The sequence below is a fragment of the Streptomyces sediminimaris genome, assembly GCF_047049295.1.
Classification (GTDB): domain Bacteria; phylum Actinomycetota; class Actinomycetes; order Streptomycetales; family Streptomycetaceae; genus Streptomyces; species Streptomyces sediminimaris.
The window spans coordinates 7,936,807-8,327,590 of record NZ_JBJWOT010000001.1 but is presented as its reverse complement, the minus strand read 5'-3'; the positions used below and the strand labels follow the sequence as shown (position 1 = coordinate 8,327,590).

The following is a 390,784-nucleotide window of genomic DNA, read 5'->3' as shown; positions in this document are numbered from 1 at the left end:
CGCATGACAGCCCGTCACCAGCGCAACCTGACCCGTCGCAAGATGCTGTTCGCCCTGGGCGGCGCCGCCGTCGGCGTCCCGGCGATCGCGGCCATCGCCCCGTACGCCCTCGCGGACCAGACCAAGTCCTCGGCGAACGGCTCGCTCCCGGTGACCGTCGTCAACAACAGCGGTTCGTTCGCCAACACCTCCGTGCATCTCTACGTCGTCGGCAACCTCGACGGCAAGCAGGTACGGCTCACCCCGGACGGCACCGTCTCCCCCATCGCCCTGTCGGACAACGGAGCCGACGGCTTCACCGACTACGCCATCCCCCTGGCGGGCAGCGGCGCCACGAAGCTGTCCCTGCCCTACATGTCGGGCCGCATCTACGTGTCGCTCGGCGAGAAGCTCAAGTTCAAGGCCGTCACCGACGGCAACGGCAACGCCGCCCTGCAGTACCCGGCCGGGTGGGTCTCCTCGGACCCCAACTACGGCGTCCTGCATGACTGCGCCGAGTTCACGCACAACGCGGCCGGCATGTTCTGCAACACCACGATGGTCGACATGTTCAGCGTGCCCATGAGCATCCGGCTCACCGGTGACAAGGACCAGACGACGGGCGCCCTGCGCGACGGCGGACGCACCGCCGCCTTCGCCGCCGTCAAGCAGGTCGAGGAGTTCGCGCGGCTGGTCGTGGACGACACGCGCATCATCGCTCCCGGCCACGGCCTGGACGCGGGCCTGTTCGCCAAGGACTACTTCGCCCCCTACATCGACCAGGTGTGGAGCACCTACACCGGCAAGGACCTCAAGGTCACCACCAACGCCGGGACGTTCACCGGCCGGGTGCGCGGTGAGCGGTTCACCTTCGACGGACCGGCCTCCGTGTCCTTCGCCAAGCCCTCGACCCGCGACGTCCTCTTCTGCGACGGCAACCTCGCCGCGCCCAACGACGGCACCACCGGCCCCGTCGCCGCAGTCCTGGGAGCGGGCTTCAACCGCTCGACACTCCTCACCGACACCGCCCAGCCCGCCACCGACGCCGCCGCCTTCTACCGGGCCGACCTGACCAACCACTACGCGAAGGCGATCCACGCGGCGACCAAGGACGGCAAGGCCTACGGCTTCGCGTTCGACGACGTCGCGGACTTCGCCTCGTACGTCCAGGACGCCCACCCGACCGGCTTCACGCTCACGCTGTCGCCGTTCTGACGACCGCCCCGGCGCCCCCCACGCCACCGGCCGGCCGGGCGACGGCGAACCGGCCGACCGGTAATCGTGCGGGAACGCTGACGGCCGGCCGCCTGTCAGGGCGGCCGGCCGTCGAGGCAGGTACGGGACAGGAACGGTACGCATGCCGCGGCCGCGACGCTACTGGACCAGCAGGGCCAGCGCCTCCTTCGCGTTGTGCTCGGCGATTCCCCGCATCACCGCGCGGTGCGGGAAGTCGCCGTCGAGGAGGCGCAGGGGGCCGGCCACCAAGGAGAGACGCATCGCGAGCATGTAGAGATCGAGCCGTGCTGAATCGAGTCCGGGGCGTGACAGGGCCGGGTACTGGTCGCCGAAACGAAGCTGCAGGAACACGTGCTCCCACTCGACATCGAAGAACATCAGGCCCTCGATGCCGATGAGGACGGGATGTCCGGAGGCATCGACCAGGACGCCGCTACCCCCGAGGACCTGGTGCCTGCCCGAACTGCAGGACGAACCTTCCGCGGACGCCGCGTTGGGCGAGTGAGCGGTGTGCGTCGGCGGCCCGGACGGCGGGCAGTTGGCCGGCCACGCGGACGGTGAGCCGTCCTTCGCCGGCGAGTTCGGCGAGCCGGTCGAGCTCGGCCGCGGCCTCGACGTAGTCGCGGACGAAGATCGGGACGACGCGGACCCGGTCACTGCCGTCGCCCTGGTAGCCGCGGACGGTCACGACGGTGCCGCCGTCCTTGACAGCAGGGAGCACGGCGGCCTCCAGCACGGCGGCGTCGAGGAACCCGTCGACGCCGCCGGGGTGCCGGCGGCGCACCGCCGCGACGAAGTCGTCTCCCCGCGGCACGACCTCGTCGGCTCCGCAGTCGCGGACGAAGGCCTCGTCCTGCGGGGCGGCGTCGGCGACGACCACCAGCCGGGCCTGCTTGGCGAGCTGGACGAAGTAGCCGCCGACGGTGCCGGCGGCGCCGGTGACGGCGACCGTCGCGCCGGCCGGGAGCGCCAGCGTGTCGAGTGCGAGCCGGGCGGTGAGCCCGTTCATCGGGATGGTGGCGGCCTGGACGTCCGAGAGCCCGGCCGGGACCTTCGCCGCCGAGCGTGCCGGCACGACCAGGTCCGCGCGATAGCCACCGTGCTCCCCCGAGGGCACCACGATGGCCATGACGGCGTCCCCGATCGCGAACGGGCGGTCGACCGCGGGGCCGATTTCGGAGATCACGCCGGCGACCTCCATGCCCGGCACCCGCACCGAGTCCGCCTCGTCACGGCGCGGACGAGAACGGAGCATGGCGTCGGTCGGGTTCACCGTGGCACTGCTGACCCGGATCCTGACCTGACCGGGGCCGACCGGTTCGGCTGCCAGGTCAAGCTCGCCGAGAGCATCCGGTCCGCCTGGCTGTGTCACTCCGATTGCCTGAACCATGGTCGTTCGTCACTCCTTGTTCGTCGTCGCCCCGGTCATTCGTCGTGGCCCGGGTGGTGAGGGGCGCGGTGCCGGCCGCACCGCCGGCATCAGTCGCGGCGTGTGCTCGACGCGGTTCGTTCGGTCACGGCTTTCGGTCACGGCGATGCGGGGACGCGAAGCCCGTCGAGCAGCAGGCTGCACACCTCGTCGAGTTCGGTTGCGACGCCGGGGCTCTGCCATTCGGCCGCGTGGGCGATGTGGTGGAACCTGGTGGTGGCGTGGAAGACCGCGCGGGCGGTGGCCTCCGCGTCGTCGGTGCGGAGGCTGCCGTCGGCGGCGCCGTCGGTGATGATGACCGTCAGCTGATCCAAGAGGTCGGCGACGTGGTCGGTGGCGACGCTGCTGTGCGCGGCCGCGAGGATTCCGTAGGCGGCGAACAGCTCCGGCGCCTCGCGGATCTTGGCCTGCTTCACCTCCAGGACGGCGTGCAGCCAGCGACGCAGTCGTTGCGCCGGCGGGACCGAGCGGTCGGCGGAGACGACGGCGAGGACGTCGCGACTGCGGTCGAGCCAGCGCCGGGTCACCGCCTCGCGCAGCGCCTGCTTGGAGGCGAAGTGCTTGTAGACGGCGGCGTGGCTGACCCCCAGCGCCCGGGCGACGTCGACGACGGTCGCCTTGGCCGGTCCATGGCGGCGCAGGATGTCCTCTGTGGCCACCAGGATGGCGTCCGCGTCCAGCGGGGGCCGGGCAGGCATCAGCGCTCGCCTCCCGTTCGCTCGCCGTCCAGGAGCGCGAGCAGGGTGGGGGCATGACGTCCTCCGGCGCCGGCCCGGCGCGAGACGGTCTGCTCCACCGTGTCCGGACCTTCCCCGGTCAGCCGCAGGCCGGCGGCGTCCACCGCCTTGGTGAGAGGACGCGGCCGGCCGGCTCCGACGCACGCGAGGATGTCCCGGCGCGCGCGACCCTGCGCGAGCACCCGCTCGATCGCGAGCCGTGCGGGCGTGGCGCCGCGGGCCGTGGCGATCTCCCGCAGCCGCTCGACCGGCGCGAGGGCGGTCTTGATGTCGCCGGCGCCGGAGCGGGACAGGTGCCCGCGGTGCCGTGCGTGGCCGGCGGACGGCTGCCGTGTCCCGGTCGGCATTCCTTGCGCGAGGACCCCGTAGGCAGTGAGGCCGGGGCCCGGCTCGCGGTACGGGGGCGGCGGCTGGTCCCCGGCGCGGCTGCTGAACAGCAGGCACTCGATGTGGGCGTCCCCCCGGCCTGCCTGCACGGCCGAACCCGGCCGCCCCGCACAGACGTCGGCGCCGAGTGCTCTCTTCTTCATGCGAGAAACGCTAGGCGAGTTGGTGACAAGTTTCAAGCTTTGTAACTTGACACTTGGGCGATCTCGATTTCGCGGCGAGTGAGACAACCCCCCGCCGTTCAGGGCGCCGATCGAACCACCAGCGCGGGCAGTCGGCGACACGAACAAGCCTCGTACGGCCACCGGCCTTCCCGGCGAGCGGAACTCCTAGCGCAGGGCGGCGGCCATCCACTCCCGTATCGCCGCCGCCCGCTCGAAGTCCGGCTTGGGCGTACCGTTGACCGTCGCCACCAAGGAGACGTATCTGACCAGCAGCTGCAGGCCGGTCGCCGTGGCCATCCACTCCGCTGCCGGGCCGCTCCGGTCGAACTCGACGATGCCGCGCCGGGCCGCGTCGACGTCGTACTTCCCTGTCATGGCAGCGACCAACTCGGCCGAGTCGGCGGCCACGCGCTCGGCGATGTCCCGGGCCTGCGGCGAATCCGCGGGCACACCGGCCTGCTGGGAGGCCTGCGCCTCCAGGCGGAGCTGCCGATGCCTCTCGATGCGGGCCATCATCTCCGGTGAAGCCAACAGCTTGCCCTGCGCGGTGCCGAAGACGCGGTGGTAGAAGTCCCGCAGCGCCGTACGGAACTCCTCGTCCTGCACGATCTCGGCGATTTCGATCCAGGCCTCCAACTGCTCGGTGGACGGCTCCTCGGGCAGGTGCGGCCGCTGGCGGTGCAGCCTCTCGACATAGGTGGGATGAACGTCCAGGCCGTCGGTCACGAAATCCCAGAACTGGTCGATCAGCCGGTCACGGTCGTCGTCGGACATCGACACGAGCTTGTGCATCAGGCTCACCTGTTCCGTTGTGGTGTGCTGGCGCACGATGGTCCGCAGCACGGCACAGCGCGCCCGGGACTGCCGCAGCTGGTCCTCGGCCAACCGCAGATGCGTGACGGCCAGGTCGTGCAGCGTGGTCTCCGCGGCCAGCATCCGGCGGATGTCGTCCAGGCCCGCGCCCAGCTCGCGCAGAGTGCGCACCAGTTCGAGCCGGGCGATGGCCTGCACGTCGTACCGCCGGAAGCCGCCGTCGGTGAGGCCGGTGGGCGTGACGACGCCCTCGTCGGCGTAGAACCTGATGGCGCTCACGCTCAGGCCCGTGCGGCGGGCGACGTCCCCGATGGAGTAGAGCTCGTTCACACCGGTCACTATGGGATCTCAAGCGACCTGAGAGTCAAGGGGCCGACCGGACACACCGGAGCCCGCCCCGTCCGGAACGATCAACCGCCGGGCACGGCACCGAGCACCATCCGGTCTGCCCCAGCGCGTTTCAGGCGGCGATGCGTTCGCCGGCCGGGCGGCTGCGCCGTCGTGCCCGCCGGCCCGCGGGCGGCTGGTGGGCCCCGTCCGATACGACGCGCCACGGTCCTCGTGCGTGTCGCTGACACGGCACCGGCGTACGACGGGAGAGCCACCGCCTCAACCCGTGGGTCGACGGCACCGTCAACCCGAAGGTCAACTCGCGGGCCGACGATCGACTCGGACCCGTCCGGACACCATCGGCGCATGACGACGACCGACTACCTCATCTCCGCCGTACTGATACTCCTGGTCATTCCGCAGATTCGCGGGACCCGGCAGACCCTGCGCAACGCGCTGCTGCCCGTGGTGGCCGTCGCCGCGGCGGCCGCGTACTACTTGACGTCGTTCCCCACAGAGGGAAACGACCTTCGGCTCGACCTCGTCGGGGTGGCCGTCGGCGCGGCCTTGGGCCTTGGCTGCGGGGCCGCCACTCGGCTGCGCCATGACACGGACGGAGTCGCTCTGGCCAGGGCAGGGGGCGTCGCGGCGGCTCTGTGGGTGGCGGGCATGGCCTCCCGGGCCGGGTTCGAGATCTGGGCCACGCACAGCGGCGCGACGACCGTCGCACAGTTCAGCCGGGACAACCTGATCACGGGTGCGGCGGCCTGGACCGCTGCGCTGCTTCTGATGGCCCTCGCCCAGGTCCTTTCCCGACTCGCCGTGATCCGTGTCAGGGCCCGCCGATTCAGCACCCCAGCCACTCCGGTACGAGTCTGAACGCGATGGCTCCGGCGTCCGCGCGTCGCTCGGGAGGCAACCCCTCATCCCCTGCCGGCCGTCGGGAAGCGGCTGACAGGGGAAAGACGCACGCCATGGGGCGCGTCTATATCCTGCAGCACATGGACGACGTCCCGGACAGCGCATCCACGGCGGTCAGCCCGCGGGTGGCCGCCGTGCTGGACGGTGTCCGCGAACGACGGGCGCGCCGCGGCAGGCGACTTGGGCCGGTGCTGTGGGGCATTCTCGCCGCCATCGCGCTGCAGTCCCTCTCCAGCCGGCCGGCACCTGGATCGCAGGGGGTGGCGCTCGGCGTCACCTTGACACTCGCCGGCTGCCTCCTTCCTCTGGCCGCCGTCGCCGCCGGCTTGTGGCGGATCGTCGCGCGCACGCCCTGCGTCACCTTTTGCCTGCTGGTCAGCGGCTTCGGCCTCGCTCTGGGGGCGCTGCAGTCCGGATCCGTGTCCGTGCTGCCGGTGTCGGTCGCCGTGCTGACCGCCTTCCTCGTGCTGAACCGGCGGCAGGCTGCCGCTCTGGCCGGTGTCGTCCTCAGTGGTCTGCTGACGGCAGCGGCCGCGGGGGCGGACGGCAGCATGGGCACCCTGCTGAGTCAGTTGCTGTTCTGCGCCGTACTCGCGCTGATGGCGCTCAGCCTGCGGCAGGCCGGCGACCACGAGGAGCGCGCCGAACTCCTGCTCGCACAATTGGAGGACGCTCGCGAGGGGGAAGCCGAGGCCGTCGCGCTGGCCGAGCGCACCCGCATCGCGCAGGACCTGCATGACGTGCTGGCTCAGACCCTGTCCGGACTCGCCATACAGATCCAGGCCGCTCGGCGGATGGTCCGGCGGGAGCGCACGGGCGAGGAGTTGCAGGAGGTGCTGGACAGGGCGGGAGAACTCGCGAAGGAGGGGCTGGGCGACGCGGTCCGCGCGGTGGGCGCGTTGCGCGGACACCGGTCACCCTCGCTGGACCGCCTTGCTGAGCTGGTCGAGAGATACCGGGTGGACCTGGAACTCGACGTCACGCTGTCCGTCACCGGTGCGCGTCGGTCCGTGCCCACCGCCATGGACCGCGCGCTGTATCGCGGCGCCCAGGAGGCACTGACGAATGCCGCTCGCTACGCCCGCGGCGCGCGCACCACCGTCACGTTGTGTTACGAGCGGGAGCGGACGGTCCTGACCGTCGAGGACCGGCGCGACGCCCCCGGACCGACGCCGTCACCGCTGGTCAAGGGATCCGGCCTGGGGCTGGCCGGCATGGCCGAGCGTTTCCGGGAGGTGGGCGGCAGCGCGAGCGCGGGGCCCACCTCACACGGCTGGAGAGTGACGATGGAGATTCCGGCATGACCGACGGCGACGCTGCGGGGCCGGTCAGGCCGATCAGCGTTCTGGTGGTGGACGACCAGCAGGTCGTCCGCAAGGGACTCGTCCTGCTGATCGGGATGCTGGACGGAATCACGGTGGCCGGGGCCGCCCGTGACGGCGCCGAAGCGGTGGAAATCGCCCTGAAGTCCCGTCCGGACGTGGTCCTGATGGATCTCAGCATGCCGGTGCTCGACGGCGTGGAAGCGACCAGGATGCTGCGAGAACAACGGCCGGACAGTGCCGTGCTCGTGCTGACGACTTACGCCGACGACGGCTCCGTCTTCCCCGCGCTGAGAGCGGGGGCCCTCGGCTATCTGACCAAGGACGCGGACGACGACCAGGTGGAGGCGGCCATCCGGTCCGTTCATGCCGGACAGACCTGGCTCGACCCGGTCGTCCAGGCCCGCCTCGCCGCGGCCGTCCGGTCCGGCGAGGTCGTGCCTGCGACGGAATCGTGGACACGGGGACCCGGCCTGCCCGAGCCGGCGCTTCCGGACGGACTGACTCCGCGGGAGGCCGAGGTGCTCGCCCTCATCGCGCAAGGTCTGTCCAACCCGGAGATCTGCGCCCGGCTCGTGGTCAGCCCGGCCACGGTGAAGACACATGTCAACCGCATCTTCTCCAAGATCGGTGCGGCCGACCGTGCCCAGGCGGTGGGCTACGCCTACCGCAACGACCTGGTCGGCAACGGCTGACACGGAAGCGGTATGCGGGGGCCCGCTCCCCTGCCGCGACGGCGAGTTCGGAGCGGATGTACGGCCTTAGCAGCCTCGAAGGGCCCGGTCCAGGATTTGGGCCGTCTTTCATTCCATCGGTGCGCGTTGTGGCCGTGGCCGTCCGCCGGAGGCCGCATCACCCCTACTTTTGCCGTCTCATCCCGCGACGCCGGAGTGACAGACCGTCATACCCGTCCTCCCGCCGGCCGGGGAGACGACGGAGCACCGGGGGAACGACGTGTCTGGCGTGAGCCTTCCAGAACACCGCTACAGCCGTACGGAAGCCACACGATTGCTGTGCGCCGGCGTGTACCAGGACGCAGGCTTCCGGCGGCAGGTCATCGAAGAGGTACTCGACCACCGCGAACGGCCGGTCGCCCCGCCCAACGGCATCGACGTCCTGCCGGTCCTCTCGCACGCCCTGCGGGTGACCGCGCAGGAGGCTCGGGCCTCGCTGCTGATGCTCGCCGCCTGGGCGGGGTTCTTCCTGTCCGACGTGGTCATGTTCTGGGACCGGCTCTCCGACCGCTGGGGCGACGGCGCGAAGGTGCACTTCGGCGATGTGCTCACCGCGTTCTTCCAGGGCGACGACCAGCTGACCGACGGCAGGCCCCTGCCGTGGTCGGTCTTCTACGCGCTGGTCGCCCTGGCGCTGTGGATCGCCCGCACGGTCGGCGGACGCGGCTCGGCCGCCCGTTCGGCGGGACTGCCCGACCCGGTGGCCAAGGCCGCCGACGGAGCCGGCACGATGGTCTCCCTCGGCGCCTGGCTCCTCGCCCTCTACTACTGGTACTCGTACGTCTCCGGACTGCTCGGTGGCCACGCCCAGACTCCGTACCCGCTGCTGTTCCCGCTCGTGATCGCGCTCATCGCCTGGTGGTACCAGACCTGGCAGCGCAAGTCCCTCTGTGAGCTCCTGACCCGCTGGACCTTCCCCACCGCCACCCAGCCCGCGCTGCCCCCGGGTCCCCTGTTCGAGATGCTGCGGGACGACGTGCAGCGGGAGCAGGAGGCATCGCTGACCCTGTACGACCCCGACAGCCCGTCGTTCGTGGGGCTGGGGGAACAGGGCACGCCCTGGTCGTTCGCGATGGAGCTGCGCAGGCGCACGCCGCAACCCGATGAGAAGGACGCCCCGGGCCTCGGCTCCTCCGGCGGCACTGTGCCGCGCCAGACCGGTACTCCCCTCACTGCCGACGCCGCGCTCGCCATGATCGAACCGCAGTTGACGGGACTGCGCGAGTCCGCCGCGCGCAGCGGCAGGGATCGGCTGCGGGACCTGGAGATCGACCGGTTCGTCTACCTCCCGGGCGGAGTGGCCCGCGACGAGGACCTGGAGATCGGTGGTGTCCCCGACCCGGCCGCGCCGCCCCAGGGCGGCCCCGGCCGACGACACGGTCTGTCCGTCTACGACCCCGCCCAGGTCGCCGCCCACCGGCGGGAGGCCGTCGACGAGGGCGGCGAGGGCCGGCGGGTGTTCCTGCGGATCCGGGTCGGTGCCTGGCACGAACAGGTCGTGGTCACCGTCCTCGTCCGGGTCCACACCCAGGGCCGCATGCTCGTCCTCGAAGTGCTGCCGTTCGTCCTCGGTCCCGTCCGCAAGGAGTTCCGAGCGGTCGACGCCCTGGTGAAACGCCTCCCGGAGACGTGGGCCCGGGGTGCCTTGCGCGCGCTGCGGGACGCCCCCGCCATCGGGGTCGACGCCGGCCTCGGTGGCCTCGCCACCCTGCGCGACACCGTCGCGACCAACTGGTCGGAGCGCGAACCGCAGCCGGACGTCCCGAGGATCTCGCTGCGCGTGCTGGCGGGCGACAAGCGGCTGTCGGCGTTCCAGAAGATGGACAGCACCCGCTATGTGAAGACCATCCAGGAACGGATCGTGAACGGGGTCCGCGAGGCGCTGAAGGCATACGGCTACCGCACCGAGGAGTTCGAGCAGCACGTCTACCAGCTCAGCGGCGGCAGCGTGTTCATCAAGGACATGTCCGGCGGCGCGGTCGCCACCGGCAGCCACGGCAGCGCCACCCACCACGACCCGCCACCTCCTTCGGCGCCGCCGGCCCACGCCAACCACACGCCATGAGAGAGGGAACGCGGCACATGTCGAACACCGGACAGAGCACCCCGGAGCAGCAGCCCGGCAACGGCGCCGTGAGCATCGGATCGATGAGCGGGGGGTCGATCGCAACCGGCAGCCACGGCAGGGCGACGTCGTACAACACCACCGGCGCAGGACCCGACCCGCGCCACGCGGAACTCCTCGCAGCCATCCGCGAGTTGCGGGGCGCGCTGCCGCCGGTGGCCGACCGCAGCGCCGAGGACGAGACGCTCGACGGCCAACTCGCCGACGCCGAGGCCGACATCGCGGACACCGGCACGGCCGACACGAACCGGCTCACCCGGCTGCTGGGCGGAGTGCGGGGCTGGCTGGGCTCCCAGGCCGCCGCGGCCGGCGCGATCGCCTCGGCCACCGCGGTCGTCCAGGGCGTCGCCCAACTGCTCGGCTGACGGGCGCAGCACTTCCGATGAGAGGCACGAGGACACAGGGGACGGCGAGATGAGAGTGTTCGACACCGAGCGGCAGGAGTGGTCCGCGTCGCGCCGTGAACGGCTCTTCAACACCGAGCGGTATCTCGACCTGTCGCGCCAGCGGGCCGTCCTCCAGCGCACGGCTGTCGTCCTCACGGTGTGCGGGGTGTCCTTCGGCGCGTGGGCCCTGGGCTGGAAGGACGAGCCGCGGCCCTACCGGCCGCCGGCCCAGGAGGCGCCCGTCGATCCGGGCGCCTCCGAGGGCTCCACGACGGCCGGCCCCGCGCAATCCGCGTCGGCCTCGGCCACTCCCCCGGCGGGCTACGCGGTCCTCGACGATCCCCAGGGCTTCCGCATCGCCGTGCCCGAGGGATGGACCCGCAAGAGCCAGCCGTCGCAGTACGGCATCGACGTCGTCGAGTACCGCGGCCCCGACGGCATCCGCAGGCTCCAGATATTCCAGGTCATGGAGGCCACCGCGCACCAGTCGGTGGTGGATTCCCAGAAGACGAACAGCAAGCTGAACGGCTACCGGGAGATCCACGTCCAGGACGTGACGGACCCCTCCGGGGGTGAGGCGGCCGAGCACGAGTACACGGCCGACGAGCTGAGCGGCGAACCCGCCGCCGGGGTCACGTACCACGTCATCGACTACCGGTTCCAGGCCGAGGACGGCGAGAAGTACGCGCTCGTCGCCTACGGCACGCAGTCGGGCCAAGCCGACGCCGAGCGAGAGTTGCTCGACACGGCCCGAGCCTGGTTCTGCCCGCCGTCCACCCAGTGCGCGGCGCCGGCGACGTCCTGATTCGCTCCCGCTCAACGGCTGGGGCGGCCCGGGCGGCCGGGGCCGGCGGGCGACGCGGCCATCGCAGGTACGTCACTGCGAGCCTTCCGCCGCCTGTTCACCCACCACGCTCCCCGGCGAATGCGGCGAATGCGGCGACGCACATCACGGGTACCGGTGTGTCGAGAACTGCTCACCGGCTCCGTCCCAGCAGCACGAGCGGCCACGACGTGCCGGGGGAAGGGGGAGACGAGACGCCCCGCAGGAATGCACGAGACCAGACCTCCGTTCTGAGATCCGTTCTGAGATCCGTTCTGAGATCCGTTCTGAGAAAGGACCATCCGTCATGGCAGTCGCTGATGATCTCGACCGCGCCACCGACTCGCAATGGGACTGGGTCGCCGAGCAGACCCGTACGTACCTGGCTTCGGGCGGAACCGAGGGGCACGAGTCGAACGGCGTCCAGATGCTCGTGGTTGCCACGACCGGGCGCCGCACCAGCATTCCACGCCGCACGTGCCTGATCTACGGCACGGACGGCGAGGACTTCGTCGTGGTCGCGTCCAAGGGTGGCGCCGACGACGACCCGGAATGGTTCAAAAACCTCCAGGCCGACCCGAGTGCCGGAGTGCAGGTGGGCCCTCGCCGGTTCACCGCCCACGCGCGGGTCGCCTCCGCGGCCGAGCGTGCGCTTCTGTGGCCCCGGATGGCACGCATCTTCCCCCTCTACGACGAGTACGCGCACAAGACGACGCGTGAAATCCCGATCGTGCTGCTCACGCCACAGGAGTGAGCGGGGTGACGGATCCGGCCGGTGATGTCGACACCGGCACACAGCCGGTCCGGCCGGCTCGCGCGTCTGCCCCGGGGTGTGCTGTTTCCTGCCGTCACGACGACGCGAGGCCAGAGGGCTCATGCCGGCATCAACTGCTGCTGAGCGAGCGGCTCTTCTGCCGTCACCGCCTGCCAGGCGATCGCCGCCGCAAGCGCCGCGGTGAAGGGCAGCGTTCTCCGCGAACCGCAGGGACGACGCGTGTCAGCCCGCGCCGGTGACCTGCCGTTCGGCGGCCGGCCTGGACAGCGACGGGTGACGAACCGGTTCTTGCCCACCCCGATCGGCCCTGTGTCCGTGCCGACGATTAACCTTCGGTCGGCAACACGCGCGAGTGGGCAGGGGCAGTCATGGCTGAGGATCGGATCGACCTGATCCGCTTGGAGGGGGATGGCACCAGCGTCATCCTCCGGGTCACGGGCGAACAGGAACGGACGGGTCCGCTCGAGGCCGATGTCCTGGCCGGGGAGTTCGTGGTCGATACGCCCTTCGTCCGTGGCGCCCTCAAGACCTGGATCTCTCCCGAGGACCTGCGGCAGTGGCAGCAGGCCCTGGACTCGCTCGACGCGGGCGAGGACATCGCCTGGCGCGAAGGAGAACGCGCTCCGTGGCTGTTCATCGAGCTCGACGAGAACGACGACCGGTGCCACGTCACGGTCAAGGACCACTCGATGTCCCAGACGACGGTGACAGTGACCGTTCCATTGGCCGACGCCTGGTTCGACGACGCGTACCGGCGCCTGGACTTGGTCTGGGAGACCTGGCCCATGCCCGAAGACTGAGCCGGCGTGAGCCGACCTTCCGCGAGGAGCCGGCCGACGGCTCACACCGTCGTGTCCGCCGGGCTACCGGACTCGGCGAAGGGCCCCCGGTCGGTCCGCAGTGAACAGAGCACGTCGTACACCTCTCCGCGGACCTCGACCGCTGCGTACGCGGCAGGGATGGTGCGGGCGAGCTCGGTCGTGCGGAACGCGTCGAGCGCCTCCCGGCTCTCGAAGAAGTAGACGCCGCACACATCGCCGGTTTCGCTGTCACGGCCGTAGACCTTCTGCAGCAGACCGGGAACGTCGTGGAAGCGGGGACGCCGCTCGAGCAGGCGCCGCTCGAACTCCTGCGCATCGAGTTCGGATGTGATCCTGACGAAGAGGATGGCGGGCATGATGCCACCTCCGTCCCTGGGACGCCTCGGAGGCCATTCTATGTCGGCTGTCCGTCACGAACAGACGCCGGCCGCCATCGACCCGGCCGACGTCGAATGGATCTGGCTCACCCCCCCGACCGCGACCACACCGGCGCTCTGTTCGACCTGCTCGGCGCCGCACCCCGGGCGCGCATCATCACCACGTTCCTCGGTGTGGGCATCATGTCCACCGACCGGCCACTCCCGCTGAACCGGGTCCACCTGCTCAACCCGGGACAGTCGATCGAGGTGGGAGACCGGCAGTTGACCGCCTTCCGCCCACCGCTGTACGACAACCCGGCCACGATAGGCTGCTACGACGACCGAGCCCGGGCTTGCTTCAGTTCCGACTGCTTCGGCGCCCCGGTGCCCACGGCGGACCTCGCCGTCTGCGACGACGTCAGCCAACTCACCGCCGGCGATCTCCACACCGGCCAGCTGCTGTGGGCCACCGTGGACAGCCCCTGGGTGCACAGCGTGGACCCGGCCATGTTCCTCGACACACTCGCGCCGCTGCGGACTATGGAACCGTCGGTCATCCTCAGCTCCCATCTGCCACCGGCCGTCGGCCGTACCGTCGACATGCTCGACATGCTCGCCGATGCCCCGTGCGCCGCGCCCTTCGTCGGGCCGGACCAGGCGGCCCTGGAACAGATGCCGGCGGCCTTCGAGTCCGCCGGCAGCCCGTCCTGAATCACACGGCGGGCACAGCGGGGCTGAGCAGGGCGGGCGCCACGCGGCCGGGCAGCAGGGCCGGGCAGCAGCGGCCTCGGACGGCTGCTCGGCGCCGCTGCCACGCCGCCATCCGGAACACCCGGCCCGATCCGGCCGACACCACCACCGCCGGCCGGACCGGCGGTGCGGGCGACGGCGGTCTGCGCGGCGGCGCCACCAGGTGGGGCACCTCGCCCACTCCGGCGCAGACGACCGGCACCACAGGAACCGGACGGGCATGCGTGACGGAGAGGCATGGCCGCGACAACGGTGAACTCTGCAGGTAGCCAGGATGAACACTTCTCGCCGACCCGAGCGGGTTCTACGAGAAGTAGTAGCTTCCTGGGCGGCGGGGCCCGCCGCGGGCGTGGCCGAAGCCTCACCGTGACCGCATTCCGAGTCAAAGGCCATCCATGTCCGTCCTGACCTACCCCGAAGCCGTAGGCGTCGGCCTGCTGCAAGGCGTCACCGAACTGTTCCCGGTCTCCAGCCTCGGGCACAGCATCCTGATACCGGCCCTGCTGGGCGGCCACTGGAAGCACGACCTCGACGTCTCCGCCGCGGACTCCCTGTACCTCAACGAGCTGGTCGGGCTGCACCTGGCCACGGCGCTGGCGCTGGTGGTGTTCTTCCGGCGGGACTGGGTCAGGGTGATCCGCGGGCTGTCGACGTCGATCACGCAACGGCGCGTCAGGACCGTGGATCAGCGCCTCGCCTGGCTGCTCGTCACGGCCACCATCCCGGTCGGTGTCGCCGGCCTCGCGCTCGACAAGCTGTTCCGCACGACGCTCGGCCGCCCCGTGCCCACCGCGATCTTCCTCGCCCTCAACGGCATCGTGCTCTACGTCGCCGAGCAGCTGCGGCGCGGTGGCACGGGCCGCAGGCGGGCCGACGACCGCACCACGCCGGGCGAGGAGCACCTGACACCGGAGGAACTGTCCGACCTGCGGGTCACGCGGATGACCATCCGCCAGGCGGTGGGGATCGGCGCGGCGCAGATCCTCGCCCTGTTCCCGGGCATCAGCCGGTCGGGCTCGACCATCAGCGCGGGCATCTTCCGCGGCCTGAACCACGAGGACTCCGCCCGCTTCGCGTTCCTGCTCGCCACGCCGGTGATCGGCGGCGCAGCCCTGCTCAAGCTGCCTCCGCTGCTCGGTCCCGAGGGCGACGGTCTGCGTGGTCCGCTGCTGGTGGGCAGCATCGCCGCCTTCGGCGCGGCCTACCTCGCGACCCGCTACCTGGTCAGGTACTTCGAGAACCGCACCCTCATCCCCTTCGCGCTCTACTGCACCGTCGCCGGGCTCGGCAGCCTGGCCTACCTCACCCTCGGCTGACCGGCCACCGGCTTCCGGCCGGCTGTGGGCCGCCGGGGCGGCCCGGGTGCGACGGCCTCCGCCTTCTCCCCGCCGGCCTGCGCGCTCGCCGTCCGCCTCGATCCGGCGGCCGAACACCGGGGCGCGTTCGGCGGTTGCGCAGACGCCTTCGCGGGTGTGGCAGCAGCATCACGCACAGCATGCCGCCCGCCCGCACGCACAGCATGCCGCCCGCCCACAACGACCGGCTCGGGGACGGGCCTGTCCGCCGGCGGCCTGCCCGCGGGCGGCCTGCCCGCGGGCGGCCGGCCCGCTGCCGGCGGCGGGGATGGCGGTCACGCGCAGCCGGCTTCGACCGGGAGGGCGGCGAGGCGCCATTCGAGCATGCCGTCCACCAGCCGCTTCGCGGTACGGCCGCGGGCGGCCAGCAGGCGGACGGCGTCGTGGGAGAGGACGCAGTTGGTGCCCCGGCAGTAGGCGACGACCTCCGCGTCGGCAGGCAGTTCGGCGAGACGCGCCTCCAGCTCGTCGAGCGGGATGGACAGGGCGCCGGGGATGTGACCCGCGGCGTACTCCTGTGCCGGGCGGACGTCGATCACCGTGGCCGTGCCCGCCATCACCCGCTCCAGCAGCTGTTCGCGGGTGAGCTGTTCGGTGTCCTCGGGGCCGAGGTAGGCCGCGCGGGCCTGCTCCGTGGCGGCCAGGTGCGCGCGGCCGACCTGCTGCAACAGCGCGTACAGGGCGCTCACGTCGTCGCCGGCGAGCCGGTAGTGGATGCGCACTCCCTCGCGGCGGGTGGTGACGAGTCCGGCCTGCTTGAGGGTCTGCAAGTGCGCGGAGGCGGTGGTCAGACCGAGACCGGCGGCCCTGGCCAGGGCATCGACGCTGCGCTCGCCCTGGGCGAGCAGGTCGAGCAGTTCCAGTCGCTTGCCGTTGGACAGCGCCTTGCCGGTGGTGGCGAGCGCGTCGAACAGGGCGGCCTTGCGCGCGGGATCTCCCATGGCATCCTCCATCAATCCATGGAATATTGTATGAGTAGCCCGGGTGGAGTGCCACCCGCACCACGATGCTGGAGAACGTCATGGGCTTCACCGACGAACACCTGATACCCCTGGTCGACCAGGGACTGGGCAACAGCGCCTACCTGGTGGACCTCGGCGACGGACGCGCCCTGGCGGTGGACGCTCCCCGTGACCTGCGGGCCCTGCGGGCCGCCGCCACGGAACGCGGCCTGCGGGTGGCGTTCGCCGCCGACACGCACCTGCACGCCGACTTCCTCACCGGCGCGCTCCAGCTCGCACACGACGACGGGGCGACGGTTCTGGCGTCGGCCGCCGGGAACCGCGCCTTCCCGCACACCGCGCTCGGCGACGGCGACGAAGTGGACCTCGGCGGCCTGGCCCTGCGGGCCGTGGCCACGCCGGGTCACACCGACGAGCACATGTCGTTGCTGCTCCTGGACGGCGCCCGGGAGCTGGGCGTGTTCACCGGCGGATCGCTGATCGTCGGCTCCGCCGCCCGCACCGATCTCCAGGGCGCGGACCGCGCCGAGGACCTCGCCCGCGCCCAGTACCGCTCACTCAAGCGCCTGACGGCCCTGCCGGACGCGACCGCGGTGTGGCCGACCCACGGCACGGGCTCGTTCTGCTCGGCCCCGCCCGGCAGCGAGCGCACCACCACCATCGGCGCCCAGAAGGCCGCGAACCACCTTCTCGCCGCCCCCGACGAGGACGCCTTCGTCCGCAGGCTGCTCGGCTCGCTCGGCTCCTACCCCGCCTACTTCGACCACCTCGGCGAGATCAACCGCCGGGGCCCGGCCCTGCTGACCGCCACGCCGGGCCTCGGCCCGCTGACCCCGCGGCAGGTGCGCGCGCTGCTCGCCGACGGCGCCCACCTGGTCGACGCCCGGCCGGTCGCCGAGTTCGCCGCCGGACACATCCCCGGCGCCCTCTCCAACCCGCTGCGGCCGGCGTTCGCGACCTGGCTCGGCTGGCTGCTGCCGCCCGACGTGCCGCTCGTCTTCGTCCTCGGTCCCGGCCAGGACGCCACCGAGCTCGCCTGGCAGGCCGCCAAGATCGGCTACGACCGGCCGGCCGGACAGCTCACCGGCGGCATCGACGCCTGGCGCGCCGATGGCGGCCCGGTCGAGACGATCGAGCTGGTGACGGCCGATCGGATCGGCACCCGGCCGGTGCTGGACGTCCGCCAGGCCGCCGAGTACGCCGCCGGGCACGTCCCCGCAGCCGCCCACCGCGAGCTCGGCGACCTCGCCGGCGACACTCAGGCGGCTGCCGACGGATCGCTGGTGATGTGCGGGCACGGCGAGCGCGCGATGACCGCCGCCAGCCTCCTGGCTCGCCACGGCACCCACGGCCTCGCGGTCCTGGCCGGCGGTGCCGACGACTGGGCCAAGGCCAGCGGCCGCAGTCTGGAGGAGGGCTCGTGAGCACCACCGATTCCCTCACCGGCCCCACCCACGGCGGGATCAGGCTCGGCCTGCGCGCCAACCTGGCCCAGTTCTCCCTCCTCGTCGCGGTCAACGCCCTGGTCGGCGGCATGCTCGGCCAGGAGCGCACCGTCCTGCCCCTGCTCGCCGACCGCACCTTCCACCTCTCCGCCTACACCGCGGCGCTCACCTACATCGTGGCGTTCGGCGCGACGAAGGCCGTCACGAACTTCTTCGCGGGCACCCTCTCCGACCGCTACGGGCGAAAGCCCGTCCTGATCGCGGGCTGGATCGTCGCCCTGCCGGTGCCGCTGCTGCTGATCTGGGCCCCCGCCTGGGGCTGGGTGGTCATCGCGAACGTGCTGCTCGGCGTCAACCAGGGCCTGACCTGGTCCACCACCGTCATCATGAAGATCGACCTGGTCGGCCCCGCCCGTCGCGGGCTCGCGATGGGCTTCAACGAGGCCGCCGGCTACGGCGCGCTCGCCGCCACCGCGATGGCCACCGGTGCCATCGCCGCCCACTGGGGGCTGCGCCCGCAGCCGTTCTTCCTCGGCATCGCCTACGCCGCCCTCGGACTGGGCCTGTCCGCCCTCGCGGTGCGCGAGACCCGCGAACACGCCCGCGCCGAAGCCGCGTTGCACCCCGCACCCGCCAACCCCGACCACCATGGCGAACTGACCACCGGCCAGATCGCCCGTACGACCAGCCTCACCGACAAGGCCCTGTCCTCCGCGAGCTGGGCCGGCATGGTCAACAACCTCAACGACGCCCTCGCCTGGGGTGTCTTCCCCCTCCTGTTCGCCCGCCACGGCCTGAGCGTGGGCAGGATCGGACTGCTCGCCGCGCTCTACCCCGCCGTGTGGGGCCTCGGGCAAGTCCTCACCGGCTGGTGGTCGGACCGTGTCGGCCGCAAGCACCTCATCACCGCCGGCATGCTCCTGCAGGCCGCCGCGATCGGCCTGGTCGCCGTCGGCACCACCTTCCCCGTCTGGGCCGCGGCGCAGGTACTGCTCGGCGCCGGCACCGCGCTGGTCTACCCCACCCTGCTCGCCGTCATCGGCGACATCGCCCACCCCGCGTGGCGCGCCCGCGCCGTCGGCGTCTACCGGCTGTGGCGCGACGGCGGCTTCGCCGTCGGCGCCCTCCTCGCCGGAGCCCTCGCGGACGCCTACGGCCTCACCACCGCCATCTGGGCCATCGCCGCCCTCACCGCCGCCGCGGGCGCCATGGTCGCCGCCCGCATGTACGAGACCCACCGTCCGCCGGCCTGACCGCAGACGGCGCGGTCGACGCGAAACGCCGTGCCGCGGGAGACTCCACCACTGCACCTGGCCGCGGCGCGGGCTCCGCGCCAGGGGCCTGGCCTCCCCGAGAGCGACGGCGAACGCACAGGAACAGAAGGAGACGAGCACCGTGGAACTCACCGTCCTGGCGGTCCCCGACTGCCCGAACGCACCGCTGCTGCGCCAACGCCTCGACGAGGTCCTGGCGTGGCGGTCCGCCCCCGACATCGCCTGGCACGTGGTGGCCGACGCCGCCGAGGCCGAGCGGCTGGGCATGCACGGCTCACCGACTCTCCTGGTCGACGGCGTCGACCCTTTCGCCGAGCCCGGTCAGCCCACCAGCTTGTCCTGCCGCCTGTTCCGGGACGCACACGGCGCGCTTTCCGGGCTACCCTCCACCGACCAGCTGCGGCGGGCCCTGCACGGCGCGTGACATGGCGGTCGGCCCCGCGACGCCGGCCCGGCCCCGGTGAGAAACGCAAGCACATGCGGATCGTGACCCGCATTGCCGACCCAGCGCACCGGCTCCGCCCCGGACGCACCCCGTCGCACGTCCGCCCGTGGGGGAAGTGGGAACGGTGCGCCACCACCGGGTCGTACTGATCGACCGGGTCGTGCTGATCGACCGTGCTCGTCGGCAACTCGACCTGATCCAGGACGAAAGAGGGCGGGTCCTGCATGCTCGGCGCGCGAGACTGTGCAGATGGGCGATGCCGGGCATCGCATGGTGGACGCCGCTACGGACACTGGCTGGAAGAACGCCTCATGAGGTCGGGCCGAAGTATTTCCAGCGCCCTTCCGAGACCACGTCGACGACACCGTCGGCCACCTTGATGGCGGTCTGCTCGTCGATCGCGTACGCCGGACCCCCGATCCCGGCCGCCCATCGTTGCGCCGCGGCCATCGTGTTCGCCGGACATGCCGGGTGATCCAGATGCGGGAAGATCGAAAAATCAACCACGCCCAGCGTGCCGTCACCGCCGGTGGGCGGCTTCCAGCCCACGAAGTCCTGCCCGACGCGGGGGGTCATCACCTGGCTCCCGGCGCTGAGTCCTACGTAGACCGTGTCCGGCAGCGACGGCAGGAGTTCGGCCAGGCCGGACTCCCGCATCCAGTGGCCCAGGTACAGCGCGTCACCGCCGTTGACCAGCAGGACGTCGGCCTCCCGCACCCAGGAGACCCAGCGCGCTTCCTCGATGCTGGGCAGCGCGGTGAGTTCCAGTACGCCCACCGAATCCCACCCCAGTCCGGTCATGGGGCTCGGGGATCGCCCGCTGATGAACCGCCACGGCCCGCCCGGATCGGCGTCGGGGGCCCCGTACCCCGCAGTGGGGACGCACAGGGCGCTGGACTCGGCGATCGGCTTGCCCAGGAGGTCGACCAGCGCGTCTTTGATGCTCGCGTTCCTGATGCCGGAGTCAGTGAGCAGAAGCTTCATCATGCCCTCCCCTTTGGAACGGTGATGGGACCCCGGATCAGGCGTCGCCCAGTGAGGCCAGTCCTCGGTCGACGAGCCGGGCCGCGCGCTGGACGTCGGCGCTCACCATGTCGTGCAGCTGCTCGGGGGTCCGGGCGCGGTTCAGGTGCCTGCGGAGCGCCTGGAACTGGATGGGCCACAGGGCGAGCAGGGAGGCCGCGGCGATCTGCGGTTCGGGGTCGTCGGGACTCATCCCGCTGCGCCGAGCCAGGACTTCGGCGGCTACGGCGACCTGCTGATCACTCATGTCGCGCTGATGGGCCCGCAGGGACGGGGTGGATCTGATCAGCACGCCGAAACGCAGCAGCAGGCTCTTCGCCCCGTCCGGATCGTCCTGTTCGCTCAGCCAGGACATGAGGCCCGCCAGCTCCTCGGACAAGATCTTCAGCACGGCCTCGACCGGCGACAGGTCCGGATCCGCCAGCGTCGTCCGCAGGGAGCCCAACGTGGCCTCCCCCAGGTCCAGGACGAGCGACTCCTTGGTGGGGAAGTAGTTGAACACGGTCTTCTCCGAGACCCCGCACGCTTCGGCGATCTCGGAGACACGCACGGCGTCGAAGCCCCGTTCCATGAACATCTCGGTGGCCGTGTCCGACAACTGCCGCCGCAACAGCCGCTTCTTGCGCTCCCGTAGTCCCTCGGACGCCGGTTCCTCGTCGCGGCGACGCAAGGCCGTCCAGTCCACAGTGCGCATGCCCATGGGGGCAGCGTAATCCAGTTCCCACCATAATTCTGTTACTATAAATTTTCAGTGACTGTATGTTCTTGCCACCGTCCCTTCTGCCCGAGGAGCCCGCCATGAGCACCATCCACATCGTCCGCGACTACCCCCACCCGCCGCGCAAGGTCTGGCGCGCGGTCACCGATCCGGAGCTGATCCCGCTCTGGACGGCCACCGGCGCCGGCGCGCGCCCCGAGGGCTTCGCGACCGCCGTGGGCACCACGTTCACATTCGTGGCGAAGCCGAAGCCGGGATGGAGCGGCGTCGTGCTGTGCGAGGTCCTGGAGGCACGGGAGCCCACGCTGCTGCGGTACTCCTGGCAGGACGAGGGCGGCGGCGAGACGACGGAGGTCACCTACCGACTCGCACCGCACGGCGCCGGGACACGCTTCACCTACCACCACACCGGCTTCACCGGCGCCGGAGGATTCGTCATGGCCAAGATCCTCGGCACCGTCCGCACCAAGATGCTCACCAAGGGCCTGCCCGCCGTGCTGGACGACCTCGACGACGACGGCGCCCTGCGCCCGGACAGCACCCTGCGCCCCAAGGAGCTGTAGTCGGCCGCAGGCAGCTTGGGGCGGCGCACTCGGCGCGCCCGCGTTCACCTTCAGCCCGAGGCAGCGGTGCTTGCGGGCGTCTGCCACGGCGGCCCGCCGGAGAACTCCGGCGGGCCGCTACTCTCTACGGACCTTGCCAAGGCCCGTACTGCCCTCCTTCTGCACTGCCTGCCGCGCGACCTGTACCTCCACACGCGTCCCGCCACGAACGGAGCAACCCGATGAGCCGCCACATCCAGGTGACCTTCGACGCCCACGACCCGCGTGCGCTGTCGTCCTTCTGGCGCGACGTACTGGGCTACGTCCATCCCGGCCCGCCCGGAGTCGACCTGCCCGAGGGTGCCGACGCACTGGCCGCGTGGGACGACTTCCTCGGGCGGATCGGCGTACCGGAGGAGCAGCGCAACTCGAGATCGGCCATCGAGGACCCGGACGGGCACGGCCCACGGCTGTTCTTCCAGCAGGTCCCGGAGGACAAGGCCGCCAAGAACCGCGTCCATCTGGACGTCCGGGCGGCTCCCGGCCTGCAGGGAGAAGAGCGGATGGCGGCGCTGGAGCTCGAGTGCACCCGGCTCGTCGAGCTGGGAGCGACGCGGGTACGTCGCCACGAGCCCGCTCCCCCGATGAGCGCGGGCTTCATCGTGATGACCGACCCGGAAGGCAACGAGTTCTGCCTGGACTGACGCGGCTCAGCCATCCCTCACTCACCGACTGGATGCACCGTTCGTTCGCTTTTGAGGTGTCACGCGGTGGAAATGGGGCTACCAGGCCAGGGTGCGTACCATCTCATTGATCCCGACAGTGATGTGGCCGGCGACGTTGCCGGCCACCGGTGGGTGCCGTGCTTAGCCCCCTGCTGGCCGTGCTGGCAGCCGTGGCCAACGCGCTGGCTTCGGCTCTGCAGCGCAAGGCTGCCCGCCGGGAGCCGGCGGAGGAGAACCTGAGCCTGCGCCTGGTGTGGCACCTGCTGCACCGTCCGGTGTGGTTCGGCGGGGTCGCCTCGATCATCGCGGGATTCCTGCTGCAGGCTGTGGCCCTGGGCAACGGCCAGCTCTCCGTGGTGCAGCCGCTGCTCGCCCTGGAGTTGCCGGCGGCGCTGATCCTTTCCGGGTTCTTCTTCGGCAGCCGGCTGGGCCGGCGCGAGTGGGGCGCCTCGGCGGTCATGGCGGTGGGTCTGGCCGGCCTGCTCATCGCACTCGGGCCGAGCAGCGGGTCGACGTCCTCTGTCACCTGGTGGGAATGGGTGATCGGCTGCGGCGCCAACCTGATGCTGATCGCGGCCGGCGTGCTGTGGGGGCGCCGGGCATCGGGTGCCCGGCGGGCGGCGGTCCTGGGTGCGACCACCGGCTGCGCCTTCGGCCTCACCGCCGCGCTGATGAAGGGCATGACGAATCGTTTTTCCCAGGGCCTGATCAGCGTGTTCACCAGCTGGCAGCTGTGGGCGATGATCATCGTGGGCGCGGGCGCCATGTTCCTGCTGCAGTCGGCGATGAACGCGGGCAGGCTTCTGGCCACGCAGCCCGGCCTGACCATGGCGGACCCGGTGGTGGCCATCCTGTGGGGGGTGCTGATCTTCCACGAGCAGGTCCGCGGTGGCCTGTTCATCCTGCTGGCGGTCCTGGCGGCCGCGGCCGTGGCGACAGCCGTGATGGTCCTGTCCCGCTCCCCCCTGCTCAGTGCCGAAGGCGGCGAGCGGGAAGACGACGAGGCACCGAGCCGGGAAGCCGCCGGCTCGCCGTCCCGAGACCAAGCATGAAGCGGCCCCGGCACGTGCCGGCCGTGGCCGAGCGAGGAGTACGTGCCCTCGGCGGGCCGGCCCGGGCGAGGGCCGTACTGACTCTGGCCGGCGCCCTGGCGGTGGACGGCGCGGACAAAGGCACGGTCTCCGCCATGACGCCCCAGCTCGCGCACGCGTTCGGCATCAACAACACCCAGATCGGCCTGCTGGTCTCTGTCGTCGCGCTGTCCAGCGCGGTATTCACCATTCCCGTCGGTCTGCTCACCGACCGCACCCGCCGTACCCGGCTGCTCGCCATCAGCGTGACGCTGTGGGCCGCGGCGATGATCATGGCAGGGGCCAGTACCACCTACCTGTGGCTGCTGACCTCCCGCGCGGCCCTGGGCGCCGTCACCGCCACCGCCGGCCCCACCATCGCCTCCCTGGTGGGCGACTACTTCCCCACGAGCGACCGGGCCCGGATGTACGGGCTCATCCTCGCCGGCGAACTCGCCGGGACCGGCATCGGCTTCGCTCTGTCGGGTTCGATCGGATCCTTCCTGACCTGGCGCTTCGCCTTCTGGTGGCTGGTCATCCCGGGAGCTGTCCTGGTGTGGTTCATCCACCGCCTCCCCGAACCCGCGCGGGGCGGGCAGTCCCGCCTGGAACCCGGCCAGGAGCACATCCCCGACGAGCGGGACGAGGCCGGGGCGGACGCCCGAGGCCGACACCACGGCACCTCCCACCCGGTGGACGACCCCCGACCGGACAGCGATCCGGCCACGCGGGCGGCGCAGCGCGCGCACATCGACGCGCACGAGAACCTGATCCTCGACTCCGACCCGCGCAAGCGGTCCACGTGGTGGTCGATCCGCTACATCCTTCGGGTGCGCACCAACCTGGTGCTGATCCTGGCATCCGCGCTCGGCTACTTCTACTTCACCGGACTGCGCTCGTTCGCCACCCTCTTCGCCACCCGCCACTACGGCGTGCCCACCTCCGTGGCCACCTCACTCGTCCTCGTCGTGGGCATCGGAGCCCTGACCGGCGTCCTGACCGGCGGGCGGATCGCGGACCGGCTGCTGCGCGGCGGACGCGTCAACGCCCGCGCCCTCGTCCCCACCGTCTGCATGCTGACGGTACCGCTCCTGTTGGCACCAGCCGTGTACGCCACGTCCCTCGCCGTGGCCCTGCCTCTCCTGGTCGTGGGCGCACTGCTGCTCGGCGCCACCAATCCACCCCTGGACGCCGCCCGGCTCGACATCCTCCCGCCCCTGCTGTGGGGCACCGGCGAAGGCGTGCGCACCATGCTGCGCACCCTGTCCGAAGCCGCCGCGCCCACCCTCTTCGGCTACCTCTCGGGCAACCTGTTCGGCGGCCAGGGCAGTGACAGCGGCACCGGCCTGCAGTACACGCTGCTCTTCTTCCTCCTCGCCCCGATCGCCGCCGGCCTGCTGGGGCTGGTGGCGATGCGCACCTACCCGCGCGACGTGATCACCGCCCAGGCGTCCACCGAGCGGATCGAGGCGTCCGTGCAAGAACAGTTCGACCGGAAGCACTGACCACAAGGAAGGGAGCACGAGCCGCGAGCGTGGTTCCATCGAGCTGATCAAGTGCAGCGACGGATCGTCCAGTCCGACGAATCCAGACCGTCCAGAGAATCTCCGGTGAGGGCGTCCCAGCGCTCGACGCCGCCCTCGGTCGACACGGCCAGAACGCGCCGCCCGAAGGGAAGCCCGGCGAGCACCGCGTCATTGCAGCCGGGAAGTGCCTCCACGCAGGACCACAATGCCGCACCGGTACCGAGGTCCCACCCGTGCATCGCCGGCTCTGCCTCGTGAGCGGGACGAGGAGGCCGTCCCCGTCCGAGCCGGCAACCATCAGGGGCCGCACCGCGTTCGGGTGCCCCGTACTGACGGTCAGCACCTCAACAACCTTCGGCACGAGGGCCCCTTCGCTGCACGAGCTCTCGACCAGCTCAGGCAGGACCTGCACATCGACTGCCTGAGGTCGGCGGCCCGCGAGGTCGAGCCCGTCATCCCATCACAGGAACCACACCCCACGGGGATGCGGCGTCTCGAAACCGGAGCACTCCGGCACTAGGCTGACGGACGGTGGAAGAAGCCGGGCAGGAAGGGGAACACGTGGCGGGCGCGACCGTGCGGGAGGTCGTGCGGGATGTCGTCGCCGAGACGGCCCCCGGAGAGCTGGTCATCCTCGACGGCCTCGACACCGCGGACGAGGCCAGCGTGACACGGCTGCTGAGCCGCCGCCGCGGCCCCCATGAACCCCTCGGCTTCGGCGGCTTGGAGGTTTCCGCTCTGGTCACACCAGTGGTGTGGCTGGCGGTCAGCGAGGCCGTCAAGCACGCCGCCACTCTTACCGTGGACGGCGTGGCGCAGGGGGTCCGGCCGAGGTTGCGGGCAGCCCTGCGGCGCCTGCTGCGACGGCCCGAACCGCCCTCCGTGTTACCGGTCCTGACGCCCGACCAGCTCGACGCCGTCCACCGGCAGGTCGTCGAGGGCGCCCGCGCCGCCGGCATCGCCGAGGAGCGCTCCACCGCCCTGGCCGACAGCGTCGTCTCCCGACTGGCCCGGGCCGCCGACGACGCGCAGTGATGAGCGGCACGGCCCGCCGCGAGGCGGCACGGCCGGGGGACGCCATCGTCCCGCGCCGCCCCGGCGCCGGGACGACGCCCCGCTTCATCGCCCTGTGGTTCCTCTTCCTCGGCTCTTACGTCTTCGTCTCGAGCGAGACGATCGTCGCGGCCACGTCGGCCGACTGGTACCTGCACTGCCTGCGTGTCACCGGCGGCCGTACCTGCGCGCACAATCCCTGCACGCTCGCCCACGACATGGTCGCCTGCCGGACCGACTTCGAGTCCGCCGTCGCGGACACCACCATCCGAACGGTCTGGCTCGTCGGCGCGCTCGCCCTCGCCGTCTACGCAGTCTCGGCCTGGTGGCGAAACCGCCGGGGCCGGCTGGTTCCCCTCCCCCACCGGGACGGCCACCTCGCGCGACGCCTCGCGCAGCTCACCGCGCAGGCCGGCCTCGGCTTCGCCACCGCGCCCCGCTTCGCGATCGACCCGCGCGCCCTGACCGCGGGCGCCCTGGTCTTCGGGCGTCGCCACCGCCGCACCGTGGTCCTGCACGCCGGCCTGGTCGCCCGGCTCACAGCAGACCCGGCCGCCTTCGACGCCGTCGTCCTGCACGAGCTGTCCCACGTCCGCAACGACGACGCGCATTTCGGCACCGCTTCGCTCGCGCTGTGGCGGACCTTCCTCGTCGCCGTCCTGCTGCCCTACCTCGCACTGCGCGGCTGGCAGATCGCCGGTGGGCCGCTGGGCCACCGGCTCCCCGCGCCCTGGCCCCAGGACCGGCCCCATACGGATGAACTGCTGTTGACCACCACACTCGGCCTGATGCTCTACCTCAGTTGCGCCGGCCTGCTGCGTCGCCGCGAACTCTGCGCCGACCTGGACGCCGTGGCCTGGGGAGCCCATCCGGGAACCTGGCGGGCGACCGCGGCCGACGAGCACGGCGTGGCGCGCCGACTGCTGAGCCTGTGCAGCTCCCACCCGACCTGGACGGACCGCTATCGCACGCTGCGCCGCCCACGCACCGGTGCCTTCTCCGCGATGCTGTCCCTCTCCCTCGCGTTCACGGCCTACTTCGCCGCACTGCACGCGGCCTCGCCTGCGGCCCTGCCCGCCTTCGTCGCCCAGGGACCGATGGGGGTCTTCACAGCGGCCGTCTTCGGGGGCGCACCGGTCGCGGCCCTGGTGGTCGGCCCGGTGATCGCCTCCACTCTGCGACCGCGTCTGATCAGCGGGCCACGTGCCCGCCTGGCCACCGCCGCCGCCGCGCTCCGGACACGCGCCACGGGGCGGTCGGCGCTCCCGGACCACCGCGACCACGTCCCGACCGTGCTCCGCTACCAGCTCATCGACTGGCTCGATGCCGACGGCGCGGAAACACTCGAACGTCTCGACCGCGGCCTCACCGTCTGCCGGAGCATCGCGGGCCACCGGACAGAGGACCGGCAGCTGACGCACCGGCACCACGACGAGGTCCTCGACGCCTTCCGCCGCGATCTCGCCATGACGACGGCCCGGGCGGAGAGCCTGCGCCCATTTCCCGACCCACGCCGGGACGAGCTGTGGCAGCGGGCCCTGCGCACAGCAGCCGACGCCGACCGCGCCGCCTCCCGCGCCGCCGCCGTCCGCCGGTACACCGTCGCACAGGCCGCCCTCCGGCAGCTGTGCGCCGCCTACCGCACGGTCCCCGGGATCAGGCGGCGGCTTCGCGCAGTCGGACCGCCGCCCATGCCGGATCCACCGAGCCCACTCCCGCTCTCGCCCTGACCACCACGGTCCGAGCCGCGCACGGCTTGAGCCCCGCCGTCACCGGTGAGCTGGTCCTGACGTTCCGGCGCGGTCCACGCCGTTCATTCGCGGGACCGGTGAGCCCGAGGACTCCGGGCGCGGCAGACCGAGGCTAGAAGACGCCTTCCAGATACTGCATGCAGCTATTCGTCTTGTTTCCGGCGATCCCGTCCACCGAACGGCCGGAGCAGCTGTAGTAGTCGGTCTGGAACTGCCTCACCCACTTGTAGGTGTCGGGCCCGAAGTTGCCGTCGATGGCGAGGGGCGTCTGGTCTCCGGCGTCGCCGTACATGTGGTCGATGCCCCACTGCAGGTTGGCGACGCAGTAGTCGCCGTAGTCCCCCTGGGACAGGGTGTGGCTGGGGACCGTCTCGTTCCAGCCGATCCACGAGTTGTAGTACTGGGTGGTGGAGCACTCCATCGACGGGTAGGCCGGAGTGACCAGGCCGGCGGGGGCCGGCATGGCGGTCGTCGCCCGGGCAGGTGCGATCACGAGGAGGCCGGCGAGGCCGGCGAGGCTTGTGGTGGCTGCGAGCGCCACGAGGCGCCTGCGGATGGTCATCTCTGCGTCCCTTCCGGTGGAGTGGGGCGCCGTGGTCGTGCCCGCCGCCCCGGTTGGCGCTGACCACTGTGGACCGCGCTCTTGGCGCAAGGGCCCCGGCAGCAGGCAAGTGGCGCGAGGCCGGGACGTCCCATGCCCTGACCTGCCGCCGTGCGGCGAGAGTTGACGGGGCGGCGGTCGGGGCACCCACGACGGCCGGAACCCGGCTGGAGGCACGAGGCGCAGCATGAGCTGCTCTCACCCCCGCAGGCGGTGCGAGAAGCCGTGCCCTCGCACGGGCGAGAGACGGACGAGGGCACCCGGTGGCACCGCGGCGGACTTCGCGTGAGGCGGCCACGCTCGGGGCTCCTCCGCGTCTGCGCCGCCGAGCGCTGCCGTCCGGGCGTCCCGGCCGGGCACCTGATCCGCCACCCGTCCGCCGGCGGCGGATCCCCGCGTCCTCTCCGCTCGACCCGTCGGGCCGCCGCAGAGGGAGGGCGGCACCTGCGGCGCCCGGCACGAGCGGCCCAGGCAGCGTGAGCGTATGGCGGCGTGCCGCTCCCGGGCGGGCGCCCCTCGCCGCGCACCGGCGAGCGAGCCGACGCGCGCGGGCAAGGCCGCCCAGGTCCTCGTGACCGGTAGGCGCGCTACCGGCGGACCGCCGAGATCAGTCCGCCGGGCCGCTCCTCGCGCCGGGGCGGGGTCCTCATCGGGCGGCCGTAGGCGGCGGCACGCTCGCGCAGGGTGTGGCTCTCGGCCTGCCAGCCGTGCCCGGCCAGCCAGCCCACCGGGTCGTCGGGCATCTCCGAGACCCACAGGGACGCCGCCGATCCGGGCACGGCGTCCGCGCCGAAGCGCTCGATCACGCCGCGTGAGCCTAACGTCAGCCCCATCCGGCTGCCCGGCGCCGACCGGGCGCCGATCCGGGCCAGCAGCACCTCCACCGCGTCCTCGGGCAGATAGATCAGCAGCCCCTCGGCGATCCACACGGTGGGCGCCGCCGCGTCGTGCCCTGCGGCGGCCAGCGCGCCCGGCCAGTCCTCCCGCAGATCCACCGCGACGGGGATCCGCTCGCAGCGTGCGACGGCCCGCTCCTGGCGCAGCACCGACGCCTTGAAGTCCAGCGGCGCGGCGGTGTCGACCTCGAACAGCCGGGTGCCCTCGGGCCAGTCCATCCGGAAGGCCCGGCTGTCCATGCCGGCGCCGAGCAGCACGACCTGCCGGACCCCGGCCGCGGAGGCCTGCTGCAGCAGGTCGTCGAGGAACCTCGTCCTGATGACGATGGAGAACGCCACGGCGAGCCGGCGGCGGCGCGCGGCCTCGTCATCGTCACCGGGCGGTGGCGGTGTGGTGGGCCACAGGCCACCCGCGGCGGCGAAGGCGCGTGCCAGCGGATCGTGGAACAGCGCGTTCTCCCGCTCGGTCTCCAGGGCCCGCACCCTGGCCACTCCCACCGCCGTGGCCCACACTCCCGACGGCCGCGCCCGCTCCCGCTCATCAGTCACCGCGCCAGCCTAGATGATCGCTCCCACGGCGGGCCCGGTGCCTGGAGCCGGTCCTGCCGGTGTCCGCGCCGCGGCTGGAGCAGTCTCGGCTCCCCCGCCTTCAGGCAGGGCAGCCCTCACAGGTCGTTGCCCGCGTAGGAGAGGTTGAAGCTCTTGTTGGTCAGGGGGAAGTCCGGGACGATCGTGTCCGTCAACGCCACCGGCAGAGCGGGCCAGTTGAAGAACGACGGATCGACCGGCTTGACGCGGGTCAGGGTGCCGTCGGGGGCGAGTTCGACACGGGTGGCGATGGTGCCGCGCCAGCCTTCCACGAGCCCCACCCCGGTACGGGGCCCCGCACCGGGCGTCGACGGGGGCGCGAGCACGGCCATGGGCGCTGACAGCGTGTGGGCGAAGTGCTCGATCAGGTGCAGGGAGACGTCGATCTCCTCCGCGCGGACCAGGAAGCGGGCCAGGACGTCACCTTCGTCGTGGACGGGCACGGTGAACCCGCCGTCGTCGTACGGCGCGAAGGGGTGGGCGATCCGGGCGTCGTCGGCGATGCCGCTGGCGCGGGCGACGTAGCCGAGGCAGCCGATCTCCCGGGCCGCGGCCGTGCTCAGGATCGCGGTACCGGTGAGGCGGTCGTGGACGGTGGAGTGACGAAGGGCCAGGTCGGTGATGTCCCGGACGTCCGCGCCGATCTCCTCGAGGCGGGCGGGGTCGGGCAGGGCGCGCAGCGCGGCGCCCCCGGGGACGACGCCGCCGCGCAGCAGCCGGTGGCCGGTGATCTCCTTGTTGAGGCGCAGGAGCCGCTCGCGTACCCGCTGGGCGTGGGCGTTGAGGACGGAGTGGCCGACGTCGTTGCAGAGCATGCCGAGGTCGGCGACGTGGTTGTGGACACGCTCCAGTTCCAGGAGCATCGCGCGGGCGCGCTGCGCCTCGGCCGGGACGTCGGTGCCGGTGGCCTCGTCGACGGCGAGGCAGTAGGCGAGGGCATGGCCGACGGCGGTGTCGCCGCTGACGCGCTCGGCCAGTGGAAGGCCGGCGGCGACCGTGCGGCCCTGGAAGAGCTCCTCGACGCCCTTGTGCACGAACCAGAGGCGGGCCTTGAGCTTGAGGATGGTCTCGCCGACGACGGAGAAGCGGAAGTGGCCGGGTTCGATCAGGCCGGCGTGGACGGGGCCCACCGGGATCTCGTAGACGCCGTCGCCCTCGACCTCCAGGAAGGGGTACGGGCCTTCCTGCTCGCCGAAGGCGGGCGGGGGTCCGGCATCGGGGCGCATCGGATACCAGCCGCGCGGCCAGTGGAAGTGGCGCACCAGACGGCGCGGGAGGGGGTGGTCTTGGGGGACGATGCCGAACAGGTCACGCATCTCCCTCTCGAACCGGCCCGCCGCGAAGGAGAGATGGGCCAGCGTCGGCACTTCCGGCCGGTCCGGGTCGAGGCGGATGTTCAGTTCCACGCGACTGTCGGGCGGTCCGGAGGTGAACAGGTACACCACGCGCGGCCCGGCCTCGTCGATGTGCGCGGAGACCAGGGCGAGCCGGTACCCCTGGGCGAGCAGGTTCTCGGCGTGCCGGGGCAGGGTGACGGCACTGCTCTGGTAGGACTTGCGCATCGTGTCAGCCTCCGATCGCCCGGGCGGCGGCGTGCAGCAGGTCGGTGAGCGGTCCGAGGGCGATGCCCAGGGCGGCGCAGGCGGACAGGCCCAGCATCAGGGGCCAGAGGGCGGACGGGCTCTCCTCGCCCGGTGATCCCGGCCCGAGCAGCATCCGGGCCGTGCGGGCGGCGAGCGCGGCGAAGGCCACCAGCACGAGCGTCAGGGCGGTCGCCGTGGCCCAGGCGAGTTGGGCGCCGGCCGCGAAACCGGCGCGGGCGATGCCCAGTTCGGAGGTGAAGAGGCTGAACGGCGGGAACGCCATCAGCGCCGCCACCGCCGCCCCGAACACCCCGGCCGTCGCGGGCGCCCTGGCCAGCAGCCCCCGTACCCGTCCGATGCGCGCCGTGCCGGTGAGCTGGAGGATGTGTCCGGAGGCGCAGAAGGCGACCGACTTGGCCAGCCCGTGGCCGGCGACGTGCAGCAGCGCGGCGGACAGGGCGAGCGGGCTGCCGATCGCCGCGGCCAGGGCGATCAGGCTCATGTGCTCCATGGACGAATAGGCCAGCATGCGTTTGTAGTCGCGCTGGGCGAGCAGCAGCCCGGTCGCGAGGGCGAGCGTGAGCAGGGCGATGACCGCCAGCAGCACACGGGTGAAGCCGGGCCCGAGGGCGGCGTCGGCGATGACCCGGTAGCGCAGGACGGCGGCGAAGGCGACCGACAGCAGCACCCCGGACATCAGCGCGGACACCGGCGCCGGAGCCTGGCTGTGGGCGTCGGGCAGCCAGGCGTGCAGCGGCACGAGGCCGGCCTTGGTTCCGAAGCCGAGGACGACGAGGGCGATGCCGAGCCGGGTGACAGCGGGGTCGAGGCGGTCGGCGTGGGCGACGAGGGTGGGCCAGTCGAGCGCCCACGCCTCGGCGATGCCCGCCTGCCGGGCCGCGTAGTAGATCAGCACCGTGCCGAGGAAGGCCAGCGCGATCCCGGCCGAGCAGATCACCACGTACTTCCAGGCCGCCTCCACCGATGTGCGGGTGCGGCGGTGGCCGACGAGGAAGGCGGTGACGACGGTGGTGGCCTCGACCGCGACCCACAGCACGCCGAGATTCGCCGTGACCACGGCCAGGCACATCGCGGCCAGGAACGCCTGGACCAGGACGTGGTAGCGCCACACGGTCCGCTCCGTGGCGCGGCCGGCCGCCCGTTCCGCTCGCAGGTACGCGGGCGCGCCGGCACAGGCGATCAGCGCCACCGCGCCGACCACCAGCAGCATCCAGGCGGTCAGCGCGTCGGCGCGCAACAGGCCGGAGTACGCGCTGCGCGGGCCGTCGTCGAGGACGCCCGCCGCGAGCAGGCTCCCGCAGGCGAGTATCGCGACGGGTGAGACGAGCGCGGCCCGCTCCCGCCGCCGCGTCGTCACCGTCGGCTCGGGCCCGGGTGCCTCGGCGACCAGGACAGCCGCCCCCGTGGACGTCCGCGGCCCGGACCGGGTGAGTGCGGTGGCGGAGACGGCGGCGGGTGTGCGGGTGTACCGCCCGGCCGGCGCACAGGCGCCGGCCACCGCCAGCGGCACGGCGGCGGGCGCGGTCAGCAGCAGGGCGGAGACGGTCGGGCTCATCAGTCGTGCAGCTCCCGCAGGTCGTCGAGGTCGGTGCTGCCGAACGCCTCCCGCATGCGGGTGGTGAGGATCTGCAGCACGAGTACCGCCAGCAGCACGTCGAAGGAGACGCCGAGTTCCACGATCAGCGGCACGCCGGAGGTGGCCAGCAGGGCGGTGGCGGTGATGCCGTTGTCCAGCAGCAGGAAGCCGACCACCTGGGCCAGTGCCCGCCGGCGGGTGACCAGCACGAAGAAGCCGATCAGGACAACGGCCAGGCCGACCGGCAGGGCCCGGGTCGCCGGTGTGGGGTGCAGCGCGGTCAGCGGGTGGGCCACCGCGTAGGCCAGCAGCGTCAGCAGGGCGGCGGTCAGCAGCGAGGCGGCGACGTTCACCAGCGGTTGTGTCTCGCGCGCCTCTTCCCGGTGCGCACGGTCGGCGGTGTGTACGGTCAGGGCGCGGCGCATCAGGTGCGGCAGGAGGCCCGCCCGCAGCAGTCCGATGCCGACGCCGACGCCGACGAGGTCCCACCGCTGTTCGTGCCCGCCCAGGAGCACGGCGAGGGCGGCGAGGGTCACGCCCTGCAGGGCGAAGACGCGGACGATGGCGGCCAGTTCGCGCCGCCACAGCACCAGCACCGCGGCGAGCAGGAAGGCCCCGCAGGCCAGGTCGAGGAGTTCGGTGTACAGGTCGCCGTTCACGACGCTCCGCCCAGGAAGTACGAAGCGGTCACCGCGAGCAGCGCCAGCAGGAAGGACCCGGCGAGCAGTTCGGGCACCCTGAACAGCCGCACCTTGGCCCAGAACACCTCGGCCGCCGCCAGCACCGCGCCCAGCAGGGTGACCTTCGCCGCGAACAGCACCAGGGCCACCACGAGCGCCGTCCACGAGGCCCCGGTGGCGATGCCCCACGGCAGGAACAGGGAGGACAGCAGTCCCAGCAGCAGGGTGAGCCGCATCTGGGCGCCGAGCTCGACCAGGGCCAGGTCGGGGCCCGCGTACTCGAGCACCATCGCCTCGTGGATCATGGTGAGTTCGAGATGGGTGGAGGGGTTGTCCACCGGGATCCGCCCGGTTTCCGCGAGGACGGCCACCGCGAGCGCGGCCGTGGCCAGCAGGCCGGCCGGGGAGGCGAGCCGGGCCGGTTCCCCGACCGCGCCGGCGACGATGGCGGGGATGTTGGTCGTGCCGGCCGGTATCGACAGTGCGAACACCGACAGCAGGATGGTCGGCTCCACCAGGGCGGCCACCGTCATCTCCCGCGAGGCGCCCATGCCGCCGAACGCGGTGCCGGTGTCCAGGCCGGCCAGGGCGAGCGCCAGGGTGCCCAGCGCGATCAGCGCCACGACGACGACGAGGTCCGCGTGGGCGCTCACCGGGGTGCGGGTCGACAGCAGCGGGACCAGGCCGGCGGCGACCACCGTGGTGGCCACCAGCAGCGCCGGGGCCGCGCGGAAGGCGGGCCCGGTTCCCAGCGGGCTGATGGGTTCCTTGCGCAGCAGTTTGCGGGCGTCCCGCCAGGGCTGGAGCACCCCGGCGCCGGCCCGGCCCTCCAGGCGGGCCCGCACCTGCCGCATCCACCCGGTCAGCAGGGGCGCCCCGGCGCCGACCACCGCCACCTGGCCGGCCACGGCCGCATATCCGACAGCGCTCATGTCCTCGTTCTCACCAGCCCACCGCCAACACCAACAGCACTGCGACCAGGCCGGCGAAGCCGTAGCCGAGATACAGGTGCACGCTGCCGCCCGCCAGCCGCCGGGCCGCGCGGCCCGTGCCGGCCAGGGCCCGCACCACCGGCTCGTACAGGCGGTGTTCGATCCGGTCGGGCACCCGGCGCTCGAAGCGCACCCGCTCCACCAGATACGCCGACTCGCGCACCGGGGTGACGTCGACGTCCTGCTCGGGCGCGAGGACGTCGTCGAAGACGCGCTGCAGCGGCTCGGCGAACGACGTGGCCGTGTAGGCCATGCGCGGCGTCGGTGCCCCGCCGCCGCAGTCCCACAGCCGTGCGTTCCTGCGGCGCCTGCGGCGGCCGTACAGGCGGGGCAGGCCGGTGGCGAGCAGCACGGAACCGGTCAGGGCGGCGACCACCCACAGCGGCGACAGCGACGCGGAGATGTCCGTGAGCCGCACCCGCAGCCCGCCCCCGGTCACGCCGCCGCTGCCCGGCAGCCCGGAGGCGGCCACGGCCCGGTCCAGGCCGTCACCCAGCAGGCCGGGCACCAGCGCCAGTGCCGCGCACGCGGCGGCGAGCAGGCCCATCCCGGCGAGCATGAGGGCCGGTGACTCCTCGGCCGTGGCGGCCGGTCCGCTGCGGGGGCGGGCGAAGAAGCCCACGCCGAGCGCCTTCACGAACGCGGCCGCCGAGATGCCCGCGGACAGGGCGATCAGTGCCACCGACAGGGGCAGGGCGATCGCCACCGCGACGCCCGGCACCTGGAAACCGTGCATCAGGGACTGCAGCAGCAGCCACTCGCTGACGAACCCGTTGCCGGGCGGCAGCGCCACCGCGCCGAGCGCGGCCAGCGCGAACAGCCCGGCCGTGTACGGCATGCGGGAGCGCAGCCCGCCCAGCCGGTCGAGGTCGCGCAGGCCGGTCGCGCGCAGCACCGATCCGGCCGCGCAGAACAACAGGGCCTTGAACGCCGAGTGGTTGACCACGTGCAGCAGCGCGGCGGCCAGTGCCAGCGCGGCCAGCGGCCGGTTGCCGTAGGACGTGTAGAGCCCGCAGGCGCCGACACCGATGAAGGCCAGGCCCATGTTCTCGCTGGTCGAGTACGCCAGCAGCCGCTTCAGATCGGAGGCCATCGCCGCCTGCAGGATCCCGTGGACCGCGCTGATGCCGCCGACCGCCACGAGCGCCAGCCACCACCAGGCCGGTCCGCCGCCGAGCAGGTCGAGGCCGGTGCGGACGAGACCGTAGACGCCGAGGTTGACCATGGCGGCACTCATCAACGCCGAGACGGGGCTGGGTGCTTCGGGGTGCGCCCGGGGCAGCCAGGCATGCAGCGGCAGTGCGCCCGCCTTCGAGGTGAACGCGAGTCCGGCCAGCACGAACACCACTCCTCGCACCGTCGGCGAGACGCCGTGCGCGCCCGCGCGCAGTGCGGTGAAGGTGTCCCCGTGCGTCTGAGCGGCGAGCAGCACGAAGGCGGCGAGCAGCAGCACCAGACCGAGGTGCGTCATCACCGCGTACCAGACGCCCGCCAGGCGCACGGAGGCGCGGTCGCGGTGCTCGGCGAGGACCAGCAGCAGCGAGGCGAGTGCCATCAGCTCCCACAGCGTCAGGAACGTGGACACCGACGCGGCCACCGGTACCAGTACCAGGGTGAGCGCGAACAGCGGCAGCACCGCCTGCGCGGTCCGCGAGCCGAGGCCGTGCGGGCCGTGCCCGGCCGCGTAGCCGATGCCGTACACGGCGACCGCGACCACGACGGCTCCGGCCACCGCGGCGAACAGGCCCGCCAGCGCGTCCACCGCCACGTGCGCCCCGGCCAGCGGCAGCAGCCCGGGGAAGGCGGCCGTCCAGTGACGTCCGCCCAGTGCGGCCGTGCCCGCCGCGGCACCGGCGGCTCCGACGCCCGCCGTCAGCGCTCCGACGGCCGGCACGCGCAGCCGGTACGGCAGCACGAGGCCGGCCAGTGCGCCCGCACCGCCCAGTGCCGTGGCCGTCGCGAGGGCCGCCGGGATCACGCTCACCGTCCGGTCACGCTCCGCAGCGCCGCCACGATCTCCGCCGGTTCCGGCGGGCACCCGGGCACCGCCAGGTCCACCGGTACGACGTCGGCCACGGCGCCCTGGACGCCGTACCCACCCGCGAACTCGCCGCAGTTGATCGCGCAGTCCCCCACCGCGACCACCAGCCGCGGTTCGCCCATCGCGGCCACCGTGCGCCGCAGCGGTTCGGCCATGTTGCGCGTCACGGGCCCGGTCACCAGAGCCACGTCCGCGTGCCGGGGCGAGGCCACCAGCCGGGCGCCGTACCGCTCCGCGTCGTACACGGGGTTGAAGGCCGCGGCGATCTCGACCTCGCAGCCGTTGCAGGAACCCGCGTCGACGCACCGCACCTGCGCCGATCCAGCCAATTCCCGGGCCTGCGGCAGGGCTGCGCCGTCCGGGCGCGGCGCAGCGGGCTCGGCCACTCGCCCGACTTCGCGGATCTTGCGCAACAGGCCCATGAGCTCCTCACGGAAGGACGGTGCGAACGGTGCGGATGTGTGGATGGCTGTTGGACGGGGCACGCCGGCGGCGGGATCAAGGCGGCCGTCTCCCGGTGCCACAGAGCGCTGTCCGGCCCGGGGAGACGACCGCCGGTCAAGGGGCCGCCGCTACGACGGCGGCTTCGACTCGCCCTGCGCGGCCTGCAGGTCGGCAAGGAGCTCGGCCTGGCCGGACAGGACGCCGGTCAGGATCGTCCGCGCGACCCGCAGCAGCTCCGCCACCTGGGGGCTGATCAGGGAGTAGTACACGGTCGAGCCCTCCTTGCGGGTCTTGACCAGGTTCGCCCGCCGCAGCACGGCCAGCTGCTGGGACAGGTGCGCGGGCTCGATGCCCACCTCGGGCAGCATCTCCGCGACCGCGTGCTCGCGCTCGCTCAGCAGCTCCAGGACCCGGATACGAGCCGGATGGCCGAGGGTCTTGAAGAACTCGGCCTTCAGTTGGTACAGCGGCGTGCTCATCGTGCCCTCCCCTGCCCGACACAGCAGCGTCGTCCCACCGACCGCAGCCCGGTCCATCGCATCCACCCATTCGTCAACAACATGCGACCCATCCTCGCCTGCGGCGACGGCTGCGCCGAACCCGCGGGGGCGGGAACCGGGTCACCGGAGTCGGTACTGAGAATGTCAGCAATTGCCAATATTCGCAATTGCTGAAGTCATAAGGTGAGAGTGGTGCGGGTCACGCCCACCAGGTGCGGCGGCGCGTTCGCCGTCCCACGCGCCGCGCACCGTACGCGGACCGCTTCCCCAGGGGGCCCGTCGGCACAGCCGTCCATCAGAAGGGAAGGGTGATCACGATGCTCTTGCCGTCGTCGTCGCCCTGCACAGCCGCGGTGCCGCCGAGCTGCCTGGTGAGCTCCGTGACCATGCCGAGGCCGCCACGAGTGCAGGAGTGCAGTGACGGCCGGTGGGGGTGTCGGTCCTGGACGGCGAAGGACAGATGGCTGCCGCTCGCCGCGTACATCACCATGATCTGCGGGGACCGCTCGGCGGCGTGCCGGACACTGTTGGTCACCAGCTCGCTGAGGATCAGCAGTGCCGCGTCCACGACAGGCCGGCGCAGGTCTATCCCCCACTCGGCCAGCGCCTGCTCGGCGGTCTCGCGGGCCAGGCGGACCGCGGAGGGTTCGTTGGGCAGGGTGAGCACGTGCCGGTTGTGACGGGCACCGAGAGCGGCAGTCATCATTTCTCCACGCGAGCGAGGCGGAAGCCGGCGACCGTCTTGGGGTGCGGGCGCAGGGATGTGTCGTACGGTCCGTGAGCCCGGCCGGACAGCGGTGCGCGCCCGCTGCGGGCGCGCACCGCTGCCGGGCCCTGCAGCGCCGAAGCGGTGATCCCCCAGCAGAGCGACACCGCTCGTGGCCGGACCGTCCCGGGGGGCTCCACCGCGGGGGCGGCCGGCTTGTCGCCCCGCAGCGGCATCGTCCCGCCCCACGGCAGCTCCGGCGTCCGGAGCCGCACGGGGCGCCCCAGCGTTCGGAAGACCTCGGCGCCGGCCTGGTACGGCGAAACGGACACGACCCTCGTTCTCCCTACGGGGCCCCGCCACGGAGCGGGTGCGAAAGGCTGCGCCGCGAGCACCTGCGAGCACAGCCGACACAGCATCTAACCAATTGCGAAATTAAGCAATTCTGCATTCTGCAACTTCCCGGCCGGCCCCGCGCTCCGGGCCGCACCACGGCCGCTTCCGCTGCCCACGCTTGATCCCAGGACCTGCGCGTGTCGTGGCAGCGCGGGTACATAGGATCGCCGGCATGACACTGCGGCCTGTCCTGGTGAACGTGAAGGCTCTCGACGACTCGGCGGTCGGCCGGTTCTGGGCGGAGGCGCTCGGCTGGAGTGTCACCGGCGAGGGATCCGGCGCGACCGCCGCCAAACCCCTCGGCTTCGATTGGCTGGACCCGGTCGGCGTATGTATCGACGTCATCGCCGTCCCGGAACCCAAGACGACGACGAAGAACCGGGTGCACCTCGATCTGGCCACCACCTCTACGGCCCAGCAGACGGAGTTGGTCGCGCGTCTCCAGGGCCTCGGTGCGACGCCCGCCCAGGTGGGACAGGGCGACGTGCCGTGGACGGTGCTCGCCGACCCGGAGGGCAACGAGTTCTGCGTGCTGGAGCCTCGGGACCCGTACCGGGACACCGGGCCGATCGCCCGGGTGGTGGTCGACTGCGCGGACCCGCGGGCGATGGCGCGGTTCTGGGACGAGGCGATGGACTGGACCCTGCACGAGGTGACCGACGACCGCGCGGTGTGGCGCTCGGCCGAGGGCGTCGGCCCGTATCTGGAGTTCCACCGCTCGCCCGACGTGAAGACCGTGCCGGACCGTGTCCATCTCGACCTGGTCCCGGGCGTCGGAGACGACAAAGCGGCGGAGGTGGCCCGGCTGCGGACCCTCGGTGCCACCGATCTCGACGTCGGCCAGGGCGACGTCCCGTGGACGTGCCTCGCCGACCCGGAGGGTCACGAGTTCTGTGTCCTCGCCCGGTCCTGACGGCGGAACGCCACGGTCGTCGTCCAGCGGCCCCACCGGTCTCCGGCCATGAACATGATCGGTGAGTACCTGCGCATCACGGCTGCTGAACTTGATCAGGCGCTCCAAGACCCCGCCTGCTCCCTGGACTTCATGGAAGAGATCCAGTGCGAGGAGGAGACGGAGCCCGCTCCGGGCGAAGAACGCTACTTCTGCACGTACCACTTCTGGGACAGGCTCCGCTTCCTTCTGGCGCGTGCCGAGTTCCCCGTGAACGTGATCGACGGTGAGGAGGCGTTCGCCGAGCACGAGGAGTGGGGCGACGCGCCTCCGAAGTACCTACGGCCCGAGCGGGTCGAGCTCGCGGCGAGAGCGCTGCGGGCCACGGGCTACGACCGGCTCATCAGTGGCGCGCATCCCGCTGAACCGACCGGCGCCGAGGCGTGTCCCCACGGACGGGGCGAGCCCGGTGCGCTGGAGCGGGGGCGCCCCTGGTACGACGGGCTTGCACAGTTCTTCGAGGCTGCTGCCAGGGCGGACGACGCGGTACTCGTCTGGCTGCACTGACGGGGCGTCGGTGGACGGGCCCGCAAACGGCAACGGCGACACTTCGGTGAGCGGTGGTGGTGAGTTGTCGATGCGTGGATCGAGGCGCTCGGCGGTCCAACGCCGCCGAGCGCCGTCGATCAGTAGAGGAATGGTGGAGCGGGCAGCTCCGACGCTCCGTGGACGACGAGGTCGGCGCCCTGGGAGCGTCCCAGCAGCCAGGCCAGGAGTGAGGTCTGCGGGCCGTGGACGACCGGTGCCTGCCCTGGGGCGCCGATGTCGTGGGTGATCCCGGTGTCGGTGGTGTGCAGCCGCATCGCGGGCGCGTCGTCGCGAGCGCCGAAGGACGCCGCCACCCGGCCGAGCATGTCCCGGACGAAGCAGTCGGGCCACTGGGCGGGCGTGTAATCGGTGTTCAGGTCGACGTGGTGGATCAGCACCTCGCACAACCGGGAGTCGGCGGCACGCAGGGCGGCTCGCTCCTGGCCGCGCGTCCAGCGGACCGTCCTGTTCCATGCCTCGGGCGGCATCCTGCGGTATTCGGCGGCGAACCGGGCGGAGGCGCCGCGCAGGTCGGCCACGAGTTCGGCGGTGCTGCGCCCCGCTCCTGCCTCGATCTGCTCGTCCCGGGCGGCCAGGCTCGGGTACTCCGGTGTCTCCTCTCCGGTCCGGGCCCAGATCAGCAGGTTCCGGCCGCCGTCGGCATTACGGGCCAGGTGGGTCAGCACGTGCCCGCGTGACCAGGCCGGCAGCAGGGAAGGCGCACGCACATCGGCGTCAGTGAACCGGGCCGCCGTCTCCATGAGGTGCTCGGTCGCGGCATTGATCCGGTCGAGGGTGGCCGCCGGATCGAATCCCGTGTGGTCGTCGGCTGTCATGCAGCCCTGCCGTCCGGCGTGTCCCGGCGGGATACGGCGAGGTAGCCGACGAATCCGACGATGGCCGCCGTCCAGGCGAGGGTGACCGGCCCGAGCCCCAGCGCCAGCCCGCCCCGGGAGCGGCCGAGTGCCATCCAGTCGGCCAACGACGCACCCAGCGGGCGGGTGATCACGTAGGCGGCCCAGAAGGCGGTCACGGCGTTCAGGCCGGCGAAGCGGTGCCAGAGCGCGGGCACGCAGATGGCGGCGGCGAACAGGACGACCGAGCCGAGGTAGCCGAAACCGGCGGTGGCGGTCAGGTCCCCGGCCGCCGTCCCGAGGGCGAAGGTGGCGAGGACGGCCGCCCAGTAGAAGGACTCGCGGCGGCGGGTACGGACCCCGTGGATGGACAGGGTCCGCTCAACGGCGTACCAGAGCGCGAACACGGCAGCCAGCGCGGTGAGGAACAGCGGCGTGGACACGGTATAGGCCACGCCGAGGCCGACGTGCAGGACGTCGGCGGCCATCGTGCCGAACACACTGACCATGACGATCGCGGTCCAGTACACCCACGCGACGTACCGGCGGACGGCGAACTGCACCGCCAGGGAGGCCACCAGGGCGAGACCACCGAGCGCGACCGCCGGCACCGGCCCGAGCAGACGCGCCAGGAAGTCCGACGCCGTCTCCCCCATCCCGGTGGTGAGGACCTTGATGATCCAGAAGTAGACGGTCACTTCCGGCACCTTGTTCGCCATGGCGCGCAGCGGAACGAGGGGCCGGTCTTCGAGGAGTTGCTCGGTGCTCATGGGCCGCACGATGACACGCTGAACTCTCTTTCCCACAGATGCCTTTGCCAATGTTTTGGCGCTTCTGTGACATGAGTTTCAGTCCCACCGGGCCAACCTGACGACAACCTGAAAGCTTCGGTGAAATGGCTGTTCACGGCAGCCGGGCCAATGATAGAGAGAGGCGATCCGGGTCCCGGGACGGTGGGCGAGGCGCCGAGACGGCCGACCCTGCAGTGCCCGAAGTGCCATGCGCCGTGCGGACGCCGCGTCTGAGAGCAGGAGCCCCCTGGGCGACCCACGGCACACGGCACCCGACCGGTAAGCGGGGGGGGGGAAGAGACGGGCATGGACGGGTCGGCCTCACGGCAGAACCTCAGATCAATGCCACCACGGTCCGGGGAACAGTTGCCGATCAGTCCGAATACTCCTGCCGTATGTGCTGGGACAGTGCTTCCACGACCGCCTCGAAGGTGTCGGAGGCGGAGATGCGCGGGGACACGAAGACCCGGCAGATCCGGTTCTCCCGGATGTGCTGGTCCTTCAGCGCCTGGAGGAACGGCGTGTACGTCCGGAGCGTGGTGCCCTGCGTGTCGCTCCGGTCGTCATAGACGAGCACCTGGCCGCCGCGGTCTCCCGATCCGCGCTCCCGCTCCTTGATCGGCACGTCCACGAGCACTTCGCCGTTCGCGATGTCACCGATGCCGGACGCTTCCCTGACTATCTGCCGCAGGTCACTCTCCAGGTTGATGACTCCTGCGAAGCTCTTCCCCGTCAGGACGGTGCCCACGTGTTCGCTGGCCTCCCGGCCCAGCCGTGCCGTCGAGAAGGCGGTGTCGTAGATACGCCGTTCACCGTCCAGCAGGTTCGCGATCGGGTTGACCTCTGTCTCGGCACGACACTCCTCGAACTTCTCGAAGAGGTGATTCAGCGTTGCGTCGTATTCGAGGAACAGCGTGGCGCCCAGGAATTCCGGCATCGAAAGGAATCCGCGCTGCAGCATCCGGGCAATGGCATATTTGATCATGGCCGTGGCCGCCCGGTTGGTGTGCTGCCAATAGACCTGCCCCACCATCAGATTCCGGCTCACCACGATCGACTGGGCGGCTGCGAGTCCCTTTTGTGTGATGCCGAGCGTCGGCCCTCCCCGGATGTCGTGAACGTCCGGCATGCGCAGGGCACCGAGCAGGCCGTCGAAATCGACTCCGGAGCCGTACGGAACCCCGGAGCGGAGCGAGTCCTCGATCAGGTAGGCAACCTTGTCGGCATCGACATCCGAGGAAAGCACCGACCCCAGCACGAGCTGCGCCGGGGTCGCCTTGGCGTAGGCGTCCGTCGCGTAGATCGCGTGATGAATACGCAGCATCGCCTCATAGGTGGCCTCGCTGAAGTCATTCCTGATGATCTCGGAGATGGCGGGAGCCGGCGTCAGGCCCAACCGTGCCTCGCTGGCGCGCCATGCCTGTTCCACGACGCCTCCGTAACCGCCGCGCAGCGACGAGTCCCGCTGGGGATCGACGATGCACCAGAAGAGGTCGTCGTCGGAGGGGATGTCGAAGTCGATGGCGCGCCAGGGATCGTCGTGTCTGGCTCTGCGCTGGGCGCTCGCGTAGTCCTCGAACATGTGGCTGAGCTGGTAGTGGCCCACGTCGTGGAGGAGCGCGAGCAGGATCGTGGCTTCCAGATCCGCTGGTTCACAGAGCAGCCTGAACTTCGGGTCGTTGAGCAGGTGGGCGAGGTAGTACCGAGTGTTGCGCAACATGGTCAACGAGTGGCTGAAGCGGGTGTGGGTGGCGCCGGGGAACTTCATCAGCGTCATTTCCAACTGCGGCACCCGTCGCAGACGCTGGAAAAGCTTGTGGTTGATGAGTTGCGACAGCCTCGGTGTGACCACGCCTCGACCGGCCGCGGTGGGCACCGAGTACTTGAATTCTGCGGCAAGGCTCAACTCGGGCACGTTGACCGGTGCGAGGTACGTTCTCCGCAGTTTCCGCCAGTCGCGGTAGACCTGCTCCACGGACGAGTACTGGATGACCCGCTTATGGTCCAGTGCGTGGGGCTTCGGCTCCGGCTCGGGGGACCTCCGCAGGTTGTAGGACATGATGTCGAGGGCGCTCAGTCCGTCCTTGCCGATCACAGCCTGGAGCTTCTTCGCGATGTCCGGGTCCTCCTGGATCTCATCCAGGAGGACTCCCAGGGCATGCAGGTCGTGGTACGGGAAGAGCTGCCGCAGAGTCTCCTTGTCCACGATCTTCCTGCGGTACTGCTGATGCAGGGCATGGGTGATCCGTTTGGTCGTGATGAAGCGAACCCGGGGGGCCGATGCTTTGTCGAAGGTCAACTGGAGCGGCGCCGAGCCCTCTTCGGCGACATAATGCGCCGTGCCCAGGTCGAGCAGTACAGCCTCTATCCCGGTGGGAGAGTGCCGACACTTGATGTTCTCCCATTTCAGGTCGGCATGGAGCACACCTTTTCCGTGCATGTAGCTGACTGCCCGCAGCACATCGGAAATGGCGTTGTAGACCTCGTCCGGTGTCACGGCCTCCCGTTTCAGCGCCGGGAGGAGCTCATCACCGTCGATGAAGTCAGTTGCTATGTATTTCCATTCGACGCCGTTTGCGTCCCGGTAACTGTCCGTGTCGTACAGACGGGCGATGTTGCCGTGCGCCAGGGTCGACAGGACCACACGTTCCCGGTCGAACACCTCGTGGAAATCCGTCGCATGCTGCCCCGTGTCACCGGAAAGGTAGTTCAGCGTGAGGAACTTCAGAGCCCGCAGTTGCATGCCACGGTACGACGCGAGATAGACCGTGCCCGATCCACCCCGCCCCAGGGGGCGCGCCTGTTCTTCCGATACCACGCTGGACACGAGGTCCGCGCCTTGCTGATCGAGAATCGTATAGATCTCACTGATTCTCTCACCGACGGAAAATCCTAACTCGGCCCCGGCGTCACGCGACACGACGGCTTCTTCGCCCATGTGATCATGTGTACGCGTCACTTCGCCCCCCGCATGAGTACCGCGCGCCAGATCGTCCAGTGTGACAAGCTCGGACCGCATGGGGAAGTGGCGCGCGGCACCCTGATGAATCGATCTTGGGAAGCAGTCAGGTCCCTATTCGACCCGAGTCCCCGGCAGGTGCCGCGTTACCGGGCCATGTCTCGAAAAGAGACCGGTAGTAGCGCAGCCACTTCTCGTACTGTTCCTGTTCGCGATCCCTGCTTGCCGTACGAGCTGTGCACGGCGCGGCGGCGAACTGGGAACGCCGGTCCGCCGGGTAGACCGGGAGGCTGTGCCCGGCACGCATGAGGACCCACGCGGCGACGGCCTTGGTGGACCGCCCGCATCCATCGGCCCACAGATGATCCGTCAGATCCATTCGGTACTCGACCCATCCGGCCGTCTCCACCGGGTCGGACAGGGAACGCGTGAGCCGTTGGTGGAACTCTTCGAAGAGCGGCCCCACGACCTCGGAAAGAAGCGTGTCCGCTCGCGTGTACGGCAGGCTGGAGGAGTCGTCCTCGCGGTACAGAGCACCTTCTCTGACGAGACCTCGGTTGACCGACAGGACGATGGACTCGACGAAGTCGCGCAGCTCGGTCGCGCAGGAGATCGGCAGGTTACGCCGATCGTAGAGGTCGATGATCGTGGACCGGTAATTCCCAGTGGCCAGGCTTCCCACATCGAGCGGCGTCAGTCCCTGGGCCAGCTGGCGGCGCTTCCCCTTCGACGCGCTGGCGTCCAGTCGGCCATGGGCCGTCCGGCTGGTGCGCAGAAGGTTACGCACGGCGTGCTCGACATACACCTCGCGCGTATCGACCATACGGATTCCCCCCTCCCCGCCGACTCGTCCCAGCAGGCTTCCGAGTATGACCGGCGGCCGAGCGGAGGGGACCCGATGTGCAGACAGTGGTGCGGAAGGCGGGGTCAGTGCTCGCTGTCGTCAACTCCCAGATCGCGACGCATCGTGTGGCGCATCTCGGACAGCAACGCCCACGAGCTGTTCACCTGGTCGTCGAACGCATCGACGGCCTCGAGGTCGGCCGATGGGGCAGCGAGCAGCTGTCTGAGTCTTCCGTAGCCGTGGTTGAGGTGCCGGCTGACGGCTCCGGCGGCGGCCAGTACGGGGGTTGGCGCAACCATTTGTGCCTCGGCATAGCTGTCGCGATGCGTGGTGCGGCGAGTCTCCAGCTGTTCGAGGCATGCCTCCACGCCTGCCCCCACGCGCAGCGCGTGTTGGAGGTTGACCTGCGCTGTCAAGTATTGGCGGGAGGCGGTGTTCAGCGATATGTAACAGGCGCGACGCAGGTCGAGGAATTCTCGCTGCCGCACCTCCGCATGCTCGGCCTGCCGAACCTGCTCGGTGTGTCGGCGCTCGGCGTCCCGCTGCTGTGCCATCGCCTCGAGTTCCAGACGCTTGGTACGGTCGGCGCGGCTCTGGGTCAGCAAAGCACCGCCCAGTGTGCCGACCACGCCGACGACAGCGACAGCAACGGCACCCCACGTGTCCCCCACGGCTCGCTACCTCCTCTGCAGCAGAAGGAGGTAAGTATGACGGGCATCTCGGCCTGACCATCACACCGCGCCGCCCTGGCAACAGGCGCCGGTGTGCGGTCCGTGGCGACGGAAAGTAACCGTCGTGACGTTCAGTACCGCAATGGCACCGGGCCGGCTGAGGCGGCCGGTCGGATCCGCATTCCCTACCGCCGCTGAATCGACCCCTCCCTGCACCGCAGTGCCATGAAGTAGGCGGGAACTTCGGCCTGCTGACCGGTGGGCAGCGTGTAGGTGGTGTGAACGGTGGTGTCGGATTCGGCGAGAACGCTGAACTCGTCCCTGCCCATGAGGGCAAGTGCCTCGTCACGATCGACGCTCCCGGGGCGGACACCGGTGTCGAGGACCCGGGTGAGTGCCGGGGGCGAGCCGTATTCCGACACCAGGTCACGCAGGTAGTCCTCCGCGCCGGGAGCCAGCTCCACGAGGGCGAGGATTCCGCCGGCGCCCAGCAGGGTGCGCAACGAGGCCGCGAAGGCCGGGCGGTCCTCGGGCCGGATCTGGTGAAGAACGGTGCGCATGTAGACACTGGCGTCGCCGAGCGTCTCGTGCAGAGCCTTCACGGCCGGGGTGTCGAGCAGATCGAGCACCAGGTAGCTGTGGTCGGGATCGTGGGCACGCGCGGTCTCGATGGCCGAGGCGGAAACGTCGGTCCCGATGACCTGCCTGTGGTGGCGCGCGAGGTAGCGGGTCTGGGTCCCGTTGCCGCAACCGATGTCGACCAGTGTCTGATCGGGATCGAGGTGGGGCTCGAAGTGCGGCAGGTCCCGTGCACTGGCGAACTCCGGGTCACAGTCCCACAGCGACGATTGCCCGGTGGCCGCTGTTTCGGCCCAATAGGCCTCCCAGCTGACGGCGTAACTGCGCACGTCGGTGTTCATATGCGGTTTCCTCTCTGGCTGTCGGAGCGGCCAGTCGCGGCACTCGGTGACGGGTGGACGACGCCTTCGCACGTCGGGATGACGACGCGGCGAGACGAGGCGCGCAGGGCGTCGGAGACGCGTCGTGATCTTCGGCGGCACGCAACCGCGGGCGGCGCGCCCCGCGGAACGGTCCTTTCCCGTGTCGCTTCGTCGAGGTTGTGCCGCAGTGACGTCACGGGGTCGCCGGGTCCGAGGCCGCGGCATCGTTCACGGGTTCGATCTCACGCGACCGGTCGCTGCCGAGCGCCTTGATCCGGGAGTGGTCCGACCCTCGCCGGAGGGCATCCGACTGACCGGAACGACCCGGCTCGCCGGAGGGTACGAGTGCCTCGAAGATGAATGGATCTTGCATGATGCACACTCTGCAGACCTTTGTCATGGAGGGGCGCGGGGACAACTGGTGGCGCGGCGACGTTCACCCGCACGGACCCCGCGTGTTTGCTGTTCCCCCGCGCTCGGGATCGGCCACCAGGGGGAGGGGCCGCAACCTGCCAGGCGGCCTCGGTGGGCCGGACCTCACCCCGCGGCACGGCGAACCTGATGCTTCGCCGTTCACCCGGGTACGCGACCAGGACCCTGCCGCGCTGCCGCACGGGTACCCGGCCGTCAGAGCTGTTGCCGTGGACAGCGCCTGCGCACCGGCGCGGTGACTATGCATTACAGCGTGGAACAGGGCCGAAAGAGAAGCCGCACAGGGCACCGGACGCGTGAACGCGTTGAACGGCTTCGGGCGCGGGCTGTGGAACGTGCCCGCCGGCCACAGGCGCGAGGTGGGTCGTATCGCCCGCCGGGTATAGGTATTCCGGCACGGAGTAAGCGGTGTGCGATTCCTTCGGGAAGCGGACGTCGGCCGACGAGGTTCACCGGTCCGGACGTCCCCGGCCAGCGGGTTCGCACTGCTGGAACGCTGGGTTCCGTTACCTCGGAGGGTGGATGTCCCCCAAGCAGCCGAATCGGCGACTCGCCGTCCTGCTCGCCGAAGCCGATTGGAACGGGGCCCAGCTGGCCAGATCAGTGAACGCGTTGGGCAACCAGCAGGGTTACCGTCTCCGTTACGACCGCACGGCTGTCGCGCACTGGCTGAAGGGATCACGCCCCCGCCGCCCAGTGGCCGAACTGGTGGGCCAGGCACTGAGCCGCAGATGCGGTCGGCTGATCACTGCCGAGGACACCGGGCTTGTGGCCGCCTCCGGCGAACGGCGACACAGTGCTCAAGGCGCGGTGCCGCCGCAGGAGGAGCCCGACCCATTACGGCGCCTTGTGCGGATGTGCAGGGCGGAGGTCGACCCCGAACAACGTGTCCTGCTGAGGCGGACCGTGTTCGACCTGTCGGACCCGGCCGCGCCGGTGTCGGACCACCGCTCGCGCTCCCGCGGTCTTGCGGTGGGACGCCCGGTCCTCCGCGCCGATCTCACGCTGCTGGGAGCAGCCATAAGGCTCTTCGCGACCAGCGTGGACGCGCACGGCGGCAACCACGCGCGGAGCGCGCTCGCAGCCTACCTTGCCGACGACGGCCTGGCCTTGATGTCCGGACCGGCTCCGGACGAGCTGCACCGTCAGATCCTCACAGCGTGCGCCCAACTGACCCACCTACTCGCCGTGATGACCGCGGACGCCGGTCATCACGGGCTCGCCCAGCGCTACGACAGCACCAGCCTGGGCCTCGCGCGCGCCGCTGGTGACAGGTTGACGTGCGCCATCGTCCTGCGGGCTCTGAGCACCCAGGCCGTGAACCTCGGCCACCTCCGGCAGGCGGCGGACCTCGCCGCGGCGGCCGCCCGACACGCACCCCCCGGCGCACCCGCGGCCGTCCGGGCGTACGTGCTGAGCCAGCGGGCCCTGACCCGCGCCCTGCTGCGCGATCGGCGCCGGGCCGACGTCGATCTCGCCGCGGGCGAGGAGGCTCTCCGGCAGTCGTCCGGCGATTCCGGGCCGTTCACCTCCTACCCGGCTGCGGCCTTCGCGTACCAGCGGGGTCAGGTCCTTCACGCCCTGGGACGGCGCGACCAGGCAGTCGCCGCTCTTCAAGCCGCGGTGGAGGGACGGTCCCTGACGGAGCGCCGCCCGGCGGCGCTCACTCATTCGCGTCTCGCGCACCTTCTGCTCGAAGCCGGGCGCCTCGAAGAGGCATGCAGTCACTGGCACCACTTCCTCGACCTCTACCCCTTGCTGCGCTCCGCTCAGGCCGATCGCGCCCTCGCCGACCTCCTCCACGCCCTCAGCGCGTTCCCACGCCACCCGCAAGCGGTCGGCCTGTGCGAGCAGGCCCGTGCTCTCGTGGCGCTGGCCAGGAACACGCTGCCCGGCTCATGAGCGTCACTGAGCTTCATCACCCCAGCGAGACGCCGTGACAGGCGAGGCGGGCCCTCGCCGGCGGTTCTGCTCCTCACCGCGCGCAACCGAGGCGTCGCCACTCATGGCTACGGTGACCGTCCAAGGCACGCTGTCTCCTCGCTGAAGGGGCGGCCGACTCGTTCCGGCCCGTTCAACGCGTTCACGGCACCGATTCTCAACGGCTGTTAGGGCGCGGACGGTTGCGGTTAGTCGTTGATGTGCCTTCCGGTGCACAAGCAGGCTCCACCCACCTCGGCGGTGCCTGCGGCAGTCGAGAGGCACGGCTGCCGGCTGCGGCCGACCGGCGGGGCGCAACGAGATCGTCTCCCCCGCGACCCGCCCCGGACCCGAACCCGGGGACACACCACACCAACAGGAGTGCCATGGCTGTCCTTTGCTGCCCTTCGGTAAGCGTTCCCGAGCACACCATCACCATGGAGGACACCCTGCACCTCGCGGAGCGACTGCACGGTGACCACGACCAGCTGCCCCTTGCGCTGAAACTCATCTCCAACACCGGCGTACGCACGCGACATCTGATCCAGCCCCTCGAGCGCACTCTTCGACACCCCGGCGTCGAGGAGCGAACCAAGGTCTACGTGCGTGAGGCGAAGAAGCGTATCCCCGCGGTGGTCGAACGGGCACTGAAGAACGCGGGAGTCACGGCGGCAGACATCGACGCCGTCGTCTTCGTGTCCTGCACCGCTTTCACCATGCCGTCCCTCACCGCCTGGATGATCAACGAGTTGGGGCTGCGACATGACACATGCCAGATTCCGATCGCACAACTCGGTTGTGCGGCCGGGGGCGCGGCGATCAATCGCGCCCATGACTTCTGCACCTCCCACGCCGACTCCAACGTTCTGATCGTCTCCTGCGAGTTCTGCTCGCTGTGCTACCAGCCCGACGACCTGGAAGTGGGCAACCTGCTGTCGAACGGCCTCTTCGGCGACGCGCTCGCCGCCGCCGTGGTCAAGTCGCACTCCGCGTCCGGCCTGCGCCTGGAGGCCAACGGCTCCCGGCTGGTCCCGGACACCGAGGACTGGATCTCCTACGCCGTGAAAGACACCGGGTTCCACTTCCGTCTCGACCGCCGGGTGCCCCGCACGATGGAGCAACTCGCGCCCGCCCTGAGGGACGTCGCGGCCACGCACGGCTGCGATGCCTCGGCGCTCGACTTCTATGTCGTCCACGCCGGCGGCCCGCGCATTCTCGACGACCTGTCCCACTTCCTGAGCGTGCCTGCGGAGCTCTTCTCCTTCAGCCGCGCCACGCTCGCCCAACACGGCAACATCGCCTCCGCGGTCGTCCTGGACGTACTCCGGCGGCTGATCACCTCAGGGACCCTGCGCTCCGGGCACCGCGGCATCGTCGCCGGCTTCGGACCAGGAATCACCGCCGAGATCAGCATCGGCACCTGGCTGGGCGACGACGGCGGGCCTGCGGACGACGGATCAGCATCCGGCCCCGACCACGAACGAACCCCCGCAACCACAGCCGAGAGGAGCCCTACGGCATGAGCACCCCGACCGTCACACCCCCCACCCACTTCACTTTCGCCGACGGCCTGCGCGTCCACCGCATGGGGTACGGCGCCATGCATCTGACCGGCCCCGGCATGTGGGGACCGCCCACCGACCCGGACAACGCGATGGCGGTCCTGCGACGAGCCGTGGAACTCGGCATCGACTTCATCGACACGGCGGACTCCTACGGGCCCGGTTACAACGAGGACCTCATCCGCACGGCGCTGCACCCCTACCCGGAGGGGCTGGTCATCGCCACGAAGGGCGGGATGCTGCGCAGCGGACCCGACGACTGGGTCAGGGCGGAGAACCGCCACCCGTACATCGTCGCGCTCGGGCGGCCTGCATACCTGCGACAGCAGGTCGAGGTGAGTCTTCTCCGCCTGGGCCTGGACCACATCGACCTCTACATGCTGCATCGCATCGACCACACGGTGGCGCTCGAGGAGCAGCTCGGAACGCTCGCCGACCTGCGGAAGGAGGGGAAGATCCGCCACATCGGGCTCTCCGGTCAGCCCGAGGTCACCGTGCAGCAGCTGGAACAGGCGCGGAAGATCACCGAGATAGCCGCGGTGGAGAACCTGTACAACATCGCGGACCGTGCGGGCGAAGACGTTCTCGACCACGCGGAGAGGCACGGCATCGCCTTCATTCCCTGGTTCCCGTTGGGGCACGGCGATCTGGTCGGTCCGGACGGCGTTCTCACCGCCGTGGCCGGGCGCTACGGAGCCACCGGAGCCCAACTGGGTCTGGCCTGGCTTCTGCGCCGCTCGCCGAACACCTTGCTGATACCCGGGACAACGTCTGTCTCCCACCTGGAGGAGAACGTCGCGGCGGCCGGCCTCCGGCTCAGTGACGCGGAGTGGACCGAGATCGAGAGCCTGTGTGCCGAGGCCGCACCCTGGCGTCCCGACGCGCAGGAGGCCGCCCGATGACCGCCCGAGTCTCCTCCGGATCCGCTTCCGTCCATCCGCACGTCCGCCTCCTGGAAGCCGTCTACGCCGACCTGCCCCGCCTGGCGGAGTTCGCCGCACCGGAAATCGTCCTCCACCCGGCGCACCGGGGGACCGACGACGGCCAGGTGCTCCGGGGAAAGGACGCCGTCCTGGCTCATGAGCGCGACCTCGTCCGGGCCACTGACGGCACCCTCGTGATGGATACCGAACACATCGTCGCGAACGACTACTTCGGTGCCGTTCTCGGCAGGCTGCGCGCCTCCCGTCCCCGTAGCTTCGCCATGCCCTTCTGCGGACTCTGGCGGTTCGCCGACGGACTGATCATCGAACACTGGGAGAATGCTCATGCCCCTCACGCGCTCCAGCAGCTCCTCGCACCGCCCGACCCGGCCGACACCCAGGGATGAGGCGTCCGTCAGGGCCGGTACGGCCGGCGGCGCCGGGCGCCCCGGCCGGCGCCCGGGTGACCGACGCGGGGAACGGCTCGTCTCTTTCCTCTCACGACTGGAAACGCCCGCGCCGGACACCTGGGAACCGAACCTGACGGCTCGTGAACTGCTGATGGCCGTCTACCAGATGCCGGGTGCCGACCAGGCCGGCCGCATCCCGCATCGTCCGGGATCCCCGCGGTGAGGGGGCCCCGCGCGCGTCGGGCGCCGGCGGCTGTCGCTCCCGAGTTCGGCGGAAGAATGCTGATGCCGGGAGACAGCGACTACGATGCGCGGCGCACCGTCTGGAACGCCATGGTGGACCGCCGGCCCGCCGCGATCGCTGTGTGCACCTCGACCCTGGACGTGGTCCACGCCGTGCGTGCCGCCCGGGCGGAAGGTCTGCCGGTGTCGGTGCGCGGCGGAGGGCATTCCGTTTCGGGGCAGGCGCTGTGCGAGGGCGGCCTCACCATCGACCTTTCCGGTATGCGCCGGGTGACCGTGCACGCGAGTCGGGGCGTGGTGGAGGCCCAGGGCGGCTGCCGCCTCGCCGACCTGGACCGAGCCACCGCCGCACATGGTCTGGCGGTGCCGAGCGGAACGGTGTCCGAAACGGGGCTGGGTGGCCTGGCGCTGGGCGGCGGCACCGGTTGGCTGACCCGGTCGTTCGGGCTGACCTGTGACAACTTCGAGGTCTGCGAAGTGGTCCTCGCCGACGGCCGGGTGGTCGAAGCCTCCCCGACCGAGCGAGCGGACCTTTTCTGGGCGCTGCGGGGCGGGGGCGGCAATTTCGGGGTCGTCACCCGGTTCAGGCTCCGAGCGCACCGATTCGGCCCGGGCATCCTCGTGGCCGCGGCCCTGTACCGCCCCGAGGAGGCGTCCGAGGCGCTGGCCGCGTACGCGAGTCTGGCTCCAGGACTGCCCAGGACGATCGGCTGGCACGCGTCACTCAAGAAGCGGTTGCCGCCCTATCCCTTCGTGCCGGCCGATCGCGTGGGCCGTCCCGGGCTGCTGCTGATCGCCATGTGGCTCGGCGACGCCGACGATCGCGCGGCAGCGCAGTTGCGGCGCCTCACCCGGGTCGGCAGACCCGCGGCACGGGAGTGCCTCGTGCTGCCCTTCGCGGACGGTGTGCAGCAACTGATGGACGCCGAGTTTCCGGATGGAAGGCGCTACTACACCAAGCAGGCGCATCTTCGGGAACTCGACGAGGGCGCGATCGGGGAGATCGTACGTTTCTGGACCGAGATGCCGATGTGCGGGGAGATCGTGCTGCTGGGCCTCGGCGGGGCGCTGCGCGACGTACCCGAGTCGGACAGCGCCTTCTCCCACCGCGGGTGCCCGTGGTGGCTGGAGTTCCTGTTGCACTGGCAGGACCCGCGATGGGACGCCCCGTACGCGCGGCAGGCGCGGGAAACCGTCGGCCGGCTCGGGCCGTGCGTGGCACCGGGCACCTACTTGAACATGCGCAACGCCGACGAGGCTGCCGACGTCCGGGCGCTCACCGAAGCGTACGGAGGACCGGAGAAGTACGCCCGCCTGCGGCTGGTGAAGTCACGCTACGACCCGGGGAACGACTTCCGGTCCAACTGGAACATCCCCCCGGCCGATTCCGGTCCAGGTCTCGGCAACCGGCGCAGCGAGCAGCCGGCCGGATGAGGCGGACGCGGGATCAGGCCCGAAGACGCGCCCGCACGGCGGACGGCAGGGCGAGCAGTGATCACCGGTGCCCCGAGAGGCATCGGCGCGGAAGCCCGCGGAGGACGCCGGCCTCGATCGTCTGGGGGCGGTCTCACGGGGACCGCCCCTCGATCGCGCGACAACGCCGCAGGCAGTGACAGCGGTAGCGCCGCCTCCGAGGGTGATCACCGAGTACGCCACCGCGCGGTGGGACCTCGAGATGGACGATCTCTTCCTGACCGTCGGGCACCGCCGTTCTGCGTACATGCAGCAACCGCCCGGCGCGCGTTCACGCCAGGACGCCTCACCTCCGGCGTCCTGCTCATCGAGTGTCCCCGGCCGTCGTCCGCCCGCCTCTGTCGTCGCCGAAGCGATGGCGGCGCGGGCATCGAGGTTGTCGTGGAGGAATGTGCGTGACACCTCCGCGCGACGGGCGACGGGCGACGGGCGACGGCAGCAACGCTGACCATCGGCCCCGGACGCCGAAAGCGGTGTCCGGGGCCGTGGCGGAAGCGGATGTGTCAGCCGTTGCGGGCGGCCTCCGGGCCGGTGACGCGCTTGAGCAGGGGCAGAGTCGAGGCGATGATGCCCAGCGAGGCGACGAGGCCCAGGGCCACGAGCGCGAAGTACGCCGCGCCCGGCGACACCAGGTCGTAGTGCATCTGCGACGTCAGGAACATCGCGGAGGCGGCGAAGGCCGTACCGATCGACAGCGCGGCCACCGCCAGCAGCGGCAGTGCGCTCTCCAGGCCGATCACCCGCTGCAGCAGCCGCAGCGGCGCGCCGGTGAGCCGCAGGAGAGCGAACGCGCGCCTGCGGTCCGACACGCCCGCGACCACACTGACCGCCAGGCTGCAGCCCGCGATCGGCAGGGTGGTCAGCACCACCACGTTGGCCAGTCGCCGCCAGCCGGCCAGCGCCCGCTGCGCGTCGGTGCCCCAGTCGTCCACCGTGCGGGCCTGGTGACGCGGGTAGGCGGTGGTGAGCAGGGTCCGTACCTGTTCCATGGCGGCCGTCGACCCGTCGGTGGCCACGTAGAGCAGTTGCACGGGCAACTTGGCGACGGCGGCGGGGCTGATCGGGGCGGCGGGCCAGGGCAGGTCCGGGTGCGACTGAAGGGCGGCGAACGCGTAGAAGTCGACGGCCGTCACGCTCGCGCCCGCCGGGCAGTGGCCCACCATGGGTGCCTGCGCCAGGTCGGAGCAGGTCACCAGGGCCGGCGCCTCCGGAGGGGGATCGCCCGGGTGGACGCGCCGGTTCACCACCTTCCCGACGCCGTCGGGGTTGGCGTGGACGACCGCCGCCCCCCGCACACCCTGGATCGCCCGCACCTCGGTGAGCAGCCGGGTGGGGACGGCCTCGGCCAGCGGCGCCTCGCCGTCGCCGCCGGCCTCCACCACGGTCCGGGTCTGCCGGTCGCCGCCCAGTGTGCCGCGGTGGTCGTTGATGGTGCCGATGATGCCGACGGTCGCGGTGGTCACGAACAGCGCCAGGACGAGGCCGCTGACCGCACGGAAGCCGGTCTTCGGGTCGTCGGCGAGCCTGCGCACCGCGATCAGGGCGGCCGGGCGCCGGGTGCGCCGGGCCACGGCCCGGGCGACGATCATGGTCAGCCACGGCCCGGCGATCACCAGGCCCAGCATCACCACCACGAAGCCCGGGAGGTAGGCCGCCGTCTGGCCGTTGCCGGTCACCGGGCGGCGGCCGACGAAGGCGAAGTACGCCAGTTCGGACAGGCCCGCCAGCAGCGGGATCAGCCGCCAGGCGCGCGGCGGACGCGGGGTCACCCGGCGGGTCACCCCGAGCGGGGAGACGGCGACCCGGCGCAGCGCGAGGCGCGCCGCGACCGCCGCCGCCACCGGCACGCCGACGACGACACCGAGGACCTGCGGGACGCCGAGCGTCAGATCCGAGAGGAAGAACCTCTGCTGCCCGGTGAGCGGAACGGTGGCGACCAGCGGGCGCAGCGCGGCGTAGAGGCCGAAGCCGGCCGCCGTCCCGACGGCCGCCGCCAGCGCGGACTCCACCGCCGAGAGCACCGAGACCTGCCGGGGAGTGGCACCGACCAGCCGCATCGCCGCATAGCGCTGTTCGCGCGCGGCGGCGGACAGCCGGGTCGCGGTGGCGATGAAGATCAGCACCGGGAAGATCAGGGCCCCGGCCACCACGGAGGAGATGAGTGTCATCGCGTCGCCGCGCACGGCGTTGTCCCAGCACGCGTTGTCGCAGGTGGCCGGCCGGGTACCGGCGACAGTGGTGACCGCTCTCGCCCCTGGTGCGCCCTTGATCTGGGCGGGGGTGCGGCCGATGACAGCGATCAGTGAGTCCGGGGAGGCCAGTGCGGCGTCGCCGATCGTGCCGGTGAGCCGCCCGGGGAAGCGGTCGCCCAACTGGTCGGCGGGAGTGTCGCGGATCAGCTCGGCCAGCGCGGGTGAGGCGTAGTACTCGCCGGGGGCCGGCAGGTGGGTGAGGCCGGGCGGGACGGGTGAGGTCGGGCCGGTCGCGGCGACGTCGACCTCCGTGAGGGACCTGCCGTCGTAGTAGTCGCCGTGCGCCCACCACCACAGCGGATCCGCCTGCGCCTGTTCGGTACGGCTCGCGGCGCCGGTGTCGAGCCACACCTGCCGCTGGTTCGTCCGCTCGACGGCGTTCATGCCGGCGAAGGTGGACAGCAGCAGCCCGACGCCGATGGCGACCGCGGAGGCGATCATGGCCAGCCGGGCGAGGGCCTCCCGGCCGCCGCCGACGGCGAGGCGGAGCGCGAAGGCGATCACGAGGCGATCCGCCCGGTCGTCAGCAGGCTGGCCCTGCCGTCCCGGACGATGGCCTCCCGGTCGGCGTGCGCGGCGACCCGGGGCTCGTGGGTCACCAGGACGACGGTGGTGCCCTCCTCGTGGGCCGCGTCCACCATCAGGTCCATCACCTGCTCGCCGGTCAGCGAGTCCAGCGCTCCGGTCGGCTCGTCGGCGAACAGCACCCTGGGCCGGGCGACCAGCCCGCGGGCCAGCGCCACCCGCTGCGCCTGTCCTCCGGACAACTCCCCGGAGCGGCGCCGTTCCAGGCCGTCCAGGCCGAGCCGGGCGAACCACGGGCGTGCCTCGGCGAGCGCGGCCGCCCGGCGCGTTCCGGCGAACAGCAGCGGCAGGGCGACGTTCTCCTCGGCGGTCAGCTCGGGGACGAGCTGACCGAACTGGAAGACGAAACCGAAGGTGTCGCAGCGCAAGGCGCTGCGCTCGGCCTCGTTCAGGGTGTCGACGCGGCGTCCGTCGAAGCGCACCTCGCCCGAGTCGGGGGTGAGGATGCCGGCCAGGCAGTGCAGCAGGGTGGACTTGCCCGAGCCGCTCGGGCCCATCACGGCGAACACCTCGCCGGCCTCGACGGCCAGGCTGGCGCCGCGCAGGGCGGGGGTCTCGCCGAAGGAGAGCGTGAGGTCACGGGCCTCGATCAGGGCGGTCATGTCCGCACCGCCGCTGCCAGCGTGTCCATCCGGGCCGCGGTCAGCTCGATCCACCGCAGGTCGGCCTCCAGGTGGAACAGGCCGTGGTCGGCGAGCAGGGCGTCGACGATCGGGCCGCTGCGGCGCAGCCGGGTCAGCTCGTGCATCCGCTGCAGGTGGGCGGCCCGCTGGGTGTCGAGGTACGCCTGGGCGTCACGGCCGAGCATCAGGGCCAGCACGACCTTGGTGAACAGCACGGTCTGCAGGTTGGGTTCGGGAGCCACCGGCTCGGTCAGCCAGGTCTCGAACTCCGTCGCCCCCGCCTCGGTGATCACGTAGCGCTTGCGCTCGGGCCCGACGCCGGGCTCCGCCTCGCCGGCGATGACCTTCCCGTCCCGCGCCAGCCGGCCGAGGGTCGTGTAGACCTGCCCGTACGGCAGCGGCTTGCCGCGGTTGAAGAAGGCGTCGTAGTCGCGCTTGAGGTCGTAGCCATGGCTCGGCTCCCGCTCCAGCAGCCCCAACAGGGTGAGAGGAACACTCATACGGGGACCATACACCGGAGATATACTCTGAGTATATATCTACTGAGAGTGCGTTCCGGTCCCCGGGCCTCCCGTCCTGGTTTCCGGGCGGTCGCGACGCGTGCGGGCCGCCCGGGCGAAGCGATCACCCGCAGGCAACGCGAGACCCGGAGGCCCAGAGCGCCTTCGCCGGCGGCACGGCCCTGCGCGCCCCTCCGCGGCCTCCCCCACGGCGATGGGCCGCAGGACGGAACCGGCGGCGTGGGACATGACACCGGACCTGGCCCCGCAGCGATGGCACTCCGTCGCCGGCAGCGGCCGGGCCGCCACGGAGACGCACGGGGACACACGGGGACGCACAGGGATGCACGGGGGTGGCCCACCACACACGGGCACGGCAGCCGCATCGGGCGCAGTGCCACAATGGCGTGCCATGTCTGCCACATCTGCCATCAGGGACCAACGGCTGCGGCGCTGGGAGGAGCGCACCGGCGGCTGGCTCATCGCCCTCGCAATGATCTACCTCACGGCCTACGCGGTACCGATCCTCGCGCCCGGACTGCCCCGCACCTGGCGGCACACGGCCGACACCGTGACCTTCGTGATCTGGGCGCTGCTGGCCGTGGAGTTCGTCCTGCGCCTCACCGTGGCCGGCAGCCGATGGGACTTCCTCAAGGTGCGCCTGTTCGACCTGGCGACCCTGCTCCTGCCGCCGCTGCGCCCTTTGCGGCTGGTGACCATCGTGTTCATGGTGGTGCGCCGCAACGCCTCCACCCTGGGCCGCGTCCGCCTGCGTCTGGGCACCTATGTGGCGGCCTGCACGGTCCTGCTGCTGTTCCTCTCCAGCCTGACCATCCTCGACGTGGAACGACGCAATCCGGACGCCACGATCACGACATTCGGCGACGCGCTGTGGTGGTCCATCACCACGGTCGCGACCGTCGGCTACGGCGACCTCTACCCCACGACGACCGAGGGCCGCCTGATCGCCATCGCGCTCATGGTCGGTGGCATCGCCCTCGCGGGCCTCGTCACCGCGACACTCGCCTCCTGGTTCATGGACCGCTTCTCCGAACTGCGTACCAACGAGGCCAAGACCACCAGCGAGATCTCCGCCCTCACGGAGGAAGTCCGCCGACTGCGCGAGGAACTGCACGCCCAGCGCCCCACGGGTCCGGCACCGGCACTCCGGAACACCGGGCAGGCCCGTGCGGCACACCTCCCCGAGCAGGCGTCCGCGCATCCCACCGTGGACGCGGCCGACGGGCGCGACTCGTGATCGCTCCGCCCTGCGCCCGGCCGAGTGCGGAAGAAGCACCGCCGTCCGGCAGCGGAACCGAGGCGCCCACCGCTCAGGGAGCGATGGCTTCGCCGACCTGCTCCGCACCCCTCCAGCCACGTGGACTTCGTCCTGGGCGCCGGTGAGCGGCAACGCGCCGCTGTCCGGCTGTCTCGACGTGCGCCTGGGCCTGGGGAGCGTGGTCGAAGGGCTCAGGGCCCGGCGGGTCTGATCGCCTCGGCCACTTCGCTCAGGTCGTTGCTCAGCTGGTGATCGCGCCCGGGCAGCCGGTGCACCTGTGCCCGCGGGATCACGCGGGCATAGAGGCCGGCATGCGACGGCAGGACGATCTCGTCCTCCAGCCCGTGGAACACGTGCACCCGTGCCCCGTGCGGCAGCCTCGCGCCGAGGTCGCCCGGCAGCTCGAACTCCTCGCCCGGCCAGCCGCCCCGGCCGACGAAGGGGGCGGCGACCAGCACGATCGCCGTGAGCGTACGCGGCGGCGGCTGTTCGGCCAGTGCATGGACGAGGATCGTCCCACCCACCGAATGCCCGATCACCACCGCGCCGTCCTCCAGGCCCGCCACCTCCCGCCGGATCGCCGGACTCCACCGGGCGTAACTCGGGTCGGCCTCCTCGGGCATACGCGGATAGCGGACCTCGTAGGCGTCCCCGAGCTCCCGGCTCAGGCTGTCGACCAGCTTATCGTCCCATTCGTCGTGCACGCCCGCGCCACCGCCCTGAACGAACAGGACGTGCTGAATCGCCGTCATGGCAATCGTCCTTCGCAACCCTCGTACCTCGTGACGACCCGGCTTCGTACCCGCTGCCGGCCAGTGGCGACCCCGGCCGTCCTGACCCCGGGACACCCCTTCCTTCCGCGCCCCCGGCGAGATCCGCACCGATCGCGGGCGATGCCCGGTCGGGATATTCGCTGGTCGCCGCTTGCCGATGGTGGTCATACTGCCGCGATGGATCCGGTGACTCTTGAGACCGACCGTCTGATGCTGCGGGCCTTCACACCGGCCGACGTGGACGCGGTGTACGAAGCCTGCCAGGACGAGGACATCCAGTTCTACACCCCGGTGCCGGTGCCGTACCGGCGTGCGGACGCGGAGAAGCTCGTCGGCGAGAAGCTGCCCGCTCAGTGGGCCGAGGACAAGGACTACACCCTCGGCGCGTTCCGCAAGGACACCGGCGCCCTGGTCGGCTCGTACTGCCTGACCCTCATCAGCCGCGGCGTCTGGGAGCTGGGTTACTGGGCGGTCAGGGAGCAGCGCGGACGCGGGTACTCGGTGGAGGCCGCTCGGGCCCTGTGCGACTGGGGCTGGGCCACGCTCGACGTGCACCGCATCGAGTGGTGGGCCATGGCCGGGAACACCGGCTCACGTGCCGTCGCCGAGAAACTCGGCTTCACCGTCGAAGGGACACTGCGCGATCGCGGTATCGCCAACGATGGCAAACCGCACGACTGGTGGGTGGGCGGACTGCTGAGGCCCTGACGCCCGGGCCGGTGCCCGGCCGGCTCCGTCCGCTTCACCTACCTCACGGACCTCAGGACGAGGGCTGCGGTGGCTTCCGGGGCGCTGTAGGGAAAGCCGTGGGCTCCGGGCAGGGTCACCGCGCGGCCGTCCGGTGTCCGCCGCGCCGCCTGCTGGAGCCAGGCGGGCGGCGCGAGCGGATCCCGCGCGCCCGCATCGCGCCCAGCCCGGGGATCCACACCACGGCCGGACGGTCGCTCTCCCGGGGACCGGCGGCGTACAGGCGCCGGAGCGCGGGATGCCTTGCCGCCCGCTCACCACGCATGTGCCGTTCCTCCCGCGCCGCCGCCAGATCCTCCGAGTCCCCGGCAGCCCGCGCCGTATCCCCGGGATCACCCGTGCGGCTCTCGGCGCGACCCGGGGCCCGGCCCGGCTCGGTGCGGTGCGGATCTACGGGCTCGATGGCCGGCGAGCCGGCGCCGTGGCGATGGCCCCGGGCGCTGCTGGACGCAGCCGCCCGGGGCCGGTGCCGGGTGAGCGGGGCAGGGCTCAGCCGCCGCAGTTCCGGATGGAGTACACCGGGTCCCAGTTGTAGGACCGCTGGGTGGTGTCCCGGTAGATCGTCTTGAGGTTGCCGCCGTTCACGTCGTAGAAGTGGCCGACCGAGCCGGGCGTCTGGTTGTTGAGGTAGGCGCCGCCACCGTTCCAGTAGTAGAGGTAGTACCGGTTGCAGTAGTACATCTTGAACAGCTCCCACTGGCCGACCGTGGGGTCCCACGCCAGCGAGCACAGGTTGCCGTATTCGCACGTGTAGCTCGCTCCGGCGGCGACGTGTCCGGCCGAGGAGCCCGGCGAGGTGTAGGGCGAGGTGGCGGCGGGCCTGGCGGTCTTCGCGCCGGCCGGGGCGGCGGGCGCGGTGTGGGTGGCGACGGCGGTCTGCGCGTCGTGAGCGGGCGCGGCTTCGGCCGTGGCCGCGCCGAAGGTCAGCGCGCCGCACGCGGCGATGACGGCAGCGAGTTTACGGAGACTGGGCACGCGCGAATCCCTCCCTGTTGGGGCCTGTTGGGGCGTGCATCACCAAACTGCGTCACACAGCATTGGGGCGGAATCCCCTGCACCGGGAGTCATATTCCGGTCCCCCGGACGGCTTGGCCCCCGATCGGCCACGAAGACAGGTTTGCGGTGGACAGCGCTGTGGCTGAATCGCCGGACCTGGTGGCCTCCGCGAGACACCGCCGCGCTCCTGGCAGATCGCGATGCGGGGACGTCCGGGGCCACCCCGGTCCTCGCCGAGGACGCCTTTGTGTCGGACGTCTGGACGGCTGAGGTCAACTGCCGGGTCTGTCACGGTACTTCGACGGGTGGATTTCTCGCTGGCCCAGGAATGCCCGGAAGGCGTCGGTGGTCACGCGTGGGCGGTTCCTCAGCCGGTGTCGGGCCGCCCGGTTCCGGCCGCTGCATCGCTCGAGGGTCACGGCGGTCCCTGTCCGTGAACGGCCCCCCCGGCCCGGTGGGGCATCCGGCCTCACCGGCCGCTGACGCCTTGCCAGACCGGGGCGGCCGCGTCAGCGGACGCTCTGCCGCCGCGACCTCCGCGCCGTCAGGAACACCAGCGCGCCGCCCGCCACCAGCAGCACGGCGGCGCCCGCACGCAGCAGGACTCCGTCCGCGCCCGTGGCGGCGAGTCCGCCGCCAGTCGTCGTCCCGCTGCCCGTTCCCGCCCCGGAGCCGGACGGGCTCGCGGTGGCCGTGGCCGACGGGGACGCGGAGACGCTGGGCGACGGGCTGGACGTCGCCGAGCCGGTGGCCTTCACCGCGATCGCCGCGGTGTCGTTCGCGGCATTGTCGTCACGGTTGGGGTAGTCGGGGTTCTCCACCGCCTTCACGCTGCCCCGCGCGCCGGGGACGACCCGGTCGATCCGCACCGTGAACTCCTGGGTCACGGAGTCGCCCGGCCGGAAGTCCAAGCTGCCGATGGCGCAGGTGTAGCTCTTCGCGCCGGCCTTGCGCGGTGTGCAGTTCCACTGCGGCCCGGGGTCGCCCTGCTCGCCGGGGCCGGGGGCGCCGGTGATGGTGGTACCGGCGGGCGGGGTCACCACGAAGGTGCCGGAGTTGTCGGCGTCCATCCACTGGAAGCCCATCCGGCCCGGCCCGTTGTTCCGCACGCCCACGGTGATGCTCACCGTGTCACCGACCTTGCCCTCGACCGTGTCACCGAGCGCCTGGTAGTCGGCGTGCTGGGTGGTGGCGAAGGTGCCGTACCCGGAGCCGGTGAAGCCGGAGCCGGAGGCGACGGACTTCAGGCCGAGCGGCGCGCCGGTGCCGGTCCCGGGGAAGTCGGAGGGGTCGAAGGAGTCGGGCGCGGTGCCGCCGACCGGCCACACGACGTAGCTGTCGTAGCCGTACATCGTGTCCTTGGAGGCGGTGTAGCGCAGCGGCGCGTCCGTCTTGTAGGCCGCGCCGGGCGCGACCGGGGTGTCGAACCGGCACCAGGCGCCGAGGTCGGGCCGGTCCGAGTAGTGGCAGTTGGAGTGGTCGCGGGCGAGGGAGACGCCGTCGGAGTCCTGCACCAGCAGCATGACGCCCTTGTCGGCGGGGGCGGTGCCGGTGTTGGCGAAGGCCGGGGTGCGCTCGAAGACGGCGCCGGGCGCGATGCCCTTCAGCGCCGGGTAGGGCCGGGTGACGAGCTTCGGGCCGCCGACCAGGACGTCCGTCTTCTTGGTCACGGTCGGCGCGTCGGAGGCGGTGGCGGTGTAGGTGATGGCACCGGTGTCGCCCGCCTTGGCGGCCGCGGTGGGCTTCAGGAAGAACGGGTCGATCGACTCCTTGCCCGACAGCGGGCCCACGTCGCACCTCACCTTCAGGGTGCCGGTGCTCACGCAGTCCCCCGTGACCTCCATCGTCGCCTTCCCGGCGAGGGACGACGCGTCGACCGCGACCGAGACGTCATGGGCGTCCCCGCCCGAGGCGGTGATCGCGAGGCCCAGGTTCGGGCCCTCACCCTCGGTGGGGAGGTAGTAGTTCTCCTGGGCGTCCAGGACGAGCGTCGTTCCGGCGGCGTGCGCGGCCGGGGTCGCGACCGCCAGAGCGGCGGTCGCGACAGCGGCGGCCGCCGCTGTCCGCCATGTTCTGCATATCGTCAGCACACTACGTGGACACGCCAGAACACCGGAAGGTTGCGCCCGAGCGTCCGTCAGTTGACGGACGGGTTCCGCCCTGGAATCTCTCCAGCACCGCCGAACCGGCAGCAGGACCCGCCCTGTTGGCGGATCCGGCCGTGCGGCGGCCGCGGTCCCCTCCCCGCCCGCGCGTGCAGCAGGCGCCCGGACGGAGCGGGTGTCAGCCGCCCTCGGCCAGGCGGGCCGCCCACCTCTGTTCCACCTTGGCCAGCCGCCAGTAGGCCAGCGCCGCCGCCCACACGATGACGAACAGACCCACGATGAGGTAACCGACGTTGTCCAGGTCCAGGCCCGCGATCCAGCCGGTCACCGCGTCGCGCAGACCGAGCTTCTCGTGCAGCACCCCGACCAGCTCGACGGTGCCGATCAGGAAGGCGACCGCGATGGACAGACCGGTGATGGCGAGGTTGTAGAACACCTTGCGCACCGGGTTGGAGAACGCCCACTGGTAGGCGAAGTTCATGAACGTCCCGTCCAGGGTGTCGAACAGGCTCATCCCCGCGGCGAACAACAGCGGCAGGCACACGATCGCGTACCACGGCAGCCCCGCCGCGGCACCGCTGCCCGCCATCACCATCAGGGTGACCTCGGTGGCGGTGTCGAAGCCGACACCGAACAGGAAGCCCAGTGGGAACATCTGCCCGGGGCGGGTGATCGACGTGGTGAAGCGGCCCAGGACGCGGTTCATGAACCCCCGCGAGTCCAGGTGCTGTTCGAGAGCCGCCTCGTCGTACGTGCCGGAACGCATCGCGCGGAAGACCCGCAGGATGCCGGCGAGGGCCACCAGGTTGAGCGCGGCGATGAGGTAGAGGAAGGTCCCGGAGACGGTCGCGCCGACGACACCGAGCGTCTGGTGGGTGCGGGAGTCGTGGTTCAGCAGTGCGCCGGCGAGCTGCGCGCCTCCCGCCACCAGGGCGGCCAGGACCACCACCACGCTGGAGTGACCGAGCGCGAACCAGAACCCGACCGACACCGGCCGCTTGCCGTCGGCCATCAGCTTGCGGGTGGTGTTGTCGATCGCGGCGATGTGATCGGCGTCGAACGCGTGCCGCATGCCGAGCGTGTACGCGGTCACCCCGAGGCCGATCCCGAACGCCTTGGAGCCGACCTCGTAGTGGCCCGGCACGACGAGCAGGAACAGGATGCCGAACGCCAGCACGTGCAGGGCGGCGATCACGGCCAGAAGTCCGGCGGTACGGACGGTGTCCTCGCGCCGCCAGCGGAAGACAGTGGGCACGTCGGGCCCGTTGGGCAGGGTCATGCGGTCACGCTCCAGCACCTCGTGGATCACTTCGTGAAGTGCCGTGGCCGGTCTCCTGGCTTACGGGTGCGCGCGTTCTCGTCCCGGCCTTCCCGTCCGCCCCGAGGCGGACAGTGACCGTGCACAACTGGGACGCAAACTCCCCGATCACAGTGGCGAGGGCCGCTCCGGCCTGAACCCCCCGAACCACGAAGGGCTGTCACCGGTCTTCCCGAACACCACGGCCCGCCCACCGTACGGGTGTCTCCGCACGCCTGCATACCTGCATGGCTGCGCAGGTATCCAAGATCACACCGCCACCTGCGAGGATGTCCCCATGCATCTCGTCCCCGCCGAACGCGCAGACCGCCGCGCCATCGACGGCCACCGGGTCTGCGACGCCGTCGCCGCCATCGGCGAGCCCGGCCACGTCCGCGCCTGGGCCGAACGGTTCTCCCTGCTCTCCGACCCCGGACGCCTCGCCCTGCTGATGGCCCTGCGCCAGACGGGTCCGCTCGCTGTCTCGGACCTGGCCATCGCGACCGGAATGAACGACCCCGCCGTTTCCCAGGCCCTGCGGCTGCTGCGCGCCGCCGGTGTCGTTGCGGGCGAGAAGGACGGGCGGGTGGTGCGCTACCGGATCATCGACCCGATCACCGCCGCCCTGCTCAAGCACTGCGTCAGCGGGAGCGGTTGAGCGGCGACGGCCTTCCGGCCGACCCGCGGCCATGAGCCGCCTCGCAGGGCCTCGGCCCTCCCCTTGTGCACCGGCTCAGATGGAGCCGCGTGGCGACGGCGAGGCACGCAGGCTTCGTACGTCCTGCCCGTACGTCCTGGCGGTCTCGCGCGAGACTCCGGTGCCGCAGTGCTCCGCCGGGGCCGGCCCCGGCGGAGCACTGCGGAGGCCGACCCCCGGGACGGGGGCGCGTGAGCGCTCGGCACTCGGCGGTGGGCCGGGTGGGTGGACTCAGGTCGCGAGCAGTGCGCGGCCGAACCAGTCCCTGTTGTCGCGTACCCCGGGCAGGGCGAAGAAGTAGCCGCCGCCGGTGGGCGAGATGTAGTCGACGAGGGGCTCGTCGATCAGCCGGGTCTGGACGGCTTCGAACTGCCGTACCACGTCCTGCTGGTAGCAGCAGAAGACCAGGCCCATGTCGAGGTCGCCGACGGCGTCGACGCCGCGGTCGTAGTTGTAGCCGCGGCGCAGGATGCGGGAGTTGTCGGTGGCGGCGGTGCGCGGGTTCGCCATCCGGATGTGGGAGTCCAGCGGGATCACCGTGCCGTGCGGGTCCTTGGCGTAGTGGGGGGTGTCGGTCTCCTTGGCGCCGTCGAGCGGAGCGCCGGTGTCCTTGCGGCGGCCGAACATCTTCTCCTGCTCGGTGAGCGAGACCCGGTCCCAGAACTCCACCAGCATGCGGATGACGCGGATCACCTGGTAGCTGCCGCCGGTGGCCCAGGCGGGCTCGCCGTCGCCGTCGCCGACCCAGATCAGGCGGTTGGTCTCGCGGGTCGAGGTGACGTCCGGGTTGGCGATGCCGTCCTTGAAACCGAGCAGGTTGCGCGGGGCACCGGTGGGCCGCGGGGCGTTCTGGAAGCCGTCGATGCGCCACTTGATCTGCATGGCGCCGCGCGTGTGGCGGGCGATGTCGCGCAGGGCGTGCAGGACGGTGTCCCGGCGGTGGGCGCAGATCTGCAGGGACAGGTCGCCGTGGCACTCGGCCGCGTCGAGATGGTCGTTGGGGAAGGTCCGCATCGCCGTCAGGCGTCGGGGCCGGGCCTTGGCGAGGCCGTAGCGGTCGTCGAACAGGGAGGCGCCCACCCCGACCGTGACGGTGAGGCCGTCGGCGGGGACGACCGGGCCGAGGATGCCGTTGTCGGAGGGCGGGGCGCCGACGCCGAGGTCGGTCGGGGTGCCACCGGAGGTGAGGAAACGGGCCCGGCGGGTGATCGTCTTCAGCAGCTCCGCCAGTTCCTCGCGGTCCTCGGCGATGACGTCGAAGGAGACGAAGCACGCGGCCGCGGGGGCGGGGGTGAGGATGCCGGCCTGGTGGACACCGTGGAAGGGGACCTTGGCGGCGTTGTCCGTCCGCGTGGCGGCCTCGGCGGTGCCGCCGGCGCTCTCGGCGAGCGCGAGGCCGCCGCCTGCCAGGACCGCCCCGGCCGCTCCGGCACCGAGGGCCGTCTTGACGAAGGAGCGGCGGCCGGCGCCGACGGGGCAGCCGCCGTGGGGGGCGGTGGTTTCGGCGGACGGCATGGGCGCGTTCCCTTCGCTGGATCCGGGGTCGTCGTTTCCGTGGTGGCGGATGGTCATCAGGCGGACTTCCGGATCTCCAGCAGGTCCGGGACCGGGGCGAGGTCCTCCAGGAGCTGGCCGGTGGCTCCGTTCACGCGGGCGCGGGTGGTGGCGTCGAGCCGTTCGACGGGGGTCCAGTGGCCGCCGTGGTGGGCGGCGTCGAGGAGCTTCTGCAGACGGGCGGTGTCCGCGTCGACCGTCGGCAGCAGGTGCGGGGCGCGGGTGGTCAGCAGCGGCTTCAGGACGGTGAGCAGTTCGCGGGTGCCGGCGAGGTTGGCGTCGGCGGTGGCGAGGTTGGTGCCGCTGCCCTGGTCGGTGTCGGCGGTCAGCTCGAACTGCAGGGTGTTCTCCAGGATCTCGTGGGCGCGCAGGGGCAGGTCGCCGGGGTCGAAGTCCTGGTGCGGGAACGCCCTTTGCAGTCCCGCGGCGTCGGCGGCCAGCCGCTGGGCCGGGGCGGTGAGCGAGGCCGCCGGCTCGCCGTGCCACAGGCCGTACTCGATGCGGTGGAAGCCGGTGAAGTCCTTGTCGTGCACGCCGTCCGGCAGCCCGTCGGCCCTGCCGTCGATCTTCTGGTCGAATGCCTCGAAGGTGCCGTAGGCGGCGCCGAGGGAGGCGTAGGTGCGGTGTGCGGTGAGCCAGTCGGTGCGGCCCCTGGAGAGGTGGCCGCCCTTGATGTCGGCGCTGAGCGTGCGGGTCTGGGCGACGAGGGTGGACAGGCCCCGGCCGACGTACGCCTTGTACTGCCGCAGGGGTCCGGCGAGGTCGTTCTCGGAGACCGGGACGACCGCCTTGGCGCCGGGGCCGCCCGTGACGCGGACGGCCCGTGAGGTGACGGCGGTGCCGCCGGCGGGCACGCACCGCCAGGCGTAGGTGCCGCCGGCCACCGTGGCGACCAGGGCGCGGGTGGTGCCGGGCGCGAGACCCTCGATCTCGCCGTAGACGGCGTTGGTGGCCGGGTCGACGAGGTACACCTCGGATGTCTTGTCGCCCGTGTTGTGCATCTGGAAGGTGCGCCGGCCGGGCGTGGGCGCGGTGAAGCCCTTGCCGCAGTCCTTCTCGGAGACGGCGACGGTCTGGTCACCGCCGGGCTTGGGGCGTCCGAAGGCGACGGCGAGCCCCGCGATCACCGCGGGGACGGTGACGACGGCGACGGGGACCAGCCAGGCGGGGCGGCGTCGTGCGGTGCGGGCGGCGTCACGGGCGGAGCCCGTCTTCCGCGGCGTCGGCTCCGGGGCGGCGGCGCGCACACCGCGCAGGAACAGCGTCATCACCACGGCGAGGTAGCCGGTGTAGCCGACGACCTGCAGCCAGGTCATGACCGGCGTCACGTTGAACACGCCCTGGACCAGGGTGCTGTACCAGGAGCCGGCGTCGATGCTGCCGCTCAGGTCGACGGCGTACGCGCTCTTCCCGGGCAGTACGCCGCCCTCCTGCAGGTCGCGCAGGCCGTAGCCGAGGACGCCGGCGGCGATCACGATCAGGACGGCGCCGGTGGCGGTGAAGAACTTCGTCAGGTTGATCTTCAGCACCCGCCGGTACAGGCCCCAGCACAGACCGGCCGCCAGCACCAGGCCGATCGCGGCGCCCGTCAGGGGACCGGCGGACTCGCCGGCCGCCTGGGCGGTGGTCCACAGGAACAGGGCGGTCTCCAGGCCCTCCCGGCCCACCGCGAGGAAGGAGGTGCCGATCAGGACACCCGCGCCCATGGCCAGCGCGCCGGTGACCTTCTCCTTGATCTCACCGGACAGGCTGCGGGCCGAGCGGCGCATCCAGAACACCATGCCGGTGACGAAAGCGACCGCGATCACGCTGAGGGTGCCGCCGAAGGCTTCCTGGGCGGTCGCGGAGAGGGAGGCGGCGGTGAAGGTGAGGACCGCGCCGAAGCTCATCGCGAGCGCGATCGCCGCCAGCACCCCTGTCCACACCTGCGGCAGCCGGGAGCGGGCGCCGGATCTCACCAGGGTCGCGACGAGAATGGAGACGATGAGTCCGGCTTCCAGTCCTTCCCGCAGTCCGATCAGGAAGCTCGGAAACGCGTCATCCCACATACGGCCCTCCCTGGCCTGCCTCCGCCGGCGGCGTGCTCGATTAGCGTAGGCATGCCTAACCTAAACGAGAGCCATCATGACGACAAATCTGTAGTCATGTGGTCACAGGGAAGCAATGCGGGGGTAAAAACCCAGGTGGTGGCCCCTACCCCCGGCCGGCGGAGCGACGCACGGGCCGGCGGGCCTCCTCGCCCGGGCCCGCCGCCGCGGTCACCTCCGCACGGAAGCCGTGCACGAAGCCCGGACGCGTGCGCAGGGACTCACTGAGGTACTTCACCGCGACCGGGACCCCGGTCTCCCCGTGCACGGCCGACACGACACGCCCGCTCGCCCCCGACCCGAGCTCGAGCGACTCGGTGTATCCGGGCACCACCCACGTGCTCACATCATCCCCCCGGCCGGCGCGAGCGCCCTGCACGGCCAGCTCCGAAGCGGCTGGACCATGCGTGGAGAGACACAATTCCAGCCACCGCGGTTGCACACACGGCTCGATGCCGGTGCCACGGGGCGCCTTCCGGCCGGCCGATCGGCACCGGCACCGGCACCGGGGCAGCAGGAACCGCGGCAGGGCCTTCGGCGTCCTCGGCGGTGTCGCCGTCAGCCGGGCGGGGACAGGACAGCGCACCGCCTCCCCCACCGGAACGGCCGACCGCGCGGCCCCTGATATCGTCGCGCATTCTTCGAGGGGCACTGCCGCCCTGCCGGCCCTGCCCGCCGCCCAACGCTCAACGCACGACAGGATGACGTCCACCGCACGGCGATGGAGTCGAGCATCGAGGAGAGGACCGTTCATGCGCGCCCGGAGTATCGGCATGGCCACCGCAGCAGCACTGGCACTGGTGGCAGGACGCGATCTCGTCCAGAAGAAGCACGCGCTGCTGCGGAACTTCCCGCTGATCGGGCACGCCCGGTACCTGCTGGAGACGGTGGGGCCTGAGCTGCGGCAGTACATAGTGACCTCCAACGAGGAGGAGCGCCCGTTCAGCCGTGACCAGCGCACCTGGATCTACGCCTCGGCGAAGGGCGAGAACAACTACTTCGGGTTCGGAACCGATGTCGACGTCGAGCACACGCAGGGACACGCATACGTCAAGCAGCGCACCTTCGCCGGCGCCCTGCCCGACGTGCACGACCCGCAGGCACCGCTGCCGTCGGCCAAGGTGCTGGGCGGGCCGCGCGGGCGCGCCAAGGCGTTCCGGCCGGCGAGCGTGGTGAACATCTCCGCGATGAGCTTCGGCTCCCTGTCGGGCGCGGCCATCTCGGCGCTCAACAAGGGGGCGGCGCTGGCGGGCACGATGCAGAACACGGGAGAGGGCGGCCTCTCGCCGTACCACCGCAACGGCGGGGATCTCGTCCTCCAGATCGGGACGTCGTACTTCGGCTGCCGCAATGAGGACGGCAGCTTCAACCTCGGCAAGCTCAAGGACGTGGTCGCAGGCGCCCCGGTCAGGGCGATCGAGATCAAGCTCTCCCAGGGTGCCAAGCCGGGGCTGGGCGGGCTGCTGCCGGGGGCGAAGGTGACGCCTGAGATCGCCGAGATCCGGGGCATCCCCGTCGGCAAGGACTGCGCCTCCCCCTCGCGGCACACCGCGTTCAGCGACGTCGACTCGATGCTCGACTTCGTCGAACTGCTCGCCGCCGAGACCGGATTGCCGGTCGGGATCAAGAGCGCGGTGGGAGAGGCGGACTTCTGGCAGGAGCTGGCCGGACTGATGGCGCGTGGTGACCGTGGTGTCGACTTCGTGACCATCGACGGCGGCGAGGGCGGCACCGGAGCGGCGCCGCTGATCTTCACCGACTCGGTGTCGCTGCCGTTCCGCATGGGCTTCTCCCGGGTCTACGGCACCTTCGCCGAACTCGGGCTGACCGACGACCTGACCTTCATCGGCTCCGGCAAGCTCGGCCTGCCCGAGAACGCCGCCGTCGCCTTCGCCCTGGGCGCCGACATGATCAATGTGGCCCGCGAGGCCATGCTCTCCATCGGCTGCATCCAGTCGCAGAAATGCCACACCGACAAGTGCCCCACCGGCGTCGCCACCCAGAACCAGTGGCTGGCCCGCGGCCTCGATCCGACCTCGAAGGCCACCCGTGCCGCCGTCTATCTGCGCACCCTGCGCAAGGAGTTGACGAAGGTCTCGGCGGCTTGCGGCGTCGCCCACCCGGCACTCATCACCGCCACCGACATCGAGATCATGAACGGTGACTACGACGCCCGCACCCTGGCCGCCGTCTACGGCTACAAGGACGGCTGGGGCGAGATCGGCCCCCACCTCGCCGACGGGATCTCCGCGTTGCTTGCCGCCGGGCCGTCGTCCGCCCGGGAGCCGGTGGTCTGAGGCGCCCCTGCGGGCCTGGTCGCGGACGACGACCGGCAGGGCGCATCGGGTCCGGGAGGCAGGGCGCCCGGGCCGGTACGGCGAGACCGCCGCCTCGTACGGGGCGGCGGTCCGTCCGGCCCTGTTGCCGTCGCTGGTCGCCTCCTGTCCGCGTCCTGTTCGCGGACCGGACCCGGGTCCTGTCTAGCCGCAGGTCAGAGTCGGTATCGCCCAGTCGCCGTGGTCGTTGCCGTTGCCGTCACCGGCGTCACCGACCTTGAGGTCGATCACTTGTGCGCCGCTGACGTCGACGTCGACCGGCATCGCGGCCTGTCCGCCGCGGATCGCCGGCGTGGTCACCAGGGTCCTGCCGTCGGCGAGCACGGAGAACGTCACCGTTCCCGCACCGCCCGTCTCGTCGTCGACCCCGACCTCCGCCGTCAACCGGGAGCATTTCCCGGCGAGGTAGAGCTCGACGTCGCTGACCGAGTTGGTGCCCAGGCCCTTGGCGTAGCCGGCACCGGCGATGCTGATCCGGCGGCCGTCCCCGGCCGCCTGCTCGCCGACGCTGGTGTCGCGCTCGACCGGGCCCCACCCGTTGGTGGACGACAGGAACGGCAGATCGCTGACGGCGTTCTTCCCGGCCGGTGGAGCCGGCGGGATGCCGCGGACGATGCGCTCGTCCCCGGTGGCCGCCTGCCGTCCGCTCTGCCGGTAGCGCACCGTGGTGGTGAGCGCCGAGGCGGGCGGCAGCTTCCCGGTGGGCGGCTCGACCTGCCAGGTGAAGGTGGCCGATCGGCCGGGTCGCAGGCGGTCGAGGGACGTCGGGCCCGTGGCGCTCACGCTCCAGCCGTCGGGCGCGGACAGCGTGGCCGTCAGCCGGGAGGCGGACCGCCTGTCCCTCGGCACCCGCACCGTGGCCCGGGCCGTGAAGGGCCGTGCCGGCTGAGCGGTGTCCGGCACGTCCAGGGTGACGTCCGCTCCCGGACGTTTCGGCATCGCGTAGGCCCGGGGGTCGTAGCGGGGGCTGTCGTTCTGCGCGACTCGCAGGGAGGAGGCGTAGCTGCCGTAGTCGGTGAGCGAGACCTTGCCGAGCCCGCCGGTGCTGCCGTCCAGGTTCCACACGGCGATGGCGATGCTGTTGCGGCCGTGCGGATCCAGGATCCCGTCGGGCACCGGGAAGGTGTGCTGCGGGCCGAGGTAGTTGACGTAGTTGCCGACCTGCCAGCCGTTCACGAAGATCGTGGCACGGTACTTGCGCGCGGGGTCGTCGGTGAACGTCAGCCCGAGCGAGGTGTCCTGGCCGTGCGGGAGGCGCAGGTCGGCTTCCGTGCGGTACCAGGAGACGCCGGGGCGGGTGTCGGTCGTCGGCAGTGTCACCCGCTTCCAGCCGCCGTCCGGGTAGCCCGGCAGGGACCAGCCGGCCCGCTCGCCGTACAGACCGCCCGTCGAAAGCGGGCCGCGCACCGTGTCCTTGAGGTCCTCGCCGCCGCGTACGCCCTGCAGGCGCCAGGTGACGGATGTCAGGGGCGCCCCGACGAGGGAGGCCGCGGTCAGGCCGCGTGCGGTCTTGTTGCCGTTGGTCGAGTTGTAGTCCTCCTCGTGTCCCATGTTCACGGTGAGCACGGAGATGACGTTGTCGCCGTCGGACTTCACCGAGCCGGCCGGGAAGGTGAAGTCGGCGCCGCCCGTGGTGGAGCTGCCCAGGAAGGTGCCGTTGAGCCAGGCGGAGAACGCCTGCGCCTTTCCGCCGGAGTCCGAGACCAGGTGGACGCCCTTCTCCTTGCCGGTGGCGTGGAAGCGTCCGCGGTACCAGGTGTTTCCGGTGTGGAAGCCGTAGTCGTCGGCGTGGAGCACCGGTGGTGAGTCGCTGCCGGAGACGCTGTTGGTGGTCGTCCTGTCGGCCACCTGCCAGCCGGAGTCGTCGAAACCGGGGGCGGCTTCGGGGGATTCCTCGCTGTGCTTCCAGTCGGTCAGGGCCGGCAGGTGTATCGGGGCGGCCACCGGGATCTTCCCGGTGCGGCTTCCCGTGCCGGTGGTCCGGGTGCGCAGGGTCCTGCCGTTCCAGGTGACACGGTCCGCGGAGGTGAACACCTCGATGCTCTTGTCGTCGGCGTTGTCGCCGGTGAGTGCCAGGACGCGGCCGCCGTCCCGGCTGGTCGCCGTGCGCAGCAGGTGGCTGCCGCGTACGAGTACCGGGCCGCTCGCCGTGTCCTGGCGCCAGAAGGTCCTGGCCGTGGCCTTGTCGCCCACGAGGAACAGCAGCGGGCGCTGTCCGCCGCCGCTGATGCCGACGCGGATCAGGCCCTTGTGCGTGTAGTTCAGCCGCAGGTCACCGGTGGCCGGGTCCCAAGTGGTCGTGACCGTGCCGCCGTCGGTGGTGACGGTGGGTTCGGAGGCGTAGCGCAGGACGGTCTCGCCGTCGCTGCCCGGGTCGCCGTAGAGGACGGCGACGTCCCGGTCACCGATGGTCGCGCCGGTCATGATCTCCGAGGTGGAGTACCGCAACCGCGCTTGTCCGAGACGGTAGTTCGCCACGATGACGTGAGAGTCACGTCCGTCGAGGGTGATCGCGGTCCCCGGCTGCTGGGGGACGACCGGGTAGGTGGGTTCCGCGGCGGCGGCCGTGGGCACGTCGATGGCGTCGATGGACACGTAGTTGTCCGTGGATCCCGCGCCGTGGTTCCCGTCGACGACGATCCTCAGGGTGTGCGCCCCCGGCGTCAGGCCGGTCTTGTGGAAGACGACCGCCTGGTTCTCACTGCCGGAGTCGTCGACCGTGGTCACCTTGGTTCCGTCGAGGTAGACGTCGGCGTTGCCGTGGTTGCCGGTCTTCGAGCCGATCCAGCGGATCGCGGTGCCGTCGAAGGGGACGGTGACCGAGTCACCGGCCTTGTTGGAGAAGGACTCGGTGTGCTTGTAGTCGCCTCCGGTGTAGCTCTGGTCGGCCACGTGCGACCACGAACCGGTGTACTGCAGCGCGGAGTCGGGGTCGTCCCAGGTGTAGGTGGTGTCCGCGGACGGCTGGGCGTCGAAGTCCAGCGAGATGTGGGTCTTGTCGACCGCCGTGGACGTGGAGTCGCCGTGCCGCAGGACGTGGAACTGTGTCTTGGTGTCGGGGTTCATCCGCGCCGTGTCGACGACCGCGGGGTCGTCCGGTGGCGTCGCCCTGATCGCCTCGGTCTTGGTCAGCGGGGCGACCGACTGCGTGAAGTACCCGATCAGCTTGTCCTCGTCGTACTTCGGATCGAGCAGGCGGTTCTCACGGATGGCGGCCCCGTAGTCGTAGGACGTGTAGTTCTCCGGCATGCCCAGCCAGCCCCAGTTGGTGCCGCCGTAGGTCATGTAGAAGCTCTGCGCGGTGGCGCCGACAGCGATGTTCTGCTTGTAGAACACGTCGGCGAACCGGTCGTTGATCAGCTGGGCGCACTTGTCGTAGCCGGGTCCGCCCCAGGGGTCGAAGGCGCCGCCCTGGAACTCCGGCGAGTACAGGGGCTTGCCGGCCGGGTGGTCGTAGCCGATGTCGGGGACGCCGTTCCACTTCGCGGGGTTGGAGCAGTTGAAGCCCTGCGGGTAGGAGTCCGGGCCGTCGACGTCCAGGGCGCCGGTGCCGGAGTTGAAGGTGCCGTTGTTGTTGCCGGTCAGCGGTACGGTGATGCCGTCGGCGCGGGCCTTGTCCTCCAGGTGCTTCATGTAGGAGCGACCGGCGTCCGTGCCGTGGTAGTACTCGTTCTCGACCTGGTAGGCGATGACCGAACCGGTGCCGTTGGTCAGCTGGTGGCGGGCGATGATCCGGTCGATCCGCGTCAGCCATTCGTCCGCGTACCTCAGGAACCGCGGGTCGTCGCTGCGGTTGTCGCCGGGCTTGGTGGTCATCCAGCCGGGCAGGCCACCGCTGTCGACCTCCGCGTTGATGTACGGCGCCGGGCGCGCGATCACGTAGAGGCCCGCTTCCTCGGCCATGTCGAGGAGCTTGTCGACGTCCCGCACGCCGCTGAAGTCGTACACGCCCGGCTTCGGCGAGTGGTATCCCCAATCGAAGTACAGCGAGGTGGAGTTGAACCCGGCGGCCTTCATCTTCTGGAAGATGTCGCGCCACAGGTCCGGACTGGGGAGCCGGAAGTAGTGGAACTCGCCGGACCACAGGTAGGTGCGCCTGCCGTCGACGAGGAACGAGTAGCCGTCGAGACTCACCGTGTGCGCCCGCGGGCCGGCGCCGGGCTCGGCGGCGGGCTGCTGCCGGCCGGCGTCCCGCGCCGCGGCGGGTGTGGTGATCCCCGTGGCCAGGGCGATGGTCGCGGCCGTCGCGAGGACCGCCCTCCACCACCGACGGCGACCGGGTCTCGCGGCCTGTGGACCGATCCGATGACCCCGCTTACCCAGCACTGCGGCCTCCATACCGCCTGAGCGATCAGAGTCAAACAGACTCAGGCAAAGTCGAACAGTAAAGCCGCACAGGGCACAACACAATGGGGCGGAGTCCGAGAAGTGTCCGCCGGTTGCACAGCCGGGGCACGGAGCCGCGATTGACGAAGCGGAACGATGTTCCGTATATTAAGCGGAACGATGCTCCGGTTCGCGATTCAGCCGCAGCCCGGCACTCCTGCGCGTCTGCCGCCGCCCCGGGGCGGCGGCAGACGCCGTCGAAGGGACACAACTCACCCATGAACGGACCGACTTCCATGCCCGACGCTCTCGGCTCGCCCGCACCCGTCCTCTCGTTCAGCCCGGTGGTACTGCCCGTGCCCGGACGCCCGGTGGACCTCCAGGCGCGCGTCTCCGCACCCGTCACCGGAACCGACTTGCCCGTCATCCTCTTCTCGCACGGTCAGGGCCCGTCGAACAACCTGTCGTCGCTCAACGGCTACGCGCCTCTGGCCGACTTCTGGGCGGCGCACGGATTCGTCGTCATCCAGCCCACCCACCTCAGCTCCAGGACACTGAGTCACCTGCACACCGACGCCGCCCCCGGAGCATCCCTGTTCTGGCGCTCACGCGCCGAGGACATGACGCACATCCTCGACCGGCTCGACGCGATCGAGGCCACCGTGCCGCAGCTCGCCGGGCGCGTCCACCACGACAAGGTCGCCGTCGCCGGACACTCGATGGGCGGCCACACCGCCGAACTCCTGCTCGGCGCACGGCTCACCGACCCCGCCGACGCACAGGAAGCGAACCTCATCGAGCCCCGGATCAAGGCCGGTGTGCTGCTGGCCGCGCCCGGCAGGGGCGGCGAGGCGCTGAACGGGCCGTGGGCGGCGAACGTGCCGTTCTTCCGCACCATGGACTTCTCCACGATGACCACACCCACGCTGGTGGTCGCCGGCGACAAGGACGACTCCCGGCACTTCACGGACATGGGCCCGGACTGGCACGCCGACCCCTATCACCTCGCCCCCGGCCCCAAGGCCCTGCTCACCCTGTTCGACGCCGGGCACGGACTCGGCGGAATCTCCGGATACGACGTCGCCGAGACCACGGACGAGAACCCCGAGCGGGTGGCCGCGGTGGCGCGGCTCACCTCGGCCTACCTCCGCACCCGGCTCGACCCCGCGGATCCCGCCTGGCAGACGGCGCGTGAGGCGCTGGCGACGGACCCCGACCCGCTTGGCCGAGTCGAGTCGAAGTAGCCCGGCGGAGGTCGCCTCCACAGCCGGCCGCGAGCACGCACCGGCCGCGCGGCGGGGCGTGACGGCGCGGACGGCGGACGGCGGACGGCGGACGGCGGACGGCACACGCAAGACGACGGCTCGACCGGGCAGTTGGTTGACTGGGCCGTATGTCATCCTTCACGTTCGAGACGGCCGAACCCGATCCCGTCACCTACCTCGACCGGCTCGCCACGAGCGACCTCGGCCGCTCCTACAAGCAGCGCATGCTCGACGAACTCGACCTGCGTACCGGGCACAGGGTGCTCGACCTCGGCTGTGGCCCCGGCACCGACCTCGACGCGCTGGCGCAGGCCGTCGCCCCGACCGGGGCGGTCACCGGCCTCGACCACGACCAGCACATGGTGGACGCCGCCCGGGCCCGCACCACCGGTCGGGCCGCGGTGGAGGTCCGGCACGCAGACGTGCACGACCTGCCGCTGCCCGACCGCAGCGCCGACCGTGCCCGCACCGACCGGGTCCTGCAGCACGTCGCCGATCCCGTGACAGCGCTCGGCGAGATCCGCCGGGTCCTGCGGCCGGGCGGGCGGCTGGTCATGGGCGAGCCCGACTGGGAGACCCTGGCCGTCGATCACCCGGACCACGACCTGACGCGGGCGTACACCCGCCATGTGGCCGAGCGGGTGGTCCGCAACGCGGCGATCGGCAGGCAGCTTCCGCGCCTGGCGGCCGCGGCCGGTTTCACCGTGCCCACGGTCATCCCTGTCACACCCGTCTTCCGCGACGTACGCGCCGCGGACAGCGTCCTCGGCCTGGAACGCACCACTCGACGAGCCCGGGAGGCGGACTACTTCACCGTCGAGGCGGCGGAAGCCTGGCTGAACCACCTCAGGAAGGGCCCCTTCTTCGCGGCGGTGACGTTCTACATCGTCGTGGCCGAGGCGTAGCCGCGTTCCGGAGGTGAGCGGTGCGCCTGACGGGGCATGCGCACCTCATCGAGGCCGACAAGGAGGCATTCATGAGTGAGCGCAGGTGGCAATTCGTTCCGCGTACACGGGCGTTGAGCGTTCTGTACCTGGTGGCGGGCGTGCTGCTCGTGGTGGGTGCCGGTATCCAGCTCACGCATGGTGTCGCGGTCCTGACCGTCGTCTCGGCCGTACTCGCGCTGGCGCTCATCTGCCTGGCCGGCGTCGGCCTTGTCCGTCCGGGTTCGGGTTCGGCCGTGCGGCGGCGCTGAAGACGCCGAGGGCGCCTGCGCCGCCGGCAGGCACGGGGCGTCAGGCATCCGCGATCCAGCTGCCGTGGAATCCCAGCGGTACCCGGCCGGGCAGGTGGATCCGGGCCAGCGGGTGGCCGTCGAAGTCCTGGGCCGAGAGGATCACCAGGTCGGTCGCGCCGCGGTCGGGGTCGTTCACGTACGACAGCACGTAGCCGTCGTCCTCGTCCCGGGCCCCGCGCCGCGGGACGAACACCGGCTCGCCGACCGCAGCGCCCCGGGGGAAGCGGTGGAGCTGCCTGCTGCCCCGCAGCATGTCGTGTTTCATCAGGTAGTTGGTGAACTTCTCGTCCGGCGGCACGCCGTCGGCCGTCTCGTACGCGCGCCACATCTCGGCCGCGCTCGCGGTGTAGGCGTAGCGGTGGCGGCGCGAGACGAGGGATTCGTTGATGCGCGGGAACTCCTGCGGACGATCGTCCAGCCGGACACTTTGGACCCGGCCCGCGCGCAGGCCGATGCTCCAGCGGTCGAGCGTCGGGGAACCGGTCGCGGAGGGCCCGCCCATACCGCGGCCGGCGGCGTAGAACGGCGCGGGGAACGCGATGTACTCCACCACCACCGTGTCCCCCTGATCGTAGGCGTTGAGGGTGTGCGAGTAGTACACCGGGGGGATCTCGAACCAGCGCGTGCTGCCGCCGGTACGCGGCAACAGTCCGATGCGCATGGGGTGTTCGTCGTTCCACACGTACGGCACGATCGCCCCCGCCTCCGCGGCGGCGCCGTCGAAGGTGATCGGCACGTCCACGATCACCACGTACTTCTCGGTGAGCGCGAAGTCGTGCATCATCGGCGCGTCCGCGACGGCGATCCGCGTGGTCCGCGCCACCCGGCCGGTCCGGTCGATCACGATGTGCCGCACATGGTCCCAGGTGGGGTAGTACGCGATCGCGTGCAGTTCGTCGGCCGCCGCGTCGTACTTGGTGTGCGCGGTGAACGCGCCCTCGAGAGTCGAGCCGAAGTCGTACGGGCGCACGGTGCCCAGCTCGCCGTCCAGCTCGTAGGGCAGCGGCCCGCCTTCCTGCAGCGCCAGGATGCGGCCCTTGTACGGGATCACGTGCGTGTTGCACGCGAAGTCGTCCGGCGGCACCCGGCCCGGGTACGTCTCCCCCAGCTTCGCCGTCACCTGTGAGGACCGCACCCAGCGGTTGCGGTACCACTCCGCGCGCCCGCGGCGCAGACGCACCCCGTGCACCATCCCGTCGCCCAGCATCCAGTGGTGGGCGCGGACGTCCTCCAGGCCCAGCGCGTTGGGGCCGTTGCGCAGGTAGCGGCCGTCCAGGTCACGCGGAACGCGGCCGGTGACCTCGAGGTCGAAGGCGGTCAACTCCTCGGTGACCGGCGCGAAAGCCCCTTCCAGGAACGGGGTGGCCCCCGTCACCCCGTTCCCCCCGCCTACGCCACTCGCCCGCGCCGGGGACGCGAGGAAACCGGGAGCGCTCCCGACCGCGCTGCCCGCTGCCGCGACCGCCGCGCCCTTGAGAACTGTCCGCCTTGTGTGACTGGCCATCATGTCTCCCCGTTCGGTCATCGATGTCGGCTCCCTCGGCCGGGCTCTCGCCGACGGGGCCAACCCTCCTCCTCCCCCACCCGCGACACAGTCGGCCCACGCCCCGGATCGGGGGTGGTGCCGGCACCACCCCCCGAGGCCGCCCAGCCGATGACCAGGCCGTCGAACCGCATCGTCGGCCTGTGGTGCGCGACGCTCCAACCTGCTTGGTTTCGGCGCGACTTGGGGAACACGTTGACATCTCCTCAGGCGATCGCTTTACTCCCGGACAACGCCGGAGCCCCGGCTCCGCGTCAGAGGTACGCCCAGCCGGTATGCAGGCCCCGTGCCGCGAGCCCGGCCCGAGTCGCCAGGACGCCCCCGCGCGTCCGAGGCGGGGACGTGCCCTCTCCTGTGGAGCTCGATGCATGAGCCACGTGATGCGTACCGTTTCCCGGAAGATCCTCGCAACGGCCGCCGGCGCCGCGGTCCTGACCGGCGCGCTGTTCGTCCAGGCGACCACGACACAGGCCGCGTCCTACACGCTGCCGCCCGCCCACGCCGGCTTCGACTACCAGATCGGCGGCGCCTACACCCCGCCGGCCGGAGTCACGGTGGTCACCCGCGACCACACCGCCTCCCCGGCGGCCGGCCTGTACAACATCTGCTACGTCAACGCCTTCCAGGCCCAGCCGGGGGCCGAGGACGAATGGGCCCCGGACCTGCTGCTGCGCGACTCAGCGGGCAGGGTCGTCTATGACGAGGACTGGGGCGAGGCGCTGCTCGACATCAGCACCGCCACGAAGCGCGAACGGATCGCCGACAGGATCGGAGCCCTGATCGACGGCTGCCGGGACAAGGGCTTCCAGGCCGTCGAACCCGACAACTACGACAGCTACACACGCTCCGGCCGGCGCCTGACCGCGGACCACGCGCAGGCCCTCATCAGGTTGCTGTCCGGCCGCGCCCACGCCGACGGCCTGGCCATCGCGCAGAAGAACGCCTCAGAACTGGCCGGCAACCGCGTCGCCAACGGCCTCGATTTCGCCGTGGCGGAGGAGTGCGGCCAGTACTCCGAGTGCGACGCCTACACCAGCGCCTTCGGTGACCACGTCATCGTGATCGAGTACACGGACGCGGGCAGGTCGAAGGCGTGCGAGGCCTGGGGTGACAGGCTGAGCATCGTCCAGCGCGACCTGGACGTCTCTCCGGCCGGCAGCAGCGGGTACGTCCGCAAGACCTGCTGATCCGCCCGGACTCGCGTCCGGCCCGGATGCGTACGGAGCACGGTGACGGCGCCTGGTACGTCGAACCCGTCGCCGTCACCGTGCACGCCGGCTCCGGCGGCCCGTACGGCCTCGATGCCCCTCTCCTGCGGTTCCGCTGCTCAGCCCGCCGCGGGCGTGTCATGCCGCCGGGTCGCGTCGGAAGAGCACGAGGGCGGCGGCGCAGGCGGCGAGAACGATCGTGGCGGTCTGGACCGCGATGCCGGTGCCGAGGCGCGCCGTCCCGGTGGGGTCGAACAGCCGGGTCCAGTCCTGCCAGTAGTGCATGGGCAGGACGGCCTGCACGGAGCGCAGGGTGGGCGAGCCGTTGAAGATGGCGGCGGCGATCACGAAGGCCACGGTGGCGCCGAGGGCTTCGATGCCGCGCGGCAGGAGGAGTCCCAGCGCGAACGCGATCGTCGCGATGCTCAGCATGCACAGCAGGCAGTAGCCGGTCGCCGACAGGACACGGGTGGCGGTCTCGCCGCCGGTGAGATCCGGGGCGCCGATGACGTGGAACGGGTGCCAGCCGAAGACGGCGAGCCCGGCGAGCAGGCCGGCCGCCGGCACGCACAGAGTGGCGAGCGTGGTGAGGACGGCCAGGGCGCCGAACTTGGCCGCCAGGAGGCGAGTTCGGCTGACGGGGGCGACGTACAGGTAGCGCAGGATGCCCCACTCCCGGTCGGAGGAGGCGATCGCGGCGGCCGGCAGAGCGACCATGATCGGCAGGAGCAGCGGTTCGATGAACTCCATGCTCGCCATGGCGTGGTTGAGCGCGGAGTAGGGGGAGGCGCCGAACAGGCCGGTCTGGTGGCCGTTGCGGTGCCCCGCCTCGGAGGCGTACGAGAAGCCGGCCACGACGGGGACGGCGGCCAGGCAGGCGAGGACGGCGAGGGTGCGGATCCGCAGCAGCTGGGTGGTCAGTTCAACGCGCAGCACGGTCGTCGGCTCCTTGTCGGGTCATGGTCAGGAAGGCCTCTTCCAGGGACTTGCTCTCCCGCCGCACGGCAGTGACGCCGACGCCCTCCGCGACCAGGGCGCGGACGAGGTCGCGGGAGGGCACACCGGGCGCGTCGACGACGAGCTCGCCGTGCTGCGTGGTGGCCGTCGCGACGCCGGGCAGGGCGCGCAGTACGGCGGCTGCCTTGTCGGTGTCGTCCGCCTGGAGGCGGTAGGTGCCGGAAGCGCCGAGGAGTTCGTCCATCGGTCCGGCGGTGATGAGCCGTCCGCGGTTCATCACGACGGCGTGGGTCGCCAGCTGCTGCACCTCGGCGAGCTGGTGGCTGGAGACGAGTACGGCCACCCCTCGCCCGGCCAGTTCCGACAAGTGCTCGCGCAGGGCGCGGACTTCGCCGGGGTCCAGTCCGTTGGCCGGCTCGTCCAGGATCAGTACGTCCGGCTCGCGCATCAGGGCCTGGGCCAAGATCAGCCGCTGCCTCATGCCCGTCGAGTAGCCCTTGACCCTGCGGTCGAGCGCCTCGCCGAGCCCGGCGAGGTCCAGGGCGTCGGCCAGCGCGGGAGGCGGCCAGGCCCGCCCGGTCGCCGACCACAGGAGCCGCAGATTGGCCCGGCCGGTGAGGTGCGGCACGAACGCCGGGCCGTCGATGAGGACGCCGACGCCGCGCAGCACGTCCGCGCCGAGGCGGACCGGTCGGCCGAGGATGCTCGCGCTGCCGGTGTCCGGGGACGACAGGCCGACCAGCATCCGCATCGTGGAGGTCTTGCCCGCCCCGTTGGGGCCGAGCAGCGCGCAGATCTGGCCGGCCCCCACGGTGAAGCCGAGGCCGCTGACGGCCTGTCGGCGTCCGTACCGTTTGGACAGCTCATCGGCGCGGATCGGTGCTGCTGTCTGTGCGTGCGTCCTGCACGGTCTCATCGTCATGCCTTTCACAGGTGCGTGTCCGGTCGCCGCCGGGAGGAGGGCGCGGTGCCGAAGCGGCGGCGGGCCGGCCGGGAAGGGGTGCGCGGGAAGCACGTGGACAACACAGCCGCCGTGACCACGGTCGTGACCGCACCGGCGCCGAGCGTGAGGGCGGCCAGGGCCGGAACCGACGTCAGTGGCCCCGTCCCGAACACCGGCCACAGCGCGCCACGGAACGCCGTCGCCGCGCTGATCGCCACACATCCGGCCACCACCGACACCTCGGCGATGCGACGCTTCCGGGTGCGCGGCGGCCGGGCGATGAATCCGGCGACCGCATTGCCGATCACACAGAACGCGAGGTCGGAGGTGGCCGCGACGGTCAGGAACCAGGCGGTGAGCAGTGGATCGGTCCAGTGCTCGCCGATGGCCTGTGTGCCGGTGACGGCCGCCGCGGCCAGCGTGCTCAGCATGACGAACACGGTCATCGCGCGACGGCGCACCCAGGCCGCGGCCGCCGGGCCGGCCCAGCGCCGCAGTACCGGAACCCGTCCGCAGACGTGGAGGGCGTCATCGAGCCAGTCGTACCGCCACCTGCCGGACGGGCCCCACCGACGGCGCCGGCGCACCAGCAGCAGCGCTGACACCGCGGCGAGTACCGAGTCGCCGACCAGCCCGCCGATCAGCACCGATGTCCACGCCCCCGGAACCGGGGCCGGCGTCCCGGCGATGACCGCGGCCCACTCGCTCGCCGCGGTGAGCCCGACCAGCGTGGTCATCGCCCCCGCGGCACGCACGGTCTGCCGCGCCCGGTCCGCGCCACCGGGCGCCCGCCACGCGAGCAGCCGCAACGTGATCACCAAGGCGAGCACGGGCACCGTGAACTGGGCCAGGGACACGACCACGTCGTAGGGGTCGTCCTGCCAGGGGCTGGCCGCCCTGACCGTCTTGTCCTGGGTCGCCAGCAGCGTCGACGCCTCGAAGACACCGGCGGTGCCGAGACTCGCCCACACCACGGCCGGCACGGCCCGGCCGTTCTCCTCCGCGTGTGCTTCCATGACCCGCCATAGTACGCGCCTCGTACTACGCGACAAGTAGTATGTGCCGAGTAGTACGCGACAGGTAATATCGCGCCTCGTGGCATGCGGAGCCGGAGGCAAGGAGACGACCCCATGCACAGCAACGACGCCCAGATGCTCGTGCTCACCGTCCTCGCGGACGGCCCGCTGCACGGTTACGCCGTCAACACCGCGATCGAGGAGCTCACCGGCCGCAAACTCGGCCCCGGCAGCCTCTACGGAGCGCTGTCCCGGCTGGAGGCACGCGAGCTGATCCGGCCCGCGGACGGAGCCGCCGAGACCGGGGAACGCCACCGCACCATGCAGATCACCGACGCGGGACGCGACCAACTGCGCACCGAACTGCAGCAGATGGCCCGCATCTCCGCCGCCGGTCTGCGCGCACTCGGGATCACCACGGCATGAGCGCGGCCGCGTTCCTGACCCTCCTCTACCCGCCGGCCGTCCGCGAGCGATGGGGCGAGGACATCACGTACGAGGTGTCCGCGTCGGGCATCCGCTCATGGCCCGACGCCCTCAAGGGGGCCGCGCGGCTCTGGCTCCACCCCGGCGACTGGCCCGAGACGGTCACCGGCCAGACCCGCCGTGTGCTGACCGTGGCACTGTTCGCGCTCACCGCGGCCACCGGGCTGCTGCTGCGCTCGGCCGAACCCTCCCCCACCTTCACGGCCGACGTCCGCCACCCCGTCACCAGCCTCTGGCTCGCCCCCCTCCTCGTCGGCATCGTCCTCGCCGCGCCGCTTCCCCCGCTTCGAGGCGAAGCCCTCCGCCGTCTGACCGCCGCGGCGGTCCGCACCCTGGCAGCCCCTGCCGCCGCGGTCACGGCCCTGTGCCTGACGGCGTGGAGCGGCCTGGCCGGCCACCTCCCCGGTGCCGCCGCGGTCGCCTGCTACTGGCTCACTCTCGGGTTCGTCGCGCTGCGCCTGTGCACCCTCGTCGCCCGCGTCACCCCGATCGCTCCCCCGCCGTCCACCCCCCGGCTGTCCGCGGCCCTGCTGTCCATGGGAACGGGACTGGCCCTCGCGGCAGGCCAGAGCCTCCTCGCCGTTCTGCGGCCCGCCCCTCACCCGGGCTCCCTCACCGACACCCTGGCCCTGGGCCTCCTGGCCGCGGCGGCCGTCAGCGCCGGCCACGACCTGCGGCGCGAGACGGCATAGCCGGAGCGGGGGCGCGAGGTCGGATCCGGGCGCCGGCCGCGTGTCACCTGGCCACCGGTGTCACATTGCCGTGGGAGCCGCACCGGACCGTCCACGGGTCGCCGGAGTGGGAGAAGTTCTCGTGGATGCGGACGTCGACCTGCGTGGCGGGCAGGCCACCGGGGACCTCGGCGTGGGCGGCGGTGCAGGCGAGCTGGCTGATCGCCGTGACGTCGAGGTCGCCGGCGCTGACCGCGAAGGGGACGAAGACGTCGACGGCCCCGTCACCGGCGCTGGCGGTGAGCTGCCCGTGGGCCGGTGGGACCTGGCTGGTCAGACCGCGTTCCCGTTCGGCGGGTGTGGGGCCCTTCAGGAGGAGGTCGAGGGCCTGCTGGGGGCTGGGGGCGCCGTCGGTGGGGCGGACGACGGCACGGATGCCGTAGGGGCTCGCGAAGTACAGGCGGGCGGAGGGGAATGCGCCTGCGGACCGCTGGACGCCGGAGGCCGGAGCGCCGGCGGGCGCGGGATCGCCGGGGCCGATCCCGCAGCCGGTGACTGCGGCGGCCAGCAGAGCCGCCAGGGCGGCGGTCAGGGCGGTGCGGGGTGCGCGCCGGGCGGTGGAGTCGGGTGTCATCGCTGCTCCTGCGAGGCGGCGGCGAGTGGGAGGGTGAGGGTGAACACGGCTCCTGCGTCCGGGGAGTTGGCCGCGGTCAGGGTGCCGCCGTGCAGGGCCGCGTTCTCGTGGGCGATGGCCAGTCCGAGGCCGCTGCCGTGCGAACGGGGGCGTGCCGTGTCGGCCTTGAAGAAGCGTGCGAAGACGTGCGGGAGCGCCTCGTCGAGGATGCCCGGTCCCCGGTCGGTGACGGTGAGCGCCGCCCGGTCGCCCTCCGCCCGGGTGGAGACGGTGACCGGGGACCGGCCGTGCCTCAGGGCGTTGCCTATGAGGTTGGCCAGGATGACGTCGACGCGCCGGGGGTCGGCGCGTACCGGAACCGGGTGCGGAAGGTCGGTCCTGACGCGTTCGTCCTCCGCCCAGCCGCGCACCTGCAGCGTCTTGGCGACCAAGGTGCGCAGGTCGAGGTGTTCCAGGTGCAGTGAGGCCGCCTTGGCGTCGAAGCGGGAGATCTCCATCAGGTCTTCGACCATGCGGCCGAGGGCGCGGGTCTCGCCGCTGATCAGCCGCAGCGCGTCGGCCGTGTCGGCGGGCAGGTCGCCGAAGCCGGCCTCCTCGTCGAGGACTTCCGTGACGGCGGTCATGGCCGCGAGCGGCGTGCGCAGTTCGTGGGCGACGTCGGCGGCGAAGCGGCGGGCGCTGCTTTCCATGCGGCGCAGTTCGGCGGCGTCCTTCTCCAGGGTTTCGGCCATGGCGTTGAAGGAGTGGGTGAGGTCGGCGAGTTCGTCGCGTCCGCGCGGTTCGAGGCGGGTGTCGAGCTGTCCGGCGGCGATGCGCTGGGCGCCGCGGTGCAGGAGCCGTACGGGGCGCAGGACGCGGCGGGCCGCGAGCAGGGCCGGGACGAGGGCGAGACCGAGAGCCGGGACCGCTCCGGCCTCGGCGGCCGTGACCAGGGCGGCGATGTCGTCCTGCTCCTCGTCCAGGGAGAAGGAGGCGTACACGGTCAGGCCGGAGGGCCCGCCCGCACCGCCGGAGCGGCCGGGAGCGCCGGCGTAGGAGACGGGCATGCCGAGGGCCAGCCAGGGACGGCCGTCGTGTTCGACGTACTGGTAGCCCGCCCGTCCGCCGCGCCGGACGGCCGCGCGGAGCTCCTCGGGGACGGGCGGAGTGCTGCGGGACGCCGCTACGGGCTCGCCGCCCCGGTAGGAGGCGGCGCAGAGCCAGGCCCGTGCTCCTCCGGCCCGGTCGAGCTGGCGGGCCAGGTCGCGCAGGTCCGCCGTGCGCGGCGGGAAGGCGAGGTCGGGGGCGAGGGAGTCGGCCTGGGCGCGCAGGTCCGCCACGGCGCTGTCCTGGGCCCGCTCGAGGATGGCCGAGCGGGCCCGCAGGTAGGTGAGTCCTGCGGTGAGGACGGCGCCGAAGGCCGCGGCCAGGAGAAAGGCGATCACGAACCGTACCCGCAGGCCCCGGGGGACGCGGAGCATCGCGGACATCACACGGGTCCGAAACGGTAGCCGAACCCGCGCACCGTCTGCACGTACACCGGCTTGCGCGGATCGTCCTCGATCTTGGCGCGCAGCCGCATCACGCAGGCGTCGACGAGGCGGACGTCACCGTAGAAGGAGTGCTCCCAGACCTGCTCCAGGAGCTGCGGGCGCGTGTAGACCTGGCCCGGGGCGGCGGTGAGGAACAGCACCAGCTTCAGCTCGGAGGGGGCCAGTGCCAGTTCGGCACCGTGTTTGGCGACGATCAGGGCGGTGCGGTCCACGGTGAGATCGCCGTGGCGCTCCTCTCCCGCCGGCCCGGATGCCCCCGGGGCGTCCTGGGCGGGCGCGGCCCTGCGCAGGACGGCCTTGATCCGCGCCTCGAGCAGTTCCCCGCCGGCCGGTTTGACGACGTAGTCGTCGGCGCCCGCCTCCAGACCGACCACCATGTCGATCTCGTCCCCGCGTGCGGAGAGGATGATGATGGGGATCTGCTTGCTCTCCCGGATGCGGCGGCACACTTCCAGGCCGCTCATCCGCGGCAGCATCAGATCCAGCAGCACCAGGTCCGGCCGGAAGCGTTCCAGGGCCAGCAGGCCCGTCTCGCCGCTGCCGGCGACCTCCACCTCGTGGCTGCGGCGCTTCAGTGCGAGGGTGACGCCTCTCTGCACGGCGGGGTCGTCTTCGATGAGCAGGACTCGTGCCATGGGGGGTGCGCTCTTCTCCGGCGGGGCTGCTGCCTTCTTCGACCAGGGTGCTCGATGCGTATGACATCCGGTTCCGCATTCGGTGATGAAACGATGACGGCCCTCACGCACGGTGCGCCCCTCGCCGTCTGCTGAACGCATGAACCTCAACACCGTCTCCTCCCCTCACCGTTGGCGGCACGCCCACCGTGCCGCCCTCGCCTCGGCGGCGGCGCTCTTCGCGCTCACCGCCTGCGGCGCGCCCGGGCCCGGCACCGGCGGCGCCACCACGGCGACCGGAACGGCCGGCGACCGGCGGGCGTCCGGCACCCGGGCGGGGGAGGACGCGAAGCCCCGCAGGCTGCTGTGGATGGGCGACTCCATAGCGACCGCCCAGGCGCCCGCCCTGGACGCGGCGATGAAGGCCGGCGGCGCGCGGTTCGCGTCGATGGCAGCGATCGGCGGCGGCGGTGTCATCGGCGGGATCGCGGCGTCCACCTGGCAGAAGCTCCCCCACGAGCTGCGGTCCTTCACACCGGACGTCGTCGCCTACCAGATCACCACCTACGACTGGGGCACCCTGGCCGAGCAGCGCGCGGGTTACGAACGTCTGGCCAGGACCGTCCACGAGGCCGGCGCCGACCTGCTCATCGTGTCCGCACCGCCCTTCAAGGTGGACGACTTCTACAAGCCGCACGCGGAAGCGATCAGGACGGCGCCGGAGGCCGCCGCGCAGGTCGCCCACCGGCATCCCGCGACGGTCCGCTTCCTCGACGCCTCCGCCCTGTGGGGTACCGACGCGGCGGCCGGCAAGGCACAGCGGAGCAAGGACGGGATCCACTCGTGCCAGCAGGGCTCGGCCGCGTTCGCCGCGTGGTTCGCCCGGCAGGTGCACCGCCGGTACGGCTTCACGCCGGCCCCGGTGGATCAGTGGGCCACGGGCTCGTGGACGGGCGACAAGGTGTACGCCTCGCTGGGCTGCCGGTAGGCCGACGAGGGGCAACTCGCCCCGCCGGAACGCACCGAGAGCGCGGGGCGACACCGCCGAGACCCTCGAGCCGGGCCGCCCCGCCCCACCCCCTATTTCTCCCGGAGCCCCATGCCCACGCGACCCCGGCCCGAGCGCACCCGTCACCGCATCCCCGCCACCTCCGCGCCCGCGCCGACCGCCGACCGGCACATCGCACCCCTGGACGGCCTGCGCGGCCTCGCCGTCCTGGGCGTGCTGCTGTTCCACGCGGGGCGTTTCGGCGGCGGGTTCCTCGGCGTGGACCTGTTCTTCGTCCTGTCCGGCTTCCTCATCACCGGTCTTCTGCTCAAGGAGGCGCGGGCCCGCGACGGCCGTATCGACCTCGTCGCCTTCTGGGGGCGGCGCGCGCGACGGCTGCTGCCCGCGCTCGCGGTCACGATCGCGGGCGTGCTGATCCTGGCCTGGGTGTGCGGCCCGCCGGTGCTGCTCCGCTTCGCCCTCGACGACGCTCCGTGGGTGGCGGCGAACCTCGCCAACTGGCACTTCATAGCGGACCACGTCGGTTACTGGAACGCGGGCGGCACACACCTCTTTGACCACCTGTGGAGCATCGGGGTGGAGGAGCAGTTCTATCTGGTCTGGCCCCTCGCGCTGTGCGTGGTGGCCCGTGGCCGTGACGCCGAGCGCCGCGTCGCCGCCCTGGCCGCCGCCGGGGCGGCCGTCTCGCTGGCCGTCATGGTCCTGGCCGCCGCCCCGGCCGACACCACACGCGTCTACGAGGGGACCGACACCCGTGCCTTCTCGCTCCTCCTCGGTTCCCTGACGGCGACGGCACCGGTCTCCCGCCTCCTGGACCGAGTCGGCGAGCGGACGGCCGGCCGGTGGAGTCTGGCCCTGGCCTGCGGGATCGGCGCGTACTGGGGCATGGCCGACGGGCAGAACTCCCCGTCCCTCTTCCACGGCGGTCTCTTCCTGCACGCACTGGCCGCCGCCCTGCTCGTCGCCTGCCTCGCCCGCGCTCCCCGCACCCCGGCCGGCCGTGCCCTGACGGCGCCTCCGCTGCGCCGGCTCGGGCTGATCTCCTACAGCCTCTACCTGTGGCACTGGCCCGTCTACCTGCTGCTGAGCGACCAGCGCCTCGGGTTCTCCGGCTGGAGCCGTACCGCGGTCCTGATCGCCGTCTCGATCGCGGCCGCCTCGCTCTCCAAGGTCGTGGTGGAGGACCCGATCCGGTTCCGGGCACGCTGGGCGAGAGGGCGCACCGGCGCCGTCGCCCTCGTGACCGCCCTCGCCGCACTGGCGGCCCTCTGGGCGCTCATTCCCCAGCCGCGGACCGGTGCCGGCTCCGTCGACGTCACACGCCTGCTCCCAGCCGGCGGTGACGGACCGGCGGGTGGCGGGCACCCCCCGGTGTTCTGAAACGGCGGGGTGATCGGGGCGGATACGTACGGAGGTTGTCGGGTACGTACGGAAGTTGATTGAAACCGTTCAATCGACACACACAACGGGCCGACGCGTTCCGACGCGAACACGCCTTGATCCGACACTCCGTCAACAAAGAGCTGCAGACTCATTGACCCTCGCCCCGCATGCCCCTACGTTCACCGGAATGAATCGATTCATCATCCAGGTGTGAGGAGTCGTAGTGATCAGCAGGAGGAGCATCATGGTGGCCGCGGCGGTCACGGTGGCCGCCGCCGCGAGCGACACCGGACCGGCAGCGGCCGCACAGGCGCGCACGGCCGCCCGAACCACCGGGCGGCGCGGCGCCCCGCGGGTGACCGCGCCCACCGTCGAGTACGTACGCCACCCCCTGGGTCTCGACGTGCAACGCCCCCGGTTCAGCTGGCCGTTGGCGGCGAAGGCGACGGATGTGCAGCAGAGCGCCTATCAGGTCCGCGTCGCCTCCCGTGCCTCGCTCCTCGCGGACCCCGACGTCTGGGACAGCGGGAAGGTCACCTCCGGCGAGTCCGTCCTCGTCCCCTACGCCGGACCCCGGCTCCAGCCGCGCACACGGTACTTCTGGTCCGTGCGGGTCTGGGACACCCGGGGCGGGGTCTCCGCCTGGAGCGCTCCCTCATGGTGGGAGACCGGTCTGCTGGACCCCGCGCAGTGGTCCGCGCGGTGGATCTCCGCCGCCCCGGCCCTCACGGACGCGCCGTCGCCGGAAGGCAGCCGGTGGATCTGGTACCCCGAGGGCGACCCGGCCAACAGCGCGCCCGCGGCGACCCGTTGGTTCCGCCGCTCCTTCGACGCCCCGGACGGGGTGACGGCGGCGAAACTGGCCATCACCGCGGACAACGTCTACGCGGTGTCGGTCAACGGCACCGAGGTGGCCCGCACCGATCTCGCGACGGACAACGAGGGCTGGCGCCGGCCGGCGGTCGTGGACGTGCTCGCGCACGTGCGCTCCGGCGCGAACGTCCTCGCGGTCTCCGCGACCAACGCCACCGAAGGGCCCGCCGGTCTGCTCGCCGTCCTCACCCTCGACACGGCCTCCGGCGAGCGCCGGATCGTCACCGACGCCTCATGGAGGTCGACCGACGGCGAACCGGCCGACGGCTGGCGCGAGGCCGGCTTCGACGACAGCGGCTGGCCGGCGGCCAGGGAGGCGGCCGTGTGGGGAGACGGGCCCTGGGGCAGAGTGGTCCCGGCGTCCTTCGCCGTCACCCGACTGCGGCACACGTTCAGGCTGCCGCGGAAGAAGGTGGCGCGCGCACGCCTGTACGCCACCGCACTCGGCCTGTACGAGGCACACCTCAACGGCCGTCGCGTGGGCCGCGACCAGCTCGCCCCCGGATGGACCGACTACCGCAAGCGGGTCCAGTACCAGACCCACGACGTCACCGCGCTCCTGCGCCCGGGCGACAACGCGATCGGCGCCAGTCTGGCGCCGGGCTGGTACGCCGGTGACGTCGGCATGTTCGGACCCCACCAGTACGGTGAACGCCCCGCCCTGCTGGCGCAGCTGGAAGTGGAGTACGCCGACGGCACCCGCGAGACCATCACGTCCGGCACCGGCTGGCGATCCGCCGCCGGGCCGATCCTCGCCGCCGACCTGCTCAACGGCGAGACCTACGACGCGCGCAGGGAAACCCCCGGCTGGACCTCACCCGGCTTCGACGACAGCGGCTGGCTCGACGTCCGCGACGCCGGTGACTCCGCCCCCGGGCTGATCGTCGCCCAGGTGGACGGGCCCGTGCGGGTGGCCCGTGAACTCCCGGCCAGGAAGGTGACACAGCCCGAGCCGGGCGTCTACGTCTTCGACCTGGGCCAGAACATGGTCGGCTCGGTACGGCTGCGCGTCTCGGGCGCCCCGGGAACGACCGTGCGGCTGAGACACGCCGAGGTCCTCAACCCCGACGGCACCCTCTACACCGCCAATCTGCGCACCGCCGCCGCGACCGACACCTACACCCTCAGAGGCGGCGGCGAAGAGACGTACGAGCCACGCTTCACCTTCCACGGCTTCCGCTACGTCGAGGTGACCGGATTCCCCGGCACCCCCACGGCGAAGGCCGTCACCGGCCGCGTCATGCACACCGACGCACCGTTCACCCTCGAGTTCGACACCGACGTCCCGATGCTCGACCAGCTGCACCACAACATCACCTGGGGGCAGCGGGGCAACTTCCTGTCCGTCCCGACCGACACGCCCGCACGTGACGAACGCCTGGGCTGGACGGGCGACATCAACGTCTTCGCACCCACGGCCGTCTACACCATGGAGTCGGCCCGCTTCCTCACCAAGTGGCTGACGGACCTGCGCGACGCACAGGCCGCGGACGGCGCCTTCACCAACGTGGCCCCCGACGTCGGCGGCATCGGCGGCGGCGCCGCCGGCTGGGGGGACGCGGGCGTCACGGTGCCCTGGGCGCTGTACCAGGCCTATGGGGACCGCCGGGTCCTCGAGGACGCGTGGCCGTCCGTCCAGGCCTGGTTGACGTACCTGGAGGAGAACAGCGACGGACTGCTGCGCCCGGCCGCCGGGTTCGGCGACTGGCTCAACGTCTCCGACGAAACGCCCAAGGACGTCATCGCCACCGCGTACTTCGCCCACAGCGCCGGCCTCGCGGCCCGCATGGCCCGCGAACTCTCCCAGGACCCCGCCCCCTACGCCGGCCTCTTCGAGCGGGTACGCGCCGCCTTCCAGAGCGCGTACGTCACCGCCGACGGCAGGGTGAAGGGCGACACGCAGACGGCGTACGTCCTCGCCCTGTCGATGGACCTGCTGCCGGACAGCCTGCGCGGGGCGGCCGCCGACCGGCTCGTCGCACTGATCGAGGGGAAGGACTGGCACCTGTCGACGGGCTTTCTGGGCACGCCCCGCCTGCTGCCCGTCCTCACCGAGACGGGGCACACCGACGTCGCCTACCGGCTGCTCCGGCAGCGGTCGTACCCCAGTTGGGGCTACCAGATCGACAAGGGCGCCACCACCATGTGGGAGCGCTGGGACTCCATCAGGCCCGACGGCAGCTTCCAGACCCCGGACATGAACTCGTTCAACCACTACGCCTACGGCTCGGTGGGCGAATGGATGTACACCAACATCGCCGGCATATCGGCGGCCCGGCCCGGCTACCGTGAGATCGTCATCCGCCCCCGCCCGGGCGGCGGCGTCACGTCCGCACGCGCCACCTTCACCTCTCTCTACGGCCCCGTCTCCACGCAGTGGCGACAGGGTTCGGGCGGCTTCACCCTGTCGTGCACCGTGCCACCCAACACGACCGCCGAGGTCTGGGTCCCGGCCGGCACATCCAAGACCGTCACGCACACACGCGCTACGTTCCTCCGCGAGGAAGCCGGTTGCGCGGTCTACCGGGTCGGGTCCGGCCGCCACCGCTTCACCGCGTAGCACCCCGGCGGGCCGCCCTCCGTCGCCCTTCTGCCCGGTCTCGTGCGAGCCGTCGAAGCCGGGCAGAAGGACGGCGCGCGTACGACCAGGTCGCCGCGCGCGGCGGTTCACTATAGTGGGCCGCGGACCACGCGACGGCTGCGACACCCTGTGCGGGGGGCGTGCACGGTGCTTCAAGTGGAGTTCGGTGAAGGGGCGTTGAGCCGATTACGGGTCGCCCGCGAGCCCGACCCCCTGTGGGAGACGGTGCTCAGCCTCCACCTGCTGCAGGACCGGCAGGAGCCACTGGTGTACGACCCGTGGCGGCAGGAGGTCAAGCGCGCTCTGCACAGCACCGGACTCGCCGCCGACGTACGGGCGTTGATGGCACTGTGCCCGCCGGCCAAGTACTTCCCCGACTTCCTCACCCCCGGCAGCGGTGACACGGGCCTGGAGGAGGCCGTCGACCGGGTCCTCGCCACGCCACGGGCCAGACTCGTCGCCGAACTCACCCGGCTCTCCGCCGGTCTGCGCGGTCCGGCGCCCCGCAGCGTGAGCTGGGTGGCCACCGGCGACCCCGCGGCGCTGCGCTGGCTCGGCATCACCCTGCGGCGCTACCACGCCGTCGCGGTGGAGCCGTACACGGCCGCGATCCGGGCGCGCATCGCCCAGGACCGTGCCCGGCGCGCCGAGGCGGCACTGAGCGGCGGTGCCGAGGGGCTTCTCGCCAGCTACGCCGAACAGCCCGGCTGGCGGCACCACGGCACACGGCTCGCGGCCCCCTATCCGCAGCCCCGACTGCTTCGGCTGCGGGGCCGCACGCTGACCGTGGTGCCGGGCTTCTTCTGCGTACGGGCCCCGCTGACGCTGGCGGACGACGCGCTGCCGCCGGTCCTGGTGCACCCCCTCTCCCCCGAACCGGGCTGGCTGCCGCGGCTGCGCTCCGAAGCGGCCGCACCGTCCGTGGCCCAGCTGATCGGCGCCTCCCGTGCCCAACTCCTTGAGATGCTGGGCACGCCGATGACGACGACGGCGCTCGCCGCGGCGCTGCGGCTCGCCCCGTCGACGGCCAGCCGGCACGCGGCGGTACTGCGCGAGGCGGGACTCGTCGCCACCCGCCGCGCGGGCAACCGGGTCCTGCACCACCGCACGGCCCTGGGGCGGGCCCTGCTCGATAGGTCGAACCCCGGCGCGACGCCGGGCACGCCGTAGATGGCGCACGGGCGCCGGCGCCGCGCCGGGCGGTGGAGGTTCAGCAGTTGGGGACGCCGGGCAGCCAGGCGTCGGGGACGTCGATGAAGATGTTGGAGATGTAGCCGCCGTAGTCCGGCAGATACGACCAGGCGTCGTTGCTGTAGCCGTCGTAGTTGACGAGTTGGCCGTGGACCTGGCACTTCACGCGGACCGTCGTCGGACCGGCCAGGCTGGCCACGCGGGTGGAGCTGGTGGTCGCCTGCGCCCGGATGCTGACGTCCGTGCCCCAGGTCGGGAAGGATTTGGTGGAGCCGCCGTCCGTCCACAGATAGGTGACGGTCACCCAGCCGTTGTCGTTCAGGCCGATGTTGTAGAAGGTGCCGTCGGCCAGGTCGATGCCGGCCGGGTTGGCCACCTGGCGGCCGAACTCGTCGCGCCCGCCGTTGTATCCGTTCTGGTAGGCGGCCTGCGCCTCGGGCAGGCCGCGGGCGAGGTCCTTCCACTGCTCGCGCTGGGACGAGGGGTTCCAGTAGTCGTCGTGCGTGTTCCACGGGCCGACGTCCCACACCGGGGCCGTCTCGCAGCGCGCCGGGCCGCACACCTGAACCGAGTACTGGCCGCTGCCGTTGGGCGACAGGGCGCGCCGTGAGGGCAGGGCGACGAAGTGGTCGCTGCCGGCTATGACGTGTCCGTTGGCGGTGGTGCCGCCGACCAGGCCCTCACGGGTGGCGTAGACGCGGGCGGAGAAGGCGGAGGCGGCGGCGAGTGCGGGCCGCGCGGGCGGGGCGCTCACGGTGTCCGCGGTCAGCGTCAGGCCGCGGACTGCGGGCGTGGCACCGGCCTTGCTGCCCCACAGGGTCACCCGGGCCTGAACGTCGCTGACGGGCTGCGGCAGTTGTGCCGGGCTGCCCGCGGTGGCCTGCCGCCACTCGGTCCAGGTGCCGTCGGCGTCCCGGCCGCGGACGTCGACCGCCACGCTCGCGCCGCTCGGCACCTTCGCGTCCAGGTCCACGGCGACCCGGTCGACCGGCCGGTCCAGGTGGTGCGCGGGAAGTACGGCGGAGCCGTATCCGCGGTCCCGGCCCAGTGAGGCGGGGCTGAGGGACTCGTCGCGCACGCGCAACACGCCCCCGTTGTGACGGACGTTGACGTCGTCGGGCCCGGCTGCGGAGAGATCCGCACGCCAGGACACCGGGGACGCGGCGGCGTGCGTGGCGGCGGTGGCCTGCGGGGCCGTGCCCAACGCGGTGCCGGCCAGGGCCAGCAGGCAGGTGGCACCGCTCAGTGCGGGCAGGAGGCGGGATCTGCCACGGGTGGCGGAACCTCGGAAGAGGGGGGTCGGCATGGGGGGCTCCTGAAGAGGGGGTCGTGGGCTTCGGTGAGGGTGGGTGCCGGCACGGTGGGTCGCCGGGGCGGCGCGAGCGGGTGGTCCGTCGTCGCTGCCGGGTGTCCGGCGGGCAGCGTGCGCGTGCCTGAGGCGGTCCGCGGGGCATGTGGGGCGCTCCGTCCGAAGGGGGTGGGTAGGCGCGGCGGCCGGTCGCCTCGGCGTAGCCGGCGTGCGGGGGACGAGGCGGCGATCGCCTCGGCGTGGCCGGCGTGCCGGCGCAGGGCGGTCGATCGCTTCGGCAGCCGGCGATCCGTCACCGGTACGGCAGTCGACCGGGCGAGGGCCAGCCTCGGTCAGCGCGGGCCAGGGCCGGTGCGGGCCAGGACCAGCGCGGGCCGGGGGGGTCGGTACACGGGAACGCCGTGGATCCGGTCAGCACACGGGGAGGCCGGGGATCCGGTCAGCACACGGGGACGCCGGGGATCCGGTCACCGCTCGTGTCGACGTAGACGTTCGTCATATAGCCGCCGTACTGCGGGAGATGGGCCCACCAGTCACTGCTGCGGGTCCCATCGGAGATCGGCTGTCCGCGCTCCTGGCAGTCGACGAGGACGTCGACGCCTGCCGGCAGCGTCGTGATCACGGCCGAGTCGGTGGTGGCGTCCGCGCGCACGCGCACTCCCGAGCCGAGGGTGCCGAGCCAGGCACCCGGAGGGCGCTGGGCGCCGGGGACGTCGAGGGAGGCGACGATGCGGGTGAGGCTCGAGTACGCGGTGCCGTAAGAGGTGCCGACGGGGTGCAGGGTCAGCACGGCCACGATGGCCCGGTCGTCGGCGCCGACGGTGCCGGTGGAGTGCAGTGCGGGCCTGGCCAGATCGACCGTGCCGGCCGAGGCGGCGGTCGTTGGGCGCCGGCGCGGCGCGGCCTCGGTGGCGCTGCGGTTCCGGTGGGTCGCGGTCGTGGCGGCGGACGTGGAGGCCGGTGTGCCCGCGTCCGCCGTGCAGCCACCGGAGGTGAAGCCGGACCAGCCCTGCTTGACGGCCCAGGGACCGGTGAAGGCGGACGGGATGCCGAAGCGCTGGTCGTAGCCGTCGTTGGCGCAGCGGGTCGAGCGGCGCAGGTTTCCCATGACGAAGTCCCGTACGGGAGCGGGCGCCTGGTCGAGCAGGTAGCGGTAGATCCGTACGGTGTCCGATGCCGTGAGTGCGGTGTACCCCCAGTACCCGGGGTGCGCCGCGGGCGGGGGCGCCGTGCCGGTGAGGCCGAGCCGCGCGGACGCCCGCTCGATGATCCGGCTGCCGCCCCGCTGCGTCCAGTAGTAGCTGGCCGCGCCGTCGTCGCTGCTGCGCAGCATGGCCTCCAGCCGTGTCCGGTCCGCGGCCGGGACCCGGTAGTCCGGACCGAGGTCCCACAGCACGTCGAGTGCCAGGAGGAGTTTGACGACGGACGCGGACCTGAACTGCGTCTGGGCGTTGAGCTCTTCGGTGAACCGGCCTGTGGCCCGGTCGAAGACGGCGATGCCCGCGGTGACGCCCGCGGGTACGTCCGGTCCGGACAGCCCGTGGGGCGAGGGAGCGGCGGAGGCGCGGGCCGCCACCAGCGCGCCGAGCACCACACCGGCCACGGCCAGGGTCATCAGCCGGCGACCGAGGCCGCGCGCGGGGCGGCACCGGCGACGGTCCGGTCTCGGCGAGGGGGACTCACCGGTGCGACCGGTGGAGGCACGGGATCCCCCGGTGGAGGCACGGGATTCTCCGGTGGAGGCACGGGATTCTCCGGTGGAGGCACGGGATCCCGGCGCCTGGAGGGGCCGTTGAGGGGCGGGTTGTTGAGGGGCGGGTCGTTGAAGGAAGGGCCGCTGAGAGGAGGGCCGTTGGGAGGAGGGCCGTTGAAGAGGCGTGGCCGCCGGTCCGGGACGGTCTGCGGGAGGCGCCGCCGTCACGTCCACCGGGTCTGCCACCGCGGCATCCGCCAGGTCTGCCGCCGTCACGTCCGCCTGCTCTGCCGGAGCCCGGTGCTCCGGGCCGCGTCTGTGCATCGTTGCCCACTCCCTCGGTCGGCCCGCCGGTCCCCGCGCGGGCCGGTGCCGGTCGGCCGTGCGCGGGCCGTCGCATCATGAGCCGGCGAGATTGTCATGCGCAAGACATTGCATGCTGAGCGAAAGACGCGGACTTCACCTTGTCATGAACAAAGCGCCTCCCTACCTTGTGCTCCGGCTCGCCGTGTCCTCGGACCGGGCCTCACCTGCTGCTTTCCCCCACGAAGGAGCGAATCGTCATGCCCCTCAGACGCCTCTGGACGGCGGTGGTCACCGCACTGCTGGCGCTGGCCGCACTGCTGCTCGGCCCGGCACCGTCGGCGGGTGCCACCACCTCCGGCGCCGCCCTGGCCGCGGCGCCCAACTTCCAGGCGCCTTTCCCGTGCGGCCAGAGATGGACCTACAGCCATCACTCGGGCGAGGTCCGCCGCGCCCTGGACTTCATTCGCGCGGACGGCGGCACCACCAACGGCACCCCGGTCCTGGCGTCCGCCGCGGGCACCGCCTACCGCCACTACGAGGCGAACGGCGCGGGCAACTACATCTCCATCGAACACGGCGGCGGCTGGCGGACGTACTACTTCCATCTGTCCGCCTTCAGCGTCCCCGACGGCGCCCACGTCGGACAGGGCCAGCAGATCGGCGTCACCGGAAGCACCGGCAACTCCACGGGACCGCACATCCACTACGAGCAGCTCTACAACGGCGCCGGCCAGGACATCCGCATCAACGGCAGCGCGCTCGCCTACCCCGGCAGCTACAACCAGTACTACCTCACCAGCGCCAACGGCTGCGGCGGCGCCGGCGTGCCGTTCATGACCTGGGGCACCGGGGTGCGCGTCCGCAGCGACGCCCACCTGAGCTCGCCGGTGGTCACCACGCTCAGCGGCCCCACCAGCGTCCGGGTGCTGTGCCAGAAGCAGGGCGACACGGTCAACGCCGAGGGCTACACCAACAACTGGTGGAGCAAGCTCCGCGACCAGAACGGCTTCATCAGCAACATCTACATCGACAATCCCGCATACCAGCTGCCCGGCGTTCCCACCTGCTGAGCCGCCCGCACCACACCTGTCGGCCCGGACCCCGGCGTCCGGGCCGACGGCCCGACCGGACCGCGCCGCGCACCCGACGAGACCCCGAGGGGGCGGCCGCGCCGCCTGCGGGCCCTCCCGGCGCCGGGAACGGGCACAGTTGCCACAGGAGGGCCACGTGAGCGATCGTTGTCTTCAGACAACTTTTTCTGCGACCGGATGAGGTGAGGGATTCGCGCAGCGGATCCTCCAGTATGGCTTTCCCCCCTGAACAGGGCAGGACCGGCTCGGTCTCGGACACCCTGTGGGCAAGTGCTCCTTTTCCGGTCCTGATCGCCGATGCCGGGGGCAGGGTCGTGGCGCGCAACGATGCCGCCGGGGCGTTCCTGCCTGCCGCACGTCCGGGAACGTCACTGGCGGACGCGGCCCCGGCGTGGCTGGCCGCCGCCCACCGCGCGCTGCCTTCCCGCGGACGGTCCCGCGACCGGGCCGTGGACCCGACGCCCGCGGGCATGATCGGTGAGCGTCGTTTCCAGGCGCACCCCGGCGTGCGCGAGGACGGCACTGTGGTGTGGTGGCTGGTCGACGACACCGATCGCCGACTGGCGCGGGAGGCTCTGTCCGCGGAGCGGGAGCGGACCGCTTTTCTCACCGAGGCGTCGAGCACACTGCAGTCCTCCCTCAATCTGCGGCGGTGCATGGAGGTGACCGCGCAGCTGGCCGCCGAGCGGCTCGCGGACGCGGCGCTGGTCATCGCGCCGGCCCGTGGGCACAGACTGCCGGTGGTCGCCTGCGTGCGGGGCGGTACCCCCACTCTGTCGCAGGAGCCGGTGGACCCGGACGGCGTTCCGGGCCTGGGCGAGGCGTTGCGCGGCTTCCCGCCGGTGCCCTCACGGTGGATCGACCCGTCGTCCGCACCCGAGTGGCTCGTCCCCGAGGGCTTCGGCCCGGTCGGCTCGATAGTGATCACCGCGCTGCCGGGGCACGGCGTCCCGGCCGGGGCACTCGTCCTGCTGCGCGGGTCGGACACGGCCGGCTTCACCGAGGCGGAGGAGGTCTTCGCCCGTCTCTTCGCCGCGCGGTCCGGGGCGGCGATGTCGGCCGCGCGCCTCTACGCGGAGCAGCACGCCGTCAACGAGGTCCTCATGCGGGAGTTGCTCCCGCCGAGCCTGCACCGGATCTCGGGGGTCGATTTCGCGGGCGGTTACCGGCCGTCGGCCGATCACGAGCGGATCGGCGGTGACTTCTACGACGTGCATCCCGCACCGGTGGAGGGCGACGCCTCTTTCGTCACCCTGGGGGACGTCTGCGGCAAGGGCGTGGAAGCGGCCGTACTGACCGGCAAAATCCGCAACACGCTGCACGCCCTGCTGCCCTTGGCCAACGACCACCAGCGGATGCTCAGTCTGCTGAACACCGCACTGCTGAACTCCCACAACACCCGCTTCGCGACCCTGGTCCTGGCCTCCGCCGTCCGAACGGGGAGCGCGGTGGGCATCGAACTGACCAGCGCCGGCCATCCGCCCCCGCTGATCATCCGCACGGACGGCACGGTGACGGAGGCCGGCACCCGCGGCACCCTGGTCGGGGCGATGCCGGACGTGTCCGCCCGCACGGTCTCCGTCACCTTGGCACCGGGCGAGTCCTGCGTCCTGTACACGGACGGAATCACCGAGGCCAGAGGCGGGCCGATGGGCGATGACATGTTCGGCGAGGGACGTCTCAGGCGCGCCCTCGCCGACTGTGCGGGCATGCCGGCGGAGGGGATCGTGGAGCACGTCCAGATGCTCGCCGGGCAGTGGCTCGGCGACCGCCGCCACGACGACATGGCCGTCGTCGTGATCTCCGCACCCCGCACCCGTCACGTCAGCACGGTGAACGACCGCATCCGAGACAGGTACAGCGCATGAGCACCAGCCCCCCACTGCCCCGGACCACCGCCGGCACCGGCCTCGGGCAGCTGACCGGTCACTTGTGGGACGCGGTCGTCGCCGGCGACGAGTACACCGCCACCCGGCTGGTGCTGCGCGCCGTCGATGACGGACTGGGCGCGGAGAGCGTGCTGCTGGACGTGATCGCGGCCGTACAGGGCAAGGTCGGGCAGGAATGGGCCGCCAACCACATCAGCGTCGCCCAGGAACACGCCGCGACCGCCATCAACGAACGGGCTGTCGCCGCCCTCGCCCTGCACCCCTCCGCCCGTGTCTCCCCCACCCGGGGCCGGATCACGGTGGCCTGCGTGGACGGCGAGTGGCACGCGCTGCCCGCCCGGCTGCTGACCGAGGTGCTGAGGCTGCACGGCTGGCAGGTCGACCACCTGGGCGCCCAGGTGCCGGCCCCGCATCTCATCTCCCACCTGCACCACACCGGCCCGGACGCGGTCGCGCTCTCCGCTTCGATCGCCGGCAGGCTGCCCACCGCGCATGCCACGATCACCGCCTGCCAGGCCGTCGGGGTGCCCGTCCTGGTCGGCGGCGCCGCCTTCGGCTCCGAAGGCCGGCACGCGGCACCGCTGGGCGCGCAGGCATGGGCCCCCGACGCCCGGGCCGCCGCCGACCTCCTCGCCCGGCGACCGCTGCCCCGCCCGCGGCGGGGCCAGCAGGCCGTCGACCACCTGCCGCACCTGGCCGACCAGGAGTACACCTTGGTCGCCCGCAACAGCGCCTCCCTGGTCCGGAGCGTCTTCACCGGACTGCAGGAGGCTCTTCCCGCCATGCGCGCCTACAGCGACGCACAGCGCGAGCGCACCGCGGAGGACCTCGCACACATCGTGGAGTTCCTCGCCGTCGCCCTCTACCTCGACAGCGAAGAGCTCTTCTCGCAGTTCCTGACCTGGACCGCCGGGGTCCTGGCGGCACGGGGCGTACCCGCACAGAGCCTGCCACCGGCGCTGCGCCTCCTGGCCGCGGAGCTCAAGGACTTCCCGCGAGCCTCCCGCATCCTCGAACACGGCACCCGGGTACTCGTCACCGAACACGACGCCGCCGGAAACCCCGCATGACGACGCTGCCCCCCGCGCACCTGCGGCTGACCACGGTCGGCCTCGAGAACGGGCTCCGGGTCGAGATCGACGGCGACCTCGACCACGAGACCGCCGACCGGCTTCTGGAGACGGTCACCGAGCAACTCGCCGGGCGGCCGGACCTGGGCCACCTGCGCCTGAACTGCGCCCGGCTGGGCGTCACCGACTCCATGGGCCTGTCCGTCCTGCTGATGATCCGCCGCCGCACCGCGGCGGCGGCCGTCCAGCTCCACCTCGACGACCGTCCCGCGAACCTGGACCGGCTCCTGGAGGTCACGGGCACGCTCGAGTACCTCACGGGCGCCCCCACCGGCACCGCCCCGGAGCCCGCGCGGACCGGGGTCGCGGCGGCACCGGCCCGCCCCCGCGGCCCGGACGGCACCGGGTGAGCCGGGGATCCTCGCGGTGCGGTGGTAAGGGGTCGTGACGGTCGCGCCTCGCGCGTCCGGCGGGTGTGCCGGGTCGGCTCACGTCTCCGCGTCGGCGGGCCGGGCGAGGATCTCGCCGCAGACCGCGACGCACTCCGAGCAGATCCAGACGTCGGGGCCGGCGACCAGACGGCGCTCCTGGCTGCGGGGGTGACCGCAGAACGAGCAGCGGCCCGGCTGCTTCTTGCCGGGGCGCCCGCGGCGGGAGCGGCGGCCGAAGGGGATGCGGGGCACGTTGATGTAGCAGTGCAGCAGGCGCTTGATGTCGGCGACGTCCACCCCGAGGTCGTTCAGGACCCGGCGGGCGCGGGAGCCGGGGTTGGTGGCGACGACGGCGAGCAGCTGCGGCGTGGTGACGGTGACCGGCACGCAGCCCGGGGTGCGCTCGGCGGCCAGCCGCTCGGCCGCGGCCAGCGCGGCCCGGGCCTCGGCCGAGAAGACGGGCCGGCCCGTGTGGGCGGGGTCCGTGGGGCGCCCGAAGAGGCGGTGGCCGGCGTCGCGGATCTTCTCGCGGCTGACGCCGAGCTGCTCCAGGGTGGCGGCGGCCACCCCGTCGGTGAGCAGTCCCAGCAGGATGTGTTCGGTGCCCGCTTCGGCGAGCTGGTCGGCCTCGGCCGCGTCCAGCGCGGCGGCCAGGCCGGCCTGCACCTCACGGCCGCGGACCGGGCCGAGGGTCGCGGGAGTGTGGGCGACACGATCGTTGTAGCGCTGGCGGGCGGCCTGGCGGGAGACGCCGAGGCGTTCGCCGATCACCGTCCAGGAGTATCCGGCGTCGCGGGCCTGCTTCATGATCTGGTCGACGGCGAGGTCGGACCGGCTGGACACATCACGGGTCAGCGCCAGCACGGCGTCGAGCAGGTCGAGTGGGTCGTCACTGGCTGCGTGGGCGTGGGCCGCCTGGATGAGCTGGTCCACGGTGGGCTCCGGACTCATACCGACAACGGTAGATTGTCAGTCGACCGGTGACAACCCCTCATTGTCAATCGATCCGGATGCGGGGCACGAAGGTCGCACAGGAGCCGGGACCGGGCGGGCGCTGCGGCACCGCACTCGGCTCAGCGGGCGATGCGGCACCGCTGCTCGGCTCAGCGCGCGATGCGGCACCGCTGCTCGGCTCAGCGCGCGATGCGGCACCGCTGCTCGGCTCAGCGCGCGATGCGGCACCGCTGCTCGGCTCAGCGCGCGATGCGGCACCGCTGCTCGGCTCAGCGCGCGATGCGGCACCGCTGCTCGGCTCAGCGCGCGATGCGGCACCGCTGCTCGGCTCAGCGCGCGATGCGGTACCGGTGCTCGGGGCGGCCGTTGGTGCCGTAGCGGAGTTCCAGGCGGACCGTGCCCTCCTTGACCAGGTAGGACAGGTACCGCTGGGCGGTGGCACGGGAGACGCCGGTCGCCTCGGCGGCCTCGGCGGCCGACAGGGCCCGCTGGGCCGTGCGCAGGGCCTGGTGGATCGCGCTGAGCGTGGGCGCCGAGTGGCCCTTGGCCGGGACCCGGGGGACGGCGGGCGGGCGGGCGGCGCTGAACAGGGCGTCCACGTCGGCCTGATCGGCCGTGGACGCCCGGCTGAGCGCGTCCACACGGTCGCGGAGCTGCCGGTAGGCGTTGAGGCGCTCGGCGAGGTCGGCGGAACCGAAGGGCTTCACCAGGTAGCCGATGGCGCCCAGCTTCATGGCGGCGCGGACCGAGGAGATGTCGTGGTCGGCGGTGATCATCAGGGCGTCGGGGCGGGTGCCGCCCTGGTCCTGGCTGAGCCGCCGCAGGATGTCGAGTCCGCTGCCGTCGGGCAGGAAGATGTCGAGCAGCAGCAGGTCGGGGCGCAGCGCGCGGACCGCGGTCAGGGCCTCGGCCACGGACGCCGCCTCGCCGACCACCCCGAAACCCGCGACCCGGCGCACGTAGTCGCCGTGGATCTGGCCGACCCGGAAGTCGTCGTCCACCACCAGGGTGCGGATCATCAGCAGTCACCTCCCGTCGGCAACGCCGTCGTGAACAGCGCGTCTCGCGGGGCCGGTGCCGTCGCCGTGTCCGGCTGCGGCAGTACGACCGTGAACACCGCGCCCGGGCCCTCGCCGACGGTGATGGTGCCGCCGTGGCGCTGCACCAGCCGGTGCACCAGGGCCAGCCCCAGACCGCGGCGCGCGGTGCCGCGCTCGGGGCGGGAGGACCAGCCGTCCTCGAAGATCGACTGGGCGGAGCCCGGGGCGATGCCCGGACCGTTGTCCGCCACGCGTACCAGGATGAGGTCGTCGCCCTCGGCCACGGTCAGCCGGATCAGCCGCCCGCCGTCGGCGGGCGGCGCCTCGGCGGTGGCGTCGATGGCGTTGTCGAGCAGGTTGCCGACGATGGTCAGCAGTCGCCGCAGGTGCGGCGGGTCGTCGCCGAGCGCGGAGTCGTCGGTGAGAACGACGCGTACCCCGCGTTCCGCGGCGACCGTGGTCTTGGCCACGACGAGCCCGACCATCAGCGGGTTTCCGATGTGCTCGCGCACGGCCTCGGTCAGCGCCTGCCCGGAGCGGGCCGTCTCGATGGCGTACTCGTACGCGGACGCGTGCTCGCCGATGTCCAGCAGGCCGGCCAGCGTGTGCATCCGGTTGGTGAACTCGTGCTGCTGGGCCCGCAGGGCGTCGGTCAGTCCCCGCACGGAGTCCAGCTCGCGCAGCAGGCCGATCAGTTCGGTGCGGTCCCGCACGGTGACCACGGCGCCCAGTTCGCGGCCGTGCAGGGTGACCGGCATCCGGTTGACGACCAGGCAGTGGTCGTCGGTCAGAACGCTGACGTCGCTGCCGGTCAGGCTGCCGTCCAGGGCGCGGCGCAGCCTGCCGTCGGACAGCACCTCCTCCAGCCGGCAGCCGAGCGCGGTGCCGAGCCCCAGCAGCCGCCGGGCCTCGTCGTTGACGACGGTGATCCTGCCGTCGGGGTCGAAGGCGACCACCCCCTCCCGGATGCCGTGCAGCATCGCCTCCCGGTCCTGCAGCAGACCCGCGATCTCCTCCAGCTCCAGACCGAAGGTGGTCCGCTTCAGCCGCCGCGCCAGCAGGTAGGCCGCCGCCGCGCCGATCGCGGTGGCGATCGCGGCGTACAGCCCGAAGGAAGGCAGCTCGCGCCACAGCTCGCCGAGCACGTCGTGCTCCGGGATGCCCACGGACACCTCGCCGACGAGCGCGCCGGAGGGCCCGTACAGGGGGGCCTTGCCGTTGGCGGACCGGCCTGTCGCGCCCTGGTTGGTGCCGACGTGCGAACGGCCGTCCTTCACCACGACCGGCTCGGCCACCGGTTCGCCGATCAGAGCGGGGATGGGGTGCGAGTGGCGTATCCGGTGCAGGTCGATCACAACCACGTAGGACGCCTCGGAGGTCCGGCGGATCCGTTCGGCGACCGTCTGCACCACGTCGCCGCCGCCCCCGTACTCCATGGCCTGCCGGATCTGCGGGTCCGCCGCCGCGGTCTGCGCGATCGCCAGGGCCCGCTGCTCGTAGGAGCGGTCGAGCTCGGCGCGCTGGGCGAAGGCGAACAGGACGAAGCCGATCACCCCGGTGAGGGCGAGGATGACCAGCTGGTTGGCGAGGATCCGTGTGGAAAGCCGGCGCTTTCCGCCGCGGTCGGGCCGGAAACGGATGGGTATCACGGGTGCCTCTTCATGCCGGTCGAGCGTCGTGCCGGGACGGCTCGCGCGCCGTACCCGAGTGGCGTGATTGTGCCTGATGGCCGAGATGCTGCCCATACCCCGTCCGGTGAGCAGAACGAGCAGAAGCCCGCTTTACGCAACTATCGCGAGATAGCTCGGAAACAGCGACGCAACATCCGGCCGCCCCTAGCGTCTGCCTTCCTCGGCCTGCGAGGAACCCCGACAGAAGGAAGGAAGCGGCCCCATCATGGCTTCGCGAAACGATGTCGCGACGAGCCCGGGCGCCGGTGCGGCGGACCAGACGAACGCGCGCATCGAGATCTCCGGGCTCACCAAGCGATTCCTGACCCCTGCCGGTGAGGTGTTCACGGCGCTGCAAGGCGTGTCGTTCACCGTGGAGCCGGGCCAGTTCTGCGCCGTGGTGGGTCCCACCGGCTGCGGCAAGTCGACGACGCTGAGCATGGTGTCCGGGCTCGACCGCCCCAGCGAGGGCTCGGTCACCGTCGGCGGCCGCGAGGTGCGGGGCATCACCGACGGCGTCAGCTTCATGTTCCAGACCGACGCCCTGCTGCCCTGGAAGACCGTCCTCGGCAACGTGCTGATGGGGCCCGTCTTCCGCGGGGTGCCCAAGCAGCGGGCGCAGGCCTCGGCGCGCGACTGGCTGCGCCGGGTCGGCCTCGCCGGGTTCGAGGACCGCTATCCCCACCAGCTGTCCGGCGGTATGCGCAAGCGCGTCGCGATGGCCGCGGCCCTGATCAACGAGCCCAAGATTCTGATCATGGACGAGCCGTTCGGCGCCCTGGACGTGCAGACCAAGGCGATCATGTCGACCGAACTGCTGAGCCTGTGGGAGCAGATCCGGCCGTCCGTCATCTTCATCACCCACGACCTGGACGAGGCGGTGGCACTCGCCGACCGGGTGGTCGTGATGACCTCCAGCCCCGGCTCGGTCAAGGCGGTCTTCGACATCGACCTGCCCCGTCCGCGCGGCTCGGTGCAGGAGATCCGTTTCCAGCCCCGCTTCATCGAACTGCAGCACCAGATCTGGGACACGCTCCGCGAAGAGGTGGAGCGCGCCTACGCCCTCACCGCGGGAGGCACCGAATGAGCACGACGTCCACCGCCCCGAAGCTGCCCGTCGCCGACGGCGGCAAGGGCCCGGCCGTGAACGCCGCCCAGCGGGCCGCGCGGCGCCAGGTCGCCCTGGTGTGGGCGGGCCGGGTCGGCCTCGCGGCCTTCGTGATCGGCGGCTGGCAGGCATTCACCACCTGGGGCATCGTCGACCCGTTCTTCTTCGGGCAGCCGTCGGGCATCTGGCAGCGGCTGATCGACCTCTTCCAGCACGGCACCCAGTTCGGTTCCTTCTACTCCAACGTCTGGACCACCATCCAGGAGGCGCTGGCCGGCTTCGTCGTGGGCGCGCTCACCGGCGTGGTCTTCGGCGTCGCGCTCGGGCAGAGCCGCTACCTCTCCAACGTGCTCGGCCCCTACATCAAGATGGTCAACGCCATCCCGCGCATCGTCCTCGGCTCGATCTTCATCGTCGCCTTCGGCATCGGCGTCACCCCGAAGATCCTGCTGGCCGCGGTGCTGGTGTTCTTCATCGTCTTCTTCAACGCCTTCCAGGGCGTGCGCGAGGTCGACCGCAACGTCCTCGCCAACGTCCGGGTGCTCGGCGCCTCCCGGATGCAGATCACCCGGCACGTCATCGTGCCCTCCGCACTGACCTGGATCATCGCCAGCCTGCACAGTGCCTTCGGCTTCGCCATCGTCGGCGCGCTGGTCGGCGAGGTGCTCGGCGCGCAGAGCGGACTGGGCCTGGTCATCAAGACCGCGCAGAACAACTTCGACCCCAACGGCGTGTTCGCCACGATGCTCGTCATCGCGGTGATCGTGCTCGGCGCGGAGTGGCTGATCGGCAAGCTCGAGCACCGGCTGCTCTCCTGGCGCCCGCCCGCCCCCTCCGAGACCAACGTCCTCTGAGCCCCGCGCCCCCGCGCGCCTCTGCCCGGCTCCCGGTCCTCCGTCCTGCCCGGACTTCCGTGCGCCCCGGCTCCCCCTGTTCCTCCCGGTCCCTCCCGGTTCCCCCCGGTTTTCCTGCCTCCCCGTATCCCCGTCTCCCCGTCTCCCCGTCTCCCCGTCTCCCCGTCAGCAGTCCCCCGTATCCCCGAAAGCGCATCCGCAACCCGAAAGGTGAAAGCCCCGCCATGCTCAAGAGAACCCTCACCGCTTCGATCATCACCGTCCTCGCCCTCGGCGCCGCCACCGCGTGCTCCGGCAACTCCGGCAGCTCCGTCTCGTCCGGTTCCGGCTCAGGCTCCACCCCGACCGTCAAGCTCATGGTCGGCGGCATCGACAAGCAGATCTACCTGCCCTACCAGCTCGCCCAGAACCTGGGCTTCTACAAGAAGTACGGCGTCAAGGTCCAGCTGAGCACCGAGCAGAACGGCGGTGTCGGCGCCGAGGAGGCCATGGCCTCGGGTCAGGTGGACATGGCCGGCGCCTGGTACAACCACACCATCGAGTTCCAGGCGAAGGGCAAGGCGGTCGAGGACATCGTCCAGCTGTCCGGCGCGCCCGGCGAGCGGGAGATGTGCGCCAAGAAGAGCGGCGTGAAGTCGGCCGCGGACTTCAAGGGCAAGACGCTCGGCGTGACCGACCTGGGCTCGGGCACGGACACCCTCACCCAGTTCATGGCGGCGAAGAAGGGCATCAAGTCCGGCCAGTTCCACCGGCTCGCCGTCGGCGCGGGCTCCACCGCCGTCGCCGCGCTGCAGAACGGCAAGGCCGACTGCGTCATGACGACGCAGCCCACGGTGACGGCGATCGAGAAGAAGGGCGTCGGCACCTCCGCGGTCGACCTGGCCACCACCGACGGCGCCAAGGCGGCACTCGGCGGCGCGTTCCCGGGCGCGAGCGTCCTCGCCCGCACCGACTGGGTGAACTCGCACAAGGACTCGGTGCAGAAGGTCGTCGACGCGCTCGTGGCCACCATGCACTGGATCAACTCGCACAGCGCGGCCGACATCGCCGGCAAACTGCCGTCGTCGTTCGTGCAGAACCAGCTGGTCACCAAGGCCGACTACATCACGGCCCTGAACGAGGACAAGGGCCAGTTCCTGCCGGACGGGATCATGCCGGCCGGCGGCCCGAAGACCGCATTGGCCACCGAGCAGTTGGTCGGGAACGTGACCTCGTCGGTGGACCTGGGCAAGACGTTCACCAACGAGTTCGCCCTCAACGCCAACAAGAAGGAAGGCTTCACCACCACGACGACCCCGGCCGGGGCCGACGGCTGATCCCGCGCCGCTCACGGGGCCGTCCGGGCGACCACCGCCCGGGCGGCCCCGGCCCGTCCCCGAGCAGCGGGCACACGTGCGGGGGACAGGACGCCCGCGCCCGGTAGCCCTTCGTGTCGCAGACAAACGTGATGTGCGTCACACTGGACAGACGGCCGCCCCCCAATAGGTCAACGAGGTCATCGACCACGTCAAGTCCCAGATGGGTGGGCACGCCGGCCTCCCGCAGTGTGACCGGCCCGTGCCTACCCGGTTCCGCAATCTTTCCCAAGAGGTGCCCCATGAGCGGCATCGACGCACATGCTCTCGACAAGCTGCGCGCGACCTTGCGCGGACGCGTGGTCACTCCGCAGGACACGGACTACGACGCGGCCCGCAGCATCTACAACGCCATGATCGACCGGCGTCCTGCCGCCATCGCCCAGTGCACGGGCTCGGCGGACGTGCGGGCCACCATCGCCTTCGCCCAGGAGACGGGCGTCGACCTCGCCGTACGCGGCGGCGGACACAGCGGGCCCGGGCTGTGCCTGATCGACGACGGACTCACCCTCGACCTGTCCCCGATGCGCTGGGTGCGCGTCGACCCGGATGCCCAGAGCGTGCAGGTGGGCGGGGGCAGTCTGCTGGGCGACCTCGACCACGAGACCCACGCCTTCGGTCTCGGCGTCCCCGCCGGGATCATGTCGACCACCGGAGTGGGCGGTCTCACGCTGGGCGGCGGGCACGGCCACCTGACCCGCAGGTACGGCCTCACCGTCGACAGCCTGATCGCGGCGGATGTCGTCCTGGCCGACGGCAGCGTCGTCACCGCCTCCGAGAAGGACCACTCCGACCTGTTCTGGGCGCTGCGGGGCGGCGGCGGCAACTTCGGCGTGGTCACGTCGTTCACCTACCGGCTGCACCCGGTGCACACGGTGGGGGTCGCCGTGACCGTCTGGCCGATCGACCGCACGGGAGAAGTGCTGCGCTGGTACCGGGAGTTCCTGCCCGCGGCCCCGGAGGATCTCAGCGGCTTCTTCGCCGTTCTGGTCGTGCCACCCGGACCGCCCTTCCCGGACCCGATCCACGGGCAGAAGATGTGCGGTGTGATCTGGTGCCACACCGGTGACCTGGAGGCCGGCCGCCTGGAGGAGGTGCTCTCAGTGGTCAACGATCCGGCGCCACCGGCCTTCCACTTCACCACGCCCATGCCCTATCCCGCACTGCAGACGATGTTCGACCAGCTGATCCCCAAAGGACTGCAGTGGTACTGGCGCGGCGACTTCTTCGACACCATCTCCGACGACGCCATCGCGGTGCACGAGAGGTACGGCGAAGGCATTCCCACCGACTTGTCGACGATGCACCTGTACCCGGTGGACGGCGCGGCCCACCGGGTGGGCCCCGGTGAAACGGCCTGGGCCTACCGGGACGCCGTGTGGTCCGGCGTCATCGGCGGCATCGACCCCGATCCGGCCGGCGCCGACGTGATCCGGCAGTGGTGCGTCGACTACTGGACCGACCTGCACCCTCATTCGATGGGAGGCTCGTACGTCAACTTCCTCGGGGAGGCGGAGGGCCCGGAGCGGGTCCGGTCCACCTACCGCGGGAACTACGACCGGCTGGCAGCGACCAAACGCGCCTACGACCCGGACAACTTCTTCCGCGCCAACCAGAACATCCCGCCGTCCGCCGCGTGAGAGGGCTCTCGCGGACCTCGGCTCGGGAACGGGCCCGACCCCCGGGGCCGGTGCGAGAAGGGACGTGAGGACCGCGTTCGCACCGACCGGCGAAGCTGAGCGGTCGTCCGCGCAGAGCGTGCCGTGGTCCCGCGGCCGGCCTCCGCCCGGAATCGATGCCGGTCGCGGGCCGGACCTGCGCAGACCCGCAGGCCGGCCGGTACGGACTCCGCACATGCGACCGGGTTCCCCGCGCCGGACCGTCTCGGGCACACACCGCTGCGGCAGCCGGGCCGGATCCGGCTGGGGATGCGCGACGGTCCGCCGCCGCGCGCTCACCGCCACGGCACGAGCGCCCGTCTGCGGGAGTGGCGCCCGCGGCCCCGTCCGGGCTTCGGCCAGTGGTTCGGCCAGAGCCTCACGCAGGGTCGTCAGACAGGACTTCCACAGCCGGGACACACGCTTCGAGAAATGTCACCGCCGCGGACCGCAGGCTGTCCGCGCGCCGGTTCTCCTCGCCCGGCGGCGACGGCAGCCGCCCGCGCTCGTCCGTGGCAGCGAGCCGCTCCCCCCGACGGCGCTGAGGAGCGGACACCGCGACTGCGGCGGAGGCGTCACCGAGTGCACCGATCACCGGGTTCCGCCCGCTCCGGCCCTTCTCGAAGAGGACCGAAGGCAGTTCGGAGTCCAGCCGTCGCCGACCGTCCCGGTCTCGGTGCGGGCCGCACATCTGTGTGCGGTCGTTCTGCCGCGCGATCCTCGATCGTCGACCGTCGCCTGAAGGCCCTCGCCCCGGCGTCCTCCTCCCGATCTGGGCTGCTGGCCCCGGCGCCCGCGCTCCCGGCGGTACGATCAGGGCAGACACCCAAGGCGCTTGCCCTGGGCGGACGCCCAATACTGCGGAGAGTTCCATGACTCCGACATCGGTGGAGCGGGGCAACGAGACGCGGGCCCGGTTGCTGCAAGCCGCGGCGGAGCTGATCGTCGAGGAGGGGTGGGGCGCGGTGACCACCCGGAAGGTCGCCGACCGCGCCGGAGTGCGGCAGGGACTGGTGCACTACCACTTCCCCACCGTCACCGACCTGCTCATCGACGCCGCGCTGGACTCGGCCCGCCGCGAGGTGGAAGGAGCCATGACCGCGCTCACGGAGGCGACCGACCCGGCTCTGGGGATGGAGCAGATGCTGACCATGATGGCCTCCTACTCGGCCGGCGATCCGGCGACCGTCCTGTACTCCGAGATGCTGCTCGCCTCGGCACGGCACGAGCGGCTGCGCGTCGGGTTGTCGCAGCTGATGCGGACCTGGCGCACCGCGGCGGCGGACTGGCTGCGGCGGAACGGGGCGGGCGAGGACGCGGACACGGCGGCCGTCCTCCTCGGAGCCGCGCTCGACGGGCTGGTGATGTACCGCATCGTCGATCCCACGGTCGCTGACCTGCCGGTGGCCGGCCCGCTGCTGCGACTGGCCGGGATCGGTGGCAGGTCACCGGAGGCCGGCCTGTCGCCGGGGAGAGACCTGCCACCGGAAAGCGGCGGAGACGCCCCCATGTGACCAAGTGCAGGGAAAGAACGCCGCGTTCCCCGCCTCCGGGTCCGGAACGGCGACGACGGACGACACCGGGAGGGACACGCAATGACAGAGAGGGCGCCGAAGCCCCCGGTGCCGCGCGGCGGGGTACGCCTGCGCGGCGTCGTCAAGACGTACGGCACGGGTGAGGCGCGGCTGAACGCGCTCGACGGCGTCGATCTGGACATCGCGCCGGGCGAACTGGTGGTGGTGCTGGGGCCCAGCGGCTCGGGCAAGACCACGCTGCTGAATGTGATCGGCGGCATCGAGTCCGCCGACCAGGGCGAACTGACGGTGGCGGGCGTGGAGTTGACCGGCCGCGCGCCCAAGGAGCTCGTCGCCTTCCGCCGTGAACGGGTGGGGTTCGTCTTCCAGTTCTTCAACCTCCTGCCGACCCTGACCGCGCGCGAGAACGTCGAGGTGATCGTCGAGCTGACCGGGCGCGGGCAGCGCGGCGACGTGCCCCGGCTGCTGGAACAGGTCGGCCTCGCGGACCGCATGGACCACTTCCCCGCCCAGCTCTCCGGCGGCCAGCAGCAGCGCGTCTCCATCGCCCGCGCCCTCGCCACCGACCCCGACCTGCTGCTCGCCGACGAACCGACGGGCGCCCTGGACGTGGCCACCGGCAAGACCGTGCTCAACGTCCTGCAGGAGACCAACCGCCAGGGCCGTGGCGTGCTGATGGTCACCCACAACGCGTCCATCGCCTCGATGGCACACCGTGTGATCACCATGCGGGACGGCCGCATCCAGTCCGTGGAACGCAACCCCTCGCCCGCCGACGCGATGGCCGTGAGCTGGTGAGGACGTGAACCGCATCCTGTTCACCAAGACCCGCCGGGATCTGCTCCGCCGGCTTCCCCAGTTCGCCGCGATCGCGGTGACCGTCCTGGTCGGTGTCGTGCTGTTCATCTCCAGCTACGAGGCCTACCAGAACCTCAGTGCCTCCTACGACCGCACCTACGCCCGGCTGCGCTTCGCCGACGTGACCGCGGCCGGCGGCAGTCCCCGGCAGGTCGCCGCGGCCGCCCGCAGCGCCCCCGGTGTCGCGGCAGTGGCCACCCGCACGCAAGGCGATCTGCCGCTGCGCATCGGCGGCGACAAACTGCTGGGCCGGGTCGTCGGCATGCCCGCCGGCGTCCAGCCCCCGGTCGACCGCGTCGACGTCACCTCCGGCCGCTACCTCGCTCCCGGCGACCCCACCGGGGTCCTGGTCGAGCGGCACGCGGCCCAGACCTTCAAGCTGTCGCCGGGCGACCGGCTGCACGCCTTCGACGGATCGGCCTGGCGCACCGTCACCGTCCGCGGCGTCGTCGACTCGGCCGAGTACCTGTGGCCCGCCCGCAACCGCCAGGACGTCCTGAACGACCCTCACTCCTTCGCCGTGCTCTTCGCCCCCGAGGCCACCGCCCGCAGCCTGGCCGGGCCGTACGCCGGCAGCCAGACGCTCGTGCGCTTCAGCGACGACGCCCGCGGCACCGCCACGACGCGGCGAGTGGCGGCGGACCTGCGCGCGGCCGGCGCCGCCGACGTCACGCCCCGCTCCGAACAGGCCTCGGTGGCGACGCTGCAGGAGGACCTGACCGGCTTCCAGCAACTCGGCCTGACGTTCCCGCTGCTGTTCCTGGCCGCGGCCGCCGTCGCCGCGTACGTGCTCATCACGCGCCTGGTGCTCTCCGAGCGCAAGGTGATCGCCACCTTCCTCGCCGCGGGCACCCCGCGCCGGCTCGTCGTACGCCACTACCTCGGCCACGGCACCCTGGCCGGCTCCGCGGGGGCCGTCGCGGGGCTCGTACTCGGCACCCTCGCCACCGACGCGGTCACCCGCGCCTACACCGGCACCCTGAAGGTCCCGGACACCGTCATCGAACACCGCTGGCCCGTCGCCGCGGCCGGTCTGGCCTTCGGCCTGCTCGTCGGCCTCGTCGGCGGCATCGCCCCGGCCCTGGCCGCATCCCGCGAGGCACCGGCCGAGGCCATGCGCGGAGACGTCCGCACCCTGAAGCGACCGGGCCCCTGGAGCCGTGCGATCGCCCGGGCGCGCCGGCTCCCGCTCGCCGCCCGGCTGGCGCTGCGCGAGCTGACCCGCAGCCGGCGCCGCACCCTGGCGACCATGACCGGCACCGTGCTCTCCCTCGTCCTGGTGCTCGCCTCCGTCGGGATGATCACCAGCATGCGTTCGATGATGAGCGTGCAGTACGGGACGGTGCAGAAGGAGGACGCCACGGTGACGGCCGGCGCCCACGCCGCCGGCCTGGAGGGCAGGCTGCGCGCCGTTCCCGGGGTCGCGCGCGTCGAGGCGGTGACCACCGTGCCGGTGACCGTCTCGGCCCACGGCCGCTCCTACGCCACCTCGCTCATGGGATACCGGCGGGACACGGCCATGCACGGCTTCCGCGGGCCCGGCGGAACCACCAGGCGCCTGCCGGACCGAGGCGTGCTCGCCGGCAAGGCGATCACCGGCCGACTGCACGTCCGCGTCGGCGACACGATCACCGTCGACTCCCCCGGCGCGGGACGGCGCCAGGCCCGTCTCGCCGGCCTGCTCGACGAACCTCTGGGGACGTTCGTCTACGCCACGGACAGCACGGCACGCGCGCTCACCGGCGCGGACGCCGACTCCTACCAGTTGCGCTTCGACCGCGGCGCGACCGCACACGCGCGGGACACCGCCCGTGCCACGATCAGCAACCTGGACGGCGTGGTCGCCTACACCGACGCCAAGGCCCTGCGGCACCAGTTCGACAAGTATCTGTCGCTGTTCTGGCTCTTCGTCGGCATCATGCTCGTCCTCGGCGCGATCCTCGCCCTCACCGTCATCTACGTGACGATGACCGTCAACGTCGCCGAACGCACCGTCGAACTGGCGACGCTGCGTGCGGCGGGCGTCCCGTTGCGCCGCATCGCCGGCGTACTCGCCATGGAGAACCTCACCGCCACCCTGGTCGCCGTGCCCCTGGGCCTGGCGGCGGGAGCGGCCGCGGCCTGGGCGGCGCTGCGGTCCTTCAGCAGCGACATGTTCGACATGGAACTCACCCTCGGCTGGGCCGCCCTGCTGTCCGCCGCCGTCGCCGTGCTCGCGGCGTCGCTGCTGTCGCAGATTCCCGCGGTCCGCGTGGTCCGCGGCCTGGACATCGCCCGCGTGGTACGCGAACGGGCCCAGTAGTTCCGCGCCCCGCGAGGCCGGCAGGCGTGTCAGGCCGCCGCGGCGACCCGGGTACGCAGATTGTGGAACTGCCGGGTCTGCATGATGAAGTGGGCGGGTTCGCCGAGCAGCAGGTCGAACGGGCGGGTGAGCCGACGCGGGCGGCCCTGTCCGCGGGTGCGGACCACCAGGCGGGTCCTCCCATCGGCCGTCGGGCGCAGGTGGAAGCCCCAGACCCCGTCCATGCGCGCCATCGGGAACGCGTCCCACTCGGGGTCGAAGGAGTGGCCGGAGGGCAGGCTGAGGTCCGAACGCAGCACCATCGTCCGGTTCGGCTCCAGGCGGGCCACGGTGAACCAGGACCGGCCGTCCCGCGTCACCCGCAGCCGCTGCCCCTCCTCCAGGTCCTGCCACTCGGGCGCGATGCGATCCGCGCTGGGTTCGCCGAAGTGGTCCAGCAGGTCCCAGCTGTACCAGCCACCGCGGTCGCCTCCCATCTGCACCAGCCAGGGCCAGACCCTCTCGGGTGGCGCCGGGAGGGTGGTGGCCATGGTCGAGATCCCGTCGGCGTCGGGGAAGAGTTCGTCACCGGGATAGGCGCGAGCGGTCTCGTCCCAGGTCGCACCCCAGGTCAGCAGTCGCGGCCGTAGCCGCAGCGCGTACAACGCCAGCCCGGCGGTGACCGCCATGAAGGGGAGCAGACGGGCTCCCGGTCGCCGCAGGCATGATTTCCGCTCGGACATCGTGTCCTCCCTGGTCACCGGGGAGCGGTCTTGATGTGACAGGTCTCGGGGCCGTACGGCAGGAGACCGGTGCACGGGGATGGACTGGCCGCGCACCGGTGGTCCTGCGCGGAGAGCCGGGCAACGCGGCGCGGCGGTCATCGACGCGGTCGGCCGGAGATCCTCCGCAGCCGCGGTCGGCGCTCCGCACGACGGGTCTCGGCGTGAAGCCCGTCGCTTCCTCTCTGCATATCGGCTACGCAACACCCCGCGCGAGGGCCGGTCGGCCCTGCGCCGGGTCCCACCGTCCCCGCGACCGGCTCGCCCCGCGCCACCACGCGCGGCCCGGCGACGGCGGACGCCTCCCCCACCGGTCCGGAAACCCGCCTGACCGGAAACCCGCCCGACCGGAAACCGACCTGACCGCGCGGAACCCGTCCGACCCCGCGAAACACCCCGGCCACGCGCTCGGTCGCGCGCACAGCGCCCACCTTCGGCTCAGGCGGTCCTCACGGCCGGGTGACAGGCGCCGGAGGAGATCCGAGCCCGCCGGCCTCTCGGGCCGCGGAGCACCGGAACGGAGCGGGGCACAGACAGCGGGGCACAGACGGCGGGCGTCCCGCCGCCCCGCCCGCGCCGCCCGCGCGCCCGGCCGGTCAGCCGGCCGGCCGCGGGGGCTTTCCCGCCCCGGGCGGCCCGGTCCACTTTGCCCACTTGCTCCATTTCGTCCAGTTCGCAAGCAGCAGCGCGAGGACGAGCAGCACCACACCGACGGTGAGGACGGACAGCGGTGCGGCGAGCGAACCGGGCAGGTACCGCTCCGCCGTCTGCGGCACCGTCTGCACGGCGCCGTACGCGCCCAGCGCCAGCAGCCACACCCGGTGAAGGGCCACCCCGGAGGCCAGCAGGGCGCCGGCGGTGAGCAGGGCCAGAACGTGCCCGGCCGGCACGTCCATGGCCATCTGGGCACCGGTCAGCAGGCCGAGCGCGGCGGCAAGGTATCCCGCTGTCCTCGGCGGCAGCCGGTCCTGGTGCGCGGCGAGGGCCCACGCGGCGGACATCAGCCAGACGGCGATCCCCGGCGCCCACAGCGGTACGTCGTGGCCGAGGCAGGCGACGCCCGAGGCCAGCGTGATGGTGGAGGCCGCGAACAGCGCCAGATGCTGCAGCGGTGTCGGCGCGTACCGCCACAGCACCGCGGCGTACACCGCCGCCGTGCCGGCGGCGGCCAGCACGCTGGTCTGCGCCGCGAAGTCTCCGACGCGTGTGGCGAGGACGCCCACGAACGCCGCCACGGCGGCGGCGGACAGCAGCCACAGCACACTGCGCAGCCGTACGAGGGCGGGCTCGGCCGCGATACGCAGCAGCGCGCCGGCGATACCGAGTACGGCGGCGGCCAGCGCCGCGAAGGCGGCCTGCGCCCCGGCCGGCACACCGGGCCACAACCGGTCCACGGCCAGGAAGCCCGCGACGATCGCCATCGCCGCGCCCAGGTAGCCGAGCGCCTCGACGACCAGCGGCATGCGGCCGGCGTCCACAAGCGCGCCGGAACTCCCGGCGGGCTCCGGGCCGAAGGGCGCACGTACCTCTTCGGCGGCCTCGATCCGCTCCGCCGAGCGGGTGTCGAGCAGCCCTTCGGCCACCCAGCGGGCGAGTCGGGCGTGCAGAGCGGGATCGGGCGGGATTCCAGACATGGCCGGCCTCCCCTTCTCCTTCCAGGATGCGGCCCGTCAGGCCCGTGCGACCGGGGCCGGGTGACCACGTCGTGAGGGACGAACGGCTCATCTCACCGGGCACCACGGGGTCGTTCGGCTTTCCGGTCCCGGGGCGAGCCGTCTGCCCGCGGTGACTGGTGGACGTGCGCCGCGGGCGCCTCCCGGCCCGGGAGCCCGGCCAGGGCGGCCATCTCCCGGACAGGTGACGCGCGGCATGCTCCGAACGCCCGCCCGGCTCGGACGGGAGGAGGGGGCCTCGCCGAGGCTCGTAGACTCAGGTCGTGGCATTCATGAGCACCCCGCACCACTGCTTCCTGTGATCGGACGGCACTGAGGGCGATGCCGTACGGCGTCGCCCTCCTCGGTGTGCCTGCCGCGTGAACCGTGTTCTCGGCCGCCCGCTCCTTCGTGCGGCAGCGGCGCTCTGAACTCACGTGCAGGCACGGTCACTTCCGTTCATCCTCGCCAGGAGTGCCTCGTGCCCGTCTCGCTTCCCCCCGCCCTCGAACGCTGCCTCGACGTGCTGTGCTGCCCGCAGTGCCGCACGCACCGCCTCCGTCCGGACCGCGGCGCGCTGCGCTGCCCGGTGGGCCACACCTTCGACATCGCCCGCCACGGCTACGCCGGCCTGCTCACGGGCACCCGCGCCACCAGCGGCGACGACGCGGCCATGGTCCGGGCGCGGGACCGCTTCCTGTCCACCGGCGCCTACGCGCCCGTTCGTGAAGCCGCGGCCCGCTTGGCGGTCCACGCCGTGCCCGGGCAGACGACGGTGGTGGACGTGGGCTGCGGCACGGGCTACTACCTGTCCGGCGTACTCGACCGGTTGCCCGCAGCCCGCGGTCTGGGTCTGGACACGTCGGTGCGCGCGCTGCGCTCGGCAGCCCGTGCCCACGACCGAGCCGCGGCGCTGGCCTGGGACGCCTTCCGCCGCTTCCCGCTGGCCGACGGGGCGGCCGACGTCGTGCTGGACGTGTTCGCCCCGCGCAACCCGGCCGAGTTCCACCGCGTGCTGCGCCCGGCCGGAAGGCTGATCGTGGTCCGTCCCACCGGGCGGCATCTGGCCGAGCTGGGCGGGCTGTCGCCCGCGATGGTCACGATCGACCCCGGCAAGGAACAGCGCCTGCACCGGGCGCTGGACCCCTTCTTCGAGGCCACCGCCACCGAGCAGGTGGAGTACTCCGTCCCCCTCACCCGGCTCGATGCTCTGGACCTGGTGGCGATGACGCCGAGCGGACGCCACATCAGCCGGGCAGGCCTGGACGCCGACGGCCTCCTGCCCGCTCGGGTCACCGTCTCCGTGCTGGCCACCGCCTACCTGCGTTGACCTCAGACGTTGTCGACGCGACGTCCAGGACCCGGCGGACTGCGATACATCGCCCTCGAAACCCGCACGGGTCCATGCCGCGGCCGCGCACCCGACTGATGATGCCGTCGAGCCCAGTTCCCGGGAGGGCTCCGGCCTGACGGAATCGGTCTGCGGTGCGGGCGGCGTCGTCCTCCGTCGGCACGGGGTTTCCGCGAGGTCAGCGACCGGCGTTCTCCGCGGCCACGGTCTTCGGAGCTGCCTCGGCATCAGGCTGGAGGGCGGCGGTGTCCTTCGGGCCGCGCAGGGCGACGTGGAGGAGCAGTGCGGCCATGACGGCCGCGCCGATCCACATGGCCTGCCGCCAGCCGTCGACGAATGACTGCTGCGCCGCCTGGATCACGTTCTGCGCGTGGCTGCCGGTCTTGGGTGCGACCTCGATGGCGTTGGCGATGCCTTCGCGGGCGGTGTCGGCGGCGTCCGTGGGGATGCCGCCGAGCTTGCCTTCGATGGCACCGCGATAGCCGTTGGCCAGGAGTGCGCCGAGCATGGCGACGCCGAGAGCGGTGCCGAACTCGCGGGTGACGTCGTTGAGCGCGGAGGCGACGCCTTGTTCGGCGCGGGGCAGGAAGCTGGTGATGGCCTCGGTGGAGGGTGTCATCGACAGCCCCATGCCGATGCCCATGGCAAGCATGCCGGGCAGGATGGACAGGTAGCCGCCGTCGACGGACACGAGCAGGGCCATCAGGGCCAGGCCGAGGGTGGCCACGGCGACGCCCACGGTCATGGTCGAGTGGGCGCCGAACTTGGCAGCCATCTTGGGGGCCAGGCCAGAAGTCGTCATCATCATGACGGCCATCGGCATCATCGCCACCGTGGACAGCAGTCCCGACCAGCCGAGTACCGCCTGGAAGAACGGGAAGAGAACGACGGCGATGCCCGCCTGGACTCCGAAGACGACGAGCAGGGTGATGGAGCCGGAGGCCAGGCCGCGCTCACGGAACAGGCGCACGTCCAGCAGCGACGCGTCGCGGCGGTGCAGCTCCCAGGCCACGAAGGCGACGGCGGCGACGATGCCGACGGCCAGGCTGATCAGGGTGACGGAGGCGGTCCAGCCGCGCTCGGGGCCTTCCTGCAGGACGAAGATGAGACCGACCACGGCGATGGCGGACACCAGTGCACCGACGGTGTCGAAGGAATGGCGGGAGCGTTGGCGGGAGTCGGGTACCGACTTCAGGGTCATGGCCAGCGCGACGACGACCAAGACCACGGGCAGCAAGAACAGCCAGCGCCAGTCGGCGACGTCGACCAGCAGGGCGGAGAGGAACATGCCCAGGATGCCGCCGCCCCCGGCGACACCGGTCCAGACACCGATCGCCTTGCCGCGCTCCTCCTCGGGAAAGGTGGAGGTGATGACGGCCAGCGTGATCGGCATGATCGTTGCAGCGCTGATCCCGGCGGCCACACGCGCGGCGATCAGCACCCCGGCTGACGGAGCGAGGGCGGCGACGACGCCGGCGGCGACGAAGACCACCAGCCCGGTGACCAGCATGGGCTTACGGCCCATGCGGTCGCCGATGGCGCCGAGCGGCAGCAGCAGCGCGGCCAGGGCGAGAGTGTAGCCGTTGATGATCCACAGAACGGTGGTCTGCGAGGCGCCGAACTCGACGGCCATGTGAGTCTGGGCGACGTTCAGCCCTGACACCGAGGCGATGACAGCCATCAGCGCGAGCGAGACGGTGATCAGGATCGCGCGCAGCTGACGCGCATCCGGCGTACTCCCGGCGCCTGCTGGCGTGTCCGGCGTCCGGGGAGACTGATTGCTGCTCATGGTTTCCTTCCGCAAGGGCGTGGCGACCCAGCGCCGGGGCAAAGCCGGTCGCCAGGTGGAGAGATGGGGACTTGCCCGCTGCACGGCCGGCCGGAGGGCGGTCGCGCGGCTTCAGCCGCGGGGCTCACGTGTCAGCCGGTGGTCGCCTGTCTGGCGTCGAGCACGGCGTCGGTGAGCCGATGACCACCACCTCCACGGTCCTGGCGGGCAGCGCGTCGCTCGCGTGGCGGTAAGCCTGCGCAGACCAGTCGCACCCCTTCGTCGTACGTGGCCCCCGTGCTGGACGTGCTGGTCCTTCTGCAGGCGACGCTAATCCCGCCTTGCATCAAGGGCATACCATGTTGCCTATGACGCAAGAAGATGGGCAGCTGGACAGCCTCGTGCGCAAACGGATCCGCGCTCTGCGCGTGGCGCAGGGCTGGTCACTGGAGGAACTGGCCACCCGCGCCAACCTCAGCCAGTCCTCACTGAGCCGCATCGAGAACGGCCGGCGGCGCCTCGCCCTGGATCAGCTGGTCACCCTCGCCCGCGCGCTGGACACCACCCTGGACCAGCTCGTGGAGAACGCCGCCGACGACGTCGTCATCAGCCCGATGATCGACGGCAGCCACGGCCTGATGCGCTGGCCCGTGAAGGGCGACCCCGGCATGAGCGTGATGCGTCAGCGCATGACCGACCCGCCACCCGACAATCCCGCCCGCATGCGCGCCCACCCCGGCCGCGAATGGCTCGTCGTGCTGTCCGGCACCGCCATCCTCATGCTCGGCCACCGGCGTTTTCGCGTCGAGACCAACCAGGCCGCGGAATTCCCCACGATGATGCCCCACGCCATCGGCGCCGAGGGCGGAGCGTGCGAGATCATGGGCATCTTCGACCGCGACGCCCGCCGTGGCCACCAGAAAGGCGCCTCCGCGGTCGGCTTCGAAGCCGACCGCGGAGGCGTCCAGGGCCCCTGCGCATAGCGGACCACGGCCGCGCGGGGGCTTCCGACATCAGGGGTGACCTTGCGCGCCGGGCAGCACTCCCCGCCACCTCCTTGCTTATCACGCAAGGAAATGCGCGGATCACGCATGACGGGATTACGGTGTCGCCATGACCCCAGCGCACCAGCACACCCCCCACCATGGCGAAGGCGGCCACCACCCTGAGCACTGCCACGGCAGCCGACAGGAGCACGGTGACGCCGGCCAGGCGGCGCTCCTCGATCTGGATGCTGAGGTGCTCTCCGAGCACATAGCGTCCATCACCGCCTGGCTGCCGCTGGGGAACGAGCCGCGCCTGATCGTGGACCTGGGCTGCGGCACCGGCGCGGGGACCTTCGCGCTTCTCGAGCGCTTCCCGGATGCGCACGTCACCGCCGTCGACACCTCGGCCGGGCACCTTCAGCTGCTGCGCGAGAAGGCGTGCGCCCGCGCTGTCGAGGGACGCGTCCGGACCGTGCGAGCCGACCTCGACAGCGACCACTGGCCCGACCTCGGCCGACCGGATCTGGTGTGGGCCTCGGCCTCGATGCACCACATGGCCGACCCCGACCGCGCCCTGGCGAGCGTCCACGAGCTCCTCGCCCCCGGGGGCCTGTTCGCCGTCGTCGAGCTGGCGGCCTTCCCCCGCTTCCTGCCCGCCGACGCTCCCGAGAGCCGGCCCGGCCTCGAAGAGCGGGCCCACGCCGCGACCGACAGCTTCCACGCCGAGCACGTTCCGCACCGCGGCGCCGACTGGGGCCCGATGCTGGCCGCCGCAGGTTTCACCGTCGAGGACGAGCGCACCATCATCGTCGACATCGAAGGTGCCCGCAGCGACACGATCGGACGCTACGCGCACGGCAGTCTGCAGCGCATCCGCGACGTCGCCGCCCCCGCTCTCAGCCCCGACGACCTCGCCGCACTCGACGAACTCCTGGACACCGACAGCCCGAACGGTCTTCTGCGCCGCGAGGATCTCGCCGTACGCACCGAGCGCACCGTCTGGGCCGCCCGCCGCACCTGACCCCGGCCGCCGGGTTGCCACCCAGGCAGCCCCCGCACCGAATTGCCTGCCCGGCTCCCGCCACCGGTCCGGACGAAAGGGCGAGTGGCCTTCACCCGGACCACGTCCGTCTGCCCGGGCGCCCCCTTCGTCCGGCCGTTGCCGCGTTGCGTGACGCTTCTTACCTTCCGGCCGACAACCTGCCCTGCCCTGAGGCCATCTCAAGAAGGGGCGCATGACATGCGGGAAACCAGCGGGGCGGCAAGAGGCAATAGGGAGAGAGCGTGTCGGCCATCAGCCAGCGGGTGCACCTGGTGCTGCTCACCGCCTGGACCATCCTCTGGTTCGCCGTGGTCCAGCCGCACGGGGGGTTCTCCTGGCACTACCTGCGTACGGGCGGGGAGTTGCTCTACGCGGGCTCCGGCAGGGCGGACGGCGGCCTGAACCTGTACGCCCACCACCCCGAACTCCAGATGGGCCCCGTGAGCTTCGTGGTGGCGGGCCTGTTCAACCCCTTTCCCGAGTCCGTCGGGCAGTTCCTGGCCGCCGCGGTGATGTCCCTGCTCGGTCTGCTGATCCTGGTGGTGGCCGGACGCAGCGCCGCATGGCACCTGATGGGCACCGGCACCAACCACCAGCGGCTGCGGCAGCGGGTGCTCATCGCGGGCCTGGCCTTCATCCCGATGTGGATCGAGGTCTCCGTGCGCTTCGGTCACCTCGACGACGTCCTGGCCCTCTTCTTCACCGCCCTCGCCGTGGGTGCCCTCACCCGCGCCAGCCCGGCCGCGACGGGCGTCTTCCTGGCCCTGGCCATGGATTCCAAACCGACCGCGCTGGCCTTCCTGCCACTGCTGCTCGCCCTGCCGAAGGGGCAGCGGCTGCGCGCGGCCCTGTGGTGCGCGGCTCTGGTCGCGCTCGCCTGGCTGCCGTTCGTCCTCAGTGACCCGCAGTCCTTGACCGCGGCCCGGTTCACGATCCCCAACCAGCCTGCCTCCGCGCTGCACTGGCTGGGCGTCGACGACCCGCGCACCCCTTCCTGGGACAGGCCCGCGCAGGCCACGATGGGGCTGGCGCTGGGGTGCGCGGCGGTCTGGCGAGGCCGCTGGCCCGCCGTCGTCCTGCTCGGCGCCAACGCGCGCATCGTCCTGGACCCCAGCGTCTACACGTACTACACCGCCTCCGTCCTGCTGGGCACCCTGCTGTGGGATGTGATCGGACAGCGGCGCCTGGTGCCCTGGTGGAGCTGGATCGGCCTGATCACCCTCTACGGCGCGGTCCTCGTCGTTCCCAGTGACGCGGCCCGCGGCCTGATCCGCCTCGGTTTCGTCGTCGTCTCCACCGCCTACGTCCTGTTCTGGCCCATGCGGGACAGGCGCCGGCGACACCCCCGGCCTCCCGGCGCGCAGGCGGGAACCGGTCAGCCCCTCGGCACGGCCACCTGAACGACGCCCCGCAGGAAGGCCGTTGCACCGGACGGTGCGGGCTTCGCCCCGCCCGGAGGAAGCCGGTCGCCGCCCGTAAACCGCGCACACGGGAGCCCCCTGATCACTTAGCCTCTCCTGGCACGCTCACGTCAAGGGGAGGACCATGAGAGGCAGAAAGGCCTGGGCCGCGGCCGGCGGTGCGGCGGCACTGGTGCTGACGGCGACGACCGGAGCACACGCGGAGGGACGGGGCGACATCCGGGTGGTGAAGACCGTCGTCAACCGCGGCGGCAACGTCATCGTGGGAACGTCGAAGACGATCCGCTACCCGATCGACATCACCGTCAGGGACAACTCGGGAGTGAAGGGGCTCACGCACGTCAGCACCTTCAACAGGGCCAACGCCTACTCCTTCGCGACCTGGAACGGCGACTCGTCCTGCGCGAGGAGGAGCGCCACCACCTCGGTGTGCCGGGCCACGATGACCATCGATCCCCGCTGGATCGCCGACAGCGACGACATCGACACCAACAGGGTCGCCGGCGTCTGGCAGGTCGACGCCACCGTCAGGGCGAAGGACGGCGACTACTGGATCTCCGACCGCATCGCCGAGTACAAGGTCAAGCGGGCCGTCCAGCTCACCACGGTGATCGCGCCGAAGGCGGTGGCCAAGGGCGCCAAGGTGTCCGTCGGCGGCAAGCTGGCCCGGGCCGACTGGGAGGACCTCAAGTACCACGGGTTCACCGGCCAGCGGGTCAGGCTCCAGTTCAAGAAGAAGGGCGCTGCCCACTACAGCACGGTGAGGACCGTCACGAGCGGCAGCGCCGGAAAGCTGACCACCAAGGTGACCGTCACCTCGGCCGGCAGCTGGCGCTGGTACTTCCCCGGCACCACGACCACCTCGCTCAAGGTGTCGGCCGGGGACACCCTCGGTCTGAAGTAGCCACCGGCCGGCGGCCGGGACGCCGCCTGGCTTCCCGGTCCGCGGGCCCGTGAACAGCGCCCCTGTGGTGAACCGCCGGCCCGCACCGTCCGCTTCGCCCTCAGCGCGTGCAGACGAAGCTCGTCGCCCTGTCCGGGTCGCCGGTGCGATACCTGGGCCAGTCCGGGTATTCGCACAGGGGACGCGTGCGGTCGCGGCGCACGTCGGCCACCGTCGGGTTCGTGGGCGGCTCGCCCTTCTCCACCCAGTGTTCGAGCGCGGAGAGGGAGTCCGTGCCGGCGGCGAACGCGGGCGTGCCGAAGTTCGCGTGGTTCGCCCCGGGCACCAGGTAGTACCGCATGAAGCCGCGGGTCCGGCGGGCGCCCAGCCGGTCGCGCACCCGGCGGTAGTAGTCGTTCGTGGAGCGGGGGGAGACCAGCTCGTCCGCGGCGCCGTGCAGCAGGATCAGCTTGCCGCCGGCGTCGGCGAACGGGCGGAGGTCGGCGTCGTTGCGGTCCTCGATCGTGGAGAGGTGGCTGATGCGGGCGAGCCACGTGCCGGGATGCCGGGGATCGACGCCGAGGGAGTCGTGGCCGGGGTCCCGGGTCAGGAAGTACTTGACCCATTGGGCCCAGTACTGCATTCCGTAGCCGCTCGTCACGGGCATGGGATCGGCCGGTGCGGTGGTGCCGAAGCCGAGGAACGGGGTCCTCATGTCCGCCCCCGAGAGGAAGGGGAAGCCCGGGTACGCGGTCTCGCCGCTGGCGATCGGGTACGGCCACCTGAACGGGGAGGACATGGCGGTCACGGCCCTGATCTGGGGGTCCGACAGACAGCTCGGACCGGTGTCGGCACCGTGCGGGCAGCGAAGCGTGCGCGGGTCGAAGTGGCAGCCGCGCGGGTTCGAGATGACGTCGTCCCGGACGCCGTCCAGGCCGTCGCACGCGTGCATGACGCTGTTGTGAAGGAGCGTCTGCTTCTCGGGTCCGGGGAAGGCGCCGGGGCGGGACAGGACATGTGCCAGATACCCGAGGTCCAGGATCTCGCTGAGGTTGTTCCAGGCGGGGTAGGCGGAGATCACGCCGTCGAACGCCTTCGGCCACCGCTGGGCGACGACGAGAGCTTCCCGGCCGCCCGTCGAGCCTCCCGCGAAGTAGACCTCGGCGGGGTCCGCACCGTAGGCGTGCCGGATGAGGAACAGGCCGGCGTCGCGCGTCTTCTTGAGCGCGTCACCGGCGGCGAAGTTCTTCAGGGCCTCGTCGTTCATCCCGAAGGACCCGTCCAGGGTCGGCACGGCTGCCGGGTTCTGCTGGTGGCCGGAGTCGCCGGCGAAGGTCACATAACGCCGGGCCAGGGGCACCGGCTGGTCCGCCGGGCCGAACGGCACGTTCTGCGTCAGGTCGGGGATGGTGCCGTTGTAGCCGCCGCCACCGAACATCAGCGCCCTGCGGTTCCAGTCGTAGGGCAGGTCGAGGCGCATCCTGATGTCGGGGGCCGACGGGTCGACGGGGAAGACGGCCACGTCGACCTGGCAGTACTCGATCGTCTCGCCGCTGACCTGGCTCGTCCTGACCGCGGCCGCCTCGACGCGGCCGCCGGTCGTCGGCAGGCTCATGACCGACGCCGGGATCTCCATCCGGTCCAGTGCGGCGCACCGCGGCACCGTCGTCGCCGCGTCGGCCTCGGTGGGGGCCGCCGTCGCGGTGGCGGGTCCGGCGCCGAGGACGCGGAGCGCGCCCACCGCCACCACCGCGGTCGCGAGCACCGCGAGCCGGCACCTCGTCACGTCTCCTGCCGTCGGCCTTCTCATGCGGTCCCTTTCCTGGATGTCGTACGCACGCGGTGCGGTTGCTCGTACGGCGCTCCCGGCGTCGTCCCGGCCGGGGACCCGCGCCGCGCGCGGCGCCCTCAGCCGTAGAGGTGGGAGCCGGGGGTGGCGTGCGGGTCGTCACGGATCTCGGCGGGGTTCGTCTCGGGCAGGAACCAGGCGCTGGCGAAGGTGATCAGCCCCATGAGCGTGATGTAGGCGGCGACCGGCAGGGTGCTGCCGGTCTTCGCGATGAGTGCCGTCATGAGGAAGGGCGTGCCGCCGCTGACGACGATCGCGGAGAGCTGGTAGGCCGACGAGGCGCCCGAGTAGCGCACGCCGGGTGCGAAGAGCTCGCCGAGGAAGCCGGCGATCGGTCCGTAGGTGAGGCATTGGAAGGTGAAGCCCACGACCACCGCGACGAAGATCAGCGGCAGTGACGCGGTGCCGACGAGCCAGAAGTACGGGAAGGCCCATACGGCGACGCCCAGACCGCCGACCAGGATCAGCGGCCGGCGGCCCACCTTGTCCGAGATGTGGCCGGACCATGGGAGGGTCACGAGCATGGCCACGGAACTGATCAGCACGACCGCGAGCAAGGGGTTGCGATCGAGTCCGAGGGAGTCGGTGCCGTAGCTCAGCAGTCCGGAGATGCTGACGTAGAAGAGGCTGTTGGTGGCTGAGAGGAGCCCGCAGCCGAGCAGGATGGTCCGCCACTCGCTGCGGACGACCTGTGCCAGCGGGGCGCGGGCCACCCCGCTCTCCGGCCGTGAGACCTCCTGCCGCAGCGCGCGGAACTCCGGGGTGTCCTCGACCTTGGTCTGGATGTGGAGGACCACCGGGAACATCACGACACTGACCAGGAAGGGGATGCGCCAGCCCCAGCTGAGGAAGGCGTCGTCCGGCATCAGGGCGCTGGCGGACACGAAGATCAGGTTGGAGATGATCACTGCGACGGGGACGCTGGTCTGCCCGAAGGTCCCGGCGAATCCTCGCCGTTTGGGACTCTCGGACTCCGTGAGGAGCAGCACGATGCCGCCCCACTGGCCGCCGGCCGCGAGGCCCTGTACGAAGCGCAGTACCACCAGCAGCGCCGGGGCCGCCGCACCGACCGCCGCGGCGCTGGGCAGGCAGCCGATCAGGAAGGTCGCGGTCCCCATGAGCGCCAGGCAGGTGACGACGACCGGCTTGCGGCCGTATCTGTCACCGAGGTGGCCGGCGAGCACCCCGCCGATCGGTCGCGCCACGAAGCCCGCCCAGAAGGTGCTGAAGGCGAGGAGGGTCCCCGTCAGGGCCGAGGAGTGCGGAAAGAACACCTTCGGGAACACCAGTGCCGCCGCGGTGCCGTACAGGAAGAAGTCGTACCACTCGATGGAACTTGCGACGAGTCCCGCTGCCAGCAGTCTGCGGGAGGCCCGGCGCCGGGTGGTGGACAAGCCCTCGCCGAGCCGGCCGGACTGTCCTTCGGGTTGGACGAGCGGGGTTGCCATACGTGCCGCCTTCGTCGAGAGCACAGCAGGGTGATGGCGGTGACACTAGGGCGCCGCTACCCTTTGGTTGAGGTGTACATCACACACACCTCACGCCGAGCCGGTGGGACTTTCTCCCACCCGATGCGAAGGGGACGGCACTGTGGTCGGTGGCCCCGGTGGCGAGGCGGAACCGTACTCGCTGGTGCGCCGGCAGCGTGAACTGGCGTCGTTGTACGCGACCGCGAAGTCGCTCACCGCGCTGGGGGAACTCGACGACGTGCTGCAGTCGATCGTCCACCACGCGCACGACCTCATCAGCACGGACTTCACCTACCTCTCGCTGGTCGGCCCGGACGGCAGGCTGTCGGCCAGGGCCTCGGAGGGGACGATCTCCGCCTCGTTCCTCGCGGCCTGCATACCGGCCGATGTGGGACTCGGCGGCAAAGTGCTGGCTTCCCGCAGCCCGCACTGGGTGCCCGACTACGTCACCACGACCCTCATCGACCACGATCCGGCCTTCGACCGCCTGGTCGCCGCCGAAGGACTCGTCGCGCTCCTCGGTGTGCCCCTGGTGATACGAGGTCAGGCCGTGGGCGCCCTGTTCGCCGCGGACCGTTCCGAGCGGTCCTTCCAGGCCGACGAGATCGCGCTGCTGAGCGCGTTCGCCGATCACGCCGCGGTCGCCCTGGACAACGCGCGTCTGTACGAGGCGAGCCGGACCGCCCTGCGGGAGCTGCGGATCGCCTACCGGAAGATCGAGGACCACGTGGCCGTCATGGAGCGGGCGCAGGCTGTCCACGAAGCCCTGACCGGGGCGGTACTGGGGGGTGGGACGCCCGGCGACGTCGCCCAGCTCCTGGCCGATCAGCTGGGCGGGAGTGTGACACTCCTCGACAGGGCCGGTGCCGTCCTCGTCCGCCGGGACTCGGCGTCGAGTCCGTGCCGCGCCCCGTCGGAGACCGACCTCGCCGACGCCGTCCGGAAGGCACACCGTTCGGGCCGCTGCGCCAGCTCGGTCGACTCCGCCGGTTCCGCCCACAGCGTGGCCTCCATCCAGGCGGGCGACAGCTGCCTCGGCGCACTCGCGTGGAGCCGGGAGGAGGCCGACGGCCACGGCGTGCCGGACGACACCGACCTCAGGACCCTGGAGCGGGCCACCCACATCGTGGGGCTGCTCATCCTCAAGGAGCGGGCCGTCGCCGAGGCCAGCGAACGACTGAGCGGCGAGCTCCTGACCGAGCTCATGGTCGGCAGCCCTGGGATCAGCCCCGCCCAGCGGGCCCGCACCCAGGCCCGCAACATCGACGCCGACCGCCTGGACCTGGTCCTGGTCGCGGACTCCCCCGCGCTGTCGTCGACCGATCTCTCGCGCCACCTGCACGACATCGCCCAAGACCGCTGCGGGCTGGCCGGCGAACACCTGGGCAGGGCCACGATGATCCTGCCCAGTGCCGACGACGACCGGACCGTCGAGGAGGTCCACCGCCACCTGCGTCGCACGCTGGGCGGGCCCGTCGTCGTCATCGCGGAACGGGTGGTGCACCACGACTGGGCCCGCGCCTACTCCCTGGCCAGCCGCTGCGGCGCCGTGACGCGGGCGATCGGACACACCGACCTCGGCGCCACGACGGGTCGATACGCCCTCTACGCCATGGTGTTCGACACCGAACGGGCCCACGAACTCGACCGTTTCGTCTCCGGCTCCATCGGCCCGCTCCTGGACTACGACCGGCGACGGGGCACCGATCTCGTGGCGACCCTCAGTGCCTATTACGACCACCACACCAACGTGGCGGCGACCGCCCGGGCGTTGTTCGTGCACGTCAACACACTGCTCAAGCGACTGGACCGGGCCGGCAGCGTCCTCGGCCTCGACTGGCGCCGGGAGAACGACCTGGAACTGCGGCTCGGACTGCGGCTGCACCAGCTCGGAGCGATCGCGACGGCCCCGCCGCCGTCCTGACCGCGGCCGGGCCGTCCGGTCGCGGCTCAGCCGATGCCCGCCGCGTCCCGCAGGGCGCTCTTCGACAGCTTGCCGGTGCCCGTCCTGGGCAGTGCGGCCATGAAGACGATCTCGTCGGGCAGCCACCACTTGGCGACCATCGGCGTGATGTGCCGCAGCAGCGCTTCGGCCGTGTGGGCAGTGCCCTCGCGCAGCACGACGTAGGCGACGGGACGCTCCGTCCACCGCGGGTCCGGGCGGGCGATCACGGCTACTTCGGCGACATCGGGGTGCGAGGCGAGGGCGGCCTCGAGCTCCACGGAGGAGATCCACTCGCCACCGGACTTGATCAGGTCCTTGATCCGGTCCACCAGGCGCAGGTAGCCGTCGGTGTCGATGGTGGCCAGATCGCCGGTACGCAGCCAGCCGTCGTCGGTGAAGCCGCCGTCCCCGTCCACCCGGAAGTAGCCGCTCGCCACCCAGGGCCCCGACACCTGCAGTTCGCCGACGGCGTGGCCGTCGCGGGGCAGCTCCCGGCCCGTGTCGACATCGACGATCCGCACGTTCACCAGGGGCAGCGGCTGGCCCTGCGCGGCGCGCACCGCCACCCGCTCCTGCTCGGTCGCCGCTCGGTGCTGGGTGCGCGTGCCGCCGATGGCCCCGACGGGGCTGACCTCCGTCATGCCCCAGGAATGGGTGATGGGTACGCCGAGCGCCGCGCGGTAGGTCTCGGACAGCGCCGGCGGGACGGCGGAGCCGCCGCCGAGCAGGAACCGCGTGGCGCTCAGGTCGTGCGCCCTCAACCCGGGGACCAGGCTGGTCCACACCGTGGGGACCGCACCGGCGACGGTGACCCGCTCGGCCTCCATCAGGCGCAGCAGATGTGCCGGATCGGCGGAATCGCCGGGAAGGACCAGGGCGGCGCCCGCCATCATCGCGCCGTAGGGCAGGCCCCAGGCGTTGGCGTGGAAGAAGGGCACGATCGGCATGACGACGTCGCTCTCGCTGAGGCCGATGAGGCCGGCCGCCAGCGTCCCGAGGCAGTGCAGGACGGTCGAACGGTGGCTGTAGAGCACGCCCTTGGGCCGACCGGTCGTGCCGGAGGTGTAGCACAGTCCGGAGGCCAGGTTCTCGTCCGCGAGCGTGAAGGCGTCCTCGAACGAGCCCGCGAACGGATCGGCGCGGGAGAGGAGTTGGTCGTAGTGCAGGATGCGGGGGTCCGCCGGGACCGCCGTGTCGCTGCCGTCGGGCAGGACCACCCAGTGCCGTACGCGCGGCATCCGGCCGGCGCTCGGCCAGATCCGCGGGAGCAGCCGGCGGTCGACGAAGACGACGTCGTCCTCGGCGTGGTCGACGATGTACTCGAGGTGCTCCGGCGAGAGCCGGATGTTGATGGTGTGCAGGACCCGTTTGGTGGCCGGTACCGCGAGGTAGAGCTCGAGGTGGCGTCGGTTGTTGGCGGCGAACGTGGCGACACGGGCACCGGCCGGGACGCCGAGGGCGTCCAGCACGGTGGCCAGACGCCGGGCATGACGGGCCACGTCGGCGAAGGTGAGCCGGTCGGCGCCGGCTGTCACGACCTGCTTGTGCGCGTACAGCCGCTCGGCCCGCTCCAGGATGTGCGCGATGGTCAGCGGCCTGGGCTGCATCAGGCCGTCCATGACGCCGACGGCCCCGGCCGCCCTCAGCACCGGGCGTCACCCGTGACGGTGAGGGGCCGGCCGCCCCCGTTCACGGGGACGGCGGCACCGATGCGCCAAGCGGCTGCGGTGACGAGCGCGGCGCGGCACTGATCAGGCATGAGTCTTCCCGGCCTTCCTCGTTGGTGGATCGCACCATTCATGGGGTCCGGGCGCCCGGGGGGCCTCGAGCTCCGGACACCCAGGATTCCGGACTCACGGCCCAGAGCTCAGCGCTCAGCTCTCAGCTCTCAGCGCTCCGGGTGCGACCGGACCCGGGGCCACGTACCGCACGTCACCCTAGGGTCGGTTCCGGCTCCGGGAGAGGTGCGAAGCACCCACTCATCCACCCGCTTCGGCGGCGATTCCGCACACTCGTCAGCCCTCGGCGCCGTCCACGGGACGGCTACGGGACACCTGGGGGACGGCTTACGGAACCCCTACGGGACAGCTACGGACGCAGAGCCCCGAAGCACCCGCCGGCCGGCCGCCGGGTGCTCACTCAGCCGAAGACGGCCGCCACTTCGGGGATGCGGGCGACATAGCCGTCGAGCAGCTTGCGGCCCACGGTCACCGAGTCGACCAGCGGGTGCAGCGAGAACGCCTGGACGGCGGCGGCGCGCGAGCCGGTGGTGGCCGCGGCGACGGTGAGCCGTTCGACCGCCTTGACCTGCTGCATCAGGCCCGCCTGGTGCAGGTCGGGCTGGGTGATGGTCAGCGGGTGCACCCCGTTGGCGTCGACGGTGACCGGCACCTCGACGACCGCGTCCGCAGGGAGCGCGTAGACGGTCGTGCCGTTGCGCACGTTGAGGATCATCGTCGCGCGCTCGTTGCGGCTGATGGCGGCCATCACCGCGAGCGCGACCCCCGCGTAACCCTGGTGCGCCGGATCGGGCCGGAAGTCCTCCTCGGCCTCGGCCTCGCCCTGCACGGCGCCCTTGGCCTCGGCCATGTAGTTGGCGCTGCGGCTCGCGACCGTCTCCCGCCACAGCTGCACCGCGGAGCCCTCGGCGGCCGCCGTCACCCGCCGGTAGAACTCCTGCTGCTGCCGGGCCAGGAACTCGCCGCGGGTCTGCGGGGCGTCGAGGATGGAGCGTACGGCGTCGCGGTTGAAGTAGTAGTAGTACAACTCGTTGGGGATCACCCCGAGGTCGCGCAGCCACTGGGTGCCGAAGACGACGCCCTCCTCCAGGCCGCGCAGCCGCTCCTCGTCCGCGAGCAGGCGCGGGAGCACGTCCTCCCCGTCGTGCACGACCCGGCGCATCCAGCCCCGTGCTCGATGTGCTCTTCGCCGGACAGGTCTTCTGCGACCTGGTCTTCGGCGGTATCCCCCACCTGCCCGCGCCCGGTGGGGGGGTCTACGCCGACCGCTTCGCCGTCGCGGCCGGCGGGACCGCCACCCGCGCGGTCGCCGCCGCATGCCTTGGCGGCAGGGGCCTTCACCACATCCGGATCGGCGAAGTACTCGGCCTTCTCCGATCCGATCACCATCCGCACGGTCTTCGTTGCCGTGCCCTTGTCCTCCTTGTACCGGCCTGCGAGGACACCGGCCACCACGCCGCCGATCAACAGCACCGGAAGGACGATCCCTGCAATACGTTCCACGCCGTGGAGAGTGCTCCCGGATTTCAACATTCCCCACCGTGGGTCGTGAACGGCGGGTGCCACGCCGGTCCCGGATCGACACGCGATCCGCGGCGCTCTTCACGGACCGTCGAGCGGCCGGCTCTCCTGTGCCGGGCCGGGCGCGTCGGCTCTGGGCTCCAGGACCACCACCGCTGTTTCGGTCGGTCGGCGCGCCGCGTAGGCGTCCAGGTTCCTGTCGATCTCACGCCACCGGTTCCACAGTCGCAACCGTTCGTCACCGGTGGCGGCGTGAGCGTGCACAGGCCGCCGTCCGTCGACCAGATCGACGGTCGCGTCAGGGAGGGTCCTCAGGTTGAGCCACCAGGAGGGCTCGCCCTCCCCCCACCCGTTCATCGCGAGTGAGACCAGATTCGGACCGTCCTCGAAATACCCGATGATGACGCTGCGCGGCCGACCCGTGCGGCGCCCGGTCGTGGTCAACCGCAGGGCACCCCAGCCGTTGGCACGGGGCCGCCACAGGGCGGCCCTGCCTCCGAGGACCCGGTACCCGGCCCGGTGCGCCGACCAGACCAGACGAATGAACCAGCGCGGCGGGAGCAACGGTGACTTCGCGCGTTGCTCGACCGGCATGGCGACCTCCCACAACAGCCCCGGTTGGCTCCGGCCCCGCACGCGACGCTAACCGCCGTCGTCGGCGGCCGGTAGAGCCGAACGGCCCGGTCGGTGAGGCCCGGCTCGCCGGCATCCCCGGCGGTCAGGGCCGGAGGGAAGCGACGCGGGGCGAGGTGTCGCAGGCAGGGGCGGCTGACGAGCACCTGCACCCGCGTGAAACGGTGACGGCATGCCCGGTTCGGTGCGTGGCGCCGAATCGGTTCGGACTTCGGTGCAACCCGTGCCTGGGGTCGGGCGTGATCAGCTGATGAGAGGGCGCCGGAGAAGCCCTCGAACGAGAGAACCGAAGGGGGGACTGTGCGCGACCCAGACGACTTCGACGCCTTCTACACCGGCAGCGTGCGACGGTTGACGGGCCAGATGTACGCGATGACCGGCAGCCGCAGCGAAGCGGAGGACCTCGTCCAGGAGGCCTTCGCCCGCGCCTGGCAGAACTGGGGAAAGGTCTCCTGCTACGACGACCCCGAGGCGTGGGTGCGCACCGTCGCCCACCGCCTGCGGGTGAGCGTGTGGCGCAAGGCGGTCAACCGGCTCGCCGCCCACCGGCGCCGCGGCCCGGACGACGACGTCCCCGGCATCGGCGTCGACTACGTGGCCATCGTGGCCGCACTGCGCCGCATCCCCGCCCCGCAGCGCCGGGCGATCGTCCTGCACCATCTGGTCGGCCTCACCGTCGACGAGATCGCGCAGGAGACGGGCGCCCGGCCGGGAACCGTCAAGGCCTGGCTCTCACGCGGACGCCGGGCCATGGCTCCGTTCCTGACGGAGACGGCCGGGGACGCCGGACGCCCCGGGACCACCGCGAGACCCGGGGCGTCCGGCACCGCGAAGCCCGGGACGCCCGGTGCGGTGGCCCCCGGGGCCCCCGCCGACCCGGACACCACCGCACCGGTGCCAGGCCGGCACACCGCCGCCCGCAGCAGCGCGTTCGGCTCCACCGACCAGGAGGTGCCCCACCGTGACTGAGGACTTCGAAACCCGATTCAAGACCGGCGACGCCGAGTTCGGGGCGCGGATCACGCCGCCCCCCGCTCAGACCGTCCGGGCCCGCGGCGACCGGCTGCTGCGCCGCCGCCGGATCGCCACCACCATGGCGGCCGTGGCCGTCGTGGCAGCGGTCGCAGGCGGCGCGCTCTCCGTCGTCGGCCCCTCCCGCGGCACCGCCCCTCCTGCGTCGGCCACGACAAGCGGCACGACGGCGGACCCGGCGCCGGCGCCCAGCCCGACCCGCGGCGTGACCGGAGCCCCGCCGACCGCGGCGACCAGCACACACCCGGGCACCACGCACTCGGCCACCACGGCCGCCTCCTGCCGCTCCCTCGTGGTACCGCAGTCCGTGAAGGACGCCGTCACACAGGCCTACCGCCGCTCGCAGCAGGGTCTGACACACATCGCCCCGGTCAAGGGCACCTTCTACTACGGCTCGTGCGGCGACACCGCGTACGCGGCCACCCGGTTCGACCCCACCGCCGGGGCCACGCTGCCCGAACAGGTCCAACTGCAGGACGAGGGCGGCCAGGAGAAGTACTTCACCAAGACCGCGAAGGGCCAGTGGACCTACGTCGCCACCGACGGCTTCCCACGCGACCCTCGCGGCTGCGCCGCCATCCCGCAGATCCCCTCCGACCTGGCCCGCGCCTGGGCCGACTGCAAGTAGGCCCCCGCGGCCGGTGGGTCCTGCACGAGGCCGACGGGCTCGGCGGTGCGCGGCTCCATCGCCACGTGGGCAGGCCGTCGGCGCCCGCTCCGGCGGCCGGTTCGCGGACGACCGTCGTCAAGGGCGGACGCCGACGGTCCTCAGGACGACTCGCGGACGACCAGTTCCGTACGGAGGATGACATGGCGCCAGGCCACCGACGGCTCCTCCATCTCCTCGAGCAGCAGTCTGATCATGGCCCGCCCCATCTCCGCGACCGGCTGACGCACGGTGGTCAGGCGCGGCTCGATGCGCTGGGCCAACGGGAAGTCGTCGAATCCGATCACCGCGACCTCCTCCGGCACCCGCCGCCCCGCCGCACGCAACGCCTGCAGCGCCCCCGCCGCCGAGGTGTCCGACGCGGCGAGGACACCGTCGATCTCCGGATGCCGTTCGAGGAGCTCCGCCATGGCGCGGCGCCCGCCCTCCTCCGTGAAGTCGCTCTCCGCGATCCAGGACCGCGCGCCCTTCACACCGGCCGACTCCAGGGCGTCCTGGTAGCCGCGCAGCCGGCACTGCGCGACGTACATGTCCAGCGGCCCCGTGATCGTGGCGATCACTCCGCGGCCCTGTTCCAGCAAGTGGGAGACGGCGCTTCGGGCGCCACCCAGGTTGTCCGCGTCGACGTAGCTGACGCACTCGTCGCCCGACCGGCGCCCCAGCATCACGGTCGGCAACCGCGCCTCGGCGAGCATGTCCGGCAGCCGATCGCCCCCGTGCACGGACATCAGCAGGACCCCGTCGACCCGGCCGCCGCGCGCGTACTCCAGGAAGCGCTGCCGTTCGGTCTCCGAGCGGACCAGGGTCAGCATCAGCTGCATCCCGGTGTCCGCCAGCGCATCGCCGAGCGAGCGGACGATCTCCGAGAAGAACGGCTCCGCGAACTGCCGCCAGTCCGGCTCCGTCAGGACGAGTGCCACCGCGTCGGCCCGCCGCCCGGCCAGGGACCGGGCCGCCAGATTGGGCACGTAGCCCAGTTCCTCGATGGCGCGCTGCACCGCCCGGCGAGTCGCCTCCTTCACACCGGCCGCGTTGTTGATGACCCGGGAGACAGTGCCCCGCCCCACCCCGGCACGGGCGGCCACCTCTTCCAGCGTCGGCGCTCCAGGGCGTCGCCTGGCCATGACCACCTCTCCCCACCCGCGAGATCACCGATCTTACGGGCATGAGGAACGGGGCACACGGCATCCGCACGTGATCGACTGTGCTCGGCGCGAAGGATGTCTCGATGAGGCGCGTCAACCGGACCGGCGGCCGTCGCCGGTCGGCGGTCGGCGGTCAGCCATCGGTCGGCGGTCGGCGGTCAGCGGTCAGCGGTCAGCGGTCAGCCATCGGTCGGCGGTCGTCGGCGCCTCTTGGAAGCCCGCCCGGCCCTGAAGAAGGCCGTCACACCGGCCGGCGACGGGAGAAGCCGCACCCACCCGGCCGGACTCGGAAGCCGGGCGGACGGGTGGGTGCGGCTTCTCCCAACGGACACGCACTCGGGTCCGGCGTGGGCGGACGCGCACTCGGGGCCGGCGCATGGTTCGACGCAGGCCGGCGGCAGGCGTACGGCCCTGCCTCAGGCCTCCCCTGCCGGCACCGTCACGCGACAGTGCAGGACGTTCCGTTCAGGGTGAAGCCGGTCGGTGCGGCGAAGGCGCCGTCGTACGTGCCCTGGAACCCGAAGGAGACCTGGCCACCGGGTGCGATGGACGCGTTGTACGCCATCCCGCCGGCCGTCACCGCTCCCGACGAGGGAGAGACGTCGGCGCTCCAGGAACTCGTGATCCTCTGCCCGGCGGGCAGGGTGAACGCGAGTTTCCAGCCGTCGACGGGGGACGCACCGGTGTTGGTCACGGTGACGTCGGCCGTGAAGCCGCCCTGCCAGACATTCGTGCCGTAATGCGTCCTGCACGCAGCCGAGCCGCCCGTGCCCCCACCGGGACCGCCGGGGGTGCTGCCACCGACGTCGACGGTGGAGGAGAACGACGTCACCGCCAGTCCCGCGCCGTTCTGCCAGGGCTCGAAGCCGGCCTGCACACTCGTCAGGTACCAGTCGTCCTGGGCCAGTTGACGGGAGACGGCCTGGCGGACGAAGTCCATCACGTCGAAGTTCCAGCTGCCGATCGCCGACGGGGCGACGAAGGACAGCACGTCGTTGGAGCCGTTGTTGCCGGACCACACCTGCCACGGACGCCCGGCGACGGTGGCGCTGCCGGTCTGCGAGCCCACCGGCTGCACGCCCCCCACGTGGTTGAACCAGATCATGATCTCGGTGCGGTTCACTCCGTCGGTGCGGGGTGTCGGGTCCAGCCAGATGTCGTACGCGGCGTCGTAGACCGCACCGCTCACGTAGCTGTAGGAGATGCCGGTCGGCGCGCTCGAGATCGAACTGAGCCTGGCGGGGAGGTTGGTGCCGGGTGAGCAGTTGGTGTAGTGGCAGCCGTTGTAGACGGACGGGTACGACTTCGGGGCGCCGTTCGTCGGGACCGAGCCGTCGGCCTGGGCGATCCTGAAACCCGAGCCGGTTGCCGTGACGCACTGCGTGGCGCTGGTGCCCCACCGGTTGTTCTGGACGACGTAGCGGCCCTGGATCGTGGTCGTGCCGAACTGCTCACAGATCGTCGTGTCGGCGTGCGAGGCCGGCGCGGCGGCGAGAAGCGCCGCCAGCGTGACGAGTGACGTGAGCAGGGTGCCGAGCAGAGCGTGGGCTCTGCCGCCCCTGTGCTTCAACTGTTGCATACGGATCCTCCGTGGGGGATGTGCGCGGACCACTGAGAGCGCCGATTGTCTGGGAGCGCTCCCGAACGGATGCGCGGCAATCATGCTCCTGACACATGCCGGGCGGCCCCCTGATCACTGAGGACCGCCCGGCGGGGTGACCCCGTCTCCCTGCGACGGAGTCGTGCACGCGGAACTCCGGCGGGGGATGAGAAGCTCCGCGTAACGGACCCAAGGGCAGAACGATGTCCGCCTGGACCCGAGTCGCAGTCGCCGGTCCTGCGGTGACGCCGCAGTCGCCGGTCCTGCGGTGACGCCGCAGTCGCCGGTCCTGCGGTGACGCCGCGCCCGAAGCCCGCCGTCTAAGCGGGCGTCGAGCCGGTGCCGGGCGTCGTGAGCGGGGGTGCCAGGGCCGCCGCGACAGCGGTCCACAACCGCCGTAGGGCTCTGTGCTTACGTCCGGGATCCATGGTGCTGGTCCTCCTTGCGAAGTGCGGCTCGGTGGGGGTCAAGGCTTGAACCAGTGGGAGCGCTCCCATAGTGGAGACGGGGGCGCATCCCGTCAAGGCGTTGAGAAGTTGAATCCTTTTGACGTGAACCTGCGGACGAAAGTTCAGCAACGACCCTGGGAAAGCAGCCCGGTTGGCGCTAGCTTCGTTTGCACCAGTGGGAGCGGTTCCATCAGACGACGCGGCCGTCACGGCGCGCCAAGCTGTAAGGAGTCGCTCATGCGACACCCCCGCCTTCGGCGGCGTCCGAGCCCATCGGCATGCCCGCGCTGCATCTGCAGGCACCGGGCGCCGGGCTCGTCGACGCCGGCGGTCAGAGCCACCGGCTGCTCGGCGTGCACCGCTCCGGCGTACTCCACCGACCCGGGTCAGCGGCCGACGTGCGAGCCCACCGACCCGGCCGGCGATCCCGCCGCCGCGCGGCACGTCTGCAACTCCCGCTCCTGCTCGAGTGAGAGCTGCTGGAGCGCTCTCGACCAGTAACCCCACACCACACGAAGGAACCCCACACTGATGAGTCGTACCAGAATGTCTCTTCTCGCCGCCCTGGCGGTCCTCGCCGGTACCTCGGGGACGGCGCTCCTCACAGCACCGGCCGGTGCCGCCACCGCCTCGGTCCCCTGCACCGTGGACTACACGGTGCAGAATCAGTGGGACACCGGCTTCACCACAGCCGTCACGGTCACCAACAACGGCACGGCGAAGTCGGCCTGGTCGCTGAAGTGGTCCTACGCCGGGAACCAGCAGATCACCAACGGCTGGAACGCGAAGATCACTCAGAGCGGCGCCGACGTCACGGCGACCAACGAGGGCTACAACGGCTCCCTGGCCAACGGCGGTTCGGTCAGCTTCGGCTTCAACGGCACCTACAGCGGCAGCAACGCCGTGCCCGCCACCTTCACCCTCGACGGCGTCACCTGCAACGTCGACGACGGCGGCGGCACGGGCGGCGGGACCGGTGGCGACACAGGCGGTGGGACCGGTGGCGGCACAGGCGGCGGCACTGGCAACCGGGCCGACAACCCCTACGTCGGTGCCAAGGTGTACGTGAACCCGGAATGGTCGGCCAAGGCCGCCGCCGAACCGGGCGGCAGCCGCATCTCCAACCAGCCCACCGCCGTCTGGCTCGACCGGATCGCCGCGATCAACGGCGCCAACGGCGGCATGGGCCTGCGCGCACACCTCGACGAAGCGCTCAAGCAGAAGGGCTCCGGCGACCTGGTCGTCCAGCTGGTCATCTACGATCTGCCGGGCCGCGACTGCGCCGCCCTCGCCTCCAACGGCGAACTCGGGCCCGACGACATCGACAAGTACGAGTCCCAGTACATCGACCCGATCGTCTCGATCGTCTCCGACCCGAAGTACGCGGGCCTGCGGATCGCCACCGTCATCGAGCCCGACTCCCTGCCCAACCTGGTCACCAACGCCGGCGGCACCAACACCACCACCGACGCCTGCGTGACCATGAAGAGCAACGGCAACTACGAGAAGGGCGTCTCCTACGCCCTGGACAAGCTCGGTGCCGTCCCCAACGTCTACAACTACATCGACGCCGGCCACCACGGCTGGCTCGGCTGGGACTCCAACCTCGGCCCCGCCGTCCAGGAGTTCGCCAAGGTGGCCACCAGCAACGGCGCAAGCGTCGACGACGTCGCCGGATTCATCGTCAACACCGCCAACTACAGCCCCGTCAAGGAGCCGTACTTCAAGGTCACCGACACCGTCAACGGGCAGACGGTGCGGCAGTCGAAGTGGGTGGACTGGAACCAGTACGTGGACGAGCAGTCCTTCGCCCAGGCGATGCGCGACAAGCTCGTCGCGGCCGGGTTCAACTCCGGCATCGGCATGCTGATCGACACCTCCCGCGACGGCTGGGGCGGCTCCGCCCGGCCCACCGGCCCGGGACCGCTGACCTCCGTCGACGACTACGTCGACGGCAGCCGCATCGACCGGCGCATCCACGCCGGCAACTGGTGCAACCAGAGCGGCGCCGGACTCGGTGAGCGGCCCACCGCGGCCCCTGCCGCCGGGATCGACGCCTATGTGTGGGTCAAGCCCCCGGGTGAGTCCGACGGCTCCAGCTCCGCCGTCTCCAACGACGAGGGCAAGGGCTTCGACCGGATGTGCGACCCCACCTACGGCGGTAACGCCCGCAACGGCAACAACCCCACCGGTGCGCTGGCGAACGCCCCGCTGGCCGGGCACTGGTTCTCCGCCCAGTTCCAGCAGCTGATGCAGAACGCCTACCCGCCTCTGCCGTAACCGCCTGAAACACGGTGAGCGCCCGCCGGGGCCGGTCCACCGGGTCGGCCCCGGCGGAGAAGTCCGAGGCCGACCCGGTGGACCACGTGTGCGCCCGGCGACCGCGCCCCCGGCAGACGGGACCACCACCATGTGACCGATCCGGTGCAGGTGGTTCAGCCCGGGGTGCCTGACCTCACGACCCGCACCTCTCCGGCGGGTATGCGCAACTCCCCGCTGACCGGTTGGTCCGTGAGCATCTCGCGGCCCCGCGCCGCGACGATCACGTCGCCGTCCGTGTGGTTGACGAAGAAGGTGAAGGCCTCTTCGTCGTTGTGGCGCACGAGCACCTCGACCCCTCTGGGCAGGTTCGCCGAGTCGGTGGGGGGCACCAAGGAACGGGCCATGGCGAGCAGCGCGTCTGCGTCGAGTCCGGCCGAGACGTAGACCGCACGGCCCCCGGCCTCGAGCGCACGTGACGTGATCGCCGGATGGCCGCCGAGGTGCCCGCCGCTGTAGCGGGCGATCACGTCGGCGTCGCGCACGCGGACGAGTTCGGTCCACTCCGTGCCGGACCATCCGTTGTCGAGGGTGAACGTCTCCCCCTCCTGCAGCGGCCGGAACTCCTCGCACCAGGCGCCCAGGAGCTCACGGAAGGCGCCGGGATACCCGCCGGGCCTCACCTGGTCGTGCTCGTCCACGATCCCCGAGAGGAAGCCGACCACGACCGTGCCGCCCGCCTCGGCGAAAGCACTCACCCGGGCCGCGGTGTCGTCGTCGGTCAGGAAGAGACCGGGCACCACGAGGACCTCGTACCCGGTGAAATCGGACCACGGCGAGAGGACCTCGATACTCTCGTTCAGCAGCCAGAACGCGTGGTGCCAGTCCCGGACGACGCGTCCGTAGGCGAGGTGGTTGTTCGGCTTGACCCCCTTCGTCATCGCCCAGCCCGCCTCGTCGTCGAAGAGGATCCCGACGCGGGCCTGGGGAGTGCGTGAGCCCATGACCGGTCCGAGGCGCTGCAGGTACCGGCCCAGCCTGCACACGTCGCGGTAGAGGTCGGTGTCCTCGCCCGCGTGCGGAACCATCGCCGAGTGGAACTGCTCCGCGCCGGCCCGCGACGCGCGCCACTGGAAGAACAGGATGCCGTCGGAGCCGTGACCCACATGGCTCAGGCTGTTGCGGATCATCTCCCCCGGCGCCTTGGCGCGGTTGCGCGGCTGCCAGCTGACGGCGCTGGTCGAGTGCTCCATGAGCATCCACGGACGGCGCCGCGTCGTCATCGCTCGCATGCGGTCGCCGGAGAAGGCGACGTCCTGCTCGGGGAGCGGGTCGGGCGAGCGCGTGTAGTGGTCGTTCGCGACGACGTCCATGTGGCGTGCCCACCGCGGGTAGTCGACGATGTCGGGTTCGGCACCCACCATGAAGTTCGTCGTCACGGGGAGGCCGGGCGTGACGCTCTTGAGCACGTCTCGCTCCGCGAGGTAGTGCGCCAGGAGCTCGTCCGAGGAGAAGCGGTCGAAGTCGAGGACGAGGGACGGATTCTTCGCGTCGTTGCCGCGGGGCGGCAGGATCTGCGCGAAGTCGCGGTAGGTGTGGCCCCAGAAGGCGGTTCCCCAGGCCTTGTTCAGCGCGCCGAGAGTTCCGTACTTGCGTCGAAGCCAGTCGCGGAACGCGGCCGCCGACGTGTCGCAGTAGCAGCGGCCGTTGCCGCCGCCCAACTCGTTGCTGACGTGCCACATGACGACGTGCTGACGGTGACCGTATCGGTCGGCGAGAGCCCGGGCCATGCGGAGCGCGTACGTGCGGAAGACCGGGCTGCTCGGGCACCAGCCGAGGCGGGCGCCGGGCCAGTGCGGCTGCATGTCATGGTCGACGGGGCGGATCTCGGGGTGTGCCGCCAGCAGCCAGCCCGGCGGCGCGGCCGTCGGTGTGGCGAGGTCGACGGCGATGCCGTTGTCCGCCAGGAGATCGACGATCTCGTCCATCCACTCCCAGTCGTACTCTCCGTCCGCGACTTCGATGAGGCCCCAGGAGAAGATGCCGAGCGAGACGATGTTGACCCCCGCCTGCGTCATCAGGCGGACGTCTTCCTTCCATACGTCCCTGTCCCACTGCTCGGGGTTGTAGTCGGCGCCATAGCTCAGCCCGCGTGTGGGCCAGGCGTTGTCGACGTGGGACCAAGTCATCCTTTGACTCCTCCGGCGATGAGGTCGAGGCGCCAGAACCGCTGCAGGAACAGCACCAGGGCGATGAGGGGGACGATCGCGAGCGCGGCGCCGACGATGGCGAGCGTGTACAGCGACGGCGAGCCGGAGCCGCGCTCGAGCAGGGAGTTCAGCCCGACCGTGAGAGGGAAGGTCCGGGTGTTTGAGAGCATGATGTACGGCAGCAGGAAGTTGTTCCAGATGCCGACGAACTGCAGCAGGAACACCGTCACCATCCCCGGGCCCATCAGGGGGAGCACGACGCTGCGGAAGATCCGCCACTCGCCGGCGCCGTCGATCCGGGCGGCTTCGAGCATCTGCGCCGGGATGGCGCTCGAGGCGTACACCCGGCAGAGATAGATGCCGAACGGGCTGAGGATGCTCGGGAGCAGCACCGACCACTGGGTGCCGGCCAGATGCAGGTCGGACAGCAGCAGGTACTGCGGCACCGCGAGGGTGATGCCGGGGATCAGCAGCCCCGCCAGGATGGCGGCGAAGAAGATCCGGCCGCCCCGGAAGTCGAACTTCGCCAGCGCGTAGCCCGCGGAGGCCGACACGAGCGTCGACAGGAGGCCGCCCACACCCGCGTACAGCAGCGAGTTCAACGCCCACAGTCCGTAGGCGCCACCGTCATAGGAGAACAGGTCGCCGAGATTGCCGAGCAGACCGGATCCGGGGGCGAAGGTGAAGGAGCCGAACAGTTCGCCCGGGGCTTTGCTGGCGGCGACGAACACCCAGGCCACGGGGAGGAGGCAGTAGAGCGCGCCCGCCACCATGATGAGCGTGGGAACGATTTTGGTTCGTTCGCGCGACCTCTGGTCGATCGTGCTCATCGCATGCCCCGCCTCGTCGACATGCGGACCAGTGCCAATACCGCGATCGACACCAGCGCGGTACCGACGGCGAGGACGATCGACGCCGCCGCCGCGTCATGGAGATCGTCGAGCGCGAACGCGTCCTGGTAGATGGACATGAGCGGAACCCACGTGTTGGAGATGGTGTTCGTCAGGGGTTTGAGCATCAGCGGCTCGCCGTAGAGCTGGAGGGTGCCCAGCAGTGCGAAGATCGCGGTCAGCAGCAGCGCGGGCCCGACCAGCGGCACTTTGACGCGGAGGGCGATCTGGATCTCGTTGGCCCCGTCCAGGCGGGCCGCCTCGATCAGCTCGTGAGGGATGCTGCGCAACGCCGTGTAGATCACGAGCATGTTGAATCCGGTCCCGCCCCAGATGGAGATGTTGGCGAGCGAACCGTAGATCCCGCTCGGTCCGAGGAAGGGGATGTCCCCCCAGCCGAGGGACCGAGTGACGTGCGAAAAGGGGCTGGTCCCCGCCAGATACATGAACCCCCACATCAGGGCGGCCACGACGCCGGGCACGGCGTAGGGAACGAAGATCGCCGTGCGCCCGAAACGCCGCAGCTTCACCCCCGGCGCGTCCAGCAGCAGAGCGAAGAGCAGCGCGAGCCCCAGGGTCAGGGGCACGGCGATGATCCCGTAGAGCGCCAGATGTCCGAGCCCCGCGGTCAGTTGGGAGTCGTGGAAGACCGAGACGTAGTTGTCGAACCAGACGAACACCGTGGAACGGGTGCCGAGGGCGCCGCCGCCGGTCCGCCGCTGGGCGTAGAAGCTGGACCCGAGTGCGTACACCACGGGGATCACCGTGAACACGGTGTACAGCACCATGGCTGGTGCGCTGAACAGGTACGGCGCGATGCTGCGACGGCGGCGACGAGTCGGCGGCGGGGCGGCCGCCGTTACTGACCGGGTGCCCTTGTCGGCAACGGCTGTGTTGGTCATGCGGATGCCCTCTCTGACAATCTGCGCTTTCCTTCAGTCCGCCGCTCTATCCCTCGCTCACCTTGAACCCCTGCTTCTTCAGGTCCTTCACGACGGCTTTCTGCGTGACGGTCAGGACGTCCGCCCATGACGTGCCGTTGTGCACGGCCGCGTTCATGGCGTCCGTGAACGCGGTCGCTGCAACATCCGTGTTCGGGCCCCAGGTCACGGGGCGGGTGTGCTTGGCGATCTCGGCCACGACGTCGTAGTAGTCGGTCTGCTGCGGCATGAGAGCCGGGGGTTTCTGCGCCGTGGCGGCCTTCTGTCCCGACAGTGCGGCGGGGTAGCCGTTCTGCACGTTGAGGATCATCTTGGCGCCCTTGTCACTGGCGTCGAGCCACTTCGCGAACTCCGCGGCCTCCTTGGGGTGCTTGGATTTGGAGGTGACGATGACCGAGGAGCCGCCCTGGAACGAGACGGTCGGGTCGTTCGCGTTCCACCGCGGCAGGGGCGCGAGTGCCCACTTGCCGGCGGTCTTCGGCGCCACACCGTAGATGACACCGGGCGCCCAGGCGGCGGAGGGCCAGGACAGCATCGTGCCGTTGTTCAGTTTCTGGTTGTACGTCGGCGTCAGGATCGGATCGGCCGCGATCAGCCCGTCCTTGAACATTCCCTGGAAGAAATTCATCACCTTGCGGGAGTTCGCGCCGTCGATGTTGACGGTCCACTTGTCCCCGTCGACCGACCACCAGTCGTCGCCGGCCTGCGCGGCCACCGCGGCGTACCAGCCCCATCCGTCGGTGCTCAGCGAGGCCATCGTGAGCTTGGGGTTGCGGGCCTTGATCCTGGCGGCCGCCTTGCGGTAGTCCTCCCACGTCACGGGCGCCTTGATGCCGTACTTGTCGAAGACGTCCTTGCGGTAGAGCAGCGCCATGGGGCCGACGTCCTGCGGCAGCCCGTACGTCCGGCCGCTGAAGGTCGTCTGCGCCCACGAACCGCGCGAGTAGTTCTTCCGGACGTCGGAGACGTAGTCGGTGATGTCCAACGGCGCGCCGGCGACGATCATACGAGGCAGCGACGTGTTCTCCACCAGCGCGAGATCGGGCGCGTTGCCCGCGCGCATCGCGGCCAGCAGCTTGGCGGAGGACTGCTCGCCACCGCCGGCGTCGGTATGCACCACCTTGATGTCCGGATGTGTGCGGTTGAACTCCTTGACTTCCTGTGCGCTTCCGGGTGCCCACGCCCAGTACTGCAGCGTCACCTTCCCCCCGGAGGACGTGGAGGTGCCCGCATCCGAACAGGCGGAAGCGAGGAGTGCGGTGGCCGCGGCGGTGGCCATGGCGGCCATGATCTTGCGGAACTTCCTGGTGCGCATGAGTCTCCCTTGACTCGGAGCGGACTCGGTCTCTCGCGGCGATGAGCATCACTCGGGTCACCAGAGTTTGTCAATGGAGGTGACAAACTCAGGTGCACCCGTCCGCACGACGGATGTTTTCCGCCAGCTCAAAGAGGACGTCGGGGTGCAGGCGACGCCGGAGCGACCGGCGCTCAGCGGTGGTGGAACACCGCGGTCGCCGCGGGAACCGCCGGGCATCGAGACCGGCGACGGGCTGGTGGCGGCCGGTCCGCAGGCCATCTGTGCGCGAGGGAGAGGACCGGTCGTCCTGCGAAGAAGCCGTCCACGCCACCACGCACGGTGGTGGCCCCCGTGGCAAGCGGCGTCCGAGCAGCCCTGGCCGGTTCAGCGGGCGGCCACCCGCGGACCGCGGTGACGCCCGGCTCGGCCCGTGAGGTGAGCCGGGACACCGACCGGTCCGGCGGCGCTCAGGCAGCCGGTGCGAGCAGGGCGCTGCGGCCACAGCCGGGATGGCGTCACCGGGTTCGGAGACCAGAGCGGCTTTCCCCGGGGCGGAGCGGACGCGCGGCGCCGAAGAGTGGACGCGCACATCGATGCCCGACGGGCAGACCGGCGTGCGAGGACTCCGGCGGTGAGGGTCTGCGTGGTCGGCGACCTTCTGCCGGAGGCTTCACCCGCACCTCGGCACGGACCCCTTGCCCGGCCGAGGCGAGTGCTGTCCACTCAGTGGTCGTACTCGTCAGTGGTCGTACTCGGCGAGCCGGCGGTACAGCGCCAGACCGGCCGCCGCGCGTGCCCATTCAAGGAAGTCGAACACCGTGACCTCGATGACCGGCGCGTCCGGCACGGTGTACACGGAGCGCATCCCCTCGTCGAAGGCCTCGGTACGGGAATCGAGGAGCGACGGGCTGTCCCCCGTCAGGATCACCTTGTCGGGATCAAGCAGATTCAGGATGTGTCCGGCCGCCACGCCGATCCCACGCGCAGCGCGCGCCAGCCGCTCGCGCGCCGTCCGCTCGCCCGCCGCGGCCCGATCGATGACGTCGCCGAACGTCCGCGCGCCGACGACATCGTTCACGATCGAGGCCGTGGAGCTTTCCGCCCACAGGCAGCCGTGATGCCCCAGGGGGCACCTCGCGCCGTCGCTCGCGACCTGGACGTGCGAGAACCTTCCCGCCCTGCCGTGCGCCCCCAGGATGATCTTGCGATCGGCGACCAGTCCGAATCCGATGTCCCGCCCGAGGGAGATGAGGGCCATGCTGTCCTGACCCTCGGCCAGGCGCGGCCACTGTTCGAACGCCGTGAGGGCGACGATGTCGTCTTCGGCCCATACCGGTATACCGAACTCCTTCTCCCACTCCGACCGGGTCGCCGCGGGCGCCACGGTCTGGAGGCCGACCCCTTCCGCGGCTCCGTCGATCCGCTCCACCGATCCGCACACGGCCAGCGCGGCCACGCGAAGGCCGCCGGCCTTCGCATCGGCCAGCCAGGTGCGGCATTGCTCGCCGACGACGGACGGGTCCAGTGCGTCGACGTGCCTGCGCCGTTCCCAGACCACCTCGTTGGTCAGATCGATCACCGCAGCGACCAGTTCGCCCGCACGGACATGTACGCCGAGGAAGTGGAAGAGGTCGGTCTTGGCGAGCAGCATGTCCGCGGGCCGTCCCGTACTGGCCCTCTGCTCCCTGCCGCCTTCGACGATGAGACCCGCGGCCTCGAGATCGCGTGCGATCGCCGTCATCCGGGTGCGGGACAGACCGAGCTCTTTGGCCACCTCACTCTTGGAGAGCCCACCGTTCCACAGGATGCGGTTGTACGCCGACTGCGTCGTCGGATGCAGCCGTGGCCATCCGGGATCTGCCCCGGAAGGCGAGGTGGGGTCGTCAGGTGCGCTTGTCATGAATCCATCCAACACACTCTCGGCATCCGCGCGCCATGGCGCTGTCCCGGCAACACGGCGTTCACCTTCGAGGCCGAGCACCGTGGGCATCGATCACTGCGATCGTACGGATCACCGGACGGCCGCGGGATGCTTCGATTCTGACCTCGACCTTGTCGACGACGCACGGGGCAAAGCGCAGAATCCGCTGGTAGCCGACCGAATTCGCCTCGGCCAGCACCCGCTCGCTCCCGTCGGACACGCCGATCACCACCACACGCTCGATGCGCTGGCCCTGCGTGATGTCCTCACGGACGACCACGGCGCCCACCTCGGTGGGATCACCGAGGGCGAGCGAGGCGGCCGGCACCGCATCGGACGCCTCTGGGCGCCACACGCACGGTGCTGCCGCATCGGCGGCCAGGCGCGTGAGGGCGGAGCGGTCGGCCACGGACTCGCCCGCCTGTGTGCGCGGCACCCCGGACGACAGCTCGACGTCCACGTCCAGCACGCCGTTCCGCCACGCCCGGACGCGTTCGCCCAGCCCCGTCAGGGCGGCGACGTCAGGAGCGGCCACCCGTCCGCGCGCATCGGGCGGCACGTTGAGCAGCAGGCACGCGTTACCGCCGACCGCGTCGCACCACAGATCGAAGAGTTCATCGGCGGAGCGAACGGAGTTGTCCTCGTTCCGGTGATAGAACCACCCCGGCCGGATGGAGGTGTTCACCTCGGCCGGGTACCACACGAGGTCGTCGAGGCGGCCGGCGAGGGCATCGCGGCTGCCCAGGTCCTCTTCGTCGCTGCGGACGAGCCGCGAAAAGGCCCCGTCGTCGGCATGCTGCGAGCGATCGGCGACGCGTTCGACGTCGCGCAGCGCGGCGGGTACGACGCTCCATTCGTCGGGCCGGGTGTGCCCGGCCTCGTTGCCGCACCACCGAACGTCCGGGCCGCAGACCGAGATCACCGCACCGGGTTGCAGACGCCGCACGACCGCGTAGTAACGCTCCCAGTCGTACTCCTGGTACGCACCGCCGGGGCCCTCGCCGTTGGCGCCGTCGAACCAGACCGAGAAGACCTCGCCGTATCCGGACAGCAGCTCCTCCAGCTGGCGCACGAAGAAGTCGTCGTACGCCTTCCCCGAGCCGTACGAGGCCTCCGTGCGGTCCCACGGCGAGAGGTAGATGCCGAACTTCAGACCGTCGCGCCGCGCCGCGTCGGCTGCGAGCCGCACGAGGTCGCCCCTTCCCCCTTGCCACCTGGCGGCGGCGACCGAGTGCGTGGTCACCTGTGAGGGCCAGAGGCAGAAGCCGTCGTGGTGTTTGACCGTGAGGATGGCACCTGTCATCCCCGCCGCGGCGATCACCGACATCCACTGATCGACATCGAGGTCGGACGGGTCGAACAGGGCCGGGTCCTCGCCGCCGAGACCCCACTCTCGATCCGTCATCGTGTTCATGCCGAAGTGGATGAAGGCGTAGAACTCCATCGACTGCCACGCCACCTGTCGCGCGCTGGGCCGCACCGCTGTCAGCGCCCGGATCTCGTCAGCGGCGTCGGCGGTATGAGAAGAGGGCAGGATGTCATCGGTCATTCGAGTCGTCCCATTCGTAGTCGGTGCCGTGTTTGTCACCTCGGTTTACAAACTGAGACCCTATCCCTCTGCCGAACCGTTGGTCCATACGGGCCGCACGCTCGGACCAGCACGTCACAACCACGAGAACCGGCGCGTCACAGCCACGAGGACCGGCGCGTCACAGCCCTGAGGACCGATACGGACGGCCATGAGGACCGGTACAGGCGGTAGACCCCAGCCCGCGATCGAAAAGGTGCGGGAGCGCACCACCCGAGACAGCCGCTGCCCGCGCCGAACCGGCCACCGCCGCCGAGGACGGGACAACGGTCGGCGCGAAGGGCTTCGGATCGGCGCCCGGCACTGTCGGGTGCAACACCGGCACCTGCCGGCGCACGGCGGAAGGCCGCCAGGGCGGGGCGGGGGTGGCCACAGGCATGCGGGATCTCCTGCGGTCGCTCGGAGACGCGGGTTGGCCCGGTGGCCGAGGCCGACGTCCTCACCGGCCCACCGCAGCAGGACGCGACTGCCGAGCTCCAGGCGGGCAGGCGCGGCCTCTCGTTCGTTGACCAGCATCGGTCGCCGCCGACGACGACCTCGACGTCGGCCTGAACAGCGGTGGCCCTGCCGGAACCCACGCCGGGTGCCACGGCTGCCGCCGGGTGCTGTTCCGCTTGAAACCTCACTTTGAAACCTCACCGTTGAAGCGCTTCGACGCCGACGCACCGCTCTCGGCAGACGGTCAGCAGTCGCCGGGAAGAAGATCTCTTTATGTTCAGGCCCTTGCTTTGTGCGGGACACATCATTACGTTCGCCAGCTTAGTGAAGCGCTTCGACAGCCCCCGTGCCCGAGGACGCCTCGGTGGTGACCCTGTGCTCGGACCAGGTCACCGGACAGCACACACCCACGCCGACGAACCGGCCTTGCTCACAACGATCCTGACCGCACGTCAGAGCACTGCCCGAAGCATCCGACTCCCCCGGCCCGAGGAACCCGCATGACAACGCGCAGCATCACCGACCGCCTGGGCGGCCTCGCCTTCGGCGGGGACTACAACCCCGAGCAGTGGGACGAGACGGTCTGGAAGGAGGACGACACGCTCATGCGCCGGGCCAGGATCAACCTGGCCACCGTGGGCGTCTTCTCCTGGGCCCTGCTCGAACCCGAGGAAGGGCGCTACGACTTCGCCTGGCTCGACGCCCACATCGACCGCCTGCACGCGGGCGGCGTCGCCGTCGACCTCGCCACCCCCACCGCCTCACCGCCCCCCTGGTTCACCCTGGCCCACCCCGACGCACTGGCCGTCAGACCTGACGGCACCCGCCTCACCCATGGCAGCCGCGACACCTACTGCCTCACCGCGCCCGCCTACCGCAGCGCGGCCCGCCGGATGGCCGCCGCCCTGGCCGAGCGGTACGGCGACCACGCCGCCCTCGCCCTGTGGCACGTGCACAACGAGTACGGCACGCTGTGCTGGTGCGATCACACGGCCGCGGCCTTCCGGGTGTGGCTGCGCGCCCGGCACGGCTCGCTGGACGCCCTCAACCAGGCGTGGGGAACGGCCTTCTGGAGCCAGCGCTACACCTCGTGGGAGCAGATCCTGCCGCCCCGTGCGACGCAGTGGCACGGGAATCCGGGCCAGGCCCTGGACTTCCGCCGGTTCTGGTCCAGTGAGATGATCTCCGCCTTCCGCGAGCAGCGCGACGCGATCCGCACGCACAGCGACCGGCCGGTGACCACCAACCTGATGCTGCCCGCGTACCAGAACGTGGACCTGTGGGCCTTCGCCCGCGAACTCGACGTCGTCACATCCGACCAGTATCCGAGCGCACCCGGCCTGGACGCCGCGGCCGACGCCGCCTTCCACGCCGACCGCACCCGTTCCCTGGCCGGCGGCCGCCCCTGGCTGCTGATGGAGCAGGGCACCAACACCGTCTACGACGGCGACCGGGTGCTCGGCAAGGAGCCCGGGGAGATCCTGCGGCACACCCTCGGGCACATCGCGCGCGGTTCGGAGGGCGCCCTGTTCTTCCAGTGGCGGCAGTCCCGGGCCGGCGCGGAGACCTGGCATTCGGCGATGATCCCGCACGCCGGGCCCGACAGCCGGATCTTCCGCGAGGTCACGCAGACCGGCGAGGCGGTCGCCCGGCTCGCCGAGCTGGCGGGGTCGACGGTCACCGCGCCGGTGGCCGTGCTGCACGACCCCGACGCCTGGTGGGCGCTCGGCGTGGACGGTCTGCCCTCCGCCGGCCTGGACTACCACGCGGCACTCCTGCGGGCTCACCGGGCCCTGTGGGACGCGGGCGTCACCGTCGACTTCGCCCACCCGGAACACGAGTTGAGCCGCTACCGGCTCGTCATCGCGCCGGCTCTCTTCCTGCTCTCCGACGCGGGCGCGGAAAGCCTGCGCCGCTATGTCGCCGACGGTGGGACGCTCCTCGTCCAGCACGCGAGCGGATACGTCGACGAACAGATGCACGCCCGGCTGGGCGGCTATCCCGCCGCACCGCTGCGCGAGGCGCTGGGCATCCGGGTCGAGGAGTACCGGCCGCTGCGGCGGGACGAACGGATCACCCTGTCGGACGGCTCGCACGGAACGGTCTGGAGCGAGTCCCTGCGGTCCGAAGGCGCGCAGACCCTCGCCGCCTACGCCCACGGCATGCTCACGGACGGCCCGGCACTCACCCGCCACCGCCACGGCACCGGGCAGGGCTGGTACCTGTCCACCCGCCTGGACGACGCGGACTACGGCGCGCTGGTCGACCGCCTGCTGGAAGAAACCGGCGTCCAGCCGGAGCTGCCCGGTCTGCCGCCCGGCGTCGAAGCCGTCACCCGGCACGCGCCGGACGGCCGGCGCTGGCACGTCCTGATCAACCACCGTGCCGCCGCCGTACCCCTGCCGGAACCCGCCCACGACCTCGTGACCGGCACGCTCGCACACGAGGTACCGCCCGGCGGCGGCGCGGTACTGCGCAGGCCGTGACCCCCGAACCGCCGTTCGGCGATCCGCACGACGATTCGGCGATCCGCACGACGAAAGGAAAGCAGGGGTGCCCCTCCAGCAGCAGGCCGCCCGCGCGGCCGACCCCGTGATCCCCGGATTCCACCCCGACCCCAGCGTCTGCCGGGTGGGCGACGACTACTACCTCGCCTGCTCCAGCTTCGAGTACTTCCCCGGCGTACCCCTCTTCCACAGCCGCGACCTGGTGCACTGGACGCAGATCGGCAACGTCCTGGACCGGCCGGAGCAACTGCGCCTGCCGGCTTCCACGCCGTCCTCCGGCGGCATCTACGCCCCCACCCTGCGCCACCACGACGGCCGCTTCTGGCTGATGGTCACCAACGTGGCCGAGGGCGCCGGCAATCTGATCGTCACGGCGACCGACCCAGCCGGGCCCTGGTCGGATCCCGTACGGGTGCCGGGTGTTCCCGGCATCGATCCCGACCTGGCCTGGGAGGAGGACGGCACCTGCTGGTGCACGTTCGCCGGCGTCGCGCAGGTCCGTATCGACCCGGCCACCGGGCGGACGTACGGAACACCGCACACGCTGTGGTCCGGCACGCCCGGCGCCAAGGCCCCGGAGGCGCCGCACCTGTACCGGATCGGCGACCACTGGTACCTGCTCATCGCCGAGGGCGGCACCGAGCGCGGCCACGGCGTGTCCATCGCCCGCAGCCGCACCCCCGACGGACCCTTCGAGCCGTGCCCGGCCAACCCGATCCTCACCCACCGCAGCACCGGCCACCCCGTGCAGAACACCGGCCACGCGGACCTGGTCCAGGCTCCCGACGGCTCCTGGTGGATGGTCTTCCTCGGCGTACGGCCGCACGGCGGCACCCCCGGCTGGCACGTGCTCGGCCGGGAGACCTTCCTGGCCCCGGTGACCTGGGCGGACGGCTGGCCGGTCGTCGGCGAGGTCGCCCCGAACCCCACCCCCGCACCACCGTGGCCGCTCGTCCCCGGCCCCGCCGAGGAGCACCGGGACGACTTCGAGTCGCGTGAGCTGCGGCCGTCCTGGATCTCCGTGCGGGACCGCTCCCCCGATCACTGCACCACCGAGGAGCGCCCCGGCTGGCTGACGCTGAGCGCGCGGGGCGGCTCCCTGGACGAGCCCGACGTCGTGTTCACCGGCCGGCGCCAGCAGCACCTGGCGTGCCGGGCGCGCACGCTGGTCGACCCCTCCGCCGGACGCGGCGGCCTCGCCGTACGGCTGGACGAACGCCACCACTACGCGATCGAGGCGACCGGAACAGAAGTGCGGGTCATCGCACGTGTCGGCGACCTGCGCACGGCCGTGGCCACACGGGCCGTGCCCGCCGGGCCCCTCGTCCTCGGCGTCACCGTCGGCGACCCTCCGCCCCCGCACGGGCCGTGCACCGGGCCCGACGCCGTCTCCCTCGGCATCGAACGGCCCGACGGCACTTTCACCGAACTCGCCTCCCTCGACGGCCGCTACCTGTCGACCGAGGTCGCCGGGGGCTTCACCGGCCGCGTCATCGGCATGTACGCCGCAGCGGGCACCGTCCGCTTCGACTGGTTCGACTACGAGCCCCTGGACCGCTGAACAGGTCCCCTCCCCCGCCACAAGGACGCCGGCCGCTCGTTCATGACCCGCACACCCCGACCGAAAGGACGACACGTGAAGGACATCGGCACCTTACGGCACCGCACGCACCGGCCCCCTCGGGGCCCCGGACGCCTGGCCGCGCTGATACTGGCGCTGCTCGTCGTCCTGGCCCTGCCCCGCGGCACCGCGTTCGCCGCGGCGTCCGGCACGGCACACTCGCAACGGCCCGCGGTGAGAGTCCCGGCCGCCGCCGTGGACGCCGTCGCCGCCATGCAGCCCGGCTGGAACGTGGGCAACACCCTCGACGCCATTCCGGACGAGACGTCCTGGGGCAACCCGCCCATCACCAAGGCGCTGTTCGACACCGTCCGCGACAACGGCTTCCGCAGTGTCCGGATCCCGGTGACGTGGAACGGCCACCAGTCGGCCGCCGCGCCGTACACCATCGACGCCTCCTTCATGAACCGCGTCAAGCAGGTGGTCGACTGGGCGCTCGCCGACGGCCTCTACGTCGTGCTCAACGTCCACCACGACTCGTGGCAGTGGATCTCGGACATGCCGCCCACCGACCACGACAAGGTGCTCGCCCGCTTCGACGCGACCTGGACCCAGATCTCCGCCACGTTCCGCAACGAGCCGCGCGCCCTGCTCTTCGAGAGCGTCAACGAACCGCAGTTCACCAACGCCACGGACACCCGGAAGACCCAGCTCCTGAACGAGCTGAACACCTCCTTCCACAGCATCGTCCGCGCCTCCGGCGGCGGCAACGCCGACCGCCTGCTCGTCCTGCCCACCGTGGGCTGCACGCCCTCGCAGCAGCTCATGGACAGCCTGGCCGGCACGATGGGTTCGCTGCACGACAGCAACCTGGTCGCCACCGTGCACTACTACGGCTGGTACCCGTTCAGCGTGAACATCGCGGGCGGCACCCGGTACGACGCCGACTCCCAGAAGGACATGAGCGACGCCTTCGCCCGTATGCACGACACGTTCGTCGCCAAGGGCATCCCCGTCTACCTCGGCGAGTACGGCCTGCTCAGCTACCCCGACTACACCCGCCCGGACTCCGTCGAACGGGGCGAGGCGCTGAAGTACTTCGAGGACCTCGGCCACCAGGCGCGCCACAACGGCGTCACGACCGCTCTGTGGGACGCCGGTTCGTTCCTCGACCGCGACACCCTGCAGTGGCGGGACCCCGGCATGACGGATCTGATCAGGTCCAGCTGGACCACACGCTCGGGAACCGCCTCCTCCGACACGGTCTACGTGCGCAAGTCCGCACGGATCACCGCCCGGACCCTCACGCTCGACCTCAACGGCACCTGCTTCCGGGGCCTGTGGCACGACGGCGTCCCGCTGCTCCGCGGCCGGGACTACACCGTCTCCGGCACCCGGCTGACGCTGACGGCCGGCGCGCTCACCCGGCTGGCCGGCAACCGGGCCTACGGGGTCGACGCCACACTGCAGGCCAGGTTCTCCCGGGGTGTCCCCTGGCGGATCAGCGTCATCAGCTACGACCCCCCGGTGCTGTCGAACGCGACAGGAACAGCCAGCTCGCTCACCGTCCCCACGCTGTTCCGCGGTGACAGGCTGGCGACGATGGAGGCACGGTACGCCGACGGAGGCAACGCCGGCCCCGCGAACTGGACCCCCTACCAGGAGTTCAACACCTCCTTCTCCCCCGACTACCCGGGCGGCTCCATCACCCTCACGTCCGCCTTCCTCACCGCGATCACCGACGGTGCGCCGGTGACGCTAACCTTCCACTTCTGGAGCGGCGCCACCGCCACGTACCACGTCACGAAATCGGCGGGCTCGGTCACCGGAACGACGTCCTGACCGTCCGGCCCTGTGCCCCGGTGGCCCGCCACGGGCTGCCGGGGCACCGCGATCTCCGGACCGACCTGCGACACCTCCTCACCACTCCGGAGGCGGACCGGCCCGGGGTGTCAGTTCCGGAAGCTCCACTGCTGGTTCGCACCACCCGTGCAACTCCACAGCTGGACCTTCGTCCCGTCCGCGGTCCCTTGCTTGTCGGCGTCCAGGCAGAGACCCGACTGCACGGCTGTGATCGTGGCGTCGGAATTGACGTTCTTGTCAGCGTGCGTGTCCGAGTGCGTGTGCTTCGGCAAGGAGGAGGTAGCTGCTGGCGGTCCAGGTGTAGGCGCGGTCACGCAGCCCGGTTCCGGTGAGGGCGTCGAAGTTCTCGGCGAAGCCGTGCGTTTCGCACAGGGCGCGGAAGCGGGCGCTGATGTCGTCGGCGAGCCGGTGGTGGCCGGCCCGCCGCAGACCGTCCTCGACGAGGACGGTGACGGGGGCCCAGATCGGTCCCCGCCAGTAGCCGTCGGCGAGGTAGTGCGGCGAGGTGGTCAGCTCCGTGGACAGGCCGTACGGCGTCATATGGGCCTTGATGCGGTCGGCCAGCGTGCTGCCGATCTCGTCGGGCAGGTGCTCGCCCAGGACGATGGGCATCAGGTCGAGGAGGCTGGCGCTGCTCCAGCTGCGGCCGGTGGCGACTCCCCGGGTGAGGAACCTGTCGCCGTTCCAGAGCTGGTCGAGCAGTGCCGACTGCGTCTCCTCGGCCAGGGAGGTCCACCGGCGTGCCTCGTCGTTCCTGCCCAGCTGCGTTGCCAGGGCGACGAGTTCACGCATCTGCAGGACGAGGAAAGCGGCCAGGTCCGCGGTGACGACCACCCGCTCGGGGTCGAAGGTGCTGGCGTTGTCCCAGCCGCTGTCGTTGCCGTGCTGGTAGTGGGCCAGCCGGGCCCCGGGCGCACGCCGTGCGGTGAGCCAGAAGTCGGTCCAGCGCTCCAGCCGCTCGTACGCTTCGGCCAGTTCGGTCCGGCCGGGAGGGTCCGGCAGCCGGCGGCGCAGACGGCCGAACGCCCAGCCGTGGATGGGCGGCTTGACGAAGTTGTGCAGGACCTCGGAGTGTGTGACCGAGTCCGGCAGGGCGCCGCCTGCGTCCTGGTGGTCGAAGGGCAGGGCGAACTGGTCCCAGGCCAGATCGGGGCAGCCGGGGGCCAGGGCGAGGGCGTTGAAGCAGTGGTCCCAGCTCCAGACCTTGTCCATCCAGTGCTTGGACATCAGCACGGCGGGCCGGGTGACGAGGCCCGTCGGCCGCACCGTCGCCGACCAGACGACGTAGGCGGCGAGTTCGGCCGCCGGTGTCGCCGCCGAGCGCCAGGGGGCGATCGCGTCGGCGAAGGCGGCGAACCTGTGCTGAGCGGCCTCGACGATCTCACCGAAGGCCGTCGAGGCCCGGTACGGCGGGCGGGCGGTGTCGAGTTCCTCGATCGCGATCTCCCAGGCGCCGTCCGTTGTCCGCGCTGTTCGCGCGGGCACGCTGAGACCGCGGTCGGCGCTGCCCAGGGCCTGGGTTCCGACGGCCTCGGCGAGGGTGCCGGACAGCGTGGTGACGCGGTAGCGGCGCCCGGTCTCGTAGGAGGTGAACACGTGCGCGTCCGCCGCCGGGTCGTGGAAGAAGTACGTTCCGCTGAACGGGGTCAGCAGGTGCGCGGCGGCGAAGACGCCGATGCCGAGGCCGGTTCCCCGCAGGCGTACGGTGTCCGGCGTTTCGTAGGCGAGGTCGATGTGCCCGTCGTCGCCGATCCAGCTGAGCAGGCCCGGTCTCGCCTCGGTCCGGGTCCTGGCACGGGCTTCCGTCGTGATGTCGCGGGGCACGAGGCGCAGGACGCCGTGGATGCCGTTCTGGTGCGAGACGAGGTGGAGGTCCTCGGCGTACGTCTTCTCCGCCGTCACGGGCGAGATGTCGAACCAGGATCCGTACGTGCTGAACGGGATCTCGTGGACGGAGAAGGCCGGGCCGGACGGGGCGGCGGTCATGGCGGCGTGACTCGTTTCTGGGGCGGGGGCGGCGACCGACCCGCGAAGAGGCGGTCGTTGTGGCGAGTTGGCGGTTTCAGTCCTTGACGGCACCGGCGGTGACGCCGGCGGCGACATAGCGCTGGGCGAGGACGAGGATCACCGCGGCCGGCAGCGAGGCCACGACGGCGGTGGCCATGATGGCGTTCCACTGCTGGTTGTTGTTGCCGATGTAGCGGTAGATGCCGAGGGTGATCGGTTCGTGGGCGCCGCCGCCCGCGAGGGTGCTGGCGAAGACGAAGTCGGACCAGGACCACAGGAACGCGAACAGGGACACCGTGACGACGGCGTTGCGGCTGACCGGCAGCACGACGGACCAGAAGGTGCGAAGGGCCCTCGCCCCGTCCACCCGCGCGGCCTGGAGCAGTTCGCCGGGGATGCCGGACATGAACGCGGTGAAGACGAGGACGCCGAAGGGGACGGCCAGGGTGGAGTCGGCGACGATCAGTCCGGGGACGGACCGGAGCAGGCCGAGTTGCAGGTAGACGGCGTAGAAGCCCATCGCCATGATGATGCCGGGGATCATCTGGGCGGCCAGCAGGACGAAGTGGATGACGCCGCCGCCGCGCGGGCGCAGTTCGGCCAGCGCGTAGCCGGCGGGTGCGGACACGGCGACGGTCAGCACGACGGTGCCCAGGCCGATGACGAGGCTGGTGCCGAGGTAGGGCAGTTGCTCGTCGAGGACGGCGCGGTAGCCGACCAGGGTACCGTGCAGCGGGAGCAGGTCCGGAGGGCTCTTGCGCATGTCCTGGTCGCGGGTGAGGGAGACGTTGAGCATCCAGTAGACGGGGAAGAGCATGATCCCCGTCAGCACGGCACCGAACATGGTCCTGACCCACGTCCGCCTGCGGCTTCGGCTCATGACAGCGCCTGCTTCCTCTGCATACGAACGTAGATCAGGCCGAAGACCAGCGCGGCGACGACGAGCAGGTTGCCGACGGCCGCGCCCGGGCCGAAGGCCGGCAGGAGGTTGCCGAAGCCGAGCTGGTAGGACCAGGTGGCGAAGGTGGTGGAGGAGTCGGCAGGGCCGCCCTTGGTCATGATCCAGATGATGTCGAACACCTTGAGCGTGTAGATCAGCCCCAGGAGCAGGGTGATCGCGGAGACCGGGCGCAGCAGCGGGAAGGTGACGCGCCAGAAGCGCTGCCAGGCGTTCGCCCCGTCGATGGCGGCGGCCTCGTGCAGACCGGCGGGGATGGACTGCAGGCCGCTGTAGAGCACGACCAGGTTGAACGGGACACCGATCCAGATGTTCGCGATGATCACCGATGCGAGGGACCAGGACGGCGAGGTCAGCCAGTTCACCGGCCCGATGCCGAGAGTGTGCAGGGTGGCGTTGACGACCCCCGACTCGCTGTTGAGCATCCACGACCAGGTCGAGGCCGACACGATCAGCGGCAGCAGCCAGGGCACCAGGAACAGGGCGCGCAGGGTGGCCGAGAGCCGGAAGTTCTGGTTGAAGAAGACCGCGAGGGCGAGCCCGATCGCGTACTGGAAGACCAGGCACACGGCGGTGAACACGGCCGTGTGCAGGAGGGCCGGTATGAAGATCGGATCGTCGAAGACCTTGCGGTAGTTCGCCAGGCCCGTGAACGGGGCGTCGCCCTGGACGAAGGAGCGGACGGTGTAGTCGCGCAGGCTCAGATCGAGGTTGCGGTAGAGCGGATAGGCGTAGAAGAGGGCGAGATAGAGGAGTACCGGGGCGAGGAATCCCCAGGCGGCCCACTGCGTGGAGTGGGGCCGGCGCGCTTTCGTGCTGCGGTCCGGGGGTGGGCCGGCGGGGGCCGGCGCGTTCCGCACGCCTGCGGGACGGTGCTCCGGCGGACGGGTCGTCTGCTTCATCCGGGCCACGTCACTTGGCCGCGGCCTGAGCCGAACGCAGCGCGTCCTTCGGTGACTTGGACCCGCTGAGGGCGGACTGGACGGCCTTCCACATCTGCTCGGAGATCTTGGGGTATCGGGTGCCCAGGCCGTCACTGGTGCGGCCCCTGGCCGCCTTGACCGCGTCGACCCACGGCTTCAGCTCGGCGTCGGCGGCGACCTGCTTGTCCTGGACCTCGGTGGTGGGGGCCACGTAGGACAGGGTGGTGTCGGTGTCGTAGAGGTTGCCGGTGCTGGTCAGGCAGGTCGCCAGCTTCCGGGAGGTGGTGTAGCGGCCGGTGTCCTCCTGGACCGGGAGGGTCACGAACTCGCCGCCGGTCGGGGCCGCCGCGGTGCCGCCCGACGCGGCCGGGACCGGAAGCACCCCGTAGTCGAAGCCGGCCTTCTTGGCGCCTGCGAGCTGCCAGGTCCCGTTCTCACTGAACGCGTAGTCGCCGCCGGCGAACTCCTGCCAGCTGGTCGTCTGGGTGTTGTTGAGCACCGAGTCGGGGGCGTAGCCCTGCTTCAGCCAGTCCGTCCACAGCGACAGCGCCGACACGGCCTGGGGGGAGTCGAGTTCGGTCAGCTCGGCGCCCGCGCCCCAGAACCACGGCAGGAACTGGAAACTGCCCTCCTCCGTGCCGATCGCCGAGAAGGTGATGCCCTTCTTCCCGGCCTTCTTGACCTTGGACAGCGCCGCTGTCAGCGACGTCCAGTCCTTGACCGACGCGACGTCCACGGCGGCCTTCTTCAGCACCTCCTTGTTGTAGTAGAGGGCGAGGGTGTTGGCGCCGATCGGCGTGCCGTAGGTCTTGCCGCCCGACTGGCCGGCCGCGAGCAGGTTGGGGTCCACCTTCGAGGTGTCCAGCTTGTTGTCGCCGGTCGTGGTGAGCACTCCCGCCTCGGCCAGGGTCGACACCACCGGGTTGTCGACGATGAGGACGTCCGGTGAGTTGCCCTGCTGCGCGGCCAGCAGCGTCTTGTTGCCCAGGTCGCTGGTGTCGAAGGCGGTTCGCCTCACCTTCACTCCCGCCCTGCTGCCGCACCGGTCCAGCAACTTCGCCCAGGCCGAGGTCTTGTCGAACTGCGGGTACGGGTCCCAGAGGGTGTACGTGCCGCTGTCGGCGCCCTTGGTGCCGGCGCCGCCGGACCCGGACGAGCAGGCGGTGGCGCTGACCGCCACGGCCAGGGCGGTCAGTCCTGCGGCGGTCAGACGGCGCCGTCTGGAAGAACTGTTCATTGCGGGTTCCTTCGTTTCGGGCACGCGGGTGCCGAGGACACGGGGCAGCGAAGAGGCACGGGTGCGGCCAGGAGAGACGGGCGGGCACGGTCGGACACGGCCCGGGGGCGACGAGGGACGGGCGGGCACGGCGAACCGCGCTGCTGGGCGGTCCGGCGCCCGGTGAAGTGCGGAGGTCCACGTACCGGAAGTGCGGAGGTCTACGTACGGGAAGTGCAGAGGTCTACGTGACGTACAGAGGCCTACGTGACGTGAAGGGCGTGACGTGGACGAGGCCGGCGTCGGCGCGGGTCAGGGGGTCGTGGCGGCCCCGGCGGGACCGGTGCTGGCCCGCAGGGAGATCGGGGGCGTGAGCAGATGGTGCCGGGGCGGCGCGCCGGGCTGGCCGAGCCGCTCCACCAGCAGGTCGACGGCGCGGCGGCCCATCTCCGCCGCCGGCACGTCGGCCGCGGTGAGCTGCGGGGTCACCGTCTCCGCCCAGCGGCCGGCCACGACCCCGGTGACGGAGAAGTCGCGCGGCACGTGGCGGCCCGCCTGGGCGAGACCGCGGAAGAGACCGCCCAGGGCGGCCTCGTTCAACGTGACCAGGGCGGTGGTGGCCGGGTCGTCGTGCAGGATCCGGTCCACGCATGCCTGGCCCGAGGCCGCGTCGTCCCCGCAGCAGTAGGTGCGTACGCTCAGACCGCGCTCCGCCGCGGCCTTCGTGAAGCCGTCCAGGCCACGGTGTGCGGACTCGTATCCGGCCCGCAGCAGCTGCTCGGGCCGGTTGACGAAGGCGACCCGGCGGTGGCCGAGGTCCGCCAGGTGGTGGACGCATGCCGCCGCCAGCGCGGTGTGGTCCAGTCCGACCCACCAGCCGTCCTCCGGGTGAGCGGTGCGGCCGATGGCGACGGAGGGGAAGCCCAGCGCGGCCAGGTGATCGACCCGGTCGTCCGCCAGTCTGATCTCCATCAGGATCACTCCGTCGACCCGACGCTCGCCCAGCAGCCGCTGGAACGAACGGTCGCTGTCCGCACCGCTCGGCGAGAGCAGTACGTCGTAGTCGTAGGCCGCGGCCGCCTCCACCACACTGCCGATGAAGTCGAGCTGCATGCCGGTGTAGTGGTCGCCCGCCGGCGGGAACGCCAGACCGATCGTGTTGGTCCGGCCGTTGGCCAGGGCGCGGGCGCTGGCGTTCGGCCGGTAGCCCAGCTCGTCGATGACCTGCTGGATCTTCCGGCGGGTGTCGTCCGAGACCGGCCGCTTGCCGCTCAGCGCGTAGGACACGGTGCTGCGCGAGACACCGGCCCGCCGGGCGATCTCACCGATGTTCACGAGCGGCTCCTTCCTCGCACCGGTTCGGCTCCTCGGCTGGGAGAAGCTCGCCGGTCATGAGGGCACAGGACAGGGCTACCAGCGAGCGCCGGTCGTCGAACCGGTTCGCGTGATGTGACGGTAGGAACCGCACGAGAGGAGTGTCAACACCTTCGACCGCACTTCCACGTTCGTAGGACAGCCCGATTTTGGCCGGGTCGGAGGGATTGCCGGCCTGCGTCGCGGGTGCTAGCTTCCCCGAACCGGTTCGACCTAGAGATTCCCTCGCAGGTCCGGGGAGCATGGTTCCCCCTTCCCGCCGCCCCTCCCCCCGAGTTCGGCGCCGCCACATCCGCACGCATGAGACATGTCCCGCCTCCTGTGCCACACGCGGTCGAACCGATTCGACGTCGCAACACCGCGAAGCACCGGCACCGCGAAACATCGGCAACTCGATACCTCGGCACCTCGACATCTCGACACCGAAGGATTCCCTCGACACCGAAGCATTGAGGACGCGATCCATGCCATCCGCTGACAGACCCGCCCGGCGCCGCGCCCCGGCCGCCATGGCGCTGGCCCTCGGTGCGGGTCTCCTCGCCGCACCGGCAGCCCCCGCGCGGGCGGCCGGTACGCCCCGGCCCACCGCCCACTACACCTTCGACGAGGACGACCTCGCCTCCGGCAGGATCACCGACAGTTCGGGCAACGGCCTGACGGCGGCCCTGGTCAACGCCTCCACCGCCCGGGCCGTTGCGGGCAGCGACGGCGGCAGGGCGCTGGCCCTGCCCGGCGGGGCGTCCACCTCCGACGGCGCCTACGTCCGCCTGCCCCGCGACGTGCTCGCCGGCGCGAACGACCTGACCGTCTCGGCGCGCGTGAGGTGGAGCGGCGACACGTCGTCCTGGCAACGGCTGTTCGATCTGGGCACCAACACCTCCCAGTACCTCTTCAGCAGCCCGTACAACGGCAACGGCCTGTTCCAGACCTCCGTGACCACCGGCGGAGCAGGCGCGGAGACCCAGGTCCGCGGCTACGCGCCGCTGCCCGCCGACGCCTGGCGGACCGTCACCGTCACCCTCGACACCTCCGCCCGCAGACTCACCACCTACCTCGACGGCGTCGCCGTCTCCTCCGCGGAGACGAGTGTCGGGGCCGGGGACCTGCTCGACGGTTCGGCCACGGCCGCCGGCTACATCGGCAAGTCGTTCTACGAGGACCCGCTGCTCAAGGGCGCGATCGACGACTTCACCGTCTGGCACTCGGCGCTCCGGCCGGATCAGGTGGCCGGCACGGTCGGCGGTCTTCCCACCCTCCAGCAGCTCTCGCAGACGTCCTTCGAGGTCCGTACGACGACCGGATCCGCCCCCTCGCTCCCTTCCGTGGTCCGCTCCTCCTTCTCCGACGGCTACGACCGCGACGCACCGGTCGCCTGGGACGCCGTGCCGGCCGAGAAGTACGCCCGGCCGGGCACCTTCGCGGTGGCCGGGAACGCGGCCGGGCGTGCGGTGAACGCCACCGTCACCGTGGTCCGTGAGGGAGCCCTGACCGTGGACCTCGGCTCACGCACCGGCGCTTTCCACGGCGGCGCCTCCGGCACCCTCTACGGCGTGTACGGACCGGACGTGCCCACCGGCAACCTCATCCAGGGCATGGGGCTGCGCACGGTCTCCACCAAGGCGCAGGACGGTCCGCAGCATCCGGGGGCCGACGCGCTGGAGGTGGTCCGACCGCTGGCCGACTCCACCGACGGCGATGTCTACATCTACATGACCGACATCCACCGCGGCTTCCCGTACGAGTGGCCCGGCGACACGCCCGCCGAGAAGCTCAGGCTCTACGAGGAGAAGATCAGCAAGCAGGTCGGCCAGGTGCTGCGGTTGCCGAAGCGGTACCAGGACAACATCGTCTTCGTGCCGTTCAACGAGCCCGAGGGCAACATGTTCGGCACCGGCCGATGGAGCTACGACAAGGTCAGCTGGCTGAGCGATCCCCAGGCCTACTTCGCCGCCTGGGACGAGGTCCACCGGCTCATCAGGCGCGAGATGCCCGGCGCCCGCATCGCCGGCCCCAACACCAGCATCCTGTACGACCAGGTGAACGGCTTCCTCGCCCACACCCTGGCCGCCGGCACTCTGCCGGACGTCATCACCTGGCACGAGCTGAGCCACCCCGAGGCGGTGCGCCGGAGCGTCGCCAAGTACCGGGGTTGGGAGCGGGAGTTGTTCAAGGGCACCCCCCGCGAGGGCACCGAACTGCCCGTCAACATCAACGAGTACGCCTTCAACTACCACACCTCCGTCCCCGGCCAGATGATCCAGTGGATCTCCGCGATCGAGGAGTCCAAGGTCGACGCCGACATCGCGTACTGGAACATCGACGGCAACCTCTCCGACTCCGCGGTGCAGTCCAACCGCGGCAACGGCCAGTGGTGGCTCCTGCACGCCTACGCCTCGATGAGCGGGCACACGGTGCGGGTGACCCCGCCGTTCCCCGGCGAGAACTACACCATGCAGGGCGTCGCCACACTCGACGACCGGAAGAGACAGGCCCGGCTGCTCTTCGGCGGGTCCGAAGGCAAGGGGCACATCACCTTCGCGGACGTCCCCCGCAAGATCTTCGGCGACCGCGTCCACGCCTGGGTGCGCGAGATCGACTGGAGCGGGCAGATCGGGGACAACTCCGGCCCGAAGCTGCTCACCGAGCAGAACCTGAGGGTCGGTGACGACGGGAGGGTCGTCGTCGACTTCGGCGACGGCACCCTGCCGGGACTGAGGGATTCCTCGGCCTACGAGATCATCCTCAGCCCGGCCGGGAAGGCCAAGGACACCCGGGCCGCGCCCGTACGCTGGCAGGGGTCCTACGAGGCGGAGGACGCCGCCCACACCGGCTCGGGCTACTCCAGGAACGGCCCCGAGGGCTCGGCCGGCGACGTGTCGAAGTTCTACACCTCCGGCGGCTACGACGTCGGCGGCCTGCGCACCGGGTCGGACGTCACCCTGGACTTCACCGCGGACGTGCCCGAGGACGGCACCTACGACCTGCGCGTCTTCGCCAACTCGCTCAACACCTTCGACAAGGTGAAGGAGCAGGGGCCCACCAACGTCTTCCTCCGTGTGGACGGTAAGGCGGACGGCGAGCAGGAGTTGTACCTGCCGCTCGGCTACAAGTGGGTGGTGTGGGACCACACCGACACCACGGTGCGCCTCACCAAGGGCAGGCACACCCTCACGCTCGCCGCGCGGAGCCTCGACGGCGGGCGCGCCACCAAGGGCGACGCCATCGTGGACCGTCTCACCCTGTCGTTGCCGGACGCGTCGGCGGCCACCGAGGTCTACGAGGGCGAGCTGGCCTGGACGGGCGGCGGAGCGCGGCCGGTCTACGACCCGCCCGAGCACGCCGGTACCCCCGCCACCGGCTCGGGTGCGGTCCGCGTCGCGGAGGACCAGACGGCCACGTTCTGGGTCTACTCCCCCGCCGACCGTGAGGCCACCCTCGGAGTCGACACGCTCGGCCCCGCCGACGCGCGTCTCTCCGTCAACGGACACGACGTACTGCGGGTGACCAGGAACAGGCACAAGGTGGCCGTCTCCCTCTCGGGCGGCATCAACAAGGTGACGGTGACCGGCAGTCCGGCCGCGACGCTCGTCGACCGCCTGACGGTCACGCCGACCGAGGGCACGCTCGGGACACGGACGTACGAGGCCCGGGACGCCGAGCTCACGGGCTCGGCCACACTGGCCCGTCTGCCCCTGGCGACCGGCGGAACCGCGATCACCGGTGTCGGCGGCGAGCCGGGCAACGACAACACGGCCACCTTCACCGTCACCGCGGACAAGCCCGGTCTGTACGCGCTGCGCGTCCGCTACTCCAACCCGGAGCAGTCACAGGCCACGCACTACAACCCGGACCCGCTGGCCCGCCACGCCGACATCACGGTCAACGGCGGCAAGCCCCTGCGTGTCGGCTTCCCGCACACCTTTCACCAGGACAACTTCTGGGAGTCGACCGTCCCCGTCCGCCTCGGGAAAGGGCGCAACACGATCGCCTTCCGCTCCGAGGAGCTGCCGAATTTCGACGGTACGACCTACGCCTCGGACACCTTCCCCGAGGCCCTGCTCCGCTCCCGGTACGCGCCGCTGATCGACCGGATCGCCGTCGCACCGTACGCGCGGGTGCTGCGATGAGAGCCTGAGACGAGGACCCGACACGGACCGATGCCGCCGAGCCGGAGCGCCGTCTTGAAGAGCTCCGGCTCGGCGGCATCGCAATCCGTCTTCGCCGCGCCCGCGCCCCGCCGGGGCACACGCCTCGTCGGGGCGCGGGCCGGCCGCGGCCTCAGCGGTCAGCGGGCGCCGACCTCGACCGGGGTGCTCTGGCTCGTCTCGTCCCCCACCTGGAACGTCAGTGACGTCCGGCCGGTGGCGTCCGGGTCCATGGCCTTGACCGCCACCCACATGGTGGAGCTGGAGGACTTGCCCGACAGCGCCACGTTCACCTTGGAGAAGGTGAGGGTCTGGCCGTTCTGGGACAGCCGTCCGACGTAGTTCTTCTGCACCCCGTCGGAGTCCAGCACGGTCAGCTGGTAGCCGGGGTTGCCCTCCTCGACGAACCGCAGGCCCATCCCGTGCGGGAGGCTGACCTGGACGGTCTGCTCGGGGACCGGCCCCTCGCTGGTTTCGAGACGCACCCCCGGGTAGCCGACGCGGCCTCCGGCGGTCAGCCTGACGTCAGGCGGTCCGCCCGGCACGACCGTGAAGCCGGCGCTGCGTGTGGCGGTGTAGCGGAAGTAGACGCTGCCGATCTGGAAGGCGTCTTCCGGCTTGTCCGGATCCCAGCTGAGGGAGCTTGTCTTGCCGTCGGAGGTGTTGGTGGACTGCGGCCAGACCAGGAACCGGTAGTACCCCGGCTTGTCGCCCTCGTCCCGCAGGTTGACGGCGTCGAGGATGCGCTTGTTGCCGGTCCCGGCGTCCGCGTGCCCCTTGACGTTGAACTTGACCGGCGCGGGCGTGAGATGCGACGGCGTGCCGTCCTCGTGCACCAGCTGGTAGTACACGTGGTCGCTGTTGTTGCCGGCCACGTTCTCCCTGCCCTGGCGCGGGTTGACCAGGTCGATGATGAACTTGTCGGCGATGTAGCCGTTGTCCGACACATACCCGAAGCCCGCCTGGCTGTTGGGGGTCCCGCCCCAGCCCCTGTCGTAGGGCAGGCGGACGAAGGGCCGTCCGATCCTCCCGCTGTCCGGGTCGTAGCCCGGCCAGAGCACCTCCACCTCCACGTGCGTGAGGCGGGTCGTGCCGTCGCTGAGGCCGAGCTTGACGCCGAGCTGGTACGTGCGGCTGTACTGGCCCCGCTCCGGTCCGGCGTCGACGTTGAGGTCGCCGCGCAGCGTGAAGGTGATGACGTCGGAGTCCTCCAGGAACGTCAGGTCGACGACCTCGTACTCCTGGTCGATGCCCATGCGGCCGCGTGGCACCTCGACCGCGTTGATGTAGGCCAGGTCGTCCCGGCCGTAGTAGGCGTACTGGACCTTTGTGATCTTGATGCCCATCGGCACGCGGATCCGGCCGTCGTACCGGAACTCCGAGTCCCAGACGGAGAACCGGTTCGCGTAGCCGAGGGTTTTGATGCTCGTCCACTCCGGGTCCGACGTCTGCGTGTCGACCGGTAATGCGAGTAAAGCGGATGCGTTCATGCCAATCTCCCTTTCATGGACGGACCCGGCTCACTCCGAGCCGGGGGTCAACGGGGAACGACGAGAGGCGGATCCTGCTCGTACGGCGAGCGATGGACGCCTGCGAAAGCGCCGTACTGAAAGCCTTGCCGCTTCATTCATCGCAAACCCCCTTCTCATTCGAATGGGTGAAAAAAATGATGGACGAGGGAAAGTGAATTCCCGACGTCTTCATTCTTCGTGGCTACCCGACGGGTTATTCGGGCACAGCAAATACCGTCTTGCCGCCGAATTTCTCACATGACATGAATGGCCGTGGGCGGCGAAATTCGAGCACCCGCGGAGAATTCCAGGCCCCGGCACCCGGCGCCCGGCAGATGCCCTCTCGGGCGGACGGTGACGCTGATCGTCGTCACCCGGGGGTCAGTCGTGACGCGCCTGCGCCGAGCAGCACCGTGACGCACACGGACACGCGTGCGGTTCGCCCCCGCGGGCCGCGCCCTTGTTCCTGGTGCCGCGGCCCATTTCGGCGGCGTCGACGAGCGTGCCGATCGCGCGTCCGCGGGAGCCGTTGAGGGCCCGGGATCTGGCCAGCGACTCGATGGCGTCGCACCACAGATCGAGGTCGGCCGTGGCGCTCAGTTCGAGGGAGCGGGCTCTGGCCCGGTCTGACGCGCGGGCCCAGTTGTCCGGGTTCTCGAGGGATGCCAGGGCGTCGATCCAGGCGTTGAGGTCGTCGCGGTAGGCGAAAATACCGGCTTGCCCCAGAGATTCCACGAGTCCGGGGGTGGGGTGTGCGATCACGGGGATGCCGGAGGCGAACGCCTCCACCGCCACGCGCCCCCAGGACTCGTAGAGGCTCGGCATGAGAATCGCGCGCGAGCGGCTGTAGACGTGTTCGCGCATCCGCTTCCCGGGAACACCGTCGACGACCTCGCAGTTGGGCAGCCGGGGCGGGGGCATCACCTGCTGCCCGTAGGCGCCGCGGACGCCGAGGAAACTCCACCGAGGTGTCCAGGCGGCAATCTGCCAGAACAGCTCCCCGCCCTTGTCGGCGTTGAGGTTGACCAGGGTCGCGCAGTCGCCGGGCCGCGTCCGGTACTCATGCGCGATCACCGGCGGCCGCACGACGATGCTGTGCCGGGGCAGGAACTCGCGCGGATAGCGGGCGTAGAAGATCTCGCCGTCCCGCCGGATCCACTCGCTGTTGTAGACGACGAGATCAGCACCCGCCGCGTTGTGGAAGCTGACCGCGAAATTGTCGTGACAGATCACGGCCAAGGGAATGAGACGGTCCCGGGCGAGGCCGGCCACCAAGGGCACGTTCTCGTAGTGGGAGACCAGCACGTCCGCCGTGTGAGCGCGGGCGGCGAAGTCGATGCCCTGCTGGAACGGGACGACCTCCACCCCGTCGATCTCGTAGGTCCGCTCGCTCCTTCCGGGGTGCGACAGCCACACCGACACCCGGTGGCCGCGCTCTGCCAGCGGACGCAGCATCGAGTGCAGCATCCACTCCGAGCCGGCGTTGTGGTCCGGCGGATAGCCGTACACCCGGGCCACCACGGACATCCGCCGCACAGCCGGTGCTGCGGCCAGCCGGTACGGGCGTAAACCCACCTTGTCCACCTGCACGAAGTTCCTCCCAGTGGGGTGGTAGTCGATCTCGCGCGGATCAATCGAGGTATGTCTGCGCGTCACCCCCTTTGTCTGCCTCTGCGGCGCGTGTGCCTGCCGGGCACCCCGTTTCAGCGCAGGCCAATGAGGGTGTGCCGCGGCGAAACGTTGCGGCACACCCGGCCGGCGCGCATCTCACCGGAACGTGGGTCGGTACACGGCACGCGTTCGACCCCTGCTCACGCGCGCGGCAGCCGCCGGTGGCAGCCGGGCGCACGTCCGGAGGCGGTCACGCCCGCGTGCACGGCGCCCGCAGGCTTCGCCGCGGGATCCCCGCCGGTCTGTGCGTTGGCAGCACGCTGCCGGCCGCCGACCTGAGAGGTGATATCGGGCGTTACAGTAGGACATCCACCCCTGCCGGGTCTGTGGCACGTCAGTGCCACAGCCAGGTGTCAGCCTGTCCCGTGCGGAGGTGCACTGTGCTGCACGACCCCATCACCCCTCGCCATCTCGCCGCCGGTCGCGGATGGATGCGTGACGCCGCCTGCGTAGAGGAAGATCCCGAGCTGTTCTTCCCTCTCACCGAGCTGAGCGGCGATCCGCAAGTCGATCAGGCGCAGAAGGTCTGCCGTCGCTGCGCGGTTCTCCTCACCTGCCGCCTGTGGGCCATCGACAACGGGGAAGACGCCGGCGTCTGGGGAGCTACCACAGCCGGTCAACGGCGTGCCATCCGCCGCGCCATGCTCGACCGGCGGCGAGACGCGGCGGATGCCGAGCCTGCGGCGGACGCCGTGGGTTCCGTGGATGCCATGGACGCCATGGACTAGAGGGCAGGGCCTCCGTCCTTCGCTGCGGCGGAGGACGGTGTCGAGGTCGACGCCCTGAGCGCCGCATGCATCTCCCGTGCGGGTTCGGGCGGAACAAGCGGTAGGAACGAAGCCGGCGAAGGAGCCCACCATGCCCGGCACATCGGGAGCGCTCCGGCATTCCGGCATCCGTGACGGTCGCCGACTCACGGATGCCGGCGGGCCGGATACGGTGAAGTACGGAACGCCCGCGCCCTCAAGGACGCGCAGCCCGCAAGCCGGTGGTCACCGGTGACGAGGTGGGCGCCCCGTCCCGACGGCGGTCGGCCGTCGGGACGCCGGTGTTCACACACCTCGTCGGCCGGGCGGGCGCCGCTCAGCGACACCTGTCCGGCCTGCGCGGCACTCGGGCGCGCCCCAGCCGACCTGCTGCTCTGCCTGACCTGCGGCCATGTCGGCTGCAGCGACAGTTCTCCCGGCGCTCACGCCACGGCCCACTTCGAATCCTGCGGGCACCCGGTGGCACGGACCCTGGCACCCGGTGAGCATTGGGCCTGGTGCTACGAGGACGAGGTCTATCTGGATCCGCTGCCGGAAGAGTGACACCCCGTCGCGGCGATCGGCCGTGACCGGGCCGGACGGGCGTGCGTCAGCGGCCGGTGACCAGCGCGACGACGTTCAGGACGACCAGCACGACGGCCGTGATGCCGCCGACCAGCGCGGGTGCCAGACCGCCCGGGTCGCCGTGACGGTGACCGCGAAGACCGTAGAAGAGCGCGGCCAGGGGCGGCGCGATCAGCACCAGCAGCGCGCAACCGCCCGCCACGAGCGTCGTGCCCAGGGGCACGCTCGCGTCGCTGTCGTCGTAGCCCTGCAGGCTGAGCAGCCAGTCGCCAAGGAACACCGCCGCCACGAAGGCCGGGAAGAGCAGCAGGAGCGTCCACCACGCCCGCCGCACATCCCGATGGGCCTTCACCGGGCCGGACACCAGGGCGCCGGCCTCACCGCGGGAGGGAGCGTGTGCCATTGCGTCTCACCGCCTCTTCCTGATTGCGGGTGGTGGGCACGGCCGCCGGCCTCGGGGAATCCGGGGGCGCGCGAAGCCGCGTGAGCCTTCGACGGGCGGTCGTGAGCCTGTGACGGGCGCGAACGAGAGGAAAGCAGAGGAGGATGTTGCGCCTGCCACCGCGGGGGCCGCCCTGGTGTCACATGTGGGGGACGAGGAGCACCGGACAGGGCGCGTCGCGTACGGCGGCGTGGGCGACGGCTCCGAGTCGGGACCCGGCGTCCGGCGACACGCGGTGCCCGAGCACCGTGAGGGCGGCGCGGCGGGCCGCCGCGGCCACGGCGCCGGCGGGAACGTCTTCCAGACAGACCTCTTCCACCCGTACGTCCGGGAACTTCCGCCGCCAGGGCAGCAGGACCTCGGTGAGCCGGTGCTCGGCGTGACGGGCCTGGGGCGAGCGGCCGTGGGGCCGGGACGCGACGGTGACCGGGTAGGTGGGCAGGAGGCCCGGCGGCAGCCAGGCGTACAGGGCGCGCAGCGGGGCCTTGCGCATCGCCGCCTCCTCGAAGGCGAGGGCGATGACGTTGTCGGGCGCGTCGTGCCCGGCGTCGACGGCGAGCAGGACCGGGCCGTCCGGCAGATCGTGGGGATGGGGCAGCGAACGGACGAGGGTGACGGGGAAGTCGGCCTGTGCGGCGGTCTGGGCGCCGGTGGAGCCCAGCAGCAGGGCGGACGTGCCGCCCAGGCCGCGGGAGCCGAGCACCAGAAGTTCCGCATCGGCGCCCGCGTTCAGCAGGGCCTCGCGTGGCCGGGCGTTCAGCAGCCGGGCGTGGAGCTCCAGCCGGGGGTGGCGGCCGCGCAGCCGGTCCAGGGCCAGGTCGAGCGAACGTACGGCCCAGTGGCGGCTCGCGGCCGCCTCCGGCGCGTCGGGACGGACACCGTCCGCGACGGACCAGGCGGCGAGCATGTGCAACGGCGCGTCGCGGAGTTCCGCTTCGCGGGCGGCCCAGGAAGCCGCGGCGAGACTGGGGGCGCTGCCGTCGATCCCGACGGTGACGGGGCGGGACATGGACGCATCTCCGATCGGGCGGGGACAACGGTCCAAGGGCCGGGGACCGGGACGGACTCCCCCCACTCTGAAGTGGCCGCAAGCGGCGGCGCGAGGGCTCCTCGGCTTCCGTCATGGAGCCGAAGGGCCCCTTTCGCGGACGGAAAACCCGTAGCAGGTGCCCGGCCGGCGGCCCCACTCCATGGCCGCCGGCCGGGCAGGATCCCGACCCTGCGCATCAGTGGCGCAGCCCCTCATCGGTCGGGGAGGTCGAGCGGGCGATGCCGTTCACCCGGCTGTTCTCCAGCCAGGACCACTGGATCCGGCAACCGACCCGCAGATAGCCCTGGGCGCTCGTGCGCACGCCGAGACGCCCGAAGTCGATCGCTGCCGGGTCCTCCATCTCGGGATGCCATTCGGGACTGTCCCCCGCGGGCGGCTCGTCCCAGTCGGTGAAGATGACGGTGACGCCGACGTCGTCCGTGGTGAGCATGACCCAGAAACGGGCCTGCTCGCTGTGGCCGCGCATGTAGTGACAGCCCACTCGGACGGTGTCCGCCACCCGCGAGGCCGTCAGCTTCGGCACCCCGAAGCCGACCAGCATGCCGCGTGCCGCCTCGGCGGTGCTGACGGCGTCACTCTCCCGCCGGACTTCCATGGCCGAGGACACGTGCGCGAGCTGCGAGGAAACCTCTTCGCCGCAGATGCGCGGAAGGCTGAAAAGCCGGACGTCGCGCCCCATGGGATCATCCCCTCGTCCTCTGAACGCCGGAGAGGTGCAGACCGGAAGCGCTGTAACGCCGCGCCACAGGACTGCTCGGCGGCCGTGAGTGCCGAGGTCCGGGGCAACAGGAACCACACTAAACCGGACTGATGGCCGATGCCAGGATGAGAGTCTCCGGGACGGATGACGGAGCCGGACTGGACCGCCGTACAGGCGACCGGTCCGATCGCGCGGCCGTCCTGCCACCACCGACGCCGGGAGGGAGCATGCATCCTCGCCCGGCCCCGAGCACACTTCACGCACGCGGCCGTGCCGGCCCACGCGCGACCACCGTCCGTCCTCCGCCACCCGCCACCCGCCCTCCGCCCTCCGCCCTCCGCCGGGCGGATCCCTGTCCCGTGCGCAAACCGGCGGCAGCCTCTTCGCTCCCCGCGGTCACTGAGATGTGCACCATCGGATCGATCTTCCGGACGGACGGCACATGAACGCACCGAGGCGGGCCGCGCGACAGCGCAGGCGCAGACGCACGCTCATCCCGGGCGCCATATCGGCGCTGACCGCCACTGCCTTCCTCGCCTACCTGGCCGTGGCCCCGCACCACGACCGCGACGCCCACGCGGGACCTGCCGCAGCCGCGGCCACACCCCCCGCCGCCGCGCACGTGAGAGCCACCACCGAGACGGGCACCCCGGCCGCGACGGCGAACCCCACCGGCACCTCCAGCCCGCCAACCGCCGCGACCACCACGTCCGCACCGCCGTCGCCCACCGAGACCCGACGGCCCCCGCGGACGTCCGTCACGACTTCGCCGGCAGGGCGGATCCGGCCCGGCACGGCCTACCAGGCCGGCGACGGAGACGGTGCCTGCCTCTACGGCCCGAGCCGCGACCTCATGATCGCGGCCATGAACACCACGGACTACGAGACGTCCCGGATGTGCGGCGCCTACGTGCTCGTCCGCGCGGCCAACGGCAACTCCGTCACGGTACGCGTCACCAACGAATGCCCCCTGCCCTGCGCACCCGGGCAACCCGACCTCAGCGAACAGGCCTTCGCCAAGCTCGCCGCCCTCAAGACCGGCCGTGTCCCGATCACCTGGAGCCTGGTGAGTCCCAGGACGACCGACACGATCTCCATCAGGTACAAGACCGGCTCCAGCCCGTATTGGTGCGCCATCCAGACGATCGGTCAGAGGAACCCGGTCACGGCGCTCGAGGTCCGCACCGCGAACGGTTGGCGGCGCCTGCCGCGCACCGCGTACGACTACTTCGTCGCCGCCGACGGCAGCGGGTGCGGCAAGACGATCAGAATCACGGACATCTACGGAGAACGGCTGACCATCAGCGGAATCGCGGTACGGTCCGACGTCGTGCAACCGACCCGGGCGCAGTCCGCCCGGCACTGAGCCCAGCACTCGCCGAGCACGACCGCGGGACGACCGCGCACCACTGACCTCAGATGTGAGCATCCACACCTTCTCCACCATTGCGCCGCCTGCCCGGGCGCGGCAAAGTGTTCGAACTGCGGGACCCTGCAAGCGAGTTGTCCGAGCACGTCAGGGCATGACGGCACGGACGAACCGGAAGGAAGACGTGTGAGCCCGATTTCGGTCCGGGGATTCGCGGTGGCCTCGGCCTCCGCGGTCACCGCTGTCGGAAGCGTCGTCGGTGTCGCCTCGAACAGCACCGCGCAGACGAACGACGCCGAGCCCACGGCAGCCGACGTCACGCTCCTCGCGGACCTGCCGGCAGGGCAGCAGGCCCAGGTGCAGACCGCGTCCCTGACGCAGCAGGCCGACGCCCAGGCCGTCCAGGCCGACGCGGGCGCCAGGAAGGACGCCGAGGAGGCCGCCCGCAAGGCCGCCGCCGAGACCGCGGTCGCCAAGAAGGCCGCCGCCGAGAAGAAGGCCAGGGAACGCGCCGAGGCGAAGAAGTCCGCCGCCGGCAGCACCGTCCTGTCGGTCCGGAGCTCCTACACGGCCGCCCAGATCCAGGCGGTGGCCCGGCAGATCGTGCCCAGCGGTCAGTTCCAGTGCTTCAGCGACATCGTGGAGCACGAGTCCGGCTGGAACATGCACGCGATGAACGCCTCCTCCGGGGCCTACGGCCTGATGCAGGCCTTGCCCGCCTCCAAGTACTCCTCCGCGGGCTCGGACTGGCAGACGAACCCGGCCACGCAGATCAAGTGGGGCCTGAACTACATGAACAGCCGGTACGGCAGCCCCTGCCAGGCCTGGGCCTTCTGGCAGACCCATCACGCGTACTGAGGCCTTTCCCGCCCCGGGTGCGTGAACGGCCCAGAGACGTCACGGGCCGGCTCGCGGAGTGCCCCGGCGGCAGCGCGGACATCAGTGGCAGCCGCGGCGCGCGGCGTCGAACCCCTCTGTGTCCCAACGGTGGTGGCCGTCACGGCCCGGTTTGAGCCGGGCGCACGGACAGCGACATGATGGGGTCGTCCGCGCAGCCCGGCACCGGGAGCCGGGAGCAACGGACGCGGCGGGACAGGAAGGCAGCCCCCGTCCGGGCTCCGGCTCGACGTCGTCCGGGGCTCCGACTCGAACTCGGGCCGCTCGGCAGGAGACCGGAGTTGCGGCACCGTGTCGACGGGCTGTCGTTCCTCGGGGGCGAGGCGCGGTGTGGTTCGCCGGCGGAACGATGGGATGAAAGAGCGTGGCACGAGTCGTCGTACCGGAGCCGGGCACGGACGTGAGGAACCTGCCGCCTCCGGCCACGCCGGAGGCGGCTGCCTGGGCGCGGAGCCTGCTCGACGGCGGCTGGGCGGCGGTGTTCCTGCCCGGCGAACCCGCCCGCCTTGGCCGGTTGCTGCTCTGGCGGCCCGCCGGGGCAGCCACCGCCGAGGGCATGGCACCCGCCGGCATCGGGACCGAGGCGGCCGAGCTGGTGCTGCCGCACGGCCGCTCCGTCAGACGGCGCGGGACGCAGGGGTACGCGCTGCCCGTCGCCCTCGCCGTCGCCGCCCTGACCGGGGCACGGCCGACGCACCCGTCCGCCGCCGCGTGGCAGGCCGCCGCCCGGTTCGCGCTCCGGCTGATCGCCGACGGCCGTCTCCATCCGGCCCTCACCCCCGCCGGGCACGACACCTGGCAGGCGGGCCCGTTCACCGCCGCCCAGCGCCAGACCCTGGACGCCCTCGCCGCCGCCTTCCCGCCGCACGCCCACTGCCTCCCTGAGCCGGGCCCGGCTCCGCTGCGGATCACCGAACCGGCCGGGTTGGTACGCCGGTTCTGCGACGCGGTCGCCGACGAGCTGGTGCGCACCCCCGCCGCCGCGCTCGCCATGGGAGCCCTGCCGTACGCCTGGCGGCAGACGCGTGCCGTGCCCGCCCTGCGGGAGTGGGCCGAGGAGAGCGCGGCCGCGTTCACCGCCGACGTCAGGGTCTCGCTGCGGGTCGACGTACCCGAGGGACGCCGTCGGCAGTTCCGGGCGGTGCTGCAGGTGCACACCGCGGCGGATCCGGCGCTCGTCGTGGAGGCCGCACGTCTGTGGAGCGAGCCCGCCGAGAGCGAGCGCCTGCTCGGCCCGCGCGCCGAGCGCGAGACGCTGCTCGCCCTGCGCCGCGGCGCCCGCGTCTGGCCCCCGCTCGACCGGCTGCTGAAGGACCCCGCTCCGGACCAGCTGCGGCTGACCGACGACGAGGCGTTCGACCTGCTCGGCGACGCCACCGACACGCTGCGCGCGGCCGGTATCGACGTGCACTGGCCGCGCGAGCTGGTCAGGGCGCTCAGCTCGGCCGCGGAGATCGGGCAACGCTCGGCGCCCGGCTCCAGCGCGGGCGGCCTGCTGGACACCGGCACCCTCCTCGACTTCCGCTGGCGGCTCTCGCTCGGCGGCGAACCGCTCACCGAGGCGGAGATGGACGCCCTCGCCGAGGCACGCCGCCCCCTCGTCCGGCTGCGCGAGCAGTGGGTGGTCGCCGATCCGAGGCTGGTGGCCCGCGCCCGGCGCCGCCGCATGGAACCTCTCACCCCCATGGAGGCGCTGGGGGCCGCGCTGACCGGGGAGGTGGAGCGGGACGGGGAGCGCCTTCGCTGCGCGGCGGTCGGGGCGCTCGGCGACCTCGTCGCCCGTATCCGCGACCCCGCGTCCCGCGCCCCCGCCGCCCAGCCCGCCGCTCTCGATGCCACCCTGCGCGACTACCAGAAACGGGGCCTGGCCTGGCTCGCGGAGATGTGCGAACTCTCGCTCGGCGGGTGTCTCGCCGACGACATGGGCCTGGGCAAGACCATCACGCTGCTCGCCCTGCACCTGCACCGCCAGACCGATCCCGCCACCGCGGGACCCGCACTCGTCGTCTGTCCCGCCTCGCTGCTCGGCAACTGGCAGCGCGAGGCGGCCCGGTTCGCGCCGGCCACTCCGGTGCGCCGCTACCACGGCGGCGACCGCCATCTGAAGGACCTGGCCGGCGACGAGATCGTGCTGGTCACCTACGGCGTGCTGCGCCGTGACCGGGAAGTGCTCGCGGAGAACGACTGGTCGCTGATCGCCGCCGACGAGGCCCAGCACGTCAAGAACCCCTACGCCGTCACCGCCCGCGAGCTGCGCGCCCTGCCCGCTCGCGCCCGCGTCGCCCTCACCGGCACGCCCGTGGAGAACAACCTCTCCGAGCTGTGGGCGCTGCTGGACTGGACCACCCCCGGGCTCCTCGGCCCGCTCGCCGCCTTCCGCGACCGTCACGCCCGCGCCGTCGAGTCCGGCGAGGACCCGCAGGCCGCCGAACGGCTGTCCCGCCTCATCCGGCCGTTCCTGCTGCGCCGCAGGAAGTCCGACCCGGGCATCGCCCCCGAACTGCCCGCCAAGACCGAGACCGACCGCGTCGTCCCGCTCACCGCCGAGCAGGCGAGTCTGTACGAGGCGGTGGTCCGCGAAACCATGGCGAAGATCGCCCAGGCCGAGGGCATCGCACGCCGTGGCCTGGTGCTGAAGCTGCTCACCGCGCTGAAGCAGATCTGCAACCATCCCGCCCAGTACCTGCGCCAGTCGGCACCGCTGCACGGCCGCTCCGGCAAACTGGCGCTGCTCGACGAACTCCTCGACACCATCACCGCCGAAGGCGAGTCGGCGCTGGTCTTCACCCAGTACAAGCAGATGGCGGCCCTGCTTCAGAAGCACCTCGCGCAGCGAGGCGTCCCCACCCTCTTCCTGCACGGCGGCACGACCGTCGGCGCCCGCGAGGACATGGTGGACCGCTTCCAGCGCGGCGAGGTGCCGGTGTTCCTGCTCTCCCTGAAGGCCGCGGGCACCGGCCTGAACCTCACCCGTGCCACCCATGTCGTGCACTACGACCGCTGGTGGAACCCGGCCGTCGAGGACCAGGCCACCGACCGCGCCTACCGCATCGGCCAGGACAAGCCCGTACAGGTCCACAAACTCCTCGCCGAGGGCACCGTGGAGGACAAGGTGGCGCGGCTGCTGGAATCCAAGCGCGCGCTCGCCGACGCCGTGATCGGCTCCGGCGAGGCCGCGCTGACCGAACTGTCCGACGCCGATCTCGCCGAACTCGTCGCCCTGGGACGGCAGTCATGAGCCCTTCGACGCCCGGGCCGCGCCGCGCGCCCGCCCGCGGACGGCGTTCCTTCGCCGCGACCTGGTGGGGCCGGGCCTGGGTGACGGCCCTGGAGGACTCCACCCTGGACTCGGGGCGCCTGTCGCGCGGCCGCACCTACGCCCGCCAGGGCATGGTCGGCCCGGTCACCATCGCCCCCGGGCAGGTCAGGGCCGCCGTCCAGGGCAGCAGGCCCCGCCCCTACCGCTGCGCCGTCCACCTGCCCGTCCTGACCGGCGCCCAGTGGGACACGCTCCTGGACACCGTCGCGGCCCGCGCCGGGCATCTCGCCGCACTCCTCGACGGCGAGATGCCGGCCGAACTCGTCGACGACGCCCGCCACGCCGGCGTTCCGCTGCTCCCGCAGCCCTCCGAACTCGACCCCGAGTGCTCCTGCCCCGACTGGGGCCACCCCTGCAAACACGCCGCCGCGCTGTGCTACGCCATCGCCGCCACCATCGACGCCGACCCCTTCGTGGTGTTCGCCCTGCGCGGCCGCGGACGGGAGGAACTCCTCGCCCGGCTGCGCGAGCGCCGTAGCGCGGCCCGGACGACCGCCGCCGAACCGGCGCCCGCCGGTGTCCCGGCCGCCCGCGCCTACGCGGCGTGGGCGGCCCGGGCGGAACCCACTCCCGCCCTCCCGGGCCTCCCCGAGCCGGCCCCCCACACCTCCGCACCGGCCTCCGCCCCACCACCCGGCACCGGCCTGTCGGCCGCGGACCTCGAACGCCTCCGGGCGGACACCGCCGCACGCGCCGCGCGTCTGCTCACCGGTGATACCACCAGCCTGCACCTGAGCCGGCACCAGGACGCGGTACGGATCGCCGCGAGCGGCTGCGGCGCCGAGTGGTTCCACCACCTCGTGCAGAACACCGGTGCCAGGCCGGCCGCGTTCGCCCGTCTCACCCGGGCCTGGCGCTACGGCGGCCCGACGGGCCTCAGCGTCGCCGAACGGCCGCTCAGCCCCGGACCGACGGTGATGGCAGCCGCCCGCACCGCTCTGACCGAGGCGCTCACCGACATGACCACCGCCCCGGTGACCCTCAGGGTGTGGCGCAACCGCCTCACCCTGACCGGCCACCGCATTCAGCTGCGCCTGGGCCCGGACTCACGCTGGTACCCCTACCTCCAGCACGAGGACGGTGAGTGGTGGCCGTCGGCGCCGGGCGATCCCGACCCCGTCACGGCCCTCACCGCCGTCTGGCAGCACACCGAGAGGTGACACCCGCGAAGGGCCCACCCACGGCTGGTCCGGTCGGTTGTGCCGCACGACGCGAACGCGGCGCACCGCCTTCGCGTACGGGCTTCCGACCGACTTCGCGTACGGGCTTCCCCGACCGGCGACGCGGACATTCCACACTCCGGCGATTCCCCCGTTTCAAGGCCGGGGCGGCGGATACCTCCACGAGCGGCTCCCGTGAGCCGACGGACCGTCGGGGGCTGGTGGCCCGGCCTCCCCCTTGCCCCCGACGGTCCGTGTCCGGAGCTCGCCAGAGCTTGGAACGGGCGATCCACGCGCGGGGAGAACGAACGATGATTTTCCTGATCATGCTGCGGATCGGTCTGCGGACGATCACGCATTGGCTTCCGTTCCCCGTCGCCACGCGCGGACGATTGCTCGCCGCCCGTTGCGCCCGCCTCATGCTGTCCCATCGTCCGCCGGCCGGGCTGCTGCCGGTGAACCGGCTGGTTCGGACGTGCGTGCGGTGGCTGAAGTGGTGGGGGTACACCTTCCTGCTGCTGTTCCTGGCCACTCTCGCGGCCGGCACGAGCGCCCTGGAGGGGCGCCCGGCACGGGCGTCCCGGGCGCCCCGGCGTGCCGGCTCCGATCCGGCGCAGCACCGGCGGACCGCGTCCGCGCAGCGTGTGTGGAGAGCGGCCTGGCTGGTCTGGGGAATGGTGCTCCCGCTTCACGCGAGTGCCGCGCTGCCGGTGGCGGCGGTTCCGGCCGGGGCGTTCCCGTTGTGGTGGATCGCTCTCGCGGCGGCCGCGCTGGCCGTGGCGGCGGCTCTGCCGGACACGGCTCTGGCGAGCGTACTGACGCTGCTCTTCGTGGTGGCCGGTTCCGGCGCCTTCGCGTTCTCCCTGGTCAGTGGTGCCTACGAAACCAGGCTTGCGGCAGGCTGGTTCCTCCTCGCCGCGGACGCGACCGCTCTCTTCGTCGCCGGTACGGCGTGTCTGGAGCTGTGGCGCGGCGACCGGAGCACCGGGGCGCTGCACGGTCGCGGCCCGTACGGCATCGATGACCAGCCGGGCGGGAAACAGGACGCCGGACGGACCTCCTCCACATCGGCTCTGCCGTAGCGGGCCGGCGGGCGGCCGGCGCCGCGTCCGGGCCCCGGGAAGGAAAGGCAGCGTGGTCGGGAACGGGAAGGCGCTCGTCACGGACGGACCGGACACGCTGGAGAGCGTCGTGCGCGCGGCGTCGCCCCCGCTGACCAAGGTCTACCACCCTGAGCTGGGACTCGCCCTCATCGAGCCCGAGGACAGCGACACAAATGATCTCGGTTAATCCTGCTATCTCATGATTCTTCGCGCTGTATGCGGATACTCAACACGGGAGGAATCCAGAACCCAAGAGGAAGGAAGAAGGTGGCCCGCGTGGCCATGAACTCGCGTATCGAGGAACATCCCGACATCCAGGCGATGAGGAGCCGGGCCGCGGAGATCTCGGCGAAGCCGACCGCGCAGGCGACGGAGGGGCTGACCCTGCTGACCGGTCTGTACCTGGCGATCTCTCCGTGGGTGGTCGGGTTCAACGGCAATCCGCTGGCCGTGAGCAACCTGGTCACCGGTATCGCCCTGGCCGTCCTGGCGCTGGGCTTCGGTTCGGTCTTCGAGCGGACCTTCGGCATGGGCTGGGCCGCGGCCGCCATCGGAGCGTGGGCGATCATCGCCCCCTGGGCGGTGCAGAACGCCTCGGCGACGACGGGCACCATCGCCAGCAACACCGCCACGGGTGCCGTCGCCGTCGTCCTTGGGCTGGCCACCACGGCCATGGCACGCGGCCGCACCTGACCCTCCGACCGATCGGTCCACCCCGCCGAGCGGGGGGTGGACCGACGCATGACGTTCAGCCGCAACTGTCCGCCGCGGGCCGGGAATCCGCGAGTCCGACGTCCCCGGCCCGCCGGCCCGCCCCTACTTCAGGTGCCGGCCGAAGAACCGGCACCCGTCCTCCAGCTCGAACCACGGCGTGCCGGTGTGGCCACCGAGATTGGCGTGCAGCGTCTTCTCCTTGCTGCCGAAGGCGTCGAACAGGTCCAGGGCCCGCTGCCGGGGGTTGCCCTCGTCGTCCCACTGGAGCAGGAACAGCAGCGGAACGGTGACCTGCCGGGCCTGCTCGCGCTGGGCGCGGGGCACGTAGCCCCCGGCGAAGAAGCCCGCGGCCGCGATACGCGGCTCGGTCACCGCCAGCCGAATGCCGAGAGCGGTCCACCCGGAGTACCCGACCGGGCCGTCGATCCCGGGCAGTTGGAGGAGGGCGTCCAGAGTGGTCCGCCATTCCGGGGCCGCGTTCTCGACCAGCGGGCCGGTGAAGGACTCGAAGATCTCGTCGACCGGCTCACCGGCCCGCATCGCCCGCCGCAGTTCGGCACGGGCCTGCTCGTCGGCGGCGGAACGGGGACGGTCACCGCATCCGGCGGCGTCGACGGTGGCGACGGCGTAGCCGCGCGCCGCGGTGTACCGGGCCCGGGCCACCAGCCGGGGTTCCGCCTTGGGCAGGCCGTTGTTGTGGGCCATCAGGACCAGCGGGGCCGGTGCGGATCCAGGCGTCCACAGGGTGCCGGGGATCTCGCCGAGGGTGAACTCGCGCTCCAGGACGCCGTCGTCGAGGCGCTGTTCGGAGATGAATCGCATGGTCGTGCCTTTCGGGAGTGCTCGTGAGCGGCGCTCCCGGACGACCTACCGCCCGACCGTGACCCCGGAGGGGAGCACCCATGTCGATACTGCGTCCACGGGTACCACCTCCTCGTTCTCTCGCACGGCCGCCGGAAAGGTAGCAGTCGTCGCCGTGGCCGGCCAACAGGTTTTCGCGGAGGCGGACCGGGAGTGAACGAAGGGCTGCGTACGGCCCCGACCGGGCAGGCGCGTCCGCACGGCCGGGCAGGTCGGTGGCGGGAGTCAGGGCTCACATGAAGTTGCGGGTGTGGAGCGCGGAGAGGGCCGCCGCCTCGTCGTCGGGAAAGCCCAGCCGGGACAGCCGGTGCCGTCGTCCCTCGTCCATCTCCGCCCGCATCCGCTGCACGGCGCGCCAGCCGCGTTCGATCCCTTCGGGCGCCCATGAGCCCGCCGCGAGGAGTACGAGGGCGTCGAACACGTCCTCGTTCAGGCCGGCGGTGTGGGTCAGCAGGTCGTGGCGGCGTTCCACGGCGGCCCGCAGCCTGCCCTTGAGGCGGGGATCGACGGCGCTGCGGTGTTCGAGGTGGCCCAGGCCGAAGGCGACGTGCCGTGCCTCGTCCTGGCGCACGAGTTGACTGATCCTGCGGGTCACGGGGTCGGGTGCGTGCCGCTCCAGGAAGGTGAGGAGGTTGAGGAAGCTGCCCTCGCCGAGGACGGACAGCAGGAAGGAGGCGATGGAGAAGTCCGGTTCGGTGAGCAGGGTCGTCAGGGAGGCACGGCCGCCCACCGAGGAGGTGCCCATCCGGCTGCCCCTGAGCAGTGCGCGCCGGGTGAAGACCTCGACGTGCCGGGCTTCGTCGGCGGCCTGGACGGCAAGCAGCTGCAGCACTTCACGGAAGTGGGGGTGGACCTGGGCGAGCAGCCGTCCGGGTACCACGAGGGCCGCCTGCTCGTTCTCCACCAGGTAGGTCATCACCTGCACCACGGCGTCCTCGACGTCGTCGGGCAGGGTGAAGGGGGTGTCCCACGCGATGGCGGTGTGCGGATCCCACTGGGCGGCGGTCGCCTGGCGGTAGAGCCGGGGTGCCGCCTCCGCCCAGGCCGTGTCGCGGTCGGAGACGGGGAAGTACGCTTCGGGCCCGCCGGCCTCGACGAGCGCGCCGCGCGCGGCCAGACCCCAGTGCGGTGCCGCGTGAGCGACGACGCCGTCCGGCCCTGTCCCGCCGGCGCGCTCGGCGCCGTCCCACCGGTCCCGGTCCCGTGCCGCGGTGCCGCGCCGCACGTACGCCCGCACCGGCGCCGCCCCGTCGGGTGCGGGTGTCACCGTGTGTCCCTCGCGACGGCACCAGACGGTGAGGTGGGGCAGGAGTCCGGGATCGGTGCCCGACACGCCGACCTCCTCGCCGGGTGCCACCGGGCGCAGCGCCCGGCGCAGCAGCAGGTGCGCCCCGTGCTCGAAGCCGAGTCCGGCGAGGTCGAGCGAGAGGGCCGGCGGCGTGGCGCCTGAGGTCATGGGCGGTAGCCGGTGGCCGTGACGCGGCCCTGGGTGTCGTAGAAGCCCGTCTCCTCTACGGCGGCCGCGAGCTGCGCGAAGCCGGTCTCCCGCGCCGGCACCCAGCGGGTGAGTCCTTCGAGGTCGAGCAGGTGGCGTACGTCCGGGTCCGCGTAGGACATCGACAGCAGCAGCGCTGTCAGGTGTTCCCGGAGCCCGTCGGCGAGCGTGGGCCCGCCGGCGAGGACGCAGTGGTCGTAGGGCGCCGTGCGGCTCAGCACCCGGGTGCTGCCGACGGGCAGGGTGCCGTCCTGCGCGAACGCGAGGTGGTTGGCGTCGATCATGCAGGCGGCCGCCGCTCGGCCGGCCAGCAGGGCGCGGGCCGCCTCCCGTTCCCCGCCGATGTGGTCCCCGTGCAGTCCCGTGCCGGTGTCGTGGCGCAGGACCCGCAGGTCGGTGTCCGGGTCGACGCCTTCTTGCCGGAGGTGGTGCAGGGGGATCAGGGTGGCCTGCGGTGAGTCGACCGCGCCCACCGCGACGCTCTCGCCCTTGAGGTCCGCGGCCGTGGCGAACGGCGCGTCGGCTGCGACCACCACGACCGAGGTGAGGTCCTGGTCGGTGTCGCGCATGACCAGTGGCCGGATCCGGACGCCCTGTTCCGCGGCCAGCCGGCGGGTGCGCAGCCAGGCCAGCGGTGAGTGCCAGGCGGCGTCGATGCGGCCGCGCACCAGATCCTCGACCTGCCGCTCGTAGTGGGAGTAGAGCACGAAGTCGAAGGGCAGGTCCTGCCGTCGCAGCCAGGCCCGGAAGCCGGACCAGATGGTCACGACTTTGGGGTCGTAGGCGACGGCGCCCAGCACGAGCGTGCTCATCGGTTCTCCTCCAGCAGTGGCAGGCCGAGGGCGGTGCGTCCGCAGAAGTCGTAGAGCGCCTCGGTGGTCGGGGCCATCACACGGGCCGCCAGTGCGTCGCGGAAGCGCCGTTCCACCCCCAGCTCACGGCGGAAGGCGCTGCCCCCGCACAGCCGCATGGCACCGTCCGCCACGTCGGCGGTCGTCTCCGCCGCCAGCGCCTTGACCTGGAGGACCCGCAGCGTCGCGTCCGGGCGGGCGGTCTCGAGTGCGGTGAGGGTGTCGTCCAGGAAGGCGCGCGCCGCGTCGGCGCGCAGCCGCAGGACGGCGTACTCACGCCGGGGCACGGGCTGTTCGGCCAGGGTCTGCCCCAGGTGGTCGAGGCGCGTGCCGCGCAGATGCCGGGCGGTGAGGCCGAGGAGCGCCTCGGTCACTCCCATGCAGAAGGCGGCGCTCAGCACGAGGAAACGCGGCAGCACCTCTGCCAGGGCGAGCGCCAGGCCCTCGCCGTCGGCGGACAGCCGGGCCGTTCGCGGAACGTGCACGTCCTTGGCGCCGACCGGGCTGGAGGCGTTGCCCCGCAGCCCGAACCCGTCGTAGTCGCCCCGCACCCGCAGGCCGGCACTGTCGCTCGGCACGAGCCACAGCGTCATCGGGCCCGCGGCCCGAAGCGGACGGCTCGACCACACGTAGCTGTCGGCCTCGCCCGCCGAGGTGACCCAGGACTTGTCCGCGTTCAGCAGAGCGCCGTCGGCGCCGTCCGGGGACGCGGTGCCGACGGGCGCCCAGAAATGGCTGCGCGAACCCTTCTCGGACAACGCCAGGGTGCTCAGGTGCCGTCCCTCGGCGATCTCTCGCCGCACCGGCGCCGGGCCGTGCGCCTCGATGACGGCGACCGCCGCGTAGTGCATCAGCAGCACCATCGCGGTGGAGCCGCACACACCGGCCAGCCGCTCCACCACCGACGCGGCCTGCCGCAGGTCTCCGCCGGCACCTCCGTGCCGCTCGCCGCTGAGCAGGCCGAGCGCCCCGCACTCGGCCAGGGCTCTGACTCCGTCCCGGGGGAACGAGCCGTTCTGGTCGACCTGCTGAGCGAGCGGTTCGATGACGCCGCGGATCGCGGAGTCCAGCATCTGTGGCACGTCCGGCGCTCCGGCGCGGGGTGTCTGCGGCAAGGCGACTCCCAGGAGATGGCCCGTCATATCAATTCCTTCTCCAGCTAATCATCCTGTTCCGGTCATCAGGGGCAGAACACGCCGCGCGGACACGGCAGCGGTCAGGTGGGGGCGGCGCCTCGCCGTTCCCGCGCCCACCCGGTCGCCACAGGACGGCACGGCCACGGTCAGTTGCCGGTCACAGGCTTCCCCGGGGCCGTACGGGGCGTCAGGCGCAGCGCCCCGGCGACCGACTCGGCGTCGAAGGCCCAGCGCGCGCCGTCGGCGACCAGCCACAGGACCAACGGTCCGGAAACCGCCATGTCCAGCAGTGCCGCGTACTTGCGCCGGTGATTTCCGGCGGCCTTCGCCTTCGGGGCCTCGCCGAGTCTCAGCAGGGAACCCAGCAGTTCCAGCAGCCCGTCCGGCCCGGTGACCCTGGCCTTGGCCTCCATGGCGAGCACCGGCACGCCGTCCCGCTCCACCACCGCGTCGAACTCCCCGTGTTCGAAGCGGATGTCCGTTCCCGCGACCGAGTGCCTCATCACCAGCTCCGCCGCCGCGGCCATCTGGATCAGGTACTCCAAGTTGGCGGCCACGCCCGGGCCGTTGCGGCTGAACAGGGCGTACCGGCCGCCGGACGGTTTGGGCCGGAACACCTGCGGCACGACGAACCCGGCGGAGTCCACATGCAGCACCCGCGCGTCGAGCGCCGCCAGAAACCCCGCCGCTTCGTCCGCCCGAAGGCCCCGGCGGGACGCGATCAGGCGCGGGGACAGGACATCGGGCCGCACGGCCGCGAAGCCGACCGCCCAGGCCCGCAGCAGCGCGTCCAGCCGCTGCACCGCACGCGGAGACCGCGCGTCCGCCGTCCCGGCCAGTTCCTCGGACTGCCCGACCGTCCCGTCCCACCAGGCATCGCCCAAGGCCGCCCGGACCTGTTCTCCGGCTCCCATGACACTCCCTCCCGGTTCCGCCCGCTGCGGGCGATCCGCCGCGTCCCGCAGCGGGGCGGCACTCTTCGCGACGGGCCAGCCAGTGGGCGCAGGCGCTTGGGCTGGTCCGTACCAAAGTATTGACTCCCCCTTACTTCACTCCTTAAATCAAGAAGCGACGCCTTCATCCCCCACCCCGGTCGGGATCATCCGTGAGCCCGACCGCCGCTCGGAAGGAAGAGCCGTGGCCTCTCCACGCCTGCTGCGAAGATGTCTGTTCGCCGCCCTGTCCGCCGTGTTGGCCGCCTCCGCGGCGACCGGCGCGGCGCACGCGGAAGCACCGGACGCCTCCCCCACCGCGACCGCCGCGGCGGCGGTCGCCTTCTCCGACACCTTCGACGGACCCGCCGGCGCCCCGGTCGACGCCTCGAAGTGGCAGACCGAGACCGGCGACAACGTCAACAACCACGAACGCCAGTACTACACCGCCGGCACCCACAACGCCGCCCTCGACGGCCAGGGACACCTCGTCATCACCGCACGCAAGGAGAACCCCGCCAACTACCAGTGCTGGTACGGCACCTGCCAGTACACCTCGGCCCGCCTGAACACCGCCGGCAAGTTCAACGCCCAGTACGGACACGTCGAAGCCCGCATGAAGATCCCCCGCGGACAAGGCATGTGGCCCGCCTTCTGGATGCTCGGCACGCCCGTCAACTGGCCCGACTCCGGCGAGATCGACGTCATGGAGAACGTCGGCTACGAACCCTCCACCGTCCACGGCACCATCCACGGCCCCGGCTACTCCGGCTCCGGCGGCATCGGCGCCCCCTACACCCTGCCCGGCGGCCAGGCCTTCGCCGACGCCTTCCACACCTTCGCCGTCGACTGGGCACCCGACTCCCTCACCTGGTCCGTCGACGGCCACGTCTACCAACACCGCACCCCCGCCGACCTCGGCGGCAAGACCTGGGTGTTCAACAAGCCGTTCTTCCTCATCCTCAACCTCGCCGTGGGCGGCTACTGGCCCGGCGACCCCGACAACACCACCTCCTTCCCCCAGCAGCTCGTCGTGGACTCCGTATCGGTGACAACCGGCAACAGCTCCGCCGGCGCGGCGATCCGGGGCCTGGCCGGCAAGTGCGTGGACGTCGCCGGAGCGAACTCCGCCAACGGGACCCCCGTACAGCTCTACGACTGCAACGGCACAGCCGCGCAGCAGTGGACCGTGGGCTCCGACGGCACGATCCGCGCACTCGGCAAGTGCCTGGACGTGACCGGAAACGGCACCGCCGACGGCTCCACCGTCCAGCTCTGGGACTGTACCGGCGGCCCCAACCAGAAATGGGCCGTCAGCGGAGCGAACGACATCGTCAACCCGCAGGCCGACAAGTGCCTGGACGTGACCGGAAACAACTCCGCCAACGGAACCCGGCTGCAGATCTGGACCTGCACGGGCGGCGCCAACCAGAAGTGGGCGATCGGCTGACCTCCGCCCGGTGAGCGCTCCTGCGTTCCCCGCCTGAACACCGCCCGGCGGGCTGGTTCCGGCCGTCACGACCGGAACCAGCCCGCCGGCTTCAGCGCTTCCGCACGTCAGCGGCGCCTGTCGTACCTCACTGGCCGAAGCCGTAGGCGAACAGGTGACCGGTGCCGGTGGAGCCCGTCACCGGCAGGGTGATCGACGCGATCTGCTTGGAGGCGTCGAGGGGGACCTTCGTGGCGAACACGTAGGTCTTCACGCCGTCCCGGCTTCCGCTGCCGGTGTTGCGGTAGGCCGTGGTGACGGCCGTGGTGTCGTCCGGAAGCGGCTTCCTGCCCCCGCCGTTGAGCGTCCAGTCCGAGAAGCCCACCGTCGCCTTCGAGGTGGTGCCGTCGGTGTAGGTGACGGTCAGCGTGCCCGAGACGCCGCTGCCGTCGGTCGGCGCGTTGGCCGCCGCGCCCAGCAGGCCCAGCGACGCGGCCGAGGTACCGGCCGGCATGGGGATGGTCTGGCCGGCCATCTCCAGGTTGTCCGGCTGACCGGACGCCACCGTCGGCCAGGTGTAGGAGATGCCGTCGGCCGTGACGGTGGAGCCGCTCGAGACGCCCGCCGCCGACAGCGCGTTCTGCGAGTACGCCCAGCCGCCGCCGTCGAAGCCGCCCGAGAACGTGGTGCCGTCGGGATAGACACCCTCGTTGGTGTCGTACGGCCAGAGTTCACCGGCCTTGGCCACGGCCACCCGGAGCGTCGCACTGGCCAGTGCCGCACCGGTCGTGTGGTCGGTCAGCGCGAAGGTGACGGGGAAGGTTCCCTCCTTCGAGCCCGCCGTCACATGGACCTTCGTCTCGGCGCTGCCCGAGGCGGCCACCGTCAGGGAGCCCGACGCCGTGTCCAGGGTGACGCCGGAGGGTGCGGTGGCCTTCCAGTCGGCCGTCACGGGCTTGCTGCCGAGGTTGGTCAGCTTCAGCGTGCCGTCACCGGACGCGCCCGGCTGGAGGACGAGGCCGTCGCTGGTGGGACCGGTCGCGGCCAGTACCCGGTCACCGCCCGTGGTGTCCGACGGCGGGGCCGCGGACGGGGCGGACGCCCAGCTCTTGTCGGGCTGGGTGCCGAGCGTGAAGTCGAGCGTGCCCGCGCTCGCGAACTGCCGGTAGGTCAGCCAGGAAGCCTTCCACTGCCTGCCCCTGACGTCGAGCGAGTGCACGTACGGCGCGTCCGGCGCGGCCTGCGGTGCCTTGATCGTCACCGTTCTGCCGTTTCCGAGCCACACCTTGGCCACCGGGAACGCCGGGCTGCCGAGCACCAGGGTGTCCGCGCCCGGGGTCTCGGGATACATGCCGAGTTCGGACCAGACGTACCAGGAGCTCATCGCGCCGAGGTCGTCGTTGCCGAAGGAGCCGACCGGGGCGTTGAAGTACAGCTTCTGCTGCGCGTCGCGCACGGCCGCCTGGGTCTTCCACGGCTCACCCGTGTAGGCGTACTCCCAGGGGATCTCGACGCTGGGCTCGTTGCTCAGGTCGGCGTCGGTGCCACCGGGGTGGGCGATGTCGTCCAGCAGGCTGTCCAGGTAGGACGAGTACGCCTTCGCACCGCCGCGTGCCTGGATCAGCTGCCGCAGGTTGAACGGGACCATCGGCGTGTACTGGGCCGACGTACCCTCCACGAAGCCGTTGGAGGTACCCGGGGTGAAACCGCCCGCGAACTGGCCGTCCTTGTTCTTGCCCTGCATGTATCCGGTCTGCGGGTTGAAGACGTTCATCCAGTCCTGTGCGCGGGTGGCGAACTTCGTGTAGACGGCCTTCTTGCCCAGCGACTTCGCGAAGGCGGCGATGGCGTAGTCCGCGGAGTCGTACTCCAGCTGCGTGGAGACCGGGCCGTAGAAGTTGCAGCAGCCGTAGTCGTTCTCGTCCAGCGGCAGGTAGCCCTTGGCGTCCCGCACCGACTCGCCCGGGCGGTCGTTGTTCGGGACGGTGGCCTCGTGCTGCAGGGCCGCGAGCGCCTTCTTGGTGTCGAAGCCCCTCGCGCCGAAGGCGTACGCGTCCGCGATGATGCCGGCGGCCGGGTCACCGACCATCACGTAGCTCTCGCCGTTGTTCGACGCCCACTTGGGCAGCAGGCCGGTCTGGTCGAAACCGTTGAGCATCGAGGTCACGACGTCGCTGGTCACCTTGGGCTCGACCATCGCCATCAGCTGGGTCTGGGAGCGATAGGTGTCCCAGCCCGAGTAGTTGGCGTACTGGGCGTGCTGCCCCCTGGCCAGCCGGTGGACCTGGTTGTCCATCCCCATGTACCGGCCGTCGACGTCCGAGAAGACGTTCGGGTGCAGCAGCGCGTGGTAGAGCGCGGTGTAGAACTGCACCTGCTGGTCCGCGGAGCCGCCGCCGACCCGGACCTTGTCCAGCACGGCGTTCCAGGCCCTGTGGTTGGCCCGCTCGACGGCGCCGAGGTTCCAGCTCCTGATCTCGCGGGAGAGATTGCGTGCCGCGCCCGTGTCACTGGTGTACGAGATGCCCACCTTCGCCCGCACCGTCCGGTGGGAGGAGGTGTCGAAGGTGAGGTACATCCCGTTCGCTCCCGTGGTGGGAGGCTCGGCCGCCCTGCTCGCCGTGGCGCCGCCGGCGGACGTTCCCGCCCTGCCGCCGGCGCTCGGAGCCGGGGACGGGCCGCCTGAGTGGGTGTCACCGGCGGTGCCGTGCAAGGTCGGGGACGGTGCCGCGGGGACGGTGAAGTGCTTCTCCTTCAGCGGTTTCGACGGATGCGTCTGCAGGTTCTGCCGGGCCCTGCCCGCCTTCAGCGAGGTCGCGCTCGGGTTGATCGTGCTGCCGACCCAGGTGCCGCTCGCGGTGAACGGCTGGTCGAACTTGATGTCGAAGTGCAGCGTGTACCTGTTGCTCGCGCCGCAGAAGTGACCGCTGTCGACCGCGCCGCTGACCTCCTTCTTGTTCACGACCTGGATGCGGGTGCCGTCCACCTGCGTGGCGCCGCCGCTGAGTTTGAACAGCAGGTTCGCCTGCCGGCCCGCGGGGAAGGTGAAGGCGCCCAGGCCGGCGCGCGTGGTGTCGGTCAGCCGGGTCGTGACTCCGTTGGCGTCGGTCACCTGGTAGGAGCCGATGCCCGCCGTCTCGTCGTCGTGGCTGAAGCCGACGGACGTGCTGCCGAGGCTGCCGGAGAGCGCTCCGGTGACCGGCAGGACGGGCAGGTCGCCCGCGACGCCGCAGCCGGGTCCCGACACATGGGTGAGGCTGAAGCCGGAGATCTTCTTGTCGTTGTACTCGTAACCGCCGCCCGAGGGACGGTCGGGCGTCGTGTCGGGGCCCCACTGCACCATGCCGGCCGGCATGTCGGGGCCGGGGAAGGTGTCCACCGCGCCGGAGGTGCCGATGAGCGGGTTGACCAGGGACGCGGGGTCCTTGACGAGGGCCGGCGCCGCGGCGCTCGCGGCGTGGGCGCTCCCGATCGCGGGGAGCGGGAGCACGACGATGCCCAGCACGGACACCACGGCCAGGCGTGGACGGAATCTCTTGCGGTTACGTGAAGCGGCTGGACGTCGGGGTCTGACCATCGTTTGCCTCCGCAGCGTTTCCCACTTCGCACATGAGGTGCCGGCGCGCCCGAAAAGGCGCACGCCGACGACAGGCAGCGGTGCCGGTCGCTCCGAGCGTCTGACAACGTTGCCATGCACGAGAGTTGAGTGAAACGCCTGTGCTCGCGGCATGTCAACGAGGCCAACACAACTTTCTGAGACCGAAGTTCACGAGCGGGCACGTGAGCGCACATGAACGCACGTGAGGGGCAGCCGGCCGGAACCGCTGCCCCTCACCTTTCTTCGCGGTGACATCCGGTCAGGAGCACCACCACCGCGGCACCAGTGGCCGTCGCCGCGGCGCTTCCACGGGATGCCCCCGGTATGTCCCGGCCGGCCACCGACCGGTGCGGCCGTGGTCCTCTCAGGGGGTGGGTCAGATCTTGTGGCCCTTCACCAGGACCGACAAGGAGCCGTCGGGTCTCACCCAGCGCAGTTTCCTGAGGCCGTTGTACCCGCCTCCGAGTACGAACAGGGTCAGCCCGGCCACGAAGGAGACGAAGGCCGCGGCGAGCAGGCCGCCCATCAGCAGCATGCTCGGTGACTGTTCCGGTTTTCCCTCGTCGACCGGCTTGGCGCCGTAGTGGAACAGCATGGGCAGCCACAGGACGAGCGACCACAGCAGTAGCGCGCCCCCGCTCCGGTAGGCGCGCCGCTTCGTCCGCGCCTTGCGCACGCTCTCGACCGTCACGGACAGGACACGTCTGCACCGCGGGCACTCGACCTTGACCGAGGTCTGGCCCGTCTCGGGACGTACGAACCCGGGCGATGTGATGGTGAGCATCTGCCACTTGGACGTGACGAGGTTTCCGCTGACCTTGGCGCTGATGAGGCACCCGAGCCCCAGCCCGTACTCACGCTCGATCTCCGGCACGTACTTCACGCTCTCCCCCTTCTCGGGCGGCACGCGAACGCACGGCGATCCGGCGCGCACCACACGGACCAGGAGTGTGACGCAGAAGATCCGGCCTTCACAACACCCCCACGCGGCAGGCGGGTTGACGGCGGCTTACCGCGGATCCGCCCAGGTCGACGCCGAACACCGGAGCATCGCTCTCGCTCTCCGAGCGCGCCGGGTGTGATCAGGGCACGTGCGGGCCAGGCGCGAACGGATCACGCGCGAGCCGGGCGCGAACGGATCACATGCCGGCCGCGGCCGATCCAGCGGCCGTTCGGCGGCCACCCGATCGGCGTGTGGTACGGAAGCCGCAGGCGCACCGAGCCGCGCACGACCAGTCGTGCGCATTCGGCTTCGCACGTGCCGAGGCGAGCATGAGCCCGGCACGCGCACGCCCGGCACGCGCCCTTCCCGGCGCGCGCACGCCCGCGACGCCGCCGGGCCCCCGGCTGCGACCTGGAGCCGGTGGTCAGGTGGCCGAGGTGATCGCCCGGATGACTGCGGAGACCGGCGGGGCCGGCCGGCCGGGAAGCCGGGTCACGAGAACCCGCCGGATTTCCGGGGGTACGCCCTCCACCCGCAGCAGACTCACGCCGTGCGGCAGCACCGGCGCCATGCGGGACGGAACGGTCGTCACGCCGAAACCGCCGGAGACCAGCCGCAGTTTGGTCAGCCAGTCGCGCGTGGTGTGGACGACGCGCGGCCTGCCGGGCAGGCCGGGCCAGACGCCGAGCATGGGCTCGGCACTCGACGACGGTGTGGCGATCCACGCGGCGTCGACGAGTTCGTCGACGTGCACCGTGGTCCGGCCGGCGAACCGGCCGGTGCTCGGCGCTCCGACGAGCAGTTCGGTGTCCTCGACCGTCTCGGTGTGCAGCCGGGGCGATTCGCCGTCCGCCGGCCGGTGCGGCGGACGGGACGTCAGGACGGCGATGTCGACGGTGCCCGCCCGCAGGGCCCGGAGCAGGGCGGGCGTACCGGCCTCGCGCGTCGTGACCGTGATCTGCGGGCTGGTCGTCGCCAGCCGCGCGAGCACACCGGGCAGGATCACCGCCCCGGCGCTGGGGAACATCCCGAGCCGCACCCGCTCGGTCCGTGCGGCGGAGCCGGTGAGTTCGCTCTCGGCCGCCGCGACGGAGTCCAGGATCGAGCGGGCGTGCCGCAGCAGGGTCAGGCCCGCCGGGGTGAGCCGCACCCCGTCGGAGCGGCGCTCGAACAGCTCGGCGCCCGCACTCCGTTCGAGGGCCGCCGCCTGGCGCGAGACGGCCGACTGGGTGTAACCGAGCCGGGAGGCCGCCGCGGTGAAACTCCCGGACTCGGCGACCTGCCGCAGAACCCGCAGAGCCGTACTGGAGAAGTCCATGCGTCCTACGCATACCACACATGCCAGATCGTCGCTTGGCGCATACCTCGTCCGCTCCTAGCCTCGATGCTGACGACACCAAGGAGGCAGCAGGTGCGAGCAGCAGTCCTGACCCGGTTCGGTACCCCGCTCACCGTGCGGGAGACGCCCGACCCCGAGGCACTCGGCGGCGAGGTGGTGGTCCAGGTCCTCGCGGCCTGTGTCCCGCCGTACGCCGTCGACGTCTTCAGCGGACGGCGCAACTATCCGCTCCGGCCACCGGTGATCCCCGGTGTCGGTGGCATAGGCCGCGTCGTCGGCGTCGGCCCGGACGCCACCCGGCTGCGCGCCGGCGACCTGGTGTGGTGCGACTGCACGGTCCGCTCGCGCGACGACGCGCTGACCCCCGACATCACGCTGCAGGGCTGGAGCTCGCGGGGCGACGGCGGCGCCAGGCTCGCCCGGCACCTGCACGACGGGTCGTTCGCCGAGTTCATGCGCGTGCCCACGGAGAACGTCTACCCGCTGCCCGCCGAGGCGGCCAAGGACCCGGCGCGCTGGTCCGCGCTGGGCGTGTACGTCATTCCCTACGGAGGACTCCTGGCAGGCGAACTGCACGCCGGCGAAACACTGCTGGTGAGCGGGGCCACCGGCAACCTCGGCAGCGCCGCGGTCGCCGCGGCGCTCGCCATGGGCGCGGGACGGGTGGTCGCTCCGGGACGCAACCGTGCCGTGCTCGGCCTCCTCGCCGACCGGTTCGGTCCGCGGGTACGCCCGGTGGAACTGACCGGAGACGAGACCACCGACCGCACGGCCATGTCCGCGGCCGCCGGTGGCCCGATCGACATGGTGCTCGACCTGCTTCCGCCCGCCGCACCCAGCTCGGTGGCGCGTGCCGCCGCCATGACCGTCCGGGAGTACGGCCGTGTCGTCCTGATGGGCGGCGTCGGCATGCTCGGCGGGGCGGACCTCGCGCTGCCCTACCCGTGGATCATGCGCAATTCGGTGACCGTGCGCGGACAGTGGATGTATCCGCGCTCGGGGAACGTCGGCATGATCCGGCTCATCGCGGCAGGTGTGCTCGATCTCGGCCCCGAACGGGTGCGGTCCTTCCCCCTCGACGCCGCCAACGAGGCCGTCGAGTACGCCGCCGCGCACGGCGGGCCGTTCGACCGGACCGTCCTCACCCCGCCCGCCGCCTGACGGCTGCGGCTGCCGCTCCTCGCGTGCGACCGCTCCCCCGCACGATCGCCCGCGGGCGGCAGGCCCCTGCCCCGGTGCGGCAGAGGCGTGGACCACCCGGTCCACGCCTGCGCCGAGAACGCCACCGGCTACCGTCTCGAACGCTGATGGGCCGGCGCGTCGGCGGGCGCGCCGGACACGCCGGGCTCGGCGCCCGCGTCGGCAGGGTTCCGTTCCCGGGGGCCGCCGGGGTGCGCCATGGGCAGTCGGCCGTTCTCCGCCGGCCCGTGGTCGTCCCCCGCTCCGGAAAGCGGCTGCGGTCCGTGACCGGGATCCGCAGGGCCGCCCGGGGCGCTCGCCAGGGCCGGCGGTGCCGCGGTCGGCCGGTGCCGGCCGGTGGCGCCGGCGCGCTCGCGACGACCGGGCAGGCTCGCGGGGACGGCGACCGGCACCGGCCGGGCCCGCGCGTCCATCAGGCGGCCCCAGGCGCGCTGCGCTCCGGCGCACAGCACCACCACGGCCCCCGCGGTCAGCGCGTCGAACCAGAAGTGGTTCGCGGTGACCACCACGATCACGACCGTCAGCACCGGGTGCGCGAGCGCGAGCCAGCGTGCCGGGTGCCGGGCCACCCGGATCACGGCCAGGCACACCAGCAGCGCCCAGGCCACATGTACGGACGGCACGGCCGACAGTTCGTCGGCGACCACGCTGCCCGCCTCGTTGTGGTACACGGAGGGCCCGTAGCGCGAGGCGGTGTCGACCATCCCGAGCTGGGGCACCAGCCGCGGCGGCGCGACGCTGACCAGTTGCACCAGCAGCGAGACGACCGTGACCAGGACCACCCCGGTGCGCACCCGCCGGTAGGCGGCCCGGTGCCGGGCGAAGAGCCACACCAGCACGGCCGCCATCGCGCCGAAGTGCATCACCGCGTAGTACCAGTCGGCGGCCCGCAGCAGCCACGGGAAGGGCAGCACGGCCTGTTGCCAGGTGGCCTCCTCGGGCAGCCCGGCGGCCTGCTCCCACCGGTGGACGGACAGCGCGCGCCCGGTCGCGGCGGCCAGGTTCCCCGCCGCCATGCGGGTGGGGATCTGCCACACCAGGAACACGGCGGACGTCAGCGCCGCCTCCTGTAACAGCACCGGCACCCACGACCCCCGTCTGCACCACAGGCGGGTGGCGAGACCGGCGACGAACAACACCAGCGGGATGCCGCAGACGGTGATCCAGGCGGCGGGTCCTTCCACCAGCGCTCCTTCCACACGACGGTCACTGTGCCCGGCCGGCAACGGCCGCTCCGGCATCGTTCGAGGCCATCAGGGCCCGGGGCGGCACGGCCGGTCCGCACTGCCTGCCGCGGCCCCCGGCCCTCTGGGCACCGCCCCGACGGCCGCGGCCGTGTTCACCGCCGGGACGTCCGCCTCCCGCGGAGTCCCCCGACCGGGCCGTGTCCCGTCCGCCGGCCCGCGAGCAGTGGCAGGTGTCGGCCGTTTCGGCCCTACGGCACCCGGGGCGCACCGGCGCACAGCACCACCACGTCCCCAGGTCCGGTCACGGTGCACAGGCCGTGCCGGGCCGGCACCCGCCGGAGCACCGTTTCATAGCGATTTGCCGTTCTTGTTCCCGTTCTTGTCAGGTCGCACCTTTGTGTACCCCCGCCACAGGCCGCAGACACCGGACGAGCTCCGCGCCCGTCGTCCCTCGGGCGCCACCGGACACGCCCGCGGCGTACTGGACCGCCGACGGAGCGCCGACCGCCCGCCGGCCGGTTTCACGGACCGCCGACCTGGATACGCCCCTGTCTCCCCACACAGAAAGAGAGGCACGATGACGGCTGGAGTGCGGAGGGTTCTCTGTGTGTCTCCCCGCTATGCCCGCTCCTTCGGGACCTTCGACCATGCCTTCGCCATGACGGGCGCCAAGGCGTTCATGCCGCCGCAGGGCATCCTGGTGATCGCCGCCTGGTTCGCCGCCCGGGGCTGGCGGGTGCGCGTCGTCGACGAGAACGTCCGCCCCGTCTCCGCCACCGACCTGGAGTGGGCCGACGTCATGATGGTCTCCGGGATGCATGTCCAGCACGACGCCGTGGTGGACGTCGTGGACCGCGCCCGGCGCAGGGGTGTGATCACCGCGCTGGGCGGCCCCTCGGTCTCCGCGAGCCCGGAGTGGTACCCGGAGCCGGACCTGCTGCACCTCGGCGAACTGGGGGACGCCACCGTGCGGCTGGCCGAGCGACTGGAGCGGGACGTCTCGCCACCGGCCGGCCAGGAGTCGTACCGCACGGCCGAGCGCCTCCCCCTGGAGGAGTTCCCGGTACCGGCGTACGGCCTGATCGACCTGGACGACTACTTCCTGGCCAGCGTGCAGGCGTCCTCCGGCTGCCCCTTCCAGTGCGAGTTCTGCGACATCCCGGCGCTGTACGGCAGAAAGCCGCGCCTGAAGTCGCCCGACCAGGTGCTGCGCGAACTCGACGCGATCGTGGCCGCGGGACGCCCCGACGCCGTCTACTTCGTCGACGACAACTTCATCGCCGATCCGCATGCCGCCCGCCGGCTGCTGGAGGCCCTCGTCGCCTGGCAGGAGAAGCACGGACACCCCCTGGACTTCGCCTGCGAGGCCACCCTCAACATCTCCGGGCGCCGCGACCTGCTGAGCCTGATGCGCCGGGCCCGGTTCACGACGATGTTCGTCGGCATCGAGACACCGGACGAGGCGGCGCTCAAGGCCATGAACAAGCGGCACAACCTGCGCTCACCCATCCTGGAGGCGGTGTCCGCCATCAACGCGCACGGCATCGAGGTCGTCTCCGGCGTCATCCTGGGCCTGGACACCGACAGCCGTGCCACCTACGACAACGTGTGCCGCTTCATCGACGCCAGCGCCATCCCCCTGCTGACCGTCAACCTGCTGCACGCCCTGCCCCGGACCCCGCTGTGGCACCGGCTGGAAGCGGAGGACCGGCTGCTGCACGATCCCGGGGACCGGCAGTCCAACGTGGACTTCCTGCTCTCCGAGGACCTGGTGTCCGAGGGCTGGCGACAGGTCGTCCGGCACGCCTACGAACCCCGGCGCCTGTACGAGCGGTTCGCGCACCAGGTCCGCGACACCTATCCGCACCGGCTTCCGGTGGCGGACTCCCGCTACCGGCGCAGCCCCCGGGCGATCCGCAGGGGCCTGCGGATCGCCGGCCGGGTGCTGTGGCAGTGCGGCGTGCGCGCCGACTACCGGCGGGAGTTCTGGCGGCTGGCGTCCGTGGCGCTGCGCCGCGGCGATGTCGAGGCGCTGATCAGCGCGGCCTTGGTCGGCCATCACCTGATCACCTTCGCCCGCGAGGCCCTGGCCGGCCGCGCGGAGCGTGCCTTCTACGCACCGCCCCGCGGGCAGGGCGGCGACGCCGTGGCCCGGTCGGGCGGCGACCGGCGGAACGGCACGGCCGGCACACAGGCCGCAATCCCCCGGCCGAAGGACCTCTCGCCCTCGGAGTGACCGCTCGGCTTGGCCCGGTCCGCCGTGGGGGCACGCCGGGCCGGGCCTGCCCTCGCCTAGATGATCGATTCCAAGGGGTCAGTGGTCGTAGGCGGTCAGTGAGCGCAGGACGAGCTGGCCGGTGTGGTCGTTGTGCCAGATCGCGGCGGTCAGCGCGAGGATGCGCTGCATGACGCGGGCGATCACGCCGCCCGGTGTACGGCCTCGGTGGTGTTCGAGGTTGAGCTGACCCTTGAAGGTCTCGTTGACTGACTCGATGACCTGCCGCAACGGCTTGAACAGCGGGGCGCCGGGCCGTTCTGGCTCGCCCTTGCGGGCTGGCCGCAGCAGCCGGATGTCCTGCTCGGCCACCTGATGCTCGAAGTCGCGGCCGAAGTAGTTCTTGTCGCCGATCAGGGTCTGTCCAGCCCGGGCGGCGACGAGGTGCGGTTCGGCGGCGAGCAGGTCCAGCAGGGTCTCGCGTTCGTCGGCCTTGGCCCCGGTCAGGGCGAAGGTGATGGGCAGGCCCTGCAGGGTGCACACCAGGTGCAGGCGCAGGCCCCAGAAGAAGCGGCTGTGGCTGGCGCAGTACCCGTACTCGGCCCATCCGGCCAGGTCGGAGCGTTTGACGGTCTCGCGGGAGCGTCCGCACTCTACCGGCGTGGAATCCACGATCCACACGTCGTCGCTCCACACAGAGGTGTCGGTGGCCAGCACCCGGGTCACCCGCCGCAGCAGCTCGGCGGCCTTGCGTAGGCGCTTGTTGTAGCCGGGCTGCTTCGGCAGGTACGGGAAGAGATGCCGCAGGTGGGAGCGGGCGTGGCGAAGCCACTTGGCCTCGGAGGTGAAGCCCAGCATGGCCTGCATCATCGCGAGCGTGACCAGTTCGGCATCGGTCAGTAGCGGAGCGATCCCGACCGCCGGACGCCAGGGCACCAGATGCGGTGATGCCTTCAGCAGGTCGTCGGTCTTCACATAGAGTGCGGTGGCGAGGGAGTCCAACTCTGTCTTCACACACTGACGTTGGGCTCCCTCCTCTTGTGCGCGCAGCCGATCCCTTGGAATCGATCATCTAGACTCAGCTCCCGTCGCACTGTTTGGGGGAGCAATGACCAGTAGGTTCACCGAGTTGGTCGTCGACTGTCACGATCCGGAGCGGCTCGCGGCCTTCTGGTGCGCGGTATTGGACTTCAAGGTGATCGACCGGAGCGAGGGCAAGGTCGAGATCGGTTCCTGGGAGCCGACCGCCGAGGAGGTCAGGGCCCGTCAGATGGCGCCCACCCTGCTCTTCGTCCAGGTGCCCGAGGGCAAGACCGTGAAGAACCGGCTGCATCTGGACGTCAGCCCGATCGACCGCACCACCGACGACGAGGTGGCCAGGCTGCTCGGCCTCGGCGCCGCCACGGTGGACGTGGGCCAGGGTCCTGGCCGGAGCTGGGTGGTCATGGCCGATCCCGAGGGCAACGAGTTCGACGTCGTGCGCACCCTGGCACCGTCCGACCGGTGATCGCTCACCGAAGTCGGCGTTCGTAGGCGGTCGGTGAGCGCGGCAGGGACGGTCCGTTCCGGCCGTCGTGCCGGACTGCGGTGGTCTGCACGGGCTGCACGGGCTGCACGGGCTGCACGGGCTGCGTGAGGACGCGCCGCACGGCGCGTTCGATGACGCCGGCCCGGACCTCCGGTCCTGGGCCCGCCCGGCGCGGCAGCCGGCGCCCGCAGCCCGCCCGTCGCCGGCCCGAGAAGCCGAAAACGGCACGGCAATTGAACTGACGAGCCGTCACGAAAATGCCGAGGGCGATAAGCGGAGATCCGCCGGGACGGCCGGTAAGGCCTTTCTGAACCGGCGAAATTCCCGAATCAACCGCCTGTTCAGGGCGCAATCCAGAGGTTGGCCCGAAATACGCCACCGTAGGTTTGACAGCTGACTCAATTCCCGGAACCCGGCGGAACAATGCCGACACGGAGGTCACCGGCTGACCGTAAATGGTCATGGCAGACAACAAATACGCCGCCGCTCAGAAGTCATTGCGGTCGGAACTGGCCGAATCTGTTCGGATGTGGGGACTGCGCCGGGTGGAGGCGTTCCGATCACCGGAACGGTCCCGGTGCAAACGTTGCGGAGACGACCACGGGGCGGTCAAAGTGACGGCAGCGGAGCCGGTGTGACGACCTCACACATTCCTCTTCCGCTGAGCGCTCGGCCGCGCCTGGCACGCCGCCGGGGTGCCCGGAAAGCACGCCGCCGCGTTGCGCGGGAAATCCCCCGTAATCAGCGCCCGGGCGCTGTTCCCTTCTTCTCCCGCCCCCTTGCGAGACCCCCCTGAGAGATTGGGTTCCGTCGTGGACGCAGACATCGACGCCGTCGCCGTCGTCGGCATGGCGGGCCGGTTTCCCGGCGCGACCGACACCGAAGGACTGTGGGAACTCCTGGCGGCGCGCGCGGACGCCATCCGTCCCGTGCCCGCCGACCGGTGGGACGCCGCACGGCCACTGGACCCCGGCAAGGACGTGCAGGCGGTCGGAGGTTTCCTCGAGGGGGTGGACCTGTTCGACGCCGGCTTCTTCGGGATCTCCCCGAGGGAGGCGGCCGACATGGACCCCCAGCAGCGGCTGCTCCTGGACGTCACCTGGCGTGCCCTGGAGGACGCCGGACAGCGCACGGCGGACCTCAAGGGCTCCCGGACCGGTGTCTACGTCGGGGCGTCGTGGCACGACTACGAGATCCTGCGCAAGGCACACGGAGCACGGCCCACCCAGCACAGCCTCGTCGGCAGCGCCCTGGACGTGCTCGCCGCCCGGATCAGCTACGTCCTGCGGCTGCGCGGCCCCAGCCTCACCGTCGAATCGGGCTGCTCCTCCTCCCTCGTCGCGCTGCACCTGGCCGTGCAGGCGCTGCGAGCGGGCGAGATCGACACCGCGATCGTCGGTGCGGCCAATCTGATCCTGTCCGCCGACTCGTCCGTCGGGCTCACCCACTTCGGCGGCCTGTCGCCCCAAGGGCGCTGCGCCGCCTTCTCCGCGTCCGCCGACGGCTTCGTCCGGGGCGAGGGCGTGGCCGCCGTCTGCCTGAAACCACTGAAGCGCGCGCTGGCCGACGGCGACCGGGTCCACGGGATCATCGAGCGTACGGCGGTCAACAACGACGGCGGTGACGAGAGCATGGTCACCCCGAGCCAGGACGCGCAGGCGGAACTGCTGGGCAGCGTCTACGGGGACCGCCCTGGCGCCGTCTCCGCGGACTCGGTCGCCTACGTGGAGGCCCACGGAACGGGCACCCGGCGCGGCGACCCGGCCGAGGCCGCCGCGCTCGGCCTCGCCATCGGCAGGCACCGCACGTGCGGCCCCCTCCCGATCGGCTCGGTCAAGACGAACATCGGGCATCTGGAGGCCGCCGCCGGGATGGCCGGGCTGTTCAAGGTGCTGCTCGCGCTGCGGCACCGGGTCGTGCCGCCGAGTCTGCACGCCGAGACGCTCAGCCCCGACATCCTCTTCGACGACCTGAACGTGCGGGTGCTGCGCGAGCCGCTGGAGCTGCCGCGCACCGGTCCGGTGCGGCTCGGGGTCAGCTCCTTCGGCTGGGGAGGCACCAACGCCCATGTGGTCGTGGCCGCCCCGCCCGGGCAGGGGGACGGACATCAGGCACCCGGCTCCGCCCCGGCCACGGCCTCGTCACAGGACCGCCCGGGCCGCCCGCCCACCGGACTCCCCACGCTCGTCCCGCTGTCCGCCCGCGAGCCCGCCGTGCTGGCCGAGCGGGCCGCACAGCTCGCGGAGCGGGTGGCGGACGATCCGGACGGCGCCACGGACGTCGCCGCTCTGGCCGGGACGCTCGCCTGGCGCCGAGACCACTTCCCGGTGCGGGCGGCTGTGCTGGTCTCCACCCCCGACGAGCTGCCGGCCGCGCTGACCGCCGTGTCCCGGCGTCCCGAGGACGGTGACGGGGTGACGGCGGTGACCGGGCGGGCCGTGCCCCGCAAACGCACCGCGTTCGTCTTCCCCGGGCAGGGCTCGCAGTGGAGCGGCATGGGCGGGCAGCTGTACCGCGACAGCCCGCTCTTCGCCGACGTCGTGGGGACGTGCGCCGACGCACTGCGCCCGCATGTGGGCTGGGAACTGCTGGACGTGTTCTCGGGGAAGGCCGGCGACGCGTGGCTGGAGCGGGTGGACACCCTGCAGCCCGTGTCATGGGCGATGTCGCTGGGGCTGGCCGCACTGTGGCGGGCCGCCGGTGTCGAACCCGACGTCGTCCTTGGCCACAGCCAGGGCGAGATCGCCGCGGCCGTACTCGCCGGGGTCCTGACGTACGAGGACGCCGCGCTCGTCGTGGCGCGGCGCAGCGCGATCGTCCGCCGGACCTGCGGGCACGGGCGCATGCTGGCCGTGGACCTCGACCGCGACGCGGCCCTCGCGGCGATCCGCCCCCTGGCGGGCAGGGTCTCGCTGGCCGCGCACAACGGGCCGACGTCGTGCGTGCTGTCCGGGGACGGCGATGCCGTGCTGGCCCTGCGGGAGCGGCTGGAGACCGAGGGCACCTACTGCAAGCTCGTCAACGTCGACTACGCCTCGCACAGCGCCCAGATGGCCGCGCTGCACGACGATCTGCTGGACGCCCTCGCAGCGGCCACCCCGCAGCCGGGCACCCTCGAACTGCTCTCCACGGTGCACGCCGAGCCGATCGGCGACTCCCGGATGGACGCGGCCTACTGGGCGGCCAACCTGTGCCGTCCGGTGCTGTTCGCCGACACGATGACCCGCGCGCTGGCGGACGGCGTCACCCATGTCGTGGAGATCAGCCCGCATCCGGTGCTGACCCCGGCCATCGAGCAACTGGTCGCCGGGCAGGCGCGGCCCGTGGCGACGCTGGCCACGCTGCGCCGGGGCGAGGGAGGCACGAGTGCCTTCGCCCGTGCGCTCGCCCGCGGCTACACCGCCGGGCTGGAACCCTTCGGCGACCTGCCCCGGTGCGGCCCCGTCCCGCTGCCTCCGCACCCGATGCGGCCGGAACGCCACTGGTTCGCCGACGGCGGGACACCGCGGCGTTCCGGGGCGGCCCGCGGGCTCGACGTCCGCCTGGAGCCCTCACCCGGCGAACGGGACGTCTGGCACGCCACCATGGAGGTGGCGACGGCGGACCTGCCGTGGCTGGCGGACCACCGTGTGCACGGCACGGCCGTCCTGCCGGGTGCCGCGACACTGGCGCTGGCGGTGAACACGGCGCGGGCCAGGGCCGGTCGTGTGCCACGCGCGCTGCATGACGTCACCTTGAGCGCGGCGGTCGCGTTCGCCGGCGAGGCCTCCCGCCGGCTGGCCGTCGAGTGGCGCGAGGACATCGGTGCGGGAGGCAGTTTCCGGTTGCTGTCGCTGCACCCGGACGGCACCGCCTGGACCGAGCACGCCTCCGCGCGGGCCGACTACCGGGACGACTCCGCGCCCGCTCCCCGCTGGCCCGGCTGGGCCGCGACGGCGCAGCCCGCGGACATCGACGCATTCTACCGCGCGGCCGCCGGGCGGGGACTCGACTACGGCCCCGCCTTCCGCCGCGTACGCACGCTGTACCGGCGGCCGGACGGCCGCGAGGCGGTGGGCGATGCAGTACTCGACGAGCCCCTGCAGGGCGCCGCACCGCAGTTCCTGCTGCACCCCGCTCTGTGGGACGGCGCCCTGCAGGTCTGCCTGGCACTGTTCGAGCAGGACGCGGCGGGAGCGGCCCTGGTGCCGACCGCCGTACGCCGGATCCGCGTGCCGGCGCGCACCGGCGACCCCGGCGCGCCCGTCACCGCGGTGGGGTCCCATGCCGTCCGGCACGACGACGGCACCGTGGACGTGCACGTCTTCGACGGCGACCGCCGCCCGGTGCTGTCCATGGAGGGGCTGCGGCTGGAGGCTCCCGCGCACGCCGTCTCCCCCGAAGCGGTGGACGAACAGCGCCTGCACCTGGTGCGGTGGACCGACGTCACCGCCACCGACGCGGCCGGTGGCGGGCTCCGGGGCACCGCCGCGCACACCGGGACGTGGATCGTCTGCGGCGACAGCGCCGGCACCGGCGGTCTCGCGGAACCCCTCGCCGACGCCTTGGCGGCCCGGGGCGCCACCGTCGAGCGGGTGGCCACGGCGGACGACCGGGGCGCACTGGGCGGCGCGACCGCGGCCGAGGGCGTCGTGTTCGCCGCGCCCCCGCCCGAGGCGGGCCTCGCGGCCCGGCAGCGGGGCCTCGAGACGCTCACGGAGGTCGTACGCGCCTGCGCGGGCCTGAGCAGTCCACCGCGGCTGGCCGTGGTCACCCCCGCCGCCCAGGCGGCCGCCGCCGGCGACCGCCCCGACCCCGGGGCCGCCCTGTACTGGGGGTACGCCCGGGTGCTGCGCCGCGAGCACGGTCAACTGCGCCCGCGCGTGGTGGACGTCGACCCCGCCGACCACGACTGGGCCGGCGCCTGTGCGGCCGAACTCCTCGCCGCCGCCGACGAGGACCAGGTCGCCCTGCGCGGCGGGACCCGCCTGGCCGCCCGGCTCACCCGGGCCGGCGCCCTCGGTGCCCTGGACGACGTACCGTGTCCGCCGCTGCGCGCCGTGCGGCAGCCGTTCCGGGTCGCCGTCACCCGGCCCGGCCTGTGGGAGGGCGTCCAGGTGCGGCCGGCGGCCGGACGGCCGCCCGGTCCCGGAGAGATCGAGGTCGAGGTCACCGCGGCCGGGCTGAACTTCATCGACGTGATGAAGGCACTGGGCACCTACCCCGACCCCACGGGCGGTGCCGGGCTGCTCGGCGGCGAGTGCGCGGGGCGGGTCGTGGCCGTCGGCCCGGAGGTGACCGGCTTCGCCGCCGGACAGCGCGTGGTGGCCTGTGTGTTCGGCTCCCTCGCCGACCGGGTGACGGTCCCCGCCGAGCACGCGCGCCCGGTTCCCGGCACGCTCGGTGACGCGGAGGCCGCCGCCCTGCCGCTGGCCATGGCCACCGCCTGGTACGGACTCGTCGACCTGGCCCGTCTGGAACGGGACGAGACCGTGCTGGTCCACTCGGCCGCCGGCGGCGTCGGGCTCGCCGCCGTGCAGGTCGCCCGGCTGCTCGGTGCCCGGGTCCTCGCGACCGCCGGGAGCGCGGCCAAACGCCGGTACCTGGCCTCTCTCGGCGTCACCGACGTGTTCGACTCACGGGACCTCGGCTGGGCGTCCGGGGTGCGTGCGGCCACCGCGGGCCGCGGCGTGGACGTCGTACTGAACTCCCTGACCGGAGCGGCCATCTCCGCCGGTCTCGACACACTCGCCGAGGACGGGCGCTTCGTCGAGCTCGGCAAGAAGGACATCCACGGCGGCCACCGGCTCGCCCTGGACCCTTTCCGCAAGGGGGTCGGCTTCTTCGCCGTGGACCTCGCCGGGCTGATGGAACGCCGGCCGCGGCGCTTCGCCCGGGTCCTCTTCGACGTCTGGGAGCGCGTTGCCGACGGCACGCTGGCGCCGCTTCCGGTCCGCACCCGCCCGTTCGCCGAGGCGGCGGGCGCGCTGCGGGAGCTGTCGCGCGGCGACCACATCGGCAAGTTCGTCCTCACCGACCCGGGCGCCGTCGAAGGCGTGGCTCCGGTGCCGCTTCCCGACGGCCGGTTCCGGGCCGACGCCACCTATCTGGTCACCGGCGGACTGGGCGCGCTCGGCCTGTCGCTGGCGGAGTTCCTGGCGGACAGGGGCGCGGGCGCGCTCGCCCTCCTGGGCCGCTCCGCGCCAGGACCGGAGGCCGAGGCCCGCGTCGCGGCGCTGCGCGAGGCCGGCACCCGTGTGGAGGTGCTGCGGTGCGACGTCGGCGACGCGGCGGCCGTGCGGAAGGCGCTGCGCACGGTGCGGGAGCGGATGCCGCGCGTGCGCGGGGTCTTCCACGCCGCGGGGGTGCTGGCCGACGCCACGATCGCCACCCTGACGCCGTCCCGGATCGCCGACGTCCTGGCCCCCAAGGCCGCGGGTGCCCGCAATCTCGACGAGGCGACCGCGGGGGACCCGCTGGACCTGTTCGTGTTGTTCTCCTCCGCCGCAGCGCTGGTCGGCAACCCCGGGCAGGCCGCGTACGCCGCCGCCAACGCCTTCCTCGACGCCCTGGCCCACAACCGCCGCAGCCGGGGCCTGCCCGCCTTGAGCGTGCAGTGGGGACCGTTCACCGACATCGGGCTGGCCGCCGCGGACGAGCGGCGCGGCGTCCGGCTGGGCGAGCGCGGCATGGCCGGTTTCCCGGTGCGGGAGGCCTGGCCCGCGCTGCTGCGGATGCTGGAGCGCGACGAGCCGGTGGTCGGTTATGTGCCCCTCGATCTGCGGCGGTGGTTCGACGCCTACCCGGACACCGCCGCGCTGCCCAGCTGGCGGCTGCTGCACGAGGCCGCGGGGAGCGACGGCGAGGGCGGTGCCGTGGTGACCGGCGGGGCCCTGCGCGACCGGATCCTGGCCGCCGCCGAGGAGGCCCGGGCGGGTATCGCCGAGGACGTCGTGCGCGAGCTGGCCGGGCGGGTGCTGCGGCTCGCCCCGGAGCGGATCGCCCCTGACTCACCGTTCAAGACGCTCGGGCTCGACTCGCTGATGAGCCTGGAGCTGCGCAACCGGCTGGAAGCCGCGTTCGGCACCCGGCTGTCCCCGACCCTGCTGTGGGCCCATGACAACGTGCGGGCGCTGTCGGGGGCGCTGATCGAGGAGATGGCCCAGGACCCGCTGCCCGCGGGCTGACCGGAGGCCCGCCCGTTCCGGTACCGGCCCGACGCCCAAGGAGAGAGATGCCCGATCCGACGTCTTCGCCGCTGACCGCCTACCAGCGGGACATCTGGGCGGAGAGTGCCATCGACGACAGCCACCCGCAGTTCAACTGCGTCATACACGAACGCCTCACCGGACGGGTGGACGTCCCCGCCCTGCGGACGTGCCTGGCCCGGGCGGCGCGCCGCCACGACGCGCTGGCCCTGTCCTTCGACGAGCGCGACGGCGTTCCCTTCCAGTGGGTGGCGCCCGAGGTCGCCTCCGCCGCGGACGGCGAGCTGGTCCGTGTCGTGGACCTGTCCGACGGGCCCGACCCCCGGGCCGCCTGCGACTCCTGGGTGGAACGGTCACTGGCCCGCCCGTTCCCGCTGCGCCGCGGCCGTATGGTCGAGCTGACCCTCCTCAGGGAGGGGCCCGGTGCGGTCCACCTGGTGGTCAAGGCCCACCACATCGTCACCGACGGCTACGGCATCCTGCTCTTCACCGAGCAGGTCTTCGAGGACTACGAGCGGGTGAGGGCGGGCGCCGCCCCGCCGGAGAGGACCGCCCCCTCCTGCCTGGCCGCCGTCGGTGAGGACGCCCGCTACCACGCCTCCCCGCAGTTCCTGGCGGACCGGGACTTCCACCGCCGCACGCACGGTGATGCCGAGCCCGCCCTGTTCACCCGCGCCCCGGTGGGCGCCGGAGCGCGGACCGGCCGGTACTCCTTCACCCTCGACAGCGCTCTGGTGCGGCGCCTGCGCGAGCAGCGGCGCTCGGTCTTCCCCGTGGTGGCCGCGGCGTTCGCCACCTGGCTCGGACGGGTGCACCGCACCCGGGAAGTCACCATCGGCGTTCCGCTGCTCAACCGCAGGACCGGCGAGGAGCTGGCGACCGTCGGCCACTACGCCAATATCCTTCCGCTGCGGCTGAAGGTGCCCCCAACAGTGACGGCGCGGGAGGTGGCCGAGGCCGCCGAGACGGGCACCGAGGAGTTGCAGCGCCACGAGCGGCTGGCGCTGGGCGACCTGCTTCGGGCGCTGCCACGCCGTGGCGGTGGCGCGCCGCAGCTGTTCGACGTGACCCTGTCCTATCTGCCGGTGCCGCCCAGTCCCCCGGTGGCCGGGATGGTCCGCGAGACCACCGGCACCGCGCCCGCGCACGCCCGGGACGCCCTGGCCGTGCACGTGCTGCACCCGCGCGGCACCGACGAGGTCGCGATCTCCCTCGTCCACGCCCTCGACGTCTTCGACGAGGACTTCCCGGTGGAGGCGCTCGCCGGCCACATCGCGGCCCTGATCCGCGGCGCGGTCGAGGAACCCGACCGCCCGATCGGGAGCCTGCGCATGCTGGGCGCCGCGGAGCGCCGGGCCCTGGACGCCGCCGCCCGCGGTCCCCGGGTGCCCCACCCCGGCGCGCGGACCCTGCACGACCTGTTCGAGGAGCAGGCCCGGCGCGCCCCCGACCGGTGCGCCGTCCTGGCCGGCCCGGCGCCGGGCAGTGCGTCGTGGACCTTCGGTCGGCTCGACAGCGCGGCCGATCAGGTCGCCCGGGCCCTGCGCGCGGCCGGGGTCGGCCCCGGCGAGCGGGTCGCCGTCCTGGTGGAGCGCGGACCGCGGCTGCTCGTGTCCGTGCTCGGCGTGCTCAAGGCCGGGGGCGCCTACGTGCCCGTGGACCCCGGCTATCCCCCCGAGCGCATCGCCTTCATGCTCCGGGACAGCCGTGCCAAGGCCGTCCTGACCGATTCCGGCTCGCCCGACGTCACGGGCGCGGGGGGAGCGGGGTCCGCCGCCGTGCTGCGCGTCGGCGACCTGCTCGACGGCCCGGACACGCCCCTCGACCCCGCCGCCACCGCCCGCGCCGCCACCGCCCGCGACCTCGCCTACGTCATCTACACCTCCGGCTCGACCGGCCGGCCCAAGGGCGTCATGGTCGAGCACCGCTCGGTGGTCAACCGCCTCGCCTGGATGCAGCGCGCCCATCCGATCGGTGAGGGCGACGTGATCCTGCACAAGACCCCGGCGTCGTTCGACGTGTCCGTCTGGGAACTGTTCTGGTGGGCGCTGGTGGGCGCCGCGGTCACCCTGGCACCCGTCGGGGCGGAGCGGGATCCGCGGGCGCTGGTGCGGGTGATCGCCGAGCGGCAGGTCACCGTGACGCACTTCGTGCCCTCGATGTTCGGGCCGTTTCTGGACCTGCTGGAGGAGTCCCCGGATCTGCGGGCGGACGTCCGCTCGCTGCGGTACGTCTTCTGCAGCGGCGAGGCGCTGCCCCCGCCGCGGGTCGAGCAGTTCAACCGCGTCTTCCGCACCCCGGGCGGGGACCGGCCCGCGCCGAAGCTGGTCAACCTCTACGGGCCGACCGAGGCGGCCGTCGACGTGTCCTGCTTCGAGTGCCCCGCCGATCCCGCGCGGCCGGTGCGGCGGGTGCCGATCGGCCGGCCGATCGACAACACGGAGCTGTACGTGCTGGGCGAGCAGGACGAGCCGCAGCCCGCCGGGGCGCCCGGCGAGCTGTGCATCGGCGGCGTACAGGTGGCCCGCGGTTATCTCGACAGACCCGAACTGACCGCGGACAGGTTCGCCGACGACCCGTTCACCCCCGGGGGCCGCCTGTACCGGACGGGCGACCTCGCCCGGTGGCTCGCCGACGGGACCCTCGAATACCTGGGGCGGCTGGACGGCCAGGTCAAGATCCGCGGAAACCGGGTGGAGACCGGCGAGGTCGCCGCGGCGCTCGCCGCGTTACCCGGTGTGCGCGACGCCGTCGTGGTCGACCGCACCGACTCCTCACGCGGCGTCCATCTCGTCGGCTACTACGTGGCCGAGGAGGACCGCAGCCCGCGGGAGCTGCGGGCGCACTTGCGCGAGCGGCTCCCGGAGTTCATGGTGCCGGCGCTGTTCCGGCGTATCGAGCACGTCCCGCTGACTCCCAGCGGCAAGACCGACCGCGCGGCACTGCCCGCCCCCCGGTACCCGGCCGGCCCGGCGGCCGGACGGCCACCGGCGGACTCGGTGGAGGCCCGGCTCGCCGCCGTCTGGGCCGAGGTGCTGCAGGTGGAGCACGTGGGCGTGCACGACGACTACTACGCGCTGGGCGGCGACTCGATCACGGTGCTCCGGATCCGTACCCTGGCCGAGAAGCGCGGTCTGTACTTCTCCCCCGCCGATCTGGTGCGGCACCCCACCGTCGCGTCGCTCGCCGCACGGGTCTCCACGGCGGAGGACGCGTCCGCCGCCGGGCCGGCCCTGGCCCCGTTGGGCCTGATACCCCGCGTGGACCGGGCGCGGCTGGCGGGCGCACAGGACGCCTACCCGCTGTCCCGGCTGCAGCTCGGACTGCTCTACCACAGCAGCCGCACCGCGCGCCCGGCCGTCTACCGCGACGTGTTCCGCTACACGCTGGAGGTGGCCTGGGAGGAGACGGCGTTCCGCCATGCCTTCGCACGCCTGACGGCCCGTCATCCGGCATTGCGCTCCTCGTTCGACCTGGCGCACCACTCCGAGCCCGTGCAGATCGTGCAGGACACGGTGACCGGCGGCCTGGACGTCGTCGACCTGCGGTCCCGCGCCGCCTCCGGTGCCGGTGACGCCACGGAGGAGGAGATCCTCGGCCACGTCGAGCAGCGCCGCCACCACCGGTACGCCCTGGAGCACGCCCCGCTGTACCTGATGCGCGCCTATGTGCTGCCCTCGACGGTGGAGCTGGTGTTCAGCTTCCACCACGCACTGCTCGACGGCGGCAGCGTGGCCAATCTGATCGGGGAACTGCTGCAGGACTACGGGCATCTGCTGGGCCTGGCCACCGGCCCGGTGCCGGACACCCCGCTGCCGTCGGCCGCCCACTTCGTCCGTGACGAGCGCCGGGCCCTGGACTCGGCGGACAGCAGGCGGTACTGGCAGCAGCTGCTGGAGGGGGCCGAGGTACCGGCCCTGGACACGCTGCGCCCCTACCAGGCGCCGGGCGACGACGGGCAGATCACCCGGCACGTCGTGCTCCCCGACGACCTCGCCGAGAAGCTGCGGCGCCTCGCGCGGGACAACGCGCTGCCGCTGAAGTCGGTGTTCGCCGCGGCCCACTGCCAGGTGCTGCGCCTGCTGGCCGGAACGGACGACGTCACGACCGGGGTGATCACCCACGGGCGGCCCGACCTGGAGAACGCCGAACGCGCCACGGGACTGTTCCTCAACACCGTGCCCCTGCGCCTGCGGACTCGGGGCACGAGCTGGCTGGACCAGGTGCGCGAGGTCTTCCGGCAGGAACGGCTGGGCCATCCGCACCGGCGCTACCCGCTCAGCGCCATCCAGGAGGACCACGGCGCCGCCGTCGTGCGCACAGCCTTCAACTACGTGCGCTTCCGGCAGCTGGACCCGGTGCTGACGCTGCCCGGTGTCCGGCTGCGGGAGTTCCGGGCGTGGGAGGAGACCGACTTCGAGCTGCTGGCCAACGTCTACACCGAGCTCGGCGGCGAACGGCTCCGGCTGCGCCTGGACTGCGACGGGCGCGCGTTCAGCCCCGCGCAGGCGGACCAGCTCGCGGAGGTCTGGATCGCGCTGCTGCGGCGCATGGCCGACCACCCCACGCAGGCGCCGGACCTCGCCTTCCTCGCCCCGCGCCCGGTCCGCGCCGGAACCGGGCCGGACGCCGGGACGGCCGCCGCCCGGCCCGGCGTCGTCCGGCGGTTCCGTGAGCGGGCCGCCGCCACCCCGGACGCGACAGCGGTCGTGACGGGCGATCAGCGCTGGAGCTACGCGCGGCTTCTGTCCGCGTCCGAGGCGGTGGCGCGGCGGCTGCTCGCCGAGGAACCGCCGCCCGGCGCCCGGGTCGGCGTGGCCGTGGACCGCTCCCCCCGGGCCGTCGCGGTGCTCCTCGGCACCCTGATGGCGGGGGCCGCCGTCGTACCGCTGGACACCGGGTTCCCCCCGGAGCGCGTCGCCGCGATGCTCCGGCAGGCGCGGCCGTTCCGGGTCGTCGCCGATGCCCGGCACACGGGCCTGGTGGGCGGTGCCGCGCCGCTGCTGCCCGCGGAGTCGGTCACCGAACCGGTGGCGAGCGGATGCGAGTTGCCCGAGCCCGAGCCCCGGGCGGTCGCGTACGTGCTGTTCACCTCCGGTTCCACGGGCGCCCCCAAGGGCGTGATGATGCCGCACCGCGGACTGGCGAACCTGGTGGCCTGGCAGAACGGCAGGCCGAGCGGTGCCGTCGGCGGAGCCACCCTGCAGTACGCCCCGCTCAGCTTCGACGTGTCGTTCCAGGAGATCTTCTCCACCCTGTGCGGCGGCGGGACCCTGCACCTCGTACAGGACTCGGAGCGCAGGGACATGCCCGCGCTGCTGCGCAGGATCGACCGGGAGGGCATCGAGCGGGTCTTCTTCCCCTACGTGGGCCTGCAGCAGTTCGCCGAGGCGGCGCGCGCCCTCGGCATCGCTCCCCGGCGGCTGCGGGTGCTGATCTCCTCCGGCGAACAGCTGCGGATGACCGACGAGATCCGCGGCCTTCTCGCCGCCCTCCCCGGTGCGCTGCTGGAGAACCACTACGGGCCCACGGAGACCCACGCCGCCACCGCGTTCACGATGAGCGGCGACCCGGCGGTGTTCCCGGCGCTGCCCCCGATCGGCCGGGCCATCGACGGCGCCGGGGTGCATGTGCTGGACTCCCGGATGCGCCCGGTGCCCACGGGCGCGCAGGGCGAGCTCCACATCGGCGGCCCGGGCCTGTCCCTCGGGTACCTGGACCGGCCCGATCTGACGGAGGAACGCTTCGTCGACGACCCGTTCACTCCCGGGGGCCGCCTGTACCGGACGGGCGACCTCGCCCGCGTCCTGCCCGGCGGGGACATCGCCTACGTCGGACGCGCCGACGCGCAGGTGAAGATCCGCGGCCACCGCGTCGAGCCCGCCGAGGCGGAGCTCGCCGTCTCCCGTCTCGCCGCGGACGACCCCGGCATCCGTGAGGCCGCCGTCGTCGCCCGGCGCGGGCCGGACGGCGACACGTTCCTCGCCGCGTTCCTCACCGGCGACCGGGCCGAGGCCGACCTCGACGCTCTCAGGTCACGCCTGCGCGAGCAGCTGCCGGACCACCTGGTGCCGTCCCGCTACGCCTGGCTGCCGGCGCTGCCGCTGAGTCCCAGCGGCAAACGCGACGACGCCGCCCTGCGCCGTGTCCCGCTCACCGCGGTCGACACCTCGGCCGCGACGACGGCGCCGCGGGACGCGTACGAGCAGGCGCTCGCGGAGACGCTCGCCGACCTGCTGCGGCTGCCGGCGGTCGGCGTGCACAGCAGCATGTTCGACCTCGGCGGCACCTCGCTGACCGCGATGCGGCTGGTGGTGTCGGTCGAGCAGCGCTACGGCGTCACCATCCCCCTGTCCGCGTTCCTCGCCGCCCCGACCGTGGCCGCGCTCGCCGACCACCTGCGGTCCAGCGCCGCCGTCCCGGCCTTCGACCCGCTGGTGCCGGTCCGGCCGGAAGGCACCCGCCGGCCCCTGTTCCTGGTCCACCCCATGGGCGGCAACGTGCTGTGCTACCTGCCGTTCGCCCGGCACCTCCCGGCCGACCAGCCGCTGCACGCACTCCAGGCCGCCGGGGCCGACCCGGGCGTGGAGCCGCTGCGGTCGGTGCCGGCGCTCGCGGCGAGCTACGTCGCCGCCCTGCGCCGGGTGCAGCCGCGCGGGCCCTACACCATCGGCGGCTGGTCCTTCGGCGGCCTCGTCGCCTTCGAGATGGCCCGCCGGCTCACCGCCGCCGGTGAGGAGGTCGCCGACCTCGTCGTGCTCGACACCGTGGCCGCCGCTCCGGGCGCACGGACCCGCCAGGGAGACGACCGGCTGCTGGGCTGGTTCTTCTGGGAGCTGCTGCTGACGCTCGGCGGGCCGTCCCCTCGCACGGAGCTGCCCGCCACGGCGGGCACGACGGAGGAGCGGTTCGCGCACATGGCGGACATCGCCACCCGGTCCGGTGTGCTGCCCGCCGGCAGCTCCGCGTCCGTGATGCGCAGGCTCTTCCGTGTCTACGAGGCGAACTGGGCGGCGGCGCTGGACTACCGGCCGCCGGCCTCCGACACCCCCCTCACCCTGATCCGGGCCGCCGATCCGCTGCCGGAGGTGCTGCGGTCGATGCACGACGCGGTGGGCAGCAGGCACCGGGATCCGGCCAACGGCTGGCGGCTGCTGACGCACCGCGTCGACGTCGTCGGCGTCCCCGGCGACCACTTGTCGATCATGAAAGAACCACATGTCGAGCATGTCGCCAAGACCGTCGGCGAACTGATCCGGCGACGGCCGCGGACCGCTGCCGCCCTCTCGCCCGGAAGGGACTGAGCACGTGGAAACGCAACAGCACCGCACCACCGCCCTCGTCGTCGGAGCCGGTATCGGCGGTTTGACCGCCGCCGCCACGCTGAGCCGCGCGGGCCTCGACGTGCGAGTCTACGAACGCGCCACCGAACTGCGCGCGGCCGGCTCCGGCCTGTCCGTCATGACCAACGCCCTGACCGCGCTCAGCGGCTTCGGCATGGACCTGAAGCTGGAGGAGCACGGCCGGGCCGTCGAGGTCTTCAAGATCCTGGACCGGCGCGGCCGGCTGATCCGGGAGCAGCCGCTGCGGGAGGTCAGCGACCGGCTGGGCGCGCCGTGCGTGAGCATCAGCCGCGCGGCCCTCCAGAACGCCCTGCTCGGCCAGGTCGGCGACGTCCCCCTGGAACTCGGCGCCGCCGCCACCGGCTACGAGAGCGACGACGACGGCGTCACCGTGCGCTTCGCCGACGGCACCACCGCCCGGGGCGACATCCTCGTCGGCGCCGACGGCTTGCGCTCCGCCGTCCGCCGCCAACTGGCCGGCCCGGAGGAGGAACGGGACAGCGGGTATCTGTGCTGGCTGGCCGTCGTCCCGTTCGAGGACCGGCGGCTGCCCCCCGGGTACGTCGGCCACTACTGGGGACGCGGCCGGCGCTTCGGTCTGATCGACATCGGCCACGGCCGCTACTACTGGTGGGGCACCCGCAACATGCCGGCCGCCCGCAGCCGCTCCTGGTCCGGCGGCAAGGACGACGTCGTCCGCGCGTTCGACGGCTGGGCCCCCGAGGTGCGGCGGATCATCCAGGAGACGCCCGAGGACGTCATCCTCACCATGCCGTCGTGCGACCGCGTCTTCCTGGAGCGCTGGGGCGACGGCCCCGTCACCCTCCTCGGCGACGCGGCCCACCCGATGCTGACCAGCCTCGGCCAGGGCGCGGCCATGGCCATCGAGGACGCCGTCGTCCTCGCCCACGCGGTGGCGGGGCATCCCGGCCGTCCCCGGGCGGGCCTGCGCGCGTACGAGGAGGCACGGCGCGAACGCACCCGGACCATGGTCACCGCCTCCCGCCGGACCAGCGGCATCGAGCAACTGCAGCACCCGGTCGCGACGGCGCTGCGCGACGCCTTCCTGCGGTGGGTGCCGAAGTCCGTGCTGTCGCGCCAGTTCGAGGCCGCGCTGACCTTCCCGGCGCCCGTGGGCCCGGCCCCCACGGGCGCGGCCGCCGCGGGCGTGCGGGCGGACCCGGAGGACCGGGTCACCGGGGAGATCGGGCCGTGACACACACCCGGCAGCACCCGAAGGGCGGGCCGCAGGCGCCGGCCACCGCAGCGACCGGAGAGGAACGCGAACTCATGACCGGTGAGACGACGACCGCCGCGCGGCGAAGCCGCTGCGTGGTCCTGGAGGAGTTCGGCCGGCCGCCGGCCGTGCGGGACCTCACCGTGGACCGGCCGCCGCCGGGCGGGCTCGTCGTCGAGGTCCGCTTCGGCGGCGTGTGCGGCACGGACGCCCACCTGCAGCAGGGCAAGCTGCCGATCTCCACCCCGGTCGTGCTGGGCCACGAGGGTCTGGGCGTGGTGGCGGAGCTGGGCGGCGAACCGGTGACGGACGCCACCGGGGCGCCCCTGCGCCCCGGCGACACCGTCATGTGGGCCTCGTCGATCTCGTGCGGCACCTGCGTGCCGTGCCGGATCCACGGCGAGCCCACACTCTGCGAGAACCGCACCACCTACGGCGTCACCATTCCTGCCGGCACGGGTCCGGGTCCGGCGGGCTCATGGTCGCAGTACATGTGCCTGCGGCCCGGGACGACCGTGGTGCGGCTGTCCGGCGGCATCGACCCGCCGGCGGCGATGGCCTTCGCGTGCGCGGGCCCCACCATGGTGCACGCGCTGCGCCGGCGTCCGGTGCGGCTCGGCGAGACGGTCGTCGTCCAGGGCAGCGGACCGGTGGGACTGGCCGCCGCCGCCCTGGCGCAGCTGTCCGGGGCGGCCCAGGTCATCGTCGTGGGCGGGCCGAAGGAGCGCCTGGACCTCGCCGCCCGGGCCGGCATCGGCGACCATCACCTCGACGCCGTGGGAGCGGACGGCCCCGGACCGGCGCTGGCGCGGGCACTCGAGCTCACCGGCGGACGGGGCGCCGACCTGGTGGTGGAGTGCTCCGGGGCGCCCGAGGCGGTGGGGCAGGGACTGCGGCTGACCCGCCGAGGCGGCGCGTACCTGATCGTGGGCCAGTACACCGACCGGGGGGACACCGAGGTCAACCCGCACCAGTTCGTCCACCGGCAGCTCACCGTGGCGGGTTCGTGGGGGTTCACCGGAGCCCATCTGGCGGCGTACGTCGATCATCTCCCCGTCCTGGCAGGGCGCTTCGACCTGCCCGGACTCGTCACCTCCTTCCCTCTCGACGCCGCCGGGCAGGCACTGGCGCACGTCGCGGACGGCTCGGTGATGAAGGCGGTGCTGCGGCCCTCGTGACCGGCCCCTGGCCACCGGTCCACGCGGCAGTCCGGCCCGCCGCCCCGCACCCCGCAATCCGCACGCTCAGAAGGGCTACGACCTTGCTCACCCGCGACAACCGTTCGGCACCCTCCCCGTCCCACCGGGCCGGTCGCTCCTCCCTTCGGCGGGCCCGGCGGCCAGTACCCGGCACACCACCACACCGGACGGGCGACGGAGGTGTGCGGTGACGCCCGCCCGGGCCGTGGCGGACGCGCCGCGCCGGACCGGCCCGCCGCCGGGAGCGTCGATCCCGGCGGTCTTCCGGGAGCAGGCCCGCCGGTACCCGCGCGCCACCGCCCTCGTCCACGGCGACCGTGCCCTGTCCTACGCCCGGCTCGACCGGGCCTCGGACGCACTCGCGCACCGGCTGCGGGAGGCCGGGGTCGCACCCGGCGACCTCGTACCGGTCGTGGTGCCCCGGTCCGCGGAACTCGTCGTGGCGCTGCTCGCGGTGCTCAAGCGCGGAGCGGCCTACGCCGCGCTGGACCCCGCATGGCCCCGACCGCACCTGCACCGGCTCATCCGGCGCCTGGGCGCGAGGGCCGTGGTCTCCGACGACGAGGGCGGATGGCCACAGCCGGTCGTCGTGCCGGCCGTGACGGTGGACGCGACGCGTGCCGGACGGGATCCCCGGCCGGCCGACGTCACCGGCGACCGACCCGCCATGGTGTTCTTCACCTCCGGCACCACCGGCACTCCCAAGGCCGTGGTCTCCCCGCACCGTGCCACGCTCCGGCTGCTCGACGACGAGGTCCTCGCCAGGCCGGGGCCCGGCGGCGCGATGCCCCTGGCCGCGCCCTCGCCGTGGGACGCCTTCGCCTTCGAGCTGTGGAGCATGCTTCTCACCGGCGGAACCTCGGTGATCACCGAAGGCCCGTACCTGATGCCGGACACGCTGCGAAGTGCGGTCCGGCGGCACGGCGTGGACACCGTCTGGCTGACGGCGACCCTGTTCAACCTGTTCGTGGACGAGGATCCGGCCTCCTTCGCGGGGCTGCGCCAGGTGCTGACCGGAGGGGAACGGCTCTCGCCCCACCACGTACGGGCCTTCCTCACCGCGCATCCGGAGACAGAACTGGTCAACGGCTACGGGCCGGTGGAGAGCACGGTGTTCGCCACGGTGCACCGGGTCCGCGCGGCGGACACCGAGCGGCCCGGGGGCATACCCATCGGCCGGCCCGTGGCCGGCACCGACGTCCACGTACTCGACGGCGACCGGCCGTGCGTGCCGGGAGCGAGCGGCGAGATCTGCATCGGCGGCGACGGCCTGGCCGTGGGGTATCTGGGGGAGCCGGAGCGGACCGGCACCGCCTTCGTCACCGTGGACCTCGGTGGACACGCCCGGCGGCTGTACCGCACCGGGGACCGGGGGCACCGCTGCGCCGAGGGTCTGCTGCACTTCGGCGGCCGTACCGACCGCCAGGTGAAGCTGCGGGGCCATCGCGTGGAGCTGGGGCACGTCGAGGCCCTGGCCGGCCGGATCCCCGGCGTGGCCCGGGCGGTGGCGGTGGCCGTGACGGACCCGGACGGCGCCTGCCGCGAGTTCGTCCTCTTCTGCACTGCGGTGGCCGGAGGGGGGGTCACGCCCGAGCAGGTGCGTACAGAGCTGTCCCGGCGTGCGCCACGGCACCTGGTGCCCGACCGCGTTGAACGAGTGGACAGCATCCCTGTCACCGCGAACGGCAAGGTCGACCATGCCGCGCTCCTGAAGTCTCTGGGGGCCCGGCCACCCGGGCAGGGCTCCTCCCCGGACCCGTCGGACGGCCGGGCCGACGAGGTGCAGGCGGCCGTGGCGGCGGCGTTCGCGGAGGTCCTGGGGGTACGGCGGATCTCCCCGGACGACTCGTTCTTCCGGCTGGGCGGCACCTCGCTGGACGCCGGGCGGGTCAGTGTCCGGCTGAGCCGCCGCCTCGGTGTGCCGGTGCCGGTGTCCCGGGTGGTGGCCCATCCCACGGCTCGCGAGCTCGGCAGCTGGCTGCGCGGTCCGGGCACCGCCGTGGACCGGGCCGACCGGACGGGAACCGGGGCGGAGGCGGCCGGACCGGAGGTGGTGCCCTTGGAGCACATGCAGGCGGCGTGGTGCTTCATGCATCAGCTGACGCCGCAGGACCTGTCCCCGTTGTGCCCGATGGTGTGGGAGATCGAGGGCCGGCTCGACATCGGGGCGCTGGAGGCGGCACTCGTCGACACCGAGCACCGTCATGACGCCCTGCGCGCGGCCTACCTGGTACGGGACGGTGCGCCCGTCGCCGTGGTCGCGCCCGTCACCGGGTCGGTGCCCCTGCACCGCCTCGGTCCGGAGGACGCTCCCGGCGAGCGCCGCGGCGCTCGCCACGACCGCGACCGCCTGCTGCGCCATCTGCTCGGCCGCCCGCTCGCCATCGAGCGCGGCGAGGTGTGGCGCCATGCCGTGCTGCGATCGGGCGAGCGGACCCTGCTGGGGGTCGTCGTCCACCATGTGGCCTTCGACGGCCGGTCGCAGAATGTGCTCGCACGTGACCTGTCCACGGCGTACGCGGCCCGGGTCAGAGGCCACGCGCCGCACTTCGGCTCCCCCGCCCCGCCGTTGCGCCGGGTATCGGCGGAACTGCGCCGCCAGCGCGGCCGTCTCGCCGCCGGGCCGCAGCGCCGTTTCTGGGCCGGGGAACTGGCGGATCTGCCCGACCTCGCCGTGCCGGGGCGGCCCGGCACGGCGCGGGCGGCGGGCGCCGACCCACTGGCCTTCACCGTGTCCGCCGGGGACCTCGCGCTGTGCGACAGGGTCGCGGGCGAGGTGGGCGGCACCCGCTTCACGGTGCTGCTCGCCACCTTCGCCCACGCGCTGCACCAGGTCACCGGACAGGACGCCTTCGGCATGGGCGTGCCCGTCGCCAAGCGCGGCAGCGACGTCCTGGACCGTGCGGTGACCTGCCTTGTCGATACCGTCTGCCTGCCGCTGCGCGGTCTGTCGGCGGCGAACGGCCCGGCCGCGCTGGCCGGCTCCGTCCACCGCGCCTGCCGGCGTGCCTTCGCCGCGCAGGACGTGCCGTTCAGCGAGGTGGTGCGCATCGCCAACCCACCGCGCGGAGCACGTCATCCGCTGTTCCAGGTGATGTTCGCCCTCCAGGACGCGGCGCCTCCCGCGCTGCGGCTCGCCGGCTGCACCACCCGCTTCCACCGCGCCTCCGCGCCGCGGGCGGTGGCGGAGCTGGTCGCCGAGGTGTGGCCGCTGGAGGACGGCGCGGCCGCCGTGGAGCTGAGCCGCCAGCCGGAGGCGGTCGGGCCCTCGTTCGCCCGCGAGGTGTGCTCCGCCTACCGCGAGGGTCTGCGGCAGCTGGCCGACCCGGCGCACCGGGCCGGGCGGGGAGGGGCACGATGAGTTTCTGGGCCGACCCGCACGCACGTCTCCGGCCGATCCATGACCAGGCACCGGTGCTGTGGATGGACGCACTGGACGCGTGGGTGGTCACCGGCAGGACCGCGGTGGATACGGCGCTGCGTTCGACGGCCGTCTCCTCCCATTGGGAGCGGCAGCGGCCGGACGCCGGACTGGCGCGGCGTCATCCCCGGCTGGACGCGATGCTCCGAGGGTGGTTCATGCTCATGGACCCGCCCGGACACCAGAGGCTGCGCCGGACGGTGCAGGGCCGGTTCGTGCGGCGCCGGGTCGAGGAGGACCGCCCGGCCCTGCGGTCGGCCGTGGCACGGTGCCTCGACGGTTTCTCCCCCGGCCGTCCCGTCGACGTGGTCGCGGACTTCGCGGAGCCCTTGTCCCACCTGGTCGTCGCGCGTGTCCTGGGCGTCCCCGCCGAGGCGGCCTCGCGGGCGGCGGGCCTGGTGTCGGACATCGCGAGTTTCCTCGCCCAGCCGCACAAGGCCGGGTTCGCCGCCGCGGCCGAGGCGGCGGTCGACGAACTCGCCGCGTTCTACCGGCACCTGGCGCCCGGTGCCGCACCGGACAGCGCGCCGGCCGGCCTGCTGGAGAACGGCGCGGACGACCATCTGCACACGGCCGCGCTGCTCACCTTCGCGGGGCAGGAGACGACGACCGGGCTGATCGGTGCGGGCCTGGTCCACCTGCTGCGCCACGAGGAGCAGTACCGGGACCTGGCCACCGGCCGGGTGAGCGCCGCGGCCGTCGTGGAGGAACTGCTCCGCTACGACACACCGGTGCCGCAGGTGCCGCGGATCGCTCTGGCCGACTTCGACCTGGAGGGCAGCCGTGTCCGGGCCGGTGACCGGCTGGTGCTGTTCGTCACCGCGGCCAACCGCGACTGGTCGGGCGACTCGTCCGCGGACGTCCTCGACTGCGCGAGCGGGCGCGGGCACCTGGCCTTCGGCGCGGGCGTCCACTACTGCCTGGGCGCTCCGCTCGCCCGGGTGGCGGCGCAGGCCGCGTTCGAACAGTGGGCGGAGCGCTTCCCGCACGCCCGGGTCCTGCACGACAGCGTGCGCTGGTCCGTCGGCCGCGGTTACCGGGCCCTGGCGACGGCGCTGGTGGTGCCGTCGCCGCACGGGGCCGCCGGCGCCGTTCATCCCACCCCTCGGAAGGAAACAACTCATGGGCAGTGACCAGACGCTGACGGCACAGGAGATCCCGGACGCCGGGATCCGCATCGTCGCCGACGTGTTCCGGCAGGTCGTCGGGGCCACGGCAGTCGACGCCGACGCGGACTTCTTCGCCCTGGGGGGCCACTCGTTACTGGTCGTCGAGGCCATCGGGCTGCTGCGCGAGCACCACGGGCTGAGTGTGCCGGCCCGTCAGTTCTTCGCGGACGCCAGCGTGCGGGCGGTGGCGGCCGCCTGCGTGCCGTTGTCCGGGGCGGACGGCGGGCCGGACGGTCCGGTCCGTGGCGCGCGGCGGAACGGGAGCGACGCCCCGGGCGACAGCGCGGACGACAGCGCGCAGCAGGGACCGCCCGCCACCGAGGCGGGCAGGCGATGAACAACCCGCCCGTCACCGCCACGGCGTCGGTGCCCGCCCTCGTCGCGTACTGGGCGCGGCGGCGGCCCGACGCGACCGCGGCCTCGTGGGACGACGGCAGGTCGCTGTCGTACCGGGACCTGCTCACCCGCGCCCTGGGCATCGCCGCCCGGCTGCGGCGCCGCGGCCTCCGGCCGGGGGCGGTGGTCGCCGCCTGCGTGCCGCGGGGCGGGGAGGCCCTCGCCGCCCAGCTCGGCATCTGGCTGCACGGCTCCATCGCGCTGCTGGTCGACCCGGCCCAGCCGGCCCTGCGGACCGAGGCGCTGCTGGCCGACGCGTCGCCCGGCGCCTCCCTGATCGGTGCGGGCGTCCGGCCGCCGGGACGGGCCGCGGCCTGGCCCGCGCCGGTCCTGCTGGACGAGGTGGGCGGCGAGGCGCCGTCCGGCCCGCTCCACGACCCGGGCACCGGTCCCGCCTACCTGATCTACACGTCCGGTTCCACCGGCGTGCCCAAGGGCGTCCTCGTGGGGCACGAGTCCTTCGCCGCGCTCGCCCGGTGGCACCGGCGCACCTATGAGGTCCGGCCCGGCGACCGGGCCTCGTCGGTGGCGGCCCTGTCGTTCGACGCCTACCAGTGGGAGGTGTGGCCCTACCTGTCCGGCGGCGCGCGGGTGCACTTCGCTCCGCCCGAGGTCAGGCTGTCCCCGTGGGAGCTGGACGAGTGGCTGCGCGGCGAACGCATCGACCTGGCGTTCCTGCCGACGCCGCTGGCCGAGGCCTACGTCCGGCACGGCACGCATTTCGAGCGGCTGCGTGCCCTGCTCACCGGGGGTGACCGGCTGCGGCTGCAGCACGGGCACCCCTTGCGCCGCTTCGTCAACCACTACGGCCCGACGGAGACCACCGTGGTGGCGACCGCCGGGCCGGTCGGCCCGGATCTCACGGGACCCGCGCCCATCGGCCGTGCGATCGACTCCGCCAGAACACTGGTCGTCGTCGACGGCGACCGTGAGGCGGCCCGGGGCGAGCCCGGGGAACTGTTCGTCGGCGGCTCCTGCCTGGCCCTCGGCTACTGGCAGGACCCGGAGGCGACCAGCCGAAGCTTCGTCGGCCTTCCCGGCCGCCGGGGCCGGTGGTACCGCACGGGCGACCTGGTGCGCCAGGACGCCACCGGCGAACTGTCCTTCCTGGGGCGGCTGGACCGGCAGCTGAAGGTGCGCGGGGTGCGGGTCGAGCCGGGGGAGGTCGAAGGCGTCCTGGGCGGGCATCCGGCTGTGGAGGACATCGTGGTGAGCACGGACGAGAGCGGGGGTGCCCTCGTCGCCTTCGCCGTACGGCGCGACCGTCCCGGGCTGTCCGTCACGCCGGCCGAGCTGAGGGACTTCGCCGCCGACCGGCTGCCGCCGGAAATGACACCGCAGACGTTCTATTTCGTGCCGGGCATCCCCCTCACCGACCACGGCAAAGTGGATCACGCCGAACTGGCGGAGCTGGCGGCCCGGTGCGCCCCCGCCCGCTGAACAGCCGGGCCGGCCACGCGTGCACGGGCCGCACCGGTCGTGCGGCCGGTCAGCGCCGCCCACGGCCCGGCGCAACCCGAGGAGAACCGGAGCAGTCCATGCCCGTCCTGTACGTCAACGGCGTCGAGCTCACCTACACGGTCCACGGCGGCGGCGAACCCGTCGTCCTGGTCACGGGGATCGGCGCGCGCGCCCGCACCTGGCACGCGTACCAGGTGCCCGCCCTGGTGAATGCGGGCTACCAGGTCGTCACCTTCGACCACCGCGGCACACCGCCCAGCGAGCCGTGCCCGGACAGCCTGACGCTCGACGACCTGGTGAGCGACACGGAAGCGCTGATCGAGGAACTGGCCCTGGGACCCTGCCGGGTGGTCGGGGTCTCCTTGGGCGCGCTCGTCGCCCAGGAGCTGGCGCTGGCCCGCGCCGACCTGTTCACCCAGGCCGTGTTCATGGCCACCCGGGGCCGCACGGACACCCTGCGCGCGGCCCTGACGGCGGCGGAGAGCGAGCTGGCCGACCGGGCCGTGCGGCTGCCGCCCCGGTACGAGGCGGTGGTGCGGGCGATGCAGAACCTCTCCCGCCGTTCCCTGGACAGCCCCTCACTGCGGGACTGGCTGGACCTCTTCGAGTCGACGGCGGTGGACCGGGGTTCCTCCTACCGGGCGCAGCTGCAGTCCACGTCGATCCCGGACCGGCTGGCCGCGTACCGCGGGATCAGGGTCCCCAGCATGGTCATCGCGTTCCAGGACGACATCATCACGCCTCCCCATCTGTGCCGTGAGGTCGCGGCCGCGATTCCCGGCTGCCGGTACCAGGAGCTTCCCGACTGCGGGCACCTCGGGCACGTGGAGGACGCACCCGCCGTCAACGCCGCGTTGCTGGACTTCTTCGCCACGCCCGGCACAGGCGTGGTACGGGCCGTCACACCAGGGGAAGCAACGTCCGCAGCGATCCCTCCTCCAGCGTCCGGGCGATGTCTCGGGCGGCCACGTGGAGGGGTTTGACGAATCGCCGCCCGCCGCCCGGCATGGGTGTGAAGGCGACCGAGAGCGCGACGACCGGTGAGCCTCCCACGATGACGGGGACGCAGTTGCAGCGCAGCCCGTCGATGACGCTGGTCTCGTTGTGCGCCCCGCCGCGGGCCCGGATGTCGTGCAGCCGCCGGCGCAGCTTGGCGGCCTCCCCTTCCGGCAACGGGTGCCGGCTCAGCGCGGCTTCGAGGTCGGCCGCCGGGGAGTGGGCCAGCAGCGTCCTGCCCTCCGGGGTGCTGACGGCGGCGGCCCGTTCACCGGCCACGCTCGGTGCCAGCCGTCCGTCCGAGGCGCCCGGGAGCTGCTCCAGATAGGTGACGGTCGCTCCGCGCCGCCGGGAGACCAGCAGGACGCACTCCGTCTCCCGGCGCAGTTCTCGCATCCTCGGCAGCGACACGTCCAGCAGGACGTCGTCCACGGTGCGTCCGGCCAGTGCGACGATCCGGGGGCCGGTGCGGTAGCCGTCGCGGTGGCGTCTGACGACGCCGAGCACGACCAGCTGCCCGACGACACGGTGCACCGTGGACTTCGGCAGGCCGCTGGTGCGCGCGAGCTGGCTGAGCGTGAGGGCGCGCACATCGTCGCCCATGGCGTCGAGGATGGCGAACGCCTTGTACAGGACGGAGGGAGCGCTCTCAGTCCCGGTTGGAGCACTGCCCGACGAGGATCGCTGCGGCATGGCGTCTCCTGGGGTGACAACGCCGCGGTCACTCGTGTCGCCCGTGACTCGCGCGCGTTCCAGTGATGGCGTGCGTGACGGTCTGCCCACACGCTGTGCACCCCAGGCACATCGTACTCTCGCGAATCGGCGGCCGGACCGGATACGGAGGCACGCCCCGGCAGAACTGACAAAGGATCAGGTTGCTCTTCCCTGGTTCCGTGCGATCCCGGCCGGAACCAGGGAAGGGCAACCGGGCAACGCACCGGACCAGCCGGACTGCGCAGAAATCCGCATCGGCTGCCGTCCTGGCGCCGCAGCGTCAGCTGGTGAAGGTGAACCAGTTGATGTTGGTGAAGTCCGAACTGCTGCCCGAGAAGACCAGATAGACGTCGTGGACACCGGTGGCGGAGGCGACGATGTTGGCGGGCACCGTCTGCCAGTTCTGCCAGCCGCCGTTGTTGGCGAAGTCGATCTCGGCGATCTTCGTGCCGCCGGTGCTGTCGAGCCGCACCTGGACGGCGCCGCTGACGCCGGCGGCGGCACCCGAAGCCAGCCGGGCCTTGAACTGGTTCGGGGAGGCCGATCCGAAGTCGACGGAGGCGAACTTCAGCCAGTCGCCGTTCGATATGTAGCCCACGTCGCTGCCGCCTCCGGAGTCGGAGCAGCTCTCGGTGCTCGTTCCGCTCTGCGCCGCGTAGGACTCGGCCTGGATGGTGCTGTAGGCGCTGACGGTGCCCGAGCCCCCCGATCCACCGCCGGAACCGGAACCGGAGCCGGCCCCCAGGGTGACGGTCCAGGAGGTGGGCGCGCCGTCCTGGAGGTGCCCGTCGACGGGGGCCGAGCCGGTGGGGCCGACGTCGTCGTAGGGGAAGGCGTAGCCGATGCTGGCGTACTGGTGGACGAGCCGGGCGTAGTGGTTGGTGATCGGGTCCTGGTAGTACTGCGAGGGCGTGACGCCGTCGGGCTGGTTGTTGCCTCCGGAGACCAGCAGCGAGCTGCGGTTGAGGGCGGCGGCGAGCCGGGCGGCGATCGCCCCGCGTGCGTCCGCCCCGGAGTTGTAGAGGGGGCCGGAGGCGCAGCCGAAGATGTCGGCGGCGCTCGGCTTGGTGAACGGCACGCCGTTGGTGTTGAGGCCGGAGAAGACGATGGCGCCTCCGGAGACGGTCCCGGTGTAGGAACCGATGCTGCCCTGGCCGTTGATGGTCAGCGGGGTGGAGGCGTAGTGGCTCCAGACGCGGTTCAGGTAGTCGTCCCAGTAGCCGCCGAAGTCCACCGGCGAGTGCGAGGGCGACAGCACGCGCAGGACCGCGCCGGAGGAGTCGGTGACCACCAGCCTGTCCCAGGGGGCTCCGTCGGAGGCGTGCTGCGCCTGCAGGCCGGAGGCGATGGAGGCGAGGGCGCCGGAGGGCAGCGGACTGACCGACTGGCTGCCCGCGCTGCCGGTGCTGGCCATCGACACCGGCAGCGCGACCATGTCGACGTAGGAGATGTTGGCGTAGAGATTCGCGCTGTTGAAGGTGAACTCGCAGAACGTCCAGTTGGTGGCCCAGTTGGGGTCGGAGCTGACCAGGGCGGGCTGCACCACGCCGGGCACGGTGCCGGGGTTGACGAAGAACTGGAGCTTATTGCCGACCGAGAACCAGACACGTCCGCCGATGACGTAGTTGTTCAGGTTGACGGTGGTGGCGGCCGAACCGGAGGCGCCCAGCGGGATGGAGTAGTCGGCGATGGGCGTCACCGGGGACGAGGGGTTGGGCAGCCGGTTCAGGGCGCCGTTCGCCGAGACGAAGACCGGCCAGCCGCTGCTGTCGGTGCCTGAGATGTAGGCGTAGACGGTGTCGTGGCCGGAGTTGTTCGCCAGTCTCACCGGGAGCGAGGCTCCCGCTGCCGGCGCGGCGGAGGCCGACGGCGCGAACCGGGTGAGAGCGGCCGCGGCGGTGGCGGCGCCTGCCGTGGCCAGGAAGGAGCGTCGGGAAACCACAGGGGCCCTCCCGGGGGAATGGTGGCCCGTCAAACACGGGGCGGATGGGGGGTGTTGAGTCGTGTGGGGTTCTGTTCAGGTGACGTTATTGGACTGGACCAAATGGAGTCAAGGGTTCGTCAGCGGCCTGTGCCCCTGCCCCGACACCGCCGAACGGCGAGGGGACAGGCCCCCGTTCGCGGCCTCCTTCGAACCCGTCCGAAGGCCTCGCGGTCACGCCGGGCCGCCCGCGTCCGGACCCCGTACGGGCGCGGGCGAAGGGACCTGATTGAGAACCGGGAAGCGGGGCAGCCGCCAAGAGAGTGGAATGCGCGGGCCTGCGGCCACCCCCCGGCTGCGAAGGGCCCGCGCCGGTGGGTCCTTGCGGCGCACGGTGACAGAAGAGGCTCCCCCACCTCCAACCGGCCGCAAGGACCCCGTCCACCGGGGCCGCCATGGGTCACCGGGCGGCCTCGTGCCGGCGTCGCAGCCGGGCTGGACGCGGCGCACGGGAGGCACGGGCCGGGCGCGGGGTGCCGCCGCTCGCCGCGACGCGGGCGGGGCCGTCGGGGACGGTGAAGGCGAAGGCCGCGGTGAGGGCGGCGATCACCGCCAGGACCAGATAGGCGTGTTGGTAGGCGGTGACGGGCGGGGTGGCAACCGCCGCCGACGGGGTGCTCAGCACCAGGGCCGTGGTCACCACCGCCGGGGCGAGCGCCCCGCCGGTCTGGCGTACGACGGTGTTGAGCGTGGAGGCCTGCGCCAGGTCCCGCCGGTCGACGGTGGCGAGCGAGGCCACCGTCGTCGGCATGAAGACGCCCCCCATGGCGACGCCGAGCAGGAACATGCACACGCGGAAGGTCCACAGGCCGGTGTGCTGGTCGAGGCCCGCGAACAGCAGCAGGACACCGCTGACCCCGGCGAGGCCGCAGCCCACGATGACGCGGGGGCCGACGCGGGCGTAGAGGACACCGGCCACCTGGACGGTCAGCAGGACACCGAAGGCCTCGGGGAAGGTGCTGGTGCCGGAGTCCAGGGCGCTGCGGCCCTGCGCCTGCTGGAGGAAGAGCGGCCCGAGGTACATGGCGCCCAGGATCGGCACCAGGCCCACGAGGTTGATCAGGTTGGTGTCCCGGAAGAGCCGGTCGGCGAACAGACGGAGCTTCAGGAGGGGTTGGGCCGTGCGCAGCTCGAAGGCGACAGCCGCCGCGAGCAGGCCGGCGCCCAGGCCCAGGGTCGTCAGGACGGCCGCGGAGGACCACCCGCGGTTGGGCCCCTCGCAGATGCCGAACATCACCGAACCCAGCGCCGCGGCGCTCAGCAGCAGCCCGCCGAGGTCGAACCGCCCGGGCCGGTCGCCGTGGTGCCGGGCCAGGAACAGCACCCCGAACAGCGCGGCCGGCAGGCCCACGGGAACGTTGACGTAGAAGACCCAGCGCCAGGAGAGACGGTCCACCAGCAGCCCGCCGAGGATCGGGGCCACGGCGGGGGCGATCTGCTGCGGGATGATCATGTACCGGGATATCCGGACCTGGTCGGTGGAGTCGAAGGTGGCGAAGAGCATGGCGGCCGAAGCCGGGAACAGGACGCCGGCGGAGAGCCCCTGAGCCGCACGGAAGGCGACGAGCTGGGCCAGGTCGGCCGCCGCGCCGCACAGCAGCGACGAGCCGAGGAAGCCGGCCATGGCGGTGAGCAGCACACGCTTGGCGCCGAACCGTCCGACCAGCCAGGCGGAGGCCGGAATGGTCATGGCCAGGCAGACCGGATAGACCACGACCACCCCGTCCAGGGCGGCCGTGGTCAGCCGGAACTGACGGGCGATCGAGGGAAGCGCCACCGTGGTGATGGCTCCGTCGACGATCGCGATGAAGGTGACGCTGACGCACATGATCGGTACGACCAGGCGCTGACGGAGGCGGAAGGGGGCCAGGGGAAGGCGCGGAAGCGGGGACGGCAGCACATGCTGAGCATACTCACTATGTGCGGCCTCATAGAATCGGGTTTTCGGCGAACGAGGAGCGACATGGCAGTGCACGGCAGCAGCGACGTCCTGATCGACGAGCTGTACGAAACGACGCATCAGCTGCGCCGGTTCGTGGAGTCCCGGCTACGGACCGGCGGGGCGTCGATCGCCCGGCTGCGCGCGCTGCGCATGCTCGCCCGGGCGGAGAAGCCCCTGCGGATGCGGGACCTGAGCGAGATGACGGGCGTCGCCGCCCGCACCACGACCACGATCGTCGACAGCCTGGAACGTGACGGTCTGGTGGAGCGGGTACGCCACCCGCACGACCGCAGGGCGTTCCTGCTGCGCCTGACCGACAAGGGGACGATGCGCCACCGCGAGGCGGAAGAACTGGACCGGCTCGCCCTCGCGGAAGCGACGGCCGGACTCGGCGCCGACGACCGCACGCGGTTGAGGACCCTGCTCGCGCGCATCCGCGACGCCACGTCCTGAGACGTCCGCGCCGGTTCGTTCCGACGGGCCGGATGCGCGCGACGCGGCGCCCGGGAAGCTTCGGGACGTGCTGGATGTTGATCTCCACGACGCCGCTGCCGGCGTCATCGATCACGTGAAGATCTCCATGTCTTCCAGAAGGGCAACAGCTCATGTTCCAGCGCATCCTGGTCGCCGTCGATCCCAGCCCCGCCCGGTATTCCGCCCTGCGTCTCGCCGGGGAGATGGCCGAGTCGTCGGGCGCCGAGGTCCGAGTCCTGCACGTCGCCGCGTCCACCGCCTCGTTGGCCGCGGTCGTACCGCTCGAAAACGACGCCGAGGCCAAGGCCGTCCTCGACGAGGCCGTGACGATCCTGCGTGACCGGGGCGTCAAGGCCGAGGGCGTCCTGGCCAGAGGACTGACCGCCCAGATAGCCGCCACGATCTCCGAGTCGGCCGAGGAGTTCACGGCAGACCTCATCGTCCTGAGCCCTCATCACCGCGGATCCGTCGAGGCGTTCTTCAACCCGCGCGTCAGTGACGCCGTGGCGCACGCGAGCCGCACCGCGCTGCTGCTGGCCCCTGAGGACAAGACCACGGCCTGATCGCCGCACCTGGAGGAGTCGCGGGCGAGCGGCGGCCGGCCGGGCCGCCGCCGCTCCCCCACCCGCCGGCCGGCGCTGCCGCGAGCAGGCGCGCACCGCGCGGCCGGGCACGTGCGGTTCAGGTCCATGATGCCGCCCATGCCGTCGCCGTCCGGGCAGGAGCCGGCGGCGGGGGCCGTCGGTGGGGGTCGTCGGTGGGGGCGAGCCCGGCAGGCGGGCTCAGGAGGCGAGTTCGGCGAGGAGTTGAGGCCCGTTGTTGCGGACGTTGTTGACCGCGGTGGAGACGGGGCGGGCGTCGAGGTGTCCCCCGGCCGGCCGGTCCAGCAGGTTCCGCAGTTCGCCGGGGTCCTGGTGGCCGGGATCGAGCCAGGCGTCGTAGTGGTCGGGGGTGAGGGCGAGAGGCATGCGGGGATGGACGCGGCCGGCCGCGTCGGTGGCTTCGGTGGTGATGATGGTGCAGGTCATCAGCCAGGCGGCCGGGTCGTCGTCCTGCCGCACGGCCGGGTCGCGCCAGTACTCGTACAGGCCGGCGAGCGCCATCACCTGGCCGTCCTCCGGGTGGATGAAGTAGGGCTGTTTACGGATCCTGCCCGTACCGGGGTCCTCGGCCTGCTGCCACTCGTAGAAGCCGTCGGCGGGCAGCAGACAGCGGCGCTTGGCGAAGGCGCGCCGGTAGGCGGGCTTCTCGTGCACCGTCTCCACCCGCGCATTGATCATCCGTGCGCCGACCTTCATGTCCTTGGCCCAGGACGGCACCAGACCCCAGCGCAACGGCCGCAACTCCCGCTTCACAGTGGTGCTTGGGTTCCTGTCACCGCGCGGGGCGCGCTCGAGCACGGCCCACACCTCGTCGGTCGGGGCGACGTTCCAGCTCGGCGCGAGCACTTCTTCCGCGGGCAGCTCGGTCACCCGGAACAGCGGTGCCAGGTCCTGAGGGCTACGGGTGGCTACATATCGACCGCACATGCCGCCACTCTTCCACCACGGCCGCACCGCGCAACCCCCGTACGGCGCGCGTCAGAGGCGGGGCAACCGGCCCGGCGGCCGCCGCCGTCCGCGGTCGGGCCCCGGGCGCCCTGCCGGGTCCTGCGGACCCCGCCGGCTGGTTCCGACATCGGGCGACGCCGACTCCCCGCGTCGGCACGGCGGTTCGGGCGCGCGACCGGTCCCGCTGCCCCGCGGCTGCTGCCCGGCACCGTGCCGAGACCCGGACACCGGCGCCCGGACACCGCCGCCGGGACGTCGATGGCCGCCCCCGATGGCCGGACACCGGTGGCGGGGAACGCGCTCCGCCTCGGTGGCGAACCAGCGGTTGCCGTCGCCGTGGCGCGGCCGGCGACCGGCTGCGCGGTGCGGACCTGCCCGCCGAAGCCGGCCGGTGCCGCCTGCCACCGCGAGGTGCCGGCGCGGCCGACGGGGACGCCGGTCGCCGGGGCGTTCCCCACCGGGGATGCCGAGGCGCCAGTGCGATGAGCTGCTCCCGTACGTCGCCCTGATCGTGGGCGGGGACATGGCCGGCGGTTTTTCAGCAGCACACACGTGGCGTGCCACGCCACCGGTCGGCCCACGGACCGCCCGAATGAGGACCTCCCCCGGCGCAGACGGCATCGGTGGCGCCGAACCCGAGGCCGGGCCGGGGCCGGTGGCCCGTGACAGGCGTGTGCGTCAGGGCTGGAGGTGTTCCAGGTCCTCGAGAAGGCCGGGATGCGTCGGCTGCCATCCGAGGGCGTCGCGGGTGTGGGCGCTGGACGCCGGCTGGTCCATGGCGAAGATGGGGCCGAACGGGCCGAAGGTGTCCTGCGGAACCTCCCCGACCGGCAGGCCCAGCCGCCGGCCGATGACGGCCGCGATGTCCCGCACCGCGTCGCCCTCGTCACCGACGGCGTGCCAGGAGGTTCCGGCCGGTGCCGACTCGAGGACCAGCCGGAACAGGACCGCCGCGTCGAGCGCGTGCACCGCCGGCCAGCGCTGGGTGCCGTCGCCCGGGTGGCCGGCCACCCCGGTGCGGCGCGCCGCGTCGGCCAGGAGGCCGGCGAATCCGCCCTTGCCCTCGTTGTGGACCGTCCGCGGCATCCGGACGGCCATGCTGCGCAACCCGCGCGGGGCGAGGTCCAGCAGTGCCGTGACCGAACGGCCCCTGCCGCCCACGGGTCCGTCGGTCGGCAGCGGATCGGCCTCGGTGGAGGCGCGTCCCGGCACCCAGGGCGTGCCCGAGACCGTGACGATCGGGCGGTCGGTTCCGATGAGTTCCTGCCCCAGTGCGGTGAGAGCGGCGCTCTCCTCGGTGATGGCCCGCGTGAGCGCGTCCGGACTGCCGTAGTCGCGCCCGAAGGCCAGGCTGATCACGCCGTCGGCCTGCGCGGCACCGGCCCGCAGGACGTCGAGGTCGGCGAGGTCTCCGCGCAGCACCTTGGCGCCCGCGCGTTCGAGGGTCTGTGCGGAGCGGTCCGAGCGGGCCAGGGCGAGAACGGTGTGGTCGTGGCCGAGCAGTTCGGCGACGACGGCGGAACCGATGGTGCCGGTACCGCCGGTGACGAAGACGTGCATGAGCTCTCCCTGAAGTGATGGGACTGTTGTCCCATCACTGACCTTACACGGTGATGGGACAACAGTCCCATCGCTTATCCTGGTCCCATGGCCAGATGGCAACCAGGGGCGCCCCAGAGACTCGTCGTCGCGGCCGTCGACCTGTTCACCGAGCAGGGTTACGACGCCACCACCGTGACGCAGATCGCCGAGCGCGCCGGCGTCACCAAGAGCACCTTCTTCCGGTACTTCTCCGACAAGCGGGAGTTGCTGGTGGCGGGCCAGGAGACGCTCAGCAGGCTGCTCGCCGACGGCATCGCCGAGGCGCCCGAGGACGCCAGCCCTCTTCAGGCGGTGGCAGCCGGCCTCGAACGCGCCTCGAGCGCCATGGGGCCGGCCAACCGCGAACTCGGCCCCCGCCTCAAGGCAGCCGTGGCGGCCAGCACCGAACTCCAGGAACGCGACGCGCTCAAGAGCGTCGGCCTCGCCGCCGCCATGACAGCAGCGCTCGTCGCCCGCGGGGTCCCCGACGTGACGGCGCAGCTCGCGGGCGAACTGGGGGTCCTCGCGTTCAAGCGGGGCTACGCCCAGTGGTCCGAGAGCGATCGCGACGACGGGGAAGGACTCGCGCCCTACGCACTGGCAGCCCTCGAAGACCTGCGCGCGGCGACCTCGTCACTGGGCTGACCGTGCCGCCCCGGGCACTGACCGGTGCCGCCCTCGGCAGCCAAGTACCCCGCTCGCGACAGGAGTTCACCGCAGGTTTCGCAGGAGGAGCGCGCCGTCGTAAATGAGATGCGCGCACGCCCTGCCGTTGGCACGCTGCCCCGATGAATCGTGAACAGATCTCCCGCATCGCCCATGCCGAGCACCCGATCAAGTCTCCGCTCGGCGACGACTCCGTCCGCCGCCTGCTGGAACGCGCCCTTCCCACGGGCGAGGAGCGGGTGCTCGACCTCGGCTGCGGCGGAGGGGAATGGCTCCTGCGCGCCCTGGCCACGCGGCCGGGGGTGCGTACCGAGGGCGTGGACGTCTCCGAGGACGCGCTGGAGCAGGCGGCCGCCGCGGCGCGTGATCGCGGCCTGCGGGACCGCCTCGTCCTGCATCACCGGAAGGCCGAGGAGTTCGTGTCCGACAAGCCGTTCGACGTGGTTGTCAGCGTCGGGGCCGCACATGCCTTCGGCGGCCTGCTCCCCACCCTCGCGGCGGCGAGGAGCCACCTGGCCCCCGGCGGCCGCGTCCTGGTCGGCGACGGGTTCTGGGAGCGTCCTCCGTCGCAGGAGGCCGTCGAGATGCTCGGGGACTTCGCCGACCTGGCGACGACCGTGGAGCGGGTGGTCGCCGACGGCTGGACCCCCGTCGACGGGCACGTCAGCACCCGCGAGGAACTGGACGACTACGAATGGTCCTGCTGGGGTTCCCTGGCCGGATGGGCCCTGGACCACCCCGGAGACGCGGACGGCGCGCAGGCGCTGGAGACGGCCACGGTCCGGCGCACCGAGTGGCTGCGCGTGTACCGGGACACGTTGGGTTTCCTCTGCCTGGTCCTGCGCCGGAGTCCCGACTCCGCCTGAAACCGCCCACGCGCCTTCGGGCCCGGCCCGCCCGGGCCTCGGCTCCCCGAACCTCCGACGCAGGCCCGCCCGGCCCTCGGCTCCCCGAACCTCCGACGCGGTGGCGGGCGAGCCCACCCCTTGGACAGCGAGTCGCCTTGGACAGCGAGTCGCCGGACAGGGCCGCCTCGCGGGGCGGTCCTGCCCCTCGTCCCGCTTCGGCGGTCAGGCCAGACCCGCGGCGAGGGCGCGGCGGACGGCGTCGGCGCGGTCGCGGATGCCGGCCTTGGCGAACAGGTTGTTGATGTGGGTCTTGACGGTGGCCTCGCTGATGAAGAGCTGTTGGGCGATGGCCCGGTTCGGCAGGCCCTGGCCGATGAGGGTGAGCACCTCACGTTCGCGGGGGGTGAGGTCGGCGGGCAGCGCCTGTGCGGGTGTCGGCGGGCGGGTGCGGACGGTGGCCAGGAGGCGGTCCTGGACCTCGCGGTCGAGGACGGACTGTCCCGCGGCGGCGGCCCGGATCGCGCGGAGGATGTCCTGGCGTCCCGCGTTCTTCGTCAGATAGCCGCGGGCGCCGGCGCCCAGGGCGGCCAGGATCGAGTCGTCGTCGGCGAAGGTGGTGAGGACGACCACGGCGGTCTCCGGGTGCTCCTCGCTCAGCCGGCGGGTCGCCTCGATGCCGTCCACCACGGGCATGCGCAGGTCCATCAGGACGACGTCAACCGGTGCGGCGGCAACGGCGGCCAGGACTTCGCCTCCGTCCGCCGCGGCGGCGGTGACCTCGATGTCGTCGGACATGGCCAGTACGGCTGCCAGGGGCTCACGGACGGCGGCCTGGTCGTCGGCGACGATCACCGTCAATCGCCGCGGGTGCTCGGTCGGTTCACTCATCCCGGGATCACTGCCTCCACCTGCCAGCCGCCACGCCCCGGTCCCTCGGTGACCGGGCCGGCGGTGAGGGTGCCGCCCAGCAGGGCGACCCGTTCGCGCATTCCTATCAGGCCCATTCCGCTGCCGACGCCCGCGGCCGGCCTGCGGGTCGCGGGAGCGTTGCGGACCGTCAGTGTCGTCACCGCGGCGTCGAAGGCCAGCTCCACGCCGACCTCCCCGCCCGGAGCGTGCCTGGCCGCGTTGGTCAGACCCTCCTGTGCGATGCGCAGCAGGTTCTGGGTGACCCGCGCGGGCAGCTCACGCACGGTTCCGGTGACGGTGAGGACGTCCCGGTGACCCGAGGACTCGACCATCGCCGTGAGGCTCTCGAGCAGCGGGAGGGCGTCCTCGCGCAGGGTGTGGACGGTCCACTGGGCCCGCTTCAGGCTCTCCTTGACCATGCTGTGCGCCTTGTCGTTCGCGGCGCGGACCTTCTCCAGGTCTCCGGTGTCGATCAAGGCGTCGGCCAGTTCCAGCTGCATGTTGATCCCGGCCAGTGAGTGCGCCAGCACGTCGTGGACGTCCCTGGCGATACGGCTGCGCTCGGTGAGCACGGCGGTGCGGGCCTCGGCCCGGGCGGCCCGCTCGGCGGATTCGGCGGACTGGATCAGCGCCTCCACCGCGCGCTGTCTGCTGCGGCTGAGGATTCCCACTACGACCGGGAGGCCGGTGCTCAGACCGAGTGTCCAGGTCAGCTGTTCGTGACCGGGGCCGAGACGGAAGTACAGGACGGCGCCGCACGACAGGCTGCACAGGGCCGCGAGCGAGAGGGCCTGTTTGAGGGGGAGCCGGTAGCCGATGTGCCCGACCAGGAAGAACGCGAACAGGTAGCCGGGGCCGCTGCGGCTGACGCCGATCAGGGCGGCGGCCGCCACGACGCCGCCGGTCAGCCAGGCGAGGGCGACGCGGGAGGGGAACCTTGCCTCGGGCAGGTGCCGGGCCAGCAGGGCGACGGAGTTGACCGCGAGCAGTCCGGCCACCGCCAGGCCGCGGCCCTGCACTCCCAGCGGCCGGACGGTCGCGAAGGTGACGGCGAGGAGCCCGAGGGTGACAGCCCCGTGCAGGCGGGGGTCCTGGCGGGGCACACCCCGCGGGCCGGATCCCTTTTCCCGGGTCGGCCCGCGGGCGGGGAGGCTCTCGGATGCGGACACGGCGCGACCATAGCCCATGGTCAGGAGGTGCGGTCCAGCACCGCCGCGGGGCTCGGGCCCGTGGGGAGCCGCCGCTCGCGGTCGACCATGCGGCTGCGGACGAAGATCGTGGCCAGACGGGTGACCACCTCGGTCAGCGCCATGAGCACGAACGCGGCCACCCAGGCGTCGCCGGTGGTGATGTCATGGGTGGCGCTGAAGCGCGCCACGTCGTCCGCGCCGCCGTGGTCGACCCACACCTGGAAGACCATGCGCGCACCCATGCCGAGCACCCACAGGAGAGCGGAGACGGCGCCCGCCTTGATCAGGAGGTGTTCCCCGGCCGCGCGGATCCTGGTGCAGACGCCGCCGGCGACGCCGAGCGCCGCTCCGGCGGCGACCAGGGTGCCGATCAGCAGCGGGTCGTTGCCGGCGGTGGGCACGCTGCGCAGGTAGTGAGCGCCCACGAAGGCCACGATCCCCAGCGGGATCAGGTAGGACCTGAGGCTCAGGCGGTCCTCCTTCAGCTGCCGGAAGACGATGAGGACGAGGGCGATGTCGGTGATCCAGTCGGTCGTGGTCATGGGTCAATCGTGCTGATACGGGGCCTCGCACACCTGGACCCATGGGTGGAGGTACAGGTGGAGATCGCCGAGCGCCCGTCCCGGTCGGCCGGGCGCCGGGCGGAACCCCGGCAGGGCCTCCCGAGCGAGCGTCAATTACATATTGACGCCGACGCGTCGTCAATTTAAAGTTGACGCATGAGCCCACTCGACATCAGCCTCGCCGACCTGATCGCCCGGCTCGACGAGGAACTCCCCGACGCCGACGAACTGGCCCGAGTCAGCGAGGCGCGACTTCGCGCCCAGACGCTGTCCGATCTCGGTGACCAGCTCATCGACCACTACGTCAGCAAGGCCAAGCGGACCGGCGCGTCCTGGACCGAGATCGGCGACGCCATCGGCGTGTCCAAACAGGCCGCCCAGCAGCGCCACACACCCGCCGCCTTCCAGCGGTTCACCGACCTGAACCGGCACAGCATCGTGCTGGCGCAGGAAGCCGCCCGAACCCACAAGCACAACTTCATCGGCACCGAACACCTCCTGCTCGGCCTGCTCGGCGAACCGCGGGGCCTGGCGTATCAGGTGCTGGTGGCGAAGACCGGGTCGGAGCAGCGCATCCGCGACGCGATCGAGGAAGCGATGGCGCCGGCCGGCAAGAAGGCGCCGCGCGGTCACATTCCGTTCCGGCCGGAGAGCAAGGAGGCCATCGAGCAGACACACCGCGCGTCGGCCGGTCTCGGCCACGACTGGGTCGGCACGGAACACACCCTGCTGGGCCTGATCCGCACCGAGGAGAGCCCCGCCGCGCGGATCCTGCGCGCTCTCGGCTTCACGCCGGACGAGCTGGACGAGACGATCAGGACGGAGATCGAACTCGGACGGGGCAGGCCACCGCACACGAGGTGAGCGCCGCCGACCGGCGGAACGGACACCGAACGACGCGTGCCCGTGGCAAGGCAGCCCACGCCACGTCCACCCGTCCACACGTCCACCCGCTCCGCGAGACGGAGTGTCGCGGAGCGCACGCCTGCCGGAGACTGTCCGCAGGCCCTGCCGGCCGCATCGGGCGCCGGGTCGCTGTCCGGCGCCGGGTCGCTGTCCGGCGCCGGGTCGCTGTCCGGCGCCGGGTCGCTGCGGGCCCGGCCTTCCGCACTCCCGGACAGTGGTCGAGGCCGGCCGGGCGCCGTCAGATCAGCTCGGGGCGCGGGGCCGGCCGCGGGACGGACACCACCGTGACCGGCTCCCAGGACGCGGTGGTCCGTACGTAGGCGTAGACGACCGAGAGCATGGCCAGCAGGAGGAGAGGGCCGGCCAGCCAGGGCTGTCCGGCCATCTCCAGCGGCAGATAGCGGTAGGACACCAGGAGCGCGGCGCAGACGGCCGCTCCGCAGGTGACCAGCCGGACCCCCGAGCGGTTCCAGCCGTGGTCGTAGGCGCGTAGGGCCGCCTCGACCGTGAGCGAGAACACCACGCCGGCGATGAGGTCGGCGCCGTAGTGGTAGCCGAAGCCGAGCGTGGCGGCGAGGGTCGCGATCAGCCAGAAGGTGCCGGCGTGGCGCAGCGCGGGCGGCCCCTTGCGGGAATGGATGAAGATGGCGGTGGCCCACGCGGTGTGCAGGCTCGGCATGCAGTTCCGCGGGGTGAAAGCGTCGAACGGCATGTGGTGCGGGGCACCGATCGGGGTCGGCGTCCGCGGCCACAGGTCGGCCACGGCCCAGGGCGCGCTGGGCTGCATGTGCGGCGCCCACAGAGCGATCCCCTCCCAGTGCTCGGCGCCGGTGCCGTAGGCGAAGACCGGGCCGACCACCGGGAAGACCATGTAGAAGACCGGCCCGAGGAGACCGATCACGAGGAACGTGCGCACCAGGTGATGGCGGGGGAAGCGGCCTTCGGCGGCCACGTGACGCAGTTGGTACAGCGCGACGACGACCGCGGCCACCGGGAGCTGGCCGTAGACGAAGTCGAGGAAGTTGAAGCCGATGGGGCCGGAGGCGGTGACGATCCGTCCCAGCATCCAGGACGGGTTGCCCAGCGCGTGGTCGGCGGTCGCCACGTACTGGTCGAGCACCATGGGGCGGGTCCTGGCGGTGAGGAACAGCCAGGCATCACCGGTCTTGCGGCCCGCCACCAGCAGCAGGGCCAGTCCGACGCCCTTCAGCAGCAGGGCGCGTTCCCGGCCGGTGCGGCGGATGACGGCGTAGACCGCACAGCCCAGGATCACCCACAGCGCGCCGTTGCCGAAGGGGTGGCCGTGCGTCACCTTGATGTCGGCCAGCCGGCGCACCCCCCAGAAGACGACGTCGACGCCGATCGCCGCGCCCAGCGCGACGAACCGCTGCCGCCAGGTGAGCACCACCATCATCAACGCCATGCCGGCGTACAGCAGACCGCCCGATTTCGGCGGGAATATCACCTCTCGCGCCTGAGTGGTGAGAGGTCCCGGGAGGCCGTAGTGGCGTACGGCGAATTCCAGCGCTATGAGGAATCCGAGAACCGCGACCGCCGCCACGGCCCAGAGTCTGGCCTGTGGTTGACGCCGTCTGTGTATCAATTCCGACCGCTTCACTAGATGCTAGATACTGGTCATGCCACCCACCCGTCCGCCTCGCCCCTCCCCACCCCTTCCGCCCCTCCGTGCAGGATGGATGAACCACCACCGGGGTTCCCGAGCGGTTCCGGCCTCGTCGCAGCCCGGTTCACCGGGCGTAACCGGCGGAGGCGGGCACATGGGACGCGGCGGGCCTGCCCGGTGTACTCGGCGTACACGACGTACCGAACGGGCTCGGCGTGCGCGGGGCCGCTAAGGGCCGGCCGGGGGAGGCGTGTGCCGCGCGTGCCTGCGCACCCCGGCCGCCGCGCCCGCGATCCGGATCAATCGCCCCATACTGTGAGTCACCTTTGCCCCCTAGATCGGTTGAGCGAAACACAGCGAATCTGTGCAGGTCAATAGAGATGCGACGGTGATCACTCAGCGTGCCGGAGGGCGCGCACCGGGACGCAGGCCCGGCACCGCGGCCCATCCGCGGCCTGCGGGGCCCGAAGACCGGGCACGGGACGGGATCCGGGGAGGGGGACTTCGTCCAGCTCCGGCCGACGGGTGCGGAAGAGCGCGCTCCGGCAGGCAGGCGCGGGAATCGCGCTCCGGCAGGCAGGCGCGGGGGACGACCGGGCCGGCAGACTCGCAGAACACGGAACAGGCGCCCGCGGAGGCGCGCGTCGCCGATTGGAAGTACGTTTCTCGGACGGAACGAGTGATCGTCGTCGGCGGTCGCGCACGGGGTGTCCGCACCGCCCCGGGCGCGCCGCGAGGGACTTCCATGAAACCTCAGCAGTCGCCGAAACAACGCCCGAAGAGGATGCGGGCCCTGTGGCCCGTGCCCATGGTGACGCTCTCGCTGGCGGCCACGGGCCTGGCAGGCGCTTGCACGTCACACGCGGCTGTCGAACCGGACGCGCCTGCCCCCACCGCCAGGAACGCGGCCGCGGCCTGCGTCGACAAGGTCTTCGGGGCGATGACGGGCCCCCAACGCGTCGGCCAGCTCTTCATGGGCGGCGTCTCCCCGTCCAAGCCCGATCCGCGGAAGATCCAGCTCATGCGCCGGTACCACGTCGGGGCGGTGTTCCTGGCGGGACGCAGCAACGCGGGCACGACGGCGAACAGGGCCTTCGTCGACGGCCTCCAGGCGAAGGCGGACACGGCGGCGGGACGGCGCGTTCCCCTGCTGGTCTCCACCGACCAGGAGGGCGGCCGCGTACAGGTGCTGTCCGGGCCGGGGTTCTCGGCCATGCCGAGCGCTCTGGTCCAGGGCGGCTGGTCGACGTCGTACCTGCGCGGCCGGGCCGCCGTCTGGGCCCGGCAGCTCAGGGCGGCCGGCGTGAACCTGAACCTCGCGCCCGTCGCCGATGTCGTCCCCGCCGCCCTGGGCAGGAGCAACGCCCCGATCGGCCGCTACGACCGCGAGTTCGGCCATACGGCGGCGGCGGTGACCCCCCACAGCGACGCGTTCGCCGCCGGCATGGCCCAGTCGAAGGTCCTGGCCACGCTCAAGCACTTCCCGGGTCTCGGCAACGTCCGCGGCAACACCGACACCACGGCGGACGTCGTGGACTCGGTCACGACGAGGACGAGTTCGAGCCTGGCCCCGTTCCGCTCGGGGATCAAGGCCGGCGCGCCCCTCGTCATGGTCTCCTCCGCGACCTACAGCAGGATCGACCCCGCGCATCGCGCCGTGTTCTCCTCCGCGGTGATCCAGGACCTGCTCCGCAAGGACTTCGGCTTCAAGGGCGTCGTCATCTCGGACGACCTGGGCCGGGCGGTCGCCGTGCAGGCGGTGCCCCCGGCCGACCGGGCCGTGGACTTCCTGTCGGCGGGCGGGGACCTGGTGCTGACCGTGGAGCCGGACCTGATCCCGGCCATGGCCGACGCGGTGCGGACCCGGATGGCGCAGAACGCGGCCTTCCGCGCGCGGGTGGACCAGAGCGTCCACCGCGTCCTCACGGCGAAGCAGCAGGAGGGTCTGCTGACCTGCGGCTGAACTCGCCCTCCGGGCGCTGTCGGCCGGTTCCCGGCGGCGCCGGCGCGGCCTGCCGGTGCGGCCTGCCGGTGCGGCCTGCCGGTGCGGCCTGCCGGTGCGGCCTGCCGGTGCGGACGCCGGAGCATCGGCGTCCGGTTCCACGGCCTCCCCGGGTATGGCGTCGCCCGGTCCGGCGAGCGAGGATGTTCCTTCGCGACGACGTGACCCTCGTGCCTCCTCCGGGACGGCGCCCGGGACAGGTGGCCCCCGCGCGGCCTTCGGCGGGAGGACGGACACGGCCGGCAGCTGAGCATCGAGGAGCCTGGGATGGGTTCGCACGCGGCGCCGCACCACAGGAAGCGGGGCCTGCTTCTGTCCGCGGGGCTCCTGCTCGTCGCCGGACTGCTGTGGCTTCCACGGGCCGACGCGGCACCGGCGTCCGCCGACGCCTGTCACACGACGAGCGCGCGTCTGCCCCGGGGCGACTGCGGGCCCTTCTGGCAGGTCCTCGCGGAGGACTTCAACGGCGACCGGGTCCCGCTCGGCTCCTTCAGCGACTGTGACCACAACGTCGACACCTCGGGTGCCTACTGCGCGGGACTGAAGGGGAAGTTCCGTGACAACTGGTGGGCCTACCCGACCGGTTGGCGCGACACGGCCAACAGCCGGGGTCGCGACGTGGTGGGGGTGTACCACCCGGAGGACACGGTGAGCGTCGGTCCGGCGGCGGACGGCGACGGGAGGATGTTCATCCGGATGTGGCGGCCCGCCGACGGAGGCCCGGTGCATGCCGCCGCCGTCGTACCGCGCGCGGTGATGCAGATGACCTACGGCAAGTACAGCGCGCGCATCAAGGTGACGAAACCGGCACCCGGCTACAAATCGGCCTGGCTGCACTACGGCAACGACGGTTGCGAGATGGACCACCCCGAGGGCAATTGGACGGGCCCACTCACCGCCTTCCACCATCCCTGCGGCGGCGGGCGGCAGGACTCCTTCCCCGGCAGCGACGACTGGACGCACTGGCACACCGTGTCCACCGAGTGGACGCCGGGGATGGTGCGCTTCTTCGTCGACGGGCGGGAGATCGGCCGGGACACGCGGGGCGTGCCGGACAGCCCCCTGTCGTGGGTGATGCAGAACGAAAGCGCCCTGGAGGGGCCGGGAGCGGCACCCGGGAGCAGCGCGCAGCTCGAGATCACCTGGGTGGCCGCGTACGCGTACGGCTGGGGCTGACCAGGCCGGTACCGGTGCGGCTCAGCCCTGACGTGCGGGCCGCGGGCATTCGCGCACAGAACCTCCTTACTCATGGGTAGGCACGCCCCCACGGCTTGTTATACATTGCGTCTAACAAGGGCTGTGGCGCCACCAGCGCCCGCCGCCCGGCCACGGCTGCCCTGGCCACGGCTGCCCTGGTCACGGAAGTCCTGGCCACGGAAGTCCCGGCCGCCATCGGACCGGTCACCACCGGACCGATGCACCGCGCGAGCACCGGCGGGGGCCTGCGATGTCCGCCGGGCAGGCGTGGATCCGGGCGGTCGTCCCGGGCCTCCGACCGGCCCTCGCCCACGATCCCCCGCGCACCAAGCGGAGCGATCACACGCACCCCGCAGAGAACGGACGTGGGTCCGTCATCCGAGCTGAGGAGTTGGGAGCATGGCAAGCAGCACGACCCATCCGGACGCAGAGACCGCCGCACCGAGCGGCGGCGTCGCCGGCCGGCTGCTCGACTCGTCCGCGAAGCTCTCCTACGACCCCCTGACGGAGGTGGACTGGCAAACGCCCCTGGACAAGGACTTCCACGGCGCCAGCCCGGAGTGGAGCACGCTGTACGGGACCTCGTACTGGGATGAGCTCACCGAGGCGCAGCGAAAAGAGCTGACGCGGCACGAGGCCGCCTCGGTCGCCAGCACCGGCATATGGTTCGAGATGATCCTCCAGCAGCTCATCCTGCGTGACGTCTACGCCAAGGACCCCGGCGACGACAGGGTCCAGTGGGCGTTGACCGAGATCGCCGACGAGTGCCGGCACTCGATCATGTTCGCTCGCGGGGCGAGGAAGCTGGGGGCACCGGCCTACCGGCCGCACCGTGTGGCGGTCGAACTCGGCCGGGCGTTCAAGACCCTCGCGTTCGGCGAGGCCGCCTACGCGGCGATCCTCGTGGCCGAGGAGGTCCTGGACGTGATGCAGCGCGACTGGATGCGCGACGAGCGCGTCGTCCCCTTCGTGCGCACCATCAACAACATCCATGTGGTGGAGGAGTCCCGCCACATGAAGTTCGCCCGCGACGAGACGCGCAAGAACCTCGCGAAGGCGGGACGGATACGCCGGCACCTCCACGCCTTCGTGATCGCGGTCGCCGCGTACGTCATCGTCACGAGCATGGTGAACAAGGCCGTGTACGCCAACGCCGGACTGGATCCGAAACGGGCCCTGGCGGCGGCGCGGTCCAACGAGCACCACAAGGCGATGATGCGCTCCAGCTGCTCCGGACTGATGGACTTCCTTGCCTCCGCCCGGCTCCTGACCAAGCCGGCCCTCGCCTTCTACAAGCGAGCCCACCTCATCTGACCCGCGCCTCGTCCGACGCACGCCCCATCCTGCCCGCGCCTCGTCCGACGCGCGCCCCATCCTGCCCGCGCCTCGTCCGACGCGTGCCCCATCCGACCCGCGCCCCATCCGACCGACCAGGCCCGCCGAGCCGATCAGAGCGGACACCATGCCCTACGTCATCACCCAGACCTGCTGCAACGACGCCACCTGCGTCGCCGTGTGCCCGGTCAACTGCATCCATCCGACGCCGCAGGAAAGGGCGTTCGGCAGCACCGACATGCTCCACGTCGACCCCGCGGCCTGCATCGACTGCGGAGCGTGCGCCGACGCCTGTCCCGTGGACGCGATCCACCCGGCGGACGAACTCACCGGCGCGCAGGAGGCGTACGTGGCGATCAACGCCGCCTACTACGCCGACGCTCCGCCGCCCCGGCCGGCCGCGGGCAGCCCCAATTTCCACGCCTGGGACGAGCCCGCCTTCACCCGCACACTGCCGGCCGACTTCCCCCGGCTGCGCGTCGCGATCGTCGGCACCGGGCCGGCCGGCATGTACACCGCCCAGGACCTGCTGCTGCACACCGGCGCCGAAGTCACCCTGATCGACCGGCTCCCCGTCGCCGGCGGCCTGGTGCGCTACGGCGTGGCCCCCGACCACCCCACCACCAAGAAGGTCGGCGAGACCTTCGCGCGCCTCCACCGCCATCCCCGGGTACGCATGCTGCTGGGGGTCCGGGCCGGCGAGGACGTGAGCGCCGAGGAGATCGCCGCCCACCATGACGCCGTCGTGTACGCGGTGGGCGCCTCCGGCGATCGACGGCTCGGCGTTCCCGGCGAGGACCGGCCCGGCAGCCTCGCGGCCACGACCTTCGTCGCCTGGTACAACGCCCACCCCGACATCGCTCCCGACGCCGTCGACCTGTCCGCCGAGCGCGTCGTGGTGGTCGGCAACGGCAACGTCGCGCTCGACGTCGCCCGCATCCTGGTCGCCGACCCCGACGCACTCGCCGCCACCGACATCGCCGACCACGCTCTGCGGGCACTGCGTGACAGTGCCGTGCGCGAGGTCGTGCTCCTCGGCCGCCGCGGCCCGGCGGACGCCGCCTGCACCCGGCCCGAACTGCTCGCGCTGACCCGGCTGCCCGGTGTGGAGCTGGTCGTCGACGACCATGACCCCCGCACCGCCGAAGCCATCGACACGGCCGCCCCCGACGGCATCGCCGCCGTGCTGCGCGGCGTGTCCCGTACGGCGGTGGAGTGGTCACGTCCGCCGGGACCGGGCCGGCGCATCGTGCTGCGCTTCCACTCCGCACCCGAGGAGCTGATCGGCGAGGAGGACACCGCGGCGATCCGCGCCGTGCGGGTCACCGGTACGGCCGGGCACAGCCTGATCCCGGCCGGGATGGTGCTCCGGGCGATCGGCTACCAGGGCACGCCGGTGGCGGGACTGCCCTTCGACGAGTCCTCCGGCACCGTCCCGCACGAGAACGGAAGGGTGGCCGGACTGCCGGGGACGTACGTGGTGGGCTGGATCAAGCGTGGCTCGCAGGGCGGGATCGGCGCCAACCGGGTGTGCGCCGCGGAGACCGTCGGCACGCTGCTCTCCGACGCCGTCGCCGGCGCCCTGCCCACGCCCGCCTTCTCCGCCAAGGCGTTCGCACGGCTCGCGCGCCGGCGCAGCCGGCATGTGGTGGACGCGCGCGGGATGGCATCCATCGAACGCGCGGAACTGTCCCGGGGGCGACGGGTGGGCAGGCCGCGCAGCAAACTGGCCACGCTGCCGGAGCTGGTGACGGCTTCCCGGCGCGGCTGACGCCGCGCGCCCCCTGTCCCTCTGTCCCCCTGCCTGTCCTGCCCGTCCTGCCCGTCCCGCCTGCCCTGCGGATGGCGGCATCTCTCCCGGGCCGACACAGCCGGTCGGGTGCTCCGCCGGCCTCGGTACTCAAGCACCGGGCGCGCGGAAGCACGCGCTGACTGCCTTTCCGTGGGGGCAGGGGCGCGACTCCCACGTGTCGGCCACCGCGTCCACGAGGAACATCCCCCGCCCGCCGAGGCGTTCGGCGCTCGCCTCGCGTGGCGTGGGCAGATCGCTGGAGCTGTCGTGCACGGAGACGTGCAGGCAATGCTCGTCACAGGTCATCACCAGCTGGGCGCTGCTGTGGGCGTGCCGGTGCGCGTTGGTCACCAACTCGGAGACGGTGAGCAGTACGGCGTCCACCGTCTGCGGAGCAGTCGTGGTCCAGCCCAGCGTCTCCAGATGCTCACGCGCCCAGTCCCGGGCCGTTTTGACCTCGCAGTCCAACGGCAGCGTGCGGGCCCAGCCCACTGCCCGCAGCGACGAACCTTCCACCACGATCATCCCCGTTCGACAGAGTGTGCCGGTCAACCCGCGCCCGGTCGCTGCGACCAGGCCGCGCGCGTGTGTGGCGCGAGTGGTCAGCGGCGGCCACGAAGTTTGCCCAGCAGACGCTGGGCCTGGGCCCGGCGACGCGGGTCGGCAGCGGCTCGGCGCGCCTGTTCGGCCGCGCGCCGCCCCTGGGGACTCCTGGCGAACTCCTTGATGCGCTCCATCATGCCGGGCATGACGCTCCCTTCCTCGGAACAGCGTGTCGCTGCTCCTCCGGTTACCCCCGACGCGTCGCCTCAGCCCTGTCACCCGGCTTCCCCCGGTCTGTCGCGCCGCCCGCTGCCTAGAAGGCTGCTGAAAATCTTTTGCGTTTTGGCCCCGGCTTGGTGGAGTCGGGGCCAGTCTTGTAGGCATGCAGGGGGAGTGGGCCGGGGAGATGGTCGGGCCGGATGTGTGGGAGACCTGCCGGGAGTTGGTCCCGGCGGGCAGTGTGTTCGCGTTCCTGGCCGAGCACCGGGAGGTGCTGTTCCCGCTGGGGATGTTTGCGGATATGTACCCCTCGTCCAACGGCCGTCCGAGTCTGCCGCCGCAGGTGCTGGCCGCCACGGTGGTGCTGCAGAGCCTGCACGGGCTGTCGGACTTCGAGACGGTCCAGGAACTGCGGTGTGACCTGCGCTGGAAGGCGGCCTGCGGGCTCGGCCTGTACGACACCGCGTTCGATCCGTCGCTGCTGACGTACTTCCGGCGCCGGCTGCGTCACTCAGCCGATCCGACGCGGATCTTCACCAAGGTCAAAGAGGTCGTGGCCGCGACCGGCGTGCTCAAGGGCAGGCAGCGGCGCGCTTTGGACTCCACCGTCCTCGATGACGCGGTGGCCACCCAGGACACCGTCACCCAGATCATCTCCGCCGTCCGACGGGTGATCCGCGAGGTCCCCAGGGGCGGGGAGACCGCGGCGCAGTGGTGCTGCGCGCACGATTACACCGACCCGGGCAAGCCGAGGATCTCCTGGGACGACGAGGCCGCCCGTGCCACGCTGGTCGACGCGCTGGTCACCGACGCGATCAACCTGCTCGGGCACCTGCCCGAGCAGGAACTGGGCGAGAAGGCGGCGAACGCGGTGGGCCTGCTGGCCCTGGTCGCGGGCCAGGACGTGGAGCCGGCCGAGGACTCCGACGGACGCGACGGACGCTGGCGCATCGCCCAGCGCACGGTCGCGGACCGGACCGTGTCCACCGTCGATGCGGACGCACGCCACATCCACAAAAACCGCACCCGCCACCAGGACGGCTTCAAAGGGCATGCGTCCTTCGAGCCGGAGACCGGGCTGTTCACCGCGGTTGCCCTCACCAGCGGCTACGGCTCTGACAGCCACGAGGCCGCTGTCGCCTGCGATCTGCTGGCCGAGGAGGACGAGGGCCAGGAGTTAACCGTGCTCGGCGATTCCGCCTACGGAACCGGCGACCTGCGCGCCCGGTTGCAGGCCGACGGCCACACTCTGGTGATCAAGCCGCCACCGCTGCGGCAGGCCGTCCCCGGCGGCTTCACCATCGATGACTTCCTCATCGATGCGGTGTCCGGCACCGCCACCTGCCCGGCCGGACACACCGCCAACCTCGGACAGGTCAAAGCGGACGGCGCCCGCACCGCCCAGTTCAAGCGCGTGTGCAGCAACTGCCCCCTGCGCGGACGCTGCACCACCTCCAAGACCGGACGCAACATCAACGTCCACCCCCGGCACGAACTGCTCACCGCAGCCCGCCACCAGGCTGCCACCGACCCCGCCTGGCAGGACGAATACCGCAGATGGCGGCCTCCAGTCGAACGCGCCATCGCCTGGCTGGTCGCCAAGGGAAACCGACGAGTCCCCTACCGCGGCGCCATCGCCAACAACCTCTGGCTCCACCACCGCGCCGCCGCCCTCAACCTCCGCCGACTGATCAACCTTGGACTCACCAGAGGCAACGGCAACTGGCACCTCATCCCAGCCACCACATAGCGAAAGGGCCGCCCGGCCCACAGCCGGACAGCCCCTCAACCAAGATTTTCAGCAGCCTTCTAGGCGGCCTGGGTCAGTTCGGCGCGGCCGAACAGAATCGCGTAGCCGGAGGGCAACTGACGCAGGATGCGGGTGAGCAGGTCGGGTCCGGTCAGGGCGGCGACGACGGAGAGGACGGAGCCGGTGTCCCAGCGGGTGGTGGCCAGGGGGGCGCCGCTGCGGGCGGCAAGGTCCTTGACGAAGGCCCAGCCCGTGAGCGCCTGGGTGTCGGGGATCTGTTCGGTGAGGATGCGCGCGGCTTCGCGGGGCAGGCGGGCGGCCAGCTCGACACGTTCGTCGCCGGTCAGCCTTCGGCCGAGGCCGGCGAGGACCAGGCGGACGGATTCCTCGGCCCGTTCCCGGGTGGGGTAGGCGCCTTCGTATCGGACCTTCTCCAGCATCTGCTCGTACGTCATCACGGGAACGTGCTGGAGCGGTGCATGCCGGTCGGACATCACTGCGGTGTTGCCTTTCTGCCGCGGGCGGTCGTGGTGGGTGTGGGTGTGGAGTGTGGGTGTGGGGTGTGGGTCTGGGGTGTGGGTCTGGGGTGTGGGTCTGGGGTGTGGGTCTGGGGTGTGGGTCTGGGGTGTGGGTCAGGCGGGCATGGGATGGCCGAAGAGCAGGTCGTAGCCTGCGGGGAGCTGGAGCAGGATCTGCCCCAGCAGGTCCTGGTCGACGGCGTCGGCCACCGTGCTGAGCACGGCGCCGACGTCCCAGGCCGCGGTCTGCTCGGTGGCGCCCTCGATCCAGGCCGCCGTCGCTCGCACGAACCGCTCAGGCGAGAGGGGCTCGGCGCTTTGCAGCGGGTTGAGCAGGATCAGGGCGAAGTCTTCCGGCAGGCGCGCCGCCACCTGGGCGCGTACGCCGCCGACCAGGTGCGCGCCCAGTAGAGCGAGAACGACACGGGCCGCGCGGTCCGCTTCCCGGCGGCTCGGGTACTCGCCGCGTTCCTGCACCCGGTCGAGGAACGCTTCCCGTCGCAGGGTCACCTCGCCGCCCCCTTTCACGCGTTTCGCAGGAGCATGCGTTCCGCAGGATCTTCGGCTTTCGTCGTCTTCGGCCTTCGTCGTCCGGGCCTCGTACTGCAGCCCTCGTCGTCCGGCTCAGCCGGAGATCTTCTTGCGGTCGGAACCACCGCTGAGGGCGATCTTGCGGGGCTTGGCACGCTCGGCGATCGGGATACGCAGGGTGAGGACACCGGCGTCGTAGTCGGCCCGGATGTGTTCGGTGTCCAGCGTGTCGGCCAGCACGAGCCGGCGGGAGAAGACGCCCAGCGGCCGCTCCGACAGTTCCATCTTCACGTCGTCGGCCCCGGGCCGGCGTTCGGCCCTGACACTCAGCGTGTTCCCTTCGACGTCGATGTCGATCGCCTCCGGGCTGACGCCGGGGATGTCGAAGGCCAGCACGTACTCGTCACCCTCGCGGTAGGCGTCCATCGGCATCGGGGCCGGCCGTGACCAGGTGCCCGAGCCCATCAACTGCTGGGCCAGACGGTCGAATTCGCGGAAGGGATCGGTGCGCATCAACATCGTGAAACACCTCCAGCGGGTATTGGGCAGTTGCTGCCAATGCGCCTCACGGAAACCGTTGTAGCATGTCATCGAATGGATGACAAACCCGACGTCATCCGAACGATGACGCACGAGGGAGGTGCCCATGCCCGCAGCCGACCAGCCGACCGCATCCAGCACCGACAGCCGCAGTCCGGCCTCGCTCCTCGCCGCCGCGGCTGCCCTGCAGGCCATCGACGACGCCCTGCGCGATGCCCAGCGCGAGGCGCCGGACCTCCCCGGGGCGGCGGACACCGGCCCCGGCCCGGAGCAGGCCCTCGCCTCCCTGCTGCTCCTGCGGCAGGTGCGTGAGCAGCTCGCCGCATGGGAGACCGGCCTGATCGAGACGGCCCGCCACGCGGGAGCCAGCTGGGCCGACCTCGCCCATCCCCTCGGCGTCGCCAGCCGCCAGGCCGCCGAGCGCCGGTATCTGCGCAACCGGCCGGGCCCCGCCGGGACCACCGGCGAACAACGCGTCCAGGCCACCCGCGAGCGCCGCGCCGCCGACCGTACAGCCGCCGCCCGGGCCCGCCGCAACGCCGCCGGGCTGCGCCGCATCGCCGGCCAGATCGCCGCCCTCACCGACCTTCCGTCCGCCGCCCGCCGCCCCCTCGACCGGCTCAACGCCGCGCTCGCCGACGACGACCCCGCCGCCCTCATCGACCCGCTGAGCGCCGCACGTCCTCACCTCAGGACCACGCACCCCGATCTCCTCGCCCAACTCGACACGCTCACCACCGACGCCACCGGCCCGGGCCACCCCGGCTGAACCGGGCACGGCGGCCTCTCGGGGCGGGTGACGGCGAGTTCGGCGAGGAGTCCGGCGCCGTCGTCCCGCGGCCGGTGGCGTGCGGTCACTCACACAGCGCACGGAATAGCCCGATACGACCAACTCAGGATGACGTTCCGGCCTCCCCGGGGACAGTCATCTCACCTCGGCGACCCGTGCCCCCGCTCGCCCCACCGCACTCACGAAAGCGCTGCCGATGACCCGTACGCCCGTGGGGCCACGCCTGTTCCGATGTCTCCGTGCCACCCCCTCCGTCGCAGCGGCCCTGCTGTCGCTCGTGTTCGCGCTCCTCGTCGGCCAGGCGACACCGGCGGCCGCCGCACCCGTCAAACCGGTGATCAACGGGCCGGTGTTCAACGACCCGCTGGGCACGGCGGAGCAGCAGGAGGCGATCTTCACGCAGCTCATTCGGCTGATCGACGCCACACCAGCCGGGCAGCAGATCCGCGGCTCGATGTACGAGTTCAACGACCTGGCCGTGGCGAACGCCCTCCTCGCGGCCAACTCCCGTGGTGTCGCCGTCAAGCTCGTCGTCGACGACTCCACATACGTGGGCGGCGACGGTGCCGAATACACCAACCCGGCTTATCAGGCCCTGAAGTCCGGGCTCGGGACCGATGACTCGGCCCGGTCCTGGGTCGTCGTGTGCGACGACGGGTTCGAGGACGCGGACGGCGTGGACGACGTCAGCCGCGGCTGCCTGAGCGTGGCCCCTCCCGGACCCGCCTACGCCCACAACAAGTTCTTCCTCTTCTCCCGGATCGGGCCCTTCGACGACGGCACGAGCTACTCGAAGGTCGTCTTCCAGACCTCCTCCAACCTCGGCGACTGGTACAAGGTCGAGTCCTTCAACGACTCGGTCACCTTCGCCGACAGCGCGGTGTACAACGGCTACGTCACCTACCACGAGATGCTCCGCAAGGGGCGCTACCTCGCCGGCGGCGACAACCACGCCTACTTCTCGACCCCCACCGGCTCGACCTACCGGGCCTTCTTCTTCCCACGCGGTGACACGTCGTACCACAACCCGGCCACCGACACGATCGTCGGCGTGCTGAACCAGCTCAGCTGCTCCTACACCGGTGCGGACGGCAAGAAGCACCAGACCGACGTCCGCATCGTGACGCACAGCTTCCTCGGCTCCCGCAGCCAGGTCGCCGACAAACTGGCCCAACTGCGCGGCCAGGGCTGCTGGATCGACATCATCTACGCCGAGACCGATTCGGCGATCACCAGCCGGCTGGACGCCGCCGGCATCCAGCACCGCAGATGCCGCATCCCCAACGGCCCGGGCATCGACGTGCGTCCGCACAACAAGGAGATGCTGATCGACGGCGCCTTCGACGGCGACATCACCCCCCGGGTCTACACCGGCAGCGCGAACATGACCGGGTCGTCGCTGCGCTCGGCCGACGAGGCGGTCGTACGGATCGCCAGCGCGTCCTACCACTCCAAGTACCTGAGCACGTTCTACAAGATCCGCACCGCCTGCGGCGGATGAGCCGCAGGCGCCGCCGGACCGGCCGGCACGGTCCGGCGGCGCCGGTGGCCGGCCGGTGAACCCCGGGCCCCGGCCACCGCACCCGTTCGAGGGTCCGTCCCCGCGTCACCTGCGCTTGGTGGCCGCCTTCGAGGGCGCGGTGCCCGCCGCGCGCACCGCGGTGTGGCCCGGCTTGCGGTGGTGCCGGGGCACGACGTCCTGGGGGAAGGTGAGCTGCTGGTTCATCCACTTGAGGGTGGCCGGCATCTCCCGGGTCCAGGTCGGGAAGTTGTGGCTGCCCTGGTCGGGCAGGATCGACACCACGCGCATGGGTGCCCTGACGGCCTTGATGAAGGCCAGCGTCTGGGGGTAGCCCCGCTCGCCGTGCTTGCTGTCGGCGACCAGGACGGAGACCTGGGGTGCGGGAAGGTGCTTGAGCCGCCACATCAGGTCGTGGCCGTTGACCCGCTTGACCCGGCCCAGCCCGCTGCCGAAGAGATTGCCGGTCGTCGGGTCGTCCTTGACCTTGTAGTCGGGCGAGAGGGCGCCGGCCGTCGTGTACACGCCGGGGTTGCGCATCGTCAGCTGCAGGGCGCAGCTGCCACCGGAGGAATACCCCATGACGCCCCAGGAACTGGCGTCGTGGCCCGCCCGGTAGGTGGCCTTCAGCGCCTCCGGGAGGTCCTTGGCCAAGAAGGTCTCGGTCTGCGGTCCGCCAGGGACGTTGACGCATTCGGTGTCGCGCGGCGGAGCGATCGTCGGCCGGATCATCACCATGATGGTCGGCTGCATCTGGCCGCTCCTCTGCAGGGCTGCGGCGGTCTGTGACACCCGCAGGTACTGCGCGAGGTTGAAGATGCTGCCCGGGTAGCCGCTGAGTGCGACGATCACCGGGAAGCGCTGCCTGTGGTACGCCTTCTGGAAGTACTGCGGCGGCAGGTAGACGAAGGCGGGGTCGACGACGCCCGTGCGTCGGCCGATGACCTTCACGGACTCGACCCGCCCGTTCACCGCCGCGGGGCCGGTGGGCAGCCCACTGACCCGTTTCAACTGCTCGTCGCCGGCGGGCTGTATCAAGGACCCCTTCACGGAGACGCCGGTCACCGCGCCGTTGCCCTGCTGATCGGCCGCCTGCGTGACGCCGACGGGGGTGGTGTCGACGTTGCCGAAGAGCTCACCCCACGACCCGAAGAACTGGTACGACGAGTTCAGCCAGCACGCGAAGGCCGCGATGATCGCCACCTGGGTCACTCCGACGGCCGCCAGCCGTCCGAGCACCTGCCACGGCCCCTGCCTGGCGAGCCGCGGCCAGAACCAGACCAACAGCGCCACACACACGGCGGACAGGGCCACCATCACGTACACGGTCGTCTCGCTGGTCAAGCCCATCCCACTCAATCCCCGGTTTCCTTGCTCATGGTCTTTCCGACACCCAGGAGGAGGGTTGCGGACCCTCCCACGTTCCCCAAGAAACGTAAAAGGGACAAAGACCCAGACCCTTTCATGTCTTCTCGGAAGGGTCCGGCACGGACCTGAGCGGCTGTCACCCGTCACGACGCGGAGTGCGGGTGACCGGTCGCCGCGGACGCGGCAGGCCGCGCCCTTCGGCTACTTCCGCACAGCCCGGCGCAGTCTGCCCGCCGCGCGGCGCAGGATCCTCAGCACGGCAGGGCGGGCGGAGGGCCCGCGCCGCCCGGGATCCTGGGCCGCCATGGCGGCGGCCGCGGCGGCGAGGCGTCCGACCACGGCACCACCATGCGCGGGGACGCCGAGGACCAGCGGGAGCGCCACCGGCTTGCCGGCTCCGGCCGACGACGGGATCAGCTCCAGCCGCCACCGGCCGCCCACCAGTTCACCGGACGGGAGGCCGGCGCTCAGTTCGGCCCGGCCGGTCCCCCGGGCGGACAGCGTGGCGGGGAGGTCGGCCCACCGGCCGGTCCCGGCGTCGGTCAGCCTCAGCACTGCCTCGCTCTCGCCCCGGACATGGAGCGGCAGGGCGAGGGTGAGGCGGTCGGGGTGCGTAGCCACGGTGACGTCCGCGGGGGTGAGAGCGGCGAACTCGTAGGAGATCCTGTCGGTCCTCTGGTCCACGTCGAGCGAGAGACTGCCCTGCGGGCCGGTCCAGTACGGCAGGACCAGGCGGGCCGGGGAACCGAGAACCGCGGCGCCGCGTCCGCGCTCGGCCCGCTCGCCGCGCACGGAGCCGAGACGGGTGTCCTTGGTCCACCCGCAGGAGCTGACGCGGACGAGGACGTCCCAGACGCCCGCGCCCAGTTCGGCGCCGTTGGCCGCCGTCAGCGGATCGACCCGCGAGGTGGCGCGCAGCACCTGACGGAAGTGTCCCTGCCGGCCCTCCACCGCGGTCTTCTCACGGGTGAGCTCGACGGGCTGGAAGAACTCCGCGGCCGTCGTGCGCTCACGCACGACGAGGTCGGCCTTGGACTTGGCCAGCGGGGCGGCGGTGCTCGTGCCGAGCAGGGCGACGGCGTCCAGGGTGGTCCGGGGCAGCGGCGGGACGAGCAGGTCCTTCCCGCCGTCGGAGCGGAAGGTGAGGGGCTTGCCGCCCGAGGTGTACTCGGCGGTGAGGCCGATCGTCAGCCTGCCGTTCTCCCAGCCGAGTTCCTCCAGGGCAGCGGAGGGTTTGATGCCCGACTCCCACCGGGCGAACTCCTCGATGTCGGCGAGCCGGCCGGCCGCGATCAGGCCGGCGACGATCTGCTGCGTGGTCGGCAGTCCGGCCGCGACACCCGGTCCGAAGCGTTCGACGACCACCTTGTGGATCTCGTCGAACAGCTCCTGGCGGTAGTCGGCGGGCAGTTTGAGCAGACGCCGGCCGCGCATCCGCTCGACCATCTCGTTGCGCAGCCAGCGGCGGAAGAGCCGGTCGCGCAGCGGGCCGGGTTCAGTGAGCTCCTCCACCACGTCGAGGGCTTCACGGAGGTTCCCGAAGTAGCCGACCGGGTCGAATCGCTGCAGGCCCGCGTTGGCGGCGTCCTCGCGTTTGACGTGGTAGTAGCACAGGTAGTCACTGAGGACGGCGACGTTCTCCGCCCGCAGGTAGGCCTCGGTGACGAAGACGTGGTCCTCCAGACGGCGGCGCCCCTCCGGGTAGCGGAGGTCGTGCCGGTCCAGGAACGCCTTGCGGAACATCTTGTGCGGGGTGAGGCTGTCGATGAGCGGGGCGTTCCCGACGTTCGCGTGCGGGCGGTTCTCACGGAACAGTTCCCGCGGGACCGAACGGCCCTTGCCGGCCATCTTGCCCACGATCACGTCGGCGCCGTGCGCCACGCCGTAGTCGTACATACGTTCAAGGGCTTCGTCGCCCAGCCAGTCGTCGTTGTCCACGAACTGGATGAACTCCCCCTTGGCGGCCGCCATACCGACGTTGCGCGGCTTACCCGACCACCCGGACCCCTCCTGGTGAATGACGTGCATGTGCGGGTGTTCGGCGGCGAGCCGGTCGAGCCGCGCGGGTGTCTCGTCGGTGGAGCCGTCGTCGACGAAGATCGCTTCGTACTCGTCGTCGGGCAGGCTCTGGCGCAGAAGGGAGGCGATGCAGTCCTCGATGTAGGTGCCCGGGTTGTAGACCGGGATGACCACGCTCACCTTGATGGGCACGTGCGCTCTCCGCCTCTGCTGCTGGGTCACTCCATGACGGCCGTCCCGGACGCCCCGCCCCGCCCGGGCGCGAGAGTGCGGGCACGGCACCGACTCAACCTACTACATGACGTAGAGGGTGGCCGTCCGCTCCGGCCGCGGGGTGGCTCATTCCAGCGGATCGTGATTGACCCAGATCGCCCGGTACGGATGACGACCCTGCCGGCGCCTGACGAGGTCGACGGCTCCAGGCAGGGCGAACACCGCGTCCAGGACATCGATGCCCGGGCGGGCCGCGGCCCGCCCGGGCATCGCACAGCCGCCCCTCTCCAAGGCGACCCGGCGCCTGGAATCCCGACTCGGGGTGACGCTGCTGGAGCGCTCCAGCAGGCACGTCGCGCTCACGCCCGCCGGTGAGGCGCTCCTGCACCACGGCCGGCACGCGCTCAACGCCGTGGGCGCGGCCGCCGAGAAGGCCCGCCGTGGCCGCCGATCAGCACACCCGTCTGCGGCTGGTGATCAAACCCGGCGGCGACGCGAACCCCCTGTCCGGCATCCTGGCCGCCCACGCCCGCCGGCCCGGCGCCCGTCAGGTGGACATCGTCTTCGGCGGAGCCACCGACCGCGCCGACCACGTCCGCGACGGCCGCGCCGACGTCGCCCTGCTGTACGTGCCGTTCGACGACATGACCGGCCTGGACCACGAAACCCTGCTGGTCGAGGGACGCGTCGCGATCCTGCCGCCGGACCACCGGCTCGCCTCCCGGACAGAGGTCACCCTCGCCGACCTCGCCCAGGAGACACTGCCGCGCTGGAAACTGGAAAAGGTGTGCGGTGGACCGGAGCACCCGACGCCGGGGCGGGACCCGAGGTCACCGACGCGGCCGAAGCCCTGCACATGATCAGGCTGGGGCGCACGATCGCGATGCTCCCGCGCTCTCTGGCCCAGCCCGCGCACCCCGGTCTCGTCCACCGCCCCGTGATCGACGCGCCCCACAGCCGGCTGGTCCTCGCGTGGTCACAGGACGACCGCCGTCGCTCGGTCGGCCTCCTTCGTCGCCGCCGCCGCGGACGCCGCGGGCGCCGCGGGCGGCCCTGAGGCGTGAGGGCGCGGACGCCCCGCCCGGCCTCGGGTGCGGCGGCGCCGCGGAACGACGACCGTGAAGGTGGGCGACGGGACGCGCCGGTGAGGACGGGAGGACCCGGGGGCCCGTACCCGCTGTCCGCGGCCCGAACAGACGCGGGCCCCGGCCGCCGCGCGCCGGCCGGGGCCCGTGGGTCCGGAGCGAGATCAGCAGCGCTTGGCCGTGGTGGCCTGGCCCGGCACCGGGTCGCCGGGAGCACGCAAGGTGCCGATGGCCGAGGTGCACTCCTTGACCGTGTCGGCGGGCAGGGACCAGAACTCCTGGCCGTTGGTGGCGTTCCACCAGTCCTGGCCCACGACCTTGTCACGGGAGTAGCTGTAGACGCCGGCGCTGACGTCGTAGTCCTTGATCTTGTCGCGGAAGCTCTGCCACACCCAGACGTAGCCGTAGTTCGCCTTGCACTTGGGTGAGTAGAACTGCTTCACGGAGGCGACGTGCGCGCCGCCGCGGTTGATGTAGGCGGTGGCGCCGATCTGGTAGGCGTCCGAGCAGACGCCGGCCGCCTGCGCCTTCACGCTCATGGGGTTGCCGGCCTCGGACGGGGCGGCCGAACGGGCGGTCGGACTCTGCTTGCCGGGCGACGGAGCCGGGCCGGTGCCGGCGAACGCGGAGGTCGCCGGCAGCAGGACGCAGGCGGACGCCGCCGCGACGACCAGGACGGATCGAGCACGCATGTGGAAGTTCCCCCACTTCTTGGTGTGTGACTCGCAGGGTGGTGAAGCTGACGCGGACAGCGAACACGAGCGGCTCGGAGCGAAGCCCCGCAAAGAGCCGGAGAACATGGCGAAGAACGCTGTCCACGCGTATCGGTCACCAAGTCAGACCGCCTGAGCCTCCGGATGGTTGTGGTGCAACAGGCATTTATCGGGGTCTCTTTCGGCCACTGTTGAGAACTGCTGTTGCGAACTGCTTCGGTGACGGTCGAAGGCTGCTTCGGTGACGGTCGAAGGCTGCTCGGGCGACAGTGGCGAGCGAGCCGATCGGCACACGGCGGGTCACCGTGGCATCCAACTGCCATGTGCGCGCTGGATGCTGCCGTGTGCCCGCTGGATGCTGGTGTCTCGCGCATGGGCAGAGGCGGATGAACGGCGGCCATTCCCCGGAGCGGGCCGGCGGGACCCGCCGCAGACGGTGCCCGCCGCGGGCGGCAGGATGGCGTGCGGCGGCGGTGACGCGCCGCCCGGCGACGTGGAGGCAGTGATGACTGGACCGACGGACGGTTCCCCGCGAGCGACGATCTCCATCGGCGGGAACGGCGTCGCGGCCGGTGTGACAGCCGGTGTGACGGTCGGGCCGGGTACGGCATCCGACGGTCTCCGCTTCGTGGGGGCGTTGTGGGCGTGAACAGGCCGGTGCCCGGGGAGCACGGCACGGAGCAGCCGGCGCGAATGGGGCCGTGGCGGTTCGTGGTCTGGTTCGGTGTCGTCAGCCTGCTGGCCGACGTGGTGTACGAGGGCGCCCGCTCGGTCACCGGCCCCCTGCTGGCTTCCCTGGGTGCGTCCTCCCTGGTCGTCGGGGTGGTCACCGGCGCGGGAGAGGCGGCGGCGCTGGGGCTGCGGCTGGTCTCGGGTCCGCTGGCGGACCGGACGCGCCGTTTCTGGGGCCTGGCGATCGCCGGGTACGCCCTGACCGTCGTCTCGGTGCCGCTGCTGGGCGTGGCCGGGGCACTGTGGGCCGCGTGCGTGCTGGTGATCGCTGAACGCGTCGGCAAGGCGGTGCGCTCGCCCGCCAAGGACACGCTCCTCTCGCACGCCACCGCCGCGACCGGGCGCGGCCGGGGCTTCGCCGTGCACGAGGCGCTGGACCAGATCGGCGCCATCGCCGGGCCGCTGCTGGTGGCGGGCGTGCTCGCGCTGACCGGGAACGACTACGGCCCGGCGCTCGGTGTGCTCGCCGTCCCCGGCATCGCCGTACTGCTGCTGCTCGTCCGGCTGCGCGCCCGGGTACCGGATCCGGAATCCTTCGAACGCCGGCTCGACACCGCCGCGTCCGAGCCCGCGACGGCGCGGGCTCGGACGCGGGGCGGCCGGCTGCCGGGAGCGTTCTGGACGTACGCCGCCTTCACGGCGGCCACCACGACCGGCTTCGCCACCTTCGGTGTGCTCTCCTACCACCTGGTCCAGCGTCATCTGCTGGCCGCCGCGTGGGTGCCGGTGCTGTACGCGGCGGCGATGGCCGTGGACGCCGTCGCCGCGCTGGCCACCGGATGGCTCTACGACCGGATCGGCCCGCGCGTGCTGGTCGCTCTGCCGGCGCTGACCGCGGCGGTGGTGGCCCTGGCGTTCACGGACACGGTCGCCGTCGCGGTCGCGGGGTCGCTGGTGTGGGGCGCGGCCGTGGGCATCCAGGAGTCCACTCTGCGCGCCACCGTCGCCGACCTCGTACCCGTGGGACGCAGGGCGACCGCCTACGGCCTGTTCGCCGGCGTGGTCGGTGCGGCGAGCCTGGCCGGCGGCGCCCTGACGGGTGGCCTGTACGGCTACTCGATCCCCCTGCTGATCACGGTCGTGATCGCCATCCAGGTACTGGCTGTCGTGCTGCTGGCCCTCACCCGGAGCGGGTGGCGCTGAGGGCGCCGCGGGGTCCGTCACGGCCACGGTCACCGGCGTACGCGCGGGGTCCGTCACGGCCACCGTCACCGGCGTACGCGAAGGGTCCGTCACGGCCACCGTCACCGGCGTACGCCGGAAAAGTGACTCGGGTGCCCCGGCGGCCGGCCGTCCTCAGCCGCTCGCGTGGGCGTCAGCGAGGTGGCACCGCAGGTCGCTCGGGGACGACCGCGGCACCACCCCTGACGCGGCCTCACAGCGCGCCTGGAGGAAACGCACGGAGGCCTGGACCGGCGGGTGCCCGGGCAGCCCGGCCTCAGGCTCGGCCGACCGGGTGATCCACACCGCCGTAGGTCTTGTGACCGCCGGTTCCGGAGAGGGCGGATGCGTGCGCGACCGATGAGATCGGCGCCGCGCTGCGGTCGTACCGAACGACGACTCCTGCCCGAACGGCACCACGACCATGAAGCTGACGACCGTCACGAACGTCTCCGTCGACGGAGTGACGCAAGGACATCGACGCAAGGACATCGACGGATCGACGCAGGCGGCGCCCGGCGCGAAGCAGACGCGCGGGCGAGGACGGCGGCGGGTTCGAGCGCTGCGGGTGGGCCCCGCCGTTGCTCGACGACCAGGCGTCGGCGTTCATCAGCCGGACCTTCCGGCGCGCCGACGCGTTCCTGTTCGGCCGGCGCACCTACGAGATCTTCGCCGGCTCCTGGGGTGCGGGCATGGATCCGGGAAACCCCGTCGGACAGGCGTTGAACACGCGGCCCGAGTACGTCGCCTCCACCACGCTCACCGATCCGCGGCGGGCGGGCACGACCGTCCTGTCCGGCGACCTTGCGGCCGCCGTCGGCGAACTGCGCGCCGCGCCCGGCGGTGAGCTGCAGGTCTGGGGCAGCGGCGCCCTGATCCGGTGGCTCCTCGAGCACCGGCTGGTGGACGAGACCGTGCTGCTCACCCGTCCCGTGGTCGTCGGCCGAGGCACGCGGCTCTTCCCGGCCACCGGTCCGGACCCGGGGCTCGGACTGGTCGACCTGCGGTCCACCCCGAAGGGGCTGACGATCCAGACCTTCCGCACCACCGGTCGCCCGCGGTACGAGACGGCCGCTCCTGAGCCGTCCGGGAGGCGGCGAAGCCGCGTGAGCCGCGGGCCGCCGGGGCATCGGGGTCTCCGCCGTGGTCCGATGCCGGGCCCCGGGCGCCCGGGTCAGCCGGCCGCCTCGACGTACGACGCCAGGTTGGCCAGCGAGGAGGCGATTCCGGCCTCGTGGGCCGCCTGGTCGATGCCGGGCGGCACGTCCGTGGCGGTGACGGTCACCTCGGTCGCCTCACCGGTGGCCGCCGCACCGGTGGTCGCCTCACCGACGGCGGCCAGGTGCCAGGTCATCGTCATCGTGCCCGCGTACGAGGGATCGTCGGCCTCGAACACCGCCCGCTGCACCACGCGCTCCGGTGGCACCAGGTCGGCGAACCCGACGTCGACGACATCCGTCGCCTCCGACGTCTTGCCGGGGCTGTCGGTGGGGTCGAGGTAGGTCAGGACCATCCGGAACCCGCCACCGGGCCGGGGATCCCACTGCTCGACCCGCCCGCGCATGCCGTCCGGCGGCAGCCAGACCTCCAGGGCCTGCCGGTCCAGAAGGGCACCGTAGACGGTCGCCGGTGGCGCCGCGATCACCCGGCTGGCACGGTCGGTCCTTCCCATGGCCTGAATTCTAGGCCCGGGGGCCCGGGGCCGGCGGCGGTACGGGAGGTTCAGGAGCGGGCGGCCCGTGCTTCGCCGACGCCGGTGTCCGGACCCACGGCCGCGAAAAACAGACAATAGAGCCCGGGCCACCAGGACGCTGCTCGACCGGCCATCGTCTGCGGCAACGACCTCTCGGCCACGGCCGGGATGGCGGTCGCTCAGGACTCCGGACTTCGGCTGCCCGAAGACCTGTCGGTGGTCGGCTTCGACGACGCGCCGCTCGCTTCCTACACCAGCCTCCCGCTGACCACCTGCCGCGCCGACCCCGTCTGCTGGAGCCGAGCATCCGCCCAGGCACTGGGTGGAACTGATCGAGACCGGCGCCACCGCCGACGTGGAGCTCGAGCCCACCATCCTGTTGGTGCTCGCCTCCTCCGGCCCCGCGCCGGTCCGCTGAAACCCGCGGCGTTCCGGTGCGCCCCGCCCCCGGGACGGGCCGGGGCAAGCACGCACCGGTCGAGCCGTACCGCAAGTGATTCCCCAGCAAGAAAGTGAACGTCCAATGAAGAAGGCCCTTCTCGCCCTGCTGCCGGTGGCCCACCTGACGCTCAGTGCGTGCGGCAGCGGCGGATCCGACTCCGGCGCCTCAGCCGACGCCCACGGCCCGATCACGATCTGGTACTCCAACAACGCGCAGGAGATGCCGCACGCCCGGGATCCCGCTCAGCACCTGCGGTCTGGCAACGGCTTGCGGTCCGAGTGGCGAAAGCGTCGCTCGCGCCGCGGCAGCAACGGTTCCAGGCGGCCCCACAGCTCATCTGACACTCTCCACGGCAACTCCCCCACACCGGACGAGATGCTCAACTGCGGCCCTACACGCCATCGTGGCGGAGCCGCCTCATTGTGTTGGCCGCTGTCAGAGCTCATCGGCGGAACTTGGTCACGTCTATGGAAACCTCGCGGCCGGAGGGCAGCGGGCTTCGTCTTGGGTTGGCAATTGGGGCAGCAGCGAGAGAATGGTCGGCTCCACTCGCTCGGGGCCCTTGCCCTTCAGTAGGGAATCAAGAGCGCATGGCGGTCGCAACGATGCACAAGTACTCTTCGATGTCTTTCTGCCTGGAACCAGGAGTTCTGACGGTATCGAACAGAGACCCCCTCGATCTACCATGCCTTCGTTGGAGACATGACACCAGAGGGACCACCGGCAATAGGACTGGCAATCGAGACGCTGCCCACGGCGATTTTTCCGGACTGCAAAAACTCCGCCAGTGTGCACCCTCCGTGCGCCGTACGTGCCCCCATTGATCCGTTTCCATCCCATACCACGGGGGAAAGTACACCGAGAAGTGCGGGAAGCACTTCGGTGTAGCGGAGGAACCCATGGCGCCACGCCGCGTACGAGAGACTTACACTCTCGGTATCATCACACTGGTCTCGTGTATCGGATCGGTTGGCCTTACTCTCGCACTGACTAGCATTCCCACTGTGCAATCGACAGCCATGGGCAACGCAGGCCAATCCTACGGGGCCGCTGCTGCCGCCACCTCGATCGTGGTGCTCATCTACATCGCCCGTACGTTTCGCTTGCAGAGCGAAGAGTCTCGCTTACAACGCGAGATACTCGTATCCCAGACGCAAGAGTCCCGCCTGCAACGTGAGACCCTTGAAGCCCAAACAGCTGAGCTTTGCCTGCAACGTGAAAGCTCGCTTGAACAACACAAGGCGGCGCAACGTTCGGCAGAAGCAGCGGTTCGAGCTCGGCATATTAAGCTGCTCGAGATGGCTATAAACGATCCCCTCCTGATGGAATGCTGGGCGGGCTACGACCTCAACCTTCCCAGCGAGCGCAAGAAGCAGTACCTTTACTGCAACCTGATCATCTCGCACTGCTGCATGTGCTACGAACTAGCCTCGCGCTTTCACGCGGCAGGGCGTCCGGTGGGTGATCAGAAACGCAGAGAGTGCTCCTGAACTGCAACGATGGGACTTGTCTAGGGTCCAGGCCGTCGCAGGAAAGAAGCACTCTCCAGATGAAGAAGCGTATCGGATTCTACCCGCGTGTCCGTACCGAAGGCGGTGGTCGCGGGGTGGTTTCCCAGGCCGGCGGGGTGCTGCTGGCGGAAACGGTCCGCAAGACCGGTCTGGATCAGGCGATATCGGCGGCGCTGGCGCCGTGGCGCAAGCCGCGGGCGGTACATGATCCGGGCAAGATCCTGCTGGATGTGGCGCTCGCTGTCGCGCTGGGCGGAGACTGCCTGGCAGACGTGGGCATGCTGCGGGCCGAGCCGGCGGTGTTCGGGCCAGTGGCTTCCGACCCAACGGTGTCCCGGCTGGTCGACACGCTGGCAGCGGACGGGAAGCGTGCGCTGACCGCACTGCGCCAGGCCCGCGCTCAAGCCCGTGAATATGTGTGGACGTTGGCCGGTGACGCGGCGCCGGACGCTTCCGGTCAGGTGGTCGTGGACCTGGACGGGGTGCTGGTGATCGCGCATTCCGAGAAACAGGGCGCGGCCGCGACCTGGAAGAAGACCTTCGGCCATCATCCGCTGATGGGGTTCGTCGACCACGGCCGGGGCGGGTCCGGGGAGCCGGTGGCCGCCCTGCTGCGGCCCGGGAATGCGGGCAGCAACACCGCCGCCGACCACATCGAAGCCGCCCGGCTCGCCCTGGCACAGCTGCCGAAGAAGTACCGGCGCGGACGGCAGACGCTGCTCCGCACCGACTCCGGCGGGGGCACCCACGAGTTCGTCGACTGGCTGTCCGTCCGCGGCCGATGGCTGTCCTACTCGGTCGGCATGACCATCACCGACGCCATCCACCACGCGGTTTTGAAGGTCCCGGCATCGGCCTGGACGCCGGCCGTCGAGCCCGACGGCGAGATCCGCGACGGCGCCTGGGTCGCCGAGATCGAGGGCGACTGCCTCAAGGGCTGGCCCAGGGGAATGCGGCTGATCGTGCGGAAGGAACGGCCGCACCCCGGCGCCCAGTTGCGTCTCACCGACGCCGACGGCATGCGCCTGACCTGCTTCGCCACCAACACTCGGCACACCCCGATCGCCCAGCTGGAGCTGCGGCACCGCCAGCGCGCGAGGGCCGAGGACCGCATCCGTGCCGCACGCGCCACCGGCCTGCGCAACCTCCCCCTGCACGACGCCGCACAGAACCGGATCTGGCTCGAGATCGTCCAGATCGCCCTGGACCTGCTGGCCTGGATGCCGATGCTCGCCCTCACCGGCCAAACCCGCCGGTGGGAGCCCCGCCGCCTGCGGCTGCGGCTGTTCTCCGCGGCCGCTCAGCTCGTCACCACCGGACGCCGCCGCATCCTCCGCCTCGCCAGGCACTGGCCCTGGACCGGCCTGATCACCGAAGCCCTGCAACGGCTCGCAGCCCTGCCGAACCCCGGCTGACCAGCAACCTCCCGCTCCTACGAGCAGCACCACCCGACCGGAGCCGTGGAACCCGGCGCCCACCCGACGCGACAGCCGGGCCACCAGCCTGCCCACCTGTAGAAATAACCGCCCCGAGCGATCCGGAAAGGTCCGTCAGCAAGCTGACGGACCCTCACGCAAGATCGAGGCTAGGTTACGTGAACGACGATGAGGTGCAAGCCTCTTTGCGCCACATTCTGAGCAATGAAATAGTCAGGGAGTTCTGGGAATCCACACGGACACCACGGAACCTCGTGGCGCCGCACGGGGGCAAGCTTCGCAAATTTTACGACTTCGCAGATCTTGCATACCTATACCACCCGGACGGCGATGGCGTGATTCAATAAGGGGTCACCCATCTTGAATCACGCCCTCTCAATCAAACAGTCGGAGGGTTCCATCCGGCGCTAATGAGAACGCTCCGTGGAACCACTACGAGCTCCTCTCCTTCACTCACTCCCGAACCACCGGGGAGTGATTCGCGAAGCTCAGACGAAGCGGTGTATCCGATGAAAGCAACATCGCTTGACGTCGTAGAGAATACCGCTGGACATCCCACGTTATCGACACACCGATTCGGCGTGTCCAGTCGTTTCGCAATTCGCATGTATGTGCATACCAATCCTAGAAGAGCGCTCGACGTCTTACATGAGACAGCGCCCAACCACTCCAACGAGAGGTCACTCTAAGCCATCAGCAACTCGGCTTGCACACGGGACTCGGAAAGTCGGCAATGCCACCTGAACATACGGTAGTTTCTTTCATGTACTACGCCGAACAGCCAGACGACGTTCTTGCGGCAGATGCCACGGTTTCCCTACCGCAACTGTGCCCGGGAGCCCTTCGCCGGTGCAGCAGCGAAGACCGGACGTGCCCCATATGGAACTGCGCCAGAAGCGTTGGTTCACGGTGAGGCACATCAAGTCGATGGGATCGTTGAGCGTGTGTCAACATGCACTTGGTTCGTCATCGCACCTCCCGAGCGGCTATCGGTAGTCATTACTGCATGGGCAGACGTTGACTGAGGCCACGAAAGGAGCAGTTACCGTGACGATCCAGACGCAACGTCGTCGGGGGCAACCGATCGTCACGTCGCCGCACCGACCACCTTTGTCAGGTATTCGTCGAAGAGATCTGCGCTGTAGAGGAGCCCGCTGTACTCGACGGGGATTCGGTACCCGTTGACTTCGGCGGTAGGCGTGCCCGGCCCGGCGTGCCCGTTGTAGTGCCCAGCGGCATCGAACACCTTCTCGGAGGAATCCACGAAATCCCGGTACTTCATGGACTTCACCGCGGTGTCAAAGGACCGGCTTCGTAGTCCCTTCACCTTGCTCCCCAACTGCAGCAGGCGCTCGTAGGTGAACCCGTCGACCTCCTCGGAAGGCTGGTTCCGGTAGAGGAGGGCGTGGTAGTCGGCGAATTTCCCCTTCTCCACCGCCGCGCGCAGCGCGTTGACCGCCTTCTTCGACCCGCTTCCTCCCAGCCGTTCGTCCAGGAACGACGCCATCGTGTACTCGACCTTGACCTTGCGCCGTAGAACCCACTTGGTCAGGACCAGGCCCCCGCCCGAGGTCTCGAATCGCCGGCAGTACGGGCAGCGCGGGTCTTCGTAGAGGTGCACGGTAATCCGCGCCCGGGGATCGCCCACCAAGATGGTCGTGCCGTCTGCTTCCACCTGCTCGGGCACGTCATCCAGCCTGGCGTAATCGGCCATGCCCGAGATCTGTTGTCCGCCGTCGGGAGCCGCGACCGGGTGCCGAGACCCGCAGCCCGCCACGGCCGCGCCGAACACGACTGTCAACACGGCTACCGTCAGCCGTCTACCCCCGCGCCTCAGCCGCATCATGCCCCCCTGCGTGTCATGGAAGGGCAGAGTAAGGCATCCGCTGCACGGCCAGGACGGCGGGGGTTCTTCCGTGGTGCTCCCCACTGCTGCCACAAGTTCCCTACGCGCTCTGGTGGTTACCCTTCGACGTCCAGAGACTGTTTGCGTGCGACACCACGCCTCGAATCTCAAGCGGCGGCCACACCACCAGCTCCGATCACGGTACCCACTACGTTCCAAGCATCGGCCATGGCCCACCCCCGCTTGCGACGCTGCCCGGAGGATCGCATGCCTCTGGGTTACGCATCAGCAGGCGCGGGGTCCATCAGGCAGGTGGCCATGCAACTCACGTCATCCAGTCCCCTGGGCAGAGAAGTTGTCACCGTGTGAGAGAAGCTTGACCGATCACCCGGGAAGCACCATGCTGCACAACCTGATCACCTCACGGACCGTGCCCGAGGTGGTCCGCGAGCTCGGCGGCACCCCGGTCCGCACCCGGGTGGGCCACTCCTTCATCAAGGCCGAAATGGCCCGCACGGGCGCGGTGTTCGGTGGTGAGCACTCGGCGCACTACTACTTCCGCGACTTCTACAACGCGGACACCGGCATGCTCGCCGCCCTGCACGTGGTCGCCGCCCTCGGCTCGCAGCCGGAGCCCTTGTCGCACCTGGTCGGGCGCTACCAGCGCCATGCGGGGTCAGGGGAGATCAACACCGCGGTCCCCGACCCGGACTCCGCCCTCGCGGCCGTACGCGTGCACTTCGCCGCGCGCCCCGAGGCCACCGTCGACGGGCTCGACGGACTGACCGTCTCCACCCCCGCCTGGTGGTTCAACCTGCGCCCCTCCAACACCGAACCGCTGCTGCGGCTCAATGTCGAAGCGGCGGACACGGCGGCACTGGTGCGGGTGCGGGAGGAGGTGCTGGCGCTCGTGCGCCGGTGAGCCGCCCGGGCGGCGGCCGGCTCAGGACGCGTGGTCGCCGGCCTCCCGGCCGGCGGTGGCCTGCCGGTGTGCGGTGCGCCACCGGCCGGGCGGGAGGCCGTGGGTACGGCGGAAGGCCGTGGCGAACGCGAACTCGTTGCGGTAGCCGACGCCGGCCGCGACGGAGGCCAGGGTGGCGTCGGTGCGCAGCAGCGCGTCCTCCGCGTGTCCCATCCGCAGCTCGGTCAGGTACGCGCCGGGGCTCTGCCCGACGACCTCCTTGAAGGTGGCGGCGAAGCCGGCCCGGGACATGGCCGCGGCGTCCGCCATCGTCTGCAGCGTCCAGCGCAGCTCCGGCCGTTCGTGCACCGACCGGATGACCTGGGCGAGTCCGGGATGGGCCAGCGCCCGGTACCAGCCGGGCGCCCGGTCTTCGTCCCGCTGCCACCAATCGCGCAGCGCGTACACCAGGTTGAGGTCCAGGAGCCGGTCGAGGAGCACCTGCTGCCCAGATCCGTGCGTTCCGGCCTCGGCGGCCAGCAGGCCGATCGCGTTGCGGTGCCGGGGGCTCTGCGCGGGTGCGGGTATCCGGGCGAACCGGGGCAGGGACTCCAGCAGGCTCCTGCCCACGCTGCCTTCCACGACGTAGGCACCGCAGAGGATGTGGGAGGCGGGTCCCGGTCCGTGGTCACTGCCGCGGCGGCGGGCGTCGGTGATGGTTTCGGCGTCGGCGCCGATCCCACTGACGAGCCGGTACGGCTCTCCGGCGGTGGCGAGGACGACGTCGCCCGCCCCGAGCCGCACCGGTTCCGCACGGGCCGCGGTCAGCCAGGCGGTGCCGTCGAGCAGGATGTGCGCCGTCAAGGGCCGCCGCCCGGTGAACCCCAGTCCCCAGGGTGCGGTACGGCGCAGGGTGGAGAAGACCGCGCCCCGTGCCCGGGCGCGGGCGAGCTGGTCGCTGAGCACGTCCACCCCGTCAGCGTAGACGGATGCGAATGTTCTCTCCTCCCTCACTCATCCGTCATCGGCGCACCGCCCCGGTTGCCCGGGGCGGTGCGCCGTGGAGGGGGGATCAGCCGTGGGAGAAGTGGATGTCGGGCAGGATCCTGCGCAGCCAGGAGGGCGACCACCAGGCGGCCCGGCCGGTGAGGCGCAGCATGACCGGTAGCAGGACCAGGCGGACCAGGGCGGCGTCGAGGAGGACGGCCACGCCCAGCACGATGCCCATCTCCTTGGGCGGCAGGGGCCCGGAGATCGCGAAGGTGAAGAAGACGGCGACCATGACCGCGGCCGCGGCGAAGATGACCCGGCCGGAGTGGGCCAGGGCACCGGTCATGGCCTCGCGTGGGTCACCGCTGCGTTCGAAGTGCTCCTTGGCGGAGGCCAGGAGGAAAACGGTGTAGTCCATCGCGATGGCGAAGATCATGGCGAAGAAGAACACCGGGGCCCAGCCGTCGAGGAAGCCCTGGGGTGTGAACCCGAGCAGCCCCGCCCCGTGTCCGTCCTGGAAGACCAGCCGTGCCGTGCCGAAGGCCGCTCCGGTGGACAGCAGGCTGGCCAACGTGCCCAGGGCGGCGATGAGGGGTGCCTGCAGGGCCAGCAGGAGCAGGGCGAATCCGAGGACCAGGACGACGCCGATGACCAGCGGGGTCTTCTCCTTGAGCAGGTGCTGCAGGTCCAGGTTCTCCACCGCGGCGCCGCCGACGAGAGAGCCGCCGGGCAGTTCGGCGCGCAGGTCGTGCACGGTGCCGGCCAGAGCCGGGTCGGAGGGGTCGACGGTGGGGACGGCCTGGATCAGCGACCAGCGGGACCCGTCGGCGGCCTGCTGGGCCGGCATCACACCGGCGATGCCGGGAGTGTCCTTGAGCTGGGCGGTGGCAGCGGCGGCCCGGCCGCTGGGCGTCACGATCTGCAGCGTCCCCGGAGCCCCCGCGCCGAAGCTCTCCTGGACGGCGGTGTAGCCCGCTCGTGCGGAGGCGTCCTTGGGCAGGACGTCGATGGAGGGCATCGCGGTGCGCAGCCCGATCACGGGGGCGGCCAGGGCGACCAGGACGGCCAGCGCGGCCACGCCGTACAGCACCGGTCGGCGCCACAGGCGCTCGCCCCAGGCGTTGAAGCGCGGTGAGCGGTGTTCACCGACGCGGACCCAGGGCAGGGCGAGGGAGTCGACACGGTGGCCGAGCTTGCCCAGCACGGCGGGCAGCAGGGTGAGCGTGGCGGCCAGCACGAAGGCGACGGCGAGCATGATGCCGCCGGCCATGGACCGGAACGCCGGCGAGGGCACCAGCATCACCGCCGACAGGCTGACCAGGACGGTGGCACCGGACAGCAGGACGGCCTTGCCCGCCGTGTCCATGGTCTCGGTCACGGCGTCCACGGTGCTGCGGGCGCGCCCCATGCGGGCGCCGCGGAACCGCATCACCATGAACAGGGCGTAGTCGATGCCCAGGGCGAGGGCGAACATCATGGCGAAGTTCATCGCCCAGATGGAGATCGGCGTCAGCTGGGTGAGCAGGACGAGGGATCCGGCGGAGGCGGCGAGTCCGGCGAGGGTCAGCAGCAGGGGCAGCCCCGCGGCGACCAGGGATCCGAAGGCCAGCACGAGGATGACCAGGGTGACGGGCCAGGACAGCAGCTCGGAGTGGATCATCGCGTCGTGGTTGGCGGCGTTGAAGTCGCTCCAGAGGACGGATGATCCGGTGGCGTGCACGCTCACGCCGTCGCCGGACAGCGCGGCGAGCGGGCCCTTCAGATCGTCCGCCGCGCGGACCATCTCGTTGGTGTCGGCCTTGGCGCCCGCCAGCACGACGGCGGTGTGGCCGTCGGCGCTGATCGTGGCCCCGGGCTGGGGCGGGACGACGGTGCCGATACGGCTGTCGTCCTTGAGGACGGCGGTGGCGCGGGTGATGACGCGCTGGACGCCCTGGTCGCTCACGGGCCGGTCGGAGGAGATCACGACCTGCAGCGCGGAGGAGGCGTTGCCGCCGAAGTGCTGCTGGGCGATCTGGCGGGCCTTGACCGACTGGGATCCGTCGGCCTGCCACCCGGCGCCGGAGAGGGCTGAGTTGATCTGCGGGGCGAAGGCGCCGAGCACCGCCACGACCGCCACCCAGATGACGACGACGAGTTTGACGTGGGTGGCCGCCCAGGCGCCGAGGCGTCCGAGCGGCCCTGGTCGGACCTTCTTCCCGGTTCCGGGTGGTGCGGCGGTGATCGTGCCGCCGGTGGGCTTCGAGAGATCGGCGTTCATGAGCTGTCCTCCAACGGATGCGGTGAGCAGAGGCGGTGGGCAGAACCGCGGGATGGCAGGGATGGGCCGGATTGGGTGCGTACGGGGGCGGAGTGCAGGGGTGTGGTGCGGGGGTGTGGTACAGGGGTGTGGTACAGGGGTGTGGTGCGGGGGTGTGGTGCGGGGGTGTGGTGCGGGGGTGTGGTGCGGGGGTGTGGTGCGACGAGCCGGGAACCGGCCGGAGCACGGCGCCGGTGTATCTGAGCGCTCCCGGCCGGGGCGCGACGGCGAGGCGCCGAGGCAGCGGGGCCGGAGACCGACACGTCGGCCGTGCGGCGTACCGGGCGGGCCGGCCTCGACCCCGGTGAACCAGGCGTTCACCGCCCGGCGCGGGCCCTGTGACCCCCGCGCCCCAGGACAGCCGGGCCGATGAGTGCGCCGCGACGTCCGGCGGACCGGTGCCGAGGGCGTACCGCGTCCGGAAGGCCGGTGCCCTGACCGGTGCGCGAGCGGCGACGAAGCCGTCGCTCAGCGGCCCGGTGGGCGCGTCCCCGGCTCGTGCCTCGTGACCGCGGTCCCGGAGGCGCGGGCCGGGTGCGTACCGCGGCCCTGGCCTTGCCGGGGCGGGACGTCCTCCCGGCCGCGGAGCGGTGAGAGCGGTGAGGACGCGGATGGGGCGGTCAGCCCGGCTGCGGCAGGCGGTCCGCGACCGCGCCGGCCCCGGCCCCGGCCGCCGGAAGCGGTCCGGCGGCGGCGATCGGAGCACCCGGCGCCCGCCGCGCACGCCCGGAACGGGCGTAACCGCGCGGGGCGGCCGCCGGGGTGGCGGCCACGCTCAGCGGGCCGGCCGGGGTAACCGCGCCGGAGGCCGAGCGGCGGTCGATTCGAGCAGGTGGATCGGTATGCGCATGGGCAGGACACCGCCGCCGCCCGGTGTGCCGGGCGCCGGCCCGGACACCGCGGCCGGGACGAGGGCCAGGATCATCGCGCTCATGCCATGGAGCCTCGACGGCCGTTGCCGCGGTTGACGGGCAGACCCTCACGGGCCCAGGCCGTCATGCCCCCGGCCACGTCACTGACCTCCACGCCCTGGGCGGCCAGCAGCTTGGCGGCCTGCCGGGAGCGGTGACCGGAACGGCAGATGGTCATCACCGGCTTGCCCCGGGCGGACGCCGGCAGCCCGGCTCCCGACATCAGGCGGGTCAGCGGCAGGTGCAGCGCCTTCGGCGCGTGTCCGGCGTTCCACTCCGCCTTCTCGCGGACGTCGAGCAGGACTGCCTCGCCCTCGGTGTGCCGGCGGTGGGCTTCGGCGGGCGTCAGCCTGCCGGCTCCCCGGCGTTTGAAGAAGGACAACATCGTTGGTCGGCTCCTTGCGTGTCGGTGAATGTCAGTGATCGGGAGTCGTGAGTGTCAGTCCGGCCTCCGAAGCGACCCCATATCCCGACAATTACCCCGGGGGGTATCTGACAGCCAACGTAACAGAGATACCGGTGGGGGTATTCCGCCGGCCGTGTGACGCGGGCTTCATTCACCCGGAGGAGTGACGGCGCCGACGCCTGCCGCCCCCGATCCGACCGAGCCGCACCATGAACCACTCCGCCCGCACCGCACGCCTGCGCCTTCCGGCGCCCGCAGCCGTGTCCGCGGGGCGCCGGCATCACTGCGGCGGCAGTCCGGACGGTCGCGGCACCGGCAGCACGACGCGGTCCAGGACGGCACCGTCGTCGCGCACCGCGGTGACGGTCACGTGGGCCGCCGTGACCTCGACGGCGGTGAAGTGGTGGTGCGAGGCGGCAGCGGCGCGGGGTGGAGTCCGGCAGCCCGAGGCAACCGGGTACAGCGAGGCGCCCCCGCCCCCGGTCACGATGTAGGTGACACCGTGCGCGGAGGTGAACCGCTGGTAGTTGTGGTCGTGGCCGTTCAGCACGAGCGTGACCCGGTGGCGTTCCAGAACCGGCACCCAGCGGGCGTCGACCGCGGGCGTGGAGCCGTGCCGCGAGCAGGACCAGGCCGGCTGGTGGAAGACCACCACGCGCACCGGGGGGCCGGCGGCGGACAGGCGGCGCTCCAGCCAGCGGGTCTGGGCCGCGTCGACGTGGTCGGCGTCGAGGAACAGGATCTGCGCACCGGGCAGTTGCTTCGCGTACGGCAGGTCCGGCAGGCCCAGGTGGCGCAGTTCGGCCTGCCCGTGCCCGTTCTGCACGTCGTGGTTGCCGAGAGTGATCCACGTCGGGCGTCGCAGGGGGCGGTAGGGCTCGTCCAGACGGGAGGCGAACAGGCGCGGACTGCCGTCCGGATAGACGTTGTCCCCGGTGGTGACCAGGGCATCCACCCGGTGCCCGGACCGTTCCCAGGTCCGCATGGCCCGGGCGACGGCGCGCTGCGCCGCGCCGCCGGTGCCGAAGTCCCCGATCACGACGAAGCCCGCCCGTGCCTTCTCCGTCCGGGGCGGGGTGCCGGAAGCCGCGGCGGTCGGCGGCGGGGGCGTCGTCCCGGCGGCGGGGCCCGGCCGCCCGCCGCAGGCGGTGGCCAGCAGCAGGAGTGCGGCGGCAGCGCCCAGAACCGTCACCCGGCGCGTCCGCGAAGGGCGGGGGCCCGCGCCCGGCGGGTGCGCGGGGGCCGGCGTCCAGGAGCAGTGGGGGTGATCGGCGTGACCACGGCCGAGGTCACCGCCGCGAGCGGCCCGGGCCGCCCGCTCCCTTCTCCCTCCGAGACTCTTCCCAAGTCCCTCCCCAAGGCTCTTCCCAAGTCCCTCCCCAAGGCGCTTCCCAAGGCCGATCCTCACGGTCCCTCCCGGTGGCTTCGGGCCGCTCGCCGCCCGCTCCCGCGCCGGCACACCACCGGCGAGCGGCCGCTTCCGTTCCCAGCCTCGGTACCGCCGGTCCCCGGGGCCAGGGGCCATCAGGTCGCCCGAAAGGCCCGCTCAGCCCTGCCGACGCGGCCCGGCGGCCCGGACACTGGCGTCAACCCGTAAGGGCCGGACCCGGCGGATCGCGCCACGGGTCCGGGCGGGCCACGACTTCACGGCTGACGGAGTGATGCGGGTGGACGTCAACGAGGTGCTGCTGCCAGGGGTGGGGATGCGCTACGAGTTCGTCAACCACGAAGGAGACCGGCTCGGGGTCGTCGTGCAGCGCTCCGGGGACTTCGAAGTGGTGCTGTATCCCGGCGACGACCCCGACGAGGCCCGCCCGGTCTTCCGGCTCACCAGCGAGGAGGCCGACACCCTCGCGGAGATCCTCGGCGCCCCCCGCATCGCCGAACGCTTCGCCGACCTGACCCGGGAGGTGCCCGGCCTGAGCGCCGGGCAGGTCGAGGTGCGCGCCGAGAGCCCGTTCGCCGGCCGTGCCCTGGGCGACACCAGGGCCCGTACCCGCACCGGCGCCTCGATCGTGGCCGTCGTCCGGGGCGAGGACGTCATCGCCTCACCGGGGCCGGGGCAGACCCTGCGGGCCGGAGACGTCCTGGTGGTCATCGGCACCCGCGAGGGCATCGGCGGCGTCCAGCGCATCGTCCAGGGCTGAGCGGTGCGCACACCCGTGGCCCTGCTGCTGGAACTCGGGGTCATCCTGACCGTGCTGAGCCTGCTCGGCACCCTCGCACGACGCTACGCCCTCACCCCCGTACCGCTGTACCTGCTCGCGGGGCTGGCCCTGGGCGACGGCGGTGTCGCCGCGGTCCCGGCCGCCCGGGACTTCGTCGACACCGGCGCCTCGATCGGGGTCATCCTCCTGCTCTTCATCCTCGGACTGGACTTCACCGTCCGGGAGTTCACCGCCGGCCTGCACCGCCACCGCGGCTCCGCGGCCGTCGACCTCGTCCTCAACGCCGGCCCCGGCGCCGTCGCGGGATGGCTGCTCGGGCTGGACAGCACGGGCATCCTCGCACTGGCCGGGGCCACCTACGTCTCCTCCTCCGGCGTCATCGCCCGCCTCCTCGGCGACCTGCACCGCCTCGGCAACCGGGAGACCCCGGCGGTGCTGTCGGTGCTGGTGATGGAGGACTTCGCGATGGCCGCCTATCTGCCGCTGCTCGCCGTCGTCACCGCCGGCGGCGCCTGGTGGCAGGCGCTGCTGGCCGTCCTGGCGGCCGCGGCGGCCGTCGCCACCGCGATCCTCGTCTCCGCCCGCTGGGGGCACCATGTCGGCCGCGTCCTGACCCATCCCGACCCCGAGCAGGTGCTCCTGCGCGTCCTCGGCATCACCCTCGTCGTCGCCGCGCTCGCGGAGATCGTCCACGTGTCCGCCGCCGTCGGCGCCTTCCTCATGGGACTCGCCCTGACCGGCACCGCCGCCGAACGGGCACGGGCCGTGCTCAGCCCGCTGCGCGACCTGTTCGCGGCCGTCTTCTTCCTCGCCCTCGGCATCTCCGTGGCCCCCGGTGATCTGGTGCCCATGCTGCCCGCCGCCATCGCGCTGGCCCTGGCCGGCGCCGCCACCAAACTGGCCGCCGGCTGGTACGCGGCCGCCCGCGACGGCGCGGGCCGCCGCGGGCGGCTCCGGGCCGGCACCGCCCTCATCGCCCGCGGCGAGTTCTCCGTCGTCATCGTCGGCCTCGCCGGTACCGCACAGCAGCGCCTCGGGGCTCTCGTCACCGCCTACGTGTTCCTCCTCGCCGTGTGCGGGCCCGTCCTGACCCGCTTCGCGCCGACCCGCCCCGCATCCGGGCGGACGCCGGCCGTGGCCGTCAGCGGTGCTCGCCCGCTCCCCGCACCACCGCCAGCGGGCAGTGCGCGTGATGGAGCAGGGCCTGGCTGACCGATCCCAGGAGCAGGCCCGCGAAACCGTCACGTCCCCGAGCGCCGACGACCATCAGCTGAGCGGACCGGCTCGCCTCGATCAGCACCTCCCGCGTCCTGCCGTGCACCACCCGGTGCTCCACCGGCACCTCCGGATACCGGTCCTGGTGACCGGCCAGTGCCTCGGACAGCAGGCGGTCCTCCTCCGCGGCCAGCGCGCCCGGCGGGTTCGCGTACGGCAGCGACGGGTCGCGGGGCGGGGGCAGCGGCGCGTTCCAGGTGGTCCAGGCGTGCAGCGCCAGCAGGTCGGCCTTGCGGAACGCGGCCTCGGCGAAGGCGAAGTCCACGGCCCGCTCGCCCGCGGGCGAGCCGTCCGCACCCAGCACGATCGGCCCAGGGGCACGGGGCTGTTCGCGCACCACCAGGACCGGGCACCGCCCGTGGGCCACCAGGTGAACGGCCGTCGAGCCCACCAGCAGCCCGACGAACCCGCCCATCCCCCTGGACCCGACCACGACCAGCTCGGCGGCGCGCGACTGCGCCTCCAGGACCGTCAGCGGCTCACCGGTCACCACGACATGACCGACATCGACCTCCGGTGCCGCCGCCCGGGCCCGCTGCACCGCCTCGGCCACGAGGTGCTCGACCATGTTCCGGATGCCGCCCTCGGGCGGGCCCAGCGGCCACGGCCCCAGCGGCACGTGCGTCGCGGGCCACACGAACGCGTGCACGATCCGCAGACCCGCACCACGCAGCCGTGCCTCATGTGCCGCCGCGTCCACCGCGGCGAGACTCGAGGCGGAGCCGTCCACACCCACGACCACCAGTCCGCTCATGGTCATCTTTCCCGCCTCCACCCGTGACGCCCCTCCACCTTCAGGTTGACCCGGCTGTTCCTTCCTGCCACGGGGCCCTTCGGCCCTTCCGGGGCCGACCGCCCCATACCCGTCGCCACCGGAGGGCCGCCGGTCGGCCCGCCGGCGGAGAGGCGATCACCCCGTCCCGGCGTGGACGAACACGAATGTTCTCTGGCCGATCACCTATCCATCATCGGCCGACGGGTCCATAACGTGGGGGCATGGCAAAGATCATCGTTCTTGGCGGAAACGGCAAAGTCGGGCGGCGCCTCACCGGGCTGCTGGAGGAACAGGGGCACCAGGCGGTACCGGCCAGCCGGAGTTCGGCGGTCCGCTTCGACTGGCGGGACGGCACGACCTGGCAGCCCGTGCTCGCGGGCGCCGAGGCGGTGTTCGTCGTGGGCCCCGGCTCCGCACGGGACTGGAGCGGCCCGCTGGCCGCCCTCCTCGGCGCCGCGGACCGGGCGGGAGTGCGGCATGCCGTACTGCTGTCGGCGCGCGGGGTGGAGTTCCTGCCCGGCGGCGCGGTGGACCTCGCCGAGCGGGCCCTGGCCTCGGGGCCGGTTCCCTGGACGGTGCTGCGCCCCGCGCACTTCGCACAGAACTTCACCGAGGCGATGTTCGCTCCGGTCGACGGGGTCATCACCGCGCCGGTGGGCGACGCGGCCGAACCCTTCGTCGACGTGCGCGACATCGCGGAGGTGGCCGCGAGGGTGCTCGCCGACCGGACGTTCACCGGGGAGCGGATCGCCCTGTCGGGTCCGGCCGCGGTGACCTTCGAGGAGGCCGCGGCGGCCCTCTCCGCCGCCTCCGGGACCGAGGTGCGCTACGAACCCGAGGAGCCGGCCGCGCATGCGGCGCGGTTGCGGGCGGCCGGCACGCCGGAGGGCTACGTGCGGTGGCGGATGGCGATGCTGGAGGGAATCCGCACGGGCGCCGACGCCTACGTCTCCGACGGGGTCGAGCAGGTCCTGGGCCGCCCCGCCACCGCCTTCGCCGCCTGGGCGGCGGACGAGGTGCCCACCGCGGCCTGGGCGACGCGCCCCGCACCGGGGACGGCGTGACCGTTCGGTGAACGTCCGGTGGAGGTGATGTGCTTCCTGGCGGGCAGCGGAAGGTCTGCGCACATTGCCGACCGGCCGGGGGACGGTACAGATACCCTCGGTCGGGTCCAGCCCGGTTCACCCAACGCACGCGGGAGAATGCTCAGTGCCAGCAGACGACGCCCACGTCATGACCGGTGGCGCCGCCGAGCCGCCGCGTACGGCGCGGTCGCCCGGCCTGCGCACCGCGCACCGCCTCCCGGCACCGGCGCGCGGCCTCCCGTTCCCCGCGAACCGGGGCGGGCGGCGATGAACCCGCTGGCCGGCATACGGCAGTGGCGGCGGATCCGGCAACGCGACGGGGAGATGCGCGAGTTCGCGCAGACGCTGATCGGACCCGTACAGGACGTCCTCGCCGCCGACGAGGACGGCGCGGCCGCACCGGGATGCCCGCCCGACCCGGAAATGCTCTTCCAGGCCCTGGTCGACTCCGCCAGGCGGTGGCGCGGCGAGCGGAGGCTCGAGGTGCACCGGGTGCGCATCCCCCGGGAGTTCGGTGCCACCGGGATGTGGGTGGAGCGGACGCACCAGGACGACGTCATCGTCGAGGCGGACGCCGAGGTCTGGCACCAGGCGCAGATCCTCGGTCACGAGTTGTGGCACATGAGGCAGAAGGACGCCCTCACCCCTGAGCGAGCGGCGGCCGAGGCACCCTCCCCCTCGGCACCCGGCCATCCGCACGGCGTCCGGCCGGCCGCGGCGCGCTCGGGTTTCGACGAGGACCCGGAGAAGGAGGCCGAGTTGTTCGGGATCCTCGTCGGCCAGCAGATGCGCACGCTGATGGAGCGGGACGTGATCGCCGGGGACACAGCCCGCCGCATCGCCGACTCGCTCGGCTACCAGCGGAGCCGGCGATGAACGGGGCGATCAACTACGTCAGTTGCGGACTGCTGTGGGTCGCGCTGCTGTTCCGGCTGCCCGACCTCACCCGCCGCCGGCCGGATCCGTCGCTGCGCGCCATCGTCGGGGTCCTGGCATTCGCCTCGCTGTGCTTCCTCTTCGGAGCGCCGCCCACGGTGGCGCTGATCAACCATGTCACCGGGGTACCCAACGCGGCCGCACCGCTGACCTACGCGGCGATCACCGCGTACAGCGCGGCCCTGCTGGTCCTGATCGCCTGCTGGCGCGGCGGCCCCTCCGTACGCCGGACGACCTGCAACTGGATCTGCGGCTACGCGGCGGTGCTCGTCGGCATCGCCGTCCTCTTCACCCTGGGGCACACCACGAAGGAGCGCCGCACCGACTTCGACACCTACTACGCGATGGCTCCGTGGGTCGCCGAGATGGTCGTGCTGTACCTCCTCGCCCACCTGACGGCCACGGGCGTCAGTGCCCTGTGGGCACTGCGCTGGGCCCGCGAACCGGAGGTACGGCAGCGGCCCTGGCTGCGCGCGAGCCTGCTGACGATCGGGGCGGGAACGGTCCTCAGCGCCGGCTACAGCAGCTCCAAACTCCTCGCGGTGGCGGCGCGGTGGTCCGGCCGGGACTGGCCGACGCTGGGTACGTCCGTCCCGCCCCTGTGCGCCGGTCTCGGCGCGCTGCTGACGGTGGCGGGGGTCCTGCTGCCGGTCGTGGTCCACCACCTGTCGGCCTGGGGCGACTTCGTACGTCTGGCCCCGCTGGAGGCCGTGCTCGAACCGGTGCTGCGGGAGCGGTCGCTGCGCCTGGACCGGCCCCGTTCCCCGCTCCTGTGGGCCACCTGGCGCCGCAGCACCGTCCTCAACGGCCTGCGGGAGATCGAGACGCTCCTGGACCGCGAGCTCTACGACGCCGTCCACGACACGGAGTTGGAGCGGCTGCGGTCCGAAGGGCGGCGACTCGACGGCGCGCCCGGCGCACACGACCTCGCCGCCGCTGCCGCCTGGGCCGCCACGATCACGGCGGCCGCGCGGAGAAGGACGAGCGGGCAGCCGGCGGCCGCGCCCTTCGGCGGGGCGGTCCCCCTGCTCCTTCCACGCGACCCCGAGGTGTTGGTCCGGATCGCCGACGCCGTCAAGCAGGCCGAGGGGAAGGGACGTTCGCCGGCGCCCGGCCCCGCCGCGGCCGGATCGGTGTGATGAGCGCGTCCAAGGACCACTGCCCCCACAACCCGCGGAACGGAACGCCTCGCATATGAGCCTTGTCGTGTATATGGCGGCCCTGCCGCTGGTCGCGGCCGCCATGGTCCTTCGCCGGTCACGCACGACTCCCCGCACACCGCTGACCGTCCCCACGCGGGCGACGGCGTTCCTCGGCGCCGTCTGCTTCACCTGCGCCGCACCGGCGACCTTGGCCGCCGTCAACCGCGCCACCGGCATCCCCAACGTGGGTGCCCCGATCACCTACAGCTCGATCTCCGCCTTCAGCTGCTCCCTGATCATCCTGTTGATCCACTGGAGGGGCGGCCCGCGGGAACGGATACGGCGTCAGGTGCGGCTGAGCATCGCCGTGTACGGGGCTCTGGTCGTCGCCATCTGCGTGCTGTTCGCCCTCGCCGACGCCCGCACCGAGCGGCTCACCGACCTGGACACCTACTACGCCAACACCCCGTTCATGCGCGAGATGATCGTGCTCTACCTGACGGGGCACCTGGCCAGCACCATCGTCCTGAGCGTCGTCTGCCTCAGGTGGGCCCGCGACAAGGTCACCGGCCTGCTGCGGATCGGGCTGCGGCTGATCCTCGCCGGGCTGCTGCTGGACGTGATCGGTTTTGAACTCGCCAAGGTCACCGCTGTCATGGCCCGGTGGTGCGGCTACGACCTGGATGTCCTGTCGACCACGGTGGCGCCGCCCGCCGCCTCCCTCGGCGCGCTCATCTACTCCGCCGGCTTCGTCCTGCCGCGCCTCGCCTCCGCCGCTGCGGAGCGGCAGAGCCTGGCCGGCTACCGCGCGCTCAAGCCCCTGTGGTCGGCGCTGCGGGACCTGACCACGACTCCGCAGGCCGAGCCGAGGTGGTGGCAGCTGTGGTGGCAGCTGCCCAGCAGCCGGCTGTACCTGCTCGAAGCGAACATCCGTGACGCCCTGCTGCAACTGACGGCGCAGTTCGACCAGCACGTCGGCCGCGCCGCGTACGCGGCGGCGGTCAGCCGCGGCGCGAGCGCGGAGGCGGCGCGCAGGGACTCGGAGAAGGCGATGATCATCGACGGCATCCTGCGGGCGTCGGGGCAGACGGACGGCTCGCCCGATCCGCCCGCCAACTTCCGCATCACCCTCGACCTGGTCGACCTGGCGGACGCCGTGACCCGGGTCCGGGCACTGGCACCGGACCAGGTGCAGGCTTAGTACAACCCATCCCGAGGTCCCGACGAGGAGATTCAGTTGCCGCAGAGAGCTGTCGTGATCGGAGCAGGTATGACCGGGCTGCTGGCCGCAGCCGCGATCTCCCGGGCGGACCGCGACGCGGAGGTGGTCGTCCTCGAACGGGACGTGCTTCCCGACGCGCCCGAGAACCGGCGAGGGGTCCCGCAGGGACAGCACGCCCACCTGCTGATGGCCGGTGGTCTGTCCGCCATGGAGGCCCTCTTCACGGACAGCCTGCGCGAGCGCCTTGCCGAGGCGGGCGCACACCGGATACCGATGGCCAACGGCATGCTGGCGCTGGCTCCGGACGCCGGCTGGTTCCGCCGGTACCGGGGAGAGGGCCCCAGCATGATCACGTGTACGCGTGCCCTGCTGGACTGGGTCGTCCGTGCGGCCCTGCTGGAGCAGGCGGGCAACGTGTCGATCCACCGGGCCACCGTGGAGGGGCTGCTGGGAGACGCACGACGCGTACGGGGTGTCCGCGTCAGCGGGTCCGACGCCACCCTCGGCCGCGAGCTGGAAGCCGACCTCGTGGTGGACGCCAGCGGACGAGGGTCGCGGACCGTCCACTGGCTGAGCGACATCGGCATCAGGGGTGTCAAGGAGCGGAAGGTCGACTCCGGCCTCACCAACGCCACCCGGATCTACCGGACGCCCGACGGTGCGGAAACCTTCCCCCTGACCGTGATCCAGGCCGACCCGCACAGCGGCCGGCCCGGCAGGAGCGCCATGGTGCTGCCGATCGAGGGCAATCGCTGGATGGTCAGTGCGGGCGGCACCAGGGGCGGGGAGCCGCCGAGCGACGAGGAAGGCTTCCTCGGCTACTGCCGCTCCCTGCCGCATCCGATCGTCGGCCGGCTCGTCTCCGGCGCCGAACCCCTCACCGGCGTCGTGGTCAGCCGCAGCACCAGCAACGTGCGCCGCTATTTCGAGAGGTCCCCGCTGTGGCCCGAGCGGTTCCTCGTCCTCGGCGACGCGCTGGCCACCTTCAACCCGGCCTACGGTCAAGGCATCTCCGTGGGCGCGCTCGGCGCCCACGGCCTGTACCGGGCGTTGCGGCAGGACGGCATCTCACGTCCCGGCCTGACCCGTCGTGTCCTGCACGGCGCGGCCCGTCACGTCGGCACCGCGTGGTCCACCGCGGTCGCCATGGACGTGCTCTACCCCCGGGTGCGCGGCGGCAGCCCGACGGTCGCCGACCGCGCCGCCGCCGCGTACGCACGCCGGCTGACCCGCGCGGCCACGAGTTCCCGGGACGCGGCCGCGGCCTTGTGGGACCTCACCAGCCTCCGGGCGGGCCCCGCGCGCGCCCTGCGCCCCGCGGCCCTGCTGGCCACGGTGACGCGGCCGCTCCTGCCCCCGATCAGCGAGCCTCCCCTGCTGCCCGCCGAGCGGCGGATTCTGGAGCGGCTCGGCAAGGCGGCCGAGGACGCCTGCGGAACGCGCTGAGGGCCCTTGCGCCGAAGCATCCAGGAGCGTCCCTGACACGTTCGCATGACATGCGGAAAACGGGGCAGGCGCACTCCGGGACTCTCCGTCCGGCGGGTCGGTGAAGGTCGGCCCCGAGGAGGGCCGGCTGCGAGCGGGAGGCAGACATGGAGGCACAGCCGCTGCGGCTCACGCCGCGCTGGGCCGATGCCGAGCTGCTGGTCGTCGAGGCGGAAGGGGTGTTCGACGCGGCTTCGGCCCCCCTGCTGTGCGGGCCCCTCGTCAAGCTCCTGGGTGTGGGACACCGGCAGTTCGTGGTCGACGCCAAACGGGTGACACACTTCAACGCCGTCGGCATCCGGCTTCTGGCGAAGACGCTGCGCCGGGTCCGGGCCGAGGGCGGCACGCTGGCCCTGGTCGCGGGACCGGATGCGCGGGACGCCCTCGAGACCGCGGGCTTCGGCGGGTCGTCCGTCCTGTACGCGACGGTGGGCGAGGCATCGCGAGCCTGCAAGGCCCCGCACCGGAACTGACCGCACCGCGCGGGACGGACACGCGAGACCCGGCCCGGCCCCGGCTGCAGACCTGCCCCTGCCCCGGCGCAGCTCTGCGGTGCCCTGCCGGGCGGCACGGCCGCCTCGCCGGGCCGTGTACCGCTCTGCGTACCGCTCCTGGTGCACCGCTCCTCAGGAGGGATGCGCGCAGCCGCGCCCGCGTAGCCGGCCGTCGACCGCCACGGTACCCGCCTGGCTCGCGGCGGCCACCGGTGACCTGTGACGAGACGGGGCCTGCGGGCCGGCGGGGCCGAGGACGGCGGCGAGACCGCCCGGGCGGCTGTCCCGGCAGGACCGGGCCGGACTCGCCGCACCGGCGACGCGCTCGCGGAGCCGTTCGTCGTTGAGGGCGTTCACGGCGCCGCGGACGTCACCGACCGTGGCGTAGTCGACGGCGATGAAGTTGACCGGCCTGCCGCGCTGCCGTTCGCACTCGTGGGCGCGTTCGAGCACCGTCTGGCGGGAGTTGACCGTGCCGGCGTACAGCCGCCGCCCGCCGTCGTGCGTGACGAAGTGGTTGAGCAGGAACAGGCGTTTGTCCGTGCCGCCCCGGTTCGGCGCGCAGGTCATCTCGGCGGGGCTGTCGACGGCGAAGGGCGTCTCCATGCCGTAGCGGTAGAAGTTGCGGTACCACGGCGCCGGCCCGTCCGCCCGCTGCGCGAACACCACCAGGCGCCGACCACTGTCGATCATGTCCCCCAGCTTCGGCCACGGGCGGTCGGGATCCGGATCGGGCGCGTACAGCAGATCCGTGAGCCCTGCCTTCTCGAAGGCGTCCCGGGTCTCCCGCGGGCTGATGTCGTCCTGGATGATCAGGGTGACCACCTCGGTGGGGTGCGCGCGCAGCCACCGGCCGATCTGCCGCAGGGTGGGCGTCAGTTCGAGGGCGCCGGCACCGCAGACCGAGTGGCACAGCCACAGCCCCGGACGGTACGGGTCCACCCGCTTCAGCAGCCGGGTGAGCTGGCGGCGCAGCTGCGGGGAGAACCCGGACGTGCTGATGCGTCGCGCGACCTCCTTGGGACGCTCCCAGTGATGGGTGTCGATGAGCAGCGTGCGCACGCCGGCGTTCAACTGCCCGACGATGTCCGGGTCCTGCTCGGGGCCGATGAACCGGTTCGCCGTCGTCGCCATCGCGTTGTGCGCGGCCAGCTGGGCCAGTTCGTCGTAGCGCAGGCCGCACAGCCTGGTACTGCCCTGGCAGGCACGCGGGGCGGAGCCGGTCATCGCCGCCGGAGCCAGGGACATCCCGGTGAGCGCTGCCGCCGACACCAGCACGGTCACGGTCAGGCCGTTGCGTGACCGGACCGGTATCCGGACGGTGGGCCGGGTCTGCCACGCCCAGCCGACGGCGACCAGCGTGGCTCCGGCGGCCAGCAGGATCAGTGCGGCGGCCACGGTCGTGGACGTCAGCCGGTCGAGCGCGGTGTCCTGCAGGTCGTCGACGAGACGCACCGCCGTCGGCGGCCAGGAGGACGGCGGGCGGTAGGGCGCATCGCCCAACGTGACGTGGACCAGGAGCGCCGACAGGCCGGTCAGTCCCGCTCCCGCGGCCAGGGCCCAGCCCACCGGCAGCAGGCGTTGCGGTGCGGGCGCGGGCGCCGCCGAGGACCACAGCATCAGCAGCGCGAGGGCGCCGAGCACGGCCGCGGTCGGCTCGACGCCGTCCTGGAACAGGCGGGTGACGTAACGGACTTCGTGGACCCGCGCCCGCACGTCGTCCGAGGGCCCGAGGTCGACGGTGATCACCCAGGTGTGGCCACCGGCGTCCCGCAGCAGGGCCGCGGCGGCCGCCCGCACGCGGTCCGTGACGGCGGCGGGGGCGACGGCGGCCAGGGCCGAGGCCACGTCGCCGCTCTCCAAGGCCGCCTCCAGCTCGGGTCTGAGGCCGGCTCGCGACCTCTCCGGCACCAGCCACAGCAACGCGGTGGTGACGGCGGCCGCCTGGTCGTGGGAGAGCACGAGCGTCGGCAGGTCGGAGAAGGGCGCTTCGCCCGCCACCAACCGCCTCACCACATCGGACACGCGTTTCTTGAACGTGCCGTAGTCGGGTTCGGAGCGCTGCTGGAGCGAGGCGATGGCGTCGGCGAAGTAGATCTGGCCCAGCCGACCGATGTTGGCCACGATCGGGCGGAGATCGATCCTGAGGCGGAGCTCGTCGCTGTCGCCTTCCAGATAGTGGATCACTTCGGATATCTGCCGGTCGCCGATGGCCCGCAGGTCCTCCGGCGGGATCACGAGCTTGAGGTTGGTGGTGACGGTCGACGCCGGCACGGGCAGACGGCCCAGCAGGTCGCGTACGACCGGAGTGAGCCGGGGATCGACCAGAACCTCGTCGTAGACCCGCTGGCCGGCCCGGTCCTCGTCGAGGACGCGGCCGTAGAAGCCCGGTTCCAGCACGGTGTTGCGCACCACGGCCGCGGCGGCGAGCGTGGTCATGCTGAGTACGGCCACGATCCAGACCAGTATGCGTGCCCACCGCGCGTGGCGAACCGTTGGCTCCATGCTCCCTACCATTCCCGCTGAAACCGGAGCGGCGGCGCACCGGGCCAGGAGCGTTCCGGGTCACGGCGTCGGGGTCGCCTGCTGGCAGCACTGTTCGACCGGTGGGCGCGCACCGTTGGTCGTGTACCCGCAAGCAGGCCCGGAACACGGTCAGGACCCCGTCGGATGCCACCGGGCCGACCGGGCGGCGGCGTGCGGTCGGGCCGGCCCGCGCGATCCTGCCGCGGGGGCCGGGGAAGCGGCGGCCGGGGCACGGCAGAAGCGGCACTCCCCAACGGCCCGGACCGTCGGTGACGTCGGGCCGTCGCGGCGGCAGCGCACCGCCGTCACCGCGCCGGCCCCACGCGGCCGCCCGCACGGTCCCCACCGCCGCGGCCGGTCCGGCACCGGCTGCGTCAGCGCGACGGATGCCATACGTCGGCCCCGCCGCCCCGCCATTCGATCAGGGCCGAGGTCCCGGCCTCCTCGTGCTCCAGCAGGATGCCGATCCGGCGGACGAGGGCGAGGACATCCGTCACGTTGCGCGCCACGGCCACCCCCTCGCCGCGCACCGACACCTGGCGGCCACCGGTCAGCAGGGGCCGGTGCACGACCACGGTCGCCGCCCTTCCCCGTTCCCCTCCCGGCGGGCGCGGGCAGTCCCATGGACCCAGTCCCGGCCCTGTGGACCTACGCCGCGGTATGGATGTGTCCGTCATGTACTGATGCTCTCCCCACGCGCTCGCCGGGCTTGTGTTCACCTCCCATCATATTTGCACAGTGCAAAACCTATGGCCGGGGGCCGGTCACCGCCCCGCGCGAAGCCGGGCCGAGCACGATGCGGGCGTCCGCCGGGGACATGCCGCTCAGTGGCGTGCCCAGGGCTGCGCCGCGGTCGTCACCGGCCTCCCCGTACGCGCCGATTCCTCGCACGCCAGGGCCAGCAGGTGGTCCTGGCAGCCCTCGGCCAGTGGATAGGGTTCCGGGCCGGCATCCCGTACCCAGGCGCCCGTACGGCACAGCAGGTCCACGACGGCCAGGTCGTCCTCGGACAGGCTCGCGCCCAGGTGGTCGTTGCGCCACACCACCCGTCCGTCGAAGGAGATGTGGTGCACCTCCGCCCCTTCGAGATTGAGGTCGGTGCCGGTACGGCGACGCGTCAGCGCGGACTCCACGGGCGTGCGCGGATCGGCCATCCGCACCACCGCGTCGTCCACGATCTCGCCGAGCGAGCCGCGCACCACGATCCGCCGGGCCCGCAGCGGATTCCACCACTGGTTGTCGGTGAAGTCGTACAGGGCCGTGCGCGCCCCGCCGAAGTCCAGAAGGGCCAGCGTCGTGACGGCGTCCCTGGGCGTCAGGTCGTCCGACCATCCACCGGGAGACAGCGGATCGGCGAGCGGCGCGGTGAAGGCACGCGCGGTCACCGTCGCGGACCCGTGACCGACACCCAGCATGTGCCGGATCAGCGACATCGCGTGGTACATGTGGGTGGAGGACACCTGCACGGACGTGACCTCGCCGATCACCCCCTCCCGTACGAGAGCGAGACGGGCGGCGTGGCCGGGCATCAGGGTGTACTGCTCCGCCACCTGGACCAGTGCGCCGCCCCCGGCGCGCCGCGCCGCCCCCACGGCGTCCCACAGCTCCCTGAGCGCCGGCCCGTCGGGCGCCGGCGGCGTCTCGGCGAGGACGGGCACCCCATGTCCGACCAGTTCCCTCACGACCCGCGGAGTGACGTCCCACGGAACCGACGGGATCACGAACTCCGGCCCGGTCGCACACAGTTCGCCGACCGTCCGGAAGGCGGGCACACCCCACTCCGCCGCGATACGGGCCATCCGGTCGGCGGAGCGTGTCACCACCCCGGCCACCGCCAGGCGTTCGGGCAGCGCCCTCGCGAGGCGAACGAAGAACTCGGCCCGCCAGCCACTGCCGACGATGCCGAATCGTATGGGTGCTGAGCTCACTGTCCCCTCCTGTCCCCTCCTGTCCCGCCTGCGCCGCGGCCGGAACCCATCCTGCCCGACGCTCGCTGGGCCGCGGGGTGCGCCCCGCGGCCCAGCGACGCGGGCGCCGTGCCGGTCGGTCACGCCCCGGCTCGGACCGTCACGCACGGCATCGCCGGTCACGACAGGATCTCGACGTACCCGTCCGTTCCGTGCACGCGGATCCGCTGCCCGTCACGGATCCGCCGGGTGGCCCGCTCGACGCCCACGACGGCCGGCAGGCCGTACTCCCGGGCGATCACGGCACCGTGGGTCATCAGGCCGCCCACCTCTGTCACCAGGCCCGTGACTCCGACGAAGAGGGGTGACCAGCTGGGGTCCGTGAAGGCCGTGACCAGGATGTCGCCGGCTTCGAGATCGGCCTCGGTCATGTCGAGGATGACGCGGGCCCTGCCCTCGACGGTCCCGGCGGAGACCGGCAGCCCGATCAGGGCACCCGCCGGGAGGCCGTCGCGCCGGTACGCCCCGCTGAGCGCCTCGCCGTCCGATGTCAGCACCCGGGGCGGTGTGAGCGCCTGGTACGACCGGAACGCCTCCTTGCGCCGGCGGAGGAGCCGTTCGTCCACCCGCCGCGTGCGTACGGCGTCGCGGAACTCCTGGAACGAGAGGTAGAAGACGTCCTCCCGCTCGGCGAGCACGCCCGCCCGCACGAGGCGCCCGGCCTCCTCCAGCAGAGCCTGCTTGTAGACGAAGTAGCGGCTGACGATGCCGTACTTGGGGTACTCCCGGTACCCGATGAAGGTGCGGACCCGGTCGATCATCCGCTTGGTCTCGTCGGCCTTCCGCTCCCCGTCCGGCAGGGTCCGCAGACGTGCGAGCACCTCCTGTTCCTTCTGAAGCGCCTGCCGGCGTCCTTGCTCGAAGCGCTGCCGGGCGGCGCCCGGCCCGAACATCCTGACGTTGTCGAGGATCACGGGCAGGAGCGTGCTGGGCCGCTCGCGCCAGCGCGGCCTCGTGATGTCGATCTCGCCGACGCAGCGCATGCCGTAGCGGTCGAGGTAGGCCTCCAGGGCGTCGCGCGCCTCGGTCCCGCCCGCGAGCTTCGCCAGTCCGTCGAGGAAGCCGTCGTCCTCGACGCGCTGCAGGAACCCGACCACCTCCGGGTGCGGGCGGATCGCGTCGGCGACGTCGAGCAGCGCCAGTCCCATCTCCGACGTGACGTTGCCGGGGGCGGAGAGGGTCAGCGTGTCAGCCGCGTTCTTCTCCCCCAGCCACTCCTCCAGCCTGTCGTTGAGCCACCAGGTGGCCTCCATCCCCGCCATGATCGCCTGGATGTTCAGCGGATCGCCGAGGACTCGCCTGTGCTCCTCGAAGGCCTCCAGCAGGAAGTCGAACAACGCCGGCCCGGTCTTCGCCCGGATACCGCGGCGCAGGGCGGCGAGGGACGCCCGGCTGCGCTCGATCAGCTCGGCCACGATGGCCGGATCGGTCTCGACCGGAGCGGGCGCGCCGCCGGCCGGCGCTCCGCCGGGACCCGCGCCCGCGTCCGGGAGCGACGGGATGAAGTCCTCCCGCTCAAGAAGGGTCTCCAGCGCGTCCCGGACCAGCGGATCGCCCCTGCCCATGACGTCCAGGAGACCGGCGCGGCCCGCGGGTGCGGCCAGGCGCCGGGTGACGTCGACGAACAGCCGCCCGCCCGCCTCGTGCATCGGCACCATGGCCGTCAGCTGCCACATGGACAGTCCCAGGGGCTTCATGGGGTCGGTCATCATCTGCTGGTGTCCGACGGAGACGTAGACGTGATTGTCCTGGTCGGCGGTCTCCGGGACCGGGAACAGCGTGGTGATCGGCCGGCTCTGAACGATGTGGAAGCCGTCGTCGGCCAGGCACCACTCGATGTCCTGGGGGCGGCCGAAGTGCGCCTCGATCCGCCGGCCGAGCCGCACGAGCCGCACGGCCTGGGCGTCCGTCAGCGCGGGCTGCTCCTGCCGCTGTGCGTCGATCGCCGTTTCCCGCGTGCCGCCGCCCGGCAGGGCCCGCACGGCGCGCCGCTTGGCGGGGATCCTCCTGGTGACGACCTCGCCGCCGCGCACCGTGAAGACGTCCGGGTTCACCAGGCCGGAGACCAGGGCCTCCCCGAGGCCGAAGCCGGCGTCCACGGTGGCGACCTTCCGGTTGCCCGTGACGGGGTCGGCCGTGAAGAGGACGCCGGCCGCCTCCGGGAAGACCATCCGCTGCACGACCACGGCCATGTGGACCGTACGGTGGTCGACGGCGTTGCGCCGGCGGTAGGTCACGGCCCGCTCGGTGAACAGCGAGGCCCAGCACCGGCTGACGTGCTCGAGGACCGCCGTCGCCCCCACGACGTTCAGGTACGTGTCCTGCTGGCCGGCGAAGGAGGCCGTCGGCAGGTCCTCCGCCGTCGCGCTGGACCGGACCGCGTAGGCGTCCTCCGCACCCCACCGGACGAGCGCGCCGGTGATCGCCTCTGCGACATCGTCCGGGACGGCGGCCGCTTCGATGGTGCGGCGGATCCGTGCGCTGAGCGTGCGGACCGCCTCCCCGTCGTCCGGCCCCGGACGCGCCAGCTCGTCCAGCATGCCCTCCAGCGCCGGTGTCCGCGCCGTCATCCGCCGGAAGGCGTCGGTGGTCACGCAGAAGCCGCCCGGCACGCGGACGCCTTCGATCCGCGACAGCACGCCCAGGTGCGCGCCCTTGCCGCCGACGGCGGCCAGCTGCGCCTCGTCGATCTTCCGCAGGTCCAGCACGTACCGCTCGATCACCGCGACGCCTCCGAAGCAGACGTCCTCCGCCGCACCGCACCGGGCCACCGGATCTCCGGCGGCGCCGGCTCCGCGGCACCTCTTGCCACGCACGTACGCATGTCTGTCGCCTTCCCCGCAACGAGTCGGTCGGCGCGCACCCCCGCGCCTGTGAACCGAGCGCCCGCAACCGCATCGCCGGTTCCGTCGGTGGCCGGCGGTCGTTCCCCGTGGTCCGACGGTTCGGCGTCACCGCGTCACCAAAATCACCGCGTCCCCAAATCACCGCGTCACCGCACCACCCGCGTCGTCCGCACAGAGCGCGTACGTCGTGTCTGCCGTTTCCGCAGGTTGTGGCCTCGGCCGACGATTCTGCGCCGCCACCCGGGTCTTGCCGCAAGCCCCCCGGTGCGCTATACCTTGAGACAGGCGAGGAGAGGACTCCTCGCCTTTGTGCTTGAACGCCGCGTCACCGTACGTTCTCCAGCTCGCTCCGGCAGCTCGGCTCCGGCAGCTCAGGCAGGCGCCGTCGTCCAGCCGGGCGAGTGCGCTCTCGACCCGCGCCAGAGTCCGCACGGCAGCGATGACGGTCCTTGCGGCGGCGGTGAAGGCCTCAGGGCGGCTCTTCTCATGCGGCCGGCCGGCCGAAAGCGTACGGCGCCAGTATGTCGGCCACCGTTCGATTGCGCGGTACGGCGATGTTCAGCTGCTCGGCGAGATCGACGACTCCCCCGCTGAGCCAGGGCAGTTCGAGGCGGTTGCCCTTGTCCAGGTCGTTGTGCATGGAGGAGGTCATGCCCGCCGGCAGGGTGTCGCAGAACTCCATCTGTGCCTCCACGAACGCGTCGTCCAGTTTCACGCCGGACGCGCGCGCCACCTCGGCGGTCTCCCGCATCACCTCCTCCAGCAGGACGCGGGTGCGGTCGTTGGAGCGGACAACGCCTATGGGCCGGCGGACGGCGGCAGTCGTGGCCGACAGCCCGACGAGGAAGATGAACTTCTGCCAGATCACCCTCTCGATGTCGGTGCTCAGTTCCGTTTCGATCCCGGCGTCGCGGAAGGCCTCGTACACGGCCCGGCTCGTGGACGCCTGCTCGTCCCGGTACGGCCCGACGACGATCTTCTGCAGTGTGTTGTTGTGGACCACGACGCCGGGTTCTTCGATGAAGGCCGAGATGAAGCATGTGCCGCCGAGGAGGCGATCGTCGTTCAGGTGGCTGCGCAGGATGATGTCCTTGTGCACGCCGTTCTGCAGCGACAGCACATAGGGGCTGTGCAGGTCGGCCGAGCCCAGTTGGGCGGCGACGTCCTCGGTGTCCCAGAGTTTCACCGCGACCAGGACCAGGTCGGTGGGACCGAGCTCGGAGACGCTGCCGACCGCTGACGCCGGCGGTGTCCTGAACTCCCCCAGCGGACTCCGTACCAGCAGCCCGGAACGGCGTACGGCGTCGAGGTGGCGGCCCCGGGCGACGAACGTGACGTCGTTGCCCGCCGCGGCCAGCCGCGCTCCGAAGTATCCGCCGACGCCGCCTGCTCCGATGACCGCGATGCGCATGCTGGGGGTCCTTCCGGTGGTGAGAGGTCCCGGACCACCGTCACGGCCCGATCACCGCCACGGCCCGAACCGTCGGGCGGCAGCCGTCGAGGGGGCCGTGGCGAGCTCCTTGATAACCGTTTATACGGTTACTATGGTCCGTATGGCTGTCTCGACGCAAGGGCAACCCCGCCGGCGGGTCACCGAGCAGCTGCGGCAACTGCGCTTCGACGCGGGAACGCTCTGCCTGGACCTCGTGGCCACCGTGGGCCGCCGCCCGCACGCGCCCGTGGAGCGGATGGGAGACGTACCACGGCTCGAGGCGTGGTGCCGCGGCGTGGGACTCCCGCTCAGGCCCGGATACGACCCGCCCGGCGCCCTGAGGTCGCTGCACGGGCTGCGCGCGGCCGCGTTCGACATCGCGTCGTCGGCCGTCGACGGCCACGTGCCCGGCCGGCAGGCCCTCGCACTCGTCAATCGCCTGGCCCGCACGCATCCCCCGGTGCCGCAACTGCGGCTGACCGCCGACGGTGCACGGGGCGACCCGGACCAGGAGCTCCTGACCGTGCGGGAGCTGCTGTCCGTCGTCGCCCGGGACCTGATCGACCTGATGTCGGACGACGCGCGCAGGTCGCGGTTGCGCGCGTGCGCCTCCGAGACCTGCCGGATGATCTACCTGGACGCCGTCCGCGGCAGACCCCGCAAATGGTGCTCCATGCAGCGCTGCGGAAACCAGGCGAAAGCGGCGAGTCACCGCAGGAAGTCCGCCGCGCACCAGGACGCCGTCCCCGCGGCGCCGCCGGACGCCGACTGAGCGGTCACCGGGAGCCGCTTCGCCGGGCCGGCCGCCGGGCTGCCGGAGGGGACGGATCAGGCGGCCCCGTGCGCGTCGGTCAGTTCGCCCTCGGCGGTCCTCACCGTGACGCCGACGGGGGTGCGCCGCACCGCGACCATGGCCACGTCGTCGGTGAGCCGGGAGCCCGCGTACTGCCGCAGATCCTGGTGGAGCGCGGCGAGCAGGTCCTCGGGCGGCAGGCCGGTCCAGCGGCGCACCCGGTCGGCGAGCGGATAGAAGTCGCCGGAGGTGTCGCGGGCCTCGCTCACCCCGTCGGTGTAGAGCAGCAGGGTCGCGCCCGGCGGGAAGTCGGCCCGGTCCACGAACACCGCTCCCCCGTTCAGGTCCCCCAGACCCAGCGGGGGCACGGGCGTCCGCGCCTCGAGCGCGGTGACCTTCCCCTCGTGCAGCAGCAGCGGCGGCGGGTGTCCCAGGTTCACCAGCCGCACGGGGCCGTCCTCCGGCAGATCGAGCACCACCGCGGTGACGAACGACTCGTCCTCGTACGGGCCGGCCGCACGGGCGTCCGGATCCGCCGTCGCGGACAGCTGACCGATCTCCTCGCGGAAGGCCGTCTCCAGTTCGGGCACCAGTTCCGTCAGCGGGGTGCCGCGCCGGACCGACTGCCGGAACGTGTTGACCACGCAGTTGACGATCTCCCACGAAGCCAGTCCCTTGCCCTGGACGTCACCGAGGAGGATCCGGGCCGACCCATCCTGGCGGGCGGCCGCGTACAGGTCTCCGCCTATGGCGGCCTCCTCGTCCGCGGCCAGGTACAGCGACGCCATCTCGAAGGCGCCGACCCGGCGCGGCAGCGGCTGCAGCAGCACCCGCTGGGCGACCGCGGCGACCCTGCGCGACCGCGCCAGGGCCCGCTCCTTGCCCAGCCGAACGGCGCTGGCCGCCACGGCGGCGAAGCTGAGCAGCACCGTGGTGGTCAGCTGCACCGGGAAGTTGGCCGTGTCGAACTGCTGGTTCGCCACGGAGGCCGCGACCATGCAGGGCAGCGTCGCGCCCACCACCAGGAGCACGCCGGCCGGAGTGCAGAAGATGGCCGCGAGGGCCGGAGCCGCGACCATCATGGGGCCGAACCGCACACGCGGCGGCGTCAGCAGGTCCGGCACGAGCAGGGCCACGGGGAGCAGGGACAGAGCCAGGACCAGGGCCGCGGGGCGGCGCAGGAGGGTGCCGCGCGCCGGGTCGCCTCCGCCGTCCCGCACACCGACCACCTCGCACCGGATGTTCCGGCCCCCCGTCCGTCGTACCTCCAGGAGAACGATCCTGGCGCCGGCCGGACAAGGGGCCCTTCGGCCCATAAAAGGAGATTGCCTCCGATATGCGTCTCTTCCTCGCGTATCGCACGCGCGGATGCGGGTTGCCCCGATTCTACGTGACCGAGCGCTCCGGGACCCCGGGTGAGGCCGAACGGCCCTGTGGGGAAGGAGCCGCGCAGTGACACAGTCGGTTCCCGGGCCGGTACTCGGCACGGTGCGTGCGCATCGCCACCGCCGCGTCCACCCGCCTCGGCGCGTGCCTGCCGCGGAACGTCCGGCAGGCGGGCAGGGAGCGGGCGCCGCGCGCCGCGCCGCGCGTCCCGCCAGGCTCGACCTCCTCCCGCCCTGTGCGGCAGGCTCGCCGGGGGCACCCTCGGCGGCCGCCGCAGGCGGCCCCGACGCCGGGCCGGGCCGGGACCCCGGTGCCGGCCCGAACGAACCGCGCCGCACGGCGCACAACGACACGGCTGATGCCGGCGGGAGGTCACAGTGGAGTTCGAAGTGATCGTGGAGATCCCCCAGGGGTCCCGCAACAAGTACGAGATGGACCACGAGCTGCGGCGCATCCGGCTCGACCGGCTGCTGTTCACCTCCACGAAGTACCCGGCCGACTACGGCTACATCGAGAACACCCTGGGCCGTGACGGCGAGCCGCTCGACGCCCTCGTCCTCGTCGGGGAGCCGACCTTCCCCGGCTGCGCCATCGAGTGCCGGGCCGTCGGCATGTTCGTCATGAAGGACGAGCAGGGTCCGGACGAGAAGGTGCTGTGCGTGCCCGCCCACGACCCGCGTCACGCGGACGTGCAGGACATCACCGACCTCCCCGAGTTCGACCGGCTGGAGATCACGCACTTCTTCGAGGTCTACAAGGACCTGGAGCCCGGCAAGTCCGTCGAGGGCTCCCACTGGGAGGGCCGGGAGCAGGCCTACGCCGAGATCGAGGCCTCCCGGGAGCGGGCCGCGGCGGCGGGACACCGTGAGTGATCGCCGGCCCGTGCGCATGGGGCCGCTGGTCCTGCTGCGGCACGGGCAGAGCACCGCGAACATCGAGGGCCGCTTCACCGGCTGGGTCGACGTGCCGCTGACCGCGAAGGCCGCACTGGTCGCCGCCGAGGGCCGCGCCTGAAGACCGCGCCCGGCCCGCCTCACCCCGGTTCTCCCGGCCGGGCGGAGGCGCGCGGCCGGCCGGCACGGTCCTCCACCGCGCCGGTCGCCTCAGGCGTGCCGCGGCGACGGTGCGACGCGTGCAGTCACTCCTGGTCGGCCTTGCGGACGTAGAAGACGAACACCCCCTCGTTCTCCGCCGAGTCGAGCAGTTCGTCGCCGTTGGCGTCCGCCCAGGCGGGGATGTCGGACAGCGAACCCCGGTCGGTGGCGAGGATCTTGAGCACCTGGTGGGGACGGAGCCGGCGCATGGCCTTGGTCGCTGCCATCACGGGCATCGGGCACATCAGTTCTCTGGCGTCGACGAGTTGGTCCTCGGTGATGTCGGGCATCTCGGTCTCCCGTTCCCGGAACGGTCAGATGAACAGGGTGGTGTGGGCTTTGCGGGCGCGGGCCATGAAGGCGGCGGCGCCGGCGAACTCGACGCCGTCGATGAAGTCCTCCGGCCGGTGGCCGAAGACGTCGACGGTCATCTGGCAGGCGATCAGCCGCACTTCGGCCTCCCGGGCCTCGGTGAGGAGCTCGCGGACGGTGGCGACCTTGTTCCTGGCGAACTTGGAGCGCATCATGGCCGACGCCATCGGCACCATCCCGGGCAGCGACGAGACGATGTCCGGGACGCGCACCGGCATCGGCATGGCCGGATTGCCGACGGGATCGACCCTGAGCCTGCGTTCGGCGTCCTTGTGGATGATGTTCAGGCCGTAGAAGGTGAAGAAGACCGACACGTCCATGCCGATCGCCGCGGCGGCGTTGGCGAGGATCAGCGGAGGGTAGGCCCAGTCGAGGGTGCCCTTGGAGGCGACGATCGCGGCGGTGCGGGTCGCCGGGTCCCGGCGGAAGGACCGTTCGATCTCCTCGCGGACGATCCGGCGGACGTCGCTCTCGCTCACCCCGGGCGCTGCTGCCTCGGGGCCGGATATCACGGTGGCGGGTCGGGGGTCAGGAGACACGGGTCACCTCCATGGCGGTGGGCCGGGCCCGGCTGAGCGCGGCGCGGGTTGCCTCGGCCCGGGTGCGCCACGCGCGCGCGACGTCGCCCAGGACCGGTTCGGTGGCACGGTGGCGCTCGGCCCATTCACCGGCCCGGTCCGTGAGCCAGCCGAGGGTCGCGGCGGGGTCCTGGCCGAGCATCGAGCGCAGGACGAAGGCGCGTTCGCCCAGGCGCGGGGTGAGGCCGGCGGCGCGGGCGCCCTGCGTCAGGTCGGCGCGGGTGAGGAGCAGTCCGCTGCGGGCCGGAGTGAGCAGGGCACGGGCGAACGGCTCCGGGCCGTCCCGCGGGTCGGGCGCGGCGGGGCGCTCGCGCAGGTGCAGCGCCGTGGTGGGCGGCTGGGGCACCGCCCGGGCCTCGGCGAGGAGGGCGTCACCGAGCAGGCGGGCCCAGGCGGCGTGGACGGGGCCCGCGACCCGTGCCGCGGCGCTCGTGTAGACCGGGAGCCAGGTGAGCAGGTGCTCCCACAGCAGGGCCTGGCCCGCGCGGCGCCACAGCGCGGCGCGCGCGGGGTCGGCCTGGACCCGCCCGCGTTCGGTGAGGGCGGCGTACAGACCGAGGAGGGCGGCGAGGTGGTCGGGCTCCGCGGGCGGGGTGAGGTGCAGGGCCCGCCAGAATCCGGCCACCCGGTCGGCGGGCTCGCCGCCGAGCATGCCGTCCGGGCTCAGGTACGCCGATGCGTAGGGTACGAGCTGGAGCACGAACAGCCCGGTGTGGTCGGCCGCTTCGGGCGGACCGGGCAGCCCCAGGGCCGCCGCCAGCCGGGCGTGTGCCGGGTCCGGGGCCTCGCTCAGCGCGCCGAGGGCGCGGAAGAGCTCAGGTTCGACGGCCATCGGAGGCCTCCTCGACGTCGACGGCTGCCGCGCCTTCCACGACCTCTTCGGCTCCCGCGGCTTCCGGGGCTTCCGGGGCTCCCGCGGCTTGTGCCGCGTCCACGGCTTCCGCGCTCTCTTCGGGCAGCCGGTAGACGTCGCGGGCGGGTTTCAGCGGGCGCATCAGCCAGTACGGCCGGCGGGTGCCGTCGGGGGAATGGTGACGCGCGTCCCGGGTCATCGCGAGCCACTCCCGGTACACCTCCCGCGCCTTTCCGGTGTCCACGGCGATGTCGCCGTAGGAGTCGCCCGGCTCCGCCGGCCGTACGCGTACCGCCTGGTGCCAGCAGTGCTGGCCGGAGATCGGGTCCGGGTGGACGGGGAAGGTGAGGTTCTGGTGGACGCCGACGTCGCCCCACCAGATCCGCCGCGTGTCGGGGTCGGCGGACTCGTACGGCGACACGCCCGCCCGGCGGGTCATCGCCCACCGGTCGCCGGTCCGGTCCAGGTCCACCGTGGCCATCACCTGGCCCGCGCCCTCGGTGACACCCTCTCCCCCGACGCCTTCCGCCCCGGGCTGGTGGACCGGCTTCCAGCGGCCCATGTGGTGGCTGCAGGCGACCACGCCGGGACGGATGCCCTCGGTCACCCACGCCTTGACCACGAAGTGCCCGATCGCGGTCTCCACCCGCACGAGGTCGCCCGCGCCGAGACCGAGCCGGGCGGCGTCCTGCGGATGGATCCACAGCGGGTTGGTGTGGGCGAGTTCGTTCAGCCACTTGGCGCTGCCGCCCCGGGTGTGGATCTGCGTCGGCACCCGGAAGGTGGAGATGAGCACCATCTGGCCGGGCTCCATCGCGGCGGGGTGCACATGGCTGCGGATGTAGCCGGGCAGCGCCTGCTCGCGCCAGCCCCACTCGGCCAGCGTGCGCGAGTAGAACTCCAGCCGCCCGCTGGGGGTGGGGAAGCCGCGCAGCACCTTTCCGTCGACGCGGACGCCGACCGGGCGGCGGCCCTGCTCGTCCGGTTCGGGCGTGGCGACCGGGACGACGTTCGGGCCGGCCGGCGCGGGCGCCGGTGTGTAGACGCGCCCGAAGGGGCCGTCCACCGCGTCCCGCAGCTCCTCCGCCGGGACCTCCCGGGCGAAGACGGGCCCCACGCCCCTGCTGATCTCGAAGGCTCCGTACCGGCGCATGTACTGCAGCGGGCTCAGTCCTTCGGCTTCGGCGGCCCGCGGCAGCCCGGGCACGGAGTGCTCGAAGATGTGGCCGTAGTACTCGTCCACGGTGAGCTTCTCACCGGGACGGCCCGGGGATTCGTAGTGGCGGCGGATGCCGAGCGAGCCGTCGGGGTCGATACGCCAGGACAGCTCGATCCAGAACTCGTTCTCCTCCCACACCTCGCCGGGGTTGACCTGCCGGGTGTCGGTCACCTTCTCGCCCAGACGCTCGCGGGCCGCGCGCAGCACCGGCTGGCGGAAGCCGATCCACTGCCCGTCGTACTGCTCGTAGGAGTGCAGGTCGTGGCGCTCGGATCCGACGCCCATCGGCAGCACGTAGTCGGCGAAGTAGGCCGTCTCGTTCCACACAGGGGTCAACGCCACGTGCAGTCCGACCAGTTCGGGGTCGGTGAGGACCTCGACCCAGCTCATGCCGTCGGGGTTGGTCCACACCGGGTTGTAGACCCGGGTGAAGTAGACGGCGAGCCGGCCGCGGCCCTCCTTGAGGAAGTGCGGCAACAGGAAGGACAGTTCGTTGAGCGCCAGCGGGTACTGCTGCGGCCAGGTGAGCTCGTTCCAGTTCTGCGGGTGGCCGGGGGTGTGGACCGGGCGGGGTACGAACTTGTTCCAGGCGTTGGGATAGGTGCCGCCCTCGGTGGCGACCGCGCCGAGCAGGCAGTTGAGCAGGAACAGGCAGCGGGCCACCTGCCAGCCGCCCAGGTTCCCCGCGGCCGCGGAGCGCCAGCTGTGGGTCGACAAGCGGGTGCCGGCGCCCGCCACGGCCGCGGCGACCTCGGCGATGACGGACTCCGCGACGCCCGACTCGGCGGCGGCGAAGGAGAAGGTGTACTTCTGGTAGAGGTCCGCCAGGATCTCCTCGAACCGCTCGAAGGTCTGTTCCTCGGCGGGGTGCTCGGCCGCCAGGTACTCCGCCCAGTTCCACCAGTCGCGTACGAAATCCCGGTCGTAGGCGCCGGTCCTGATCAGGTGGTTGGCGACGGCCAGCAGGATCGCGGGCTCGGATCCGGGGTGCGGGGAGAGCCAGTGGTCGGCGTGGGTGGCGGTGTTGGACAGCCGGGTGTCGAAGACGATGATCTTCGCGCCGCGCGACTTGGCGTCCATGATGCGCTGCGCGTGCGGGTTGAAGTAGTGGCCCGACTCCAGGTGCGAGCTGATGAGCAGGATGACGTCGGCGCGGGCGTGGTCCGGGCTGGGCCGGTCGATGCCGGTCCAGAAGTGGTAGCCGGCGCGGGCGCCCGAGGAGCACACGTTGGTGTGGGAGTTGTGCCCGTCCACGCCCCAGCTGGCCAGCACCCGCTCGGTGAAGCCGTCCTCGCCCGGACGGCCCACGTGGTACATGACCTCCTCGCGCCGGCCCTCGGTGATGGCGGCGCGGACGCGGCCGGCGATGTCGTCCAGGGCCTCGTCCCAGCCGACCTGCTCCCAGCGGCCTTCGCCGCGCGCGCCGGCCCGCCTGAGCGGGGCGAGGATCCGGTCGGGGTCGGTGACCTGGTTCAGGGTGGCCGGTCCCTTGGCGCAGTTGCGGCCGCGGGAGCCGGGGTGCTCGGGGTTGCCCTCGAACTTGCGCACCTGCAGCGTGTCCCGGTCGACGTAGGCCAGCAGGCCGCAGGCGGACTCGCAGTTGAAGCAGGTGGTGGGGACCAGCATGGAGCGGCGCTCGACCCGCCGGGGCCACGAGCGGGAGTCCAGCTCGATCCAGTCGTCCCAGCGCTCCTTCGGCGGGAACGCGGCGAGGTGCACCCGGCTCGCACCGGGATAGAAGGTCTCGCCGCGCGCCTGGACCGCCGCGCGGGCGGCGCTCACCCGGGCTCCGAGCCCTTCGAGTCCCCCGGCGCCCGGCTGTCCGGCCGAGCCCGGTCCTGCTGTGTCCATCCGTCCGTCCTCTTCGTCTGTGAGGGTCCGTCAGGCGTCCGTCGGTGCGGTCGGCGGCCGGCCGTCAGGCCAGTGGCACGGCCTGGCCGGCCTGGACGTAGGCGTGCTCGTATGCGGCGAGCCCGGCCAGCGCCAGGGGCGCCACCCACGGGCCGGCCCACGGTGCGGCCAGGCCCGCGGCGACCAGTACGGCCGCCGCCCGGAAGTAGCCGCGGAACCGGCCGCGGGTCAGCTCGGCCGCGGCCAGCCGGGCGTGCTCGGTGGGGTGGACGAGGGTCACCTCGCCCAGCACCAGCAGCAGATGGGCCAGGGCGGCGCCGGCCAGGATCCAGCCCAGCTCGCTGACGGTGTCGTGCTGCCAGACCGCGGCCGCGGGCAGCAGCGCCGCGGCGCCCGCCAGGGCCGCCTGCACCAGCAGGTGCGCGGGCAGCAGCGGGTTCTGCCACAGGTCGCGCGCCTTGGCCTGGGCGAACAGGTAGGCGGTGTAGACGGCGGTCAGCACCGCGAGCGGTACGCCCGGCACCGCGACGGCCTGCCGCAGGCCGGTACTGCCGAGGAGACCGGCCAGCAGGTGCAGGCCGAGCGCTCCGGCGTAGCCGGTCAGCACGATCCCGCCGCGCACCAGCCAGCTGCGCCACTGCGGCCGGGTCAGCAGGTAGTAGAAACGGGCCGGGTGCTCCAGGTCCGCCACCAGCAGCCCGGCGGTGGCGGCGAGGAAGACCACCGCGAGCACCGGCGCCGCCCACACCAGCAGCGGATCCGTCCAGGAGACGCGCCCGGCCAGCGCCAGCAGCACCGCCACCAGGTAGGCGCCCGCGGCGATGCCCTTGGTCCAGGTGTACAGGCTCACCCGCCAGTCCCACGGGGCCCGGTGGGAGATGTCGTACGACAGCAGGGCGGCGGCGCTGCTGTTGCCTCCGCCGGGGTGCCCGGAGGTGACCCGCTGCGCGCCTTCGGGGATCTCGCTCCACATGAACGTGTCGCCCGCGGGACGCCGCGCGGCCAGCGGGTCGAGCGTGGCCTGGGTGGCGCCGCGGTAGAACAGCTTGGGCCGGGTGCCCTTTTCCGGACGGCGTACGGCGACCGGCTCGCGCGCCACCACGCGCGCCGCCTCCGACTGCGGGTCCGCCGCGTCGCCGACGATGATGGCCTGGGTGGGGCAGACCACCACGCACGCCGGTTCCAGTCCCACGTCGAGGCGGTGCGCGCACAGGTTGCACTTCTCGGCCGAGTGGTCCTCGGGGTTGATGAAGATCGCGTCGTAGGGGCACGCGGCCATGCACGCCTTGCAGCCGATGCACGCGTCCTTGTCGAAGTCCACGATCCCGTCCGGCCGGCGGAACATGGCCGAGGTGGGACAGGCGGCCACGCAGGGCGCGTCCTCGCACTGGTTGCACCGGGTGACCTGGAAGGCCCGGCGGGCCTGCGGGAAGGTGCCGACGTCGACGCTCTTCACGTAGGTGCGGGTGACCGAGAGCGGTACCTCGTTCTCCGACTTGCAGGCCGTGGTGCAGGCGTGGCAGCCGATGCACCGGTTCTGGTCGATGATCTTCAGCCAGCGGCGCCCGGCGTCGTCCTGGCCGGTCACTGGGGCGGTGTCGTCGGTGTCCTGGGTGTCCTCTTCTTCCAAGTCCCGCATCGTCGCCTCTTCCCGCGATCAGTCGGTGACTGTCTCCGCTGCTCCGGCCGCCCGGCCGGCCGCCACGCTGCCGCACACGATCGCGCACAGCTGCTCGATGGTCTCGTCCACGATGCGGTAGCGCACCGCCTGCCCGTCCCGGCGCCGTGCCGTGATCCCGCCGCCCGTCAGGCGCTGCAGGTGCTGTGAGGCGTTGGCGACCGAGGTGCCGGCCGCTTCGGCGGTCTCTCCGACGGTGCACTCCCCGGCCTCGTGCAGCGCGCGCACGACCCGCAGCCGGGTCGGATCGCCCAGGAGGGCGAAGCGGGCGGCCACGTCGTCGAGGAGTATGTCCGGGATCACGGGCATGGACAGACCGTAGGCAGGCGAGTATCAAGGAGTCAATAGCTCAATTGGTCAATTGAATACCCGATTGGCCGACACCATCAGGAGCACCTCACCTCTGCCGTGGGAGATCGCCATGGATCTCGACGTATTCGTCACCGCCGGCCTCGGCGACAACAGCTACCTGCTCGTCTCCGGTGGGGAGGCCGTGATCGTCGACCCCCAGCGCGACGCCTGGCGGCTGCACCGGCTCGCCGAGGAGCGCGGGGCACGCATCCGTGCCGTCCTGGAGACGCACGTGCACAACGACTACGTGTCCGGAGCCCTCGAGATACGGGCGGCCACCGGCGCCGAGGTCGTCGCCCCCGCCAAGGGCCGCTACGAGTTCCCGCACCGTCCCGCCGACGAGGGAGACGAGATCCTGCTCGGCGGCCTGCGCCTGGTCGCCATGGCCACCCCCGGACACACCTACGAGCATCTGTCGTACCTGGTCCACGAGGGCGACGCGGCCGAACCCGCCGCGGTCTTCACCGGCGGCAGCCTGCTGGTCGGCAGTGCCGGCCGGCCCGACCTGCTCGGCCCCACGCACACCGACGAGCTCACCCGCGCCCAGTACGACAGCCTGCGCCGGCTGGCCGCCCTGCCCGCCACCGCGCGCGTACTGCCCACCCACGGGGCCGGCAGCTTCTGCGTCGCCGCCATGCCCACCACCCGCAGGACCAGCACCATCGCGGAGGAGCAGCGCGACAACCCGCTGCTGACCGCGGCGGACTTCACCGAGTTCAGCCTGGAGTTGCGCGGCGAGCTCATGGCCTACCCCCACTACTACCGGCACATGGCCCCCATCAACCGGCACGGCGCCCCCGTGCTCGGCCGCGTGCCCGACCTGCCCGCGCTCACGGCGGCCGAACTCGCCCGGCGGATGGACGGCGAGCTGTGGGTGGTGGACGGCCGCGACCGCGAGGCGTTCGCCGCGGCGCACATCCCCGGCTCGGTCAACATCGAGCTCAACTCGGGCTTCGCCGGCTACGTCGGCTGGATGCTGCCCTTCGACGCCCCGCTCGCCCTGGTGCTGCCGGAGTCGTCCGGCGACGCCCGCGCGGAGGCCGTCACCCAGCTGATCCGGATCGGCTGGACCAGGATCACCGGCCACCTCGACGGCGGCATCGACGCCTGGGCCGGGGACGGCCAGGAGGTCGCCTCCTACCCCACGGCCGGCGTCGGCGAGCTGTGCGAGGCCATGCTCGGCGACCGGCCGCCGTACGTGCTGGACGTGCGCCAGGAACTCGAACGGGCCTGGGGCACCATCCCCGGCAGCCGCCAGATCTTCGTCGCCGACCTGCCCGCACGACTCGACGACCTGCCCCGGGACCGGCCGGTGTGGGCCATCTGCTCCAACGGCCACCGGGCGGCGATCGCCGCGAGCCTGCTCAGCCGCGCCGGGATTCCCGCATGCCTGGTCGGGGAGGGCGGCGTGGGCGAGTGGCGGCAGCGCTGCGCGTCCGCCGCGCCGGCCGGCGGCCGGGCCGTGGCGTCCACGTGAGGCGCGAGAGCCGCAGGCCTCTTCCCCGCGCCTACCGGGCCGTTGCGGCGGGGCCGGTCTCGTAGGGGCCGGGGACCGGGAAGTACGCCCCCAGGAACGCGGTCAGCACGCTCCGCTGGGCATCGGCCTCCCGCTCGGCGGAGACCGTGTCGTTCAGGCAGAACGCCTGCCGGTCCCGGCGGGCCAGCAGGGCCTGGAGGCGGGTGGCGAACGCCGGGTGGGAGACGTCGAGGTAGGCGTAGCGCAGCCGGTCGGGAACGGCGCGGGCGGTGTGGAAGGCGTAGTAGTGGTGCATCGTGGAGACGAACGAGACGTCGTCCAGGCTGCGGAAGCGGTGAGCGGCGGTGGCGCGGTGCTCGGCCGGGAAGCGCTCCTCGAGTTCGTACAGCACGCTGCGCCGCAGCGCGTGCGGGGTGTGCTTCATCTTCTGGCTGATGACGGTGCCGAAGGCGGCCTCGACGAGGGCGCGGTCGTTCTTGCCTGCGGCGGAGACCGGCACGTCCCGCACGGTGGGCGCGCCCGGCGGGATGAGCGCGGGGGACGGGAAGAACTTGGTCAGGCCGTTGGCGAGGAAGAAGTCCTGGGGGACGACCGGGCGGCCCAGGAACACGTCGTCGTTGAAGTAGAGGAAGTGCTCGGACAGGCCGTCGATGTGGTGCAACTGGCTCTCGATGGCATGGGAGTTGAACGTCGGCAGCAGGCTCGGGTCGTCGAAGATCTCCTTGTGGCCGACGACCCGGAGCCCGGGTATGTCCGTGGCCAGCCAGGGCGGCACCTGGTCGTCGGTGACGAGGTGGATCGTGCGTACCCAGGGGGCGAACTGGTGCAGCGAGCGCAGTGAGTAGCGCAGTTCGTCGCGGTTGAGGTAGCGGGCCGCGTTGTCGGCCTCCTCGTGGTAGGCCTGCCCGGCCAGGGCCGCGCGGCGCCGCAGCCACTGCGGGTCCTGTCCGTCGACCCAGGTGTAGACGACGTCGACGGGGAAGCGGACGTCCTCGGGTGCCGGCCCGGCGAACTCCGCGCGGGTGCGCACCGCCGGCAACGGGCGGTCGGGGCCGGCGAGCGCCGTGAACCGGGTCTCGGAGAGGTACACCGCGGCGCCGGCGCGCGGGACCTGCTCGGCGGTCCGGTTCGGGCGCGGCGCCCGCAGCACCTCGCCCGTCTCCCCCTCGGACGTCCAGAACTCGACGTCGCAGCCGTAGCTGGGCCCGAAGGCCAACTGCCCGCTCAGGTCGCCCTGGTACCAGGTGACGCGGATGACGTCGGCCCGCGCGAGCCGCCGCCAGGTGCGGCGGTGGAACCCCGGCCGGGTCGCACCGCCCCGGCGCCGCGTCCCCTCGGCGGCGCGGACGTAGCCGGGCCGTTCCCGGCACGCCCGCTCCAGGGCTCGCAGGGCCGCGGCCCGGTCCGCGGCGGCGAGGGCGACGACCGCGGAGGTGTTGCTGCGGCCACGTACGCAGAAGTAGTCGAGGCCCGCCTCGTCGAGGGCCGCGCGGACCGCGGAGGCGTTGGTGTTGCGGGCCGACAGCGGCGAGACGCCGGCGCCGGTGAGCACCGCCTTGGGCACTCCGGACACCAGCCGCACGTCCCGGTCCCCGGCCGCGAACAGTCCGGGATGCGCCCGCAGCAGCCAGGCCGCGCGGACCCGGCCGAGCAGGCGGCGCGGGGAGGGCAGGTTCGCGAACCGCTGTTTGACGCGCGCGCGTGCCCGCACGGTCGTCCGGGTCACGAGGGCCCGTCTGAGACGTACGGGTACGGTGTGCCGGTACAGGCGCACCGGCCAGGACGCCTCGGGGTTGCGGTGGACCGCGCGCACGGACGGCCGCGGCCGGTGGGCGGTGTCGATGCGCGATGCCGGAGCGCTCACGTCACGGATCTCCTCATGCGTCACGTCTCTACCTGATCACCTTCTCCCCTGTCCACGTGCCGCGCCTGAGTCCTCCGGGTCCTCTTCGGGGCCCAACAGGCCGCAACCGCGTGGCCGTTCGGCGATGGCGCGCGCCGGTCGTGCCCGGCATCCGCGGCAGTGTCACACCCGCCGGACCGTCACCGTCACACCCGCCGGACCGTCACCGCACCGGACGGTCCCGCCAGTACAGGAACGTACGCTCCGGCTCGGGCAGCAGCTCCCACGGATGCGGTGTCATGTGACGGCCGATGCGCCGGAAGACGGCGGCGGCCTCGGCCGGGCGGTGGAGGCGGATCAGGGCGAAGGCGAGGACGTTGAGGTCGGCGACGGCCTCCGCGTGCGGTGCGGTGACGGCGTGGAACCAGTCGGACAGCGCCACGGCCACCTCGTCGGCGGCCCGTGGTTCGTGCCAGTGGCTCTCGGCCCCGAGGGCCGTCCGCCGGTGGGCGACGAGCTCGACGCGGGCCGCGACGGGGAGCAGGACGAGCGGCGAGCCGTGGGGGACGCGGGCCGCGGCCTGCCGGGCGAAGTCCAGCATGTCGCCGACGGTGCCGTGGCCGCGCGGGGACAGATGGCGCAGCATCTGGTGGTAGGCGGCCCGCAGCCAGGGCGCGCGGGTGACGGCCTCGCTCCACACCGGGACCGCCTCGCGCGGCGGGACGGCGAGGGAACGCATCAGCTCCAGCAGCGCCAGCCAGGGGGTCGGGTCCTCCGGACAGCACTCGGCCGCCCGCAGGCACGCCCGCTCGGCCCGCCGGGCGGCGCCCCGCCCTTCGGCCGCGGCCCGGACCGCTCCCGCCCAGGCGCCCAGCACCAGGGCGTCCCCGTCGCCGGGCCGGTCCGCGGCCCACCGGTCGCCGACCGACGGCGGCAGATTGCGGGCCAGCACGGCGACCCGGTGCACCCGGCGGTCCCAGTCCCGTCCCGTGGCGCCCAGCAGGTCGGCGACCGGCTCCCAGAGCGGACGGGTGCGGCCCGCGCCCAGGCCGTGCAGCTGCCGGCCCGGACGCAGCTCGTCCAGGACCGAGTGCAGCGCGTGGTCGTCGAGTTCGGGGCGGATCAGCAGGGCTGGACGGCGTCTGAGCATCTCGGTCCCGGTCTCGTGCGGAAGAGGGGCGGGCGCCGGCCGCAGCGCCCGCCCCGGGGCGGATCAGCAGCAGCGGCCCTGCGGATGGGTCTCCCGGTGCAGGGTGCGCAGCACCTGGTACTCGCGGCGGGTCGGGACCGGCGCGAGCGGGTGGTGGCGCAGGTGGCGCTCGCAGTAGCGGTCGTACTCGGCCTCCCCGGTCAGCTCGCGCAGGTACCAGCCCACCGCCCGCACCCATCGCCGGAGGGTCACGGCCTCGCCCCCACCAGCGGCTCGCCGGCCTGCCCGGGGAGGTCGATGCGGGATTCGACGTACGGTGCCTCGGTGGTCGCCGCCGTGCCGGGCGCCCGTACGGCGCGTACGCACACCACCGCGGCGCTCACGATCACGACGGCGACCAGCAGCAGGAACAGCGTGATCAGTACGCCGTCGACGGTGGAGTTGGTGACCACGGTGTGCATGTCGTCGAGGGTCTTGGCGGGCGGGAGCACCTGCCCCGCGTCGAGGGCGTCGGCGTACTTGGCGCGCTGGGCGAAGAAGCCGACCTTGGGGTCGCCGGAGAAGATCTTCTGCCAGCCCGCGGTGAAGGTGATGACGGTGACGAAGGCGAGCGGGACGCCGGTGACCCAGGCCCAGCGCAGCCGCCCGGACTTGATCAGGACGGTCGTGCAGACCGCGAGGGCGACGGCGGCCAGGAGCTGGTTGGCGATGCCGAAGAGCGGGAAGAGCTGGTTGATCCCGCCGAGCGGGTCGGTGGCGCCGGTGTAGAGGAAGTAGCCCCAGGCCGCGACGACCAGACCGCTGCACAGCCAGCTGCCCGGCTTCCAGTTGACCCGGCCCATCGGCTTCCACACGTTGCCGAGCATGTCCTGCAGCATGAAGCGTCCGACCCGGGTGCCTGCGTCGACCGTGGTCAGGATGAACAGCGCCTCGAACATGATCGCGAAGTGGTACCAGAAGGCCTTCATCGCGGTGCCGCCGAACACGCCGGAGAAGATCTCCGACATGCCCACCGCGAGGGTCGGAGCGCCGCCGGAGCGGGCGATCAGGGTCTGCTCCTGCACGGCCCGGGCCGCGTGCGTCAGCTCGCCGGGGCTGATGGTGAAGCCGAGGCCGGCCACGGCGTGGGACGCCGACTGCGCGGTCGCGCCGAGGAATCCGGCGGGCGCGTTCATGGCGTAGAACAGGCCCGGCTCCAGGGCCGCCGCGGCGATCAGCGCCATGATCGCCACGAACGACTCCATCAGCATCGCGCCGTACCCGATCATCCGGACCTGGGACTCCTTGCGGATCAGCTTGGGAGTCGTACCGGAGGAGACCAGGGCGTGGAAGCCGGACAGGGCGCCGCAGGCGATGGTGATGAACAGGAAGGGGAAGAGGGAACCGGCGAAGACCGGGCCCGCGCCCGAGGCGGCGAACCTGCTGACGGCGTCCGCGTGCAGGACCGGGGCCGCCGCGACGACCCCGATGGCGAGCAGGGCGATGGTGCCGATCTTCATGAAGGTGGAGAGGTAGTCGCGCGGAGCCAGCAGCATCCACACCGGCAGCACGGAGGCGACGAAGCCGTAGCCGATGAGGCAGAAGACGAGGGTCGTCGGGCTGAGGGTGAAGGCGGAGGCGAGCGAGGAGCTCTGGATCCAGCTGCCGCCGGCGATCGCCGGCAGGAGCAGCGCCACGCCGATGAGGCTGGTCTCGACGACCCGGCCCGGTCGGATCCGGTGCAGCCAGAAGCCCATGAACAGGGCGATGGGGAGGGTCATCGCGACGGAGAAGGTGCCCCAGGGGGAGTGCGCGAGAGCGTTGACGACGACCAGGGCCAGCACGCCCAGCAGGATGATCATGATCGCGAACACCGCGACGAGGGCCGCGGCGCCGCCCACGCGCCCGATCTCGTCCCGGGCCATCTGGCCGAGCGACTTGCCGTCCCGCCGCATGGACAGGAACAGGACCACCATGTCCTGCACCGCCCCCGCGAAGATCACCCCGGCGACGATCCACAGCGTGCCCGGCAGGTATCCCATCTGGACCGCCAGGACGGGCCCCACCAGCGGTCCGGCGCCGGCGATCGCGGCGAAGTGGTGGCCCAGCAGCACCCGGCGGTCGGTGGGGTGGAAGTCGACGCCGTCCTCCAGGCGTTCGGCGGGAGTGGCCCGGCGGTCGTCCGGCTTCAGCACCCGGCGGGCGATGAAGCGGGAGTAGAAGCGGTAGGCGATGGCGTACGAGCCGAGGGCGGCGACGACCAGCCAGACCGCGGAGATCTTCTCGCCGCGGGCGAGGGCGAGGACACCCCAGGAGACGGCGCCTAGCAGCGAGACGGTGGTCCAGAGCAGGATCGACCGGACGGACCTACGCGGCTTTTCGGGCATATGTGGATCGGCTTCGGGCAGGGCTGTGGCGGGCATGGCGGCTCCTCACCGGGAACGGTGTGACGACAAGCAGGGGACGAGAGGAAGGGGAAGGAGAGAAATCAGCGGTGACGTCGGCCCGTCAGCGCGTAGGCGGCGAGCAGGCAGAGACCGCACCCCGGCACCCGGACGAGCCGGTACCAGTAGAAGAACGGCGTGCCCGCCGGCCGCGGCCCGGCGCCGGCGTACCAGGGGACCCACAGCAGGCCTGCGGCGGGCGCGAGAAGCAGGACGGCGATCACGACGCGCCGTAGCCGGTGATGACCGGTCACTGCCATGACCTGCGCTCCTCTCCCGCTCGCTGTCGGTCTGTGCAAGAGTTGCCCACCGCCCGGAACCGGTTGACAGCGAATGCCCGGGAAATCTCGCGCCGGTTTCCTGTCATCCGGCCGAGCGGTCCGCGCAACTCTTGCGCGAGGGTCCACGCACACCAAGGACGGTGACCCATGGCCGACGGCGCCATGACCGCGACGTTCCTCGCCGTGATCGGCGGAGCGTCGCTGCTCGCCGTGACCGCGCGGCGCCTGCGCCCGAGCGACCGGCTGCCGTCCCTGGAGGGCTGGGCGCTGGCCGACCGCGGCCTGGGCCCCGTGTGGACCTGGTTCCTGCTCGGCGGCACGATCTTCACCGCGTACACCTTCACGGCCGTACCGGGACTGGCGTACGGCAACGGCGCCGCCGCCTTCTTCGCGGTGCCGTACACCGTGATCGTCTGCCCCATCGCCTTCGTGCTGCTCAGCCGCCTGTGGGAGGTGGCCCGCCGGCACGGCTACGTCACGGTCGCCGACTTCGTGCGCGGACGGTACGGGTCGCCGCCGCTGGCCCTGGCCGTCGCGCTGACCGGGATCCTCGCGACGATGCCGTACCTGGCGCTCCAGTTGCTCGGCATCCGGGCGGTGCTGACGGCCGGGGGCGTCTACCCGCGGGGCGCCGCCGGGGACCTGGCGATGGTGGCGCTGTTCGCAGGGCTCGCGGTGGCCACGTACCGGCACGGGCTGCGGGCGCCGGCCGTCATCTCCGCGCTGAAGGCGGTCGCCGTGTTCGTCTCCCTCACCGCGGTCACCTGGCTGGTCCTGGAGCGGCTCCACGGACCGGGCAGGGTCTTCGACAAGGCCGCCGAGAAGCTCGGCGCGCCGGCGCTGCTCCTCTCCCCCGCCCAGCAGCCCGCCTACGCCACCCTCGCCCTCGGCTCCGCGCTCGCCCTGCTGATGTACCCGCACGTGCTGACGGCCGGGTTCGCCGCCGACGGACCGCGCACCCTGCGCAAGGTCTCCGTGGCGCTGCCCGCCTGGACCGGGCTGCTCGCCCTGTTCGGGTTCCTCGGCATCGCGGCCCTCGCGACGGGCGTGCGCGCGCCGAAGGGCGGCGCCGAGGCCGCCGTACCCATGCTGGTCGACCGCCTGATGCCGGGACCGCTGGCCGGGCTGGTGTTCGGCGCGATCACCGTCGGAGCGCTGGTTCCCGCGGCGGTGATGTCGATAGCGGCCGCCACCGGCTTCGTACGCAATGTGTACGTCGAGTACGTCCATCCGACGGCGACGCCCAAGCGTCAGGTGCGCGTCGCCAAGACCGTGTCGCTCACCGCGAAGGTGGGGGCGGTGGCCTTCGTGTTCGGGCTGCGCGACCAGGACGCGATCAACCTCCAGCTGCTCGGCGGGGTGTGGATCCTGCAGATCTTCCCGGCCGTGGCCGTCGGCCTGTTCACCGGACGGCTGCATCCGCGGGCGCTGCTCGCCGGGTGGGGCACGGGCATGGCCGCCGGGACCTACCTGGTGGTGCGCGAGGGCTTCTCGTCCATCGTGCCGCTCGGCTCCGGGCCGCTGGAGATCTACGCCGGTCTCGCCGCGCTGCTGCTCAACCTGATCGTGGCGGTGGCCGGCACCGCCGTCCTCGAACGTCTCGGCGTCCCGCGCGGCGCCGATCTGACCGACCTGCCGTCCCGCCTGGCCCTCAGGCGGAGTCCGCAGACGGGAGCGAACCGACCGTGAGACGCAGACCGCCCACCCCCGCGCCGGAGCCCCAGGTAGGGCTGGAGGGCGAGCCCCTCGCGCCCGCGCTGCCCGACCCGGGAGAACTGGAGCGCGAGGCCACGCTCGCCCGGCTCTTCGAGCTGCACTACTCCTCGATGCTGCGGCTGGCCGTGCTGCTCGGCGCGGACGACCCGGAGAACGTGGTGGCCGAGGCCTACTACCAGATCTACCGCAAGTGGCGCCGGCTGCGGGACGTCGAGGCGGCGGAGGCGTACCTGCGCTCCACGGTCTGCAATCTGACCCGGATGCGGATACGGCATCTGCAGGTCGCCCGCAAGCACATCGAGAACCCGCCCGTGCTCCCGGACGAGTCCGTCGCCTCCGCCGAGAGCACCGCCCTGCTCCGCGACGACCAGCGAGTGCTCATCGACGCACTGCAGCAGCTCCCCGCCCGCCAGCGAGAAGCGCTCGTGCTGCGACACTGGCTCGGGCTGAAGGAGAGCGAGATCGCCGCCGCGATGGGGATCTCCTCCGGCTCGGTGAAGACCCACACGGCACGCGGCATCGCCGCTCTGACCCACGCGATGGAGGCCCGGCGATGACGCACCGAGACGCGACTCCGTCGCACGGCACCGGACCCGGCCGCACGGAGCGGGAGCTGAGCGAGGCCCTCGCCGCGCTCGCCGACGGGGTGCGGGCCGCTCCCGACGCCTACCGCACGGCACGCGGCGAGTGGCTGCGGCGCGAACGCCGGCGCCGGCTCGTCCTCGCCGTCCTGATCACCGTGGTCTTCGCCCTGGCCACGCTGATCGGCCTGTGGGTGCTCAACCAGACGCCCTCGCACCCGGGCGTGATCTTCTCGACCACCGCGGCCGGCCACGCGTCCCTGCCCGGTCCCCATCCCTGACGCCCGGCCACCGTCGCCGGCGCCGCGGGAACAGGCGTGCGCGGCGCCGGCCTCCCTGACGGGCCCGCCGGCACCGGGACAGCCGTGACCGCCCGATGAGCGGGCACCCGGGAACCCGCCGGCACCACCACCGCCGCCCCGCGACGACGCCCGTCACGGTCCCTGCACAGGCTCGCGGCCGCTGACTTCGTACGAGAGAACGGAGTCACGGACGATCCTTCGTGCTCCGGCATGAGTCCGCGCGGCGCGCCCGCCCCTACGTTCGCGGCATGACGAAACTCGACGCGATACGAGCCTGGTGGGAAGAGCGGCTGCCCGGCCTTCTCGAGCGGTACGAGGTACCGGGCGCGGCGGTGGCCGTGGACCTGGCGGGAGAGGTCGCCGACCACGGTACGGGCATGCTCAACCTCTCCACCGGGGTGACGGCGAACTCCGACACCCTCTTCCAGATCGGTTCCATCACGAAGCTGTGGACCGCGACGCTCGTGATGCAGCTCGTCGACGAGGGGCTGGTCGATCTCGACGCCCCGGTACGCAGCCGTCTGCCGGAGTTCCGGGTCGCCGACGAGTCCGCCGCGGCGGCGATCACCGTACGGCAGCTGCTCAACCACACCGCCGGGTTCGAGGGCGACATCTTCACGGACACCGGCAGGGACGACGACTGCGTGGAGAAGTACGTCGCCACCCTGGGCGACGTGCCCCAGCTCTTCTCCCCCGGCCGGCTGTTCTCCTACAACAACGCCGGGTACTGCGTGCTGGGCCGCCTGGTCGAAGTGGTGCGCGGCAAGCCCTTCGGCGCCTGTCTGCGCGAGCACCTGTTCACCCCGCTCGGCCTGACCCACGCGGCACACGGACCGGAAGAGGCGATCCTGCACCGGACGGCCGTCGGGCACCTGCGGACCTCCCCCGAGGAGCCCCTGCGGCCCGCCCCCGTCTGGTCCCTCGCCCCCTCCAACTCCCCCGCCGGCTCCATGCTCGCCATGCCCGCCCGGGACCTGCTGGCCTTCGCCCGGATGCACCTCGACGGGGGCACCGACCGCGACGGCACGGCCGTCCTCGGCGAGGCCACCGCCAAGGCCATGCGGCAGCGGGAGGTCGAACTGCCCCGCCTCGGCGTGATGGGCGACGCCTGGGGCCTGGGCTGGGAACTGTTCGACGGTGCCGGCACCGGTCTGATCGGGCACGACGGGACCACCATCGGCCAGGCAGCCTTCCTGCGCCTGGTCCCCGAACACGACCTCGCCGTCACCCTGCTGACCAACGGCGGCGACTCCCTCGGCCTCTACCACGAGGTCGTCGGGCACGCACTGCGCGAACTCGCCGGCGTCGAGCTGCCCCCGATGCCACAGCCGCCCGCCGACCCCCGGCCCGTCGACGCGAGCCGCTACGTCGGCACCTACAGCTCCCGGCTGTTCGACAACACCGTCACCCAGGACGACGAACACCGGGTCTGGGTCGAGTGCGTCCCCAAGGGACTCGCCGCGGAGATGGGCATGGAGACCACCACCGTCGAGCTGGTCGCCTTCGACGGCGACACGCTGATCGCCAAGGAGCGGGAGCACGGTTTCCACCAGCCGTACGCCTTCGTCGGCGAGGCCGCCGACGGTCCCGCGCAGTTCCTGCACACCGGCCGCGCGGACCGCCGTACGGCCCAGTGACGACCCGGGCCGGTGGTCCGCCCCCGGCCCGTCGGACCCTTTCGCGGGAGATCCCATGAGATACGCAGCGACGACGCTCGCGACGGCCGGGGCACTGGCCCTCGCCCTGACCGCGTGCAGCGGCGGTGGCGGCACCGCCGGCACCTCCGGAAAGCCGGTCGAGGGCGGCACCTTCACCCTCGCCATCGCCGCCGACCCCGGCACCCTCGACCCGCACGCGACCACACTCTCGGTCGCGCACCAGGCCGACCTGTTCATGTACGACTCCCTGGTGGCCGTCGACCCCTCCGGCAAGGAGGTCTCCGAACTGGCCGACAGCTGGAAGAGCACGCCCACGACGGCGAGTTACACGCTGCGCAAGGGCATCACCTGTTCCGACGGCACCCCGCTCACCGCGAAGGACGTCGCCGACAACATCGACTACGCCGGGGACCCGAAGAAGGGGTCGGGCGTGGCGGGACTGTACGTACCGGCGGGCGCGAAGGCGAAGGCCGACGACGCGGCCGGCACCGTCACGGTGACCTCGCCGAGCCCCGACGCCTTCCTCGGCCGCAACGTGGGCAGCCTGCCCATCGTCTGCCGCAAAGGGCTGAAGGACCGCTCGATCCTCAAGCGGGGCGGCTCGGGCACCGGGCCGTTCACCCTCACCGAAGCCGTCGCCGACGACCACTACACCTTCACCCGGCGCAAGGACTACGGGTGGGGCCCGGGGGGCGCGAAGGCCACCGCCGCGGGTCTTCCGGACTCGGTGGTGCTCAAGGTCGTGAGCAACGAGGCCACCGCCGCCAACCTGCTGCTCGCCAAGCAGATCAACGCGGCCCTGATCACCGGCCAGGACAAGACCCGGGTGGCGGCCAGGCTCACCTTCAAGCGCGCGATGCACGCGCCCCTGGGCGAACTGTGGTTCAACCAGCGGCACGGCGCACCCACCGCCGCCCCGGAGGTCAGGCGCGCCCTCACCCAGGCCCTGGACCTGGCGCAGCTGCGCACCGTCGTCACCAACGGCGGCGGCGAACCGCTCACCGGGCTGGTGGCGAAGGGGCAGGGTCCGTGCACCGCGGACACCGTCACCGGCACCCTGCCCGGGCACGACCGGGCCGCGGCCGGGGCGGCCCTCGACGCCGCGGGCTGGACCAAGGGCTCCGACGGGATCCGCCGCAAGGGCGGCAAGAAGCTGTCGCTGACCTTCTACTACCCGACCAGTCGCGGCGCCCCGATGCAGAACGCCGCCGAGCTGCTGCGCTCCCAGTGGCAGAAGGCCGGTGTGAAGGTCACCCTGCGCGGCGCGGCCGACAGCCAGTTCGAGCAGGTCATCTCCGGACAGGGCTCCTGGGACGCCATGTTCCTGCCGCTGACGGTGACCCTGCCCACCCAGGCCGTGCCCTTCGTCTCCGGCGCCACCCCGCCGAACGGCAACAACTTCGGCTCCATCCACAACGCCGCGTACGACGCGCATGTGAAGAAGGCGTCGGTCCTCACCGGTGCCAAGGGCTGCGACGAGTGGGCCGCCGCGGAGAAGGCGCTGTTCCGGCGGGCCGACGTGGTGCCCTTCGCCGACCTGGTCACGCCGGTGTTCGGCAACGGCGCGACCTTCGACATCGCCGACGCCGCCATCGCCCCGACCTCGATCCGCGTGGTCGGTTGACCGCCCGGCCCCGACCCGGAAGCACCCCACCAGATGCCGGAGGCACACACCCAGATGAACGCCCAGACGGCCGACCGGCTCCTGGCCGGGCCCGGCACCGAGCAACCGCACGCCCTGCCGGGCCTCGCCCGGGTCCGCGGCCTGGCGGAGCACCCCTGGGTCCGCTTCGCGGTCCGCCGCCTGACCCGGCTGGTGCTGTCGGTGTGGGTGCTGGTCACGGCGGCGTTCGCGATGATCCACCTCATTCCCGGAGACCCCGTGCGGGGCGCGCTCGGCATGAACGCCTCGCAGCAGGTGGTGAACCTGCGCCGGGAGCAGCTGGGACTGAACGACTCGCTGCCGACCCAGTACCTGCGCTTCCTGCGGCATCTGGCCGGCGGTGACCTCGGCACCTCCGTCACGAACGGCCTTCCGGTCAGCCAGGTGATCGGCGACCGGCTGCCGTCGACCGTCTCACTGGCCGTGGCGTCCTTCCTGCTGGCGGTCGTCCTGTCGGTGCCGCTCGGCCTGGGGATGGCGGTGCTCACCCGCGGCGGCCGCCGGCGCCGCGGGGAGCTGGCCTTCACCTCGGCCAGCGTGCTGGTCGCCGCCGTCCCGGAGTTCCTGCTCGCCGTCGGCCTGGTCTGGGTCTTCGGCGTGCGGCTGGCGTGGTTCCCGGTCGGGGGCCGGGGCGGCTTCGCCTCCTACGTACTGCCGGTGCTGTCGCTGGCCGCCGGACCGGCGGCGGTACTGGCCCGCATCGTACGGATCGAGACGCTGTCGGTGCTGCACACGGACTACGTCCGCACCGCCCGCGCCAAACGCCTGCCGCCCCGGACGATCTACCTCCGCCACGCCCTGCCCAACGCGGTGACCGCCGGACTCACCATCGGCGGGCTGATGCTCAGCGGCCTGGTGGCCGGCACCGTGCTGGTGGAGAACGTCTTCGCGTGGCCCGGCCTGGGCAGCACCATCGTCCAGTCGATCCTGTCCAAGGACTACCCCGTCGTCCAGGGCGTCGTCCTCGTCTACGGCACGGGCGTGCTTGTGGTGAACGTCGTGGTCGACGTCGCCCTGGCCCTGCTCGACCCCCGTTCCGCGATCCGGGAGAGCTGACCGATGGCGGTGGAGTACGAGGCCCGCAGGGCGGGCGAGGAGCACGCGAGCGGTGACGGGACCCGGCCGGGCGCGGCGGACGGCACGGCACCGGGCCGGCCGGACGGCAACCGGTGGCTGGGGGTGCTGCGCACCCCGCTCGGTGGCTGCGCCGCGGCGCTCCTGCTGCTGGTGCTGCTGCTGGCGGTGTGCGCTCCGCTGCTGTGGTCCGGCCGGGCCGGTGCCATCGACACCGGCCAGCTCCTCAAGGGGCCCTCGGCACGCCACTGGATGGGCACCGACAACCTCGGCCGGGACGTCTTCTACCGGGTGCTGGTCGCCACCCGGCTCTCGGTCGCCCTGGCGCTGCTCGCCACGGCGCTCGGCGTGGTGACCGGACTGGTCCTCGGCGTGGCGCCGACGCTGCTGGGACGGCGCGCCGGGCGGCTGGTCACCGCGGTGGTGAACGTCGCCGTGGCCTTCCCCGGGCTGCTGCTCGCCCTGTTCTTCGCCGTGGTGTTCGGGCTCGGCGCCAAGGGCGCGGTGCTCGCGATCGGCTTCGCGATGGCACCCGGCTTCGCCCGGCTCACGCAGACGCTGGTGGCCTCGGTCAGCGAGCGGGACTACGTCCACGCCGCCCGCGTCGCCGGTGTGGGCAAGGTGCGCGTCCTTGCCCGGCACGTGCTGCCGAACGTCTCCGACCCCTTGATCGTCAACGCCACCATCAGCGCCGGCGGCGCGCTGCTGGCCTTCTCCGGACTGTCGTTCCTGGGCCTCGGTGTGCAGGCGCCGTCGTACGACTGGGGGCGGCTGCTCGGCGACGGCCTCGACGGCATCTACACCCACCCGGCCGCGGCCCTGGCGCCCGGCGTCGCCGTGGTGATCGCCGGGCTGGCCTTCAACCTCACGGGCGAGGCCGTCGCCAAGGCGGTCGGCGTTCCCACCGCGCACCGCCCGCGTGCCGCCCGTCCCACCGAACCGCCCGCGGCCGGCCCGGCCACCGTCACGGCACCGGACGCCGGCGGGCCGGGCAGGGAGCCGGTGCTGTCCGTGGAGAACCTGCGGGTGGCCTTCCCCGGTCCGCACGGACCCGTGACCGCGGTGCGCGGTGTCGGCTTCCACGTCGGCCGGGGCGAAGCGGTGGGCGTCGTGGGCGAGTCGGGATCCGGCAAGAGCCTCACCGCCCTCGCCGTCAGCCGGCTCGTCGAGCATCCCGGCGCGGTGCACGCCGACCGCCTGGAGTTCATGGCCACCTCGCTGCTCACCGGCAAGGAGCACAAAGCGGCCACCCGGCGTCTGCTGGGGACCTCGCTCGCCCTGGTCTTCCAGGACCCGATGACCTCCTTCAACCCCACCATGCGGGTCGGGCGGCAGCTCGCCGAAGTGGCCGAGCAGCACCTGAGGACCGGGCGGCGCGCGGCGCTGTCGCGGGCCGTGGAACGACTGCGCGAGGTGCGCATGCCGGCCGCGGAGCGACGGGCGGCGCAGTACCCGCACGAGTTCTCCGGCGGTATGCGCCAGCGCGCGATGATCGCCCTGGGACTGATGGGCCGTCCGAAACTGATCATCGCCGACGAGCCCACGACCGCGCTGGACGTGACCGTGCAGCGCCAGGTGCTGGGCCTGCTGGACCGGGTCCGCGCCGCCGACGACGTGGCGCTGCTGCTGATCAGCCATGACATCGGCGTGGTGGCGCAGACCTGCGACCGGGTCCTGGTGATGTACGCGGGCCGTATCGTCGAGGAGCTGCCCGCCGAGCGGCTGCTCACCGCGGCACGGCATCCCTACACGCGTGCGCTGATCGCCACCGTGCCCCACATGGAGACCGACCTCGACCGGCCGCTCGCCGTCATCCCGGGCCGCCCCGTCACACCGGAGCAGGTGCCGGCCGGCTGTGCCTTCGCCCCGCGGTGCGCCTTCGCACGGGACCGCTGCCGCACGGACGACCCGCGGCTGGAGGTGGCCGGGCCGGGCCACCGGGTGGCGTGCTGGTACCCGCGCGCCGACGGCGCGGCCCGCCCCGGCGACGAGCGGCCCTCCGACCCCCTGTGCGAGAAAGGTGAACGGCCGTGAGCGAGCTGAGATTCGAGGACGTCACCGTGCGCTACGGCACGGGGCGCAGGGCCGTGCGGGCCGTCGACGGCATCAGCCTGACCGTGCCCGCGGGGCAGGTGGTCGGCCTGGTCGGGGAGTCCGGCTCGGGCAAGTCCACCCTGGCCCGCGCGGCGGTCGGCCTGGCGCCGGTCTCCGCGGGACGGGTGCTGCTGGACGGCGAGGACGTCGGCCGCCGCCGGGTGGGACGGCCGGGCAGGGCGGTGCAGATGGTCTTCCAGGACCCGTACGCCTCGCTCGACCCGCGGATGCGGGTCGGTGACTCGGTCGCCGAGGCCGTTCCCCGCGCCGCCGCGGCCGATGCCGCCGGACGCCGTGCCGAGGTCGCCCGGCTGTTCCGGCTGGTGGGTCTCGACACGGGACACATCCACTGCCGGCCGGCCGAGCTCTCCGGCGGGCAGCGCCAGCGCGTCGCCCTGGCACGCGCGCTGGCGGGCCGCCCCGCCGTCGTCGTCGCGGACGAGATCACCTCCGCGCTGGACGTGTCCGTCCAGGGAACCGTGCTCAACCTGGTGCGCGACCTCCAGCGGCAGATGCGCCTGGGCATGCTGTTCATCTCGCACAACCTCGCGGTGGTGCGCTACGTCAGCGACATCATCGCGGTGATGTACCTCGGCCGGATCGTCGAGTGCGGCCCCGCCCGGGACGTGCTCGCCGACCCTCGGCATCCCTACACCCGCGAACTGCTGGCCGCCGCGCCCCACCGGGACGGATACACGCGGGACACCCCGGAGCCCGTCGACACCACCGTCACCGACGTCGAACCACCCGACCCGCACCACCTGCCCGCGGGCTGCCGCTTCCATCCGCGGTGCCCCGTGGGGCCGCTGGTGCTGCCGGGACGCACCGACTGCCTGACCCTCGACCCTGCCGCGGACGCGCCGGAACGCGTGCACCGCAGCGCCTGCCACTTCGCCGGCGAGCTGCCGGCGCCGACGGGCGCTCCCGGGTGAGCGCACGCACCCCTTTCCCAGCCCTTTGCCCCTTGCACACCCATCTGTCATCAGTGAGGAGGGCCTCCATGACTCGGCCCCTGCGCCTGGAGGACCTGGCCGGCATCGCGACCCCCGAGCAGCCGGCGCTGTCACCGGACGGCGAGCGGATCGTGTACGTGCTGCGCACCACCGACCCGGACGCCGACCGGACCGTGCACAATCTGTGGTCGGTGCCCAGCGCCGGCAGCGGCGCCCGGCAGCTCACCCGCGGCGGTGGCGACCAGGCACCGGCCTGGTCCCCGGACGGAACCCGGATCGCGTTCCTGCGCGCCGGCGGCACAGCGGCGCAGGTGTGGCAGCTGCCGGCCGACGGCGGCGAGGCCGAGCAGCTCACCACGCTGCCGCTGGGCGCCGGAGCCCCGGTGTGGAGCCCGGACGGCACCCGCATCGCGTTCACCGCGGCGGTCGACCTCGCGGCCGGCCCCGACGGGTCCTCCCCCGCGCCGGGCCGGCCGGTGGTCATCGACCGGCTCGACTACCAGACCGACGGAGCCGGCCTGGTCGGCACCGTCCGCCGGCACCTGCACGTCCTCGACCTCACCACCGGCCACTGCCGCCGGATCACCGACGGGGACTGGTACGCCTCGCGGCCGGCGTGGTCGCCGGACGGCACGAGACTGGCCTTCACCGCGGCGACGGCGCCGAACGCCGACCTGACCGCTCGCGCCGCGACCCATGTCGTCGACGTCGACGAGACCGCCGCGGTGCCGGTGCGGGCCGGCCTCACCGACGGCAGGGCCGCGACCGCCGAGTGGACCGCGGACGGCGACGCGCTGCTGGTCGTCGGGCATCCCGGGGACCCGGTGGGCCATGCCCGGCTGCTGCGCGTCCCGCTCGGCGACGCCTCCGGCGCGGGGGTGACGGACCTCGCCGCGGCACTCGACCGCAACGTGATGCCCGGCGGTCCCGGTTACCCCGGCGCACTCCCCCAGCTGACCGACCGCGGCACGGTGCTGTTCTGTGCCCGCGACCGCGGATGCACCCACGTCTACGCCGTCGGCCTCGACGACTCCCCCGAGCCGCCCGCGCCCCGCCTCGTGCTCGGTGGCGCCGGGCACACCGTCTCGGGCATGTCCGTACGCGGCGACCGGGTCGCGCTGGTGCTCGCCACGCCCACCTCGTTCGGTGAGGTCGTCGTGCTCGACCTCGCGTCGGGCGACCGCACCGTGTGCACCGCCCACGGCGCCGCGCTGTCCGACGTCGAGCTGTACCCGCGCGTGGAGCGAGAGTTCGCCCTCTCCGACGGCACCGTGGTCCAGGGCTGGCTGATCGGCGAGCCGCCGTCGCAGGACGGCTCGCCGCGCCCGCTGCTGCTCGACATCCACGGCGGCCCGCACAACGCGTGGAACGCCGCCGCCGACCCCGTCCACGTCTACCAGCAGCTCCTCGCCGCCCGCGGCTGGAACGTGCTCCTGGTCAATCCGCGCGGCAGCGACGGCTACGGCGAGCGGTTCTTCGACGCCGTGCGCGGTGCCTGGGGGCTGGCCGACGCGCGGGACTTCCTGGAACCGGTGGACGCGCTGGTCGCCGAGGGCGTCGCCGACCCCGGCCGCCTCGCGGTCACCGGCTACAGCTACGGGGGCTACATGACCTGCTATCTGACCGCTCATGACGACCGGTTCGCGGCGGCAGTGGCCGGCGGCATCGTCTGCGACCTCACCAGCATGGCCGGCTCCGCCGAGGACGGGCACTTCCTCGCCGCCCACGAGTTCGGCGGGCCGCCCTGGGCCCGGCGCGAGCGGTACGCCGCCATGTCGCCCCTGACCCATGTCGACCGGGTCCGCACCCCCACCCTGGTCTTCCACGGCACCGACGACCTGGTCTGCCCGGTGGGTCAGGCCTCGCAGTGGCACACCGCCCTGCGTGAGCGCGACGTGCCCACGCAGCTGGTCCTCTACCCGGGCGGCTCGCACCTGTTCGTGCTCGAGGGCCCGCCGTCGCACGTACGGGACTTCAACGCCCGTGTCGCCGAGTGGGTGGAACGCCACGCCGGCGGGAGCGAGGGCGGGAGGCGGGCACCGATCGACGCCGCGCACTGGCAGCGCAGGCTCGCGGCCCTGGCCGCCCGGCACCGGGTGCCCGGCGCGGTCCTCGGTGTCCTGCGGACCGGCCCGGACGTCTCCGGAACCCGCGACGAGCTGGTCGAGGTGGCGCACGGGGTGCTCAACAAGGAGACGGGCGTACCTGCGACCACCGACTCGCTCTTCCAGATCGGCTCGGTCTCGAAGGTCTGGACGGCCACCCTGGTCATGCAGCTCGTCGAGGAGGGCCTGCTCGACCTGGACGCACCGCTGGTCACCGTGCTGCCCGAACTGGTGCTGTCGGACCCGGAGACCACCAAGGCCGTGACGATGCGGCACCTGCTGACGCACACCAGCGGCATCGACGGTGACGTCTTCACCGACACCGGACGCGGCGACGACTGCCTCGAGGCCTACGTCGCCGGGCTCGCGGACGTGCCGCAGAACCATCCCCTGGGCGCCACCTGGTCGTACTGCAACTCCGGCTACTCCCTGATGGGCCGGGTCGTGGAGAAACTCACCGGCGTCACCTGGGACCGGGCGATGCGCGATCGTGTCTTCGCCCCGCTGGGGCTGCGGCGCACGGTGACCCTGCCCGAGGAGGCGCTGCTGCACCGCGCGGCCGTCGGTCACGAGGCACCCGACGGCGGCTCGCCGCAGCGGGCACCGGTGTGGTGCCTGCCCCGCTCGCTCGGACCGGCCGGGCTGATCACCTCCACCGCGGCCGACGTCCTGGCCTTCGCCCGCGCGCATCTGTCGGGCGGCCGCACCGCCGACGGCGGCCGCGTCCTCAGCGAGTCCGGCGCCCGGGACATGGCCGCCCGGCATGCCGAACTGCCCGATCCGTACACCCTCGGCGACTCCTGGGGACTGGGCTGGAGCCGCTTCACCTGGGACGGCCGGCTCGTCCTGGGCCATGACGGGAACACCATCGGCCAGTCCGCGTTCCTCCGGCTGCTGCCCGCCGAGGGACTCGCCGTCACCCTGCTCACCAACGGCGGCAACGCCCGCGATCTGTACGAGGACCTCTTCGAGGAGATCTTCGCGGAGCTGGCCGGCCTCGCCATGCCGCGCACCCCGGCGCCGCCCGCCGATCCGCCGGCCGTGGACGTCCGGCCGCACGTCGGCGTCTACGAGCGGGCCGGGGCCCGGATGGAGGTGCTGGAGCGCGACGGCGGGGGCGTCCTGCGGGTCACCGTCACCGGCCCGTTGGCCGAACTGGTCCCCGACCCGGTGGAGGAGTACCCGCTGGTGCCGCTGGACGGCTCCGGAACCCGCTTCGCCGTGCGGGACCCGGCCCGCAGGACCTGGCAGCCGGTGATCTTCTACGCCCTGCCCTCCGGCGAGCCGTACCTCCACCACGGCGTACGCGCCACACCGAAGGCGGCCTCGTCATGACGGCACCGGCACAGGTCGCCCACCTGACGGCGGTCCTGCCGCGGATGCTCGACGACCTGGAGACCCTGGTGCGCTGCGAGTCACCGTCGGCCGACCTCGACGCGGTCGCCACGAGCGCCGGCGTGGTGGCCGAACTGGGCACGGCCCGGCTCGGCGTCCGGCCGGAACGGATCGTCATCGAGGGGCGCACGCACCTGCGGTGGCGGCTGGGCGACGCGCCGGCGCGGGTGCTGCTGCTCGGGCACCACGACACGGTGTGGCCGATCGGATCGCTCGCCCGCCACCCCTTCTCCCTCGTCGACGGCACGGTGCGCGGACCCGGCTGCTTCGACATGAAGGCCGGCCTGGTCATGGCCTTCCACGCCGTCGCGGCCCTGCCCGACCCGTCGGGCGTCACGATCCTGGTCACCGGCGACGAGGAGCTGGGCTCCCCCTCGTCGCGGTGGCTGGTGGAGGAGGAGGCGTCGGCCTGCGCCGCCGCGCTGGTGCTGGAGGCGTCCGCGGACGGCGGCGCGCTCAAGACCGCCCGCAAGGGCGTGTCGCTGTACCAGGTCGAGGCGTACGGCCGCGCCGCCCACGCCGGTCTGGAGCCCGAACGCGGGGTGAGCACCACCGTCGAACTGGCCCATCAGGTCCTCGCGGTCGGCGCGCTGCCGGACCCGGAGCGGGGCACCAGTGTCACCCCGACCGTGCTGACCTCGGGCCACACCACCAACACCGTGCCCGGGGCCGGACGGTTCGCCGTCGACGTACGGGTGCGGGACGCGGCCGAGCAGTCCCGGGTGGACCGGGCGATGCGCGCGCTGCGTCCGGTCCTGCCCGGTGCCCGGCTGGAGGTCACCGGCGGCCCCAACCGCCCGCCGCTGGAGGCCGGTTCGTCCGCCGGGCTGTTCGCCCGCGCGGTCCGTCTCGCGGACCGGCTCGGCCTGCCCGAGCCCGTCGGCGCGGCGGTCGGCGGGGCGTCCGACGGGAACCTCACCGCGGGTGTCGGCACGCCGACCCTGGACGGGCTCGGCGCGGTGGGCGGCGGAGCCCACGCCGAGGACGAGCACGTGATCGTGGCGGAACTGCCCGGACGCACCGCGGTGCTGGCCGCCCTGACCGAGGACCTGCTCGCCGATCCACCGCCCCGCGCGGGCGCCCGCCGGACCGGGTCCGCCCGGCCCCCCGAGGGAGACCGCTCGTGACCGACTCGCCCCTGGCAGGAGGCAGCAGGCCCGTGACCGACCCGAACGACCTCACCGGCGACGCGATCCGCGGTGCCGCCACCGACGCCGCCGACCGGGCGGAGGCCGCCGCCGCGGCATCGCGGGTGCGGGTGCGTGAGGTGAGCGGCGGGCGGGAACTCGACGCCGTCCACGACCTGTTCAACCTCATCTGGCAGCCCGGCCCCGCCGGCGCGCCGATGACCGGCGAACTCCTGCGCGCCTTCGCCAAGTCGGGCAACTACATCGGCGGAGCCTTCGACGGGGACGAACTCGTCGGCGCGTGCGTCGGCTTCTTCGGCGCCCCGGCGGACGAGGCGGTGCACAGCCATATCGCCGGGGTGTCCAACGCGGCACGGGGCCGCAGCATCGGCTTCGCCCTCAAGCTGCACCAGCGCGCCTGGTCGCTGGAGCGCGGGGTGTCCGCCATCCACTGGACCTTCGATCCCCTGATCCGCCGCAACGCCTACTTCAACCTCGTCAAACTCGGGGCCCGGCCGAAGGAGTACCTGACCAACTTCTACGGCGGTGTCCACGACGGCATCAACGCCGGTGACGACACCGACCGTCTGCACGTGCGCTGGCCGCTGCTCGACGGGCCGGTCCGCGCGGCCTGCGCGGGCCGGCCCGCGCAGGCCGACGCCGCGGCCGGCCGGGCGCGGGGCGCCGCAGTGGCACTGGACAGAAGCCCGCAGGGCACCCCGGTCGCCGGCACGTCCGGCTCCTCGACGCTGCTCGTCGCCGTCCCCCCGGACATCGAACGGCTGCGGCTGACCGCGCCGGGTGAGGCCAAGGAGTGGCGTGCGGCGCTGCGTGAGGTCCTCGGCACGCTGATGGCGCAGGGCGCCCGCGTCACCGGCTTCGACCGGTCCGGCTGGTACGTCCTGCGCCGCCCGGGACCGGATGCCGCGGCGACCTGCGCCGAGCGACCCCGCACACCCCGCCTTCCCCTGACGGACAAGGAGCAGCGATGAAGCTGACGGGCGTAGAACTGCGCCACATCGAGATGCCGCTGGTGGCGCCCTTCCGCACGTCCTTCGGCACCACCACCAGCCGCGAGGCGCTGCTGCTGCGGGTGGTCACCGACGACGGCGAGGGCTGGGGCGAGTGCGTGGCGATGGCGAGCCCGCTCTACTCCTCCGAGTACGTGGACGCCGCCGCCGACGTCCTGCGCCGCTTCCTGGTACCGGCGCTCGCCCGCGCCGACCGGCTCGACGCGGGCGCCGTGGCCCCGGCGCTGGCCGCCGTCCAGGGCCACCGGATGGCCAAGGCGGCCCTGGAGATGGGGGTCCTGGACGCCGAACTGCGGGCCGCCGGGCGCCCGCTGGCCCGCGAGCTCGGTGCCGTGCGGGAGGAGGTGGCCTGCGGGGTCTCCGTCGGCATCATGGACTCCGTACCGGAGCTGCTCGACAGCGTCGCGGGCTACCTCGACGAGGGATACGTGCGCGTCAAGCTGAAGATCGAGCCCGGCTGGGACCTCGAACCGGTCCGGGCCGTGCGCGAGCGCTTCGGCGACGAGGTGGCCCTCCAGGTCGACGCCAACACCGCGTACACCCCCGCCGACGCCCGTCATCTGGCCCGCCTGGACGACTTCGGCCTGCTGCTGATCGAGCAGCCGCTGCCCGAGGAGGACGTCCTCGGGCACGCCCGGCTGGCCCGGCAGATCCGTACACCGGTCTGCCTGGACGAGTCGATCACGTCGGCGCGTGCGGCGGCGGACGCGATCCGGCTGGGCGCGTGCGCGATCGTCAACATCAAACCCGGGCGGGTGGGCGGCTACCTCGAGGCGCGGCGCATCCACGACGTGTGCGTGGCGCACGGTGTGCCGGTGTGGTGCGGCGGCATGCTGGAGACCGGGCTGGGCAGGGCGGCGAACCTCGCCCTGGCCGCGCTGCCGGGCTTCACCCTGCCCGGTGACACCTCGGGCTCGGACCGCTACTACCGCACCGACATCACCGAGCCGTTCGTCGTACGCGACGGCCGTCTGCCGGTACCCACCGGGCCCGGCATCGGCGTGGGCCCGCTGGCGGCCGAACTCGGCGAGGTCACCCGCAGCGTCGAGTGGCTTCCCGGGCAGCCACTGCTGTGAGGGGTGATGCCGTGCGCGGACACCCGGACCGTGCGCGCTCTTGTGGACGGACACCGAATGTGGTGCTGTCGTCGGTGCGACTCCGGAAGGCACCGGCCCCATGAACGCACACCCTCACGGCAGCCTCGTCAGGGTCCTGCACAACCTGGGCGGCACCCTGCTCGACGCCGTCCACGGCGGTGCGCGCGACAGCGCGGCCATCGGCGGCATCGTCATCCACGACCCGGTGGAGGACTCCGTGCCGCCGGCCCACGCCCTGGTGCTCGGCGTCGGCCTGCGCGAGCCGGAGGAGATCGCCCGGCTACTGGGTGAGCTGGGACGCCGACGCGCCGTCGCCCTGGTGGTGCGTGCCCCGGTCACGCCGGACGCCAGGGTGAAGACGGCGGCCGAGGAGTCGGGCGTCGGCGTCCTCGGACTGACCCCCGGGGCGTCCTGGGTGCAGGTCGCCGCCATGCTGCGCGCGGTCGTCGCCGAGGGCGACGTGGGCGGCCCCGACACCCTGGGCGGCACCCTCTCCGGGGACCTGTTCGCCCTCGCCAACGCGATCGCCGCGCTCATCGACGCGCCCGTGACGATCGAGGACCGCCACTCCCGGGTGCTGGCCTTCTCCGGCCAGCAGCACAAGGCCGACGCCTCCCGCACGGAGACGATCCTGGGCCGCCAGGTCCCCGAGCGCTTCTCCCGCATGCTGCGAAGCCGCGGCGTCTTCCGTGACCTCTACCGCAGCGACGGGCCGGTCGACGTCCCGCCGCTGCAGAACGGCTCGGACGGTCCCACCGTGCCGCGGGTCGCCATCGCGGTCCGCGCGGGCGACGAGGCGATCGGCTCGATCTGGGCGGCCGTGCGCGAGCCGCTCAGCCCGGAGCGGTCCCAGGCGCTGCGGGACTCGGCCAAGGTCGTCGCGCTCCACCTGCTGCGGCTCAGGGCCGGGGCGGACGTCGAGCGCAGGCTGCGCGCCGACCTGGTCAGCACGGCGCTCGAAGGGAGGGCCGGCGCGCGTGAGGCGCTGAGCCGGCTCGGCCTTGCCGACCATCCCGTGGTGGTGCTGGCCCTCGGACTGCGCGACAGCGTCCGCGGCGGCGTGCCGAGCGGGGCGGACGCCGGCCTGACGACCGAGCGCGAGCACCTGGCGGACGCCTTCGCCATGCACCTCGGGGCGGTGCACCCGCACTCGGCCGCCGCCCTGCTCGGCGACACCGCCTACGGCCTCGTCCCCGCCGTGCAGGACCGCGACGCCGGGGAGGAACGAGCGGTGCGCACCGCCACCGATTTCCTCGACCGGGTGGGGACCCGGACCGCCGCGGTGATCGGCATCGGCCCGATCGGCGGGGACGCCGGCGGCCTCGCGCAGGCACGCTCCGGCGCCGACCGCGCCCTGCGGGTGCTGCGCGCGCAGAGCGGCGAGCGGCGGGTGGCGCGGCTCGCCGACGTGCACGTGGAGGCGCTCCTGTGCGAACTGCGGGACATCGTGGCGGTGCGAGGTGACGAACCCACGGGTCCCATCGCCCGTCTGGCCGCCTACGACGAGCGGCGCGGGGCGAACCTCATCGAGACCCTGGGGGCCTGGCTCGACGCGTTCGGCGACATCAGCGCGGCGGCGGCCGCCGTGCACGTCCACCCCAACACCTTCCGCTACCGGCTCAACCGCCTGGCGGAGGTCGGCGGCATCGATCTGGACGACCCCGAGGCGCGGTTCGCGGCCATGCTGCAACTGCGGGTGATGCCGCCCCGGTGAAGGCCGCTCCGGTCGTCGCGGCCGCGGTGCCCGGTTCAACGAGCGAGACCCATGGGAACAAGCCGGAACGGGCGGAGACAGCGGGAGCCGCACACCCCCTACAGGCGCAGGGTGAGCCAGGTGGTCTTCCCCCGCTCGTCGGGGCGGACACCCCAGCCGTCCGCCAGGGCGTCGACGAGGATGAGGCCGCGCCCCGACTCCTCGTCCTGATCCGCCAGCCGTGGCTGGGGCAGGTGCGGGCTGAGGTCGCTCACCTCGATGGCGAGTTCGATGGGGGTGTGTCTCAGGTGGAGGACGATGGGACCTTCCGCGTGCTGGACGGCGTTGGTGAGGACTTCGGAGACCAGGAGCTGCGCGTCGTCGATCCGGTGGGAGCAGCCCCAGCCGACCAGGGCATCGGCCACGAAGACGCGGCCCCGGGACACGGCGGAGGCCGTGGTCGGCAGTTCCGCGCGGGCGGTGTGCAGCGGGGCGTCAGGGAGCCGGGCCAGCAGCAGAGTGACGTCGTCGTTGTGGCTCTCGGCGTCGGGAAGCAGGCCGGCGAGCAGGTCGTCGGCGGCTGCCTCGAGGGTGGTGCCGCGGGCGAAGGCGGCTCCGAGGGCCGCGGTGAGCTTGTCGATCTGGCTCTCGATGTCGCTGCCCGGGGTTTCGACGAGGCCGTCGGTGTAGAGCACCAGGGTGGCGCCGGGCGGGATGGCCGCACTGGACTGCTGGTAGAGGATGTCTCCCACGCCAAGGGGCGGGTTCACGGGCGTGGGCAGTCTGCGTACGCCACCGCCGGGGCCGGCGACGAGGGTGGGCAGGTGACCGGCGGAGCAGAGGGTCACGGATCCGGCGTCCGGGGCGATGACGAGGTAGCAGCAGGTGACGAGCTGGTCGGGGACGCCGAGGTCGGCGACGGCGGTGTCCAGCGCCTGCACGAGCTGGCGGGGCTGCATACCGGTCTTGGCCAGCGCGTGTCCGGCCGAGCGCAACTGGCCCATGACGGAGGCGGCTTCCAGACCGCGGCCCATGACGTCGCCGATCAGTATGCCGACGCGCCCGGCGCCGAGCGGGATGAGGTCGAACCAGTCGCCGCCCACGCCGGCGCCCTGAGTGGCGGGCCGGTAGCGGCTGGCGGCGGTCAGGCCGGGGATGGCGGGCGGCGTGCCCATGAGGCTGCGCTGCAGGGTGAGGGCGATGTGCTTCTGCTGCTTGTACAGGGCGGTGAGCTCGGCCTCGGCGCGTTTGCGGTCGCTGACGTCGCGGATGATCGCGCAGGCGCCGATGACGGTGTGGTCGGGGCCTCGGGTGGGCCAGAGCGTGACGTCGACGTCGATCAGCTGGCCGGTGCTGGTGAGGCGGAGGGTCTCGAAGTGCTCGATCCGCTCGCCGTGCCGCAACTGCTCCAGCAGGTTGGTGATCTCGTCCTTGCGCTCCGGCGGCGCCAGCATGGACACGTGCTGCCCGATGGCTTCCTCGGCCGCGTAGCCGTACAGCCGCTGCGCGGCGGCGTTCCAGTAGGTGATGCGGCCGTCGAGGGTCTTGGCGAGAATCGCGTCCTGGGAGGACTCGACCAGCGCGGCGAGCTGGTTGATACGGGCCTCGGCGGCCTTGCGCTCGCTGACGTCCCGCACCGCGGCGGAGACCAGCAGCCCCTCCGTCGTCTCCAGCGGACTGAGGCTGATCTCGACCGGGAACTCACTGCCGTCCTTGCGCAGCCCGTGCAGTTCGAGACCGGCCCCCATGGGCCGCACCTGCCGGTTGACGGCGTAGCCGTCCCGGTGCCGGGTGTGGTGCGCCTGGAACCGCGCGGGTACGAGCAACTCGACGGGACGGCCGAGGAGTTCGCCGCGCCGGTAACCGAAAAGCGCCTCCGTCTGGGCGTTGACGAGCTTGATCGTCCCCGTGTCGTCCACGATGACCATGGCGTCCGGGGCCGCCTCCAGCAGCGCGCGGAACCTCTCGTCAGCGGCCTTGCGCTCGCTGACGTCCCGCACCGCGGCGGAGACCAGCAGACCCTCCGCCGTCTCCAGGGGGCTGAGGCTGATCTCGACGGGGAACTCACTGCCGTCCTTGCGCAGCCCGTGCAGCTGGAGACCGGCCCCCATGGGCCGCACCTGCCGGTTGACGGCGTAACCGGCGCGGTGGGCGGCATGCTGGTCGTGGAACCGGCGGGGGATGAGCATTTCGACGGGACGGCCGAGGAGTTCGCCGCGCCGGTAACCGAAGAGGGCCTCGGTCTGGGCGTTGACGAGTTTGATCGTCCCCGTGTCGTCCACGATGACCATGGCGTCCGGGGCCGCTTCCAGAAGACCTCGGAAGCGGTCCTCGGCCGTCGCGGACCCACGGGTGCGGTTGCCGGCGCCGTGTCTGGGCTGCGCACGGTCGGCGGTTCCTCGCCGGGCAGCCGGCCCTGACCTGATCGTATCGCCCATGAACGTCCCTAGCTGACTGGCACTTCGAGGTCAATTGACCCATCTCAGCGCATGCCGGCCACCTTCGTCCTCATCTGCCAGTTACTGGCTCGGCGTCGCTCGTACTTGTCCGCTTGCGGCCGTAGTGCGTCGTAGTCTGGCGGGACCGACGCGGACTTCTCCGGGGCCCCTCGCCGCGGAGCAGCACTCGCGGACGGCCCCCGGCACGCCGAACCGCTCCGGCCGGGGTCCGGGCGCGCCGGTACTCGCGCAACGGGGACGGCGGCGCGGAGACAGCGGCTCGGAGCAGCGGCAAGGCAACGGCGGTCCGGAGACAGCCGCACGAGGACAGCGCCGAAGACCGACAGCAAGCAACGGCGCCCGTGCGTCGGTCTGCGCGGGCACCGGCCCGGGCCGGCCCGGACGGCCGTCGCTCATCTGTCGCCGCCGCCGCTGCCGCCGCGTTCCGTCGCCGGACGGCCGGGCCCACCGGCCACAGAAGCAGGGGGAGCCGCCGCGGCGGAGCCAGGGGCGCCCGTCACGGCCGGCCGGTGGCCACGGCGCCGGTGCCGTTGCCGGTGCCGTCCACGAGAGCCACCGCGGCCACCATCCGCTTGCCGACCGGCTCCCGGTGCATCTGGAAGCTCTGGCTCACCGCCATGACGATCTCCAGGCCGTGCTGACCGACCCGGCCCGGCTCGGCGGCCCGGGCCGTCGGCAGCGCCAGCTCACTGTCCCAGACGGTGATCCCCAGGCGGTCGTCCACCAGTTCCAGTTCCAGCAGACACGGCCCGGGCGCGTATTTGCAGGCGTTGGTCATGAGCTCGCTCACCACCAACTGCACCATGCCCATCGCCCGGTCGGACACCGGCAGGCCGTGGACGGACCGGACCCGCTCCAGATACGCGCGTGCCAGCGCGCGCGCCCGCCCGATGTCGAGGGTGCCTCCCTCGTAGGCGGCAGAGACCTTGCTCGGTACGCCGGTCAGCCGACCGTCTCGTGCGCTGTCCCCGTCCATCCGATCCGCCCACTCCCTGCGCGCCCGATCCCACGGCAGAGTCGACGGCAGCAGCCATCGAGCAGCCCCTCCCCTGGACGAGACCCTGCTTTCACGCCAACGGCACCTGTGTCTCCGCGCGACGAGAACGGAGAACGTCCTTGCATGGTGCAAAGGTAAACCTCGGGAAGGGGTGGCGTACACATGTCGCATCGCACACCTGCCGCCACAGGCGTGCTCAGGCTTCACGTCCCTTCGTCAGGTCCAGCGCCCAGCCCAGCGGGTGCGGCTCCCCGCCACCGGCCGAGGCAGGCGGCTCCCCGCCCGCCTCGCTGAAGGCGTCGAGGGCCTCGACGAGCGCCAGTCGCTGCGTCGGCCGCATGCGCCGGACGATGACGGCGATCTCGCTGCGCCGCCGGGCCGTCGCGTGCTCGACCGTTCGCCGCCCCTCCTCCGTGAGCTGCAGCATCGTCTCCCGCCGGTTCGCGGGGTTGGGCCGGCGGTCGGCGAGCCCGGTCGCGATCAGCCGGTCCACCATGCGCATCGCGGTCGACGGCGCGACACCCAGGAGTTCCGCCAGGTCGACCAGCTTCGTGGCGCCGCGGCTCGCCAGCACCACCAGCATCCTGAACTGCGGCAGGGTCACCCGGTCCTCGGCCTCCGCGAGCGAGCGGGCGGAGACCGCCACCAGCAACCGGGAAGCGGTCAGCACCGCTCGCGTGACCGCGTCCACGTCGTCCAGGCCCTCGACCGGGGCTTCAATCTCCGCCATACATCCTTTCTACCGCGCCCCGCTGCCAGTTCTGACCACACGCGGTCAAGACCGCCTCCGGGCCCCGCCGGAAAAAAATCTGGAAATTTGCACTGTGCCAATGAATCGGTCGCACCCACACGGATACGCGAAGGGGGAGGAAACGCCTCAACCCTATGCGAAGGGAGGTGGCCCTCGTGGCCACGCACACTCGCATCGAAGAACACCCGGACCTCATGGCGATGCGGGCCCACTACGCGGAGGTCTCCGCACGACCGCAGCTGCAGGCGGCCGAGGGACTGACCCTGCTGACCGGCCTCTACCTGGCGATCTCGCCGTGGGTGGTCGGCTTCAACGGCAACCCCCTGGCGATCAGCAACCTGGTCACCGGCGCCGCTCTGGCAGTCCTCGCCCTCGGGTTCGGCTCGGTCTACGAGCGGACGTTCGGCATGGGCTGGGTGGCGGCCGGCATCGGCGCGTGGACGATCGTGAGCCCCTGGGCCGTGCAGCACGCCGCGGCCACGACGGGGACGATCGTCAGCAACAGCATCACGGGCGCCGTCGCGGTGCTTCTGGGGCTGGCGACCACCGCCATGGCCGCCCGCAGCCGTACCTGACCCCGGCGGCCGACCGGCCGGCCCGCCCGGTGGGCGGGCCGGCCGCTGCCGTCCGCGGGCGACCATGCGTGTGACCGGCGGCGTACAAACGCGCGCCACCGGGTACCCGGTGGCGCATGACGGCGTCCTCGGAAGCACGGTGAAGCGCCCGGCACCCCCTCGGCGGTCCGTCGTGCGACGGACCGCCGAGGGCCTGGGCATGTGGTGCCTGCTGTATGCGCTGTGGTTCGCCTTCAGCGGGCAGGCCGGCTGGGCCACGGCCCTGTGGGGTGCAGCCGCGGCCGGTGCCGGCGCGGCCGTCTCGCACGCCCTGGCCGATCCCGGTCCGGGCGTGCCGCGTACGCGACGGCGGGCAGCGGCCGCTCTTCCGCGGACGGCCTGGCGGACCGTGGCCGACTTCGGTCTGGTCACGCGTGTGCTGGCCGTCGGCATCGCCCACGGGAGGCGCGGACCGGTCGGCCGGTTCGTGCGCAAGCGGGTGGACCTGGCCGGTGACAGGGCCGGAACGGCGGCCCTCCTGTCCGTCGTCGCGACCTACTCCCCGAACGCCTACGCCGTCGACATCGACCCGCGGACCGAACTCGTCCTGCTGCACGACCTGCGTCCCGCCCGGGCGTCGGAGGAGCCGCTGTGAAGCAGGGGTATCTCATCGCCGCGAGCGCCCTCCTCCTGGGACTGCTGCCGCTGCTGGCGGTCGCCCTGCGGGAGCGGCCGGCCGACGGGCTCGTGGCACTGGAACTCGCGGGCGCCGTGATCACCCTGGCGCTGGTGTGCGTGGCCGTCGGCACACAGAGCTCCGCCGCCACCGGAGTCGCGCTCGTCACAGCGGTGCTGAGCTGGGTCGGCGGACTCCTCTTCGCGCGCTTCCTGGACCGCAACCCATGAGCGCCGCGCACCTCGTCGCGGAGGTGATCCTGACCGCCGGGGTCGTCGCCCAGCTGGTGTGCTGCGTCGGGGTGTGGTGGATGCGCGACGTCTTCGACCGGCTGCACTTCGCCGCGGCGGGCACTACCGTCGGGCCCCTCCTGATCGGCGTGTCCGTGGCGATCACCCGGTTCTCCTCGCCCTCGGGAACGGTGCAGGCACTCGCCGCGATCGCCCTCCTCGTCCTGCTCAACCCGGTGCTCACCCATGCGACCGGACGGGCGGCCCGCCGCCGGGTCCTGGGCGACGCGGGCCCGCCCGCACCCGACGCCCCCGCGGACGCGGACGGGCCGGGCGGCCGGACACCGGAGGCGACCGAATGACCCTTCTGCAGACCGTCGTACTGACCCTCGTCGCGATCCTGGGCGTGTCCGTGGTGGCCTGCCGTGATCCACTGCGCCAGACCGTGGTGAACGGCATGTACGGACTCGCCCTGGTGATCCTGTTCACCGTCCTGCAGGCCCCCGACGTCGCGATCTCCGTCGCGGTCGTCTCCACCGTCGCCTACTCGGTGCTGCTCCTGGCGACCATCCAGCGCACACGCCGCCGGGCCGGGCGCGGAGGGGAGCGCGAATGAACCGGCGGCTGCGTCTGACCCTGTTCGCCGCCGTCGCGGTCCTCGTGGCGGGGTTCCTGCTCTGGGGACTGACCGGACTGCCCCCGTTCGGCTCGCCTCCGCGGCCCTACGCCGCCTACGTCCTGAAACACGCCATGGGGCAGCGCCACGTCACCAACATCCCCTCGGCGGTCGTCTTCGACTACCGGGGCTTCGACACCCTCGGCGAGGAGTTCATCCTCTTCACCAGCGTGATGGGCACCGCGCTGCTTCTGCGCAGCACCCGGGACCAGCCCGCCGAGCGCCCCGAGGACCGGATGAACAGCGCACCCGTGCGGCGGGCGGGCGGGCTGATGGTCCCGGTCGTCCTGCTGCTGGGACTGTGGACGGTGGCCTACGGCTACGTCACCCCCGGCGGCGGTTTCCAGGGCGGCATGATCTGCGCCTACGCCGCCCTGCTCATCTGGATCGCCGCGAGTTACCGCGCCCACCGCCGGATGAGCCCGACCACTGTGCTCGACGCGCTCGAGGGCTCGGGCGCCGCCGCATACGTCGCCGTGGGCCTGGCGGCTCTGCTGGCGGGGCAGGCCTTCCTGGCCGGCTTCCTGCCCACGGGGACCGCGGGCAGCCTGGTGTCCGGAGGCACCATCGCCCTGCTCAACTGGTCCACGGGGCTCGAGGTCGCCGCGGCGGGCGTGCTGATCTTCCGCGAGTTCCTGGAGGAGTACATCGCCACCGTTGCCCTCCCCGACTCCAGCCGGGAGGCCGGGTGACCGTCTACCCCTACGTCGTGTCCGGCGTCCTGTTCATGGCGGGTCTGTACGGCGTCGTCAGCAGCCGCAACTACATCCACGCGGCGGTGAGCCTGAGCGTGATGCAGTCCGCGACCTATGTGGCGCTGGTCGCCATGGGCTCCGTGCGCGACGGCCAGCCGCCCATCGGCCAGGGCGCCCAGCCGGGCAAGCCGATGGCCGACCCGATCGTGCAGGCACTGACGCTCACCGACGTGGTGGTGAGCGTGGTCGTGCTCGCGCTGATCCTGGCCCTCGCCCAGCAGAGCCACCGGGACACCGGCACCCTCGACCCCGACAGACAGACGAGCGTCCATGGCTGAACCGGACGTGCTGGCGCCCCTCACCGTCGCCGTGCCGCTGTGCACGGCCGCGCTCCTGGCCGCGACCGCCCGCTGGATCCCCCGCCGCGGGCCCGACGTGGTGGCCCTCCTCGCGTCCGTCGCCGTCACCACGATGGCGGTCGTCCTGGCCCTCACCACGCGGGACGCCCCACTCGTCTACTGGTTCGGCGGCTGGCACCCCGTGCGGGGCGTCGCCATCGGCATCGCGTTCGTCGTCGAACCGTCCAGCGCCACGATGGCCGCCCTCGCCGGAGTGATCACCGTGGCCAGCCTGGTCTTCTCATGGCGGTACTTCGAAGAGGTCGGGCACCTCTACCACGCGCTCGTGCTCACCCTGCTCGCCGGCATGGTCGGCTTCTCGCTCTCGGCCGACCTGTTCAACCTGTTCGTCTGGCTGGAACTGATGAGCGTGTCCGCCTACGCCCTGTGCGGCTACCGCATCGAGAAACCGGGCGTGGTGCAGGGCGCCGTCAACTTCGCGCTGCTGAACACGATCGGCACGCTCACGATGCTGCTCGGGATCGCCCTGGTCTACGGCCGGACGGGGGCGCTGAACCTCGCGCAGATCGGCGAGGCGCTGCGCGACCGGCCGGCCGGCGGGCCGGTCGTCGTCGCCTTCACACTGATCACGGTCGGCCTGCTGGTGAAGGCCGGGACCGTGCCCTTCCACTTCTGGCTCGCGGACGCCTACACCGTCGTCCCCGCGCCGGTGGGCGCACTGTTCGCCGGCGTCATGAGCGACCTCGCCTTCCACGCGTTCGCCCGGATCTACTGGGACGGGTTCTCGCAAGCGCTCGCGGAGCACCGGCAGGCGGTTCGCACCGCTCTCCTGGCCCTCGCCGTGGCGTCCGTCGTGATCGGTGCCTCGATGGCCCTGCTGCAGGCCGACCTCAACAGACAACTGGCGTTCGCCACGGTGGCGGTCGGCGGCCCGATGCTCGCCGGCATCGCGCTGCTCTCGCCGAGGGCCCTGGCGGGTACGACGATCCTGGTCACGGCGGACGGTGCGCTGAAGGCGGCCCTGTTCCTGCTGATCGCGGGCGTCATCCAATGGCTCGGCGCCGGCGACGAGTTGCTGCTGCACGGTCGCGGGCGCATGCGCCGTGGTCTGCTGCCCGGTTCCCTCATGGCCTGTTGCGGCCTGGGGGTGGCCCTCGTGCCTCCCTTCGGTCCGTTCCTGGGTACGGCGCTGCTGACGGGCTCGGGCGGACGGAACTGGCTGACGGCGGTGCTCGTGTGCGGGTCCGCGGTGACCGGTGCCGTCTTCCTGCGGTCGGCGGCGCGGATCTTCCTGGGCTGGGGCCCGAAGAAGGACCCGGCCCTGACCCGCCAGCCGACCGAACCCGACGAGGGCGAGCCCGCCTGGCAGCCCCACAAGGACTGGGACAGCGCCGGGCACCGCGTCGTGATGCTGGCGCCGCCCGCGGCGCTGGTGGTCGTCGGATCCTGCCTGGCGCTGGTACCCGGCGCCGCCGACTGGTTCACCCAGGTGGCCCGCTCGTTCACCGATCCGCGCCACACCGCCGCACTCGTGCTGCACGGACACCGCCCACCGGCTCCCACCGCGCCGGCGCACGCCGGACCCGGCCCCTCGGCCTGGCTCTGGGCCGCCGCGTCCTGCGCCGGAGCGGTGACGCTGGCGGCCACGTCGCTGTGGTGGCAGCGCTTCGCCGGGAGGTTCCGCCGGATCCTGCTCGCCCCGGTGGGCGTGCTGAAGGGTCTGCACGACGGCACGGTGGGCGACTACACGCTCTGGTTCGCCGTGGGCCTGGCGGCGCTCGGCACGGGCTGGTCCCTGACCCTGCGTTAGGACCGGCCCGTGCCCCCGGTCGCGCCGCGAGGAGCTTGCGGGTTACCTGGAGGCATGAGCGACACGTACCGCCCCGGTGAGAGGATGCCGCGGAGCTGCATCCACGAGTGCGACCGCGGCCAGGGCCACAGCACCGACGTCGAAGGGCACGTCCTCCCGCCGTCGCCCGAAGGCTGTTCCGGTTCCGGACGGGCGTCGCAGCCGGCCGCCGAGACGCAATGACGCCCCGGTTGCCGCCGGCCGGGGCGGGCCGGGCACGCTTCGGCCGGCCGGGTGAGCGAGGTTTCGCCGCGCGCACGATCGGTGAACAACAACGAGACTCGAGAACACGGGTCAGCCGAAGGCCGTTCCAGGGCGCGTGCACGTGACCCCTCCCGGTGGCCACCGCCTGGACGCAGATCCCCGACGGGCCCTGTCACCGCACCCTCCGCACCGTGCCGCCGGAGCGGATGCGGGTCCGGATCCGTCGCCCCTTCCGAAGGACTCGGCAGAGCCCATGCAGAGGCAACCAGACGTCCGTGGGCCGCGCCCGGAGCGGGCGCGGAGGGCCGATCGGCCTCCGGAGTGGATCGACGCGATGATGCGGGCGCTCGCCGACTGCCCGCCGGGGCCGCGTCGCCAGGCCCTGCGCGACACGGCCATCCGGGCGCTGCTGCCGCTGGCGCGGCGCCTGGCGCGCCGCTTCCGGGGATACGGGGAGGACCTGGACGACCTGGTTCAGGTGGCCTCGGTCGGACTCACCAAGGCGGTCGACGGATTCGTCCCGTCGCGCGGGCACGCCTTCCTCTCCTACGCCGTACCGACCATCGTCGGCGAGCTGAGACGCCACCTGCGGGACCACGCGCCCCCGATCAGGCTGCCCCGGTCCCTGCAGGAGGCGCGGGGGCCGGTCCTGCAGGCCGTCGAGGAGCTGGAGCAGCGGTACGGCGGCGCGCCCCCCGCCGTGGAACGGATCGTGGCACACACGGGCATGGCGCCCGCACTGATCACAGCCACCCTGCGTGCCGCGGCGGAGTGCCGCCTTCTCTCCCTCGACGCATCGTCCGGCGTGCGCGAGTCGCTCCCCGTCCCCGGCCACACCGGCGCCGCGGACCGCGGCATCGACCACGTGGTCGACGTGGTGGCCCTGGCATCGGCCGTCCGGTGGCTCACGCCACTGGAGCGCCGCATCCTCCATCTGCGCTTCTACCAGGAGCGTACGCAGCAGCAGATCGCCGAGAGCGTCGGTCTGTCACAGGTCCAGGTGTCCCGTGCCCTGGCCCGGTCCTGCCGGAGGCTGCGCCGGATACTCACCGCGGTCCCGGCCGAGGCGCGGGACCGTCGCCGCGTCCTCGCCGCCGGTGCGGAACGCCAGGTGCCCGATCCGCCGCGGCGTCGCCCGCACCGGCCTGCCGCGGTGGCGCCGGGGGCAGATGCGGGTGCGGCCGCGCGGGCGTGAGCCCCGGGGGCGTGAGCCCCGGGGGCGTTCCGCCACCGCGCCGCCGGCTGGTCAGCTCCTGCTCAGTGCGTCCTTCGTCCGGTCGACCATGGACGCGAACGGGCCGGTCAGCCACTGTGCCGACGTGGAGCCCGCCGCCGTGGGGTGCGGATGGGTCGGTGCCATACGCTCCGCCGACCGCAGGCGGCCGCCCATCTTCCGCAGCTGGTCCTCGGAGCATCCGGCGCGCACCGCCGGGAACTCCTCGTGCTCCTCGTGCTCGGCGTGTTCCAGTACGGACGACTCGAACTCACCCAGCAGGCGGGCGAACTCGGCGCTGTCGACGTCCATCTTCTCCAGTTCGGAGAGCACCTTGTTGGCCTCGGCCTCCTCCTTGTTACGGGCGTCGGTCTCGGCCTTGCCCGCCGTGTCGGCCGCGACCGGCCGCAGGATCATCTCCTCGGCCGTCTCGTGCACGGCGAGCAGCGCCCGCAGCTCGTCGAAGGTCTTCTGCTTCTCCTCACCGCCGGCCTGCTTCACCTTGCCGAACAGCTCCCTGATGCGGGCGTGCTGTTCCAGCAGGACGGCCACGACGTCGCCCTCGGGCAGCCGTGCGGCCTGGTCCAGGTCCTTCTGTGCGTCACCCATGATGTATTGCTCCTGATCGGCTTCTTATCGGCGCACGATCCGGACGCCGAGCGCGGTGGCGGCCACCCCGGCCGCGGTGGCGGCGGACATCCTGAGCACCCGGGTGCGCAGGGGTGGCCTGGGCAGCGACGTGGCGCCCCGTTCCGGCAGGGCGGCCGCCGCGTCCTTGCCCTTCTCGCGCGCCAGTTTCATCACTTCCGCGACGTGCAGGGCGTGCCGTCCGGTGCCCGCGTCCTTGATCTGCGTCTTGCAGGAGAACCCGTCGGCGACGACCAGGGTGTCCTTGTCGGCGTCGCGGACCGCGGGCAGCAGCGCCTGTTCGCCGCAGTCCATGGAGATCCCGTACTTGCCGGACTCGAAACCCCAGGAGCCGGCGAGGCCGCAGCAGCCGCCCGACAGGTTCCGCACCTCCAGGCCCATCCGCTCCAGCAGTTCCTGCTCCGGGTCCATGCCGCCGGTGGCACGGTGGTGGCAGTGGCCCCACAGCAGGGCCTGGCCGTCCAGCCGCGGCGGCTCGATGCCGAAGGTCTGGAAGAACTCCGGGAAGTGGTAGGCGTTCTTGGTCAGCCGTGCGGCGTCGTCGTCGTGCGGCAGCAGCTTGGGCAGTTCGTCCTTGAAGACGGCCAGACAGCTCGGTTCCATGCCGACGATCGGGGTGCCGGCCCGCACATGGGGGCGCAGGACGTCCAGGACGTGGTGGAGATAGCGTTCGGCGACGTCGAGGAACCCGTAGTCGTACAGGGGCCGTCCGCAGCAGACGTGCCGCTCGGGCATGATCACCTGCCAGCCGGCGGCCTCGATCGCCTCGACACACGCCACGCCGACGTCGGTGTGGAAGTGGTTGTTGAAGGTGTCCGGGAACAGCACGACCGGACGGCCGTGGGGGTTGGCGGTGCCGCCGCGGCGGGCGAACCAGTCCTGGAGGGTGATCGGCGCGAAGCGGGGCAGCGGGCGGCGCCGGTCGATGCCCGCGACCAGTTTCGCGAGGTACGCCAGTCCCGGTGTCTGGGTGGCGAGGTTGGCGAGTCCGGGGATGCGGGAGGCGATCCTGGCGGCCTGGTCGATGAAGCCGAAGGCGTAGGCGTACCGGGGGCGCCGGCGGTTCGGTGACTTGAAGTGGTGGTAGAGGAACTCCGCCTTGTAGGTGGGCATGTCGACGTTGACCGGGCAGTCGTTGGTGCAGCCCTTGCAGGCCAGGCACAGGTCGAGCGCGTCGTAGACCTCCTCGGACTGCCAGCCGTCGGTGATCACGTCGCCCTTGAGCATCTCGTACAGCAGCCGGGCCCGGCCGCGCGTGGTGTGCTTCTCCTCGCGCGTCACCTGGTAGCTGGGGCACATGGTCGTCTCCGCCTGCGGCACCCGGCACTTGCCGACGCCGACGCAGCGCAGGGTGGCGTGCGCGAAGTCGCCGCCGTCCTCCTGGTAGGCGAACTTCACCGGCTGGCGCGGCGGGTTGTAGTCGGTGCCCAGCTTGAGGTTCTCGTCCATGCGGTAGGCGTCGACGACCTTGCCCGGGTTCATCTTGCACTGCGGGTCCCAGATCGCCTTGAACTCCCGCATGGCCTGCAGCAGTTCCGGGCCGAACTGCTTCTCCAGCAGCTCCGCGCGCTGCTGCCCGTCACCGTGCTCCCCGGAGACCGAGCCGCCCATGGCGACGCACAGGTCGGCCGCCTCCTCCATGAACGCCCGGTAGGTGGCCAGGCCCTCGGCGGTACGCAGGTCGAAGCTGAGCCGGCAGTGGATGCAGCCCTGGCCGAAGTGGCCGTACATGGCACCGGTGATGCCGTGCCTGTCCATGACCTTGCGGAGCTTGCGCACGTACTCGCCGATCCGGTCCGGCGGTACCGCGGAGTCCTCCCAGCCCGGCCAGTGGTCCTTGCCGTCGGGCGGGAAGGAGGTCGAACCGAGGCCGCTCTCCCGGATCGCCCACAGGTCCCCGCTGGTGCCGCCCTCCTGCTTGCTCTTGGCGACGCGGATGCGGTCGCGTGCGTAGCCCTTGTCCTCGGTCAGCCAGCGGGTGAACCGCTCGGCCTGCTGGACCGACTCCTCCTTGCTGTCCGAGCCGAACTGCACCATCAGCCAGGCCGCGCCGCCCAGGCGCGGCAGCTCCTGCAGATCCTCCACGTTCATGTTCTGCAGCTGCTGGTCGCGGATCAGCTCGTGGTCGAGTCCTTCCAGGCCGATCGGCTTGAACCGCTCGATGATCTCCATGCAGTGTTCGGCGGCGGCGCCGAGATCGTCGTACTCCACCACCACGGTGGTGCGTTGCAGCATGGCGGGAGTCAGCATGAGCACGGCCTGCAGGGCGGTGGCACAGGTGCTCTCGGTGCCGACCAGGGCACGGGCGACGTTGAAGCCGCGCTCGGGCAGGAGTTCGTCCAGGTTGTAGCCGGACACCCGGCGCGGCACCTCCTCGGCCGAGCGGAACCCGGACCTGATGGCGTCCGCGTACTTGTCGCGCAGGTCCCGCAGTGCCGCGTAGATCTCGCCCTTGCGGCCGCCCGCGGCGATGATCGAGTCGAGGTGCTCCTCCTCGTCCACACCCACCCAGAAGCGCTCGCCGTCGTAGGTGACGACCTCCAGGGCCTGCACGTTGTCGCTGGTGCGCGGGCCGGGCCCGTACAGCTGCGACTGCACCGAGTGGATGCCGCAGGAGTTGTTGCCGATGTTGCCGCCGATCACACACCGGGAGTGGGAGGAGGGGTCGGGGCCGAACACCAGGTTGTAGGCGCCGGTCCGCCGGTTCAGCTCCTCGTTGATGACACCCGGTTCGCAGGTCACCAGGCGCCGGTGCGCGTCGATGTTCCCGACGCCGGTGAGGTACTTGGAGTGGTCGATGACGACGGCCTCGTTGACCGTCTCGCCGGACAGGCTGGTCCCGCCGCCGCGGTTGAGGATGGGCGCCCCGTAGCGGTGACAGATCTTGTGGACCGCGACGACGTCGTCCAGGGTGCGCGGGACGACGACTCCGACGGGCACCTGCCGGAAGTTCGAGGCGTCCTGTGCGTACAGGCCCAGTGAGGCGGTGTCGAAACGGACCTCGCCGTCGACGGCCTTGCGCAGCGACCGCTCCAGCTTGCCGACGTCCAGAGTCTGGCGGGCCCGGGGCGGGCCCGGAATCTCCGGGTGCGTCTTGGCCGGGATCTCGCGCTTCGGCTTCGCCATGCCTTTCAACTCTCCTTCGCGAGCCTGATCAGGTGGTCCGTGTTCCGTACACACGGTGGGGTTCGGCGTCCGCCCACCGGACGTCAAGGCCGAGCCCGGGGCGGTCCGTGTCGGGGCGCAGGGCGCCGCCCTCGGGCGACAGGGTCCCGTCGAACACCAGGCGCTCGAAGCGCACGTGATCGTGGAAGTACTCCAGATGCCGCAGCCGCCGCACGGCGCAGAAGGCGTGGGCGGACAGCGCCGGAGCGCAGTGCGCCGACAGGTCGAGGTCCCGGGTCGCCGACAGTCCGGCCACCTCCAGTACGCCGGTGATGCCGCCGCAGCGGGTCACGTCCGCCTGCAGGCAGTCCACACCCGGGGGCTCGACCAGGTTGACGAAGTCCCGCGCCGTGAAGGCGTACTCCCCCGCGGCGATCTCCAGCCGCTCCGGGCCCCGCTCGCGCAGCATCCGCAGCCCCTCCAGATCGGCCGAGCTGACGGGCTCCTCCAGCCACCGCACGTCCCACTCCTCGTGGAAGCGGCGCGCCCAGTACAGGGCCTCCTTGCGCCCGAGCGCGCCGTTGGCGTCCGTGAACAGCTCTGGCGCCTCACCGATCGCCTTCCGCACCGCCGTCAGCCGCTGCGGGTCCTGCTCCGGTTCGCGGGAGGTCTTCAGCTTCACGCGCGGGATGCCCTGCTCCACCCAGCCCGCCAGCTGGTCGGCGAGACGGTCGAGGGGGTAGTTGGTGAAGCCGCCGCTGCCGTAGACCGGCACCCGGTCGTGGTAGGCGGGCAGGAGTCGGACCAGCGGCAACTCCAGCAGCCTGGCCTTCAGGTCCCACAGCGCGACGTCGACGGCGGAACGGGCCATCGCGCCGACGCCGGGACGGCCGGCGTTGCGGATCTGCCGGCCCATCAGCTGCCAGAGCGCCGGGGGCGAGGTGACGGCCTGCCCCTCGAGGAGCGGTACAAGCTTGGACGTCACGAAGGAGGCGGCCGAGACGTCCCCGTAGGTGTAGCCGAGCCCCGTGCGTCCCCCGGCGTGCACCCGCACCAGGACCATGGTCGTGGAGTCCCACTCCAGCGTCCCGTCCGACTCCTTGCCGTCCGGACCGTCGGTGGGCAGCTCGAAGGCGTGGACGTCGACCGCGTCGATCCGGCACTCGGGCGGCGCCGTTCCCGCGTCGGTGCTCAGCCCGCTCACGAATGCCGTCCCGGCAGGTGCTCGGCGACCTCGGTCAGCTTCTGCCGTGCGCCCTTGGCGGCGATGCCCACCCGCTCCGGGTCGTGCACGGCCGCCTTGGCGGCCTTCTTGCCCTGCTCGAGCATGATGTGCGGCGGGATCGGGGCGATCTCGTTGTCGACCTTGAACTCCAGCACCACCGGCCTGTCGGACGCCAGCGCCTCGTCCCAGGCCTTGCCGACCTTCTTCGGCTTGTCGCAGTAGATGCCCTTCAGGCCGAGCATCTCCGCGTACTTCGCGTACGGCACGTCCGGGATGTACTGCGAGCCCGGGAACTTCGGGTCCCCGGCCATCGCGCGCTGCTCCCAGGTGACCTGGTTGAGGTCCTGGTTGTTGAACACGCAGAAGATGAACGGCGCGGACCCGGCCAGCCGGTCCAGGTAGCGTTTGACGGTGATCATCTCCGCCATGCCGTTCATCTGGAACGCGCCGTCACCGACGAACGCGATCACCGGCCGGTCCGGGTGCGCGAAGCGGGCCGCGATCGCGTACGGCGTTCCCGGGCCCATGGTCGCCAGCGTGCCCGAGAGCGACGCCTGCATCCCCTTGCGGATCTTCAGATGCCGTGCCCACCAGTTCGTGCCCGCGCCGGAGTCGGCGGTCAGGATGCAGCCGTCCGGCAGCCGGGGCGACAGCTCCGAGGCGACGGCCTGCGGGTTGATCGTGCCGCCGAAGTGCTGTCCGGCCCGCTTCTGGCAGATGGCGTCCCATTCCCGGACGTCCTTCTCGATCTGCTCGCGCCAGCCGCGGTCCTGCTTGCGTTCGAGCAGCGGCACGAGCGCCTTGAGGGTCTCCTTCGAGTCGCCGACGAGGTGGGCGTCCATGGGGTAGCGGATGCCGATCATCCGCCCGTCGATGTCGATCTCGACGCCCTTGGCCTGGCCCTCGTCCGGCAGCCACTCCGAGTACGGGAAGCTCGTGCCGACCATGAGCAGGGTGTCGCAGTTCTGGATCATGTTGTCGCTGGCCTTGCTGCCCAGCAGACCGATGGGTCCGGTCACGAACGGCAGGTCGTCCGGCAGCACCTCGCGGCCCAGCAGCGCCTTGGCGACACCCGCGCCGAGCAGCTCCGCCGTCTCCACGACCTCGCTCTCCGCGTGCGCGGCACCCTGGCCGATGATCATGGCGACCTTGGTGCCGGCGTTGAGGACGGCAGCGGCCTTGTGCAGTTCCTCGGCGTCGGGCAGCAGCCGGGGGCGGCTCCAGCCGACGCTGGAGAAGACCGAACCGTGTGCCTTCGGCGGCGACGGCTGGGCGTCGGCCTCCTGGATGTCCTCCGGGATGATGATGGTCGCGACGGAGCGCATGGTCAGTGCGGTCTTGAACGCCCGGTCGATCACGTGCCGTGCCTGCCCGGGGTGCACGATCATCTGGCAGAACTCGGAGACGTCCGCGAAGAGTTGGGCGAGGGGGATCTCCTGCTGGTAATGGGCGCCCAGGGACAGCCGCTTCTGCTGGCCGACCACCGCGACCACCGGCTGGTGGTCCAGCTTGGCGTCGTAGAGCCCGTTGAGCAGGTGAACGGCGCCGGGGCCCGAGGTCGCCGTGCAGCAGCCCACCTCGCCGGTGAACTTCGCGTGCGCGCAGGCCATGAACGCGGCCATCTCCTCGTGCCGCGTCTGGATGAGCTCCGGCTCCCCTTTCGCCCGGTCGAAGGCGCCGAGCAGCCCGTTGATCCCGTCTCCGGGATAGCCGTAGATCCGCTCGATCCCCCATTCCCGCAGTCGTTGCAGTACATAGTCGGCCACCAGCGTCATGACCTGCTCCCTCGGATGCGCAGCTCTGGCACCGGCATCGGGTGACCCCTGGCCGTGCCGCGTAAACGGCCCACGGGCCCACTTCCCCGACCGGTCGAACGGGTGGGGGGCCGGGCGGCCCCACCGCGTGCGGCGGACCGCCACCGGAACGGAACGCGTCCGTGCCGAGGAGTTCGACGTACGTACCGCGGCGCGCCCGGTTCCGGCGCGGCGCCCACGCCGGGACGGGCGGGACGGGCCCCGGCCGGCCGCCGTCGGTGCGGCGGGCGCGGGGGCCTCGCGGCCCCGGGTCGGCCGGGCGCGGCCCGGCAGGCCGGGGCCGTGCGGCGGGACCGTCCCCCCGGCCCAGCACGCGCCGGGCCGTCTCCGGTTCCGTACGGCCGCGCCGCGGGCCGGGTTCCTCGGCGCGCGGCGGTGTCCCGGCACCGGCCGTGACGACGTCCGCGGCCAGGGTGGCGGCGGGCGCCCGGGCGGAGTCGCCGGCCGCAGCACCGCGGTGATCAGGCGCCGTGGTGGCCCCGGGACCCGGTGGCCGCTGCACCGCCACCGGCGGGGCCAGGTGCGCGAGTTCCTCCCGCAGTCGGGCCAGGCACCGGGCCAGCAGGCGGGACACGTGCATCTGTGAGACGCCCACGGCCGCCGCGATCTGCTGCTGGGTCTGGTCGTGGAAGAACCGCAGGATCAGGATGCGGCGTTCCCGTTCGGGGAACTCGCGCAGGGCCCGGAGGATGTCCACCCGTTCGGCGGCGGCCTCGATGCCCGGGTCCCGGTGTCCCATCGCCTCGGCGTACGCGGGCAGGGCGCCCTCGGCCCCGTCCAGGGGAGCGTCGAGGGACCGGGGCCGCAGCGCCCGCTGGGAGCGGATGGCCTCGGTCACCGTGTCCTCGGGCAGTCCGCAGGCCGCGGCGATCTCGGCCGGCCCAGGAGCGCGCCCACCGTGTGTCTGTTCGAAGTCCTGCTGCGCCCGCCGGACGTGCTGTCTGGCCTCCTGCACGGTGCGCGGCAGTCTCACCAGGCCCACCCGGTCCCTCAGATGGCGCCTCACCTCTCCGGCGATCGTCGGCACCGCGTAGGAGAGGAAGGCGTGGCCCTGGGCGGGGTCGTAGCCGTCGACGGCCTTGACCAGGCCCATGCACGCCACCTGGAAGAGGTCGTCGGAGTCCTCCGCGCCGATGTTGCGGTACTTGGCCGCGATCCGGCGAGCCAGGGGAATCAGGGCGTGGATGGCTTCCTGACGTGCGGCCTGCCGTTCCCGGCCGGGCGGCTGCCGGCTGACCCGGCCCACCAGCTCATCGATGTGCGAGGAGGTGAGCGCACCGTCCGGTTCGGTCCTGACGGAGGGTCGGAGTGTGGTGAGGGGCGTCATCTGGGCCTCTGCGCTGGACTGGCTTCCTGGGCACCGGCTGGGTTTCCCCTTCGCTTTGCTCTATGCAAAGATCACTCGCTCGGCCGCATTTTTTACCGCCGGTGGACGGTCCGGAGAGCGGACCGTGGTTTCACGGTGCCGGAGCCAGGTGACTCAGGGGATCCCCCCGCGTCCGAGGTGACCCATGCGTCTGCTGCTCGTCCATCCCAGTGCCCTCATGTACTCGGAGATCTTCCTCAGACTGGAGCCGCTCGGCCTGGAACGGGTCGCCGCCGCCGCCCGCGACGCGGGACACGAGGTGCGGGTCGTGGACCTCCAGGTGCGCGGCCACGACGATCTGCGCAAGGCCGCCTCCTCCTTCCGGCCCGAAGCCGTGGGGTTCTCCCTCAACTACCTCGCGAACATCCCGGAGGCCATCGATCTGGCGCGGGCCGTCAAACGGCTGCTTCCCGGCTGCTTCGTCTTCTTCGGCGGCCACAGCGTGTCCTTCGTCGCCGAGGACGTCCTGGAACAGGCGGCGGGAGCCGTGGACGCGGTGGTCCGCGGCGAGGGCGAGCCCGCCGTCGCACCCCTCCTGGAGGCCGTGCGGGACGGTGGTGTGGACGGTGTGCCCGGCATCATCACCACGGCCGGCCGCGGACCGGCGCCGAGCATGCTGCACTCGATCGACAGCCCCCGTCCGGCGCGGGACCTGATGAGTCACCGCAACCGCTACTTCATCGGTGAGCTGGACCCGTGCGCCTCCATCGAGTTCACCCGCGGCTGCCCCTGGGACTGCTCCTTCTGCTCCGCCTGGACCTTCTACGGCCGCAGCTACCGCAAGGCCTCCCCCGAGGCCGCCGCCGCCGAACTGGCGAGCATCCGCGAACCCAACGTGTTCATCGTCGACGACGTCGCCTTCATCCGCCCGGAGCACGGGGACGCCATCGCCGCCGCCGTGGAACGCCGCGGGGTGCGCAAGCAGTACTACCTCGAGACCCGCAGCGACGTTCTGCTGCGCAACACCGAGGTCTTCGAGCGCTGGACCCGCCTCGGGCTGCGGTACATGTTCCTCGGCATGGAGGCGATCGACGCCGAGGGGCTGGACCTGTTCCGCAAGCGGGTCAGTCCCGACGAGAACTTCCGCGCCCTGGAGACGGCCCGCAAGCTGGGCATCAACGTCGCCATCAACCTGATCGTCGATCCGGCCTGGGACGCCGAACGCTTCCGCGTCATCCGGGAGTTCGCCCTGTCCGTACCGGAGATCGTGCACCTGACGGTGATGACGCCGTACCCGGGCACCGAGATCTGGCACACCGAGTCCCGCCGCCTGACCACCCGCGACTACCGCCTCTTCGACATCCAGCACGCCGTCGTACCGACCACCCTGCCCCTGGACGAGTTCTACCGGGAGCTGGTCCGCACCCAGGCGGTGATCAACCGCAAGCACCTGGGCTGGGGGACCGCCCTGGGCGCCGCGCAGGTGCTCGGACGCAACCTGCTGCACGGCCAGACCAACTTCGCCCGCATGCTGTGGAAGTTCAACCGGGTCTACAACCCCGACCGGCAGCTGGCCGACCACCGCCGCCCCGTGCGCTACGAACTGCCCCTGCCGCGGCGGCTGGACGTCGGCGACCGGCGTCAGCTCTACGTGCACTCCAGGCCGGCAGGGCGCTCAGGCGCCTCCTCCCGCGCCGCACCGGAGACCGGCACCGGGCACTGACCCGCGGCCGAAGGGCGCGGGTCGGGGCGGGTGGGGCGGGTCCGTGACGCACGGACGGCGACCCGCCCGGCACGCGACGCGGAGCCGTTTCAAGCCTGGCGGGCGGGGGGACCCCGTGGCGGCCGGGGCCCGCAGGTCCCGGTCTTTCCTCGGCGGGTCCTGCCCGCTCGCAGGCCACCCGGAGGTGAACTCTTCTTGCCACTCCTGCGGAAGCTACTGCATCCGGAGCCGCAACCGACGCGCGGTGAGCGGTTCGTGACCGCCGTGGACCGGCGGGTGTCCCTGTCCGAGGCGGGGAAGAAGCTCCTGCGCAAGGCCTTCCCCGACCACTGGTCCTTCCTGCTCGGCGAGATCGCGCTCTACAGCTTCGTCGTGCTGGTGCTCACCGGAACGTTCCTGACGTTCTACTTCCACCCCAGCATGGAGGAGCGCCCGTACAACGGTTCCTACGAGCCCCTGCTCGGCCAGATGGCCTCCGAGGCCTACACCTCGACCCTGCACATCACCTTCGACGTGCGGGGCGGACTGCTGATCCGGCAGATGCACCACTGGGCGGCGCTGGTCTTCGTCGCCGCGATCGGCGTCCACATGCTGCGGATCTTCTTCACCGGAGCCTTCCGCCGGCCCCGCGAGTTCAACTGGGTGATCGGCGTGACCCTCTTCTGGCTGGCCATCCTGGAGGGCTTCTGCGGCTACTCCCTGCCGGACGACCTGCTGTCCGGCACCGGGCTGCGCACCGCGGAGGGCATCGTGCTCTCCATCCCGATCGTGGGCACCTACCTGGTCTTCTTCATCTTCGGCGGCCAGTACCCGGGCCACGAGATCATCCCCCGGATGTACGCGGCGCACATCCTGCTCATCCCGGGAATCATGATCGCGCTGATCGCCGTCCACCTCGGGCTGGTCGTCTATCTGAAACACACCCAGTGGGCGGGGCCGAAGCGCACCAACCAGAACGTGATCGGCAAACCGCTCTACCCGCAGTACACGACGAAGTCGATCGGCTTCTTCTTCACCCTCTTCGGCATCCTCTCGGTGATGTCGGCCCTGATGCAGATCAATCCGATCTGGGACTTCGGCCCCTACCGGGCCGACCAGGCCTCCATCGACGCCCAGCCGGACTGGTACATGGGCTTCCTGGAGGGCTCGATGCGCCTGATGCCCCACTGGGAGAGCGACTTCCTGGGACACACCGTCGTCTGGGACGTCTTCATCCCCGCGGTACTGCTGCCCCTGACCCTGTTCGGGGTGCTGTATCTGTACCCGTTCTTCGAACGCTGGGTGTCGGGCGGCGGCAAGGAGTACCACCTGTGCGACCGGCCCCGCAACCAGCCCACCCGCACCGGGCTCGGGGTCGCCGCCATCACCTTCTACGGCGTCCTGCTCATGGCCGGTGGCCAGGACGTGCTCTTCCGGGTCTTCCACGTGCCGTTCGAGGTCTTCACCTGGGGGTTGCGGGCCGGTGTGATCATCCTGCCGCCCCTCGCCTTCTGGCTGACCAAGCGGCTCTGCCTCGGCCTGCAGGCCAAGGACCGAACGCGTCTGGTGCAGGGACGGTCCACGGCGGAGGTACGCCTGTCCGCCGACGGCGCCTACGAGGTGGGCCGTGAGCCCCTGTCGAAGGACGAGCAGATCGCGCTGGCCGTCCGGGACACGCCCCTCCCCCTGCACAAGCCCGGCCGTTGGTACATGCCCGTGGGCCGCTATCTCAGGCGGTCCCTGAGCCGCTGGTACTACGCCGAGCGCATCGAGATGCCGCTCACGGAGGAGGCCCGCCGCGAGGTGGCCGCGGTGACGGCCGACCCCGCCGAGGCGCAGAAGGCCGAGGAGGGCTCGGGTGAGTGACGGACGGGCCGCCGTCACCCGTCCCCCCGCCCCGCCGGGGCCGACCAGGTGACGACCGGCTCCTCCGAGGCGCAGGCAGCCGGGGAAGGGGCCGGTGAGAGGAGCAAGGGCCAACAGGCCGGCACCCGGCCACCCGGCTCCACCGGGGCCGGTCACGCCCCGACCACGCCGACGGACCGCCTCTCCCAGGCGCAGAGCGCGAGAGGTACCGGACGAGCCACGACCGCCCGGCACCCGGCCACCCGGCCACCCGGCTCCACTGGGCCGACCGCGCCGACGGACCGCCTCTCCCAGGCACAGACGGCCGAGGAGAACCGGATGAGCAACGGCCGACCAACCGGTACCCGGCCACCCGGGTTCACCCGGGCCGGCCACGCTGACAACCGGCCCTCCAGGCCACGGAAGTCAAGGAGAGGCCGGGAGCCACTGCCGACCAGCCACCACCGCACCCCCCGACCCGACCACGCCGACATCCGGCCCCCCAAGGCACAGCAAGCCGAGGAGAGGCCGGACGAGCCACCGCCGACCAGCCACCACCGCACCCCCGACCCGACCACGCCGACCGACCGCCTCTCCCAGGCGCAGAGGGCCGAGAGCCGAGAGGGACCGGGCGAGCCCCGTCGGCCGGCCTCCACCGGGCCACCGGTCACGCCGGCATCCGGCCCCAAGCCTCAGGAAGCCGAGGAGGGGCCGGGTGAGCTACGGCCGAGCGGCCGTCACTCGATGCCCGCCTGGGCCAGGCGCTCCTCCTGGGTGATCCAGCGCCAGGTGATGCCGAGGGCCGCGAGGCCGATCGGGAGCATGGCGACGACCATGGCGAGCCCTCCGGCCGTGTGGCCCAGCGCCACCATCACCACGGCGGGCAGGTCCAGCAGGGGCATCGAGACGTAGAGGTAGACCGAGCGCGACGGATCGCTCAGGCGGTGCCGTGTGCCGAGCACCGGCAGCCAGTACAGCGCCGCGCCCGACAGCAGGACCACCTCGACGGCGACCCGGGCGACCCCCGAGGGCACGAGCGGCTCGGTCAGGACGACCGTCGCGTGCAGGGCGACGAACAGGGGCAGCGCCACCGCGGCGGGCAGTGACACGCTCCGCCAGCCGGCCCATCCGCGCGTGAAGTGGATCAGGGAAGGAACCCCGGCGGCCACCAGCAGCCCGGACAGGGCCATGGTGAAGGTCTCCGGACTCAGCACACCCGCACCGCTCATGACGAACCGCCCTTCCGCGGCGCCCCGCGGTGGCCGGCCACCACGAACGCCACCAGGAGCAGCGGCACCGCCAGGGACAGCATCCACGGGCCGTAGGCGAGGGTGAGCAGCGCCAGGGTGAAGCCGACGGCCATGAGCGGGAGGGCCACGGCGCCGCGCCACGCGAGTCTGTGGGGCACCTGCCCATCGGGATGACGCCGTGCGGACGCCAGGACGGCGACGGAGGCGACCTCGATCAGGACGACCGCCCCGACGTAGAGCATGAGGGGGATGATGTGGCCGTGGTAGATGGCGAGGACGGCCGCGAGGACGCCGTTGAACAGTCCCCAGCCCGCCATCACGGCCCATGCCGGATACTTCTTGATCATGGACGGTTTCCCTCGCCTGCTGCGGGCTTCTTCTCGGCGGCTTCCTTCTCGGCGGCTTCCTGCCTCTGCTGCTTCAGATCGAGCAGCGGGGCGTAGCTGTTGATCGGGATCAGCGGATGCTCGGGGGTGAAGTTGACCTCGGACGGGGGCGACGACGTGGTCCATTCCAGCGTCTGGCCGTTCCACGGGTCGTCACCTGCGGGCCGCCTGCTGCGCAGCGACTCCAGGACGTTGAACATGAACACCACCATGGCCAGGGCCAGCACGCCGGCGCCGCAGCTGGACAGCAGGTTCAGCCAGCCCCACCCGTCCACCGCGGTGTAGGAGGAGATCCTGCGCGGCATGCCGAGGTAGCCCAGACCGAACATGGGCAGGAAGGTCAGGTTCGTGCCGATCACGAGCAGCCAGAAGTGCACCTTGCCCAGCCCTTCCCGCAGAAGGCACCCGGTGGCCTTGGGGAACCAGTAGTAGATGGCGGCGAAGAGGCCGAAGGCGCTGCCCGCGAAGAGCACGTAGTGCAGGTGGGCCACGACGAAGTAGCTGTCGGTGACGTGGTAGTCGATCACCGGGGTGCCGACCATGATGCCGCTCAGCCCGCCGATCAGGAACTGCGGGATGAACGCCAGCGCGAACAGCATCGGCGTGCGGAAGACCAGCCGGCCGCCCAGGATCGTGCCGACCAGCGCGAAGTACTCGATGCCGGCCGGCATCAGCAGGGCGATGGAGGTCAGCGAGTAGTAGTTGTTCGCGGCCTGGCCGGTGGCGAACATGTGGTGGCCCCACACGCTCATCGACAGCGCGGCGAACGTCAGCAGCGCCATGACGGTGCCCTTGTACGCGAAGTAGCGGCGCTGGGAGAACACCGCGAGGACCTCGCCCACCGCCGCCATGTAGGGGAAGAACATGACGTAGACGACCGGATGCCCGTAGAACCAGAAGATGTGCTGGTAGCCGATGTTCCACACGTTGGACGTGAAGACCGCGGGATCGACCCGTCCCACCGCGAGCATCACGAGGGCGGCGAGCAGCGCCGGGAACGAGCCCACCACCATGAGGCAGGTGGCCACCATGGACCAGGAGAACACCGGCATCCGCAGCATCGTCATCCCCGGCGCCCGCTTGCGCAGCACCGTCCACAGGACGGTCCAGCCGATGAGGATCATGCCGACGGCGGAGAGGAAGACGCCGACGATCCACAGGTCGCTGCCGACGGAGGGCGAGTGCTGGCTGTCGGCCAGGGGCGGGTACGAGAACCAGCCGTCGGGGTGGGCCCCCTCGGTCGTCGCGAAGCCGGACATCATCACCGCCGCGCCGCACACGTACAGCCAGTAGCCCATGAGGGTGATGCGCGGCATGGCGATGCCCGGCGCACCGAGCTGCAGCGGCACCAGGTACACGCCGAGGCCGAGGGCGATCGGCGTCATGACCATGTAGATCATGCCGGAGCCGTGCATTGTGAACAGCTGGTTGTACAGGTGTGCGTCGATGAAGGTCTCACCGGGCTGGGCCAGCTGACTGCGCATCAGCAGGGCGAGCACGCCCACCAGGGACATCAGAACGAGCGCGGTCCCGATGATCAGAAGCCCGATGCGCTTGTGGTCGGTCGAGGTGAGGGACGTGAGCCGACCGCCGGCCCGGGTGTGCTCGGCGGTCTCGGCCGGTTTCTGCCGTTCGGTGGTCATACCGCGGCTCCGGTGGCGCTGCCCGCCGCCTGCGTGGCGAGCCACTTCTTGTACGCCTCGGGCGACACCGCCTTCACCCAGAAGTCCATCGCCCTGTGGCGCAGCCCGCAGAACTCCGCGCACCTGCCGCGCCAGTGGCCCTCATGGTCGAAGCTCAGCGTGAAGGTGTTCTCGTGGTTGGGGAAGGCGTCCATCTTGTAGCGCAGGGCGGGGATCCACATCGAGTGGATGACGTCCTTGGACGTGACCCGGATCTTGATGGTGGTGCCGGTGGGCACCACGAGCGTGGGGAACTGCTGGTCGCGGCAGTTGCCCTGCACCGAGACGGCCCGCCGTGCGGCGGCGCCGGGGTAGTCGAACTTCCAGCACCACTGGAACGCGGTCACGTCGACGCGGGTGGTCGGCCGGTCCGCCTTCGTCTCCTGCTCCCGCTGATTGGCCAGCGCGGTGTAGACGACGAGGAAGACGGCGACGGCGGCGAGTGTGGCGAGGTAGTAGGACTCCAGCCGGTTGCGCTCGGCCCGCTGGGACGGCTGCCTGCCCGCTCCGGCCCGGCGGCGGACGACCGCGGTGGCGAGCAGGGCGAGCACTGTCACAAAGACGAAGGATGCGATAGCCGTCTCCACGGTGAAGACTTGGCCGAAGACCTGCCGTTGGTTCATGCGTCGCTTCCCTCCGCTCAGTCGGTACGGCGTGCGAGGGTGCCCCGGAGAGCGCATTTTGAAGCCTGCCGGGCGGGACCTTGTCGAGTCCGGCGCAATGCTGCTGGTGGCGGGTGCCCCGGCCGATCGCGGACCGGAGGTCCGCCGCCGCGGGAATTCACCCGAGTGCGTGACGGATGAGGGGGGTCAGCGCGCCGGGCGCGGGGTACTGCGGTACCCACAGGTGCGGGCGGGCCGTCGTACCGCCGTGTGTCGGGTCCTCGCGGACGCGTCCCTGCCGGTCGCCGGCCCGGCCGGTGTCTCCGCGTACCGACGCGGAGGCCCGTCACGCGTCGGTCGCCTGCCGCGCTCCGTCCTGTTCCGCTCCGCCTGAACCGGCGTTCGCACATCGGCGGTCCGAGTCCGGGACCAAGACCAGGAGGCATGCGTGATCCGCAGGAGAAGTGAGGGCAAGACCGCGTCGGCCCTGGCCGCCTGCCTTGTGACAGGCGCGTTGCTGACCACCGGCGCCGGCTGTCAAGGTCCTCCGCCGGAGCACCGGCCCGAGGCCCTGCCGCAGGTCGAGACGCGTTACGACCGGGCGGTCCTCACCTCGCTGTCCAAGGTGCCGGGCACCAAGCTGCTGTCGGTGCGGGTCACCGACACGTCCTCCCCCGATCCCGTCTGGGTGACCCGGGTCGCCGACGACAAGGGAACGGTGCACGCGGTACGCGTGGACGCCGTCGAGGGCCGGTTCCTGGGCACGTCGGTACCGGCCCAGCCGCCGGCGCTGAAGCCGGACACCGCCGCGCTGCTCGCCTCGGCGAAGGTGTCGCCGGAGGAAGCGGTGGACAAGGTGAAGAGGCCGGAGTTCGGCAAGGTCACCGACGTCAGCCTGGAGAAGGGCTACCAGGGCCGGACCGTCTGGGCGGTCACGTACGTCACCGTCCGCTCGGGCCAGACGCACAGCTACCAGGTCGACGCCGTGACGTCCGAGGTCGTGCACAGCCGTACGACTCCCGGCAACTCCACCATTCCGAGTGAACCGGCCAGTCCTCCCGCCTCGCCCTCGGGGAGCCCCGCATGAGGAAGTCCGCCACGGTCGCCATGACCGTCGTCCGTATCTCATGGGGCGGCCTGCTCACCGCGGCCCCGGACGCGGTACTGCGCGGCTGTCCGCGCACGCGGACGAGCACGGCGGCGAGCGCCGTCGTGCGGGTCCTGGGCGCCCGCCACATCCTGCAGGGGCTGGCCACGGCGACCGGAGTGATGCCGGTCGCCTGGGGCGCGGTACCCGACGCCCTGCACGCCGCCACGATGGCCGGCCTCGCCCTCGGCAGCGATCGGTGGCGCACGGCGGCATGCGCCGACCTGCTGATCGCCGGCGCCTTCGCCGTGGGCGGGACGTACGCGGCCCGGGCGGCCGCGCCGTCCGGCCAGGGCCTGGATGATGTAGTGATCAGCCAGTCGCCTTCAGGTCGTTGATCCGGATCGGCGAAATTGCCTACGGGTCGACGATGTGCCGCAGGTAGGCGTGTGGGTCGGCGAGATAGCGACGCCAGTGATCCACGACACCGAGCTCCCGCCAGGCGGCCCTCCGCATGCCGTGCTCTCCGACCTCGACGATGTCCGCGCCGGGCAGGGCGGTCAGCAACGGAGAGTGTGTGGCACAGATGACCTGGGCGCCTTCCTTGGCCAAGCGGTCCATATGACCGATCAGTTCGAGGCACGAAGAGAAGGAAAGCGCCGCCTCGGGCTCGTCGAGAACATAGAGGCCGGCGTGAAGGAACTTCCCGCGGAAGGCAGAGAGGAAGCCCTCACCATGGCTGACCGAGTCCGGCGAGAACCCCTCTCTGCCCAGGGCGTCCAGCGCGGTCTCGGCCCGCAGGAAGAAGCCCTTGCGGGCCGACCAGCTGGTGAGCATACGGTGGCCGCGCGACGCCGCCTCGAACTTCATTCGCTCGCCGAGCGGGGACTTGCCACGGGGAGAGGCGTAGCGCCAGTCGTGGGAGCCGCCGTAGGAGTCCAGGCCGAACCCCTCGGCCAGCGCCTCGACCAGCGTCGACTTGCCCGAGCCGTTCTCACCGACCAGAAAGGTCACCGGTGCGGTGAAGCGCAGCCCTTCTCTGAGCAACTGACGGACGCAGGGAACTGACCAGGGCCAGGTGTCCTCATCGTATGAGGAGAGATGAACATACGCGCGTTCGACGATCACCCGACAAGTCTCGCCCGGGATTCGGGAGATGTACGTGTTTTGGGTCAGTCAGCGCCGCCTGTACATGCGTACTCCGCCGGCCTGCGCACCGGCCGCAGCGTGCGCCAGCGGACACCTGGACGACCAGGGAAGGGCCGCGGAAGCACACGGAAGCGCGGAAGCAGGGCCGCGGAAGCCGGCTGCCCCCGTTGGATCCGCGGCGCCCGGACGGCCGGTGCGCGGGTACGCGGATGCCCCCGGCGCCTCGGCACCGGAAGCGTCCACGACCTGTGCGCCGCCCGCCGAAGGGGCCGCCGGCTCCGCTGTCCCGTTCCGGGCTCAGCGCCCGCCCCGGCCCGGGAGGTGCTCGGCGTACTCGGTGATCTTCTGCCGTACGCCCTTGGCGGCGATCCCGGTCTTCTCGGGGTCGTGCAGCGCCGCCTTGGCGGCCTTCTTGCCCTGCTCGAACATGATGTGCGGCGGGATCGGGGCGATCTCGTTGTCGACCTTGAACTCCAGCACCACCGGCTTGTCGGACGCCAGCGCCTCGTCCCAGGCCGCGCCGACCTTCTTCGGGTCCTCGCAGACGATGCCCTTCAGCCCGAGCAACTGGGCGTAGGCGGCGTACGGTACGTCCGGGATCTCCTGGGAGCCCGGGTACTTGGGGTCGCCGGACATCGCGCGCTGCTCCCAGGTGACCTGGTTGAGGTCCTGGTTGTTGAACACGCAGAAGATGAACGGTGCCGCCGGGTTGGCCAGCCGGTCCCAGTACCGCTTGACCGTGATCATCTCGTTCATGCCGTTCATCTGGAACGCGCCGTCACCGACGAACGCGATCACCGGCCGGTCGGGGTAGGCGAAGCGCGCCCCGATCGCGTACGGCGTGCCCGGGCCCATGGTCGCCAGCGTGCCGGAGAGGGACGCCTTCATGCCCTGGCGCAACCGCACGTGCCGCGCCCACCAGTTCGTGCCCGAGCCGGAGTCGGCCGTGAGGATGCAGTCATCGGGCAGGCGCGGCGACAACTCGGCGGCGACGGCCTGCGGGTTGATCGTGTTCTCGAAGTGCTCGCCGGCCCAGCGGTCGCACAGGTCGTTCCACTCGCTGACGTCCTTCTCGATCTGCTCCCGCCAGCTGCGGTCCTCCTTGCGCTGGAGAAGCGGGATCAGCGCGCGCAGGGTCTCCTTGGCGTCGCCCACGAGGTGGGCGTCCATGGGGTAGCGGATGCCGATCATCCGCCCGTCGATGTCGATCTCGACGCCCTTGGCCTGGCCCTCGTCCGGCAGCCACTCCGAGTACGGGAAGCTGCTGCCGACCATGAGCAGGGTGTCGCAGTTCTGGATCATGTTGTCGCTCGGCTTGCTGCCCAGCAGACCGATGGGGCCGGTCACGAACGGCAGGTCGTCCGGCAGCACCTCGCGGCCCAGCAGTGCCTTGGCGACACCCGCCCCCAGCAGCTCCGCGACCTCGGCGACCTCCTCCTGGGCCTTGGCCGCCCCCTGGCCCACCAGCATCGCGACCTTGGTGCCTTCGTTGAGCACGTCCGCGGCCTTGCGCAGCTCGTCGGGGTCGGGCAGCACCCGCGGCTGGCTCCAGCCGACGCTGGAGAAGACCGAACCGTGCGTCTTCGGCGGCGACGGCTGGGCGTCGGCCTCCTGGATGTCGTTCGGGATGATGATCGTGGCCACACCGCGCGTGGTGAGCGCCGTCTTGAAGGCGCGGTCGATGACATGCCGGGCCTGTCCCGGGTGCACGATCATCTGGCAGAACTCGGAGACGTCCGCGAACAGGCGCTCGAGGTCGATCTCCTGCTGGTAGTGGGCGCCCAGGGACAGCCGCTTCTGCTGGCCGACCACCGCGACCACCGGCTGGTGGTCGAGCTTGGCGTCGTAGAGCCCGTTGAGCAGGTGAACGGCGCCGGGGCCCGAGGTCGCCGTGCAGCAGCCCACCTCGCCGGTGAACTTCGCGTGCCCGCAGGCCATGAACGCGGCCATCTCCTCGTGCCGCGCCTGGATGAACTCGGGGTTGCCCTCGGCGCGGTCGAAGGCGCCGAGCAACCCGTTGATCCCGTCTCCGGGATAGCCGTACACCCGCTTCACGCCCCATTCGGTGAGGCGCTGCAGGACGTAGTCGGCGACTTGGGTCATTGGTCTCTCCTGAGCCTAGGTGCGAGAGGTCAGCCCTGGAGTTACCTGCAGGTGCCCGGCGCAAACCCTCCGCATCCGCGGCGTCCCGGACATCCGGCCGACGCGCTCGCCGGGCCACGCCGCCGGACGGGTCGGCCGAGGCACCGGTTCTCGTCGGTTCCCGTCGCGGTGATCGCCGTCGGTCGTCATGGTGAACGCCGCCGGTCGTCATGGGGCCCGTGCGCCGCCCTGTCGGGTCACGGCGGCGGCGACCGGCGCCGCCGCGGTGTGCCCCTCTGCGGCGCTCGGCGGCGCCCTCAGGTCTGCGGACGCTGTTCCCCGACGACCGTCGGAGCGGGCGTGGCCCTGTCGTGTTCGTGCTCCAACGCCTCGGCGGCGGCCTCCGCCGCGGCGCGCATCCGGTTGCGTGCCGCCAGGCCGAAAGCCACCGCGCCGGTGGTGTAACCGCAGGCCAGTACGGCGGACGCGCGGGCGCCCGGCAGAACCTGCTCCACGGTCCGCAGCACGGTCTCATGGGCCGCCCAGAGCGCCAGGATCCCGCACACCCCGGCCCCGGCGAGCAGCGTGCCGCTCGCCGCGACCCGGCGCAGACCGGTCATGGCCTCGTCCTGGACCGTCTTGATCTCACGTCGTGCCAGGTCCGCCGCGTCCTGGGCCAGCCGGCCCGCGGCGTCTCCCACACGGCCGCCCGGGTCGGGCGAGGTGCCTTCCTCACGCGCGCGCATCTCGTCTCCTGTCTCTTCTGCCGTTCTCTGCGGGTGCGGTGCCGCCCGCGGCGCGGGTCTGACGAGTCCCACGGGTTCCCTGCCGGAAACAGCGCCGCCGCAGAAGAGAGCCACAGAAGAGCGGAGGACCGGCTCACCGCACGGTCCGTCGTCCGTCCTCGCACGACAGGCGGGCGGGCGCGGCGCGCTCGCGTCATCGACCGTTGCCGGGGTACTGCCCAAGGGGCTGCCCCGAACGCCCGGCCCGTGCCCGGGCCGGCGCACCCCGGCGCACCCCGGCGCACCCCGGCGCACCCCGGCGCACCAGGCAGCGAAGTCCGTCCCCCACGGAACCGGAGAAAGCCCGTGGACTTCGAACGTGAACTCGCCGAGATCGAGCGGCACTTGCTGACGGAGGACCCCGATCTGGGGGAGCAGCTCGACACCTTCGGCCAGGTCTCCGGCCCTCGGCAGCGCGGCACCCGCCAACGACGGCTGCTCGCCGTCGTCGCACTCGTGTGCCTGGTGCTCGCCGTCGTGTCCGCGCTCGCGGCCGGGGCGGCCACGACGCACCGTGCGCCGGTCAAGGTGGAGCAGCGGCACTCCGGGTGAGGACCGGCCGTCCGGCGCGCCCCGGTCGCGGCGGGCGCATCCGGTTCGAGGGCGGGCGTATCCGGTTCAAGGGTGGCCGTATCCGGTTCAAAGGCGGCCGTATCCGGTTCAAAGGTGGCCGTATCCGGTTTGAGGAGGTGTCCGCCCGGATACCTCCGTGGTTCCCTTCACGCCCGCAGCGGCCGGGCCCCGCCGACTTCCACGGTTGGAGCACACCCAGTGTCCGTTCTCGCCCGCCCGGACCCGGCCTGGCCGTTGGTGTGGGCCGCGCCGGCCGCCCCCGGGGACCTCTCGGCGGCGCGTGCGCAGATGGGCTTCTCCCTGGCCTGGCACATCGTGGTGGCCTGCCTGGGCGTGGGGCTGCCGCTGCTCACGCTGACCGCCGAGTGGCTGGGCCTCCGCACCGGGAACCCCGCCTACCGGCTGCTCGCCCGGCGCTGGGCCCGGGCCATGGGCGTGCTCTTCGCGGTCGGCGCCGTCTCGGGCACCATCCTCAGCTTCGAGATGGGTCTGCTGTGGCCCGGCTTCATGGGCCGGTACGGGCAGGTCATCGGGCTGCCCTTCGCGCTGGAGGGCTTCGCCTTCTTCATCGAGGCGATCTTCCTGGGCATCTACCTCTACGCCTGGGACCGCATGTCCGCCCGGCGCCACCTGCTGACCGGCGTCCCGATCGTCGTCGCGGGCACCGCCTCGGCGTTCTTCGTGGTGTGCGCCAACGCCTGGATGAACCAGCCCCGCGGCTTCACCGTCCGCCACGGCAGGGTCGTCGACGTCGATCCGTGGGCGGCCATGATGAACCCCGCCAGCCCTCCGCAGACCGTGCACATGATCCTCGCCGCCCTGATGGTGGCCGCCTTCCTCGCGGCGAGCGTGTACGCCGTCGCCCTGCTCCGGGGCCGCCGCGACACCTACCACCGGGCGGGGTTCTTCATCCCCTTCACCGTCGGCGCGGTCGTCGCCCCCTTCCAGATCGTCGTCGGTGACTGGGCCGCGCGGTTCCTGTCCGACTACCAGCCCACCAAGCTCGCCGCCGCCGAGGGCGTCTACACGACCGGCTCGCACGTCCCGCTCACCCTCGCGGGCATCGCCGGCGAGCACGGCCTGAAGTACGGGCTCGAGGTGCCCGACGGGCTGTCGCTGCTCGTCGGCTACTCCCCCGGCACCGTCGTCCAGGGGCTGGACCGCGTCCCGCGCAGCCAGTGGCCGCCCGTCACCGGCGTCCACCTCGCCTTCGACCTGATGGTCCTCGCGGGCTTCTTCCTGCTGGCGCTGGGGCTGTGGCTGCTGGCGGCGTGGTGGCTGGGGCGCCGCCGGGGACGTGCCGATCTCCTCGACGGCCGGATCATGCGTGTCTTCCTGTGGGCCTCGGCCCTCGCGGGACCGGCCGCGGTGGTCGCCCTGGAGTGCGGCTGGACGGTCACCGAGCTCGGCCGGCAGCCCTGGATCGTCTACGGGCTGATGCGGGTGCGGGACGCCGTCAACCCGGCGTCCGGCCTGATGATCGGCCTGTGGCTGGTGCTCGCCGTCTACGCCGCGATGACGGTCGCCACCGTGTACGTGCTGCGCCGGCTCGCCCGCGAGACGCCCGTGCCCGTGGCGCCGCAGGAGAGCGATGTACGCAACTATCCCGTCGTCTGACGGCACCGTCCCGTCGTCCGACGGCGGCACACCGAGGAGGTGGCGATGCTCGCCGACGCGCTGCTCGCGGTCATGTGGGCGGGGCTGACCTGCTACGCGCTGTTCGCCGGGGCGGACTTCGGGGCCGGTCTGTGGGATCTCCTCGCGGGCGGCGCGAGCCGGGGCGGTCCCCGGCGCCGGCTCATCGAGCACAGCATCGGGCCGGTGTGGGAGGCCAACCACGTCTGGCTGATCTTCGTCATCGTGCTGCTGTGGTCGGGCTTCTCACCGGTGTTCGCGGCCGTGCTGTCCACGCTCTACATCCCGCTGACCCTGACCGCCCTCGGCATCATCGCACGCGGCGCGGCCTTCGCCTTCCGCAAGGCCAGCACGCGGTTGTGGCAGCAGCGGCTCTTCGGCGCCTGCTTCGCGCTGTCGTCCGTGGTGACCCCGTTCTTCCTCGGCACCGTCGCGGGCGGCGTCGCCTCGGGACGGGTGCCGCCCGGCCTCGCCGCGGGCGACGCGGTGACCAGCTGGCTCAATCCCACCTCCGTACTCGGCGGCGTGCTGGCCGTGCTCACCTGCGCCCACCTCGCCGCCGTCTACCTGTGCGCCGATGCCGAGCGCGCCGGTGACGCCGTGCTGGTCGCCGACTTCCGCCGCCGCGCCCTCGCCGCCGGGCTGCTCAGCGGAGCGGTGGCACTGGCCGGGATCGCCGTGCTGCCCGCCGACGCGCCGGCCCTCTTCCACGGGCTGACCCACCGGGCGCTCCCGCTGGTGGTGCTCAGCGTGGTCTGCGGGGTCGGCGGACTGCTGCTGCTGGCGCGCCGGCGGCTCGTCGCCGCCCGGGTGGCGGCCGCGCTCGCCGTCGCCGCGATCCTGTGGGCCTGGGGGGCCGCCCAGTACCCCGACATGCTCGTGCCCGGCACCACCGTGGCCGAGGCCTCCTCCCAGAACAGCGTGCTGGCCGCCTGCCTGGTCTCGGTCGCCGTCGGATCGGTGCTGCTCCTGCCCTCCCTGTGGTGGCTCTACGCCACCTTCCAGCGCCCCTCCCCCGCCACGGACCAGCGGTGAGTCCGCCGGCGGCCGGGGACGACGGCCGGTGATCACACGGCCCCCGCACCCCCTCACCCCCGCACCGCGCCGGGCATACCGAGCGGTATGCTCGGCGCGGCCGGCCCTCCCCGAAGGGCGACGACTTCTGTGAAGGGGGCATTCGTGGCTGTCGATCCCACGGGCGCCGATCTGAAACGCCTGCTCGCCGACGACCCCGGTGGCCCGGTGGTCATGCTCAACCTGCTGCGCTTCGCCCCCGGCGGACGGAGCCTCTACCAGCAGTACGCCCGGCACCTGGAAGAGACCTTCCTGCCCCGCTACGGAGCCCAGGTCCTCTACGCCGGAAACGGCGCGGAGGCGCTGGTGGCCGAGGACGGGCAGGCCTGGGACGCGGTCATCCTGGTGCGGTACCCCAGCCGTGAGGCGTTCAGCCGGATGGTGGCCGACCCCGAGTACCAGGAGGTCACCACGCTGCGTACCCGCGCACTCGCGGAGGCCGTCCTCCAGCCCACCACCCAGTGGTCCGCGAGCGGCGGCGCCGTCTGAGAGCACCGCGGCGGCGGCGCGTGTGAGGCGGTCACGGTGGACGCGTCCTCGTTTTCCGGGACGCGGCACGGGGTACTCCCGGCGACCCCACGCCCCCCGAGAAAGGACGACCGTGACCGCCCACGCTCCCGCCACCACGGTCCAGGACCCGACCGCCACAGCCGACGCCGTACAGCGGGAGGTGGACCAACTGCTGGCACGGGCCCGTATCTTGACCGCTCCGCCACTGCGGTCGGCGGTGGGGCGGCTGGTGCCGCCGACGGACATGTTCGCCGCCTACCACTTCGGCTGGGCGGACGCGGCCGGGCGTCCGGCGGATTCCGACACGGGCAAGGGGCTGCGCGCCGCTCTGGTCCTGCTGTCCGGAGAGGCCGCGGGCGCCCCGCCCTCCGCCTGGCTGCCCGGTGCGGTCGCCGTGGAACTGGTCCACAACTTCTCCCTCGTCCACGACGACCTGATGGACGGCGACGAGCAGCGCCGCCACCGTGACACGGTGTGGAAGGCCTACGGTCCCGCGCAGGCCGTTCTCGTCGGCGACGCGCTTCTCGCCCTGGCCGACGAGACGCTGCTCGACCTCGGCACCGAACAGGCGGCCCGGGCCGCACGGCTGCTGGCGACCGCCGTGCGCAGGCTGATCGACGGGCAGACCCGCGACCTGGCGTTCGAACGCAGGCGCAAGGTCACCCTGGACGAGTACCTGACGATGGCCGGCGACAAGACCGGTGCGCTGCTGGCGTGCGCCTCCAGCGTCGGGGCCGTGCTGGGCGGGGCGAGCGACGGCGAAGCGGACGCGCTGGCCCGGTACGGCCACCACCTGGGCCTGGCGTTCCAGGCCGTCGACGACCTGCTCGGCATCTGGGGCGATCCGGAGGTCACCGGCAAACCGGCCTGGGGCGACCTGCGGCGGCACAAGATGACGCTGCCCCTGGTGGCGGCGCTCGACGCGGGCGGCCCCGCCTCCGACCACCTGGCCGCGCGGCTCGCCACGCACTGGGACGCCGCCCCCGGCCCCGTCCCGGGTGCCTCGTCCGCGGCCGCCGACGAGGCACGGGAGAAGGCCGTGCCCTGCGACGACGAGGGGCAGCTGGCGGAACTGGCGGCGCTGATCGAGGAGGCGGGGGGACGCCGGCGCGCCCACGCCGAGGCGCGCCGGCAACGCGATGCCGCGCTGGCCGCGCTGGAGCCGCTGTGCCTGCCGGACGAGGCCCGGCGCGCTTTCGGCCGGCTCGCGGAGTTCGTGTCGGTGCGCAGGAAGTAGCCGACCCGGCGCGAGCTCCTCCGTCCCGCCCGCCGCAAGGGCGTCGACGGGGCTGCCGCAGGACGCCCGTGCGCCATGCGCGAGGCGGCACCGTCCGCCGACGCACAGTGAGAAGTCGCGCGTTTCGCGGCGGGCGCGGCGGGTGACCCCACGGGGCGACGAAGGCGGCGCCACTCGGGTGACACCACGCTTCCCGCGGGGGCACGGGCCCCGGACGTCGAGCTCGCGGGCCGTCGCGGAACCGCCGCGGCGACGGCGAGTGGTCCTCCCGGACCGCGCCGTCCGGGAGCGCCGCGTCGGCACCGCGAGTGGCACGCCCGTCGTGCGCACCCGGGCCCGGTGGCGCGGCCGCCCCCGACCGGGATCACCGGCCCCGTCCCGGACCGGCGATCCGCAGCCGGCCGACGCGCCGCTGCCGGCCGGCACGTACGGTGCGCGCCGAGGGATGTCCGAGCGAACGAGGAGTCCGTCATGTCTGCTCACCGTGCCCCCCCTTACCGGCGGGTCGTGAGCGGTGGCGTCTACCGGCGGGTCGTGGGCGGTGGCGTCGCGCTGTGCCTGTCCGCCGCGCTGCTGGCGGGGTGTTCGGGGGGAGGCGGCACCGCCGGATCGGCGTCGCCGGCCTCCTCGACGAGCCGGAGCCGGTCGGTCCCGGTCAAGGTGGTGACGCACGGCGGACAGACGATCGTCCTGCTCAGAGTCTCCATTCACGGGAGTGGCCCCTACCTCTTCGTCCTCGACACCGGTGCTTCGTCCAGCGCCGTCGACAAGAGCCTCGCCCAGCGTCTGAACCTGCCGAGGACCGGCGAGCGCCAGCAGATCAGCGGGGTGGTCGGCAAGGACAAGGTCCCCGTCGTACGGCTGCGCGACTGGCGGGCCGGGAGCGTACGGCTGGACACGGCCCGGGCCACGGCCGTCGACTTCGGCGGCACCGCCTTCCGGAGCGAGGGCGTTCGCGGCCTGCTGGGCTCGGACGTGCTCAGCGACTTCGGTTCGATCACCCTGGACTACCGGCACCAGGTGCTGCGCCTCCCGCCGGCCTCGTGAGTAAGGGAAGGAGCCCCATGCCCGACCACCCCCGGAGGCACTCCCGCCGAGCCCGCCTCGGCTCGGTCGGTGCCCTGACCGTGACCGCCCTCGCCCTGCTCGCGGCCTGCGGGGACGGCGCCTCGTCCGCCTCGTCCGGCGGGACGTCGACAGCCGTGACCACGCCCACGGACACGGCCGGGACCACCGCCACGGCCACGCCCACGGCCGGGACGACCGCCTCGTCCGGCCACGCCACCGGATCACCGTCCGCCGCGTCCTCGGCCGGCGCCGCGCACTGCGCCCGCGACCACCTCCGCCTCTCCCTGGGACGGCTGTCACCGGCGGCGGGAAACCTGTACGCACCCCTGGTCTTCACCAACACCGGTTCCTCCCCGTGCGTCCTGCGGGGCTATCCCGGCGTGTCACTGATCGACCGGTCCGGGCACCGGATCGGCAGGCCGGCGCACCGCGAGGGCCCGATGAGGCCGAGCGTCGAACTGGCACCGGGAGCCGCCGCCTACGCGGCGCTGCACACCGTGAACAAGGGCGTCTCCGACCACCCCTGCTGGCAGCCCGCGGACCGGCTGCAGGCCTATCCGCCGGGCTCCACCTGGGCCCTGCGGACCGACGCCCGGTCGTTCCGGGTCTGCGGCGACGTGTTCCAGGTGTCCGCGGTCCGGCCCGGACGTCATCCCTGACCGCGGGCACCGCCCGGCAAAGGCGGGATCGGGGATTGGCACACGACGGGACGGATAACCGGATGGTGTGAACAACAAGTCTCCCGCTTCCCTTACGACGAGCTCGCAGGCGACGGCACGCCGCGTCCGGCCCCCCGCGGTCCGCGACGGCCCGCTCAGCGTGCTCATGCTGCTGGTCGGCGTCTGGCTGTACCTGTGCCTGTGGGTGCTGCCCTACCCGGAGACCACCAGGGGACCGCACCTCGTCGAGGTGGGCGCCAGTGTCATCGTCACCATCACGGCCGTGGTCCGGCTGTCCCACCCCCGCGGCCGGTCGTCCGACCTGCTCGTGCTCCTCGTCGGCGCGGGGCTGATCATCGCCGCTTTCTTCGGCGGCTACGACAACAGCGACGCGACCGCCGTGATCGGCGCCAACCAGGTGGCCTCCGGCTCGGCGCTCATTCTGCTCGCGCTGTGCGGCATGATCATGCTCGCGCGTGACGACTCCGCCGCCGAGCCCGACCGGCGAGATCCACCAGGCTGAACCCGCCCGGCCCGAGGAACGGTGTCGGGGCGAGGACGCGGTACGCACACGAGTTCGCCCGGGGCCGACCGGCACGTGGAGCACCGCCCGCTCACCGCCGGCATTCCCGTCGGCCGACGCACACCAGGCGATCACGGCGACCGCCGACGGACCGACAGGGGACTGCGCGGCCCGCCTGGGGAACTCGGGCCCACCGTCCGGAAGGAGATCGTCCATGACGACGCATGCCCCGGCCGAGCAGCGATCCGGGTCGACCCTGCGCCCCCGCCTCCTCGCCGGCCTGCGGCTCTTCGTGCTGTCCGGCGCGCTGCTCGCCACGGTCGGCGGCATCGGGCGCTGGATCGGCTGGGTGGCGCTGACCACCACCGTGGGCCCGACGGCGTACATGCTGCTGGCCCAACCGCAGAGCGAAGCCGGGCGGCTGCGCGCGGCGCTGCTGGGCCATGCCTCCGCGACCGCCGCCGGGCTGGCCTGTCTGGCCGCCTTCGGCCTGTGGAGCCATCCGTCGATCGCCCAGCAGAAGCACGACACCGCCCGCCAGATCGGTGCCCAGGCCGTCGCCGTGGGGCTGACCCTGCTCCTCCTGCACCTGCTCGGCGCTCATCACCCCCCGGCCGCGGCCACCGCCCTGCTGATCACCTCCGGTATCGCCCGCCCGGGTCCGCCCCTGTACGGCATGCTCGTCGGCCTGGCCCTCGTCCTCGCCATCGCTCCCCCACTCGCCCTGCTGACGTCCGGCCCCCACGCACAGCCTCCGGGGAAGGTGACGAACGGGTGAGAGCAACGGGCGGGCGCGCCCCGGGCGGGAACGGCGGCCCCAGCCCCCGCGGTACGCCGGGCCTCTGCGGCGCCGCCACCACGAGGGCCGTGAATCGCGCAGGCTTCTGCCGTGGTCACCCTGGCGCCGACGGCCCCTGTTTCCGACCGTGGCCGACGGGATACCACAGGGACCGGCGCGCCCGTGGCCCACTGACGCCACCCGCCGACCGAGAGGAGGCCGCCTGAATGGAGCTCTGGGCAGTGTCGGCCTTCCTGGCCGGATACGTACTCTGCGCGCTGACCGCCGCCCGGTGCTCCTACGGGGTGCAGCGGACTCGGCAGATCGCGCGGGACAGCCGATGCCCGTGCGGCCAGGACCCGGTCGCGCGGTTCGAGAGCCACAGCCGTGACACGGCCGCCGCCTCGGCGTTCCTGTTCGGCCTGGCCTGGCCGCTGACGGTGCCCTGCTACGCGGCCTACCGCCTCAGCCGGTTCATGATCATGGCGAAGCCCCCGGAGACGGCGTACGAACGCGTTCGCCGGGTCGAGCGAATGCATTCCTCCATCGAGGACCTGGAGGAGGTCCTGGGCATGTCCCGGACCCCCTGCCCACCGCCCCGTCCCGCCCGGCTGGCCAGGGGGGCCGGGGTGACGCCCCCGCGCGACGCCGCGCCCGATCGGTGAAGGGCGCCGGCCGGGTCGCGCGGCCGGGACCGCCCGCCGCGGGCCGTACCGCGTCGCGGGACGGATAGCTCTTGCACGATCGGGAACCCCGACACCTCTCCTCCGTCGCTCCGTCGCCTCGCGCTGTCGGGCACGAGGGACCAGCTCGGCATGGATGAAAGGTGCGGAAACGGATGCGGTGGATCAGGCGGCCGGGAGAACTCTGGCGCCGGACGGCGACCACGGCTCTCTACGGCTGCGGCCTGCTCCTGCTGGCCTTCGCGGCGATCTCGCTGGCCGTGCGGATCACCCCGCTGCAGTCGGTGTCGGTGGCCGGTCAGTCGATCGAGGTGGGTGCGGCTCCACTGGAATGGCGGATGTCCGGGCCCGGCGTCCTGGACCTGTTCGGCCAGTCACTGCCCACCACCATCACCTTCGACGGACCGATCCGCCCGCGCCTGAAACTGACCCACATCGCCGAGGACGCCCAGGTCGCGGAGTTGCTGCACTCGGGCGACCACCAGAAGCTCCGGCTGGTGACGGGCCGGCACCTCGCGGACGGCTGGCTGCTGTACGGCCTGTGCGAGACCGCGGTGGCCGTGGGGCTGGCCCTGCTCGTCCTGCTGGCCTGGACCGGTGTGCGCCGCATACCGCGGCGCCGGGCCCTCGGAGTGCTCGCCTCCGGCGCGGCGGTCGTGGTGGCCGTCAACGCCACCGGCTTCTATCTGCTGGCCGGTCAGACCCCCCAGGCACTGCGGCATGTGCACTCACTGGCGGATCTGGTGGGACGGCGCCCCGCCGCCCCGGTGCCCAAGGCACAGGGTCCCGCGCTGACCGGCGTGCACGCGGTCGTCCTCGGTGACTCCACCGCCGCGGGCACCGGGAACCGGCCGCTGCCCCACCCCGACGCCCTGGACACCGCCTGCCGCCGCAGCGCGGACTCCTACGCCCGCGTCCTGGCCGGTGCGAAGCACTGGGACGTACTGAACCTGGCGTGCGCCGGGGCCACCGTGCGGGACGGCATCCTCGGTGTGCAGATCCTGGGCGAGAAGGTGGCGCCGCCGCAGCTGGCGGAGGCCGAACGCGCGAGCTCGGCCTCGGTCGTCATCGTCAGCGTCGGCGCCAACGACGTCCGGTGGGCCGACCTCGTGGGCCTCTGCATGAAAGCACGCTCCTGCGACGACAAGGCGTCCCGCGCCTTCTTCCAGGACCGGCTCACCGGCTTCGCCCTGGACTACCGCCGGCTGCTCGGCCAGCTCGCCGCGCTGCCGCAGCACCCGGAGGTGCTCATCGACGAGTACTACGACCCCTTCGGCCCGGACATCGGCTGCCTGCACGACGAAGGGGTCACCAAGGACAAGGTACGGGTGCTGCGCTCGCGTCTCGCGGCGCTCAACAAGGTGCTGCGCCTGGGCGCCAGGGCCCAGGGCTTCACCCCGGTGCGGCCCGATTTCTCAGGTCACGGGCTGTGCAGCGGGCAGCCGTATGTGCAGGGGCCGGCCGACGCCGCGCCCCTGCACCCGACGGCCGCGGGAGAGATGGCCATCACCGTCGCCGTCCAGCAGGCGCTGGCGCACTGACGCGAGCGCCGTCGTCAAGTGCCGGTCCCGGCCGGTCGGTGCCCGGTCACTGGCCCGCGCGTGCGCCCGGCATCCCCGCGCTGTAGCCGATGTCGCGCACCACCCGGCGCCCGGGCACGTTGCCGCTCAGACTCCACTTGCCCAGCGGCAGCACCACCCGCCCGCCGAAGGACTGCTCCAGCAGCATCGCACCGGCCGTGTAGAAGGCGGCCGCACTCGAAGCCACCAGCACCCACCCGGCCGCGATCCGCACATTGTGCAACGTACCGATGTACGCCGCCGCCAGCAGCCCCGCCCCCGCCGTCAGCAGGATCAGCGTCAGGAACAACCCCATGTTCTGCGCCGTCGCCCCCAGCGCCCCGAACAACGTGATCACACCCAGCGCGATGAACCAGAACCCCAGCGCCTGACTGTCCAGCAGCACCGGAGAGAGCACCCCGGTCGCCGTCAGCAGCATCAGCAGACCCCACGCCAGCCAGAACGCCCCCCAGATACCGTGCATCGCCGTCGCCAGACCGTCCCGCGCCCGATAGGCCCACATCCCCGCCAGCAACTGCGCCAGCCCCCCGAGGAAGATCGCGAACGGGGCCAGGACCACCGGCGAGGTCACCGCGTTGCCCCACCACTCGGCCAGATTCGAGGCCACCGTGAACGTCGCCGCACCGAAACCGAACAGCCCCAGGATCGACGGCGCCGCCACCGGCGTCAGAACCAGCCTGCTGCGCGCCTGCCACGCCTCGTAACCATCAGGGTCATCCATCCCATGAGGTGCAGGCGGCTGTGCTTGCGAGGTCATCGCAACTCCTTCCGAGCACGAGGGACCGCGCCGCACCGGGCCCCTCCGGACCCCCGGTAGTCACCTCACCCGATATGCCTGAAACGCTCACTGCCGTTCCGGCTCCCGTTCACCGCCGTCCCGTCGACCGGCGCCGCCGCCTCACGCTTCCCGCGGTCCCGGGGCGAGGCGAAGCCCGCCGTTTCGATTCGCGGTCCGGCGTGAACACAGGGGGCCATGACTGGCAACCCGTCTCCTCGGCCGAACGGCCCCGCCTGCAGGATCGAGTGGGCGCACACGGTGCTGGCGGAGCCACGGGTCGGCCCCGGTCCCGAAGGCATCGCGGTGGACAGCGCGGCTCGCCGCGCCTACGTGGCGTGCTCCCGTGACAACGCGGTGGTCGCCGTCGATCTCGACCGCCACGTTCCGGTGTGGCGGGCGGACACGGGCCGGGAGCCCATCCCCGTGGTGCTGGACCTGCCGAGCAGGCGGCTGTTCACCGCCGACGCCCGTTCGGACACCGTCACCGTGCTCGACGCCGACAGCGGCGCGCGGATCGCCCGGCTCCACGTCGGGCAGGGCGCCTACCCGGCCGGCCTCGGGCACGACCCGGAACGGCGGCGGATCTTCTGCGGCAACACCGCGGCCGGCACGATCACCGCGATCGACGCCGACCGGCTGGTTCTGCTCGGCACCGTCCCCGCCGAACTCGGAGCGGGCAGCATCGCCGTGGACGCCGAACGCGGGCGCGGATACTGCGCGAACTTCATGGCCGCCTCGCTGACCGTGTTCGACACTCGGACCCTGCTCCCCCTGCGGCGGATCGACGTCGGCGAGGGCCCGTGCAAGACCGTCGCCAACCCCGCCGCCGACGAGCTCTACGTGGCGGGGTCCCTGCACAGCACCGTGCAGCGGTTCTCCCTCGCGACGGGGCACTTCCTGGGCGAACTGCGGGTCGAGCAGGCCCCGGTGGGCATGTGCGTGGCCCCGCGGGGCGAGTGGCTGTACGTCTGCAACCGGGGCGCGGGAACCGTCAGCGCCGTCGACGTCTCCCGCGGGACGGAGACCCACCGCATCACCGTCGGCAACGGCCCCGGTGACTGCCAGATCGACCCGGCCTCGGGGCGGCTGCTCGTCTCCAACGCCGGCAGCGGCACGCTGACGTTCGCGGACAAGCCCTGGCTGCCCGCGGCCGCGGAGCGACCGCAGACGCATCCGGCGGTCGGCAAGGCGCTCCCCGGGTTCGCACTGCCCGACGCCCGCACCGGCGAGGTGCGCACGACACGGGAGTGGGCGGAGAAACGATACGTGATCAACTTCTTCGCGAGCTGGTGAGGCCCCTGCAACGCGGAGGCGCCGGTCATCGAGGAACTGCGCCGCCGTACCGCCCGGTCCGGGCTGGACTTCATCTCCGTCAACGTCTGGGAAACACGCCACGCGCGCGACGAGGCGCTCGCCTTCGCCGACGTGTGGGACATCAAGGGCCCCGTCCTGCTGGACGAGAGCGGCGACTACGCCGCAGCGCTCGGCATCACCGGCGTCCCCACCAACGTACTGGTCGACGCGCGCGGCATCGTGCGGGCGGTCGGAGCGGTGACTCCGGCCGAACTGGAGCGGGCCGTGGCCGAGTTGCTGGCACGGTGACACCCCGCCGGGGCGCGTGGACGGCGCATGCCGCCTCCGCGCCCCGGCGGGTGCACGGCGTGCGGGACGGGCGTGGCCGCGGGGGCTGTTCGTTTCACGGCCTGTTCACCGGGTGACTCCCGGAAGCGGCGGCTCCACGGGGCCGACCTGCAACGGGGAGGCCGAACCGCCGGCCGCGTCGACCGTCCGTACGACCCGCTCGAGGCATCATGCACTTCTCAGCCCCCTGCAGCCGTTCCAGCTGTGAGCACCACGGTGCCCGCGCACTCTGCTCGGACTGCGTCGACGCGCTGATGCGGGACGTGGCGGTCCGGCCGCCCGGTCCCGGCCGGGCGGCCGCGCGCGACGACGCCGTCCGCCGGCTGCTGCCGCTGGCCCGCAGGCTGGCGCGGCGGTTCCGCCATCGCGGCGAGGACCTCGACGACCTTCTCCAGGTCGCGTCGCTGGGGCTGGTGAAGGCGGTGGACGGCTACGACCCCGCGCGCGGGCACGCCTTCCTCTCCTACGCCGTACCGACGATCGTCGGAGAGCTCAAGCGGCACCTGCGCGACCGGTGCACCGACATACGCCTGCCCCGCCCGGTGCAGGAGGCCCGCGGGCCGGTCTTCCAGGCCGTCGAGGAACTCGAGCAGCGGCTGTGCGGGCGCACGCCGACCAGCGCGGAGATCGCCGCCCACACGGGGCTGGACGTGTCACGCGTGGAGTCGACGCTGCGCGCCGTACGGGAGTGCTCCACCCGCTCCCTGGACGCGGAACCGGACGACGGCGAGGGGACGGCGCTCCTCGCCCTGCTGGGGCGCGAGGACGCGGCCCTCGACAGGGTGGTGGACACCGTCACGCTCGGCTCCGCCGTACGCGACCTGCCCGAGCGAGACCGCCACGTGCTGCATCTGCGGTTCTACCGGGAGCACACCCAGCAGCAGATAGCCGACGCGATCGGCGTCTCCCAGATGCAGGTCTCCCGCATTCTCCGCAACTGCCTCGCCCGGCTCCGGCAGGCGCTGGCGGGCCACACGGGCGAGCCCGCCCCCGACCGCACGCGGCCCCCCGCCGCACCCCCGGAACACGAGGTGCCGGCGGATCACCCGCAGACGCCCGCGACCCCGCGGCCGGCGGACGCCGCGGCGACCGCGCCCCAGCGGGCACGCCCCGGCCGCCGCGTGCCACGCTCGCGTCCCGTGCGGGCGGCCGCGCACATCGCCCGCGTCGCCCGCGCCCGGCACCGCCCCGCGCAGGGCCGCCGCGTTCCGCGGCGCGGCACGACCGCCGCGCCGCCGACCGGGCACGGCACCCGGGCCTCTGCCCGCCCGGCCCGCGGTGGCGGCACCTGCGTGCTGCCGCGTCCCCCGCCCCGGGGCGAGCGGGCGGGCCGACAGCGGTGCCGCCCGGCGAAGCTCACCGTCAGCGACGGCAGATCCGAACCACCGTGGACCACCGGCGGCAGGCTCCGCGGGTCGCGTGTCCCCGGCCGTTGTGCAGGACCGGGCGGGCGCACCCGAGTGGCCTGATCGAGCGAGAACGGTCATCGCGGGTACTCGCGCATGCCGACGTTCCACGAGGGAGAGCACGCAGCATGACGCACGAAGTCGTGACACTCGGATGGGCCGTGCTGCTGGCGGGAGCGGTCATGGCCGCCGCCCTGACCTTCCATCCGGTCAGCGAGCGGACGCGCGTACCCGCGCCGGCCTTCTTCCTGCTGGCCGCCGCCCTCGCGTCCGATCTGCTGCCCGGCATGGGGCACATCCCCATCGAGACCGTGCAGCGCGTCGTGACGGTCGCGCTGATCTTCGTCCTCCTCGACGGCGGGGCGTCACTGGGCTGGCGGCGGCTGCGGCCCTCGCTGACGGCGGCGTCCTGGCTGGGGCTCGCGGGCACCGTCGCGATCGCCGCGGCCACCGGCGCACTCGCCCACGGGCTGCTGGGCTTCGACTGGCATCCGGCCCTGCTGCTGGGCATCGCGCTGGCGCCCACCGATCCCGCCGCCGTGTTCTCCGCCCTCGGGCGCAAGGAGATCGGCGGGCGCACCGGCGTCCTGCTGAACGGCGAGGCGGGCCTGAACGACCCGGCCGGCATCGCCCTGCTGGCGGGCGTGCTGGAGATCGGCGGCCGGACGGGCGGCGCCGCCGTGGGACACGTCGCCCTCGTCTTCGCGGAGCAGATCGCGGTCGGAGCCGCGATCGGGGTGGGCGGCGGGCTCGCGCTGCTGCGCCTGATGCAGCACATCCGGCTGCCCGGCCAGGGCCTGTACTCCCTCGCCGTGATGGCCGGCGCCCTGATGATCTACGGCCTGGCGACGGTGGCCCAGGGGTCGGGCTTCCTCGCCGTCTTCGTCACCGGCGCGGTGCTCGCCGGCCACGACGTGCCCTTCGAGCGGGAGATCGAGCGCTTCCACGACGCGCTCGCCAGTCTCGGCGAGATCGCCGCCTTCACCGCACTGGGCCTGACCATCACCCTGAGCGACTTCGGCAAGCTCAACGCCTGGAGCGACGGCGCGGTCATGGCCGTACTCACCCTCCTGGTCGTACGGCCGGTGATCCTGATGCTCATGCTGCAGCCGGTGCGGCTGCGCACCGGAGAGCGGGTGTTCCTGTCTCTGGCCGGGCTGAAGGGCGCGGTGCCGATCCTCCTCGGCAGCTTCGTGGTCACCGGTCACGCCTCCGCGGGCGGCTCCATCTACGCCATCGTCTTCGTCGTGGTGGCGGCGTCCATCCTCGTTCAGGGCTCCCTCATCCCCTGGCTGGCCCGCCGTTGCGGTGTGCCGATGCAAGAGGCGGCGCCGCTGCGGCCATGGCCTCTCGGGGTGCGCTTCCGCAGCCCTCCGCAGGGCGTCAGACGCTCCCGCATCCGGTCCGGCGCGCCGGCCGTGGACAGGAAGGTCTCCGAACTCGACCTGCCGGAGGGCCTCTGGGTCGCCCTGGTGATCAGGAACGGCACGCTGCTCACGCCGCGTCCCGGCACCCGCCTGAGCATCGGTGACGAGGTCGTACTGATCGTCGATCCGTCGTCGGACACGCCCGAGGACGCGGTGGACAAGGTGTTCGGGGCGGGCTGACGACGCCCGGCCCTGTCCCGCGTGGCGGGTCGAGGCGCACCCGGCCTCCGGGAAGCCCCTGAACCGTTACGGCCGACGTCGGCGGACGGATACCGCGCCTGAGTACCCGCGGCAGAACGGCGCCACGCGGCCCACGAGCCGGAGCCGGTCCGCCCGCTCCGGCGTCCGCTCCGTCGGCCCGCCGGCCCGTCGGCCTCCGTGGGCTGGGCGACTTCCCCGCGGGGCCGCTGACACGGGCGCGGACGGGTACCCCGTCGGCCATGACTGACTTCGCCGCATATCAGGAAGAGCTGTACGACCAGGGACAGCACGGTCGTCAGCCACCGTATCCCATCACGTTCACGGAACTGGAGGAGAAGGCGTCGGCCGCCATGCCGCCGAAGGTGCGGGGGTACGTGGCCGGCGGCGCCGGCGACGAGCACACCCAGCGGGCCAACTGCGCGGCGTTCCGGCGCTGGGGCCTGTATCCGCGCATGCTGGTGGCCCCCACCGAACGGGACATGTCGATCGAGTTGCTGGGGGTGCGGCTGCCCTCCCCGGTGTTCATGGCGCCGGTCGGCGTGATAGGGGTGTGCGCCCAGGACGGTCACGGCGACCTCGCCTGCGCGCGGGCCTCCGCGCGCACCGGCGTCCCGTTCTTCGCCGGCACCCTGTCGTCGGACCCGATGGAGGAGGTGGCCGCGCAACTCGGCGACACGCCCGGCTTCTTCCAGCTGTACACCCCGCCGGACCGGGAGCTGGCGGCGAGCCTGGTGCACCGCGCCGAGGCCGCGGGATTCCGGGGCATCGCCGTCACCCTCGACACCTGGGTCACCGGCTGGCGGCCGCGGGACCTGTCCGGCTCCAACTACCCCCAGGTCCCCAGCGGCTGCCTGGCCAACTACACCAGCGACCCCGTCTTCCGCAGGCGGCTGGAACCCGGTGACGACGCCACCGAGGTCGCTGTGCGCACGCTGCCCATCTTCGGCGGGCCGTTCCGCTGGGAGGACCTGGAGTGGCTGCGGTCGGAGACCGACCTGCCGCTGATGCTGAAGGGCCTGTGCCACCCCGACGACGTCCGCCGTGCCAAGGACCACGGCGTGGACGCCGTCTACTGCTCCAACCACGGCGGACGGCAGGCCAACGGCGGCCTGGCCTCGCTGGACTGTCTGCCCGGCGTGCTCGAGGCGGCCGACGGTCTCCCGGTCCTCTTCGACTCCGGGGTCCGCGACGGCGCGGACATCATCAAGGCGCTGGCGCTGGGCGCCACCGCGGTGGGGATCGGCCGCCCGTACTGCTACGGGCTGGCCCTCGGCGGGGTCGACGGGGTCGAGCACGTGCTGCGCTCACTCCTGGCCGAGGCCGACCTGATCATGGCGGTCGACGGCTACCCGAGCCTCAAGGACCTCACGCCCGAGGCGCTGCGCCAGGTGGGGTGAGGGCGGGCCACGGCTGCTCGGCGGGAGTGCGTCACGCGGCGGCGCTAGGGTCGCCGCATGACCGCCGACCCCACTCCGAGCCCGGACCCGGAGGCGCTGCCCCGGGCCGAGTTCGCCTTCCCGGGCCCGCTGCGCGACCGGCTCGTCGCCGCGATCCTCGACGGGACCAAGACCGCGACCACCGCACTGCTGACCGACTACGAACGCGACGGGGAGCCGTTGCCGTCCGCCGGTGAACGCTCGGTGGTGGTCGACTCCGATCACCGTCCGGTCGCCGTCATCGAGGTGACCGGCGTACGTGTCGTACCGCTGCGTGACGTGGACGTCGCCCACGTGCGGGACGAAGGCGAGGGCCACACCGCCGTGGACGAGTGGCGGGCCGCCCACGAGGAGTTCTGGCACGGTGAAGACGTACGGCGGGCGCTCGGCGACCCCGGTTTCGCCGTGCACGACGCCACGCCGGTCGTCCTGGAGCGCTTCCGCGTGGTTGCCCGCCTCCAGGAGGAGGGCTGATCGGCGGCAGGGGCTGCTCGGTCACCGCGCGCCGCGCCCCGTGCCGTGAGTCCCTTCGGCGGCACGCCGCCTGCGCTCCGATGGCCGGCAGCTCTACGGTGTTCCGGTGGCCCTGGCCACGACGGTGCCAGGGCCGTGATCACGACGGTGCCAGGTCCGTGGGCGCGGAGGCGTCACGGTCCTGGCACGCGGGACGGCCGCGGCCCGGGTCTCAGGGCCTGCTCGTCCCGACGTTCGTCGCCTCGTCCGCGGACGGTCCGGGAGAGCCGGCGGTGGTCGCCGTTCCGGTGCCTGACGCCTCGCCGAGGCCGGGGGCGACCGACCCTTCGTCGCTGACTCCCAGGGCGACCTTGGTCCAACCCGCCTCGCGCCGGTCGAAGCGGCGGTACGCCTCGATCGCGTCCTGCTCCTCACCCCAGCGGGTGACCAGCGGTGTGGGGTCCAGGCGTCCCGTCGCGACCATCGAGACGAGTTCCGGCAGGTAGCGCCGGTGGTTGCAGTTGCCGGCCCGCAGGGTGAGGTTCTTCATGAACGCCTCACCGAACGGGTAGTGCTGCACCTGTGGCGGATAGACCCCGATGGTGCCGATCGTGCCGGCCTTGGCGGCCATCTGCACGGCCCAGCGGGCGGCCAGGGACGGGGCGTCGCCGGGCACCCAGGTGTCTCCGTCCGGGTTCTGCTCGGGCACGGCCTCCTCACGTTCGTGGTCGAACTGTCCGGCCTGTTCGCGCACGGCCTCCGCGGCCGGGCCACGCCGCGGCCGCTGCGCGTCCACGCCCACGGCCTCGATCACGCGGTCGACGCCGATGCCGCCGGTCAGCTCGCGCACCGCCTCGACCGGGTCCTCGGCGTTGAAGTCGACGGTCTCGGCGTGCTGGCTGCGGGCCATGTCCAGGCGGTCGGCCACGCCGTCGACGACGATGATCCGTCCGGCGTTCTGGAGGCGGGCACAGGCGATGGCGGCCTGACCGACGGGGCCGGCTCCCACGACGGCCACGTTGTCGCCGGGCCCGACCCCGGCCAGCCGGGCTCCGAACCACGCGGTGGGGTAGATGTCGGAGAGCAGGATGGCCTGGGCGTCGTCCACGGTGTCCGGCAGGGGCACCAGCCCGACGTGCGCGAAGGGGATCCGGGCGTACTCGGCCTGCAGTCCGTCGAGACCGCCGGCCGCCTCCGGCCCGCCGAAGAAGGTGGTGCCCGTCCGCGGTCCGTGCGGGTTGCTGTTGTCGCACTGCGCGTAGTAGCCCGCCCGGCAGTAGCTGCAGGTCCCGCAGCCGACGGTGGAGGGCACCACCACGCGGTCACCGGGACGGAAGTTGCGCACGCCCGGGCCCACGTCCTGCACCACGCCGACGGCCTCGTGGCCGAGGATGCGGCCCTCCTCCAGGCCGGGCATGGTGCCGCGGACGAAGTGCAGGTCGGTGCCGCAGATGGCGGACGCGGTGATCCGTACGATCGCGTCGTACGGGTCCTTGATGGTCGGTTCCGGCACGTTCTCCAGGCGGATGTCCCCCAGTCCGTGCCACACGACAGCCTTCATACCAATGCTCCTCGATGGTTTCGGAGCTGCCCGGGGTCGGCGGGCAGTCACCGCGCTTCGCGAACCGCTCCCCCGAGGCACTCTCCGAGTGCGGGAGCGGGCGTGGGTTCTCGGCTTCGCCGCCGGTGAGCACCGCGCTCGCAGCGGCCCGGCCTGACGCCGTGTCAGAGCACTGGCGTCATCCGTCCTGTCCGGGGTTACCTGCGAGGAAAGCGCCCAAACGGCGACGACCGGCTTCCCCGACGGCGCCGCGCGGACGAGCGGGTCGGGCAGCGCGGTCCCGGGCCGAGGGCGGCGGCCCGCCGGTCCGCCCGATCGCGCGGGTGGCGGGCTCACCCGCCCCGCGCCGCCGGTCCGCCCGATCGCGCGGGTGGCGGGCTCACCCGCCCCGCAGTGGGTTCGGGGACGTGATGTGCGGATACTCCGCCGCGCGTGACGGAACGACAGCGGCGCCGGATCGGCGCCATCGCCGTGATGCTGCTCGCCGCCGGCTTGCCGGTGGCCGAGGCCGGACTCCTGACGTGGGCCGGCGTGCCCTCCATCGCGGGGATCGCCCCGCAGGTGACCGCGCCGCCGCCCTTCGGGGTCTACCACGACCTGCGCTGGGTGTTCGTCTTCCACGACTCGTGGGCGGCGTTCGGCGGCGAACTGGTGGCGCTGGTGGTCTTCCGCACCCTTCTCAACACCGTCCTGGTCACGCTGGCCTGGCCACCGGACACCGCCCGGCCGCCGTTGCGGCGTCTGCTGACCTCGAACGCGCTGTGCGTCCTGTTGCTCGTGGTGCTGCTCTCGCCCTGGGTGACGATCGCCGCGATGGGCGCGGCCACCAGCCTGTCCTGGCTGGTGTTCAGCTCGATGCTGCCGCTGGTCCTGCTGGCCCTGGTGGTCAACCGCGGCGGGATCGTCCCGGGCTGGTGGCGGTATCCCCCCTCACCGATCACCGTGGGCATCGCCTTACTGACGTTCCTGTCGCTGACCGCCGGCTCGACGGCGGTCAGTGCGGCGCCCGGCGGCTGGAGGGTGCCGGCCGCGGGCGTGTCCGGGCTGGTCAACGCCGGGCTGTGGGCCTGGCTGGTGCGCACGGTCGCACAGCGCCGCAGGCCGGTCGTCCCGGCCTTCGTCACCCCGCTCGCCATCGCGCTCATCCCCGCCCTCATCCTGGGCGCCGGCAGCCAGATCATCGGTCTGCAGCAGGGACCGCCCCAGCCGGGAATCGACAAGATCCGCGCCGACCGCCTCTCCCCCCTGCACGGGCGGCAGGTGATCTACCTCCAGGGGTACGACAGCGCGTACACCGGCACCCGGATGCCCGACTATCCCCCGTCGCTGACCTTCACGTACTACTCCTATCGCGGCCAGTACCACGACGGCGCCCCGCTCCCGTACCGGCCGAAGGCCACCCACCAGTCCCTGAAGGTGCTCGCCGACCGGCTGGCCCGGCAGATCGACACGATCCACCGGCGCACCGGCCGCGAGGTCGCGATCCTCGCCCAGAGCGAGGGCACCTTCATCGCCCGCACGTATCTGCGGGAACACCCCCACCCGCACGTCGACACGGTGGTGCTGCTCAGCCCGCTGGTGCGGCCGGCCAGGATCCACTACCCGCCGCGCGCGGCGGACAGCGGCTGGGGGATCGCGCTGGGCTGGGAGATGCGCATGCTGACCGCGCTCTCACGGCTGAGGACCGGCTCGACGGTGAGCGCCGACGAACCGTTCGTACGGTCGGTGATGCGCGAGGGCCCGTTCTTCCGCGACAGGATGCTCTGCCCGGTACCGCACACGAGGATGCTGGCCCTCCTTTCGACCGCCGACGCGGCCGCGGTGCCGCCCGGTCATCTGACCGACGTCAAGGCCATCGAGGTGCAGGCACTGCACGGAAGCCTCAACGCCAAGCGGGACGACCGCCACAAGATCGCCGACGCGCTGCTCGGCCGACCGGTCGACTCGGCCCGCCTGACCACCTATCGGATCGTCCAGTGGGCGGCCGCCGGCTGGCAGGTCCCGCCCCTCCCGCTGTCGTTCGTCCCCGCATGGCATGCCGAGGACACTCCTGACGCCGCGCTCGACGGCACTGACGGATGCAAGGCCGACTTCTCCCGCACGCCGTCGGCATCGGGAGGTAAGCCCGGTCACCATTGAAACGACGGGCCACCGTGCGCGCCGGACATCGGCACGCGCAGCGGCCCGTCGGTGGACCGGGCGACTCGTTACCGGCCGCGCGCCATCGCCGTGGTGGCCAGCCCGAGGACGACGGCGACGGCACCCGTGGCGGTGTTGCTGGCGATGGTGCCCGTCGTCGCCGAGGCGTTCTGCACCACCCAGGGAGCGATGATCGCCCAGGCTCCGATGGCGGCCGCGGCCCAGCCCATGCCGAAGGTCCGCTCGAAGACCGAACCGAAGCCCAGCGCCAGGACGGCCAGGGCGATACCGGTGACCAGGTTGCTCACGGCCAGCGGGTTGCCGTTGAACCCGACCACCCACGGAGAGATCGCCAGGTACAAGCCGGTCAGCAGGGTCAGCCCCTCCGTCGCCTGTGCGGTCGGCTTCGCCGAGATCTCCGCGGCCCGCGCACGCATGGCCTGGATGTCGGGATGTTCCTCGATGCGCGAGTGCATGGCCATGGAGGCCACCTTCTTCCCTTGTCGCGTGGATTCTTTATCTCCCGCGTATCCGCCCAAGCCAGAGGCAACCATGACACAGATCATGTTTCGGCCATCCTCTCCCCGGTCAAGGAGTTCGGCGCGAAGCGGGGCAGTGCGGCACACACTGGTTCCCGATGGCGGATCGAGGGAACTCGGTCGGGACGAAGCCGACTTCCGCCCGGGTCGGTGAGCGTCCTGGCCGGGTTGCAGCGGATCGTCGGGCCTCCGAACGCCCGGGCGTGATCCGGGCGTCCGGCTCCGGCCCGCATCGCCGAAGGAGTTCCCACCATGTGGCACGACCCCGCCGAAGGGATGTCCGGACCGGACACCGGTGTGACGGCCTGGCCCGAACACGCCTGCTGCTGCGCGGCGCCACCCCTGGTCAAGGTCCTTGTGCCCGGGGAGGACGAACGACTGGTCGATCTGTTCCTGTGCGGGCACCACTACCGGGCCTGCCTCGGCCCGCTGGCCCTCGCCGACGGACGCGCCGTCTTCCGCACACCCGTGTCCGTGCTGTCCCTGGCGGGCCGCTGAGGGCACGAGGGCGGCGGCCCAGCGACCCAGCCGACGCCGCCCGGCTCCCCGTCCTCCGCCCCACGGGGCGAACACGCGCACGGTGATGACCGGACCCTCAGGAGCAGGGCCTCGTGACGCGCGATCAGATGCCATGCATGTCGGCCCTTCCCTCGGATACCTCCGGGTGCTGTCCACCCCCCTTAGCGCGATGAGGTGACCGCACCATGACGGTGGAGGCCAATCCGGTCCGGACAGCGCCCCGGGCGACGCGGCGAGGGTCGGTGGTGGTCGACTGGCTGACCACCACGGATCACAAGAAGATCGGTTCCCTGTACATGACCACGTCGTTCGGGTTCTTCCTGCTCGCCGGCGTGCTCGCCCTGGTGATGCGCAGCGAACTGGCCCGGCCCGGACTGCAGATCCTGTCCAAGGAGCAGTACAACCAGGCGTTCACCATGCACGGCGCGATCATGCTGCTGATGTTCGCCACCCCGCTGTTCGCCGGCTTCACCAACTGGATCATGCCGCTGCAGATCGGCGCCCCGGACGTCGCCTTCCCCCGGCTGAACATGCTCGCCTACTGGCTCTACCTGTTCGGATCGCTCATCGCCGTCGGCGGCTTCCTCACCCCGCAGGGCGCGGCCGACTTCGGCTGGTTCGCCTACAGCCCGCTCAACGACGCCGTCCACTCCCCCGGTGTCGGCAGTGACATGTGGGTCATGGGACTCGCCCTGTCCGGCTTCGGAACCATCCTCGGCGCCGTCAACTTCCTCACCACGATCGTCTGCATGCGCGCGCCGGGCATGACCATGTTCCGCATGCCGATCTTCACCTGGAACATCATGCTGACCAGCGTCCTGGTCATCATGGTCTTCCCGGTCCTGGCCGCCGCCCTGCTCGCGCTGGAGGCGGACCGGAAATTCGGGGCGCACGTCTTCGACGCGGCCAACGGCGGCGCCCTGCTGTGGCAGCACCTCTTCTGGTTCTTCGGCCATCCCGAGGTCTACATCATCGCCGTACCGTTCTTCGGCATCATCAGCGAGGTCATCCCGGTCTTCGCCCGCAAGCCGATGTTCGGATACATGGGCCTGATCGGCGCCACCATCGCCATCTCCGGGCTGTCGGTGACGGTCTGGGCCCACCACATGTTCGCCACGGGCGGGGTCCTGCTGCCCTTCTTCTCCCTCATGTCCTTCCTGATCGCCGTGCCGACGGGGGTGAAGTTCTTCAACTGGATCGGCACCATGTGGAAGGGATCGCTGAGCTTCGAGACGCCCATGCTGTGGGCGGCCGGCTTCCTGGTGACCTTCCTCTTCGGCGGGCTGACCGGGGTGCTGCTGGCCTCCCCGCCCATCGACTTCCACGTCACCGACAGCTACTTCGTCGTCGCCCACTTCCACTACGTCGTCTTCGGCACGGTCGTTTTCGCGATGTTCTCCGGCTTCTACTTCTGGTGGCCGAAGTTCACGGGGAAGATGCTCGACGAACGGCTCGGCAAGGTGCACTTCTGGACGCTGTTCGTCGGCTTCCACACCACCTTCCTGGTCCAGCACTGGCTCGGTGCGGAGGGCATGCCGCGCCGGTACGCCGACTACCTGGCCGCCGACGGCTTCACCACCCTCAACACGGTCTCCACGATCGGCTCCTTCCTGCTCGGCCTGTCCACACTGCCGTTCCTCTACAACGTGTGGAAGACCGGCAGGTACGGAGTCCCGGTCGAGACCGACGACCCGTGGGGCCACGGCCGCTCCCTGGAGTGGACCACCTCCTGTCCGCCGCCCCGGCACAACTTCCTCGTCCTGCCCCGCATCCGCTCCGAATCCCCGGCCTTCGACCTGCACCACCCCGCGGTCGCCGCCCTGACCCACCACACCGGCGCCGTCCGGCGCGCCACCGAGGAGGGTGCCGGCGTACCGGAGCGCGGCGGCGGCGCCCAGGACTGAGCACGACCGGCGGGGTCCGCCGCCGCCCGGCCGGGGCGGCGTCAACCGGCGCCTCGCGTGATTCACCCCCGTTGTCGCGCATACACGCCCGCGGATCGCTCAACCACGGGGCGATCCGTGCCGGACCGGTCTCCGCGGGAGCACGCCGTGTACGTCGTCCACCTGATCGCCTTCTACGTCAGCGGCGTGGTCCTCGGCGGCCTGGGCACCTGGCTGCTCCCCGGGCCGCGTCACCGGCACCGCACGGGGCCCACGGCGCGCCGCCGCTGACACCGGCTCGCACCACCGACTCCCGCCGCTCCCCGGCGCTCTCAACGAACCCGGAGTTCCCGAAGTGACCAGTCACCTGCGCTACACGTGCGTGTGTCTCCTGTGCACCCTCGCCCTCGGCGCCGGCTCCCTGCGGCTCGCCACCGCCCACCGGCCCTGGCTCGCCCTCGTGCTGCTGTACGGCGCCCTGTTCCTCGCCTGGGCGGTGCGCTCCGAGTGGCGTGCGCACCACCGGCTCCTCGCCGAGGAGGACCGGGCGGGGCAGCACACCCGGGGCGAGTGCCCGCCGCGGCCGTGCTGTCCGCCCGGGCAGGCGTCGCACGGTGGCGCACCCGTCCACGGGTGCGCGCGAGACCGTCTGCACGAACGTCAAGACCGTCTGCACGAACGTTTCGAACGGACCGTCACCGGCCTCGAGGACGAGGACGCCGCCTGACCGGCCGGCCCCGCGGGGGCTACCCCGCGAGGAGTCTCTCCCGCAGGTGCGTACAGACCCGGCTCAGCAGGCGGGAGACCTGCATCTGGGAGATGCCGAGCGCGGTGGCGATCTCCCGTTGGGTGTGGGAACCGAAGAAGTACAGGCCGAGCACGCGGCGCTCGCGGTCGGGGAGTTCGGGGATGAGTGAGCCCAGGGCCACCAGATCCGTGACCCGCTCGAGCGCCGGGTCGTCGCCGCCCAGCGTCTGCGCCAACGAGGTGCCCTGCTCGCAACCGGTCTGCTCGTCCATGGACTTCGGGTTGCGCGCCCGATCGGCCGTCAGCACCTGCTGGAGGCGGTCCGCGTCGATGCCCGTGCGCCGCTGCAGATCACGCAGAGTGCCCCCGTCGCCGTGCCCGGCCCGGCGCAGCTCTTCCTGGGCATGCCGTACCCGGCGGTGCTCGTCCTGTATCCGCCGCGGCACATGGACGTGCCAGGTGTGGTCGCGCAGGTGGCGCTTGAGTTCGCCGTCGATGGTGGGTACCGCGTACGACAGGAACGCGTGGCCGCGGGCGGGATCGAAGCCGTCGATCGCCTTGACCAGGCCGAGGCAGGCAACCTGGGCGAGGTCTTCGCGGCTGTCGACGGGCGAGCCGTAGCGGCGGGCCAGCGTACGGGCGACGGGCAGGAAGGCGATGACGGCCCGCTCCCGCAGGGCGTCACGCTCGGGCCCCGGTGGGCAGCCGGCCATACGGTGCAGGAGCTCCTCCCCCGACGACCGGCGCGGCCGGCCGCCCGGGGAGGTGTGCGGATGCCCGGACGGCCCGGATAACTCCGTGGCCGGCCTCCGGCGCTCGAAGGCGTCGTCGAGGCCGCGGCGGACCTGCGGGGACAGCCGCTCGCCCTGCGACCAGTGCACGATCTGCCGCGCCACTTCGAGCAGCTCGGTGTCCGAGCGGAGGGAGACCTCTCCGAGGACTTCCCGGCCTGTCTCGGGGCGCACGCCGTAGCAGGCGGACACGACGCCGATGGCCCGGTTGAGGACAGCGTGGGAGACAACGGCGTCCCGCAACTGCGCGGTCTCGTCTCCAAGGGAAACGATCTTGTCTATCCGATTCTGTTGCTCTGGCATCGTGGGGCTTCTCCCTGCCGGGACGGCCGTGCCAGGCGACGGTCACGGTGTCCCGAGGACGGTTGGGACCTGGGTCTAGGGGCAGAACCGCTTTTCGATTGTGTGGTACGAGGGAGCTGGGCGGACCACGGTTTCGTGTGGGGCGGGAAGCGTGTACCCCGGTTCGTTTACCCTATGCAAAGGTCGTGGCTTCCTCCTGGCCGGAAGAGTGTGACCTGCGGCTTTGTCCGTGAGTCCGGGTAAGGGGGGACCGGGGGCCGCGCGCCCGGCGGGTGGGGAGGCGCGCGTTGCGGGGCGGGCGGCCGGGGCCGTGGCGCGGGGCGTTCGATCGATCACGCGTTCCCCCGCCGGGAACCGGTTACGGAGGCGACGCCGGGCTACCACACCTTCCCCGGCAGCGTACGACCAGAAGGCCTACTCCGTGATCACCAGGGCGCATCCCTCCGTACCCTCCGTCGGTCCGGCTCCGTCCGAGCCACCTGTGCCGTGCGCCTTCGTGCGGCTGCCGCGCGACGCCGCCCATGCCGCCACCGTGCGCAGCCTGACGCGCATCTGGCTCGGTGAGGCCCTCGGTGTGCCCGCGCCCCGGCTGGAGGACGCCGTACTCGTGGTGTCCGAGTTCTTCGCCCTGGCCGTACGGCACGGAACCGGCCCTGAGGCCGGTCTGCACCTTCGCTGCGGCGCCGGAGGGCCGAGTGTGCGCCTCGAGGTGGTCGGCTACTGGATGTCAGGATGCCCGCCGGTGCCCAGGACACGTCCCTGCCTGCGCCTCATCGCCGGCGTCGTCGCCGGGCTGAACGGCCGGTGGGGATTCGGCGGCAACGGCGCCCTGGCCTGGTGCACCGTCCCCCTCCCCCGGGACGGCGCGGGAGAGGACACCCCCGCCGCACCTGATCCAGGGGCCCGGTGAGCGAGCCGTGCCCGGGCGGTCGTCGGCAGGTTTGCCGCATTCGCCGTCGGCAACCTATTGATGATGGTCGTTGAACACGGTGCCGCCGCGGCGACCGGGCAGCCGTCGACGCGGCGCACCGTCTCTTCCAGCTCCCACGCCGGTTCCGTTGATCCGATAATCTGGGCGCCGGTCCCGTCGGACGCCGCCATGCCTGATGCCCGAGGTGGTTCGGCCCCATCCACCAGGTCCGCTCAGGGAACATGGACCACTAGCCTTCATCCCGAACCGTTCCAGATCGACGGGAGTCACTCCGAGTGGGAAGTGCATACCCTGCCCAGCGAAACGCCCTGACCGAACTGGTCAAGTCGGCCGTAGGAAGGGGGAAACGGTGGACCCTGAGGGATTTCGCGGAACGCGCCGTCGACCCGGAGACGCAGTGGTCCCCCAGCAAGTCCCTGCTCGGCAAGATCGTCAATGACGAGGGCTTCCGGGTGGAGCCGCGGCTGGTGTCCGCGCTGGCCGTGGGGCTCGGCCTGCCGCGGGGTGTGGTCGCCGCGGCGGCCCACTGGCAGGTCATCGGCTACAGCGAGGAGGAGCTGAGCACGTCGGCGCCCGCCACGCTGGTGCGTCACCTGTCCTCCGTCGGCGCCCCGGCTCCGCTCGCCCGAGCGGTCGCGGAGCGCTGGGAGGCGGAGGATCAGGATTCCGCTCACTCGGGTACTTCCTGACCGCCGGGCGGACGTACGGGGGACACGGGGACTCACACCGCGGAGAGCAGCTCCTTGCGCAGCTGCTCGTAGGTGGTGCTGAGCACCCGGGAGATGTGCATCTGCGACAGACCGAGCATCAGTCCGATCTGCTTCTGCGTCATCGACCGGAAGAACCGCAGGTACAGGATCTGGCGCTGCCGGTCGGTGAGGCGGTACACCACGCTGCGCAGTGCCACGCAGTCGACGACCAGGTCGATGCCCCGCTCCTCCACGCCGAGGGTCTCGCCGAGCGGCACGTCGGCGCCGCCCGCCTGCGGTGCGTCGAGCGAGTAGGCGAAGTAGGTGCCCCGCGCCTCCAGCGCCGCCGTCACGTCCTCTTCCGGCAGTCCGGTGTGCAGGGCCAGTTCCCGTGCGGTCACTCGTTCCCCGGAACGCCTGCGCTGCTCCAGCTCGAGCTGGGCGTGTCTGATGCGTGCCTGCGCCTCCTGGATCCGGCGAGGCACGCGTACGTTCCAGGTGCGGTCCCGGAAGTGGCACTTGATCTCACCGGTCACCGTCGGTACGGCGAACGACAGGAAGGCGTGCCCCTTGGTGGGGTCGAAGCGGTCGACGGCTTTGACCACCCCGACACAGGCGACCTGGTAGAGGTCCTCGTCCGGTTCGCCGCGCCCCTGGTAGCGCCGGGCGAGCCGCCGGGCCAGCGGGAGCAGCGAGGCGATCACCTCCTCCCGCAGCGCTTCGCGCCGCCTGCCGGGCGGCGTGGTGTGCAGCACTCTCAGGCGGGCGTCGATGTCCGCGCCGGCACGGTTGTCCACGCCGGCGCGGGCCCAGGAGGCGGAGGAGGCAGAGGTGGCGGAGGCGGGGACTGACGGGGGCCCCGCGGTATCTGTACTCATCGTCGGTGATACGTGTGCGTGTTCTCGGATGGTCGGCGGGTGCGGTGCGCTCGGTTGCCCCCTCACGTGGCTCCGTTCCCGGACGGCACGGGCACGGCGGACGGCATGGGCCGCACGGGGATCAGCGGTCCCATCTGCACGACGATGTTGCTCAGGCGGCAGCGCTCGGTGCGCCCGGTGACGGTGAGCAGGGGAATGCCGTCGGGCGCCCACACGCCCTGGTGGCGCCACTCGTTGCCCCGGATGTCCAGGTACGGCAGAGCCAGGTCGTACACCTGGTCCCACAGCCGGTACGGCTCCGCCGCGGACTCCATCTCGGACTCGAGCAGGGTGGGCACGGACAGGCCCATCAGACGCACCGGGACACCCTCGTAGGTGCCCGTCCCGACGCACGAGTCGCCGCAGAAGGCGACGGCCTCCGGCGGCACGCGCAAGGCGGTGCGCCACGCGTACCAGGCCCGTACGTCGACCACCCGTAGGACGAGGACGACGAGATCCCCGTCGGCCACCAGCGCGAGCACGCAGGGATGCCGGCCGTACGCGACGGTCAGGGCCGTGACCGCCCGGTCGGCCCGGTCGCAGGCCCGGTCCCAGTTGACGGCGACGTCCGCCAGGCCGGGCACCGCGCGGTGTCGCTGTGCGCCGCCGATACCGTCGTCGCCGTCGGCCACGAACACGGCCGCGGGCTGGTCGGCGCACGGCTCCGGTGCCTGCCCGGACGCCGGCGCGGTCGCCTGCTCCCGCGTCGCGTCATCGGGGTCGCGCCGGAGGGCGAGGTCCTCCAGACCACCGAGCCGGCCTTGGGGCAGCCCGCCGAGCAGGTGCACACGCCGTACGCCACCGCTCGGCCCTTTGCGCACATCGAGCATCTGCTCCGG

General features: G+C 72.1%; 313 protein-coding genes, 9 pseudogenes and 1 riboswitch (1 of these 323 cut by a window edge). Of the genes and pseudogenes, 169 read left to right on the top strand and 153 right to left on the bottom strand.

Annotated elements, in window-relative coordinates; genetic code table 11:
- The first annotated feature begins 3 nt into the window (after positions 1 to 3).
- Positions 4 to 1,194, top strand: a complete 1,191-nt coding sequence (locus tag ACJ9NR_RS37965) for a beta-1,3-glucanase family protein (RefSeq protein WP_412492863.1) — start codon at positions 4 to 6, stop codon at positions 1,192 to 1,194.
- A gap of 159 nt (positions 1,195 to 1,353) precedes the next feature.
- On the opposite strand, the pseudogene ACJ9NR_RS37960 reads toward ACJ9NR_RS37965, so the two are convergent.
- The 5 genes and pseudogenes from ACJ9NR_RS37960 to ACJ9NR_RS37940 all read right to left on the bottom strand — a co-directional run.
- A pseudogene (locus ACJ9NR_RS37960) lies at positions 1,354 to 1,659 on the bottom strand (aminoglycoside phosphotransferase family protein); the annotation flags it as partial.
- On the bottom strand, positions 1,649 to 2,605 hold the full coding sequence (locus tag ACJ9NR_RS37955) for an NADP-dependent oxidoreductase (protein WP_412492862.1): 957 nt from the start codon (positions 2,603 to 2,605) through the stop codon (positions 1,649 to 1,651). The gene ACJ9NR_RS37955 and the pseudogene ACJ9NR_RS37960, both read right to left, overlap by 11 nt.
- A 137-nt stretch (positions 2,606 to 2,742) precedes the next feature.
- The gene (locus tag ACJ9NR_RS37950; protein ID WP_412492861.1) at positions 2,743 to 3,342 is read right to left on the bottom strand and encodes a TetR/AcrR family transcriptional regulator; all 600 of its coding nucleotides are present in this window, start codon (positions 3,340 to 3,342) and stop codon (positions 2,743 to 2,745) included.
- Positions 3,342 to 3,911 (bottom strand): hypothetical protein, encoded by a 570-nt coding sequence (locus ACJ9NR_RS37945; protein ID WP_412492860.1) that lies wholly within the window; start codon positions 3,909 to 3,911, stop codon positions 3,342 to 3,344. The genes ACJ9NR_RS37950 and ACJ9NR_RS37945 overlap by 1 nt, the downstream gene beginning before the upstream one ends.
- A gap of 186 nt (positions 3,912 to 4,097) precedes the next feature.
- Positions 4,098 to 5,075, bottom strand: a complete 978-nt coding sequence (locus ACJ9NR_RS37940) for a MerR family transcriptional regulator (RefSeq protein ID WP_412492859.1) — start codon at positions 5,073 to 5,075, stop codon at positions 4,098 to 4,100.
- Positions 5,076 to 5,441: 366 nt separating this feature from the next.
- Here ACJ9NR_RS37940 and ACJ9NR_RS37935 point away from each other — a divergent pair, with 366 nt between their 5' ends.
- The 8 genes from ACJ9NR_RS37935 (at position 5,442) to ACJ9NR_RS37900 (ending at position 12,961) form a co-directional block, all read left to right on the top strand.
- Positions 5,442 to 5,954 carry a hypothetical protein gene (locus ACJ9NR_RS37935; RefSeq protein ID WP_412492858.1) on the top strand — a complete coding sequence of 171 codons (513 nt, stop codon included), beginning with the start codon at positions 5,442 to 5,444 and terminating at the stop codon, positions 5,952 to 5,954.
- A gap of 122 nt (positions 5,955 to 6,076) precedes the next feature.
- The gene (locus tag ACJ9NR_RS37930; protein WP_412492857.1) at positions 6,077 to 7,300 is read left to right on the top strand and encodes a sensor histidine kinase; all 1,224 of its coding nucleotides are present in this window, start codon (positions 6,077 to 6,079) and stop codon (positions 7,298 to 7,300) included.
- Entirely contained in the window at positions 7,297 to 8,013 is a 717-nt protein-coding gene (locus tag ACJ9NR_RS37925) for a response regulator (RefSeq protein ID WP_412492856.1), read from the top strand. Before ACJ9NR_RS37930 ends, ACJ9NR_RS37925 begins: the two co-directional genes overlap by 4 nt.
- Positions 8,014 to 8,281: 268 nt before the next feature.
- Positions 8,282 to 10,117: an AbeC-like domain-containing protein gene (locus tag ACJ9NR_RS37920; RefSeq protein ID WP_412492855.1), complete on the top strand. Its 1,836-nt coding sequence runs from the start codon at positions 8,282 to 8,284 to the stop codon at positions 10,115 to 10,117.
- 17 nt (positions 10,118 to 10,134) lie between these two features.
- On the top strand, positions 10,135 to 10,542 hold the full coding sequence (locus tag ACJ9NR_RS37915) for a hypothetical protein (protein WP_412492854.1): 408 nt from the start codon (positions 10,135 to 10,137) through the stop codon (positions 10,540 to 10,542).
- Positions 10,543 to 10,591: 49 nt separating this feature from the next.
- Positions 10,592 to 11,368: a serine/threonine kinase C-terminal domain-containing protein gene (locus ACJ9NR_RS37910; protein WP_412492853.1), complete on the top strand. Its 777-nt coding sequence runs from the start codon at positions 10,592 to 10,594 to the stop codon at positions 11,366 to 11,368.
- A gap of 325 nt (positions 11,369 to 11,693) precedes the next feature.
- Positions 11,694 to 12,140 carry a nitroreductase family deazaflavin-dependent oxidoreductase gene (locus ACJ9NR_RS37905; protein ID WP_412492852.1) on the top strand — a complete coding sequence of 149 codons (447 nt, stop codon included), beginning with the start codon at positions 11,694 to 11,696 and terminating at the stop codon, positions 12,138 to 12,140.
- A 389-nt stretch (positions 12,141 to 12,529) separates the two neighbouring features.
- Positions 12,530 to 12,961, top strand: coding sequence for a DUF5959 family protein (locus ACJ9NR_RS37900; RefSeq protein ID WP_412492851.1), 432 nt, complete (start codon positions 12,530 to 12,532; stop codon positions 12,959 to 12,961).
- Positions 12,962 to 13,002: 41 nt separating this feature from the next.
- Here the strand turns inward: ACJ9NR_RS37900 and ACJ9NR_RS37895 are convergent, their stop codons facing one another.
- Entirely contained in the window at positions 13,003 to 13,338 is a 336-nt protein-coding gene (locus ACJ9NR_RS37895) for a YdhR family protein (RefSeq protein ID WP_412492850.1), read from the bottom strand.
- 96 nt (positions 13,339 to 13,434) lie between these two features.
- Between ACJ9NR_RS37895 and ACJ9NR_RS37890 the strand changes: the two genes are divergently transcribed.
- Together ACJ9NR_RS37890 and ACJ9NR_RS37885 are read left to right on the top strand one after the other, a co-directional pair.
- Positions 13,435 to 14,052: an MBL fold metallo-hydrolase gene (locus ACJ9NR_RS37890; RefSeq protein ID WP_412492849.1), complete on the top strand. Its 618-nt coding sequence runs from the start codon at positions 13,435 to 13,437 to the stop codon at positions 14,050 to 14,052.
- A gap of 434 nt (positions 14,053 to 14,486) precedes the next feature.
- Positions 14,487 to 15,407: an undecaprenyl-diphosphate phosphatase gene (locus tag ACJ9NR_RS37885; protein ID WP_412492848.1), complete on the top strand. Its 921-nt coding sequence runs from the start codon at positions 14,487 to 14,489 to the stop codon at positions 15,405 to 15,407.
- A gap of 314 nt (positions 15,408 to 15,721) precedes the next feature.
- On the opposite strand, the gene ACJ9NR_RS37880 is transcribed toward ACJ9NR_RS37885, so the two are convergent.
- Positions 15,722 to 16,387 carry an ArsR/SmtB family transcription factor gene (locus tag ACJ9NR_RS37880; protein WP_412492846.1) on the bottom strand — a complete coding sequence of 222 codons (666 nt, stop codon included), beginning with the start codon at positions 16,385 to 16,387 and terminating at the stop codon, positions 15,722 to 15,724.
- 65 nt (positions 16,388 to 16,452) lie between these two features.
- On the opposite strand from ACJ9NR_RS37880, the gene ACJ9NR_RS37875 reads away from it, so the two are divergent.
- The 3 genes from ACJ9NR_RS37875 (at position 16,453) to ACJ9NR_RS37865 (ending at position 19,551) form a co-directional block, all read left to right on the top strand.
- The gene (locus ACJ9NR_RS37875; RefSeq protein WP_412492845.1) at positions 16,453 to 17,832 is read left to right on the top strand and encodes an MBL fold metallo-hydrolase; all 1,380 of its coding nucleotides are present in this window, start codon (positions 16,453 to 16,455) and stop codon (positions 17,830 to 17,832) included.
- Positions 17,829 to 19,106 (top strand): MFS transporter, encoded by a 1,278-nt coding sequence (locus ACJ9NR_RS37870; protein ID WP_412492844.1) that lies wholly within the window; start codon positions 17,829 to 17,831, stop codon positions 19,104 to 19,106. Before ACJ9NR_RS37875 ends, ACJ9NR_RS37870 begins: the two co-directional genes overlap by 4 nt.
- Positions 19,107 to 19,248: 142 nt before the next feature.
- Entirely contained in the window at positions 19,249 to 19,551 is a 303-nt protein-coding gene (locus ACJ9NR_RS37865; RefSeq protein ID WP_412492843.1) for a hypothetical protein, read from the top strand.
- Positions 19,552 to 19,881: 330 nt separating this feature from the next.
- Here the strand turns inward: ACJ9NR_RS37865 and ACJ9NR_RS37860 are convergent, their stop codons facing one another.
- A complete protein-coding gene (locus ACJ9NR_RS37860) occupies positions 19,882 to 20,556 on the bottom strand; it encodes a Type 1 glutamine amidotransferase-like domain-containing protein (RefSeq protein ID WP_412492972.1) in 675 nt (224 codons plus the stop codon).
- A 37-nt stretch (positions 20,557 to 20,593) separates the two neighbouring features.
- Positions 20,594 to 21,295, bottom strand: a complete 702-nt coding sequence (locus ACJ9NR_RS37855; protein WP_412492842.1) for a TetR family transcriptional regulator — start codon at positions 21,293 to 21,295, stop codon at positions 20,594 to 20,596.
- A gap of 98 nt (positions 21,296 to 21,393) precedes the next feature.
- On the opposite strand from ACJ9NR_RS37855, the gene ACJ9NR_RS37850 reads away from it, so the two are divergent.
- The 4 genes from ACJ9NR_RS37850 to ACJ9NR_RS37835 all read left to right on the top strand — a co-directional run bounded on the left by ACJ9NR_RS37850 (position 21,394) and on the right by ACJ9NR_RS37835 (position 25,155).
- Positions 21,394 to 21,876 carry an SRPBCC family protein gene (locus ACJ9NR_RS37850; protein ID WP_412492841.1) on the top strand — a complete coding sequence of 161 codons (483 nt, stop codon included), beginning with the start codon at positions 21,394 to 21,396 and terminating at the stop codon, positions 21,874 to 21,876.
- A gap of 221 nt (positions 21,877 to 22,097) precedes the next feature.
- Complete coding sequence (locus ACJ9NR_RS37845) at positions 22,098 to 22,559, top strand: VOC family protein (RefSeq protein ID WP_412492840.1); 462 nt, start codon at positions 22,098 to 22,100, stop codon at positions 22,557 to 22,559.
- A 158-nt stretch (positions 22,560 to 22,717) separates the two neighbouring features.
- The gene (locus ACJ9NR_RS37840) at positions 22,718 to 23,632 is read left to right on the top strand and encodes a DMT family transporter (protein ID WP_412492839.1); all 915 of its coding nucleotides are present in this window, start codon (positions 22,718 to 22,720) and stop codon (positions 23,630 to 23,632) included.
- 23 nt (positions 23,633 to 23,655) lie between these two features.
- Positions 23,656 to 25,155, top strand: coding sequence for an MFS transporter (locus tag ACJ9NR_RS37835; RefSeq protein WP_412492838.1), 1,500 nt, complete (start codon positions 23,656 to 23,658; stop codon positions 25,153 to 25,155).
- Between the two features lie 47 nt (positions 25,156 to 25,202).
- Here the strand turns inward: ACJ9NR_RS37835 and ACJ9NR_RS37830 are convergent, their stop codons facing one another.
- On the bottom strand, positions 25,203 to 25,370 hold the full coding sequence (locus ACJ9NR_RS37830) for a hypothetical protein (RefSeq protein ID WP_412492837.1): 168 nt from the start codon (positions 25,368 to 25,370) through the stop codon (positions 25,203 to 25,205).
- 367 nt (positions 25,371 to 25,737) lie between these two features.
- On the opposite strand from ACJ9NR_RS37830, the gene ACJ9NR_RS37825 reads away from it, so the two are divergent.
- Both ACJ9NR_RS37825 and ACJ9NR_RS37820 read left to right on the top strand, forming a co-directional pair.
- Complete coding sequence (locus tag ACJ9NR_RS37825) at positions 25,738 to 26,211, top strand: hypothetical protein (RefSeq protein WP_412492836.1); 474 nt, start codon at positions 25,738 to 25,740, stop codon at positions 26,209 to 26,211.
- Positions 26,211 to 27,959, top strand: coding sequence for a M48 family metalloprotease (locus tag ACJ9NR_RS37820; RefSeq protein WP_412492835.1), 1,749 nt, complete (start codon positions 26,211 to 26,213; stop codon positions 27,957 to 27,959). The genes ACJ9NR_RS37825 and ACJ9NR_RS37820 overlap by 1 nt, the downstream gene beginning before the upstream one ends.
- A 133-nt stretch (positions 27,960 to 28,092) precedes the next feature.
- Here ACJ9NR_RS37820 and ACJ9NR_RS37815 read toward each other — a convergent pair whose 3' ends face one another.
- The 11 genes from ACJ9NR_RS37815 to ACJ9NR_RS37765 form a co-directional block, all read right to left on the bottom strand.
- Positions 28,093 to 28,542, bottom strand: a complete 450-nt coding sequence (locus ACJ9NR_RS37815; RefSeq protein WP_412492834.1) for a peptidoglycan-binding domain-containing protein — start codon at positions 28,540 to 28,542, stop codon at positions 28,093 to 28,095.
- A 626-nt stretch (positions 28,543 to 29,168) separates the two neighbouring features.
- On the bottom strand, positions 29,169 to 29,990 hold the full coding sequence (locus ACJ9NR_RS37810) for an SAM-dependent methyltransferase (RefSeq protein WP_412492971.1): 822 nt from the start codon (positions 29,988 to 29,990) through the stop codon (positions 29,169 to 29,171).
- A gap of 152 nt (positions 29,991 to 30,142) precedes the next feature.
- Positions 30,143 to 31,627 (bottom strand): hydrogenase large subunit, encoded by a 1,485-nt coding sequence (locus ACJ9NR_RS37805; RefSeq protein WP_412492833.1) that lies wholly within the window; start codon positions 31,625 to 31,627, stop codon positions 30,143 to 30,145.
- Positions 31,628 to 31,631: 4 nt separating this feature from the next.
- On the bottom strand, positions 31,632 to 33,224 hold the full coding sequence (locus ACJ9NR_RS37800) for a proton-conducting transporter transmembrane domain-containing protein (protein ID WP_412492832.1): 1,593 nt from the start codon (positions 33,222 to 33,224) through the stop codon (positions 31,632 to 31,634).
- Positions 33,224 to 33,904, bottom strand: a complete 681-nt coding sequence (locus ACJ9NR_RS37795) for a hypothetical protein (RefSeq protein ID WP_412492831.1) — start codon at positions 33,902 to 33,904, stop codon at positions 33,224 to 33,226. The genes ACJ9NR_RS37800 and ACJ9NR_RS37795 overlap by 1 nt, the downstream gene beginning before the upstream one ends.
- Positions 33,901 to 34,857: a respiratory chain complex I subunit 1 family protein gene (locus ACJ9NR_RS37790; RefSeq protein WP_412492830.1), complete on the bottom strand. Its 957-nt coding sequence runs from the start codon at positions 34,855 to 34,857 to the stop codon at positions 33,901 to 33,903. The genes ACJ9NR_RS37795 and ACJ9NR_RS37790 overlap by 4 nt, the downstream gene beginning before the upstream one ends.
- Positions 34,858 to 34,867: 10 nt before the next feature.
- Positions 34,868 to 36,901, bottom strand: coding sequence for a proton-conducting transporter transmembrane domain-containing protein (locus ACJ9NR_RS37785; RefSeq protein ID WP_412492829.1), 2,034 nt, complete (start codon positions 36,899 to 36,901; stop codon positions 34,868 to 34,870).
- On the bottom strand, positions 36,898 to 37,380 hold the full coding sequence (locus ACJ9NR_RS37780; protein WP_412492828.1) for an NADH-quinone oxidoreductase subunit B family protein: 483 nt from the start codon (positions 37,378 to 37,380) through the stop codon (positions 36,898 to 36,900). Before ACJ9NR_RS37780 ends, ACJ9NR_RS37785 begins: the two co-directional genes overlap by 4 nt.
- 150 nt (positions 37,381 to 37,530) lie before the next feature.
- Complete coding sequence (locus tag ACJ9NR_RS37775; protein ID WP_412492827.1) at positions 37,531 to 37,881, bottom strand: ArsR/SmtB family transcription factor; 351 nt, start codon at positions 37,879 to 37,881, stop codon at positions 37,531 to 37,533.
- A 316-nt stretch (positions 37,882 to 38,197) separates the two neighbouring features.
- Positions 38,198 to 38,605 (bottom strand): ATP-binding protein, encoded by a 408-nt coding sequence (locus ACJ9NR_RS37770; RefSeq protein WP_412492970.1) that lies wholly within the window; start codon positions 38,603 to 38,605, stop codon positions 38,198 to 38,200.
- Positions 38,605 to 38,940, bottom strand: a complete 336-nt coding sequence (locus tag ACJ9NR_RS37765; RefSeq protein WP_412492826.1) for a hypothetical protein — start codon at positions 38,938 to 38,940, stop codon at positions 38,605 to 38,607. Before ACJ9NR_RS37765 ends, ACJ9NR_RS37770 begins: the two co-directional genes overlap by 1 nt.
- Positions 38,941 to 39,176: 236 nt before the next feature.
- Here ACJ9NR_RS37765 and ACJ9NR_RS37760 point away from each other — a divergent pair, with 236 nt between their 5' ends.
- The gene (locus tag ACJ9NR_RS37760) at positions 39,177 to 39,917 is read left to right on the top strand and encodes a VOC family protein (RefSeq protein ID WP_412492825.1); all 741 of its coding nucleotides are present in this window, start codon (positions 39,177 to 39,179) and stop codon (positions 39,915 to 39,917) included.
- Between the two features lie 48 nt (positions 39,918 to 39,965).
- On the top strand, positions 39,966 to 40,463 hold the full coding sequence (locus ACJ9NR_RS37755; RefSeq protein WP_412492824.1) for a DUF1877 family protein: 498 nt from the start codon (positions 39,966 to 39,968) through the stop codon (positions 40,461 to 40,463).
- 119 nt (positions 40,464 to 40,582) lie between these two features.
- Here ACJ9NR_RS37755 and ACJ9NR_RS37750 read toward each other — a convergent pair whose 3' ends face one another.
- The 6 genes from ACJ9NR_RS37750 to ACJ9NR_RS37725 form a co-directional block, all read right to left on the bottom strand.
- Positions 40,583 to 41,320: a maleylpyruvate isomerase family mycothiol-dependent enzyme gene (locus ACJ9NR_RS37750; protein ID WP_412492823.1), complete on the bottom strand. Its 738-nt coding sequence runs from the start codon at positions 41,318 to 41,320 to the stop codon at positions 40,583 to 40,585.
- The gene (locus tag ACJ9NR_RS37745; RefSeq protein WP_412492822.1) at positions 41,317 to 42,108 is read right to left on the bottom strand and encodes a COG4705 family protein; all 792 of its coding nucleotides are present in this window, start codon (positions 42,106 to 42,108) and stop codon (positions 41,317 to 41,319) included. The genes ACJ9NR_RS37750 and ACJ9NR_RS37745 overlap by 4 nt, the downstream gene beginning before the upstream one ends.
- 394 nt (positions 42,109 to 42,502) lie before the next feature.
- Positions 42,503 to 45,067 carry a protein kinase domain-containing protein gene (locus tag ACJ9NR_RS37740; RefSeq protein ID WP_412492821.1) on the bottom strand — a complete coding sequence of 855 codons (2,565 nt, stop codon included), beginning with the start codon at positions 45,065 to 45,067 and terminating at the stop codon, positions 42,503 to 42,505.
- 127 nt (positions 45,068 to 45,194) lie between these two features.
- Positions 45,195 to 45,911: a hypothetical protein gene (locus ACJ9NR_RS37735; protein WP_412492820.1), complete on the bottom strand. Its 717-nt coding sequence runs from the start codon at positions 45,909 to 45,911 to the stop codon at positions 45,195 to 45,197.
- Between the two features lie 104 nt (positions 45,912 to 46,015).
- Positions 46,016 to 46,603: a hypothetical protein gene (locus ACJ9NR_RS37730; RefSeq protein WP_412492819.1), complete on the bottom strand. Its 588-nt coding sequence runs from the start codon at positions 46,601 to 46,603 to the stop codon at positions 46,016 to 46,018.
- Positions 46,604 to 46,788: 185 nt separating this feature from the next.
- The gene (locus tag ACJ9NR_RS37725; RefSeq protein ID WP_412492818.1) at positions 46,789 to 47,523 is read right to left on the bottom strand and encodes a class I SAM-dependent methyltransferase; all 735 of its coding nucleotides are present in this window, start codon (positions 47,521 to 47,523) and stop codon (positions 46,789 to 46,791) included.
- 975 nt (positions 47,524 to 48,498) lie between these two features.
- Between ACJ9NR_RS37725 and ACJ9NR_RS37720 the strand changes: the two genes are divergently transcribed.
- From ACJ9NR_RS37720 to ACJ9NR_RS37700, 5 genes are all read left to right on the top strand, one after another.
- Positions 48,499 to 49,878: an NsdA family TPR-like regulatory protein gene (locus ACJ9NR_RS37720; RefSeq protein WP_412492817.1), complete on the top strand. Its 1,380-nt coding sequence runs from the start codon at positions 48,499 to 48,501 to the stop codon at positions 49,876 to 49,878.
- A gap of 404 nt (positions 49,879 to 50,282) precedes the next feature.
- Entirely contained in the window at positions 50,283 to 51,419 is a 1,137-nt protein-coding gene (locus ACJ9NR_RS37715) for a type III polyketide synthase (RefSeq protein WP_412492816.1), read from the top strand.
- On the top strand, positions 51,416 to 52,360 hold the full coding sequence (locus tag ACJ9NR_RS37710) for an aldo/keto reductase (RefSeq protein WP_412492815.1): 945 nt from the start codon (positions 51,416 to 51,418) through the stop codon (positions 52,358 to 52,360). Before ACJ9NR_RS37715 ends, ACJ9NR_RS37710 begins: the two co-directional genes overlap by 4 nt.
- A complete protein-coding gene (locus ACJ9NR_RS37705) occupies positions 52,357 to 52,788 on the top strand; it encodes a nuclear transport factor 2 family protein (protein WP_412492814.1) in 432 nt (143 codons plus the stop codon). The genes ACJ9NR_RS37710 and ACJ9NR_RS37705 overlap by 4 nt, the downstream gene beginning before the upstream one ends.
- A 288-nt stretch (positions 52,789 to 53,076) precedes the next feature.
- Complete coding sequence (locus ACJ9NR_RS37700) at positions 53,077 to 54,468, top strand: FAD-binding oxidoreductase (protein ID WP_412492813.1); 1,392 nt, start codon at positions 53,077 to 53,079, stop codon at positions 54,466 to 54,468.
- Positions 54,469 to 55,010: 542 nt separating this feature from the next.
- On the opposite strand, the gene ACJ9NR_RS37695 is transcribed toward ACJ9NR_RS37700, so the two are convergent.
- From ACJ9NR_RS37695 to ACJ9NR_RS37685, 3 genes are read right to left on the bottom strand one after another with little or no spacing between them, the layout of a single operon-like run.
- A complete protein-coding gene (locus tag ACJ9NR_RS37695; RefSeq protein WP_412492812.1) occupies positions 55,011 to 57,263 on the bottom strand; it encodes an FtsX-like permease family protein in 2,253 nt (750 codons plus the stop codon).
- Entirely contained in the window at positions 57,260 to 57,946 is a 687-nt protein-coding gene (locus ACJ9NR_RS37690; protein ID WP_412492811.1) for an ABC transporter ATP-binding protein, read from the bottom strand. The genes ACJ9NR_RS37695 and ACJ9NR_RS37690 overlap by 4 nt, the downstream gene beginning before the upstream one ends.
- Positions 57,943 to 58,467 carry a PadR family transcriptional regulator gene (locus tag ACJ9NR_RS37685; protein WP_412492810.1) on the bottom strand — a complete coding sequence of 175 codons (525 nt, stop codon included), beginning with the start codon at positions 58,465 to 58,467 and terminating at the stop codon, positions 57,943 to 57,945. The genes ACJ9NR_RS37690 and ACJ9NR_RS37685 overlap by 4 nt, the downstream gene beginning before the upstream one ends.
- A gap of 412 nt (positions 58,468 to 58,879) precedes the next feature.
- Between ACJ9NR_RS37685 and ACJ9NR_RS37680 the strand changes: the two genes are divergently transcribed.
- On the top strand, positions 58,880 to 59,725 hold the full coding sequence (locus ACJ9NR_RS37680) for a potassium channel family protein (protein WP_412492809.1): 846 nt from the start codon (positions 58,880 to 58,882) through the stop codon (positions 59,723 to 59,725).
- A 212-nt stretch (positions 59,726 to 59,937) separates the two neighbouring features.
- On the opposite strand, the gene ACJ9NR_RS37675 is transcribed toward ACJ9NR_RS37680, so the two are convergent.
- Positions 59,938 to 60,498: an alpha/beta fold hydrolase gene (locus ACJ9NR_RS37675; protein ID WP_412492808.1), complete on the bottom strand. Its 561-nt coding sequence runs from the start codon at positions 60,496 to 60,498 to the stop codon at positions 59,938 to 59,940.
- Between the two features lie 141 nt (positions 60,499 to 60,639).
- Here ACJ9NR_RS37675 and ACJ9NR_RS37670 point away from each other — a divergent pair, with 141 nt between their 5' ends.
- Complete coding sequence (locus ACJ9NR_RS37670; RefSeq protein ID WP_412492807.1) at positions 60,640 to 61,227, top strand: GNAT family N-acetyltransferase; 588 nt, start codon at positions 60,640 to 60,642, stop codon at positions 61,225 to 61,227.
- A gap of 528 nt (positions 61,228 to 61,755) precedes the next feature.
- Here ACJ9NR_RS37670 and ACJ9NR_RS37665 read toward each other — a convergent pair.
- The 3 genes from ACJ9NR_RS37665 to nicT form a co-directional block, all read right to left on the bottom strand.
- Positions 61,756 to 62,241: a hypothetical protein gene (locus tag ACJ9NR_RS37665; protein WP_412492806.1), complete on the bottom strand. Its 486-nt coding sequence runs from the start codon at positions 62,239 to 62,241 to the stop codon at positions 61,756 to 61,758.
- 530 nt (positions 62,242 to 62,771) lie between these two features.
- Positions 62,772 to 64,352, bottom strand: a complete 1,581-nt coding sequence (locus ACJ9NR_RS37660) for a hypothetical protein (protein ID WP_412492805.1) — start codon at positions 64,350 to 64,352, stop codon at positions 62,772 to 62,774.
- A 193-nt stretch (positions 64,353 to 64,545) separates the two neighbouring features.
- On the bottom strand, positions 64,546 to 65,646 hold the full coding sequence (nicT, locus tag ACJ9NR_RS37655; RefSeq protein ID WP_412492804.1) for a Nickel transporter NicT: 1,101 nt from the start codon (positions 65,644 to 65,646) through the stop codon (positions 64,546 to 64,548).
- A gap of 28 nt (positions 65,647 to 65,674) precedes the next feature.
- Positions 65,675 to 65,884, bottom strand: a riboswitch (cobalamin riboswitch).
- 78 nt (positions 65,885 to 65,962) lie between these two features.
- Between nicT and ACJ9NR_RS37650 the strand changes: the two genes are divergently transcribed.
- Entirely contained in the window at positions 65,963 to 66,322 is a 360-nt protein-coding gene (locus tag ACJ9NR_RS37650) for an ArsR/SmtB family transcription factor (RefSeq protein ID WP_412492803.1), read from the top strand.
- A gap of 270 nt (positions 66,323 to 66,592) precedes the next feature.
- Here ACJ9NR_RS37650 and efeB read toward each other — a convergent pair whose 3' ends face one another.
- From efeB to ACJ9NR_RS37635, 3 genes are all read right to left on the bottom strand, one after another.
- Positions 66,593 to 67,876: an iron uptake transporter deferrochelatase/peroxidase subunit gene (gene efeB, locus ACJ9NR_RS37645; RefSeq protein ID WP_412492802.1), complete on the bottom strand. Its 1,284-nt coding sequence runs from the start codon at positions 67,874 to 67,876 to the stop codon at positions 66,593 to 66,595.
- Between the two features lie 56 nt (positions 67,877 to 67,932).
- Positions 67,933 to 69,963: an iron uptake transporter permease EfeU gene (efeU, locus tag ACJ9NR_RS37640; protein WP_412492801.1), complete on the bottom strand. Its 2,031-nt coding sequence runs from the start codon at positions 69,961 to 69,963 to the stop codon at positions 67,933 to 67,935.
- Between the two features lie 145 nt (positions 69,964 to 70,108).
- Positions 70,109 to 70,348, bottom strand: coding sequence for a hypothetical protein (locus ACJ9NR_RS37635; protein WP_412492800.1), 240 nt, complete (start codon positions 70,346 to 70,348; stop codon positions 70,109 to 70,111).
- A 406-nt stretch (positions 70,349 to 70,754) separates the two neighbouring features.
- On the opposite strand from ACJ9NR_RS37635, the gene ACJ9NR_RS37630 reads away from it, so the two are divergent.
- Entirely contained in the window at positions 70,755 to 72,299 is a 1,545-nt protein-coding gene (locus ACJ9NR_RS37630) for an FMN-binding glutamate synthase family protein (protein WP_412492799.1), read from the top strand.
- 183 nt (positions 72,300 to 72,482) lie between these two features.
- Here ACJ9NR_RS37630 and ACJ9NR_RS37625 read toward each other — a convergent pair whose 3' ends face one another.
- Positions 72,483 to 76,664 carry a beta-galactosidase gene (locus ACJ9NR_RS37625; protein WP_412492798.1) on the bottom strand — a complete coding sequence of 1,394 codons (4,182 nt, stop codon included), beginning with the start codon at positions 76,662 to 76,664 and terminating at the stop codon, positions 72,483 to 72,485.
- A 278-nt stretch (positions 76,665 to 76,942) separates the two neighbouring features.
- On the opposite strand from ACJ9NR_RS37625, the gene ACJ9NR_RS37620 reads away from it, so the two are divergent.
- The 3 genes from ACJ9NR_RS37620 (at position 76,943) to ACJ9NR_RS37610 (ending at position 79,124) form a co-directional block, all read left to right on the top strand.
- Positions 76,943 to 77,908: an alpha/beta hydrolase family protein gene (locus ACJ9NR_RS37620; protein WP_412492797.1), complete on the top strand. Its 966-nt coding sequence runs from the start codon at positions 76,943 to 76,945 to the stop codon at positions 77,906 to 77,908.
- A gap of 149 nt (positions 77,909 to 78,057) precedes the next feature.
- A complete protein-coding gene (locus tag ACJ9NR_RS37615; RefSeq protein WP_412492796.1) occupies positions 78,058 to 78,834 on the top strand; it encodes a methyltransferase domain-containing protein in 777 nt (258 codons plus the stop codon).
- 71 nt (positions 78,835 to 78,905) lie between these two features.
- Positions 78,906 to 79,124, top strand: coding sequence for a hypothetical protein (locus ACJ9NR_RS37610; RefSeq protein ID WP_412492795.1), 219 nt, complete (start codon positions 78,906 to 78,908; stop codon positions 79,122 to 79,124).
- A gap of 40 nt (positions 79,125 to 79,164) precedes the next feature.
- Here ACJ9NR_RS37610 and ACJ9NR_RS37605 read toward each other — a convergent pair whose 3' ends face one another.
- Entirely contained in the window at positions 79,165 to 80,670 is a 1,506-nt protein-coding gene (locus ACJ9NR_RS37605; protein WP_412492969.1) for a carotenoid oxygenase family protein, read from the bottom strand.
- A gap of 407 nt (positions 80,671 to 81,077) precedes the next feature.
- Between ACJ9NR_RS37605 and ACJ9NR_RS37600 the strand changes: the two genes are divergently transcribed.
- On the top strand, positions 81,078 to 81,896 hold the full coding sequence (locus ACJ9NR_RS37600; RefSeq protein WP_412492794.1) for an endo alpha-1,4 polygalactosaminidase: 819 nt from the start codon (positions 81,078 to 81,080) through the stop codon (positions 81,894 to 81,896).
- 159 nt (positions 81,897 to 82,055) lie between these two features.
- Here the strand turns inward: ACJ9NR_RS37600 and ACJ9NR_RS37595 are convergent, their stop codons facing one another.
- Genes ACJ9NR_RS37595 through ACJ9NR_RS37585 form a run of 3 tightly spaced genes read right to left on the bottom strand, consistent with a single transcriptional unit; the run spans position 82,056 to position 84,833 of the window.
- Positions 82,056 to 82,853, bottom strand: coding sequence for an ABC transporter permease (locus ACJ9NR_RS37595; RefSeq protein WP_412492793.1), 798 nt, complete (start codon positions 82,851 to 82,853; stop codon positions 82,056 to 82,058).
- On the bottom strand, positions 82,840 to 83,790 hold the full coding sequence (locus tag ACJ9NR_RS37590; RefSeq protein WP_412492792.1) for an ABC transporter ATP-binding protein: 951 nt from the start codon (positions 83,788 to 83,790) through the stop codon (positions 82,840 to 82,842). The genes ACJ9NR_RS37595 and ACJ9NR_RS37590 overlap by 14 nt, the downstream gene beginning before the upstream one ends.
- Positions 83,791 to 83,801: 11 nt before the next feature.
- The gene (locus ACJ9NR_RS37585) at positions 83,802 to 84,833 is read right to left on the bottom strand and encodes a hypothetical protein (protein ID WP_412492791.1); all 1,032 of its coding nucleotides are present in this window, start codon (positions 84,831 to 84,833) and stop codon (positions 83,802 to 83,804) included.
- 114 nt (positions 84,834 to 84,947) lie between these two features.
- Between ACJ9NR_RS37585 and ACJ9NR_RS37580 the strand changes: the two genes are divergently transcribed.
- Complete coding sequence (locus tag ACJ9NR_RS37580; RefSeq protein WP_412492790.1) at positions 84,948 to 85,259, top strand: PadR family transcriptional regulator; 312 nt, start codon at positions 84,948 to 84,950, stop codon at positions 85,257 to 85,259.
- Entirely contained in the window at positions 85,256 to 86,011 is a 756-nt protein-coding gene (locus tag ACJ9NR_RS37575; RefSeq protein ID WP_412492789.1) for a hypothetical protein, read from the top strand. The genes ACJ9NR_RS37580 and ACJ9NR_RS37575 overlap by 4 nt, the downstream gene beginning before the upstream one ends.
- Before the next feature lie 43 nt (positions 86,012 to 86,054).
- Here the strand turns inward: ACJ9NR_RS37575 and ACJ9NR_RS37570 are convergent, their stop codons facing one another.
- The 3 genes from ACJ9NR_RS37570 to ACJ9NR_RS37560 are packed head-to-tail and all read right to left on the bottom strand — an operon-like array spanning position 86,055 to position 88,791.
- Entirely contained in the window at positions 86,055 to 86,624 is a 570-nt protein-coding gene (locus ACJ9NR_RS37570; RefSeq protein ID WP_412492788.1) for a hypothetical protein, read from the bottom strand.
- Positions 86,621 to 88,084, bottom strand: coding sequence for an ATP-binding protein (locus tag ACJ9NR_RS37565; RefSeq protein ID WP_412512761.1), 1,464 nt, complete (start codon positions 88,082 to 88,084; stop codon positions 86,621 to 86,623). The genes ACJ9NR_RS37570 and ACJ9NR_RS37565 overlap by 4 nt, the downstream gene beginning before the upstream one ends.
- Positions 88,085 to 88,092: 8 nt before the next feature.
- The gene (locus ACJ9NR_RS37560) at positions 88,093 to 88,791 is read right to left on the bottom strand and encodes a response regulator (protein ID WP_412492786.1); all 699 of its coding nucleotides are present in this window, start codon (positions 88,789 to 88,791) and stop codon (positions 88,093 to 88,095) included.
- A gap of 139 nt (positions 88,792 to 88,930) precedes the next feature.
- On the opposite strand from ACJ9NR_RS37560, the gene ACJ9NR_RS37555 reads away from it, so the two are divergent.
- The 4 genes from ACJ9NR_RS37555 (at position 88,931) to ACJ9NR_RS37540 (ending at position 95,786) form a co-directional block, all read left to right on the top strand.
- Positions 88,931 to 89,758, top strand: coding sequence for an SGNH/GDSL hydrolase family protein (locus ACJ9NR_RS37555; RefSeq protein WP_412492785.1), 828 nt, complete (start codon positions 88,931 to 88,933; stop codon positions 89,756 to 89,758).
- Between the two features lie 111 nt (positions 89,759 to 89,869).
- Complete coding sequence (locus tag ACJ9NR_RS37550) at positions 89,870 to 91,159, top strand: acyltransferase family protein (protein ID WP_412492784.1); 1,290 nt, start codon at positions 89,870 to 89,872, stop codon at positions 91,157 to 91,159.
- 226 nt (positions 91,160 to 91,385) lie between these two features.
- Positions 91,386 to 94,595 carry an alpha-L-rhamnosidase gene (locus ACJ9NR_RS37545; RefSeq protein WP_412492783.1) on the top strand — a complete coding sequence of 1,070 codons (3,210 nt, stop codon included), beginning with the start codon at positions 91,386 to 91,388 and terminating at the stop codon, positions 94,593 to 94,595.
- 177 nt (positions 94,596 to 94,772) lie between these two features.
- Entirely contained in the window at positions 94,773 to 95,786 is a 1,014-nt protein-coding gene (locus ACJ9NR_RS37540; RefSeq protein ID WP_412492782.1) for a helix-turn-helix domain-containing protein, read from the top strand.
- Between the two features lie 40 nt (positions 95,787 to 95,826).
- Here ACJ9NR_RS37540 and ACJ9NR_RS37535 read toward each other — a convergent pair whose 3' ends face one another.
- Together ACJ9NR_RS37535 and ACJ9NR_RS37530 are read right to left on the bottom strand one after the other, a co-directional pair.
- Positions 95,827 to 97,113, bottom strand: coding sequence for a DUF8814 domain-containing protein (locus ACJ9NR_RS37535; protein WP_412492781.1), 1,287 nt, complete (start codon positions 97,111 to 97,113; stop codon positions 95,827 to 95,829).
- A gap of 442 nt (positions 97,114 to 97,555) precedes the next feature.
- Positions 97,556 to 98,731 (bottom strand): serine hydrolase, encoded by a 1,176-nt coding sequence (locus ACJ9NR_RS37530; RefSeq protein ID WP_412492780.1) that lies wholly within the window; start codon positions 98,729 to 98,731, stop codon positions 97,556 to 97,558.
- Positions 98,732 to 99,372: 641 nt separating this feature from the next.
- On the opposite strand from ACJ9NR_RS37530, the gene ACJ9NR_RS37525 reads away from it, so the two are divergent.
- The 4 genes from ACJ9NR_RS37525 to ACJ9NR_RS37510 all read left to right on the top strand — a co-directional run bounded on the left by ACJ9NR_RS37525 (position 99,373) and on the right by ACJ9NR_RS37510 (position 103,575).
- Complete coding sequence (locus ACJ9NR_RS37525) at positions 99,373 to 100,185, top strand: peptidoglycan DD-metalloendopeptidase family protein (protein ID WP_412492779.1); 813 nt, start codon at positions 99,373 to 99,375, stop codon at positions 100,183 to 100,185.
- Between the two features lie 233 nt (positions 100,186 to 100,418).
- Entirely contained in the window at positions 100,419 to 102,074 is a 1,656-nt protein-coding gene (locus ACJ9NR_RS37520; RefSeq protein ID WP_412492778.1) for a PP2C family protein-serine/threonine phosphatase, read from the top strand.
- The gene (locus ACJ9NR_RS37515) at positions 102,071 to 103,165 is read left to right on the top strand and encodes a cobalamin B12-binding domain-containing protein (protein ID WP_412492777.1); all 1,095 of its coding nucleotides are present in this window, start codon (positions 102,071 to 102,073) and stop codon (positions 103,163 to 103,165) included. The genes ACJ9NR_RS37520 and ACJ9NR_RS37515 overlap by 4 nt, the downstream gene beginning before the upstream one ends.
- Entirely contained in the window at positions 103,162 to 103,575 is a 414-nt protein-coding gene (locus tag ACJ9NR_RS37510) for an STAS domain-containing protein (protein ID WP_412492776.1), read from the top strand. The genes ACJ9NR_RS37515 and ACJ9NR_RS37510 overlap by 4 nt, the downstream gene beginning before the upstream one ends.
- Before the next feature lie 78 nt (positions 103,576 to 103,653).
- Here ACJ9NR_RS37510 and ACJ9NR_RS37505 read toward each other — a convergent pair whose 3' ends face one another.
- The 3 genes from ACJ9NR_RS37505 to ACJ9NR_RS37495 form a co-directional block, all read right to left on the bottom strand.
- Complete coding sequence (locus tag ACJ9NR_RS37505) at positions 103,654 to 104,547, bottom strand: ClpX C4-type zinc finger protein (RefSeq protein WP_412492775.1); 894 nt, start codon at positions 104,545 to 104,547, stop codon at positions 103,654 to 103,656.
- A 332-nt stretch (positions 104,548 to 104,879) separates the two neighbouring features.
- A complete protein-coding gene (locus ACJ9NR_RS37500) occupies positions 104,880 to 105,569 on the bottom strand; it encodes a response regulator (RefSeq protein ID WP_412492774.1) in 690 nt (229 codons plus the stop codon).
- The gene (locus ACJ9NR_RS37495) at positions 105,569 to 107,239 is read right to left on the bottom strand and encodes a sensor histidine kinase (RefSeq protein WP_412492773.1); all 1,671 of its coding nucleotides are present in this window, start codon (positions 107,237 to 107,239) and stop codon (positions 105,569 to 105,571) included. The genes ACJ9NR_RS37500 and ACJ9NR_RS37495 overlap by 1 nt, the downstream gene beginning before the upstream one ends.
- Positions 107,240 to 107,486: 247 nt before the next feature.
- Between ACJ9NR_RS37495 and ACJ9NR_RS37490 the strand changes: the two genes are divergently transcribed.
- The 7 genes from ACJ9NR_RS37490 (at position 107,487) to ACJ9NR_RS37460 (ending at position 116,930) form a co-directional block, all read left to right on the top strand.
- Complete coding sequence (locus ACJ9NR_RS37490) at positions 107,487 to 108,347, top strand: ABC transporter ATP-binding protein (RefSeq protein WP_412492772.1); 861 nt, start codon at positions 107,487 to 107,489, stop codon at positions 108,345 to 108,347.
- On the top strand, positions 108,344 to 109,222 hold the full coding sequence (locus tag ACJ9NR_RS37485; RefSeq protein ID WP_412492771.1) for an ABC transporter permease: 879 nt from the start codon (positions 108,344 to 108,346) through the stop codon (positions 109,220 to 109,222). Before ACJ9NR_RS37490 ends, ACJ9NR_RS37485 begins: the two co-directional genes overlap by 4 nt.
- A gap of 224 nt (positions 109,223 to 109,446) precedes the next feature.
- A complete protein-coding gene (locus ACJ9NR_RS37480) occupies positions 109,447 to 110,538 on the top strand; it encodes an ABC transporter substrate-binding protein (protein ID WP_412492770.1) in 1,092 nt (363 codons plus the stop codon).
- A 281-nt stretch (positions 110,539 to 110,819) separates the two neighbouring features.
- Positions 110,820 to 112,217 (top strand): FAD-binding oxidoreductase, encoded by a 1,398-nt coding sequence (locus ACJ9NR_RS37475; protein ID WP_412492769.1) that lies wholly within the window; start codon positions 110,820 to 110,822, stop codon positions 112,215 to 112,217.
- Positions 112,218 to 113,107: 890 nt separating this feature from the next.
- A complete protein-coding gene (locus ACJ9NR_RS37470) occupies positions 113,108 to 113,749 on the top strand; it encodes a TetR/AcrR family transcriptional regulator (protein WP_412492768.1) in 642 nt (213 codons plus the stop codon).
- Positions 113,750 to 113,830: 81 nt separating this feature from the next.
- A complete protein-coding gene (locus ACJ9NR_RS37465; RefSeq protein ID WP_412492767.1) occupies positions 113,831 to 114,568 on the top strand; it encodes an ABC transporter ATP-binding protein in 738 nt (245 codons plus the stop codon).
- 4 nt (positions 114,569 to 114,572) lie between these two features.
- A complete protein-coding gene (locus ACJ9NR_RS37460; RefSeq protein WP_412492766.1) occupies positions 114,573 to 116,930 on the top strand; it encodes an ABC transporter permease in 2,358 nt (785 codons plus the stop codon).
- A 29-nt stretch (positions 116,931 to 116,959) separates the two neighbouring features.
- Here ACJ9NR_RS37460 and ACJ9NR_RS37455 read toward each other — a convergent pair whose 3' ends face one another.
- The gene (locus ACJ9NR_RS37455) at positions 116,960 to 117,598 is read right to left on the bottom strand and encodes a hypothetical protein (RefSeq protein ID WP_412492765.1); all 639 of its coding nucleotides are present in this window, start codon (positions 117,596 to 117,598) and stop codon (positions 116,960 to 116,962) included.
- Between the two features lie 689 nt (positions 117,599 to 118,287).
- On the bottom strand, positions 118,288 to 119,325 hold the full coding sequence (locus tag ACJ9NR_RS37450; protein ID WP_412492764.1) for a hypothetical protein: 1,038 nt from the start codon (positions 119,323 to 119,325) through the stop codon (positions 118,288 to 118,290).
- A 499-nt stretch (positions 119,326 to 119,824) separates the two neighbouring features.
- Here ACJ9NR_RS37450 and ACJ9NR_RS37445 point away from each other — a divergent pair, with 499 nt between their 5' ends.
- Positions 119,825 to 120,673 (top strand): methyltransferase domain-containing protein, encoded by an 849-nt coding sequence (locus ACJ9NR_RS37445; RefSeq protein ID WP_412492763.1) that lies wholly within the window; start codon positions 119,825 to 119,827, stop codon positions 120,671 to 120,673.
- A 199-nt stretch (positions 120,674 to 120,872) separates the two neighbouring features.
- Here the strand turns inward: ACJ9NR_RS37445 and ACJ9NR_RS37440 are convergent, their stop codons facing one another.
- The gene (locus ACJ9NR_RS37440; RefSeq protein ID WP_412492762.1) at positions 120,873 to 122,483 is read right to left on the bottom strand and encodes an MFS transporter; all 1,611 of its coding nucleotides are present in this window, start codon (positions 122,481 to 122,483) and stop codon (positions 120,873 to 120,875) included.
- Positions 122,484 to 122,830: 347 nt separating this feature from the next.
- Between ACJ9NR_RS37440 and ACJ9NR_RS37435 the strand changes: the two genes are divergently transcribed.
- The 4 genes from ACJ9NR_RS37435 (at position 122,831) to ACJ9NR_RS37420 (ending at position 126,815) form a co-directional block, all read left to right on the top strand.
- Positions 122,831 to 123,445: a helix-turn-helix domain-containing protein gene (locus ACJ9NR_RS37435; RefSeq protein ID WP_412512760.1), complete on the top strand. Its 615-nt coding sequence runs from the start codon at positions 122,831 to 122,833 to the stop codon at positions 123,443 to 123,445.
- Between the two features lie 130 nt (positions 123,446 to 123,575).
- A complete protein-coding gene (locus tag ACJ9NR_RS37430; RefSeq protein ID WP_412492760.1) occupies positions 123,576 to 124,469 on the top strand; it encodes a methyltransferase in 894 nt (297 codons plus the stop codon).
- 263 nt (positions 124,470 to 124,732) lie between these two features.
- Positions 124,733 to 125,890 (top strand): hypothetical protein, encoded by a 1,158-nt coding sequence (locus tag ACJ9NR_RS37425; RefSeq protein ID WP_412492759.1) that lies wholly within the window; start codon positions 124,733 to 124,735, stop codon positions 125,888 to 125,890.
- Between the two features lie 145 nt (positions 125,891 to 126,035).
- Positions 126,036 to 126,815: a hypothetical protein gene (locus ACJ9NR_RS37420; RefSeq protein ID WP_412492758.1), complete on the top strand. Its 780-nt coding sequence runs from the start codon at positions 126,036 to 126,038 to the stop codon at positions 126,813 to 126,815.
- Positions 126,816 to 126,915: 100 nt separating this feature from the next.
- On the opposite strand, the gene ACJ9NR_RS37415 is transcribed toward ACJ9NR_RS37420, so the two are convergent.
- Complete coding sequence (locus ACJ9NR_RS37415; protein ID WP_412492757.1) at positions 126,916 to 128,580, bottom strand: tannase/feruloyl esterase family alpha/beta hydrolase; 1,665 nt, start codon at positions 128,578 to 128,580, stop codon at positions 126,916 to 126,918.
- A 122-nt stretch (positions 128,581 to 128,702) separates the two neighbouring features.
- Complete coding sequence (locus ACJ9NR_RS37410) at positions 128,703 to 130,091, bottom strand: MFS transporter (RefSeq protein WP_412492756.1); 1,389 nt, start codon at positions 130,089 to 130,091, stop codon at positions 128,703 to 128,705.
- A 142-nt stretch (positions 130,092 to 130,233) separates the two neighbouring features.
- Between ACJ9NR_RS37410 and ACJ9NR_RS37405 the strand changes: the two genes are divergently transcribed.
- Positions 130,234 to 132,036: a helix-turn-helix domain-containing protein gene (locus ACJ9NR_RS37405; RefSeq protein WP_412492755.1), complete on the top strand. Its 1,803-nt coding sequence runs from the start codon at positions 130,234 to 130,236 to the stop codon at positions 132,034 to 132,036.
- Positions 132,037 to 132,062: 26 nt separating this feature from the next.
- Here ACJ9NR_RS37405 and ACJ9NR_RS37400 read toward each other — a convergent pair whose 3' ends face one another.
- From ACJ9NR_RS37400 to ACJ9NR_RS37385, 4 genes and pseudogenes are all read right to left on the bottom strand, one after another.
- A complete protein-coding gene (locus ACJ9NR_RS37400) occupies positions 132,063 to 133,706 on the bottom strand; it encodes a long-chain fatty acid--CoA ligase (RefSeq protein WP_412492754.1) in 1,644 nt (547 codons plus the stop codon).
- A 490-nt stretch (positions 133,707 to 134,196) separates the two neighbouring features.
- Positions 134,197 to 134,946, bottom strand: a complete 750-nt coding sequence (locus tag ACJ9NR_RS37395; RefSeq protein WP_412492753.1) for a family 4 glycosyl hydrolase — start codon at positions 134,944 to 134,946, stop codon at positions 134,197 to 134,199.
- Positions 134,947 to 135,116: 170 nt separating this feature from the next.
- Positions 135,117 to 135,299: pseudogene (locus ACJ9NR_RS37390) on the bottom strand (hypothetical protein); the annotation flags it as partial.
- A 99-nt stretch (positions 135,300 to 135,398) separates the two neighbouring features.
- On the bottom strand, positions 135,399 to 135,911 hold the full coding sequence (locus ACJ9NR_RS37385; RefSeq protein WP_412492752.1) for a nitroreductase/quinone reductase family protein: 513 nt from the start codon (positions 135,909 to 135,911) through the stop codon (positions 135,399 to 135,401).
- Between the two features lie 339 nt (positions 135,912 to 136,250).
- Here ACJ9NR_RS37385 and ACJ9NR_RS37380 point away from each other — a divergent pair, with 339 nt between their 5' ends.
- Positions 136,251 to 136,919 carry a SigE family RNA polymerase sigma factor gene (locus ACJ9NR_RS37380; protein WP_412492751.1) on the top strand — a complete coding sequence of 223 codons (669 nt, stop codon included), beginning with the start codon at positions 136,251 to 136,253 and terminating at the stop codon, positions 136,917 to 136,919.
- Positions 136,912 to 137,610, top strand: a complete 699-nt coding sequence (locus ACJ9NR_RS37375; RefSeq protein WP_412492750.1) for a hypothetical protein — start codon at positions 136,912 to 136,914, stop codon at positions 137,608 to 137,610. The genes ACJ9NR_RS37380 and ACJ9NR_RS37375 overlap by 8 nt, the downstream gene beginning before the upstream one ends.
- Before the next feature lie 140 nt (positions 137,611 to 137,750).
- Here the strand turns inward: ACJ9NR_RS37375 and ACJ9NR_RS37370 are convergent, their stop codons facing one another.
- Together ACJ9NR_RS37370 and ACJ9NR_RS37365 are read right to left on the bottom strand one after the other, a co-directional pair.
- The gene (locus ACJ9NR_RS37370) at positions 137,751 to 138,773 is read right to left on the bottom strand and encodes a LacI family DNA-binding transcriptional regulator (RefSeq protein ID WP_412492749.1); all 1,023 of its coding nucleotides are present in this window, start codon (positions 138,771 to 138,773) and stop codon (positions 137,751 to 137,753) included.
- A gap of 460 nt (positions 138,774 to 139,233) precedes the next feature.
- Positions 139,234 to 140,373: a glycoside hydrolase family 12 protein gene (locus ACJ9NR_RS37365; protein ID WP_412492748.1), complete on the bottom strand. Its 1,140-nt coding sequence runs from the start codon at positions 140,371 to 140,373 to the stop codon at positions 139,234 to 139,236.
- 1,001 nt (positions 140,374 to 141,374) lie between these two features.
- Between ACJ9NR_RS37365 and ACJ9NR_RS37360 the strand changes: the two genes are divergently transcribed.
- Positions 141,375 to 143,123 (top strand): glycoside hydrolase family 6 protein, encoded by a 1,749-nt coding sequence (locus ACJ9NR_RS37360; RefSeq protein WP_412492747.1) that lies wholly within the window; start codon positions 141,375 to 141,377, stop codon positions 143,121 to 143,123.
- A 155-nt stretch (positions 143,124 to 143,278) separates the two neighbouring features.
- Here the strand turns inward: ACJ9NR_RS37360 and ACJ9NR_RS37355 are convergent, their stop codons facing one another.
- The 6 genes from ACJ9NR_RS37355 to ACJ9NR_RS37330 all read right to left on the bottom strand — a co-directional run bounded on the left by ACJ9NR_RS37355 (position 143,279) and on the right by ACJ9NR_RS37330 (position 151,910).
- On the bottom strand, positions 143,279 to 145,291 hold the full coding sequence (locus ACJ9NR_RS37355; protein WP_412492746.1) for a beta-galactosidase: 2,013 nt from the start codon (positions 145,289 to 145,291) through the stop codon (positions 143,279 to 143,281).
- Positions 145,288 to 146,142 (bottom strand): carbohydrate ABC transporter permease, encoded by an 855-nt coding sequence (locus tag ACJ9NR_RS37350; protein WP_412492745.1) that lies wholly within the window; start codon positions 146,140 to 146,142, stop codon positions 145,288 to 145,290. Before ACJ9NR_RS37350 ends, ACJ9NR_RS37355 begins: the two co-directional genes overlap by 4 nt.
- The gene (locus tag ACJ9NR_RS37345; RefSeq protein WP_412492744.1) at positions 146,139 to 147,104 is read right to left on the bottom strand and encodes a carbohydrate ABC transporter permease; all 966 of its coding nucleotides are present in this window, start codon (positions 147,102 to 147,104) and stop codon (positions 146,139 to 146,141) included. Before ACJ9NR_RS37345 ends, ACJ9NR_RS37350 begins: the two co-directional genes overlap by 4 nt.
- Positions 147,105 to 147,150: 46 nt before the next feature.
- Positions 147,151 to 148,458: an ABC transporter substrate-binding protein gene (locus tag ACJ9NR_RS37340; RefSeq protein WP_412492743.1), complete on the bottom strand. Its 1,308-nt coding sequence runs from the start codon at positions 148,456 to 148,458 to the stop codon at positions 147,151 to 147,153.
- Positions 148,459 to 149,179: 721 nt separating this feature from the next.
- Positions 149,180 to 150,430, bottom strand: coding sequence for an ROK family transcriptional regulator (locus ACJ9NR_RS37335; RefSeq protein ID WP_412492742.1), 1,251 nt, complete (start codon positions 150,428 to 150,430; stop codon positions 149,180 to 149,182).
- Positions 150,402 to 151,910 carry an alpha-L-fucosidase gene (locus ACJ9NR_RS37330; RefSeq protein WP_412492741.1) on the bottom strand — a complete coding sequence of 503 codons (1,509 nt, stop codon included), beginning with the start codon at positions 151,908 to 151,910 and terminating at the stop codon, positions 150,402 to 150,404. The genes ACJ9NR_RS37335 and ACJ9NR_RS37330 overlap by 29 nt, the downstream gene beginning before the upstream one ends.
- A gap of 977 nt (positions 151,911 to 152,887) precedes the next feature.
- Here ACJ9NR_RS37330 and ACJ9NR_RS37325 point away from each other — a divergent pair.
- The 3 genes from ACJ9NR_RS37325 to ACJ9NR_RS37315 all read left to right on the top strand — a co-directional run bounded on the left by ACJ9NR_RS37325 (position 152,888) and on the right by ACJ9NR_RS37315 (position 158,297).
- On the top strand, positions 152,888 to 154,873 hold the full coding sequence (locus ACJ9NR_RS37325; RefSeq protein WP_412492740.1) for a beta-galactosidase: 1,986 nt from the start codon (positions 152,888 to 152,890) through the stop codon (positions 154,871 to 154,873).
- A 67-nt stretch (positions 154,874 to 154,940) separates the two neighbouring features.
- The gene (locus tag ACJ9NR_RS37320) at positions 154,941 to 156,455 is read left to right on the top strand and encodes a glycoside hydrolase family 43 protein (RefSeq protein ID WP_412492739.1); all 1,515 of its coding nucleotides are present in this window, start codon (positions 154,941 to 154,943) and stop codon (positions 156,453 to 156,455) included.
- A gap of 75 nt (positions 156,456 to 156,530) precedes the next feature.
- Complete coding sequence (locus ACJ9NR_RS37315; RefSeq protein WP_412492738.1) at positions 156,531 to 158,297, top strand: cellulase family glycosylhydrolase; 1,767 nt, start codon at positions 156,531 to 156,533, stop codon at positions 158,295 to 158,297.
- A 110-nt stretch (positions 158,298 to 158,407) separates the two neighbouring features.
- Here ACJ9NR_RS37315 and ACJ9NR_RS37310 read toward each other — a convergent pair whose 3' ends face one another.
- The 6 genes from ACJ9NR_RS37310 to ACJ9NR_RS37285 form a co-directional block, all read right to left on the bottom strand.
- Entirely contained in the window at positions 158,408 to 158,632 is a 225-nt protein-coding gene (locus ACJ9NR_RS37310; protein ID WP_412492737.1) for an RICIN domain-containing protein, read from the bottom strand.
- A complete protein-coding gene (locus ACJ9NR_RS37305) occupies positions 158,556 to 160,304 on the bottom strand; it encodes an amylo-alpha-1,6-glucosidase (RefSeq protein WP_412492736.1) in 1,749 nt (582 codons plus the stop codon). Before ACJ9NR_RS37305 ends, ACJ9NR_RS37310 begins: the two co-directional genes overlap by 77 nt.
- Before the next feature lie 76 nt (positions 160,305 to 160,380).
- The gene (locus tag ACJ9NR_RS37300; RefSeq protein WP_412492735.1) at positions 160,381 to 161,205 is read right to left on the bottom strand and encodes a carbohydrate ABC transporter permease; all 825 of its coding nucleotides are present in this window, start codon (positions 161,203 to 161,205) and stop codon (positions 160,381 to 160,383) included.
- Positions 161,202 to 162,185, bottom strand: a complete 984-nt coding sequence (locus ACJ9NR_RS37295; protein WP_412492734.1) for a carbohydrate ABC transporter permease — start codon at positions 162,183 to 162,185, stop codon at positions 161,202 to 161,204. The genes ACJ9NR_RS37300 and ACJ9NR_RS37295 overlap by 4 nt, the downstream gene beginning before the upstream one ends.
- A 10-nt stretch (positions 162,186 to 162,195) precedes the next feature.
- Positions 162,196 to 163,443, bottom strand: coding sequence for a sugar ABC transporter substrate-binding protein (locus ACJ9NR_RS37290; RefSeq protein WP_412492733.1), 1,248 nt, complete (start codon positions 163,441 to 163,443; stop codon positions 162,196 to 162,198).
- 291 nt (positions 163,444 to 163,734) lie between these two features.
- Complete coding sequence (locus ACJ9NR_RS37285) at positions 163,735 to 164,757, bottom strand: LacI family DNA-binding transcriptional regulator (protein ID WP_412492732.1); 1,023 nt, start codon at positions 164,755 to 164,757, stop codon at positions 163,735 to 163,737.
- Positions 164,758 to 165,260: 503 nt separating this feature from the next.
- Here ACJ9NR_RS37285 and ACJ9NR_RS37280 point away from each other — a divergent pair.
- The gene (locus ACJ9NR_RS37280) at positions 165,261 to 168,923 is read left to right on the top strand and encodes a LamG-like jellyroll fold domain-containing protein (protein ID WP_412492731.1); all 3,663 of its coding nucleotides are present in this window, start codon (positions 165,261 to 165,263) and stop codon (positions 168,921 to 168,923) included.
- Positions 168,924 to 169,081: 158 nt separating this feature from the next.
- Here ACJ9NR_RS37280 and ACJ9NR_RS37275 read toward each other — a convergent pair whose 3' ends face one another.
- The gene (locus ACJ9NR_RS37275) at positions 169,082 to 170,431 is read right to left on the bottom strand and encodes a hypothetical protein (protein ID WP_412492730.1); all 1,350 of its coding nucleotides are present in this window, start codon (positions 170,429 to 170,431) and stop codon (positions 169,082 to 169,084) included.
- 402 nt (positions 170,432 to 170,833) lie between these two features.
- Positions 170,834 to 172,108, bottom strand: a complete 1,275-nt coding sequence (locus tag ACJ9NR_RS37270) for a glycosyltransferase family 4 protein (protein WP_412492729.1) — start codon at positions 172,106 to 172,108, stop codon at positions 170,834 to 170,836.
- Between the two features lie 395 nt (positions 172,109 to 172,503).
- Between ACJ9NR_RS37270 and ACJ9NR_RS37265 the strand changes: the two genes are divergently transcribed.
- Together ACJ9NR_RS37265 and ACJ9NR_RS37260 are read left to right on the top strand one after the other, a co-directional pair.
- Positions 172,504 to 172,851 carry a WhiB family transcriptional regulator gene (locus ACJ9NR_RS37265; protein WP_412492728.1) on the top strand — a complete coding sequence of 116 codons (348 nt, stop codon included), beginning with the start codon at positions 172,504 to 172,506 and terminating at the stop codon, positions 172,849 to 172,851.
- Between the two features lie 270 nt (positions 172,852 to 173,121).
- Complete coding sequence (locus tag ACJ9NR_RS37260; protein ID WP_412512759.1) at positions 173,122 to 173,433, top strand: UBP-type zinc finger domain-containing protein; 312 nt, start codon at positions 173,122 to 173,124, stop codon at positions 173,431 to 173,433.
- A gap of 46 nt (positions 173,434 to 173,479) precedes the next feature.
- On the opposite strand, the gene ACJ9NR_RS37255 is transcribed toward ACJ9NR_RS37260, so the two are convergent.
- From ACJ9NR_RS37255 to ACJ9NR_RS37245, 3 genes are all read right to left on the bottom strand, one after another.
- Complete coding sequence (locus tag ACJ9NR_RS37255) at positions 173,480 to 173,857, bottom strand: hypothetical protein (protein ID WP_412492726.1); 378 nt, start codon at positions 173,855 to 173,857, stop codon at positions 173,480 to 173,482.
- Positions 173,858 to 174,035: 178 nt separating this feature from the next.
- The gene (locus ACJ9NR_RS37250) at positions 174,036 to 174,905 is read right to left on the bottom strand and encodes a universal stress protein (protein ID WP_412492725.1); all 870 of its coding nucleotides are present in this window, start codon (positions 174,903 to 174,905) and stop codon (positions 174,036 to 174,038) included.
- 217 nt (positions 174,906 to 175,122) lie between these two features.
- Positions 175,123 to 175,626 (bottom strand): hypothetical protein, encoded by a 504-nt coding sequence (locus ACJ9NR_RS37245; RefSeq protein ID WP_412492724.1) that lies wholly within the window; start codon positions 175,624 to 175,626, stop codon positions 175,123 to 175,125.
- Positions 175,627 to 176,089: 463 nt separating this feature from the next.
- Between ACJ9NR_RS37245 and ACJ9NR_RS37240 the strand changes: the two genes are divergently transcribed.
- The 7 genes from ACJ9NR_RS37240 to ACJ9NR_RS37210 all read left to right on the top strand — a co-directional run bounded on the left by ACJ9NR_RS37240 (position 176,090) and on the right by ACJ9NR_RS37210 (position 184,188).
- The gene (locus tag ACJ9NR_RS37240; RefSeq protein WP_412492723.1) at positions 176,090 to 177,013 is read left to right on the top strand and encodes an expansin EXLX1 family cellulose-binding protein; all 924 of its coding nucleotides are present in this window, start codon (positions 176,090 to 176,092) and stop codon (positions 177,011 to 177,013) included.
- Positions 177,014 to 177,202: 189 nt separating this feature from the next.
- Positions 177,203 to 177,874: an aggregation-promoting factor C-terminal-like domain-containing protein gene (locus ACJ9NR_RS37235; protein ID WP_412492722.1), complete on the top strand. Its 672-nt coding sequence runs from the start codon at positions 177,203 to 177,205 to the stop codon at positions 177,872 to 177,874.
- A gap of 403 nt (positions 177,875 to 178,277) precedes the next feature.
- Entirely contained in the window at positions 178,278 to 181,151 is a 2,874-nt protein-coding gene (locus ACJ9NR_RS37230; protein ID WP_412512758.1) for an SCO1167/SCO6262 family helicase, read from the top strand.
- Entirely contained in the window at positions 181,148 to 182,392 is a 1,245-nt protein-coding gene (locus ACJ9NR_RS37225) for an SWIM zinc finger family protein (RefSeq protein WP_412492721.1), read from the top strand. Before ACJ9NR_RS37230 ends, ACJ9NR_RS37225 begins: the two co-directional genes overlap by 4 nt.
- A 311-nt stretch (positions 182,393 to 182,703) precedes the next feature.
- Positions 182,704 to 183,474 (top strand): hypothetical protein, encoded by a 771-nt coding sequence (locus tag ACJ9NR_RS37220; protein ID WP_412492720.1) that lies wholly within the window; start codon positions 182,704 to 182,706, stop codon positions 183,472 to 183,474.
- A gap of 52 nt (positions 183,475 to 183,526) precedes the next feature.
- The gene (locus ACJ9NR_RS37215; protein ID WP_412492719.1) at positions 183,527 to 183,682 is read left to right on the top strand and encodes a hypothetical protein; all 156 of its coding nucleotides are present in this window, start codon (positions 183,527 to 183,529) and stop codon (positions 183,680 to 183,682) included.
- A 95-nt stretch (positions 183,683 to 183,777) separates the two neighbouring features.
- Positions 183,778 to 184,188 carry an SPW repeat protein gene (locus tag ACJ9NR_RS37210; protein WP_412492718.1) on the top strand — a complete coding sequence of 137 codons (411 nt, stop codon included), beginning with the start codon at positions 183,778 to 183,780 and terminating at the stop codon, positions 184,186 to 184,188.
- 123 nt (positions 184,189 to 184,311) lie between these two features.
- Here the strand turns inward: ACJ9NR_RS37210 and ACJ9NR_RS37205 are convergent, their stop codons facing one another.
- From ACJ9NR_RS37205 to ACJ9NR_RS37185, 5 genes are all read right to left on the bottom strand, one after another.
- Positions 184,312 to 185,031, bottom strand: coding sequence for a dienelactone hydrolase family protein (locus ACJ9NR_RS37205; protein ID WP_412492717.1), 720 nt, complete (start codon positions 185,029 to 185,031; stop codon positions 184,312 to 184,314).
- Positions 185,032 to 185,302: 271 nt separating this feature from the next.
- Positions 185,303 to 186,526: a ferritin-like domain-containing protein gene (locus ACJ9NR_RS37200; RefSeq protein ID WP_412492716.1), complete on the bottom strand. Its 1,224-nt coding sequence runs from the start codon at positions 186,524 to 186,526 to the stop codon at positions 185,303 to 185,305.
- On the bottom strand, positions 186,523 to 187,377 hold the full coding sequence (locus ACJ9NR_RS37195; protein ID WP_412492715.1) for a phosphate/phosphite/phosphonate ABC transporter substrate-binding protein: 855 nt from the start codon (positions 187,375 to 187,377) through the stop codon (positions 186,523 to 186,525). Before ACJ9NR_RS37195 ends, ACJ9NR_RS37200 begins: the two co-directional genes overlap by 4 nt.
- Entirely contained in the window at positions 187,374 to 188,558 is a 1,185-nt protein-coding gene (locus ACJ9NR_RS37190) for an acyl-CoA dehydrogenase family protein (protein ID WP_412492714.1), read from the bottom strand. The genes ACJ9NR_RS37195 and ACJ9NR_RS37190 overlap by 4 nt, the downstream gene beginning before the upstream one ends.
- Positions 188,559 to 188,698: 140 nt before the next feature.
- Complete coding sequence (locus tag ACJ9NR_RS37185) at positions 188,699 to 189,466, bottom strand: hypothetical protein (protein ID WP_412492713.1); 768 nt, start codon at positions 189,464 to 189,466, stop codon at positions 188,699 to 188,701.
- A 223-nt stretch (positions 189,467 to 189,689) separates the two neighbouring features.
- On the opposite strand from ACJ9NR_RS37185, the gene ACJ9NR_RS37180 reads away from it, so the two are divergent.
- The gene (locus ACJ9NR_RS37180; protein WP_412492712.1) at positions 189,690 to 190,934 is read left to right on the top strand and encodes a lectin; all 1,245 of its coding nucleotides are present in this window, start codon (positions 189,690 to 189,692) and stop codon (positions 190,932 to 190,934) included.
- A gap of 127 nt (positions 190,935 to 191,061) precedes the next feature.
- Here ACJ9NR_RS37180 and ACJ9NR_RS37175 read toward each other — a convergent pair whose 3' ends face one another.
- The 3 genes from ACJ9NR_RS37175 to ACJ9NR_RS37165 all read right to left on the bottom strand — a co-directional run bounded on the left by ACJ9NR_RS37175 (position 191,062) and on the right by ACJ9NR_RS37165 (position 196,772).
- Positions 191,062 to 194,427, bottom strand: a complete 3,366-nt coding sequence (locus ACJ9NR_RS37175) for a GH92 family glycosyl hydrolase (protein WP_412492711.1) — start codon at positions 194,425 to 194,427, stop codon at positions 191,062 to 191,064.
- Between the two features lie 460 nt (positions 194,428 to 194,887).
- On the bottom strand, positions 194,888 to 195,394 hold the full coding sequence (locus ACJ9NR_RS37170; RefSeq protein WP_412492710.1) for a hypothetical protein: 507 nt from the start codon (positions 195,392 to 195,394) through the stop codon (positions 194,888 to 194,890).
- Between the two features lie 484 nt (positions 195,395 to 195,878).
- Positions 195,879 to 196,772, bottom strand: coding sequence for a LysR family transcriptional regulator (locus ACJ9NR_RS37165; RefSeq protein ID WP_412492709.1), 894 nt, complete (start codon positions 196,770 to 196,772; stop codon positions 195,879 to 195,881).
- Between the two features lie 93 nt (positions 196,773 to 196,865).
- Between ACJ9NR_RS37165 and ACJ9NR_RS37160 the strand changes: the two genes are divergently transcribed.
- Positions 196,866 to 197,954, top strand: a complete 1,089-nt coding sequence (locus ACJ9NR_RS37160; RefSeq protein ID WP_412492708.1) for an alcohol dehydrogenase catalytic domain-containing protein — start codon at positions 196,866 to 196,868, stop codon at positions 197,952 to 197,954.
- 128 nt (positions 197,955 to 198,082) lie between these two features.
- On the opposite strand, the gene ACJ9NR_RS37155 is transcribed toward ACJ9NR_RS37160, so the two are convergent.
- On the bottom strand, positions 198,083 to 199,177 hold the full coding sequence (locus tag ACJ9NR_RS37155; RefSeq protein WP_412492707.1) for a phosphatase PAP2 family protein: 1,095 nt from the start codon (positions 199,175 to 199,177) through the stop codon (positions 198,083 to 198,085).
- Between the two features lie 610 nt (positions 199,178 to 199,787).
- On the opposite strand from ACJ9NR_RS37155, the gene ACJ9NR_RS37150 reads away from it, so the two are divergent.
- A complete protein-coding gene (locus ACJ9NR_RS37150; RefSeq protein WP_412492706.1) occupies positions 199,788 to 201,416 on the top strand; it encodes a B12-binding domain-containing radical SAM protein in 1,629 nt (542 codons plus the stop codon).
- A gap of 78 nt (positions 201,417 to 201,494) precedes the next feature.
- Here ACJ9NR_RS37150 and ACJ9NR_RS37145 read toward each other — a convergent pair whose 3' ends face one another.
- Positions 201,495 to 202,409, bottom strand: coding sequence for an IS982 family transposase (locus ACJ9NR_RS37145; protein WP_412489271.1), 915 nt, complete (start codon positions 202,407 to 202,409; stop codon positions 201,495 to 201,497).
- A gap of 94 nt (positions 202,410 to 202,503) precedes the next feature.
- Between ACJ9NR_RS37145 and ACJ9NR_RS37140 the strand changes: the two genes are divergently transcribed.
- The 10 genes from ACJ9NR_RS37140 to ACJ9NR_RS37095 all read left to right on the top strand — a co-directional run bounded on the left by ACJ9NR_RS37140 (position 202,504) and on the right by ACJ9NR_RS37095 (position 227,319).
- Positions 202,504 to 202,902 (top strand): VOC family protein, encoded by a 399-nt coding sequence (locus ACJ9NR_RS37140; protein ID WP_412492705.1) that lies wholly within the window; start codon positions 202,504 to 202,506, stop codon positions 202,900 to 202,902.
- A gap of 833 nt (positions 202,903 to 203,735) precedes the next feature.
- On the top strand, positions 203,736 to 210,089 hold the full coding sequence (locus ACJ9NR_RS37135; RefSeq protein ID WP_412492704.1) for a type I polyketide synthase: 6,354 nt from the start codon (positions 203,736 to 203,738) through the stop codon (positions 210,087 to 210,089).
- 47 nt (positions 210,090 to 210,136) lie between these two features.
- Positions 210,137 to 217,414: an amino acid adenylation domain-containing protein gene (locus tag ACJ9NR_RS37130; RefSeq protein WP_412492703.1), complete on the top strand. Its 7,278-nt coding sequence runs from the start codon at positions 210,137 to 210,139 to the stop codon at positions 217,412 to 217,414.
- A gap of 4 nt (positions 217,415 to 217,418) precedes the next feature.
- Positions 217,419 to 218,669, top strand: coding sequence for an FAD-dependent monooxygenase (locus tag ACJ9NR_RS37125; RefSeq protein ID WP_412492702.1), 1,251 nt, complete (start codon positions 217,419 to 217,421; stop codon positions 218,667 to 218,669).
- Entirely contained in the window at positions 218,666 to 219,868 is a 1,203-nt protein-coding gene (locus tag ACJ9NR_RS37120; protein ID WP_412492700.1) for a zinc-binding dehydrogenase, read from the top strand. The genes ACJ9NR_RS37125 and ACJ9NR_RS37120 overlap by 4 nt, the downstream gene beginning before the upstream one ends.
- 208 nt (positions 219,869 to 220,076) lie before the next feature.
- Positions 220,077 to 223,250, top strand: a complete 3,174-nt coding sequence (locus ACJ9NR_RS37115) for an amino acid adenylation domain-containing protein (protein WP_412492699.1) — start codon at positions 220,077 to 220,079, stop codon at positions 223,248 to 223,250.
- Positions 223,247 to 224,443 (top strand): cytochrome P450 family protein, encoded by a 1,197-nt coding sequence (locus ACJ9NR_RS37110; protein WP_412492698.1) that lies wholly within the window; start codon positions 223,247 to 223,249, stop codon positions 224,441 to 224,443. The genes ACJ9NR_RS37115 and ACJ9NR_RS37110 overlap by 4 nt, the downstream gene beginning before the upstream one ends.
- Positions 224,433 to 224,816 (top strand): acyl carrier protein, encoded by a 384-nt coding sequence (locus ACJ9NR_RS37105; RefSeq protein WP_412492697.1) that lies wholly within the window; start codon positions 224,433 to 224,435, stop codon positions 224,814 to 224,816. Before ACJ9NR_RS37110 ends, ACJ9NR_RS37105 begins: the two co-directional genes overlap by 11 nt.
- Positions 224,813 to 226,315: an amino acid adenylation domain-containing protein gene (locus tag ACJ9NR_RS37100; RefSeq protein ID WP_412492696.1), complete on the top strand. Its 1,503-nt coding sequence runs from the start codon at positions 224,813 to 224,815 to the stop codon at positions 226,313 to 226,315. The genes ACJ9NR_RS37105 and ACJ9NR_RS37100 overlap by 4 nt, the downstream gene beginning before the upstream one ends.
- Before the next feature lie 98 nt (positions 226,316 to 226,413).
- Positions 226,414 to 227,319, top strand: coding sequence for an alpha/beta fold hydrolase (locus ACJ9NR_RS37095; protein WP_412492695.1), 906 nt, complete (start codon positions 226,414 to 226,416; stop codon positions 227,317 to 227,319).
- Here the strand turns inward: ACJ9NR_RS37095 and ACJ9NR_RS37090 are convergent.
- From ACJ9NR_RS37090 to ACJ9NR_RS37080, 3 genes are all read right to left on the bottom strand, one after another.
- Positions 227,237 to 228,025: an IclR family transcriptional regulator gene (locus ACJ9NR_RS37090; RefSeq protein ID WP_412492694.1), complete on the bottom strand. Its 789-nt coding sequence runs from the start codon at positions 228,023 to 228,025 to the stop codon at positions 227,237 to 227,239. The two genes, ACJ9NR_RS37095 and ACJ9NR_RS37090, sit on opposite strands and share 83 nt — an antisense overlap.
- Positions 228,026 to 228,326: 301 nt before the next feature.
- On the bottom strand, positions 228,327 to 229,988 hold the full coding sequence (locus ACJ9NR_RS37085) for a beta-1,3-glucanase family protein (protein WP_412492693.1): 1,662 nt from the start codon (positions 229,986 to 229,988) through the stop codon (positions 228,327 to 228,329).
- A gap of 439 nt (positions 229,989 to 230,427) precedes the next feature.
- Positions 230,428 to 231,855, bottom strand: coding sequence for a DHA2 family efflux MFS transporter permease subunit (locus ACJ9NR_RS37080; protein ID WP_412492967.1), 1,428 nt, complete (start codon positions 231,853 to 231,855; stop codon positions 230,428 to 230,430).
- Between the two features lie 135 nt (positions 231,856 to 231,990).
- On the opposite strand from ACJ9NR_RS37080, the gene ACJ9NR_RS37075 reads away from it, so the two are divergent.
- Positions 231,991 to 232,422: a MarR family winged helix-turn-helix transcriptional regulator gene (locus ACJ9NR_RS37075; RefSeq protein WP_412492692.1), complete on the top strand. Its 432-nt coding sequence runs from the start codon at positions 231,991 to 231,993 to the stop codon at positions 232,420 to 232,422.
- A gap of 152 nt (positions 232,423 to 232,574) precedes the next feature.
- Complete coding sequence (locus ACJ9NR_RS37070) at positions 232,575 to 233,006, top strand: universal stress protein (protein WP_412492691.1); 432 nt, start codon at positions 232,575 to 232,577, stop codon at positions 233,004 to 233,006.
- 219 nt (positions 233,007 to 233,225) lie between these two features.
- Here ACJ9NR_RS37070 and ACJ9NR_RS37065 read toward each other — a convergent pair whose 3' ends face one another.
- The gene (locus ACJ9NR_RS37065; RefSeq protein WP_412492690.1) at positions 233,226 to 233,972 is read right to left on the bottom strand and encodes an SOS response-associated peptidase; all 747 of its coding nucleotides are present in this window, start codon (positions 233,970 to 233,972) and stop codon (positions 233,226 to 233,228) included.
- Positions 233,973 to 234,671: 699 nt separating this feature from the next.
- Positions 234,672 to 235,553, bottom strand: coding sequence for an SDR family oxidoreductase (locus ACJ9NR_RS37060; RefSeq protein WP_412492689.1), 882 nt, complete (start codon positions 235,551 to 235,553; stop codon positions 234,672 to 234,674).
- An 87-nt stretch (positions 235,554 to 235,640) separates the two neighbouring features.
- Here ACJ9NR_RS37060 and ACJ9NR_RS37055 point away from each other — a divergent pair, with 87 nt between their 5' ends.
- Both ACJ9NR_RS37055 and ACJ9NR_RS37050 read left to right on the top strand, forming a co-directional pair.
- A complete protein-coding gene (locus ACJ9NR_RS37055; RefSeq protein WP_412492688.1) occupies positions 235,641 to 236,219 on the top strand; it encodes a TetR/AcrR family transcriptional regulator in 579 nt (192 codons plus the stop codon).
- A gap of 143 nt (positions 236,220 to 236,362) precedes the next feature.
- Entirely contained in the window at positions 236,363 to 237,106 is a 744-nt protein-coding gene (locus ACJ9NR_RS37050) for an SAM-dependent methyltransferase (protein WP_412492687.1), read from the top strand.
- A gap of 204 nt (positions 237,107 to 237,310) precedes the next feature.
- Here ACJ9NR_RS37050 and ACJ9NR_RS37045 read toward each other — a convergent pair whose 3' ends face one another.
- The 3 genes from ACJ9NR_RS37045 to ACJ9NR_RS37035 are packed head-to-tail and all read right to left on the bottom strand — an operon-like array spanning position 237,311 to position 239,729.
- Entirely contained in the window at positions 237,311 to 237,976 is a 666-nt protein-coding gene (locus ACJ9NR_RS37045) for a response regulator (protein ID WP_412492686.1), read from the bottom strand.
- Complete coding sequence (locus tag ACJ9NR_RS37040) at positions 237,973 to 239,184, bottom strand: sensor histidine kinase (RefSeq protein ID WP_412492685.1); 1,212 nt, start codon at positions 239,182 to 239,184, stop codon at positions 237,973 to 237,975. The genes ACJ9NR_RS37045 and ACJ9NR_RS37040 overlap by 4 nt, the downstream gene beginning before the upstream one ends.
- Positions 239,185 to 239,186: 2 nt before the next feature.
- Complete coding sequence (locus ACJ9NR_RS37035) at positions 239,187 to 239,729, bottom strand: hypothetical protein (protein WP_412492684.1); 543 nt, start codon at positions 239,727 to 239,729, stop codon at positions 239,187 to 239,189.
- Positions 239,730 to 239,906: 177 nt separating this feature from the next.
- Here ACJ9NR_RS37035 and ACJ9NR_RS37030 point away from each other — a divergent pair, with 177 nt between their 5' ends.
- Positions 239,907 to 240,614, top strand: coding sequence for a Clp protease N-terminal domain-containing protein (locus tag ACJ9NR_RS37030; protein ID WP_412492683.1), 708 nt, complete (start codon positions 239,907 to 239,909; stop codon positions 240,612 to 240,614).
- Positions 240,615 to 240,894: 280 nt separating this feature from the next.
- On the opposite strand, the gene ACJ9NR_RS37025 is transcribed toward ACJ9NR_RS37030, so the two are convergent.
- Positions 240,895 to 242,217, bottom strand: a complete 1,323-nt coding sequence (locus tag ACJ9NR_RS37025; RefSeq protein ID WP_412492682.1) for a phosphatase PAP2 family protein — start codon at positions 242,215 to 242,217, stop codon at positions 240,895 to 240,897.
- Positions 242,218 to 243,025: 808 nt separating this feature from the next.
- Here ACJ9NR_RS37025 and ACJ9NR_RS37020 point away from each other — a divergent pair.
- From ACJ9NR_RS37020 to ACJ9NR_RS37005, 4 genes are all read left to right on the top strand, one after another.
- Complete coding sequence (locus tag ACJ9NR_RS37020) at positions 243,026 to 244,243, top strand: glycoside hydrolase family 3 N-terminal domain-containing protein (protein WP_412492681.1); 1,218 nt, start codon at positions 243,026 to 243,028, stop codon at positions 244,241 to 244,243.
- A 306-nt stretch (positions 244,244 to 244,549) separates the two neighbouring features.
- Positions 244,550 to 245,458 carry a glycoside hydrolase family 16 protein gene (locus ACJ9NR_RS37015; protein ID WP_412492680.1) on the top strand — a complete coding sequence of 303 codons (909 nt, stop codon included), beginning with the start codon at positions 244,550 to 244,552 and terminating at the stop codon, positions 245,456 to 245,458.
- Between the two features lie 420 nt (positions 245,459 to 245,878).
- Positions 245,879 to 246,793, top strand: coding sequence for an AurF N-oxygenase family protein (locus ACJ9NR_RS37010; protein WP_412492679.1), 915 nt, complete (start codon positions 245,879 to 245,881; stop codon positions 246,791 to 246,793).
- A 148-nt stretch (positions 246,794 to 246,941) separates the two neighbouring features.
- Complete coding sequence (locus ACJ9NR_RS37005; RefSeq protein WP_412492678.1) at positions 246,942 to 248,585, top strand: FAD-dependent oxidoreductase; 1,644 nt, start codon at positions 246,942 to 246,944, stop codon at positions 248,583 to 248,585.
- Positions 248,586 to 248,714: 129 nt separating this feature from the next.
- Here the strand turns inward: ACJ9NR_RS37005 and ACJ9NR_RS37000 are convergent, their stop codons facing one another.
- Positions 248,715 to 249,131 carry an ATP-binding protein gene (locus ACJ9NR_RS37000; RefSeq protein WP_412492677.1) on the bottom strand — a complete coding sequence of 139 codons (417 nt, stop codon included), beginning with the start codon at positions 249,129 to 249,131 and terminating at the stop codon, positions 248,715 to 248,717.
- A gap of 77 nt (positions 249,132 to 249,208) precedes the next feature.
- Positions 249,209 to 249,355, bottom strand: a complete 147-nt coding sequence (locus ACJ9NR_RS36995; protein WP_412492676.1) for a hypothetical protein — start codon at positions 249,353 to 249,355, stop codon at positions 249,209 to 249,211.
- A 176-nt stretch (positions 249,356 to 249,531) separates the two neighbouring features.
- On the opposite strand from ACJ9NR_RS36995, the gene ACJ9NR_RS36990 reads away from it, so the two are divergent.
- On the top strand, positions 249,532 to 251,118 hold the full coding sequence (locus ACJ9NR_RS36990; protein WP_412492675.1) for an IS1182 family transposase: 1,587 nt from the start codon (positions 249,532 to 249,534) through the stop codon (positions 251,116 to 251,118).
- A 59-nt stretch (positions 251,119 to 251,177) separates the two neighbouring features.
- On the opposite strand, the gene ACJ9NR_RS36985 is transcribed toward ACJ9NR_RS36990, so the two are convergent.
- From ACJ9NR_RS36985 to ACJ9NR_RS36975, 3 genes are all read right to left on the bottom strand, one after another.
- Positions 251,178 to 251,573, bottom strand: a complete 396-nt coding sequence (locus ACJ9NR_RS36985; RefSeq protein ID WP_412492674.1) for a DUF2267 domain-containing protein — start codon at positions 251,571 to 251,573, stop codon at positions 251,178 to 251,180.
- A 177-nt stretch (positions 251,574 to 251,750) separates the two neighbouring features.
- Complete coding sequence (locus ACJ9NR_RS36980) at positions 251,751 to 252,146, bottom strand: DUF2267 domain-containing protein (RefSeq protein ID WP_412492673.1); 396 nt, start codon at positions 252,144 to 252,146, stop codon at positions 251,751 to 251,753.
- Between the two features lie 114 nt (positions 252,147 to 252,260).
- The gene (locus ACJ9NR_RS36975) at positions 252,261 to 252,686 is read right to left on the bottom strand and encodes an Hsp20/alpha crystallin family protein (protein WP_412492966.1); all 426 of its coding nucleotides are present in this window, start codon (positions 252,684 to 252,686) and stop codon (positions 252,261 to 252,263) included.
- Between the two features lie 127 nt (positions 252,687 to 252,813).
- Between ACJ9NR_RS36975 and ACJ9NR_RS36970 the strand changes: the two genes are divergently transcribed.
- Both ACJ9NR_RS36970 and ACJ9NR_RS36965 read left to right on the top strand, forming a co-directional pair.
- Entirely contained in the window at positions 252,814 to 253,476 is a 663-nt protein-coding gene (locus ACJ9NR_RS36970; protein WP_412492672.1) for a type III effector protein, read from the top strand.
- A gap of 217 nt (positions 253,477 to 253,693) precedes the next feature.
- The gene (locus tag ACJ9NR_RS36965) at positions 253,694 to 254,998 is read left to right on the top strand and encodes a phospholipase D-like domain-containing protein (RefSeq protein WP_412492671.1); all 1,305 of its coding nucleotides are present in this window, start codon (positions 253,694 to 253,696) and stop codon (positions 254,996 to 254,998) included.
- Positions 254,999 to 255,103: 105 nt separating this feature from the next.
- Here ACJ9NR_RS36965 and ACJ9NR_RS36960 read toward each other — a convergent pair whose 3' ends face one another.
- From ACJ9NR_RS36960 to ACJ9NR_RS36950, 3 genes are all read right to left on the bottom strand, one after another.
- Entirely contained in the window at positions 255,104 to 256,366 is a 1,263-nt protein-coding gene (locus ACJ9NR_RS36960) for an alpha/beta hydrolase (RefSeq protein ID WP_412492670.1), read from the bottom strand.
- Positions 256,367 to 256,585: 219 nt separating this feature from the next.
- On the bottom strand, positions 256,586 to 258,595 hold the full coding sequence (locus tag ACJ9NR_RS36955) for a glycosyltransferase family 2 protein (protein ID WP_412492669.1): 2,010 nt from the start codon (positions 258,593 to 258,595) through the stop codon (positions 256,586 to 256,588).
- Between the two features lie 147 nt (positions 258,596 to 258,742).
- Positions 258,743 to 258,886 (bottom strand): hypothetical protein, encoded by a 144-nt coding sequence (locus tag ACJ9NR_RS36950; protein ID WP_412512757.1) that lies wholly within the window; start codon positions 258,884 to 258,886, stop codon positions 258,743 to 258,745.
- On the opposite strand from ACJ9NR_RS36950, the pseudogene ACJ9NR_RS36945 reads away from it, so the two are divergent.
- A pseudogene (locus ACJ9NR_RS36945) lies at positions 258,855 to 258,932 on the top strand (hypothetical protein); the annotation flags it as partial. The gene ACJ9NR_RS36950 and the pseudogene ACJ9NR_RS36945 overlap by 32 nt on opposite strands.
- Positions 258,933 to 259,056: 124 nt before the next feature.
- On the top strand, positions 259,057 to 259,476 hold the full coding sequence (locus ACJ9NR_RS36940) for a LysR family transcriptional regulator substrate-binding protein (protein ID WP_412492668.1): 420 nt from the start codon (positions 259,057 to 259,059) through the stop codon (positions 259,474 to 259,476).
- A 389-nt stretch (positions 259,477 to 259,865) separates the two neighbouring features.
- On the opposite strand, the gene ACJ9NR_RS36935 is transcribed toward ACJ9NR_RS36940, so the two are convergent.
- Positions 259,866 to 260,393, bottom strand: a complete 528-nt coding sequence (locus ACJ9NR_RS36935; RefSeq protein ID WP_412492667.1) for a hypothetical protein — start codon at positions 260,391 to 260,393, stop codon at positions 259,866 to 259,868.
- Between the two features lie 714 nt (positions 260,394 to 261,107).
- Between ACJ9NR_RS36935 and ACJ9NR_RS36930 the strand changes: the two genes are divergently transcribed.
- Both ACJ9NR_RS36930 and ACJ9NR_RS36925 read left to right on the top strand, forming a co-directional pair.
- Entirely contained in the window at positions 261,108 to 262,289 is a 1,182-nt protein-coding gene (locus ACJ9NR_RS36930) for an MFS transporter (protein WP_412492666.1), read from the top strand.
- Positions 262,290 to 262,888: 599 nt separating this feature from the next.
- A pseudogene (locus tag ACJ9NR_RS36925) lies at positions 262,889 to 263,272 on the top strand (dihydrofolate reductase family protein); the annotation flags it as partial.
- A 209-nt stretch (positions 263,273 to 263,481) separates the two neighbouring features.
- Here the strand turns inward: ACJ9NR_RS36925 and ACJ9NR_RS36920 are convergent.
- Complete coding sequence (locus tag ACJ9NR_RS36920; RefSeq protein WP_412492665.1) at positions 263,482 to 263,979, bottom strand: SRPBCC family protein; 498 nt, start codon at positions 263,977 to 263,979, stop codon at positions 263,482 to 263,484.
- A 189-nt stretch (positions 263,980 to 264,168) separates the two neighbouring features.
- Here ACJ9NR_RS36920 and ACJ9NR_RS36915 point away from each other — a divergent pair.
- Positions 264,169 to 264,261: pseudogene (locus ACJ9NR_RS36915) on the top strand (substrate-binding domain-containing protein); the annotation flags it as partial.
- Between the two features lie 429 nt (positions 264,262 to 264,690).
- On the opposite strand, the pseudogene ACJ9NR_RS36910 reads toward ACJ9NR_RS36915, so the two are convergent.
- Positions 264,691 to 264,888, bottom strand: a pseudogene (locus tag ACJ9NR_RS36910) (hypothetical protein); the annotation flags it as partial.
- A 558-nt stretch (positions 264,889 to 265,446) separates the two neighbouring features.
- Between ACJ9NR_RS36910 and ACJ9NR_RS36905 the strand changes: the two are divergent.
- Positions 265,447 to 265,932 (top strand): DUF6082 family protein, encoded by a 486-nt coding sequence (locus ACJ9NR_RS36905; protein ID WP_412492664.1) that lies wholly within the window; start codon positions 265,447 to 265,449, stop codon positions 265,930 to 265,932.
- Between the two features lie 59 nt (positions 265,933 to 265,991).
- Positions 265,992 to 267,368: an IS1380 family transposase gene (locus ACJ9NR_RS36900; protein ID WP_412492663.1), complete on the top strand. Its 1,377-nt coding sequence runs from the start codon at positions 265,992 to 265,994 to the stop codon at positions 267,366 to 267,368.
- A gap of 1,108 nt (positions 267,369 to 268,476) precedes the next feature.
- On the opposite strand, the gene ACJ9NR_RS36895 is transcribed toward ACJ9NR_RS36900, so the two are convergent.
- Positions 268,477 to 269,193, bottom strand: a complete 717-nt coding sequence (locus ACJ9NR_RS36895; protein ID WP_412492662.1) for a DsbA family protein — start codon at positions 269,191 to 269,193, stop codon at positions 268,477 to 268,479.
- Between the two features lie 412 nt (positions 269,194 to 269,605).
- On the opposite strand from ACJ9NR_RS36895, the pseudogene ACJ9NR_RS36890 reads away from it, so the two are divergent.
- Positions 269,606 to 270,157 (top strand): annotated as a pseudogene (locus ACJ9NR_RS36890) (phosphohexomutase domain-containing protein); the annotation flags it as partial.
- Positions 270,158 to 270,178: 21 nt separating this feature from the next.
- On the opposite strand, the gene ACJ9NR_RS36885 reads toward ACJ9NR_RS36890, so the two are convergent.
- The 5 genes from ACJ9NR_RS36885 to ACJ9NR_RS36865 all read right to left on the bottom strand — a co-directional run bounded on the left by ACJ9NR_RS36885 (position 270,179) and on the right by ACJ9NR_RS36865 (position 275,934).
- A complete protein-coding gene (locus ACJ9NR_RS36885; protein WP_412492660.1) occupies positions 270,179 to 271,108 on the bottom strand; it encodes an AraC family transcriptional regulator in 930 nt (309 codons plus the stop codon).
- A gap of 100 nt (positions 271,109 to 271,208) precedes the next feature.
- Positions 271,209 to 273,386, bottom strand: coding sequence for an MMPL family transporter (locus ACJ9NR_RS36880; RefSeq protein WP_412492659.1), 2,178 nt, complete (start codon positions 273,384 to 273,386; stop codon positions 271,209 to 271,211).
- Between the two features lie 814 nt (positions 273,387 to 274,200).
- Positions 274,201 to 274,359, bottom strand: a complete 159-nt coding sequence (locus ACJ9NR_RS36875) for a hypothetical protein (protein WP_412492658.1) — start codon at positions 274,357 to 274,359, stop codon at positions 274,201 to 274,203.
- Positions 274,356 to 274,721, bottom strand: coding sequence for a rhodanese-like domain-containing protein (locus ACJ9NR_RS36870; protein WP_412492657.1), 366 nt, complete (start codon positions 274,719 to 274,721; stop codon positions 274,356 to 274,358). The genes ACJ9NR_RS36875 and ACJ9NR_RS36870 overlap by 4 nt, the downstream gene beginning before the upstream one ends.
- Before the next feature lie 301 nt (positions 274,722 to 275,022).
- Entirely contained in the window at positions 275,023 to 275,934 is a 912-nt protein-coding gene (locus ACJ9NR_RS36865; RefSeq protein WP_412492656.1) for a metallophosphoesterase family protein, read from the bottom strand.
- Positions 275,935 to 276,409: 475 nt separating this feature from the next.
- Here ACJ9NR_RS36865 and ACJ9NR_RS36860 point away from each other — a divergent pair, with 475 nt between their 5' ends.
- The gene (locus ACJ9NR_RS36860; protein ID WP_412492655.1) at positions 276,410 to 276,889 is read left to right on the top strand and encodes a cation:proton antiporter regulatory subunit; all 480 of its coding nucleotides are present in this window, start codon (positions 276,410 to 276,412) and stop codon (positions 276,887 to 276,889) included.
- A gap of 3 nt (positions 276,890 to 276,892) precedes the next feature.
- Positions 276,893 to 278,122, top strand: coding sequence for a cation:proton antiporter (locus ACJ9NR_RS36855; protein WP_412492654.1), 1,230 nt, complete (start codon positions 276,893 to 276,895; stop codon positions 278,120 to 278,122).
- On the opposite strand, the gene ACJ9NR_RS36850 is transcribed toward ACJ9NR_RS36855, so the two are convergent.
- Positions 278,052 to 278,939: a universal stress protein gene (locus ACJ9NR_RS36850; protein ID WP_412492965.1), complete on the bottom strand. Its 888-nt coding sequence runs from the start codon at positions 278,937 to 278,939 to the stop codon at positions 278,052 to 278,054. The genes ACJ9NR_RS36855 and ACJ9NR_RS36850 overlap by 71 nt on opposite strands.
- A 242-nt stretch (positions 278,940 to 279,181) precedes the next feature.
- On the opposite strand from ACJ9NR_RS36850, the gene ACJ9NR_RS36845 reads away from it, so the two are divergent.
- The 6 genes from ACJ9NR_RS36845 to ACJ9NR_RS36820 all read left to right on the top strand — a co-directional run bounded on the left by ACJ9NR_RS36845 (position 279,182) and on the right by ACJ9NR_RS36820 (position 285,303).
- Positions 279,182 to 280,024, top strand: a complete 843-nt coding sequence (locus tag ACJ9NR_RS36845) for an NAD(P)H-binding protein (protein WP_412492653.1) — start codon at positions 279,182 to 279,184, stop codon at positions 280,022 to 280,024.
- A 288-nt stretch (positions 280,025 to 280,312) separates the two neighbouring features.
- On the top strand, positions 280,313 to 280,921 hold the full coding sequence (locus tag ACJ9NR_RS36840; RefSeq protein ID WP_412492652.1) for a toxin: 609 nt from the start codon (positions 280,313 to 280,315) through the stop codon (positions 280,919 to 280,921).
- Positions 280,918 to 282,120, top strand: coding sequence for a hypothetical protein (locus ACJ9NR_RS36835; protein ID WP_412492651.1), 1,203 nt, complete (start codon positions 280,918 to 280,920; stop codon positions 282,118 to 282,120). Before ACJ9NR_RS36840 ends, ACJ9NR_RS36835 begins: the two co-directional genes overlap by 4 nt.
- Before the next feature lie 55 nt (positions 282,121 to 282,175).
- Complete coding sequence (locus tag ACJ9NR_RS36830) at positions 282,176 to 283,324, top strand: DUF6545 domain-containing protein (RefSeq protein ID WP_412492650.1); 1,149 nt, start codon at positions 282,176 to 282,178, stop codon at positions 283,322 to 283,324.
- 54 nt (positions 283,325 to 283,378) lie between these two features.
- Positions 283,379 to 284,791, top strand: a complete 1,413-nt coding sequence (locus ACJ9NR_RS36825) for an NAD(P)/FAD-dependent oxidoreductase (RefSeq protein WP_412492649.1) — start codon at positions 283,379 to 283,381, stop codon at positions 284,789 to 284,791.
- A gap of 146 nt (positions 284,792 to 284,937) precedes the next feature.
- Positions 284,938 to 285,303 (top strand): STAS domain-containing protein, encoded by a 366-nt coding sequence (locus tag ACJ9NR_RS36820; RefSeq protein WP_412492648.1) that lies wholly within the window; start codon positions 284,938 to 284,940, stop codon positions 285,301 to 285,303.
- 153 nt (positions 285,304 to 285,456) lie between these two features.
- On the opposite strand, the gene ACJ9NR_RS36815 is transcribed toward ACJ9NR_RS36820, so the two are convergent.
- The 5 genes from ACJ9NR_RS36815 to ACJ9NR_RS36795 all read right to left on the bottom strand — a co-directional run bounded on the left by ACJ9NR_RS36815 (position 285,457) and on the right by ACJ9NR_RS36795 (position 294,074).
- Complete coding sequence (locus ACJ9NR_RS36815) at positions 285,457 to 287,829, bottom strand: phosphoinositide-specific phospholipase C-related protein (RefSeq protein ID WP_412492647.1); 2,373 nt, start codon at positions 287,827 to 287,829, stop codon at positions 285,457 to 285,459.
- A 395-nt stretch (positions 287,830 to 288,224) separates the two neighbouring features.
- Positions 288,225 to 288,425 carry a hypothetical protein gene (locus ACJ9NR_RS36810; RefSeq protein ID WP_412492646.1) on the bottom strand — a complete coding sequence of 67 codons (201 nt, stop codon included), beginning with the start codon at positions 288,423 to 288,425 and terminating at the stop codon, positions 288,225 to 288,227.
- Positions 288,426 to 288,674: 249 nt separating this feature from the next.
- Positions 288,675 to 289,778, bottom strand: coding sequence for a Gfo/Idh/MocA family protein (locus tag ACJ9NR_RS36805; protein WP_412492645.1), 1,104 nt, complete (start codon positions 289,776 to 289,778; stop codon positions 288,675 to 288,677).
- Positions 289,779 to 289,936: 158 nt separating this feature from the next.
- A complete protein-coding gene (gene rph / locus ACJ9NR_RS36800; RefSeq protein ID WP_412492964.1) occupies positions 289,937 to 292,540 on the bottom strand; it encodes a rifamycin-inactivating phosphotransferase in 2,604 nt (867 codons plus the stop codon).
- Between the two features lie 607 nt (positions 292,541 to 293,147).
- Positions 293,148 to 294,074 carry a ketopantoate reductase family protein gene (locus ACJ9NR_RS36795; protein ID WP_412492644.1) on the bottom strand — a complete coding sequence of 309 codons (927 nt, stop codon included), beginning with the start codon at positions 294,072 to 294,074 and terminating at the stop codon, positions 293,148 to 293,150.
- Positions 294,075 to 294,216: 142 nt separating this feature from the next.
- On the opposite strand from ACJ9NR_RS36795, the gene ACJ9NR_RS36790 reads away from it, so the two are divergent.
- The gene (locus ACJ9NR_RS36790; protein WP_412492643.1) at positions 294,217 to 294,867 is read left to right on the top strand and encodes a CGNR zinc finger domain-containing protein; all 651 of its coding nucleotides are present in this window, start codon (positions 294,217 to 294,219) and stop codon (positions 294,865 to 294,867) included.
- A gap of 56 nt (positions 294,868 to 294,923) precedes the next feature.
- On the opposite strand, the gene ACJ9NR_RS36785 is transcribed toward ACJ9NR_RS36790, so the two are convergent.
- Entirely contained in the window at positions 294,924 to 296,108 is a 1,185-nt protein-coding gene (locus ACJ9NR_RS36785) for a PP2C family protein-serine/threonine phosphatase (RefSeq protein ID WP_412492641.1), read from the bottom strand.
- A gap of 543 nt (positions 296,109 to 296,651) precedes the next feature.
- Here ACJ9NR_RS36785 and ACJ9NR_RS36780 point away from each other — a divergent pair.
- Positions 296,652 to 297,146, top strand: coding sequence for an inorganic diphosphatase (locus ACJ9NR_RS36780; RefSeq protein WP_412492639.1), 495 nt, complete (start codon positions 296,652 to 296,654; stop codon positions 297,144 to 297,146).
- Positions 297,139 to 297,288, top strand: coding sequence for a histidine phosphatase family protein (locus ACJ9NR_RS36775; protein ID WP_434056977.1), 150 nt, complete (start codon positions 297,139 to 297,141; stop codon positions 297,286 to 297,288). The genes ACJ9NR_RS36780 and ACJ9NR_RS36775 overlap by 8 nt, the downstream gene beginning before the upstream one ends.
- Before the next feature lie 124 nt (positions 297,289 to 297,412).
- Here ACJ9NR_RS36775 and ACJ9NR_RS36770 read toward each other — a convergent pair whose 3' ends face one another.
- From ACJ9NR_RS36770 to ACJ9NR_RS36745, 6 genes are all read right to left on the bottom strand, one after another.
- Entirely contained in the window at positions 297,413 to 297,658 is a 246-nt protein-coding gene (locus tag ACJ9NR_RS36770; protein WP_412492637.1) for a sulfurtransferase TusA family protein, read from the bottom strand.
- Between the two features lie 24 nt (positions 297,659 to 297,682).
- Complete coding sequence (locus tag ACJ9NR_RS36765) at positions 297,683 to 298,219, bottom strand: DsrE/DsrF/DrsH-like family protein (protein WP_412492635.1); 537 nt, start codon at positions 298,217 to 298,219, stop codon at positions 297,683 to 297,685.
- 49 nt (positions 298,220 to 298,268) lie between these two features.
- Positions 298,269 to 299,150, bottom strand: coding sequence for a molecular chaperone TorD family protein (locus ACJ9NR_RS36760; RefSeq protein ID WP_412492633.1), 882 nt, complete (start codon positions 299,148 to 299,150; stop codon positions 298,269 to 298,271).
- Entirely contained in the window at positions 299,134 to 302,241 is a 3,108-nt protein-coding gene (locus tag ACJ9NR_RS36755) for a molybdopterin dinucleotide binding domain-containing protein (RefSeq protein WP_412492632.1), read from the bottom strand. The genes ACJ9NR_RS36760 and ACJ9NR_RS36755 overlap by 17 nt, the downstream gene beginning before the upstream one ends.
- Positions 302,242 to 302,305: 64 nt before the next feature.
- Complete coding sequence (locus tag ACJ9NR_RS36750; RefSeq protein WP_412512756.1) at positions 302,306 to 303,880, bottom strand: 4Fe-4S dicluster domain-containing protein; 1,575 nt, start codon at positions 303,878 to 303,880, stop codon at positions 302,306 to 302,308.
- Positions 303,881 to 303,898: 18 nt separating this feature from the next.
- Complete coding sequence (locus ACJ9NR_RS36745) at positions 303,899 to 304,228, bottom strand: ArsR/SmtB family transcription factor (protein WP_412492630.1); 330 nt, start codon at positions 304,226 to 304,228, stop codon at positions 303,899 to 303,901.
- A gap of 112 nt (positions 304,229 to 304,340) precedes the next feature.
- On the opposite strand from ACJ9NR_RS36745, the gene ACJ9NR_RS36740 reads away from it, so the two are divergent.
- A complete protein-coding gene (locus tag ACJ9NR_RS36740; RefSeq protein ID WP_412492629.1) occupies positions 304,341 to 305,747 on the top strand; it encodes an MBL fold metallo-hydrolase in 1,407 nt (468 codons plus the stop codon).
- Between the two features lie 31 nt (positions 305,748 to 305,778).
- Here ACJ9NR_RS36740 and ACJ9NR_RS36735 read toward each other — a convergent pair whose 3' ends face one another.
- The 5 genes from ACJ9NR_RS36735 to ACJ9NR_RS36715 form a co-directional block, all read right to left on the bottom strand.
- The gene (locus tag ACJ9NR_RS36735; RefSeq protein ID WP_412492628.1) at positions 305,779 to 307,611 is read right to left on the bottom strand and encodes a stealth family protein; all 1,833 of its coding nucleotides are present in this window, start codon (positions 307,609 to 307,611) and stop codon (positions 305,779 to 305,781) included.
- A 202-nt stretch (positions 307,612 to 307,813) separates the two neighbouring features.
- Positions 307,814 to 308,740, bottom strand: a complete 927-nt coding sequence (locus tag ACJ9NR_RS36730) for a hypothetical protein (RefSeq protein WP_412492627.1) — start codon at positions 308,738 to 308,740, stop codon at positions 307,814 to 307,816.
- 63 nt (positions 308,741 to 308,803) lie between these two features.
- Positions 308,804 to 308,992: a YbdD/YjiX family protein gene (locus tag ACJ9NR_RS36725; RefSeq protein ID WP_412492626.1), complete on the bottom strand. Its 189-nt coding sequence runs from the start codon at positions 308,990 to 308,992 to the stop codon at positions 308,804 to 308,806.
- Positions 308,989 to 311,142, bottom strand: a complete 2,154-nt coding sequence (locus ACJ9NR_RS36720; protein WP_412492625.1) for a carbon starvation CstA family protein — start codon at positions 311,140 to 311,142, stop codon at positions 308,989 to 308,991. Before ACJ9NR_RS36720 ends, ACJ9NR_RS36725 begins: the two co-directional genes overlap by 4 nt.
- A 65-nt stretch (positions 311,143 to 311,207) precedes the next feature.
- Positions 311,208 to 311,423 (bottom strand): DUF3311 domain-containing protein, encoded by a 216-nt coding sequence (locus ACJ9NR_RS36715; protein ID WP_412492624.1) that lies wholly within the window; start codon positions 311,421 to 311,423, stop codon positions 311,208 to 311,210.
- A 168-nt stretch (positions 311,424 to 311,591) separates the two neighbouring features.
- Here ACJ9NR_RS36715 and ACJ9NR_RS36710 point away from each other — a divergent pair, with 168 nt between their 5' ends.
- The 13 genes from ACJ9NR_RS36710 (at position 311,592) to ACJ9NR_RS36650 (ending at position 329,954) form a co-directional block, all read left to right on the top strand.
- Positions 311,592 to 313,133: a sodium:solute symporter family protein gene (locus ACJ9NR_RS36710; protein ID WP_412492623.1), complete on the top strand. Its 1,542-nt coding sequence runs from the start codon at positions 311,592 to 311,594 to the stop codon at positions 313,131 to 313,133.
- Entirely contained in the window at positions 313,130 to 313,717 is a 588-nt protein-coding gene (locus tag ACJ9NR_RS36705; protein WP_412492622.1) for a SigE family RNA polymerase sigma factor, read from the top strand. The genes ACJ9NR_RS36710 and ACJ9NR_RS36705 overlap by 4 nt, the downstream gene beginning before the upstream one ends.
- A complete protein-coding gene (locus tag ACJ9NR_RS36700) occupies positions 313,714 to 314,022 on the top strand; it encodes a hypothetical protein (RefSeq protein WP_412492621.1) in 309 nt (102 codons plus the stop codon). Before ACJ9NR_RS36705 ends, ACJ9NR_RS36700 begins: the two co-directional genes overlap by 4 nt.
- 269 nt (positions 314,023 to 314,291) lie before the next feature.
- On the top strand, positions 314,292 to 315,680 hold the full coding sequence (locus ACJ9NR_RS36695; RefSeq protein ID WP_412492620.1) for a serine hydrolase domain-containing protein: 1,389 nt from the start codon (positions 314,292 to 314,294) through the stop codon (positions 315,678 to 315,680).
- A gap of 55 nt (positions 315,681 to 315,735) precedes the next feature.
- Positions 315,736 to 317,325, top strand: coding sequence for an ABC transporter substrate-binding protein (locus tag ACJ9NR_RS36690; RefSeq protein ID WP_412492619.1), 1,590 nt, complete (start codon positions 315,736 to 315,738; stop codon positions 317,323 to 317,325).
- A gap of 54 nt (positions 317,326 to 317,379) precedes the next feature.
- Complete coding sequence (locus tag ACJ9NR_RS36685; protein ID WP_412512755.1) at positions 317,380 to 318,420, top strand: ABC transporter permease; 1,041 nt, start codon at positions 317,380 to 317,382, stop codon at positions 318,418 to 318,420.
- A 3-nt stretch (positions 318,421 to 318,423) separates the two neighbouring features.
- Positions 318,424 to 320,472 (top strand): dipeptide/oligopeptide/nickel ABC transporter permease/ATP-binding protein, encoded by a 2,049-nt coding sequence (locus tag ACJ9NR_RS36680; RefSeq protein WP_412492617.1) that lies wholly within the window; start codon positions 318,424 to 318,426, stop codon positions 320,470 to 320,472.
- The gene (locus ACJ9NR_RS36675) at positions 320,469 to 321,464 is read left to right on the top strand and encodes an ABC transporter ATP-binding protein (RefSeq protein WP_412492616.1); all 996 of its coding nucleotides are present in this window, start codon (positions 320,469 to 320,471) and stop codon (positions 321,462 to 321,464) included. Before ACJ9NR_RS36680 ends, ACJ9NR_RS36675 begins: the two co-directional genes overlap by 4 nt.
- Before the next feature lie 68 nt (positions 321,465 to 321,532).
- Complete coding sequence (locus tag ACJ9NR_RS36670; protein WP_412492615.1) at positions 321,533 to 324,925, top strand: serine hydrolase; 3,393 nt, start codon at positions 321,533 to 321,535, stop codon at positions 324,923 to 324,925.
- Complete coding sequence (locus ACJ9NR_RS36665) at positions 324,922 to 326,112, top strand: M20 family metallopeptidase (protein ID WP_412492614.1); 1,191 nt, start codon at positions 324,922 to 324,924, stop codon at positions 326,110 to 326,112. The genes ACJ9NR_RS36670 and ACJ9NR_RS36665 overlap by 4 nt, the downstream gene beginning before the upstream one ends.
- Positions 326,109 to 327,104 (top strand): GNAT family N-acetyltransferase, encoded by a 996-nt coding sequence (locus ACJ9NR_RS36660; protein ID WP_412492613.1) that lies wholly within the window; start codon positions 326,109 to 326,111, stop codon positions 327,102 to 327,104. Before ACJ9NR_RS36665 ends, ACJ9NR_RS36660 begins: the two co-directional genes overlap by 4 nt.
- Positions 327,101 to 328,219 (top strand): o-succinylbenzoate synthase, encoded by a 1,119-nt coding sequence (gene menC, locus ACJ9NR_RS36655; RefSeq protein WP_412492612.1) that lies wholly within the window; start codon positions 327,101 to 327,103, stop codon positions 328,217 to 328,219. The genes ACJ9NR_RS36660 and menC overlap by 4 nt, the downstream gene beginning before the upstream one ends.
- 100 nt (positions 328,220 to 328,319) lie before the next feature.
- Positions 328,320 to 329,954, top strand: a complete 1,635-nt coding sequence (locus tag ACJ9NR_RS36650) for a PucR family transcriptional regulator (protein WP_412492611.1) — start codon at positions 328,320 to 328,322, stop codon at positions 329,952 to 329,954.
- A 98-nt stretch (positions 329,955 to 330,052) separates the two neighbouring features.
- Here ACJ9NR_RS36650 and ACJ9NR_RS36645 read toward each other — a convergent pair whose 3' ends face one another.
- The 3 genes from ACJ9NR_RS36645 to ACJ9NR_RS36635 form a co-directional block, all read right to left on the bottom strand.
- Positions 330,053 to 332,371 (bottom strand): SpoIIE family protein phosphatase, encoded by a 2,319-nt coding sequence (locus ACJ9NR_RS36645; protein ID WP_412492610.1) that lies wholly within the window; start codon positions 332,369 to 332,371, stop codon positions 330,053 to 330,055.
- A 517-nt stretch (positions 332,372 to 332,888) separates the two neighbouring features.
- A complete protein-coding gene (locus ACJ9NR_RS36640) occupies positions 332,889 to 333,368 on the bottom strand; it encodes an ATP-binding protein (protein WP_412492609.1) in 480 nt (159 codons plus the stop codon).
- Positions 333,369 to 333,585: 217 nt separating this feature from the next.
- Entirely contained in the window at positions 333,586 to 334,119 is a 534-nt protein-coding gene (locus ACJ9NR_RS36635) for a MarR family winged helix-turn-helix transcriptional regulator (RefSeq protein WP_412492608.1), read from the bottom strand.
- A gap of 176 nt (positions 334,120 to 334,295) precedes the next feature.
- Here ACJ9NR_RS36635 and ACJ9NR_RS36630 point away from each other — a divergent pair, with 176 nt between their 5' ends.
- The 9 genes from ACJ9NR_RS36630 (at position 334,296) to ACJ9NR_RS36590 (ending at position 340,578) form a co-directional block, all read left to right on the top strand.
- A complete protein-coding gene (locus tag ACJ9NR_RS36630; RefSeq protein ID WP_412492607.1) occupies positions 334,296 to 334,715 on the top strand; it encodes an SPW repeat protein in 420 nt (139 codons plus the stop codon).
- A gap of 172 nt (positions 334,716 to 334,887) precedes the next feature.
- Complete coding sequence (locus tag ACJ9NR_RS36625) at positions 334,888 to 335,349, top strand: hypothetical protein (RefSeq protein WP_412492606.1); 462 nt, start codon at positions 334,888 to 334,890, stop codon at positions 335,347 to 335,349.
- The gene (locus tag ACJ9NR_RS36620; RefSeq protein ID WP_412492605.1) at positions 335,346 to 335,600 is read left to right on the top strand and encodes an MrpF/PhaF family protein; all 255 of its coding nucleotides are present in this window, start codon (positions 335,346 to 335,348) and stop codon (positions 335,598 to 335,600) included. Before ACJ9NR_RS36625 ends, ACJ9NR_RS36620 begins: the two co-directional genes overlap by 4 nt.
- Positions 335,597 to 335,962, top strand: coding sequence for a monovalent cation/H(+) antiporter subunit G (locus ACJ9NR_RS36615; protein ID WP_412492604.1), 366 nt, complete (start codon positions 335,597 to 335,599; stop codon positions 335,960 to 335,962). Before ACJ9NR_RS36620 ends, ACJ9NR_RS36615 begins: the two co-directional genes overlap by 4 nt.
- Positions 335,959 to 336,216 carry a hydrogenase subunit MbhD domain-containing protein gene (locus tag ACJ9NR_RS36610; protein WP_412492603.1) on the top strand — a complete coding sequence of 86 codons (258 nt, stop codon included), beginning with the start codon at positions 335,959 to 335,961 and terminating at the stop codon, positions 336,214 to 336,216. Before ACJ9NR_RS36615 ends, ACJ9NR_RS36610 begins: the two co-directional genes overlap by 4 nt.
- A complete protein-coding gene (locus tag ACJ9NR_RS36605; RefSeq protein ID WP_412492602.1) occupies positions 336,213 to 336,968 on the top strand; it encodes an MnhB domain-containing protein in 756 nt (251 codons plus the stop codon). Before ACJ9NR_RS36610 ends, ACJ9NR_RS36605 begins: the two co-directional genes overlap by 4 nt.
- Positions 336,965 to 337,309, top strand: coding sequence for a sodium:proton antiporter (locus ACJ9NR_RS36600; protein ID WP_412492601.1), 345 nt, complete (start codon positions 336,965 to 336,967; stop codon positions 337,307 to 337,309). Before ACJ9NR_RS36605 ends, ACJ9NR_RS36600 begins: the two co-directional genes overlap by 4 nt.
- Complete coding sequence (locus tag ACJ9NR_RS36595) at positions 337,302 to 339,140, top strand: complex I subunit 5 family protein (RefSeq protein ID WP_412492600.1); 1,839 nt, start codon at positions 337,302 to 337,304, stop codon at positions 339,138 to 339,140. Before ACJ9NR_RS36600 ends, ACJ9NR_RS36595 begins: the two co-directional genes overlap by 8 nt.
- 496 nt (positions 339,141 to 339,636) lie before the next feature.
- On the top strand, positions 339,637 to 340,578 hold the full coding sequence (locus ACJ9NR_RS36590; RefSeq protein WP_412492599.1) for a sigma-70 family RNA polymerase sigma factor: 942 nt from the start codon (positions 339,637 to 339,639) through the stop codon (positions 340,576 to 340,578).
- A gap of 51 nt (positions 340,579 to 340,629) precedes the next feature.
- On the opposite strand, the gene ACJ9NR_RS36585 is transcribed toward ACJ9NR_RS36590, so the two are convergent.
- The 5 genes and pseudogenes from ACJ9NR_RS36585 to ACJ9NR_RS36565 form a co-directional block, all read right to left on the bottom strand.
- Positions 340,630 to 341,205, bottom strand: a complete 576-nt coding sequence (locus tag ACJ9NR_RS36585; RefSeq protein ID WP_412492598.1) for a hemerythrin domain-containing protein — start codon at positions 341,203 to 341,205, stop codon at positions 340,630 to 340,632.
- Between the two features lie 24 nt (positions 341,206 to 341,229).
- Entirely contained in the window at positions 341,230 to 344,370 is a 3,141-nt protein-coding gene (locus ACJ9NR_RS36580; protein WP_412492597.1) for an FAD-binding and (Fe-S)-binding domain-containing protein, read from the bottom strand.
- A gap of 28 nt (positions 344,371 to 344,398) precedes the next feature.
- Positions 344,399 to 345,553, bottom strand: a complete 1,155-nt coding sequence (locus tag ACJ9NR_RS36575) for an enolase C-terminal domain-like protein (RefSeq protein WP_412492595.1) — start codon at positions 345,551 to 345,553, stop codon at positions 344,399 to 344,401.
- A complete protein-coding gene (locus tag ACJ9NR_RS36570) occupies positions 345,550 to 347,349 on the bottom strand; it encodes a thiamine pyrophosphate-requiring protein (protein WP_412492594.1) in 1,800 nt (599 codons plus the stop codon). Before ACJ9NR_RS36570 ends, ACJ9NR_RS36575 begins: the two co-directional genes overlap by 4 nt.
- A gap of 577 nt (positions 347,350 to 347,926) precedes the next feature.
- Positions 347,927 to 348,715: pseudogene (locus tag ACJ9NR_RS36565) on the bottom strand (sigma-70 family RNA polymerase sigma factor); the annotation flags it as partial.
- 184 nt (positions 348,716 to 348,899) lie between these two features.
- On the opposite strand from ACJ9NR_RS36565, the gene hpnR reads away from it, so the two are divergent.
- Positions 348,900 to 350,417, top strand: a complete 1,518-nt coding sequence (gene hpnR, locus ACJ9NR_RS36560; RefSeq protein WP_412492593.1) for a hopanoid C-3 methylase HpnR — start codon at positions 348,900 to 348,902, stop codon at positions 350,415 to 350,417.
- Positions 350,418 to 350,672: 255 nt separating this feature from the next.
- Positions 350,673 to 352,262: a cytochrome bc1 complex cytochrome b subunit gene (gene qcrB, locus ACJ9NR_RS36555; RefSeq protein ID WP_412492592.1), complete on the top strand. Its 1,590-nt coding sequence runs from the start codon at positions 350,673 to 350,675 to the stop codon at positions 352,260 to 352,262.
- A 716-nt stretch (positions 352,263 to 352,978) separates the two neighbouring features.
- Here the strand turns inward: qcrB and ACJ9NR_RS36550 are convergent.
- Genes ACJ9NR_RS36550 through coxB form a run of 4 tightly spaced genes read right to left on the bottom strand, consistent with a single transcriptional unit; the run spans position 352,979 to position 356,182 of the window.
- A complete protein-coding gene (locus ACJ9NR_RS36550; RefSeq protein ID WP_412492591.1) occupies positions 352,979 to 353,470 on the bottom strand; it encodes a hypothetical protein in 492 nt (163 codons plus the stop codon).
- Positions 353,467 to 353,838, bottom strand: coding sequence for a hypothetical protein (locus ACJ9NR_RS36545; RefSeq protein WP_412492590.1), 372 nt, complete (start codon positions 353,836 to 353,838; stop codon positions 353,467 to 353,469). The genes ACJ9NR_RS36550 and ACJ9NR_RS36545 overlap by 4 nt, the downstream gene beginning before the upstream one ends.
- Positions 353,835 to 355,520 carry a cytochrome c oxidase subunit I gene (locus tag ACJ9NR_RS36540; RefSeq protein WP_412492589.1) on the bottom strand — a complete coding sequence of 562 codons (1,686 nt, stop codon included), beginning with the start codon at positions 355,518 to 355,520 and terminating at the stop codon, positions 353,835 to 353,837. The genes ACJ9NR_RS36545 and ACJ9NR_RS36540 overlap by 4 nt, the downstream gene beginning before the upstream one ends.
- Positions 355,517 to 356,182 (bottom strand): cytochrome c oxidase subunit II, encoded by a 666-nt coding sequence (gene coxB, locus ACJ9NR_RS36535; RefSeq protein WP_412492588.1) that lies wholly within the window; start codon positions 356,180 to 356,182, stop codon positions 355,517 to 355,519. Before coxB ends, ACJ9NR_RS36540 begins: the two co-directional genes overlap by 4 nt.
- 427 nt (positions 356,183 to 356,609) lie before the next feature.
- Between coxB and ACJ9NR_RS36530 the strand changes: the two genes are divergently transcribed.
- Both ACJ9NR_RS36530 and ACJ9NR_RS36525 read left to right on the top strand, forming a co-directional pair.
- Positions 356,610 to 357,248, top strand: coding sequence for a PepSY domain-containing protein (locus ACJ9NR_RS36530; RefSeq protein WP_412492587.1), 639 nt, complete (start codon positions 356,610 to 356,612; stop codon positions 357,246 to 357,248).
- Positions 357,245 to 357,646: a hypothetical protein gene (locus tag ACJ9NR_RS36525; protein ID WP_412492586.1), complete on the top strand. Its 402-nt coding sequence runs from the start codon at positions 357,245 to 357,247 to the stop codon at positions 357,644 to 357,646. The genes ACJ9NR_RS36530 and ACJ9NR_RS36525 overlap by 4 nt, the downstream gene beginning before the upstream one ends.
- 19 nt (positions 357,647 to 357,665) lie before the next feature.
- Here the strand turns inward: ACJ9NR_RS36525 and ACJ9NR_RS36520 are convergent, their stop codons facing one another.
- From ACJ9NR_RS36520 to ACJ9NR_RS36510, 3 genes are all read right to left on the bottom strand, one after another.
- Complete coding sequence (locus ACJ9NR_RS36520) at positions 357,666 to 358,376, bottom strand: AAA family ATPase (protein WP_412492585.1); 711 nt, start codon at positions 358,374 to 358,376, stop codon at positions 357,666 to 357,668.
- Between the two features lie 318 nt (positions 358,377 to 358,694).
- On the bottom strand, positions 358,695 to 360,500 hold the full coding sequence (locus ACJ9NR_RS36515; protein ID WP_412492584.1) for a thiamine pyrophosphate-requiring protein: 1,806 nt from the start codon (positions 360,498 to 360,500) through the stop codon (positions 358,695 to 358,697).
- A gap of 296 nt (positions 360,501 to 360,796) precedes the next feature.
- Positions 360,797 to 361,225 carry a phage holin family protein gene (locus tag ACJ9NR_RS36510; protein WP_412492583.1) on the bottom strand — a complete coding sequence of 143 codons (429 nt, stop codon included), beginning with the start codon at positions 361,223 to 361,225 and terminating at the stop codon, positions 360,797 to 360,799.
- 345 nt (positions 361,226 to 361,570) lie between these two features.
- On the opposite strand from ACJ9NR_RS36510, the gene ACJ9NR_RS36505 reads away from it, so the two are divergent.
- The 11 genes from ACJ9NR_RS36505 to ACJ9NR_RS36455 all read left to right on the top strand — a co-directional run bounded on the left by ACJ9NR_RS36505 (position 361,571) and on the right by ACJ9NR_RS36455 (position 371,545).
- Positions 361,571 to 361,816 (top strand): DUF3040 domain-containing protein, encoded by a 246-nt coding sequence (locus tag ACJ9NR_RS36505; protein WP_412492582.1) that lies wholly within the window; start codon positions 361,571 to 361,573, stop codon positions 361,814 to 361,816.
- Between the two features lie 219 nt (positions 361,817 to 362,035).
- Positions 362,036 to 363,454: a cytochrome ubiquinol oxidase subunit I gene (locus ACJ9NR_RS36500; RefSeq protein WP_412492581.1), complete on the top strand. Its 1,419-nt coding sequence runs from the start codon at positions 362,036 to 362,038 to the stop codon at positions 363,452 to 363,454.
- Between the two features lie 45 nt (positions 363,455 to 363,499).
- A complete protein-coding gene (locus tag ACJ9NR_RS36495; protein ID WP_412492580.1) occupies positions 363,500 to 364,507 on the top strand; it encodes a cytochrome d ubiquinol oxidase subunit II in 1,008 nt (335 codons plus the stop codon).
- Positions 364,508 to 364,651: 144 nt separating this feature from the next.
- Positions 364,652 to 365,035, top strand: a complete 384-nt coding sequence (locus tag ACJ9NR_RS36490; protein ID WP_412492579.1) for a DUF1330 domain-containing protein — start codon at positions 364,652 to 364,654, stop codon at positions 365,033 to 365,035.
- Positions 365,036 to 365,147: 112 nt separating this feature from the next.
- Entirely contained in the window at positions 365,148 to 366,293 is a 1,146-nt protein-coding gene (locus tag ACJ9NR_RS36485) for a polyprenyl synthetase family protein (RefSeq protein ID WP_412492578.1), read from the top strand.
- A gap of 471 nt (positions 366,294 to 366,764) precedes the next feature.
- Positions 366,765 to 367,340, top strand: coding sequence for a retropepsin-like aspartic protease (locus tag ACJ9NR_RS36480; RefSeq protein ID WP_412492577.1), 576 nt, complete (start codon positions 366,765 to 366,767; stop codon positions 367,338 to 367,340).
- A 17-nt stretch (positions 367,341 to 367,357) separates the two neighbouring features.
- Positions 367,358 to 368,020: a DUF4232 domain-containing protein gene (locus ACJ9NR_RS36475; protein ID WP_412492576.1), complete on the top strand. Its 663-nt coding sequence runs from the start codon at positions 367,358 to 367,360 to the stop codon at positions 368,018 to 368,020.
- A 67-nt stretch (positions 368,021 to 368,087) separates the two neighbouring features.
- The gene (locus tag ACJ9NR_RS36470) at positions 368,088 to 368,543 is read left to right on the top strand and encodes an SPW repeat domain-containing protein (protein ID WP_412492575.1); all 456 of its coding nucleotides are present in this window, start codon (positions 368,088 to 368,090) and stop codon (positions 368,541 to 368,543) included.
- Positions 368,544 to 368,757: 214 nt separating this feature from the next.
- Entirely contained in the window at positions 368,758 to 369,321 is a 564-nt protein-coding gene (locus tag ACJ9NR_RS36465) for an HPP family protein (protein WP_412492574.1), read from the top strand.
- Positions 369,322 to 369,548: 227 nt separating this feature from the next.
- Positions 369,549 to 369,986: a hypothetical protein gene (locus ACJ9NR_RS36460; protein WP_412492573.1), complete on the top strand. Its 438-nt coding sequence runs from the start codon at positions 369,549 to 369,551 to the stop codon at positions 369,984 to 369,986.
- A 173-nt stretch (positions 369,987 to 370,159) separates the two neighbouring features.
- Complete coding sequence (locus ACJ9NR_RS36455) at positions 370,160 to 371,545, top strand: SGNH/GDSL hydrolase family protein (RefSeq protein ID WP_412492572.1); 1,386 nt, start codon at positions 370,160 to 370,162, stop codon at positions 371,543 to 371,545.
- Positions 371,546 to 371,591: 46 nt separating this feature from the next.
- Here the strand turns inward: ACJ9NR_RS36455 and ACJ9NR_RS36450 are convergent, their stop codons facing one another.
- A complete protein-coding gene (locus ACJ9NR_RS36450) occupies positions 371,592 to 372,341 on the bottom strand; it encodes an acetate uptake transporter (RefSeq protein WP_412491058.1) in 750 nt (249 codons plus the stop codon).
- Positions 372,342 to 372,557: 216 nt separating this feature from the next.
- On the opposite strand from ACJ9NR_RS36450, the gene ACJ9NR_RS36445 reads away from it, so the two are divergent.
- The 6 genes and pseudogenes from ACJ9NR_RS36445 to ACJ9NR_RS36420 all read left to right on the top strand — a co-directional run bounded on the left by ACJ9NR_RS36445 (position 372,558) and on the right by ACJ9NR_RS36420 (position 378,947).
- On the top strand, positions 372,558 to 373,655 hold the full coding sequence (locus ACJ9NR_RS36445) for a YVTN family beta-propeller repeat protein (RefSeq protein WP_412492570.1): 1,098 nt from the start codon (positions 372,558 to 372,560) through the stop codon (positions 373,653 to 373,655).
- Between the two features lie 12 nt (positions 373,656 to 373,667).
- A pseudogene (locus ACJ9NR_RS36440) lies at positions 373,668 to 373,964 on the top strand (TlpA family protein disulfide reductase); the annotation flags it as partial.
- A gap of 209 nt (positions 373,965 to 374,173) precedes the next feature.
- Positions 374,174 to 375,472: a SigB/SigF/SigG family RNA polymerase sigma factor gene (locus ACJ9NR_RS36435; RefSeq protein ID WP_412492569.1), complete on the top strand. Its 1,299-nt coding sequence runs from the start codon at positions 374,174 to 374,176 to the stop codon at positions 375,470 to 375,472.
- Between the two features lie 65 nt (positions 375,473 to 375,537).
- Positions 375,538 to 377,016: a cation:proton antiporter domain-containing protein gene (locus ACJ9NR_RS36430; RefSeq protein WP_412492568.1), complete on the top strand. Its 1,479-nt coding sequence runs from the start codon at positions 375,538 to 375,540 to the stop codon at positions 377,014 to 377,016.
- A 260-nt stretch (positions 377,017 to 377,276) separates the two neighbouring features.
- Positions 377,277 to 378,434 (top strand): alpha-hydroxy-acid oxidizing protein, encoded by a 1,158-nt coding sequence (locus ACJ9NR_RS36425; RefSeq protein ID WP_412492567.1) that lies wholly within the window; start codon positions 377,277 to 377,279, stop codon positions 378,432 to 378,434.
- Positions 378,435 to 378,491: 57 nt separating this feature from the next.
- Positions 378,492 to 378,947 (top strand): ASCH domain-containing protein, encoded by a 456-nt coding sequence (locus ACJ9NR_RS36420; protein ID WP_412492566.1) that lies wholly within the window; start codon positions 378,492 to 378,494, stop codon positions 378,945 to 378,947.
- Positions 378,948 to 379,158: 211 nt separating this feature from the next.
- On the opposite strand, the gene ACJ9NR_RS36415 is transcribed toward ACJ9NR_RS36420, so the two are convergent.
- A complete protein-coding gene (locus tag ACJ9NR_RS36415) occupies positions 379,159 to 380,487 on the bottom strand; it encodes a zinc-dependent alcohol dehydrogenase (protein WP_412492565.1) in 1,329 nt (442 codons plus the stop codon).
- 432 nt (positions 380,488 to 380,919) lie between these two features.
- On the opposite strand from ACJ9NR_RS36415, the gene ACJ9NR_RS36410 reads away from it, so the two are divergent.
- A complete protein-coding gene (locus ACJ9NR_RS36410; protein ID WP_412492564.1) occupies positions 380,920 to 382,626 on the top strand; it encodes an alpha/beta fold hydrolase in 1,707 nt (568 codons plus the stop codon).
- A gap of 68 nt (positions 382,627 to 382,694) precedes the next feature.
- On the opposite strand, the gene ACJ9NR_RS36405 is transcribed toward ACJ9NR_RS36410, so the two are convergent.
- Positions 382,695 to 383,108, bottom strand: coding sequence for an SPW repeat protein (locus ACJ9NR_RS36405; RefSeq protein WP_412492563.1), 414 nt, complete (start codon positions 383,106 to 383,108; stop codon positions 382,695 to 382,697).
- A 309-nt stretch (positions 383,109 to 383,417) separates the two neighbouring features.
- Between ACJ9NR_RS36405 and ACJ9NR_RS36400 the strand changes: the two genes are divergently transcribed.
- From ACJ9NR_RS36400 to ACJ9NR_RS36385, 4 genes are all read left to right on the top strand, one after another.
- Entirely contained in the window at positions 383,418 to 383,663 is a 246-nt protein-coding gene (locus tag ACJ9NR_RS36400; protein WP_412492562.1) for a hypothetical protein, read from the top strand.
- A 206-nt stretch (positions 383,664 to 383,869) separates the two neighbouring features.
- Positions 383,870 to 385,588, top strand: a complete 1,719-nt coding sequence (ctaD, locus tag ACJ9NR_RS36395) for an aa3-type cytochrome oxidase subunit I (RefSeq protein ID WP_412492561.1) — start codon at positions 383,870 to 383,872, stop codon at positions 385,586 to 385,588.
- 117 nt (positions 385,589 to 385,705) lie between these two features.
- Positions 385,706 to 385,858 (top strand): hypothetical protein, encoded by a 153-nt coding sequence (locus ACJ9NR_RS36390; protein ID WP_412492560.1) that lies wholly within the window; start codon positions 385,706 to 385,708, stop codon positions 385,856 to 385,858.
- Between the two features lie 64 nt (positions 385,859 to 385,922).
- Positions 385,923 to 386,294 (top strand): hypothetical protein, encoded by a 372-nt coding sequence (locus tag ACJ9NR_RS36385; RefSeq protein ID WP_412492559.1) that lies wholly within the window; start codon positions 385,923 to 385,925, stop codon positions 386,292 to 386,294.
- 19 nt (positions 386,295 to 386,313) lie between these two features.
- Here the strand turns inward: ACJ9NR_RS36385 and ACJ9NR_RS36380 are convergent, their stop codons facing one another.
- Positions 386,314 to 387,408 (bottom strand): sigma-70 family RNA polymerase sigma factor, encoded by a 1,095-nt coding sequence (locus tag ACJ9NR_RS36380; RefSeq protein ID WP_412492558.1) that lies wholly within the window; start codon positions 387,406 to 387,408, stop codon positions 386,314 to 386,316.
- 496 nt (positions 387,409 to 387,904) lie between these two features.
- Here ACJ9NR_RS36380 and ACJ9NR_RS36375 point away from each other — a divergent pair, with 496 nt between their 5' ends.
- Positions 387,905 to 388,318, top strand: coding sequence for an ATP-binding protein (locus ACJ9NR_RS36375; RefSeq protein ID WP_412512754.1), 414 nt, complete (start codon positions 387,905 to 387,907; stop codon positions 388,316 to 388,318).
- A gap of 296 nt (positions 388,319 to 388,614) precedes the next feature.
- Positions 388,615 to 389,028, top strand: a complete 414-nt coding sequence (locus ACJ9NR_RS36370) for a hypothetical protein (RefSeq protein ID WP_412492556.1) — start codon at positions 388,615 to 388,617, stop codon at positions 389,026 to 389,028.
- Between the two features lie 32 nt (positions 389,029 to 389,060).
- Here the strand turns inward: ACJ9NR_RS36370 and ACJ9NR_RS36365 are convergent, their stop codons facing one another.
- Together ACJ9NR_RS36365 and ACJ9NR_RS36360 are read right to left on the bottom strand one after the other, a co-directional pair.
- Positions 389,061 to 389,825, bottom strand: coding sequence for a SigB/SigF/SigG family RNA polymerase sigma factor (locus tag ACJ9NR_RS36365; RefSeq protein WP_412512753.1), 765 nt, complete (start codon positions 389,823 to 389,825; stop codon positions 389,061 to 389,063).
- A gap of 143 nt (positions 389,826 to 389,968) precedes the next feature.
- Positions 389,969 to 390,784, bottom strand: the 3' portion of a protein-coding gene (locus ACJ9NR_RS36360) for a BN159_2729 family protein (RefSeq protein ID WP_412492554.1). The gene runs 30 nt beyond the window's last position; 816 of the gene's 846 nt are visible here — the last part of the coding sequence; its start codon lies beyond the right edge, outside the window; its stop codon occupies positions 389,969 to 389,971.

Coding starts and splice junctions, on each gene's coding strand:
- ACJ9NR_RS37770 (WP_412492970.1), bottom strand. CDS start 38,605: ATGACTGCCGCTCTCGGTGCCCGTCACAACCGGCACGTGCTCACCCTG.
- ACJ9NR_RS37200 (WP_412492716.1), bottom strand. CDS start 186,526: ATGACCTCAGGCGCCACGCCGCCGGCCCTCTCGCTCGACCTCGCCGGA.
- ACJ9NR_RS36795 (WP_412492644.1), bottom strand. CDS start 294,074: ATGCGCATCGCGGTCATCGGAGCAGGCGGCGTCGGCGGATACTTCGGA.
- ACJ9NR_RS37330 (WP_412492741.1), bottom strand. CDS start 151,910: ATGACCGATGACATCCTGCCCTCTTCTCATACCGCCGACGCCGCTGAC.
- ACJ9NR_RS37000 (WP_412492677.1), bottom strand. CDS start 249,131: ATGATCGTGGTGGAAGGTTCGTCGCTGCGGGCAGTGGGCTGGGCCCGC.
- ACJ9NR_RS37040 (WP_412492685.1), bottom strand. CDS start 239,184: ATGGGCTATGGTCGCGCCGTGTCCGCATCCGAGAGCCTCCCCGCCCGC.
- ACJ9NR_RS37335 (WP_412492742.1), bottom strand. CDS start 150,430: ATGCCCACGGTGCTCGGCCTCGAAGGTGAACGCCGTGTTGCCGGGACA.
- ACJ9NR_RS37745 (WP_412492822.1), bottom strand. CDS start 42,108: ATGAGCACCGAGCAACTCCTCGAAGACCGGCCCCTCGTTCCGCTGCGC.
- ACJ9NR_RS37845 (WP_412492840.1), top strand. CDS start 22,098: ATGAGCCGCCACATCCAGGTGACCTTCGACGCCCACGACCCGCGTGCG.
- ACJ9NR_RS37350 (WP_412492745.1), bottom strand. CDS start 146,142: ATGAGCACGATCGACCAGAGGTCGCGCGAACGAACCAAAATCGTTCCC.
- ACJ9NR_RS37555 (WP_412492785.1), top strand. CDS start 88,931: ATGAACCTCAACACCGTCTCCTCCCCTCACCGTTGGCGGCACGCCCAC.
- ACJ9NR_RS37325 (WP_412492740.1), top strand. CDS start 152,888: ATGACAACGCGCAGCATCACCGACCGCCTGGGCGGCCTCGCCTTCGGC.
- ACJ9NR_RS37245 (WP_412492724.1), bottom strand. CDS start 175,626: ATGGGGCGCGACGTCCGGCTTTTCAGCCTTCCGCGCATCTGCGGCGAA.
- ACJ9NR_RS36750 (WP_412512756.1), bottom strand. CDS start 303,880: ATGCGGGACTTGGAAGAAGAGGACACCCAGGACACCGACGACACCGCC.
- ACJ9NR_RS37945 (WP_412492860.1), bottom strand. CDS start 3,911: ATGAAGAAGAGAGCACTCGGCGCCGACGTCTGTGCGGGGCGGCCGGGT.
- ACJ9NR_RS37590 (WP_412492792.1), bottom strand. CDS start 83,790: ATGAGACCGTGCAGGACGCACGCACAGACAGCAGCACCGATCCGCGCC.
- ACJ9NR_RS37190 (WP_412492714.1), bottom strand. CDS start 188,558: ATGACGGGCCATCTCCTGGGAGTCGCCTTGCCGCAGACACCCCGCGCC.
- ACJ9NR_RS37440 (WP_412492762.1), bottom strand. CDS start 122,483: ATGAGCAGCAATCAGTCTCCCCGGACGCCGGACACGCCAGCAGGCGCC.
- ACJ9NR_RS37050 (WP_412492687.1), top strand. CDS start 236,363: ATGAATCGTGAACAGATCTCCCGCATCGCCCATGCCGAGCACCCGATC.
- ACJ9NR_RS36835 (WP_412492651.1), top strand. CDS start 280,918: ATGAACGGGGCGATCAACTACGTCAGTTGCGGACTGCTGTGGGTCGCG.
- ACJ9NR_RS37675 (WP_412492808.1), bottom strand. CDS start 60,498: ATGACGGCGATTCAGCACGTCCTGTTCGTTCAGGGCGGTGGCGCGGGC.
- ACJ9NR_RS37760 (WP_412492825.1), top strand. CDS start 39,177: ATGACACTGCGGCCTGTCCTGGTGAACGTGAAGGCTCTCGACGACTCG.
- ACJ9NR_RS37720 (WP_412492817.1), top strand. CDS start 48,499: ATGTCCCCCAAGCAGCCGAATCGGCGACTCGCCGTCCTGCTCGCCGAA.
- ACJ9NR_RS37430 (WP_412492760.1), top strand. CDS start 123,576: ATGACCCCAGCGCACCAGCACACCCCCCACCATGGCGAAGGCGGCCAC.
- ACJ9NR_RS37685 (WP_412492810.1), bottom strand. CDS start 58,467: ATGAGTGTTCCTCTCACCCTGTTGGGGCTGCTGGAGCGGGAGCCGAGC.
- ACJ9NR_RS37370 (WP_412492749.1), bottom strand. CDS start 138,773: ATGGCCAGGCGACGCCCTGGAGCGCCGACGCTGGAAGAGGTGGCCGCC.
- ACJ9NR_RS37670 (WP_412492807.1), top strand. CDS start 60,640: ATGCCCGGTCGGGATATTCGCTGGTCGCCGCTTGCCGATGGTGGTCAT.
- menC (WP_412492612.1), top strand. CDS start 327,101: ATGAAGCTGACGGGCGTAGAACTGCGCCACATCGAGATGCCGCTGGTG.
- ACJ9NR_RS36550 (WP_412492591.1), bottom strand. CDS start 353,470: ATGAGCGGTGCGGGTGTGCTGAGTCCGGAGACCTTCACCATGGCCCTG.
- ACJ9NR_RS37710 (WP_412492815.1), top strand. CDS start 51,416: ATGAGCACCCCGACCGTCACACCCCCCACCCACTTCACTTTCGCCGAC.
- ACJ9NR_RS37005 (WP_412492678.1), top strand. CDS start 246,942: ATGCCCTACGTCATCACCCAGACCTGCTGCAACGACGCCACCTGCGTC.
- ACJ9NR_RS36480 (WP_412492577.1), top strand. CDS start 366,765: ATGTCTGCTCACCGTGCCCCCCCTTACCGGCGGGTCGTGAGCGGTGGC.
- efeU (WP_412492801.1), bottom strand. CDS start 69,963: ATGTGGGATGACGCGTTTCCGAGCTTCCTGATCGGACTGCGGGAAGGA.
- ACJ9NR_RS37935 (WP_412492858.1), top strand. CDS start 5,442: ATGACGACGACCGACTACCTCATCTCCGCCGTACTGATACTCCTGGTC.
- ACJ9NR_RS37890 (WP_412492849.1), top strand. CDS start 13,435: ATGGATCTGGCTCACCCCCCCGACCGCGACCACACCGGCGCTCTGTTC.
- ACJ9NR_RS37965 (WP_412492863.1), top strand. CDS start 4: ATGACAGCCCGTCACCAGCGCAACCTGACCCGTCGCAAGATGCTGTTC.
- ACJ9NR_RS36850 (WP_412492965.1), bottom strand. CDS start 278,939: ATGAGCGGACTGGTGGTCGTGGGTGTGGACGGCTCCGCCTCGAGTCTC.
- ACJ9NR_RS37510 (WP_412492776.1), top strand. CDS start 103,162: ATGACGACGCTGCCCCCCGCGCACCTGCGGCTGACCACGGTCGGCCTC.
- ACJ9NR_RS36820 (WP_412492648.1), top strand. CDS start 284,938: ATGGAGGCACAGCCGCTGCGGCTCACGCCGCGCTGGGCCGATGCCGAG.
- ACJ9NR_RS36690 (WP_412492619.1), top strand. CDS start 315,736: ATGAGATACGCAGCGACGACGCTCGCGACGGCCGGGGCACTGGCCCTC.
- ACJ9NR_RS36685 (WP_412512755.1), top strand. CDS start 317,380: ATGAACGCCCAGACGGCCGACCGGCTCCTGGCCGGGCCCGGCACCGAG.
- ACJ9NR_RS37860 (WP_412492972.1), bottom strand. CDS start 20,556: ATGAAGCTTCTGCTCACTGACTCCGGCATCAGGAACGCGAGCATCAAA.
- ACJ9NR_RS36965 (WP_412492671.1), top strand. CDS start 253,694: ATGACCCGTACGCCCGTGGGGCCACGCCTGTTCCGATGTCTCCGTGCC.
- ACJ9NR_RS37930 (WP_412492857.1), top strand. CDS start 6,077: ATGGACGACGTCCCGGACAGCGCATCCACGGCGGTCAGCCCGCGGGTG.
- ACJ9NR_RS37110 (WP_412492698.1), top strand. CDS start 223,247: ATGAGTTTCTGGGCCGACCCGCACGCACGTCTCCGGCCGATCCATGAC.
- ACJ9NR_RS36465 (WP_412492574.1), top strand. CDS start 368,758: ATGACGACGCATGCCCCGGCCGAGCAGCGATCCGGGTCGACCCTGCGC.
- ACJ9NR_RS36970 (WP_412492672.1), top strand. CDS start 252,814: ATGCCCGCAGCCGACCAGCCGACCGCATCCAGCACCGACAGCCGCAGT.
- ACJ9NR_RS37205 (WP_412492717.1), bottom strand. CDS start 185,031: ATGCGATTCATCTCCGAACAGCGCCTCGACGACGGCGTCCTGGAGCGC.
- coxB (WP_412492588.1), bottom strand. CDS start 356,182: ATGAACCAACGGCAGGTCTTCGGCCAAGTCTTCACCGTGGAGACGGCT.
- ACJ9NR_RS36415 (WP_412492565.1), bottom strand. CDS start 380,487: ATGAAGGCTGTCGTGTGGCACGGACTGGGGGACATCCGCCTGGAGAAC.
- ACJ9NR_RS37680 (WP_412492809.1), top strand. CDS start 58,880: ATGTCTGCCACATCTGCCATCAGGGACCAACGGCTGCGGCGCTGGGAG.
- ACJ9NR_RS36720 (WP_412492625.1), bottom strand. CDS start 311,142: ATGCCCGCCACAGCCCTGCCCGAAGCCGATCCACATATGCCCGAAAAG.
- ACJ9NR_RS37240 (WP_412492723.1), top strand. CDS start 176,090: ATGAACGCACCGAGGCGGGCCGCGCGACAGCGCAGGCGCAGACGCACG.
- ACJ9NR_RS37500 (WP_412492774.1), bottom strand. CDS start 105,569: ATGATCCGCACCCTGGTGGTGGACGACGACTTCCGGGTCGGCCAGATC.
- ACJ9NR_RS37700 (WP_412492813.1), top strand. CDS start 53,077: ATGCCGGGAGACAGCGACTACGATGCGCGGCGCACCGTCTGGAACGCC.
- ACJ9NR_RS37030 (WP_412492683.1), top strand. CDS start 239,907: ATGAGCCCACTCGACATCAGCCTCGCCGACCTGATCGCCCGGCTCGAC.
- ACJ9NR_RS37525 (WP_412492779.1), top strand. CDS start 99,373: ATGCCCCTCAGACGCCTCTGGACGGCGGTGGTCACCGCACTGCTGGCG.
- ACJ9NR_RS37055 (WP_412492688.1), top strand. CDS start 235,641: ATGGCCAGATGGCAACCAGGGGCGCCCCAGAGACTCGTCGTCGCGGCC.
- ACJ9NR_RS36710 (WP_412492623.1), top strand. CDS start 311,592: ATGGCCGACGGCGCCATGACCGCGACGTTCCTCGCCGTGATCGGCGGA.
- ACJ9NR_RS36450 (WP_412491058.1), bottom strand. CDS start 372,341: ATGACCTCGCAAGCACAGCCGCCTGCACCTCATGGGATGGATGACCCT.
- ACJ9NR_RS36700 (WP_412492621.1), top strand. CDS start 313,714: ATGACGCACCGAGACGCGACTCCGTCGCACGGCACCGGACCCGGCCGC.
- ACJ9NR_RS36420 (WP_412492566.1), top strand. CDS start 378,492: ATGACCGCCGACCCCACTCCGAGCCCGGACCCGGAGGCGCTGCCCCGG.
- ACJ9NR_RS37220 (WP_412492720.1), top strand. CDS start 182,704: ATGATTTTCCTGATCATGCTGCGGATCGGTCTGCGGACGATCACGCAT.
- ACJ9NR_RS37490 (WP_412492772.1), top strand. CDS start 107,487: ATGGCTTCGCGAAACGATGTCGCGACGAGCCCGGGCGCCGGTGCGGCG.
- ACJ9NR_RS36840 (WP_412492652.1), top strand. CDS start 280,313: ATGAACCCGCTGGCCGGCATACGGCAGTGGCGGCGGATCCGGCAACGC.
- ACJ9NR_RS37735 (WP_412492820.1), bottom strand. CDS start 45,911: ATGGTCGATACGCGCGAGGTGTATGTCGAGCACGCCGTGCGTAACCTT.
- ACJ9NR_RS36875 (WP_412492658.1), bottom strand. CDS start 274,359: ATGAGCGCGATGATCCTGGCCCTCGTCCCGGCCGCGGTGTCCGGGCCG.
- ACJ9NR_RS37100 (WP_412492696.1), top strand. CDS start 224,813: ATGAACAACCCGCCCGTCACCGCCACGGCGTCGGTGCCCGCCCTCGTC.
- ACJ9NR_RS37455 (WP_412492765.1), bottom strand. CDS start 117,598: ATGGCGGTCACCGCCGGGCTGGCGTTGTACGCGCTGCGGCTACGGCCG.
- ACJ9NR_RS37570 (WP_412492788.1), bottom strand. CDS start 86,624: ATGACACCCGACTCCACCGCCCGGCGCGCACCCCGCACCGCCCTGACC.
- ACJ9NR_RS37535 (WP_412492781.1), bottom strand. CDS start 97,113: ATGCCGACCCCCCTCTTCCGAGGTTCCGCCACCCGTGGCAGATCCCGC.
- ACJ9NR_RS37820 (WP_412492835.1), top strand. CDS start 26,211: ATGAGCGGCACGGCCCGCCGCGAGGCGGCACGGCCGGGGGACGCCATC.
- ACJ9NR_RS37850 (WP_412492841.1), top strand. CDS start 21,394: ATGAGCACCATCCACATCGTCCGCGACTACCCCCACCCGCCGCGCAAG.
- ACJ9NR_RS36595 (WP_412492600.1), top strand. CDS start 337,302: ATGGCTGAACCGGACGTGCTGGCGCCCCTCACCGTCGCCGTGCCGCTG.
- ACJ9NR_RS36920 (WP_412492665.1), bottom strand. CDS start 263,979: ATGGGAAGGACCGACCGTGCCAGCCGGGTGATCGCGGCGCCACCGGCG.
- ACJ9NR_RS37815 (WP_412492834.1), bottom strand. CDS start 28,542: ATGACCATCCGCAGGCGCCTCGTGGCGCTCGCAGCCACCACAAGCCTC.
- ACJ9NR_RS37195 (WP_412492715.1), bottom strand. CDS start 187,377: ATGAGCACGCTCGTGCTGGGCGCCGTCGCCTACGACCCCAAAGTCGTG.
- ACJ9NR_RS37800 (WP_412492832.1), bottom strand. CDS start 33,224: ATGAGCCCGACCGTCTCCGCCCTGCTGCTGACCGCGCCCGCCGCCGTG.
- ACJ9NR_RS37470 (WP_412492768.1), top strand. CDS start 113,108: ATGACTCCGACATCGGTGGAGCGGGGCAACGAGACGCGGGCCCGGTTG.
- ACJ9NR_RS37600 (WP_412492794.1), top strand. CDS start 81,078: ATGAGCCACGTGATGCGTACCGTTTCCCGGAAGATCCTCGCAACGGCC.
- ACJ9NR_RS37210 (WP_412492718.1), top strand. CDS start 183,778: ATGAACTCGCGTATCGAGGAACATCCCGACATCCAGGCGATGAGGAGC.
- ACJ9NR_RS36755 (WP_412492632.1), bottom strand. CDS start 302,241: ATGGACACAGCAGGACCGGGCTCGGCCGGACAGCCGGGCGCCGGGGGA.
- ACJ9NR_RS37885 (WP_412492848.1), top strand. CDS start 14,487: ATGTCCGTCCTGACCTACCCCGAAGCCGTAGGCGTCGGCCTGCTGCAA.
- ACJ9NR_RS36455 (WP_412492572.1), top strand. CDS start 370,160: ATGCGGTGGATCAGGCGGCCGGGAGAACTCTGGCGCCGGACGGCGACC.
- ACJ9NR_RS36545 (WP_412492590.1), bottom strand. CDS start 353,838: ATGATCAAGAAGTATCCGGCATGGGCCGTGATGGCGGGCTGGGGACTG.
- ACJ9NR_RS37630 (WP_412492799.1), top strand. CDS start 70,755: ATGCGCGCCCGGAGTATCGGCATGGCCACCGCAGCAGCACTGGCACTG.
- ACJ9NR_RS36585 (WP_412492598.1), bottom strand. CDS start 341,205: ATGGGTGACGCACAGAAGGACCTGGACCAGGCCGCACGGCTGCCCGAG.
- ACJ9NR_RS37515 (WP_412492777.1), top strand. CDS start 102,071: ATGAGCACCAGCCCCCCACTGCCCCGGACCACCGCCGGCACCGGCCTC.
- ACJ9NR_RS36460 (WP_412492573.1), top strand. CDS start 369,549: ATGGAGCTCTGGGCAGTGTCGGCCTTCCTGGCCGGATACGTACTCTGC.
- ACJ9NR_RS36995 (WP_412492676.1), bottom strand. CDS start 249,355: ATGCCCGGCATGATGGAGCGCATCAAGGAGTTCGCCAGGAGTCCCCAG.
- ACJ9NR_RS37565 (WP_412512761.1), bottom strand. CDS start 88,084: ATGCTCCGCGTCCCCCGGGGCCTGCGGGTACGGTTCGTGATCGCCTTT.
- ACJ9NR_RS37420 (WP_412492758.1), top strand. CDS start 126,036: ATGAGAGGCAGAAAGGCCTGGGCCGCGGCCGGCGGTGCGGCGGCACTG.
- ctaD (WP_412492561.1), top strand. CDS start 383,870: ATGACGGTGGAGGCCAATCCGGTCCGGACAGCGCCCCGGGCGACGCGG.
- ACJ9NR_RS36445 (WP_412492570.1), top strand. CDS start 372,558: ATGACTGGCAACCCGTCTCCTCGGCCGAACGGCCCCGCCTGCAGGATC.
- ACJ9NR_RS37385 (WP_412492752.1), bottom strand. CDS start 135,911: ATGCCGGTCGAGCAACGCGCGAAGTCACCGTTGCTCCCGCCGCGCTGG.
- hpnR (WP_412492593.1), top strand. CDS start 348,900: ATGCGTCTGCTGCTCGTCCATCCCAGTGCCCTCATGTACTCGGAGATC.
- ACJ9NR_RS37060 (WP_412492689.1), bottom strand. CDS start 235,553: ATGCACGTCTTCGTCACCGGCGGTACCGGCACCATCGGTTCCGCCGTC.
- ACJ9NR_RS37410 (WP_412492756.1), bottom strand. CDS start 130,091: ATGGCAACCCCGCTCGTCCAACCCGAAGGACAGTCCGGCCGGCTCGGC.
- ACJ9NR_RS36715 (WP_412492624.1), bottom strand. CDS start 311,423: ATGGCAGTGACCGGTCATCACCGGCTACGGCGCGTCGTGATCGCCGTC.
- ACJ9NR_RS36640 (WP_412492609.1), bottom strand. CDS start 333,368: ATGGACGGGGACAGCGCACGAGACGGTCGGCTGACCGGCGTACCGAGC.
- ACJ9NR_RS37435 (WP_412512760.1), top strand. CDS start 122,831: ATGACGCAAGAAGATGGGCAGCTGGACAGCCTCGTGCGCAAACGGATC.
- ACJ9NR_RS37780 (WP_412492828.1), bottom strand. CDS start 37,380: ATGGGCCTGTTGCGCAAGATCCGCGAAGTCGGGCGAGTGGCCGAGCCC.
- ACJ9NR_RS36880 (WP_412492659.1), bottom strand. CDS start 273,386: ATGAACGCCGATCTCTCGAAGCCCACCGGCGGCACGATCACCGCCGCA.
- ACJ9NR_RS37225 (WP_412492721.1), top strand. CDS start 181,148: ATGAGCCCTTCGACGCCCGGGCCGCGCCGCGCGCCCGCCCGCGGACGG.
- ACJ9NR_RS37740 (WP_412492821.1), bottom strand. CDS start 45,067: ATGGGCGAAGAAGCCGTCGTGTCGCGTGACGCCGGGGCCGAGTTAGGA.
- ACJ9NR_RS36645 (WP_412492610.1), bottom strand. CDS start 332,371: ATGGGCGATACGATCAGGTCAGGGCCGGCTGCCCGGCGAGGAACCGCC.
- ACJ9NR_RS37485 (WP_412492771.1), top strand. CDS start 108,344: ATGAGCACGACGTCCACCGCCCCGAAGCTGCCCGTCGCCGACGGCGGC.
- ACJ9NR_RS37900 (WP_412492851.1), top strand. CDS start 12,530: ATGGCTGAGGATCGGATCGACCTGATCCGCTTGGAGGGGGATGGCACC.
- ACJ9NR_RS37340 (WP_412492743.1), bottom strand. CDS start 148,458: ATGCGCACCAGGAAGTTCCGCAAGATCATGGCCGCCATGGCCACCGCC.
- ACJ9NR_RS36525 (WP_412492586.1), top strand. CDS start 357,245: ATGAGGAAGTCCGCCACGGTCGCCATGACCGTCGTCCGTATCTCATGG.
- ACJ9NR_RS37365 (WP_412492748.1), bottom strand. CDS start 140,373: ATGCAACAGTTGAAGCACAGGGGCGGCAGAGCCCACGCTCTGCTCGGC.
- ACJ9NR_RS37580 (WP_412492790.1), top strand. CDS start 84,948: ATGCACAGCAACGACGCCCAGATGCTCGTGCTCACCGTCCTCGCGGAC.
- ACJ9NR_RS37620 (WP_412492797.1), top strand. CDS start 76,943: ATGAACGGACCGACTTCCATGCCCGACGCTCTCGGCTCGCCCGCACCC.
- nicT (WP_412492804.1), bottom strand. CDS start 65,646: ATGACCCTGCCCAACGGGCCCGACGTGCCCACTGTCTTCCGCTGGCGG.
- ACJ9NR_RS37015 (WP_412492680.1), top strand. CDS start 244,550: ATGGGTTCGCACGCGGCGCCGCACCACAGGAAGCGGGGCCTGCTTCTG.
- ACJ9NR_RS36635 (WP_412492608.1), bottom strand. CDS start 334,119: ATGGCGGAGATTGAAGCCCCGGTCGAGGGCCTGGACGACGTGGACGCG.
- ACJ9NR_RS37550 (WP_412492784.1), top strand. CDS start 89,870: ATGCCCACGCGACCCCGGCCCGAGCGCACCCGTCACCGCATCCCCGCC.
- ACJ9NR_RS36510 (WP_412492583.1), bottom strand. CDS start 361,225: ATGCGCGCGCGTGAGGAAGGCACCTCGCCCGACCCGGGCGGCCGTGTG.
- ACJ9NR_RS36990 (WP_412492675.1), top strand. CDS start 249,532: ATGCAGGGGGAGTGGGCCGGGGAGATGGTCGGGCCGGATGTGTGGGAG.
- ACJ9NR_RS36380 (WP_412492558.1), bottom strand. CDS start 387,408: ATGCCAGAGCAACAGAATCGGATAGACAAGATCGTTTCCCTTGGAGAC.
- ACJ9NR_RS36740 (WP_412492629.1), top strand. CDS start 304,341: ATGGATCTCGACGTATTCGTCACCGCCGGCCTCGGCGACAACAGCTAC.
- ACJ9NR_RS37465 (WP_412492767.1), top strand. CDS start 113,831: ATGACAGAGAGGGCGCCGAAGCCCCCGGTGCCGCGCGGCGGGGTACGC.
- ACJ9NR_RS37255 (WP_412492726.1), bottom strand. CDS start 173,857: ATGGCACACGCTCCCTCCCGCGGTGAGGCCGGCGCCCTGGTGTCCGGC.
- ACJ9NR_RS36515 (WP_412492584.1), bottom strand. CDS start 360,500: ATGACCCAAGTCGCCGACTACGTCCTGCAGCGCCTCACCGAATGGGGC.
- ACJ9NR_RS37010 (WP_412492679.1), top strand. CDS start 245,879: ATGGCAAGCAGCACGACCCATCCGGACGCAGAGACCGCCGCACCGAGC.
- ACJ9NR_RS36680 (WP_412492617.1), top strand. CDS start 318,424: ATGGCGGTGGAGTACGAGGCCCGCAGGGCGGGCGAGGAGCACGCGAGC.
- ACJ9NR_RS36670 (WP_412492615.1), top strand. CDS start 321,533: ATGACTCGGCCCCTGCGCCTGGAGGACCTGGCCGGCATCGCGACCCCC.
- ACJ9NR_RS36605 (WP_412492602.1), top strand. CDS start 336,213: ATGAACCGGCGGCTGCGTCTGACCCTGTTCGCCGCCGTCGCGGTCCTC.
- ACJ9NR_RS36425 (WP_412492567.1), top strand. CDS start 377,277: ATGACTGACTTCGCCGCATATCAGGAAGAGCTGTACGACCAGGGACAG.
- ACJ9NR_RS37355 (WP_412492746.1), bottom strand. CDS start 145,291: ATGACTTGGTCCCACGTCGACAACGCCTGGCCCACACGCGGGCTGAGC.
- ACJ9NR_RS37095 (WP_412492695.1), top strand. CDS start 226,414: ATGCCCGTCCTGTACGTCAACGGCGTCGAGCTCACCTACACGGTCCAC.
- ACJ9NR_RS36935 (WP_412492667.1), bottom strand. CDS start 260,393: ATGCGTGCTCGATCCGTCCTGGTCGTCGCGGCGGCGTCCGCCTGCGTC.
- ACJ9NR_RS36435 (WP_412492569.1), top strand. CDS start 374,174: ATGCACTTCTCAGCCCCCTGCAGCCGTTCCAGCTGTGAGCACCACGGT.
- ACJ9NR_RS37105 (WP_412492697.1), top strand. CDS start 224,433: ATGGGCAGTGACCAGACGCTGACGGCACAGGAGATCCCGGACGCCGGG.
- ACJ9NR_RS37750 (WP_412492823.1), bottom strand. CDS start 41,320: ATGACAGCCGACGACCACACGGGATTCGATCCGGCGGCCACCCTCGAC.
- ACJ9NR_RS37275 (WP_412492730.1), bottom strand. CDS start 170,431: ATGAACGCATCCGCTTTACTCGCATTACCGGTCGACACGCAGACGTCG.
- ACJ9NR_RS37690 (WP_412492811.1), bottom strand. CDS start 57,946: ATGACCGCCCTGATCGAGGCCCGTGACCTCACGCTCTCCTTCGGCGAG.
- ACJ9NR_RS37880 (WP_412492846.1), bottom strand. CDS start 16,387: ATGGGAGATCCCGCGCGCAAGGCCGCCCTGTTCGACGCGCTCGCCACC.
- ACJ9NR_RS36430 (WP_412492568.1), top strand. CDS start 375,538: ATGACGCACGAAGTCGTGACACTCGGATGGGCCGTGCTGCTGGCGGGA.
- ACJ9NR_RS37080 (WP_412492967.1), bottom strand. CDS start 231,855: ATGTGCGTCAGCGTCACCTTCATCGCGATCGTCGACGGAGCCATCACC.
- ACJ9NR_RS37530 (WP_412492780.1), bottom strand. CDS start 98,731: ATGACCCTGGCCGTGGCCGGTGTGGTGCTCGGCGCGCTGGTGGCGGCC.
- ACJ9NR_RS36400 (WP_412492562.1), top strand. CDS start 383,418: ATGTGGCACGACCCCGCCGAAGGGATGTCCGGACCGGACACCGGTGTG.
- ACJ9NR_RS37035 (WP_412492684.1), bottom strand. CDS start 239,729: ATGACCACGACCGACTGGATCACCGACATCGCCCTCGTCCTCATCGTC.
- ACJ9NR_RS37790 (WP_412492830.1), bottom strand. CDS start 34,857: ATGAGCGCTGTCGGATATGCGGCCGTGGCCGGCCAGGTGGCGGTGGTC.
- ACJ9NR_RS37475 (WP_412492769.1), top strand. CDS start 110,820: ATGAGCGGCATCGACGCACATGCTCTCGACAAGCTGCGCGCGACCTTG.
- ACJ9NR_RS37250 (WP_412492725.1), bottom strand. CDS start 174,905: ATGTCCCGCCCCGTCACCGTCGGGATCGACGGCAGCGCCCCCAGTCTC.
- ACJ9NR_RS36580 (WP_412492597.1), bottom strand. CDS start 344,370: ATGGCGAAGCCGAAGCGCGAGATCCCGGCCAAGACGCACCCGGAGATT.
- ACJ9NR_RS37910 (WP_412492853.1), top strand. CDS start 10,592: ATGAGAGTGTTCGACACCGAGCGGCAGGAGTGGTCCGCGTCGCGCCGT.
- ACJ9NR_RS37895 (WP_412492850.1), bottom strand. CDS start 13,338: ATGCCCGCCATCCTCTTCGTCAGGATCACATCCGAACTCGATGCGCAG.
- ACJ9NR_RS36610 (WP_412492603.1), top strand. CDS start 335,959: ATGACCCTTCTGCAGACCGTCGTACTGACCCTCGTCGCGATCCTGGGC.
- ACJ9NR_RS36760 (WP_412492633.1), bottom strand. CDS start 299,150: ATGGCCGTCGAACCTGAGCTCTTCCGCGCCCTCGGCGCGCTGAGCGAG.
- ACJ9NR_RS37165 (WP_412492709.1), bottom strand. CDS start 196,772: ATGGACTTCTCCAGTACGGCTCTGCGGGTTCTGCGGCAGGTCGCCGAG.
- ACJ9NR_RS36695 (WP_412492620.1), top strand. CDS start 314,292: ATGACGAAACTCGACGCGATACGAGCCTGGTGGGAAGAGCGGCTGCCC.
- ACJ9NR_RS37715 (WP_412492816.1), top strand. CDS start 50,283: ATGGCTGTCCTTTGCTGCCCTTCGGTAAGCGTTCCCGAGCACACCATC.
- ACJ9NR_RS37560 (WP_412492786.1), bottom strand. CDS start 88,791: ATGGCACGAGTCCTGCTCATCGAAGACGACCCCGCCGTGCAGAGAGGC.
- ACJ9NR_RS37520 (WP_412492778.1), top strand. CDS start 100,419: ATGGCTTTCCCCCCTGAACAGGGCAGGACCGGCTCGGTCTCGGACACC.
- ACJ9NR_RS36570 (WP_412492594.1), bottom strand. CDS start 347,349: ATGACGCTGGTGGCCGACTATGTACTGCAACGACTGCGGGAATGGGGG.
- ACJ9NR_RS37305 (WP_412492736.1), bottom strand. CDS start 160,304: ATGACCGCCGCCCCGTCCGGCCCGGCCTTCTCCGTCCACGAGATCCCG.
- ACJ9NR_RS36985 (WP_412492674.1), bottom strand. CDS start 251,573: ATGACGTACGAGCAGATGCTGGAGAAGGTCCGATACGAAGGCGCCTAC.
- ACJ9NR_RS36745 (WP_412492630.1), bottom strand. CDS start 304,228: ATGCCCGTGATCCCGGACATACTCCTCGACGACGTGGCCGCCCGCTTC.
- ACJ9NR_RS37950 (WP_412492861.1), bottom strand. CDS start 3,342: ATGCCTGCCCGGCCCCCGCTGGACGCGGACGCCATCCTGGTGGCCACA.
- ACJ9NR_RS36815 (WP_412492647.1), bottom strand. CDS start 287,829: ATGGAGCCAACGGTTCGCCACGCGCGGTGGGCACGCATACTGGTCTGG.
- ACJ9NR_RS37725 (WP_412492818.1), bottom strand. CDS start 47,523: ATGAACACCGACGTGCGCAGTTACGCCGTCAGCTGGGAGGCCTATTGG.
- ACJ9NR_RS36900 (WP_412492663.1), top strand. CDS start 265,992: ATGAAGAAGCGTATCGGATTCTACCCGCGTGTCCGTACCGAAGGCGGT.
- efeB (WP_412492802.1), bottom strand. CDS start 67,876: ATGCCGTCCGCCGAAACCACCGCCCCCCACGGCGGCTGCCCCGTCGGC.
- ACJ9NR_RS36930 (WP_412492666.1), top strand. CDS start 261,108: ATGGGGCCGTGGCGGTTCGTGGTCTGGTTCGGTGTCGTCAGCCTGCTG.
- ACJ9NR_RS36405 (WP_412492563.1), bottom strand. CDS start 383,108: ATGGCCATGCACTCGCGCATCGAGGAACATCCCGACATCCAGGCCATG.
- ACJ9NR_RS37020 (WP_412492681.1), top strand. CDS start 243,026: ATGAAACCTCAGCAGTCGCCGAAACAACGCCCGAAGAGGATGCGGGCC.
- ACJ9NR_RS37280 (WP_412492731.1), top strand. CDS start 165,261: ATGCCATCCGCTGACAGACCCGCCCGGCGCCGCGCCCCGGCCGCCATG.
- ACJ9NR_RS37045 (WP_412492686.1), bottom strand. CDS start 237,976: ATGAGTGAACCGACCGAGCACCCGCGGCGATTGACGGTGATCGTCGCC.
- ACJ9NR_RS36730 (WP_412492627.1), bottom strand. CDS start 308,740: ATGCTCAGACGCCGTCCAGCCCTGCTGATCCGCCCCGAACTCGACGAC.
- ACJ9NR_RS37360 (WP_412492747.1), top strand. CDS start 141,375: ATGAGTCGTACCAGAATGTCTCTTCTCGCCGCCCTGGCGGTCCTCGCC.
- ACJ9NR_RS37610 (WP_412492795.1), top strand. CDS start 78,906: ATGAGTGAGCGCAGGTGGCAATTCGTTCCGCGTACACGGGCGTTGAGC.
- ACJ9NR_RS36540 (WP_412492589.1), bottom strand. CDS start 355,520: ATGACCACCGAACGGCAGAAACCGGCCGAGACCGCCGAGCACACCCGG.
- ACJ9NR_RS36665 (WP_412492614.1), top strand. CDS start 324,922: ATGACGGCACCGGCACAGGTCGCCCACCTGACGGCGGTCCTGCCGCGG.
- ACJ9NR_RS37480 (WP_412492770.1), top strand. CDS start 109,447: ATGCTCAAGAGAACCCTCACCGCTTCGATCATCACCGTCCTCGCCCTC.
- ACJ9NR_RS37300 (WP_412492735.1), bottom strand. CDS start 161,205: ATGAGCCGAAGCCGCAGGCGGACGTGGGTCAGGACCATGTTCGGTGCC.
- ACJ9NR_RS37130 (WP_412492703.1), top strand. CDS start 210,137: ATGCCCGATCCGACGTCTTCGCCGCTGACCGCCTACCAGCGGGACATC.
- ACJ9NR_RS37075 (WP_412492692.1), top strand. CDS start 231,991: ATGGCAGTGCACGGCAGCAGCGACGTCCTGATCGACGAGCTGTACGAA.
- ACJ9NR_RS37575 (WP_412492789.1), top strand. CDS start 85,256: ATGAGCGCGGCCGCGTTCCTGACCCTCCTCTACCCGCCGGCCGTCCGC.
- ACJ9NR_RS37505 (WP_412492775.1), bottom strand. CDS start 104,547: ATGAGTCCGGAGCCCACCGTGGACCAGCTCATCCAGGCGGCCCACGCC.
- ACJ9NR_RS37185 (WP_412492713.1), bottom strand. CDS start 189,466: ATGGGAGCCGGAGAACAGGTCCGGGCGGCCTTGGGCGATGCCTGGTGG.
- ACJ9NR_RS37070 (WP_412492691.1), top strand. CDS start 232,575: ATGTTCCAGCGCATCCTGGTCGCCGTCGATCCCAGCCCCGCCCGGTAT.
- ACJ9NR_RS36615 (WP_412492604.1), top strand. CDS start 335,597: ATGAGCGCCGCGCACCTCGTCGCGGAGGTGATCCTGACCGCCGGGGTC.
- ACJ9NR_RS36975 (WP_412492966.1), bottom strand. CDS start 252,686: ATGTTGATGCGCACCGATCCCTTCCGCGAATTCGACCGTCTGGCCCAG.
- ACJ9NR_RS36830 (WP_412492650.1), top strand. CDS start 282,176: ATGAGCCTTGTCGTGTATATGGCGGCCCTGCCGCTGGTCGCGGCCGCC.
- ACJ9NR_RS37140 (WP_412492705.1), top strand. CDS start 202,504: ATGACCAGTAGGTTCACCGAGTTGGTCGTCGACTGTCACGATCCGGAG.
- ACJ9NR_RS36770 (WP_412492637.1), bottom strand. CDS start 297,658: ATGCCCGACATCACCGAGGACCAACTCGTCGACGCCAGAGAACTGATG.
- ACJ9NR_RS37065 (WP_412492690.1), bottom strand. CDS start 233,972: ATGTGCGGTCGATATGTAGCCACCCGTAGCCCTCAGGACCTGGCACCG.
- ACJ9NR_RS36590 (WP_412492599.1), top strand. CDS start 339,637: ATGCAGAGGCAACCAGACGTCCGTGGGCCGCGCCCGGAGCGGGCGCGG.
- ACJ9NR_RS37705 (WP_412492814.1), top strand. CDS start 52,357: ATGACCGCCCGAGTCTCCTCCGGATCCGCTTCCGTCCATCCGCACGTC.
- ACJ9NR_RS37585 (WP_412492791.1), bottom strand. CDS start 84,833: ATGGAAGCACACGCGGAGGAGAACGGCCGGGCCGTGCCGGCCGTGGTG.
- ACJ9NR_RS36870 (WP_412492657.1), bottom strand. CDS start 274,721: ATGTTGTCCTTCTTCAAACGCCGGGGAGCCGGCAGGCTGACGCCCGCC.
- ACJ9NR_RS36650 (WP_412492611.1), top strand. CDS start 328,320: ATGAACGCACACCCTCACGGCAGCCTCGTCAGGGTCCTGCACAACCTG.
- ACJ9NR_RS37290 (WP_412492733.1), bottom strand. CDS start 163,443: ATGAACAGTTCTTCCAGACGGCGCCGTCTGACCGCCGCAGGACTGACC.
- ACJ9NR_RS37855 (WP_412492842.1), bottom strand. CDS start 21,295: ATGGGCATGCGCACTGTGGACTGGACGGCCTTGCGTCGCCGCGACGAG.
- ACJ9NR_RS37775 (WP_412492827.1), bottom strand. CDS start 37,881: ATGAGCACGCCGCTGTACCAACTGAAGGCCGAGTTCTTCAAGACCCTC.
- ACJ9NR_RS36475 (WP_412492576.1), top strand. CDS start 367,358: ATGCCCGACCACCCCCGGAGGCACTCCCGCCGAGCCCGCCTCGGCTCG.
- ACJ9NR_RS37875 (WP_412492845.1), top strand. CDS start 16,453: ATGCTGGAGAACGTCATGGGCTTCACCGACGAACACCTGATACCCCTG.
- ACJ9NR_RS36950 (WP_412512757.1), bottom strand. CDS start 258,886: ATGCCCGGGCGGGCCGCGGCCCGCCCGGGCATCGATGTCCTGGACGCG.
- ACJ9NR_RS37605 (WP_412492969.1), bottom strand. CDS start 80,670: ATGGCCAGTCACACAAGGCGGACAGTTCTCAAGGGCGCGGCGGTCGCG.
- ACJ9NR_RS37905 (WP_412492852.1), top strand. CDS start 11,694: ATGGCAGTCGCTGATGATCTCGACCGCGCCACCGACTCGCAATGGGAC.
- ACJ9NR_RS37955 (WP_412492862.1), bottom strand. CDS start 2,605: ATGGTTCAGGCAATCGGAGTGACACAGCCAGGCGGACCGGATGCTCTC.
- ACJ9NR_RS37805 (WP_412492833.1), bottom strand. CDS start 31,627: ATGCGCAAGTCCTACCAGAGCAGTGCCGTCACCCTGCCCCGGCACGCC.
- ACJ9NR_RS37925 (WP_412492856.1), top strand. CDS start 7,297: ATGACCGACGGCGACGCTGCGGGGCCGGTCAGGCCGATCAGCGTTCTG.
- ACJ9NR_RS36960 (WP_412492670.1), bottom strand. CDS start 256,366: ATGGGCTTGACCAGCGAGACGACCGTGTACGTGATGGTGGCCCTGTCC.
- ACJ9NR_RS36495 (WP_412492580.1), top strand. CDS start 363,500: ATGCTCGCCGACGCGCTGCTCGCGGTCATGTGGGCGGGGCTGACCTGC.
- ACJ9NR_RS37650 (WP_412492803.1), top strand. CDS start 65,963: ATGCATCTCGTCCCCGCCGAACGCGCAGACCGCCGCGCCATCGACGGC.
- ACJ9NR_RS37450 (WP_412492764.1), bottom strand. CDS start 119,325: ATGTCTGGAATCCCGCCCGATCCCGCTCTGCACGCCCGACTCGCCCGC.
- ACJ9NR_RS36790 (WP_412492643.1), top strand. CDS start 294,217: ATGGCTGTCTCGACGCAAGGGCAACCCCGCCGGCGGGTCACCGAGCAG.
- ACJ9NR_RS37615 (WP_412492796.1), top strand. CDS start 78,058: ATGTCATCCTTCACGTTCGAGACGGCCGAACCCGATCCCGTCACCTAC.
- ACJ9NR_RS37755 (WP_412492824.1), top strand. CDS start 39,966: ATGAACATGATCGGTGAGTACCTGCGCATCACGGCTGCTGAACTTGAT.
- ACJ9NR_RS37915 (WP_412492854.1), top strand. CDS start 10,135: ATGTCGAACACCGGACAGAGCACCCCGGAGCAGCAGCCCGGCAACGGC.
- ACJ9NR_RS36845 (WP_412492653.1), top strand. CDS start 279,182: ATGGCAAAGATCATCGTTCTTGGCGGAAACGGCAAAGTCGGGCGGCGC.
- ACJ9NR_RS37345 (WP_412492744.1), bottom strand. CDS start 147,104: ATGACCAACACAGCCGTTGCCGACAAGGGCACCCGGTCAGTAACGGCG.
- ACJ9NR_RS37295 (WP_412492734.1), bottom strand. CDS start 162,185: ATGAAGCAGACGACCCGTCCGCCGGAGCACCGTCCCGCAGGCGTGCGG.
- ACJ9NR_RS37090 (WP_412492694.1), bottom strand. CDS start 228,025: ATGCCGCAGCGATCCTCGTCGGGCAGTGCTCCAACCGGGACTGAGAGC.